This is a genomic window from Sphingomonas sp. UYEF23, assembly GCF_040546165.1.
Lineage (GTDB): Bacteria > Pseudomonadota > Alphaproteobacteria > Sphingomonadales > Sphingomonadaceae > Sphingomonas > Sphingomonas glacialis.
This window is the reverse complement of the sequence record NZ_JBEPNG010000003.1, coordinates 1-453853: the sequence shown is the minus strand read 5'-3', so window position 1 is coordinate 453853 and position 453853 is coordinate 1. Positions and strand designations below refer to the sequence as shown.

Below are 453853 nucleotides of genomic sequence, written 5' to 3'. Positions count from 1 at the left end.
CTCGATCAGCCGCGCCGCGCTGTTGTAGCCGACGCGCAGCTGGCGCTGCAGCCATGAGGTCGACGCCTTCTGGCTTTCGACGACGAGCTGGATCGCGGTGCGATATTGCTGGTCCTCGGCGGTATCCTCGCCGGTCGGCGCGCCGTCCATCGCGAAGCCGTCCTCGGGCTCCTCGGTGATCGCCTGGTTGTAATCGGGCTGCCCCTGCGCGCGCCAGTGATCGGTGACGGCGCGCACTTCGTCGTCCGACACGAACGGCCCGTGGACGCGGACGATGCCCTTGCCGCCGGGCATGTAGAGCATGTCGCCCTTGCCGAGCAGCTGCTCGGCGCCCTGTTCGCCCAGAATCGTGCGCGAATCGATCTTGCTGGTCACGTGGAAGCTGATTCGCGTCGGCAGGTTCGCCTTGATCACGCCGGTGATGACGTCGACCGACGGACGCTGTGTCGCCATGATCAGATGGATGCCTGCCGCGCGCGCCTTCTGCGCGAGCCGCTGGATCAGGAATTCGACTTCCTTGCCCGCGGTCATCATCAGATCGGCGAGCTCGTCGATGATCACGACGATCTGCGGCAGCACCTGATAGTCGAGCGTCTCTTCCTCGTAGATCGGCGCGCCGGTGCCGGGCTCGTATCCGGTTTGCACCTTGCGGCCGAGCGGCTGGCCCTTGGCCTTGGCCGCGCGAACCTTGTCGTTGAAGCTCGCCAGCGACCGCACGCCGAGCGAGGACATCTGGCGATAGCGGTCCTCCATCTGCTCGACGGTCCATTTCAGCGCGCGCACCGCCTTCGACGGATCGGTCACGACCGGCGCGTAGAGATGCGGGATGTCCTCGTACATGCTCAATTCGAGCATCTTGGGATCGATCATGATCATCCGGCACTCTTCGGGCTTGAGCCGATAGAGCAGCGACAGAATCATGCAGTTGAGCCCGACCGACTTGCCCGAGCCGGTGGTGCCCGCGACGAGCAGATGCGGCATCGGCGCGAGATCGGCGATGACGGGATCGCCCGCGATATTCTTGCCGAGCACCAGCGACAGCGAGCCCGGCTGGTCGTCGAGCGAATCGATCAGCTCGCGCAGGCCCACCGTCTCGCGCTTGGCGTTCGGGAGCTCGATACCGATCACGGTGCGCCCCGGGATCGTCGCGACGCGTGCCGACACCGCCGACATGTTGCGCGCGATATCGTCGGCGAGCTGGATCACGCGGCTCGCCTTGATGCCGGGTGCGGGCTCGAGCTCGTACATCGTCACGACCGGGCCGGGCCGCACGTTGATGATCGATCCCTTGACGTGGAAGTCGCTCAGCACCGTCTCGAGCAGCCGCGCATTGCGATCGAGCGCGACCTTGTCGACCGGCCCGCCGATCGCGGGCGGCGACGGGTTGAGCAGGTCGAGCGAGGGCAAGGTCGACTTGTCGCCGAAATCCATCGAGGTCTGCTTTGCGCGTGGCTTGGCCAGCGTCACCGGCGTCATCGCGCGGTCGGCGATCACCGGGCCGGGGCGGACATCGGGGCTCGCAAGCGCACGCGGCATCGACAGCTTGCGCGGGGTCGGCTCGGGCGCGAAGACTTCGTCGTCCGTCTCGTCGCCACGGTCGCGCCGCTGATCGGTCAGCCGCTTGGGTTCACGCGCGATCCGCGGCGCACGCTCGCTGACGTCGATCGTGAAGCTGTACGCCCAGAGCGCGAGCCCGGCGAACCCGAGCACCACCGCGATCCCGCGCGTCGTCCACAACACCGCATTGGGATTGGGCAGCAGGCCGATCAACGCGCGCAGCACGTCGGCCAGGCCGAGCCCGACCGCGCCGCCATAACCCGCCGGCAGCACTTGCACCGCCGCCGCCCAGATCAGCGCGAACGCCGTCCCGATCAACGCGACACCGCCAAGCGATGCGCCAAACATCAACCGCCAACGCCCGACCGGGACGCCGCGCCACAGCCGCAGCGCGACCAGCACCGCCGTCGGCAACACCAGCAGGAAGCCGGGTCCCAGCAGCCAGAATGCGCCATCGGCAACGAGCGCACCGGGCTTGCCGAGCCAGTTACGCGCCGCCGCGCCCGAGGCGGTGTTGAGCGACGGGTCGCTCGCATGATAGCTCGCGACCGCGACGACGAGCAAAACGACCAGCACGACGAGCGTGATCGCGGCAAGCAATGCGCCGCTGCGCACGGCGCCGGCCTTGACGGTCTCACGCCATAAGGGTGGCTGCGCGCGGCTCGCCATGATCTCTTGTCCCGATGTTCGCTGTCTGTGCTGCGGATTCATCGCGCGCGGCGGCTCCGCCGTCAAGACTTTGCGGGCTGGCGAGCGCCCGGCCGAGGCGCTACAGCAGCGCGTATGGATACAGCAGACGTCATCATCCTCGGCGGCGGACTCGTCGGCAGCGCGCTCGCCGTGGCGCTCGACACGCATGGACTCACCGCCATCGTCATCGACATTGCCGATCCCGCGGTGATTCTCGCCGCGGGTTTCGACGGGCGCGCCTCGGCGATCGCCGGTGCGCCGTGGCGGATGCTGCAGGCGATCGGCGTCGCCGACCGGCTCGCGCCCTTCGCGTGCCCGATCCAGGGAATCCGCGTGAGCGACGGGTTGGAACCCGGCGCGCTCGATTTCGAGCCCGAGCCGGGCGACGGCGCGCTCGGGCATATGGTCGAGAACCGCAAGCTGCGTGCAGCGCTGTTCGAAGCGGCGTCATCTGCCGCGAATGTCGACGTGCGGATGCAGACGCGCGCGGTCTCGATCGATCGCGGCGCGGCGGGCGTCACCGTCACGCTCGATTCGGGTGCCGTCATCAAGGCCCCGCTGCTGATCGCCGCCGAGGGCCGCAATTCGCCGACGCGTGAAGCCGCAGGCCTGCGCGTCGCGCGCTGGACCTACGACAATGCCGCGATCGTCACCTCGCTGCACCACGAACGCAGCCACGAGAATATCGCGTTCGAGATCTTCTACCCCGACGGCCCGTTCGCGATCCTGCCGCTCAACGACGACGAGCAGGGGCATCGGTCGTGCATCGTCTGGTCGGTGACGCATGACCAGGCGCCGGGGATGATGAAGCTGTCCGATCGCGGCTGGCTCGCCGAGGCCGACAAGCGAATCGGCGGGTTTCTCGGCAAGCTCGGGCCGCTTGGCCATCGGATGAGCTATCCGCTCGGATTCCATCATGCCGCGAAGATCGTGTCCGACCGGCTCGCATTGGTCGGGGACGCCGCGCACGGGATCCATCCAATCGCGGGCCAGGGCGTCAATGTCGGCTTCCGCGACGTCGCAACGCTGGTCGAAGTGCTGGTCGAGGGCAAGCGCTCGGGGCTCGATCTCGGCGATCCGCAATTGCTCGCGCGCTATGATCGCTGGCGCAGCCTCGATACCTTGATGGTGTCGGTCGCGACCGACGGTCTGACGCGGCTGTTCGGGATTCCCGGCAAGACCGCCAATGCGGTGCGGCGGATGGGTCTGTCGGCGGTGCAGCGCGTACCGCCGCTCAAGCGCCGCTTCATCGCAGAGGCGCGCGGCGAGAGCGGGGATGTGCCGAAGTTGCTGCAGGGGATTACGGTCTAGCCTCTTCTGCGGCAACGCTCGCGGCAGCGTCGATTGGGTTCGCGCAGAGGCGCGGAGGACGCGGAGGATCGCGTTGCTAGGGTGCGCTCTATTAGAGTGCGCTTCCCCGGCGGAGGCCGGGGCCCAGGAGCCGCACGCTTCTTGGTCGCACGCTGCGCTCGATCATTTCGGCCATTCCGACTGGGCCCCGGCCTTCGCCGGGGAAGCGGTTTGGGGGAAAAGCGGGAAAGCAATTAGGGGAAGGTGTGGCCCCTACAACCCAAAGCGCATCATCTCTGCGTCCTCCACGCCTCTGCGCGAACCATTCCACCAACGCCGACACGATCTCGCTAGATCAGTCGCGCTCACTCCGCACACTCGTCGGAGGCGCGTTCGCCGTCGCCGTGATCCGGTCGCTCTCGCTACCGATTCGCCGCTGCGTATCGATCTGCACGATCGCCGCGCCTTTCTTGGGGTCGAACAGCGTCGCGAAGAACATGCCCAACATCATCGCAGCCCCGCCGGCGCGACCCTTGCGCTTCTCGGCGTCCTTCATTGCAGCGTCACCGAATCCTCGCCGTCGTGCCGCCCGAAGAACTGCATCAGCTGGATGATCAGCTCGGCGCGATCCTCGATTCGCCCCGCCTCGAGCAGCGCCTGCTTCGCCGCCACGTCGAACGGCGCGATCTGCGCGATGCCGTTGACCAGCGCCTCGTCGTCGAGCCGCGTCACCGCATCCCAATCGACCGCATAGCCCTGTGCATCGGCAAAGGCGCGCGATTCGCTCTCGAGCGCCGAGCGGCGCGAGAGCGAGAGGATCTCGGGCTCGCTCGGACCCGGGATCAGCTCGGCCTCGACCTGGCGGAACGCCGTCGTCACGTCGAGTTCGCGCACGATGCGGAACAGCGACAGTCCCTCGAGGATGAGATTGTAGCGCCCGTCCTCGCTCGCTTCGAACTCGGCGATCTTGCCGACGCAGCCGATCTCGAACAGCGGTGGCTTGTCGGACCGCGCCGGCACGTTGGGGCGCGGCTGGACCATGCCGATCCGCCGGTCACGTGCCATCGCGTCCGAGATCATCGCGCGATAGCGCGGCTCGAAGATGTGCAGCGGGAGATGCATGCCCGGAAACAGCAACGCGCCCGGCAGCGGGAAGATCGAGAGCCGCGTGATCGTCATCCGAACAGGATCGCCGAGAGCTTGCGCCGCTGCGCCGAGACCCACGGATCCTCGAGCCCGACGACCTCGAAGATCTTGAGCAATTGCGTCCGCGCGGCGCCCTCGTTCCATGTCCGGTCGGCCGCGATCATCGCGAGCAGCGTGTCGGCCGCCGCATCGCGGTCGCCCGCCGCCATCTGGCCGCCAGCAAGCTCGAAGCGCTTGTCGAAATTCTCGGGGTTGGCCGCAACCTCGGCGGCGAGCCCGGCAAGATCATCGACCGGCTGCACTTCGCGCGCCAGCGCCAGCGCAGTACGCGCACGCTCGATCTCGGGAAGCTTGGCGAACTCCTCGGGAAGTGCCGCGATCGCCGCCTCGGCCTCGTCGGTCTGCCCGGCAGCAACGAGCGCGCGGACCATGCCCGACAGCACCGCAGGATGCTCGGGCGCCATCTCGCTCAATTGCGCAAACACGCTCACTGCGCGCTCGGCATCGCCTTCGACGAGCACTTGCTCGCCCATCGCGATCAGCGGCTCGAGTTCGGCCTCGAGGCTCGCCGCCTCGCTTTCGAGCGGCAATTGCTTGAGCAGCTGGTCGAGCATCGTCCGCAACTGCGTCTCGGTGCGCGCGGGCGTCAGATCGGCGACGAGCTGCCCCTGGAACATCGCATAGACCGTCGGGATCGACTTGATCTGGAACTGCGCGGCGATGAACTGATTCTTGTCGGTGTCGATCTTGGCGAGCAGCACGCCCTTGTCGGCATAGGCCGCGGCGACTTTCTCGAGCAGCGGCGTCAGCGCCTTGCACGGCCCGCACCACTCCGCCCAGAAATCGATCACGACGAGCTTGGTCATCGACGGCTCGACGACATCGCGGCGGAAGCTCTCCACCGCGTCGCGTTCTGCAGCGCTCATTCCCAGGGTGGCCAAGTGTCGCTCCAATCTTGTGTGCTGTGCGCCTTATGTGGGCGCTCAGCGTACGAAGCCAACCCTTTTATCAAACGATCTGCACGCAATCGCGATAAGGGGTTGCCGAGTATGAAAGTCGCTGTTAGAGCCCGCCACCTTACCCGCCCAGTCAACGACTGATTGGGCCGTAAACGCCAGAGCGGGCGTAGCTCAGGGGTAGAGCACAACCTTGCCAAGGTTGGGGTCGAGGGTTCGAATCCCTTCGCCCGCTCCAGTTTTCCTTTGGGGAAAACATGATCACAGGCCTTCGGGTCTGTTTTCGTTTCAGCCTAGATTTTAGATGAACGGGTGGTTTTCGTCCGTCGCGTCAGCAGACAATGTGCGTCGCTGTCTGATGCGCTTACGGCCGGGCTTGGCATCGGTTTGGAGTCACGCCGGACGACACAGGGCCGGGCGCGCGCTGGTCGCGGCGAATCAGTAGTTAGTGCGAGACGCTCAGTCGGAATGGGCCTCCCACTACGCCGTGCCGCCCCCAGGCGACCCCGTCGCCTCGTCCTGGGGCAATCGTCGGAGATTGCGGTCTGCCGCGTCTGATCGTGCCGTTCCGGCCAATCACGGGCATACCACGACGATACGGTGATCGGGACACTGTCGCGTCGCGCCCGTGCAGCCGATCGCGATCGAGGTCGAACGCCCCCCGGCTCGACGAATCTAGCGGGCGCTCAATCGCGTCACCTCACCCCAGCGGGACAAACCGCAACGGCAACCCATCCTTCGGCCGCGGGATCGGCCAGGCCTGCCAGACATCACCCGCCCCAGCATCGAGCTCGATGCGATAACGGCTGAGCAGATGCGCGATGAGGATGCGGATCTGCATCGTCGCGAAATGCAGCCCGAGACACATATGTGCACCGCCGCCGAACGGGACCCACGCATATTTGTGCCGCGCGCGCACCGCATCGGGGGTGAAGCGCAGCGGGTCAAAGCGCAGCGGATCGGGCCACAGTTCGGGCATAGTGTGCGTATACGCGACGCTCACGCTCACCGTCGTCCCCGCCGGGATATGAAAGCCGCCGAAATCTAACGGTTTCACCGCGCGGCGCGGCAAGGAGGGGACGGGCGGGATCAGCCGCAGCGATTCCTTGAACGCCATGTCGGTCAGCACCAGCCGATCGAGCTGGCCATACGGCAGCCCGCCTGCATCGTTGCGGCCGAGCTCGGCGATCTCGGCGCGCAGCTTCTCCTGCCATTCGGGGTTCCGCCCGAGCAGCATGACGAGGCTCGTCGCCGACGATGTGATCGTGTCGTGCGCCGCCATCATCAGGAAGTTCAGGTGGTCGGCGATCGCATCGGCGGCGAGCGGCTGGCCATCATCGTCGGTCGCGCGGCAGAATTGCGAGAAGAAGTCCTGCCCCGCGCCTGCCCGCCGCGCCGGGATCTCGCGTTCGAACAGGTCGATCAGATAGGCCCGCGCGCGCACGCCCTTGCGCATCTGCGATCCCGGCAGCGGCACGCGGATCGGGGTGATCGAGGCCTGCACCTCATCGACGAACGCCTGGTTGATCCGCGTCGCCTCGGGGCCGAGCGGCATGCCGAGAAAGCTCTCGGCGGCGAGATCGAGCGTCAACTCCTTGATCGCATCATAGAAGCGCATCGGCTGGTTGCCCCAGTCCGCCACGGTGCGCGCGATGCCGATGTCGAGCGTCTCGGCATAATGCCGCATCGGCTCGGGCTTGAACGCGACCGACATCACGCGGCGGTCGGCGCGGTGCTTGTCGAAATCCATCAACATCAGCCCGCGCGGGAAGAGCAGGTTGAGCAACGGCCCCCAGCCCTGCTCCGACGAGAAGACGCGGTCGCGGTCGAACAGGACGAGTTCGTTGGCCTCGGGACCGATCAAGCTGACGGTCGGCCCGCCAAACGCATTGTTGCGGAACACCGGGCCATAACTGTCGATCATGTGGCGGCCGAACCGCACCGGATCCTTGAGCATTCGGAAGGTGTTGCCGACGAACGGCAGCCCGTCCTCGCCGGGAATGTCGCGAATGGCGGTGCTCTTCTGCCGCGGCAGCCAATGCGGATTGGCTTTGAAGGTATGGGCGTAGGGCATCGTCGCGCTCCTGCTTACTGACATCGGTATAAGTAAGGAGTCGAGCGCTGGGAAGAGCTTAGCGCCACGTCTCCTCGCCGAGCGAGTCGAGCCAACGGGTGACCAGGCTGGTGCGGCTGCTCGAGATCGCGCCCGCCAGCACGACCACGACCACGACGATCGGCAGCAGCCATTCGAGATCGATCAGCGCCACCAGCAACAGGACGAGCATCACGCCGATGCTCAGCAGCCCTAGCGCGGCGATGCGGCGCTCGCCTGTCGACGACAGCGCAATGACGCGCGGCCCCTTGCGGTCCCAATTCGGCGAGGTTGTCAGCAACCGTCGGCCCTGCGCATCGCGGACCCGGAACAGCGCGGCGACGAGCGGCGCGCCGAGCGCGTCACCCGGCGCGATCAAGTCCGCGCGACGCTGCGGCGGCGCGTCCGGCGCTTGCGTGGCCCAAGTGTCGATCGTGAGGAGCCGCCCGTCGCGCTCGACGATCTTGTAGCGCGGGGGCGGCGGCTTGCTCATCTGCCGCGGTGCGCGCGCCACTCGGCCGCGCTCTGGCCCCACGCGTCGACGCGGTAGCCATCGAGCGGTGCTGGCAAGCGTGTCGGCCCACGGTTGGCCGAGCCCAGCCGCTCGGCGAGCCGGATCGAGCGGATATTATCGGGTGCGATCGTGTGGATCACGTCGCTCCAGCCAAGACTGTCGAACGCAAAGTCGATCGCAGCGACCGCGGCTTCATGCGCATAGCCCTTGCCCGCAAAACCGCTGGCGACGCCCCAGCCGACTTCGGTGCCGGGCCAGCCCTCGGGCTGCCACGGGCCGATCCGCCCGACCCAGGCGCCCGAATCGCGTTCGATCACCGAGAACATCGAGAAGCCGCGCGTCATCCACGCACCGGCGCGCACCGAAAAGTCGCGCCAGGCGACTGCACGCGGCATCGCGCCGCCGAGATGCGCCATCGTCTCGCCATCGGCGGCGAAGGCGGCATAGGCCTCGAAATCCGCGGGCTCGGGGAGCCGCAGGATCAGCCGGTCGGTGAACAGGATCGGCCCGCTCACCACCAGGGTCAGCCGAAGCGCGCCTTCAGCGACATCATAGCGAGCGCCGCCTTGGCCGCTTCGCCACCCTTGTCCTTCTCGGACTTGCGCGCGCGCGTGAGCGCCTGCGCTTCGTCCTCGGTGGTGAGGATGCCGTTGCCGATCGCGAGGCCGTCCATCGACAGCGCCATCAGCCCGCGGGCGCTCTCGCCCGCGACGATCTCGAAATGATACGTCTCGCCACGGATCACGACACCCAGCGCTACGAAGCCGTCATACAGCCCGCTCTCGGCCGCGAGCGCGACCGCGCCGGGGATTTCGAGTGCGCCGGGGACGGTGATCGTCTCGTGCTTGTGCCCCGCCGCCTCGATCGCGGCGCGGGCGCCTTCGAGCAGCAGGTCGTTGAGATGGTCGTAGAAGCGCGCTTCGACGATGAGCAATTTGGCCATTATTCGCCCCCAGTACCCGGAATGGCGCGCTCGGCGACGATCGACAGGCCATAGCCTTCGAGGCCGACCAGCGCGTGATGCGTATTGGTGAGCAGCACCATTTCCTCGACGCCAAGCTCGGCGAGGATCTGTGCGCCGACGCCGTAGTCGCGCAATTCCTCGACCTCGGGCGCGCCCGCGCCCTTGCCCTCGCCGCGCAGCTTGATGAAACGCGTGATGCCATCGGCCATCTGGCGGTTGATCACGACGATCACACCGGTGCCTTCCTCGGCGATCAACTGCATCGACCCCGAGAGCAGGCCCGAACGCTCATTCTCTTCGCCGAACACATCGACGAAGGTCGACAGCGTGTGCATCCGCACCAGCGTCGGCTTGGTCGGGTCGATCTTGCCCTTGACCAGGGCAATCGTCTCGTCGCCGGTCGCCTTGTTGTGGAAGGTCATCGCCTTCCACGTCCCGCCCCATTTCGACTCGAACGGCATTTCGGCGCGCTTCTCGACGAGATGGTCGTGGCGGCGGCGATAGGCGATCAAGTCGCGGATCGTGCCGATCTTGAGATTGTGGAGCTGCGCGAACGAGACGAGATCGTCGAGGCGGCTCATCGTGCCGTCCTCGTTCATGATCTCGCAGATCACGCCCGACGGATTGAGCCCGGCGAGCCGCGAGACGTCGACTGCGGCCTCGGTATGCCCGGCGCGGACGAGCACGCCGCCGTCGCGCGCGACGAGCGGGAAGACGTGGCCCGGCGTGACGATCTCTTCCTTGCCCTTCGACGAATCGATCGCGACCGCGATGGTGCGCGCGCGGTCGGCGGCGGAAATGCCGGTGGTGACGCCGTCGCGCGCCTCGATCGAGGTGGTGAAGGCGGTTTCGTGCCGCGTGCCGTTGTGGCGGCTCATCAGGCCCAGGCCGAGTTCGTCGACGCGCTTCTTGGTCATCGCAAGGCAGATCAGCCCGCGACCGTGCTTGGCCATGAAGTTGATCTTCTCAGGGGTCGCCATCTGCGCCGGAATGACGAGATCGCCCTCGTTCTCACGATCCTCGTCGTCGACCAGGATGAACATCCGGCCGTTCTTGGCCTCGTCGATCAATTCCTCGGGCGAGGACAGGAACCCATGGCGCAGGCGCGCAACTTCAGGCTTTTGCACGATAATGCTCCATGCGTTGCAGATAGCGGGCGAGGACGTCGATCTCGATATTGACGTGCGCGCCGGAATGAAGATCGCCCAGCGTGGTCATCGCCTGGGTGTGGGGAATGATGTTGATCGCGAAATGGGTCGTTCCGTCGGCCTGGTCGGCGACGCTGTTGACGGTCAGCGATACGCCATCGACGGTGATCGATCCCTTGGGTGCGACGAACGGCGCAAGCGCGGCCGGGACCGCGATGACGACCTTCCACGAATCGCCGTCGCTGCTGGTCTCGACGATCGACGCGATGCCGTCGACATGGCCGGTGACGATATGCCCGCCCAGTTCCTCGCCGAGCTTCAGCGCGCGTTCGAGGTTGAGCCGGCGACCGGCGGTCCATTGCGCGGCGGGGGTGCGCGACACGGTTTCCCCTGAAACATCGGCGGCGAACCAGCCCGACGCTCCGGGCGCGGACTTGTCGACGACGGTCAGGCACACGCCCGAACAGGCGATCGAGGCGCCGAGATCGACGTCCCCCATATCATAGCCGGTCGCGACGAAGATGCGCAGGTCACCGCGCTCCTCGATCCGATCGATCGTGCCGATGTCGGTAATGATCCCGGTGAACATGGCCTACTCCCTGACGCGCTCGTAAACCTCGAGCCGGTCGCTGCCAAGGGTGCGCGCGTCGCTCATCGTCCAGCGGCCATGCGCCTCGGAAAGATCGGCGAGGCCGATGTCGGGCAAGGTCCGCCCGCCGCCGACCATGATCGGCGCGCGATACAGCAGCAGACGGTCGACGAGGTCGGCCGCAAGGAAGGCCGCAGCGGTGGTCGGCCCGCCTTCGACGAGCAGGGTGTCGACACCCTCGAGCGACCCGATCGCGACCGGCGCCGCGAGATTTTCCCACGGCAACGCACCGTCGGGCGCCGGATGCTGCAAGTCGGGCGTGCGCGACAGGATGAAGCGGCGCGGCGACCGGGCCTCGAGCCCGGGCAAGCGCACGTCGAGCGTCGGATCATCGGCGTCGATCGTGGCGCGACCGACCAGAATCGCGTCGTGGCGCGTGCGTTCGAGATGCGCGTGCGCGCGTGCCTCCGCGCCAGTGATCCATTTGCTCGCGCCCGATCCCAGTGCGGTCGCGCTGTCGAGCGACAGCGCGAGCTTGAGCGTCACCGCGGGCCGGCCATGCTCGCGCCGCATCAGGAACCCCGCCATCGCCGTACGCGCGGCAGCGGCACCCGCCCCAAGATCGACCGCGATCCCCGCATCGCGCAACCGCGCGACGCCCGCGCCATTGGTGCGCAGATCGGGATCGCCGAGCGCGATCACGACGCGCGCCACGCCCGCCAGCTGCAGCAGATCGCTGCACGCCGGCCCGCGCGTCGAGACATGCGCGCAGGGTTCGAGCGTGGTGTAGACGGTTGCGCCGCGCGACTTTTCGCCGGCTTGCGTCAACGCCATCGCCTCGGCATGCGGGCGCCCGCCGGGCTGGGTCCAGCCGCGTCCGACGACGATGCCATCGGCGACGATAACGCAGCCAACATTGGGGTTGGGCGTCGTCCGACCGCGTCCGCGCTCGCCGAGCGCGAGCGCTGCGCCCATCCAGCGCGTGTCGTCGAAAGCCGTGGCCACGCTCAGATCCCGTAGGCCTTGAGCCCGTCATTGACCTTCTTGAACTGCGCACGCCGCTCAGCTTCGAGCCGCTTGAGCTCGTTGGCCTGGCGCGTCTGTTCGACGCCGTCGATCTTCTGCTGCGCGATGATCTCGGCATCGGTGCGGTCGGCGCGCCACTGCTGCACATAGATGATGTCGCGGTGATACGGCTTGGGCGGGATCTTCGATTCGTAGATGACGCCGACGACCATCACATAGGTCAGCGCCAGCGCCAGCCCCATGAAGCCGAGCTGATGCGGCCGCCGCGTCACGATATAGGTGCGCATATCGCGCCAGGCGCGCAGCGGGGAAATGTAGCGCAGGAAATTCATCGCCAAGAGATAGGCGCGACAGGGGAGCGATGCCAGCCCTGCCGCGCCCACCCGCGCCGGCTATTCTTCGTCGAGCACGAAGCGGACCGCCATCGTCTGCCACGCCTCGATCGCGACGCCGTCGCGCGTGCCCGGGATGAAGCGCCATTTCTCGAGCGCGCGCTTGCGCGTCGCTTCGAAGAAGGCGGGGCTCGCCGCGCTGACTTGCTCGACTTGCTTCACGCGCCCGTCGGTACCGATCAGCACACGCACGACGACGCGCCCCTCGTGCCCGGCAAGGCGCTCGTCGCTCGGATAGGTCGGCTGGAATGCGCCGAGATAGCGCGAGTCGAGTTTCGGGATGGTAATGACCGGCGCAGGCGGTTTGACGATCGTGCCGACATCACCCGTGCCGCCGGGAAACGGCTGAAGCGGCGGCGGATCGATGTGCAAGGCGATCTGTCCGCTCGGGACGCCCGGGGTCACGAGCTTGGTCAGGTCGATCGATTCGGGCGGCGGCTTCAGTGGCTGCGCGACATGCTGGATCTGCGGGACCGGCTTGGGTTCGGGCTTTGGCGGGGGTGGCGGATCGAGCGGGATGTTGGTCGCGGTGATCGTCGGGACGATGTCGCGTACGAAATGCGGCGCGGTCAGCGAAAGCCCGAACAGCAACACGCCGCCGGCGCCGAGCGCGAAGGCGACTCCGCCGGGGTTGAGACCATGGCGGTTGGCATAACGATCTGCGTACATCGTCCCGTCTCCATCTGTGCCGTCCGATTCTACGCCGGACATGGAGAGGATGTTACATCATAACATTCTGCCTGCAAGAGACAATATATCCTGTCGCCTCACTCGGGCGACAGACGCGCAATCGCGCGGTCGCGGCCGATCAGCGGGAGGAGCGCCTTCATGTCGGGACCATGCTCGCGGCCGGTCAGCGCACGCCGCAACGGCAGGAACAGCGCCTTGCCGCTGCGTCCGGTCTCGGCCTTCAGCGTGGCGGTCAGCGCGTGCCACGGGTCCCCCGCCCAATCGAGCGACTCGGCGGCCCGCGCGGCGGCGGCGAGGAAGTCGGCATCGGCGGGGTCGCGCTCGGCGACGATCGGGCCCTCGATCACGCCCCACCAGTCGGCGGCTTCGGCGATCGTCTGGAGATTGGGCCGCACCGCCGCCCATTCCGCCGCGCCCATCCCGGCGGGAAGTCGGTCGGCGACGTGCGCGAATTCAAGTTGATGAACGATCTTGGCGTTCAACCCGGCAAGTTCCGCCTCGTCGAAGCGCGCGGGCGCGCGGCCGAACTTGGCGAAATCGAAGCTCTCAACCAGCGTCGCGGTCTCGACCAGCGGCTCGACCGGCAAGCTCGTCCCGATCCGTGCGAGCAACGCGCCCACCGCCTCGGGTTCGATCCCCACCTCACGGAAATGCGCGACGCCGAGCGAGCCCAGCCGCTTCGACAATTTGCCCTCCGAGCCGACCAGCAGCGCCTCGTGCGCGAAGGCCGGCGGTGTAACGCCCATCGCATCGAACATCTGGAGCTGCAGCGCGGTGTTCGAGACATGGTCCTCGCCGCGCACGACGTGCGTGATGCCCATCTCAACATCGTCGATCGCCGAGGGCAGCATATAGAGCCACGACCCGTCGGCGCGGCGAATGACGGGATCGCTCATCGTCGCGGCATCGAATTTCTGGGGCCCACGGATCAGATCGTCCCATACGATCGGCGCGGCATGATCGAGCTTGAAGCGCCAGTGCGGCTTGACGCCAGCGGCTTCGAAGCTCGCCCGCTCGGCGTCGCTCAGCGCGAGCGCGGCGCGATCATAGACCGGCGGCAGCCCGCGCCCGGCGGCGATCTTGCGCTTGAGGTCGAGCTCCTGCGCGGTTTCGTACGCCGGATAGACGCGCCCTGCGTCGCGCAACGCCGCAAAGCGCGCCTCGTAGAGCGCAAAGCGCGCCGACTGCCGCTCCTCGCCCGCAATCGTCAGCCCGAGCCAGGCGAGATCGGCACGGATCGCATCGACAAAGCGCGCTTCGCTGCGCTCGGCATCGGTATCATCGATCCGCAGCCAGAACTCGCCATCCTGCGCTTGCGCCCACAGCCAATTGTGGAGCGCGGTGCGGATGTTGCCGACGTGCAGCATGCCAGTCGGCGAAGGGGCGAAGCGAGTGCGGATCGTCATGCCACGAGCGGTAGAGGACGCGGCGCCCTCTCGACAAGCCCGCGCATCCATACGCGCTTTGCGGCACTGGTTGCGGCATCGCAGGGCACGCGGTCTCTTTCCCCGAGCCGACGACGCTCCTAAGGAAGCTGCAACTCGGCAAGCGCAAGGGGCGGCCCATATGAAACTTCTCACCGGCAATTCGAACCTGCCGCTCGCGCGCGATGTCGCCGCCTATCTCCAGCTGCCGCTGACCGACGCGCAGGTCCGCCGCTTCGCCGACGAGGAAATTTTCGTCGAGATCCAGGAGAATGTCCGCGGCGAGGACGTCTTCGTGCTGCAATCGACCGGCTATCCGGCAAACGACAATCTGATGGAGCTGCTGATCTGCATCGACGCGCTGAAGCGCGCCTCGGCCAAGCGAATCACGGCGGTTATCCCGTATTTCGGCTATGCCCGGCAGGACCGCAAACCGGGGCCACGCACGCCGATCTCGGCCAAGCTCGTCGCCAATCTGATCACTGTCGCGGGCGCCGACCGCGTGCTTTCGGTCGATCTGCATGCCGGGCAGATCCAGGGCTTCTTCGATATCCCGACCGACAATCTGTTCGCCGCGCCCGTGATGTCGGCCGACATCCTGACGCGCTACGGCAATCGCAATTTGATGGTCGTGTCGCCCGACGTCGGCGGTGTGGTGCGTGCGCGTGCGCTCGCCAAGCGGCTCAACAACGCCCCGCTCGCGATCGTCGACAAGCGCCGCGAGCGCGCCGGCGAATCCGAAGTGATGAACATCATCGGTGAGGTCGAGGGGCGCTTCTGCATCCTGATCGACGACATCGTCGATTCGGGCGGCACGCTGTGCAACGCCGCCGCCGCGCTCAAGCAGGCGGGCGCAGCCGGCGTCGCCGCCTATATCACGCACGGCGTGCTGTCGGGCGGGGCGGTCGCACGAGTCGAAAGCTCGGCGCTCGAGGAACTGGTGATCACCGATTCGCTCGGCAGCCACGACATCGTCGCCTCGGCCAAGAAGATTCGCCACCTGACGATCGCGCCGCTGCTCGCCGAGGCGATTCGCCGGATCGCCGACGAATCGTCGGTGTCGTCGCTTTTCGACTGAATCAGGCGAGCGCGTCCCAGATCAGCTTGACGCCGACCAGCACCATCAGCGCGTAGATCGCGGTGTAGAAGCGCTCGGGCGAGACGCGCCGCACGAGCCAGACGCCGGCAAAGGTCGACGCGATCGCCACGGGCAGCAGCAGCGCCGCGACACCGAGCGTGTCGCGGTCGAACTGGCCGAGCGCCCAATAGGCCGAGACCTTCGCCCAATTGACCGCGGCGAAGAAGATCGCGGTCGTGCCGACGAGCACGTCGCGCGGCAGTCGCCGCGGCAGGACGTAGACCTGGAACGGCGGCTGGCCGGCATGCGCGATCTGGCTGGTAAAGCCCGAGGCGATGCCGAGCAGCGATCCGACCCAACCCGGCGCCTGCGCCGCGACCGCAACCGAACCGCGGCGCTCGCTCCACAATCGGTAGAGCCCGAACAGCACCGAAATCGTCCCGACCAAGGCGAGCACTGCCGCACTCGAGACCTGCGCGGCAAACAAATAGCCGAGCAAAATCCCGATTCCCGCGCCCGGCAGCATCCAACCGAGGATCGCCGCATCCCAATCGCGCCGGAACGCCCAGACGCCGACGACATCCTGCACGATCAGGATCGGCAGCAAGATCGCCGCCGCGCGCACCGGCGAGATGGCGAGTGCGAGCATCGGTAGCGAAAGCGCGCCAAGACCCGCGAAGCCGCCCTTCGACAGGCCGAGCAGCACCACCGCCGGCACCGCCAGCGCGTAGAAAAGCAGCGGTTCGCTCAATCCGGTATGAGCGTCGTCTGGCCGACCGGCGCGCGCACGCCGGCGCGCTTGCGGCGCTTGAGTTCGGCCTTCAGATCCTCGGGCTTGGGGGCGACGAGGAACCCGAAGCTGACCGAGCCATCCTTGGTTTCGACGACATGGTGCAGCCGATGCGCCTGGATGATCCGCTTCATGTACGCCGACTTGGGCAGATAGCGCGTCGGGATGCGGCGGTGGACGATGATGTCGTGAAAGCCGAAATAGATCGCGCCGTACGCCGCGATTCCCGCGCCGATCCAGGTAAAGCCCTGCCACCAGCCGAGCTGGACGCCGAACACCAGCATCGTGATCGACGGCAATGCGAAGATCACCGCGTACCAGTCGTTCAGCTCCCAATTGCCGGTGCGCGGGCGGTGATGGCTCTCGTGGAGAAACCAGCCGAAGCCGTGCATCACCCAGCGATGCGCAGCATAAGCGAACAGCTCCATCCCAGCGACGGTGGCAAGAAAGAGCAACAGACCAGAGATCAGCGACATGCAGCCGATATAGCGCGCCGCGCGCCCGATAGCGAGTGTTCGCAACTGCGAAGGGGTGGATTCGTACCCCCGTGTGTGCTTAAGCCCCCGCAAACCCGACCCTTGGAAAGGCACGCGCTCATGAACATCCACGAATATCAGGCCAAGGAACTCCTGGCGAAATTCGGCGTGCCCGTTCCCGCGGGCTTCTCGGCAATGTCGGTCGAGGAAGCAGTTGCAGCATCGGAAAAGCTCCCCGGGCCGCTCTATGTCGTCAAAGCGCAGATCCACGCCGGCGGCCGCGGCAAGGGCAAGTTCAAGGAACTCGGCCCCGATGCCAAGGGCGGTGTCCGCCTCGCCAAGACCGCTGACGAAGTCCGTGCCGCGGCAACCGACATGCTCGGCAACACGCTGGTGACGATCCAGACCGGCGACGCTGGCAAGCAGGTCAACCGCCTCTACGTCACCGACGGCGTCGACATCGCCAAGGAATTCTACCTCGCCCTCCTCGTCAACCGCGCCACCGGCCGCGTGTCGATGGTCGCCTCGACCGAGGGCGGGATGGACATCGAAACCGTCGCGCACGACACGCCCGAGAAGATTCACGCGATCGACATCGACCAGGCAACCGGTTTCATGCCGCACCATGGTCGTGCCGTCGCAGCCGCGCTCGAGCTCAAGGGCGATCTCGCCAAGCAGGCGTCGTTTGTCGCATCGAAGCTGTACGATGCCTTCATGGGCACCGATGCCGAGCAGATCGAGATCAACCCGCTCGCCGTCACCGACGACGGCAAGCTGATGGTGCTCGACGCCAAGGTCGGCTTCGATAACAACGCGCTGTTCCGCCACAAGGACCTGATGGAACTGCGCGACGAGACCGAGGAAGATCCCTCCGAGCTCGAAGCGTCGAAGTACGACCTCGCCTATATCAAGCTCGACGGCGACATCGGCTGCATGGTCAACGGCGCCGGCCTCGCGATGGCGACGATGGACATCATCAAATTGAACGGCATGTTCCCGGCCAACTTCCTCGACGTCGGCGGCGGCGCCAACAAGGAGAAGGTGACGGCCGCCTTCAAGCTGATCCTCGCCGATCCGAACGTGAAGGGCATTCTGGTCAACATCTTCGGCGGCATCATGAAGTGCGACATCATCGCCGAGGGCATCGTTGCCGCGGCGAAGGAAGTGAACCTCTCGGTTCCGCTCGTCGTCCGCCTCGAGGGCACCAATGTCGAGGCCGGTAAGGCGATCCTCGCCAATTCGGGCCTCGCGATCGTCCCCGCCAACGATCTGGGCGATGCCGCCCGCAAGATCGTCGCGGAGGTCAAGGCCGCCGCTTGAGTGGACTGACCAACGCACTTTGCGCTAAAGAAGGGCCCGGACGGAAACGCCGGGCCCTTTTGCGTTGAGGGCGCGTTCGAGTCGGACGAGATGCCGCTACGGCAAGCTTGGCTGGCATACCGGACTTGCGAAAACCGCGCAAAACCGCCATTTGACCACCAGATGCTGCCGAGCAAGAAACTGTCCTGGAAGGAATCCCGATGAGAGTGCTGGTGCCGGTCAAGCGCGTGCTTGATTACAACGTGAAGCCCCGCGTGAAGGCGGACGGAAGCGGGGTCGACCTCGCCAACGTCAAGATGAGCATGAACCCGTTCGACGAGATCGCGGTCGAAGAAGCGATCCGCTTGAAGGACAAGGGCGTGACGGAAATCGTCGTCGTGTCGATCGGCGAGCAGAAGGCGCAGGAAACGCTGCGCACCGCGCTCGCGATGGGCGCCGACCGCGCGATCCTGATCGTCACCGAAGACAAGGTCGAGCCGCTCGGTGTCGCCAAGCTCCTCGCCAAGATCGTCGAGGAAGAAAAGCCCGACCTGGTCATCCTCGGCAAGCAGGCGATCGACGACGACAACAACCAGACCGGCCAGATGCTGGCAGGGCTGCTCGGCGTCGGCCAGGCGACCTTCGCCTCGAAGGTCGAACTCAGCGCCGACAGCGTCACCGTGACGCGCGAAGTCGATGGCGGCTCGGAGACCGAGACGCTCAAGCTCCCCGCGATCATCACCGTCGACCTTCGCCTCAACGAGCCGCGCTACGCCTCGCTGCCCAACATCATGAAGGCGAAGTCGAAGCCGCTCGCACAGAAGACCGCCGCCGATTACGGCGTCGACGTGTCGCCGCGCCTCACCACGCTGAAAGTGGTCGAGCCCGCCAAGCGTTCGGCCGGCATCAAGGTCGCCGACGTCGATGAACTCGTCGCCAAGCTCAAGTCCATGGGAGTCGCAAAGTGAAGACGCTCGTCTGGGTCGAACATGATGGCACGTCCGTAAAGGATGCCACCCTCTCCACCGTCACCGCAGCCTCCAAGCTCGGTGAAGTCCATCTGCTTGTCGCGGGTCACGGCGTCGGCGCAGTCGCCGAGGCGGCCGCCAAGATCGCCGGCGTCGGCAAGGTCCATGTCGCCGACGACGCGGCCTATGCGCATGCGCTCGCCGAGAACGTCGCGCCGCTCGTCGCCAAGCTGATGGAATCGCACGACGCATTCCTCGTGCCCGCGACGACCAACGGCAAGAACATCGCACCGCGCGTCGCAGCGCTGCTCGACGTGATGCAGATCTCGGACATTCTGTCGGTCGAGAGCGAGGACACTTTCACGCGTCCGATCTACGCCGGCAACGCGATCGCAACGGTCCAGACCAAGGACGCGAAGAAGGTCATCTCGGTCCGCGGCACCGCGTTCGAGAAGGTTGCCACCGAAGGCGGTTCGGGCACGATCGAAGCGGTCGACACCACCGGTGACGCCGGCGTATCGACGTATGTCGGCTCGGAAATCGCAGCGTCTGAGCGGCCCGAGCTGACCTCGGCCAAGATCATCGTCTCGGGCGGTCGTGCGCTTGGCTCGAGCGAGCAGTTCCACACCTTGATCGATCCGCTTGCCGATAAGCTCGGCGCGGGCGTCGGCGCATCGCGCGCTGCGGTCGATGCGGGCTATGCACCCAACGACTATCAAGTCGGCCAGACGGGCAAGATCGTCGCCCCCGAAGTCTATGTCGCGGTCGGCATTTCGGGTGCGATCCAGCATCTTGCCGGCATGAAGGACTCGAAGGTCATCGTCGCGATCAACAAGGACGAAGACGCGCCGATCTTCCAGGTCGCCGATTTCGGCCTCGTCGGCGATCTCTTCAAGCTGGTGCCGGAGCTGACCGAGAAGCTCTGAAGCGAAGCGCGAGGGCGACCTCGCGTAGCAAGGGGCGGTGCGACCGGGTCGCGCCGCCCCTTTCGTTTGTGCGCTTAGCTCGACAGTTCGAGCCGGTTCCGCCCGGCGTTCTTCGCGCGGTACAAGGCTTCGTCGGCATGGCGCAGGATATGCTGGCGCGAACGCCCCGCGCGGAGCAGTGCCAGCCCGCCGCTGAAGGTGAAGCGGATATCCTCGCCGAACCCGGTCGTGACCGACAGATCGGCGACCTCACGCCGCAAACGCTCGCAGATCGCATGCGCCTCCGCCAAGTCGGCGTTCCAGATGATCAGCGCGAACTCCTCGCCGCCGAGCCGCGCGATCAAGTCCTCGGCACGCAGCGAGCGCCGGGCGACGTCGACGAAGGTGCACAGCACGCGGTCGCCCGCATCATGGCCATGGCGATCGTTGACGCGCTTGAAGAAGTCGAGATCGAGCACCGCGCACACGCCGATCCCGCGTCCCGCCGCGACATCGGCGAGGCGCTGATCGAGCGCCACGTCGAACGCGCGGCGATTGACGATTCCCGTCAGCGGATCGGTCTGCGCCGCCTGCGCGAGTGCAGCCTGCAGCTGTTTGTGCCGCGAAATGTCGCGAATCGCGCTCACGGTGCCGACGACCTTGCCATCCTCGTCGGTGATCGCGCGCGTATGGCTTTCGCACCACAGCATCGTCCCGTCAGCCTTGCGCCCGCGATATTCGACGATGAAGGTCGCCGCCGGGTTCGCGAGCGCGTCGCGGATGGTCTTGGTCACGATCGGCAGATCCTCGGACTGCACGAGCGTTCCGGCCGCGACGCCGATCAGGTCAGCCGGTTCATAGCCCGCCAGCGGGAGGATCGAGGCGGAGGCATAATCGATCACGCCCGCGACGGTCTGCGTCAGAATGATGTCGGTCGATTTGTCGGTGATCAGGCGATAGCGCGCTTCGCTCGCGCGCAGCGCGACCACCAGTCGCCTGCGCTGGTTGAGCTCGGCCGCGATCAGCAAGGTCATGACGACCGCGGTCGCCAGATAGAATTGCAGGAACAGCACGCGTTCGTACGTGCCGCCGCTGATCATGCGGATCGGGCCGCTCCCGCCGATCGTGAACGTCGCGCCGATCGTCGCGAGGATCACGATCGTGATCGCGCCGCCGATCCGGCCGAAGCGGAACGCCGCGATCATCAGCGGGAGGAGCGGCACGAACAGCAACGGAAACGTCTCCTGGCCGAAAACGAGCCGCGTCACCGCGATCGTCACCAGGATCAGCCCCGCGCCCTCGAGCTTGCGTGCCAAGCGCATACGCGCGATCCCGGCGAACATCTCGCCATTGAGCGCGAGCAGCACGACCGGTGCGAGCGTGAGATTGCCGAGCGCGTGGCCGAGATACCAGCTCAGCCAGTTGCTGGCGAAACCCGTCGGCGTCGCCAGCGCGATCGTCGCCGCACCGCCGATCCCGGAGACTGCGGGCGCGATCCCGCCCGTCACCGCGATGAACAGGAAGACGCCGCGCAGCGATCCGAGATCGGCCCCGCTGCCGCGCCCGCGCCGCAACAGCCATGCCGCGAGGATCGCTTCGCCGATCGTGCACGCGGTGACGAGTGGCGCATAGCCATAGCCGATCCCGAACTGCCCCGTCGCCACGACGCCCCCGATCATCGCGGCCGTCACCGGCAAGAGCCAGGCGCGGGGCGACCGCACCACCAGTTCGACGATCAGGATCGCGGTGGCGAACCACAGGCAGGCGGGTCCGCCGCCGAAGCGCGTGAAGCGGATCGCCGCAGCGGAGGCCGCAAAAACGAGCATGCCGATCAGCACCGCCCGAATGGCGGACCGAAAGGAGAACGTAACGCGGAACTCGGCCAACATAAGTCAAAGCCTACGCGCTGTGGACCCAAGAAGACACCGGCAATCGCGGCTAAAATCCGCTAAGCAGGCTCTCGACATTGGCACCGAGCGCGTCGAGCGCATAGCCGCCTTCCATCGCGATCACGCAGGGCCAGCCACATGCCGCAATGTCGCGCGCGAGCACCGCATAATCCGCGCTGGTCAGCTTGAAGTGCGAGATCGGGTCGCCCTCCCACGTGTCCGCGCCGAAGCTCAGCACCAGCAGATCAGGCGCGAATCGCGTGATCGCATCGAGCGCCACGCCTTGCGCGCGGCGGAACGGGTCGAGCGTCGTGCCGTGCGGCAGCGGCAGGTTGAGCGACGCCCCGCGCCCGTCGCCGTCGCCGGTCTCGTCGGCATGGCCCCAATAGAAGGGATAGTCGGTTGCGGGATCGGCATGGATGCTCGCGTAGAACACGTCGCCGCGCTCCCAGAAGATGTCCTGCGTGCCGTTGCCGTGGTGATAATCGATGTCGAGGATCGCGACGCGCCGCGCCCCGGCATCGCGCGCCGCCTGCGCGGCGATCGCGGCGGTGTTGAGGTAGCAATAGCCGCCATAATAATCCGCCCCGGCATGATGGCCCGGCGGCCGGCATAAGGCGAAGGCGGCGCGGTCGCCGTCGAGCACCGCGTGCGTCGCGGCGAGCACGCTTTGCGCGCTCCAATAGGCGGCATCCCAAGTCTGCGCGGTGAGCGGGGTCGAGGCGTCGAAACTGTAGCGCCCGATCTGGCCGTCGATCCGATCGAGCTTGAGCGCGCGTCGGCCGACGATTGGCCAGACATAGCCCATCGCGTCGCCGGGCCGCCCCGCCGCCGCCCAGCGCGCAGGGGCTTCGCGCAGGAAAGCGAGATAGTCGGGGGTGTGGACTGCCGCGATCGCCGCCATGCCGTGATCGCGCGGCGCCTCGGCCCCGCCGATCGCCTCCGCGATCCGCTGCGCGCGCGACGGTGTCTCGGCATAAGCGGTAAAGCCGCCATTGTGCAGTTCGCGCGCCGGCGCATGGCCAAGCTGCGCGAGCGAGAAGAAATTACGCATGCGTCCTCCGTACCGGCCAATAGCGCAGGATGAGAAAGCCCGCGATCGCCGAGACGATCGAACCTGCGAGCACGCCGATCTTCACTTCGTCCTGCAGATGCGGGCTGTCAGGGAAGCCGAGCCCGCCGATGAACAAGCTCATCGTGAAGCCGATCCCGGCGATCAACGCGACGCCGTAGAGCTGGATCCAGCGCATCCCCTTGGGGCGCTGCGCGATCCCGAGCCGCTCGGCAAGCGCGACGCCCCCCATGATTCCCGCTTGCTTGCCGAGGAACAGCCCGCCCGCAATGCCGAGCACGAGCGGATCGCCGAGCGTGGCGAGACTCACGCCGCCAAGCGATACACCGGCATTGGCGAGCGCGAACAACGGCACGATGCCGAACGCCACCCACGGGCTCAGCGCGTGTTCGAGCCGGTGGAGCGGCGAATGTACGTCGTCGGGCGCGCCGGGCGAGCGCGTGATCGGGATCATCGTCGCGGCGAGCACACCCGCGATCGTCGCATGGACGCCCGACAGCAGGATCAGCCACCAGAGCGCGGCAAAGCCGATCAGATATGGCCACAGCGCCCATACGCGGCGCTGCTTCAAGGTGAACATCACCAGCAATACGCCGACCGCACCGCCAAGCGCGATCCAGTCGATGCCGTGGCTGTAGGCGAGCGCGATGATCGCGACCGCGCCGCAATCGTCGACGATCGCGACCGTCGTCAGAAACAGTTTCAGCGCGGGCGGCACGCGGCTGCCGAGCAAGGCAAGCACGCCGATCGCAAAGGCGATGTCGGTCGCCGCCGGGATCGCCCAGCCGGGCTGCAAGTCCGCGGCGCCACCGGTGATCGCGAGATAGACCAAGGCGGGCACCGCCATCCCCGCCGCCGCCGCGATGATCGGCAAGCGCCGCCGCGCCGGGCTCGCCAATTGCCCGTCGATCAGCTCGCGCTTGATCTCGAGCCCGACGAGCAGGAAGAACCCCGCCATCAGGCCGTCATTGATCCACAGATGGACCGTCATCGGGCCGATCGCCGGCGCCAGCGTCGGGCCGGTGGCATGGTGGAGCAGCGCGAAATAGGGCGCAGCGAGCGGAGAATTGGCGACGATCAGCGCCAGCGCCGCGGTCGCCATCAAGACAATCCCGCCCGCCGCCTCTTGATGCAGAAAGGTGCGGAGCGCCGACCGCACGGTGCGGAACGGCGCAGAGGCTTTGCGCTTGGTCATCGCGCTACCCTATCGCCGCGCCGCACAAAGACCAGCGGGATCGGCCCGCGCCGACCCCGCGCCGACCCCGCATGGCCGCAAGTACGCTTAGCGAGCGAGCGCCTCGGCGATCAATTTGCGCGTATTCTCGACCCCGTAGAGCGCAATGAAGCTCCCCATCCGCGGCCCCTGGCTCGATCCGAGCAGCGTCTCGTACAAGGCCCCGAACCAGGCACGCAGCGGTTCGAAGCCGCCTTCGTTGCCGATCGCATAGACGATGTTCTGCAGATCGACCGCGGAGCTGTCGGCCTGCACCGCAGCGAGCTCATGGTCGAGCCGTTCGAGCGCTGCGACCTCGATCCCCTCGGGCTTGCGGCGCTGGAGCGTCGGCGCGACGTAATCGCGGTTGTACGCCAGCGCATGGCCGATCAGCGCGTCGAGCTCGGGCGTGATGGCGCCCTCGACATAGTTGCTGAGATAGCCGTGGACCTGTTCCGCGGTCGCGCCCGCGCCGAGCACGCCGACGAGATTGAGCAGCAGGCCGAAAGTGACCGGCGGGTTCGTCCCCGGCACGTCGCCGTCATGGATGTGGTGCACCGGATTGCCGAGCTTCTGCTCGACCGGCTGCGCGGCGTAGCTGGCGCGGAACTGGAAATAATCGTCCACCGCGCGCGGGATGACGCCGATATGGAGCTGCTTGGCCTTTTTGGGCTCGCGGTACGCAAAGAACGACAAGCTCTCCTGCGTGCCATAATCGAGCCACTGCTCGAGCGTCAGGCCATTGCCCTTCGACTTGGAGATCTTCTCGCCCTTTTCGTCGAGGAACATCTCGTAGATCAGCCCCTCGGGCGGGCGACCGCCGAGCACGCGCGCGATCTTGCCCGACTGCACGCCGCTGTCGATCAGATCCTTGCCGTACATCTCGTAATCGACGCCGAGCGCGACCCAGCGCATCGCCCAGTCGACCTTCCACTGCAGCTTGGCCTGGCCACCGAGCACCGATTGCACGAGCACTTCGCCGTCGCTGTCGGTGAAGCGGATCGTGCCCTCCTCGACATTGACCACCTCGACCGGGACCTGGAGCACCACCCCGGTCTTGGGGCTGATCGGCAGGATCGGCGAATAGGTCGCGGCGCGTTCCTTGCGCAGCGTCGGCAGCATCACGCCCATGATTCCGGCGTAATGGCGCAGCACGCCCTTGAGCGCATCGTCGAACACGCCAGCCTCATATTGCGAGGCCGAGGAGATGAATTCGTATTCGAACCCGAAGCGATCGAGGAAATCGCGCAGCATCGCATTGTTGTGTGCCGCGAAGCTCTCGAACTTCTCGAACGGATCGGGAATGCGGCTGAGCGGCTTGCCGAGATGCTCGGTCAGCATCGCCTGGTTGGGGACATTGTCGGGCACCTTGCGCAGGCCGTCCATGTCATCGCTGAACTCGATCAGCCGGGTCGGCGCGTCCGACAGCGTCTGGAACGCGTGGCGCACCATGGTCGTGCGCAGCACTTCGTTGAAGGTGCCGATATGCGGCAGGCCCGAGGGACCATAGCCCGTCTCGAAGATGACGGGCTGGTTGCCCGGCTTGCCATCGGGATAGCGCTTGAGCAGCTTGCGCGCTTCCTCATACGGCCAGGCCTTGGAGTCGAATGCGGCGGTGCGGAGGGCTGTGTCGGTCATGATGCTCCCGCGTTTGACGCTTTAGGCGCGCGAGCGCAAATGCTATGCTTGCGCCCATGAACATGCAGCTGCCCCTGACGGAGCCGCACCCCTTGAAGCTTCGTATCGAGGACTTCGAGCTGTTAAACCGCGCGGGCGTGTTCGATGCGTACCACAAGGCCGAATTGATCGAGGGGGTCATCGAGGTCATGAACGGCGAATTCCGTCGACACAGCCGCGTCAAAAGCCAGCTGACGTTCCGCTTGCAGCTCGCGCTGGAAGCGATCGGATCCGATTTCGCGGCATTTTCGGAAGCGACCCTCGCGCTTTCGCCGCACAATCTGCCCGAGCCCGACGTCATTGTCGCGATCGGCGGTTTGGATGATCGTTACTATGAACGCCGCGACATCGCGATCGTGATCGAAGTGGCGGACAGCAGCATTACGCGTGACCTGGGCGCAAAGTGCGCGATGTATGCGCACGAGACTGTCCCGGAATATTGGGTCGTAGCTTTGCAAACAGGCGAGATACATCAATTCTGGAAGCCGCGAGACGGGCGCTTCGGCGATCATCGCGTTGTGCCGCTCGCAGGGGAAGTATGCAGTGCGACGCTGCCGGAACTGACGATCGACGGACGCGGCATTCTATAGGGGCTCGACGCTACCCAAAAAAACGCTTCCCCCGGGCGAAGGCCGGCGCCCAGTCGCGGAACGGCCGCAAGCCGGCACTGCGCCCGAAGACGAGGACCTTCTCTCCTAGGCCCCAGCCTCCGCCGGGGAACCGCAATTTCTGCTAGCGCAGCGAGCAAACCCGCCCCTCCAACGTTGCCATTCCGTTCCCCCTACGCGATATACCCAGCGTGACCGCGCTCCCCTATCCCGCGCTCCATGCGAGCCACAGCGGCATCTGGATCGCCGATGCCGAAGGCACGCGACCGATCGGACGCGGCGAGGCGATCCGCATTGCCGCCGATACCCCCGTCATCCTGCTCAACGCAGCGTTGATCGGGCAGCGGCTCGGCTATGCCGACCTGTCGGGGCTCGACCTGCTCGAACTGTTCGCCTTCCTGTGCCCCGCGCGCTTCATGGTGCCGACGCCGCGCGGCTTAGCGCGCGTTGCAGGGCTGGAAGCTCCGAGCGAGGACGGTCAGATCGCCGCCTTCCTGCGCGACGCCGCGGTGGCGCTGCTCGGCATGACCGAGCCCGGCACCGACTGGCCCGAACGCGAGGGCGCATGGACCGCGGCGCAATCGCTGTTCAAACTGCGCTGGACTTGGGCGCCGATCCTCGCGCAGCGGCTCAAGACCCCCGACGTCGCCGAACGCTGGCTGTTCTCGAAACTCGGCGAATGGTCCGAAGGCGCGCCGCGCCCACAGCCGCGCACCGTAACGCTCGATGCCGACGAGACCCAGGCGCGGCTCGCGCGGCTCACCGGGAGCGCCGCCGAGCAACGCTCGGGCCAGCGCGCCTATGCCCAGGCCGCGCGCGAGGCGTTCGGCCCGCGCATGGCGCATGGCGCACCCAACATGGTGCTCGCCGAGGCCGGTACGGGGATCGGCAAGACGCTCGGCTATCTCGCCCCCGCTTCGCTCTGGGCCGAGAAGGCCGATGGCGCGGTGTGGGTATCGACCTTCACCAAGGCGCTGCAACGCCAGTTGGGCCATGAAAGCGCACGCCTCTTCCCCGACGCCGTGACGCGCCGCGCGAAAGTCGTCACGCGCAAGGGGCGCGAGAATTACCTCTGCCTGCTCAATCTCGAAGATGCGCTGCAGGGCGGTTTCGCCGGCCGCGCGGCGATCCTCGCGCAACTCGTCGCGCGCTGGGCGGCGTATAGCGCCGATGGCGACATGGTCGGTGGCGATCTGCCCGGCTGGCTGCCCACGCTGTTCCGTCGCAACGGCGCGACCGCGCTGACCGACCGGCGCGGCGAGTGCGTCTATGCCGGCTGCCCGCATTACCGGAAGTGCTTCATCGAAAAGGCCGCGCGCGCCAGCGCCGACGCCGATCTCGTCATCGCCAACCACGCGCTGGTGATGGTCAATGCCGCGCGCGGGCGCGAATCATCGACGCGTCCGACGCGCTACGTGTTCGACGAAGGCCATCATCTGTTCGATGCCGCCGACGCGATGTTCTCGACCGCGCTGACGGGATCCGAGACGATCGAACTCCGCCGCTGGGTGCTCGGCCCCGAATCGGGCGGACGCGGGCGGCGGCGCGGGCTTGCCGCGCGTCTTTCCGACGTGGCGAGCTATGACGAGGGCGGCGCACGCGCGATCGCCGATGCGGTGGCGGCGGCGCAGGGTCTGGCGAGCGACGGCTGGCTCCAGCGGATCGGCGAAGGCGCGCCGTTCGGCCCGATCGAAACGCTGCTCGCGGCCGTCCGCGGACTGACCTACGCGCGCGCCGAGGCAGAAGGCGATGCGGGCTATGCGCTCGAGACCGAACTCGCCGAGCCCGACCCCGGGCTGGTTGAAGCCGCGGGCCCCGCCGCGCATGCGCTCGATGCGCTCGTCCGGCCACTCGTCGCGCTCGGACGCCGGCTCGAGGCGGTGCTCGAGGAAGGGCCCGACTGGATGGACGGCCAGGCGCGCGCGCGGATCGAAGGTGCTGTCGCCTCGCTCGGCTGGCGCGCCGAGACGGTCGCGGCATGGCTGTCGCTGCTTGCCCGAATCGGCGGGCCGGCCTCGCCCGATTTCGTCGACTGGCTCGCGGTCGACCGAGTCGAGGGGCGCGAATACGATATCGGTCTCCACCGCCACTGGCTCGACCCGACGCGGCCCTTCGCCGAAACCGTACTCAAGCAAGCGCACGGCGTGCTCGTCACCTCGGCGACGCTGCGCGGCGGCGGGACCGATGGCGAGGAAGGCTGGGGCGTCGCCGAGTCGCGCACTGGCGCCAACCATCTGTTGCGCGGCGCGAGCCGCTTCGCCGCGACATCGCCATTCAATTATGCCGACCAGGCCGAGGTGCTGATCGTCACCGACGTCAAGCGCGGCGACATGGGCGCGCTCGCCAACGCCTATGCCAAGCTCGGCGTCGCGAGCGGCGGCGGGATGCTCGGGCTGTTCACCGCGATCCGGCGGCTGCGCGGAGTCCATGCCCGCATCGCCGACCGCCTCGCCCGCGAAGGCCTGCCGCTCTATGCGCAGCATGTCGACCCGATCGATACCGGCACCCTGGTCGACATCTTCCGCGACGATCCCGCCGCCTCGCTGCTCGGCACCGATGCCTTGCGCGACGGGGTCGACGTGCCCGGCCGCTCGCTGCGGCTCGTCGTGCTCGAGGGCGTGCCGTGGCCCAAGCCGACCGTGCTTCACGCCGCTCGGCGGCTCGCCGGAGGCGGCAGCCGCTACGACGACCGGATCGTCCGCGCGCGCATGGCGCAGGCGTTCGGCCGGCTGATCCGCCGCGCCGACGACCACGGACTGTTCGTGCTGCTTTCCGCAGCGATGCCGTCGCGCCTGCTCACCGCGTTCCCGCCGGGGGTGAAGATTACGCGCTGCACGCTCGACGAAGCGGTTGCGCGTGCGGGGGCGCTTCCCTCCGCCGTGCAAACGGGGCATGAGGCGCGCGAACCCGCCTGACGGAGACTTTAGCATGACCGCCGGCACCAAGACGCTGACGCTGCTCCGCCACGCCAAATCGGGCTGGGACGATCCCGCTTTGCGCGATTACGATCGCGGGCTCAACGCCAAGGGCAAGCGTGCGGCGGCGCTGATCGGTGGCCATCTGCGCAATGCCGCCGGCGTGTTCGACCATGTCGTCGCCTCGCCGGCGGTGCGCGTCGTCGAGACGCTCGAACAGGTCGAGAGCAGCTATGGCCGCACGCTCGCGCCCCATTTTGACCGGCGCATCTACCTCGCCTCGGCAGTGACCTTGCTCGATATCGTCCACGAAGCGCCCGCCGAGGCGGCGCACCTCCTGCTCGTCGGGCACAATCCTGGGCTCGAGGATCTCGCGATGCTGCTCGTTCCCGATTCGGACGAACCGCTGCGCGTCGCGCTCGAGGCGAAATATCCGACCGCGACGATCGCCGAGATCAGCTTCGCGGGCGAATGGGCGACGCTTGCTGGCGGGAGCGGACGGCTGACGCGCTTCGTCCGCCCGCGAGATCTCGATCCGACGCTCGGACCCGACGAAGACTGAGCCTCACACCTTCCCGAACAAGCCCTTCAACCCCGCCAGCGCACCCGCGGGCTTGGCCTCTTCCTCGCTAATCACGCCCGCTGCGCGCAACGCCGCCGCGGCATTGGGCCCGCGCGGGAACGGATCGAGCGCGAGCGCCATCGTTTCCGCCGCCGCTTCGCCGAGGTCGATCGCCGCGCCATCATACGGCATCGTATCGAGCGCATCGAGATCGAGCTCGATCTCCTCCTCGGCGGCGGCCTCCTGTTCGGTGACGAAGCGCAACGCGACATCCTCCGACACGCTTTGCGGCAAGGGCTCGTCGGTCACCGAACACGCCTGGACGACCGCCGCGCTGACCGCGCCGCGCGCGACGATCCCCGCCGCATCGCGCTTGACCCGAAACGTCGCCTCGAGCCGGTCGACCGACACCAGACCGAATCGCGCTGCCAGCGCGGCGCGTTCGGCCTCGCTCGCGGTGATCGCGATGCTGCGCTCGCCCTCGCCGATCGTGTCGATCCGCTCCAGCCGCGAAAATTCGGGGGTGCTCATGCAATATCTCCTGCGATCACCGACTCGGTCGGTCGTTCCGCCAGCGCGTCGCGCAGCGCGAACAAGGCGGCCTCGGTATGGGCGATCGCGGCGGCATCGGGCAGACCGCTGCGGTACAGGTTGCGCGCAAGCGCCGGGTGGAGGTCGCCCGCCGCCAGCCCGTCGCGATACGCGCCGAGCCGCCCGCCGAGCATCCCCATCATCTTGCCGATATGCTTGCCGACGCCGATGTCGCCGACCCCGCTTTCGCGCAATTGCCCGTCCATGTCGGTGACGAAACGCTCGGTCAGCCGCGCGCTTGCCGGGCCGGCCTCTGGAACGTCCTCGAGCCGCAGCAGCACGAGCGACAGCACCGCCGCGACCATGTCGAACCGGCCGTCGAGCGTGTCGGGAACACCACCCGATTCATACCAATGCGGCGCGCGTGCCAGTGCGATCACCCGATCATAGAGCAGCATCGCGGTATCGTCGGGCGTCCGCCCCAGCAGCTTCGAAAACCAGCCCAAATCTCTCGTGTCCCTTCGCGCCCTTGTTTGGTCGCCTTTCCCGGCATATTGAGGCTTCGTGTCCGCGGGTGCAATGCGTCGTGGCCAGCTTTGGTGCCTTGGAGAGTGTCGATGAGCCTTAAGTCCGTCCGCCAGTTGACGGCTGCCGCCCTCCTCGCATCGTGCGTGTTCGGGGCGAGCGCCTGCGTGCCGCTCAAGTCGCACCAGGGCTATGTCATCGATGCCGATCTCGTGAACTCGGTCCAGGCCGGCACCGACAACCGCCAGTCGGTGCTCGCGACGCTCGGCAAGCCCAGCTTCACTTCCGAATTCAACCAGGGCGACTGGTATTACGTGTCGCGCGAGACGCGCAATTTTGCGTACAACAACCCCAAGGTCCGCGAGCAGACGACGCTGCGCATCAGCTTCGACGAGAGGGGCAATGTCACCGCGGTGCGCAAATCGGGCGTCGAGCAAGTCGCGTCGATCAGCCCGTCGGGCAAGACCACGCCGACGCTCGGCAAGAAGCGCAGCTTCTTCGATGAACTGTTCGGCAATATCGGCACCGTTGGCGCGGTCGGCGGTGGCCAGGGCGGCCAGAGCAACACCGGTGGCGGTCGCGACACGCCGTAACGCTGCACGCCGTTCCTGACGGATTGCTGACAAGCGCATTCGCATTCCGTTCAGTCGCGCGCTGCCAAAACACGCTCCATGGCCCGGCCGTTCTCTGGCCAGCCGGAATATGGAGGATACAGTGCGTAAACTCATTCTCACCGCTTTGATGGCGGCGACCTTGGTTCCCGTCGCGGCAAGTGCGCAGTCGAACGAAGAGCTGCGACGCGACCGTCGCGACATCCGCCAGGAGCAGCGTGACCTGCAGGACGCGCGGATGCGCGGCGACCGCCGTGACATTCGCGACCAACGCGAAGACGTTCGCGACGCGCGCCAGGAATATCGCGAGGATCTGCGCGATCGCGACCGCGCCTGGGGCCGCGACGACTGGCGTGGCTGGCGTGACCGCAACCCGAACTATTATGCCCGCGGCAATTGGAACGCCCCGTTCCGCTACACCGCGTTCCGTCCGGGCCTGCGCATCGCACCGGCGTATTATGGCGGGCGCTACATCATCGCCGATCCGTGGCGCTATCGCCTGCCGCGCGCCGGCTTTGGCCAGCAATGGGTGCGGCATTATAACGACGTGATCCTCGTCGACACGCGTCGCGGCTATGTCGTCCAGGTGATCCGCGGCTTCTACCGCTAAGACTGTTCGTCACGGGCGGCGGCCGTCTCCGAAAGGGGGCGGCCGCCGTTTTTTTCAGCGGATCGTGAAGAGCACCTGATCGACGACACGTCCGGCGACATCGGTCAACCGCAGCCGGTGGAGTCCCGGTCCGGCGATGATCTGCGGCTGCGAATCGGCGGCGCCTAGATCGGTCTTGTCGAGCCACAGCCGATGCGCCGTTACCGCCCCCGACACGTCGACCGAGAGCCGCTGCCGGTTGGGCGGAATGTCGGGATCGATCGCATAGACGCTGCCCGACACCGGATTGGTGATCCGCGGGCGGCGCGATTCGGCGGGTGCGACGGCGATCTGCGACTGGCCCGTTCCGGCGAGGAAATATTCGGTGCGCGGTTGTTCGATCGCATTCGCGAAGGTGATCGCGCGCGCTTCGATTCCCGTCGGGCGCGGGGGCGGGCTGCCGCGCGTGTCGGCGTTGAGCGCGAGCATGATGTCGCGCCACACCGGCGCCGCACCGCTGACCCCCGACACCGCACGCATCGAATCGCCCTCGAGATTGCCGACCCACACTGCGACCGTATATTCTCGCGTGAAGCCGATGCACCAATTGTCGCGCAGCGCCTTGCTCGTCCCCGTCTTCACCGCCGCCCAGAACGGCAGGTGCAGCGCCGAATCGAGCCCAAAGGTCACCGCGCGGGCATTCGAATCGGCCATCATGTCGGCGACGAGCCACGCGGCCTGCGGTGTCGTGATGGCGTGCGGCGTCTCGCGTGGCGCATCGAGCGTCAGTCGCAGCGGCGACCAGCGGCCGGCCTGCTCCAGGCTGCGATAGGCCGCGGCCTGTTCGAGCAGCGTGACTTCGGCCGAGCCGAGCGCGAGCGAGAAGCCGTAATAGTCGCCATCCTCGACCAGCCCGCGATACCCCGTGTCCCACAACCGATCGCGAAACGCGTCGACCCCGACGAGCAGCAAAGTGCGCACCGCGGGTACGTTGAGCGACCCCGCCAGCGCCGCGCGCGCCGACACCGGACCCTTGAACCCGCGATCGTAATTCTGCGGGACGTAGAGCCCCGAAGCGGTGTCGAGCTGGACCGGCGAATCGTCGAGGATCGAGGCGGGGGTGAGATAGCCCTTCTCGATCGCCTCAGCGTAGAGGAAGGGTTTGAGCGTCGATCCGGCCTGGCGATAGCTGTTCGCGCCGTCGACCGCGGGCGCGGTCGAGGCGCCGCCGATCCCGCCGACATAGGCCAGCACGTCGCCGCTTGCATTGTCGATCACCACCGCCGCGCCGTCACGCGCGCGCGCGCCGCCGAGGCCCTGCAGCTGGCGTTTGAGCGCGACGATCGCGAGGCTCTGGATGCGGCGGTCGAGCGTGGTGGTGACCTTGAGCCCGGGTTTGGTGAGCAAGCGGTCGGAGAGATGCGGCGCGAGGCCGGGGTCGAGCTGAAGGCTGCGCGCCGGGCCGAGCATCGACGCCGCCTCGCCCGCAAAGCGCGCGCAATCGCGCTCGTGGCTGACCGCGCAGGCGCGCCGCGCGATGCTCGCGGGGTCGGCCTGCGGATCGGGGAGGAGCGCGGCGAGCAGCAGTGCATCGTCGCGCGCGAGCGCGTCGGGGGTCTTGCCGAACAGCCCGAGCGCCGCCGCGCCGATCCCCTGCGCCTCGCCGCGGAAACCGGCAAGGTTGAGATAGGCCTCGAGGATCTCGTCCTTCGACCAATGCGATTCGAGCGCCCAGGCGGCGCGCATCTGGCGGAGCTTGTCCCACAAATGGCGCTGCCCCGGCACCGCGAGATCGGGCGCGAGGAAGCCGGCGACCTGCATCGACAGCGTGCTGGCGCCGCGCGCGCGTGTCCCCTGCGCGCGGTCGCGCGCGACGCCGAGCAAGGCGAGCCAGTCGACGCCGCCGTGATGGAAGAAGCGGCGATCCTCGACGCCGACGATCGTGTCGCGCGTGACGGCGGAAACCTGCGGCAGCGGTGTCCAGGCGAGGCGGCGTGCGGCGAAATCGACGCGCGCGCTGTCGATCAGCGCGCCGTTGCGATCGTAGAGCCACGCCTCGGACGGGTGCCACGCGGCGCGAACCTGCGCGTAGCCAGGGAGTGGCGGGGGAAGCGTGGCGTAGTCGATCGCGACGAAGGCGAGGAGCGCGACGGCCAGCGCGGTGACGATCGCGCCGGTGCGGGTCTTGAACCCCGCCCAAACGCGTTCGCTTCCCCGGCGCAGGCCGGGGCCCAGGAGCGACGCACGGCGCAGGAGGGTGCTGTACTCGATCAACGCAACGGCCCGCTACTGAGCCCCGGCCTCTGCCGGGAAAAGGAAGGAAAGAAGAAGGAAGATGGGATCAGCGCTGCAGCACCGTCACCGGCGCGAGCGGCAGCTGCGCGCGGATCGCGGGCGAATACATCGCCTCGACCCGGCTCGGCGGCAGGTTGAAGCGCCCTGCCCCGTTCAGCCGCAGCATGTACGACGCGCTGAACGCCCCGCGCGGCACCCAGCCGTAATAGGCGCGCCACGCATCGTTGCGCTTCTCGACATAGGCGGGAACGACACCGACCTGCACGTCCCACAGCTTGCCATCGGCATCGCGCGCCTGGAACTTGGCGCCCGGCCCGGCCTGCGCCTGCCCCGCCAAGATCTGCGATTGTCCGCCGAGATCGCCGATGATCGTCGCACCCGCCGGGATCGGATCGTTGATCACCACCCAGTTGCGCTCGGCGCTCGCCTTGACGGTGATCGTCACCTTGACGACGTCGCCACGCGTCAGCACGCCCTTGGTGCGCGCCTGCACCACCTCGACGTTGCGCTGCATCTCATAGCCCGCGAACAACGGCTTGGTCAGCGGCACCGCCGCCGAGATCGAGACGTTCGCCCACGGACCCGCGCCACCGCTCGATTGCGACAGCTTGAGCGGGGTGAGCGTCGCCGGCAGCTGGAAGGTCGCCGTTCGCGCTGTCGTTGCCAGCGGCCAAGCCTTGCTGATCGTCTGCGTGCCGAGCCCGAGCGTCGTATTCCCGACGATCGCGCTCGCCGGATAGAGTGCGGCGAACTTGCGCGCGGCGATCGTGCCCCAGGCGTTGGCGGTCGTCGTGTCCCAGCGGCCATGCGACTGGCGCAGCGCGACGCCGACCATCATCTTGGCCGCCTCGTCCTGCCAGCCGGGCCGACCGAGCGTCGCGATCACCGTCTTGATCGAGGCTTCGTCGCCCGACGACATCAGCCACCACGGCTGGTTGCTGCTGTCCGACAGATCGAGCCGCGTCCCCTCATAGACCAACCGCGTGCGCAACTGCGCCTCGCCCGCCGCCTTCAGCGCATTGGCGTTGGCGAGCCCCGCGACATGATCGAGCGCGACGAGATAATCAGCCAGCAGCGCAGTCGGCATTTCCTTGGGTATCATGCTCAACTGCCCGAGCATCGCCGGCGTCGCCGCGCCCGCACGCGCGAGCGCGTTGAAGGCATAGACGCGCTGGAGCCGGACATCGCCATACTCTTCGTGGCGCAGGCGCCCATCGAGCACGGCCTTGAGCCCCTCGATCATCTTCGCGCGCGGGCCCTCGGGGATCGGCAGGCCGGCTTCCGACGTCATCGCCAACACATAAGCGGTAAGCGCCTCGGAGCCCGTCAGGCTGCCCGACGGCCAGTAGCGCAGCAAGCCGTCATCGGCCTGATACGCCGGGATATCGCTCGCGAGCCTTTGCCACAGCGCCGCATCGCCGAGCGCCACCGCGCGCGACAGCTGCTGTTCGAAGCAATTGTACGGATAACGCGCCATGAAATCGCGCACCCCGGCGAGCGGCGGCGCGAGCGTGTCGTCGAGCCGGATGTCGACCGTCCCCCGCCCCGCAATCGCCCCCATCGGCGGCTGGATCGGGATCGTCGTGTCGCCGCCGACGCGCGCGAGCGTCCCCGCCCACACTTCGAGCGGGTAGAGCGGCGTCACCGCCTGGTTGACGGTGATCTGGTCGACCGCCTTGCCGTCGGCCGAGCGCGCGCTGACGTGCCAGCGCAACGCGTCGAGATTGGCGGGCGCGGTCAGATTCCACGCGACCGGCATCGCGCCGCCCGCCGGGATCGTTACCGTCAGCGGCTTGCCCTGCGCGATTGCGGGCATGAGGTCGACGCTTGCCGTCACCGTCATCGGCTTGTCCGAGCCGTTGCGCAGCGTGAAGCTCGATGCGTAGAAATCGCCGGTCCGCACCACCGGCGCGATGCCGGCGAAGATCGACAGGTCCTGCGCGGTGCGCACGCTCGCCATGCCGGTGCCGTAAAGCTGCGACCCATCGGTTGCGATCGCCACCAGCTTGAACGAGGAGAGCGCGTCGGACAGCGTCACCGGAATCCGGGCGTGACCATTCTGGTCGAGCGCGACGCGGCCCTTCCACAGGATCACCGGCTGGAAATTCTCGCGATTGAGCCCCGACGAATCGCCGCCGCCACCACCGCCGGCCTCGACCGCCTTCTTGCCGTAATGGCGTTTTCCCACGACCTGCGTCTGCGCGGTCGAGGTGAGCACCGCGAGCGGGCGCTCGCCCATCACCGCGGTCAGCACGTCCCAGCTATCGTTGGGCGCGAGCTGGAGCAGCGCCTCGTCGACGGCGGCGAAGGCGACGTCGGCGGTGCGGACCGGCTTGCCGTCGGGGCCGTTCACCTGGACGTCGACCTGCGCGACGTCGCGCGCGGCGTAGCGAGCCTTGTCGGCCTTGACCGCGACCTGGAGCTGGTGCGCTTCCCAGCCGACCTTCACCTTTGCGATGCCGATACGGTAGCTCGGCTTGGCGAGATCGACCAGCGCGGTCGGCTCCTGCCCCTCGGGCGGATCACTCGCAAGCCCGACCGAACGCGCGAGGCCGTGGAGCCAGCTCCAGATCCCGCTCTCGGTACGCCCGCGCACGACCATCACCGAGACGAACACGTCGGGCGCGTACGAGCCCGGCATCTTCACCTCGACCACCGGGTCCGCCCCGCTGAGTTCGGTGACGTAGCTCGCGAGCACGCCCTCGCGCTCGACGGTGACGAGCGCGGTCGCCTGGCGGAACGGCATGCGCACCTGGAAACGCGCGGTCTCGCCCGCTTTGTAGGCGAGCTTTTCGGGGACGACGTCCATCCGGTCGCCATTGTCGCCGCCGAACCACCAATCGTCCTTGCCGGCGAGCCACACGCTTTGCGTCGCGCGCGCTTCGTTGCCCGCGGCGTCCTTGGTCGTCGCCACCGCATAGACTTCGCCCGAGATGCCGGGGTCGAGCTTGCACGTCGCGAGCCCCTGCGCATCGGTCGTCGCGCTGCAGGTCTGGCTGAGCTTCTCGGTCTTCATGCGGTTGTCATAGGCATAGAAACCGCCGATCAGCCGCCGCCGCGCAGTGAGGGTCTGTCGGCTGTAGAGCGCGACCGAGATCGCCTGGTTGGCGAGCGGCTTGCCCGCGGTGTCGAGCGCGACGAAGCGAAGCCGCAGATCGTCCTGCTTCATCAGCCAGCCGTCGGTCTTGACGCCCAATTGCACCGCGCTCGGGAAGATCGGGATGCGCTTCGAGGCGGTCAGCACTTCGCCATTGGCGTCCTGATAGTCCATCTCGACGAGCATGTCGGTAACGCCGTCGAGCGTCTGCGGGATCGACACCGTCTGCTTGCCGGTGCCATCGCCGCCGAGCGTCGAGGGAAGCGTCTGCGTCGGCGGGAGCGTCGCCTGCTCCTCCTCGCCGTCGCCGTTGAGTGGCTTGGTGCCCTCGACGATCGCCTTGCCGCCGAAGCTGTAGCTTTCGTAGCCGTCGGGCGTGCCCTCATGCGCGAAATAGCCGATTCGCATGTCGACCGGCAGGTTCGATGCGCCGCCGCCCGACAAATATCCGACGAACAGGTCGAGCGCGAGGCTGATCGGGCGGATTGCGGCGTCCTTCGGGCCGGTGACGGTCGCGCGCATCGTGGGCAACTTGTATTCGTCGACCTTGAACGACTGGCCGGTCTCGATCGTGCGGTTGTCCGCGATCACCGACAGGTCGTAATCGCCCATCGGTGCGCCGGCGGGGGCGGTCCATTCGCTCTCGCCGATGCCGTTGGCATCGATCGTCAGCGGCAGGTCGAACTGCGTGTCCGAACCGCGATGCTGTAGCCGCAGCGTCCCCGTCACGCCCGGCGCAAAGCCGAAGCCGCTCGCCACCGAAGTGCGCAGGATGTGCTTCATATGGACCGTCTCGCCCTGCCGGACGAGTGCACGGTCGAACACGGTGTGAAGGAACTCGCCGCGGGCGGAATAGCCATAGGGCAGGCCGAAATCATACGGGCGGATGCCCTTGCCCCAATCGGTCAGCGTGAAGCTGAAATCGTCGCCGGTGCGCGCCGAGACCATCAGCGGGCTCGACCCGCCGTCGCACGAGCCGCCGTACGCTTCGGGCTCGGGCAGCCCCGGCGGCACGTTGAGCCCGCCATTCCTGTCGGTGATGCCGCGCGCGAGCAGCTTGCCGGTGCAGCTGTCGGTGACATGGACTTCGGCATCGGCGACGGGCTTGCCGGTGTCGAGCGCGGTGACCCAGGCGAGGCTCGCCGCGCGGCCCCATTTGAAGTGGACGCTCATGTTGGTGACGAGCGCGGCGGTCGCGACGTAGCGCGGGGCTTTCCGCCCGAGCAGCGCTTGGCCGAGCACTGGGCTCGCCAGTTCGACGACGTAGAAACCGGGCTTGCCGCCGCCGAGCGGCAGGCCGACGACTTCGAAATCCTTGCCCTTGCCGGGCAGGCCGATCTGCATCGGCGCGCCTTCGCCGCCGAGGATCGACTTGGACCCGGTGTCGTTGATCCGAACCTTCTCCTTGCCGCGCGTTTCCTCGTGACTGGCCTCGTCGTCGGAATGGCCGACGGTGCGCAGCCACTCGGCAATCTTGCCGTCGGAGCCATCGACGCGCAGCGCCTGCCCGCCGATCGTGACGTTGCTGCCCTGCAGCGCGGGCTCGACGTTGCGCACGGTGACGGGCAGCACGCCGCCCTGCTTCGATTCGAGGATACCGAACGCTGCGGCGAATTTGACGAGCGGCGGGGCGGCATCGAAGCGCACGGCGAGCGGGAAGCGCTCGGCGTTCGACAGTGGTCGACCGCTCTCGTCCTTGACGCCCGCCGGCAGCACGACCTTGCCGGTCTGCGCCTGCGGCAGCGGGCTCTTGAAGCCGACCGCGGAAATCGTCGCTTTGGTTTTCGCATCGCCACGCTCGGTGTCCGAGCTCGAATCGAACAAGGTAGGCGTCAGCACTTTGCCGTCGGCGGTCTCGATGCGCACTTGCTTGGCGAGTTCGCTCGGCACTGGGGCAGAGAAACGCACCCACGCCTTCTCGACCGGGTTGCAACCCGCGGCGGCGTTGACGCGCGAGCATTCGAAGCGCGCGGTGAAGGGTTTGCGTACGGTGAAATCGAAGCGCTGGTCAGTGCCGGCGGTCTTGCCACCAGCGCCAGCGATGCTCGCACCCCACACCAATGCGACGTCGGCGCCGGGCGGCAGCGGGCGGCGGCACTTCAGCGCGGTGACGCCGGCATAGGCCTTCGCGCGATCGGCCGGTGCCGGGATCGCGGCGGGCAAGCCACCGCTCTCGAGGAAACTGCGGACGTTCCAATTCTCGGTGCCCATCTCGCCGAGCAGCTTGCCGGGCAAATCGGCGGGGAGCACGTCGACCGGGATCTTCTCGCCGATCCCCTTGACCGCGCAATAGGCGTTGGCGGCGACCGAGGCGGGGGTGGCGGGCAGATTGGCGGCGACGAGGAAGGTCTGGTCCTCCTCGATCTCGTCCGAATCTCCACCCGGCAGGATCGCGCGCGCGACCGGGCCGCCGGCGTCGACGGCGAACTCGCGCTGGCCGGTCGCGGCATAGCCCGACACGCTCTTGAGCCCGTTGCGCAGCGCGAACTTGCAGGTCGTGCCACCGGGCAGGCCGCTGGCGAAATCATAGACGAAGGTCTGCGGGTCGACCCAGCGCCCCTGCCCGCTGACCGCGCAGGTCACGTCGAACGGCGCGGCCGCGCGCGGATCGCCCAAGGGCACCATCGGCTGGTTGAAGCGCGCGGTGAAACGCTCGATCGCGCCGTCGCCGATACCGGGGGTGGCGAGGATGACCTGCGGGCTCGCATCGCCGAACGCGGCGAACGGGACGCAGACCAAAGCGAGCAAGGCGATTCGGAAACCCAGCTTCATCGCATCTTCCCCCCGGAGCCGCTTCGCATCGCCTTATAGGGCGACGCGGCGTGCGAGCACAACGACGGTCCGTCATAGCGCCGTCCCCTTGATTAAACCACGAACTTGTTGGAAAATCACGAAGAACGACTCGGGAGGGGTGGCTGAAACGCCAGGGTCGTCGGGGGGAGCCGGTCTTGGGGGCAGGATGGGTCATGTTCGCGATCGATGCGATCGCGCGCGAAACGGTCGTGTTCGCGGCGATCGGTTTCCTCGTCGGCGGCTGTGACGACCTAGCGATCGATATCGGCTGGATCTGGATCACGCTGACTCGCCGCCGCCCCGCTTTGCCGCGGACGCTCGATGCGTATCGGCAAACGCCGCCGCGCCGGATCGCGGTGTTCGTTGCGGCGTGGGACGAGTCGACGGTGATCGGCGCGATGCTGCGCAGCGCGCTCGCGCGGTTCGAGCATGAGGATTACCGCCTGTATGTCGGGACCTACCCAAACGACCGCGCGACGATCGACGCGGTCGCAGCAGTGGCGGCGTGTGATCCGCGCGTACGGCTGGTCATCAACAGCCGCCCCGGACCGACCACCAAAGCCGATTGCCTCAACGCCGTTTGGCGCGCGCTCGAACGCGACGAAGCGCGTGACGGCGTACCCGTCGCCGCGGTCGTGCTGCATGACGCCGAGGATCTGGTCCACCCCGGCGAACTGCGCGTTTTCGATGCGCTGATCGGGCGCTATGCTGTTGTCCAGCTCCCGGTGCTGCCGTTGGTCGATCGCGGTGCGCCGCTCGTCTCGGGGCACTATGCCGACGAATTCGCCGACGCACACAGCCGGCAAATGGTGGTGCGCCAAGCGCTCGGGGTCGGGCTTCCGCTCGCCGGGGTCGGCTGTGCGATCGAACGCCAGATGCTCGGTCGGATCGCAGCCGCGCGCGACGGTTTGCCGTTCGACGCGGGCTCGATCGTCGAGGATTACGAACTCGGCTTGCTGATCGCCACGCTCGGCGGACGCGGCGTGCTCGCGCGTGTCCGCGCAGATGGCGAGCTCGTTGCGGTCCGCGCCTACTTCCCAGCGACGGTACCGACCGCGGTACGGCAGAAGGCGCGCTGGATGACGGGCATCGCGCTGGCCGGCTGGGACCGGATCGGCTGGGGGCGCGCGCTCGATTGGCGCGACCATTGGATGCGGATGCGCGATCGGCGCGCACCGCTCGCGGTGCTGGTGCTGTTCGTCGCCTATACCGCTTTTATCGCCTGGGGTGTTGCGTTGGTGGCGCACGCGCTCGCCGGACGGGCGGCGGCGCCGCCCTCCGCGGCGATGCTGGCGCTGCTGCACCTGAACGGCGCGTTGTTGGCCTGGCGGCTCGTCTGGCGCGCGGCCGCGACCGGCGCCGCCTATGGCTGGCGCGAAGCGCTATGGTCCCTGCCGCGCGCGCTGGTCAGCAACTATGTCGCGCTGCTCGCGGCGCGGAGCGCCATGACGGCGTATGTCCGATCGTTGCGCGGCACCGCGCTGCGGTGGGACAAGACCAGCCATGTCTTTCCAGGTGCAATCGAACGGACCGAGCCGGGTTCCGAACATTGAGCGTTCAAGGACGCGGGCGCCCTCTGCGCTTTCTCGGCGTCCTGGCGGTCGGATGGATCGCGGCGCGGCTCGCGATGGTCTGGCCGCAGCCCGCACCGATCGCAGCGCCATCGCTGATCGCGCGCTCGCTCGGGATCAAACGATCGTCGCTGCCGGTGATGCCGATGCCGATGCCGGGAGCGCATCCCGCGGCGAGACGGAGTGCGCACATCGCGACACGCGTGCCGGCACTCCGATATCGGGCGCCCCGATACCGGGCACCGCACAATCCTATCGCAGCGCGGTCGCTCGCCCTCTATCGCCGACCAAGTCCCAACCAGCCGCCGAAGAGCGCCGATGCCCCGCCCGCAGATCGCCTCCTCAGCCACCGCCCCCTGCCCAGCCCCGCCGGCCAAGCTGGTGCCGCGCTCGAGCCCAGGTCGACGGCGCTGATTGCGGGTCTGCCCGACAGTGCCGCTGGCGCGGTGCCAACGCATGCGCCCTCGCGCTGGTCGGGCAGTGCCTGGCTTGCCGCGCGCGGCGGGTCAGGGCTCGCGTCCGGCGCACTTGGCGGACAGCTCGGAGGATCGCAGGCCGGCGCTCGGCTGGTCTATGCGCTCGACCGACACCATCGCATCGCGCTTGTCGGCCGCGTGACGTCGCCACTCGGCAGCGGGTTGCGCGAAGCCTCGGTCGGCGTCGAATGGCAACCGACTCGTCTGCCACTGCGCGTCGTCGCCGAGCACCGCTTCGCACTGGCGGGCGGGCAAGGCGGGCCCGGTGTCGGCGTGGTCGGCGGGGTTGGACCGGTGACGGTTTCACCCGGCGTACGCTTCGAGACCTATGTGCAGGCAGGACTCATCCGGCGCACGCAGACCGAGCCGTATGTCGATGGCGCGGCGCGCGTCACGCATCCGATCGCGACCCTTGGCAAAGTCCGCTTCGATCTCGGGGCGGGCGTATGGGGCGGTGCGCAGCGCGGTGCGACGCGGCTCGACATCGGGCCGTCGCTCGGCGTCGCGCTGCCGCTCGGCAAGCAATCGGTGCGGCTCGCGCTCGACTGCGGCATTATGTAGCAATTGCACCAACGGCGATACGTTCGCCACGGTGCCCGCTGCAGATGCCCTCAGACGAGAGGCATAAAAGCGTGTCTGTTTTTTTGTTAATTTTCACCCTCTTCAATACGTCCGTTTGTGTAGAGGATTATCCAATCGCGTATACGCTCAGAGGCAACAGTTGTGGTTTCCTCATGGGTTATAGGGTAATAGAACTGGTCAGTGCGCCAGTATTTTCGCAAGTAAATCGTACAGAACTCAATCTTTACGAAGATAGCGGTTTCTTCGGTGGTGGGAATCACACTTTCCGCCGAAACAATAGACTTATTCAATACAGGAAGTTCTTGACCAGGCTCAACAGTAGCAATGGGGCTTCGCTTCCATTCTTCCGTCTCTATTCGACGACTAAATACAGTTACCTTAATGGCCCTAGTTTGCCCATAATTTTTGACGTAAAACCATACATTACCATTTTTGGCATCCATTTTAACACTAGCAATGCCAATGTACGCTCGAAGTTGCTTCTGGGCGACATCTTGAGCAATCCTGTTGCTTTTACGGGATTGCTTCAAGGATCGTTCCGTCTGTCTAAGCGTAGTGATCAGAGCAAAAAGACCAACGATGCTGAGCAGCGTCGAGAATCCGCTAGTTACGAAAGTCCAAAAGGTCCACCTCGCGGACCATTCGGCAGCTACGGCAGCGCGCCACTGCGCGCAAAGGTCGGCGCTATCGTGGTCCTTTGCATAATAGCACTGATGGCTGTCGCCATCGGGGTAGGCGCTGTAATTCGCTTGGGTATCAGCGAGATCCCCGGCGACCGCTTTCGCGTAGCGAGTTTTTGCTGCGGAATATGCCTCTATCTGTTGCTTGGTTGGTGGATCAGCTGGGGATGATCCGACCAGCGCGCCCAATCCGAAAATTATAGAGCTCGCCAAAATTAGGCCGATAAGCAGCCAAGCCCAGTCTACATGTGCAAAGCGTTTACTCCTATCGCTTCTAGGCATTGTACTAGGAACACCGCTGTAAATTTACCCCGCGCCAGCTTGTTCCTGATATTCGGCTCCGAGTCCACGACGCCGATCGCAGCGAGCTTTTCGACGAGCTGCGTATAGGTCACGTTCCGGCGCTTCAATTCCGCCTTTAACAGACCCTTAACTTTCGCTTCCCATTCCGTATCGGCCACAATAGCACTCCATTCGTCGCATATGCCCTTATATGCGATACATTTGCACTTGCATAGAGTGCGTTTTTGCCACTATATCCGATGCATAAGCACTGGATACGATGACATGCAGCACTTCCTCCTCTCCGCCGCCGCCCGCACCCTCAGCCTCAAGGCTGTTTTCAAGATGGGCGAAGATGCTGCTTATGACGTGTTCCGCATGATGCGCTGGCCGGATGGCGAAGCGACGTGCCCGCGTTGCGGCTGTGCGGAGACGTATTCGATCACGACGCGCCGCCGCTTCAAGTGCGTCGGTTGCCATCACCAGTTCTCGGTCACTTCGGGCACGATCTTTGCGAGCCGCAAGCTGTCTTACACGGATCTGCTGGCTGCGATCGTCATCTTCGTGAACGGCGCTAAGGGCGTGTCGGCGCTGCAAGTCAGCCGCGACTTGGACGTTCAGTACAAGACGGCGTTCGTCCTCTCGCACAAGCTGCGTGAGGCTATGGCGCTTGAGGACGCAGGCCAGACGCTCGACGGCGTTGTCGAGGTCGATGGTGCCTATTTCGGCGGCTACGTGAAGCCTGCCAACATCAAGGCAGAGCGCGCCGATCGCCGCACCCGCCTTGCAATGTCGGGTAAGCGTCAGTCGGTTATTGTGATGCGCGAGCGCGGCGGTGAGACGCTTACGTTTGTCGGCAATCGTGAGGCCGAAGGCGTTGCGCTTGTCGCAAAGCGTGTTTCTCCCGGCGCTGTCGTTCATGCGGACGAGGCTTCACACTGGGATGCGCTGCACGCTCGCTACGAGACGTTCCGGATCAACCACAGCGAGGCTTATTCGCTCAACGGTGCCTGCACCAATCAAGCCGAGAGCTTCTTTAGCCGCCTGCGTCGCGCCGAAGTCGGTGCGCACCACCACATCGCGGGCCCTTACCTCTACGCCTATGCCGGTGAGATGGCTTGGCGCGAGGACAACCGCCGCGTTGCGAACGGCGAGCAGGCTGGGAAGGTGGCGCGCGCTGCTATGGTGTCGCCGGTGTCGCGCAAGTGGGCGGGGTACTGGCAGCGCTAACCGCTGGAATTTTCAGCGGTACCAGTTTTTTTATGCGTGGTAACGCATAACTCTAAGTTGGCAGGATTGTCAATAGTTCTTGACTCGTCCGAACCTTTCTGCGCTTGTGCCGTTAACAGGTGGATAACCAGGATCATAAACGAGTCAGTCGTAGCTTTTTGCTACGACTGAATTGTTGTGACTCTAACATAGAAAGGCGCGAGCATGTTTAAATTCGTTTCGCTCGCCTTCGGGCAGACGCCCAAACCCGCTTACCCCAATCTCAGTATCGAACCAGAAACGCAGCGCGCCATTGTGGCGGCGCACTCGCATGGCAACGTGCGGCTACAGGCTGGCCGTTTTTACACCCGAGAAGATGTTGATGCAGAGTTTGAGACTCTTGGCGACGCAGAGTTTGTAGCATAAACGTATATGGCGTGGTCAATTGCGGATTACCGCACCCAATACGCCAAGGCAGATTCTCTCTGCCAAGAAGTGCAAAGCTTTAAAAATGCCGCCGGCATTCCTGCGATTAACGAATTGCGGAATGCCGGCCATCATTTTCTAAAAGCCATTGACGATACCGGCGGATTGGCAAGTCAGGCGGAGCTTGATGCCGCAGTTGCGCATGCGCGTCGTGCGATTTACGAGGCGACAGAGGCGGGCATTGTTTCGGCTTTAGCAGCAGTTCGTAAATTTCGAAACGACTACGCTACGGTACAGGTTTCTGGGGTTATCCCTGACTATGTCAAGCGCCTCACCTCTTGTTCGGCAGCCAAGAGACTTATTGAAAATAATCGCGAAGATACTTTTGACCGGGCACAGGATCATGCTGATCGTGTTACGGTATTTCGAGATCTGAGAACGTTTGTAGATGACTTAGACAATGGCCGTGACGACGTAAATAAGGTCGTGGCCGATGATCGTAAGCAGACACGTCGCTTTACAACCCAAATAGTCATGGGTGTATTGGCTATAATCATAACCATTTGTTTTGGGATATGGGCCTCTACGGGCTATAAAGGCTTTACACCGAGTAGTGGTTCCAGCAATCTATCTAGTCCTGTCAATTCTGCGGATGCTGGTTGATCCGCCACTCCAACTCCGCACCACTTCCATACTTAGCGCCGGTCACAATCCCCCGCTTCCGAAGCCGGTAAAACGCGTCCGCCACCCGCTTGCGCAACAGCGTGGTGGCGACACGATCGCGCGGATCTATGCCACGCTCTGCCCCCATAGCCGCAGCCGCCGCCAAGGTCCGCACAGGCTCCCCGGAGCGCCTCAACAGGTCGAGTAAGAACCGCTGCAATTCGGTCGTACCGTCAGCTGCAATAGGCGGGCGCGTGCGTATCGGGAGATCGCCGGGGAGTAGGCTAGGGTTGAACACCAATATCGCGCGGTCAATCGCCTCCAGCGACGCGCTGGCGGCCTCCCATTGCGAGCGGTGTGTCTCCACCTCCCGCGCCAGTTCCGCCCGTTTGCGTAAGAGCCCCGATAGGGTCTGATCGTATCCGTCCTGCATATGATGACATTAGCCGTTGCGGGGCGTGGCAAACAGACTATGCTTGGTGCAATTGCTACATAATGCCGCTCGACTGGCGCGAGCGCATTGCCGGAGGAGCGCGCCCGGGATCGGGCCCGGCGCTGACGCTCGGCAGCGATTTCTGACACGCCGTGCTTTGCGCACGCTCCCTGAGCGGCTAACGCTGGTGGGCAATGGACATCTACCTGCCCATCGCCAATCTTTCGGTAAACGCGCTCGTGATCGTGCTGCTCGGCGGCGGCGTCGGGCTGTTGTCGGGGATGTTCGGCGTCGGCGGCGGGTTCCTCACCACGCCGCTGCTGATCGTCTATGGCATCCCGCCGACCGTCGCCGCCGCCTCGGCCGCGAGCCAGGTGACCGGCGCGAGCGTGTCGGGGGTGTTCGCGCATGTCCGGCGCAAGGGCGTCGATTTCAAGATGGGGGGCTTCCTCGTTGCGGGCGGGCTGGTCGGCGCGGTGTTCGGCGGCTGGATCTTCCGCTTGCTGCAAGCGAGCGGCCAGATCGATACGGTGATCGCGATCGTCTACGTCCTGCTGCTCGGCTCGATCGGCAGCATGATGGCGACCGAATCGTGGGGCGCGATCCGCCGGATGCGCAGCGGCGAGGCGCCCAAGCCGCGTAAACGCCGCCATCATCCGCTCGTCGCGGCACTGCCGATGCGGACGCGCTTCTACCGTTCGGGGCTCTACATCTCGCCCTTCGCGCCATTGTTGCTTGGTTTCGGCGTCGGCATCCTGACGATCCTGCTCGGCGTCGGCGGCGGTTTCATCCTCGTACCCGCGATGCTCTATCTACTTGGCATGACAACGCAGGTGGTGGTCGGCACCTCGCTGTTCCAGACGCTGTTCGTCACCGCGATGGCGACGATGGTGCATGCCACGACGACCAAGGCCGTCGACATCGTGCTCGCCGCCTTGCTGCTGCTCGGATCGGTCGCTGGCGCGCAGATCGGCGCGCGGTTCGCTGCGCGCGTGAAGCCCGAATATCTGCGGCTCGCGCTCGCGGTGATCGTCCTGCTCGTCGCGGGGCGGATCGCGCTCGGGCTCGGCTGGCGGCCCGATGAGATCTATTCGGTCGAGCTGTCGTGAGACGCGGCTGGATCGTGCTGGCCGCCGCGCCGCTGCTGATGGCGCAATCCGCATCGCGGCCAGCCGCGAAGCCCGTGCTCGTCCCCGACGTGTCGCAGCGCGACATCGAGATCCAGTACAGCTTTACCGGCGCCAATTTGCTGCTGTTCGGCGCGATTCTCTATCCCGGCGGCCGCTTGCCCGACGACGACAAGCCCACCGACATCGTCGTGGTGGTCAAGGGGCCGGTCCAATCGATCCTGGTGCGCGAGAAACAGAAGCTGGCCGGGCTGATGTGGGTCAACGCCAGTCGCCTGCGCTATCGCTCGGCACCCAGCTTTTACGCGATCGCTTCGTCCAAGCCGATCGCGCAGATGCTCGATGCGCGGACGCGCGCGATCTACGAGCTTGGGCTGTCGAGCCTGCAGCTTTCGCCGGCCTCGAGCGCGCCGCTGCAGGAGCAGGATCGCTTCGCGCGCGGGCTGGTCGAATTGAAGACGCGCACGGGCCTGTATCTCGAGGCGCCGGGCGCGGTCGAGATCACCGACGGCGTGCTCTATCGCGCACGCGTGACGATCCCCGCGCGCGTGCCGGTCGGGCGGTTCACCGCCGAAACCTTCCTGATCCGCGACGGGCGCGTGCTCGCGGCGGCGACTCGCGATATCGAAATACGCAAATCGGGCTTCGAGCGCTTCGTCGCGCGATCGGCCGAGCGACAGTCGGTGCTTTATGGGCTGGCCGCGGTAGCGCTGTCGGTGCTGTTCGGCTGGGGTGCCGGTGTGGTGGCGCGGCGGTTCTAAACCCCGCCGCGCCGCCGCACGCTTTTGTTCAGGCTTCGGCGGTTTCCAGCGCCGGATAGTCGATATACCCCTCGGCGCCCTGGCTGTACCACGTCCGCGGGTTATCCGCGGCGAGCGGCGCACCGGTGCGCAGACGCTCGGGCAGATCGGGATTGCTGATGAAGGTGCGGCCGAACGCGATCGCATCGGCGACCCCCGAATCGATCGCCGCCTGCGCCTCTTCGACGCTGCGATAGTCTGAGTTGAGCACGAGCGGGTTCGAGAACGCCTCGCGGATTTCGGGCGAGAGCTTGGGAACGTCGGTACGGCCGAACGTGCCGTCGGGGCCGGGCTCGCGCAGTTCGAGGAAGGCGATGCCGATCTCGTCGAGCGCCTTGGCCGCAGCGACGAACAGCGCCTTGGGATTGCTGTCGTCGACGCCCTGCGAATCGCCATTGGGCGACAGGCGGATCGACGTGCGGTCGGCACCCGCGACGCTGGCGACGCGCTCGGTCACTTCGCGCATCAGGCGGATGCGATTCTCGATCGAGCCGCCATAGATGTCATCGCGGAAATTGGCGTTGTCGCGCAGGAACTGGTCGATCAGATAGCCGTTCGCGCCGTGAATCTGGACGCCGTCGAACCCAGCGGCCAGCGCATTCTTGGTCGCCAGTTCGTAATCGGCGAGCAGGCGCGGAATCTCGTCGAGCTCGAGTGGACGCGCCGTCTCGAAATCCTGCTTGCCTTCGTAGGTGTGCGCCTGGCCCGCCGTCGCAGTGGCCGACGACGACACCGGCTGTCCGCCGATCACCGACGAATGCACCTGGCGCCCCATATGCCACATCTGGACGATGATCCGGCCGCCCGCGGCATGGACCGAATCGGTGACGGGCTTCCACGCTTCAACCTGCTCGTCGGTCCACAGGCCCGGCGCGAACGGCCAGCCAAGGCCTTCCTGGCTGATCCCGGTGGCTTCCGAGATGATCAGGCCGGCGCTGGCGCGCTGCGTGTAATATTCGGCCATCATCTCGGTCGGCACATGCGCCTTGGTGGCGCGGCCGCGCGTCAGCGGGGCCATCAGGATGCGGTTGGGGGCGTGGATCGCACCGAGCTGGATGGGATCGAACAGACTTGGCATGCGGAGTCCTTTTGCTGAGACGCGCCCCAGATAGGAAGCTAGGGGGCAGCATGCACCCGCGTTCGCCGAAAAGAAAATCTGTCGCTGCCGAAACGGCGGTGCTCCCGCTGCTCGCTTTGATCGTTGCCAATGCCGCACTCGCCTTCGGGCCGTGGTTCGTCCGCCTCGCCGATACCGGGCCGATCGCGTCGGCGTTCTGGCGGATCACGCTCGCCGCGCCGATCCTTGCCGGCGCCGCGCTGGCGACGGGCTGGCGACCGCGCGAAGTGCCGCGCGCACTGTGGGGAATCATCGCGATCGGCGGGCTGTGCTTTGCCGCCGATCTCGGCAGCTGGCATCTCGGGATCCTGCGCACGACGCTCGCCAATGCCACGCTGTTCGGCAATTCGGCGACGTTAATGTTCCCACTCTACGGCTTCCTCGTCGCGCGCGCCTGGCCGACGCGGGTCCAGGGCGTGGCGCTTGGGCTCGCGACGATCGGCGCGGGGCTGCTGATGGGGCGGTCGTACCAGCTCGATCCGCGTCATCTCGCGGGCGACCTGCTCTGCCTGACCGCGGGCATCCTCTATACCGGCTATTTCATCCTGATGGCGCGCGCGCGCGCGACGATGGCGCCGCTTCCCGCGCTGGCGCTGTCGACGCTCGCGAGCGTGCTGCCGCTGCTCGCCTTTGCGCTGGTGATGGGCGAGAAGATCCTGCCGACCGACTGGACCCCGCTGATCGGCCTTGCGCTGGTCAGCCAGATCATCGGCCAGGGGCTAATGATCTATGCGCTCGGCCGCTTGCCGCCGCTGACCGTCGGGCTCGGTTTGCTGACGCAGCCGGTGGTCGCAGGGACGATCGGCTGGATCGTCTATGGCGAGCGGCTGGGGCTGCCCGATTTGGTCGGCGCGGTGCTCGTTGCGATCGCACTCGTACTGGTCAGTCGGCGTCCACGCGCCTAGATAGCAGGCATGACAGACTCGATCGCACCAACCGCCTCGCTCGACGACGCGACGCTCGACGAAATCCGCGCCGCGCTGGCGCCTGCCATTGCCAGCAATGCGGGCTTTGACGGCTGGGGCGATGCGGCGCGCGACATGGCCGCCGATGGCGCTGGCGTCGATCGCGACGTCGCGCGGCTCGCCTTTCCCGGCGGTGCGGTCGACATGATCGCGGCGTGGTTCGCACATATCGACTCCAACATGCTGGTGCGCGTTCCGCCCGAAGCGCGCGGCACGATGAAGGTGCGCGAGAAGATCACCGCGCTGGTCGAAGCCCGGCTTGCCGAGACGGCGCCCGATCGCGAAGCGCTGCGCCGCGCGCTCGCCATCCTGGCGCTGCCGCAGAATGCCGCACGTGGGGTCAAGCTCGGCTGGCACGCGGCCGACGTCATCTGGCGCGCCGCGGGCGACACCGCGACCGACTATAATCATTATACCAAGCGCGCGATCCTTGCGGGCGTCTATGCCGCGACCGTCACCGTCTTTATCGACGACCAGAGCGATGGCTATGCCGACACGCGCGCGTTCCTGGCGCGGCGGATCGAAGGGATCCTGCGGTTCGAAACCGCCAAGGCAAAGCTCGTCACCAAGTCCGAGCTCCGCCCCAGCCTGTCGCGTTTCATCGGACGGCTGCGCTACCCTGCGGTGTGATCGCGCTGTTTGCGAGTGCGTCGCAATTAAAGCTGGTGTTGCGGCGTTGTTATTGATAATCGCTCGCAGATGGATATCTTGCGTAGCATGAAGCTTTCCGCTCCTGAGTCGCTCAGCCTCGAGTCGCTGCCGCAACGCCGCCAGGCGACGGTCGCGGCGATCGACTGGACGCATCTCTCGACGCCCGAGGCGCGCCGCTTGCGCGAACTCGGCTTCGACGAAGGCGTCGGTGTCGAAGTCCTCCACCGCGCGAGCCTCGGCAAGGGGCCGATCGCGTGCCGCATCGGCCGCATGACCGTCGCGCTCCGCCGCGCGGTCGCCGGCGCGATCCTCGTCTCGCCCGTCACGCAGTAAGATGACCGCTGCGCCGCTGGTGGCGCTGGTCGGCAATCCGAATGCCGGCAAGAGCGCGCTGTTCAACGCGCTGACCGGCGCCCGGCAGAAGGTCGGCAATTATCCCGGGGTCACAGTCGAGCGCCATTCGGGCAAGCTGACGCTCCCCGATGGCCGCATCGTCGATCTGGTCGACCTGCCCGGCGCCTATAGCCTCGAACCCTCGAGCCCCGACGAGCGCGTGACGCGCGACTTCGTCACCGGTACGCAGGCGGGCGAGCGGCTGCCCGACGCCCTGGTCGTGGTGGTCGACGCGTCGAATCTCGACAACCACCTCCGCTTCACGCTCCAGCTGATCGCGCTCGGTCTGCCGGTCGTGGTCGCGCTCAACATGTTCGATCTTGCCGAGCGCGACGGGCTGACGCTCGATCCGTTGAAGCTCTCGGCCGAACTCGGCGTGCCCGTCGTGCCGACCGTCGCGGTGCGGCGACGCGGGCTCGACGAGTTGAAGATCCTGCTTGGCGGGATCGTCGATGCCGACGCGGCGATCCGGCTGCGCCCGAGCAATCACGCGATCGGCGAGGATATCGTCACGCTGCAACGCCGCGCGCGGAAGATCGCACAAGCGGCGACGGTCGCGGAAGCGCCGGCGCGACGCTGGGGCAATGCGCTCGATGCGGTTGCGCTGCATCCGGTGTTCGGGCTGGTGCTGCTCTTCGCGATCCTGTTCGTGATGTTCCAGGCGGTGTTCTTTGCAGGCGCCGCGCCGGCAGAGGCGATCGCGGGCGTATTCGATGGCGTGTCGGCGCAGATCAAGGACGTGATGCCCGATTCGGTGCTGCGCTCGCTGATCACCGACGGGATCATCGCGGGCGTCGGCGCGGTGGTGAAGTTCCTGCCGCAGATCCTGATCATGTTCTTCTTCATCCTGGTGCTCGAGGCGAGCGGCTACATGGTCCGCGCCGCGTTCCTGATGGACCGCGTGATGGCGAGCGTGGGGCTGTCGGGGCGCGCATTCATTCCCTTGCTGTCGAGCTTTGCCTGCGCGGTGCCCGGCATCATGTCGACGCGGACGATCGAGGACGAGAAGGACCGGCTCACGACGATCCTCGTCGCGCCGCTGATGACCTGCTCGGCGCGGCTGCCGGTCTATACGCTGGTGATCGGCGCGCTGATCCCCGACACCAAGGTGTTGCCGATCGTCGGGCTGCAGGGGCTGGTGATGCTCGGGCTCTACGTCATGGGCGTGGTCGGCGCGTTCGTCGTCGCTTTCGTGCTGCGCCGGACCGTGACCAAGGGCGCATCGTCGGGCTTTATGATGGAGATGCCGAAGTACCAGCTGCCGCGGCTGCGCGATCTCGCGATCGGGCTGTGGAGCCGTGCGGAAATCTTCCTCAAGCGCGCCGGCACGACGATCGCCTTCACGACCATCGTGCTGTGGGCGTTGCTGAGCTTTCCCAAACCGCCCGAGGGCAGCCCTGTCTCGGCGGTCAATTATTCGGTCGCGGGACGGATCGCCAATACGATCGAACCCGCTTTCCGTCCGATCGGCTTCAATCGCGACATCGTGCTCGCATTGATTCCGGCGATGGCCGCGCGCGAGGTCGCAGTGGCGGCGCTCGGCACCGTCTATGCGATCGACACCGCGGGCGAGCAGAGCGAAACCAAGATGGCGCAGACGCTCCATAAACGCTGGAGCCTGCCGACCGCGCTCGCCTTCCTGATGTGGTTCGTGTTCGCGCCGCAGTGCATCTCGACGATTGCCGTTACCCGGCGCGAGACCAACGGATGGAAGTGGCCCGCCTTCATGGTTGGCTATTTGTTCGCGCTCGCTTACATCGCTGCAGGAGCGGTCTATTGGGCCGCGATCGGATTCGGGCTCTAGCGAGCCCCAGCAGCGGGATTAGGGATATGGCGGGCGGCAGCGTCAACAAGGTGATCATCGTCGGCAATCTCGGGCGCGATCCCGAGAGCAAGTCGTTCCAGAATGGCGGCAAGGTCGTGAATTTGCGCATCGCCACGTCGGAGACGTGGAAGGACAAGAATACCGGCGAGCGCAAGGAACAGACCGAGTGGCATTCGGTCGCGATCTTCAACGAAGCGCTCGGCGGCGTCGCCGAGCGCTATCTGCGCAAGGGTTCGAAGGTCTATATCGAGGGCGCGCTCAAGACGCGCAAATGGCAGGATGCCAGCGGTAACGACAAATATTCGACCGAGATCGTGCTCCAGGGCTTCAACGGCGTGCTGACGATGCTCGACGGCGCGCCCGGTTCGGGCGGCGGCGGCGGCGGCGGTGGTGGCGGCCAGCGCGACGATTTCGGCGGGAATGACGATTTCGGCGGCGGCGGCGGCGGTGGTGGCGGCTACGGCGGCGGTCAGCGCAGCGGTGGTGGCGGGGCACGCGGCGGCGGCGCGCCTGCCGGCGGCGGTGGCCAGCGCGGCGGGTTTGCCGACGATCTGGACGACGACGTACCATTCTGAACCGGGAGCGACCTGTCGCGTTGATGTCGGACATGACCCAAACTTCCCAACCGCCATTGCCGGTTGCACCCGGCTGGCGGATCGACGAGCGCGTGCGCGCTGCGGCGATTGCCGAACACGATATCGAGTCGCTCCGCGACGATGCGGCCTTGCGCCGCATCACCGATTTCGCCGCGGCGTTGTGCGAAGTTCCGGTCGGCCTGGTCAGCATCGTCGAGGCCGAGCGCCAGACCTTCCTGTCGCGCACCGGACTCGATCTGACTGAAACACCGCGCGAAATGTCGTTCTGTGCGTATGCGATGCGCGAGGACGACATCATGGTCATCCCCGACGCGACGCAGGATCCGCGGTTCGCCGACAATCCGCTCGTCATCGATGGACTCGGCATCCGATTCTACGCGGGCGTGCCGCTGGTGCGCGACGACGGCATTCCGCTCGGATCGCTCTGCGTGATCGACACCGTTCCGCGCGCCGGGCTGACCGCGCTGCAGCGCCAGGGCTTGAAGGTGCTCGCCGAGGATGTGCTGCGGCGGCTTGGCGACAGTCGCTCGGCTGCCGCCTCGCGCGCGGCGATCGGCGACAGCGAGGGGCGCTTCCGCACGCTTGCCGACACGATGCCGCAAATGGTGTGGTCGACTCAGCCCGACGGCTTCCACGATTATTACAATGCGCGCTGGTACGAGTTCACCGGAGTCCCCGCCGGATCGACCGATGGCGAGGGTTGGGCGGGCATGTTCCATCCCGACGATCAGGACCGTGCCTGGGCAGTGTGGCAACATTCGCTCGCTACCGGAGAGCCGTACCAGATCGAATACCGCCTGCGCCGCCACGACGGCCAGTATCGCTGGACGCTCGGCCGCGCGCTGCCGATCTTCGACGATACCGGGGCGATCGTCCGCTGGTTCGGCACGTGCACCGACATCCACGAAGCCAAGCTCGCGAGCGAAGAGCGCGAAGTCGTCGCGCAGGAGCTCAGCCACCGCATCAAGAACATCTTTGCGGTGATTTCGGGGCTGATCGGCTTTTCGGCCCGCGCAAATCCGGGCTTTGCCACTGTTGCCGATGATTTGCGCGCGCGCGTCATCGCGCTTGGCCGTGCGCATGATTTCGTCCGGCCGCACAGCGCGCAGTCGCGTCCGGTGGCCGATCAGACGAGCCTCCAGGGCCTGCTCGCCGAGCTGTTCGAACCCTATCAGTCACGCACCGCGTCGCGCATCACCATCAGTGGCGACGACGTCGCGATCGATGACCGTTCGGCCACGCCGATCGCGTTGCTGTTCCATGAGCTTGCCACCAACGCGACGAAATATGGCGCCTTGTACAACGATGACGGTGCGATCCTTGTCCACAGCCGCCGCGTCGGTGACCGGATCGTGATCGAGTGGCGCGAGCGTGGCGGGCCGATGGTGCAAGCGCCGGCCAAGACCGGTTTCGGCTCGCAGCTGATCGAATTGAGCGCAGTCCGCCAGCTCGCCGGGACCGTGGCGCAGCGCTGGGAGCGCAGCGGGCTGGAAGTCGAAATCACGCTGCCCGAAAGCTCGCTCAGCCGGAACTGATGCGCATGGCTGGCCCGGCAGGCCGAGCCGTCACAGCTCAGACGAGCGGAATGAAATCCGCGTGCTCCACCACGTCGAAGTCTGTCGTGGCGGCGGCGGCTGCGGCAAGGATCGCATCGGCGCGGAACGGCTTGCGGACATAGCCGACGGCACCGCTCGGATGGGCGATCTGACCCGGATTTGCCGTTACGAAGATGACCTTCACACCATAGTCGTGTGCGAGCGTCCGCGCCAATTCCGGGCCGGTCGGACCGTCGCGGAGATTGATGTCGACCAGCGCGAAACTGCAGTCCTCGGCGGCATCGAGCGCGCCCGAACGATCCGCGGCAATGGCTTTCACGGCATAGCCCGCGTCCATCAGAATCCGCTCGAGGTCGAGCGCGACGAAAATCTCGTCTTCGACGATGAGGGCAGTGGCGGGCATGACCGTGCGGACCTTGGTTGTGTTACGAAACCAAGTAACCCCGCGTCGGACGCTTTGGTTCCTCGCGCTTATGCCGGTTTGCGCAGCAGGAAGACGGCATGTTCGGCAAGGATGTTGGCCGCTGCGGTCCCGGTACGTTTGTCGCCCGAGAGGAACCACGCCCCTTCGACGACGATTCCGCGCTCAGCCACGAAGCTGCGGAAATCGTCGATCGTGACGTGATGGATGTTGGGCGTGTCGTACCAGCGCTCGGGCAAGAGCCGCGTCACTGGCATCCGGCCGCCCCACAGCAGCGACATCCGCACGCGCCAATGCGCGAAGTTCGGGAACGACACGAATGCCTGGCGGCCGACGCGGAGGAGATGATCGAGCACGGCATCAGGGCGCTTGGCGGTCTGCAGCGTCTGGCTTAGGATCGCGTAATCGAAGCTCGCCTCCGGATATTCGGCGAGATCCACATCGGCGTCGCCCTGGATCACCGACAGCCCGCGCGACACCGCGGCCGCGACATTGCCGGCATCGAGCTCGAGCCCACGCGCATCGACGCGCTTGGTATCGCGCAGCGCGGCCATCAGCGCGCCGTCACCGCAGCCGACGTCGAGGATCCGCGTGCCGGGAGCAACATGCTCGGCGATGATCGCGAGGTCGGGGCGGAGCGCGGTCATGCGCGCAGCGCCGCGGCGAAGGCGGGGTCGAGCCGCTCCATATAGCGTTCGGGTCGGAGCGGGGCGTGGAAGCCGATCGCTTCGTAAACGCCGTGCGCGTCGGCCGTGACGAGCGCGATCCGACGGATGCCCTGATAGTCGGGATGGTCGACGAACCATTGCACCATCCGCCGCCCCAGTCCCTGCCCGCGTGCCGGGGCGTCGATCCAGACATCGGCGATCCAGGCAAAGGTCGCGCGATCGGTGATGGCGCGGGCATAGCCGACCTGTACGCCGTCGCGGTACGCGCCCAGACAGTGCGACCCGGCGATCGTCCGGTCGACCAGATCGCGCGCGATTCCCGGCGACCAGTAACTCGAGGCCAGCCAGGCGTGGATCTGTGCCACGTCGAGCGCGCTCTTGTCGTCGGATACCGTGATCATTCGCCAGCCCTCAGGAAGCCGTTGACGACACGATTCATCTCGGGCGCTTCGAGCAGGAAGGCGTCGTGGCCGTACGGGCTCGACAGCTCGACGAAGCTGACCGGCGCGCCGGCGGCGTTCAGCGCATGGACGATCGCGCGCGATTCGGCGGTCGGGTACAACCAGTCGGTGTCGAAGCTGACGAGGCAAAAGCGTGCCTTGGTCGCGCGGAAGGCGTTGGCGAGCTGCCCGCCATGCTCGCCTGCGAGATCGAAATAATCCATCGCCCGCGTAATGTAGAGATACGAGTTGGCGTCGAAGCGATCGACGAAGCTGATCCCTTGATGGCGCAGATAGCTCTCGATCTGGAAATCGGCGTCGAAGCCGAAGCTGATCGCGCCGTCGGGGCGGTCAGGGCGCGCCTGCAGCCGGCGGCCGAACTTCTCGGTGAGGCCAGCCTCGGACAGATAGGTGATGTGCGCCGCCATCCGCGCGACCGCGAGCCCCGCCGCGGGCGGGTCGCCCGCTTCGTAATAGGCGCCGCCGCGCCATTTCGGGTCGGCCATCACCGCCTGGCGCCCGACTTCGTGGAAGGCGATGTTCTGCGCGGTATGGCGCGCGGTCGAGGCGATCACCACGGCGGCGCGGACCCGGTCGGGGAAGGTCGCGGGCCAGCTCACCGCCTGCATCCCCCCCATCGACCCGCCGACGACGGCCTGCAGCGTCGCGATCCCGAGATGATCGAGCAGCAGCGCTTGCGCGCGCACCATGTCGCGGATCGTGATGACGGGAAAGCTCATCCCCCACGGCGCGCCGGTCGCCGGGTTGATCGTCGCGGGGCCCGACGAACCCATGCAGCTCCCCAGCACGTTCGCGCAGACGATGAAGTGCCGCGCGGGGTCGATCGGCTTGCCCGGGCCGACCATCCGCACCCACCAGCCGGGCTTGCCCGTCACCGGATGCGCCGAGGCGACATGCTGGTCGCCCGTCAGCGCGTGGCACAGCAGGATCGCGTTGCTGGCGTCGGCGTTGAGCGTGCCATAGGTCTCGTAGGCGATCTCGACCGGCGAGAGCAGCACCCCGCCATCGAGCCGGAGCGGCCCCGGCAGGCTGACATGGCGGGCTAGCCCGAAACGCGGATCTTCGCTCATGGCCTGCGGTTAGGCTCGCGCAGGGCTCAACTCAAGCGGCGCGCATGCGCGCGCCCTGCGATGATCGTCTGCGCCGCCAGCCGCCCGGTCTGCGCGCTGCCGTTCATATAGCCGGGATAGGCATCCGACAGATGCTCGCCGGCGAACAGCACCGGACCCGACGGCACCGGCGCCTTCGCCATGCCATCGACCTCGGTCCAGATCAGCCGGCCGAAGCGCGTCAGCTGGCCGGGGCGGAAATTGACATAGGCGCCCATCGACAGCGGATCGCGGTGCCAGGTGCTGCGCCGCGCGAACGCACTCGTCGCCGCGGTGATCCCGGGCAGCCCGGCCTCGGCTTGCGCAGCGAAGCGCTTGGCCAGTGCGGCGGGTTCGGGCGTATCGGCCGCCGCGACTTCGGCGCCACCGAGGAACCACGTCCAGACATCGCCGCTCGCGCCGCGCCCGCGCACGCTACCGTCCCAGCCGCTGGCGACGCCACCGCGCGGATTGGTCTGCCAGATCTCGCCGCCGCGGCCCATCACCTTGTCCCACGGCCGCGCGCTCATCCCGGCCTGGACCTTCATGTTCACGCCAAGCCCGACCTCGGCGATGAAGCGCGTCCACAGCGGCGGCAGCGGAATGCGGAAATCGATCTTCCGCGTGACCGACGCGGGCGTCGTGACGATGACGTTGGCGGCATCGACGGTCTTGCCGTCCGAAAAGACGATCCGCACGCCGGGTCCGAACGGGTCGACCCGCGTCACGCGGCGGTTGGTGGTGATGCGCCCGGTCAGCCGCGCCGCCATCGCCGCGATCAGCGCGCTGCTGCCGCCCTCGATCAGATAGCGTTCGTCGCTGCGGCTGAGCACGTCGATCCGCCGTCCCGAGATCGACGGCAGGTTGAAGACCAGCTCGATCGCCGAGGCCTGCCCCGGCTCGGCGCCATATTCGGTCCGCGCGGTCGCTTCCATCAAGCGGCGGACCCACGGCTCGGGCATCAGCGCGGCGTGCTTGTCGAGATACGAGGTGAAGCTCATCGCATCGAGCTCGAGTGCGACCTTGGCGTAATTCTGGTCGAGCCGCACCGAATCGGCGTCGATCTGCCCGGCGATCCCGCGCAAGGCACCGGCAAGCTTGCCCTCGGGGACTTCCTTGCCGTCGCTCAGGATGACGGTGCGATGCGGCGCGCCCTTGCGGTCGAGCAGCGACAGACCGAATTCGCGCGCGAGGGTGTGCATGTCGGCATGGTCGGTGTTGACGAGCTGCCCGCCCGCCTCGACCGTCGGCTTGCCGGGTTCGCGCGCGGTGTACATCCGCCCGCCGAGCCGCGTCCGCGCCTCGTAGAGCTGCGCATCGATCCCGGCTTGCGTCAGGTGCCAGAGCGCGGTCAGCCCGGCGATCCCGCCGCCGATGATCGCCACCGGGCCGCCGCCCGGCGCGGCGAAGGCGGGACGTGGCAGCGCCGCCGCCGCGCCAGCCGCGCCCAGCGCCAGCAACACCGCACGCCGCGTCTGGCCGGTATCGCCCGCCACCGGCGGGGCGATGCCCGCCTCGCTCAGATTGGCCTGTCGCGCCGCCTCGAGCGCATGCCAGACCGTCTCGCCACCCCGCATTCCCGTCTCCTGCTCGCCGTCTCCTAGCAGGCGCGCGCGACAACGCCAGAGGCGCAAACCTTGCCATGACGCCAGCGATCCGCCATGCGCCGCGCCATGCTGCCCTTCGCCCGCGTCACCATCATCGGGATCGGCCTGATCGGATCCTCGATCGCGCGCGCCACGCGTGCCGCGATGCCGAGCGTCGCGCTGACCGGCTACGACGCCGACGCCGATGTGCGCGCGACCGCCGAGCGGCTCGACATGTTCGACGATGTCGCGAGCAGCAGCGGGGCTGCGGTGATCGACGCCGATCTCGTCATCCTGTGCGTGCCCGTCGGCGCGATGGAAGCCGCCGCGCGCGAATTCGCCGCCGATCTTCCCGCCGATGCCGTCGTCAGCGATGTCGGCAGCTGCAAGGCCGAAGTCGTCCGCGCGCTGACAGCAGCGTTACCGAACGCGACGATCGTGCCGGCGCATCCCGTCGCGGGGACCGAGCGCAGCGGGCCCGAAGCGGGATTCGCGACGCTGTTCCACAAGCGCTGGTGCATCCTGACGCCACCCGAGGGCACCGATGCGCTCGCGGTCGAGCGCGTCGCCGAATTCTGGCGGCGGCTGGGCGCCGAGATCGAAACGATGGCGCCCGATCATCACGACCGCGTGCTCGCGATCACCAGCCATTTGCCGCACCTCATCGCCTATACGATCGTCGGCACCGCGTCGGACATGGAAGAGGTCACGCAGTCCGAAGTGATCAAATATTCGGCGGGCGGTTTCCGCGATTTCACGCGCATCGCCGCGTCCGACCCGACGATGTGGCGCGACGTGTTCCTCGCCAATCGCGAGGCGGTGCTCGACATGCTCCAGCGCTTCTCGGAGGATCTGTCGGCCCTCCAACGCGCGATTCGCTGGGGCAAGGGCGACGAGCTGTTCGATCTGTTCACCAAGACGCGCGCGGTGCGGCGCGGGATCATCGAACAGGGGCAGGACGACCCGGCGCCCGATTTCGGGCGCACGCACGAGTAGCCGCTTCGACTACCCCTGCCGTCACCCGCGCGGCACATCCAGCGCGTTGATCGCGGCGTGGACGCGGCGCTCGGCTTCCTCGCGCGGCAGCCCAGGCGGGATCGGGTCGCCGAAGCGGAACGTCACCGTTCCCGGCACCTTCGGCCCATGCTTCGGCCACACCAGCCCGCTGTCGATCGCCACCGGCACCACCGGGATCTTGAGCATTTGGTACAGCCCGGCGAACCCGGCGCGCAGCTCGGGCTGTTCGCCGGGCTCGACGCGCGTGCCTTCGGGAAAGATCAGGATCGAGCGCTTCGCCGCCAAGGCCGCCCGCGCATCGCGCAGCATCCGCCGCAACGCGCCCGCCGACGCCTCGCGATCGACGACGATGACGCCATAGCGCTTCGCCGCCCAGCCCCACACCGGAATGTCGGTCAGTTCCTGCTTCATCACGATCGCGGGGTTGCGCAGCATCCGCCCGAGCTCGAGCGTCTCGTACATCGACTGGTGCTTCGCGGCGTACAGCACCGGCGCGCCGCCGAACGCCATGTCGCCGAAGCGCCCGCCCTCGATCCGCTGATCGATCCTGAGGATGTGGCGCGTCGTCCAGCCGTGCCAGCGCGTCCAGAAATGCGTGTGCGCGACGAGCGCGCGCCAGCTGATCAGTGCCGAGATCGGCGTCGTCAGCACAATCGGCACCGATCCGCCGTAGAATAGCAGCTTGAACAGCAGGTTGCGCAACGCGGTCATGTGGCGGCCCCGATCAGCAACGCGACGCGCCGCACCAGCAATTTGTTGTATTCGCCGATCAGCAGCCGATAGCGCGGGCTGCTCGGCACGCCGTCGCCGATCACGCTCGCATCGCCGTCCAGCGCATTCACGAGCTCAAGCCTGGCGCGTGCGAGGTGCCAGTCCGACGTGACCAGCCGCACCGAGGTGTATTTATGGTCGCGCACCCAATCCGCGGTTTCCTCGGCGTTCGAGCGCGTATCGACGGCCTCGTGGCCGAGATCGATGCAACAGCGGAACAGCGCCGGGCTGACGCGATATTCGTGCGCAAGTTCGCCCGGCTTCACTTCGGGCGCGACGCCACTGATCAGCATACGCTGTCCAGCATGCGCCTTGAGCAGGGCCAGCCCGCGGTCGATCCGCCCTGCCCCGCCAGTCAGCACGACGATCGCGTCGGTCTTGGGCCCGTCGACCGGGGCGGGCATCGTCTTGAGAAAGATCGCAAAGCCGATCGCGTAGAGCAGGGCCAGCACGGCGAGGAAACGCAGGATCATAGATATTTGCCGAGCGTACCGAGCACCGCCTGGCGCGCGGCGAAGGTCGCAAGCAGGGCAAACGCGATCGGCAATCCGGCGAGCACGATCCAGTCGCGCACACCGAGCGTCAGGCCCGCGAGCAAATCCGAGCCAAGCGCGCGCAATTGCCAGCCGATCACGCCGACCATGACGAAGGCGAGCGCAGTCCCGAGCAACCCGCCGACCAGCGTATCGAGCGCGATCCGGCGCTGGAACAGCCGTGCGACCTGGACGTCGGTCGAGCCCAGCATATGGAGCACCTCGATCGTCGCACGGTGCGTTTCGAGCCCCGCGCGCGCCGCAAGAATGACCACCGCCGCGGTCGCCGCCGCCATCAGCAAGACGAGTCCGCCGGCCAGCCACGTCACCATCGCCATGAAATCGCGCACCGGCGACATCCAGCTTTCATGCCGATCGATCCGCGCCGACGGCGCGACGCGCCGGACCGCAGCGCGCACGCGCGCCACCGCGGCGGCATCCGCCACACCCAGGTCGACATCGATCATCGCGGGGATCGGCAGATCGGGGTCGGCCGCGTCGCTGCCGAGCCAGGGCCGCAGCAGTGTCGCAAGCTTGGCATGATCGACCTCGACCGCGCGCGTCACGTCGCGCGTCGCCTTGAGCGCGGCCAGCGCGCGCGCGGCCTGGTCGAGCCGCTTGGCCTCGACCGGCTCGACGATCTGGACGGTGAGCCGCCCGGCAAGCTGGCGATCGAGCAGCGCCGCCGCGCCGAGCGTCCCCAGCCCGAGCGCTGCCGCCAACACCGTCAGGAACAGCATGATCGCCATGATCCACGTCATCACCCGCGTGCTGTGGCTCTCGTCGAGCAGGCGCCGGTCGGGGGTCGAGGCGATCAACGCGACGCTCATTCGCCGTTCGCGGGCGGCGGGAAGCGCAGAGACCCGGTCGGATCGAGCAAGCGCCCCTTGTCGAGCCGCATCATGTGCGCGTTCTGGATCCGCCCGAGCAGGTGGAAATCGTGCGTTGCAACGACGACGGTCGTGCCGAGCCGGTTGAGCGAATCGAACAGATGCAGCAGCCGCTCGGCCATGTCGGGATCGACGTTGCCGGTCGGCTCGTCGGCGACGAGGATTTCGGGCCGGCCGATCACGGCGCGCGCGATCGCGACGCGCTGCTGCTCGCCGCCCGACAGCGTTTGCGGCTTGGCGGTGATGCGGTCGCTGAGGCCCACCCAGTCGAGCATTTCGCGCACCGGCGCATCGATATCGCTTTCGGGAACGCCCGAAACACGCAACGGCAGCGCGATATTGTCGAACGCCGAAAGATGCGGCACGAGCCGGAAGTCCTGAAACACCACGCCGATCCGCCGCCGAAACCCCGGCAGCCGCGCGCGCGGCAGCGTCACCGCATCCTCGCCGAACAGCCGGATGTTGCCGCGCGTCGGGCGCTGCGCGAGATAGAGCAACCGCAGCAGCGAGGTCTTGCCAGCGCCCGATGCGCCGGTCAGAAAATAGAACGCGCCACTCGACAGGGTGAAGCTGACATCGGTCAGCGTCTCCTGGCTGGTGCCGTAGCGTAGCCCCACATTCTCGAACTGGACGATATTCGCCATGGTGGCGCGTGTTGCTCGCTTCTGATCGTATGCCCCAGTCCTGCATCGCACGATCCGCCACGCCGCCACAAGCGGGCACGCGTCGCGGCGCTTGCAGCCGATCTGCGAAAGGCGTAGATTTCGCGATACGTTGCCAGCGGTCGGCAACGGGGCCAAAGCCGTATCATGATCCTCGAATGTACCGAGTGCCACACGCGTTACCTCGTTCCCGACACTGCGATCGGGCCCGATGGGCGCACCGTGCGCTGCGCCAGTTGCAAGCATAGCTGGTTCCAGGAGGGCGTTGCCGCCGAGACTGCGGACACGCGCAGCGAAGCGCCCGTCGCCGTCGAAGCCCCGCGAGTCGAAACGCCGGTGGCCGATACGTCGCCGCCCGCCGAGCAGCCTCTACCGGTCGAGCCCGCCGCTCCCAGCTACGACGCCTTTGACCACGCACCACCGTTTCGCGCGCGGCGTAACCCGGCAAAGCGTGCAACCGTCGCTGCGCTCGCCGCGGGCGTCGTGATGCTCGCCGCGTTCGGCGGCATCGTCTATTCGGGCGCCCCCGGGCTCGCGCGCGACCTGTTCCAGCCCAATGCCGGCACCCCGCTCAAGATCGTCAGCAAGCCGATCGACCAGCATGTCTTCAACGGCAACGAGATCTTCGCGGTCAGCGGCACCGTGCTCAACCCGACCGATTCGCCGCAGCCCGTGCCCGACATCCGCGCCGATCTGCGCGATTCGCAACGCCGCATCGTCTTCAGCTGGATGATTCGGCCCGAGGCCAACACGCTCGCGCCGCGCGGCAAGCTCGAATTCAACAGCGCCAAGCTCGACGTGCCGGTCAACGCCAAGGAACTGGTGCTCAGCTTTTCCGGCGAAACCGCGCGCTGACCAGCGCAAAGCGCGCGCCGTGAAGCACGGTCGCGGCGACCATTCCGATTCCCGAGGCATAGACCAGTCCGATCGGCCCGGCGCCGTGGTGTACCAGCAACCAGCCAGCACCGCCGGTGATGAGGAAGAAGGCGACGATGCTGTTGATCCCCGTCACCACCTGATCGCCGAGCGAACGCAGCGTGTAGACGATCACGACCTGCACCCCGTCGAACAGGATGAACGGCGCCCAGACCGGTAGCATCGCCAGCGCCACGCCGTGGACGCCAGCAGCGGCGGGGAACAGCGCGACGATCGTGCCGCGCCCGAGCACGATCAGGATCGCCAGCACGCCTGTCGCCAGCGCCGCCAGCGCCATCGCGATCAGCGCGCGCGGAATCGCCAGTGCCGGAGTCTCCGCGCCGACCGCATTGCCGGCACGGACCCCGGCGGCCGATCCGAGCCCCAACGCGACGCCGAACACGACATTGTGGACCGCAAAGACGATCTGGAAGGCGTGCGCGGTTACCGCACCGAAATCGGTCGACAGGGCGATCAGGATCGAGAAGCCGGCGAGCTCGAGCCCCGAGGCGAGCGCGGGTACGATCCCAAATCGCGCAAGGCCCCCCGCCCCGCGCAGTGCCGTCGCCCACGCCGCGCCCGACAGATCGCGCACGCCGCGTTCGCGTGCCTGCGGGACGGTCCACGCCGCGCCCAGCATCGCCGCCGCGCCGAGCGATGACGCCATGGCCGTCGCGAGCGCAGCCCCCACCGCGCCGAGCGCAGGAAAGCCGAGATGCCCGCCCGACCAGGCCCAGGCGAGCAGCGCATTGATCGGTAGCACAGCGAGGTTGACGCCCATTACACGACGCGGTCGCGCAATGCCTTCGAGAAAGAAACTTGCCGCGATCATCGCCAGTTGTGTGGGATAGCAGAGCGCCATCACCCGCACCACGCGCGCCGCCGGATCGACCAGCGCCGGCGCCACGCCGATCGCCGCCAACAACCGCTCGGCGAACAGTCCAAAGCCGAGCGCGCCGCCGAGACCCAGCAACACCGCCAGCACGAGCCCGGCGCGCAACGTCGCCCCCGTCTCGGGCAAATCCTTCGCGCCGTCCGCTCGAGCAGAGAAGACCAGCGTTCCCGACAGCCAGGCGAGCCCGCCGACGATGGTCACGAAGGTCAGCGCTCGGCTCGCGCCAAGGGCTGCGACCTGATCGGTGCCGGTCAGCCCGACGACCACAATGTCGGTCACGCTCAGAATCGTCCAGTTGAGGCTCGTCAGCATGACCGGCCACGCAAGCGCGAGAATGCGGCGCGTTTCGTCGAGCAGGGGGCGGTGGCGCGGCATCCCGCGCTGCTACTCTGAACGCAATCGATGCGATAGGCGTTGCACTCCCCGAAAGCCTTTGCTAGGGGCGCTCGCCTACCAGCTGCCGGGTTCGCCCGGCGATGTTACGTGCGGCCGTGGCGGAACTGGTAGACGCGCAACGTTGAGGTCGTTGTGGGCGAAAGCCCGTGGAAGTTCGAGTCTTCTCGGCCGCACCACTTTTTCTGGAAATCGCTGCCACGCACGGGACACCGTGACGTGGCGGTCGATCCTTTCGGCTAAGTCCCATGGATTCTACGGCCTCTTGCGGATCGTACCGACTGGCGTAGCGTTGTCTCCGAACCGGACGTACCGCCGGCCCTGTGAAAGCCTCGCTTGCCTAGCACCGCTCATATCATCGCGATCGGCACCGCCGTTCCGGATCACGACATTCATCATGCCTTTATCGACTGGGCGCGTGCGCGTTTGCCCGACTCGCGCTCGGCGAAGATCTTCGACCGGATGGCGGGCCGCGCCGGTATCGGGCATCGTTGGTCGGTGCTGCCGATCGGGGACGATGGCGGGTCGCCCGTCGCTATGGGTGGCTTCTACGCGCGCGATCTGCTGCCCGGCACTGCAGAACGCATGCAACTCTACGCGCAATACGCCCCTGCGCTCAGCCTGGCCGCGATCGATGTGCTACGGGCCCAAGTCCCGCTCGACGGCATTACCCACCTGGTCGTCGCGAGCTGCACCGGCTTCGTCGCCCCCGGGATCGACCAGATCGTTGCCGCGCGACTCGGGCTCGATCCGTCGGTCGAGCGGCTGCTGGTCGGGTTCATGGGCTGCTACGCCGCTGTCGCGGCCTTGCGCAGCGCGCGCCACATCGTGCGCTCGGATCCCGCTGCGCGCGTGCTCGTCATCTGCGTCGAGCTCTCGACTCTTCATCTTCAGGACACGCCTGCGCTCGAGCCCCTGCTCGCAATGCTGCAATTCGGTGATGGCGCGGCCGCAGCATTGGTCACCGCCCAGCCGCAAGGTCTCGCGCTCGGCCAGCCCTTCGCAACCACCCTCCCCGATTCGGCCGAGCTCATTCGCTGGGACATTACCGATCGCGGCTTTGCGATGCATCTGTCGGGCGAAGTCCCGGCGCGTATCGCCGCCGGATTGAGCGACCCGGTCTTCGCCGCCGCCGCGACCGGGGGGCGCGCACCCGCCGATATCGATGGCTGGGCGATCCACGCGGGGGGTCGCTCGATCCTCGATGCGGTCGAGACGAGCCTCGCCTTGCCTGCCGATGCGCTGACGGAATCGCGCGGCGTGCTCGCCGACAATGGCAACATGTCGTCGGCAACCTTGATGTTCGTGCTCGCGCGTTTGCTCGCCGGGCCACCGATTCGTGAAGGCGTAGCGCTCGCGTTCGGCCCCGGCCTCGCCGCCGAAGGGTTCGGCTTTCGGAGCGCCGCATGATGCTCGAGCGGCGCGCCATCGCCGAAGAGCTGATGGATGCCGATGATTTGGCGCCCGACATCTATGCCGCGGTCGTCGGCGATCTTGCCAAGGTGAACGTCGTGACGATGGCGGCGCGACCGACACTCGACTTCCTGCGCCGCGGAACCAAGGGGCGCCCCCACCTAAAGCTGCTCGACGTCGGCTTCGGCGATGGCGACATGCTGCGGCGAATCGCGCGCTGGGCAGCGCGGCGCGGAATTGCGGCCGACCTTGTCGGTGTCGACCTCAACCCGCGCAGTGCGCTTGCCGCGGCTGCCCACACGCCGGCCGATCTGCCCATTCGCTACGTGAGCGGCGACTATGCCGATCTTGCCGGGCAAGGCTGGGATTTCGTCGTGTCGAGCCTCGTGGCGCACCATATGGACCACGATCAGCTGATCGCCTTCCTGCGCTTCATGAAGGTGGAAAGCGCGCGCGGCTGGCTGGTCAACGATCTCCACCGCCACGGCTTCGCCTATCGTGGCTTCCCCCTGCTCGCCACGCTCGCGCGCTGGCACCGAATCGTCCGGCACGACGGCACACTGTCGATCGCTCGCTCGTATCGCCCCGCCGAATGGCCCCCGATCCTCGCCGAAGCCGGCGTCTCCGCGCGTGTCTATCGCGCCTTCCCGTTTCGGTTATGCGTCGAACACCTGCGCTGATCCTCGGCGGCGGCCCCGCGGGCGCGAGCGCCGCGATCGTGCTTGCGCGCGCTGGAGCGCCGCATTTGCTCATCGAGCGAACCCGCGAGACGGGCGATGCGATCTGCGGCGGTTTCCTGAGCTGGCGCACCCTCGAATCCCTCGCACGGCTCGGCGTCGCCCCGGACGCGCTCGGTCCCGCGCGCGTGACCACGGTACGCGTGCTTTCGGGCAGCCGCGTCGTCGAGACACGCCTCCCACGCCCGGCGCATGGCGTGTCGCGGCATTTGCTCGACACGGTAATGCTGAAGCGCGCGATCGAAGCTGGCTCGGCGGTCGAGCGCGGGGTGACCGTGCGCGGCGTCGATGGCTTGACGGCACGGCTCGACGACGGTGCGGATCTCGCCGCCGACACGCTGTTCCTAGCGAGCGGCAAGCATGACGTCCGCGGCGCGGCACGCCCGGCCGCGGCGCGTGGCAGCGATCCCGTACTCGGCTTGCGCGTGCGTATTCCCGCGGCGCTCGGGCTCGACGCCCTGATCGGCGAGTCGATCGAACTCCATCTGTTCGACCGCGGCTATGTCGGCATCGTCCGGCAGGAGGATGGCAGCGCCAATTGCTGCCTCGCGGTCCACCGCTCGGCGTTGATCGAAGCGGGCAGCCCCGCCGCCTTGCTCGACCAGCTCGGGCGCGACCATCCGCGGCTCGGCGAACGCTTCGCGTATCGCAGCGGCAGCGAAGCGATCGATGCGATCGCCAACGTTCCCTATGGCTGGCGCGCGCTCCACGGCGCGCCCGGGCTGTTCCGGCTCGGCGACCAGGCTGGCGTCATCCCGTCGCTCGCCGGCGAGGGCATGGGCATCGCGATCGCCAGTGGCATTCGCGCAGGCCATGCCTATCTAGGGGGCGGTGCGGCAGCTGCCCCCGGCTTTCAGCAGGGATTTGCGCGCGCCACTGCCAGACCGATCCGTCTTGCCGGACTCGTCCGCGACGCCGCTGAGCGCCCGGCCCTCACCGGGTTCGCGCTTCCGCTGCTGCGGCAGATCCCGGGACTGATCGAGATTATCGCCTCTTTGACCCGGATCGGCCATTCCCGGCTTGACCGGACGCCCAGCTAATTGGAAAAACCTCCGCATGGATCACATCACCCTGTCCGAAACGGAGTGGCGCAAGAAGTTGAGCCCCGAGGCCTATCACGTGCTCCGCGAAGCCGGCACGGAGCGCGCCTTTTCCGGCCGTTACGACAACAACAAGGCCGATGGCATCTATCGCTGCGGCGGATGCGCACTGCCGTTGTTCGATTCGGCCGACAAATATGATTCGGGATCGGGCTGGCCGAGCTTCACCCAGCCGATCTCGCCCGAGCACGTCATCGAGCATAGCGATGTCAGCCACGGCATGGTTCGCACCGAAGCGCGCTGCGCGCGCTGCGACGGCCATCTCGGCCATGTCTTCCCCGACGGCCCGCCGCCGACCGGCCTGCGCTATTGCATGAACTCGCTCAGCCTCGACTTTCGCGCCCGAGAGAGTGCCGGCAGCGACGAGATGAAGGACTAAGCTAGCCGGCTACGGCTTGTCGGGGTGCCCGGCAAAGCCTAACGCTACGCTGCTTCATGGCCCGCTCATCCGCTCCTTCGCCCCGCTCCAAACGCGCGCCTGCCTGGCGCCGTTGGAGCGTCTTTGTTCTCCAGCTTGGCGCGGGGTTCGCGCTGCTCGGGGCGATCGTGCTCGCGATCACCGTCTATGTGTCGGAAGGGCAGCTGCCGAGCTTTGATGCGTTGAAATCGTCGCCCAACGGCCAGATGATCCGCGTCCACGCCGCCGACGGCACGGTGATCGTGTCGATGGGGCCGAGCTATGGCGAATGGCTACCGTATGACCGCATCCCCAAGGTGATGCGCGACGCGATGATTTCGGTCGAGGATCGTCGCTTCCGCTCGCATATCGGGGTCGACCCGATCGGGATGGTGCGCTCGATCCAGGTGCGCATCGAGCGCGGGCATTGGCGCCAGGGCGGATCGACAATCACGCAGCAGATTGCGCGCAACATCTTCCTCAATTCGAACAAGCAGTGGGGCCGCAAGGTCCGCGAGGGGATTCTCGCGCTCGCGCTCGAACGCAAGTTCAGCAAGGACGAGGTGCTCGAGCTCTACCTCAACAAGGTTTATTTCGGCGGCGGCGCGTACGGGATCGATGCCGCATCGCGCAAATTCTTCGGGCACGGCGCCGATCATCTCAGCCTGACCGAGGCGGCGGTGATCGCGGGGCTCGTCAAGGCGCCTTCCAATTACTCTCCGACCGCCGATATCGCGGCTGCGCGCGGTCGTGCCGGAGTCGTGCTCAAGCTGATGCAGGAAACCGGCGTGATCACGCCGGCGCAAGCCGACGAGGCCGAGATCGACAAGGTCGCCTTCGTCCCCGAGGCGCGGCAGAACAGCGTGCGCTATTTCACCGACTGGGCGCTCCCCCAGCTCGAAATGCTGATCGACGAGACGCAGCGTCCGCTCGAAGTATGGACCACGCTCGACCTCACCATGCAGCGCGCCGCCGATGCGGCAATCCAGCAGAATGCTCCGCGCGGCGCGCAAGGTGCGCTCGTCGCGATCGACCGCGATGGGGCGGTGCGCGCGATGGTCGGCGGGACGGATTATGTCAGCTCGATCTACAATCGCGCGACGCAGGCGATCCGGCAGCCCGGATCGGCGTTCAAGCTGTTCGTCTATCTCGCCGCGCTCGAGGCCGGGCATAAGCCTGAGGATTCGATCGTCGACGAGCCGATCACGATCGATGGCTGGAGCCCTCGCAACGATTCGCGCCGCAACAGCGGTGCAGTGAGCTTGCGCACGGCGTTCGCATATTCGCTCAACACCGTCGCCGCCAAGCTCGGACAGGAAGTCGGCTTCTCGACCGTCGCCGACATGGCACGGCGGTTCGGCATCACCACCAAGGTCAACACGCATCCCTCGATGGTGCTTGGCACCTCCGAGGTCCGTTTGCTCGACATGACGCGCGCTTTTGCGAGCGTCGGCAACAAGGGCGTCGCGGTCACGCCGTACGGCATCACCAAGGTGACCGCATCGGGCGAGACGATCTACGCGCAATCGGTCGATACCAGTCATGTGCTGGTCGCGCCCTATGTCGCTGCGGAAATGACCGACCTGCTCCAGACGACGGTCAATACCGGCACCGGCAAGGCTGCCCAGATCGGACGCCCGGTCGCGGGCAAGACCGGGACGACGACGTCGAGCAAGGATGGCTGGTTCCTCGGCTTCTCGAGCGGCCTCACCACCGGTGTGTGGATGGGGCGTGACGATGCCAAGCCGATCGCCGGGCTCCACGGCGGCACGGCGCCGGCCAAGGCGTTCGCCGCCTTCATGCGGACCGCGGTCGCATCGCGCCCGGTCGAACAGTTCGATACCAAGGTGACGCTGCCCGAATATCAGCTCGAACCCGACCAGGAATCGTATTTCGGCGAGGCGGATAACGGCCTGTTCGTCGACGAGAACGGCAATCCAGTCGATTCGGGACGCGCGACGCCGGCTGAGCCGCAAGTCGATGCCGACGGCAATCCGATCGTCCCGCGCAGTGCGGATCCGCGCATCACCCGTGGGTCAGATACCCAGCCGCAGACCGAGCAGAACCGCCCGGACGATACCCAGCGGCTCGATCAGGGCTGGCTCGACCATGTCCTCGGACGCGATGCCCCCCGCCCTGCCCCCAATCCGAATCGTGTCCCGCGCGATCGACCAGCGATGACGCCGCCCGACCGCTACGACGAGCGTCAGGACTCGCGGCCGACCCAGTGAAGCGCCGCGCCGTTGGCGCGTAGCCAGCGGCGTGATTCGTCGGGATCGCGTTCGTCGAGCATTTCGAGCACGCGGTAGAAGCGCGCGCTATGGTCCATGTGGAGCCGATGCGCAACTTCGTGCGCGACGGTCGATCGGCGGACGAAATCGGGCATCAGGATCAACCGCCAGCTGTAACGAATTGTCCCCGACGAGGCGCAGCTTCCCCAGCGCGTCTTGGGATCGCCAACCGCGACCTTGGTGACGGTGACGCCTGCCCGATCAGCGAACTCGTCGGTCTCCGAGCTCAACACCCGTAGCGCTTCGCGCTTGAGCCAAGTCGCGATCCGTCGCGACACGCCATCGAGCGTACCCCCGCAGAGCAAAGTATCACCGACGCGCTTCACCGTACGGGATGCGCTCGGCTCCCAGGCGATCGTCAGGCAAGCGTCGCCGAACGGAATAGTCCCGCCGGGCTTGAACGGCTGCGCTTGTGGCAAACGCGCGCGTTGCTCGGCAATCCACCCGGCCTTTTCCTCGGCCCAGGCGAGCGCCTTTTTGAGCGGCGCGCGCGGCGGCAGGACCAAGCGTACGCGCCCGGTCGCGCTATCGACCGACAGTCGCGCGCGCCGCGCTCGCGCGTTGCGGACGACCTCGATCGCGCTGCTCACAATTCGCGGTCGACCAGATGATATTCGAGCTCGCCGGCATCATCTTCCGAAATCGTCCAGCCGCGCACCGATTGCCCAGCGCGGTGCACCGACTCGCGGTCGCCCGACACGAGATAATGCCAGTCGTGGAGCGGCTCGTCGGCGGCGCGCAGACGATAGGCGCAGGTCGCCGGCAGCCAGTCGATCGTGCGGACATTGTCGCGGCTCAATCGCACGCACTCGCTGACATAGGCGTGGCGATGTTTGTAGTTCGAGCATTGCGCCGTCGCGCGATCGAGCAGACGGCACGACACGTTCGTCGGCAGCAGCTCGCCCGTCTCCTCATCCTCGAGCTTGTGGACGCAGCATTTGCCACACCCGTCACACAAGGCTTCCCACTGCCCGCGATCGAGCGTGTCGATCGGTTCTTCCCAGAATTTTCCGCTCATTTCACCCACCGGTCGAGCTCGGCCGCGACATCGCTCGGCGACTTGTCTGCGGGCAGGAGAACCACTGGCTTGCCAGCCGGATCCATCAGCACCGCGAAGCGGCTGTGCGCGACGAGATACGCGCCCTCGGCATTGGGTTTCTCGAGTTCGACGGTGACGCCGTACCCCTTGGCGACCGCCGCGATGGTTTCGGGCGAGCCGGTCAGCCCGACCATTCGCGAATGGAACGCCGCGACATAGGGTTTGAGCACGGCGGGCATATCCCGCTTCGGATCGACCGAGACGAAGATCGGCACGACTGTTGCCGCCCGCTTCGCATCCTGCGCCTCGAACGTACGCAGCCCCGCGCCGATCGTCTGGAGATCGGTCGGGCACACATCGGGGCAGAAGGTGTAGCCGAAATACATGATGCGATAGCGACCGGCAAAGTCGCGATCGCTGCGCGGCTTTCCGTCCTGATCGATCAATTGGAACGGGACACCGATCTTGACCCCGTCGAGCGGGGCGCGGGTCGGGGCGGGAGAGCCGCTACAGCCGACCGTCGATGCGGTCAGCAACAGCGCGCACAGCGTGCGGGCAATCTGGTTCATGGCATCGCCAGCCATGATCTGTTAGTCCGATCGGCGCAAGCTTTTGAGCTTTTCCCGATCGCATCGCTCGACCTAGCCAGGACCTTTTCGATGACCCTTCGTACTGCACCGCTCGCCTTCGCCTTGCTCGTGGCCACGCCGCTTGCGCTGGTTTCGACGCCCGCCGTGGCGCAGATCGGTCAGTCGGCCGGATACAAGTTCCTCCAGTCGGTGAAAGACGCGAAGAACGATGAAGTGATCGCCGCGCTCGAGAAGCCTGGCGTGACCTTGGTCAACACGCGCGATCGCTCGACTGGCGAAGGTGCGCTCCACATCGTCGTGCGGCGCGGCGACATGGCCTATGTTTCGTATCTGCTGTCGAAGGGTGCCGACGCCAATCTCCGCGACGACAAGGGCGAGACCGCGATGCTGCTGGCGACCCGGCTCGGGCGCAAGGAAATGGTCGATGCGCTCGCCAAGAGCGGGGGCAACGTCAACCTCGCCGACGCGCGCGGCGAGACGCCGCTCATTATTGCGGTCCAGCGCCGAGACCAGTCGCTCGTGCGTACCTTGCTCGATCTGGGCGCCGATCCCGACCAGGCCGATCATCTCCAGGGCTTTTCCGCGCGCGAATATGCACAGCAGGACAAGCGCTCGCCGAGCATCGCGCAAATGATCGAGGCCAGCCCCAAAAAGGTTCGCAAGGCAGTGTCAGGGCCAACGCTCTGAGATTGCTCCACGTGGAACACTCGGAGGGCGTCGCCTAAAGCATGACCTGTGCTTCGGGATCGGTGAGCGCGATCAAGCGCCGCCCTGCCCGACGCCCGAACGCGAGCGTCGCGCGCTTACGCGTCGCTGCCGACAACGGCTCGGTATGCGCATCGCGGACCACCGCGGCATCGTAGCGATCGGCGACGATGATCCCTGTGCGCTCGGGGAGGAAAGCCGCGCCATCGAGCGGCGATGCGTCGAACCCCGCAGGGACCGCCCAATAATAGCGATCACAGCATCCGAGATAGTCGGTCCATTTGCCATCGCCGAGCAGATCGGCGCGCGAGACCTTGATTTCGACAATGACGATCTGGCCGCGCGCATCGATCGCCATCAGATCGGCGCGACGATTGCCATCGAGCGGCACCTCGCTCAGTGCGACCAGGTCGTGGCGAAGCAGCATCCGGGTCGTCCCGCGCGCGACATCGGCCGCGCAGAGCGACGAGCCGGCAAATTCGGCGCAGGCGCCACTGGGAAATGCGGAAGGATCGGGCGTGCGGAGCATCACCCGACCCTAGAACATTTCACGAACGCGTCCAAGAGGACGCGCGCGTCTCAGCGGTAGAAAAGATGGTTGCCGATCGCAGCGACCTGAACGCGGTGCCAGCCCGGCGCAGCGCGGCGCGCGTGAAAGTACATCGCGTCCGACGCGGGGCTGTCCCACGCATCGGCGAGTGCGACACGCGCAACGGCGACGGCGGTGCGATACTGCTTGTTCGGGGCGATGTCGGGGACATGGCCGCCGCGAACGAAAGAGAACTGACCCTTCTGGGTCACAACCGAACACACGCCCTTGGGGAAGCGCCCCGACTTCGAACGGTTGAGGATCACTTCGGCGACAGCGAGCTGGCCGCTCAGCGGTTCGCCCTTGGCCTCGAAATAGATCGCGCCGGCCATGCACTGAAGCTCGTCATTCATCGCTTCGGGGCCAGGCTGCGCCGCGACGGCGGCATCGAGCGTACCATAAGCGACGGTATCGCCATCCTGCTCTGCGTCGGACTCTTGTGAAGGAGCGGTTACGGGATCAGCCGACTGGGTCGTGGCGATCGCCGGGATCATCTGGGGCGTCTGCGGAACCGAAAGCGCGGACGGCACGTTGATAGCACGATTGATTTCCTGGGCGAACCCAGGCGTTCCGAAGCCGATGAGAGCAGCGACGGTAAAGGTCAGCGTCACGATGGATGCGACGCGGTTCGAAAACGACATGAAGACGACTAAAATGCGGTTGGTGCACGGATAGGGTCGACATACGTCGCCCTTCCGGACAGCCCCCCGACTGCGTAATCATTCCGGATCGCACCCGGCACGACACAACGCCCTGACTAGAGCTTTGCCTATCCCTGCGCGGGGCCGCCCGGTCAATCGTCGAGGATCGTTTCTGCGGCGAATCGTTCTGCCGACGGGATATCCAGTTCGATAACCCACAGGTCGGGATCCCGCTCGCGTCGGCGTCGCCAATAGGTATCGCACGTCATCGGATCGCTCGCGCCGCTTGGCCCTGCGGCAATGAGCGCCCGTTTGCCGAGCGAGTCCCGTCCGCGCTCGACCAGCCGTGAGCGCCCCGGACCATCGTTCAAAATCATCAGGATCGCGCCGGAATCTGCGTCACCCCTGGCCCGCACCATCCCCATCCCACCAGCATCGTTGACGCGTTTGAGCAGGGCCGACACCAGAATTCCGCTCGCCAGCGTGTCGCTCATGCAGGGCGGTACCCGGGCAATCCGGCAAGCGCGATCTGCGAGCGCATGAAGGTGCCGGTGCCACGCGCAGCTTCATTGCCGCTCGCATCGATCAAGCGCGCCTCGGCGACGAACACACGCCGATGCCCCGATACCCAACGGCCCTCTGCAATCACCGGCCCCGCGCGCAGCGGCTTGGTCAGCAGCAGATTGTACGCGGTGGTCAGCAAGAAGCGATCGGTCACGAGGCTGTTCGCGGCATAGAACGCAGCGTCGTCGAGCATCTTGAAATAGCTCGTGCCGTGCGCGGCGCCCGCGGCGTGAAAGTAGCGCTCGTCGATCGTGAAATGGATCCGCGCGAGCCCGGCTTCGGGGATTTCAAGCGTCGACTCGAACAAGCGATTGATCGGTGCCGCGGCATAGAGCGATTCGAGCGCACGGAAATGCGCCTGTTCTCCCGCCGGGGCCGGGCCGTCGTTAAGCGGCATCGCACGTCTGATCGGCGGACAGCAACGCGACAAGCGCATCGCGCGACCCTGCCCCGCGCAGTTTCGCGACGAACGCCTGATCGCGCAGCGCACGCGACACGCGCGCCAGCGCCTTGAGATGAGTCGCACCGGCATCGGGTGGCGACAGCAGCATGAAGACGATGTCGACGGGCATGTCGTCAACCGAGTCGAAATCGATCGGCTGGGCGAGCCGGGCGAAAACGCCGCAGACGCGGTCCAGCCCGGGCAACTTGCCGTGCGGCGTCGCAACGCCCCCGCCGAACCCGGTCGAACCGAGCTTCTCGCGCGTCCCGACCACTTCGGACACCGCGCTGGTATCTACTCCGTATACGCTCGCCGCGGTCGCTGCGAGCTGCTGGAACAGCGCCTTGCGCGTGCCTGCGCTGACGCGTTCGAGCACGGCGTCGGACGCGAGAATATCGTGCAGATCGGTCATGTTAGTCCTTGGGCCCGCCCAAAGCGGAGGCTTTGAGCGAGCCCATAGCGCCGATCGGTCATCGGCGAAAGCACGAGCCTTATGCTAGGACATCGGCGCCGTGCCGCTGATGGCCTTACGCTTCGCGGTGCGGCTCGACCCAGCCGATCGTCCCGTCACCACGGCGATAGACCATGTTGTAGGTGCCCGATACGCTGTTGCGGAACAGCAAGGCCGCGGTGTTGCGCAGGTCGAGCATCATCACGGCATCGGACACCGAGGCATCGGGCACGTCGACGCGCGTTTCTGCGACGATCAGCGGGAAGTCCTCGACCTCCTCTTCAGTGGTGCTCTCCTGGAACAGCGTATAGCCGGCATTCTCGGCATCGGCCGCTTGTGCCGCCGCTGCACTCGCCACCCCGGCATTGCGATCCTTGAGGCGGCGCATGTAGCGCCGCAGCTGCTTCTCAACCTTGGCGGCGGCAGCGTCGAAGGCGAGATGCGCATCCGCGGCATCGCCATGTGCCTTGAGGATCAACCCCTGCATCACGTGCGCGACGATGTCGGCGGTGAAGCGATTGTCGTGCGGCCCCTTGCCGAAGGTGACCTGCGCCGAGATGGCGCGCGCGAAATATTTGGTGGCTATGCCCTGGAGTCGCTCGTCGACATGGGTCCTGAGCGCCTCGCCCGTTTCGACCTGATGGCCGGAAACCCGAATATCCATGAGCATTCTCCTTAGCTGGCCGATGTCGCTTTGACGATCATCGGCGGTAGACGACGCCTGTCGGGCGCCTCGACCCCCTTAAACTCAAGACAGTGCCGGATCGCTCCCCCACAACGGATTGACCACGGTTTTGAGGAACGCCGCATGCCGGGCGAGTTCGCTCTCGGCGGCTGCGAAGATACGCGCCGGACGCACCGTCGTCGGCGGGGTCGACTGCGTCGGCGCCATGTCCTCGATCACTTCGCTGACCAGGCCGAGCCCGATCTGTCGACCGCCGGTGAGCTCGACATAGACTTGCGAGAGCAATTGCGCGTCGAGCAACGCGCCGTGGACGGTGCGATGGCTACGATCGATGCCGTAGCGGTTACACAGCGCATCGAGGCTATGCTTGGCGCCGGGGTGGCGCATCCGCGCCATCGCGACGGTATCGACCATCCGGTGCAGCCCAACGGTCGCGCGGCCGCAGCGCTGCAGTTCGCCGTTGAGGAAGCCGAAATCGAAGCTCGCATTGTGCGCGACGAGCGGGCTGTCGCCGATGAAATCGAGCAAATCCTCGACCAGCTGCGGGAATAGCGGCTTGTCGGCGAGGAACGCGTCGCTCAGCCCGTGGACGCGCTGCGCCTCGGGCGGCATCGTGCGCTCGGGGTGAAAATAGGCGTGGAAGGTGCGCCCGGTCTCGACCTTGTTGACCATCTCGAGACAGCCGATCTCGACCATGCGGTCGCCATCGGAAAAACTGAAGCCTGTGGTCTCGGTATCGAAAACGATCTCGCGCATAAGTCTAGGATAGTGGGGTCTCGCGCCCTTCGAGGCAAGCGATGATGGCGCTAACCGCACGCCGCGTCGCATCGATCGACCCGCCCGTCGGCACGACGAAGTCGGCGCGCGTGACTTTATCCCCGTCCGGCAACTGCCTGGCGAGAATCGCGTCGAGCTTTTCGGGCGTCATTCCGGTGCGGGCGAGCACCCGCGCACGTTGAATCTCGGGCGGGGCGGACACGACGACGACGCGATCGACTCGCGACTCGCCACCCGTTTCGAACAGCAAGGGAACGTCGAACAGCACGATCGGCGCGCTCGCATGCGCCGCCAGGAAGGCCGCGCGCTCCTCGCCGACCGCCGGATGGACGATCGCTTCGAGCCGCGCGAGTGCCGCCGGGTCGCCGAGCACCTTGGCGCCGAGCGCAGCGCGATCGACGCCATTCGGCCCGGTCACGCCGGGAAAGGCAGACTCGATCGCGGCGACGGTGCGGCCACCCGGCCCTTGCAGCACGTGCACCGCGGCGTCGGCGTCGAACACCGGCACGCCGGCGTCGGCGAACATCGCGGCAACGGTCGATTTGCCCATGCCGATCGACCCGGTCAGCCCGATCGTGATCGGCCGCTCGGCCGTCATGCGGTCAGCAGCGCGCGGAGCTCGTCGTCGCTCGCCTCGTCGCGCGGTGGGGCGACGCCAAAGAACAGCTCGAACGCGAGCGCGGCCTGGCCGATCAGCATATCGAGTCCGTCGACCGTCTCGAGCTCGCGGTCGCGCGCCGCCGCCAGGAGGCGCGTCTCGAGCGGTGCATAAACGACGTCATACACCACTGCATCCTCGGGCAATGGCGCCAGATCGAGCTCGAGCGGGGGTTGCCCGACCATCCCGAGTGCGCTCGCATTGACCAACAAGGCCGCGGCCGGGAGCGTCGCATCGAGCGGCAGCGCCTTGCCCTTGAGCCCGAACGATGACAGCAACGCCGCCGCCTTGAGCATGTTGCGGTTGAGGATCGTCACCGGACCGACGTCGAGCCGTGCGAGCGCGAACAACACCGCGCGTGCCGCCCCCCCTGCCCCGATCACCACGACCGGCGCGCCGGCAAGATCGAGCTGGTTGATCGGCGCATAGAAGCCAGCGGCATCGGTGTTGGTCAGGATCACCTTGCCGTCCTCACCGCGGAACACGGTATTGGCCGCGCCGATCGTCGCGCGGACGCCACCGGGATCGGGAACATGGTCGAACACCGCGATCTTGTGCGGGATCGTCACGTTACAGCCGCGCCAGGCGGGATCGGCACTGCGCGCCTCGAAATACGCTGCCAGCCCGTCGGCAGCGACCTGACAGAGGTGATATTCGGCATCGAGCGCGAGGCGTTCGATCCAGAAGCCGTGGATCAACGGCGATTTGGAATGCGCGATCGGATCGCCGATCACTTCGGCCAGCATCATGACGCCATAACTCCCCGAACCCGCAGATAATCGAGCACCGGCAGCAAAGGCAGGCCGAGCACGGTGAACTGGCTCCCCTCGATCCGGCTGAACAATTGCGCGCCCGGGCCCTCGATCCGATAGCAACCGACACAGCCGGCAATTTCGGGCCATTCGAGGTCGAGATAGGTCTCGATGAACGCCTCGGACAGCGGGCGCACGTGCATCCGCGCGCGATCGACGACGCGCCACACCGGACGGCCGCCTTCGGCCATCACCGCGGCGCTGACGAGTTCATGGCGCTTGCCCGACAGCCGGCGCAGATGCGCGCCCGCCTCGGCCCGGTCGCGTGGCTTGTCGAGCATCGACCCATCCTCGAGCGCGACGACCGAGTCGCAACCGAGCACAAGCGCTTGCCCCTCACCCGACGAAACCTTGATCGCCTTCAGTTCGGCCAAGGCATCGGCCATGTCGCGCGCGGCGAGCCCTTCGCCGAGCAACGCCGCCTTTGCCGATTCCTCATCGACGCCGGCCGAGACCGCGACGAACGGGACATTTGCCGCGGTCAGCATGGCGCGCCGCGAGGCGCTTTGCGAGGCCAGCAGGAGCTTCATGCTTCACCTCGTGTTTCGCCGCGGCGTTCGCCGACGAGCGCAATGATCGCCGCTGCGGTTTCCTCGATCGAGCGCCGCGTGACGTCGATCACCGGCCAGCCATTGTCGGCGAACATCCGCCGCGCATAGGCGACTTCGCGCGTCACCGCTTCTTGGTCGACATAAGCGGTGGTGGTCGTTTCATTCAGCGACAGCAACCGGTTGCGGCGCACCTGGATCAGCCGATCGGCGCTCGTCGTAAGGCCGACGATGATCGGGTTCTTCAACGTGAAGAGATTTTCGGGCGGCGGGCTTTCGACGACGATCGGGATGTTCGCGGTCTTGAAGCCGCGATTGGCGAGATAGATCGACGTCGGCGTCTTCGAAGACCGCGACACGCCTGCGAGCAGGATGTCCGCTTCTTCCCACTCCTCGGCCAGGATCCCGTCGTCATGCGCGATCGTGAACTGAATCGCATCGACCCGCGCGAAATACGCGGCGTCGAGCACGTGCTGCCGCCCCGGGCGGGCCTTCGCCGCCTGACCAAGCAAGCCCGACAGCGCGCCCGTCACCGCATCAAGCGGCGCGACCGCGGGGAGCCCGAGCGTACGACAGCGCGTCTCGAGCGTGCGCCGCGTCTCGCTGTTCACCAAAGTGAACAGCACCAGCCCGGGATTTTGCGAGATTTCCTGCAAAATGCGCTCGAGATGCGCCTCGGTCCGCACCATCGGCCAGAAATGCCGGATCGTCTCGACATCGTCATATTGCGCGAGCGCGGCCTTGGCGATGTTCTCGAGCGTTTCGCCGGTCGAATCCGACAAAAGATGGAGATGCAGGCGCATCAGAGACGGGTGCGGGGCGAAACTGTGGACAACATGGGGGCAAGCGCTAGCGCAACTTTGCCCGTCCGCAAAGCCGAGCGACCGCGGTGCATAACCCTCATGCTATCCACAATCGCGCAAACACCCCATGGTTCCCCCCACAGCCTGTGGATAATGGGGACGAGCACGCCGACTCAAGGCGTGCGCGTCGATTGCGCCGCGTCAATCTGTTGGCATTTTGGGGATGGCGGCATAAGCCCCGTTATCAACGTGCCAACAACCACTTCAACCTTTTAAGATTCTAGATTCTTATAGAAGTAGGGTGAGGAAAGACCGACCGTGCTGACGCAAAACAAGCCGCTGCTCGCCACGCTCAAGGGTGAGCGTGCCTCCACCCCGCCAATCTGGCTGATGCGCCAGGCGGGACGCTATCTCCCCGAATATCGCGCGCTCCGGGCCGAGAAGGGCGGGTTCCTCGCTTTGGTCAATGACAGTGAAGCGGCAGCCGAAGTAACGATCCAGCCGATCCGGCGCTTCGGCTTCGACGGTGCGATCCTGTTCTCGGATATCCTGATGGTCCCCTCGGCGCTGGGACAGGGTCTGAGCTTCGGTGTCGGCGAAGGACCGGCGCTGACGCCCCCGCTCGTCGATCATGCGCTGGAAAGCCTTCAGGCGGCGCCTGAGCGGCTTGATCCGGTGTATGCGACTGTGCGCCTGGTCACAGCGCAATTGCCGCCACAGACCACCTTCCTCGGCTTTGCTGGAAGCCCGTGGACCGTCGCCACTTATATGGTCGCAGGACATGGCAGCAAGGATCAGGGCGAGACGCGGCGTTTCGCGTATGGCGACCCTGCCGCTTTTGGTCGGATCATCACCGCGATCGCCGATTGCACGATCGAATATCTGTCACGCCAGATCGAGGCCGGCGTCGAGGCGGTGCAGCTGTTCGACAGCTGGGCCGGCAGCCTCAGCCCCGCGCAGTTCGAGCGCTGGGTGATCGCCCCTAATGCCGCGATCGTCGCGGCGCTGCATGAGCGCCACCCCGGCGTCCCGGTGATCGGCTTTCCCAAGGGCGCGGGCGAAAAGCTTCCTGCCTATGCGCGCGAGACCGGGGTCGATGCGCTCGGGCTCGACGAAACGATCGACCCCGAATGGGCCGCGCGGACGCTTCCGCAGGGGATGCCGGTGCAGGGCAATCTCGATCCGCTCGTCCTGATCGCCGGGGGAGCGGCGATGGAACAGGCCGCGTCGCGCATCCTCACCGCGTTCGCCGATCGGCCGCACATCTTCAACCTCGGCCACGGCATCCTGCAGGACACGCCGATCCCGCATGTCGAGCAGTTGCTCGCCTATGTCCGGAGCGCGCGATGATCGGGATGCTCGGCAATGCCTATCCGTGGATGAAGGCAGCGCATCTGATCTTCGTCATCTTCTGGATGGCGGGGCTGTTCATGCTGCCGCGCTATCTGGTGTATCATCAGGAAGCCGCGATCGGCTCGCCCGAGGCGGCGCAATGGGTCGAGCGCGAAGCCAAGATCCGCAAGATCATCCTGACGCCTGCGATGGTCGTCGTCTGGATGCTCGGCCTGACACTCGGCGCCAATCTCGGGCTGTTCTCGGGCGCGAGCGGGCTCGGCTGGCTGCACCTCAAGCTGCTGCTGGTGGTGATCCTCAGCGGGTATCACGGTTGGGCGGTCGGCTATTCGAAGAAGCTCGCGGCGGGCAAGCCGACGCTCACCGGGCGGCAATTGCGGCTGATCAATGAAGTGCCGGCGGTGCTGGTGACGTTCATCGTCATCCTTGCGATCGTCCAGCCGTTCTGAGGTGCTGAAGCCCTCTGCGCGTGGGACGCGACGCGTGCGGAGGGCGACCGATAACCGCGCTCTTCAGCACTTGCGCAAAAACCGCCAAGCCTTGACGCGCCGCGCGCCGGATCGTATCTCGAGCGCCGTGTCACGATGCGGCGGGTCCACCCGTTCGGTCGCGGCATCCTTCCTCTAGCATCGTCGCGTATCTGTCGCCGACCGAAGCTCCCCCCTCGCATCTTCATGCCCCGGACGCCCTCCATGCATCTCAAAGACCTCAAGAACAAAAAGCCGGCCGAACTGGTCGCGATGGCCGAGGAGCTCGGCATCGAGAGCGCATCGACGCTGCGCAAGCAGGATCTGATGTTCGCGATCCTCAAGGTTCAGGCCGAAGAGGGCGAGGAAATCATGGGGCTCGGCACGATCGAAGTGCTGCCCGACGGCTTTGGCTTTCTGCGCAGCCCCGAGGCGAATTATCTCGCCGGTCCTGACGACATCTACATCTCGCCCAACCAGGTCCGTAAGTTCGGCCTGCGCACTGGCGACACGGTCGAAGGCGAGATCCGCGGGCCGAAGGATGGCGAACGCTATTTCGCGCTGACCAAGCTGACCGCGGTCAATTTCGACAATCCCGACGCGGTTCGTCATCGCGTCAATTTCGACAATCTGACGCCGCTCTATCCCGACGAGAAGCTCACGCTCGATCCCGCCGATCCGACCGTCAAGGACAAGTCGGCGCGAGTCATCGACATCATCTCGCCGCAGGGCAAGGGCCAGCGCACGCTGATCGTCGCGCCGCCGCGCGTCGGCAAGACGGTGATGCTGCAGAACATCGCCAAGGCGATCACCGACAACCACCCCGAGGTGTTCCTGATCGTCCTGCTGATCGACGAGCGCCCCGAGGAAGTGACCGACATGCAGCGTTCGGTGAAGGGCGAAGTCGTCTCCTCGACTTTCGACGAGCCCGCGACTCGCCACGTGCAAGTCGCTGAAATGGTGATCGAAAAGGCCAAGCGCCTGGTCGAGCACAAGAAGGATGTCGTGATCCTGCTCGACTCGATCACGCGTCTCGGCCGTGCCTACAACACCGTCGTGCCGTCGTCGGGCAAGGTGCTGACCGGCGGTGTCGACGCCAATGCACTGCAGCGGCCGAAGCGCTTCTTCGGTGCCGCGCGCAACATCGAGGAAGGCGGTTCGCTCTCGATCATCGCGACCGCGCTCATCGACACCGGCAGCCGCATGGACGAAGTGATCTTCGAGGAATTCAAGGGCACGGGTAACTCCGAAATCGTGCTCGACCGCAAGGTTGCCGACAAGCGGATCTTCCCAGCGCTCGATGTCGGCAAGTCGGGCACGCGCAAGGAAGAGCTGCTGGTCGATCAAAGCAAGCTGTCGAAGATGTGGGTGCTGCGCCGCATCCTCATGCAGATGGGCACGATCGACTCGATGGAGTTCCTGCTCGACAAGATGAAGAATTCGAAGACCAACGAAGATTTCTTCGACAGCATGAATCAATAGCCGAGTGCGGCCGGCGGCAGGCTGCCGCCGGACTCGCACCGGCTCGGCCGGCGGGCGCAATTCCGCGCCCGACCGACGGCATGGGCTTTGCCCATGCCCGCCCCGCGAACCAAATCCCTAAAGCAGCAAATCCCGCCGACCGCGCCGCTCGAACGCGAGCAGCCATTGCTTGGTGATCGGCCCCTCCCCCGCCGAATACGCGCCGAGCGATCCCGAGGCATTGAGCACGCGGTGGCATGGCACCACGATCGGGAACGGATTGCGCGCGCAGGCTTGCCCGATCGCCCGCGCACTCGACCCAGCACGCTTGGCGAGCGCTCCGTAGCTCACCGTATCGCCATAGGGGATCGCGACCATCGCGGTACGCAGTGCCGCACCGCGTTCGGACGCTGCGGCTGACAAAGCCAGATCGAAGGTCGTCAGTGTTCCCGCAAACCATGCGGTCAGTTGCTCGGCGGCGGCACGTACTGGTGCGGTCGCCCCCGCCACAAGCGGTGCCTCCCCGCTGAGCGTGATCGCATGGAGTTCGCGGTCATCGCCGCTGATCGTGATCACGCCGACGGGCGTTGCGATCCGGGCCATATCGCGCGCATACATGAGCAGACTATGCCGCCGGGCTCGTGCCGGCTCAAGCGGAGACGCCGTAATGAAGATCAACGTCGAGATCGATTGTACCCCCCAAGAGGCGCGTGCTTTCATGGGGCTCCCGGATCTCACGCCGATCCACGATAAGTATCTGTCGATGATGACCGATTCGATGGATGGCGTCGTTTCGCCCGACCTGATCGAGAACATGATGCGAAGCTGGGCGCCGATCAGCGATGCGAGCATGGGACTGTGGCGGACGATGTTCGAGCGCGCAGCGAAATAAGCCGTGGCGGACGACACGATCTTTGCCTGCTCGAGCGGCCCGCCGCCGGCGGCGATCGCGATCATGCGGATAAGCGGGCCGTCGGCGATGGCGGTTGCAGCGGCGCTCGCCGGGACCTTGCCGTCACCGCGCGTGGCGGGCGTGCGTGCGTTGCGCGATCCTGCCGACCGGCGATTGCTCGATCGTGCGCTGGTCCTGACCTTTCCGGCTCCGCGTACCGCGACGGGTGAGGATCTGGTCGAACTCCATCTTCACGGCGGGCGTGCGGTGGTGGCGGCGGTTGGCGATGTGCTGGCTGCGCAACCGGGTCTGCGCGCCGCCGAGCCGGGGGAATTCACGCGCCGTGCGTTGACCAACGGTGTGCTCGATCTGACCGAAGCTGAAGGCCTCGGCGATCTGCTGAGCGCCGAGACCGAGACGCAGCGTCGTGCAGCGCTTCGGATTGCGGAAGGCGGATTGCGCACCGTCATCGAAGACTGGTCGGACCGGTTGGTGACAGTGGCTGCGAGCATCGAAGCGCAGCTCGATTTCTCCGACGAAGATGACGTGCCCGACGAAGCGGTCGAGGCTATCACGACCAACATCGCAGGCATTGCCGATGCGATGGCTGCGCTGCTCGCGACGCCGCCGGTCGAGCGTCTGCACGACGGCGTACGCGTGGTGATAGCCGGGCCCCCCAATAGTGGGAAATCGACGCTCCTCAATGTGCTCGCGGCGCGCGACGTGGCGATCGTCTCGCCATTGTCGGGGACGACGCGCGACCGGATCGAGGCCGCGGTCACGCGTGGGGGAATCGCCTATCTGCTCACCGATACAGCCGGTCTGACGGATACGCCCAACGACATCGTCGAAGAGATCGGCATTGCGCGTGCCGAGGCGGCGATGGGCTCGGCGGATATCGTGCTGTGGCTGGGCGATACCCCGCCCACCGATCCGAGCCATATCGCGGTACACGCGCGTGCAGACCTGTCGTCGCGCTCGTCCCCTCCCCCTTTCGCTGAGCTCGTTGTTTCGGCCGAGAGCGGGGCTGGCATTGGCGAGTTGTGGGCGCGGCTCGCCGCGGAGGCGCAAGCGCTTCTTCCGGGCGCCGATGCGATTGCGACAAATGATCGTCAACGGTCGTTGCTGCGCGAAAGCGAGCAACATCTCCGCCGGGCGGGACACGGCGATTTGTTGATCGTCGCAGAGGAGGTGCGCTGCGCGATGCGCTCGCTCAACGCGATCACGGGGCGCACCGGGACCGAGGATGTGCTCGACGCGATCTTCTCGCGCTTCTGCATCGGTAAGTGATGTTCCACGTGGAACACGGTCGGCTTTGACAGATCGCGGCGAGCCATTTAGCGCGAAGCCCATGAACGATTTCGACGTCATCGTAGTGGGTGGCGGGCACGCCGGCACCGAGGCTGCCGCTGCAGCGGCGCGGCGCGGCGCACGGACCGCATTGATCACCTTTGATCCTGCGAAAGTGGGTGCGATGTCGTGCAACCCCGCGATCGGGGGTCTCGGCAAGGGGCATCTTGTCCGCGAGGTCGATGCATTCGACGGCCTGATGGCGCGCGCGACCGATGCGGCGGGTATCCACTACCGCATGCTCAACCGCAGCAAGGGCGCAGCCGTTCAGGGCCCACGCGTGCAGGCGGACCGACGCCGCTACGCGGCAGCGATCAACGCGATGCTAGCACAGCAAGTAGGGTTGGAGATTATCGGTGGGGAAGTCGCCGGTCTCCTGCTGAGCGAGAGCGGGAGCGTCGCAGGTGTTCGCTTGGCCGATGGTACGGTGCTTCATACCCGCGCGGTCGTGCTCGCTACGGGCACCTTCCTCGGCGGCCGGATGTTCTGTGGTGAGGAACGGTCCGAAGGCGGGCGTGTCGGGGAAGCAGGCGCGTCCCTGCTCGCGCAGCAGCTACGCGCTGCCAACCTCCCGATGGCGCGCCTCAAGACCGGGACGCCGCCGCGACTCGATGGCCGCACGATCGACTGGGCGCGGCTGGCGCAGCAGGAAAGCGACGCCGGGCCTTGGACGATGTCACCCGTTTCGACGCATCGCCCCCTGCCCCAGCTTCACTGCGCGATCACGAGGACGACGCCGCAGACGCATGACATCATTCGCTCCGGGCTCGACCGATCGCCGCTGTTCGGCGGCGCAATCGCCGGCGCAGGCCCGCGCTACTGTCCGTCGATCGAGGACAAGATCCACCGCTTCGGAGACCGCGACGGCCATCAGATCTTCCTCGAACCCGAGGGTCTCGATGATCCGACGATCTATCCCAACGGCATTTCGACATCGCTGCCCGTCGACATCCAGGCGGCGATGCTTCGCTCAATCCCCGGGCTCGAGGCCACGACGATGCTCACGCCGGGATACGCTGTCGAATATGACCATATCGACCCGCGCGCGCTGGCTGCCACGCTGGAGGTCCGCGCGCTCGAAGGTTTGTATTGCTGCGGGCAAATCAATGGCACGACTGGATATGAAGAAGCCGCCGGCCAGGGCTTGATGGCGGGGCTCAATGCAGCGGCGCGCGCGCTCGAGCGGCCCGAGATCGTGCTCGACCGAGCATCGTCGTATCTCGGTGTGATGATCGACGACCTGGTGCTGCAAGGCATTACCGAACCCTATCGCATGCTTACCGCTCGCGCCGAATACCGGCTGCGATTGCGCGCCGACAATGCCGAGACACGCTTGAGCCCGATAGCGGCTGAGCTTGGATGCTTGTCGCCCGCGCGGATTGAGCGGCTTGCGGATCGGATCGAGCGCCGTGGCGAAATCGAGCAAGTGCTCGACCAGACGGTGCCAAGCGAAACGCTCACGATGCGCGGAGCGGTGATCGGCAGCGATCCCGAACGCCGATCGGGCGCCGCATGGCTGCGCGTGGCGGGTGTGACACTCGAGATGGTGGCCCCAGACCTCCTCGAACGCATGGATGCCGATCTGCTTGCCGAAGCAACCGAGGACGCGCGCTACGCCCCCTATCTCGCACGGCAGGAATCCGAAGTTACGGCGATGCGCTCGCATGACACGATCGCCGTACCCGATGGCTTGCACTTCGCGACCGTCCCCGGGCTATCGAGCGAGATGATCGAACGGCTCGAGACCGCACGCCCCACTACGCTCGCAGCGGCGGGTCGTATTCGTGGCATCACTCCGGCGGCGCTGACGGCGATCCTCCTGCAGATCCGAAAGAAGGCAGCGTGACCGAGGACGAAGCGCGGGACTGGGTCTCGCAGCACTTTGGCGACGACGGGCTCGCGGCGATGCAACAACTCGTCGAGATCGTCACCGCCGAAAGCGCACAGCAGAATCTGATTGCACCCTCGACGCTGGGCGCGATGTGGGCACGCCACATTGTCGATTCCGCGCAACTGCTGATGGTCGCCCCCAAGGACGCGGGGGTATGGCTCGACATCGGGAGCGGTGCCGGTTTCCCAGGACTGGTGGTCGCTGCGCTCACTGATAGACCGGTCTGGCTGGTCGAGCCGCGTCGCCGCCGCGCGGACTTTCTGGTGCAAGCGGCGGAGGCGATGGGGGTCGGCGATCGCGTTACGGTGAAGTGCGCGCGGATCGAGGATGTCCTTGTCGATGCAAGGATTATTTCGGCGCGCGCCGTCGCATCGTTGGACAGTCTTTTCGCCTGGGGTGCGAAGTGCGCATCTTCCGCAACGTGCTGGATTCTGCCAAAAGGGCGGACGGCGCTGGCAGATGTCACCGCCGCGCAGCTAGCATGGGACGGGGTGTTTCACGTGGAACACAGTATCACCGATCCCGACTCGCTGATCGTTCTTGCATCAGGGGTGACACGCCGATGAACGTCATTGCCGTCGCGAACCAGAAGGGCGGTGTCGGAAAGACGACGACCGCGATCAACCTCGGCACTGCGCTTGCTGCAACCGGGCTGCGGGTGTTGCTGCTCGATCTCGATCCGCAAGGCAATTGCTCGACGGGGCTCGGCATCGCGCGCGCCGACCGGCATCACTCGACCTACGATATCCTGCTCGGCGAGACATCGATCGACGTCGCCGCGATGCCGACGTGCGTCCCCAAGCTCGACATCGTACCCGCGACGGTCGACCTCTCGGGTGCCGAGATCGAGCTGGTCGAATATGAGGAGCGTACGCATCGCCTGTCGCGCGCCCTCGCCCGCTCGGATCATCGCTGGGACGTCGTGCTGATCGATTGTCCGCCGTCACTCGGTCTGTTGACACTCAATGCGATGGTCGCGTCGAATTCGCTGCTCGTGCCGCTGCAGTGCGAATTCTTCGCGCTCGAAGGGCTCAGCCAGCTGTTGAGCACCGTCGAGCGGATCCGCGAGCGCTTCAACCCCGCGCTGTCGATCATGGGTGTCGCCCTGACGATGCACGACCGCCGCAACCGGCTGACCGATCAAGTCTCGAACGACGTTCGCGCGGTGCTGGGTCGCGTGGTGTTCGACACGGTGATTCCGCGCAACGTGCGTTTGTCCGAGGCGCCGAGCCACGGCTTGCCGGCATTGATCTACGATTATCGCTGCCCCGGCTCCGAAGCCTATATCGCGCTCGCGCGTGAATTGATCGCGCGCCTGCCCGCCTTCGATACCCCGCAACCTGCAAGGGCCGCATGACCGACTCGACGCCTCCGATTGCACGCCCGAAGCCGCGTTCGGGACTGGGCCGCGGCCTCAACGCCCTGATGGGGGATTTGGCGCGCGAAGAGCCCGTCGGTGAAGGCAAGGAGAATGCCTCGCCGGGTGTGCGCTCGCTCCCCGTCGGGTCGCTGACGCCGCATCCCGGCCAGCCGCGGCGGCACTTCGACGAAGCCGCACTCGAGGAACTCGCGCAATCGATCGCGCTGCGCGGTGTGTTGCAGCCGATCGTCGTGCGGCCGCACGGCACCGGCTATCAGATCGTCGCGGGCGAGCGCCGCTGGCGCGCTGCGCAGCGTGCGCGACTGCACGAGGTGCCGGTCATCGTGCGGGCGTTCGATGATACCGAAACGCTCGAAGTCGCGCTCGTCGAGAATATCCAGCGGCAAGACCTCAACGCGATCGAAGAGGCCGAAGCGTATCATCGTTTGATCGAGGATTTCGGCCACACGCAGGAAGCGCTTGGCAAGCTGGTCAACAAGTCGCGCAGCCACATCGCCAATCTGCTGCGGCTGCTCGAGCTGCCGACCCCGGTGCAGGAGCGCGTTGTCAATGGCGTGCTGACGATGGGGCATGCGCGCGCGTTGATCGGCGCGCCCGATGTCGAAACGCTGGCGGACCAGGTCGTCGCACGCGGTCTTTCGGTGCGCGATACCGAACGCATGGCGCGCGCTGCCAAGCCTGCGCCGCGCGGCCAGCGCGACAGCGAGGGGCGTGATCCCGATCTCGCGGCGCTCGAGCATCAGCTGGCCGATCTGCTGGGCCTGTCGGTGCGTGTCGCGCACAGCGCCAAGGGGGGCACGCTAACGCTGTCCTATTCGACGCTCGATCAGCTCGACATGGTGTGCCAGCGGCTGACCGGCGAGCGTATCTAGGAGGCGTACGGCGTACGCCTGAGGCCTCCGCCGGACTGGCACCTTACTCGGTGGCGGGCAGATAGAGCTCGCTGCCCTTCGCTTTGAAGGTGGCGCTCATTTCAGCCATGCCGGCCTCGGCCTGCGCACCGCGTGCGAATGCGGCGCGGTCGGCGTCGGCCTCATCGACCGGCGGCGTTGCGGCAAGGAAGCCGTCCGCCGGCTGGTTCTGCTTCGCGGCAAAATCGCGCACTTCCTGCGTGATCTTCATCGAGCAGAATTTCGGCCCGCACATCGAGCAGAAATGCGCGGTCTTGGCGCCCTCCGCGGGGAGCGTCTCGTCGTGGTAGAGCTCGGCCGTATCGGGATCGAGCGACAGGTTGAACTGGTCGCGCCAGCGGAATTCGAAGCGGGCGCGGCTGACCGCATCGTCGCGCATCTTGGCGGCGGGGTGGCCCTTGGCGAGATCGGCGGCGTGCGCGGCAAGCTTGTAGGTCACCACACCGACCTTGACGTCGTCGCGGTCGGGGAGCCCGAGATGCTCCTTTGGCGTGACGTAGCAGAGCATCGCGGTGCCATACCACCCGATCATCGCCGCGCCGATTCCGCTGGTGATATGGTCATAGCCCGGTGCGATGTCGGTGGTGAGCGGCCCGAGCGTATAGAAGGGCGCCTCGCCGCACACTTCGAGCTGCTTTTCCATATTCTCCTTGATCTTGTGCATCGGCACATGACCGGGGCCCTCGATCATCACCTGGACGTCGCTCGCCCAGGCGCGGTGGGTGAGTTCGCCGAGCGTGTAGAGCTCGCTGAACTGCGCTTCGTCGTTCGCGTCGGCGATTGAGCCGGGGCGCAGGCCGTCGCCGAGCGAGTAGGCGATGTCATACGCTTTCATGATCTCGGTGATTTCGTCGAAGCGCTCGTAGAGGAAGCTCTCCTTGTGGTGCGCGAGGCACCATTTCGCCATGATCGATCCGCCCCGCGAGACGATCCCGGTGACGCGCTTTGCGGTCATCGGGATATAGGCGAGCCGCACGCCGGCATGGATCGTAAAGTAATCGACGCCCTGCTCGGCCTGTTCGATCAGCGTATCGCGGAAGATCTCCCAGGTCAGGTCCTCGGCAACGCCGCCGACCTTTTCGAGCGCTTGATAGATCGGGACGGTGCCGATCGGCACGGGGCTGTTGCGCAGGATCCATTCGCGCGTGTCGTGGATGTGGCGACCGGTCGACAGGTCCATCACCGTGTCGGCACCCCAGCGGATCGACCAGACCATCTTGTCGACCTCGGCCGCGACGTTGCTCGCGACGGCGGAGTTGCCGATATTGGCGTTGATCTTGACCAGAAAGTTGCGCCCGATCGCCATCGGTTCGGATTCGGGATGGTTGATGTTGTTGGGAAGGATCGCCCGCCCCCGCGCGATTTCATCGCGGACGAATTCGGGCGTCACGTAATCGGGGATCGATGCGCCGAAGTCCTGGCCGTCGCGGATCAGCTTTTCCTTGGCGGCAGCGCGCCCGAGATTTTCGCGGATTGCGACGTATTCCATCTCGGGGGTGATGATGCCGCGTCGCGCATAGTGCATCTGGCTGACATTGGCGCGGGGCTTGGCGCGCAGCGGGCGTTTAACGACATTGGGATATTGCGGTACGCCAGCCGAACGATCGGGGCCAGTCAAGCCATTGTCTTCGGGGCGAATTTCGCGCGCAGTGTATTCCTCGACGTCGCCTCGCGCGAGGATCCAGTCGCGCCGCAGCGTCGGCAAGCCGACGTGGATGTCGATCCGCGCTTTCGGGTCGGTATAGGGGCCTGACGTGTCGTAAACGCGCAAGGGCGGCTCGCCACACGATGGTTCGAGTAGGATCTCGCGCATCGCGACGCCTGGCCCGGGAATCGCTGCCGAGGGCACGTAGATCTTGCGCGAGCCACGGATCGGGCCGGTCGTCACGCCGATTTCGGTACGCGCGGGGATATCTGCCATGCTCTTCGCTCCAAAATCGCAAGGAGCAAAGACGGTTTCCGGGCGGTCACCGCTCCCTCCCTACGCCCGTATTAACGGGATCAGGTTGATGCGGGTCGGGGGCTCGTGCCCCCCTCTCAGCCGCCGAATAGCAGCCCCCCGGGGAATGGCGTCAGTCTAGGCGCTCGCGCGCGGCGTGCAACTAGTTTGCGGCGCTGGTGCGGATGTTGCCATTGAGACCATTGGGGAAGAAGCCCCCGCCGACCACGGCATTCTTGTTGAGATAGACGACGTTGAGCACCTGGCCCGCGGTACGGCCGTAGACGAGGCCGTTGGCGTCGACCGGAACGAGGTTCGAGGTCGTCGCGGTTCCGGTAATGCCCTGATCGATGTCGCTCGTACCATCGAGGCTATCGCGCGCGTCGCTGATCAGCCCGGCATTGACGCGCAGGCTCGGCGTGGCGAGGCCCTTCGAATAGAGCACGGTGCGGATCAGGCCGGCGTGGTACGCCTCGGTCGCGAGGATGCCCGCAGCGGCATCGAGCAGCAACGTCGTGTTGATCGTCTGCGCTGCGCCCTTGTACGCCGTCACGCCGACATCTTCGAAGATGAACGCACCGAGCAGGAAGTTCTCGTCGCTGGCGTAAGGGTCGAAGGTGCCGTTGACGCGATCGACGACGCCGTTGGTGGTTGCGATCCCGGCGGCGCGCGCGGCGGCCGAGAAGGCGCCATTGGCGCCACCATCGATGTTGATCGACGGCATCGCAACCGCCGCAGCGCCGAGTGCCGAACGCAGGAAGGCGACATGGGCGACTTCGTCGGCGGCGATCTCGACCGCATATTGCTGGACGATCGGATCGGTGAAAGTGACCTTGCGGCCGCCCGTCACGGTGCCTTGGACGGTCTGGTTGCCATCGCCCTTGGCGATCAACGCATTGGGCAGCCCTGCGCCAGTGACGGCATAGCTGTAGAACTGCGCTTCGAGATATTCGAGGTTGAGCGCAAAGTTGAGCGTGTCCTGGTCCTGCAGCGTGCTGGTCGAGCTCGGGCTCGGCGTCGGCGTTGCGGTTGCCGTCGCGCCTGGATCGGTGCTCGTCGAGCCGCTGCCGCCGCAGGCCGACAGCAGCGATGCGCCGCCAACGGCGAGCGAAGCGACGCCCGCGCTGCGCAGGAAATTACGGCGCTCGGCGCGGCGGCGTTCGCCGGCGTCGAGAACCTGCAAGAGGATGTCGCTATCGATCACTGGGGGAACTCCCGTTCGGGCAAGCTGGAAGGCGTCAGGCTGAAGGTATCGGGCGGCTCAATTCGCGGTGCTGGTCACGATGGTGCCATTGAGCCCATTGGGGAAGAAGCCCCCCTTCGCGACAGCCAGACTGTTGAGATAGACGATATTGAGCACGTTGCCCGTCGAGCGGCCATAGGCGATGCCGTCGAGCCCGGTGGGGACGATGTTCGATGCCGTCAGGCCGTTGAGCGCGGCGAACTGGCTGTTCGCGACGACTGCCGAGGCAATGCCCTGATCGTCGTCGGAGGTGCCGTCGAGCTTGTCGCGAACGTCGGAGATCGCGCCCGCCGCGGTGCGCAGCGACGGCGTCGCCAGGCCCTTGCTGTACAGCACGGTGCGGATGATCGAGGCATGATAGGCCTCCGCGGCGAGGATGCCCGCCGCCGCGTCGATATAGGCCTTGGTCGTCAGCAGCGAGGCCGCGCCCTTATAGGCGGTGACGCCGACATCTTCGAACAGGAAGGCGGCGAGTAGGAAGTTCTGGTCGTTGGCGTACGGGTCGAATGTGCCGTTGACGTTGTCGACCGCGCCGCTTGCATTGGTCGCGAGGCCGGCGGCGCGTGCAGCGACCGTGAAGGCGCCCGTGGCGGTGCTGCCGATGTCGATTGCGGGCTGCGCGACGGCGACGGTGCCGAGCTGGCTGCGAAGGAAGGCGACGTGCTGCGTTTCGTCACCGGCGATCTCGCGCGCATATTGCGCGACGAGCGGATCGCTGAAGCTGACCTGGCGACCACCCGTGACCGTTCCCTGCGTCGTCGTGCTGGCGCTGCCCGGGGTGAGCTGGCTGTTGGGCAAGCCCGTACCGAAGACGGCGTAGGAATAGAATTGCGCCTCGAGATATTCGAGGTTCAGCGCAAAATTGAGGATGTCGGTTTCCGACGTCGCCTGCGCCGATGCGCTGGTCCCGACCGCGACGGCGGCGGCGCCGACTGCGGCGACGGCACCGGCTCCAAGGGCTGTGCGGAAGAATTCGCGGCGCTCATTCCGACGGTCGGCGCGGGCTTCGAGGCGCTCGATCAGCTGGTCTTCGGTGTCGGTCATTGGGGCGAACCCTTTTGCTGGAAACGCTATAGTGCGGCGCTGGCGTGGCACCTCACGCGCGACGGCGCAAGACCCGAATAGCTGGAGCGTCGGCCATTCCCGACGATCCGCGCGCAAACGCAAACCCGCCGCGAAATCACGAAATGTGTTCCACGGCGGGTCCTGAACCTGCGCTGAATTGCGCCGGGGTTAGAAGGTGTAAGCGAGCCCGACGGCGCCCAGCCACTGGTTGGGCGAGCCGGCGATGCGAACGATCGGGGCGTAGGAGAAGTCCCCCAGCGACCGTGAATAGGTACCGCCGGCGACGACCTTTACGCCGTGGAGCAAATTGCCGGTCAGCGAATAGGTCGCAAAACCGCCGACCGAATAGTTCTTCCAGCCCGAGCGTGCCGCGTAGGTCGGGAGGCCGCTCGCGAGGCTCTGCGTCGGCGTGATGCTGAAATAGGTGTCGGCATAACCCTGCCCGACATGCTGTGCCGAGGCGAGGATGCCGACCGCGGCCTTGCGGCTGAGTGGCGTCAGATAGGTGAAGCTCGGCTGCCAGATCCCGCTATTGTGCGCGCCGGTCACGCCCTTGCGATAGCTGACCGACACCGAAATCTTGTCGTACGGGCTGGTGATCACGCCGGTCTTGCCGATGCCGATATAGCCACCGAGCTCAAGCGCGGTGCTGCGCTTGCCGAGTGCGCGGACGCGGACGTCGTCGATGTTCTTGATGCTCGAGCGGTCGAAATTGATCACGCCGATCGGACCGAATTGCAGATCGATCGACTGGCCCGGGCGGTTCGGGATCAGATCGACACTGGCACGGTTGCCGATCACCGAGAAGTTGAAGCCCTTGACCGAGCCGATCGCGGCGGGTGCCGGCACGAAGCGATACTCGTTCGAGCCGTCATAATCGGGAAGGTAAGCGCCACCGATGCCGACCGTGACCGAATCCTTGTTGAAGTCGGCGGCGATCTGGTCGTTGTCCGCCGGGGCGGGCGGCGCGCTTTGCGCAAACGCCGGGGCCGCACTGGCGATCAGCAGGGTGGCGGCGGATATAAGAAAGCGACGATCGATCACGGGGTAGCTCCAGAATCTAAGGATTTGGGGCCGTAACGCTCGCGCAACGCTTTGGGTCCGAAAATGTAGACTAGAGCAGATAACGCATTTTGATCTGTTGCCGATCTGCATCACCTGTCAGCGTGAAGCGGGCCGCAGCAAAGCGCGGCGGGCCAAAGCTCACTGCGGGATTGCGAGAAAAACCAAAGCCTTCGCGCGGAATCCCGGCGAAGGTGTCGAGCTTGCGGTTGTTGTTCTCGTCATGGATCACCGCGACGGCATAATCGCCGTGCGTTAGCCCATCGAAGCGCAAGCTGCCGGCTGTCGCGGGTATGGAGCGCGTCACGGCCTGAGCATCGTCGATGCACGCGGGGAAGTTCTGCGGGTCGGCGGTCAGGCAGACGCGGACCGATCCCTTGTGCGACCGCAGATTGGTGAGATCGACCGACAGGTCACTCGTTGCCACCGCCCCCGGCAGCGCCAGCAACACCACCGCCGACGCGCCGCCGACGCACGCGAGCCTGCGCATGCGCTTTGACAAAATCGCCGACACCCTTGTCGGTGCCGCAGAGCCGATCCCAGAAACGGAAATAGAGACCATAATTTCCTCGATAGAGATCGTGGTGCCGTTGGTGATGGCTGGCCGTGATCAGCCATGCCCCCAATGGTCCATTCCACATGAACCGGGGAAAGACTTCCCAACCCATATGATTGGTGACCCCCATAACCGTCATGATCGCGAGGACCAAGCCGAGGCAGCCGATATTGATGGGAATAAGGAAGACAAGTAGCGGAATTATCACAGCGCCGGTGATCGCCTCGATCGGATGGAACGCCATCGCCGCCCACGCTGTCGGCGGGCGGCTGTCGTGATGCACCGCGTGCGCGAGCTTGAACGCGCGCGGCGTGTGCATCCAGCGATGCGTCCAATAAAACCACGTGTCGTGCGCGATCAGGTACAGCAGCACCGACACCGGCGCATACCATAAGGGGTAGCTGTGCAAATCGGTGTAGATCCGCGTCCAGCCGAGATTCTGCCATCCCCAGGCGACGACGCCCGCCGGCACGCCGTAAATCACCGCCGAGGCAAGGCTCCAGCCAATCTCGCGACGGATCTGCGGCGTCAGGCCGTCGTAGAGGCCGGGATGCCTGACGCGCGTTGCCGCGGCGAATGCGCCTGAGACGATCAGATAGCGCACGCCGACGATCAGCGACATGACGAGCGTGGCGGCGAGGATCGCGAGCAACATTCCTGCGGTGTAGCGCAGCCAGCCCCGCAAGTCAGGGAGATTCGCCGCACCGGCCAGCGTCTTCGGCGTGTCCCACGATCGCCCGCTGCGCTTGCACCTTGCCACATTTCGGCTATCGCAATGGCTATGCCAGAGACTCTCTCCTGCGACATCGCCATCGTCGGTGGCGGGCTTGCCGGTGGGTTGATCGCCCTGGCGCTCGCCAAGCAGCGGCCCGAGCTCGACGTGCGGATCGTCGAGCGATCCGATCGCTTCGGTGGCAACCATCTCTGGTCGTTCTTCGCCAGCGACGTGCGCGATGCCGATCGCTGGATCGTCGCGCCGCTCGTCAGTTATGGCTGGAAAAGCTATGACATTGCCTTTCCGGCGCACCGCCGGACGCTCGACAGCGCCTATTATTCGATCGAATCCGAGCGGCTCGATGCGATGCTGCGCGCCGAATTGCCGGCACACAGGCTGATGACCGGTCGCAAGGTGCTCGCGGCGGGACCGACCGCAGTGGTGTTCGCCGACGGCGACCGGCTCGAGGCCAAGGGCGTGATCGACACGCGCGGGCCGGGCGATCTCGGGCTGCTCGATCTGGGCTGGCAGAAGTTTGTCGGGATCGAGTTCGAGCTGGATACGCCGCACGGGCTCACGCGTCCGATCGTGATGGACGCGACGGTCGAGCAGATCGACGGCTATCGCTTCGTCTACACGCTGCCGCTGTCGCCGACCCGGCTGTTCATCGAAGACACCTATTACAGCGACACCCCCGATCTGTACCGGCCGCAGCCCGGCAGCGGCAACAAGGCCGACCCGATCGCCGATCGCGTACGCGCCTATGCCGCGGCGCATGGCTGGGCGACGCATACGGTCATCCGCGAGGAATCGGGCGTCCTGCCGGTGACGATGGGCGGCGATTTCGAGGCCTATTGGCAGTCTGGCGGCAACAAGGTCGCCAAGGCCGGGATGCGTGCGGGGCTGTTCCACCCGACGACCGGCTATTCGCTGCCCGATGCGGTGCGGCTCGCCGCGCTGATCGCTACGGCGCGCGACCTGTCGGGCGAGGGACTGCATACGCTGACGCATGCCTATGCAAAACGGACGTGGCAGGCGCGCGGCTTCTACCGTATGCTCGACAAGATGCTCTTTCGTGCCGCCGAGCCCGAGGAACGCTATCGTGTTCTCGAACGCTTTTACCGGCTCGACCAGCGCCTGGTGCGGCGCTTTTATGCAGGACGCTCGACGATGATGGACAAGGCACGGATCCTGACCGGCAAGCCGCCGGTACCGATCAGCCGCGCTTTGCGCGCGATCGGCGTGCTGCCGGGCGGGGTGAAGGCATGAGCTCGCATCCGGTGCGTGCACCGGCGCGGACCGCGATCGTCATCGGCGCCGGGTTTGGCGGGCTGGCGCTCGCGATCCGGCTGCAATCGGCGGGGATCGAGACGACGCTGCTCGAGGCGCGCGACAAGGCCGGGGGCCGCGCCTACGTCTGGGAGAAAGACGGCTTCGTGTTCGACGCGGGGCCGACCGTCATCACCGATCCGCCGTGCCTGCAGGAATTGTGGGCGCTGACCGGGCGCGACATGGCCGACGACGTGACGCTCGCGCCCGTCATGCCGTTCTACCGGCTCAATTGGCCCGATGGCACGGTGTTCGATTATTCGAACGACGAGCCCGCGCTCAATGCCGAGATCGCCAAGCTCAACCCCGACGATGTCGCGGGCTATGCCAAGTTCCTCGACTATGCGGCCGGCGTATACGAGGAGGGCTATCGCAAGCTCGGCCACGTCGCGTTTCTCGACTTCGCCGCGATGATCAAGGCGGCGCCCGCGCTCGCCAAATATCAGGCGTGGCGTTCGGTCTATTCGATCGTGTCGTCCTACGTGAAGGACGAGCATCTCCGCCAGGCGCTGTCGTTCCATACGCTGCTCGTCGGCGGAAACCCGATGAACACATCCGCGATCTACGCGCTGATCCACAAGCTCGAGAAAGACGGCGGCGTGTGGTTCGCGATGGGCGGCACCAGCAAGCTGATCGACGCGATGGTCACGCATTTCGAACGGCTCGGCGGCGTGCTGCGACTGGGCGACGCCGCGGTCGACATCGCCACGCTCGGCGACCGCGCGACCGGCGTCACCACTGCGAGCGGCTGGCACCAGGATGCCGACATGGTCGCGTGCAATGGCGACGTGATGCACATCTATCGCGATCTGCTCAAATCCTCGCGCAGTGCGCAGCGCACCAGGAAGGCGCTCGCGCGCAAACGCTATTCGCCGTCGCTGTTCGTCGTCCATTTCGGGATCACGGGCACGTGGCCGGGGATCCCGCACCACACGATCCTGTTCGGGCCGCGCTACAAGGGGCTGCTCAGCGACATTTACGATCACGGCGTGCTGCCCGAGGATTTCTCGCTCTATCTCCATCACCCGACCGTCACCGATCCGTCGATGGCGCCCGAGGGGATGTCGACCTTCTATGCGCTCGCGCCGGTCCCGCACATGGGCAAGTTCCCGGTCGATTGGGACGAGATCGGGCCGATCCTCGAAAAGCGTATCCTCGACGAGATCGGGCGGCGGCTGATCCCCGACATCCATTCGCGGATCGTCACCAAATTCCATTATGCACCGAACGATTTTGCGGCCGATCTCAACGCGCATCTCGGCAGCGCCTATTCGCTCGAGCCGCTACTGACGCAGAGCGCGTGGTTCCGCGTGCACAATCGCGACGACCATATCCCGAACCTCTATTTCGTCGGTGCCGGCACGCACCCCGGCGCCGGGATTCCCGGCGTGGTGGGCAGCGCCAAGGCGACCGCGGCGCTAATGCTGGAAGGCGAACGATAAAATGAAGCGGCTCGCGATCTATTGCGGATCGGCCACCCCGGCCGATCCCGTCTATATCGACTGCGCGCGCCAGGTCGGGCGGACGCTGGCCGAGCGCGGCATCGGCGTCGTCTATGGCGGCGGCAAGCTCGGGCTGATGGGCGCAGTCGCCGACAGCGCGCTCGAAGCCGGTGGCGAGGTGATCGGCATCATCCCGCAAGCTTTGGTTGACGCCGAGGTCGCGCATCGCGGGCTGACCGAGCTCCACGTCGTCGAGACGATGCACCAGCGCAAACAGGCGTTCACCGATCTGTCCGACGGGTTCGTCAATCTGCCCGGCGGCACCGGCACGATGGACGAATTGTGGGAAGCGCTGAGCTGGGCGCAGATCGGCTATCACGCCAAGCCCGTCGGGCTGCTCAACATCGCTGGCTATTACGACCATCTCGTCGCTTTCTATCGCCATATGGGCGAGGTCGGCTTCCTGCGGCCGCAGCACCACGGGATCTTGCTGATCGACACCGCGCTCGACGGCCTGCTCGACCAGATGGCCGCGCACGAGCCGATCGTGACGATCACCAAGATCGGTGCGAAAGACTTGTGAGCGACACCGCCTTGCCCAGTCGCGATGCGATCGTCGCGACCGCGCAGGAATCGATCGCGCGCGGATCAAAGAGCTTTGCCGCGGCGAGCAAGCTGTTCGATCGGCCGACGCGCGAACGCGCCTGGCTGCTCTACGCCTGGTGCCGCGCGTGCGACGATATCGCCGATGGCCAGGATCACGGCCATGACATGACCGGGGTCGACGATGGTCCCGCACGCCTCGCGGAAATCGCAGCGAAGACCGACGCTGCGCTGGCGGGCGAGGTTGTCGGCGATCCGGCGTTCGACGCGCTCCGGCTGTTCGCGGCGGAGACCGCACTGCCCCCTGCCCTCGCGCACGATCTGATCGCGGGCTTCGCGCTCGATGCCGAAGGCTGGCGCCCGCGGAGCGAGGCCGATCTCTACCAATATTGCTACCATGTCGCGGGTGCGGTCGGGTGCATGATGGCGATCGCGATGGGGGTCGCGCCGAGCGACGAAGCCACGCTTGATCGCGCGTGCGACCTGGGGATGGCGTTCCAGCTCGCCAATATCGCGCGCGACATCGCCGAAGATGCGCGCGCCGGGCGGTGCTATCTGCCGCAGGAGTGGCTCGACGAAATGGGCCTGAGCCCCGACACGCTGCTTGCCCCCGAACATCGCGCGGCGCTTGGCGTGCTTGGCGTGCGGCTTGCGGATCTGGCAGCGGGCTACGAGGCGAGCGCACGCCACGGCACTCCGACGCTGTCGTTTCGTTCGGCCTGGGCGGTGCTGGCGGCGGCCGACATCTATGGCGCGATCGCGCGCGGTGTCGCGGCGTTGGGGCCGCGCGCGTGGGATGGTCGCGTGACGACGTCGAGCGCGGCGAAGCTCGCGATGATCGGCAAGGCATACTTCGCGGCGCGACGCCGCGCGCAGGCCTATCCTCCGTCGCCGCGTGATCGCTCGCTCTGGACTCGTCCGCGCAACGCTGAAGGCGGCGCTAACCCCTTTCGGTGAGACGTTCTGCACGTCTGCAAGCTTAGGTCACGGGCCTGGATAAAGGCCTTGATTCGATGACCGCGCTCTCCGTCCAGTTCGCCAAAGCCCTGTCGCGCGGACGCATCGCACAAGCGCCCGACAGCCGCGCTTCGCTGCTCGCCGCCTTGTTGCGCAAACGCGCGACCGCGCATGTCGTCGGTGCAAAGGACCTCGAATCGTTGCTGCGCGAGCAGATCCGCTGGGCGCTGCCGATCCAGGATGGCAATGGGACGATCGACCCGGAGGGCTGACCCCCGTTTATCCGAGCAAGGGCTCACCGGGATAGGGTTTGCGGTGAGCACGCTGTGCGAGCCACGCGCCGAGCAACGGGAAGAGCACCGCGCACAGTGCCATCCACGCAGGGTGCGGCACGTTGATTTGCCCGGCGATCGCGGCGGCGAGGTAGATGGCTGTCACCAGCCACCCTCCGATCGGCCAGTCCCCGATGCGCAGGCACAGCCAGACCCCGGCGAACGGGGCGATCAGCCATCCTGCCACAATGATGAGTTTTGCCGGGAGCGGAATCCCGTCGATCATCGCGAGCAGCGTCGCGCGGTCGGCCGCGGCGATGTCGCCCGAAACGGGGTACAGCGTCGCGCTAAGGCTCTCGATCGCGGCAACGAGCGCGAGCGATACCAAGCTTCCGACGATGATTGCAGTCAATTTCCGCACGGCGCGCCCCTGTCGTGCGGGCTATAGCAGGCTATCGCGCGATGGCGATCATCCGCGCGTCACGCTTGCCTTGGTTTGCGCCATGCGCTCGCCCGTTGCGCGGCACGATGCGGTCACTACGGGATAGTCGACATCGCTGTTGCGTGCGAGCGCTGCGGGCATTGCGCGCTGGCATTCGCCGATCGAACGATATTGCACCTGTTCGACGCGCGCCTGCTGACAGGCCGAGCTGCCGTCGCCGCATCCCATGATCGCCATGACGTAGAAAAGCGGGTCCATAACCGTCTCCGTTCGTAGCAAAAACCGACGAACTGCCTTGCTTGTTCCATGAGACGCTTTCGGTCGCGCTTGACTGCGCCTACATGAAGGACAGATGCCCCCCGATACAGCCACCACCTCGACCACGCCCGAACGGCCGATGCTGCCTACGCTCCGGCGTTTCGTACCCTATCTGTGGCCGAAGGATGCGCCGGTTCTCCGGCTGCGCATCGTCGGTGCGATGCTGCTCGTCATCGCGTCAAAGGTCACGCAGGTCTATGCCAGCGCCTACACGCTGAAATGGGCGGTCGACCGGATGGCGCAGGGGCAGCGCGGCGCGGTGTGGATCGTGATCGCGCTCGTCCTCGGCTATGCCGGGGCGCGCTTCTCGACGACCTTGTTCGACAATCTGCGCAACACGGTGTTCGAGCGCGTCGGGCAGGATGCGACGCGGCGGCTGGCGGCGAGCGTGTTCCGCCACCTCCACCAATTGTCGCTGCGCTTCCATCTCGAGCGGCGGACGGGTGCGGTCACCAAGGTGGTCGAGCGCGGGACGAAGAGCATCGATACGATGCTCTATTTCATGCTGTTCAACATCGCGCCGACGGTGCTCGAACTCGTCCTCGTGCTCAACATCTTCCGCTCGAGCTTCGGCTGGGGGCTGGTTGCCGCGACCGTGGTGATGGTGGCGACCTATATCTGGTTAACGCGGATGGTGACCGATTGGCGCGCCGCCTTGCGCACGCGGATGAACGATCTCGACACCGGCGCGGTCAGCCATGCGGTCGATTCGCTGCTCAATTTCGAGACGGTGAAATATTTCGGCGCGGAGGAGCGCGAGGGGAAGCGCTACGACGCGGCGATGGCGGCTTATGCCAACGCCGCGGTGACGTCTGAGAATTCGCTCGCCTGGCTCAACGTCGGGCAAGCGCTGATCACCAATGTGATGCTCGGCGGCGGGATGGCGTTCGTCGCCTGGGGCTGGGGGCGTGGGGCGTTCTCGGCGGGCGACGTGGTGTTCGTCTCGACCTTGCTGTCGCAGCTGTTCCGGCCGCTCGACCTGCTCGGCATGGTCTATCGCACGATTCGCCAGGGCGTGATCGACATGGGCGCGATGTTCGACTTGATCGATACGCCGTCCGAAGTGGTCGACGCGCCCGGCGCGCCGCCGCTGGTGGTGGCGCGCGGGCATGTCCGGTTCGAGAATGTTCGCTTCGGCTATGACAAGGGGATGCCGATCCTCAAGGGGATCGACCTCGATATCCCGGCGGGCAAGACGCTCGCCGTGGTCGGGCCGTCGGGCGCGGGCAAGAGTACGCTCGCGCGGTTGCTGTACCGCTTTTACGATCTCACCGGCGGGCGGATCACCGTCGACGGGCAGGACATTGCCCAGGTGACGCAGGCGTCGCTGCGCTCGGCGATCGGGATCGTGCCGCAGGACACCGTGCTGTTCAACGACACGATCGGCTACAATATCGGCTATGGCCGTGAGGGTGCGGGGCAGGACGAGATCGAGACTGCCGCGCGCGGGGCGGCGATCGCCGGCTTCATCGAACGCCAGCCGCAGGGCTATGGCACGCGCGTCGGCGAGCGCGGATTGAAGCTGTCGGGCGGCGAGAAGCAGCGCGTCGCGATCGCGCGGACGCTGCTCAAGAACCCGCCGGTGCTGATCCTCGACGAAGCGACTTCGGCGCTCGACAGCCGCACCGAGGGCGAGATCCTCGACACGCTCCAGGCGATCGAGCGCGGGCGCACGACGATCGTCATCGCGCATCGCCTGTCGACCGTCGTGCACGCCGACGAGATCGTCGTGCTCGAGGCGGGGCAAGTTGTCGAGCGCGGGAGCCACGCTGCGCTGCTGCGCAAGGACGGCCTCTATGCCGAGATGTGGAACCGCCAGGCGCAAGAACGCGCCGAGGAAACGCTCGCCGCGGAATAAGCGTCAGAGGCAGCTCAGCCGGATCCGCTTGGCAGGCTTGTCGAAGGTGATCGACGAGCATTGCTCGAGCGCATCACGGCCGATCGACAGGCGGTCGCGCGACGGATCACGCTTGGCTTTGCCGGTCACGATGATCTCTTCGGGATCGGGGGTCACGTCGGCATCGCGGATGGTCGCCGCATTGCCATAGTCCGATACGCGCACGTGCAGAGCGTTCAGCGCCATCGGCCCGATCACGAATGGAGTGGTGAGCGTCATACGCCGGACCGGCCGCGTGATACCGAAGGCGATCTCGGCCTGATCGACCGGCCCGGTCAATGCACCCCCCTGTGCCACAGCGATGCGCTGTGCTGCCCCGGCGCTGGCGAGCGACAGGCGGTGGTGCAGATCGAAGCGGACCTTCATCGGCACGCCGCCGACGATGATCTCGCCGAACAGCCCGCCCCAATTGCCGATCAGCGCGCCGCCGTCGACGAGCGGGAGGTCGAGCGTTCGCTCGCCTGGGCGCGGAGCATGGAGCTCGAAGCGCACCACCGGTGCAGGCAGGCCACCGGGCCCGATCACGCCATCGGCGCCGGTCGCATAGGGCGTGTCGAACCAGCCGACGCGCCGCCGGATCTCCATTCCGTCGACGATCAGGCGCGTCACCGCGGTCACGCCGTGTACCCCGCTCGGGCCAACCTTGTAATGGAGACCGAACATGCCCGACTTGAGTCCGGCGCGAAGCGCATAGGGTTTCGCCAGGATCGGGAGCGCGGGGGCACCCGGGTCGATGCGCAGCGTGCCCTGCGCTCCGCCGACGCTCGCGGAGACAATGCCATCGTCGCGCACGGTATAGACGGGATCGGGTGCCGCCGCGCCGAGACCGATCGCCAGGATCGAGCAACCCATAAGCATGCGAAGGTGGATCATCATGGTCGGCTGCCCCGTTCGAGTTCAGCTCGATCTTGCCGCAGATTGGGGCCAAACCACGGCAGCGTCACAATAAATCGCGATATTCCGGATGCTTGTCGATATAGGCGGCGACGAACGGGCATTGCGGAATGACTTTCAACCCGCGGTCGCGCGCGCTGTCGAGCGCGGCGCGAACCAGTTTGGTCGCGGCCCCATGCCCGGCGACCGCTTTGGGCACGAGCGTGTGGGTGAAGACGATCGTATCGCCTTCCATCTGATACGCCGCGACCGCGCGGTGGCGGCCGACGGTCAGCTCGAATTCCTGCTCGGCCTTGTTGTCGCGGACTGTTTCCATGTGCGTCCGCTTGCACCGGGAACGCGCCCGCACGCAAGAACAAGGGGTAAACATCTTGTGATTTTGGGGGGTCTGCGTTACATGTAACGCTCGATGGAAGGAGTTAAGCGATGGGCATGGAGCGACCGATGACCAGCGCCGAGCGCGTCGCCAAGCGCCGCGCGGCACTCCGCGCGCAGGGGTTGCGGCCGAAGACTTTCTGGTTGCCGGACACGACGACGCCGGAGTTTCAGGAGGAAGCCCGCAAGACGCGAGAGTGGTTGTGGGCGCATGTCGAGGATGACCGCGAAGCGATGGCGTTCGCTGGCGCGATGACCGACGTCGTGCTCGAACGCCTCGACCGCGAAACAGAGCGTTAAAGCTCGATCGTGAAGCGGGGTGAAATCTGGAGTGCTGCGACGGGAAGCGGCTATGGCGGCAAGCCTCGCCCGGTCTTGGTCGTGCAGGGTGACGCTTTTGGCGATACGCCGCATCGTCTCGTGGCATTATGCCAGACCGCGAGAGGGGAGGCACGCGACCTTCGCCCGAGGGTCTTGCCCGACGCGCAGAATGGCCTTGAAGCGATTTCAGACGTCGCGGTCGACATTTTGGTGACCGTGGATCACCAGCAGTTTGGCCGAGTGATCGGCCGTTTGTCCGAGACCGACATGCAGCGTGTCGATCAGGCTCTCCTTCTTATTCTTGGTTTCGCGTAAATGATCGATCCCCTCCCCGTCCTCCAATCGACCTTTGGCTTCCCGGCGTTTCGTGGCGTCCAGGGGTCGGTGGTCGAGCGTGTGCTCGCCGGCGCGCGGACGCTTGCGGTAATGCCGACCGGCGCGGGCAAGTCGCTGTGCTATCAATTGCCCGCGGTGGTGCTTGAGGGCACGTGCGTCGTGGTCTCTCCGCTGATCGCGCTGATGCACGACCAGCTGCGCGCCGCGACCGCGATCGGGATCCGCGCAGCGACGCTGACCTCGGTCGATAACGACCAAGCCGAGACGATCGCGCGCTTCCGCCGCGGCGAGCTCGACCTGCTCTATGTCGCGCCCGAGCGTGCCTCGGGCGGCGCATTCCGCGAGTTGCTCGCGCGTGCGCCGTTGGCGCTGTTCGCGATCGACGAGGCGCATTGCGTGTCCGAATGGGGGCATGATTTCCGGCCCGATTACCGCCTGCTGCGACCGCTGCTCGACGCATTCCCGGATGTGCCGCGGCTCGCGCTGACCGCGACCGCCGACGCGGTGACGCGCGCGGATATCCTCGAGCAGCTCGGGATCCCGCACGAGGGCATGATCGTCGCGGGGTTCGACCGGCCCAACATCCAGTATCGCATCTCGCCGAAGGACAATGCGACGCGCCAGATCGCCGACCTGATCGCCGAGACCCCCGGCGCAGGCATCGTCTATCTGCAGAGCCGCGCCGGCACCGAAAAGATGGCCGAGGCGCTGAGCAAGACCGGACGGCCGACGCGCGCTTATCATGCCGGGCTCGATCCGCATGTCCGCGCGAAGAACCAGGCCGATTTCGTCGCCTCGGAAGACATGGTGATGTGCGCGACGGTCGCGTTCGGAATGGGGATCGACAAGCCCGACGTGCGCTTCGTCGCCCACGCCGGGCTCCCCAAATCGATCGAGAGCTATTATCAGGAAACCGGCCGCGCGGGGCGCGACGGCGATCCTGCGGTCGCGCATCTGTTTTGGGGCGCCGAGGATTTCGCACGCGCGCGCCAGCGGATCGGCGAGGTCGAGCCGGCGCGCCAGCCGGGCGAGCGCCAGCGGCTCGCCGCCCTCGGCGCGCTGGCCGAGACCGCCGGATGCCGGCGGCGCATCCTGCTCAAGCATTTCGGCGACGACAGTCCCGAGAATTGCGGCAATTGCGACAATTGTCTCAACCCGCCCGCCGCGGTCGATGCGACGGAGGTGGCGAGGAAATTCCTCTCCGCGGTCTTTCGCACGGGGCAGAGCTTTGGCGCGGGCTATATCGAGCAAGTCCTGATGGGCCAGTCGAGCGAGCGCAGCCTGATGAACGGGCACGAGACGCTCGGCGTATTCGGGATCGCCTCTAGCCCTGAGGAAGCCGCGCTGATCAAGCCGGTCGGGCGGGCGCTGCTGCTGCGCGACGCGCTGCGCGCGAACGATTTCGGCGGGTTGGAGTTTGGCCCCGGCGCCCGCGGCATCTTGAAAGAGGGCGAACACGTCGCGCTGATCGTCCCGCCCAAGCGCGAGCGGCGGCGGCGCGGGAGCGCTGGCAGCGTGCCCAACCCGACCGGCGAACCGCTGTTCGAGGCGTTGCGCACCAAGCGCCGCGAACTCGCACTCGAGGCGAGCGTGCCGCCTTACGTCATCTTCCACGATTCGGTGCTGCGCGAGATGGCGACGACGCGGCCTTCGTCGCTCTCGGCGATGGGGCACATCACCGGCGTCGGCGCGCGCAAGCTCGAGGCCTATGGCGAGGCGTTTCTCGGGGTCCTGCGACGGTTCTGAGCGCTCGAGTTTCACGCGAAGGCGCGAAGCGATAGGCGGCGGGATCATCACTCCCCTTCTTCGTGTCTTCGCGGCTTTGCGTGAAAATTTGTTCGCGCAGGGGCGCTGAGGCGCAGGGAAAAGACTACGGTTTCCCGGTCGCGCGCGGGCCGTTTGATGTAACAGCGCGTTCGCCCGCCGTTTTTCCCTCCGCGCCTCCGCGCGAACCGAATCTGCCGCTTCCGCCGCGCTGCCGCGCGAGCTAGAAGCAAGCCCATGACCATCCTCCGCACCATCGATCCGACCATCGCGGTCGCTCCGCAAATCTCGCCCGACGCGATGGGCGAGCTTGCCGCCGCGGGCTTCGCCGCAATCGTCAACAACCGCCCCGATGGCGAGGATATGGGCCAGCCGAGCGGTGCCGAGATCGCCGCCGCCGCCGAGGCCGCTGGCCTCACCTACACCGCGATCCCGGTGACGCACGCCGGCTTCTCGCACCCGCAGATCGACGCGATGGCGGCGGTGCTGGCCGAGGCCAAGGGTCCGGTGCTGGCATACTGCCGCTCGGGAACGCGCTCGTGCAACCTCTGGGCGCTCGCGGTCGTCAAGGGCGGCATGCATCCCGATACGGCGATGACGAAAGCCGCCGCAGCCGGATACGATCTCACCGGACTTCGCCCGCTGTTCGACGCGCTTTCCACGCCTGCGTGACAGCAAGGCGATGGACTGGACGCAACTTGGATTAAGCGTCGCCGGCGTGCTCGGCCTGGCGCTGGTGGCGCGCTGGATGCGACTCGGCGAGGCGCGCATTTCGAGCAAGGCGCAAGCACGCGAGACCGCCGAGCAGATGCTCGCCGGCTTCGTCGCGCATGGGGCGGTGATCGGAACCGACGGCAATGCCGCGCTGGTCGCTGGAAACGGGGCGCTTGCGCTGCTGAAACGCCACGGTGCAAAGGTCGCCGCCCGGAGGCTGATCGCACCATTGCGGCTCACCCAGGCGATCGAGGGTGTGCGCGTCGAGACGGGCGAACGCCAGTTCGGCGCGGTGCTGCTGTTCGGCGTACTCGAAGCCGATGTCCGCGCGATCGAGGACAGCGTCACGCGCGGTACGACGTACCACTAACCGCCCGCGCGATATTGGCTCTTTACGGATCCCACTGACACTGGTGTAAACAGTGCGTATGGGCCTGCCCGATCCCGTCCACTACGCCGTCCCCGGCTTCATCGCGCTCGTCCTTGCCGAGATGATCGTCGCGCGGATCAAGGATCGCACGCGTTACGAGCCAAAGGACACGCTCGTGTCGCTTGCGCTCGGCCTGGGCAGCACCGTCGCCGGCGCGCTGTCGGTCGGACTGGTCTTCGCGCTGTCGCTCTGGGTGTGGCAATTCCGGCTCTTCGACATCGGCTATGCCTGGTATTGGTTCGTGCTCGCCTTCGTGCTCGACGACCTGTTCTATTACGTCTTCCACCGCTCGGCCCACCGCGTCCGCTGGTTCTGGGCGAGCCATGTCATCCACCATTCGAGCCAGCATTATAATCTGTCGACCGCGCTGCGGCAGACCTGGACGGGCTTCGTCTCGCTGGGCTTCATCTTCCGCCTGCCGCTGCTGTTGATCGGCTTTCCGCCGGCGATGCTGGTGTTCGTCGCGGGGCTCAACCTGATCTATCAGTTCTGGATCCACACCGAGATGATCGACCGGATGCCGCGCTGGTTCGAGGCGGTGATGAACACGCCGTCGCACCACCGCGTCCATCACGCGACCAATCCGCGCTATCTCGACACCAATTATGCCGGGGTCTTCATCGTCTGGGACCGCCTGTTCGGCACCTTCGAGCCTGAGCGCGCCGACGATCGACCGCGCTATGGGATCGTCAAGAATTTGGGCTCGTTCAATCTGTTATGGGCCGCGACGCACGAATGGATCGGGATCGCGCAAGACGTCTGGCGGGCGCCGGGGCTTCGTGCCAAGCTCGGCTATCTGGTGATGCCGCCCGGGTGGAGCCACGACGGCAGCCGCGACACGTCCGAGACGATCAAGGCGCAGTGGCGATCGAGCGATACAAAGGCGCGCTAAAGCGCCGCGAGCAGGAGAGAGCGCGTGGAAGAAGCCGATATCGTGGTCATCGGGGGCGGTTCGGGCGGCGCGGCGGCGGCCGGGCGCTTGAGCGATGGCGGGAAATTCTCGGTCGCCTTGCTCGAGGCGGGGGGCCGCAACACGGGGCTCCGCACGCGCATTCCGGCGTTCCTCGCGTTCCAGACCGACAAGACCAACTGGAATTACGAGACCGTCCCGCAAGCCGGCCTCGGCGGCCGGCGCGGGCACCAACCGCGCGGCAAGGGGCTCGGCGGGTCGAGCGCGATCAACGCGATGATCTATATCCGCGGCAACAAATGGGATTACGACAATTGGGCGGCGCTCGGCTGCCCCGGCTGGTCGTATGACGACGTGCTGCCGTGGTTCAAGCGCAGCGAGCACAATGTCCGTGGCGGCGATGCCTATCATGGCGGCGATGGCCCGCTCTGGGTGAGCGAGCAGCACCACGCCAATCCCGGCAGCCGCGATTTCGTCGAGGCGGGCGCGTCGCTGCAGATCCCGCGCAACGACGATTTTAACGGCGCGCGGCAGGAGGGGATCGGGCTCTATCAAGTGACGCAGAAGGGTGGCGAGCGCTGGACCTCGGCACGCGCGTATCTGGGCGATGCGCCCGACAATCCGGCGTTGCACGTGCTCACCGGCGTCACCGTCGAGCGCGTGCTGTTCGAGGACGGGCGCGCGTGGGGCGTCGCCTATCTGCAGGGTGGCGAGTCGAAGGTGATCCGCGCACGCAAGGCCGTCGTGCTCGCGGCCGGGGTGTTCGGGACGCCGCAGATCCTGATGCTGTCGGGGATCGGACCGGCCGCGCATCTGCGCGAGCAGGGCATAACGGTGCGGGTCGATCGCGCGGCGGTCGGCGCGAACTTGCAGGATCATATCGATTATGTCGCGGCCTTCGAGACGCCGGGCAAGAGCTTCGTCGGCAATTCGCTCAAGGGCAAGCTCGATATGGCGGGCGCGCTGTTCCAGTGGCTGCGCAAGCGCGAGGGGATGATGACGACCCCGTTCGCCGAGGCGGGCGCCTTCCTCACCACCGATCCGCACGCCCCCGCGCCCGACGTCCAGCTCCACTTCGTCGTCGCCGCGCTCGAGGATCACGGCCGCACGCAAGTGCCGGGGCATGGCTATTCGTGCCACGTCTGCGTGCTGCGGCCCGAAAGCCACGGCACAGTGCGGCTCGCCTCGAGCGATGCGCGCGTGGCTCCGCTGATCGACCCGGCGTTCTTCAGCGATCCGCGCGACATGGCGACGATGATGCGCGGCGTCCGCGCGATGTATCGCATCCTCGAGGCGCCACCACTCAGCGACCATCAGGGCCGCGATCGCTATCCGATCGACTTGCGCGACGACGACGCGCTCGAGCGGCTGATCCGCGCGCGCGCCGATACCGTCTATCACCCGGTCGGGACCGCGCGGATGGGATCGGACGAGGATGCGGTGTGCGACCCGCGGCTGCGCGTCCGCGGGGTCGAGGGCCTCTACGTCGCCGATGCCTCGGTCATGCCCAAGCTCGTCTCGGGCAACACCAATGCGCCGTCGATCATGATCGGGGAACGTTGTGCCGATTTCGTGACCGCGGACCTCGCCTGATCGGCTAGATGCCGCGGCATGGACCGCAAGGATTGGAATCGGGTCGCGCTGACGGCGGCGGTGGTGTTGGTGCCGGGCGGCTTCCTGCTCGGCGCCGCGCTCGCCGCGCGACGGCTGCGTGCGAAGCCGCGCGACACGGACGCCGTCACGACCGACGAGCCGCTTGAGGGCAAGGGCCCGCGCGACTAGGATCGTCGTGTTCGCGTGACTGGCGAAGCAGGTGGGGCACCATCGTGGAGCGCGGACCCGGCCGCCGCTCGCCTGGGCACCCCCGCTTGAAAGGAGCCCGCATGCGCGACCCAATCGATATTCCAAACTGGTATCGTCTCGACGATCACTTGACGACATCGGGCCAGCCGAGCGGCGAACAGCTCGCCGCGATCGCAGCGCTGGGCGTGCGCGACGTCATCAATCTCGCCTTGCACGATCATCCGCGCGCGCTGCCCGACGAAGCGGCCACGGTCGCCGCGCTGGGGATGCGCTACATCCATATCCCGGTCGTGTTCGATGCGCCGACCACGGCCGATTTCGAGCGCTTCTGCGCGGCGATGGCGGATCACGGCACGCGGCCGGTGCACGTCCACTGCATCGTCAACGCGCGCGTTTCGGCCTTCCTCTATCGCTATCGGTGCGAGGTGCTCGGCTGGGACGAAGCGCAGGCGCGCCCCGCGCTCGACGCGATCTGGCGCCCGGGCGGCGTGTGGGCGCGCTTCATCGGCGACACCGCACGGGCAGAGCTTCCGCACCAAATGACCGCGACCCCGCCGCAGACATAAAAAAGGGCCGGTGCGTTGCCGCACCGGCCTTAGGTCGTCCGCAGGAGGAACGTCGTGAGAGGGGCGGATCGTTCGGGGCCCGCCCCCCAATCTGGTCAATAATTGTAGGCGCGCTCGCCATGTTCGGAGATGTCGAGGCCTTCGTGCTCGACTTCTTGCGAAGGGCGGATGCCGACGGTGTATTTGAGGATCAGGAACAGCACGGCCGAAACACCGCCCGACCAGACCAGCGTGATCGCGACCGCTTCGGCCTGCGTCCACAGCTGGGTCGCCATGTCGTACACGCCGGGCTTGGCGACCGCGGCGGTGTAATCGACCCAGCCCTGGCCGCCGAGCTTGGGATCGGCGACCACGCCGGTCGCCAGCGCGCCGAAGATGCCGCCGACGCAATGCACGCCGAACACGTCGAGCGAGTCGTCATACTTGCCCCAGCTCTTCACCGTGGTGACGAAGAAGAAGCAGAGCGGCGAGACGAGCAGGCCGAGGATGATCGAGGTCATCGGCGAAGCGAAGCCCGAGGCCGGGGTGATCGCGACGAGGCCGGCAACTGCGCCCGTTACCGCGCCGAGCAGCGACGGCTTGCCGTGCTTGATCTGGTCGATCACCGCCCACGACACGCCGGCTGCTGCCGTCGCGACGAAGGTGTTGATGAAGGCGAGCGCCGTCAGGCCGTTCGATTCGAGGTTGGAACCGGCGTTGAAGCCGAACCAGCCGACCCACAGCAGGCTGGCGCCGATCATCGTCATGGTCAGCGAGTGCGGCGGCATCGGCTCCTTGTTGAAGCCCGCGCGCTTGCCGATCACGAGACAGCCGACGAGCCCGGCGATCCCGGCATTGATGTGCACCACGGTGCCACCAGCGAAATCGAGCGCGCCCTTGCCGTAGAGGAAGCCGAAGTCGGTCGGCGCGTTGGGGAGGAAATCCGGGCCCGCCCAATACCACACCATGTGTGCGATCGGGAAATAGACGATTGTCATCCAGGCGACCATGAACACCATCAACGGCGTGAACTTCACGCGCTCGGCGAACGCGCCGACGATCAGAGCGGGCGTGATGCATGCAAACGTCATCTGGAAGCAGACATAGGCATATTCGGGGATGTACACCCCGTTCGAGAAGGTCGCCGCGAGCGAATTGGCGTCGACGCCCTTGAGGAACAGCTTGCCGAACCCGCCGACGAACTGCGAGCCGCCGGTGAAGGCCATCGAATAGCCCCAGCTGACCCACACCAAAGCCGCGATGCAGACGATCATGAAGACCTGCATCAGCACCGACAGCATGTTCTTGGTGCGGACCAGGCCGCCGTAGAACAGCGCGAGGCCGGGCACCGACATCATCAGCACGAGGACCGACGAGGTCAGCATCCAGGCGGTGTCGCCCTTGTTGACCATCGCCGCAGTCGGCACGAACGGCTTGGCGGCGGCCGCCACGGGCGCCTGCGCCCAGGCCGGGAGCGCGGTCAGCAGCGCTACGCCGGCGAGCCCGGCAAGACCCAATTTGGTTGATCGATTCATTGCAACCCCCTTCAGACCGCTTGCGCGGGTACTATGGTTCGCGGCGCTCACAGCCTGCATGTCGTTCGCGGCGCTCACAGGGCCGTCTCGTCGGTTTCGCCGGTGCGGATGCGGACGGCCTGCCCGACATCGAGCACGAAGATCTTGCCGTCGCCGATCGCGCCGGTGTTGGCCGAGGCCTGGATCGCCTCGACGACCTTGCCAGCGAGGTCGGAGCCGCAGACGACCTCGATCTTGATCTTGGGGACCATGTTGGTGCTGTATTCGGCGCCGCGATAGATTTCGGTCTGGCCTTTCTGGCGCCCGAAACCCTTGACCTCGGTAACGGTCATTCCGGCGACGCCGATTTCGGTCAGCGCCTCGCGCACCTCGTCGAGCTTGAAAGGTTTGATGATGGCAATGACGAGCTTCACGCAAGAACCCCCCTGGTTATTGGTCCTGGGGGGTATCTCGCAAAAGCCGTGCCAGACGTGAAACGACCATCTGCCGCGGTACCGCCGCGCCAGGGGCGATTACCGCATCGTAAATTTTTGTGCAGTTGCGAACCGCTGCCTAAGAATCAGGCAGATTTGGCGAGGATAGCCCGCGCCGCGTCGACATCGTCGTCATCCACCATCACGCGGACCGGAATGAAGAACTGGCTGCCATCGGCAATGCTCGCATTGCCGTCGAGCGCGAGCGCCATGATGCCTTCGGACTCGAGCCGTCCGACGACGATATAGGCTTCGTTGCGCGCGAACCGACCGACCTCGACCAGACTCATCGCCCGTTGGTCATTTCGAGCGGATCGAAGGCGGGCAGGATCGTCTGGACGCGCACCGGCAAGCCATCGATGCTGTGCGTGCGCTTGGCGATCACGGCGAGGCGGGCGTCGGGGTCCTGCTGTGCGTGGAATTTGACGAGCGTGTCGCGTGGACGATCGAGCGTCATGCGCGGGACGCCCCAGCCGGCGCTGGTCTGGACGCTGTCGACTCGTATATCGAACACCTGCCGCGCGCCTGCGAGCGCGGGGAATTGACCTGCCAGATCGTCATAGCCCGGCTCGCCCGCGATGGTGAAGCTGCCCGTTCCATAGAGCCGCAGGATCAGCGCGGGATTATCGAACGCGCAGAACATGATCGTGATGCGGCCGTCGGCGACGAGATGCGCCTGTGTCTCGTTGCCCGATCCGCCGAGGTCGAGATAGGCGACGCGATTGGGGCCGAGCACGCGGAAGCTGTCCATGCCCTTGGGGCTGAGGTTGACCCGCGCCCCCGCAGCGGCGGTGGCGACAAAGAAGACGGGCTGCTTCGCGATGAAGGCGCGGTGCGCAGCGTCAATGGCCGAGAACATTTCCATGCCGTGCGTATAGCCCTTTCAGACGATGCGGGGAATCCGTGGGCGGCCGAGCGCGCATTCGAGCGCATCGCGATCCCAGTCGGCGAGATCGGCGGCGGCGGCGTAGGTCGATTGGCAGAAGGCCAGCAAGGTTTCGCTCGGGTCGGCGGCGCCACGCACGACATCGTAATCGAGCAGGAACTCGCCGAGATCGGCGTTCCAGCTGGCTTCGGCGGGGTCGACAGGCGCCTGCGCATAGGCGGCGGGCGAAGGATAGGCATAGGCGTCGAACGCGGCATGTGGATAGGCGTCGCTGCCCGGCCAGAAGCCGACGCTGGCCTCCTCATGGCTATAGGCTTCGCACGTCACCGCATCGGGCAGGCCGGGAAAGCCCCCGGGATGGCGCGGTGCCGCCCGGCCCGAAAAGCGCGTCGCGGCGAGATCGAAGCTGCCCCAGAAGAAATGGACGGGCGAGGCCTTGCCGAGGAAGCCGGTGCGGAATTCGCCGAACACGCGCGCGATCTGGATCAGCGCGCGCCAGAAGGCGCGGACGGCGTCGGCGTCGTACGGGCGGTCGGCGGTATCCTCGGCGAAGGGCGGGACGTCGGCCATTTCGCTGGGGACGCCGTCGAACTGCGCGGACACGTCGAGCTCGGTGAGGCAGGTGATCACGCTCTGGTGGAAATGCGCGATGCTGCCCGGCCCAAGCCCGATCCCGCGGCTGCGCCCATCGCTGGTCATGAAGACGAGCCGGTCGTGGAGCAGGTCGAACTCGATCTCGAGGATTCGATCGCCGAGCGGAATCGCCGACGTCGTCAGCCCGCGCGCCGAGACGTAGAGCGGGACGTGCCAGCTATGGTTGAGCCACGGCGTCAGCGCGAGCCGCACCTTGCCGATGATCTGCGTGCGGAGCTGCAGCGCGATCGCGGTCTCGCGCCAGGCGGACCAGTCGAGGGCGGGCCAGGGGGCGATCGTTGCTTCGGTCATCCTGCTCTCCGTCGCCCCGGCGCCGCTGCGATATTGAACGATCCGCCCGCCAATGGAGCGGCCCCGGCCTGCGCCGGGGCGACGCCCCTACATCGCCGTCCCACCCACCGTCAGCCCTGCCACCAGCAGCGTCGGCTGCCCGACGCCGGCCGGAACGCTCTGCCCGCCTTTGCCGCAAATGCCGACGCCCTCGTCGAGTGCGAAGTCGTTGCCGATGCCCTCGACGCGGGTGAGGCACGAGGGACCGTCGCCGATCAGCGTTGCGCCCTTGATCGGCGCGCCGATGCGGCCGTTCTCGATCTTGTATGCCTCAGTGCAGCTAAACACGAATTTTCCGGACACGATATCGACCTGTCCGCCGCCGAACGACTTGGCGAAGATGCCGTTCTTGACGCGGCTGAGCAGCTCGGCGGGATCATCCTTGCCGCCGCGCATGAAGGTGTTGGTCATCCGCGGCATCGGCGCGTGCGCGAACGATTCGCGGCGGCCGTTGCCGGTCGGCGCGACGCCCATCAGCCGGGCGTTGAGCCGGTCCTGGATATAGCCTTTGAGGATGCCGTCCTCGATCAGCACGTTTTCCTGCGTGGGCGTGCCCTCGTCGTCGATCGACAGCGAGCCACGTTTGTCGGCGATCGAGCCGTCGTCGACGACGGTGACGCCGGGTGCCGCGACGCGCTCGCCGATCCGGCCGGAGAAGGCGCTGGTGCCCTTGCGGTTGAAATCGCCCTCGAGCCCGTGGCCGATAGCCTCGTGGAGCAGAATGCCCGGCCAGCCCGGTCCGAGCAGCACGGTCATCTCGCCGGCGGGGGCGGCGACCGAGTCGAGATTGACGACGGCTTGCGCCAGCGCCTCGTCGATCGCGCGGTTCCAGGTTTCGGGGGCCATCAGCTCGTCATAGAGATAGCGGCCGCCGAGCCCGAAGGTCCCCGTCTCGCGCCGGCCGTTCTGTTCGACCACGATCGAGACGTTGAGACGGACGAGCGGGCGTACGTCGGTGGCGATGAAACCGTCGGCGCGGACGATCTCGACGACGTTCCAGCTGCCCGACAGCGAGACCGAAACCTGCGCGACGCGCGGGTCGCGCGCGCGCGCGGCGGCGTCGATCGTCTGGCACAAATTCACCTTGTCGGCGAAGGGGACCAGATCGAGCGGGTCGGATGCCGTATAGAGGTGGCGGTTGGTGGCGCGCGGCGGGCCGGCCTTGGGCGCGCTCGACGGATCGATCAGCGCCATCGTTTCGCTCGCGCGGCGGATCGCGGCGGCGCTGAGCTCGTTGGCGTGCGAGAAGGCGGTCATCTCGCCCGACACGGCGCGCAGGCCAAAGCCAGAATGCGTGTCGTAGCTCGCTGTCTTCAGCCGACCATCGTCGAAGCCGAACGCCTCGGACTTGCGATATTGCAGATACAGCTCGCCATCGTCGGCCTTGCCGAGCGCGGCGGCGGTGAGCGCCTGCGCTTCGTCGGGCGAGAGCTGGCCGTCATGATACAGGAACGCGCGGGGGTCTGTCGGACTGGTCATCCGACGAATATAGGCAGGTTAGCGCCCTGCGCCATCCCCGTGATCGTGCAAAGTCGATGGATCGACGCCATCGGCGGGCCCGCCGATCAGCACGAAGCGGCGGTCGCAATAGCCGCAATCGACATAGCCGCTCTCGTCGATCTCGAGAAAGACGCGCGGATGGCCGAGGCTTGCGCCGCCGGGAATGTCGGTCGCGCCGTCACAGATGTTGCGGGCATGCGTTACGCGCAGGATTTCGGGCGGTGCGATCATGGGCGTGCGTGTAGCAAGGTCGGTGCTGCGCTTCAACGCCCCTTGTCTCCGGGCGCGGCTTGGGGCGGGCGCATCCTTCTTGCTCCCCTCCCGCTTGCGGGAGGGGGATGACCCGTCCGCAATCGCGCGCTATGCGCAAGGCATGACCGAGGCCGCCATCTCCATCGCGAACCTGTGCAAGACCTACAAGGGCGGCAAGCGCGCGCTCGACCATGTGTCGTTCGATGTGCCGCGCGGCCAGATTTTCGGGCTGCTCGGCCCGAACGGCGCAGGCAAGTCGACGCTGATCAACATCCTGGCGGGCCTCGTCAACAAGACCAGCGGCACCGCCACGATCTGGGGCTTCGACACCGACCAGCACCCGCGCAACGCCAAGGCGTCGATCGGGATCGTCAACCAGGAGATCCTGTTCGACCCGTTCTTCACGCCGATCGAGACGCTCGAGATTCAGGCGGGGCTGTACGGCGTCCCCAAGGCGAAGCGTCGCTCGATGGAATTGCTGCAGGCGGTGCATCTCGAGGACAAGGCCAATGCCTATGCCCGCACGCTGTCGGGCGGGATGAAGCGCCGGTTGATGGTGGCAAAAGCAATGGTCCACACGCCGCCCGTGCTGGTGCTCGACGAACCGACCGCAGGCGTCGACATCGAACTGCGCCAGCAGCTCTGGGCCTATGTCCGCCAGCTCAACGAGCAGGGCGTGACGGTGGTGCTGACGACGCATTATCTCGAGGAAGCCGAGCAGCTCTGCGACCGGATCGCGATCATCAACCATGGCAAGGTGATCGCCAACAAGCCGACGCGCGAGCTCGTCGGCATGGCGACCGAGAAGCTCGTCGAGGTGACGGTCGACCGTGACGTCGCGGTGCCGCCGAGCGCGGTCTCCTTCCAGAAGATCGAATTGAAGGGGACGCGGACGCTCGCGATTACCTACGCCAAGGACAAGGTGAATGCCGGCGAAGTGCTCGCCGCGGTGCAGGCCGATGGCTACGGGATTGTGGACGTATCGACGCGCGAGGCCGATCTCGAGGATGTGTTCCTCAACCTGACCCGTGCGTCGAACGCGGCGTGATCGTCGCCCCGGCGGAGGCCGGGGCCGCTGGCGTTTGCGCAAGACGCCAGCGACGCGCATCTAACAGAGCCGCCCCCGCCTCCGCCGGGGCGACGGTATGAGAGAGACGCGCGTGCCCGAAACCAAGACCTCCGACGTCCTCATCATCGGCTCCGGCGCCGCCGGCCTCACCGCCGCGCTCAATCTCGCCGATCGCTTCAAGGTCACCGTGCTCGCCAAGGGCGCGATGAACGAGGGGTCGACCGCTTGGGCGCAGGGCGGGATCGCCGCGGTGCTCGAGGAAGGCGATACCTTCGAAAGCCATATCGAGGACACGATGATCGCGGGCGCCGGGCTCAACGACCGCGCCACGGTCGAGTTCGTCGTGACGCAGGCGCCTGCGGCGATCGCGCGGCTCGAGGAATTGGGCGTTCCGTTCGCGACCGAGGGGAATGCGCTCCACCTCACCCGCGAGGGCGGGCATAGCCACCGCCGCATCGTCCACGTCGCCGATGCGACCGGCTGGGCGGTGCAGGAAGCGCTGCAGCGCGCCGCGACCGACCATCCCAACATCACGCTCGTCCCCGATATGGTCGCGATCGACCTCGCCACGGGCAAGCACGAAGAGCGCTACTCGGGCGCGGGCCGCGTGTGGGGCGTCTACGCCGTCAACCGCGCGACGGGCCGGGTCGAGGTCTACACCGCGCGCGCGACGATCCTCGCGACCGGCGGGGCGGGCCGCACCTATCTCTTCTCGACCGCGCCGCGCGGCGCGACCGGCGACGGCATCGCGATGGCGTGGCGCGCGGGCTGCCGCGTCTCGAACATGGAGATGATGCAGTTCCACCCGACCTGCCTCTACAATCTCGAGGTCAAGAACTTCCTGATCACCGAAGCGGTGCGCGGCGAAGGCGGGCATCTGCTGATCCCCGAAACGGGCTATCGCTTCATGCCCGATTTCGACCCGCGCTTGGAACTCGCGCCGCGCGATGTCGTCGCGCGTGCGATCGATCATGAGATCAAGCGGCTCGGGCTCGACTACGTTCACCTCGACATCAGCCACAAGGGCGAAGCGTTCATCCGCGAGCACTTCCCCAACATCTACGAAAAGCTGCTCGGCCTCGGCATCGACATGACCAAGGATCCGATCCCGGTGGTGCCCGCGCAGCATTACACCTGCGGCGGCGTGGTGGTTGATCTCGACGGGCGGACCGATCTGCCCGGGCTCTATGCCGCGGGCGAGTGCAGCGAGAGCGGACTTCACGGCGCCAACCGCCTCGCCTCCAACTCGCTGCTCGAATGCTTCGTCTTCGGCGAGGCGTGCGCCAACCATATCGCCGAGCATTGGGACGAACTTCCCGCCCCGCCGCCGATCCGAGCGTGGGACGAGAGCCGCGTCGAGGATTCGGACGAGGAGGTCGTCATCAAGCAGAACTGGACCGAGATCCGGCGCTTCATGTGGAATTATGTCGGGATCGTGCGCACCACCAAGCGGCTCGAGCGCGCGCAGCATCGCATCCGCATGCTGACCGATGAAGTGAACGACTATTACGGCCATTTCCGCGTGACGCCCGATCTGATCGAGCTGCGCAATCTGCTCCAGACCGCCGAACTGATCGTTCGTTCGGCCTTGCACCGCCATGAATCGCGAGGCCTGCACTACACGCTCGACTATCCCGACTTGCTGCCCGAGGCGGTCGACACCATCTTGGTTCCGTAAATCCACGGAATAGACAGGTCCCACTGCGATATCGTCTTGTCCCGCATGCCCGACGCTTCGTCGCAAGCGTAGGGGGCGGGGGATATCCCCACCACAATCTGGCCTTACCGCCATGATCGAACGTGGGTTTGAGTAGCGGGACGAAAGACGGTGTTGCGTATCCTACCCTATCGATTTCCCAAGCCCGCCGCCGCGTTGCTCCTGACCGCCGCTGTGTGCGCGTGCGGACAGGACGCCAATGTCCATCTCGCGCGCGTCGTGCCGACAGCGCCCGGGACGGTGGCGATGACGGCCCCGCAGCCCGCCCCGCGGGCGGTTTCCGCGCCATCGGCGTTGGTCGCCAACGTCGCGATGCTCGCGCGGCAGTTCGACGGTCGAGTCGGGATCGCGGTGCGGAGCATCGAACGCGGCTGGTCGGTCGATACCGGCGGCGACCAGTTGCTGCCGCAGCAAAGCGTCAGCAAATTGTGGGTGGCGATGACGGTGCTCGACTATCGCGACCGCGGGCGGCTCCGGCTGACCGATCCGGTGACGCTGTACCGCGACGATATCACGCTGTTCCACCAGCCGATCGCCGCGTTGATCAAGGGCGATCAGGGCTATCCGACGACCGTCGGCGAATTGCTCCAGCGCGCGCTGACGATGAGCGACAACACCGCCAACGACCGGCTGCTGCGCTATGTCGGCGGGCCGAATGCGGTGCGCGACTTCATTCAGCGCAAGGGCCTGGGCGACATCCGCTTCGGCCCGGGCGAGCGTTTGCTGCAAAGCCAGACGGCGGGCCTGGTGTGGCAGCCGTCCTACGCGTTCGGCAACGGCTTTGCGCTCGCGCGCAACCGGCTGCCGCGCGCCGACCGGGTCGCCGCGTTCGAGCGCTACGTCGCCGATCCGCCGGACGGTGCCGCGCCGATGGCGATCGCCGGTGCGCTTGCACGGTTGAAGCGCGGCGATCTGCTCTCGCCCGAGTCGACGCGGTATCTGATCGGCACGATGGAATCGTCGCACACCGGCAAGCAGCGGATGCGCGGCGCGGTGCCGCCGGGGTGGAGCTTTGGCCACAAGACCGGCACGGGGCAGGATCTCGCCGGGCGGACCGCGGGCTATAACGATGTCGGCTTGCTGATGGCGCCCGACGGCAGCAGCTACGCGATCGCGATCATGATCGGCGATACGCCGCGCCCGATCCCGGCCCGCCAGGCGCTGATGCAGGCGGTGGTGGCGAGCGTCGTCGCGAACCATCGCGGCTAACAACGCATAAGCGCCGAATGGCGTGACGCGGGGGCTTTGTGCTTCCCGAAGCTTGGGCTATCCCCGCCAAATGCCGCATCTCTATCTTGTCGATGGCTCGGGATACATTTTCCGCGCCTATCACCGCCTTCCCCCGCTCACCAACAAGCATGGCGAGCCGGTCGGCGCGGTCTATGGCTATACGACGATGCTGTGGAAGCTCGCCGACGAAGTCCATGCCGCCGACGGCCCGACGCATATGGCGGTGATTCTCGACAAATCGTCGAAGACCTTCCGCAACGAGCTGTACGACCAGTACAAGGCGCAGCGCCCGCCGCCGCCCGAGGATCTCGTCCCGCAATTCCCGATGATCCGCGATGCGACGCGCGCCTTCTCGCTGCCGTGCATCGAGACCGAGGGATTGGAGGCCGACGACATCATCGCCTGCTATTCGCGCGCCGCACTCGCGCAAGGGTGGGCCGTGACGATCGTCTCGTCCGACAAGGATCTGATGCAGCTGATCGAGCCCGGGCTCGACATGTACGACACGATGAACAACCGGCGCCTTGGCGCCGAGCATGTCGCGGAGAAATTCCACGGCATCACGCCGGCGCAGCTCGGCGACGTGCTCGCGCTGATGGGCGACAGCGTCGATAACGTGCCGGGCGTACCCGGCGTCGGCCCCAAGACCGCTGCCAAACTGATCCTCGAGCATGGCGATCTCGAAGCGGTGCTCGCCGCCGCGCCGGGGATGAAGGCAGGCAAGCTGCGCGACAACCTCATCGAACATGCCGCGATGGCGCGACTGTCGAAGGAACTCGTGACGCTGAAATGCGACGTAGCGCTCCCCGAGCCGCTCGAGGATCTCGAGCTCAAGGGCATTCCCGACGCCCCTTTGCGCGCGTTCTTGGAACATCACGGCTTCCGCTCGCTGCTCGCCAAGCTGTCGGCGGTCGCCGATGCGCCGGTACCCGCGCCGAAGTCGGTGCCGACCGAGCAGGATCCGCCGTGCAACCATGACGGCTACGAGACCGTGGTCGACGAAGCCGCACTCGACAGCTGGATCGCCGCGGCGCGCCACCAAGGCTGGATCGCGATCGATACCGAGACGACCGGGATCGACGCGACACGCGCCGAACTGGTCGGGGTGAGCATGGCGCTCCAGCCCAACAAGGCATGCTACATTCCGCTCGCGCATGGCGGATCGGGGCTATTTGCCGAGACGCCGGTGCAGCTCGACCGCGATGTCGCGCTCGCCAAGCTCAAGCCGCTGTTCGAGGACCCTGCGGTGCTCAAGATCGGGCATAACCTCAAATACGACATGATCGTGCTCGGACGCCTCGGCGTCGGGGTTGCGCCGCATGACGACACGATCCTGATGAGCTTCGACCTCGATGCCGGCCTGCATGGTCACAGCATGGACGAGCTCGCCGCGACGCATCTCTCGCACAGCTGCATTGCTTTCAAGGACGTCGTCGGCGTCGGCAAGTCGCAGCGCAGCTTCAACGAAGTCGATCTCGATGCGGCGACACGCTACGCCGCCGAGGATGCCGACGTCACGTTGCGGTTGTGGCGGCGCTTCAAGCCGCGGCTCGTCGCCGAGAGCGCGACGCGCGTCTACGAGATGGTCGATCGCCCGCTCGCGCCCGTTATCGCGCAGATGGAGATGCACGGCATCAAGGTCGATCGCGAAAAGCTCAGCAGCCTGTCGAACGATTTCGCTCAGCAGATCGGCGCGCTCGAAGTCGAGATCCACGCGCTCGCCGGCGGCGCCTTCACGATCGGCAGCCCCAAGCAATTGGGCGACGTGCTGTTCGAGCGGATGGGGATCAAGGGCGGGCGCAAGGGCAAGTCGGGAGTCTATTCGACCGACGTCACCGAGCTCGAGCGGATCGCCGCCGACAAGGATTCGCCCGGCAAGGACATCGCGACGAAGGTGCTCGAGTGGCGCCAGCTGTCGAAGCTCAAATCGACCTATACCGACGCGCTCCAGGCGCAGATCAACCCCGCGACCGGGCGCGTCCACACGTCCTATTCGCTGACCGGCGCGCAGACCGGGCGGTTGTCCTCGACCGACCCGAATCTTCAGAACATCCCGATCCGCACCGAGATCGGCCGCCAGATCCGCGACGCGTTCGTGGCCGAGCCGGGCAACGTCCTGCTCGCTGCCGATTATTCGCAGATCGAGTTGCGGCTCGCCGCGCACATGGCCGACGTGCCCGCGCTGAAGGCCGCGTTCGCCAATGGCGACGACATCCACAGCCTCACCGCGATGGAGCTGTTCGGCGAGGTCAATCGCGATACGCGCGGGCGGGCGAAGACGATCAACTTCGCGATCCTCTACGGCATCAGCCGCTGGGGGCTGGCGGGGCGGCTCGATGTGACCGCCGACGAAGCGCAGGCGATGATCGATCGCTATTTCGAGCGCTTCCCGGGCATCCGCAACTATATCGCGGCGACCACCGAGTTCGTCCGCGAGACGGGCTACACCGCGACGCTGTTCGGGCGGAAGACGCACTTCCCGCGGATCACGTCGAAGCTCCAGCACGAACGCCAGGGTGCCGAGCGCGCCGCGATCAACGCGCCGATCCAGGGCACTTCGGCCGATATCATCAAGCGTGCGATGGTGCGGATGGGGCCCGCGCTCGAAGCCGCCGGGCTCGGGCATGTGCGGATGCTGCTGCAGGTCCACGACGAACTCGTGTTCGAATTGCCCGAGGGCGATGTCGCCGCGGCCAAGCCCGTGATCGAGCATGTCATGGCGAGCGCTGCCGAACCGGCAATCGTGCTCAGCGTGCCGCTCGGCATCGAGATCGGGACAGGCCTGAGCTGGGGCGCGGCGCATTGACGACGACGACTGGCTTCGAGCCGACGGCGAGCGGGCGAACTACCGAAGAGATCGATGCGCTCGCCAAGGGTGGGCGGACCAACATCATCGGCTTCGTGATGCGGCTCGTCGCGCGGCTGCCGTTCCTGTTTATCGCCGGGCGGCTCTATGGCCCCGACACGCTCGGAACCTTTGCGCGCGCGGTGCTGTTCGTCGAGGTTGCGGCGTTGCTCGCGACCTTCGGGTTGAAGCGCGGACTCGCGCTCGCGATTTCGGAGAGTGCGCGGCCGCATGTTCAAATCGTGTGGGATTGCCTCGTCGTCGCGGCGATTGCCTCGGGCTGCGCGAGCGGGATCCTGCTGCTGATGCCCGACGTGATGTTCCATGGCGGCAATCCCTCGGCGCTCGAGCGCTTCCTGCCGTGCATCATCGTTGCGAGCGCGTGGTCGGACATCATGCTCGCCGCGCTCGCCTATCGCCGCAACGTCCAGGCGACGGTCACCGCGCGCGCGGTGATCGAGCCGTGGACGATCTCGATCGCGGCGGGGCTGCTCTATCCGATCGCGCCGCATGACGGGCTGGTGCTCGCCTACATGCTGTCGATGGCCGCCGCGCTCGTCGCGTCGATCGTACCGTTCTTGCGCAGCTATGGCCGGCCAACCGGCTGGCGGCTGCACCCCGGGCGCACCTTCGCGCTGATCCGCCGCAATGCGCCGCTTGCTGGCGCCGATGCGCTCGAATGGGGGACGCGCAATGTCGACCGCTCGATCCTGTTCCTGATGTTCGAGCCGCGGATCGTCGGGATCTACTGGATGGCGCAGCAGGTCGCCTCGATTCCAGGAAAGCTCAAGACGAGCTTCGACCCGATCCTCGGCCCGGTGATCACCTCGAGCCTCGCCCGCGGCGACACCGCGGGCGTCGCGAGCCAAGTTCGCCAGGTCGGGTTCTGGATCCTTGCCGCGCAGACGGGCTTGGCCTTGATGGGCTCGATCCCGGGTGAAGCGGTGATGGGGACCGTCGGCCCGCAATTCGTCGCAGGGACCGCGGCGCTCGCCTTCCTGCTGCTCGCCGAAGCCGCAGCCTCGACCGGGGCGGTGTGCGAATCGGCGCTCGTCTATATCGCGCGCGTGCAGAACGTCGCGATCTCGATCGGGATGTTGCTGTTCCAGGTCGTGCTCAGCTTCGCGCTGATCTTCGCCATGCAATGGATCGGCTGGCCGGTCGCGTATCAGGCGGCGGGGCCGGCGGTGGCGCTGTTCGTCTCGGTCGGGATCACGTCGATCATCAAGTCGACCTATCTGTCGCGGCTGCTCGGCGCGGGCGTCGCCGGATGGCGTCTGCCGATGCTGTGGGCGGTGCTCGCGGCGGGGACGGTCGGGTTCGGCTTCACGCTGTTGCCGCACCGCTTCGAATGGGCCGAACTCGCAATCGGCGTCCCCGCGATCGCCTCGGTCTATCTGTTCGTGCTGTATCGCTGGGCAGCGCGGCCCGAGGATCGCGCACTGTTCCGGCGCAAGGCGGGCGAGACGCCCGCCTTGCCCGTCCCCGGGCTCAGTGCCGGAAGTGGCGTACCCCGGTAAACACCATCGCGAGGCGGGCCGCATCGGCAGCGGCGATCACCTCGTCGTCTCGGATCGAGCCGCCGGGTTGGATCACCGCAGTGGCGCCTGCCTCGACCGCGGCGAGCAAGCCGTCGGCGAAGGGGAAGAAGGCGTCCGAGGCGACTGCCGAGCCGATCGTGCGCGGGGTCGGCCAGCCCGCCTTGTCGGCGGCGTCCTTCGCCTTCCATGCGGCGATGCGTGCCGATTCGAGGCGGTTCATCTGCCCCGCGCCGATCCCGGCGGTGCTGCCGTCCTTGGCATAGACGATCGCGTTCGACTTGACGTGCTTGGCGATCGTCCAGGCGAAGCGGCAGTCGATCAGTTCCTGCTCGGTCGGCGCGCGCTTGGTGACGACCTTCAACTCGGGGTTGCTGGCATTGTCGCGCGTCTGGACGAGCCAGCCGCCGGTGATGGCCTTCGCCAGCAGGCCGGTGCGCGCCGGATCGGGAAGTTCGCCCGTCAGCAGCAGGCGCAAGTTCTTCTTGGCGGCGAAGATCGCCTGCGCTTCCTCGTCGGCATCGGGCGCGACGACGACTTCGGTGAAGATCCCCGCGATCGCGCGCGCCGTCGCACCGTCGAGCGGGCGGTTGAGCGCGATGATCCCACCGAACGCCGAGACGGTGTCGCAGGCGAAGGCGGCTTCATACGCCTCGGCGAGCGAGGCGCCGGTCGCGACGCCGCACGGATTGGCGTGCTTGACGATGACGCAGGTCGGCGCGGCATCGCGAAATTCGCTGACAAGATCGAGCGCGGCGTCGGCGTCGTTGAGGTTGTTGTAGCTGAGCGCCTTGCCCTGCACCTGCCGCGCCTGACCGATGCCGCGGGCGGCAGTGCCGCCCGACGTGTAGAACGCCGCCGACTGGTGCGGGTTCTCGCCATAGCGGAGTTCGGGGCCGCGCTTGAGCGTGATCGGCAGTGTTTCAGGGAAAGCCTCGCCCTGATCGACCGTGCCGAACCACGTCGCGATCGCGCCGTCATAAGCAGCGGTGGTGGCATAGGCCTTGGCGGCGAGCTTGCGGCGGTCGGCGAGCGTCGTGCTGCCGCCCGACACCAGCGCGTAATCGGCCGGATCGGTGACAATCGCGACGAAGGCGTGGTTCTTGGCGGCCGAGCGCACCATCGACGGGCCGCCGATGTCGATATTCTCGATCACCTCGTCGCGCTCGGCGCCCTTGGCGACGGTCGCTTCGAACCGGTAGAGATTGACGACGACGAGATCGATCGCGCCGATCCCGTGTTCCTCCATCGACGCGACATGCGCCGCATCGTCGCGCACCGCGAGCAAGCCGCCATGGACGTTGGGGTGGAGGGTTTTCACGCGACCGTCCATCATCTCCGGAAAACCCGTGAGCTCGCTGATGTCGCGGACGGCGAGCCCGGCATCGCGCAGCGCCTTGGCGGTGCCGCCGGTCGACACCAGTTCGACGCCGTGGTCGGCAAGACCGCGTGCGAGATCGACGATGCCGGTCTTGTCGGAAACCGAGAGAAGCGCGCGGCGGATGGGGATATCGGTCATGGGGCAGGCTCCGGGGAACGTTCGCGCGTCCCCTGCCCGCTCACCCCCCAAGATTCAACCTAGCATGGCTTAACCGGCGCGCTTGAACGCCCAGCTGACGTTCGCCCCGCCCGCGGGCGATTCGCCGGTGACGACGAGCTGCATCGTCGCGCGCGGACGCCCCTCGGCGTCGATCCACACGCTTTCCTCGACCGCCAGCGTCCCGCCGCGGCAGCGGAACTGCCACAGACCGCCGCCGGGCAGCCGCAGCAAAGCGGCAAGGCCATCGGCGGTCGGCGAGACCTGGATGCCGAGGCCGAGATGGAAGCGGATCGCAAAGCCCGTCGCGGTCAGCTTGCGGCGCTTGGTCGCGGGCAGCAGCATGTCTTCGCCGCGCAGCTCGGCGCCGTCGCGGGTCAGCGTCATCTGGCGGCGATGGAGGAATCCGAAGCGGCGCGCATAGCCGTCATGACTTGCCTCGATCCGGCTGCCGGCATCGCTCTCCTGGCGCGCGAGCTCGACCTCGCCGACGCCGCGACCGAGCGTGCCGTCGGCATGGATCGCGGTCGAATTGCTGTCGCCGACGATCAGCGTCGAATGCGCCGCGGTGGTGCGCAAGCCCTCGGCGAGCGCGGGCGGAAGCTGGAAGACCCCGGTCCGCGCGCCGCCGCAATTGACGACGATGCGGTTGGCCCCGTCGGACAGTTCGAACGCCAGCGTCGAGGCGCAACCGCCCTCGACCAGCCGCGCGATCGGCGGCGGAGCGGCGTCGACGATCGCCACGACATTGCCCGCGGCGAGCCGCTGATAGCCCCAGTCGCGCGCTTGGCGCAGCGGGCGCGTGCGCACGCCCGAGGCGGCGATGATCTGGTCGAGCGTATCGGCGCCGATCGGCCCGCCGCCCTGCCAACTGCTGACATCGCGGTCGCCGTGGCAGATGCCGAGCAATGCCGGCATCAGCGACGCCAATGCGCTCGCGATGCAGGCGGGAGCCTCGATCTGGCGCGCGGCATACACTTCGCGCAAGGCGGTGAGCAGCATCACCATGTCGACTTGCGCCGATGGCGAGCGTGCGACATTGCCGCCATCCTCGAAGATCGACACCGCGAGCCCCTTGGCCAGCGCCGCCTCGACCGCGGCGCGGCGCGGATCGCCGCCGGCGATCAGCAAGCCCGCCGCGACGACGCCGCACAGTGCCGCGATGCGCGGCGCGCCAGGCGCGACCTTTTCGGCGCCGCGATCGATATGCCGTGCGCCGCGCGCGAGCGTGTTGAGCACGCTGCTGCGATAGACGAGATCGGCCGACGACAGGATCAGCGGGGCGTGCGCCGTCCAGAACAGGATCCGGCGACCCCACAGATCGGCGCGCCACGCGGGTTCGCTGATTTTCTCGGCATGGACCGCGAGCCATTTGCGCATCAGCGCTTCGGCGATCGGCGTCGCCTGCGCGCGCGTCGCGACGGTCGAGAGATCGCGCAGCCAGGCGAAGCTGTGGAGATAGTCGCTGAAGGCGCGCGAGAAATCGGGCTTGGCGAGATCGAGCGTCGCGATCTCGCGGCTTTCGCCGCGGAAGGTCAGCGTGCCCTCGAGCAACGCCTTGCCGCGCTTGACGTCACCCAGGAAAGGGTCGTCGGGGACTGCGGTGAGCTTGAGCGGATGGCGGCCTTTCAGCCGCATGCCGTGGATCGGCGTGCTCCAGGTCAGCCGGTGGAAGCGCTCCGAGAGGCGTTCGGCGAGCGACAATCCCTTGTCTCCTCCCAGCCGGACGAGCCGCTTGCCCTCGTCGATGCTGTCGCGCAGCATGTCCTCATCCGTCGCTGCGGGCGAGTCGAGCGGGGGCAGGTCGCGGCTCCTAACCACGCAAGGCCGCGATGTTGGCGGCGTACGCATCGGGCCCGCCGCGGAAGGTCGCGGTGCCCGCGACCAGCGCATCGGCCCCGGCGGCAATCGCGCGTGGCGCGGTGGCGTGGTCGATCCCTCCATCGACTTCGAGATCGACGCTGTAGCCGCCCTTGTCGATCATCTTGCGGATCGCCTCGATCTTGCGCAGCGAGCTTTCGATGAAGGCCTGCCCGCCGAAACCGGGATTGACGCTCATCACCAGCACCAGATCGACTTCCTCGAGCAGATAGTCGAGCGCCTTGGCGGGCGTTTGCGGCGTGAGCACGACGCCCGCGCGCTTGCCGAGCTGGCGGATGTGCTGGAGGCTGCGATGCGTGTGCGGCCCGGCCTCGACATGGATGCTGATCGTGTCGGCGCCGGCCTCGGCGAACGCCTCGAGATAGGCGTCGACCGGCGCGATCATCAAATGGACGTCGAGCGGCTTGGTCGTATGCGGGCGGATCGCCTTCACCACGCCCGGCCCGATCGAGATGTTGGGGACGAAATGCCCGTCCATCACGTCGACATGGATCCAGTCGGCGCCGGCGAGATCGATCGCGCGGACCTCCTCGCCAAGCTTGGCAAAATCGGCGGAGAGGATCGACGGGGCGATGCGGACGGGAAGCTGGCTCATGGTCGTTTAGCCTCTAGCATGGTCGCAGGCGTGGGCAAGCAACGCTTAACCCTGTCGGCGCAGGCGCGCGATGAAGAAGCCGTCATTGCCACCAGGATCGATCATGCCGGGCAAGGTCCGCACCCAGCCGCCGGGAGTGGGGACGATCCCTGCCGGCAGTTCGTCCTGCGCCACGGGGACGATGCTGTAGTCGGGGCGGGCGGCGAGGAATTTGGTGAGCTGCGCCTCGCCCTCGGCGGGTTCGAGCGAGCAGGTCGCGAAGACCAGCGTGCCGCCGGGCCTGACCCAATCGGCGGCGCGCGCGAGCAGTTTCGCCTGCAGCGCGGCCAGCTCGGTGATCTGCGACGGGCGCACGCGGTGGAGCACGTCGGGGTGACGGCGGAAGATGCCCGTCGCGCTGCACGGCGCATCGAGCAGCACCGCATCGACGGGTGCCGGCGGCGACCACAGCAGCAGATCGGCGGTGATCACGGTGGCGGTGAGGTGTGTGCGCTCGAGATTCTCGTGAAGTCGCGCAAGACGACTTTCCGACGAATCGATCGCGGTGACGCTCCAGCCGGCGCTCGCAAGCTGCATCGTCTTGCCGCCCGGCGCGGCGCACAGGTCGAGCACGCTGCCCGGCCCCTTTCCTAGCAGGCGGGCGGGGAGCGAGGCGGCGATGTCCTGCACCCACCAGCTGCCCTCCTCGAAGCCCGGCAGCTCGGGAACATGCGCCGAAGGCAAGCGGACGTGCCCCGGCAGCAGCGAGACCCCGCCGAGCGTTTCGGCCATCGCATCGGTCGTCGCTGGGTCGGCGAGCGTCAGGTCGAGCGGCGGCGGGGCGGCCATCGCGCGCTCGGCGGCTTCGATGCCGTCGTCGCCCCAGGCGGCGTGCCAGCGGATCGCGACCGGATCGGGCAAGGTCGGCTGTTCGGGCAACTGATCGCCGCCGCGCATCAGCGTGCCGAACACGCCGTGGACGAGCTTGCGTGGACCGCCATCGACGAGCGGCAGCACGGTCGAGATCGCGGCATGCGGCGGCGTGCCGAGCGACAGCGCCTGCACCAAAGCGATGCGCAGCGCGAAACGCGCCTTGGCGTCATCGGGCAGCCGAGTCTTGGTCGCCGAGTCGATCAGCGCATCGAGATCGGGGAGGCGGCGCAGCACTTCGGCGGCGATCGCGTGGGCGAGTGCGCGGTCGTCGCTGCGCTCGATCCCGGCGGTCGCGCGGCCGATCGCGGCTTCGAGCGGAAGGCCCTGGCGTAGCACTGCGTCGAGCAAACGGAGCGCGGCACGGCGTGCGGGGACGCCGGGCGGGTCGACCGGTTCGGGTTTGGGCATGTAGCGACGTGGCGGCGGAAGGGTCAAAAGCTTGAACTCTGTCTAAAGGCCGCCGATGTAGCGGGGGCGCACCTGTCGTGCATCAAGGACACTCCATGGCCGTTCGCCCGCCGCATGTGAAGCCACCCGCCTATCTCAGCAAGAGTCCGCCGGTGCCCGAACCCGATTCGATCCCGCTCGCGCCCAAGGGGCAAAGTGTGAAAGGCGACCCCGATGGGCTCGACCCAACGCGTTACGGCGATTGGGAAATGAAGGGCATTGCGATCGATTTCTGAGCGGCGCGATCGCCCACTCCGTTCGTCATCCCCGCGAAAGCGGGGATCCCGCTGTCTGTTCCCCCGCTGAGGAGAAGAAGCGGGACCCTCACGTTCGCGGGGGTGACCGGGCGTTAGACGTGCGGGTGCTCCAGCAACGCCGCCAGCTTGACGACGGTGTTCCAATTTCGCGCGGTTGCGAGCTTGGGAAATTTGAGCTTCGCCATCGCCTGCGGGAGCTTCGACGCGCCGATCCCGTCGATATAATCGACGTAGAGCTCGCGACCCTGCGCCACGACCGTCTCGCGGCCCTGATAAAGATCGGGCAGCGCATCGGGCAGATCGGTCGGCATCGAGTCGCGGTGAAACAGCACCACGACATGATTCGGTCGCGTGAGCGTCGCTTCTGGAAACGGATTGGCAGCGATGACCGCCTGCAAATCGGCGGCGCTGCGGACGATGACGTCAGTCTCGAGGCCATAAGCGGCCAACGCGGTCTCGAGTCTCGACTCGACCTTGGCGCCGTCGGTCTCGTCGCACGCGAACACGACATTGCCCGAGGCGAGCAGCGTTGCCACCTCACGATAGCCCAGCGCTTCGACCAGCGCCTTCAAATCCGCCATCGGCAGCTTGCGCCCGTTGAGGTTGATCCCCTTGAGCAATGCCGCCCAGCGCATCACTCGCGCGTCAACGGGCGGGCGAGCAGCGCCCCGATCACCGCCTGCACCTCGGCGCCGTCGAGCAAGGCACACACCGCCTCGACCACCGGCATATCGACGCCAGCCTCGGCTGCCGCCTCGCGCAGCACCGGCGCGGTGAAGGCGCCCTCGGCGACGGTCAGCCGATCGGACAGCAGGTCGGCGGCGCGCTTGCCCTGCCCCAGCCCAAGCCCAAGCGAGAAATTGCGCGATGCGGTCGACGAGCAGGTCAGCACGAGATCGCCGAGCCCCGATAGCCCGCTCAGCGTCTCGATCTGCGCGCCGCGCGCGACGCCGAAGCGCGTCATTTCGGCGAACCCGCGCGCGATCAACGCGGCGCGCGCATTCTGCCCGAGCCCCGCGCCCTCGACCACGCCGCACGCGATCGCGAGCACGTTCTTGACCGCTCCGCCGATCTCCGCACCGATGACGTCATCCGACGCATAGGGTCGGAAATTCGGTCCGGCGAGGCGATCGGCGAGCGTCGCGCCGATCGCCGGATCGGCGCATGCAAGCGTCACCGCTGTCGGAAGACCGGCGGCAACCTCATGCGCGAAGGTCGGGCCCGACAGCACCGCGATCGGGGCGGCGGGGTGCAGCGCCCGCGCGACTTCGCCGACGAGCAGCCGCGTGCCGGCCTCGATCCCCTTGGCGCAGAGCACCAATGGCGTCCCGCCGACGGGCGTATCGGTCAGCACCGCGCGGACATGTTGTGCCGGCACGACGACCAGCAGCGCGTCACAGTCGGCAAGATCGGCCAGCGCCGAGGTTGCGCGGATCGACGGCGACAGCGCGACCCCGGCGAGGAAGCGCGTATTTTCATGCGCATCGTTGATCGCGCCGACGACTTCGCTCTCACGCGCCCATAGCGTGACCGGAGCGCCGCCGCGCGCTGCGACTTGCGCCAGCGCAGTGCCCCAGGCGCCGCCGCCGATGACCCCAATCTTCATGCCTTCACCCCCGCCCCACGCACAGCCTCGGCGCCCGGATCGAGCGGCCAGCGCGGACGTGGCGCGATATCGAGCGGATCGGTGAGACCGGCGGCGAAGCGCTCCGCCCCCGCCCAGCCGATCATCGCGGCATTGTCGGTGCACAGCCACAAGGGCGGCGCGACGAAGCGCAGGCCGTGGTCGCTCGCCAGCCCGCTAAGCGCAGTGCGCACTGCGGTGTTGGCAGCGACCCCGCCCGCGACCACCAAGGCGGTCGCCCCACCGGCGTGGTCGAGCGCGCGGATCGTCCGGTCCAGCAGGCAATCGACCACCGCCGCCTGGAACGAAGCGGCGATGTCATCGACCTCCCAGGTCTTGGCGTCATGCGCGCGCACCACCGCGCTTTTCAGCCCGGCAAAAGAGAAATGCGGCTCGGCCGAGCCCTTCATCGGCCGTGGCAACGGCACGATCGCCCTCCCACGCCCGGCGGCGGCCTCGACCGCGGGCCCGCCGGGAAAGCCGAGCCCGAGCACCTTGGCGGTCTTGTCGAATGCCTCTCCTGCGGCGTCGTCGATCGTCGTGGCGAGCCGGCGATAGCGCGCCACGCCCTCGACCAGCAGCAACTGGCAATGCCCGCCCGAGACGAGCAGCAGCAGATAGGGAAAATCGAGATCGGGATCCGACAGCCGCGGCGAGAGCGCATGGCCCTCGAGATGGTTGACCGCGATCAGCGGCTTGCCCGCGGCGTGCGCGAGCGCCTTGCCCGTGACGAGCCCGACCATCACGCCGCCGATCAGCCCCGGCCCGGCGGTCGCCGCGATCGCATCGACTTGGTCGAGCGTGACGCCGGCATCGGCGAGCGCGGCCTCCACCAAAGGCGCGAGCACTTCGACATGCGCGCGCGCCGCGATTTCGGGGACGACGCCGCCGAACGGGCGATGCGCCGCCTCCTGCCCGGCGAGCCGGTGCGCGAGGACGCGGCGGTCGGAGGTGACGAGCGAAGCCGCGGTTTCGTCGCAGCTCGATTCAAGACCGAGGATCAATGCCATGTCCTCGCCTGTAGCGGCTTGGAGGCGGCTTGTCGAAGCCGGGAGGCTTCGCCACAGTGGCACAAAAAGGGAGGGACTTTCTTGACGCATCCCCAGCTCAAACTCGGCACGCGCGGATCGCCGCTCGCGCTCGTCCAGGCCAATATGGTGCGCGATGCGCTGTGCACCGCGCATGGCTGGCAGATCGACGCGATCGAGATCGTCCCGATCAAGACGACGGGCGACCGCGTCCAGGACGTCGCGCTCGCCGAGATCGGCGGCAAGGCCTTGTGGACCAAGGAGCTCGACCGCGCGCTGCTGTCGGGCGCGATCGACTTCGCGGTGCATTCGATGAAGGACGTCGAGACGGTGCGACCGAGCGCGATCGCGATCGCCGCGATGCTGCCGCGCGCCGACGTGCGCGACCGGCTGATCGGTGCGCCGAGTATCGCGGCACTGCGCCACGGTGCCGTGATCGGGACGAGTTCGCCGCGTCGCGTCGCGCAGTTGAAGCGGCTGCGACCCGATTTCGAGACAGTCCTCTTCCGCGGCAATGTCGACACGCGCCTCGCCAAGGTCGCCGCGGGCGAGGTCGATGCCTCGATGCTTGCGGCAGCCGGGCTCGATCGGCTCGGGCGCCCGGGCGTCGGGGTCGGGATCGAGACTGACGTCATGCTCCCCGCACCCGCGCAAGGCGCGGTCGGGATCGAGGCGCGCGCCGACGATACCCGTATGCGCGACTGCCTCGGCGCGATCGACCATGCGGCGACGCATCTGTGCGTGCTGGTCGAACGCGGCTTGCTCGCGGCGTTGCAGGCCGACTGCCATTCGCCGGTCGCGGCGCTCGCGACGCTGGATGGCGACAGCGTCCTGCTGCGCGCCGAACTCTTCGCCGAGGACGGCAGCGCGCATGTGAGCGGCGAGATGCGTGGCGCGATCGGCGACGGGACGTTTGCCGATCGGCTTGCCGCCGATCTGCTTGCGCGCGCGCCCGAGGCGGTACGGCGCTTGTTCGCGGCGTGACGCGCGTGCTCGCGGTGCTGCGCCCCGAGCCGGGCAATGCCGCGACCTGCGCGCGTGCTGCCGAGGCGGGATACGCGACGCTGTCGCTGCCGCTGTTCGCGGTCGAGCCGCTCGACTGGGACGTGCCCGATCCCGCGCAGCACGACGCGCTGATCCTGACCAGCGCCAACGCTTTGCGCTATGGCGGCGCCGGGATTGCCGCGCTGACGGGCCTGCCGGTGCTCGCGGTCGGCCCGCATACCGCGGCTGCGGCGCGCGCTGCGGGGTTTGACGTCATGGCGATCGGCAGCGGCGACGGCGCGCAGATCGCGTCGGTCGCGCACGCGCATGGCATCCGCCGGGCCTTGCATCTGACCGGCCGTGACCGGACGCTGGCTGCAGACGGCGCGATCGCAAGCGTCCTGCCGGTCTATCAGAGCGTCGCAGTGCCCGTCGCGCCCGACGCGCTCGGCGCGCTCGACGGGACGATCGCCTTGCTCCACTCGGCGCGCGCCGCGCGTCGGCTCGAGACGCTGGTGACAGCAGCCGGGCTCGAGCGCTCGCACATCGCCATCGCCGCTTTCAGCGCAGCGATCGCCGCGACGCTCGGCGTGGGCTGGGGCGGCGTGGTGGCCGCCGCGACGCCCGACGATGCGGCACTGTTTGCCGCCGCGCTCGCTTTGCCGAGGGCGACGGGCGATTGACCGCCCGCGCCGACGCCCCGATAAGGTGATGATGGACGAACCCGCCCTCCCCGTCCCCGATCCCGCTTTGCCCGGATCGCCCAGCCGTGATTCGGCGTTCTCCGACCGACCCGCACCGCGCTTGCTGCCGCCGCTTTCCGCGCCGCCCCCACCCCCACTCCCGCCGCGCGCCGCGCGCGGACCCGGCTGGCGCGCGGGGATCGCGCTTGCGCTGATCGCGTTTCTGGTCGGCGCGGGGCTCGCCGCGCTGCTGGTGGTCAAATACGTCAAGACCGATGCCAAGCCGATCGCCACGGTTACGGTCCCGGTCGGTGCAAATGGGCAGGCGCCGCTCGTCATCGTGCCCAACAAGGCAGCCGTTGCGGCGCCCGCGCTTGAACTCGCTGCGCTGACGACGCGCGAGGCCGCGCTCGCTGCCGAGATCGACGCACTCGAAGCGCGCGCCGGGACGATCGACCGCGATTCGCAGCGCGCCTCGACCTATGCGACGCGCAGTCAGGCGCTGATGATTGCCTTTGCCGCGCGCCGCGCGATCGACCGCGGGCTCAATCTCGGCTTCCTCGAGGGGCAGTTGCGCTCGCGCTTCGCCGCGCTGCAGCCTGCTGCGGTCGCGACGATCATCCAGGCGGCACGCGCGCCGGTGACGCTCGAGGATCTGCGCGCCGGGCTCGATGGCGTCACGCCCGAGCTGCTCACTGGCGCCGCGAGCAATGGCTGGTGGCAAAGCCTGCGCGACGAGCTTGGCCATCTGATCGTTTTGCGCCGTGCGGGCACGCCCTCGCCGCTTCCGGTCGATCGCGTCGCGCGTGCGCGGCGGTTGCTCGAGGCGGGGCAGGTCGAGGCGGCGCTCGCCGAGGTGTCGCGGACGCCCGGCGTCGCGTCGGCCGGTCGCTGGACGAGCGCGGCGCGGCGGTATGTCGATGTCCGCCGCGCACTCGACACGATCGAGAGCGCGGCGATTCTCGCGCCGGGCGTCGATACCGTGCCCCCGCAGCCGCAAGCCGCGCCGGCCCAAGCGCCCGCTACCCCGGCTGAGGCAACGCCTTAAGCGCCGACGCGCTCGATCAAGGCCATCGCACCATGCGGTGCGCGGACTTTCGCGCCGTTGATGAAGAAAACGAAGGTTTCGCGCGGCGTCTTTGGCGCTGGGTCGGCGAGATAGGGCAAGTCGACGGGCGCACCGCCCTCGGCCCAGCGTCGTGCCGCGCCGGCCCAGCGATCGAGCGCCGCTGGCGCATAACCTGCGGGCTCTTCCTCGACCGCGGCCTCGAGCCGGGCATAGACCAAGTCCCCCGATACATCGGCGATCGCCGGATAGTCGGTCGAATCGGCATAGACGATCGCCACCCCGGCGGCACGCGCCAGCGCGACGAATTCGGGTGTCTGGAAGCTTTCGTGCCGGACTTGCACCGCGTGGCGCAGCGCGATGCCGTCCTGCTCGGCGGGCAGCAATTTGAGGAACGCGCCGAAATCTTCGGGATCGAACTTCTTGGTCGCCATGAACTGCCATAAGATCGGCCCGAGCCGGTCGCCGAGCTCGACGATCCCCTGCCCGGTAAAGCGCGCGATCGACTCGCCGGCTTCGGCGAGCACCTTGCGGTTGGTGCAATAGCGCGACGCCTTGAGCGCGAAGACGAAGCCGTCGGGCACCGCCTTCGCCCACGAGGCGAAGGTCGCTGGCTTCTGCGACGAATAATAGGTGCCGTTGACTTCGATCGCGGTGAGCTTGCTCGCGGCATAATCGAGCTCGCGCTTGTGCGGCCATTTCTCGGGGAAGAAACTGCCGCGCCACGGCTCGTAGGTCCAGCCGCCGATGCCGATGCGGATGTCGCCCGGTTTCATCGTCTCAGGCCGCCATTGCCGCGTCGCTGACGAACATGTTGGTGCGCCGCTCGTGCGCGAAGGTGCTTGGCTGGCCGTGGCCGGGAAGGAAGGTCGTGTCGTCGCCGAGCGGCCACAGCTTGGTGACGATCGATTCGAGCAATTGCGGATGGTTGCCGCGCGGGAAATCGGTCCGGCCGATCGAGCCCGCGAACAGCACGTCGCCGACGATCGCCAGCTTCGACGGCCCGTGATGGAAGATGACATGGCCCGGCGTGTGGCCCGGTGTCTCGTACACATCGAGCACCAGATCGCCAACGCTGACGGTGTCGCCCTCGACCAGCCAGCGGTCGGGTTCGAAATTGATGCCGGCGATGCCGTATTGCGCGCCGCTCTCGGAGAGCGAGCAGGTGAGGAAGCGGTCTTCCTCGTGCGGGCCCTCGATCGGCACGCCGAGCTGGTCGGCGAGGGGCTTGGCCTCGCCGCAATGGTCGATATGGCCGTGGGTCAGGATGATTTTCTCGACCGTGACGCCGTGTTCCTGCGCCGCGGCGAGCAGCTTGGGGAGGTCGCCGCCGGGATCGACAAACGCGCCGCGCATCGTCGCGGTGCACCACAGCAGCGTGCAATTCTGCTGGAGCGGTGTGACGGGAATGATCGCGGCGCGGAGCGGCGGCAGGGGGGCTTGGGTGCTCATGCGTCCGAGATACGGCGGACCACCGCGAAAACCAAGGGTTGCCCCGGGCAGCAAAGCCGGGGCATCTGCGAAACGACATATGGTGACGCGTCTTTCCCCGCCTTTCGTCCTGCTCGACGATGCCCGTGACGGCGGCGCACCGGCGCGGCTCTATCGCGATCCGGTGCGGATCGTCGCGGCGTGGACTCTCGCGCAGATCGCGCCCGCGCTGGCCGAACTGCGCGCCGCCCGGCGCGACGGGCTCCATGCGGCGGGGTTCCTGTCGTACGAAGCGGGGGCGGCGTTCGAGCCAGCGCTCGCCGAGCCGGCGGAATCGGACATGCCGTTGCTGTGGTTCGGGCTGTTCACCGACTTTGCCGAGACCGCGCCCGGCGATGTTCCCGGCCTGTTGCCCGATCCCGCGGGTGCCTGGATCGGCGCGCCCGAATCGACGATCGACAAGCGCCATTACGACACGCAGTTCGCAGCGGTGCAGGCGCTGATCGCCGCCGGGGATCTGTATCAGGCCAATCTCACGCATCTCGGCCAGATTGCGGTGCTCGGGGATCCGCGCTCGGCCTATGCGCGGTTGCGCGAGAGTGCACGCGCGGGGATCGGGGCGCTGATCGACACTGGCGCCATGGCGGTGCTCTCGCTTTCGCCCGAACTGTTCTTCGCGCTCGAGGGTGAGACGCTGACGTGTCGTCCGATGAAGGGGACGGCACTGCGCGGGGCGACGCCGGCCGAGGATGCCGCCGCCGCGCGCGCGCTCGCCAACGATCCCAAGCAGCGCGCCGAAAATCTGATGATCGTCGATCTGATGCGCAACGATCTTGCGCGGGTGGCGCGCGCGGGTTCGGTCGCGGTGCCGCACCTGTTCGAGGTCGAGCGCTATCCGACCGTCCACCAGCTCGTCTCGACCGTCACCGCGCAGATCGCGCCCGAGACCGATGCGATCGACGTGCTCACCGCGTTGTTTCCGTGCGGGTCGATCACCGGCGCGCCGAAGATCGCGGCGATGCAGGCGATCGCCGAGATCGAGCAGGGGCCGCGCGGGCTTTATACCGGGGCGATCGGTCGCTTCGATGCTGACGGCGATGCGATGTTCAACGTCGCGATCCGCACGCTGACGCTGCCGCATGGCGCGAGCCACGCGCGCTACGGGGCAGGGGGCGGGATCGTCGCCGATTCGCGCGCCGCCGCCGAATGGGACGAGGCCAGGGCGAAGACCGCCTTCATGACGCGCGATCCGCGGCCGTTCGACCTGATCGAGACGATGGCGTTCGATCCCGAACACGGCATCTTGCGGCTCGACCGCCATCTCGAGCGGCTGACCGCGAGTGCGCGCGCGTTCGGTTTCGCGTTCGATCGGCACAGCGCGCGCAATGAATTGCAGGCGGCGACCTTCCGGCTGCGCGCGGGGCGCAAAGTCCGGCTGCTGCTCGCGCGCAGCGGCGCGGTGGCGATCGAGGTCGCGCCGCTGCCCGCGGTGCGCGATGCGCCGCTATCGGTCGCGGTGGTGCCGTTGCCCGTCACGCCAGCGGATATCCGCTTGCGCCACAAGACCAGCGATCGTGGCTTCTACGATGACGCGCGGCGCGCGGCTGGCTGCGACGAAGTCGTGTTCGTGCGTCCTGACGGGCGGCTGACCGAAGGGAGCTTCACGACGCTGTTCGTGCCGCGCGGCGACACGCTGGTGACGCCGCCGCTCGCCGACGGACTGCTGCCCGGCGTGCTGCGCGCCGATCTCATCGCGCAGGGCCAAGCGATCGAGGGGGACCTCACCGAGGCCGATCTGACGCAGGATTTTTTCGTCGGAAACGCCCTGCGCGGACTGATTCGTGCGCGGCGCGTGGTTGCGACAAACGCTTCGGCACGATAAGCGCTCGCGCGAACCCGCCGCACCGCGGCATTTCCGCAAGGTCCTTCACATGCAGCCATCCGCCGCGCTCGTCCGCATCAAGCCCTCGCCAACGCTTGCGATCACGACGCGCGTGCAGGAGCTGAAACGCGCCGGCGTCGACGTGATCGGCCTTGGTGCGGGCGAACCCGATTTCGACACGCCCGATTTCATCAAGGACGCCGCGATCCAGGCGATCCACGACGGCAAGACCAAATACACCAATGTCGATGGCACGCCCGAGCTGAAGGCCGCGATCGTCGCCAAGTTCGCGCGCGACAACGCCCTGCATTACACGCCCGACCAGATCACGGTGAACGTCGGTGGCAAGCACACGCTGTTCAACGCGATGGTCGCAACGCTCGACGCGGGCGACGAAGTCGTCATCCCGGCGCCCTATTGGGTGAGCTATCCCGATGTCGTGCTGTTTGCAGGCGGCACGCCGGTGTTCGTCGCGGCGGGCGCGTCGCAGGGCTACAAGCTGCTCCCCGAGCAGCTCGAATCGGCGATCACCCCGCGCACGAAGTGGGTGATCCTCAACTCGCCGTCGAACCCGACCGGCGCTGCCTACACCGCCGCCGAGTTGAAGGCGCTCGGCGAGGTGCTCGAACGGCATCCCCACGTTTGGATCTTCGCCGACGATATGTACGAGCATATCCTCTACGACGGCTTCGAATTCGCGACGATCGCGCAGGTCTGCCCGTCGCTCTACGAGCGCACGCTGACCGCCAACGGCTGTTCGAAGGCCTATGCGATGACCGGCTGGCGGATCGGCTATGCCGGCGGCGCCTCGTGGTTGATCAAGGCGATGGCCAAGCTCCAGTCGCAATCGACGAGCAACCCCTGCTCGATCGCGCAGGCCGCGGCAACGGGCGCGCTCAACGGCGACCAGAGCTTCCTTAAGGATTGGGCGCGCGTGTTCCAGGGCCGCCGCGATCTCGTCGTGTCGATGCTCAACCAGGCCGACGGCATCACCTGCCCGCGGCCGCAGGGCGCGTTCTACGTCTACCCCGATCTGTCGGGCGTGATCGGTAAGTCGACGCCGGCGGGCAAGTTGATCGATACCGACGAAGCGTTCGTCGGCTATCTGCTCGACGATGCCAAGGTCGCGGCAGTGCAGGGCGCGGCGTTCGGCCTGTCGCCGGCGATGCGGATTTCGTACGCGACGTCGGATGCGTTGCTGACGCAAGCGTGCGAGCGGATCCAGACGGCGTGCGCCGCGCTGCGCTAACGGTCAGTTTCCGTTAACGCTGGGTTGCCAATAAGCCGCTTGCGAAACGATCCCGAGAAGCCGATTTGCTGCACCGCAGCGATTCGGCACGGGGCCGGGCGCGAAAGGTCAGAAGCAATGCGTAGCGTCTTGAAGTCCGATTTCCTGTGGAAGTTCGTCGGTGGGTTCGCGCTGGGTGCGCTGGCGCTCGTGACGCTACATCCGATGGAACCGGCGCGCGCCGCGACGGCGAGCCAGGTCGCCGCCGCACGCTAAACGACCTTCAGGCGTCGAGACTTTTCGACGCTTGCTCGAACATATCCTTCGACAAACCCGGCGTTTTGACGATCCGCGCCAGTTCCGCCCGCATCATGCCCCCGCGAGCTGCATCGTAGCGCTGCCAGCGTCCAAGCGGCGCGATCAGCTTCGCGGCAGTCTGCGGATTGATCCGGTCGAGCGCGATCAGCTGGTCCGCAAGCAAGCGATACCCCGACCCATCGACCGCATTGAACGCGCGCTGGTTCACCCCGAACGCCCCGATCAGCGCGCGCGCGCGATTGGGGTTGGTGAGCGTGAAAGCGCGATGCCGCAGCAATTCGGCGACCATCGCTCCGGTATCGTCACGCGGTGCCATCGCCTGCACCGAGAACCATTTGTCGAGCACCAGCGCATTGTCGCTGTAGCGATTGTAGAAGATGTCGAGCGCTGCAATGCGTTCGGCCGAGTCGCCGGCGACCAGCGTGGTCAGTGCGCTCTGCCGGTCGGTCATGTTGTCGGCGGCTTCGAACTGCGCGAAGGCGAGCGCGGCGGCATCGCTCGCGCCCGAGGCGGCGATGTAGCCGAGCGCGACCGATTTGAGCCGGCGTAGGCCCTTCGCCGCGGGGGAGTAGACATAGCCCGAACCCGTCGCCTGCGACTCGTCGTACGCCGCGCGCCAGTCGGCCTCGAGCGTCCGCCCGATCTCGCGCCGCAAGGCCTCGCGCGCGCTGAAGATCGCCTCCGGGTCGACGACCGCCATCTGATCACCGATGAAGCTTTCCGACGGAAGCAGTACCGCCTCGGCGATGAAAGCCGGATCGAGCGTCGCGTCGGCAAGCGTCCCCGCGACTGCCTTGACGACCGCAGCGGTGTCGGCGCGATTGTTGCCTGCAGCGGCGACCAGCGTATCGAGCATCAATTGCTGCAAGGCCTCGTAGCGCGCGAACGGATCATCGTCATGCGCGCCGAGAAAGGCGAGGTCGGCGGCGGTGCGGTCGGTCTCGAGGATCGCGGGAGCGGAAAAGCCACGGTTGATCGACAGCACCGGGCGTTCGGTGACGCCTTCGAAGACGATGCGTTCCTCGGCATCGGTCAGCAGGATCGTCTGTTCGGGCGCGACGGTCTGCGCGGTCTCGGCCCCGAACAGCTTGATGCGCAGCGGCAGCACGAGCGGCAGCTTGTGCTCCTGCCCCGGCGTGGGCGGCGTGCGCTGTGCGAGCACGAGTTCGGCGCGGCCCGAGCCTTCGGTGTGGTGCAACGACGCGGTGACGCGCGGCGTGCCTGCCTGGCCGTACCAGCGGCGGAATTGCGTCAAGTCGATGCCGCTCGCGTCCTCGAGGCTCGCGACGAAATCCTCGCAGGTCGCGGCGGTGCCATCGAAGCGGTCGAAATAGAGATCGGTCCCGGCGCGGAATTTCTCGCGGCCGAGGATCGTCGCAAGCATGCCGATGATCTCGGCGCCCTTGTTGTAGATCGTGGCGGTGTAGAAGTTCGAGATTTCCTGATATTCGTCGGGGCGGATCGGATGCGCGAGCGGGCCGGCATCCTCGGGGAATTGCGACGCGCGAAGCCCGCGGACATCCTCGATCCGCTTGACCGCGGCCGAGCCCTGATCGGCCGAGAAGGCCTGGTCGCGATAGACCGTGAAGCCTTCCTTTAGCGACAGCTGGAACCAGTCGCGGCAGGTGACGCGGTTGCCCGACCAATTGTGGAAATATTCGTGCGCGACGACCGCGGCGATCGCGTCGTAATCGTAATCGGTCGCAGTGTCGGGATCGGCGAGGATGTAGCGCGAGTTGAAGACGTTGAGGCCTTTATTCTCCATCGCACCGAAGTTGAAATCGTCGACCGCGACGATGTTGAACACGTCGAGATCATATTCGCGGCCATAGACGCGCTCGTCCCATGCCATCGACGTCTTGAGCGCGTCGAGCGCATGATGCGTACGGTCGATATCCGCGGCGCGGACCCAGATGCCGAGCTCGACCTCGCGCCCCGACATCGTCACGAAACTGCCGCGATTGACCGCGAGATCGCCCGCCACCAGCGCGAACAGGTAGCACGGCTTGGGGAAGGGGTCGCGCCACTCGGCCCAATGCCGTCCGCCTTCGAGGTCGCCCGAAGCGATCGGATCGCCATTGGCGAGCAACACGGGATAGCGCGCCTTGTCGGCGCTCATGCGGACATGATATCGGCTGAGCACGTCGGGCCGGTCGGGGAAATAGGTGATGCGGCGGAAGCCTTCGGCCTCGCACTGCGTGCACAGATTGCCGCCCGAGGCGTAGAGCCCCATCAATTGCGTGTTGCGTTCGGGCGCGATCTCGACCTCGGTCTCGATGACATGCGCCGAGCCGCTCAGTGGCAGGACCAGCGTCTCGCCGTCGAGCGTCCAGTCATTGACCGCGACGCCGTCGACCTTGACCGACAGCAGGGTCTGGCCGGCGCCATCGAGCCGCAGCGGCCGCTGATGCAGATCGCCGCGCTGGACGTGCAGCGTCGCTTTGACGCGCGTTGCCGCGGCATCGAGCGCGAAGTCGAGCGCGATTTCGGGCACTTGCCAGTCGGGCGGCGTATATTCCGCACGGCGCGTGACATGGGGCTGGGCGAGGCTGGTCTGGAGATCGAGCATTGACCAAGATGTAGGGTGGCTGTTTGCCGCTCGCTACCGAAATCGCGCCGTTTGTGCGTGCGCGGCGCTGTGCTACCGCGCTCGTACAGATGAAGAGGGCAGACATGAAGATCCGGTTCCTTGCGCTGGCGGCGATCGCGATGACGCCGGCGGCGAGCGCGCAGGACGCGCCGCTGCCCGACGATCAGGCCGCGATGAAGGCGCATGTGCTGTTCCTCGCTTCCGACGCGTTGCGCGGGCGCGAGGCCGGGAGCCCCGAATACCGGATCGCCGCCGAATATGTCGCGGCGCAATTCTATGCCGCGGGGTTGAAGCCAGCAGGCGACGGCGGCAGCTATATCCAGAAGGTGCCGCTCGTCAGCTATCGCGCGGCGGACAAGGGCGACGTCGTGCTGACGCGGCCCGGTGCGGCGCCGCTCGGGCTGGTATTCGGCGAGGACTATATGCCAGGCGTCGTGGCGGGCGCGGCGCAGACCGCGCTCGATGCGCCGGTGGTGTTCGTTGGCTACGGGCTCGTCGCGCCCGATTACAAGCGGGACGATTATGCCGGCGTCGATGTGCGCGGCAAGATCGTCGCGTTTTTCGGCGGCGCGCCGCTCAGCTTCCAGAGCGAGGAGCGCGCGCATTTCTCGAGCCCCGCGACCAAGGCGGTGATCGCCGCGGCGCACGGCGCGGTCGGCGCGATCGTGCTCACGCGCGCGGCGCTGCCGCAGGGCGGCGCGAGCTTCGACCGGCCGCGCACGACCTGGGCGCGCGCCGATGGGACGGGCGATTCGCCCGGCGTGCCGATTCTCGCGACGCTGAGTGGGACGGGCGCGGCCAAATTGTTCGCGCAGTCCAAGACGCCGTGGTCCGCGATCGCGGCGCGCGTTGCCGACAGCAACGCGACCTTTCGCGCGATGCCGCTCAACATCGGGGCGACGGTCGCGCTCAAGACGCGCTTCGAGCCTGGGATGAGCGGCAATGTCGCGGGGCTGATCCCCGGCAGCGACCCCAAGCTCGGCAAGGAAGTGGTCGTGCTGTCGGCGCATCTCGACCATCTCGGCGTCGGCACGCCCGATGCGAAGGGTGACGCCATCTACAACGGCGCCGAAGACAATGCCGTCGGCATCGCCGCGCTGATCGAGGAAGCGCGGCGCTTCAAGGCGTCGGGCAAGCCCCCGCGGCGCTCGATCCTGTTCCTCGCGGTCACCGCCGAGGAGAAGGGGCTGGTCGGTTCGGACTATTTCGCCAAGCACCCGACGCTGCCGATCCAGTCGATCGTCGCCGATGTGAACCTCGACATGCCGATCCTGTCCTACGCGTTCGAGGACATGACGGTGTTCGGCGCAGACCGCTCGACGCTCGGGCCGATAGTCGCGCAGGCGGTGGGGACGCTCGGCGTGACGATGTCGCCCGATCCCGATCCGGCGCAGGGGATCTTCGTGCGCTCGGACCATTATCGCTTCGTCCAGCAAGGCGTGCCCGCGGTGTTCCTGTGGCCGGGGCAGAAGGGGCCGGGCAAGGCGGCGACCGCCGATTTCTTCGCGCATCGCTATCACCAGCCCTCGGACGATCTGGCGCAACCGATCGACTGGCGGCAGGGGATTCGCTTCGTCGACGCCAATTACGCGATCGCCCGCGCGATCGCCGATGGCGATGCGCGGCCGCGCTGGAACAAGGGCGACTTCTTCGGGTTGCTCTATCATGGCTATGGCGCGAGATAATTTCGGTTCCCCGGCGAAGGCCGGGGCCCAGGCGGACGGACGGAATGGGCGAGCGCAACGGTCTTCGCAGCAGCCTGCGCTGCTGGGCCCCGGCCTGCGCCGGGGAACTGCTAAGGGCATGACATGCGTCTCCTGATCTTTGGGCTCGGCTACACCGCGCATGTGCTGGCCGCGCGGGTGCGCGCGGCGGGCTGGCAAGTCGTCGGCACGACGCGCGATGGCCGCGGCGACACGCTCCGCTTCGAGGACGGCGCCGCGATCGCGCGCGAGACCGCGGTCGCGACGCATGTGCTCTCGTCGGTCCCGCCGTCGGGCGAGATCGATCCGGTGCTTGTCTCCTACGGTCCAGCGCTCGCACGGAGCGGGGCGTGGCTCGGCTATCTCTCCTCGACCGGCGTTTACGGCGATGCGGCGGGCGCGTGGGTCGATGAAACCGCGCCGATCGGCACCGGCCGCCGCAGCGCACGCGCCGAGGCGGATCGCGACTGGCTGGCGCTCGGTGCGCGCGTGTTCCGCTTGCCGGGGATCTACGGCCCCGGCCGCTCGCCGCTAGACCGCGTCGCGAGCGGCGCTGCGCACCGCGTCGAATCGCCCGGCCAAGTGTTCAGCCGCGCCCATGTCGACGATATCGTGTCGGGCGTGATTGCGGGCTTCGATGCGCCGGCTGGTGCGTACAACCTCGCCGATGATGTGCCGGCGAGCCAGAACGACGTCATCACCTTCGCGGCGGCGTTGCTCGGGCGCGATCCCCCCCCGTTCGTGCCGCTCGACTCGCTCTCGCCGATGGCGCGCGGTTTCTATGCCGAGAATCGCCGCATCGCCAACGCCAAGGCCAAGCGCGTGCTCGGCTGGCGCCCGGCGTATCGCGACTATCGCGCGGGCCTGCGCGCCCTCAAGGCGATGACCAGCCCGCCGATCACCAGCGCGGCACCGGCGCCCGCCAGCAGCGACCAGCGATAGCCCTCGAACAGCGTCGACAGGCACATCGCGATGACGGGAACGAGCACGCCTGAATAGGCAGCCTTGGCCGGGCCGATCACGCGTAGCACGCCGAAATAGAGCGGGAAGGCGATCGCCGAGGCGAACACGCCGAGATACAGCGTCGCGGCAAGATAGGCGAAGGTGAGCTCGATCACCGGCGGACCCGTCGTCACCCACGCAAACGCCCCGTCGAACGTGGCGCCAAGCAGCATCGCGACCCCGAGCATCGGGATCATCGGATAGGCGCGCGCGGTCTGCGTGCCCTGCATCACGTTCGCCGAGGAGGCCGAGAAGATCGCCAGCAGCGTGAAGCCGATCCCGGTCAGCGCCTCGATGGGCCCGTGCGGATCGATCCGGATCTCGCGCACGAACAGCAGCGTGACCCCCGCCATCGCCACCGCCATGCCGATAATCAGCTGCCGCCCGAGCTGCTGCCCCAGGAAGATCCGCCCGAACACCGCATTGGGCAGCAGCATCAGCGCGAACACCACCGCGACCAGCCCTGACGTAATGTGCATTTCCGCGCGATAGACGAAGTTGAAGTTGAGGCAGAATTGCGCGAGCCCGAGCACCGCCGCGAAGCGCAGCCCGCGCGCATCGAGCCGCAGCGATTCACGCCGGATCAGCGCATAGCTGCACATCACCACGCCAGCGACGAGGAAGCGATACGTCACCGACCAGCTCGCTGGCACCACGCCGAGCTGCCCGCGAATGACGAGCCAGGTCGAGCCCCAGATCAGCGTGACGATCCCGAACGGAATCAGGATCGCGAGCTTGCTCGAACTGGGCGCTGCCCCAGCGCTCAAAGCGCGGCGATCGCGTCGGCGAGCGGCCGGATGTCGGCGGGATCCTGGTTCCACGAGATGACGAGCCGCGCTTCGCCCGGGCCCCAATCGTAGAAATCGAAGCCGAGCGCGCGCAGGCTCGCAGCTTCGGCGGCGGAGACGCGGATGAACACCTCGTTCGCCTCGACCGGATGCACCAGCCGGTCGCCCGCCGCGGCGGCGAGCAACGCTGCCCCGGTGTTGGCGTTGCGTGCGAGATCGAGCCACAGATCGCCCTCGGTCATCGCGAGCAATTGCGCCGCGAGGTAGCGCCCCTTGCACAGCAGCATCCCGGCGCGCTTGCGGCGGTAGAGCGTCGCGTCGGCGAGCGCGGTATCGAAGAAGATCAGCGCTTCGGCGTTCATCCCGCCATTCTTGATGAAGCCGAAGCTCAGCGCGGTGACGCCCGCGCGCCACGTCACGTCGGCGGGCGCGCACTCGAGCGAGGCGACCGCATTGGCGAAGCGCGCGCCGTCCATGTGCAGCCCGAGCTTGCGCGCCTTGGCGAGATCGCCGATCGCAGCGACCTCGGCGGGCGAATAGACGCGGCCATATTCGGTCGCATTGGTGATCGAGATCGCATGCGGCTGCGTCTGGTGGACGTCGTAGCGCGTCGCATCGAGCACCGCGCTGATCGTTTCCGGCGTCAGCTTCGCGCCGTCGCCATCGGCGAGGAACAGCTTGGCGCCGTGCGTGTAGAATTCGGGCGCACCGCATTCGTCATTCTGGATATGCGCGTCGCGGTGGCACACGATGCTGCCGTGCGGCGGGCACATCGCAGCGAGCGCAAGGCAGTTCGCCGCCGTGCCCGACGGCACCCACAGCGCGCGCACCTCGGTCTCGAACAGCTCGGAAAAGCGCGCATCGAGCGCCTTGCTCCAGCGATCGCCATCATAAGCGGTGTCGAGCACGTTGGCGTCGGCCATCGCGGTGAAGATCGCCGGGTGGACCGGGGCGGCATTGTCGGAGAAGAAGCGCATGCTGCGGTCTTGCGGACGGGCGTGCGCGGCGTCAACTCGTCCGGTCAGCGATCGTCCTGATAATCCCGATAGTCGCGTCCACCACGGTCAGGCTCGCGCCCGAAATCGCGGGGCGGGGCGCGCTCTTCGGGGTCACTCCGCCGACGATCGCGCTCGTCGGGCGGGTTCGACTGGAAGTCGAGCTCGCCGTTGCGCAAGCGCACACGGCCGATCCCGGGGATTTCGCCCTCGACCGGCGGAATGTTCGACGGATCGAGGAAATTCTCGAGCGTCTCGCCAATGCCGTTGGCGGCGTCGGGGTCAACCATTTCGTCTTCGGCAGGTGCCGCGACTTGCGCGGCACCGACTCCCAGCGCCTGCTGCATGAAATCGCGCCAGACGCGGGCCGGCACGCCGCCGCCCGACAGGCCGGCGTTGGGGGTATTGTCGTCGTTGCCGACCCACACGCCGACGACCAGCCCGTTGGCGAAGCCGACGAACAGCGCGTCGCGATTGTCCTGCGTCGTGCCGGTCTTGCCGTAGGTCTTGACCGAGAGCGCGGCCGCGCGGCCAGTGCCGGTCTCGGCCGAGGCGGAGAGCAAATCGAGCATTTCGTCATGCAGCGTGCCGTCGAGCGCGTGGCTGCGATCGGTCAGCGTCGCGAGCACGCCGCGCTCGGGCGGATCCTCGAGCCCGCGCGGGCGCACCGGATATTGCTCGGCGGCGACCGCGGCATAGGCCGCCGTCAGTTCGAGCAGCGACATGCTCGACGTGCCGAGCGCGATCGTCGCCTCATTGGGGATCGGGGTCGAAACGCCGAGGTCGCGCGCTGCCTGGATGACCTTGGCGACGCCGACCTGCTGCGTGATCCGCGCCGCCGCGACGTTCGACGAGCGCGCGAACGCCTGGCGCAGCGTGATCGGACCGAGATAGCGGCCATCGGCGTTTTTGGGTGACCAATTAGCGATCGTGATCGGTTTGTCGTCGATCACCGAATCGGGCGTCATCCCGCTGCGCATCGCGGCGAGATAGACGAACAGCTTGAACGCCGATCCCGGCTGGCGCTGCGCCTGTGTCGCGCGGTTGAATGGGCTTGCGGCATAGGAGCGCCCGCCGACCATCGCGACGACGCGTCCGTCGGGGCGCATCGCGACGAGCGCGATCTGCGCCTGTTTAAGGCCAGCGCGCTTCACCGCGCGCTCGGCGGCGGCCTGGAGGCGGCGGTCGAGCGTCGTGCGGACGGTCGATTCGGTGGCGATCTCGCCGGCATGGTCGCGCGCGGCGGGGAGCACCCAGTCGGCGAAATAGGTGCCGTTGGGGAGCGGGGCCTTCGCTTCGGGAACGACGCGCGCGGGGCGGACGCCCGCGGCTTCGTCCTTGTCGAGCAGCTTGGCGTCGACCATCGCCGCGACGACGAGCCGCGCGCGATCGCGTGCGCCCTGCAGGTTGGTCGTCGGCGCGAGCTTGGAGGGCGCCTTGACCAGCCCGGCGAGCATCGCCGCCTGGCCGATCGACAGATTCTCTGGCTTCCTTGCGAAATAGTGTCGCGCGGCGGCGCGCAGGCCATAGACGTTGTCGCCGAAATAGACGTTCGACAGATAGCGCGAGAGAATCTGGTCCTTGGTCAGCCACGCCTCGAGCCAGAAGGCGATCATCACTTCGCGGATTTTCCGCGCGGCGGTGCGGTCCGAATCGAGGAACGCGTTCTTGGCGAGCTGCTGCGTGATCGTGCTGCCGCCCTGGTCGCGTCCCTTCGACGTCACATTGTGGAAGAAGGCGCGTGCGATGCCGCGCGGGTCGATCCCCCAATGCGAGCGGAAGCGCCGGTCCTCGATCGCGAGAAAGGCGTTGGTGACATTCTTGGGGAGCTTGGCCGCGTCGACCGGCGCGTCGATCACCGCGCCGCGCCGCGCGAACGGCCGTCCGTCGTCGGACAGCAAGGTGATGCTTGGCGGCGTCGGCGGCTGGAGCGATTTCGACAAGGGCGCGGTCACCGCGAGCCAGCCGACCGCGAAGACGAACAGCACGATCAGCCCCGCGACGCCGCGCATGATCCAGCGCGTGACCGTACGGCGCCGGGCGGTGGGAAGCCGTGCTGCGTAGCGCTCGTAATCGAACGGCGGCTGCGGTGGATAGCCGGGATCGATGCGCCGCTCGGGCGGCGGCATGCCGTGCGTCAGTTCGAGCGCATCATCGGCCTGGCGCGAGTCCGCGTCGCGATCGGAGGAGAAGAAACGCATGACTAGATCCCGCAACGACGAGTGTGTGTATTAGTCATGTAAAACAGACGCGGCAAGCGGGGAGGCGACATTGCCAGGCCTGTAGCAGCCGACTGGCGGCCAAGCGAGCCGTTCCCCGCGCAGCGCACGGCGATCGCTTGCCGAATCCGGGCGGCGCAGCGTAGGGTCGCCGGCGACTTCCACCTTGAGGTGGACCCCTGACAACGCTATCAGAATAGCGTCGGGCGGTCGCGCCCCTCTGCCGAAAGCCTTGTTCATGTCCGACGCTCTCTCTGCTTCGCCTGTCGCCGGCCAGCCCCTGGTGGTGGGGATCGGCGGGACGATCGGCGGCATCTCGTCGACCGAGCGTGCGCTCGCGATCGCGCTAGAGGCTGCGGGGCAGGAGGGCTTCCGCACGCGGCTGTTCGGCGGTGCCGAGATGGGGCGGCTTCCGCTCTATGACCCCAAGGCGACGTCGCGCACCGCGGAAGAGCGCGATTTCGTCGATACCATCCGGCAGGCCTCGGCGTTGATCATCGCCTCGCCGGGCTATCACGGCAGCATCTCGGGCGTCGTCAAGAATGCGCTCGATCTGCTCGAGGAAACCGCGCGCGATCCGCACCGGCCGTACCTCGCCGACATGCCGGTCGGGCTGATCGCGACGGCGTATGGCTGGCAGGCGACGGGCAGCACGATCGCAGCGCTGCGCTCGATCGTCCACGCGCTGCGCGGCTGGCCGACGCCGTTTGCCGCCGCGGTCAATTCGCAAGTCACCAAGTTCGATGACGAAGGCGGCGCGAACGACCAAGCGGTGATCGACCAGCTGCGCATGGTCGGCCAGCAAGTCGCGCGCTTTGCCCCGCTGGCGATCCAGCATGGATGACGCGTTGCGCCAGCAGATCGGCCGACGCGGCGCGCTCGCGCTCGGTGCAGGGGCACTCGCGAGCAGTCCGTTGTGGGCCCAATCGCTCGTCGATCTCGGCTTTTCCGAGAACGATGGCCGACGCCCGCTGACCGATGCCTTTCCCGGCAAGACGGGCATGATCCTGCAGCGCACGCGCGGGCCATTGCTCGAAACGCCGCTGGCGGCGTTCGACGGCGCGCTGTCGGACGATCCGGCGACGCCCAACGACCGCTTCTTCGTCCGCTGGCATTATGCCGACATTCCCTTGTCGGTCGATGCCGCCGCTTTCCGGTTACGGATCAAGGGCGCGGTCAACCGCGCGCTGTCGCTGTCGCTCGATGCGATCCAGAGCATGCCCGCGGTCGAGATCGCCGCGGTCAACCAATGTTCGGGCAATTCGCGCGGGCTGTTCGGCCCGCGCGTGCCCGGTTCGCAATGGGGCAATGGCGCGATGGGGCATGCGGTATGGACCGGCGTGCGGCTCGCCGACTTGCTCGACCGTGCGGGCGCGAAGGGCAGTCATGTCAAATTTGCCGGGCTCGATCAGCCGCCGGGTGATGCGCCGTGGTTCGCCAAGACGCTGACGCTTGCCGAGGCGCGCAGCCGCGACGTGATCGTCGCATACGGCATGAACGGCGTGCAGCTCCCGCTGCTCAACGGCTTCCCGCTGCGGCTGATCGTGCCGGGCTATTATTCGACCTATTGGGTCAAGGCGCTCGATTCGATCGAACTGCTGACCGGCCCCGACACGGGCTATTGGATGGAGAAGGCGTACCGCATCCCGACCGCGCCGCGCGCGAGCGTCGTCCCCGGCGCGAAGGATTTCCCGACTGCGCCGATCGGGCGGATGCTGCCGCGCGCGTTCTTCACCAAGGCCGATGCGCAAGCCGTGCGCGGGATCGCGATGGGCGGCGATGCCGGCGTCGCGAAGGTCGAATGGTCGATCGATGCCGGCAAGAGCTGGCATGCGGCACAGCTCGGACGCGATCACGGGCAGTACGGCTTCCGCCGCTGGGCCGCGGTCCTGCCACGCGGCAGCCACACGGTCGCGGTGCGCGCGACCAATGTGCGCGGCATCACGCAAGCCGCCGACCCGATCTGGAATCCCGGCGGCTATATGCGCAATGTGATCGAAACCGCGAAGGTTACCGTATGAGCCGCGCGTTCCCCCTTGTTGCGCTCCTGCTTCTGCTCGGTGGGTGCCAGCGTTATGCCACGCCAGGCGAGACGCGCACCGGCGGCGGCGGCGCGCGCGCGATTGCGCTGAGCGCGCAAAGCATCACGCTGCCGACCGAAAGCGTCACCTTGCCTGCGAGCGCCGAGATCGTCAGCACCAATTGCACCGCGTGCCATTCGGCCGAACAGATCCTGACGCAACCTCGGCTCAAGCCCGAGCAATGGGCCGCCGAAGTCGCCAAGATGCGCACCGCCTACAAGGCGTCGATCGCCGAGACCGACGATCCCAAGCTCGTCGCGGCGCTGGTCGCGCTGCAGGATGGCACCGCGCGCTGAGCGCGGTTCAGCCGTAGGCGCGCCAGAAGAAGACGCCCGTCGTCACCGCGGTGACGAGCAGCGTCCACGCGCGTACCACGCCGGCGGGCAGCCGCTTGCCGAGATGCGCGCCGCCCCAGCCGCCGAGCATCCCGCCCGCCAGCATCGGCAGGCACGCGCTCCACGCGACGAGCCCGACCGCGATGAACACGATTGCGGCGGCGGCATTGGCGACCGCGAGCATCAGCGTGCGCGGCGCGAACAGCGCGCGCGGCGAGACCCCTGCGAGCAGGCCGTAGACCGCCGTCGTCATCAGCCCGACGCCGCCGCCGAAATAGCCACCGTACAGGCCAAGCAGGCCTTGCGCGACGATCAGCGTCCGCTGCCCGATCGCGACGCGACGCCGTAGCGCATCGGCTGCCGTCTTGCCGAAGGCGATTACCAGGAAGGCGAACAGCAACAGCCAGGGAATGACGAGATCGAACACATGGCTCGGCGTGAGCGCGAGCAGCGCGCTGCCCGCCAGGCCACCGACGAAGGTGATGGCGACGAGCGTGCGCAGGCCCACGCCGCCGATCGGACCGAGCTCAGTGCGGAACGCCCAGGCACTCGTCCCCGCGCCGGGCAGCAGCGCGACGTTCGAAGTCGCATTGGCGGTGTTGGCGGGCAGGCCGAGCGCGATGAGCGCAGGCAAGGTCGCGAAGCTGCCGCCGCCCGCAAGCGCGTTCATCGCACCGCCGAGGATGCCGGCGCCAGCGGCCAGCGCTATGGTAGGCAGAGTCACCCGTACCTCGTCATGCCGGGCTTGTCCCGGCGTCCACCGCGCCGCACATCCTGCCCGCGATGCTCTTGCTGCACGGTGGACCCCGGGACAAGCCCGGGGTGACGAAGCGAGGTCAGTCGAGCGCCGCCAGTTTCGCCTCGACCTGGCGGTCGAGTTCGGCGCGGCTCATCTTCTCGCTCGCGGTCTTCAACTGGCCGCACGCCGCATCGATGTCGCGCCCGCGCGGGGTGCGCACCGGCGCGCTGATGCCTGCGTCGAACACGATGTTCGAGAAGGACTTGATCCGCTCAGGCGTCGAGCATTCGTACGGCGCGCCCGGCCACGGGTTGAACGGGATCAGGTTGACCTTGGCGGGCAAATTGTAATGCTTGAGCAGCCGGACGAGCTCGCGCGCATCGGCATCGCTGTCGTTCTTGTCCTTGAGCATGACATACTCGAAGGTAATGCGCCGCGCATTGTTGGTGCCGGGATAATCGGCACACGCCTGCAGCAATTCCTCGATGCCGTATTTCTTGTTGATCGGCACCAGCTCGTCGCGGACTTCCTTGGTTACCGCGTGGAGCGAGATGGCGAGGTTGACCGAAATCTCCTCGCCCGCGCGCGCCATCAAGGGCACGACGCCCGAGGTCGACAGCGTGATGCGGCGGCGCGACAGGCCGAGCCCGTCGCCATCCATCACGATTTTCAAGCCATCGCGGACATTGTCGAAATTGTAGAGCGGCTCGCCCATGCCCATCATCACGATGTTGGTGAGCATCCGCCCCTCGGGCTGGCTCGGCCATTCGCCGAGCGCGTCGCGCGCGAGCATCACCTGGCCGACGATCTCGCCCGCGGTCAGGTTGCGGACGAGCCGCATCGTGCCCGTATGGCAGAAGCGGCAGTTGAGCGTGCAGCCGACCTGGCTCGACACGCACAAGGTGCCGCGGTCGGCGTCGGGGATGAACACCATCTCGTAATCGTTGCCGTCGTCCGACCGCAGCAGCCATTTGCGCGTGCCGTCGTTCGACACCTGAGCCTCGACGACTTGCGGGCGCGAGATGACGAAGCGTTGCTCGAGCCACGGCTGCATCGTCTTGGCGATGTCGGTCATCAGCGCGAAATCGCGCACGCCGCGATTGTAGATCCAGTGCCACAGCTGTTTTGCGCGCAGCTTCGCTTGCTTGGGGTCGAGCTGCGAGGTCTCGAGCGCGAGCCGCAGATCGGCCTTGGACAGGCCGAGCAAGTCGATACGGCCATCGGCGCGCGGCTCGAAAGCGCGGGGCACGGGCACGGGGTCGATATGGCCGGGAATGGCCATGAGGGTGGTCGCGGAGTTGGGCATGCGCTGGCACATAGCGTGTTTCGGCGGGTTTTTCTACCGGGGTGCGTTTCGCCGATCAGCGTATTGACCAATACCCCGATACCCTCGCGAAAGCGAGGGTGCCGCTTCTTCTTATGACACCGACAAAGTAGCGGGATCCCCGCTTTCGCGGGGAAGACGGAGGAAGTAGGTCGGCCGCTAGCGCCCCACACACCCGAGCGACGCCGCGTCGATTGCGGTCGCCGCGCCACGCAAGGCATAGACATCGGCGAACGGTGCGCCGCTTTTGGCAAGCGTCTCGACGCTCATGCTCCGGCTCGAGCGAAGCGCGGCGATGATCGCGGCGTCGGTCCGCCGGTCGGGTGCCCAGGCGTCGGCATTGCCTGCGACGAGTTCGAAGCGCCGCTCGCCGATCGACAGCGTCACGCGCGATTGCGGATTGCGTTCGCGGCTCAGCCGGATGTGGAGCTGGTTGCGGATGCCGCGAGCGGGCCAGCTCGCGATGCTCGCGAACGGGCGCCAGCGCGATGCGCCGCCCGCCTCGACCGGCTGCGCGATCGCATAGCAGCTGAGCGGCGCGGCATCGGTGAATGCGCCCCAGCGATCGAACACGCCGAGCGAATCGCGCGCCGCCGCGGGCGTCGCGACCATTAGTGCAAGCAGCGCCACGCGCTTCATGCCGGGGCGTGGCCCATGCCGCGATGCACCAGCGACTCGATGCCGTGCTCGATCGCGACGACCGATCCTTGCGGCAATCCCGGCGCCGCGGGCGCGCCATATCCGGGCAAATCGGCCATGCCGGTCATCACACCGCGCAAAACCCGGCTCGAAATTCCGTGCATGATGACGAGCCGGTCGCCGTGATCGCTCTCGGTATCGGTCAGCCATCCTGACACACGCGCCACAATCTCGGGATAGCTTTCGCCATCTTCTGCCGGGAACAGCAGCCCGTGCGTGCGGTCGACCACCGTGACGCCGGCATCGGCCAAGTCGGCATAATAGGCCCCGCCCCAGCTCCCCGTGCCGATCTCGACCAGCCGCGCGTCGGTCCGCGCAGCGTGCCAGTCGAGCTCGAGATGCTCGGCAATGATCGCCAGCGTCTGCAAGGCGCGCCCGGTTGGCGAAGACCATAACGTCAGTGCCGGTTTCGCTCCCAGATGCGCGCGCAGTGCCCGCCCCATCTCGTCGGCCTGGGCAAAGCCGGCGCGCGTCAGCGGGGTGTGTGGATGGTCGCCCTGCAGCCGCCCGGCGGCGTTGAACACCGTCTCGCCATGCCGCGCGATGAAATCCCTCCCCGTTCTTTTGGGGCCGCTTCGTGGCGGCTTGTGGGCGTTGGAATCCATGGCGTCGCTTTCAACCCCGTGTGGCGCAAAAGCAACGCTTTATCCCGTTGTCTGAGGTTCATGCAACGGCCTGCGCCGTCACCTATTTGAGCAGTCCCACCAGGGATCGGTGGATGTGTACCAATGGAGTTACCCCAATGCGCAAGTTCGCTCTCACCGCTGCAACCGCAGCGCTCACGCTCGGCCTGGCCGCTCCGGCCTTCGCCCAGGACGGCCCCCCGCCGCCGCGTGACGACGCAACCTTCACCGGTGCCCGTGCCGGCGTGATCCTCGGCTATGACAAGCTGCAGCCCGGCCGTGGCCCGAATTCGGACATCGGCAGCAACCGCAAGGCCGACGGCCTGACCTATGGTGGCGATATCGGCTATGACGCCGCCTTCCACGGCGTCGTGCTCGGCGTCGAGGGCGAAGTGACGGGGTCGACCGCCGACGTCAGCAACGCCCCCACCAGCGCCGGCGCGCTCGGCTATGGCCGCGTCAAGACCGGCCGCGATCTGTATGTCGGCGGGCGCCTCGGCTATGTCGTCGCCCCCAAGACGATGATCTACGCCAAGGGCGGCTATACGAACGCCCGGCTCGATTTGACCGCGAACAACGGCACCGTCACCACCGGCAACCACTACAACCTCGACGGCTACCGCGTCGGCGCCGGTGTCGAGCAGAAGATCGGTCGCACCACCTATGCCAAGGTCGAATATCGCTATTCGAACTATGGCGATGCGCGGCTCGAATACGCCAATGGCGGCAACACCAACAATTTCAGCGTCAACACCGACCGTCACCAGGTCGTCGCTGGCGTTGGTGTCCGTTTCTGAAGCAGACCGGCAAGCTTTTGCCGCGACAAGAAGGGGGTCGGAGCGCTTGCTCCGGCCCCTTTTATGTTTAAGGAAAGGGACACGGCGTATTGCCCCCCGATGTGCCGAAAAGCGCGCAGATTCGGTGGGATGTTTGGGCGATCTTTGCCCGGGGGAACGACATGAAGGCGACGATCGAACGCGCGACCCTGTTGAAGGGCCTCAGCCACGTGCAAAGCGTGGTCGAACGGCGCAATACCATCCCGATCCTGTCGAACGTGCTGATCGAGGCTACGCCTGAGGGCGGCCTCAAGCTGATGGCGACCGATCTTGACCTGCAGATCAACGAGACGATCGCCGCCGCGGTCGACCAGCCCGGCGCGACCACGGTGTCCGCGCACACTTTCTTCGACATCTGCCGCAAGCTTCCCGAGGGCAGCCAAGTCAGCCTCGCCGCGGCCGACGGCAAGATGACGATCATGGCCGGCCGCGCGAAGTTCCAGCTCGGCACGTTGCCGCGCGACGATTTCCCGGTGATCGCCGAGGGCGAACTGCCCGTCTCATTCGAGCTCCCCGCCGAGACGCTCAAGCAGATCATCGACAAGACGCGCTTCGCGATCTCGACCGAGGAAACGCGCTATTACCTCAACGGCATCTTCTGGCACGTCTCCGATGACGGCGGTGCAGGCGGGGCGGGGCCCGTGCTCAAGGCCGCTGCAACCGACGGCCACCGCCTCGCGCGCGTGACGATGCCGCGGCCCGAGGGCGCCGAGTCGATGCCCGACGTGATCATCCCGCGCAAGTGCATCGCCGAGCTGCGCAAGCTGCTCGACGAAGTCGACGGTTCGGTCGGCGTGTCGCTGTCGCCGACCAAGATCCGTTTCGACCTGGGCCAGGCGCTGCTGACCTCGAAGCTGATCGACGGCACCTTCCCCGATTATAGCCGCGTCATCCCGACCGGCAACGACAAGATCCTCAAGATCGATCCGCGCAGCTTCGAGGAAGGCGTCGATCGCGTCTCGACGATCGCGACCGAGAAGACGCGCGCGGTCAAGATGGCGCTCGACCGCGACAAGATCATCCTGTCGGTAACGAGCCCCGAAAACGGCACGGCGGCCGAAGAAGTGCCCGGCGAATATGTCGCGCTCGGCTTCGAGATCGGCTTCAACAGCCGCTATCTGCTCGACATCCTCGGCCAGCTCGAGGGCGACACGATCGAAGTCCATCTCGCCGATGCCGCCGCCCCGACGCTGATCCGCGAAAACGACAAGTCGTCGGCGCTGTACGTGCTCATGCCGATGCGCGTCTGAGCTCGCAGGCCGCTCGAGCCACACCGCGAGACGTGGCCGTTGGGCCGTTCTTGCGGGGTCGGCACGTGCGGCCCGCACTATTTTAGCGCTAGTGCTTCCCTCGCCAGCGACAGGGCGACGTTCGTTTTGATCGACCGGCCGATCGCCCTCTCCGCGCCGCCCGCTCTATGGCAACTGATGGCCTCGAAGCATCGCCGATATTGACACTTTGCGTGTCAGCGCTTACTGACAACCCTGTCAGTAGAGGATTCCCGCATGGCGAAGCTTCCCCCGTTCCCCGGCACGACTGGACGGCGCGATTGGCGCACCGCTTTCGACGCGATTCGCAAATTGCTCGCCAATGGCGACGATACGACACAAGTTTTCCGCATCATGCGCGCGCTCAACGTCGGCAACGCGCCGCGTAACTATGCGCGCCTGATCGCCACGAGCGACGGCGGGCGGCTCGCGAGCGAGCAGGTCGAATTGGCCGCGCGTCTGGGCGATCCGACGTTCGTCGCTGGCTTTGCGCCCGGCACGGTCGGCGCCACCTATCGCGATTTTCTCGCGACGACGGGCTATTCCGCCGATGGTCTGGTCGAGGTCAGCCAGATCGTCAGCGAGGATCAAGTCCAGCATCCCTATGCCTGGTTCGGCCGCCGCGTTCGCGACACGCACGACATCTGGCACGTGCTGACGGGCTACAAGGCCGACGAAAGTCTGGGCGAGGCATGCCTCGTCGCATTCTCCTACGCGCAGGTCGGAGGGCTGGGCTGGGCGTTCATCGGTGGCGCGGCGGCGTTGAAGAGCCTCAAGGTGACGCATGGCACGCTGTTCGCAAAAGCGGTGTGGGAGGGCTATCGCCTCGGGCGGCGCGCGCGGTGGATTTCGGGCGAGGATTACGAGCGTTTGCTCGCCGAACCGCTCGACGCGGCGCGGGCGCGGCTCGGCATCGCGACGCCGCACGCCTATCTCAAGGCGCAGCGCGAGCTTGGGCCCGAGCTCGCTTCCTATCTCAGCACGCGCGGCGACGCGGTTGCGGCACCCGAACGGCTTGCCGCCTGAGGCGACCACCCGGCCGGCCTGATCGGTTTGCCATGGCGTCGCCGGGTGGCGATGCAAAAGGCGGGTGGCACAACGTGAAAACCGGCTAAGGCACGCAGCGATGCTGACGCGCCTCGTCCTGACCGATTTTCGCAACCATGCCGACCTGACGATCGCCGCAGGCCCAGGCTTTGTCGTGCTGACCGGCGAGAATGGCGCGGGCAAGACCAACGTGCTCGAGGCGGTATCGCTGCTCGCGCCTGGGCGGGGCTTGCGCCGCGCGGGGCTCGGCGAGATGGCACGGCAAAGCGGGGCAGGCGGCTTCGGAGTCGCAGCCGACCTGCTCGGCGATGTGGCGATCGCGACGGGCACGCAAGCCGCGGCGCCCGAGCGGCGGATCGTTCGCGTCCAGGGATCGCCCGTCGCTGCGACCGCGCTCGGCGAATGGCTGACGGTGCTGTGGCTGACCCCGGCGATGGACCGCCTGTTCGTCGAACCTGCGGGCGAGCGACGCCGCTTCCTCGACCGGCTGACGCTCGCGCTCGCGCCGGGGCACGCGGTCCACGCCAATCGCTACGAGGCGGCGATGCGCGCACGCAATCGGCTGCTCGCCGATGACCTGCCGCCCGATCGCGACTGGCTGTCGGCGCTCGAAGCGCAGATGGCCGAGCACGGCGCGGCGATCGACGCCGCGCGACGCGACACGGTAACGGCGCTTGCCGATCGCCTGGCGGGGCAGGCCGACGGGCCGTTCGCGCGCGCCGGGCTTGCGCTCGAGGGGTGGACCGGCGGCGGTACGACGCTCGCCGTCGATCTCGCGCAGAGCCGTGCGCGCGATGCCGCTGCGGGGCGAACGCTGATCGGGCCGCATCGCGCCGATCTGGCGGTGACGCATCTCGGCAAGAATCAGGCGGCGGGTCTCTGCTCGACCGGCGAACAGAAGGCGCTGCTGCTCGGCATCATCCTCGCGCATGCCGAGCTCGTCGCCGAGCGGACCGGCAGCGCGCCGGTGTTGCTGCTCGACGAAGTGGCGGCGCATCTCGATCCGGTGCGGCGCGCGGCGTTGTTCGACCGGCTCGCGGGCACGGGTCAGGTGTGGATGACGGGGACCGAGGATGCGCTCTTCACCGATCTCGGGCGCGACGCGGTGCGCCTCACGCTCGGCGGCTGAACGCAAGCTGTCGGCGGAACTCACGCGGCGTTCAAGCGGTCGGGTGCATCTGCCGCTGTATGGCGGGGGCCATGGAGACTATCCGATGACGACATTTCGCAAGACCATTCTCGCCGCAACCGCCGCCGCGATCGCGCTTGGCGCGGGCGTTGCCCCGGCATCGGCGCAGGACCGCTGGGATTGGGGTGGTGGTCGCAACGGCGACCGCGAATACCGCCTGATCGGCGCCGGCGTGCCGATCCTCTACCCCGAACTGCGTCAGACCAACCGCGGCCGCGCGTTCGTGATGCGCAATTTCGACTATAACCGCGACGGCCGCGTCCAGCCGCGCGAGGCCGACGCCGCCAACCGCGCCTTCACCCAGGTCGCCGGCCCGCGTCGCGACCGGTTCGACTGGGAGTCGCGCGACCGTGTCGTCGTCGTCGAGCAGCGTGGCCCGCAAGGCGGTGGCTGGGATCGCGGCGCGATGCGCGGCTATGGCTTCCGCCAGACGTCGCGCGGCGCGATGATGCGGCTCGACGAGGATGTGCTCTTCGCCACCGACAGCGCGGTGCTGCGCCCCGGCGCGAGCGACAAGCTGCGGACGCTCGCCAATTACCTGCGATCGGAATCGGGCGTGCGCGTCGCGATCGACGGCTATACCGACTCGCGGGGGACCGACGCGCACAACCAGGTGCTGTCCGAACGCCGCGCCGATGCGGTCCGCACCGCGTTCGACCAGATGGGCGTGACGCGTGCGCGCTTCTCGGTCGTCGGGCATGGCGAGGCGAGCCCGGTCGCGCCCAACACGACGCCGCAGGGGATGCGCCAGAATCGTCGTGTCGAAGTCACCCTGCTCGGCCAGCGCGCCGAACGCTTCTAATCCCACTCACGGCCCCGGCGATCCTCGCCGGGGCCGTTTTTCATCGTGCAGCCGACGCATGCATGATTGCGCTCCGCGGATGCCGATTCGCGTTGTAGCGCACCCGTAACAAGCAGATATTCCGCCTCGCGCATCCGTCGATGCACTGCGGCCCCGGCATCCTATCGGGGGCGTTCCGAAGGCTCGCTCTTCCCATGAAATCGCTGGATCTGTGGCTCGTCGGCTTTGGCTTGCGCTGCGCGGGATTGCTCGTCTGCGAGTTGGCCTGTTTCGGCTTCGTCATCCCCACGCTGTTCAACCTGCATAGCGACGCGGCCGATGTCGGTGCGGCGCTGATCGCGCTCGCAGCGCTCGTCGCCGGCTTCCTGTCGGTCACCGCGTTGACACGCGAGTTCACCCTCCTCCTGCTGGACAAGGACCATGACTAAACTCGTTCGTTTCGCCCCTTTGTTGCTCATCCCGTTGATCGCGATCTTGCCGATGAGTTCGTGCAGCCGCGTCGAGCCGGGGCATGTCGGGATCAAGGTGAGCAATTTCGGCAGTTCGGCGGGCGTCGCCGATCATGCGCTCGGCGTCGGCTGGTATTTCACGCCGTTCGGCACCAACATCTTCGAATATCCGATCTACACCTCGACCTATGCCTGGACCAAGTCGACCACCGAACAGACCGGCGTCGACGAGGAATTCCCCTTCCAGGATCGCAACGGCCTCAACCTCTCGGCCGACGTATCGGTGGCGTATCGCGTCGATCCGGTGAAGGCGCCGATCCTGTTTCAGAAATACCGGATCGACATGGCGGGGATCGTCGCGGGGCCGTTGCGCAACGCGGTGCGCAGCGCGCTCAATGAGGAAGCCGCGGGGCTCGGCGTCGAGGAAATCTATGGCCCCAAGAAGGCGGCGCTGCTGTCGGCGGTGCAACGCGATGTCGACCGCTATTTCGAACCCGTCGGGCTGCATGTCGAGCAACTCTATTGGGCGTCGAACATCCGCGTGCCCGATCAAGTGCTCAACCAGATCAACACCAAGATCGCCAACGAGCAGGCCGCGCTCGCCGCGCAGGCCAATGTCGCGACGGTCAAGGCCAATGCCGATGCGCGGATCGCCGACGCCGAGGGCAAGGCGAAGTCATCGCAGATCGAGGGCGACGCGCTGCGCGCCAATCCCGAGATCCTGCGACAGCGCGCGATCGAGAAATGGGACGGCAAGCTGCCGACCTATAGCGCGGGCGGCGGGCAATTGCCCTTCATCATGGGCAAGTGAGTGCATCCGGCCCAGGATGCCTGCGTCCCGGGCCGGGAAGTGCCATTTCGCTTCCGTTTCGTGCCGCGAATCCCTATATGCTCGGCATGGCAGAAGACCCCAATACGAACGATTACGGCGCAGACTCGATCAAGGTGCTCAAAGGCCTAGACGCGGTCCGCAAGCGTCCCGGCATGTACATCGGCGATACCGACGACGGTTCCGGCCTCCACCACATGGTGTTCGAGGTGTCAGACAATGCGATCGACGAAGCGCTCGCCGGGCATTGCGACCGGATCGACATCACGCTGAACGCCGATGGATCGGTCTCAGTCGAGGATAACGGCCGCGGCATCCCGACCGGCATCCACACCGAGGAAGGCGTCTCGGCGGCCGAGGTCATCATGACCCAGCTCCACGCCGGTGGTAAGTTCGAGAACACGTCGGACGATAACGCGTACAAGGTCTCGGGCGGCCTGCACGGCGTCGGCGTCTCGGTCGTCAACGCGCTCAGCGAATGGCTCGACCTGACGATCTTCCGCGACGAGCAGGAGCATTACATGCGCTTCGCGTTCGGCGATGCGGTGGCGCCGCTTAAGATCGTTGGCCCCGCGCCCGGCAAGAAGGGGACGCGCGTCACTTTCTTCCCGTCGCCCGCCACCTTCAAGATCACCGAATTCGACTTCGACAAGCTCGAGCATCGCTACCGCGAGCTCGCCTTCCTCAATTCGGGCGTGCGGCTGTATCTCAACGATGCGCGCCACGCCGACCTCAAGACGGTCGAGCTCTATTACGAGGGCGGGATCGCCGCGTTCGTGAAGTATCTCGATCGCAACAAGGTGCCGCTCATGCCCGAGCCGGTGGCGATCTCGGGAACGCGCGACGACGTGACGATCGACGTCGCGCTCGAGTGGAACGACTCCTATTACGAGAACGTCCTCGCCTTCACCAACAACATCCCGCAGCGCGACGGCGGCACGCACATGGCGGCGTTCCGCGCGGCGATGACGCGTACGCTCAACAATTATGCCGAGAAATCGGGGCTCCTCAAGAAGGAGAAGGTCACACTGACCGGCGACGACATGCGCGAGGGTTTGACCGCGATCGTCTCGGTCAAGCTGCCCGACCCGAAGTTCTCGTCGCAGACCAAGGACAAGCTCGTCTCGTCCGAAGTCCGCCAGCCGCTCGAAAGCCTGATGGCCGACAAGCTCGCCGAATGGCTCGAGGAAAACCCTGCGCACGGCAAGGCGATCGTCGCCAAGATCATCGACGCCGCCGCCGCGCGCGAAGCCGCGAAGAAGGCGCGCGAGCTGACGCGGCGGAAGGGCGTGATGGATATCGCCTCGCTGCCCGGCAAGCTCGCCGACTGCCAGGAGCGCGACCCCGCCAAGTCCGAACTGTTCCTGGTCGAGGGTGATTCGGCCGGCGGTTCGGCCAAGCAGGGGCGTGACCGGCATTTCCAGGCGATCCTGCCGCTCCGCGGCAAGATCCTCAACGTCGAGCGTGCGCGCTTCGACCGGATGCTGTCGTCGAAGGAGATCGGCACGCTGATCCAGGCGATGGGCACCGGCATCGGCCGCGACGATTTCAACGTCGAGAAGCTGCGCTACCACAAGATCGTCATCATGACCGACGCAGATGTCGACGGCGCGCATATCCGCACGCTGCTGCTCACCTTCTTCTACCGCCAGATGCCCGAGATCATCACCGGCGGGCACCTCTACATCGCGCAGCCGCCGCTCTACAAAGCGACGCGCGGGCGTTCGGAAGTGTATCTGAAGGACGATAGCGCGCTCGACGAATATCTGGTCGAGGCGGGCGTCGCCGGCACCGTGCTCGAAGGCGTGCAGGGCGGTTCGCGTTCGGGGCAGGATCTGCGGATGCTGGTCGATCACGCGCGGCGGATGCGCACGCTGATGCGCTACATCCCGCGGCGCTACGATCCGACGATCGTCGAGGCGCTGGCGATGGGGGGTGCGCTCGACCCGGCGCTCGATCTCGAGGCGCGGCGCGAAGTCGTCGTCCAGGTCGTGCGCGGGCTCGACGCCGGCGATCCCGAGGCGCGCTGGTCGGCCAGGCTCGCCGAGGATGGCGGCTTCCATGTCGAGCGCGTGTGGCGCGGCGTGACCGATCATCACATCATCGAAGGCGCGTTCCTCGGCTCGGCCGAGGCGCGGAAACTGCATGGCCTCGCGGTCGAGCAGCAGGAAGCCTATGAGCAGACCGCACGGATCGTCTCGTCCAAGGCAGCGGCGGCCGCGCAGGCTGAAGCCGATGCGGCCGAGGATGGCGTAGCGGCAACCGAGGCGCCGGCGCAGGCGCCGGTGGCGACCGCTGCCAAGGGCTCGACGATGGTCGCACGGCCTTCGCAACTGCTCGACGCGATCCTCGCCGCCGGCCGTAAGGGTCTGGCGATCCAGCGCTACAAGGGTCTCGGCGAAATGAACGCCGAGCAATTGTGGGAGACGACGCTCGATCCGCAGGTCCGCTCGATGCTCCGCGTCGAGATCGAACAGGCCGATGTCGCCGACGAGATCTTCACGCGGCTGATGGGAGACGTGGTCGAGCCGCGGCGCGAGTTCATCCAGGAGAATGCGCTGAACGTCGCCAATCTCGACGTCTAGCGTACCACCAACAACACAAGGGGGAGTGGGTTGATGCGAGCATTTCTGACGGGCGTGGCGGCAACGGCGTTGATCGCCACCGTGGCAAGCGCAGCCGGGGTTCCGGCTTCGGTGCACAGCGCGAAGCAGACGCAGAAGGCGGTCGCGACCGCGCTTGCAAGCCCGGCGCGCGCCGACCAGGCAACCGATGACGCGCGGCGCAAGGCGGCCGAAGTGCTCGCCTTCTCGGGCGTCGGCCCGGGCGACGAGGTGCTCGATTTCCTCCCGGGCTCTGGCTATTGGACGCGCGCTTTCTCCGGGATCGTCGGGGCTTCGGGGCATGTCTATGCCGTGTGGCCTGCGGCGATGGCGAAATATGCCGCCAAGTCCGCGACCGCGCTCGAGGATCGCCATCTGTCGAACGTGACGGTCAAGGTGCTCGGATCGGGCATCGTCGCGGCATCCGAACCGGTCGACCTGATCTGGACCGTGCAGAACTATCACGATCTCGCCAACAATGGCGCGGGCGAAGCCGGGATCGACCAGATGAACGCAGAGGCGTTCAAGGCGCTCAAGCCCGGCGGCACCTATCTCGTAATCGACCATGCCGATGCGGCGGGGACTGGCCTGACGGGAACCGACACCAAGCACCGCATCGACCCGGCCGTGGTCAAGACCGAGGTCGCCAAGGCCGGCTTCCAGTTCGTCGGCGAGAGCGACGTGCTGCGCAATCCCGCCGACGATCACAGCGCCAAGGTGTTCGACCCGGCGATCCGCGGCAAGACCGACCAATTCGTCTTCAAGTTCCGCAAGCCGCGCTGAGCGGCAAGTCGGTATCCCATCGCCGTCATGCCGGGCTCGCCCCGGCATCCACCGAGCCGCAGATATCGAAGGCATTGGTCGCGACCTCGGTGGACCCCGGCATACGGCCGGGGTAACGGATCTGCTGGCTTAACCGAGCGCCGCGCGGAGCGTCGCGCGCACGCCGGTGCGGTTCGCGGTGTCGTATTCGACGATCGTCTGCAGGCTCTGCGCCATTGCGCGAATGAGCTTGGTGCCGACCCCCGTGCCGCGCGGCGCGGCGTCGGCGACCATGCCGATCCCGTCATCCTCGACTGCGAGCCGGAAATGCCCGTCGCCATCGCCGGTGAGCGACACGCGGACTTCGCCGCCGCTCGTCGGATAGGCGTATTTGCACGCGTTGCTGACGAGTTCTGTGACGATCACGCCGAGCGACACCGCGCGGTCGGTCGACAGGCGGATCGGCTCGGCTGCCAGCGACAGCACGCGCGGTGCACCCGGGGTCGACCAGGTCTCGCCCAATTCGTCGACCAGCGCGCCGAGATATTCGCGCATATCGACCTGCTCGACATCGTTGCTCGTGTAGAGCCGGCGGTGGACTTGGGCGATCGCGGCGATACGGCGCTGCGTATCCTCGAGCGCGAGCCGCGCATTTTCGTCGGCGAGCGCGGTCGATTGCATTCGGACCATCGCCGAGACGATCTGGAGCGAATTGGCGACGCGGTGGTTGACTTCGCGCAGCAGCGCCTCGAGCCGGGCGTTGCTCGCGCGCAGCTGATCCTCGGCGGCGGCCTTGTCGCGTTCGAGCGCGGCGCGTTCGAGCACTTGTCCGAACGCGCTGGCGAGCAGATCGAAGAAATCGGTGCCGACGGTCTTCACGACGTAATCGGCGGCGCCGGCTTTGAGCGCGGCGACCGCGATCCGGCCCTCCTCTGAGCCGGTGACATAGACCACCGGCGGCATTCCCGGCAGGATTCGCAGCCGCTCGAGCGTCTCGAGCCCGTCCATCCCCGGCATGTAATGATCGACCGCGATCAGATCGAACGGTCGGCCCTCGGCGACCGCCGCCTGGGCGAGCGCGATGCCCTCGGCGCCGCCCTCGGCGACCGAGAGCGTATAGCCGTAGCGCGCGAGCGTCCGCACGGCGAGGCGGCGCAAGCCCGCATCGTCGTCGATATAGAGGATCGCGGCGCCGGCGGCTTGGTTCACCCCTGAGGCTCGATGTCTGGTACTTGGATCACCGACAGGAACAGGCCGAGCTGGCGGATCGCGGTCGCGAAGCTCTCATAGTTGACCGGCTTGGTGATGTAGACGTTGCAGCCGAGATCGTAGCAGCGCTGGATTTCGACCTTGTCGTCGGTCGTGGTCAGCACGACGACGGGGGTGCGACGCAGCGGGCCGTCGGCCGACTTGATCTTGGCAAGGATGTCGGTCCCGCTCATGTCGGGCAAATTGAGATCGAGCAGCACGAGCGCGGGGCCGTTGCGCTGCGGGCCGTCCGCGCTGTTGAACAAATAGTCGAGCGCGGTCGTGCCGTCGGTAAAGTGCGTGATCGCGTTGAGGATCCCGGCACGACGGATGTTCTTCTCGATCAGGCGCGCATGCCCCTCATCATCCTCGATCATCACGATGCTGACGCTCTTATGATCGGTCATTGCTGGGGTTCCCGCGTGGCTGCTGTAGTGGGGTCGACGAAAATCTTGGGCAAATTCAAGCGGAAGGTTGTCCCCCGCCCAAGCTCCGACGTCACATCGATAACGCCGCCGAGACGATACGCCAAGGCGCGGACATGCGCGAGGCCGATCCCCTCGCCGGGCTGGTCCTGATTGCCGGCGCGCCGGAACAGGTCGAATACGCGCTGGTGATCGTTCGGCGCGATGCCGCGGCCGTTATCCTCGAACTCGAACGTCACGCGCTTGCCATGCGTCTTGCCGCGCACGACGATATGGCCGGGGCGATCGGGGCTGAGATATTTGACCGCATTCTCGATCAGGTTCGAGAAGATCTGCTCGATCGCGAGCCGATCGCTGACGAGCCCGGGAAGCGGGGCGTCGATCACCAACGTCGCGCCGCGTTGCTCGATCTGCGTCTGGAGGCTCGCCGCGATCGTCTCGACCATCGCGGTGACGTCGAGCCGCTGCGGCGCGATGACGCGGCGGCCTTCGCGCGACAGTTTGAGGATCGCGTTGATCAGCCGGTCCATCTTCTGCGTCGAGGTGCGGATGAAGCGGATCGCCTCGGGCAGATCCTCGCGCGCGGCAAGCCGGGCATCTTCGGTGACGATCTCGGGCGCGCGCGCTTCGGCGCGGTCAATCAGCGCGCCGATCTCGGTCGTCGCGCTTTCGAGCTCGGCGGTGAAGCCCATCACGTTGACCAGCGGGCTGCGCAGATCGTGGCTGACGATATAGGCGAAGCGCTGGATTTCCTCGTTCGCGCGCGTCAGATCGGCGGTGCGTTCCTCGACTTGCTCTTCGAGCGTGTCGGCGAAGTCCCGCAACGCATCCCGCGACGTCGCGAGATCGCGCGTATAGCGCCGCACCATCAGCAGCGATGCGATCGCGACGAGGATGACGAGCAGCCCCGCGATCGCCAGTGTGACATAGAAGATGCGGACGCTCGATTGCTGCGCGGCGTCGCGCTGGGCCAGCAGCCGCTGTTCTTCGGCCACCATCGCGTCGGCGCGCGCGCGCAGCACGAGCATCCGGCGCGCGTTGCTTTCCCCCTGGAACACCGTGACCGCGCGCGCGCTTTCGCCATTGCCCGTCAACGCGATCGTCACTTCGCGCTGCCGCGAAAGATCGTCGATCGATTGGCGGAACATCGCGAGATTGCGCTGCTGGCGCGGATTGTCGCGCGTCTGCGCAGCCAAGCGGTCGAGCGTGGCGGGGAGCGCGCGCATCGCCGCGCGATAGGTCGCGAGATAGACCGGCTTCGCCGTCAGCACATAGCCGCGGCGCGCGGTCTCGCTCTGCTCGATCAGGACGCGCGCACGCCCGATCGCCAGTTCGACCTCGTAGGTGTGGTTGACGTCGCGCGTGTGGCGCTCGTTTTGCGCCGTCGACCAGCCGGCGGCGACGCCGGCGGCGACCAAGGCGGCAAAGCCCAGCGCCATGCAGGCCACGAGGAACCGCCCCATGCGTCCCTCGCTAACGCCGAAACCGAGGAACGAACGCTTGAACATCGACACGTCCTTACGCAGCGACAACAACAATGACCAGTCTGGCTGAATTGACTGAAATCAAGTTTGCGCGCGTCAGTTGCGCGAACCGTTGCCGCTCCGCCGGGCCAGTTCGGTCTCGGCGGTGAACCGCACATCCTCGTCGCGGTCGCCCAGCATGATCGCGAGCGAATCGTCGCTGAGCTCGGCCCAGTCCTTCCCGCGATCGGGGCCTGGGCGAATGACGCGCGGCAACAGCCCGGGGACGCTCGACCAGGCGATCAACTGCTCGGGCCCGACCGTGTTCAGCATGTCACGCAAATGGAAGGCGGTGACATAGGCATCGGGAAAGGCGCGATGCGCGGGCAAGCCGCGCTCATGCTCGAGGCCCTCGGGCTTGCGCCAGTAGCGCAGCATCTGGTTGGAAAAGCTCGGCGTGTCAGGCCACAGCCGCAGCGCACATTTCCACGTGCAGATCCACGGCGCGTCGCGGGTTAGCGCCGGCGTGCAGAATTTCTCCTCCGCCGCCGAGCGGTGCGCGGCGAGCGCGATGCGCCGCGGATAGGGATCGAGCACGCCGCGCGCGACATCGTGCCAGAACGGCGCGTCGGCGACCTGCTCGTCGAGGATATGGTGGATCGCCTGCGTCAGCGGCGGGATCGGTCGGCCGGGATTGACCAGCCGCGATCCGCCCTCGCCCTGGATCTCCCAGCGGCCGTCCTTGCCGAGCGCGACGTCCTGCCAGCCGATTTCGCATACGCCGTGGAGCGGTGGGGCTTCACCTGTGGTCTCGAGGTCGATGACGCGGATGATCTGGGGGGGCGGGGGAGGCATCGCGCCTAGGTGGCGTGTTCTCGGCTGGATTGCGAGCGAAGAAGAAGGTTTGTTCGCGCAGAGGCGCGGAGGCGCGGAGGCGCGGAGGTGTTGTGCGGGGTTCGCGGTATCGCGGCCAATGCGCCAGGTGTGCCAGGGCACTCCGCCGACGTAAAAAAGCCCTGGGGGGACGCGAAAAGGCTCACACGCGCGCAACACCTCCGCGCCTCCGCGCCTCTGCGCGAACAAACCTTCTTAATGCGCCGCCTGCACCCCGCGCACGACGCCGCTCTTGCCGAGTTGATCATCGATCATTGCCAACAGGCGGTCTAGCGCAGCCTGATCTCGCGCTTCGGCGCGCGCGACGAGGACGTCCTGCGTGTTCGAGGCGCGGAGCAGCCACCAACCGTCCGGGGTGGTGACGCGCGCGCCGTCGGTCGAATCGACCTTGGCGCCTTCGGCCTCGAGCCGGGCGAGCACTTCCTCGACGACCGCGAACTTGCGGCTTTCCTCGATCTGGAAGCGCAGTTCGGGCGTGTTGACGAGCTCGGGCATCGCGCCGCGCAATTCGGTGATCGAGCGGCCGCTCAGGTGCGCTGCGCGGATCAGCCGGACGGCGGCGTAATGCGCGTCGTCGAAACCGTAGAATTCGTGTGCGAAAAAGATGTGCCCGCTCATCTCGCCCGCGAGCGGGCTGCCGGTTTCCTTCATCTTGGTCTTCATCAGGCTGTGGCCGGTCTTCCACATCAACGGCGTGCCGCCGAGCGCCGCAACTCGGTCGAACAGCATTTGCGACGCCTTCACATCGGCGATGATCGTCGCGCCGGGGAGTTCGTTGAGCACAGGTTCGGCCAGAATGGAGAGAATCTGGTCGCCCCAGATCACCCGGCCCTGCCCGTCGATCGCGCCGATCCGGTCACCGTCGCCGTCGAAGGCCAGTCCGAAATCGAGCTGCTTCTCGGCGACGAGGCGCTTGAGATCGGCGAGGTTCGCTTCTTCGGTGGGATCGGGATGATGGTTGGGAAATTTGCCGTCGACATCGGTGAACAGCAGATGATGCTCACCCGGCAGGAGCTTGACGAGCTTCTCGATGATCGGGCCCGAAACACCGTTGCCGGCGTCCCAGCCGATCTTGTAGCTGCCGCCGGCATAGCCCGCGACGAGGCGGCCGACATAATCGTCCTCGATGTCGAACGTCGAAACCACGCCGCGATCCTCTGCGTCGACCGTGTCCCAATCGCCGTCTGCGGCCATTTGACCAAGCGCTTGGATGTCGGCGCCGAAAAACGGCGCGTGCTGCAGCACCAGCTTGAAGCCGTTATAGTCGGCGGGGTTATGGCTGCCGGTTATCTCGATGCCGCCATCCACCTCTAGCGTCGCCTCGGCGTAATAGAGCATCGGCGTCGGACCACGGCCGATCCGCACGACGTCGATCCCGACCGCGACGAGACCTTCGATGAGCGCGGCTTCGAGCATCGGCGAGGAGAGGCGGCCATCATAGCCGACCGCGACGCGGCGGCCACCGGCGCGGCGCACGCGCGTGCCGAAGCCGCGGCCGATCGCGTCGGCATCGGCCTCGCCCAGCGTTTTCCCGACGATCCCGCGAATGTCATATTCGCGCAGCGAACTAGGGTCGAAACGATGCGTCATGCGGGCTCCTGCAATACTGGCTCTGACCCAAGCCGCGAGCGACCAAAAGGTTCAAGATTTCCAGATATTAGCGCCGCAGCAGGACGTCGCGCGCGGCGTTGATCCGGCGCGTCAGATCGGCCGAGCCGCCTCTATCGGGATGGACGGCGGACACCAAGCGCCGATGCGCCGCCCGGATCGTCGCTTCGTCGGCCCCCGCGCCGACGCCGAGCACCGCACGCGCCTCGGCCTCGCCGACCCGCGGCACCGGCTTGGGCCGCGGACGCAGCAACAGCCATCCGCCGATCAGGATTGCGGCGATGAGGAGCAGCTTGCCCATCAGGCGACGAGCGGGACGACGGTCTCGGGCAAGGCAAGCGCGCCCATCATCTCGCGCAGCTCCTGGCGCGCGGCGACGTGCGCTAGCCCCATCGACCCGAACTCGCCCGAATCGAGCATCGTCAGGCCGGCCGGGAACAGCTCGCGATAGATCACGCGCTCGCCGAGCCCAGGTACGATGCGGAAACCGACGCGCTTGGCGAGCTGGTCGAGCGCTTCGGATACGCGGCGCATGTTGCGCGCCTCGATGTGCTGGACGCGGTTGCGCAGGACCACCCAGTCGATCGTCGAGCCATCGGCCTTCGCCCGGATCTTCCGCGCGTCCCAGATCAGCTCGGCGTAGAAGCTCGGCCGCGTGACCTTGTAGGTCTCGGGATGGACTTGGCCGATCAAATCGAAATCGACGAAACTGTCGTTCATCGGCGTGACGAGCGTGTCGGCGCGGCTCGCCGCGATCCGCGCGAACGGATCGTCGCGGCCGGGGGTGTCGATCACGAGGAAGTCAGCATCTTCCGCCAGCGCGGCGAACACGTCGTTGAAGCGGTCCTCGCTCTCACCGTCATGCGTGGCGTGGCGCGGAATCGGCAGTTCGCGGCCGGTGCGCTGTACCGTTGCGGCACGATTGTCGAAATAGCGGCCCATCGTGCGCTGGCGATGATCGAGGTCAAACGCGGCGACTTGCGCGCCGCGCGCCTGCAGCGCGATCGCGACATGGACCGCGGTGGTCGATTTGCCCGTGCCGCCTTTTTCGTTGGCAAAGACAATGATATGTGGCTTTCGCGCAGCAGTCGCCAACGTGGTTGCTTCCCGTCTTGTTCGGTGGGGGCGAGCCTCATAGAAGGCGCGCCCAATCCAAGCGTCTTTACCGAAGGGCACCGACCCGTGCAAACCATCCGTACCCTCGAAGCGCTCCGTTCCGGGATTGGCGCCTTGCGCGACGGCGGCGCGAGCATCGCGCTCGTGCCGACGATGGGGGCGCTCCACGCCGGGCACCTCGCCTTGATCGAGGCGGCGAAGCGGCCGGGGCGCAAGGTCGTCGCGTCGATCTTCGTCAATCCGACGCAGTTCGGCCCCAACGAGGATCTCTCGCGCTATCCGCGCCGCGAGAGCGCGGACGCCCGGATGCTGGCCGACGCGGGCTGCGACCTGCTCTGGCTGCCGCCGGTCGAAGTGATGTATCCCACGGGCTTCGCCACCAAGATTTCGGTGTCGGGGGTGAGCGAGGGGCTCGACGGCGTGTCGCGGCCTGGGCATTTCGACGGCGTCGCGACCGTCGTCGCCAAATTGTTCAACCAGGTCCGGCCCGATATCGCCTTGTTCGGCGAGAAGGATTTCCAGCAGCTCGCGGTGATCCGCCAGATGGTCGCCGATCTCGATTTCGGGATCGAGATCCAGGGCGTGCCGACACAGCGCGACGATGACGGGCTCGCGCTCTCGTCGCGCAACATCTATCTCGACGATGCGCAGCGTGCGGCGGCGGTCGCCTTGCCGCGTGCGCTGGGCGTCGCGGCCAAGGCGATCGCGCGCGGCGACGCTGCCGACGATGCGCTGGCGAGCGCGCGCGAGGCACTGATCGCGGCGGGGTTCGTGGTCGATTATCTCGAACTGGTGGACGCGCTGACGCTGACGCCGGGCACCGATCCCGAGCGGGCGCGGCGGCTCGTTGCCGCAGCGAAAATCGGCGCGACCCGGCTGATCGACAACCTTGCCGTGCCGCCGCGCGATCATGCCTAATTGTCGTTAACCTTTTGTTGATCTCCCTGCGGCATGGTCGTGCTCACAGAGATGGTTAACGGGGGTTTACGACATGGGCACGAGCCTGAAGCACGCACAATTCCTGACCGACAGTCGCGTTGCCGACGCGGCGCTCGGGGATGCCGACGCCTGTTACGAACTCGGCATGGTCTATTCGAGCGGCGCCGCGGGCGTCGGGATCGACCTGATCGAAGCGCATAAATGGTTCAATCTCGCCGCCGTCGCCGGCAGCGAGATCGCCAAGGATTGCCGCCGCGACATCGCCGAGGACATGACCGCGCGCGAGATCGCCGCCGCGCAGGCCGCGGCGCGTGCCGTGCTCGTCAGCCGGCAGCGCCGCGCGGCCTGATCCTCACTCCGCCGCTGCCGCGACTTTCTTGGCAGGGGCTTTCTTTGCCGCGGGTTTTTTCGCCGCCGGCTTCTTCGCGGGTGCCTTCTTGACGGCGGGCTCGCCTGCCGCGGCTGTTTCGGCCGCAGGCTTCTTGGCTGCCGCTTTCTTGGCAGGCGCCTTCTTCGCCGCTGGCTTCTTCTTGCCCTTGGCTGGCGGTGCCGCCGCCGCGCGTGCGTCGATCAGCTGCGCCGCTTCCTCGAGCGTCAGCGCATCCTTCTCGATCGACTTGGGCAGCGTCGCGTTGGTCGTGCCGTCGGTGACGTAGGCGCCGTAGCGCCCCTCCATCAGCTTGATCTCGGCCTCGCTGCGCGGATGCAGCCCGAGCACTTTCAGCGGGGCCTGCGCGCCGCGCTGTTGCCGCCCACCACCCGCTGCAGCTTCGGCCAGCTTGACGACCGCGGCGTTCATGCCCGTTTCGAACACGTCCTCGGTCGATGTCAGCCGCGCATATTTGCCGGCATGCTTCAGATACGGACCATAACGGCCGATCGCCGCGGTGATCGGCTCGCCGGTCTCGGGATGCGTGCCGACGGTGCGTGGCAACGACAGCAGCTTCAGCGCCCATTCGAGATCGAGCTCGCCAATATCCTTCGGGATCGACGCCATCTTGCGCGTCTCGCCCTCGCCGATCTGGATATACGGCCCGAACCGCCCCGATTTGCGCTCGACCGGCAGGCCGGTCTCGGGATCCTCGCCAAGCGTCTCGGGTCCGGCATCCTCGCCGGCCGCACCCGGCTGTCCGAAGCGGCGGGTATATTTGCACTCGGGATAGTTCGAGCACGCCACGAACGCGCCGAACTTGCCGCCGCGCAAAGCAAGATGCCCCTGGCCGCAATGCGGGCACAGCCGCGGATCGCTGCCATCGGCCTGCGCCGGGAACAGATAGGGCTCGAGGAACTTGTCGAGCTCGGCGGTCACTTCGGACGGCTTCTGCTCCATCACCTCGGTCGTGCGCGGCTTGAAATCGCGCCAGAACGCCTCGAGCACCGCCTGCCATTCGGCACGGCCTCCCGAGACTTCGTCGAGCTCGTCCTCAAGGCCCGAGGTGAAATCGTAGCTCACATATTTCTCGAAGAAGCGTTCGAGGAACGCCGTCACGAGGCGCCCCGATTCCTCGGCGAAGAAGCGGTTCTTCTCGACGCGGACGTATTCGCGGTCCTTCAGCGTCTTGATGATCGAGGCATAGGTCGATGGGCGGCCGATGCCGAGCTCTTCGAGGCGCTTGACCAGCGACGCTTCGGAGAAGCGCGGCGGCGGCTGGGTGAAGTGCTGCTCGGCGGTGACGCCCTTCTTGGCGGGGGCGTCGCCCTCGCGCAGCCGCGGCAGGCGCTTGGCGTCCTCGTCCTGCGTGTCGTCCGAACCTTCTTCGTAGAGCGCGAGATAGCCGGGGAAGAGCACGACCTGGCCGGTCGCGCGCAGGCCGGTCTGGCCGGTGCCGTCGAGCATCTCGACCGTGGTGCGCTCCATCCGCGCCGACGCCATCTGGCTGGCGAGCGCGCGCTTGAAGATCAGGTCGTAGAGCCGCGCATGATCGCCGTCGCCGGCCTTGTCCTTGGCGAAATCGGTCGGGCGGATCGCCTCGTGCGCTTCCTGCGCGTTCTTCGCCTTGGTCTGGTAGACGCGTGGCTTGTCGGGGACGTAGCTCGCGTCATAGCGGTTGGCGACGGCGAGACGCGCGGCGGAGATCGCGCTCGAATCCATCTGCACGCCGTCGGTGCGCATATAGGTGATCGCGCCGTCCTCGTAGAGGCCTTGCGCGATCCGCATCGTATGGTCGGCCGAGAAGCCGAGCTTGCGCGAAGCCTCCTGCTGGAGCGTCGAGGTCGTGAAGGGCGGCGGCGGGTTGCGCGTCGCGGGCTTCACTTCTACCGTCTGGACGGTGAAGCGCCCCGCCTCGACCGCGGCCTTGGCGCGCATCGCCGTGCCCTCTTCGCCGATCGACAGGCGGTCGAGCTTCTTGCCCTCGAACTGGACGAGCCGCGCTTGGAACAGCGTGCCGTCCTGCTCCATGTCGGCCACGACCGACCAATATTCCTGCGCGCGGAAGGCTTCGATCTCGCGCTCGCGGCTGACGATGAGTCGGAGCGCGACCGACTGGACGCGGCCCGCCGACTTGGCGCCGGGGAGTTTGCGCCACAGCACCGGCGAGAGCGTAAAGCCGACGAGATAGTCGAGCGCGCGGCGTGCGCGGTACGCGTCGATCAGATCGGTATCGAGCTCGCGCGGATGCTTCATCGCCTCGGTCACCGTCGCCTTGGTGATCGCGTTGAAGGTGACGCGCTGGACGTCCTTGGGCAGCGCCTTGCGATTGCGCAGCACTTCCTGGACGTGCCACGAAATCGCCTCGCCTTCGCGATCGGGATCGGTCGCGAGAATCAGGCGGTCGGCGGTCTTGGCGAGATCGGTGATCGCCTTTAACTGCTTGGTCTTGTCGGCGTAATTCTCCCATTCCATCGCGAAGCCCTCATCGGGGTTCACCGATCCGTCCTTGGGCGGCAGATCGCGGACATGGCCGTAGCTTGCGAGCACGCGATAGTCAGAACCGAGATATTTCTCGATGGTCTTCGCCTTGGCGGGCGATTCTACGATGACAAGCTGCATGGTGGTTCAAAGCGTCCTTACGTGTACGCGCGAGGATGGAGAGACGAGGGCGGCGGCGTCAAGCCATGGGCCGAGCGCCAGGTCGAGCACGCGAAGCGCTTGGGAGCTGCGACGCGCGCCGCTTCGAGGGGGAGGGGAGAGCGCATCGCGGCGCCTCATGCCACAAGCGCCGCGCCCGGGGACAGCGATTTGTCGCGCCGCGCCAAACCCGTTATCCGCGCTCGCGCTCGGCCAGGTTGCTCCACGCGGTCAGCATCGCGCCCCCCAATTTGCGCCCGCGCTCGACCGAAACGTCGCGCAGCCGTCCGCCAGCCGCGGCGAGATCGCGCGAACGACTCGGCTGACGGTCGAGCCCCTCGACCTGCATCAGCCACAATTGCCGGAACGCCCCGCCTTTCTGGCGCAACAGCTGCTGCGGCGGCCCGTCTTCGATGATCCGGCCCTTGTCGACGACGATCACGCGGTCGAACCCGACGATCGTCGACAGCCGATGCGCCACCGCGATCACCGTGCGGTTGCGGACCAGCGCGTCGAGCCCGGCCTGCACCTCGAGCTCGCTTTCCGAATCGAGCGCGCTGGTCGCTTCGTCGAGCAGCACGACCCGCGCGTTCTTGAGGAAGGCGCGCGCGATACCGATTCGCTGGCGTTGTCCGCCCGACAGATTGGCGCCGCGCTCGCCGACGACGGTGTCGTAGCCGTGCGACAGGCGGCGGATGAAATCGTCGCAGCCGGCCGCCTCGGCGGCGGCGTGGACGTCCTCGTCGCTCGCATCGGGGCGCGCGATGCGGATATTGTCGATCACCGAGCGGTGGAACAGCAGCACTTCCTGCGGCACGACCGCGATCGCATCGCGCAGCGATTCCTGCGTGACATGGTCGATCCGCTGGCCGTCGATCGTCAGGTTGCCGATCTGCGGATCGTGGAAGCGCTGGATCAGCTGGAGCAGCGAGGATTTGCCCGCGCCCGATGAACCGACGATCCCGATCTTCTGCCCGGCAGGGACGGTGAGCGACAGATCGTGGATGATCGGATCGCGCGGATCGTAGCCGAAGGTGACGTTGGCGAGCTTGACGGTGCCCTCGCCGACGCGCAGCCGCGTCGCATCGGGCGCGTCGCTGAGCGTCTGCGGCACACCGATGATGTCGAGCGTTTCGCGCAGATAGCTGAACTGCTGGCTGGTATCGATCACCGCCATCGCGAGATCGCGCGAGCCGTTGAGGATGCGGAAGGTCATCGTGCTGATGATGACGACGTCGCCGGTCGAGATCGCGCCGGTCGACCAGCGCCCGATCGCCCAGACGAGCGTCCCCCCGACCATTACCGCCAGCGCAAGATCGTGGAGCCCGCGCATCTGCTCGACGAAGAACCAGCCGCGCCGCTGCGCATCGGCTTCCTTGTCGAGAAACCCCTCGAGCCGGTCGAGCTCGCGGTCGCGCGCGGCGAATGCCTTCACCACCCAGATATTGCCGATCATGTCGATCAGCTCGCCGCCCGCGCGCCCGGCATGTTGCGCAAAGGCGGTGTGGTGGACGTGGCCGCGCGCGCCGAGCACGATCAGGACCGCGGTGACGACGAGGAAGACGCCGCCGAGCACCGCGGCCATCGCGGCGTCGATCGTGACGAAGATCAGCATCGCGCCGGCAAACGCGATCAGCGGCGGCGTCACTTCGCGCAGCAGCCGGTGCATGATCGCGCCGAAAATCCCCGCCAGCCCCGAAATGCGGTGCCCGAGCGACCCGGCGCGCTGGTTCTGGAAGAACGGCATCTGGTGGCCGGTGAGGTAATTAACCATGTCGAGCCGGATGCCGACGCCCGAACTGACCGTCGCCTGGCCGAGCGTCAGCGCCGAGGCGCGCTGCAACAGACTCTCGAGGATGACGAGCCCGAGAAAGCCCGCAAGCGCGGCATAGACCGTGCCGCGCGCACGCACCCCGCCGGTCATCGCGTCGATCAGCAGCTTCATCGCATATTGCACGCCGATCGCGCTGATCGAGGCGGCTGCGACGAGCAGGCCGAGCGTCACGAAGATCCACGGGCGCGCGGCGACATAGTGCATGAGGAAACGTGTCGGACTGTGCAGAAAGGGCAAGGCATCGGCTCCGCGTAAGTGCAGGTCTGCTGCGGCGGCGTAACGATCGGCGCAAGCCGAAGTTTCTCGAGCGCCCGATATGCGCGGTGGTTGGAGCGTTTGACTGTGCAGAGTGGGCTCCCGTCCCTGCCCAGCGGTCAGATCTTGGCGTTATTCGCAGCCCCGACCGTGCTCAGCCGGAGAAATCGAGCAGCGCGACTCGACCGCCAGCGTGTCGTTCGAGCCGCCCGGCGAGTTCGAGCTCGAGCAGCACCGTCTGGACGATCGCCGGGCCATGGCCCGACTGGCGGATGAGTTCGTCGATCGCGACCGGGACGGGGCCGAGCAGACCGACGACATCGCGCCGTTCGGTGTCGGTCGCATCGGCGGGTGGCGGCGCGGCGAACGGCGTGCGGGTGGTGCGGACCATCCGGCGGTCGATCGGGCGTATGCTTTCGAGCACATCGGCGGCGTTCTGCACGAGCGTCGCGCCGTCGCGGATCAGCCCGTTGCAGCCTTGCGCGCGCGGGTCGAGCGGGCTGCCGGGGACCGCCATCACCTCGCGGCCGAGCTCTCCCGCCAGTCGCGCGGTGATCAGCGATCCCGATTTGGGCGCGGCCTCGACCACCACCGTGCCGAGCGCGAGCCCGGCGATGATCCGATTGCGATAGGGGAAATGGCGCGCGCGCGGCTCGGTGCCGGGCGGCTGCTCGGCGATGAGCAGGCCTTCGCTGGCGATGCGGTCCTGCAGCGCGGCGTTTTCGGGCGGATAGACCACGTCGATCCCGCCCGCGATCACGCCGATCGTTCCCGTCGCGATCGAACCGATATGCGCCGCGGTGTCGACGCCGCGCGCCAGGCCCGAGACGATCGTGACGCCGTCCTGCCCGAGTTCGGCGGCGAGCTGGCGCGCGAAGCGGCACGCCGCCGCCGACGCGTTGCGCGCGCCGACCATCGCGATCGTCGTGCGGGCAAGCAACTCGGTTCGCCCGCGCAGCATGACGACGGGCGGCGCATCGTCGAGTTCGGCGAGCAGATCGGGATAGTCGGGATCGCCGAGGAACAGATGCCGCGCGCCGAGCCGCGCGGCGTGCGCGAGTTCACGCTCGGCGAGCGCGACCGGCGCGATCGGCGGCGGAGCGCCACCGCCGCGGGTGGCGAGGTGTGGGAGCGCGTCGAGGGCTGCCGCGGCAGTGCCGTAGCGCGCGAGCAACTGTGCGTAGCTGACCGGGCCGATCTGCGGCGTGCGAATCAAGCGGAGGCGGGCGATCGCGCCGGTCTCCCGCCCGGTATCAGCCATGTTTGCTGCCGACGCGCGGCTCGACCCCGCCGACCAGCCGTTCGATGTTCGCGCGGTGCTTCCACACCACGATCAGCGCGAGCGCGAGCAGCAGCAGCACGAGGTCGAACCGCGAGAAAGAGGCGGCGCTCAGCGGCGCGCTGATCGCGGCGAGCATGCCGGCGAGCGACGAGATCCGGAAGATCGCGAGCAAGGCAATCCATACGACCGCATAGACCAGCCCGATCGGCCAATGCAGCGCGAGCACGATGCCGAGCAAGGTCGCGACGCCCTTGCCGCCCTTGAAGCCGAGCCAGACCGGGTAGCAATGCCCGAGGAACGCCGCGGCGGCGGCGATTACGCCAGCGCCGCCGAGATAGCGTTCGGCGATCCACACCGCCGCAAAACCCTTGAACGCATCGAGCAGCAGCGTCGCCGCGGCGAGGCCCTTGCGTCCAGTGCGCAGGACGTTGGTCGCGCCGATATTGCCCGACCCGATCGTGCGCAGATCGCCCGCGCCCGCCATCCGCGTCAGCACCACGCCGAACGGGATCGAGCCCAGCAGATAGCCAAGCACCAGCGCGGCGGCAGGTGCCATCCAGAAAGTTTCCATCGACACGGTTTCAGCCCCCAAGCGAACCGAGCATAGCATGCCCGGGCGTGCTGCGGGAACACTCTCGCGCTACCCGGTACTTTGTCAAATGCGACCAGCGCGGTATTGCGCGCCGATGGATGCACGGCCGGTACTGTTTTTCGACTCTGGGATTGGCGGGCTGTCGGTGCTCGGCGCGGCGCGCGCGCTGCTGCCGCGGATGCCGGTGGTGTATGTCGCCGATTCGGCGGGCTTCCCGTACGGCACCAAGAGCGAGGCCGAGATCGCCGCGCGCGTCCCCGCGCTGCTCGGGCGACTCGCCGAACGCTATCGCCCGCGGCTGATCGTGATTGCGTGCAATACGGCGTCGACGATCGCGCTCGCGGCGGTGCGCGAGGCGCTCGACGTGCCTGTCGTGGGAACCGTCCCGGCGATCAGGCCCGCCGCCTTGGTCAGCAAGACGCGCGTGATCGGGGTGCTCGGCACCAATGCGACGGTGCGCCAGCCCTATGTCGACGATCTCGCGGCGCGCTTTGCGAGCGACTGCACGGTGCTGCGCCACGGCTCGGCCGAGCTCGTCGAACTCGCCGAGGCCAAGCTCCACGGCCACGCGACCGATCCGGCGCGCTATGCCGCGATCCTCGACGGCCTGTTCGGCCAGCCGGGCGGCGAACGGATCGACACGATCGTCAACGCCTGCACGCATTTCCCGCTCGTCGCCGACGAGCTTGCCGCCGCCGCGCGGCACCCGGTGACCTTCGTCGATGGCAGCGCCGGGATCGCGCGCCGGATCGCGTTCCTCACCGCGGGGCAGGATTGGCCCGATGCAGCGGGCGACGGACGCGCGGTGTTCACCGCGAGCGATGCGTCGACCGATGCGCTGGCGCCGGCGCTCGCGCGCTTCGGTCTCGCGCGACGTGAGACATTATGACCACCCGTTCGATCACGCTGATCGCGTAAACGCGCTGGAATTCCGGGCGATGAAGGACTAGATCGCGGCGATGGACGTGGACACACCGCCTCGCGGAGTCGATTACTCCCGGATCTTCACGCAAGCGATCGATCGCTTGCATGTCGAGGGGCGCTACCGCGTCTTCATCGATATCCTGCGCAACAAGGGTGCGTTCCCCAACGCGCGCTGCTTTGCCGGGCATAACGGACCCAAGCCGATCACGGTGTGGTGCTCGAACGATTATCTGGCGATGGGCCAGCACCCGGAAGTGATCGCGGCGATGGAACATGCGCTCCACGACGTCGGCGCGGGCTCGGGGGGCACGCGCAACATCGGCGGCAACACGCATTACCATGTCGATCTCGAGGGCGAGCTTGCCGATCTGCACGGCAAGGAAGGCGCGCTGCTGTTCACCAGCGGCTATGTCTCGAACGAGGCGACGCTCGCGACGCTCGCCAAGGTGTTGCCGGGCTGCGTGATCTTCTCGGACGAGTTCAACCACGCCTCGATGATCGCGGGGATTCGCAATTCGGGGTGCGAGAAGCATGTCTTCCGCCACAACGACGTCGCGCATCTCGAGGAACTGCTTGCCGCTGCCGATCCGACCGTGCCCAAGCTGATCGCGTTCGAGAGTGTCTATTCGATGGATGGCGATGTCGCGCCGATCGCCGAGATTTGCGATCTGGCTGACCGCTACAATGCACTGACCTATCTCGACGAAGTCCATGCCGTCGGCATGTACGGCGCGCGCGGCGGCGGCATTTCGGAGCGCGACGGCGTCGCGCATCGGCTGACGATCATCGAAGGCACGCTCGGCAAGGCGATCGGCGTGATGGGCGGCTATATCAGCGCCGACCAGACGATCATCGACGTGATCCGCTCGTACGCGCCGGGGTTTATCTTCACGACCTCGCTGTCGCCGGTGCTGGTCGCGGGGGCGCTTGCCGCGGTGCGCCACCTCAAGGCGTCGAGCGTCGAGCGCGACGGGCAACAGGCGGCCGCCACGATGCTCAAGACGCTGTTTGCCGGGGCCGGGCTCCCTGTTATGGATTCGACGACGCATATCGTTCCGCTGATGGTCGGCGATCCGATCAAGGCGAAGAAGATCAGCGACATCCTGCTCGCCGAATACGGCGTCTACGTCCAGCCGATCAACTACCCGACGGTGCCGCGCGGCACCGAGCGGCTGCGCTTCACGCCTGGCCCCGCGCATGACGAAGCAATGATGCGCGAACTGACCGATGCCCTGGTCGAGATCTGGGGCCGGTTGGAGCTGCGCAAGGCGGCCTAGGCGACGACGATCGTCTCGGCCGTGCCCGGCACCGCGAGCGGCTGGTCGAACGCTACGACGAAGCGCTCGGCGTAGCGGTCGACTTCGGGCGACCGCATCACGTGCATGACGCGCGCCTCGACATCGGCGACCCAATAGTCCGGCACGCCGGCGGTCGCATATTCAGCCTGCTTTTCGCCGAGATCGGTGCCGAGTGTGGTCACGGCTATTTCGACGATAAGGACGACGCGATCCGGTGGGACTGGTCCGCTGGACGGTGCATCGGGGTGGACGACAGCAATGTCAGCACCACGAATCGTCAGTGGACCAATCCCGATCATTAGATCGACTGCCAAACGACGGTCTGTTGCGGAATAGGCGGTGATCAGCTTTGCGATCAGGCTGCCGTTCATCTCGCCATGCGAGAGGCCCCCGGACATCATCTTGCGCAATTCCCCCCGGACGAGCTCGACGTTCATGTCGGTGAAGGCGCCAGCGTCGTGCATCCGCAGATACTCGCGCGCGGTGAACAGCGTCTCTGGGACGGACTCGACGGCGAGGCGGACCGGCTTGTTCATGCCCGCAAGGATACCATGCCCGCGCCGCGCACGCGAGCGCCACGGAACCAGCGAGCGCCCGGCCCGTTTTCCCTTGAAATCAGGAGATTGCGCGATGGGTAAAGGGTGTATCTTGTGGCTGATCGGCGTGCCGATCCCCGTCATCCTGCTGCTGTGGCTGCTCTTCGGCCACTGATCGGTCAGGCGATCCCGAGCAGCAGCGTCAGCAGCCCGAGGCCGAGCGAGAGCGGGATCCGCAACCGCATCCACCACGCCGGGACGAGCCCGCGCCTGGCGAGCAAATGGTCGACGCCGAGCGCGGCGATCAGCGCGACACCCAGCAGGATCAGCGACGGCCCCGGCCACGGTTCGCCGACCGCCCAGGGGACTGCGCTCGCCAAGGCAAAAAGCGACGGCACGATCGCGGCGACCCACAGCCATTCGGGCGGACGCTCATGGCTCGCCGCGACACCCCACCACAGCCCGCCGAGGAAGCTCAGAATCAACGCGGCATAGGCATAGCCCATCGACAGTGCGGAAAAGCGCAACGCGCCGTCGCCGCTCAACACCACCGCTACCGCCGCGATCTGCGGTAGCAGGCCGGCAAGGCCGAGCCAGCGCGGAAGCTGTGGCGGGTTCATGCTGCCGGCCGCCGGATGCTGCCCGACCAGGCATAGCCGCGATACAGCGGGGTGAAGCGCGCGGTGCCACCGGTCTCGCTGGCGGCCTCGATCAGCGCAGGCTGGAGCGTCGCGCGCGGCGAGACGTCGAACTTGTCGAGCCACGCAAACAGCGCGCTGCGGAAAACCCGCGGCAAGCGCTCCTGCTGACCGAAATCGACCACATCGAGCCGGCCGCCCGGCGCGAGCTTCTCGGCACCCTCGCGGATCGCGCCGCGCCAGTCGGGGATCATCGACAGCGTGTAGCTCTGGAAGATCCGGTCGAACGTGCTCACACCGAACAGGGCCGTCGAATCGAACGCGGTCGCATCGCCTTGCGCGAGCACGATCTTGTCCGAGAGGCCCGCCGCGGCGACCTTCGCACGCGCAGTCTCGAGCATCGCTTCCGAAATATCGATGCCGAAAAAGCGCGCGTCGGGCCACGCCCGCGCGGCCGCGATCAGGTTGCGTCCGGTGCCGCAGCCGATCTCGAGCACGCTGCCGCCAGCGGGCGGGGCGATCCCAGCGATCAGCGCATCGCGCCCGAGCAGATAGTATTTGCGCGTCAGGTCATAGATGTGTCGCTGCGAGCGGTAGATCGCATCCATCTGCCCGGCATGCCCCGATGCCGCCTCGACCGCTGCCGCGTCGTTCATCCGAGCACGTAGAGGTGGACGCCGCCGTAGATCGAGGAGCGGTCGCGCTTGGTGTAATCGAGCGAATCCTCGGCGCGATACTGCCATTTGCCGAGGATCGCATCGGGCACGCGGCCGGGCAGGATGGTCGGCTCGCCCGCGGTGCGGAACAGCACGCGCGCGCCGGGCTTGGCGGTGCGCGTGATCTCGCTCCACAGGTCGCTCAGCTGCGCGTCGGTCATCCAGTCCTGCGCATCGAGCAGGATGTAGCGATCGAGCGAGGCGTCGCCTTGCTCACGCAGATATTCGGCGAAATTGACGTGGCAGACTTCGATCCGCGACGCGCGCGCGACGATCTCGTCATAATGGTCGCGCTGGAGATAGGGCGGCAGCGGGGCGGCGGCATCCTTGCCATAGCCACGGCCAAACGCCTGCCAGGCGAAATAATTGTCCTTGATGTCGAAATCGCAGGCGAGCTTCTCGAGCCGCTCGCGCAGCACGACCGCCATCTTCTCGTCACCGGCGAGCGCCTCGTACTGCGCGGGCGGGATGCCGAGCCCGAACAGCGATGCGGGCTGGTCGGTGATCCACTTGACGAAGCCCTTGTCGAAGAACGGCGCGAATTCGCGGTCGAAGATCTCGCGCTGTTCCTCGATCGATTTCGCGGTGAGCAGGATCTTGGGGTTCACCCCGTTGAGCCGTGCCAGCAGATGCGCGACGCCGATGAAATTGCCGAGCAGCCCGCGCTTGTAGACGTTCTTGGCGAACCCGCCGATCCGCCGGCGCCCGACCATGTCGCGGCCTTCCCAATAGGCGAGCGTCGTCGCGTCGAGGTGCGGGCGGATATAGGTCCGATAGGCGAGCACGTTCTGGCGGCTGTTGGCCTGCGCGAAGAAGCGGTGGAAGGCGTCGTAATCGGGCAGATGCCGTGCCGCGACAAGCTTCAATTTGTTGAGCGCGATATGCGCTGGGTTGAGATCGACCGCGGTGATCGCGCGTGGGTTGGCGGTGAGGTACGACATCATGTTGCACCCGCCCGAGGCGATCGTGACGACATGGCTGTCGGGCGTGATCGCGAGCGCTTCCATGTCGACCGCGGGATCTTCCCAGATCTGCGCATAGACGAGCCCGCGGAACGCGAAAGTGAAGGCGCGCTCGAGCAAACCCTGCTTTGACATATGCTTGTGCTGGAGCACCGCGTTGCGCACTGCGCGGTTCTTGACCGCGCGAGTGCCGGGGCGGTGGACGACGCGGTCCTTGAGCGATCGGAGGGCATTGGCCATGATGAACTCTCCCGCCGGACGATCACGCCAGGGATGCGGCGCGCGGTGGCGCGCACGCACTACGACGATCCGGTGACGCTTCCATGACGGGATAGCGTCTAAATGAAAAGGACCTGCCGGCTAAAGGGGGGCCGACAGGTCCGTTTACGCCACCGTTCGTCGCAAAGGAGGGGATCCGACGACGGTGTTACACGCCGCTGCTTGGGGCAGCGACACGGTAGCTACGCGGGGGTTGCATCGCTGGATGCACCCCGCTTCGACAATTTTTTACGGCATCATCACGGTGTCGATGACGTGGATCACACCGTTCGACTGCATCACGTTGGCGATCGTGACCTTACCCTTGTGGCCCTTGGCATCCATGATGCCCCAGCCGTTGCCCGACTTCATGAAGGTCAGCGTGCCGCCCTGGACGGTGGCATAGGTCGCCTTGCCCATGTTGGCCTTCGCCTTGGCGGCGATGTCCTGCGCGGTGATCGTGCCGGGGACGACGTGATAGGTGAGGACCGAGGTCAGCGTGTCCTTGTTCTCGGGCTTGAGCAGCGTGGTCACCGTGCCCTTGGGCAGCTTGGCGAAGGCCGCGTTGGTCGGCGCGAAGACGGTGAAGGGGCCAGGGCCGCTCAGCGTCTCGACCAGGCCGGCAGCCTTGACTGCGGCGACGAGCGTCGTGTGGTCCTTCGAATTGACGGCGTTCTCGACGATGTTCTTCGTCGGGTACATGGCGGCGCCGCCGACCATCGGATTGGTCTGGGCATAAGCGAGCGAGGCACCGCTGAGCGCAATCGCTGCAGCGACGATCGAGGTGCGGAAGGTGCGAGTCATGTGCGTTCTCTCCAACGGATCGCCCGGTGGTCCGGACGTGCCGGATATACGCTCGAAACCCGGGTATGGATGCAACCGGACCTATTGGAAATGTGCCGACGCTTTACCCGACGCCTAGACGCGCGACAGCGCACCCGTCGCGACCACCGGCCCGGTCGGCAGACCCGTCGGCGATCCGCCGATCGGCTCGAGCGAAACGGCAAGCGTTGCGCCCGCGGCAAGCCGCGCGCGATTGGCCGCATCGAGCGTCAACGCCGTGCCGCCATGCGTCTGGAGCAAGCCGAGCGAATGCGGCGTCCCGCCCGCTGGAATGACCCACAGTTCGGCGGTGCGCTTCGCGTCGGCCAGGCTCGCCTCGGTCAGCCGCAGCGATCCGGCGCGCGCGTCGTACACCACGGTGACCGGGGTGCCCTTGGCGGTCGGGGTGATCGAGGCGACCAGCGTCGGACCGGTCTCGACCACGACGCGGGGCGCGACCGGGGGTTGCGGCACGGGCAGCGGGCGGGTGAACAGCACGACGAGCAAACCCGCGGCGGCAACGCTCGAAAACGCAGCCAAGCTCGGCCAGAATTTGCTCGGCGCGCGCGCCGGCAGGGCGACGACGCTTGGCGCGGGGGCGCCATATAGCGAACGCTCGATCCGTGCGAACAGATCGGGCGCGGGCATTTCGGGCCACAGGTCGAACAATTGCGCGAGGTGCGTGCGCCACGCCTCGACCTCGCGCGCAAAGCCGGGCTCGGCGAGCACACGCCGGGTCGCGGCGGCGCGCGCGTCGCCGTCGAGCAGGCCAAGCGCGAATTCGCCCGCCATCGTGTCGGGCAGATCGTCGTCGCGGACGTCGGGGGGCAATACGTCGCTCATCCCTCGAGACACGCTTTGAGCCGCGCGAGACCGCGCCGCACCCAGCTCTTCATCGTGCCAAGCGGCACCGCCTCGCGCTCGGCGAGCTCGGCATAGGTCACGCCGTCGAAGAACGCCGTGCGGATCGCGGCGCGCTGGCGCTCCTCGAGACTGTCGAGGCAAGCGTGCAGCTGGTGCGTCGATTCGGCCTCGAGCAGCACGTCGCTGGCAAGTGGTGCGGTGTCGAGGATCGGGGGCGCATCTTCGATCGGCGATGCGCGGCGCACGGTCTGCGCACGCTGCCAGTCGATCGCGCGGTTGCGCGCGATCGTCGCGAGCCAAGTGATCGGGCTTGCGCGCGCGGGTTCGTAGGCGCCGGCGCGTTTCCAGATGGTGAGATATACGTCGTGCAACACGTCTTCCGCAGCCTGCCTTTCGCCGCAGATACGGTAGCAGATGCCGAATAGCTTCGCCGAGGTCAGCGAATAGAGATCGCGAAAGGCCGCGCGGTCTTCCTCGCCGGTACGGACCAGCGTCTCGACGAGCCGAAGACGCGCCGCTTCGGGTGTCCCGGCGGCGGAGTTGACGGAAGCGCGAGGCGTCGAATCTATCACAGATCAACACCCTAGCCAGCTGTTGCGGGTATCGCAATCGCCGTACGGCAATTCTGCTGGCTTGAGTGTGGCAATTGCGCGGATGCTTGGCTAAAGCGCTGCCGATCCGCTCAATCGAATTGGGAGCGCCTTCGCTTTGCGCATCGCCATTGCCTCCGACCACGCCGCCTTTGCGCTAAAGGGCATACTTGCCGCTTGGCTCGCCGGGCAGGGGCATGACGTCGTCGATCTCGGTCCCGACAGCGATGCGCGCGTCGATTACCCCGATTTCGGGTTCAAGCTGGCCGAAGCGATCGCGGCCGGATCGGCCGAGCGCGGTATCGCGCTGTGCGGGTCGGGGATCGGCATTTCGATCGCGGTCAACCGCAACCCGGCGGTGCGCTGCGCGCTCGTCTCGGAACCGCTGTCCGCCGCGCTGGCACGCGAGCATAACGACGCCAACGTCATCGCGCTCGGCGCGCGGCTGATCGGCGAGGACATGGCCAAGGCCTGCATTACCGCTTTCCTGACCACCGATTTCGCCGGTGGCCGCCATCAAACCCGCGTCGACAAGCTCGGCGCCCCAGCTCCCGCAAAGGATCCGGCATGAGCACCAATCCCACCACGCTCCACGACGTCCAGCCCGACGGTTTCTTCACGCGCGGCCTGGCCGAAACCGACCCCGCGGTGTTCGCGGGCGTCCAGCACGAGCTGACGCGCGAGCAGACGCAGATCGAGCTGATCGCCTCCGAGAACATCGTGTCGAAGGCGGTGCTGCAGGCGCAGGGCTCGGTGTTCACCAACAAATATGCCGAAGGCTATCCCGGCAAGCGCTATTATCAGGGATGCCACCCGTCGGACGAAGTCGAGCAGCTGGCGATCGACCGTGCCAAGCAGCTGTTCGACTGCGCCTATGTCAACGTCCAGCCGCATTCGGGCGCGCAGGCCAATGGGGCGGTGATGCTCGCTTTGGTGAAGCCCGGCGAGACGATCCTCGGCATGAGCCTCGATGCCGGCGGCCATCTGACGCACGGCGCGCGCGCGGCGATGTCGGGCAAGTGGTTCAATGCGGTGCAATACGGCGTCGATCCGGTCAGCCACTTGATCGACTTCGACGAAGTCGCGAGCCTGGCGCGCGAGCATCGCCCCAAGCTGATCATCGCGGGTGGCTCGGCCTATCCGCGGCAGATCGATTTCGCCAAGTTCCGCGCGATCGCGGATGAGGTCGGCGCCTATTTCCTGGTCGACATGGCGCATTTCTCGGGACTGGTCGCGGCCGGCCTGCATCCCTCGCCGCTGCCGCACGCGCATGTCGTAACGACGACGACGCACAAGACGCTGCGCGGCCCGCGCGGCGGCATGATCCTCAGCAATGACGAGGCGCTCGGCAAGAAGTTCAACTCGGCGGTGTTCCCGGGACTGCAGGGCGGTCCGCTCATGCACGTCATCGCCGCCAAGGCGGTCGCGTTCGGCGAAGCGCTCGAGCCCGGCTATAAGAGCTACATCGCCGCGGTGATGGAAAACGCCAAGGTGCTCGCGGCGACGCTCAAGGAGCGCGGCGCCGAGATCGTCTCGGGTGGGACCGACACGCATCTCGCGCTGATCGACCTCACCCCGCTCGGCGTCACCGGCAAGGATGCCGACGAAGCGCTCGAGCGTGCGAACATCACGTGCAACAAGAACGGCATCCCGAACGACCCGCTCCCGCCGACCAAGACCAGCGGCATCCGCGTCGGCACGCCTGCGGGCACGACGCGCGGCTTTGGCCCCGCCGAGTTCCGCGAGATCGGCAACATGGTCGCCGACGTGCTCGACGGCCTGCGCCAGAAGGGCGAGGGCGGCGACCCGGCGGTAGAAGCCGCTGTACGGGAGCGTGTTATTGCACTATGTCACCGGTTCCCGATCTACCCGGAGAGCTGACATGACCGATCCCGCTGGCGACGAGAAACCCAAGACCACCTTCGAAGACATGGCCCGCGCCGTTGGCGAGGATGTCGTCGAAGTGCTCGACAGCGCGGTCGACAAGACCAGCACGCTGCTCGGCGGCGAGGAAGGCAACCGGATCGTCGGCGGCGCCGTCGTCGGTGCGCTGGCGGCGATCGTGCTGCCGTTTTCGCTGATGACGGGCGCTTTGCTCGGCGCCGGCTATGCCGCTTATCGAAAGTTGAACAAATAAGAGATGCGCTGCCCCTTTTGCGGACATGAAGACAGCCAGGTCAAGGATTCGCGCCCGACCGAAGATGCCGGTGCGATCCGCCGCCGGCGCCAGTGCGAGGGGTGTGCAGCGCGTTTCACCACGTTCGAGCGGATCCAGCTGCGCGAGCTGACCGTGCTCAAGAGCGAGGACAAGCGCGAGCCGTTCGATCGCGAGAAGCTGCTGCGTTCGGTCTCGATCGCGGCGCGCAAGCGCCCGATCGAGGCGGTGCGGCTCGAGAAGCTCGTCTCGGGCATCCAGCGCCAGCTCGAGACACAGGGCGAAAGCGAAGTGCGCTCGGGGCGGATCGGCGAGATGGTGATGGAGGGGCTCAAGGGCCTCGATTCGGTCGCCTATATCCGCTTCGCCAGCGTCTATAAGGATTTCCGCGAGGCGCGTGATTTCGAGGAGTTCGCCGGTACGGTGAGCGAGGTCGGCAAGGCGTGAGCACGCTTCCGGCTGTTCCGCCCCCCGTCCTCGTCCTCGTCCGCCCGCAGCTCGGCGAGAATATCGGCAAGGCCGCGCGCGCGATGCTCAATTTCGGCTTGGTCGAGATGCGGCTGGTGTCGCCGCGCGACGGCTGGCCCAATCCCTCAGCCGGGCCGGCGGCATCGGGTGCCGATATCGTGCTCGAACGGGCGCGCGTCTATGAGACCGTCGCCGACGCGGTCGCCGATTGCAGCCATGTCTATGCGACCACGGTGCGCAAGCGCGGCGTGACCAAGCCGGTGGTGACCCCCGAACAGGCCGCTGCCGCGATCCATGCCGGGCCGGGGCGCGCGGCGATCCTGTTCGGGCCCGAACGCTCGGGGCTCGAGACCGACGACGTCGCGCTCGCGCGGACGATCATCACCGTGCCGATCAACCCCGAATTCGGCTCGCTCAATCTCGCACAGGCGGTCATCCTCGTCGCGTACGAATGGTCGAAGGGCATGGGGCTGGCGCAGCCGCCCGCGGTCGAACTGCACGAGCCCGCGCCGCAGGCCGAGCTCGACGGGATGATCGGCCAGCTCGACGCGATGCTCGTCGCGACCGACTTCTTCTATCCGCCTGACCGCACCCCGGTGACGCGACGCACGCTGCGCACCTTGCTGACCAAGCCCGCCTGGTCGGCGCAGGAAGTGCGGACGCTGCGCGGCGTGTTGTCGGCGCTGTCGGGGAAGACGCCGCGGCGACCTTGATCTGCGCGTAGCGGCGTTATATTGCGGTGTAGCAACGACTTACATCGAGCTGAGTTGGGTCACGGGGAACACCATGAAAACTGTCGTCGCTGTTGTGCTGCTGTGCGTCCCGAGCCTCGCTTATGCGAGCGACGCGGTCCCCGCGGCCACTCCGATCGAGAAAGAAAAGAAGGTCTGCCGCAGCCAGGAAGCGACCGGGTCGCTGTTCGTCAAGCGTGTCTGCCGCACCAAGGCCCAATGGGCGTCGCTCGACCTCGAGGGGCAGCGCTCGGCCGAGCACATGCAGAGCCGCGGCAACGGCGTCGACGTCCCGCGCTGAGCGATCAGCGTCGGTCGAACGCAGCGAGTTCGTAGGCGATCGACGCTTCGACCAGTTGCTCCCAGAGATCTGCGACGATCCGTTCGGGCACGCCGGCCGCCTGCGCCGCGGCGCAGGCATTGGCGATGACCTGGGTCTTGCGCGCTTCGTCGCGCACCGCGCCGCGCGCGGGTTTGATCCGCGCCGCGGCGTCCATGTACGCGAAGCGCCGTGCCAGCAGCGCGATCAGTTCGCGGTCGACCTGGTCGACGCCGGCGCGGACCTCGATCATGGTGGTGCAGTCGGGGCCTGACAGGATTTCGCTCATGCCCGCGGTCTTGGCGTGACGGGCCGCAGCTGTCCAGCTTGACTCACACGGCCCACGCGGCTAGGCGCCCACCTTCGCAAATGGCCCCGCACCCCGGTGAAGTGGTGGCCCTGCCTTGATCCTCCAAAGATCTGGATAGAGCGATACCGGGTATCGATCGCCTGCCCCGGCAGGTGGTCTTGTCACGAAGCACTTGCCAAGGAATATCTTATGTCGAAGCGTTCAAGCGCAAAGTACAAGCTCGATCGCCGGATGGGCGAGAACATCTGGGGTCGTCCCAAGTCGCCCGTCAACAAGCGCGAATATGGCCCCGGCCAGCACGGCCAGCGCCGCAAGGGCAAGGTCTCGGACTTCGGCATCCAGCTGCGCGCCAAGCAGAAGCTCAAGGGCTATTATGGCGACGTGACCGAGAAGCAGTTCCGCGCGTGCTACACCGAGGCAGCGCGCATGAAGGGCGACACCGGCCAGAATCTGATCGGCCTGCTCGAGCAGCGCCTCGACATGATCGTCTATCGCGCCAAGTTCGCACCGACCGTCTGGGCGGCGCGTCAGCTCGTTTCGCACGGCCACATCCGCGTCAACGGCGTGAAGTGCAACATCGCGTCGCGTCGCTGCTTCGTCGGTGACGAGATCACGCTGGGCACCAAGGCCAAGGAAATGGCGCTGGTGCTCGAAGCGCAGCAGCTCGCCGAGCGCGAAATCCCCGATTATGTCGCGCCCGACGGTGCGGCGAAGGTCACCTTCACGCGCGTGCCGGCGCTCGACGAAGTGCCCTATCCGGTGAAGATGGAACCGAACCTGGTGGTCGAGTTCTACAGCCGCTGAGGCGAGGCGCTAGCGAAGCTAGCGCCAGCCATACTCAGCGGCTCGGCCGGCGGTGCCCGAGGCACCGACCGACGCCGTGGCTTCGCCACGGCGCCGATCCGAACCAAGAAGGGCGGCCCCGCATCGGGCCGCCCTTTTTCGTGTCACTTGATGCCGAGTGACGTGCGCAGGAACGTATCGGTCTTGTCGAGCATCTTCGTGCGCGCGGCGGTATCGTCGAGCTGATGGTCGAGCCCCTTGAACTCGACCAGCTCGACTTGCTTGTGCGCGCTGCGCAGCCGGCTCGCCATCGTGCGCGATTCGCCGATGCCGACATTCTGGTCCATGTCGCCGTGGAACAGCAGCACCGGCGCGGCGATCTGCGCCGCGTTCAGCGCAGGCGATCCCTCGCGGATATGCGGGCCCTTGCCGACAAACGCATCGACCAGCGCGAAGCTCTCATAATGGTCGTGCTCGTGGCGCCACGTGTCGAGATCGGTGACCGGCGCGATCGCGACGATCGCCTTGAACAGCGCGGGGTCGAGGATCGGCGATTGCAGCGCGGCATAGCCGCCATACGACCAGCCGACGATCGCGAGCCCGCCCGGCGCGGCGATGCCCTGCTTGACCATCCAGCGCCCGGCATCGTTGACGTCGCCGATCGCGATGCGCCACGATTTGAAACCGTTCTGCTGGAACCATGTATCGCCATAACCGGTCGATCCGCGATAGTTCGGCTGGAGCACGGCGTAGCCGCGCGCCGCGAGGAACTGGACCAGCCAGTCGAAGCCCCATTCGTCGCGGTCGCCCGGGCCGCCGTGCGGCATGACGATCGCGGGCAGCCCCTTGCCCGATCCGCCCACCGGGAGCGTCAGATAGGCCGGGATCGGCGTGCCGTCGGCGGCGGGAAAGGTGATCGCCTTGACCGGGGCAAGCTTGGCTTCCTCGAGCGGCGGGCGCGCGAGCAGCAGAGCGTCGAGGTGTCGCGTCTTCTTGTCGAACACCATATACTTGCCGGGATCGACGTCGCTTCCGGTCCACAGCAACAGTTTCGATTCATCCGCGCTGGCGTCGATGAAGCGGACCAGCGGGGTGCCCGGCATCGCCTTGGACAGGCTCAGCGACAGCTTCTTGAGCTCGGGGTCGAAGAAATCGGTCTGGCGGCGATCGGTGACGAAGCTCACGCCGACCACGCGATTGTGACGCCCGATGCGCACCAGCCCGGCGACATCGACGTCGGGGCGCGAATAGACGAGCTCCCGCTTGAGGCTGCCATCGAGCGCGATCTTGAACAGCGCGCGGCGCCCGTCGAGATTGTCGAAGCCATAGACCACGTCGAGCGCGGGATCGACGGCATAGGGGTCGAACCCGGATTCGGTCTGTGCGTCGCCGGTGACGGTGCTGAGCGGCAGCCATTTGGTCGTGCCGGCCTTGCGATAGACATAGCGGATATGCGTCGCGCCATAGCCACTGCTCGTTTTCGGCCGGATGCCGGCGATGCGGACGGTCCCGCGCCCGTCGGAGATATATTCCTCGGTATCCGCGCGCGCGGGCTCGACGAAGCTGCGGCGCAGTGTCGCGGGATCGACGCGTTCGACGGCGAGCCCGTGGTCGGTCTCGTTGAGATGCGTGCCGGTACTGTATTCGGGAACGACTTGGCGCGTCATCAGCAGCGTGGCGCCGCTGGGGTCGCCCTGCCAGTCGATGATGCGCCCGCCATTCTGCATCACGCCAAGCGCGTCGGTCGAGGTCCTGGCGCTGAGCAGCTTGAGGTTCTTGCCATCGGCCTGCACCGTGATCAGCCGATCGAAGCCGACCATGTCGCTGACCTTGCCGTCGGTGAAGCGCAGCCCGCAGACCAGCCGGTCGTTGGTGGCCCATTGGCAATAATCGAGCTGCTCCTTCTCGCCGCTCGAGCCGAACACGCGGACCAATGGTTCGGCCGAATCGACCGTCAGCACGAACGCCGCGACGCCGCGATCGCCCGCGCTCATCAGCACGACGGCGCGTTTGCCATCGGGCGACAGGCTGATCTGCTGCACCGATTCGCGCGCGCCGAAGCGCTGTGCGTCGGTCAGCGCGGTGGGTGCGGTCGCCGCTGCATCCGGGGCCGCGCTCGCGGCAAGCGGTGATGTGGCAACGCAGGCGATCAGCGCTGCGCGCAGCATATGTCGTGTCATGGAATCCCCCCTATGATTCCGCACGATACCGCGTTTCCGATCCCCCGCAAGCGACCCGTTCCGGAGCGTTGCGCGTTTGATCGTGGCCTGCCAGAACGGTGCGCGAAATCCAGTAAAAGGGCTTGCCGATGCGCCTCTCCCCCACGTTTGCCGTGATCCTGGGCGCGGTTGCGCTATCGACGAGCGCAACCGCGCAAACCGCACCAGCGATATCCGTGCAGACGCTCAAGGAGGTCACCAAGACGCTGTCGTCCGACGCGTACGAAGGCCGCAAGCCGACCACGCCGGGCGAGGACAAGGCGACCGACTATATCGTCGCGCGCTTCAAGGCGGCGGGGCTCAAGCCGGGCAACAATGGCAGCTGGTTCCAGCCCGTCCCGCTCGTCGAACTCACCGCGCGCGACGTGACGCCGATGACCTTCAGCGGCGGCAAGACGCCGGTCGCGCTGCAATATCGCCAGGACGTGGTGCTCGCGACCTATCGCGTCACGCCGACGATCGCGATCAAGGATTCGCCCGTCGTGTTCGTCGGCTACGGCATCACCGCGCCCGAACGCGGGTGGGACGATTATGCCGGGGTCGACGTCCACGGAAAGACCGTCGTGATCCTCGTCAACGATCCCGACTGGCAGACGCCGGGCCGCGACGGGCTCTTCGAGGGCAAGGCGATGACCTATTATGGCCGCTGGACCTACAAGTTCGAGGAAGCCGCGCGCCACGGCGCGACCGCGGCGATCATCGTCCACGATACCGAGCCTGCCGCCTATGGCTGGGGCGTCGTCCAGTCGAGCTGGACCGGGCCGCAATTGGAGCTCGACGAGAAGGGCGACCATGCCGACCAGAGCGCGGCGATCGGCTGGATGCAGCTTGCCAAGGCAAAGGAGCTGTTCGCCAGCGCCGGGCAGAATTTCGAGACGCTCAGCGCCGCCGCCAAGACCAAGGGCTTCACGGCCGTACCGCTCGGCGTGACGGCGTCGGTCAGCTTCGCGAACACGATCAAGCGGCAAGCCTCGAAGAACGTGATCGGCATCCTGCCCGGCAAGACGGCGCCAAAGGACTATGTCTTCTACACCGCGCATTGGGACCATCTCGGCCACTGCGACGCGGTCAAAGGCGATGACATCTGCAACGGCGCGCTCGACAATGCGAGCGGCGTCGCCGGGCTCGTCGCGCTCGCCGAGGCCAATGCCAAGGCCGGGCCAGCGAAGCGCTCGCTCGTCTTCCTGTCGGTGACATGCGAGGAATGCGGGCTGCTCGGCTCGCGTTATTATGCCGAGCATCCGATCTATCCGCTCGCGCAGACCGTCGGCGGGGTGAATATGGACGGGCTCAACGTCAAGGGCCGGACCCGGGATTTCGTCGTGGCTGGCGCGGGCAAGTCCGAGCTCGAGGATCGCATGAAGCTGCTGGTCGAGGCGCAGGATCGCGTGATCAAGCCCGAGCCCAATCCCGAACGCGGCGGGTATTTCCGTTCGGACCATTTCAGCTTCGCCAAATTGGGCGTGCCGATGTTCGATGGCGGCGCGGGCGAGGATCTGCGCGTCGGCGGTGTCGCAGCGGGACACGCCGCGACGCTCGATTATATCCAAAACCGCTATCACAAGCCGCAGGACGAATATAATGCGGCATGGGATTGGTCGGGCGCGGTCGAGGACGTCCAGCTCTATTATGCGCTGGGGCGTCAGCTCGCCGACGGCACCGATTGGCCCAATTGGTACAAATCCGCGGAATTCCGCGCCGTTCGCGACACGAGTCGTGCAGGGAAATAACGTATGTCGAAGCTGCTGCCGCCCGCGGAATGGGCACCGCATGCCGCGGTGTGGATCGGGTTTCCGAGCCATCCCGAGCTGTGGGAGGACGATCTCGACGCCGCGCGCGACGAAGTGACGGCGTTCGGGCGCGCGGTCCATGCCGAGGGTCGCGGCGAGCGCGTCATCCTCGTCGCCGCTGACGAGGATGCGGCCGAGGCGGCACGCAGCCTGGCGGGGGATTTCGCCGAGATCGTGGTCGAACCGTTCGGCGACATCTGGCTGCGCGACACCGGGCCGATCGTGCTGTCGGACCACAGCGCGCGCGATTTCCGCTTCAACGGCTGGGGCGGCAAATACGATTTGCCCGGCGACGACGATGTCGGGCTGCGGCTCGCGGCGAGCAAGCTGCTGCCGGTCACGCCGTGCGACTGGGTGCTCGAGGGCGGCGCAATCGATGGCGACGGCACCGGGCTGGTCGTCACGACCGAGCAATGCCTGCTCAACCCCAACCGCAACCCCGCGCTCAGCAAGGCCGAGATCGAGCGTCGGTTGCACGACGATCTCGGTCTCGACCAAGTGCTGTGGCTCGGCGAGGGGCTGATGAACGATCACACCGACGGGCATGTCGACAATCTCGCGCGCTTCGTCGCGCCCGGCGTGCTGGCGATCCCGCAGGCCGCCGAGAACGATCCCAACTGGCTGGTCTATCAGCATGCCGCCGCTGCGGCCGAAGCGATGCCGGGGATCACCGTGGTGCGGATCCCGTCGCCCGGCCGCGTGCTGCGCGACGAGGAGATCGTGCCGGCGAGCTATATGAACTTCTATATCGGCAATGCCGCGGTGGTGGTGCCGCTCTACGGCGCGCCCAACGACCAATCGGCGGTCGCGGCGGTTCAGCAGCTGTTCCCGGGCCGGACTGCGGTTGGCTTGCGCGCCGATGCGATCCTGACCGGCGGCGGGAGCTTCCACTGCATCTCGCAGCAAGTGCCCGCCTGATTCGGAGTTAGAGCCGGCCGATCAGCCGTTCGATGGCGTGGTGATCGGTCGAGCTCTCGCCGCAATCGCGCTCGATCATCCGACGGATGCCTTCGAGCTCGTCCTGCGTCAGATGCTCGATCCCGATGAACGCGTTGCGCGCATCGGTGGTCGCACGGATGATCTCGTCGAGCTTGGCCTGGATCGCCGAGGCGTCGCGATTCTGCGCGTTCTGGATGAGGAACACCATCAGGAAGGTGACGACGGTGGTGCCGGTGTTGATCACCAGCTGCCACGTGTCAGAATAGTGGAACAGCGGCCCGGTCACGCCCCAGATCACGATTACCGACAGTGCGAGGACGAAGGCGGGCGGGCGCCCTGCCCAGCCCGTCGCCTTTTGCGCGATCGTTTCGAACAGCTTTTCCACGCCCAACTCCTTTTGCGTCTTTGAATCGGCGCGGCGAAGCCCGATATGGCGGCGCATGACCGAAATCACCGTCGCTGCGCTGCAACTCGCCTTCTCCGCCGATATGGACGCGAATATCGCGCATGTCTCAGATCTCGTGCGTGAGGCCGCCGGCAAGGGCGCGCAAGTGATCCTGCCGCCCGAATTGTTCGAGGGCGAATATTTCTGCCGGGTCGAGGACGAAGGGTTGTTCGCAAACGCCAAGTCCGTCGGCGTCCACAAGGCGGTGCTCGCGATGCAGGACCTCGCCAAGGAGCTTGGCGTTTACATCCCGACGAGCTTCTTCGAGGCGGACGGCCCGCATCATTACAATTCGCTAGCAATGATCGGCCCCGATGGCGGCGTGATGGGGGTCTATCGCAAGAGCCACATCCCCGACGGGCCGGGCTATGAGGAGAAATTCTATTTCCGCCCGGGCAATACCGGCTTCAAGGTCTGGCCGGGGCCGGATGCGACGACGCTCGGGGTCGGCGTGTGCTGGGATCAATGGTATCCCGAAACCGCGCGCGCGCTGATGCTGATGGGCGCGGAAGTGCTGTTTTACCCGACCGCGATCGGCAGCGAGCCGCACGACACCTCGCTCGACACCGCACGGCTGTGGCGGCGCGCGATGGTCGGGCATGCCGTGTCGAACGTCGTGCCGGTGGTCGCCGCGAATCGCATCGGCGTCGAGCACGGCCAGACCTTTTACGGGACGAGCTTTATCACCGACGAGCGCGGCGACATCCTCGCCGAGCTGGGGCGCGAGGAGACGGGCGTCATCACCGCGACGCTCGACCTCGACCGGGTCAAGCGCCACCGCGCCGCGTTCGGCTTCTTCCGCGATCGCCGCCCCGATCTCTACGGGCGGCTGGTGCAGGATATCTGACGCGGGAGGCTCAGCCCTGCGCGCGCAGTTCCAGCGCGCGGGCGAAGATCGCTTCGAACATCTCGGCGGTGAGGCGCCCGGTGCTCTGATTGTAGCTCGAGCAGTGATAGCTATCGATCAGCACGCGCCCGTCGGGCATGCGATGCTCGGCGCCGTGCGCGAAGCGGCATTTGGGGAGGCGTCCGCCGAGGATCTTGACCGCCGACTGATGCGCGACCTGGCCAAGCGCGATAAACACGCGCGCGCTCGGGACCGCGTCGGCCTGCGCTTCGAGGAACGGGCGGCAGGTGCGGATTTCCTCGGGTGTCGGCTTGTTTTCGGGCGGGAGACATTTGACCGCGTTGACGATCATCACGCCGTCGAGCTGGAGCGTGTCGTCGGGCTTGCCCTCATAGTCGCCAGTGGCGAGCCCGAACTTGGCGAGCGTATCGAACAACAACGGCCCCGAGCGATCGCCGGTGAACGGCCGCCCGGTACGATTCGCGCCGAACTGGCCAGGGGCGAGGCCGACGATGCCGAGCCACGCCTGCGGATCGCCGAAAGCGGGGACGGGGGCGTTCCACCACGCTGGATGTTCGACGCGTAGCGTCTCGCGCAAGCCGACGAGGCGTGGGCAAAGCGGGCAATCGCGCGAAGGTTCGGTTTCGGGCAGCGGGCTGGGTGCGAAGTTCATCGCGATGCGATAGGCAGGTTTGGGTGAGCAACTCAACCTGTACCCTGCACCAAGCCCCCTGCTACGCGCCGTGTTACGCTATCGCGATCGGATCGAATCGGCGCGGGCGGCATGGCAGCCCGGTGGCAGAAGTCGCCGCGGCGATCGCGGCGCTCGGCGGTGTCGTCGCCGGATCCCCTGTATTGAGCAGTGCGCCGATCGGACCGTCGATTCGACGCTTCGCCAATGCCGTCGTGCTGATCGAGAGCGAGGTCGCGCCGCCGGCGATGCTCGCGCGGCTCAAGGCGATCGAGCGCGCTTTCGGGCGGCGGCGTGGCGCGCGCTGGGGTGCACGCGTGATCGATCTCGATATCGTCGCCTGGTCGGGCGGCGCGTGGCGGTCGAAAGGGCTGCGCGTCCCGCACGCCGCCTTCCAGGATCGCGACTTCGTGCTTGCGCCCTTGTACGCGATTGCGCCCGTTTGGCGCGATCCGCGGACCGGTTTGACCCCGCGCCACCTGCTCGCGCGATTGCGCAAGGTTAAGCGCCTGGGTTGACCCATCCGGCAACCGCTCCTAACGCGAGCGCGGTGTGGGCCCATAGCTCAGTTGGTAGAGCAACGGACTTTTAATCTGTAGGTCATGGGTTCGAGTCCCATTGGGCCCACCACCGGCACGCAAGGATGCCTCGATGCCGCCCGCAGCCCCCGATGTCCGCCACCCGCCCTGGACGATTGTCGCGGTCGCGGCGCTGACCGGCGCTGGTGGCGCGTTGTTGTTGCTCGGCGCCTTGATCGATCGCGGATTGCAGTTCGGGTTCGACCGCGCGATCCTGTTATGGGCGCGCGGCGGGGTGGCGCATGGCGTGCCGCCAGGGCCGGCCTGGCTGACGCAAAGCGTCGTCGACGTGACTGCACTCGGCGGGCCGACCGTGTTGGTCCTGGTCGCCGCGCTGGCGGCGGGGCTGTTGATCGTCCAGCGACATTGGCTGACGCTCGCTTTGGTGCTGGGCGGAACGATCAGCGGATCGATCGTGGTAACGCTGGTCAAGGCGCTGGTCGGGCGGACGCGGCCGACGGTGACCGATCACCTCGTTTCGGTCTACAATGCGAGCTTCCCGAGCGGCCACGCCGCGAACAGCGCGTGCGTCTATCTGACGCTCGCGCTGTTGCTGCTGCAAATCACCGAGCATCGTGCGCTCCGGCGCTATGTGCTCGGCGCAGCGCTGCTGCTCGTCACGGCGATCGGGTGCAGCCGCGTCTATCTCGGCGTGCATTGGCCGAGCGACGTGCTCGCCGGCTGGACCTTCGGCGGGCTGTGGGCGGTCGCGTGGTGGTCACTAGGTGCCGCGCTGCGGTTGCGGATCGCGCGCGGCAAGACCTCCGCCTAGCCACCGATTCGAGCTTCGTTCATCTGCCCGCAAGGTGGCGCGGGCCACCGCTGCGCCTACACGGCCGAATCGTTTCCGGGAGTCGACGAAACGGTCTTGTGATAATATCACATAACATCTACTGCACTGCACAACGCATCTTGAAAGGCCGCCTCCCGCATGATCCGAGCCACTCTGTTGTCCAGCGCTGCGCTGCTGTCGTTCGCACCGATCGCCGCTTATGCCGCCCCCGAAGCCACGCCGGCATCGGTTGCCGCCAGCACCGATGACCAGACTGCACCGTCGACCGCAAAGAGCGGTCCCGACATCGTCGTCACCGGCCGCCTCGATGCCGCGCGCGCCTCGATCCAGCCGAGCCTCGGCGCGACGACCTACACGATCACCAGCGAGACGATCAAAGCGCTCCCTGGCGGGGAGAATCAGCAGCTCAACCAGATCCTGCTGCAATTGCCCGGCGTCGTGCAGGACGGCGGCGGCCAGTTCCATGTCCGCGACGACCACAACAACCTGCAATACCGCATCAACGGCACGATCCTGCCCGAGGGGGTCGCGGTGTTCGGCCAGACGCTATCGCCCCGCCTGGTCGAGCGTTTCGATCTGCGCACCGGCGCGCTGCCCGCGCAATACGGCCTGCGCACGGCCGGCATCATCGACATCACCACCAAGAACGGCTTCAAGAATGGTGGGCAGGTGTCGCTGTATGGCGGCACCAACGACACGGTGCAGCCAAGCTTCGACTATGGCGGGTCGACCGGCAACACCAACTACTTCGTCACCGGCAGCTACAAGCACAGCAATATCGGGATCGAAGCAGTCGATGGCAGCCGCACCCCGCTCCACGACAAGACCAACCAGTATCAGGGTTTCGTCTATGTCGATCACACGCTCGACGAGAACAATCGCGTTTCGTTCATGGGCGGCTATTCCGACCAGAGCTTCCAGATCCCCAATCCGCGCGGGCTGACCCCGGGCAACGGCTACAATGTCGCCGGTGTCACCGATTTCCGCAGCGAGGATCTCGACGAGCGCCAGCGCGAGCGCACCGCGTTCGGCCTCGCCAGCTTGCTGCGCGATGCCGGGCCGGTGACGCTCCAGGCCTCGCTGTTCGCGCGCTATTCGTCGCTGCGCTACACCCCCGACGTGACGGGCGAGCTGCTGTTCAACGGCATCGCGCAAAAGGCGTTCAAGCAGGACTTCACCTTCGGCGGCCAGCTCGAGGGCGTCTATCGCGCGTCCGACGCGCATACGCTGCGCGGCGGCGTGATCATCTCGCGCGATCGCAGCAATTCGAAGACGAGCAGCCAAGTGTTCCAGCTCGACGACACCGGCGCGCAGCTCGGCCAGCCGATCACCGTGGTCGACAACAGCGCGACGACCGAGATGACCTACAGCGTCTATCTGCAGGACGAATGGAAGATCGCCGAGCCGCTGATCGTCAATTTCGGCGGCCGCTTCGACCATTATACCGGCTTCCGCGCCGAATCGCAGTTCTCGCCACGGATCAATGCGGTGCTGACGCCGTCGAAGGGGCTGACGCTGCACGCCGGCTATGCGCGCTATTTCTCGCCCGCGCCCTTTTCGAACGTCGCGACGACGAGCGTCCTCAAGTTCCGCGGCACCAGCGCACAGGCGCCGGGCGACGACGGCGTGACGACCCCGCTCGCCACCGCCCCATTTGCCGAGCGGCAGGATTATTTCGACGTCGGCGCGCAGCAGAAACTGGGCCGCTTCACGCTCGGGATCGACGCCTATCATCGCCGGTCGCGCAACCTGGTCGACGAAGGCCAGTTCGGTGCGCCGATCATTCTCACGCCGTTCAATTACACGCGCGGGCGGATCGACGGGATCGAAGGCAATGTCTCGTACCAGCACGGGCCGGTGTTCGCCTACGCCAATTTCTCCTACGCCAAGGCGCAGGGGCTGGGGATCGCGTCGGGGCAGTTCAACTTCGACCCGGGCGACGTCGCCTATATCGCGCGCAACTACATCTATCTCGACCACGACCAGACCTATACCGGCTCGGCCGGTGCGTCGTATCACTTCGACCAGGGGTTCCTGCGCGACAGCAAGCTCGGCGGGAGCATGATTTACGGCTCGGGGCTGCGCAAGGACGGCGACGTGCCCAATGGCGGCAAGCTGACGCCCTATGCGGTGTTCAACCTCACCGCGAGCCACGACTTCAAGGGGCCGGGGATCGAGGTGCGCTTCGACGTGCTCAACGTGGCGGACCGGGTGTACGAGATTCGCGACGGTTCGGGGGTCGGCGTCGGCGCGCCGCAATTCGGCGCGCGGCGCGGCTTCATGTTCGGGATCAGCAAGACGATCTGATTTTTGCGCCTCCCCTCCCGCAAGCGTGAGGGGGGACGTTCAGCCCCGCTCGCCCAGCTTCCGCTCCCACGCCAACGCATCGCGGACGATGCCGTCGAGGTCGGCGCGCTGCGGTGTCCAGTCGAGCGTGGCGAGGATCGCGCGATTGTCGGCGACGAGTTCGCCGGCATCGCCTGCGCGGCGGCCTTGGATGACGCGGGTCAGTTTCATGTTGGTGACCCGGTCGACCGCGTCGAGCACTTCGAGCACCGAGAAACCCTTGCCGTAGCCGGCGTTGAGCGTGTGGCTCTTGCCGGGTTCCGCCACGAGGAGGTCGAGCGCGGCGACGTGCGCGGCGGCGAGATCGCTGACATGGATGTAGTCGCGCACGCCGGTGCCGTCGGGCGTGTCATAGTCGGTGCCGTAAACGCCGACGCTCGCGCGCTTGCCGAGGGCGGCTTCGACCGCGATCTTGATGAGGTGGGTCGCGCCGACGGTCGACTGGCCGGTGCGCTGCTGCGGGTCGGCGCCGGCGACGTTGAAATAGCGCAGCACGGCGTAGTTCAACGGATAGGCGGCGGCGACGTCGCGCAGCATCGCCTCGGTCATCAGCTTCGACATCCCGTACGGGTTGATCGGCACGGTCGGGTCGCGCTCGGCGACGGGCACCTTTTCGGGCGTGCCGTAGGTCGCCGCGGTCGAGGAGAAGATGAAGTGCTTCACGCCCGAGGTGACCGCGCTTTCGAGCAAGGCGCGGCTCGCGACGGTGTTGTTGCGATAATATTTGAGCGGGTTCGAGACCGATTCGGGGACGATGATCGATCCGGCGAAATGCATCACGGCGCGCACGTCATGGTCGCGCATCGTGCTGCGGACGAGCACGTCATCCTCGATCTCGCCGCGCACCAGCGTCGCGCGGCTGTCGACCAGCCAGTCGAACCCGGTCGAAAGATTGTCGAACACGACGACGCGGTGTCCCGCGTCGAGCAGCGCCAGCACCGCATGGCTGCCGATATAGCCCGCTCCGCCCGTCACCATTACCGCACCGTCGAGCATCTTCGTCTCCTGCCAGCGCCCACGCCCTACCCGTGGAGATTGCGTCGCGCCACCGCGTTCCTATCTAGGAACCCAGCAATAAAGGATTCGAAAATGGCTAGCGAAGTCGCAACGCTCGCGGGTGGATGTTTCTGGTGCACCGAGGCGGTGTTCAAGGACGTGATCGGCGTCGAGAAGGTCGAAAGCGGGTATATCGGCGGGACGGTGCCCGATCCGACCTACAAGCAGGTGTGCGGTGGCGACACCGGCCATGCCGAGGCGATCCGCGTGACCTTCGACAAGGATCAGGTGTCGTATGGCGAGATCCTCGACATGTTCTTTGCAACGCACGATCCGACGCAGCTCAACCGCCAGGGCAACGATGTCGGCACGCAATATCGCTCGGCGATCTTCCCCGCCGACGATGCGCAGCGCGACGCGGCCGTGGCGGCGATGCAGCGGGCCGCGAGCGACTGGCCCGCGCCGATCGTCACGACGATCGAGCCGATGTCGACCTGGTATCCGGCCGAGGATTATCACCAGGACTATTGGGATACCGAAGGTCGCGGCAATCCGTATTGCCTCGCGGTGATCCCGCCCAAGCTCGCCAAGCTGCGCAAGAGCTTTGCGGCACGGTCGAAGGCGGCGGTGGGGGCGTAACGCCTCCGCTCAAGTGTCGCGGTACGCCGCGCGTTTGAGCCGATCGTTGATCGCAGCGCCGATCCCCTCGCTCGGGATCGGCGCGATCGCGATCCGTGTTGATGGCGAGGCGTCTGCCGCGTGCAGCGCAGCGAACAGGTTGGTCGCGGCTTCTGTCAGCTCTGCGGTCGGCGATAGCGTGGCGGCGCCGGCTATCGTGCCGAAGCCGATCAGATATTCGTCGGGCGCAGCCGTGATGGCATTGAGGCGCAGCGGCTTGCTCGGCGCGTAGTGGCTTTCGAGCTGGCCGGGAGCGGTGATCGCCTGAGCTGCCGGGCGGTCTGCTTTCTCTGTTTCGGGCGAAAGCGTGTCGAACGCCGCCAGCGTCTCGCGTGTGATCGGCCCGGGGCGGAGCACGCGCAGGCCCCCCGCGGTCGCGACGATCGTCGATTCGAGTCCCGCTTCGGTCGCGCCGTCATCGACGACAAGCGCAATACGCCCGTCGAGGCTGGCGACGACATGCTCCGCCCGCGTCGGGCTGATCCCCCCGCTGGCGTTGGCGGAGGGCGCCGCCAGCGGCTTGCCCGACGCCGCGATCAACGCCCGCATCGCGCGGTGCGCCGGCACGCGCAGCGCGATCGTTGGCAGCCCCGCTGTCACCGCGGCCGCGATCCCGGCACCCGCGCGCAGCGGCAGCACCAGCGTCAACGGCCCCGGCCAGAACGCCGCGGCCAGCGCACGCGCGACGGGGTCGAACTCGGCGATCGCCTCAGCCGCCGCCATGTCGAGGACATGGACGATCAGTGGGTTGAAGCTCGGCCGGCCCTTCGCCGCATAGATCGCCGCGACGGCGGCCGAATCGGTCGCGTCGGCGGCAAGGCCGTAGACCGTCTCGGACGCGATCGCGACCGGCTGGCCGGCCACGATCAGCGCGGCGGCGGCGGCGATCGCGGCCTCGCCGTAGGGTAAGGTCTGCGTCGCAAAAGGCGGGTTTGGCGGGATCATCGGACAGGGCTATAGCCCGGCGCAGCAGCCCCGATAAGGGGCCCTGAGTCAGAGGATCCGCCATGTTCACCCCCGCCACTGCCGACCAGCGTTTCGTGCTCGATCACATCGTCGGCATCGCCGATCTCGCCGCGACCGAACGCTTCGCCGCCGCGAGCGACGACGTCGTCGACGCGGTGCTCGAAGGCGTCGGGCAACTCGCGGCGGGCGAATGGGCGCCGCTGCTGCGCGCCGGCGACACCGTCGGCGCGAAATGGACCCCCGAGGGCGTCGTCATGCCCGACGGCTTCGTGAAGGCGTATCACGATTATGTCGAAGGCGGCTGGGGCACGATCGGCGTTCCCGAAGAATTTGGCGGGCAGGGCCTGCCCTTCGCGATCCAGACCGCGGTGCTCGATACGCTCGGTGGCGCGAACATGGGCTTCGCGCTCGCGCCCACGCTGACCGTCGGTGCGATCGAGGCGCTGGCGCATCACGGCAGCCCCGAGCAGCAGGCGCTGTATCTTCCGCATCTCGTGACTGGCGAATGGACCGGCACGATGAACCTGACCGAGCCGCAGGCGGGCTCGGACGTCGGCGCGCTGCGCTCGACCGCGACGCCGCTTGGCGACGGAAAGTGGTCGATCAAGGGCACCAAGATTTACATCTCGTTCGGCGATCACGACATGGCGCCCAACATCGTCCACCTCGTGCTCGCACGCACGCCCGGCGCACCGGCCGGCACCAAGGGGATTTCGCTGTTCCTCGTGCCCAAGTATCGGCTGGCCGAGGACGGCACGCCGGGCGACTTCAACGACGTCCGCGTCGTCTCGATCGAGCACAAGATGGGGCTGCACGCCTCGCCGACCTGCGTGCTGTCGTTCGGCGACAATGATGACTGTATCGGCGAGCTGATCGGTGGCGAATTCGGCGGCATCCGCGCCATGTTCACGATGATGAACAATGCCCGCCTCAATGTCGGGCTGCAGGGCGTCCAAGTCGCCGAAGCCGCGACGCAGGCGGCGGTGGCCTATGCGCTCGATCGCGTGCAGTCGCCGCGCGCTGGCTCGCCCAGCAAGGAATCGGTCAAGATCGTCGAGCATCCCGACGTCCGCCGCATGCTGCTGCGGATGAAGGCGCAGACACAGGCGGCGCGTGCGCTCGTCTATTACGCCGCGGCGCAAGTCGACCGCGCGGCGCTCGGGCAAGCGGGCGCGCAGGACCGGCTCGAGATCCTCACCCCGCTCGCCAAGGCGCACGGCACCGACATCGGCAACGAAGTCGCCAGCCTCGGCATCCAGGTGCATGGCGGGATGGGCTATGTCGAGGAGACGGGCGCGGCGCAGTTCTTCCGCGATGCACGCATCACGCCGATCTACGAGGGCACCAACGGCATCCAGGCCGCCGATCTGGTCGGGCGCAAGCTGTCGATGGCCAATGGCGGCGTGTTTGCGCAGCTGATCGCCGACATGCGCGCCGAAGCGCAGGATGCAGGCCTGATCGGTCTGATCGACGCGTGCGACGAGATCGGGCGCGGCATGGCGGGGCTCGATGCCGACGACAAGCTTGCGGCAAGCTATCCGTTCCTGACGATGCTCTCGGTCGCGACCTGCGGCTGGCTGATGGAGCGTTCGGGCCGGATTGCGACGGGCGACGATGCCTTCTCGGCGATGAAGCGCGCGGCGTGCGCCTTCTACGTCGCGCAGATCGTCCCCGAAGCGCTGGGGCTCAAGGCGGCGGCGACGGCGAAGGCCGATGTGCTCTATTCGGTCCCGGCCGAAGCCTTCGCGGCCTGAGCTGAGCCACTGCCGCGCTCACCCCGAATTTTTCGGGGTAGGCGCGCCGCGGCCCCCGACCTAGCCTCCGGGGCATGAACATGCCGGTGAGAGACGGGGTCCGCGCGCTGACCGAGAAGGAGAAGCAGACGCTTCGCCTGATCGTGCGCGGGCATGATGCGAAGTCGAGCGCGCGCGATCTCGGCCTCTCGGTCCATACGATCAACGAGCGGCTGCGCGATGCGCGCCGCAAGCTCGCCGTGTCGAGCAGTCGCGAGGCTGCGCGGATGCTGCTCGCGGCCGAAGGCGGCGGTGTGCCGCCGGCCCCCGATTCTGTGGGGGACACGCCAATCGGGGAAGCCGCGGACGCTGCTCGGGGGGAACAGGAAACCGCGCCGGAGCTCGGCGTGGGGCGGGCACACCGCCAGCCCCGGTTCCTCATCGGAGGCTTGCTCATGACGTTTACCCTCGGTCTCTTGGCGCTCGTCGCGCTGCCTCAAGACGCGCCTGCCCCTCCGGGGCCGTCCCTCGCTGCAGAAACGCCCGATGCAGCGGTCGTGGATAAAGCGCGGCAATGGCTCATGCTGCTCGACCGCGCGCAGTGGAGTGAGAGCTACCGTGCGACGACGCCGTCGTTCCAAAAGCTCAACACGCTCCAAGTCTGGACAAAGGCGTCCGAACAGGCGCGTGTGCCGCTGGGCGAGATGCTGTCACGCAACTTCGTCAGCCAGCAGGAAGTGCCGACGCCGCCGCATGGCTACCAAATGGTGAAGTTTCGGACCCGTTTCGCCAATAGGACCGAGGCGATCGAGACGGTCACGCTCGAGCGCGAGACGGGTGGCTGGCGCGTGGCGGGGGTCACCGTCGGATAGGCGGTTACCGTGTAACGGCCCGGTCGGAAGCAGCGCTTCGCGGCCGGGCCAGGCTTTCAGGCCTTTTCGCGTTCGAGCAGGTCGGCGACGTCGAGCCCGAGCAATTCGATATGCGCGGCGATGCGCGGCCAGCTCGTCTTGACGAAATGCTCGCGCTCGGCGGCGCGGAGCTTTTCGGCGGCGCCTGGGAGCACGAACATCCCGACCCCGCGCCGGACCTCGACATAGCCGTCGTCCTGGAAACTCTGATACGCTTTGGCGACGGTCAGCGGGTTTGCGCCATGTTCGGCGGCAAGCGCGCGGACCGAGGGGAGCTGGTCCCCAGCGCGAAACTCGCCGCGCAGGATCGCGGCCGAGATCGTCCCGCGCAATTTGATATAGACTGGGCTGTCTTCGCTGTTCAGGGCTGTCATGCTGCTATAATACAGCAACCGCCAAAAAGGTCCACACCTCAGCCCTTCCAGTGAGAAATAATCTTGCTCGTATCCGGGCGGGGGCGTTCTTCTAATTGCTTGGCGGGTGTTCCGAGAAAGAAGAAGCCGACGATCCGTTCCGGGGCCGCGCCGAACGCATCGCGCACCGCATCCGAAGCGCTTGCCCAGCCGGTCAGCCAGCCGCCGGCAAAACCGAGCGCGTGCGTCGCCTGGAGCAGGTTCATCGCCGCGGCGCCCGCCGACAATTGCTGCTCCCACAAGGGGATAGGGCTGTCGACGCGCGGCGATGACAGCACCACCACCAAAGTCGGTGCCTGGTGCGCGAACTGTTCGAGCGATTCGAGCTCCTTTGCCGACGCGTTCGGACGCTCGGCGCGACAGGCGTCGGTGATCACGCGGGCGAGCGCGGCGCGCTGCTCGGGCGCGACGATCACGAAGCGCCACGGGGCGAGTTTGCCGTGGTCGGGGACGCGCGCGGCGATCTGCAGGATCGTGTCGAGCTGTGCCGCATCGGGCCCCGGCGCGACGAGATCGCGCGGTTTTCCCGAGCGGCGCGTGGCGAGGAGCGAGAGCGGGGTGGACGAGTCGTTGAGCATCGCCGCGCTGTAGCGGAACGCGCGCATATTTACACCGTCGTCCAAGCCGCTAGTCTCAACGGTAACAAGTCGGCGCCGAAGGTAGCGGCGCACGGACATTCAGGGAGCTTTCGTACATGGTGGACACCCCGACCGCGGATACTCCGCGCGAGCCGGATATTAGCCACGTCAATCCGGCGGCGGGCGAGACCTGGTTCGGACATCCGCGCCAGCTTGCGCGGATGTTCACCACCGAAATGTGGGAACGCTTCGGCTATTACGGCATGCGCGCGTTGCTCACGCTGTATCTCACCAAGCATTTCGTCTTCGGCGATCGCGCCGCGACCGGGCTGTACGGCGGGTTCACCGCGCTCGTCTATCTGACGCCGCTCGTCGGCGGGTATCTGGCGGACCAGTATCTCGGGTCGAAGCGTTCGGTGAAGTTCGGCGCGATCATGATGGCGGTCGGGTATTTCACGCTCTGCTTCGGCGGCCAGACAGCGGTGCCGTTCGCGACGATCGACGGCCAGCGCTATGACGTAACGGTCGAATCCAAGGCCGGGACCGAGCAGCGCTACATCACCGATCAGGGCAAGCGGCTGCAGGTGAAGGGCAATGACGACGGCACCGTCTCGCTGCTCGCCGCCGATGGCAGCAGCGCGCGCACGATCGAAAAGGACGGCTTCAAATCGGATGCCGAGCGCAGCCCGCTGTTCGTCACGATCATGCTGCTCGCGCTCAGCCTCGTCTCGGTCGGCAACGGATTCTTCAAACCCAACATCTCGACGATGGTCGGCGAATTGTACGCGCAGGGCGATCGACGCCGCGATTCGGGCTTCACGATCTTCTATATGGGCATCAATCTCGGGTCGCTCGCCTCGCAGATCCTCTGTCCGATCCTTGCCGAGACGTTCGGCTGGTGGGCAGGCTTCGGCCTTGCCGCGGTCGGCATGCTGATCTCGTTCACGTTGATCCAGTTCGATGGCGGCAAGCTCAACGGATACGGCGAACCGCCCGTGCGGAGCGGGCCCGACCGGACGATCCCGATCTTTATCGGCGCGCTCGTTGCGGTTCCGGTGCTGTATTTCCTGTTCGTCAATTTGATGAACTCGGTCCCGCCAGTGCCGGGTTCGGGCTTTATCGGCTATCTCGCGTCGCTGTCGTTGATGGGCAAATTGCTGTTCGGCACCTTCCTCGTCGCGATCCCGGGCATCCTGATCTGGTCGTTCGTGATCGGCGACAAGCGCGAATTCCAGATGATGCTCGCAGCGATGGTGCTGATCATCTTCAACGTCGTGTTCTGGACGCTGTTCGAGCAGGCCGGCTCGTCGCTGACGCTGTTCGCCGATCGCAACACCGATTTGCGGCTGTTCGGCGATTTCGCGATCTCGGCGCCGCAGACGCAGTTCTTCAACGCCTTCTTTATCGTCACGCTCGCGCCGATCATGAGCATCCTCTGGACCACGCTCGCCAAGCGCGGGCTCGAGCCGTCGATCCCGGTCAAGTTCGGTATCGCGCTGATCGGCGTCGGGGCGGGCTTCCTGTTCCTTGTGCTCGGCGCAGGGTTCGCCGGACCGGGCTTCCAGGTCGGCATCTGGTGGCTCGCTGGCTTGTACCTGATCCACTCGGTCGCCGAACTGTGCATCTCGCCCGTTGGCCTCTCGATGATCACCAAGCTGTCGATCGCGCGGATCGTCGGGCTGATGATGGGCGTGTGGTTCCTGTCGATCTCGTGCGCGCAATATGTCGCGGGCATCGTCGCGCAGTTCGCCAGCGTCGACACCGTCGGCGGGCAGGTGACCAACCTCAAGGTCAGCCTCGACACCTATACCGGCACCTTCACGACGATCGCCGAAGTCGCGATCGTGCTCGGGGTCGTGCTGCTGGCCTTGTCGTGGCCGCTCAAGAAGTGGATGCACGGCGTCAAATAAGGGGGAAAGACGATGGACGGCACGGAAATGGTGATCGCCGCGGCTGCGGCATTCGTTGGAACGCATTTCCTGCTGTCGCATCCGTTGCGCGCGCCGATCGTCAAGGCGATCGGCGCGAACGGCTTTATGGGCGTGTATGCGCTGGTCGCCTTCGCGACGCTCGGCTGGCTCGCGCATGCCTATAAGATCGCGCCTGCGAGCGTCCCGCTCTGGGCGGTCGGCGAGGGCATCTGGGGTCCCGTCACGCTCGTCATGCTCTTGGCGAGCATCCTGTTGATGGGCTCGCTGCTCGGCAATCCCGCGCTTCCCGGACCACCGACCGCGACCGCGCCTGCCAGCGCGCGCGGCGTGTTCAGCATCACGCGGCATCCGATGATGTGGGCGTTCGCGCTGTGGGGGCTGTGCCACATCGCGGTTTATCCGATCGCCGCGAACATCGTCGTGGCGGTGGCGATCATCGTGCTCGCGCTCGTCGGCGCGGCGTTGCAGGATCGCAAGAAGGAAGCGCTCCAGCCCGCTCTATGGCGCGACTGGGAGGGAAAGACGAGCTACTGGCCATTCGTCGCGATCGCGCAGCGGCGCGCGGCGTTCGGTGGCTTCCGGCCGCATGACATCGCGGGCGGCGTCGTGATCTGGCTCGCGGCGACCTGGGCGCATCTGCCGATCGCGGGGGTCGCGGCCGGGGTGTGGCACTGGATCTACCGCTAGCGGCCTTTCCCCGAGGCTAACCGACCCACCGTTCGCCCTGAGCCTGTCGAAGGGCCCATCGCCACTTGCCGACCGTCGGCGGGTTCAGGGCCGGACTTCGACGGGCTCCGTCCGGACGGAATTGGCGGACCGCGCCTCGATCAAGGGAAGCTAGCCGCGCTGCGCGTCGATCACGGCTTTGCCACCGGCGCGACGACCGCTGCCGGCGCTTTGGCCGTGGGTTGTGCGGGGACGTCGGGGATAAGCAACCCGGCCAGCGCCGCCGACATCAGATTGGCGAGGCTCCCCGCCGCCAGTGCCTTCAAGCCGAGCCGCGCGATCATCGGGCGCTGGTTGGGGGCGAGGCTGCCGGTCACCGCCATCTGGATCGCGATCGACGAGAAATTGGCGAACCCGCACAGCGCGAAGGTCACCACCGCGATGGTATGCGCGCTGAGGCCCTTTTGTGTGCCGAGGCTGATATAGGCGACGAATTCGTTGAGCACGATCTTCTGCCCGAACAGCCCGCCGGCGATCTGCGCTTCGGTCCACGGGACGTTGAGCAGCACCATGATCGGCGCGAACACCGTGCCGAGCAGCCCCTGGAAGCTCAGCGCCGGATAGCCGAACCATCCGCCGATTCCGCCGAGGATGCCGTTGGCGAGCGCGACGAGCGCGACGAAGGCGAGCACCATCGCGCCGACCGCGACGGCGAGCTTGACGCCGGTCTGTGCGCCCTGCGCCGCCGCCATGATGATGTTGGCGGGTTTTTCCTCGTCGTGGCTCGCATGCGGCATCGGTTCGCCGGGGACGCCCTCGGGTAGCAAGGCGGCGGGCCCCTGGCCGCTGATCCGCGCCTCGGAGAGCTGGATATTCTCCTCGGGATGGTCGCCGAGCGGCAGTTCGCCTTGGCGGACGGGCTCGTCGGGCATCATGATTTTGGCCATCAGGATCCCCGCCGGCGCCGCCATGAAGCTTGCCGCCAGCAGATATTCGATGCGGATCCCCATCGAGGCATAGGCCGCGAGGATCGTGCCGGCGACGCCCGCCATCCCGCTGGTCATCACCGTGAACAGCTGTGCCGGGGTCAGCCCGGCGAGATAGGGACGGATGACGAGCGGCGATTCGCTCTGCCCGACAAAGATGTTGGCCGCGGCGCACAGCGCCTCTACCTTCGACACCCCGATCACCGCCTCGATCGCACCGCCGAGCCAGCGGACGATGAACTGCATGATGCCGAGATAATAGAGGATCGACACCAGGCTGGCGAAGAAGATGATCACCGGCAGCGCCGCGATCGCAAAGCTGTTGCCGCCGATCTCGGGCTTGGCGAGCGGGCCGAACAGGAAGTCGACGCCGTTATGCGCATAGCCGAGCAGGTTCGCGACCCCGCCCGACAGGAATTGCAGCGCCGCGACGCCTGCCGGCACCTTCAGCACGAGCACCGCGATCGCGACTTGCAGCGCGAACGCCGCGCCGACGACGCGCAGCCGGATCGCGCGCCGATTGCTCGACAAAGCGAAGGCGATCAGCAGGATGACCGCAATTCCGGCGATGCCGATGAGAAGACGATTCATGTGGGTCGTTACTCGCGTTGAAACCGGCACGCGGCCCCCCGCGCAAGCGCGCCACCATACAGCGCCGCGCGGCGGGGGCTAGTGGCGGTTTGCTCTGCGCGCGAAACCGGCTAGCGTCGGCGCGATGAACACAGCTGCTTCTCCCGCGGTCGGCGTTATCCCGCGCTCGCTCTTCGCCTTCTCGATCTTCTACGGCGGGATGGTCTGCATCGCGGGCGTGCTCGGCAACAAGCAAGTCTCGCTCGGGCCGATTTCCGCGATCGGACCGGTCTTCGGCCTGGGGCCGCTCGCGGTCGAGGCCGGGATCTTCGCCTTCCTCTTGCTCGTGGTGACGTCGAGCGCGGTCGCCGAGCTGCATGGCGGTGCGGTCGCCAACCGGCTGGTGCGGATCGGCTTCGTTCCGCTGTTGGTGTCGATCCTGCTGTCGTGGATCGTCTGGATCCTGCCGCCGTCGCCCGCGATGCTGCCCGCCAATCGCGATGCGATCCAGCTCGTGCTCGGCGCGACGTGGCGGATCTGGGCGGGCGGGATCGTCGCGTACGGCGTGTCGCAGACGCTCAACGTGACGATCTTCGCGGCGCTGAAAGGCCGCGAGGGGAGCAGCTTGCTGTGGCTGCGCGCGGCGATTGCGAGCATGCTGAGCCAGGTCGTCGATACGTTGCTGTTCGTGACGATCGCGTTCTACGGCGAATTCCCGATCGGCCAGCTGCTCGCCGGGCAGATGCTGATCAAGGTGATCCTGTCGGCGCTGCTCGTGCCGCCGGCAATCTATCTCGCGGTGGCGATCGGGCGGCGGCTCGATCGCGGCTGACATATCACTCCAGCTTTCGCTGGGGTGACGGATTGGCTATGGGCGCGAACATGACCGATCATTCCCCCGCCCCCGAACTGCTCGCCAAGGCCGAGACTTTGGTCGAGGCGCTGCCGTACATGCAGCGCTACGCCGGCAAGACCTTCGTCGTGAAGTACGGCGGGCACGCGATGGGCGACCCCGAGCTCGCGCGCGATTTCGCCGAGGATGTGGTGTTGATGAAGGCGGTCGGGATCAATCCGGTCGTGGTGCACGGCGGCGGACCGCAGATCGGCGCGATGCTCAAGCGATTGGGGGTCGAATCGCGCTTCGTCGACGGCCTTCGCGTAACCGATGCCGAGACCGCGCAGATCGCCGAAATGGTGCTGGCGGGGTCGATCAACAAGGAAATCGTCGGCTGGATCGGCCAGGCGGGCGGCCGCGCGGTCGGCATTTCAGGCAAGGACGCCAACCTCGTCGTGGCCGAAAAGGTCGGTGGGCGGCGCGAGCCCGATCCCAATTCGGGGATCGAGCGGCACGTCGATCTGGGCTTCGTCGGCGATCCGGTCGCGGTCAACCCGTCGATCCTGATCAACCTCGCGCGCGACGGCTTCATCCCGGTGGTGGCTCCGGTCGGGCTCGGCGCGGATGGTGCGACCTACAATATCAACGCCGACACGATGGCGGGCGCGATCGCCGCCGCGCTCGGCGCCGAGCGCCTGTTCATGCTGACCGACGTGGTCGGCGTGCTCGACAAGGCGGGTGCACTCGTCACCGATCTCGATCCCGCGGCCGTCGCCGCGCTGCGCGCCGACGGCACGATCAGCGGCGGGATGATCCCCAAGCTCGAGACCTGCGTCCATGCGGTCGAGGGCGGGGTCGATGCCGCGGTCATCCTCGACGGGCGCGTGCCGCATGCGATGCTGCTCGAAATCTTCACGAAGCGCGGCGCCGGGACCCTGGTTCGCCGGTGAGCGTTGCGCCTCGCGCGGTCTGCGTCGCTAGGGGTGTTCGCACCTGCGGTAGCGCGCTAGAACCGTGATGAACACCACCCGGAGACGCGCGTGATTACCATCATCCAGATCCTGCAGGTGTTGATCGACGCGGTCACGCTGATCGTCATCGTTCAGGTGATCCTGTCGCTGCTCGTGTCGTTCAACGTCATCAATACCTACAACGAAGTCGTGCGCTCGATTTATACCGGGCTCAACCGCGGGACAGAGCCGCTGTATCGCCCGTTCCGCCGGATTCTGCCCGATTTCGGATCGATCGACCTGGCACCGTTCGCGGTGCTGCTGACGCTGCGGATCCTCAGCATCATCCTCAATAATCTGGCTGCCCATATCCTGAGCGGCACGCCGCTCTAAGGCGAAAGGCGCTAGCATGACTGCCGCACTCATCGACGGAAAGGCGTTCGCCGCCGGCTTGCGCGAGCGCGTCGCACAGCGCGTCGCGCGCTTTGTCGAACAGGCCGGCCGCGCGCCGGGGCTCGCGGTCGTGCTCGTCGGTGACGACCCCGCTTCGGCGGTCTATGTCCGCTCGAAGGGCAAGGCGACCACGGCGGCGGGCATGGCGGGCATCGAGCATCGCCTCCCCGCCGACGTGCCGCAGCAGGCGCTGCTCGATCTCGTCGATGCGCTCAACGCCGATCCCGCGATCGACGGGATCCTCGTCCAGCTGCCGCTGCCCTCGCATATCGACGAGCAAGCGGTGACGACACGGATCGACCCCGACAAGGATGTCGACGGCTTCCATCCGGTCAATGCCGGGCGCCTTGCCACCGGGCTGGAGGGCTTTGTGCCGTGCACGCCGCTCGGCTGCCTGATGCTGCTCAAGGACCAGCTCGGGGATCTGTCGGGGCTCGACGCGGTGGTGATCGGCCGCTCGAACATCGTCGGCAAGCCGATGGCGCAATTGCTGATCGCCGAGAGCTGCACCGTCACCGTCGCACATTCGCGCACGCGCGATCTGCCGAGCGTGGTCAAGCGCGCCGACATCGTCGTCGCGGCAGTCGGGCGACCGCAGATGGTCAAGGCCGCGTGGCTGAAGCCCGGCGCGACGGTGATCGACGTCGGCATCAACCGCACGCCCGAGGGACTGGTCGGCGACGTCGATTTCGCGGGTGCGCTCGACGTGGCGGGGGCGGTGACGCCCGTACCCGGCGGCGTCGGCCCGATGACGATCGCGGTGCTGCTGCGCAACACGCTGATCTCCGCCGAACGGCGCGAAAACGTCGTCGGTGAGGGCGCGCTTTGATCGAACTCTATATCTCGTCGCTCATCACCTTCTTCGTGGTGATCGACCCGCCCGGCTGCGCGCCGATCTATGCCGGGCTGTCGTCGGGCGCCTCGCCTGCCAATCGCCGGGCGATGGCGATCCGCGCGGTGCTCGTCGCCGCCGCGATCCTGTTCGCCTTTGCCGCGTTCGGCGAAGTGCTGCTCAAGTCGCTCGGCATCAGCCTCGATTCGTTTCGCATCGCCGGCGGGATCATGCTGTTCCTGATCGCGCTCGAGATGGTGTTCGAAAAGCGCACCGAGCGGCGTGAGGATCGCGCTGCCAAGGTCGCCGCGACGCCCGAAGTCGAGGATGTCTCGATCTTCCCGATGGCGATGCCGATGATCGCGGGGCCGGGGTCGATCGCGTCGGTGATGCTGCTGATGAGCCGCAACCACGGGCTCGAGCCGATCGCCGTCGTGCTCGCCGCGCTCGCCACGATCCTGGCGCTGACGCTCGCCGCCTTGCTGGCAGCGGGGCCGATCATGCGCGTGCTCGGGGCGAAGATCGAAGCGGTGATCACGCGGCTGCTCGGCGTGCTGCTCGCAGCGCTTGCGGTGCAGTTCGTGATCGACGGGGTGAAGCAAAGCCTCGGGTGATTGGAGAAAAGCCCCTCCCCTTAAGGGAAGGGGCATAAATCGTCAGTCCTTGATCCGCCACAGCCGCAGCGGCGACTTGGCCGGCATCGGCAGTTCCTCGAGCCAGTCGAACGTCTTGCGATGCGCGAGCTGGTCATAGAAGCCGCCGGGCGCGCGCACGCGGTAGATCGTCGATTCGGCCATGTTGGGGCAGACCAGCAGCAGCGTCGCACCGTGGCGCTTGGCGATCGCGCGGAAATTCTCCGGGCTTCCCGAGAAGGCGTGCTGGACGTCGAGAATCGCGGCGCCATTGCGGTGATACGGGCCCGCGACCGCATCGTGATGCGTGATCGTGATGATCCGCGGCCCCAGATCGACGAAGCTGAAGACCGTCTGCGCGGGATAGCGATCGAGCGGGCGCAGCGCGGTCATCGTCGGGCATTGGCCGCTCGCGCGGTCGATGATCTGGACGCGCTTGCTCGGTCGGTCGATCGGCAGGAAGCGGATCGCGAGCCCGGCGAACAGCCCCGAGCCGATCACCACGACCGCCGCCACCGTTCCAAGCACGCGCACCAGCGCCGAGCGATTACCGAGGAGGCTAGGGACGAGCAGCCAGCCGAGTGCGACCGCGCCCGGCACCGAGAGCATTTGCGCCGCGGGCCCCGCGCGCGCTTGCCACAGCAGCAGCAATGCCGCGCCGGTGACGAACAGCAATACCGTTGCCCAGGCGCCACGGAGCTCGGTCCCGCGCGCGCGCCACGTCGCGACTGCCGCGCCGATCACCCCGACGATCGGCATCGCCGCGACGGGAAAGGCGACGCGGAACGGATGGCTGTAGATCGGCTTGGCTTCGCGGATCATGTTGAGCCAGTTCTTCTGCAGCTCGGGCGAGGCTTGTTCGGGACGGCCGAGGCATTGCGGGAAGACGAGCGCGAAGCCGATGACGATGATCGCCCCCGCCGCGATCGCCAGGCCAAGCCGGACCCAGCGGTTCGCCGGATTCGCCCAGCCCATTGCGAACAACAGCGCGCCCGCCATCACCATCACGCTCAGCCAGACCGGCGTCAGCGCGTCGCAGCGCAGCACCGCATCGGCATAGGAGGCGAACAGCGCATAGCCGAGCCCGCTGCCAGCGCCGAGGCACAGTGCGTAGATCGCCAGCCGCGGCGCTTCGCCACGGTCCCAGATCCAGCGCAGCGTCAGGATCGAGCCGGCCAGCGCGGCATAGGGTAGCATCTCGAGCCCGATCGTCAGCGACACCGCGCTCGCCACGCCGACGATCGCCCCGCCGCGCGCGCCCTTGGGGTCGGACAGGCCGGCGACCGCGAGGCTCAGCATCGCGAGCTGCCAGCCGTGATGGTCGATCCGCTCGGGCATATACATCATCATCGTCGCCGAGCAGCACAGTAGCAGCACGATGCCGAGCGGCCAGGCATAGACGCTGACGAGGCGGCGCACCGTCGCGCCGATGCCGAGCATCACGATGCCGAGCGGCAGCAACGGCGCGATGCCGCAGGCGAGCATCTCGGCCTCGCGCGGCCCCACGAACGGGCGCAGCAGCACGATCAGCGCGGCGAGCGGCAGATCGACCAGCCGGCTCCAATGCATGTCGAAGCCGAGCGGCGGATTGAGCCGGTACTGGCGCAGATCGTACCAGCCCTGCCCGCCGAGCCAGGCGCGGACTTGCATCAGCCGCATATTGTCGTCGGTGTCGCCGAGCTGAAGGTAGTGGATTCCGGTCCAGCGTTGCGCGACATAATAGATCGCGATGCCGACCCATGCGATCAGGCTGAGGCGGACCCAATCCCGATCGAGCGTCCGCGCCACTGTACCGTCAACCATGTAAAACGCTTTCCTCGGGTCTCTCCGCCCTCTAGTGGCGCTATCGTAAAGGGCAAGCCAACGTGACAGCGATCCAGCGACAGATTGAGAGCCTGCGGGAGAACCCGCTCGTCGGGCAGCTCGTGCGCTTCGGGATCGCCGGTGTGATCACGACGGCGATCTACTCGGCGGTCTATCTCCCGCTGACGCACTTCGTGTTCGAGCAGCGCCACGCGGTCTATGCCGTGCCCTTCGCCTTTCTGGTGGCGGTGACGGTGGGGTTCTTCCTGCACAGCCGGTGGAGCTTCAAGGGGCACGGGTCGCGCGATCCCGGTCGGATGCAGCATGTCAAATTCGTCTGCGTGCAGGCCTCGGGCGTGCTGTTGAACGCGCTGATCACCTGGATCGGCACTGCCAAGCTGGGGTATCCGGCATGGGTGCCGCTGCTGCCCGCGGTCGCTTGCGCCACCGTCTTCACCTTTTTCCTCAATCGCCAATTGGTGTTCAAATAAATGGACCGCATCGTTTACGACCGCATGGCGGCACACGATTCCACGCACTGGTGGTATCGCGCGCGGCGCGACATCCTCGCCGACTATCTCGTGCGCGAGGGTGGCTTGCCCAAGGATGCGCGGATCCTCGAGATCGGCTGTGGGACCGGGCACAATCTGCCGATGCTCGCGCAGTTCGGGCGGGTCGAGGCGATCGAGATCGATCCCGCCGCACGCGCGATCGCGAGCGCGCGGCTCGGCGCGCCGGTGAGCGCGGCACCGCTTCCCGAGCTGCCGGGAATCGAGCGCGGCGCGTACGATCTGATCGCGGTGCTCGACGTGGTCGAGCATATCCAAGACGATGTCGCGGCGTTGAAGGCGATGGGCGAATGCCTCAAGCCCGGCGGCAAGATCCTGATCGCGGTGCCCGCGCATCAGTGGATGTGGAGCGCGCACGACGTCGTCAACCACCATCACCGGCGCTATTCGAAGGCGACGCTCGCCGCGGCGATCGGGAAGGCGGGGCTCAAGCACAATGGGCTGCGCTGGTTCAACTCGCTGCTCTTCCCGCTCGCGGCCGCATCGCGGATCGCTGGGCGGCTGCGCGGCAAGGACGACAGCGACGATTCGCCGCCGCACCCCGCGCTCAATGCGCTGTTCGAGCGGATTTTCCGGATCGAGCGGCATCTCGTCGGGCGCGTACCGCTGTCGCCGGGGGTTTCGATCCTGACCTTGGCATCGCCGAAGGAGGGCTGACGCTAGAGTTCCGTTCGTGCTGCGCTTGTCGAAGCACTGCTCGCAGCAGGCGCGGTCACCTGCGGAGCGGCGTGCCCTTCGACAGGCTCAGGGCGAACGGGCAGGGGCTCGACTTCCGCGCGATACCCCAGCGTCGCATGACCCTGGATCGGCCCCACCACATCGGCGACCAGATAGAGCGGCCGGCGCTTCGATTCGACATACAGCCGACCGAGATATTCGCCGATCATCCCGAGCACGAACATCTGGAACGCGCCGAGCAGCACGACGACGAGCATCGTCGAGGTCCAGCCCGCGACCGCGCTGCCGCTGAAGAAGCCGATCGCGATATAGAGGAACAGCAGCAGCGACGCCGCCGTCAGCGCGAGGCCCAGATGGCTGGCGAAGCGCAGCGGCGCGGTCGAGAAGCCAGTGACCGCGTCGAGCGCAAGCCGGATCATCTTGGCGAGCGGGTAATGCGTCTCGCCGGCATGGCGTTCGGCACGATCGTACGGGAAGGGCACCTGGCGGAAGCCGACCCACGCGACCATCCCGCGGATGAAGCGCGCTTGCTCGGGCATCGCCAGGAACGCGTCGAGCGCGCGGCGGCTCATCAGCCGGAAATCGCCCGTGTCGAGCGGGATCGCAGTGTCGGTGACCCGGTCGAGCAGGCGGTAGAAGATCGCCGCGGTGAGCTTCTTGAACGCGGTCTCGCCCTCGCGCGTGCGGCGCACGGCATAGACGACATCGGCTTGCTGCGCCGCCATCGCCGCGCGCATGTCGCTGAGCAATTCGGGCGGATCCTGCAGGTCGGCATCGATGATCAGGATCTGCGCGCCCGAGCACAGATCGAGCCCGGCGGTCAGCGCCAATTGATGGCCGTGGTTGCGCGACAGGTTGATCACCACCAGCCGCGGATCGGCGGCGGCGAGGCGCTGCATCACCGGCCAGCTCTCGTCGCGCGATCCGTCGTTGATCAGCACGATCTCGTAATCCGTGCCGACTGCAGCGTGCGCAGCGGCCGAGACGCGTGCGTGCAACACGTCGAGGCATGCCGCTTCGTTATAGCAGGGAATGACGATGGAGAGCGCGGGGCGGATCATGCGGCAGGTTTAGCGCCGCTTTGCCGCTACGTCATCGCCTATCCGCATCGCGCCTATGCAGGCGAGCTCACGCCTGAGCCCGCGCGCGCTCCTCGGCGAGCCGTTCGAGAATGACCAGCGGCACCGCGCCGTTGCGCAAAATTTCATGGAATTGCCGCACGTCGAACTTCGCGCCGAGGATCGTCTTGGCCTTGGCGCGCGCGCGCAGCCAGCTGACATGGCCGATCTTGTAACTGCACGCCTGTCCCGGCATGGTGCAATAGCGGTTGATCTCGCTCGTCGCGCGCGGGGGCGGGAAGCCGGTGATCTCGACCATATAGGCGATCGCCTTTTCGCGGCTCCAGCGCTTGGCGTGCATGCCCGTATCGACGACGAGCCGGCATGCGCGGAACAGCAGCGACTGATAATAGCCGATCCGCGAGAGTGGATCCTGGTCGTACACGCCGCTCTCGTCGGCGAGTTGCTCGGCATACAGTGCCCAGCCCTCGGTATAGGCGTTGAAGAAGCTCGTCTTGCGGATCAGCGGCCCTGCGGCGCCTTGCGCGATGCTGATCTGGAGGTGGTGGCCGGGGACGCCCTCGTGATGCGTCAGCGTCGGCAGCCCGTATTTCGGCCAATCGGTGATGTGCTTGAGGTTGATCCAATAGATCGCCGGGCGCGAGCCATCGAGCGCGGCGCGGTAATAATAGCCGTTCGACGCGCCGTCCTGGATTTCCACCGGCACGCTGCGGATCTCGAGCGGGGCGTCGGGCGGGTTGATGAACAGCGTTGGCAGCCGCGCCTGCATCGTCCGCACCTGGCCGTTGAGGCTTGCGAGCAACGCGGCGCGGCCTTCGGGCGTGTCGGGAAAGAGCTGTGACGGCGTGGTGTTGAGCGTGTCGAGCCGGGCGCTCACGCTGCCGGTGGTCAGCCCTTGCGCCTTGAGCAGCGAATCGAGTTTGGCGCCGATTTCGGCGACTTGGTCGAGCCCCATCTGATGGACTTGATCGGGCGTGAAATCGGTCGTCGTCGCGCTTGCCAGTGCGGCAGCATAGAGCGCGTCGCCATTGGGCACCGACCACAGCCCGACATCGGTCCGCGCGGTGCGGCGCAGTCGCGTGACGAGTGCGATCTGCCGGTCGAGCGCCGGATAGACGGCATCGGCAACGATTTTGGTCGCGCGGCCAGCGTAATCGCCGGGCAACTTGGCGGCCGTCGTGCGGCGCGTGAGCGAAGTGACGAGGCCGCTCTCGGCGGGGGCGGGCTTGCGCAAAGCGGCCATCTGCCCGAGCGCGAGATCGAGCGCGAAGGCGGGGGCGAGCAAGCCACGCTTGGCCGCTTCCGCCTGCACGGCATTCTCGGCATCGAGCACGCGCGCGAAATCGGCGAGGCGGTCGAGATAAGCTTCGGCATCTGCGGCATTCGCGACGACATGGCGCGAATTGAGGAAGTCGGGGACCCCGAAATAGGCGCCTTGCTGCTGCGTGATCGCATAGGGACGCTGCGGCGAGCCGACGCCGAAGCGCGCGGGGCCGACTTCGCGCTGGCGCAGCGAATAGAGCACGACTTCGCGGTCGAGCTTGCTCGCCGGGGAGAGCGTCGCGGGATCGATCGCGTCGAGCGCGGCGATCGCGCGGCGTGTCCGAGCGAGACCCTGCGCCCGATTGGCGAGCGAGGGGTCGTCGAGCCGGTGCTTCAGCGCGGCGTTGGCGCCCTTGTCGAGCCCGAGCTGCGTCGCGCTTTCGGGGCTTTCCTGCAGCCCTTCGGCGAAGATCCGGTCGAACAGCGCCGCGAGCGCAGCATCGCCCGGCGCGGCCGCGATCGCGGCGCGGGCAGCGGCGGCGGGAAGAAGGGCGAGCGCGCCGAACACGCTCGTCGAACACAGAAAATCACGCCGGTCCATCATCATCCCTTTGTCTGCCCGCAGCGCAGCCTAACGGCTCGCCCTTGGCGCGCAAGGGTGTCGGTCCGGCGGCGGCGTACTAGACGCGCGTCACCGCGTTAACCGCGTCGGCGGCGCGCAGCGCGGCGATGACATGCATCAAATGCTGGACGTCGTGGACCTCGACATCGATCGTATTGGTGTGGAAGCCGGTATCGCGGTTATCGAGCCGCAGATTGACGATGTTGGCCTTTTGCGCGCCGATGATCGTCGCGATCGTGCCAAGCGCGCCGGGTTCGTTCTTGACCTCGACCGAGATCCGTCCGGTCGCGCCCTCGGTCTTGTCGCCCCAGGAGAGGTCGACCCAATCGGTATCGTCGGCGGCACCGAGGATCGGGCAATCGATCGTATGGACTTCGATCCCGGCGTCGGGGCGGCGCAGCCCGACGATCCGGTCACCGGGGACGGGGTGACAGCATTCGGCGAGATCGAACGCGACGCCTGCGGTCAGCCCGCGGATCGAGATCGCGCTCGACTGCGGCGGCAAATCACGCATTGCGTCGACGCCGGCCGAGCCTGGCATCAACGCTTCCATCACCGCGGCGTCGGGAATCCGGCGGCGCGCGATCGCCTCGAGCAAGGCGGCTTCGTCGGACACCTTGAGACGCTGCATCGCCATCGCCTGCGCATTGCCGGCGAGCGGGGCGGGGAGACGCGAGACCAGCTCGTCGTACATCTTGCGGCCGAGCGCTTGTGTCTCGATCCGCTCCTTGTGGCGCAGATGCCGCCGGATCGCGGCGCGCGCCTTGCCGGTGATCGCGAAGTTGAGCCAGCCAGGCTGCGGCTCCTGCGCCTTGGACCGCAGGATCTGCACTTGGTCGCCATTGTCGATCACGGTGCGCAAGGGGACCACGCGCCCGTTGATCTTCGCGCCGACCGCCTGATCGCCGAGATCGGTGTGGACGGCATAGGCGAAATCGATCGGCGAGGCGCCCTTGGGCAGCTGGTGGAGCTCGCCCTTGGGGGTGAAGGCGAAGATGCGATCCTGGTACATCGCCATCTTGGTATGCTCGAGCAGCTCTTCGGGGCTCTCGGCATTGTCGAGGATCTCGACCAGATCGCGGATCCAGCTGACTTGTGAATCGGGCCGGACCTTGTCCTGCTTGTACGCCCAGTGCGCGGCGAGCCCGAGTTCGGCCTCTTCGTGCATGGCGCGCGTGCGGATCTGGATCTCGACGCGCGTATTGTCGGCATGGATCACCGTGGTGTGCAGCGAGCGATAGCCGTTGCGCTTGGGGGTCGAGATGTAATCCTTGAAACGCCCCGGCACCATCGGCCAGCGGCGGTGGATCACGCCGAGTGCGGTGTAGCACGCCTCTTCATCGGGCACGATCACGCGGAACGCCATGATGTCGCTGAGCTGCTCGAAGCTGATGTGCCGCTCGGCCATCTTCTTCCAGATCGAATAGGGGTGCTTTTCGCGCCCCGATACGTCGCCTTCGATTCCCTGGCGGCTGAGCAGCAGCTTGAGCCCCGACCCGATCTTGGCGATGCGGTCCCCGCCGCCGTCCTTGAGCTGGGCGAGGCGCTTGGTGATCGATTCGAACGCCTCGGGCTCGAGCTGCGCGAAGGCGAGCGTCTGCATCTCCTTCATGAACTCGTACATGCCGATCCGCTCGGCGAGCGGCGCGTAGATGTCCATCGTCTCGCGCGCGATGCGTTTGCGCTTGTCGGGATTCTTGATGAAATGCAGCGTGCGCATGTTGTGCAGCCGATCGGCAAGCTTGACCAGCAGCACGCGGATATCGTCCGACATGGCGAGCAGGAATTTGCGGAGATTTTCCGCGGCGCGCTCGTTCTCGGTCTGCGCTTCGATCTTCGACAGCTTGGTGACGCCATCGACCAGCCGCGCGACACTCGCGCCGAAGAGGCGGGTGATCTCCTCGGGGGTGGCGACGGTGTCCTCGATCGTGTCGTGGAGGATCGCCGTCGCAATCGTCTCGTCGTCGAGATGGAGGTCGGTCAGGATGCCGGCGACTTCGATCGGATGGCTGAAATAGGGATCGCCATTCGCGCGCTTCTGCGATCCGTGCGCCTGCATCGAAAAGACATAGGCGCGGTTGAGCAGCGCCTCATTGGCCGAGGGATCGTACTCCAGGACACGATCGACGAGTTCATACTGACGCAACATCTCAAACCAAGATGGCGTCACGAAGTGTTGCTTTGCAACATGTTTGCGCGAATCGCAGAAAAAAGCCCCTCTCGCACGCTTGCGAAAGGGGCTTCGATCGGTCTGTAGCCACGCTTATTTGGCGCGGGCGTTGCACTTGGCGAGCGCGTCGGCATCGAGCGGCTGGCCGGCAATCGCGAACGCCGAAAGCTTGCCGGCACGCTGCGCGATCATCTCGCACACGATGCCTTCGCGCTGCGGACCCTTGTTCGCGGTGAAGGCGGTGTCGTTCCACTTCCACACGGTGCCGTTGGTGATCAGCATCGTCTTGGCGGGCGCAGCGACCGGGGTCGCGGCGTAATACGGAGCAGCGTCGGCGGCGTGCGCGACGGTCGGCACGAAGGGGAGCGTCGCCACGAACGCGGCGACGGCAAGCGGAAGCGAACGGATCATGGGGAGACTCCTTGCCTTGTCAGTTTCGATCCGCTACCTAAATGCTGCAGTTGCGAGTTGCAAGTCAAAACGTAGTTTTGCTTCCCCCTTTACCTATAAATGCGTTAGGGTTTCCGATTATGGATGCAAAGTTGCGCGAGCCCTTGCGGGATTTGGTGGAATGCAGCCTCCCCGCGGCGCTCGAAGCGATGGGCGAGCGCTGGAGCTTCATGATCCTGCGCGCCGCGTTCAACGGCCTGCACCATTTCGAGGAATTCCAGTCCGAGCTCGGGATTGCGCGCAACATCCTTGCCAATCGGCTGGGGCGGTTGGTCGAGCATGGCATCCTCACGCGCACCGCGGTCGCCGCCGACCGGCGCAAGATCCAGTATGAGCTGACGGAGAAGGGCGCTGCGCTGTTGCCGACGATGCTCGCGCTGCGGCAATGGGGCGAGCGCTGGGAGACGGGCTTTCGCGCCAGCCCGGTGCTGGTCGACAAGCGCGACATGCGCCCGATCGCCCCGATCGACGTGCGCGCGTGGGACGGCCGCGTGCTGACCAAGCACGAATTGCTCTGGGCACTGCCCGAGGATGTTGATTATGGTGAGAACGGATTACGCGCAGCGGAGTGAAAATCCGCGCGCGACGGTAAAGGGGAGGCTGGCTTGACTGTAGATTCTTCCACGTTTCTTGCGTAACCTCGCCCGCGTGCCGAGCCTCCACATCCTCGCCAATCCGGCCCGTTTTCTGAAGCTTGCGCGTCCGCTCACGCCCGTCTTGTTCTGGCTCGGCGTCGGGCTCATCGGCATCGGCGTCTGGGGTGGTCTCACGCAAACCCCGCCCGACTATCTGCAGGGCGAGACCGTCCGCATCCTCTATATCCATGTGCCGACCGCATGGCTCGGCATGGGCGGATGGAGCGGGATCGCGATCTCGTCGCTGGTGTTCCTCGTCTGGCGGCATCCGCTCGCGATGATCGCCGCACGCGCGATCGCGTTGCCGGGGGCGGTGTTCGCCGGGCTGTGCCTCGCGACGGGGTCGATCTGGGGTCGCCCGACCTGGGGGACGTGGTGGCAGTGGGACGGGCGGTTGACCTCGATGCTGTTGCTGTTCTTCGTCTATCTCGGCTTCATGGCGCTGGTCCGGGCCGATGACGATCGCGGCGGCGATGGGCGGATCCCGGCGCTCTACGGGATCGCCGGATCGGTATTGCTGCCGATCATCCGCTATTCGGTGGTATGGTGGAATACGCTCCACCAGGGGCAGAGTATCGGCCTCACCAAATCGACGATCGATTCGTCGATCCTGTGGCCGCTGTGGTTCACGCTCGGCGGCTTCACCTTTTTCTTCGCAGGGATCGTGCTGATGCGGATGCGCACGATCCTCGCGCGCACCAAGGCCGAGGCGCGGCTGCGGCGGATGGCCAATGTCGTCGAGGTGACTGCATGAATCCCTGGCCGTTCGTGACGGCGGCGTATGCGTTGACCGGGGTCGTCTCGGTTGGGCTCGCCGTGTGGAGCTTTCTCGCGATGCGCGGCTGCGAAAAGAAATGAAAGCCAAGCATCAACGCCTCACGCTTGTCCTGCTTGCGATCGGTGCGGTCGGCGGGGCGAGTTTGCTCGCGCTCTCCGCGCTCAAGGACCAGGCGGCGTTCTTCTACGCGCCGGGCGACGTCAAGAAGGACGGCCTGCCGATCGGGCGTGCGGTGCGACTTGGCGGAATGGTCGCCGATCATTCGATCCAGCGGCTCGCCGATGGCGTTTCGATGCGCTTCGTCGTGACCGATGGCGTCGCGACGGTGCCGGTCGCCTATAAAGGCATCGCGCCCGACCTGTTCCGCGAGAAATCGGGCGTCGTCGCCGAAGGATCGTTCAACCCCGACGGCAGCTTCACCGCGACCAATCTGCTCGCCAAGCACGACGAGAAATACATGCCCCCCGAAATCGCCGGCAAGATGCACGAGACGAAGACGTTGCAGCAATGAGGGCGCGCCGTTCGTCACGCCATGCTTCGGCACCCCGGGCGCGCGCCGGGGTCCACCGCGCCGCACGCGCGGCGCTCGTTGCAGGGCGGACCCCGGGACGAGCCGGGGCCGACGCCCAAGGGGCGGCACTGTGATCGCCGAGGCCGGCCTTGCCGCTCTGTGGTTCGCCGCTGCGCTCGCGCTGTTGCAGCTCGTGCTGGCGGGAATGGGGGTCTGGCGCTCCACCCCCCTTCGCGCTGAGGCGACAGGCTCGGCGCGAACCGACGCGGAAACCACGCTCACCGCCGACATCATCGCCGCGGTCCGACCGGTCGCGGTGGTGCAGGGCGTGCTCGCCCTGTTCGCGATGCTGCTGCTCATCACGGTGTTCGTGCGCAGCGACATGTCGGTGCTGCTCGTCGCCGAGAACAGCCATTCCGACAAGCCGATGCTCTACAAGATCGCGGGCGCGTGGGGGAACCATGAAGGCTCGATGCTGCTGTGGGTGACGATCCTCGGCATCGCCGGCGCGGCGGTCGCGCTGTTGGAGCGCAGCCTCGCGACCCGCACGCTGATCGCGACGCTCGGCGCGCAGGCGGCGATCGCGCTTGGCTTCTACGCCTTCCTGCTGTTTTCCTCGAACCCGTTCGCGCGGCTCGATCCCGCGCCCGCCGATGGCAACGGGCTCAACCCGTTGTTGCAGGACCCCGGCTTGGCGTTCCATCCGCCGACGCTCTACATCGGCTATGTCGGCATCTCGATCGCTTTCTCCTTCGCGGTCGGCGCGATGATCACGCGCGATGTCGGGCCGGCGTTTGCGCGCGCGATGCGGCCGTGGGTGCTGGGTGCCTGGATCTTCCTGACGCTCGGCATTACCGCGGGATCGTATTGGGCGTATTACGAGCTCGGCTGGGGCGGCTGGTGGTTCTGGGATCCGGTCGAGAACGCCTCGCTGATGCCGTGGCTCGCGGCGACCGCCTTGCTGCATTCGGTCAGTGTGCTGGCGACCCGCGACGGCTTGCGCGCGTGGACGCTGATGCTCGCCGTCGTTGCGTTTTCGATGTCGATGATCGGCACCTTCCTGGTGCGTTCGGGCATCCTCACCAGCGTCCACGCCTTCGCGGTCGATCCGACGCGCGGATCGTTCATCCTTGCGCTGCTCGCCATCTATATCGGCGGCGCGCTGCTGCTGTTCGCGCTCCGCGTCGGCACGGTGAAGCAAGGCAACACCTTCGACGCGGTCAGCCGCGAGGGCGCGTTGATCGTCAACAATCTGCTGCTCTCGGTGATCCTCGCGCTCGTTCTGCTGTTCACGCTCTATCCGATCGTCGCGGCGGGCTTCGGGACGCAATTGTCGATCGGCAAGCCGTTCTTCGACAAGTTCATCGGTCCGATCGCGCTGGCGCTCGGCGTGGTGATGGCGATCGGGCCGATGGTGCGGTGGCGGCGCGACGATCCGGGCGTGGTGCTCGGGCGGATGATCGCACCCGTCGCGGTGACGGGCTTCGCGCTCGTTGCCTTGGTCGCGCTCGGCGGCGGGATCGCGTGGCTGCCGCTGTTCGGACTGGCGCTCGCGATCGGGCTCGCGGTGGCGAGCGTGTTGCCGCTGTGGGGGCGCAACCTGCGCCGCACGCCGCTCTTCACCTACGGCATGGTCGTCGCGCATCTCGGGATCGCGGTGAGCCTTGCCGGCATGGCGTGCGACGCCGCCTTCACGCAGGAGACGCTCGTCGCGGTGCGCGTCGGCGAGCCGTATCGCGCCGGGCCGTTCAGCGTGACGCTCGACGGGATCAAGCCCGTGGTCGGCCCCAATTGGTCGGCGCTCGAAGCGCGGCTGAGCGCGCGGCGCGGGGCCGACGGCGCGGTCTTCTATCTCCGCCCGCAATCGCGCTTCTTCGCCAATCCGGTGACGGTGACGAGCGAGTCGGCGATCGCGACGCGCTGGGACGGGCAACTCTACACCGTGCTCGGTGAGCCCGACGGCACCGGGCGGTGGCAGCTGCGGCTGTGGTGGAAGCCGTTCGTGACGCTGATCTGGTTCGGCGGCGCGCTCGTCGCGATCGGCGGCGCGCTGTCGCTGCTCGGGCGTTTGCGCCGCGAACGCCGCGTGCGGGTGCGCGAGGCGTACGCATGAAGCGCTGGCTGATCTGGGTGCCGTTCGCCGTCGCGCTGGGCTTGCTCGGCCTGGTCGGCTGGGGACTCTACAAGCCTGCGGACCGCACCGTCCGCTCGGCGTTGGTCGGCCAACGCTTGCCGCAGTTCGCGCTCCCGCCGATCGTGCCGGGCAAGCCGGGGCTCGCCACTGCAGCGTTTGCGACGGGCAAGCCGCGCTTGCTCAACGTCTTTGCCAGCTGGTGCATCCCGTGTATCGCCGAGGCGCCGCAATTGCTCAAGCTCAAGCAGGCCGGGGTCGAGATCGACGCCGTCGCGATCCGCGATACGCCCGCCGCGATCGCCGAGTTCCTCGCGCGCAATGGCGATCCTTATGCCGCGATCGGTGACGACAAGACGAGTTCGGTCCAGCTCGCGCTCGGATCGTCGGGGGTGCCCGAAACCTTCGTGATCGGCGGCGACGGGCGAATCGTACTCCAGCATGTCGGCGACATCCGCGCCGAGGAGGTGCCGGGGCTGATCGCGGCGGTGAGGAACGCGCGGTGAAGCGGTTGCTGCTCCCGCTGTTGATGCTGGTTGCGGCACCGGCGTTTGCCGACAGCAACCTTCCGCCCGCGCCGCTCGCCAATGTCCAGCTCAAGGACCCGGCCAAGGAAGCGCAGGCGCAGACGTTGATGCTGACGCTGCGCTGCGTCGTCTGCCAGGGCCAGTCGATCGCCGACAGCAATGCCGAGATGGCGGGCGACATGCGCGCGCTGGTCCGCACGCGGATCGCCGCGGGGCAGAGCCCCGAGGCGATCCGGGCGTGGCTGATTGCGCGCTATGGCGACTATGTCAGCTACGATCCGCCGCTCAGCGCGGTGACCGCTCCCTTGTGGATCGCGCCGTTGATCTTGCTGGCGCTCGGCGTCTGGTTCGCCCGTGCGAGTTTCAAGCGGCGGGCGAAACGATGAACCTGCTCATGCTCGCCCTGGTCGGGATCGTCGCGGCGGGGATGCTGTGGGGATTGGGCGTCGGGCGCCGCTTGTGGAGCTTTGTCGGCGCGGCGCTGATGCTCGGCGCGGCGGGCTTTGCGGTGCAGGCGGCGCGGCATGTGCCGGGCAAGCCGATCGCCGCTGATGTCACGCCGATCGCGGTCGATCCCGGGATGGTCGCGTTCCGCGAGGCGGTGTTCGCGCCGTCGCGCGAGGACAGTCTCGCGCTTGCCAGCGCCGATGCGCGGCTGGCGGCGGGCGACGCGCATGCTGCCGCCGATGGCCTGCGCCGCGAGATCGCGCTGCGCCCCGGCGACGCTGCCCTGTGGACCGGGCTCGGCTATGTCCTCGCGCTGCACGACACTGCGGTGTCGCCGGCGGCGAAGTTCGCCTTCCGTCGCGCGGTTGCGCTTGCGCCGCGCAGCCCGGGGCCGACGTTCTTCCTCGGCATGGCGTATGTCGATGCCGGTGAGGTCGCACAGGCACGGCCGGCCTGGGCGTTCGCGCTGAGCGTGACACCGCCGAACGCGCCGTATCGCGACGACATCGTCCAGCGGCTCGCCGCGCTCGATCAGTTCGACAAGATGGCGGCCGCACAGCGCGCGGCGGCGCGTTAGCGCACCACCAGCCGCGTGTAGAGGTGCCAGGTGGCGTAGCCGAGCCACGGCAGCACCACCGCCAGCCCGATCGCCGCCGGGATCATGCCAAGCGCGAGCAGCCCCGCGACCCGCACGCCCCAGCCGAGCACTTCGCGCGGATTCTCGCGCACCGCGGCGAGCGACGTGCGCACCGCCGTCACAGCATCGACGGGTTGATCGACCACCATCGGGAACGCGACGACCGCGACGACGAGCGTCGCCAGCGCAAACGCCCCGCCGGCAAGATTGCCGAGCACGATCAGCTGCCAGCCCTCCGCCGTGGTGAACAGCCGCGCGATCACGTCACCGGGCTGCATCGGCCCGACCGTGCCGAAGGTCGCTTGATAGATCGCATAGGCGACGCCGAGCCATGCCACGAAGAGCAGCGCGATTCCGCCGGTCAGCAGCGCGAGCGGCCAGCGGCTGCGCCCGTTGAGCGGATCGAGGAAGTGCCACCAGCTCGAGTCGCGGCCTTCCTCACGGCGCCGCGCGAGTTCGTAGAAGTCCGATGCCACGGCCGGCCCGGCGATCGAGAGCCCTGCGACGAGCGGAAAGAGCAAGGGCAGCAGCGGCGCGTTGAAGGCGAGCGCGACCGCCACGAAGCAGATGACGGGATAGAGCAGCCCGAGAAAGATCAGATCGCCGCGCTTTTCGGTAAAGTCCTTCCACCCCTCCGCCAGCGCCCAGGTCAAGTCGGCTGTCTCGATTCGTCGGATCTCGGGCAGATCGGCGGCGCGTGCGGGCAGGGCGGTTGCGTGTAGGGTGGCGGTCATCGGTTGGTCCTCGTCCTAAGCGTACTTTCCTTTGTCTTGGAGTGAGGACTGTACGCCCTTTGGCGAGCGCCGACAATATTAGCGCGAAAGCCTCAGCCGAACGGCCCGTTGAACTGCACGATCTTGCGGTTGAGCACCGCGGCAAAACTCACCCACAGGAAATAGGGCACGATCAGCGCCGCAGCGAAATGCGAGATCGGCCACAGCCCGACGAGCAAGGCGATGAGCGAGCCCCACAGAAAGACGACTTCGACCAGCGCCCAATCGGGCCGCCGCACCGCGAAGAAGAGCGGGCTCCACGCGAAATGGCACGCCGCGTTGACCGCGAACAGGATGACGACCGACTGACGCGCCGCCGCATCGGGCGCAGCTTGCCATGCGATCGCGGCGGACCAGGCGGCAAGTCCGAGCAGAATCGTCCAAGCAGGGCCGAACGCCCAGCCGGGCGGCTGCCACCAGGGTTTCCGCAGCGCCTTGTACCACGACCCGATCGGCGTCGCGAGGCCACCTGCCACGAGCAACACCGCAGCGCATCCGCCCGAGACGATCAGCGGGCTCATGCGGCGTTTCCGATCACTTTTCGACGACTGTCCACTTGCCGAGTGTCAAGCGCGTGGTACACATGAGCGATGGGCATGGCATTTCCCTTTTCGGCGATCGTCGGCCAAGACGAGATGAAACTGGCACTGCTGTTGGCCGCGATCGACGCGCGGATCGGCGGCGTGATGGTATTCGGCGATCGCGGCACCGGCAAGTCGACCGCGGTGCGCGCGCTCGCCGCCTTGCTTCCCCCAATGCCTGCCGCCCTTGCCGGGTTCCATCCCGAGGGTGCACCGCCGCCCGATCGCAAGGCAACGGTCCCCGTTCCCTTCGTCGATCTGCCGCTCGGCGCGACCGAGGACCGTGTGGTGGGCGCGCTCGATTTCGAGCGGGCACTCGGCGCTGGGGTCAAGGCGTTCGAACCTGGTTTGCTCGCGCGCGCCAATGGCGGCTTCCTGTATATCGACGAGATCAACCTGCTCGAGGACCATATCGTCGACCTGCTGCTCGATGTCGCGGCATCGGGCGAGAACGTCGTCGAGCGCGAGGGATTGTCGGTGCGGCATCCGGCGCGCTTCGTGCTGGTCGGCAGCGGAAATCCCGAGGAGGGCGAACTCCGCCCGCAATTGCTCGACCGCTTCGGCCTGTCGGTCGAGGTGCGCACGCCGCAGGATCTCGCCGCGCGGATCGAGATCCTCAAGCGCTGCGACGCGTTCGAGCGGACGCCTGCGGAATTCGCCGAGACGTGGCGCGCAGCGGAGAAGAAGACGCTGCGACGCCTCGCGCGGGCGCGGGCTGGTCTTGCGCACGTGACCGTGCCCGACGCGATCCTCGCCCGCGCCGCACGATTGTGCATGGCGGTCGGCGCCGATGGCTTGCGCGGCGAGCTGACGCTGATGCGCGCGGCACGCGCGCTGGCGGCGCTCGATGGCGAAGCCGTCGTCGGCCCCGCGCAGCTTGCGCGCGTCGCCCCGCTCGCGTTGCGGCACCGGTTGCGGCGCGGGGTGCTCGACGAGACGGGCTCGACGGTGCGGATCGAACGCGCGCTGGACGAACTGGCGGCGGCGTGAGCACGGCCGCCTCGCCGCTCGACGATGCGATGCTAGCGGCGCGGTTGTGCGCGATCGATCCAGTCGGCCTGGGGGGCATGATCCTGCGCGGCGGCGGAGAAGTGCGCGACCGCGTCGTCGCGCGCTTGCATGCGGACCTTCCCGAAGGCGCGCCGTTGCGGCGGATTCCCGCGCATGTCGATGACGATGCGCTGCTCGGTGGGCTCGATCTCGGCGCGACGCTCGCGCTCGGGCGGCCGGTGCGGCAGCGCGGAGTGCTCGCGGCCGCGGATGGCGGGATCGTCGTGCTGCCGATGGCGGAGCGAATCGCCGAAGCGACTGCGGCGCGGATCACCGCGGTGCTCGACGCGCGCGCGATCGATGCGGTGCCGGTACGCGTCGCGGTGGTCGCGTTTGATGACGGGGTCGAGGACGAAGCGCCGCCGCAGGCCTTGGTCGAGCGGCTGGCGTTTCGGATCGACCTGTCCGAGTGCCGCGGGGCGACTGACACGCTGCCATCCGACGCCGAAGCGAATATTGCAGGCGGCGACGCGCCAGCGATCGACCCTTGCGCGATTCTCAGCGGCGCTGCTGCCGCACTCGGCATCGATTCGGCGCGCGCTCCGCTGTTCGCGCTGCGTGCCGCGCGCGCGGCGGCGGCGTTGGCGGGGCGCAGCGAACCCGACGAAGCCGATGTGATCCTCGCGATCCGGCTCGTCCTCGGCCCGCGCGCGACGCGGGTTCCCGCCCCGCCGCAGGACGACAGCGCGACCGACGCGCCACCCCCGCCGCCCGAAAGCGAGTCGAGCGAGGAAGAGCGCGGTGCGCCCGAACCGCCCAACGACGTTGTGCTCGCCGCCGCGCTCGCCGCACTCCCGCGCGACGTGCTCGAACGGCTCGCGGCCGGCGCGGCACGGCGCGGGGTCAATCACGCGCGTAGCGCGGGCGAACGGCGCAAGTCGCCGCTGCGCGGTCGCCCGCTCGGCGCGCGTGCCGGGATTCCGCGTGGCGGCTTGCGGCTCAGCTTGATCGACACGCTGCGCGCCGCCGCGCCGTGGCAGAAGCTGCGCGAGCGTGGCGGCGGCGCGATCCGGATTCGCCGCGACGATCTGCGCATCCGTCGCTTCGAGACGCGTGCGGAAACGGTGACGATCTTCGCGGTCGATGCCTCGGGCTCGGCGGCGGCGGCGCGACTGGCCGAAGCGAAGGGCGCGGTCGAGCTGCTGCTCGCGCAAGCCTATGTGAAGCGCGCGCAAGTCGCTTTGGTGGCGTTTCGCGGGGTCGGCGCGGAGGTCTTGTTGCCGCCGACTCGCTCGCTGACGCGTGCGCGGCGTGCGCTCGCCGATCTGCCGGGCGGTGGCGGCACGCCGCTCGCCACCGGGCTCGACGCGGCGCGAACGCTCGCCGAAGCGGCGCGCGCGCGCGGACGTACGCCCTTCCTCGTCGTGCTGACCGACGGACGCGGCAACATCGCCGCCGATGGCAGCGCGGTGCGCGAGCGTGCCGAGCGCGACGCCGAGCAAGCCGCGCGCGCGATCGGTCAGGCCGGAATCGGCGCGGTGTTCCTCGATACCGCGGCGCGCCCCCGCCCCGAGGGCGCGCGACTCGCGCTGGCGATGGGCGCGCGCTACCTCCCGCTGCCACGCGCCGATGCCGCGGCGATGCACCGCGCGGTGTCGGCGGCGCAGGCCGCATGAGCCGCGCGCGCTGGGAGGCCGAGGGGCGCGACTGGCCCAATCGCGCCGCGAGCCGATTCGTCGATACCGCGCGCATTCGCTGGCATGTCCAGATGATGGGGACGGGGCCGGTGTTGCTGCTGCTCCACGGCACAGGCGCGGCGACGCACAGCTGGCGTGATCTTGCACCGCTGCTGGCGGAAAATTTTACCGTGGTCGCGCCCGATCTGCCGGGGCACGGTTTCACTACTGGGCGCCCGGTCGGCGGGCTGGCGATGCCCGCGATGGCGCGCGCGGTGGGGGAACTGCTCGGCACGCTCGGGCTCGCGCTTGATCTGGTCGTGGGGCATTCCGCGGGTGCGGCAATCGGGGCGCGGCTGGTGCTCGATGGCGGCGCTGACCCCGCGCGGCTGGTCGGGCTCAACCCCGCGCTGATGCCGTTTCCCGGGCTGGCTGCGGCGCTCTTCCCGACGCTCGCGCGAATGCTGTTCGTCAATCCGTTCGCGCCGCATCTCGTCGCGGGGCTCGCGCGCGGGCCGGGCGATGCGAAGCGCTATCTCGAGCGCGCGACAGGCTCGACGATCGACGCGCGCGGGGTCGATTTATATCGGCGGCTGTTCTCGACCTCGGATCACGCCGCGGGCGCGATCACGATGATGGCGGATTGGGATTTGGACTCGCTCGCGCGCGATCTGCCGCGCGTTCGCGTGCCGACGCTTCTGATCCACGGGTCGTCCGATTCGGCGATCGCGCTGGCGTCGGTCCGCCAAGCCGCGGCCTTGCTGCCCGACAGCCGGTTGGACGTGCTCGCCGGGCTGGGCCATCTCGCGCACGAAGAACGTCCCGCCGATGTCGCCGCCTTGATTCGAGGGTTTGCGGATGCCGAATAGCTATTTCGCCTTGCTCGACATGGCGATCGTCGGGGTGCCGACGATCCTCTTCGTCGTCTGGCAACTCGTCTCGATCAACCGCGAGATCGCGCGCGACAAGGCCAAGAAGGCCGAGCGCGACGAATCACCAGAGCGCGCGGGGCATCCGGTAGGGGAGCATCGACTGAACGATCGGTGAGCGGAAGCGCGCGAGCGACAGGCTTTCGTGCACCGCGTCGACGCTCTCGCCGAACAGCCGCGTCGAAAGTCCCGAGCGCGCATAGAAGGGCGCGTCGATCCAGGTCCGCGTCACAAGCGGGGTCGCATCGGAATCGGCGCGTGTCGCACGCGCGACACGCCAGCCGGTATGCGGGAGCCGCACGCGCGGTGGCGGCGCGACGTCGTGCCAGCGGCCTTGCCGATCGAATTTGAGCGCCAGCTCGAACGGATCGCCACCGCGGCGTCGCCCCTCGTACAGCACGGCCACGTCATTGCGCAGGTGCGCACGCGACCAGTGCCAGTCGTCGAACCCCGCCTCGAGGGGCTCGTCGCCGAAATTCGAGTCCCAATAGCCGCTGCCCGACCAGCCCAGATCAGGATGCGTCATCGCCACCTCGACGCGCGCGCGCGGGGCGACGGGGTGCCAGCGGTGCCGCGCCGCGGGATCGAGCGCGAAGGCGGTGGTGCCGATCAGCTCCGGGGTGACGCGGACGGTGCCGCGCACGCGGTAGGGCAGCGGTGCCGAACGTTCGTCGATCGCGATCACCAGCGTATCGCCGTCCCAGCTGAGCGCGCTCGGTCCGACCTGGAAATGATCGGCGTCGCGCCGGACATGGCGCGCGCCGCGCTCGGTCATCGCCCATGCCCCACCGCGCGGACCGCACAGCGCGACGTTGATCGCGCAGTGATTGTCGGGCCGTCCGCGCCCCGAAAGCTTGTAATAGGGCGAGAAGACGCTGCCGATAAACGCGATGATCGTCAGGCCGAAGCGACGGTCGGCGCTGACCGCGTCGATATACCACCAGGCATAGCCGTTCGAGTCGACATGGACGTCGAAGCGCGGTCCTTGAGCAGGCAGTCGACGGCTAGGTGGCCGGACAAGGCCGCCATCGGGACGCCCGCGCCCGGATGGGTGCTCCCGCCCGCGCAATAGAGCCCAGGGATCCGTGTCCGGCTGCCGGGGCGCTGGAAGGATGCCGCCCACCCGTGCGAGGCCCGTCCATAAAGGGCTCCACCCGTCCGTGGGAACAGGCCGTTGAAGCCACTCGGCGTCGTCAGCACCGTCGCCTCCTCGGGCAAGTCCAGCGTCAGGCCAGCGCGCTGCAGCGTGGCGTGCATCGATAGCGTGCATTGCTCGATCTCCGCTTGGGAAAGAGGGGACGTGTCGCCGGTGGCGGGGGCGTTGACGATGATCTGGACGCGCTCGGATGCGCCGGCGCCCGCGCCTGTCGTCGCGTCGCGGTCCTGTGCGCAGACATAGACGGTCGGGTCGGCGGGAACGCGGCCGGCGGCGAGCTCGGCGAATTCGGTCGCCGAGTCGCGTGCGAAGAAAACATTGTGGCGCAGCAATGGAAAGCCGCGCGCGGGTGTGTTCGCGCACCATACCAGCGCCGAGAGCGAGCGCTTGCGCGCAGGTTGCCGAGCGACCGCGCGCCGCACTGCCTGGCCGAACGCACCGTGCGCGATCGCTGCGGGATCGGCATTGCAGACGATCGCAGTCGCGCGGATCTGCTCGCCCGAGGCGAGCCGCACGCCGCTCGCACGCCCGCGCTCGACCAGGATCTCGCTGACCGGTTCGCCATAGCGGAAGACCGCGCCGTTCCGGATCGCCAGCGCCTCGAGCGCCTTGGCCAGCGCATGCATCCCGCCCGCAATCAGCCAGACCCCGGCGGCCTCGACATGCGCGACGAGCATCAGCGTCGCCGGGCAGTGAAACGGCGAGGATCCGCAATAGGTCGCGTAGCGCCCGAACAATTGCCGCAGCCTTGGGTCGGGAAAATGATCACCGAGCGCCGACCACAGCGTTTCGTACGGGCGGATGCGGCTGAGATCGGTCAGCCCGCGCAACCCCATCCGCCAAGTGAGCCCGAGCGGGTTGGTCTGCGGCGCGCGCAGGAAAGGCGCTTCGAGCGTTTCGAAGATATGGCGCGCCTCGGCGCAGAACGCGCGGTAACCCGCCGCTGCGCGCGCGCCGGAAAAATCGCCGATCGCGGCCTCGCTTTCCGCAGGATCGGCGAACAGATCGAGCCGGTCGTCGCCCCAGGCGTGGCGCGCGAGGATCTTTGCGGGGGTGAGCGCGACATGCGCATCGAGCGACGCGCCGCAGGCGGCGAAGATTTCGTCGAACACATGGCGCAGCGTGAAGACCGTCGGCCCGCCGTCGACCGCCGCGCCGCCCGCCATGACCTGGCGCATCTTTCCGCCCGGGGCAGAGGCTGCCTCGACCACGGTAACCGACACACCGCGCGCGGCGAGCAAGGCCGCGCTGACCAGCCCGCCGATCCCGGCGCCGATGACGAGCACTGTATCGCGTCTGTCCACCGTAATGAATCCTCGATCCAGCCAGTGTCCACTCGACTGGACACTCAGTTTCGTCCACCAAGGGCGACATGTCAAAGCCTGTCTTGCGCAAGTCCGTTCTGCTCTCGGCCCGCACATCGTGGCTGGCATGGCGAAACGGGCTGCTGGGGTCGCCGCGGTTCCAGCGCTTTGCCGCGCGCTGCTGGCTGACGCGCCCGATCGCCCGGTCGCGGGCGCGCGGGCTGTTCGATCTGGTGGCGGGCTTCGTCTATTCGCAGACGCTCGCGGCGTGCATCGCGACCGGGCTGCTCGATCGACTCGGCGACGGACCGCAGACGTGCGACGCGCTCGCCGCGCAGATCGACCTGCCGCCCGAGGGCACGCTCAGGCTGCTGCGCGCGGCTGCGGCGCTGCGATTGGTCGAACGACTCGGCGATGCCTGGGTGCTGGGCAGCGCGGGCGCGGCGCTGCGCGGCAATGGCGGGATCGCCGAAATGGTCGCGCACCACGGCTTGCTCTATGCCGATCTGGCCGATCCCGTGGCGCTGCTGCGGCGCTGTGGCGGCGGCGGGGCGCTCGCGAGATATTGGGGCTATGCCGAAGCGCCGGGCGCCGGCGACGCCGAATCGGTCGCGCCCTATTCGCGGCTGATGGCAGCATCGCAGCCGCTCGTCGCGGCGCAGACGCTCGACGCCTACCATTTCGCGCGCCACCGGCGGATGCTCGATATCGGTGGTGGCGAGGGAGGATTTGTCGAATCGGTCGCGGCGCGTGTGCCGACGCTCGAGCTCGCTGTGTTCGATCTGCCTGCGGTCGGCGAACGCGCGCGCGCGCGCTTCGCCGCCGCGGGGCTTGGCGGGCGGACGTCGATTCATGGCGGCAGCTTCCGCAGCGACCCCGTCCCGCAAGGGTACGATCTCATCACGCTGGTGCGTGTGCTGCACGACCATGATGATTCGGTCGCGCTCGCCTTGTTGCGTGCGATTCGTGCCGCGCTGCCCCCCGGCGGTCGCCTGCTGATCGCCGAGCCGATGGCGCAGACACCGGGCGCCGAACCCGCCGGAGACGCCTATTTCGGCCTGTATCTGCTCGCGATGGGGTCGGGCCGTCCGCGCGCTCCCGCCGAGATTCGCGCGATGCTCCACACCGCTGGCTTCGCTCGCTCGCGGCTGCTGCCGACTGCGCTGCCGATCACGTGTCGTGTGGTCGTCGCGGAGGCCTGACGATCAACCGTCAATGATGATTGACAAAACAAAGTGTCCATATAGATTGACACCAAGACGACCCGTAACGGGGCGCGGCAGGGGAAGCACGGTGGATACACTGGCGATCGTATTGGAGGAGCCCGGACAGCTCGCCCTGCGTCGCCTGGCGTTGACCGCGATGGGCCGCGCCGACGTCCTGATCGAAATCGCCTGGAGCGGGATCAGCGCGGGCACCGAGAAATTGCTGTGGTCGGGCAAGATGCCCGCCTTCCCCGGCATGGGCTATCCGCTGGTCCCCGGCTATGAATCGGTCGGCCGGATCGTCGATGCGGGCCCCGAGGTCCGCGCGCGCATCGGCGAATGGGTCTTCGTTCCCGGCGCCAATTGCTATGACGGCGCACGCGGCCTGTTCGGCGGATCGGCGCGGCGCGTCCTGTTGCCTTCGGCGCGCGCGATCCCGGTCGACGAGTCGCTCGGTGCCGACGGGATCCTCACCGCGCTCGCCGCAACCGCCTATCACGCCGTCGCAGGTGGCACGCCGCCCGAGCTCGTGATCGGGCACGGGATCGTCGGGCGGCTTGCGGCGCGGATCACGGTGGCGCTCGGCGCGCCGGCGCCGACGGTGTGGGAGACCAATCCCGATCGGCGCGATGCGAGCGGCTATGCAGTGATCGATCCCGCACAGGACGAGCGCCGCGACTATGCGACGATCTGCGAGGCGAGCGGCGCGTCCGATATCCTCGACGCGATCGTCCCACGGCTCGCCAAGCGCGGCGAGATCGTGCTTGCGGGATTCTACGACCGGCTCGATTTTGCCTTCCCGCCAGCCTTCCAGCGCGAGGCGCGGCTGCGCATCTCGGCCGAATTTACCCCGGCTGATGTCGCCGCGACCACGGCGCTGATCGCATCCGGCGCGCTGCGGCTCGACGGGCTGATCAGTCACCTTCGGCCGGCCGCCGAAGCCGCCGACGCCTATCCGGCGGCGTTCGGCGATCCTGCTTGCCTCAAGATGGTCCTCGATTGGAGTGCGGTATGACGATGCTCGACCCAGGCCCGCTGCGCGACGAAGCCGCGTACGAGCCCGATCCCGTTTCGACCGGGCCGGTGACCAAGGAAACGCAGATCATCGCGATCTACGGCAAGGGCGGCAGCGGCAAGTCGTTCGCGCTCGCCAACCTCAGCTACATGATGGCGCAGCAGGGCAAGCGCGTGCTGCTGATCGGTTGCGACCCCAAGAGCGACACGACGTCGCTGCTGTTCGGCGGAAAATCGACCCCGACGATCATCGAGACGAGCTCGAAGAAGAAGCTCGCCGGCGAGGAGATCGGGATCGAGGACGTCTGCTTCCAGCGCGACGGCGTATTCGCGATGGAATTGGGCGGCCCCGAGGTCGGCCGCGGCTGCGGCGGGCGCGGGATCATCCACGGCTTCGAGACGCTCGAGAAACTCGGCTTCCACGAATGGGGCTTCGACTATGTCCTGCTCGATTTCCTCGGCGACGTGGTGTGTGGCGGCTTCGGCCTGCCGATCGCGCGCGACATGTGCCAGAAGGTGATCGTCGTCGCCTCCAACGACCTGCAATCGCTCTATGTCGCGAACAACGTCTGCAAGGCGGTCGAATATTTCCGCAAGATGGGCGGCAATGTCGGCGTGGCGGGGATGATCCTCAACAAGGATGACGGCACTGGCGAGGCCAACGCGTTTGCCGAGGCCGTCGGGATTCCGGTGCTGACCGCGATCCCCGCGAACGAGGATATCCGCAAGAAGAGCGCGAACTATCAGATCATCGGCAAGCCCGGCGGACAATGGGCGAGCCTGTTCGAACAGCTCGCGCTCAACGTCGCCGAGGCGCCGCCGTTGCGCCCCACGCCGCTCGACCAGGACGGGCTGCTCGGGTTGTTCTCGGCCGACGTGACGGGCGCCGACTACACGCTCCGGCCTGCGAGCCAGACCGACATGCGCGGCGTCGCCTATGTCACCAAGCCGACGCTCGAGGTCGTGTACGATGCCGTCTGACGCTGGTCTCCTTGCGCCTTCGCTCCCTGGAGGGGCGGAGAGGCGCCCGGATCGCATCGATCTTGCGACCCAGAGCGGTGGCTGCTCGAGCGGCGCAACCCTGCGCGAAGCGGCCGAACTCGCCGGCAAATCCGACGTCCTCGCACGCTACGACGCCGATTACCCCAAGGGCCCGCACGACCAGCCGCAATCGATGTGCCCGGCGTTCGGCTCGCTCCGCGTGGGCCTCAGGATGCGCCGCACCGCGACGATCCTCTCGGGCTCGGCGTGCTGCGTCTATGGCCTCACCTTCACCTCGCATTTCTATGGCGCGAAACGCAGCGTTGGCTACGTCCCCTTTTCGTCCGAGACGCTGGTGACGGGCAAATTGTTCGAAGACATTCGCGACGCCGTCCACCAGCTCGCTGACCCGGCGCTGTACGACACGGTGATCGTCACCAATCTGTGCGTGCCGACCGCGAGCGGCGTGCCGCTGCAATTGCTCCCCGACCAGATCAACGGCGTCCGCATCATCGGGATCGACGTCCCCGGCTTCGGCGTGCCGACGCATGCCGAGGCGAAGGACGTGCTTGCCGGCGCGATGCTCAGTTATGCGCGCAAGGAGGCCGAGCAGGGCCCCGTCGCCGCGCCGAAGCAACGACCCGACCGGCCGAGCGTGACGCTCCTGGGCGAGATGTTCCCGGCGGACCCGCCCGGAATCGGGCTGTTGCTCGAACCGCTGGGCTTGGCCGCCGGCCCGGTCGTCCCGACGCGCGAATGGCGCGAGCTCTACGCCGCGCTCGATTGCGCCGCGGTGGCGGCAATCCATCCGTTTTACACCGCGAGCATCCGCGAGTTCGAGGCGGCTGGCCGCAGCGTGATCGGCTCGGCGCCGGTCGGGGCTGACGGGACGGCGGCATGGCTCGACGCGATCGGCGCGGCATGCGGGATCGCTCAAGGCAAGGTCGATGCGGCCAAGAACCGCTTTATCCCCGCGATCCGCGGCGCGCTCGCCGCCAAACCCATTGCCGGGCGGATCACCGTCTCGGGCTATGAAGGCTCAGAACTGCTCGTTGCGCGCCTCCTGATCGAGAGCGGCGCGGACGTCCCCTATGTCGGTACGGCATGCCCGCGGACAGTGTGGTCGGATCCCGATCGCGACTGGCTCGAGGCGCATGGCTGCCGCGTGCAATATCGCGCGAGCCTCGAGCAGGACATCGCCGCGGTCGAGGCATATGGCCCCGATCTCGCGATCGGCACGACGCCCGTCGTCCAGCACGCCAAGCAGAAGGCGATCCCGGCGCTCTATTTCACCAACCTCATCTCGGCGCGCCCGCTAATGGGGCCGGCCGGCGCGGGGAGCCTCGCGCTCGTCGTCAACGCCGCGCTCGCCAATCAGGCGCGCTTCGACAAGATGACGCGTTTCTTCGACGGGGTGGGGACGGGGCCGTCGGCTGGCGTGTGGGAGACTACGCCGGTCGACCGGCCCGAGTTCAAGGCAAAATACGCCGCCAAACGCATCGCCGCCGCCAAGGCGGAAGAAAGCGTCGGGGTATGACGCTGATCCTCGATCATGATCGTGCCGGCGGCTATTGGGGCGCGGTCTACGCCTTCACCGCGATCAAGGGGCTGCAGGTCATCATCGACGGCCCGGTCGGCTGCGAGAATCTGCCCGTCACCTCGGTGCTGCATTACACCGACGCGTTGCCCCCGCATGAATTGCCGATCGTCGTCACCGGCCTCGGTGAGCAGGAGCTCGGCCGCGACGGCACCGAAGGCGCGATGAAACGCGCCTGGGCGACGCTCGATCCCGATCTGCCCGCAGTCGTCGTGACCGGCTCGATCGCCGAGATGATCGGCGGCGGCGTCACGCCCGAGGGCACCAATATCCAGCGCTTCCTGCCGCGCACGATCGACGAGGATCAGTGGCAGTCGGGCGACCGTGCGCTGACCTGGTTGTGGACGCAGTTCGGGCCCAAGAAAGTGCCCGCGCTGCGCCCGCTCAAGGAAGGCGAGCGCCCCAAGGTCAACCTCATCGGCCCGATGTACGGCAGCTTCAACATGCCGTCGGACCTCGCCGAGATCCGCCGCTTGGTCGAGGGGATCGGTGCCGAAATCGGGATGGTCTTCCCGCTCGGCAGCCATCTCGCCGATGTCCGCAAGCTCGCCGACGCGCGCGTCAACGTCTGCCTTTATCGCGAGTTCGGGCGCGGGCTGTGCGAGGCGCTCGAACGGCCCTATCTCCAGGCGCCGATCGGGCTCGAGAGCACGACGCTGTTCCTCCGCAAGCTCGGCGAATTGCTCGGGCTCGATCCCGAGCCGTTCATCGAGCGCGAGAAGCACACGACGATCAAGCCGCTCTGGGATCTGTGGCGCTCGGTCACGCAGGACTTCTTCGGCACCGCAAGCTTCGGCATCGTCGCGACCGAGACCTACGCGAGAGGGATCCGCGCGTTTCTCGAAGGCGATATGGGGCTGCCATGCCACTTCGCCTTCGGGCGCTCGGCCGGGATCAAGCCCGACAACCAGGCGGTGATCGACGCGATCCGCAGCAACCCGCCGCTGATCGTGTTCGGCAGCTTCAACGAGCGGATGTACATGGCCGAGGCCGGCGCGCGCGGCGTGTACATTCCGGCGAGCTTCCCCGGCGCGGTGATCCGCCGCCACACCGGCACGCCCTTCATGGGCTATGCCGGCGCGACGTATCTCATCCAGGAAGTGTGCAACGCGCTGTTCGACGCGCTCTTCCACATCCTTCCGCTTGCCGGCCAGCTCGACACGGTCGAGGCGACGCCCGCGCGGATCGAGCGTGAAGTCGCGTGGGAAGACGCCGCCAAGGCGGCGCTCGACGAAGCGGTCGAGCGCGAGCCCGTCTTGGTGCGGATTTCCGCCGCCAAGCGCATCCGCGACGCCGCCGAACGTGGCGCGCGGCGCGCTGGCGAGGCCTCGGTTTCGCCGAGCCGCCTCGCGCACGCCATCACCGAAAGCCGCGGCGGATGACCGCGCGGCGTTCTTTCCCGCGTTCGCGCGGATCCGAAATCCCACGGCAGGTGCCGCGCGGATGCAGCCGGGGAGCGCATCCAACGCTCCTGATCGTGGTCGTCAGAATGGAGACGCAGCAATGAGCGATAATCGAGAAGAAAGGTTCGGGCCGGGGACCTATTTGACCCCGGAAGAAGCGAAGGAGTTTCACAAGCTCTTCATCACCAGCTTCGCTTTGTTCACCGCAGTCGCGATCGTGGCGCATATCCTCGTGTGGATGTGGCGGCCCTGGATCCATTGATATTTCATCGTAACGAGGAGACCACGTCATGTGGAGAGTTTGGCTTATTTTCGATCCGCGGCGCACGCTCGTCGCTCTGTTCGCCTTCCTGTTCGTGCTGGCGCTGCTGATCCATTTCATCTTGCTCAGCACCGACCGGTTCAACTGGCTCGATGGTCCGCACACCGCACCAGCGGCGGCGACCGCACCGGCGACGACGCCCGCGCCATAGCGGGCGCGCGCTCAAGCGGATGGGGCGTGACAGCCGTCCCATCCGCTTGATGCCGGTATTGGGGAGGGATGGCGCCCGCCGCAGCACGACGCTGCGGGCTGGCGATGGAGGATGGCGTCATGGCGCTGCTGAGTTTCGAACGAAAATACCGCGTCCGCGGCGGCACGCTGCTTGGCGGGGATCTTTTCGATTTCTGGGTCGGGCCGTTTTTCGTCGGCTTCTTCGGGGTGACGACCGCCTTGTTCGCGGGGCTCGGCACGGCGTTGATCGTCTATGCCGCGTCGCTCGGGCCAACCTGGAACATCTGGCTGATCAGCATCGCGCCCCCCGACCTCCGCTATGGCCTGTCGCTGGCGCCGCTTCGCGAGGGCGGCTTCTGGCAGATCATCACGATCTGCGCGGTCGGATCGTTCGTGTCGTGGGCGCTGCGCGAAGTCGAGATCTGCCGCAAGCTCGGCATCGGCTATCACGTGCCGGCCGCGTTCGGCGTCGCGATCTTCGCCTATGTCTCGCTCGTCGTGATCCGCCCGATGCTGCTCGGCGCGTGGGGCTTCGGCTTTCCCTACGGCATCTTCAGCCATCTCGATTGGGTGTCGAACACCGGCTACCAATATCTCCATTTCCACTACAATCCCGCGCACATGCTCGCGGTGAGCTTCTTCTTCACGACGACGCTCGCGCTCGCGCTGCACGGCGGCCTGGTGTTGTCGGCGGCGAACCCCGCGAAGAACCCCGACGGGACGCAAGGCGAGGTGCGCTCGCCCGAATATGAGGACGCCTTCTTCCGCGACACGATCGGCTATTCGGTCGGCACGCTCGGCATCCACCGGCTCGGGCTGTTCCTCGCGCTGAGCGCAGGTTTCTGGAGCGCGATCTGCATCATCATCTCGGGACCGCTGTGGACACGCGGCTGGCCCGAATGGTGGAGCTGGTGGCTCAACCTGCCGATCTGGTCCTGAGGGGAGACGTCGCGTGGCAAGCTATCAGAACATCTTCACCCAAATCCAATTGCGCGGCGCGCCCGAAATGGGCCCCGCCCTTGGACCCTATGATTTCCCGCGGCTCGGGAAGCCCGGCTTCTCCTACTGGATGGGCAAGATCGGCAATGCGCAGATCGGGCCGATCTATCTCGGCGGGCTTGGCATCCTGTCGCTGATGTTCGGCTTTCTCGCGTTCGAGGTGATCGGGCTCAACATGTGGGCGTCGGTCGGCTGGGACCCGATCCAGTTCGCACGGCAATTGCCGTGGCTCGCGCTCGAGCCGCCCGGGCCCGAATATGGCTTCCAGCTGTTCGTGCCGCTGGCGAAAGGCGGCTGGTGGCAGATCGCGGGCTTCTCGATGTCGACCTCGGTGCTGCTGTGGTGGTTGCGTACTTTCCGGCGCGCCAAGGCGCTGGGGCTGGGCACGCACGTGCCCTGGGCGTTTGCAAGTGCGATCTGGCTGATGCTGGTGCTCGGCTTCATCCGGCCGATGCTGATGGGGAGCTGGGCCGAGGCGGTGCCGTTCGGCATCTTCCCGCACCTCGATTGGACCGCGGCGTTCTCGATCCGCTATGGCAATCTCTTCTATAACCCGTTCCACTGCCTCTCGATCGTCTTCCTGTACGGATCGACGCTGCTGTTCGCGATGCATGGCGCGACGATCCTCGCGGTCGGACGCTATGGCGGCGAGCGCGAGCTCGAGCATATCACCGATCGCGGGACCGCGGCCGAGCGCGCGGCGCTGTTCTGGCGCTGGACGATGGGGTTCAACGCGACCTACGAATCGATTCATCGCTGGGCCTGGTGGTTCGCGGTGCTGACCACGCTGACCGGCGGGATCGGTATCCTGCTGACCGGCACCGTGGTCGACAATTGGTATCTGTGGGCGATCCAGCACGGCTATGCGCCCAATTATCCGGGCACGGGCGTGATCGATCCTGCTACGCTTCCGGGAGCATCGCAATGAGCGGCGTCAGCAAGATCCTTGGTGTCGCGGGGCTGGCGAGCGCAATGCTGCTCGGCGGGTGCGAGGTCGGACCGAAGATCACGCAGCAGACCGGGTATCGCGGCACCGGCGGCGACCAGATCATCGACGTCCGCCATATGGTGAAGGCGTCGGCGATCCCCGCGCCGCCTTACGCGCTCCCCGACGATAGCGGGCCGCGCGCGCGCGAAACCTATCAGAACGTCAAGGTGCTCGGCGACGTTTCGACCGAACGCTTCAACCATCTGATGGCGTCGATCAACCAATGGGTCGCGCCGCCCGAACAGGGCTGCAATTATTGCCACAACCCCAACAACATGGCGTCGGACGAGAAATACACCAAGGTCGTCGCGCGGCGGATGTTGCAGATGACGCGGCAAATCAACGGCAAATGGTCGAGCCATGTCAAGGCGACGGGCGTAACGTGCTACACCTGCCATCGCGGCAATGCGGTGCCGGCGTATAAATGGGCGATCGCCGAGGGCGTCGCCGATCCCAATTCGATCGTCCGCAACAAGCATGGCCAGAACACGCCCAACGTAAGCGTCGGCTATGCCTCGCTGCCCTACGATCCGTTTGCCACCTATCTCAACGGCAAGGCGCAGATCCGCGTCGCGGCGAGCAGCCAATATCCCTCGCCCGATCATGTCGTGTCGATCAAGGAAGCCGAAAAGAGTTATGGGTTGATGATGCACATGAGCACCGCGCTCGGCGTCAACTGCACCTATTGCCACAATACGCAGTCGTTCCGATCGTGGACGATCAGCCGGCCGCAGCGCGTCACCGCCTATTACGGGATCCGCATGGTGCGCGATATCAACGGCCAATATATCGACTCGCTGGCAAGCGTGTTCCCGGCCTATCGCAAGGGACCGCATGGCGACCCGTACAAGGCGAATTGCCAGACGTGTCACCAGGGCCAGTCGAAGCCGCTCGGCGGGATTTCGATGCTCGCGGCGAACCCGACGCTCAAGGCGCCGCCAATGCCAACCGCTGCACCCGAGGGTGGTGCCGCCGGGAAGGCGGTGCCCGCGGTGCTGGCCGACCCGCAGGCTATGACGCGGCGGCAATGATGGATCGCGCGCCGCAGCCGCCTGGCTGCGGGCGTGTGTCCGGTCGGGAGCAGTCTGCATGGACGGCCTGAGCTTCCACAACCATCCGCTGCGCGCCGAGCTCGCCGAGGAAATGCACGTCCGCCGGCTGCCGCGGTTCGCCGCGCCGTGCCGGTTGATGCAGATCGTGACCGTGCTCGGCGAAGAGGGCGCGAGCGGTGCGGCGGCGCATTTCGAGCGGATCACGCGGCACATCGGGACACGCGTTGCTCCCGATACGCGCTATGCGGTGGTCGACTTCGGCACCACCAAGCTCGTGCTCGAACGGCATACCGAGTTCGCCAGCTATACCTTCCTCAGCGAAGGGGCGTTCGACGAGCCGTTCGCGACCGACCTGTTCGATCCGCTGGCGCCCGATATCGCCGCCGATATGCCCGGCGCGGTGATCCGCGCGACGCAGATCGCGGTCTATCCGCCCGGCACCGATCCGCCCGCCGAAGCGCAGCTCGACCGGCTGTTCGCGCCCGATGCGCTGATCCGCTGCCAGATTGCCGGGGGCAAGGCGACGATGCTGTCGGACTTCCGGCTCAACACCGACGGGTTCGGACGCCTGCTGCTGATCGACCATGGCCTTGAGCGTGACGAGCCCTCGCAGCTCGTGCTGCGGCTGCAGGAGCTCGGCAATTATCGCAACATGGCGCTGCTCGGCCTGCCGCTTGCACAGCGGCTCACCCCCGACGTCTCGCGGCTCGAGGCGCGACTCGCCGACCTGACGCACGCAGTATCCGAGCGGCGGACACAGGACGACAATCTGCTCGACGAGCTGACCTATCTGTCGGCCGAGCTCGCGCGGCTGCTCGCCGAGACGCGCTATCGGATGAGCGCGACGCGCGCTTATGCGCAACTCAGTCTCGATCGGCTCGAGACGCTCGGGATCGGGCGGATCGCGGGCTATCAGACGCTCGCCGACTTTACCGAGCGGCGGCTGACGCCGGCGGTGCGGACGTGCGACAGCTTCTCGGCGCGGCTCGACGATCTGTCGCAACGCGCCGCCTGGACCAGCGAGCTGCTCCGCACGCGGATCGACATCGCGCTCGCCAAGCAGAATCGCGATTTGCTCGAATCGATGGACACGCGCACGCAGCTGCAATTGCGGCTGCAGCAGACGGTCGAGGGGCTCTCTGTGGTGGCGATCAGTTACTATGCCGTGGCGCTGATCGGCTATCTCGCTGCGCCGGCGCATGCCTGGAAGGAATGGGTGATGGTCGGCGCGGTGCCGCTCGTGTTCGGCGCGGCGTGGCTGTTCGCGCGGCGGGTGCGCAGGCGGCTGGAAGAGTAGACGCGGGCGCCGGACTGTCCGAGGTTTTTCGCCGAGATCGGCATGTCGCTTCAATAGACCAAAACGGGTGCTTCGCCGAGACTCGTCACCCCGGGCTCGTCCCGGGGTCTACCGTGCTGCAATCGCATCGGGAGCCGTGTCGCGCTCAGCCGTGGACCCCGGCACAAGGCCGGGGTGACGGAGAAGGGCGTTGCGAAAGACTCGGCGTGTATTTCGCCCCCTAGCGCCGCCCCGCTGGCGCGGCCCCGCTCACGCCGCCGCCCTCACGCCGCCATCGCGCGGCGCGCGAGCGCGCATTGCGACCAGATCTCCGACAGCGCGTTGACCAGTTTGTCGACATCGCCGTCCGAATGGACCGGCGACGGCGTGAGGCGCAGCCGCTCGGTGCCGACCGGGACCGTCGGATAGTTGATCGGCTGGACGTAGATGCCGTGCTGCTCGAGCAGCCAGTCGCTGATCATCTTGCACTTCTTGGCGTCGCCGACCATCACCGGGATGATGTGGCTGGGATTGTCGATCGTCGGGATGCCGATCGCGTCGAGCCGCCGGCGGACTTGCGCGACGCGCGCCTGGTGCTGCGCGCGCTCCCACCCGCTGGCCTTGAGATGCCGGATGCTCGCGGTCGCGCCAGCGGCGAGGGCGGGCGGCAGCGCGGTGGTGAAGATGAAGCCGCTCGCAAAGCTGCGGACGTAATCGCAAAGCGCGGCCGAGGCGGCGATATAGCCCCCCATCACGCCGAACGCCTTGCCGAGCGTGCCTTCGATCACGGTGATGCGGTCCATCAGCCCGCGCTCCTCGGCGACGCCGCCGCCGCGCGGGCCGTACAGCCCGACGCCGTGGACTTCGTCGAGATACGACATCGCGCCATGTTTTTCACAGACGTCGAGGATCTCGGCGATCGGTGCGATGTCGCCGTCCATCGAATAGACGCTTTCGAACGCGACGAGCTTGGGCCGCGACGGGTCGATCTGCGACAGCTTGCGATCGAGATCTTCGGGGTCGCTATGCTTGAAGCGGATGCACTCGGCGCGGCTGTGGCGGATTCCCTCGATCATCGAGGCGTGGTTGAGTTCGTCCGACAGCACGACGCAATTCGGCATCCGCGCGGCGAGCGTGCCGAGCGCCGCCCAGTTCGAGACATAGCCCGAGGTGAACAGCAACGCCGCTTCCTTGCCGTGCAAATCGGCGAGTTCGGCCTCGAGCACGACATGCGCGTGCGTCGTGCCCGAAATGTTGCGCGTGCCGCCGGCGCCCGCGCCACACGCATCGAGCGTGGCGTGCATCGCGTCGAGCACTTTGCGGTGTTGGCCCATGCCGAGATAGTCGTTCGAGCACCATACGGTGACATCGCCGATGCCGTCCTCGGCATAATGATTCGCGCGTGGGAAGCTGCCGGCCTTGCGCTCGAGCTCGGCGAAGATGCGGTAGCGCCCGTCCTCCTTCAGCGCGTCGAGCTCGACCTGAAAGAATGCCTCATAATCCATGGCGTACCCCTCCTACTCTCTTATCGCGGCTTTTGCCGCTTGGGTCTTTGCCGACGCCCACTGCCACAGTTTGGCATCGCGCAGCGGCAACACAAGAAAAAGATGCTCGACGAGCCCCAATGCCGCGAGCCCTGCGAGCAAGGTCGCGGTGACGGCCGCGCCGCTTTGCGCTGGCGCGGCTTCGGCGACGCTCCACGCCCACCCGGCGAGCGCGCCCGAGCCGATCACCGACACCGGCAGCAGCGCATTGCCCGCGCGGGTGCGGAAATAGCTCTTGAGATAGGCGAGATGCGCCGGGAAGACTTCGTCGCTGAGATTGGGCACGCCGAGATACAGGTTGAACTTGGCGCTAAGCCGCAAGCCGAACAGCAAGAGGAAGGTCAGCGGCGCGCTCTGGTTGGGCTGGCGCCAGGTCAGCGCGAACAGCAGCAGCGCGGTCGCCGCGATCGCGATTTCGTGATGGATCACCGTCGCGGTGGCGAGCTTCAATCGCGTCCAGCCAGTCGCCGCGGGCGGGCAGGGCGCGCGATTGGGGCCAGCGACGAACCCCATCAGGAAGCCCATTTCATGCCAGCCCCAGATCACGATCGCGCCTGCGAAGCCGAGATAGGCGCCGCCCCAGCTCGCATCGTCGGCCGACCACCACACCGCCGCGGTCGCCGCCACTGCCGCGACGCCTGCCACGCGGAAGCTCGTGCGGAAGGTCGCGCGCGGGCGGCTGTCGAGCCACACCACCGCCGCGGTCCCGATGAACCACATCACGAGCGCGAACAGGAGCGGCGGGATCGTCACCAGGCCGGAACCAGCCGGGCCGAGGCGGGGATCGCGTTGCGCTGGACGGGCGTCAGATACAGATGCGCGAAAGTGGCCGCTGCCGCGCCGATCAGCCCGACCCGCTTGATCGCGCCGATCACGCCGCCCTGCGCCTTGGCGGCATCGATCCCCGCGGCGATCCGCCGCATCCGCACGAGCCCGGCGCGGAAGCGCGGCGAGTCGGTGTCGAGCACGAGCGGGAAGACCTGCCGCGTGATTTGCGAGCAGACCGTGAAGACGCGGTGGTCATAGACGTCGGGATCGATCCCGAGCGCTTTGTGGAACGCCGGCCGGTTGTGGTCGCGGACATACATTGTCGCGTACACCGCGACGAGGAAGAAGCGGATCCACAGCACATTGTGCCCGCGCAGCAATTTGGGATCGGTCCGCATCAGGATCGCGAACGCCTCGCCGTGGCGGAACTCGTCGTTGCACCATTCCTCGAACCAGTTGAAGATCGGATGGAAGCGCCACTGCGGATGCTGCGCCAAGTGCCGGAAGATCGTGATGTAGCGCGCATAGCCGATCTTCTCCGACAGATAGGTCGCGTAAAAGATGAATTTCGGGCGGAAATAGGTGTATTTCTTGGTCTTGGTCAGGAAGCTGAGGTTGACCCCGATCCCGGCGTCCTTGAGCGTATCGTTGATGAAGCCCGCATGGCGGCTTTCGTCGCGGCTCATCAACCGAAACAGCGCCTTGATGTCGGGATTCTGCGCGCGCTTCTGGATCTCGGCGTAGAGGATGCAGCCCGAGAATTCGGCGGTGAGCGAGCTCACCAGGAAATCGATGAATTCCTCGCGCAAGCCATCGGGCAAGCTTTCGATCACGCCGTCAAAGGCATTGGTGCGGCGAAAATGGCGGCGGTTGGGGTCGGCGACCATCTCGGCGATCAGTGCGTCCCATTCGGCGCGCACCGGCGAGACGTCGATCCGGTCCATCGCGGCGAAATCGGTGGTGTAGAAGCGGGGGGACAGCACGGTATCCTCGCGCGCGATCGCGAGCGTGTCGGCGCCGTGGGGGGTGATCGGCGTGATAGCGTTCATGACAGTTTCCGATCCGAAAAGCTGACTTCGTACAGTTCGTTCATCTCGAAATGGCCGCAGAGCTTGGTCCACAGTCGCTCGATCGGCCCGGCGCGTTCGACCGTCGCGATCCGCTCGAACACGCGCGCGCTGCCAAAGGCGACGTGGATCGGATCTCCATGGACGCGGACACGGTCGCCCGGATTGATCGCGACACCGCCGGCCAGCTCGACATGCGCGCAGAGGAACTCGTCGCTATGCTCGACCTCGATCCGGCATGGCGTGTCGAAGCAGATGCGGCGGAACGGGCTCATCGGGGGAGCTCCGGCGCGCGCAGCAACGCGGCAAAGGCAGCGCGGTTGGTGGTGCCGAAGGCGTTGAGCTCGATCGAGCGCCCGGTCGCGCTGTCGGTCAGCGTCAGCTCGCCGTCGCGCCACTGCGTCAGCGTGAAGGGCGCCTCGCTGCCGATCCCGTGCATCCGCCGCTCGCGCGCGAGCCCGCGCATCACGCCGCGGATGAAGCCTGTTTCCTGGCCCGGGACGATCGTCCCCGCGGTCTGGCCGGTGCCGACATCCTCGATCCGCACGCCGCGATCGGCCGCATCGAGGAAGCGCAGCGTGCGCGTTTGCAGCGCTGCGACATGCGTCGTTTCGCGCAGCGCGGCAGGCGAGCCGGCGGGCGGGATATGCGCGATGCGGACGGTCGCGGTCAGCAGGAAGGCGAAGCCGACCAGCGACCCGGCAAGGATGAGCGCGCCGCGCGGGAGCTGCTCGGCGTGATGGGCGTGGCTCATGCCGCCACCGCCTGGCGCAAGCCGTGACCTTGCGCTGCTGAAGTTACCGGCACTGCGACCTGGCCGCCCGGCTGCACCTCGAGGCACGCGCGCGCGATCAGTGACGCGACCTGCGCCGCGTCGGGCAGCGCGCGCAGCATGGGTTGCGCCGCGGCGACATGCCACGGCCGCGCGTGCGGCCACAGCGCGAGATACCCGAGCCGACGCTCGCCGACCAGCGTGAGCGGGATGTCGCCCGATCGATCGCCCTGAACGGCAAGTCCGACGGTGCCGATCATCGCCAGTGGCAGGTTGATGCATTTTGGAAACGCGACGCCGATGCGGAGCACGACGCGCCGGTTGGTCAGCGTATAGAGCGTGGTGCGCGCCGCGCCCCAAGCGAGCGCGCGCAACAGGCCGACCGCGATGATCCCGAACATCGCGGTCAGCGCGACGCCCGAAAGGTCGGCGGGACCGTGAATGCCGCGCGCGACCGCGGCGACCACCGCCCACACCCCGAGCACGCCGAAATAGGCCGTCACCGCGCGCGTATGATAGGCGCGGCGCGCGAGCACCCGCCAGTCGGGCGCGCCCTGCCACACGATCCGCTCGCCTGGCGGGAGGAGCCCGGGCAGCCCCGGGATCGGCTCGTAATCATGTTCGGTCACAGGAAGGGCTCCTGACGGGCGGGGGTGGCATAGAGATAACCGCCGCCGAAATAGCCGAGCACGCGATCCTCCTCGTACAGGGTGATCGTGTCGGTCGCGATGCGCGGCGCGTCGGCGAATTGCGCTGCGGTGATCGCGTCGCAGGCGACATGGCCGCGGCGGCGGTCGATCGTCACCATCATCATCGGCACGAGGATCGCGCCGGTTCCGGCGGCGCCGTCGACAGCGAGATAGCGGACCAGCCGGTCGGCACGGTCAATCCACAGTTCGGTGACGATGCCGGCCTGGCGTCCGTCACAGCCGAAGATCGGCATGCCGCGCGGATCGGGATCGCGCCGTTCGATCGTGATGTCGAGCGCGGCGCCGAGCGGGACGATGCGTGGATGTCCCTCCATGTCGATGTCGGGGTGCTTGGCGCGGTTGGCGTAGGCGGCGGGCCCGATGCCGTCGACCAGCGGGTTGCCGGTCGGCGCATAGGGCGCGCCGGTGAAGCGGTCGGTCTGGCGTGCGGCGATCTGGAAGGGTTCGCGGCCCTTGGTCGGCGTGGTGACGGTGCCACGGCCGAACGAGAGCTTGAAGGTCTTGGCGATCGCGGTGTGGAAGGGGCCGCCTTCGGATTCGACCCGCCCGGTCAGCTCATGCTCGAGCGGATAGCCCTCGCGGCGATCCTCGCGGCGCAAGTAGAAGACCAGGCAGACGAAGAACAGCACGAAGGCGTAGAAGACGAGCATCGCCACATCGATGCCGGGGGTGAGGGTCGGGTGCATGGGCGGTCTCCCCTGGGTTCAAGCCGGAAATTCGGCCAGGCCGAAGCGAATGGTCTGCGAGGGTGCGACCGGGCGGACGAGCGGCCCGAGCACGACGAGCGTGGCGAGCAGCAGGATGATCTCGACGCCGTAGACGACGCCGTAGCCGGTCGCCGGATCGGCGAGCGTCGGGCCGAGGTCGCGCGCGGTCGCAGCGGCGCTGGTCACGTCGCGGACGATCGCGCCGATGGCGATCGCCGCACCCGCGCAGGTCGCCTGCACCGCACCCCACGCACCGAGCGCAAGGCCGTTGCGACCGTCGAGCTCTGCGCTGTCGGAGATCGCCATCGCCGCAGTCAGCGTGCCGACCGAGAAGAGGCCACCGCCAAAGCCGATGATCGTCGCGCCGATCGCCAGCAAAGCGCTCGCGTGCAGCGGCGCTGCAAAGATCACGCAAAGGAACGCCGCGATCCCCGCGACGCCGCCGAAGCCCGCGAGGCGGTGCGGTTCGCCACCATCCGCCAGGCTGCGCGCGGCGAGCGCGAAGCCGCTGAGCATGCCGACCGCCCACAAAGCGGTGAGCGACGTCGTCGCGCCGACCGACAGGCCGAGGATCTGCCCGCCGTAAGGTTCGAGCAACACGTCCTGCATCGAGAAGGCGGCCGATCCCAGCCCGGTTGCGACCAGCAGCCGCAGCGTGCGCGGGCGCGCGATGAACAGCGCCCAGATCTCGCGGAAGGGGGCGGAGTTTTCCTCGGGTGCGGTGCCGCCACGACGCCGCGCTTCCTGCTTCCACAAGGCGGTGATGTTGAGCACGACGGTCAGCACCGCTGCGCCCTGGACGATCTGGACCAGATGCGTCGGGGTGAAATGGTCGAGCAGCCGGCCGATGACGATCGCGCTGACCATCATTCCGAGCAGCAGCATGACATAGAGCAAGGCGACGACGCGCGGCCGGCTTTCGGCTGGCGCAAGATCGGTCGCGAGCGCGAGGCCGGCGGTCTGCGTCGTGTGCATCCCCGCGCCGACCATCAGGAAAGCGATCCCGGCGCCGATCTGTCCGACGATCGTCGGGCCGTGCCCGAGCCCCGTCATCACCAGCAGCGCGAACGGGAGCAAAGCGAAGCCGCCGAACTGGAGCAGCGTGCCGAACCAGATATAGGGAACGCGCTTCCAGCCGAGGATCGACTGGTGCCGGTCCGATTTGAAGCCGATCAGCGCGCGAAGCGGTGCGAACAGCAAGGGCAGCGACACCATCGCCGCGACCGCCCATGACGCCATGCCGAGCTCGACGATCATCACGCGGTTGAGCGTGCCGGTGAGCAACACCGCCGCCATCCCGACCGAGACCTGGAACAGCGACAGCCGCAGCAGCCGTCCGAGCGGGAGTTCGGTGGTGGCGGCATCGGCAAAGGGCAGGAAGCGCGTGCCGAGCCGTCCCCAGAAGGCGCCGCTCCGCACCGTCGCGAGTCGTCCGGGCTCCGCCACTGCGCGCGGTGCGAGCGAGGCTTTCAAGGCGGAGAGGTCGCTCACGCCGTCACCAGCTCGAGCGCATGGCTGGTATAGAAGCTCGCCGAGATGCGCCGGTCGCGCCCGATCCGGCTGGTCGGGACCGCGTTGGTGATGAGCGTGCGGAGCAAGCGATCGCGCACCGGCAGGATCGCGGGCGAGCGGTCGCTGCGCGGGAACAGCCGTCCCATGCCGAGCATCGCCATCAACAGCGGCGTTTGCGGCGCGAAGGTGAAGACGATCGAGCCGTGCGTGCGTTCGGCGAGCTGTTGCAGCACCGCGACGATATCGAACGCGCGGTAGTGGATCAGCGAGTCCATCGCGACGACATGGTCGAAATGCCCGAGCGCGGGATCGAGCAGATCGCCGACGCGCCAGTCGATCGCCAGATGCGCCGGTGCGCGGTCGCGTGCGATCTGGACGAGGCTGCCCGCGACGTCGATCGCCACCACTTGCGCACCGCGCTCAGCCGCCGCCACCGCGAGCGCGCCGGTGCCGCAGCCGGCATCGAGCAGGCGAAGGCCCGTCATGTCGGCGGGGAGCCACGACAGCAGCGTATCGCGCATCGTGGTGCGCCCGGCGCGCACCGTCGCGCGAATTCCGCTGACCGGGGCGTCCGACGTGAGCTGCTCCCACGCCTTGGCCGCGGTGCGATCGAAATAGGTTTCGAGATTGCCGCGGAAGTGGGTGTAGCTCGCCGTGCTCATCGCGCGTGCCTCACACCGCTGTCATTCCCGCGAAGGCGGGAATCCATTGCAGCAACCCCCGCAAGCGACAGGAGACGTTCGCCCGTATGGATCCCCGCCTGCGCGGGGATGACGGTGAGGGAGCAGGCGGAGGAGCGCATCATTCGAACCCCAGAAATTCGAAGATCTCGCGATCCTTCATCGGTTGCGCATCGAGCGGCTCGCAGCCGGCCCACATCTGTGCGGCGAGGCGTTTGTATTCGAGGCAGGCGGCGTCGACCTCAGGGGTCGAGTCCATCTCGAACAGGGTGCATTTCTTGAGGCGCGAGCGGCGGATCGCGTCGAGATCGGGGAAATGCGCGAGCCGCTTCAACCCCGTGGCGGCATTGAACCGGTCGATCTCGTCGGTCGCGGCCGAGCGGTTGGCGATCACCCCCGCCATCCGCACGTCGTAATTTTTGGCCTTGGCCTTGATCGCCGCGACGATGCGATTCATCGCGAAAATGCTGTCGAAATCGTTCGCCGCGACCACCACCGCGCGCTCGGCATGTTGCAGCGGGGCGGCGAACCCGCCGCACACCACGTCGCCGAGCACGTCGAAGATCACGACGTCGGTTTCCTCGAGCAGATGGTGCTGCTTGAGCAGCTTGACCGTCTGCCCGACGACATAGCCGCCGCACCCGGTGCCGGCCGGCGGGCCGCCCGCCTCGACGCACATCACGCCGTTATAGCCCTCGAACATATAATCCTCGGGCCGCAATTCCTCGGCGTGGAATTCGACCGTCTCGAGCACGTCGATCACCGTCGGCATCAGTTTCTTGGTGAGCGTGAAGGTGCTGTCGTGCTTGGGGTCGCAGCCGATCTGCAGCACGCGTTTGCCGAGCAGCGAGAAGGCGGCGGAGAGGTTCGACGACGTGGTCGACTTGCCGATCCCGCCCTTGCCGTACACCGCGAACACCTTGGCGTTGCCGATCCGGTCATTGGGGTCGAGCCCGACCTGGAGTGAACCTTCGCCGTCGAGGCCGCGGATGGGTGGGTCGAGCAGAGCCATGCGAAATTCCTTTATGCCGCCACCGCAACGATGCCTTCGAGACGATCCTCGAGTTCATCGCTGGCGGCATGGAGTGCGGCGAGCGTCGCCGCGTCGGGAGTCCAGTATTTGCGTTCGGAGGCTTCGATCAGCCGGTTGGCGACACGCGCCGAAGCCTTGGGATTGAGCGCCGCGATCCGCTCGCGCATTTCGGCGTCGAGCACATAGGTTTCGCTGATGCGCTGATAGACCCAGGGATCGACCTCGCCGGTCGTTGCCGACCAGCCCATCGTCGTCGTGACGCTGCCCTCGATCTGGCGGACGCCTTCATAGCCGTGGCGCAGCAGCCCCTCGGTCCAGACCGGGTTGAGCACGCGCGTCCGCGTTTCGAGCGCGACTTGCTCCTGCAACGATCGCACCTTGCCGGTGCCTTGCGTCTGGTCGCCGATATAGACCGGCGCAGTCTGGCCGCCCTTGGCGCGCGTCACCGCGCGGCTGATCCCGCCGAGCGTATCGACATATTGGTCGATGCTGGTGATGCCGAGCTCGACGCTTTCGAGGTTCTGATAGGCGCAATCGACCGTCTGGAGTGCGGCCTTGAGCAATTCGGGCTGGCGTACCGGCGCGCCCTTGACCCCGTAGGCATAGCCCTTTTGCCGCTCGAAACTGTCGGCGAGCTCGTCGGGATCGGTCCACGCGCCGGTGTCGATCATCAGATTGACGTTGGCGCCATATGCGCCCTCGGCATTCGAGAAGACCCGCAGCGCCGCGGTTTCGAGGTCGCAGCCCTGCGCCGCGGCATGTGCGCGGGCATGGCGGCGGACGAAATTCTGCGCGTCGGGCTCGTCGGCCTCGGCCGCGAGCAACGCGGCTTGCGCGAGCATCCGCGTCTGGAGCGGCAACAGGTCGCGGAACACCCCCGACAGCGTGACGACGACGTCGATCCGCGGGCGACCGAGCTCTTCCAGCGGGACCAGTTCGGCGCCCGCCAGCCGGTTATAGCTGTCGAAGCGCGGGCGCGCGCCGAGCAGCGCGAGCGCCTGCGCGATCTGCGCGCCCTCGCTCTTGAGATTGTCGGTACCCCACAGCACCATCGCGACCGTCTCGGGCAGATGCCCCGAATCGGCGAGGCTGCGCTCGATCAGCCGCTGCGCCTGTGCTGCGCCGTCCTTGACCGCGAAGGCCGAGGGGATGCGGAACGGGTCGAAGCCGTGGATGTTGCGCCCGGTCGGCAGGATCTCGGGATTGCGCAGCAGATCGCCGCCGGTGACCGGGTGGATGTAGCGCCCGGCAAGCGCAGTGACGATACCGTCGATCTCGCCATTGGCCGACAGCGCGGCGTCGAGCGCGGCCATGTCCTTGAGCAACGGCGTGTCGGCGGCGCGCGTGCCATCGACCAAAGCGACGATCGTCTCGGGCGGGAGCGTTTCGCCGCGCGCCTGGAGCGTGGCGGCGATCATCGCGATCCGCTCCTCGCGGCTCGCCGCTTCGCCGGCGACGTGGAGGCCTTGCGGGATCAGCTCGCGCTCGATCTCGTAGAGGCGCGCGGCGAGGTCGGCGATCCATGCGTCGTCCTGCGCCGGCGCAGCCCCGGCATCGGCCGGAGCACGCGCGAGGTCGAGGTCGTTCGCCTGGTCGCGGATCAGCTCCGCCAGGTCGCGCGCTTCGTCGCTGCCCGGTGCGGCGACACGCCAGCGCTCGACCGACGCCTTCAGCGCGGCGAGGCCCTTGTAGACGCCGGCATTGGTCAGCGCGGGCGTGAGATACGATACCAGCGTCGCGCCCGAGCGGCGTTTGGCGAGCACGCCTTCCGAGGGATTGTTGGCGGCGTAGAGATAGATGTTGGGCAAGTCGCCGATCAGCCGGTCGGGCCAGCAGGCCGCGCTCAACCCGGTCTGCTTGCCGGGCATGAATTCGAGGCTGCCATGCGTGCCGAAGTGCAGCACCGCGTGCGCCGCGAAATCCTCGCGCAGCCAGCGGTAGAAAGCGGCGAAGGCATGCGTCGGGGCAAAGCGGCCCGCGAACAGCAACCGCATCGGATCGCCCTCATAGCCCAAAGCGGGTTGGAGCCCGACGAACACATTGCCGAATTGCCGGCCGAGGATCTGCACCGAAGTGCCGTCGGACTGCAATTTGCCCGGCGCAGGGCCCCATGACGCCTCGATCTCGGCAAGCCAGGTCTCGCGTGCGACGATCGCGTCGGCGCCGACCTTGGCGTGGACATTGGCCTCGGTCCCGAAGCGCGCGGCGTTGCCGCCGAGGATCGCCTCGCGGAGCGCATCGACGGTTGCGGGAATCTCGACCTGATAGCCTTCGCGCCCGAGCCGCGCGAGCGTCGCGTGGAGCGAGGCGAAGACGCTGAGGAATTGCGCGGTGCCCGCGGCACCGGCGTTGGGCGGGAAGTTGAACAGCACGATTGCGACACGCTTCTCGGCATTCTCGGCGCGGCGCAGTGCGATCAGCTTCAGCACGCGTGCAGCGAGCATATCGGCGCGCTCGCTGCAGGGCTGCATCGCGCGCGGTGTCGTGGCGTCGGGGAAGCTGCAGTGGCGTGCGCAGCCGGTGCAGGCGGTGCCGTCGGACTTGCCGCCGAACAGCATCGGAACGGTGCCGCCGTCGAGCTCGGGGATCGCGATCATCATCGTCGATTCGAGCGGGAGCAGCCCTTGCGCATTCGCCGCCCAGGCCTGGAGCGACTGGAACTCGACCGGATGCGCGGCGATGTAGGGGACGTCGAGCTTGGCGAGCACCGCTTCGGCCGCCGCGGCGTCGTTATAGGCAGGACCGCCGACCAGGCTGAACCCGGTGAGGTTGATCACCGCATCGACCGTCGCGACACCGTCGTGCTGGAACAGCGCCTCGATCGCCGGACGCCCGTCGAGCCCACCGGCAAACGCCGGGATCACGTCGAGCCCGCGCGCTTCGAGCGCGGCGATCACGCCGTCATAATGGCCGGCATCTTTGGCGAGGATGTACGAGCGCAGCATCAGCAGCCCGACGGTGCCGCGCGCATCGCGCCGACGCGGCAGCTCGGTCGCGGTGGTGGCGATGCGGCCTGGCAGCACGGGGTGATAGACGCCGACTTCGGGATACTCGCGCGGCGCCTGCGCCTTGATCGTCCCCCGCAGCGCGCGGCGCGGACCGTCTGCATAGCGGTCGACCAGCGCACGGATCATCTCGACGACATTGTCGTCCGACGCCGCGAGCCAATATTGCATCGTCAGGAAATAGGCGCGGACGTCCTGCGCGGTGCCAGGGACGAAGCGCAGGATCTTGGGCAGGCGCCGCAGCATCGCCATCTGCTTGGCGCCGCCGCTTGCCGCAGGCTTGGGGGATCCGCGCAATTTCTTGAGCAAGGCGAGCATTCCGCCGCTCGGGCGGTCCATGCGATAGTCGCCCATCCGCGTGAGCTTGACGACATCGCCGCCGGACATCAGCCCGACCATCGCGTCGCAGTCCTCGCGGCGCGCCTCGAGCTGAGGCAGAACCGCGCGGATATGATCCTCGAGGAAGAGCATCGTCGCCAGCACGATATCGCCGCGCGCGATGTCGGCGCGGGCGGCGGCGAGCGTTTCGGGCTTTTCCTCCCAATCGGCGGCGGCGTGGAAGCCGATCGTGATCCCGGGATTTTCGCGCGCGAGCCGCGCCTGCGCGCGCTGGACCGCGCCCGCCAGATGATTGTCGAGCGTGACGATGACGACGTGGACCGCGGTCGATCCAGAGCCGGCGGGGCTGGGTGCGCTAGCGGGCATAATGCGCCTTTGCGTCATAGAGCGTGTCGAGCGTGATCGCGGCGATGCCGTGCTCGGTGGCATAGCGCTCGGTGTTGCGGCGCGCCTTGCCGCGGACGAAGAACGGAATTTTCAGCAGCTCGCGCTCGGCCTCGGCGGACCAGCCCTCCCGATCCTTCTCCGCTTCGGCGGGGGTGTGGGCGGGGGCGGGGGCGGGGGACAGCTCGGCGCGTTCAGCCGAGGGGTGGAGGGGGGCGGGCGCGACACCTGCCGTTGCTTCCCCGCCACCGTTCGCTGACGGCTGAGGGGCCGCCTCCTGCGGTTCGCGGGGGAGGATTGGAGCGGCGCCATGCCCCAGATGACTCGCCCCCGCGTGGTCCGAAAACTCGAAATCGTCGCGAAACATCGTCAGCAGATGTTCCTCGAGCCCCATCACCAGCGGGTGGACCCATGTGTCGAACAGCACGTTCGCACCCTCGAACCCCATTTGCGGCGAGTAGCGCGCGGGGAAATCCTGGACGTGGACCGGCGCCGAGATCACCGCGCACGGGATGCGCAGCCGCTTGGCGATGTGGCGCTCCATCTGCGTGCCGAGCACGAGCTCGGGCTGGAGCTTGGCGATCGCGTCCTCGACTTCGAGATAGTCGTCGGTGATCAGCGGCTCGAGCCCGTACCGCTCGGCGGCGGCGCGAATCTCGCGCGCGAATTCGCGATTGTAGCAGCCGAGCCCGACCACTTCGAAGCCGAACTCGTCGCGGGCAACGCGGGCGGCGGCAACGGCGTGCGTTGCATCGCCGAAGATGAAGACGCGCTTGCCCGTGAGATAGGTCGAATCGACCGAGCGGCTCCACCATGGCAGCCGCGACGTATCGAGTGCGGCGGTCGGATCTACGCCGGCAAGCGCGGCGACCTCGGCGATGAAATCGCGCGTTGCGCCGTAGCCGATCGGCACGGTGCGGACGGTCTTCTGACCATGCGTGCGCTCGAGCCAGCGGCACGCGGTGTCGGCGATCTCGGGATACAGGCTGATGTTGAAATCGGCGTCAGGGATCCGGGCGAGGTCGGCGGGCGTCGCGCCGAGCGGGGCGACGACGTTGACGGCAATGCCGAGCGTCCCGAGGAGCCGGGTGATCTCGACGACGTCGTCGCGGTGGCGAAAGCCGAGCGCGGTCGGGCCGAGGATGTTGGCGCTCGGCGTGTGTGGGCCATCCTTGCGCGGCTCGGCCTCGGCCTTTGCCGACGGACACAAAGCGCGGACCAGCTGGTAGAAGGTTTCGGCCGCGCCCCAATTCTCCTTGCGCTGATAGCTCGGCAGTTCGAGCGCGATCACCGGGATCGGCAGCCGCAGCGCCGATGCAAGCCCGGCCGGATCGTCCTGGATCAGTTCGGCGGTGCACGAGGCGCCGACGAGCAGTGCCTGCGGCGCGAAGCGATCGATCGCCTCGCGCACCGCGGTCTGGAACAGCGCCGCGGTATCCTTGCCGAGATCGCGCGCCTGGAAGGTCGTGTAGGTGACCGGCGGGCGCTTGCCGCGGCGTTCGATCATCGTGAACAGCAGGTCGGCATAGGTGTCGCCCTGCGGCGCGTGGAGCACGTAGTGGACGCCCTCCATCGCGGTCGCGATCCGCATCGCGCCGACATGCGGCGGGCCTTCATAGGTCCAGACGGTCAGCTGCATCGCAGCCCCCGGTCGAGCAGAGCGGACGCGGACACCGACGTCATACCTTCAACACGTCGCGCCGCCGCAGCGGACGCGCGAAGAGGTCGGCGAGATCGCCCGCCTGGTCGAAGCCGTGGATCGGCGAGAAGACGAGTTCGATCGCCCATTTCGTCGTCAGCCCTTCGGCCTCGAGCGGGTTGGCGAGCCCGAGTCCGCATACCGTCAAGTCGGGCCGCGCCGCACGGACGCGGTCGAGCTGGCGGTCGACGTCCTGCCCTTCGCTGATCACCGTCTCGGCGGGCAGCAGCGCGAGCTCGCGCGCCATATGCGCGCGGTGGAGATAGGGCGTGCCGACTTCGAGCGGCACCATGCCGAGCTCTTGCGCGAGAAAGCGCGCCAGCGGCAGTTCGAGCTGCGAATCGGGGAGAAAGAAGATGCTCTTGCCGCCAAGCCGGTCGCGCGCATGGGCGATCGCACGCTTGGCACGTTCGCGGCCCGGGGCGATCACCGCGCGGAAGTGCATCTCGTCGATCCCGAACGCGACCGCGGCGGCGTGGAGCCAGGCGGTCGTGCCCTCGGCGCCGAACGGGAACAGCGCATCGAGCCGCACCGCGCCGCGATCTTCGAGCGCGCGCGCGGTTTCGCCGAGGAAGGGCTGCGCGAGCAGGAAGCGCGTGTTGGGCCCGACCGGCGGCATCGCGCCGGCGCGCCGCGCGGGGAAGCTGTGGACGCGCGGGATCCCCAATTGCGCGAACAGCCGCAGGAACTGGTCCTCGACCACGTCGGGGAGCGCGCCGACGATCATCAGCTCGGGCGCCGCACCAGGTGGCGTCGCGGCAAGCTCGGGCACCAGCGCGGCAAGGCACGCATCCTCGCCTTCGGTGAAGGTCGTCTCGATCCCGCTACCCGAATAATTGAGCACGCGCGTCGCGCCCGAATGCTTGAGCGACAGCCGCTGCGCCGCGCGCGACAGGTCGAGCTTGATCACTTCGGACGGGCACGAGCCGACCAGGAACAGCAGCTTGATATCGGGGCGGCGCGCAAGCAGCCGGTCGACGACGCGGTCGAGCTCGGCATTGCAATCGACCATCCCGGCGAGGTCGCGCTCCTCGATGATCGCCGTGCCGAAGCGCGGCTCGGCGAACACCATCACGCCCGCCGCCGATTGGAGCAGATGCGCGCAGGTGCGCGAGCCGACGACGAGGAAGAACGCGTCCTGCACCTTGCGGTGCAGCCAGATGATGCCGGTCAGCCCGCAGAACACTTCGCGCTGGCCGCGCTCGCGCAACACGGCGCGCGGGGCGGGTGCGCAGTCGCTGCTCGCGGGCAGGGTCAGCGCGGTCATGCCGTCACCGCTTGCAAGCGCGCGGCGTGGCCGTTGCTCTGCAGCCGGGCGGCGCGCAGCTTGAGCAGGAATTGCGTCGCGTTGACGACATAGGTGGCGTAGGCGGCGAGCGCGAGGAGCATCCGCCCGCGTTCGCTGCCGAGCCCGAACGCCAGCATCGCCAGATAAGCGGTGTGCAGGCCGAGCACGAGGAAGCTGACGACATCCTCCCAGAAGAAGGCGTCGGCGAACAGCCAGCGGTCGAACACCGCCTTTTCCCAGAACGACCCGGTGATCATGATCGTGTAGAGCGTCAGCGTCTTGAACACGATCGAGACGGTCGCCGCGGTCGCGCCGTGTCCGGTCGCGAGATAGCGCAGAACCAGCACCGTGCTGACCAGGAAGACGAGGAATTGCAGCGGCGCAAGCAGGCCCTGGACGAGCGTCCAGCGAGTCGCGTCGCGCCGCAGCCGCTGTTCGGGCGTGTAGAGCCCCACCGCTGCCGGGGGGCTCAATTTCGTGCCGGAACGCCCGCTCTGCTGCATTTCCCCGCTCCACTTGTCGTGCGGAAAGACTGGGCCAGCCCATTCCGAGTGTCAATATAAATTGACGTCCAATAATTATGACATAATGGTGCGGTGCCGCATCGATAGTGCGTTGTCATGGACTTCCGAGAGGCATAGGTTGCGAGTCGCCGGACCAGCCAAACATGGCCGCCGACGTACGTCGCGTGATCAACCAGACCGGGAGAGTCGGGGTGGCTTCGGTGCTCAGGTTCGAAGAGTTCGTCCAGCGCGGTCGTGCGCGGTTAAGTCGCTTGCGCGATCGATCTACGCTCGAAAGGCGCGATACCCCGCAGCCCGCGCCTCCGGCTGACAAGGCGCGCGCGCTAAATCACTTGATCGAATGCGAGATCATCCCGCGCTTGCTCGTTGCGCACGCCGCGCCGATTGCCGCGGCCGAGGGCATGCACAGCGATCGGATCGCCGAGACCGAGGTCGCGGCGTTCGCGCCGCTCGCGCTGCAAGTCGAGGCCGACGAACTGCTCGCGCATGTCGAGGCGCTGCTGGCCCGCGGCGTGTCGCGCGAGACGCTGCTGGTCGATCTGCTCGCCCCCGCGGCGCGGATGCTCGGGCAGTTCTGGGAAGAGGATCGCTGCGATTTCGTCGATGTGACGATGGGCCTGTGGCGGCTGCAGGAGGTCGTTCACGAAGTCTTCGGGCGTACCACCCCCGATGGCCATATCCCGCATCTCGCACGGCGCGCGCTGTTCGCGTCGCTCGAGGGCGATCAGCACAGCTTCGGCACCGTCGTCATCGACGAGCTGTTCTGCGCCAATGGCTGGATGACCGATCGCATCGCCGAAGCGACAACGGCGCAGTTGCTCGAGCGCGTTCGCGACACTTGGTTCGACCTGGTCGGATTGACGATCACGTGTGACTGCCATATCGCGCCCTTGCCTTCGATCGTGCGCGCTATCCGTGCGGCGTCTTGTAACCCGCGGATTTGCGTGATGGTCGGCGGACGAGTGTTTGCCCTTGATGCCAGCCGCGCCGCCGCGGTCGGTGCCGACGGGACGGCACCCGACGCGCGTGCGGCGGTTCGCGTCGCTGGCGAGCTGGTCGATGCGGTGGCACGGGAGGCTGTTGCGTCGATGACGGGCTGATCTAATTTCGGGTCGCGCGGGGCAGGCACCCCGCGGGACGAAGGACTTCAGGAGTATGAACGGTTCGGCGATGAACGATCGTCCCCCCCATCCTGCACCCAATGCCTTTTGCGATCCCGAAATGGTGGTGCGTACGCTTGCGCCCCACGCAGCCGTGTCGTTGCTTGCCTCGGTTGGCGATGTCGCGCTGGTGCTCGATTCTGCTGGCGTGATCCGCGACATCGCGGTTCCCAATGCCGAGCTCGACGCGCAGGGCGTGCGCGACTGGGTCGGCCAGCGGTGGCACGATGTCGTCACGTCGGAAAGCCAGCCGAAGATCATCGACATGCTCGCCGAGCATGGCGAGTCGACGCGCTGGCGGCAGGTCAATCACATCCTGCCCAGCGGCGACGTGCCGATCCGCTATCTCGTCATGAAAACGGGTGCCGATGGCAGCATCATCGCGATCGGTCGAGAGATGCGCGCGGCGGCGGCGCTCCAGCAGCGCTTGCTCCAGACCCAGCAGTCGCTCGAACGCGACTATATCAAGCTGCGCCAGGCCGAGGCGCGCTATCGCATGCTGTTCGATCTCGGCACCGAGCCGATCCTGATCGTCGATGCCGCGACGCGCCGCATCCGGGAGAGCAATCCGGCGGCGCTCAATCTGCTTGGCGTCACGGACGGGGCCCTTGCGGACCAGTCGATCGGGGCGATCGTCGCAGCCGAGGATCGGGACAGCTTCATCGCGCATCTCGGCGCGGCGAGCGCGACCGACGATCTCCCGTCGATCGCGGTCCGGCTCGCTGGCGAACACGGCAATGCGGAAATCTCGGCGCGGCTGTTCCGCCAGGGGCGCGCGGCGCTGTTGCTCGTGCGGATCGTCGCTGCTGCGCCGCAGCCAGTGCTCGCCTCGCATGCCGCGGCGGTGGAGGATGTCATCGAGCACATGCCCGACGCCTTCGTGCTGACCGATGCCGACCTCACTATCCTCGTCGCGAACGCCGCGTTCGTCGAGCTGGCGGGCGTTGCGTCGGCCGAGCGCGTGATCGGCGCGCCGCTCGGCACATGGCTCGGGCGCCCCGGTATCGATCTCGACCTGATCCTCGCGCAGATCCGCGATCATACCGCCGTCCGCAACGTCGCGACGATTCTGCGCGGTCAGAACGGCGCGCAGGAAGAGATCGAGCTGTCGGGCGTCGTCGCGCCGCAAGGCGATTCGCTATGCTACGGCTTCACGATCCGCAATGTCGCGCGGCGCTTGAGCAGCGTGGCGCCCGAGGAGCGCGCCGCGCCGCGATCGGTCGAGCAACTGACCGAATTGGTCGGACGGATGTCGCTCAAGGATATCGTCCGCGAATCGACCGACTTGATCGAGCGGCTCTGCATCGAGGCGGCGCTCGCTTATACCTCGGACAATCGCGCATCGGCCGCGGAAATCCTCGGGGTGAGTCGGCAAAGCCTCTATTCCAAGCTCCACCGGCACGGGTTGGGCAATCTCGTTTCGGGCGACAATTGACGCACTGACAGTCCTGCTTGACACGGCGAGTGTCAAAATCATTTGACGTTGGAACATGTCCGCCATAGCTTTGCGGCATGGCACGTGTGACGACTCCTTCGCTCGCTGCTCCGCAGCTTCCGCGGCTCCGCGACGTGCTCGAGCTGCTCAAGCCGATCACGTGGTTTCCCCCGATCTGGGCGTTCGGCTGCGGCGTGGCGTCGGCGGGCGTGCCGGTAGCGAGCCGGTTGCCGTTTCTCATCGCCGGGATCTTGCTCGTCGGGCCGCTGGTGTGCGGCACCAGCCAAGCGGTCAACGACTGGTTCGACCGCCATGTCGACGCGATCAACGAGCCTGGACGGCCGATCCCCTCGGGCCGGATCGCCGGCCAATGGGGTCTGTGGATCGCGATCATCGGTACCGTGCTGGCGCTTGTCGTCGCGGCGGCGACCGACCGCTGGGTGTTCGCTGCGACGTGCCTCGCGCTGGTCTTCGCCTGGGCGTACAGCGCGCCGCCGTTCCGGCTCAAGCAAAGCGGGGTCTGGGGGCCGATCGCGGTGGCGCTGACCTATGAGGGGCTGACCTGGTTTACCGGCGCGGCCGTGATGGCGGGGGCGTTCCCGTCGCCGCAGATCCTCGCGATTCTGCTGCTGTACAGTGCCGGCGCGTTCGGCATCATGACGCTCAACGATTTCAAGGCGGTCGAAGGCGATCGCGCGATGGGGATCCGCTCGCTGCCGGCGACGCTCGGCGTCGATCGTGCGGCGCGGCTCGCCTGTAGCGTGATGATCCTCCCGCAAATCGGCGTGATCGTGCTGCTCGGGCTGTGGCAGCACGCGCTCGTCGCGACGAGCGTTACCGCCTTGCTCGTCGGGCAGCTGGCGTTGATGACGCGCCTGCTGCGCGATCCGCTGCGCTTCACGCCGTGGTACAATGCGACGGGCACTAGCCTGTATGTCCTCGGCATGCTGGCCTCGGCGCTCGGGCTCGGTGGAGTGCTCGGGCTATGACGCGCGCGGCATCGCAGGCGGGGCTCGGCTGGGTCGGCATCGTCCGGTTGGGGCTGGTGCAAAGCGCGATCGGCGCGATCGTGATGCTGGCGACGTCGCTGCTCAATCGCGTGATGGTGGTCGAATACGCCTTGCCCGCGGCGCTGCCCGCCGGGCTCGTCGCGTGGCATTATGCGGTGCAGCTCTCGCGCCCGCTATGGGGGCATCGCTCGGACAGTGGCCGGCGGAGGACGCCGTGGGTGATTGGCGGGATGGCGGTGCTCGCATGCGGGGCGATGCTCGCGGTCGCGGCGGTCGGAGTGGTCGCGCAGTCGGCCGCGATGGGGATCGCGGTCGCGGTGCTCGGCTTCAGCCTGATCGGCGCAGGCGTCGGGGCGGCGGGGACGTCGCTGCTCGCGGTCCTCGCCACGCGCGTTGCACCCGAGCGCCGTGCGGCGGCGGCGGCGATCACCTGGATCATGATGGTCGTCGGGATCGTGGTGTCGGCGGGCGTGGCGGGCAAGCTCATCGATCCCTTCTCGTTCGCGCGGTTGCAACTGGTGGTCGACGGCATCGCCAGCGCCGCCTTCCTGCTCGCGACGGTGGCGATCTGGGGCGTCGAAGCTGCGGGCGGGACACCGCGTCCAGCGACGCCTGCTGCGCGCGTTCCGCTCCGCCCGGCGCTCGTGGCGCTGTGGGCCGATCGCCGCGCGCGCGGGTTTACCGGCTTCGTCTTCTTGTCGATGCTCGCATACGCGATGCAGGACTTGATCCTCGAGCCCTTTACCGGGCTGCGCTTCGGGATGACGCCGAGCCAGTCGACTCAGGTCTCGGGGATCCAGCATGGTGGCGTGCTCCTCGGCATGATCGTGGTTGGGCTTGCCGGCGGTGCGTTCGATGCGCGGCGCGGCACTACGCTGCAGCGCTGGATCGTCGGCGGGTGTATTGGGTCGGCGCTGGCGCTGGCGGGGCTCGCGCTGGCGGCGCGCGTCGGGCCGGGCTGGCCGATCCTTGCCAACATCTTTGCGCTCGGTTTTGCCAATGGCGTGTTCGCAGTCGCCGCGATCGGCGCGATGATGGCGCTGGCGGGCGCGGACGGCGAAGCGCAAGCGGGGTTGCGGATGGGCGTGTGGGGCGCGGCGCAAGCGATCGCGTTCGGGCTTGGCGGGCTGATCGGTGCGGTCGCGGTCGACGTCGGGCGTGCGACGCTCGGCTCGCTGCCCGAGACCTTCATGCTCGTGTTCGGCGCGGAGGCGCTGTTGTTCCTCATCGCCGCCGCTGTTTCGATCGACGCACCGCGCCGCGCCGGCGCGATTGGCCGCGAGGTGACGATATGACACCCGATTTCGACTGTGTTGTGATTGGCGGCGGGCCCGCGGGGGCAACCGCCGCGACCGACCTCGCGCGGAGCGGACGCCGCGTGCTGCTGCTCGACCGCGGCGGGCGGATCAAGCCGTGCGGGGGCGCGATCCCACCGCGCGCGATCCTCGATTTCGAGATACCCGAGCATTTGCTCGTCGCGCGTGCCACCGCCGCACGGATGGTCGCGCCATCGGCCAAGTCGGTCGACATGCCTGTCGGCGACGGTTTCGTCGGGCTGGTCGATCGCGCCGATTTCGACGAATGGTTGCGCGCACGCGCCGCGTTGGCGGGGGCCGAGCGGCGCACCGGCAGCTTCGCGCGGATCGAACGCGAGGACGGGCATCCGGTGGTCGTGCTGCGCGGTGCGCGCGGCGAGGCCGAGCAGCGCATTTCGACGCGCTGCGTGATCGGCGCCGACGGGGCACGCTCCGAGGTCGCGCGGACCGAGCTGACGGGGGTTCCGCCGGTACCGTGCGTCTTTGCCTATCACGAGATCATCGCCGCCCCTGCCGATGGCAGCGCCGATTTCGACCCGGCGCGCTGCGACGTCTTCTATCAGGGCAAGCATTCGCCCGACTTCTACGCCTGGGTGTTCCCGCACGGCGACACCGCGAGCGTCGGCGTGGGCAGCGCACGCAAGGGCTTCGCGCTGCGCGCGTCGGTCGCGGCGCTGCGGGCGCAGACCGGGCTCGATGCATGCGAGACGCTGCGCTGCGAAGGCGCGCCGATCCCGCTCAAGCCGCTCAAACGCTGGGACAATGGCCGCGACGTGCTGGTTGCAGGCGATGCGGCCGGCGTCGTCGCGCCAGCGTCGGGCGAGGGCATCTATTATGCGATGGCGGGCGGGCGCTATGCCGCCGAGGCGATCGAGGCGTATCTCGTGACCGGCAAGGCGGCGGTGCTGCGGCAAGCGCGCAAGCGCTTCCTGCGCGCGCACGGCCGGGTATTCTGGATCCTCGGGATCATGCAATATTTCTGGTACGCAAACGACAAGCGGCGCGAGCGCTTCGTCAAGATCTGCGAGGATCCCGACGTCCAGCGGCTGACCTGGGACGCCTATATGCACAAGCGACTCGTTCGCGCGAAGCCGGTCGCGCATGTCCGCATCTTCCTCAAGGACATGCGCCATTTGCTCGGGCTCGCACCGGCATGAGGCGCACACCATCCGTCGTGCACCCCGCCTGGGGCTTGCCGATCGCGGTTGCGGCGTGTGCCGCGCTGCTTGTCGCGGTGATGGGGGGGACGATCACCGAGATCGGGCCGTGGTATCACGGCTTGGTGCAGCCGCGCTGGGCCCCGCCCGAGGCGGCGTATGGCGTCGTGTGGACGACGATCTACCTGATCACCACATGCGCTGCGGTCACCGGCTGGCGCGCGATCCCCGACCGGCATGGCGCCGAGTGGATGATCGGGCTCTTCGCGCTCACTGGTTTCCTCAACATCGTGTGGAGCGTGCTGCTCTTCCGGCTGCATCGCCCCGATTGGGCGGCGGTGGAGGCGGTGGCGTGGTGGGTCGCGATCGTGGTGTGGATCTACACGCTGTGGCCGCGTTCGCTCGCAGCGGCTTTGCTGCTGCTGCCGTATCTCGGTGTGGTCACCTTCGCCGGCTATCTCACGATGACGATTGCGCGGCTCAACGGGCCGTTTGGGTGAGCGCGCTTGCCGACTGGCTCTATGCGCGGGGGCACGCGATCGACTTGATCCTCGGCATCGTGCTGCTCGAGGCGCTATGGTTGATGCGGTGGCAGGGCTGGACGCTGCGCGCGGCGGTGGCGTGTCTGTTGCCCGGTGTCATCCTGCTGCTGGCATTGCGCGCGGCATTGGTCGGGATGGCGTGGCCGTGGATCGCGCTCGCGCTGGTGCTGTCGTTTCCGGCGCACCTTGCCGACCTGATGCTGCGTGATCGCGGTAGGCGCGCGCGGCAAGCGCGGTAATCGGGGCGGGGGACCGCCACCCCAGGCCATCGCCCGGGGTGACGATCGCTCAAGCGGTGTTTACGAATTTGCCTTGAGATAGGCGATGACGTCGGCGCGCTTCTGCGGGTCGGTTGGCCAACCGGCAAACGACATCTTGGTGCCGGGGACGATGCGCTGCGGATTTTCGAGGTACTGGAACAGCTTTTCCTCGGTCCAGGTGATGCCGCTATTCTTGTTGGCGGTCGAATAGACGAAGCCCGGAATGATCCCGGCCTTGCGCCCGACGACGGCATGCAGCGACGGACCGATCTTGTTCACGCCCGCTTCGATCGCGTGGCAAGTCTTGCACGTGATGAAGTCCGCCTCGCCCTTCTTGGCGTCGCCGGTATAGGCGGCGAGCTTGACCCCGGCGATCGTGTCGACATTGTCGGCAGCGACCGCAGCCGCGGCGGCGGGCGCAGCGGCACCCGGTGCCGTCGCAGGCGCGGCGGCCGGCGCGGTGGCGGCCGCAGTCTCGGTCGTCGTGGTGGTGCTGGTCTGTTCGGTTTCGGCTTTCTTTGCGCACGCCGTCAGCGCAAGCGCGGCGCATGACACGCCGAAGATAATATGGCCAATCCGCATCGTTGATGGTGTGCGCATGATCCTGCTCCTGTTGGTCTGAAGTCTCTCCCGCCCGACATATTCGACACTATCGGCGCATGCCTGTCCAGCGGAATTGACACTGGTTTGCGATCCGCAGCGGCACGGGGGAGCGGTCTTCAGTGCCGCGCGCGGCGGTCGATCTCCTCGCGGCGCATCCGCCCGTCCTTGAGAATCGCCTGATGGTAGCGGCGCAGCGCAGCGCCGCTGCGCCGCTGCGCGCCGTCCTCGATCGCCAGCGCGGCGAGCATTTCGGCGGTGCGCGTCATCGGATCCTGCGCGATTCGCGCGAGATCGGCGTCGAACGGCGCGAAGGGGACGGGCTCGCCTTGCCACGCGACCAACCGCGCGCGCGCCTCGTCGATCGACTGGCCGTCGCGGTGGATCGCGAGATCGGCGAGCGCGCGCCCGATCCGGAACAGCCGCCAGTGGAGCTGGCCGAGCGCGGAGAGGGGGTCGTGTGCGTAGCCCCCGTCCTGCGCGATCCGCTGCTCGATCGCGATGCTCCAGCCTTCGGTGAAGCACGGTGCATAATCGAGCCGCAGCGGATGCGGATCGGCGATCGCCTCGATCGGGAGCTGGATCATATGCCCGGGGACGAGTTCGTGCGCGACGACGCTGGGGAGCGTCCAGCGCGGTCGATCGTGGACATGCGTGAGGTCGACTCGGTAGCCGCCGGGATGACCGGGCGTCGGCAGTGTGCGCGCACCGATCCGGCCGGCGGCGATGTCGGCGGCGCTCGGCCGGATCGCGGCGACGTCGAGCGCGTAGCGCGGCACCGGCCCGATCAGCGTCGGCACTTGCGCGCTGAACATCGCGAGCCAGCGGTTCATGTCGGCCACCGCGGCATCGCGACCGGCGTCCGAATCGGGGTACAAGTCGCGCTCTTCCTGCCACAGCCGCGTGAAGCCCGCGCCGGTCGTCGCGCCGTTGATGCCGATCGCTCCGAACAACCGCGCCGCCTGCACCTCGCAGCGCGCGCGCTCGCGCTCGAGCCGGTGCGTCGCGGCGTCGAGCGTGACGCCGTCGCCGAGCTTGCGGCGCAGCAGGAGCGTAAGCAGGCCTGCGTCGCGGGTGCCGCTCGGCTTGGCGCGCGGATCGACCCCGCGCGCGACGATCGCGGCATCGACCGCGAGCCCTGCGCGCGCCGTCACGAGATCGAGCCGCGCGGCCGGCGAGAGTGCGGCTGCATCGAAGGACGCGAGGAAGCGCAATGCCGTGACCGGATCGCGCTCGGCGCGTGCGGCGTCGAGTGCCGCGCGCAAGGCGTCGCTGGCCGCACGCGCGCGCCATGGCAGCAAGGCGAGCGCCGCGCCGCCGGCGAGGACCGCGCGCCGCGTCGTCATCGCACGCGGTCGGCGAGCGCCACGCGATTGTTCTGGCGCGTCACGTCGGCTGCGCCGTCGAGCGGATCGACCTGGACCGCGAGCTGTTGCGGATCGCGGCCGGGGGGGATCGTCAGCGTGACCGTGGCGGTGCGGGGCAGCAGATCGCTCGGCGCGGCGAGCGGGGCAAGCGGAACGCTGGCGAGCATCGCGTCACCCCACAGCGAGACGCGCGCTCGCGGCGTCGCGACCGCGCCGAGGCTATGGACGGTGACGTGCACGGTGCGCCCCTCGACCCGGATGTCGTCGCGGCCGATGCCGAGATCGGGCCGCGTCTCGACGGGCGCCGATGGCGTGACGAGCGCGAAATCGTAGACCGTCATCGCAGTGGGGGCGAACGCCACGGGCACGCTCGCGCTGCGTTCGAGCGTGATCGCCTCCGCTGGGCCGACCGCGATCATCGTCTTGCCGTCGTCGGTCGTCGTGCCGCGCGTCATCGACCAGCGGCCGGCGGTGACATTCCAGGCGGTCATCGTCGCGGCCTGTGGCGTCGCGCCGATATTGTAGCCGAGCACGCGGAAGTGCGTCGGCGTGGCGTTCGGCAGCAGGATCGCGACCTGTTCCGCAGCCCCGGCTTGGGCGAAGCGCCAGCTCACCGTGTTGCCCGGCCAGGTCTGGTTGCGCTTGAGCGCGATTCCGCCGAGCCGTTCGCGCTGGAGGATTTCGTTGGGCTGCTCGACACGGTCGGACCACCAATGCCCTTCGGTGTACATCGCCATATGCTGCGATTTGTCGGCGATCGCGTCGGCGTGGAGCGCGGCGAGCGTGCCGAGATCGCCGCTTGCCGACCAGGCGGCGTAGCGTGCGAACGCCTCGTCGCCCTTCGCCGCGCGGGCGAGCAACGCCAAGCCTTGCGGGAGCGCGGTGAAGGCGTTTTCGTTGAACTCGGCGAGCGCGGCGCCGCCGCCCTTGGTCGCGCGCGCTTCGATCGGGCGGAGATATTTCGCGTCGCCCGTGAAGCGCCACGCCGCCCACGCCGATTGCAACGGCGTCGTCACCCCGCCGCCGTCGCCGACGCGCGTGGCGTCACTGCGCCAGTTGATCTCGTTGGGGTAGGACCACAGCCCGTCGTCGCCCTGTTTGCCATGCGCCATCCAGCCATCGACCGTGCCGGTGACGAGTCCGCGCGCAGCGGCGTTGCCGTTGTAGAGGCCGAGCAGGATCGGCGCGTGCATCACCGTCCAGCTATACGGCTTCTGCCATTCCCACGCGCCTTCGCGGTACATCGTGCGCCCGCCATACCAGTTGCTGGCGAAGTGGAGATGGCCCGCGGGGTTCCTGAGGATCACGCCCTGCAGCGCCTTGGTGGTCGCCATCAGCCGTTCGACCGCGATCGGTTCACCCCAGTTGAGATAGAGCCGCTCCGCGTCTGAGTTGAGCCCTTCCTCATAAGCGTGGAGCTCGTCGGTGGTGATGTAGCCGAGGCCGTTCACGCGCATTCCGTTCTTGTACGACGCGTCGGCGAGCGCGCGCAGCGAGGCGTTGATCTTGTCGGGCTCGACGCCCATCAGCGCGAGGTCCGGCCATTGCTGCGTCAGATCGGTATCGTCGGAAATGCCGCCGCCGAAATCGCCGTACGGGACCTGGCGATGGTCGATCCACCAGTCGACGAACTGCCGCGTCAGCTTGAGATCCTCGAGCTGGCGGAACGCCCACAGCGGCACCCCCGCGGGGGCGGTGGGCTGCACGAAGGGTGGCATGTTCTCGGGCCGATAATCGATGTCGGCCCAATATTGCCGTGCGAGGACATTGTCGGGATCGACGCGCAGCAAATCGGTAACGTCACCGAACACGCGCGCGTAGAGCGCCTCGCGCTTCGAGGCGGTGTGCTCCTCGACAAGGAAGCCCCAATTGTCCTTCACCTGGTTGAGTCGGTCGGCGATATGTTCGGGTAGTGCTGCGGCGCGGTCCTTGAAGACCAGGCGGATCTTGGCGCCGTTGAGCGATGCCGCGTCGAAGCCCGCGTCGCTCGACGCGATGCTGAGATAGAGGCTGTCGTTCGACAGGATGCGGTCGCGCAGGTCGAGCCACAGCGTGCGCGCCTCGCCGGGGCGGACCGAGACCGAGAGGTCGATCATGTCGCGCGCGGGCCAGATCGGGTCCTTCACGCGGATGTCGAGCGCGATCGGGCCGCTGCCTTTCAGCGCGGGCAAGTCGAGCGCGATGCCGTCGAGCCCGTCATGGAGGTTCTGCCACCCGTAATCGAACGCGCGCGCGAGCGGCTTATCGGGATAGGCGTCGCCCAGACTCGCCGGGATGAGGATGTGGACGATCGGCAGGCCCGCGCTGCGCGGCTGGACGGGCGCACCGGCACCCGCCGCGCCCGCACCGACCGCGGCCTTGATCCCCGCGCTCGGCAACGCGACGACGGTGGTGCGCTCATCGGGCGCGTATCGCCCGGCGATGAAGCTTTCGAGCGGGGCGAGCGACGCGATCCGGGTCGAGGCGTTGGCATCGAGCGTGTAGGAAAGCTTGAAACGTCCCGCCGGCTCGGCCCCGGCCTGGACGTCATACGCCCACAGCTCCTGGATCGGTTGCTCCTGCATCGTGTTGACGAAGCTCAGCGTGCCGCCCTGCCGCTCGGGCGTGGTGGTGACGCTGCGCACGACGCCCTTCGCCCGCGTCGCGAGCGTTGTGGAGGTGCCGCCTCCCGACCATGACAGCGACCCATACGCCGCGCCGCGGATCTCGACGCGGTTGAAGCGCTCGCCCGCCGGGACGGTCAGATCGTAGCGCTTGCCGCCTTCGACATAGACGTTCCAGTCGGGCAGCTCGAAGTAATCGTCGCGGCCGGGGAGCTTTGAGCGGTTATAGACGCCGGGCCAGGTCGTCTCGGCGATGCCGTCGACGCCCTTCCACATCCATTGCTTGAGATCCTTGGCGTCGGCGAACTCGACCTTGCGCACGGTGGTGACGGGCGCGTCGAGCAGCGGCGGCAGCGTCTTGTCCCAGCCGTAGCGGTGGAGCCAGGCGGTGCGGCGTGGCCCCGTCTCCGGCGGTGGCGCCGGGGCAGGCTCGCGCTTGTCGGCCAGCGCCGCGACATCCGCAGCCTGCAGCATGTGGTCGTAGACGCGGATCTCGTCGAGATCGCTGCCGCGCATGAAATGATAGCGGCTCTGCACCTGGTGCGGCGACATCACGCGGCCGGCGAGCCCGAACTGGTCGAGCCCCGAATCGAGATCGGCGACTTGATCCTTGCGTGCGACGAGCGCGCCGTCGACGAACAGCTGGACGCCCTTGGTCTCGTCCCACGCGAAGGCGATGTGCTTCCAGGCATCGGCCGCAGGCGTCTGCGGGATCGTCCACGAGACGCGGATTCGCGACAAATTGGCGTCGGTGACGAAGGCGTCGAAGCCGTGGCCGTTCCAGTCGATCCGCAGGAACGCCATGTCCCAGCTGCTGTGATCGGCAAAGCCTGTGCGGAAGATCACGAACGGCGCCTGGCCGAGCGGGTCGCGCGGCCGCCAGAAGAAGCTCAGCGTGCCGCGCTGCGCGCGAAAATTGCCTGGCGCCTTCCACGCGACATAGCCGTCATCCGCCCAGCGCGCCGCGCCGCCGATCGCGCCATCGGGGACGACGGTCACGTTGCTGCGGAAATTCGGGACGGGATCGCCGACCGCCACATCCGCAGTCAGGCTGGCATCGGCCGAGGCGCGGAACAGCAGGCCGTCCCCGTGGCTTGGCGCGTCCTGCGCGATTGCCGGCGACGCGACCGCGATCGCGATCAGGCTCGCCAGTCCGACCTTACAGCGCATCGACGCGAGCCAGGCGCGGGGAGAGGAGATGGATCACGCCGACCGCGATCAGATAGACGCTGCCCGCGACCGCGAAGATCAGCGTGTAGCTGCCCGTCGTCTGGAGGATGTAGCCGGTGAACTTGGCCATCCCCATCCCGCCGATCGCGCCGACCATCCCGCCGATCCCGACGACCGAGCCGACCGCCTTGCGCGGAAACATGTCCGACGGGATCGTGTAGAGATTGGCCGAGAAGGCCTGGTGCGCGGCGGTCGCCAGCCCGACGATCGCCACCGCCGCCCACAGATTGGCGACATATTGCGCAAAGAAGATCGGCATGACGAGGAAGGCGCACGCCAGCATCACCGTCTTGCGCGCGCGATTGGCGCTCCAGCCGCGCTTCATCAGCTTCGACGACGACCAGCCCCCCGCGATGCTGCCGAAATCGGAGATGAGATAGATCACGACGAGCGGCGGGCCGAAGCTCTTGAGATCGAGGTGGTATGCCTTCGACAGGAAATCGGGCGTCCAGAACAGGAAGAGCCACCAGATCGGGTCGATCAGGAACTTGCCGAGCGCATAGGCCCAGGTCTCGCGATAGCCGAGCAGCTGGATCCACGGCATCTTTCCGCTCGCATCGGCGGGGTCGCTCTCGATATACGCAAGCTCGGCCGCCGACACGCGCGGCTGTTCGCGCGGGCGGCGATAGATCGCGATCCACGCGACGAGCCAGACCAGACTCGCCACGCCGGTGACGATGAACGCCATCCGCCAGCCGAAGGCGAGCGTGATCGCGGGGACGATCAGCGGCGTGATCACCGCGCCGATATTGGCGCCGGCGTTGAACAGGCCGGTGGCGAAGGCGCGTTCGCGTGCCGGAAACCATTCCGACACGGCCTTGATCCCCGACGGGAAATTGCCCGATTCGCCGAGCCCCAGCACCGCGCGCGCGGCGGCGAACTGCAAGGTCGATCCGGCAAAACCGCACAGCGTGTGGCCCGCGGTCCAGATGATGAAGGCGAGCGAATAGCCGACGCGCGCGCCGAGCCGGTCGACGATCGACCCGAAGCTGATATAGCCGATCGCATAGGCCGCCTGGAACCAGAAGACGATGTCGGCATAGGCGTTCTCGTCCCAGCCGAATTCGCCCGAGATGTTGGGCTTGAGCAGCCCGATCATCTGCCGGTCGACATAGTTGATCGCGGTCGCCGCAAACAGCAGCCCGCAGATCAGCCAGCGATACCGCCCGCTCGCGCCCGCCATTGCGGCGCTGCCCGTGCTGTCGATCGGAAATTCGGCCGTCGCCATCATCGCTCTCCTGTCGGCGGCCCTATGCTGGGCCTTTATTCCGAAAATCGTCGGGGTGTTGCTATTGCGCGGAAATGCTGCACGCCACCTGCAGGCGGTTATCGAAGATCGCGACGACCTTCGCACCGATCGCGACCGGATGCACGCCGCTGACCGCGCCGGTCGAGATCCATTGTCCCGCGGACAAGGCGATCCCGCGCGCCGCCATCAGCTCGAACAGGAAGCGCGCCGCGCCGAACGGGCCGTCGAGCATCGTCGCGGCGGTCGCCACGCCGGTCGTGACGCCGTCGATCGTCAGTTCGACCGGCCAGGCGTTGACGTCGATGTCGCGCCAGTCGGACACGTCGGCGCCGATGACGAGCCCGTTATTGTTGCCGAAGTCGGAAATGGTGACGCCTGCACCGTGATCGTTGATCCCGCCGAAGGGCGAGCTCGCGATTTCGATGCCGACGCAGACGCGGTCGATCAGCGCAGTCGCCTCGGCGAGCGTATAGTCGCGCTTGGCCGGGTCGGGCGCAGTGCCGATGCGCAGCAGGAACTCGGCCTCGGCGGCGGCGAAGCCACCGGCGAAGACGGGCATCGCGCGCGGCGTGTCGCCTTCGTCGAAGGTCCGGTCGGCGAAGATCGGGCCGGCGAGGCGGTCGGCGCCTTCGAACGGCGGGTTGATCCGCCCGACCTTCCAGCCGGCGATCGGCTTGTCGGTCAGCGCGATCGCGGCGTCCTGCATCGCATAGGCTTCGGCGAGCGCTGCTGGCATCGTGCCGGGATATTCGACCAGGGCGGTGGCGTTACGCCGCGCCGTGACGAATTCGCTGGCGATCCGCGTGATATTCGTTTGACCGGTTTCGGACGTCACGTGCCGCAATCCCCCCTCGTGCCGTTCGATCGGCTTGTCGCGACTGGGTATGGGAAACCGGTGTCATTGACAAGAGGGGGTGCGACGGATCGCGTCGCGCCCGCCGCTCAATCGGACGAAAGCATCGCCCAATTGCCATCGAACGCAGCCTGTGCGGCGGCGGCAATCGCTGCGACGGCGGCGGGATCACCGGCCAATTCGCCCGAAAAGCCGAGCTTTGCGGCGATCAGCCGATCGAGCACGGTGGCGGCGCCACCCTCGGCAGCGGCGGTGGCGAGTGCGGCGGCGGCCGGGTCGAGGATCGGCACGCCGGCACGTGCGCGCTGCATCAGGAAGGCGACCCAGCAGCCGAGCGCGACGACGACGTGCTGTGGCATTTCGCCGCGCGCACGATGCGCCGCGAGCGTGTCGCCGAGCCGATACGGAATCTTCTGGCTACCATCGGCGGCGATCTGGTCGAGCCGGTGGACGATCGCGGGGTTGCGGAACCGCGCGAGCACGGCTTCGCGATACGCGTCGTGGTCGAGCCCGGCGACCGGCTGCAGCGTCGGGATGATGTCTTCGCGGATCATCGCATCGACGAAACCGGCGAGCGCGACATCGCCCATCGCCTCGGACACGCTGGCATGGCCGCGCAGCAACCCGGCATAAGCGAGCGTCGAATGCGACCCGTTGAGCACGCGCAACTTGGCCTGTTCATAGCCCGCGACATTGTCGGTCAGCGTCGCCCCGGCGCGCGCGAGCGCGGCGCAGACGGGGGAGCCGACATCCTCGATCACCCATTGCGTGAAGGCCTCGCGCTGGACCGCGGCGCGGTCCTCGACGCCGAGCGCGGCGGCGACGGTTTCGTACAGTGCGGCGTCGCTGGCGGGAGTGATCGAATCGACCATCGTCCCGGGGACGAGCACTTGCGCTTCGATCCAAGCGGCAAGATCGGCGTCGGTCGTGGCGGCGAACGCCACCAGCGCGGCCTTCACCTTGGCGCCGTTATTGGCGAGATTGTCGCACGGCATCATCACGAAGGGCGGGGTGCCCGCCGCGCGCCGTGCGGCGAGGCCGCCGACGATCCAGCCGATCACGCTGCGTGGTACTGCCGGCGCGGCGAGATCGTGCACCACATCGGGATGCGCGAGATCGAGGCTGCCATCGGCTGCGAGGCAATAGCCCTTCTCGGTCACCGTCGTCGTGACGAGCTTTACCTCGGCGTCGGCGAGCAGCGCCTGCGTTTCTGCAGCATCGTCGGGGCCAAGGAAGCGGCTATGCGCACCGATCACGCGGAACCCCGGCGCGGCATCGCGAATCGCGAGCGTGTAGAGCCCCTGCTGCGCCGACAGCGCCTCGACCGTGGCAGCGCTGCGCAGCGAGACCGCGGCGATTCCCCAGCTCGGGTCGCCATCGAGCAGCGTGTCGATATAGCTCGCCTGGTGCGCGCGGTGGAACGCGCCCGGGCCGAAATGGACGATCCCGGTCGCGGGCGGGGCGGCGCGCGCGGGGCGGGCGATCGCGGCGGGGAGCGCGTCGAGCGCTGCATACTCAAGTCGGTTCACAGCGTGACACCCCGTTTCCAGATTGCGATCTCGCGCTCGCCATTGCGTTCGGCCGCGGTCGCAGCCCCCGAGGCGATCGCGCATAGCGTCGTGGCGAGCGCTTCGGCAACCGGCGCGAAACCGTGCTCGAGCACCGCGCCGGCGTCGAAGTCGATCCAGCCGGGTTTCCGCGTCGCGAGATCGCTGTTCGATGCAATCTTGAGCGTCGGCACGGGGAAGCCGAGCGGCGTGCCGCGGCCGGTCGTGAACAGGATCGCGGTCGTGCCCGCCGCGGCGAGCGCGGTGCATGACACGGCGTCGTTGCCCGGCGCTTCGAGCAGCGTCAGCCCGGTCGCCGAAACCCGCCCGCCATAGCCGAGCACCTGCGACACCGCCGCGCGGCCCGCCTTCTGCACCGCGCCGAGCGATTTTTCCTCGAGCGTGGTGATCCCGCCCGCGACGTTGCCGGGCGAGGGGTTCTCCGAAACGGGCTCATTATGATCGAGGAAATAGCGTTTGAAATCGTTGACCATCGTCACGATCCCGTCGAACACGCGCTCATCGACCGCGCGGTCCATCAGCAGGCGCTCGGCGCCGAACATTTCGGGGATTTCGGTCAGCACGACGCTGCCGCCCGCCGCGACGACGCGCTCGCTGATCCGCCCGACGAGCGGGTTGGCGGTCAGCCCCGACAGCCCGTCCGACCCACCGCACTTCACGCCCAGCACGAGCCGGTCGAGCCCGACCGTGCTGCGCTCGGCGCGCGCGAGCGCGACCAGCTCGGCGACCTTGGCGACGCCTTCGTCGATTTCGTCGCCGGCAAGCTGCGTCACCAGCGTGCGGATCATCGGGCGCCGCGCCGCCGGGATTTCCTCGAGCAACGCGGCGATCTGGTTCGATTCGCAGCCGAGCCCGACGATCAGCACGCCACCGGCATTGGGATGGCAGGCAAGCGCGGCGAGGATGCTGCGCGTCCCGTCGAGATCGTCGCCGAGCTGCGAACAGCCGAATGGATGCGTGAAGGCATGGACGCCATCGATCGCGCCGTCGCCGCTCGCGTGGGAGAGCGCCGCATCGGCGAGCGCGGCGATTCGCGTCGCGGTGCGCGCGACGCAGCCGACGGTCGGCAGCACCCAGATTTCGTTGCGCGTCGCGACTCGGCCGTCGGCGCGGACATAGCCCTGGAAGGTCGCGTGGTCCGGGTCGGCCGGCGGCGAGGCGACTGCGCCCGGCGTGAAGCGATAGTCGAGCGTCCCGTCGAGCGCGGTCGCAAGATTGTGCGAATGGACGTGCGCGCCTACCGCGATGTCGGCGGTGGCGGTGCCGATCGGGAAGCCGAACTTGGTCACGGGGGCGCCCTTGGCGATCGGCAGGATCGCGATCTTGTGGCCGCTCGGCGTGTCGGCCAGCGCCGTCACCTTCTGCGTTCCGAAGGTGAGCGTATCGCCGGAAAACGCGGGCTCGACCAGCGTCGCCACGGTGTCGTCGGGATGGATCAGAAGCGCTTTGGGCACGGCAAAGGTCTTTCGGTAACCGGTATCAGCGCTGTGCCCCAGCGCGCGCTCGCTTGGCAAGGCTTGCCCGTGTTTTGGTCAGGCCACTAGCCAAGCCCGCCCCGGGGCGATTATGTCATGGCCGATGAAGAGCAGCGGACAAACGACGATCAACGATGTCGCGCGGATCGCGGGCGTTTCGAAGAAGACCGTCAGCCGGGTGATCAATCGCTCGCCGCTGCTCAACGACGATACGCGCCGCCGTGTCGAGGATGTGATTGCAGAGCTCGCCTACATTCCCAACCCGCAGGCGCGCGCTCTGGCACTGCGGCGCAATTTCCTGATCGGGCTCGTCCACGACAATCCCAACGCGCAGATGGTGATGAACGTCCAGCAAGGCATTCTCGAAGCGCTCCACGGCACCGAGTTCGAGCTGGTGGTGCGCCCGGTCGATCGCGGATCGGCGACGATGCTGGTCGATCTGCGGCATTTCCTCGAACGCCAGCGGCTGTTCGGGCTCGTCCTGCTCCCGCCGATCAGCGAGAATGACACGATCGCCAAGCTGTGCGCCGAGATCGGCTGTCGCTATGTCCGCATGGGCTCGGCGCGGCTCGACGATGACGATCACATGGTCGCATCGAACGATTGCGAGGCGGTACGCGGCGCGACCGAATATCTCATCGCGCAGGGGCATCGCCGGATCGGGCTGATCGCCGGGCCGCACGGCTTCCGCTCGGCGCGCGAGCGGCGATTGGGCTTCGAGCAAGCGCTGGCCGATGCCGGGATCGCCTTGCCGCGCAGCATGATCGCCGACGGCAATTACACCTTCGAATCGGGGCTGACCGCGGCCGAGCGGCTGCTCGACCTGATGCCACGCCCGACCGCGATCTTCGCGTGCAACGACGAGATGGCGGCGGGCGTGATGCACGCCGCGCGGCAACGCGGGCTCGATATCCCGAAGGATCTGTCGATCGTCGGGTTCGACGATACGCCCGTTGCCGCGCATGTCTGGCCGCCGCTGACGACGGTGCGCTGGCCGATCGCTTCGATGGCGCGCTCCGCCGCGCTGAAACTCACCGCAGGGCTGGACGGCGAGGATATCGTCGAGGAGCCGTCGCTCTTCCTGTCGACGCTGATCCGCCGCGCATCGGTGGCGGCGCCAAGCCATTAGCGAATTTGCGGCGCGATCTTGCGACGCACCCTGACACCGGTTACCAAGCCCGCAAAGACAAGCGGGGCGGGAGATGATGATGACACGACCACTCGACCTGAACCCCGATCGGCTTTTCCCGAGCGACCCCTCGACCCGCGCGATCGCGCGCACGCTCTATGCCGAGATCGCCGACCTGCCGATCGTCAGCCCGCACGGCCACACCGATGCCGGCTGGTTCGCCGACGATGCAGCCTGGAGCGACGCCACCGCGCTGCTGCTCGCGCCCGATCACTACATCTTCCGGATGCTCTACAGCCAGGGCGTCGACCTCGATGCGCTCGCGATCCCGAGCCGAGCTGGCGTCCCCGCGACCGATCCGCGCGAAGCGTGGCGGCTGTTCGCGCAGAACGTCCACCTCTTCCGCGGCACGCCGTCGCGCCTCTGGCTCGACCATGTCTTTGCCGAGGTGTTCGGCTTCCAGGTCGCGCTTGATGCGACCACCGCTGATTTATATTACGACACGATCGCCGAGAAGCTCGCCAGCCCGGCGTTCCGGCCGCGGGCGCTGTTCGATCGCTTCAAGATCGATTTCCTCGCGACGACCGAAGGCCCACAGGACGATCTCGGCGCGCATCACCGGATCCGCGCGTCGGGCTGGCAGGGCCGTGTCGTCACCACGTATCGCCCCGATGGCGTGATCGACGTCGAGCATGAGCAATTCGGCCGTGCGATGACGCGGTTTGCCGAACTGACCGGCGAGGACGTCCATAGCTGGACCGGCTATCTCGCCGCGCACCGCAAGCGCCGCGCCGATTTCCGCGCGGCGGGCGCAACCGCGACCGACCACGGCCATCCGACCGCCGCCACCGCCAACCTGTCGGCGCACGAGGCCGAGGCGCTGTTCGCGAAGATCGTCGGCGGCAGCTGGACCCCGGCCGATGCCGAGCTGTTCCGCGCGCAGATGCTGACCGAGATGGCGGCGATGTCAGTCGAGGACGGGATGGTGATGCAGCTCCACCCGGGGAGTTTCCGCAACCACAATGCCGGCCTGTTCGCGAGCCACGGCCGCGACAAGGGCGCCGACATTCCGATGCGCACCGATTACGTCAATGCGCTGAAACCGCTGCTCGATCGCTTCGGCACCTCGACCGCGCTGTCGATCATCCTCTTCACGCTCGACGAAAGCGTCTACGCGCGAGAATTGGCGCCGCTCGCCGGGCATTATCCGTGCCTCAAGCTCGGGCCGTCGTGGTGGTTCCATGACAGCCCCGAGGGGATGCGGCGCTTCCGCGAGATGACCACCGAGACCGCAGGTTTCTACAACACCGTCGGCTTCAACGACGACACGCGCGCCTTCCTGTCGATCCCAGCGCGGCACGATGTCGCGCGGCGGATCGATTGCGGCTTCCTCGCGCAGCTCGTCGCCGAGCACCGGCTCGAGGATTGGGAAGCCGTCGAGCTCGCGCACGAGCTGACCAGCGGCCTCGTCCGCCGCGCCTACCGTATCGACCAACCCGAAGCCGCCGCCAAAGCGGCCTGACCCCGGAGAGCCTCCCCATGTTCGACCGTACCTATTACGCCACGCATCCCGACATGATGGAATGCGTCTCGAATGACAAATTGCGCGATCGCTATTTGATCCAGGACCTGTTCCGCGCGGGCGAATGCGTGCTCAACTACACGCATGCCGAGCGCTTCGTGATCGGCGGCGTCGCGGTGGCGGGCGGCGCGGTCAAGCTGCCCGACCAGACCGAGCCGGCCTCGGCGGCAGGGCATCCCTTCCTCGAGCGGCGCGAACTGGCCGTGGTCAATGTCGGCGCGGCGCAAGGCACCGTCACCGTCGACGGCGAGGTCTTCACGCTCGGCAACAAGGATTGCCTCTACGTCACGATGGGCGCGAAGGACGTGCAGTTTTCGGGCGAAGGCGCGCGCTTCTATCTAGCGTCGTGCCCGGCGCACAAGGCGTTCACGACCAAGCTGATCTCGACCAAGGACGCGACCGCGCTCGAGCGCGGTAGCCTCGCCGAATCGAACGAGCGGACGATCTTCCAGATGGTCATTCCCGGCATTTGCGACAGCGCGCAGCTGGTGATGGGCCTGACCGTGCTCAAGCCGGGTTCGGTGTGGAACACGATGCCGCCGCACATCCATGAGCGTCGCAGCGAAATCTATTTCTACTTCGAGCTCGACGATCTCGAGAAGGATCGCGTATTCCACTACATGGGCGAGGGCGAGGCCACCCGGCACATCGTGATGGCGAACGAGGAAGCCGTGATCAGCCCGCCCTGGTCGATCCACATGGGCTCGGGCACCAAGGCTTATGCCTTCATCTGGGCAATGGCGGGCGAGAACCAGGATTATACCGACATGAACGTGCTGGATATCTGCCAGCTGGCGTAGCGCAGCCTGCTCCCCTCCCGCTTGCGGGAGGGGCTGGGGGAGGGCAGTCGCAAAGGAGCGCGCCCTCTCCATTCCCTCCCCTAGCCCCTCCCGCACGCGGGAGGGGAGGAGAAGAACAATGACCAATCCCTTCGATCTCACCGGCAAGGTCGCCATCGTCACCGGCGCCAATACCGGCATCGGCCAGGCGATCGCCGTCGCGCTTGCCGCGGCGGGCGCCGACGTCGCCTGTGTCGGCCGCACCCCCGCCGAGGAGACCGTGGCGCAGATCCGCGCGCTCGGCCGCCGCGCCGAAATCGTCTCGGCCGATCTCTCGACGATCGCGCCTGTGCAAAGAGTCGTGGACGAAACCGTGGAAAAGCTCGGCGGGTTCGACATTCTCATCAACAATGCCGGTATCATTCGCCGCGCCGACGCGGTCGATTTCACCGAGGCGGATTGGGACGCGGTGATCGACACCAACCTAAAGTCGGTGTTCTTCCTGTGCCAGGCGGCCGGGCGCCACATGATCGCCAATGGCGGCGGCAAGATCGTCAACATCGCCTCGATGCTGACCTTCCAGGGCGGCATTCGCGTGCCGAGCTACACTGCGTCCAAGAGCGGGATCGGCGGCCTCACCAAGCTGCTCGCCAACGAATGGGCGGGCAAGGGGATCAACGTCAACGCGATCGCACCGGGCTATATCGCGACCAACAACACCGCGGCGCTGCAAGCCGACGAAAGCCGCAACCGCTCGATCCTCGAGCGCATTCCGGCGGGCAAATGGGGCGATGCGAGCGATCTCGGCGGCGCGGCGGTGTTTCTGTGCAGTGCGGCGGCGGCCTATGTGCAAGGGCATATCCTTGCGGTCGATGGCGGCTGGCTCGCACGCTGAGCCTGCGGCCGTCACCCCGGCCTTGTGCCGGGGCCCACCGCGCCGCAAGCGGGGGGCGCTTTGAGAAGTGGACCCCGGTACGAGGCCGGGGTGACGTAAGGGGTATCGACACATGACGTTTCTGGCTTTCGGCGAACTCATGCTGCGTCTGTCGCCGCCGGGGCGCGAGCTGTTGATGCAGACCCCCAAGCTCGACGTGTGGATCGCCGGCGCCGAGGCAAATGTCGCGAGCGCACTCGCCCGGCTCGGCCACGACGTCGCGGTCGCGAGTGCGGTGCCCGACAACGATCTCGGCCGCGCCGCGCTGACCAGCCTGCGCGGTTCGGGGGTCGACACCAAGGGCATCCTGCTGCGCGGCGAGCGGATGGGGTTGTATTTCGTCACCTCGGGCGCGGGCCTGCGCGCGACCGAAGTGATCTACGACCGCGCCTACTCGTCGTTCGCCGAAACCCCGACCGAAGCGTGGGACTGGGATGCGCTGCTCGACGGTGTCGATCGGCTGCATCTGTCGGGCATCACCCCCGCGCTCGGACCCGTCCCTGCCGCCAGCGCGATCGCCGCGGCGGAAGCGGCGGCGGCCAAAGGCATCGCGATCTCGTTCGACGGCAATTGGCGCGGCAAATTGTGGGAGCGCTGGGACAGCGACCCGCGCGGTATCCTGACGCAATTGGTCGCGCATGCCGACCTCATGTTCGGCAACCACCGCGACATCGCGCTGCTGCTCGATCGCGACTTCGGCAGCGATGGCGAGGATCGCCGGCGCGAAGCCGTCGACGCGGCGTTCGCGGCCTTCCCCAAGCTCCAGACGATCGCGTCGACCGCGCGGCACGTCGAACATGTCGATCTCCATCGCCTGTCGGCGCGGATCGATACGCGCGCGGGGCATGCGCAAACCGAGGAAGTCGTGCTCGCCGGGATCGTCGACCGGATCGGTGGCGGCGATGCGTTTGCCGCCGGCGTGCTCCACGCCTTGCGGCGCGGTGGCGACATTGGCGAGGCGGCAAAGACCGGCCTCGCGCTGGCCGCGCTGAAGCATTCGCTCCCGGGCGATGCTTCCTTGTTCCGCCAGTCCGATATCGATGCGTATCTGGCGGGCGGGCTCGATGTCCGCCGCTGAACTGACCCGCCGCGCGCTGCTCGGCAGCGGCGCGGCGACGCTGGCGCTGGGCGCGAGCGGGTTGCGCGCGGCGGGGACTGCCGCACCGCGCATTGCGTGTCAGGCTGGCCGCTTCGAGGGCGTCCGGGACGGCACTACGGTTGCGTATCGCGGCATCCGCTACGGCCGCGCCGAGCGCTTTTGCGCGCCGACGCCGTTCCGCTACGGCAGCGACGTCCACCGCGCCGATCAGTTCGGCCCGGTCGCGCCGCAGAGCGGGACCGGCTATGGCGCGCAATCCGAGGACTGCCTGTTCCTCAACATCTGGACCGGCCCGGGCGCGGCGCGCGCGAAGCCGGTGCTGCTCTACATCCATGGCGGGGCCTATTCGAACGGCAGCGTCACCGATCCGCTCAACGACGGCGCGACGCTTGCGGCGCGCGGCGATGTCGTCGTGGTCACGGTCAACCACCGGCTCAATGCGCTTGGTTACCTCTATCTCGCGCGGCTCGATCCGCGCTTTGCCGACAGCGGCAATGCCGGGCAGCTCGACCTGATCCTCGCGCTCAAATGGGTACGCGACAATATCGCGGCATTCGGCGGCGATCCGAACCGCGTGATGGTGTTCGGCCAATCGGGTGGCGGCGCGAAGATCGCAACGATGCTGGGGATGCCCGTCGCACGCGGCCTGTTCCAGCGCGCCGCGACGATGAGCGGCCAGCAAGTCACCGCCTCCGGCCCGCTCAACGCGACCGCCCGCGCGCGCGCCTATCTCGCCAAGCTTGGCGTCGACGAGCGCAACCTCGCGCCATTGCTCGCCATGCCGCCCGAACGGCTCGTCGCCGCGCTCGACGCGACCGATCCGATCCTCGGCGGCGGGGTGTATTTCGGGCCGGTGCTCGACATGAAATGGCTGGTGCGGCACCCGTTCTGGCCCGACGCCAATCCGCAGGGGCTCGGCATTCCGCTGATCCTCGGCAACGTCCGCGACGAGACGCGCGGCTTCATCGCGATCGACGGTCCCAAATTGAAGGGCCTCAGCTGGGACAATATCGCCGCACGGATGGCACCCGAATTGCGGATCGACGTGCTCCCCGAATGGGTCGTGTCCGAATATCGCGCGCATTTCCCCGATTGGTCGCCGGTCGACGTGTTCTACGGCGCGACCACGGCGGGGCGGAGCTGGCGCGGGCAAGTGATCGAGGCCGAGGCACGGGCGCGCGCCGGGGCGCCGGCCTGGGTCTATCAAGTCAATTTCGGGTCACGCACCGATCCGCGGCGCGGTGCCTTCCATACGATGGACATTCCGCTGGTGTTCGGGACGCTCGGCGCACGCGGGTCGCAGACGGGCACGGGCGCCGACGCGCGCGCTGCATCGCAGGCGCTGCAGGACAGTTTCGTCGCACTCGCCAAGACCGGCGATCCCAGCCATGCCGGCTTGCCCGCCTGGCCGCGCTACGACCTGACGCAGCGCGCGACGATGATGATCGATGCGGTGTCGCAGCGCGCCGACGATCCCCGCCGCTGGCAGCGCGAACTGTTTGCGCGCGTGCCCTATATCCAGCCGGGCAGCTGACTCAAAAACGCCGTTGACACCGGTTACCAAAGGCGACATTTAAGCGTCAGGACGAGATCGCCGCAGAGCGACCGTCGGGCAGGAGAGGTGCCATGCGCCGCACAGGCGCGCATTTTCCTCTCCTGTTCGCTGATCCGACGCTCCACCGCGGAGCCGGCCCAGCAACCGGTGTCAATCACCGCCGCGCGACGACGCATGGCGGTTAGGGGGGATGAGAAATGAGCACGCTTTCCAAGGGCCTGAAGCTGCAGCACGGTGTCTCGGTCGGCGCGATCGTCACCGCCTTGCTGCTCCCCGCCGCCGCGCTGGCGCAAGCCGCGCCGGGTTCGCCCGCGCAGCCGGTTGGCGCGCCCCCGGTCGAAAGCCAGGCTGCCGACACGGCCGCCGATGCGACCGGGCAGGACATCGTCGTCACCGGCTTCCGCCAGTCGCTCCAGGCGGCGCTCAACGTGAAGAAGAATTCGGTTGCCGCGGTCGATTCGATCGTCGCCGAAGACATCGCCAAATTCCCCGATCAGAACCTCGCCGAATCGCTCCAGCGCATCCCCGGCATCTCGATCCAGCGCGACGCGGGCGAAGGCCGCGCGATCACCGTGCGCGGCCTCGGCGCGCAATTCACCCGCGTCCGCGTCAACGGGATGGAGACAGTCGCGACCTCGACCGATGGCGCCAGCGCCAACCGTGACCGCGCGTTTGATTTCAACGTCTTCGCCTCGGAGCTGTTCAGCTCGCTCGTCGTCCACAAGACCGCCGAGGCTTCGCTCGACGAAGGCTCGCTCGGCGCTGTCGTCGATCTCAACACCGGCAACCCGCTCGGCGGCAAGAAGGCCGGATTCACCGGCGCGCTGTCGGTGCAGGGATCGTACAATACGCTGTCGAAGACGACCGGCCCACGGGTCGCTGGCCTGCTGTCGTGGCGCAACGATGCCGGCACCTTCGGCGCATCGGTTTCGGGCGCCTATTCGAAGCTCGATACGCTTGAGCTCGGCAACAACACGACGCGCTGGGCGCAGGCGCAGTTCGACTCGGTCAACGGCACGCCGTGCTATTACAATACGAGCGGTACGGGGGCGGCGCAGGTCTTCACCACGCCCGCGGCGAACAGCGGCGGCGTCTACCGTTCGAGCGCGGCGTGCGACAAGGCGTCGCTGGCGTTCCACCCGCGCATCCCGCGCTACGGGGTGATCAAGCACAACCGCGAGCGGCTCGGGCTTACTGGCAGCGTCCAGTTCGCACCGACCGAGAAGACCAAAATCTCGATCGACGGGCTCTATTCGAAGTTCAAGGAAACGCGCGAGGAGCAATGGGTCGAGGTGCTGTTGCGGAGCAACGAGCGGTCGATCGACTTGGTCAATCCGGTCTATGACGCGAACAACAATCTGATCTCGTCGACGCTCAACGACGCCTACAACCGCAACGAACATTATCTGCGCAAGTCGAGCACCGAATTCTACCAGATCGGCGGCACCTGGGATCAGGATGTCACCGATAAACTCCGCTTCACGCTGCTCGGCGGCGTGTCGAAGTCGGATGCAAGCATTCCGGTCGAGACCACCATCCTGTTCGATAACAAGGCGGCGCAGGGGTATCAGTACGACTATACCAACATGAGGAGCCCGAAGCTGACCTTCGGCGGTAATGTCGCCGATCCGACCAGCTACCAGCTCTCCGAAATCCGCGATCGCCCGTCCGATACGGTCAACAAGTTCCGCACCGCGCAGCTGCGCGGCGAATGGGACGTCGCCGAGGGTTTTCAGATCAAGGCGGGCGGCGTCTATCGCAAATTCAGCTTCGATACCGCCGGCTTCACCCGCGACACGGTGGTGTGCGGCAATGGCGGCAAGGATCTCGTACTCGGCACGCTGAACTGCTCGCCGACGAGCGCGATCGCGCCGGGGTCGGTGTACGGCTTCCCGGTGACCTCGGCATTGGCCGATATCGTAAGCCTCGGTTCGGCCGGGCAGCCGGCGGGTACGACCACGCAATTTGCCATCGCCAACATTCCTGCGGCGGCGGCCTACACCAACCTCTACAGCCGGACCCCGGTCGTCGATCCGGGCAACACGCGCAGCGTCTCGGAAGAGGTCAAGGGCGCCTATCTCGAGTTCGACACCAAGGGCGAGCTTTTCGGCCTGCGCTACGCCTTCAACGCAGGCGTTCGCTATGCAAAGACCAATCAGGTCTCGACCGGAATCATCAACAGCGCGACGCTGACGGTGAAGCGCGATTATGACGACTGGCTGCCATCGCTTAACGTGGCGCTGTATCCGACCGAGAACATCATCGTGCGCGGCGCGGTCGCCAAGGTGATGACGCGTCCCACGCTCGGCAATCTAACGCCAGGCGGCTCGGCCGATGGCAACAACTTCCGGATCACCAACGGCAACCCGTTCCTCGATCCGTTCCGCGCGACTGCCTATGATCTTGCGATCGAATGGTATTTCGCGCCGCAGTCGATCGCATCGGTCGCGGTGTTCAAGAAATCGATCGACAGTTTCCCGGTGTCGAACAGCGTCACGCAGACGCTCGCCGAGGCGGGGCTGACGCGCGACGTGCTGCTGCCGAGCTCGGCTGGCTACATTCGGAACGATCCGACCCAGCTCTACACCGTCTCGAACACGATCAACGGGACCGGGGCATCGCTCAAGGGGATCGAGCTGTCGGTGCAGGCGCCGTTCAAATTCCTGCCGGGCTTCCTCAAGAATTTCGGTGGGATCGCCAACGCGACCTTCATCGACAGCACGGCGAGCTACGGCGTGGTCGGGCCATCGACGCTGGTGTGCGCGACGCAGTTCACTTGCCGGCTCGTCGCGCCGGCCGCGGTGCAGCGGACCTCGACGCTGTTCGGGCTGTCGAAAAAGGCGTTTAACGGCACGCTCTATTATGAGGACAGCAAGTTCAGCGCGCGCGGCTCGATCAGCTATCGCGGGCCGTATGTCGACCAGAACAGCGGCACCGGCAACGTGTTCGAAGGCTATAACGCCACGACCAATATCGATGCGTCGGTGCGCTATCGCTTCACCAAATGGCTCGAGCTGTCGATCGAGGGCACCAACCTCACCGATACCTATCGCGATCGCTATACCGATCTCGATGCGAACCGGAATTACGAGAACAACCATTTCGGCCGCACGATCATTTTCGGCGCGCGCATGAAGCTCTGACCTAGAGCGCGTTTCCTCCCCTCGCGGACGGTGCCGGGTTCGGCATCGTCCGTTTTTGTTTCGGGCGCACGCCGCGGCTCGACGGTCGCGAGTTTGTCGGACCGTTTCCGGTCTGGGCACGGGCGCGGCGGCTCGGCTAGGAGAGTATGATGATTGATGTCGGACTGATCGGGTACGGGCTCGCCGGAGCCTCCTTCCATGCGCCGTTGATCGGCGCGGTGCCGGGGCTGCGACTGGCGGGCGTGGTGACCTCGCGTGCCGCGGCGGTGGCGCGTGACTGGCCGCAGGCGAAGGCGGTGGGCGATGCCGAGGCGCTGTTCGCCGATCCCGATATCGGCCTGGTGGTGATCGCCACGCCCGACCATCTCCATGCCCCGCTCGCCAAGGCGGCGCTCGAAGCGGGCAAGCCGGTCGTGATCGACAAGCCGTTCGTCACCGATCCCGCCGATGGCGCGGCGCTGATCGCGCTCGCCGAGGCGAAGGGGCTGATGCTGTCGGCATTCCACAATCGCCGCTGGGATGCCGACTTCCTGACCGCGCGTGCGTTGGTCGACGCCGGGACGCTCGGCGACATCGCGCTCGCCGAACTGCGCTGGGACCGCTTTCGCCCCGCGATCAAGCCCGGCTGGCGCGAGACCGCGGGGGCGGGGCTGCTCAACGATCTCGGCCCGCATCTGCTCGACCAGGCGCTGCAGCTGTTCGGGATGCCCGAGGCGCTGACCGCGGACCTCGCTACACAGCGTGCGGCGGCAACGACCGAGGATTATTTCGAACTCACGCTGCACTATGGCGCGCGTCGGGTGATCGTCTCGGCGGCAACCTTGCTCGCGGCGCCGCGGCCGCGCTTCGCGCTGCATGGGACGGGCGGGAGCTTCGTCAAACATGGCATCGACCCGCAGGAAGCCGTGCTGCGCGCGGGGCTGCCGCCGACGACGCCCGGCTTTGGCGAAGATGCGCCCGCCGCCTATGGGATGCTGACCGATGCCGAGGGCGTCGCGCGCGCGGTGCCGAGCGAACGGGGCGACTGGCGGGGTTATTACGAAGGGGTCGTGGCGGCGATCACCATGGGCGCGGCGGCGCCGGTCCCGGCGGAGGAAGCGCTGACCGTCATGCGCTTGATCGCGCTTGCGCGCGAAAGTGCAATGGGCGGACGGAGGCTTGCTATTTAAGCCTGCTTGGTGAGCGTGTCGACGGTGGATTGGGTTCGCGCAGAGGCGCAGAGGACGCAAGGAGGGAGGGTTGCCGGCGGCAGCCCGCCCCACTTTCGTACCGCACGTGCTGGCAGTCGCTTTCTCGCTTCGCGCGCTACCCCGCTGCGTCCTCTGCGTCCTCTGCGCGAACCCAGCCCGCTCGATCGAACGCGCTATGCCCCTGTCAGCGCGCCAAAGCCCCATGTTCGATATGCGGCAGGACATGCCGCGCGAACAGATCCGCCTCGGCCGCATGCGGGTAGCCCGAGAGGATGAACGCGTCGATCCCCATCTCGCGATAGGCGTTGAGCTTGGCGAGCACTTGGTCGGGATCGCCGACGATCGCAGCCCCACAACCCGAGCGCGCACGCCCGACGCCGGTCCACAGATTGGCCTCGGCATAGCCGTCGTCCGACGCGCCTTCGCGCAAAGCGGCCTGCGCCGCGACGCCAGCCGAGGTCGAATCGAGCGACTTCGCCCGGATCGCCGCGCCTTCGGCGGCGTCGAGCTTCGACAGCAAGCGGTCCGCCGCGGTGCGCGCCTCGGCTTCGCTATCGCGCACGATGACATGCGCGCGGTAACCGAACTTCAGCGTGCGGCCGTGCGCGGCGGCGCGCGCGGTCATGTCGGCGATGATGCCGGCGACGACTTCCTGCTTGTCGGGCCACATCAGGAACACGTCGCAGCCCTTGGCCGCTGCTTCGCGCGCGTCGGGCGACAGTCCGCCGAAATATAGCAGCGGTGCCTTGCCCGAAACGGTGCCGATGCGTGGCGGATCGATCTTCAATTTCCAGAACTCGCCGTCATGGTCGAGCGGGTCGCCGTTGAGCAGCGTCTTGAGGATCTGCATCGCCTCGACTGTCCGCGCATAACGCGGCGCCGAGCCGAGCGTTTCGCCGGGCATGTCCGACGAGATGATGTTGACGGTGAGCCGCCCGCCGAGCAGCCGGTCGATCGTCGCGATCTGGCGCGCGAGCTGCGGCGGCCAGGTCTCGCCGATCCGCACCGCCATCAGCAGCGCCATGCGCGTGAGCATCGGTGCGATCGCGGCGGCGAAGGCGGTCGTGTCGATGCCGAGCTGATAGCCCGAGGGCAGCAGGATATTGTCGAACCCGCCGCTTTCGGCCTGCAGCACGATGTCGCGGCAATGTTCCCAGCTCGATTTGAGCTTGGCGTCGGGGACGCCGAGGAACTCGTAATCGTCATCGCACAGCGCAGAGAACCAGCTGATCTCGCAAGGGAGCAGCGCGCTCATGGCAGCTTCTCCCCGCGCGCGGCGACGAGCACATCGTACCACGTCTGGCGCGTGAACTTGACCTTGTAGACGTCGGCGATCTCGCCGATCCGCGCGACATTCTGCGTGCCGACGATCGGGATCACGCGCGCCGGATGCGCCATGATCCACGCGTAGGTGGCTGCCGCGCGCGACACGCCCGCCGCGTTGGCGACGACATCGAGCGCCGCTGCGACATTCTTGGACCGATCGTCCTCGGGTGCGCCAAGCCGCCCGCCGCCGAGCGGCGACCAGGCGAGCACGGCCATGTCGCGCTCCATCGCGAGATCGAGCAGGCCGTTGGTGATCGGCTCGAGCTCGAGCGGCGAGAATTCGGGCTGGACGGTCGCGAGCGGGATCGTCAGCAGCGCGGCGAGCGCCTGCGTCTGTGCGATCGTGTAGTTCGACACGCCGACCGCGCGGACCTTGCCGCTGGAAACCATTTCCTCGAGCGTGCGCGCCACTTCCTGCGGATGCGCGAGAATGTCGGGGCGGTGGATCTGGTACAGATCGACCTGCTCGACCTGCAGCCGCTTGAGCGAGGTCTCGAGCGCGCGCACCAGATAGGTGCGGCTCGAATCATATGGCACGGGTGGGGTAATCCCGCCCTTGGTCGCGAGCACCATCCGGTCGCGCATACCCGGCGTCGCGCTGAAGATCTGCCCGAGCAGCGACTCCGCATCGCCGAACCCGCCGCTGCCGTTGAAGCCGTAGATGTCGGCGGTGTCGAACAGCGTGACGCCAGCGGCGAACGCCGCCTCGATCAGCGCGCTGCCCTCGGCCGGAGTGACGCCGGCGAAACGCCACATCCCCCAGGCAATCGGCGAGACCATGATTCCGCTCTTGCCGAGCGGACGCATTTCGGGTGTAAGTGTGATTTCAGACATCGTTGTCATATGAGGCGAATCCCGTGGTAGAGCAAGTGCGATATGGCCTGGTCGGCACTGGAATGATGGGCGTCGAGCACATCACCAACCTTGCCATCACGCCGGGTGCGGTGGTGACCGCGCTTGCCGATCCCGCGGCAGGGTCGCTCGGCTGGGCGAAGGACGCGCTCGGCGACAAGGCCGCGCAGGCGGCCGCGTTCGATTCGGTCGAGGCGCTCGCCAGCAGCGGACTGTGCGATGCGGTGATCGTCGCTAGCCCCAATTTCACGCACCGTTCGGTGCTCGAGCCGCTGTTCGATGCGGGGCTTCACATCCTGTGCGAGAAGCCGCTGGCGACGACGCTCGACGATTGCCGCTGGATCGTCGATCGCGCCGCGCAGACCGACACGGTCTTCTGGACCGCGATGGAATATCGCTACATGCCGCCCGCGGCCGAGTTCATCGCCGACATCCATGGCGGCAAGATCGGGCGGCTGCAGATGCTGTCGATCCGCGAGCATCGCTTTCCGTTCCTGGTGAAGGTCGCCGACTGGAACCGCTTCAACCGCAACACCGGCGGGACGATGGTCGAGAAATGCTGCCACTTCTTCGACTTGATGCGGCTGATCACGCAGAGCGAGGCCGTGCGCGTCTATTGCTCGGGCGCGATGGACGTGAACCATCTAGACGAAACCTATGACGGCGAGCGGCCCGACATCATCGACAACAGCTATACGACGGTCGATTTCGCCAACGGCGTGCGCGCGATGCTCGACCTGTCGATGTTCGCCGATGGCGCGGAGAATCAGGAAGAGATCACCGCGGTCGGCAGCGATGCGCGGCTCGACGTGCTGATCCCCGAGGGCGCGCTGGTCCATTCCCCGCGCGTCGGCTTCCGCAATCCCAAGCAGGCGACGCGCCGAGTCGTCCATACCGACGAGACCGCGCTCAACGCGGGCAGCCATCACGGATCGACCTTCTACGAGCATCAGCGCTTCAACGCCGCGGTCCGCGGGGCGGGACCAGTCGACGTCACCGCGCATGATGGTATGATGGCGGTCGCGATCGGCACCGCCGCCGAGATCAGCGCGCGCGAACATCGCGTCGTCGAAATGGCCGAGCTCGGAGTCTGAGCGCGAAGCGGAACTTTACTGCTGGCAAGCCTGATCACGCTGTCAGAACGATCAAGACGATAATACCCATCGCCAAGATGGGATTTTACCGAAGGGGATGATGATGAAAGCTCTTTACCTGACTGGCGCTGCCACGCTCGCGTTGCTCGCCGCCACGCCGACCTATGCGCAGACTGCGCCCGAACCCGCCCCGCAAGCCGAACCGGCTGCCCCCGAAGACGCCGCGCCCGGTGACATCATCGTCACCGCGCAGAAGCGCTCCGAGCGTCTGCAGGACGTGCCGGTCGCGGTGACGGTCGTATCGGGCGACGCGCTCGCCACGCAGGGCAAGACCAGCCTCGAGGGCGCGCAATATCTCGTGCCGTCGCTCAACTTCCTCAAATCGGGGACGACGCTCAACCAGTCGCTGTTCCTGCGCGGCGTCGGCACCTCGACCTTCTCGATCGCGGGCGAGCCGTCGATCTCGACCGTCGTCGACGGCGTCGTGTTCGCGCGCGCGGGTGAAGCGTTCGGCGATCTGGTCGACATCGATCAGCTCGAAGTGCTGCGCGGGCCGCAGGGCACGCTGTTCGGCAAGAACGCGTCGGCGGGCGTGATCAACATCATCTCGAAAAAGCCGACGAGCACGCTCGGCGGCTATGCCGAGGCGGGCTTCTTCACCGACAGCGAATATCGCGGCCGCGCGGTGCTCAACGTGCCGCTCGGTGACAGCGTGCGCTCGCGGTTGACGGGCTTCTACACCAATTACGACGGCAACATCCGCAACACCGCCAACGGCAAGCTGGTCAACGGCTTCGAACATTATGGCGGCCGGCTGCAGCTCGATGCCGATGCCGGGCCGAACGTGAAGCTCGCTTTCATTGCCGATTATCATCACAACAATGACGATTGCTGCGGCGAAGTGATCGCCACCGGGCCGATCAACGGCACCACCGGCCTTGTCACCACTAACGCCTCGACCGCGGTGCTGCCGACGCCACGCGGCGCCGACACGCGCGAGCTCGCGCAAAACCTCGTCACGCGCACGACCGAGACCGGCTACGGCTTCTCGCTCCAGGCCGATATCGAGGCGGGGACGCAGACCGTCACCTCGATCACCGCCTATCGCAACTACAAGAATACCGAGATCCGCGACGGCGATTTCCTGCCCGCCGCCTATATCGGCTTCAACCAGCTGCACGATTTCGGTCCGCAGACGGGCAACACCTTCAGCCAGGAATTGCGGCTGACCTCGCCCGGGCACCAGTTCCTGACCTATGTCCTCGGTGCCTATTATTCGCGCGCCGAAAGCGAGCGGATCTTCACGCGCAACGATCAGGTCTGCAATTCGCTGGCCACGCCCGCGCCGACCGTGCTGACGCCGTGCTCGAGCCCGCTCGCCGCACCCTCGACCTTCCCGACGGGTACGGCCGATTTCGGATCGGTGTTCAAGAATTTCGCGCTGTTCGGGCAGGGGACGATCAACATCGCGTCGCGCTTCCGCGTGATCGGTGGGTTGCGCTATACGGTCGACCAGCTCGATGTGTTCCACATCCGCCGCACGGCGCTCAACGGCCCCGGCATCAACACCAATTTCGACGCGGGCGTGTACAATAACGGTCTTGGCGGCGGTGTCTCGAACGGCGTGCCGTTCCGCGGCAAGGCGACCAACGAGAATCTGTCGGGCAAGGCCGGCGTCCAGTTCGACATTTCGCGCGGTTCGACCGCGTATGCGACCTACGCCCGCGGCTATAAGGGGCCGGCGTTCAACGTCTTCTTCAACCTGACGGCAACGGGCACCAACGTGATCGCGCCCGAGACGTCGGATTCGTACGAGATCGGGCTCAAGAACACCTTCTTCGGGGGCAAGCTGACGCTCAATCTGGCGGCCTATTACGCAAAATATCACAATTTCCAGGCGAACAATCCCGATCTCGTCGCGGGTGTGGTCGTCACGCGCTTCACCAATGCGGGTGACGTCTCGACGCGCGGCGTCGAGCTCGACACGACCCTCCGCCCGGTCCGCGATCTCAGCCTGACCGGCGGGCTTGCCTATACCGACGCGCATGTCGACAATTTCCGCGTGCCGGCACCAGGCGCCGCCGCGGTACCCAACGGAACGCCGCTTGGCTTCGCACCGAAGTGGAAGGGCAATCTCAGCGCCGACTATCGCGTGCGCACCAGCGGGTTCGCCGATATTCTGCTGGGCGCGCAGGGATCGTACCAGAGCAGCGAGCTTGGGCTGTTCTCGGCCGATGCGGTCCAGCGGCGGCTCGGCACGATCGGGGCGTACGGCCTGGTCAATCTGTCGGCCGGGCTCGTCAGCAAGGACGAGCATTACAAGCTGACCTTCCAGGTGCGGAACCTGTTCGACCAGAGTTTCGCCGCGTCGATCATCAATGGCGGGCCGGGCGGTGCGTATCGCTACCAGATCCCGCGCGACGCCGATCGCTACTATGGTGTGACCGGGCGCGTTACGTTCTGATCTGTCAAATCCTCCCTCGCGTAGCGGGGGAGGTGGCAGCCGAAGGCTGACGGGGGGGGCTTTCCGCAAGCGATGCGCATGCGGTGGCGCTCCCTCCACCATTCGCTAAATGCGCATCATCCTCCTCCCCCGCTTCGCGAGGGAGGATTTAGTGCGCGGCCACGAAGCCGTCGCCGCGCTCGCTCTCGTCGACCGGCACGATCACCGGGATCAGCAGGTGGATCGCCAGCAGCGCCACCAGATACGATCCCGCACAGATCGCCAGCGCCGGCGCGTAGCCCCAGCCATGCGCGAGCGCATAGGCCTGGAACTGGATCATCCCGATCGAGCAGAGATTGCCGCAGAACGCCGCGATCCCGATCCGCGAGCCGACCGAGCGCGCGGGGGTGATGTCGGTCGTCACGCCGAACACGTTGGTCGAGAAGCCTTGGTGCGCGAACAGCACGAGGCCGAGCAGCAGCGCTGCGCTCCACGGGCTCGACACCGACTGGACGAACACCACCGGCAACACGAGCAAGGCATAGCCCAGCATCGCGGTCTTGCGCGCACGGTTGACGCTCCAGCCCATCGCCATCAGCCGCGACGGTACGAAGCCGCCGGTCAACGCACCGCACGCCGCGAGCACATAGACGAGCGCCACCGGCAGCCCGAGCGTACCCTGCGGCAACCCGAACAGCCGGTGGAACAGATCGGGCAGCCACAGCAGCATGAAGAACCACACTTGGTCCGACAGCACCTTGGCGATCGCGATCGCGGCGGTCTCGCGGCTGCGCAACACGCTGAGCCACGGCACGCGCGCTGGCGCGACCGCGTCGAGCGCGACGGGCTTGATGCGGACCCCGAACCACACGACCACCCACACGACGCCGAGCCCGCCCGCGAGCAGGAACGCCGCCTGCCACCCGAACGCCACCGCCAGCGCGGGGATGAACAGCGGCGTTATGATCGCGCCGATATTGGGTGCGGTGTTGCCGATGCCGAGCGCGATCTGGCGGTCCTTGTGGTTGAAATAGGTCGCCGCCGATTTGACCGCAGCCGGCGTGCCGACCGATTCGGCGATGCCGAGCACGATGCGCGCGGCGAAGAAGGCGGGGACCGAGGTCGCAAAGGCATGCGCCATGCCCGCGAGGCTCCAGATCAGCACGCCGAGCGCGAAGCCGAGCCGCAGGCCGACGCGGTCGAGGAACCAGCCGGTGCCGAGAAACGCGAACGCCGTCGCGATCTGGAAGGCGGTGCCCATATTCGCATAGTCCTGATCGGACCATTTGAACTGCGCCTCGAGCGTTGGCTTGAGCAACGCGAGGATCTGCCGATCGACATAATTGAGCATCACCGCGACGAACACCATCGCGACGATGATCCAGCGCGCTGCGCCGCCCCTGATTGCCATTCCGATCCACTCCCATCTTTTTCTTGAGACAGCGTTGTCAGATAATCGCGCTTCGGGCTAGACCTTCTTCGCTCGGGCTTGTCCCGGGGATCGCCGCATCGCAAGACCCAAGACAGCGCTGTGGTGTACGGGAGACTGCGGGACAAGCCCGCGGCGGCGCAAGGGTGGAGCAAGATGGCGACCAAGCAACCGAAACGTCCGCTCCCGATGGCTGCCGATCTCTATGGCGATCTGTACGGCGACATCGAAACCGCGCCCAAGCATGACTGGCGCGGCTATGTCCCCGGGCTCGTCGTGGTGGCGATGGGGACGCTCGCCGCGGGCTTCCTGTCGGATCATTACGGCGTGCCGCTGACGCTGATGGCGTTGCTGATCGGCCTCGCGCTCAATTTCCTGAGCGCCGACGCGCGGTTGACGCCGGGCCTCGCCTTCGCCTCGCGCTCGCTGCTGCGCTGGGGGATCGTGCTCGTCGGGGTGCGCATCACCTTCGGGCAGATCGTCGCGCTAGGTCCTGTCGCCTTGCTGTGCGTCGTGCTGATCGTCGCGCTGACGATGGGCGCGGGGATCCTCGCCGCGCGGCGCTTCGGCTTCGACACCGCGTTCGGCATCCTCGCGGGCGGGTCGGTCGCGATCTGCGGCGCGAGTGCGGCGATGGCGCTGGCGACGACGCTCGGCGAGAAGCGCACGACGCAAGCGCAGCTGACGCTGGTGCTCGTCGGCATTTCGGCGATGAGTGCGTCGGCGATGATGCTCTATCCGCTCGTCGCGCACGCTTTCCACATGAGCGATCTCAAGGCCGGCTTCCTGCTCGGCGCGGCGATCCACGACGTCGCGCAGGCGCTCGGCGCGGGCTATTCCTATTCGGACGGCGCAGGCGGGATCGCCGCGATCGTCAAGCTGACGCGCGTGGCGTTGCTCGCGCCGGTGCTCGCGGTGGTGGCGATGGGGCTCGCGCGCTGGGGCGGCGGCGGCGAAGGTGCCGCCAAGGGGCCGGGGGTGCCGTGGTTCGTGATCGGCTTCTTCGTGCTCGCCGGGATCAATTCGTTCGGCGTGATCCCGCCAATCGTTGCGGGCAGCGCCGAGAAGGCCGCCGCGGCGATGCTCGCGACGGCGGTCACCGCGACCGCAATCCGCTCGCCGCTCGCGCAGCTGCTCGAGGCGGGGCCCAAGCCGCTGCTGGTGATCCTGATCGCGACGCTGGTGGCGTTCGGCCTGGCGCTCGCGGCGGCGCTGCTGCTGATCGGTTAGCGTGGTTTAGAACTGCTTTGCATCCCGCGTCCGTTCGCCCTGAGCCTGTCGAAGGGCACTTCGCCGCTTGCGAGCGGCGTGCGTGGAGCGCGGGGCTTCGACAGGCTCAGCCCGAACGGACGAGAGCGCACGCATTGAGCAGATACGGCGCGATCCCTCAGCCCTGCGCGACCGGCCCGGTCGATTCGCGCACGATCAGTTCGAACGCCACTTCGCGCCGCTCGATCGGCGCATCGGCGGGGGCGAGGAGCAGGTCGGCGGCCTGATACGCCATTTCGCGAGTCGGCTGGCGGATCGTGGTGAGCGGCGGCCAGACGAAGCCCGCGAGCGCGGCATCGTCGAACCCGGCGACCGAAAGCTGCCCCGGCACCGCGAGCCCGCGGCGATGCGCGACCGTGAGTGTGCCTGCCGCCATATCGTCGCTCGATGCGAAGATCGCGGTGGGCGGCGCGTCGAGCGCGAGCAACGCCTCCGCTGCGCGTGCGCCCGAGGCGAAGTCGTAGCTCCCCTCGCGCACCAGGATCGGATCGAGCGAAAGCCCTTCCTGCCCGAGCGCACGCGCATAGCCGCGCATCCGCTGACCGCTCGTCGCATAGCTCGGATGCCCGGCGATGAAACCGATCCGGCGATGGCCGAGCTCGAGCAGATGCGCCGTCATCACGCGCGCCGCGCGCTCATTGTCGATGAAGGTCGAGCTTGCCAGATCGACCGCACTCCCGGGCGAGACGCGAACGAAGCGCACGCCGCGCCGCTCGAGCAGATCGAGCACTTGCGGGTGATCCGACACCGGCGGGGTCAGGATCAGGCCGTCGACGTGCGTCGCATCGACCAGATTCTCGATATCATCGAGCAGTGTCGCGGCATTGCGGTCATACGGTTGCGCGATCATCCGCACGCCGTCCTGCGCGCAGCGATCGCGGATCCCCGACTGCATCTCATAGACATAATAGGGGCTGGGATTGTCGCAGATCAAAGCGATCTGGAAACTGCGCTTTCCCGCGAGCGAGCGTGCCGCCGTGCTCGGGCGGAAATTGAGTTCGGCCACCGCCGCCTCGACCTTGGCGCGCGTCTCGACGCCGACATAGCGCTCCTTGTTGAGGACGCGCGAGACGGTCTTGATCGATACGCCCGAAACTCGCGACACGTCCTTGATCGTCACGCGCAAAATGCCGGCTCCCCATTGCCCTGCCGCGGGGTGTGCCGCAGCAGGGCCGGGTCGGCAATACGCATCCACCCCGGGCGCGTGTTATGCCATCGTGTTGCGGCCGCGCTCGATCGTCGCGGTGTGGCCGATGCTCGCGCTGGTGTTCGCGGCCTTGATCGTCTCGAGCATGATCCAGTCGTTGCTCGCCTTGGTCGGCGTCAGCGTCATCGCCATATAGCCGCGACGCGAGGTGTCGCACCATTTGAGCTCGGGATTGGCGCGGACGAGCGTCGCTGCGATCACCTTGGGATCGGTGCGCGAAGCGGCCTCATAGCCGGGCGAGCTCACCGCGTGGCCGGCGAATTCGACGCCGGCGGGCTTGCCGTCCTGGCCGAGATCGTACGCCCAGGCATTGTGGCTGTCGCCCGACAGCACGATGAGGTTCGCGCCGAGCGCCTGCGCGCCCTTGAGGAAGCGCGCGCGCGCGGCGGGATAGCCGCCCCAATTGTCGTAGTTGAACGGCAGGCCCGCCTTGGCGGCGGCGACGCCGGCGAGGATATAGTTTTTCGCGCGCGCCGGGGCATCGGGGGCGACCCAGCTCAGCGCGTCCTGCGGCATCATCGTTTCGCCCATGATCGTGCCGAAGCCGACGACTTGCCAGCGTTGCCCGGCGCGGACCGATTGCGCCATCGCGTGGCTGAGCCAGCTTTCCTGCTGGCTGCCCATCATCGTCACCGCCGGGTCCATCCACGCGCCGTTGCGGAATGCCTTCAGCGCTGCGGTCGGATCGGCTTCCTTGAACAGCGGCGCCACGTCGGGCTGCTTGGTGCGCGCGAGGAGGCGCGTCTCGGTGCGGAACAGCGTGGCGAGCGTGCCGATCTCATACGCCTTCCACGGCTCGTCCGACACCGGCATCCATTCGCGATACGCCTGGATCGAGGCGGCGCGGCGCGCATTCCAGTCGCCTTCGTCGGCCTGATGATTCTCGGCGCCGCCCTCCCAGCTGTCGTTCGCCGATTCGTGGTCGTCCCACTGCACGATCATCGGCAGCTTCTGGTGGAGCGCCTGCAACGCCGGGTCGCTGCGATAGCTGGCATAGCGGATGCGATAGTCAGCGAGGTGGAGCAATTCGGTCGCGGGCAGCGGCACGCGGCCGGCGACTTGGTCCTTGAGCGCGGGATAGTCGCCGGTGCGATATTCGTAGAAATAGTCGCCGAGATGGATCGCGAGGTCGATGTCGTCGCGCGCGGCGGCGTGCGCATAGGCGTTGAAATAGCCATAGGGCATGTTCGAGCACGAAAAGGTCGCGGTGCGGAAGCGATCGACCGGGCCGACCGGGAGCGTGCGCGTCGTGCCGACGGGCGAGAAGCTGCCGTCGGGGGCGACGAAGCGGAAGTGATAGCGAGTCGCGGGCTTCAATCCGTCGACGGTGATCTTGGCGGTGAAATCGCGCCACACGCCCGTGATTTGCGAGCCGCCAGCCGCGACGCGCGCGAAATCGGGGGTTTCGGACAGTTCGACGCGGACTTCGGCGGTGTCGCCGGCGGCGGGAACGTAGCGCGTCCACAGCAGCATCGAATCGCTGGCAGGCTCGCCGCTGGCGACCGAATGCGTGAAGCCGCGCGCGCTCGTCACCGAGGGAGTCTGCGCGAAGCCCGGCACGGCAAACGCGCCGATCCCGAGCGAGCCGGTCAGCAGGAACGAGCGGCGGTCGATACGGATGGTCATGCGCGGATCTCCAGAAGATTGCGATTCCCTGCCACCGGGATATGGCGCGTTCGTGACAGCGGCAATCGTGCAGCGTAAGCCGCGTGGATGAGGGCGCGATGACACGATCGGTGGGTTTGCCGTGGCGCTGGCTGGCGGCCGCGCTGGTGGTGTTCGCAGCGCTCGCCTTGCTCCACCCGATCGACCATGACGAAAGCCAATATGTCGCGGCGGCGTTGCTGAGCGCGCAAGGCGAGCTCCCGTATCGCGACTATGCGTATCTCCAGACACCGTTGCAGCCACTGCTCTTTGCGCCGATCGCGTGGGCGGCGGGGTGGCATACGTGGCTCGCGTTGCGGTTGACCAATGCGCTGCTTGGCGTGTGCATCCTCGGCTGCGTCTGGCGCGCGGCACGCGAAGCGGGGGCGGGGGCAGGTGCTGCGCTGGCGACTGCCGGGCTGCTCGGCGCCTGCGACATCCTGCTGTTCAGCCTTTCGACTGCGCGCAACGACGCGCTTCCGGCGGCCTTGCTCGCCGCCGCTTTGATCCCGATCGGGCGGGCGGAGCGCGACGGCGCGACGCAGGGGTCTGCGGTGCTGGTCGGGGTGCTGCTTGCGGCGGCAGCGGCGGCGAAGCTGTCCTATGCGCTCCCGGCGCTGGCTTATGGTGGCTATGCGCTCTTCGACCGGCGGCATCGCCCGGTATCGGTGCTGCTCGGGGCGATGCCCGTGGCGGGGCTGGTGGCGTGGTGGTGGGCGCTCGCGCCCGCGGCGTTCGTGTTCGAGACGATCACCTTTCCCGCGGTGGCGCCTGCTGAATTCTACGCCGATCGACCGTGGAAGCTGTCGCTGCTGGGCAAGGCGATCGACACGCTCAAATTCCTCGCGCTGGGGCCGGCGCTGCTGGCGCTGGTCGCCATTCGCAAGCGGCTGTGGCGGCCGGATGTGCTCACGGTTCTGCTGGGCGCGGGGCTGGTGGCGGCATTGCTGCCGCTGCCGACCTGGCGGCAATATCTGCTGCCGGCGCTGCCGCCGCTCTTTGTAATGCTCGCGCTCGAATCGCAGCGCGCACGACCGGCGCGCTGGATGCGCGTAATGGTCGCGGTGAGCGTTGGCGCGGGGCTCGCCCCGACGCTGATCGAAGCGGCACAGTCGCGCGGCGCAACTTCGCTCCTCGCGGCCGTGAGTGAGGGGCGTGCGATCGCGCTTGCGCTCGACCAAGCGGGCGTCCGCGGTCCGATCGCGACGCTCTCGCCGCAATTCTTGGGCGCGACGCACGCGCTGCCCGATCGTCGCTTCGCGACCGGGTCGTTCTATTTCCGCAGCCATGCCTTGCTTCCCGCGCCCCGCGAGGCCGCGATGCATCTCGTGTCGGCCGATCGGCTAGTCGGGCTCGATCGCGCGCCGCCCGCGGCGATCCTGGTCGGGGGCGAGGGCGGCTGGAGCAGCGGCGATGCGACGCTCGATGCGCGGCTCGAGCGGTGGGCGCTGATGCGGCACTATCGCGCGGTGCCGATCGCGAGCGCGCGCTTCCGGCTGTACGTCCGCTGAGCCCTGCGCCCTCGTTTCGCCCGAATGTCGACCTAGCGACGCAGCCGTGACGGATATCGCCGCTTCCTCGTTCCGATCGTTCGTCGCGCGCGTTCCGCGTTGGGTGCTGCTGTTCGGGGTCGCGCTGCTCGTCCGCGCGCTGACCTTCGGCAACCCGATCCTGCATGTCGACGAGGAATTTTATTACGCCACCGCGCACGCGATCGTGCACGGCGCGATTCCCTATGTCGATGTGTGGGACCGCAAGCCGGTCGGGCTGTTCCTGCTCTACGTGCCCGCTGCCGCGCTGGGGCTGCCGCTCGGGATCTGGGCGTATCAGGCGATGGCGCTGGCGAGCGTCACCGCGACCGCGACGCTGATCGCGCGACTGGCGGATCGCGCGGGCTGGGCGAAGGGCGCACTGCCCGCAGCGATCGCGTATCTGCTGTGGCTCAATCTGCTCGAAGGCGAGGGTGGGCAGACCCCGGTTTTCTACAATCTGCTGATGGTCGGCGCGGCGAGCTTGCTCGCACCGCGGCCCGACGATGCTGCTTATCCGGCGCGCCGCCTCGCCCACGGCTGCGCCGCGCTGACGCTCGTCGGGCTGGCGCTGCAGATCAAATATACCGTCGTGTTCGAAGGCGCGTTCTTCGGGCTGTGGTGGATGGCGCGCGAGTGGCGGCTCGGCCGATCGTGGTGGGGCGTCGTGCTGCTCGCCACGCCGCTTGCGGTGCTTGCCGCTGTGCCGACGCTGGCAGTGTGGGCGTGGTTCGGGGCGCACGGGCTGGGCGACGCCTTTCTCTACGCCAATTTCGAATCGATCGGCGCGCGCGGGAGCGATCCGATACCGCGCGAGCTTGGTAATCTTGCGCTGATGCTGCTGATCGTGTCGCCGCTAGGTGCGATGGCGATCCTCGCGGCGCGGTTGCCGGCGCGCGACGACACCCAAGCACTGCGCCGCTGGCTCGTCGGCTGGGCGATCGTCGCGGCGCTCGGCGTATTGGTGTTTCGCGGCTATTTCGACCATTACGGCTTGCCATTGCTGGTGCCGTTCTGCGTCTGCGCGGCAGGCTTTTTCGCGCAGCATCATCGCGCGACGCGGGTCCGAGTGCCGCTGCTGATCGTCGTCCTGCTGGCGTCGCAGATCGTCCTGCTCGCCAAGCGCCATGAGCGCGGGACGCCCGCCGAACTCGCTGCGATCACGCGCGCGATCGGCCACGGGCCCGGCTGTCTCTATGTCTTTTCGGGTTCGCCGATGCTCTACCCGCTGGCGGATCGGTGCACGGTGACGCGCTACCGATTCCCGCGCCATATCGGCCAGGCGAAGGAACGCGGCGCGATCGGCGTCGATCAGCAGGGCGAGCTCGAACGGATCATGGCGCAGCGGCCCGAAATCGTCGTGCTCGGGCCCGTCTATAGCGGCGAACGCGCCGATTTGCGCGCGCTGTTCGAGCGCTATGTCGCCGCGCGCTATCGCCAGCGTGCCGATCTGCCGCTCGGTCGCGGCAGGATCGCGGTCTACGCGCTGCGCTGAAGCGGGAGCGCCCGCTTGTCGTCGACCAGACCCTGATAATAGGCCATCAGGTCGATCGCATGGTCGCGGTCGCTGCGGACCTTGGTCGCGGCCACCAGCACCGCGCGGCGCAGCACGCGCTGGTCGCGCGCGAACAGCCGATGGATCGCCATCGCCGCGCTTTGCGCATCGCGCGCAGTGTAGAATTCGGACGCGTGACGGTCGGCGACTTCGGCGCAGCCGCCGGTATCGGGAACGATCAGCGGCAAGCCACCCGCCATCGCCTCCGACGCGACGAGCCCGAACGGCTCGGCCTCCGAGCCATGGATCAGCGCGTCGCAACTCGCCACGATCCGCGCGAGCCGCTCGCGGTCATAGACCGGGCGGAACATGCGGATGTGCGGCGATCCCGCGATGCGCGCTTCGATCTGGCGGCTCTCGACGCCAGTGCCGAGCAGGATCAGCCCGACCGGCAGTTCGGAACCGGCACGTTCGACCGCGTCGATCACGAGGCGCCAGCGTTTCTCGGGATGATGGCGTCCAAGTCCGAGCAGCAAATGCCCGCTCGGCGGCAAGTCGCACTGCGCGAGCAGCGCCGCGCGGAGCCGATCGTCGCGCAGATCGGGCGAGAAATGGCCACGCTCGATGCCGAGCGGCATCGATGCGTCGATATGCACGCCGCGCCCCTTGAGCCGTTTTTCGAGCGCCGGGCCGTTGGTGACGACCGCATCGAAATGCTTGAGGAAGCGCGACATGTAGCGGCTGTACCAATCGAACGCCTGTTCGAGCCGCTCCTGCGGCGCCATCCCTTCGAACCAGCGCAGCGCATAGGCCGCCATGTTGTCGTTGTGCATGAAGAACGCCTTGACGACGCCCTCGGGATATTTGGGCTGCCACTTGCCGATCACCCAGGGCAAGCGCCACGGCGACGACGTCTCGACGACGTCGGGTTGCAGTTCGTCGAGCCAGCGCAGGATCGGCGCGGCGTCCCAGAACAGCCCGTAATTCTGGTCGAGTGGCAAATGGCCGGTCTGGATCCAGATCACCTTGCCGCCGCCCGGGCGTTCCTCGATCGCGTTTTCGCGACCGGGCGCGAGCACGATCAGCTCATGCCCGAGGTCGGACATGATCCCCATCTTGCGATCGATATAGGTCCGCACCCCGCCACCGGTCGGCGAGTAGAATTCGTTGACGTCGACGATACGCATCGCAGGATCAGCTCCCGAGCGGGCCGAAACCACCGAGCCCACGCAGATATTGGGCACGAATGGTCGTCGTAACAACCCCCTCGGGTACGACGATCCGCGCCATGTCGAGCTTGGGGCGGGTACGACCGAGCTTCACGTTGCTCGCAAAACCCGCGCCGTCGCTCCAGAAATTGAACTTGTTCTTGCCGTCGCGATTGTGCGTGAAGAGCAGCGCGTAGGGGCCGGGGGTCGGCACGCGGATGCACAGGCTGACCGGGCCGGTCTGCGGTGTCGGCAGGCGGACGCGGCGGAAGAACTTGCCTTCCTTGATCAGGTCGCGATCGTCCTTGAGGAAATCGGCCTCGGTCGCGGGATAGAGTTCGAGCTTCAATTCGCCGGTGCGGTCCTTCAACCCTTCGACGTTGACGCGAATCGCGGGCCCCCCGGTGCTGCACGCCGAGGCATCGCTGCCGAGCACTTGCGCAGCCTGAGCCGCAGCGGGGAGTCCTGTCACTGCGAGCAGCGCCGTCACCCCAGCCAGAATCTTGCGCATCTTCAATTCTTCCTCACCAGGCCGACCAGCCCGAAGATCGCGACCAGCACGACATGGACGAGTAGCGGCAGCGCCGCCGTCACTGCGATCAGCACCGACAGCTCGGCATCTTGCCCGATCAATAAGGTGGCGAAGGTGGCGAAAAGGAGGTCTTTGTTCGGCACCAGCGGCAAGCGTCCGACGATCATCCGCGCCGCCGACAGCAACAGCCACATACCGAGCGTGACCGTCGGCAGGCCGAAATGCCAGGTGAAGGCGATCAGGACGCAGCCGGCGATCAACCGCAGGCAATGGACCCCGAAGATCCACCACAAGGTCGCGCGCGGCAGCGAGAAGACGCGCTTCGAAAAGATCAGGAACGGCAGCGACATCGCGAACACCGCGACCACCGACCAGATCGCGTTGTGCAGACCGTGCGGGGTGAGCAGGCCGATGCCGAGCGGCATGGCGACGGCGATCATCGCGAGCGTCACCATGTTGCCGGCGATCGCCGAGAGGATGCTTACATCCTTCACCGCGCCGAACGGGGCGGCGACCATCGACGAGCGTTGACGTGCCCAGGCGTAGAAATACGCCTCGCCCGAATAATTGAGGATGTCGTTGGCGATTCGCTTCTTCGTCAGCGCGACGAAGCCGGCCGCGGGGATCCCCCACAGCCGCCGGAAGATGATGAAGTCGCCCGTCACCGGCGCGATATAGAGGAGCGCGAAGAAGAGGTAGAAGAGCGGGTTGGTCGGCATCGCCGCCAGGAGGCTGTCGACGCCGAGCGCGCGCAGCTTGAGCCCGAGCCAGACGATCATCACCACCGTGACCGCGGCGCCGAGATACGACGGCCAACGGCGCTTGAGCGGGGCCATCGGCTCCAATCCGGCAAGGTCAGCGGTGCCGGTCAATCCCGGCAAGGGGGGCAAAGGGGCGTAGGGTCCCGACCCGGGGGTCGTAGCGCCAGGTCCGGGGCCGGTCTTCATCTGTGTCACGTGGCGCGTTTGTCCGCTGGTTCAAGCCGGTCGAAGCGCTGCATTGGCCCGGCTTAGCGGCAGAAGTGTGGCGCGGGCGCGTCCGTATGTCGAGCAACGCGACGGCGTGCGTCATCGCACGAACACCGCGTTTCCTCGTTTCCGGGGAAACTTTTGCTACAAAGTGACGTTAGCGTCGCTCATCATGTTGAGTCCCAGACCCCCCGCCGCGCATATTCTCGCTTTTGCCCAAACGCTTGAGGGGGGTGGTGTCGAAAAGGCGCTGCTGCGGCTCGTCAAGGGATGGAGCGATCTCGGCCGGCGCGTGACGCTGGTGATCGGCGACGCCACGGGCCCGCTGTCGCGCGATCTGCCCGATAATGTCGAGACTCGGCTGCTCGGACGGTCCTCGATGATCGGCATGGGCGGCCTTGCTGCGGTTACGCACGAGATCGGGCCCGACGTGTTGTTCTGCCCCGGCAACCACTATTCGGCGCTTGCGGCCTGGACCAAATTGCGGCTCGGCAGCGCGTGTCCGCCGATTATTGCGAAGATTTCGAACGCGCTGGTTCGGCGCGACCACGGTCCTGCCTTTGCGATGGCCTATCGCCGCTGGCTGCGCTGGCATCCGAGCTTTGTCGACCGGCTGGTCGCGATGAGCCCCGCGATGGCGGAAGAAGCGTGTGCCGAGATGGGCGCGGATCGCGCGATGTTGAGCGTCATTCCCAATCCACCGGTCCTTGGCACTCGCGATGCGGTGCTGCCCGCCATGCCGGATGGGCGGTTCCTGCTCGGCGTCGGGCGACTCGCGCCGCAGAAGCGCTGGGACCGGCTGATCGATGCGTTCGATCGCATCGCCGATCGCGATATCGCGCTGATGATCGTCGGTGAGGGGGCCGAGCGTCCCGCGCTAGAGGCGCAGATCGCCGCACTCGGGCTTGGCGGGCGGGTCTCCTTGCCGGGGCATGTCGCCGACCCCACCCCGGTGATCGCGCGCGCCGCGGCGCTTGCGCTCGTTTCGGATTTCGAGGGCGTACCCGGAGTATTGCGCGAGTCGCTCGCGGTCGGAACGCCCGTCATCAGCACCGATTCGAGCGTCGCGGTGCGCGAGATCATCACGCGTCCGTCGCTCGGCACGATCGTCACGCCGGGGGACGCGGGCGCGCTGGTCGCGGCGCTTGACGACTGGCTTGCCCCCGGTCGCGCACGCCCGCGGCCGGTGCCGCAGCCGGGCGAGCATGCCGCCGAGGCCTATCTCGATCTGTTCGACGAAGTGGTGCTCGAACGCCGCTTTGCGATGGCGGCCTGACGCGCCGCCGCGCCGTCGGGATCAGGCCGCGGTCGGCTTGACCCGGTCAGGATGCGCGGCGGCGATCGCCGGCACCGCGCTGGCCGCCGCATCCGCCGCGACCAGGCGTGGCCAGGCATCGAGCGGGACGGCGAATCGGCGCGCGTTGTAGAGTTGCGGCACCAGGCAGATGTCGGCGAGATTGGGCGCCGCGCCCCCGAGGAAGGGGCCGGGCAGATCGGCAGTCATCGCTTCGAGCGCGGTCAGCCCCTCGATGATCCAGTGCCGGTACCACGTCTCGCGCGCGGCTTGATCGGCGCCGAACTGCGCGGTCAGTTGGTTGAGCACGCGCAGGTTGTCGATCGGATGGATGTCGGCGGCGATCACCAGCGCTTGCGCGAGCACGTGCGCGCGCGCGGTCGGATCGGTCGGCAATACGGCCGGCGCCGGATAGGCGGTGTCGAGATAGTCGATGATTGCGAGGCTCTGCGTCAGGATCGCGCTGCCGGTATCGAGCGCTGGCACCAGACCTTGCGGGTTGCGCGCGACGTAATCGGGCGCGCGCTGCGCGCTCTGGGTGAGGTCGATCGCCACACGCTCATGCGCGATACCCTTGAGGTTGAGCGCGATCCGAACGCGATACGCCGCCGAGGAGCGCCAATAATCGTAGAGGATCATGCCTCGGCGTCCCCCTCCGCCTCCGAGCTCCGCTCGAGCGCGACCTTGATCATCGCGGTCATCGGGTCGGCGAGCGTCAGCCCGATGATGCCGAACAGCGTGCCGGCAAGGATCTGCATCGACAGCGTCAGCGCCGGCGGCAGATCGACCGTCCGTTTGGCGACCATTGGGATGATGACATAGCCGTCGAGCCCCTGGATGAAGATATAGATGCCGATCGCGGCCAGCCCCGTATTCATCCCCGCACTGAAGCCGACCGAGATCATGATGATCCCGCTGGTGATTGCGCCGATATTGGGAATGAAGGCGAGGATGCCGGTGATGATGCCGAGCACCAAGGCCATCGGCACGCCCGCGATGGCGAGCGCGATCCCCGTCATAACGCCTTCGATCGCCATGCCGAACAAGCGCCCGGCGAGCAGCCGGCGCATCGTCTTGGCCATCTCCTCGATCGTGCCCGAGAAGCGCTTGCGCTGGTCGCTCGGCACCATCCACTGCAGCCCGCCTTCGTAGAGCCGCGGTTCCATCGCGATGAACAGGCCGATCACCAGCACCATGACGAGACTCGCCAGCGCGCCGAACGCAATGCCGAGATACGAGGTAAGCTTGCCGAACGACCCAAGCGCCTGCTGCATGATGCCGTTGAGATCGGCCTTGCCCGGCATGATCCCCTTTTGCGAGGCCCAGGTGATCAGCTTGGTCGCCTGGGTCATCAACGTCGCGCGCAATTGCTCGAACTGCTGGGTGATGCCGGCGCCGGTCAGATAGAAGACGATCGCGATGAACAGCACGGTCAGCACCACGACGATTGCGAGCCGATAGGCGCGGCCGATCGGCAGCACGCGGCCGAGCAGGCGCACCCCGCCGTCAAGCATCGAGGCGAAAACGAGGCCGCCGAAGATGATCAGCAATGGCTGAATCAGCAACACGACGAGCGCGATCGCGCCCGCCAGCCCGAGCCACACGGTCGCGCGCTTCAACTCCTGTCGGACGAAGGGATCGCGCAGTTCGTTGGGGGCCGGTTCGGTCACGATCTTGGCTTGGGCCGTGTCTTCGCTCACTGGGAACGCTCCGCATGCAGCGAGGTGCCGGCGCGCCCACCGCGGAACGATTGTCCCCAGGTCAGCGGGTTCCAGCTTCCCAAGCCTGTCTTGGAAAAGGTGATGAACTCGGCGCGACCGCCGAGATATTCCCACGGCACCGGACCACCCAGGCCCTGTTCGGCCAGCGAGAAGCGACTGTCGGCGCTGCGATCGCGATTGTCGCCCATCAGGAAGACGTGACCCGCCGGGATCGTGACTTCCTTATAGTTATCGCCGATCGACGGCCCGAGCTCGACGGTGTCGTAGTGCCGCCCGTTGGGCAGCGTCTCGGTGATGACGGGGACGTGGCAGACGGTCTTGCCATCGGGGGCGGTGCGCAGCGCGTCGTCGCCGAGATCGCAGGTCGCGCGTTCGGGCGCGGGGAGCTGGACACCGCCGTAATTGGGGATGTCGACATAATGCAGCGGGCCGCGCTTTACGGGCACGCCGTTGAGAATCACGGTGCCGTCGCGCACTTCTAGGCGGTCGCCGGGCAGGCCGATCAGCCGCTTGATGTAATCGGTCTCGGTGCCCGGCGGCGTGACGATCACGACGTCGCCGCGCTCGGGCAGATGGCCAAGCAAGCGGCCCTTGATGAACGGCAGGAGATGGAAGGTCGGCGAGACGAACGACCACCCGTACGGAAACTTGCTGACGACCAGCTGATCGCCGACGAGCAGCCCCGGCAGCATCGATTCCGAGGGAATATAGAAGGGCTTGGCGATGAAGGTATGGAAGCCGAGCACCGCAAGGATCAGCCAGAAGATGCCGCGCACTTCGCCCGCCCAATCGGTTCGCGCCTTTTTGGGCTGGGTTGCCGGCTCGTTCGGAACGGGCTCGGTCGTCTCTTGTGTGCGCAGGGCCGCATCCTCACTCATACGTGTCCTTCATGACCGCTTCGATGATCACGAAGGCCTGCGCCCAGGGGTGATCGTCGGTCATCGTCAAATGGAGCATCGCGACGTGGCCGTCGGGCGTGATCGCGTCAAGCCTCGCCTTTGCCCCGCCGGTCAGCGCCAGTGTCGGCGCGCCCGAGGGGGCGTTGACGACACCGATATCGCGCATGAACACGCCAGCCTTGAATCCGGTACCGACGGCTTTCGAAAAAGCTTCCTTGGCGGCGAAGCGCTTGGCGAGCGTGCCGGCCTTGGTGAAGGGGCGGCGGGCGGCTTTCGCTTGTTCGAGCGGGGTGAACACGCGATTTTCGAAGCGCGCGCCGAAGCGGTCGAGCGACGCCTGGATCCGCTCGATGTTGCAGAGGTCCGAACCGATGCCGATGATCATCGCAGATTCCCCTCCCGCTTGCGGGAGGGGTTAGGGGAGGGGCGTGCCTTCAGCGCCGCGCTCGTAGGAATCGGCCCTCCCCCAGCCCCTCCCGCAAGCGGGAGGGGAGCAGGTCGCGCGCCTGTCACCGCGCCGCGTCCATCGCCGCGCGCATCTGGCGGACGGCCTGGTCGAGCCCGACGAACAGCGCCTCGCCGACCAGGAAATGCCCGATGTTCAGCTCGCGCACCTGCGGGATCGCCGCGATCGGCGCGACATTGGCATAGGTCAGCCCGTGCCCGGCATGGACCTCGATGCCGTTCTTCGCCGCCAGCGCGGCCGCATCGGCCAGGCGGCGCAGCTCGGCGGTCTGCGCTTCGCCCGTGAGATCGCAATAGCGGCCGGTATGAAGCTCGATCACCGGCGCGCCGAGCCGGATCACGGCATCGATCTGGCGCGCATCGGGTTCGATGAACAGCGAGACGCGGATCCCGGCGTCGCGCAACGCCCCGACCAGCGGCGCGAGCCGATCGTAACGCCCGGCGGCGTCGAGCCCGCCTTCGGTCGTCACTTCCTCGCGCTTTTCGGGGACGATGCAGGCGGCATGCGGCGTGTGGCGCAGCGCGATCGCGAGCATTTCCTCGGTCGCCGCCATTTCGAGGTTGAGCGGGATCGTCAATTGCTCGGACAGCCGCGCGATATCGTCGTCGGTGATGTGCCGGCGATCCTCGCGCAGATGCGCGGTGATCCCGTCGGCACCCGCCTCGGCGGCGAGCAGCGCGGCGCGCACCGGATCGGGATAGCCCGCGCCGCGTGCATTCCGCACCGTCGCGACATGGTCGATATTGACGCCGAGGCGCAGTTCGCGGTTCATGCTGCGCGACTCCCGGGCTTGATCGCGGGGATCGCCGCGAGTTCGGGCGGCAAGGCGTCCGCCGCATAGGTCGGCACGTCGAGCCGGATCAGCGGGAAGAACGGCACGCCCAAATCGGCGGTCCCGCTCGAGCGATCGACCAGCGCCGCCGCCGCGACCGTCTCGCCGCCGGCGCGCGCGATCGCCGCGATCGCCTCGCGCGATGACAGTCCGGTGGTGACGACGTCCTCCATCATCAAAACCTTGGTGCCGGGTTCGATCCGGAAGCCGCGGCGAAGTTCGAACACGCCCTCGGGCCGTTCGAGGAACATCGCCGGCACGCCGAGCGCGCGGCCCATTTCATGCCCGGCGATCACGCCGCCCATTGCAGGCGAGATCACCGCGGCGATGCTCGCGCGCAGTTCGGCTGGCAAGCGCGCGACGAGCGCTTCGGCCAGCCGCGCGCCGCGCGCCGGGTCCATCAGCACGCGCGCGCATTGCAGATAGCGTGGCGAGCGCAGCCCCGACGACAGGATGAAGTGCCCCTCCAACAAGGCCTCGGCGGCGCGGAATTCGGCAATAACATCGGCGTCGGTCATTGGTGGTCCGTCCTGCAGGAAGAGCCGCCTGATTAGGGTCGCGCGCCGCGTCGCGCAACGATTGTGCCAAAAAAGGCGTCGGCGCGGGTTGAGGCGAAGGCATAGCCTGCTATACGCCAAGCGATAAAGGCGTATCCCCGCCTTGATAATGCCGTAAAAGCGGCGCTGCAGAGGGTAGAAGCAGACGATGCGTAGGATCGGGATCAAATCGATCGTGCTGGCGGCGAGCCTCGCGATCTCGAGCATCGGAGCGGCCGACGCCGCGCCGCAACCCGCCCCGATCGCGCCTGTCGCCAAACCCGTCGAAGCCGCGCCGGTCTCCGCGTCGCCCGCCACGGTGCAAGCCGCCCCCGCCGCAGTCGCTGCCCCCGCTGTCTCGAACGATCCGATGCTCGCGGTCGACGGCGCACCCGCGATGGCGATCGACCCCAAGGTCGGCCAGCCGGTCGACGGGCTGATCACGATCCAGCCGCAGGTCACGCCGAACGGCAAGCAGGCGCTGTGGTTCCACAATTGGCTGCTCGTGCCGACGATCACGATCATCACGATCTTCGTGCTGCTGCTGCTCGTCTGGGTCGTCATCCGCTATCGCCGCGCCAACAACCCGGTCGCATCGAAGACGTCGCACAACACGATCCTCGAAGTGCTGTGGACCGGTGTCCCGGTGCTGATCCTGCTCGGCCTCGCGCTCCCCTCGATCGGGCTGCTGCAGGCGCAGTACAAGCCCGCGCCGAAGACCGCGGTGACGCTCAAGGCGATCGGCAACCAATGGTATTGGTCGTATCAATATCCAGACAATGGCGGGTTCGAGATCACCTCGAACATGCTTAAAGAAGCCGGTGAGACCGGCAAGGGCGAGCGCGCACGGACCGCGATCGACGGTCCGCGACTGCTCGCAACCGACAACCGCGTCGTGCTCCCGGTCGGCGTTCCGATCCGACTGATCACGACTTCGAACGACGTGATCCACAGCTGGGAAATCCCGGCGTTCTGGATCAAGCTCGACGCCGTTCCGGGCCGCCTCAACGAGACGAGCTTCACGATCGACAAGCCCGGCGTCTATTTCGGCGTCTGCTCCGAGCTCTGCGGCGCGCGCCACGGCTATATGCCGATCACGGTCGAGGCGGTGACCCCCGCTGTCTATGCGCAGTGGGTCAAGGCCAAGGGCGGCACGATGCCGGGTGCGGCAGCAGCGCCCGCCACCGCCGAGCCCGCCACCGCCACGCCCGCGGTCGACGTGACCGCGAACGTCACCGGGCCGGTCGCCGACGGCGCAGCCACCGGACCTGTCAGAAACACGAGCGCGACGGCCAATGCCGCCGGCGCCGGCACAGTTGGACAATAAGCCATGACCGACTCCGCTCTCACCGGACACGCGTTCGACGCGCACCCACACTCGGATGCGCACGCGCATGACGATCACCAGATGTCGTTCTTCGCGCGCTGGTTCATGTCGACCAACCACAAGGACATCGGGACGCTGTACCTGATCTTCGCGATTGCCGCGGGGATCATCGGCGGCGCCATCTCGGGGCTGATGCGCGCCGAACTCGCCGAGCCGGGCATCCAGTATCTCGGCTATTGGGCAAGCTTCCTGCCCGGTGGCGAGCAGGGGCTCGATCATTCGCTCCATCTGTGGAACGTGCTGATCACCGCGCACGGCCTGATCATGGTGTTCTTCATGGTGATGCCGGCGATGATCGGCGGTTTCGGCAACTGGTTCGTCCCGATCATGATCGGCGCGCCCGACATGGCCTTCCCGCGGATGAACAACATCTCGTTTTGGCTGCTGATCCCCTCGTTCACGCTGCTGCTCGCTTCGCCCTTCTTCGGTGGTGCTGGCAACGGCTGGACGCTGTACGCGCCACTCTCGACCTATGGCGAGCCGGGGCCGTCGACCGACATGGCGATCCTGTCGCTCCATCTCGCGGGCGCCTCGTCGATCCTCGGCGCGATCAACTTCATCACCACCATCTTCAACATGCGCGCGCCGGGCATGACGCTGCACAAGATGCCGCTGTTCGTGTGGTCGGTGCTCGTTACCGCCTTCCTGCTGCTGCTTGCGCTCCCGGTGCTGGCTGCTGCCATCACGATGCTGCTGACCGACCGCAACTTCGGCACGACCTTCTTCGATCCGGCCGGCGGCGGCGATCCGATCCTGTACCAGCATCTGTTCTGGTTCTTCGGCCACCCCGAAGTCTACATCATGATCCTGCCGGGCTTCGGCATCGTCAGCCAGGTGATCTCGACCTTCTCGAAGAAGCCCGTCTTCGGCTATCTCGGCATGGCGTACGCGATGGTCGCGATCGGCGTGGTCGGCTTCGTCGTGTGGGCGCACCACATGTTCACCACGGGCTTGAGCGTGAACACCAAGATGTACTTCACCGCGGCGACGATGGTGATCGCGGTGCCGACCGGCATCAAGATCTTCTCGTGGATCGCGACGATGTGGGGCGGCTCGCTGTCGTTCAAGACGCCGATGCTGTGGGCGATCGGGTTCATCTTCATGTTCACCGTCGGCGGCGTCACCGGCGTCGTGCTCGCCAATGGCGGCATCGACGATTACATGCAGGACAGCTACTACGTCGTGGCGCATTTCCACTACGTACTGTCGCTGGGTGCGGTGTTCTCGCTGTTCTGCGGCTTCTACTACTGGTTCCCGAAAATGTCGGGGAAGATGTACAACGAGACGCTCGGCCAGATTCACTATTACGTGTTCTTCCTCGGCGTGAACGTGCTGTTCTTCCCGATGCACTTCCTCGGCTTGCAGAACATGCAGCGCCGCGTGCCCGACTACACCGATGCGCTGGCGCATTGGAACTGGGTCGCGACGCTGGGCTACAAGATCATGGCGGCATCGATGCTGGTGTTCTTCGTCAACGTCATCTGGTCGCTCGCCAAGGGCAAGCCCGCTGGCGACAGCCCCTGGGGCGAGGGTGCCACGACGCTTGAATGGACGCTGTCGAGCCCGCCGCCATATCACCAGTTCGAGACGCTGCCGCGGATCGACTGAGCTTGCGACCCTCGCCGCCCGTGCGGCGAGGGTCGATCTTTTTCTCCCCTCCCGCTTGCGAGAGGGGTAGGGGTGGGCGCGCGCTCACCCCGCGACTCAGCGCCCGTTTTGGAGCGTGAGCCCACCCCCAGCCCCTCCCGCACGCGGGAGGGGGGTAGAAATGAAATGACCGTAACCACGCTTACCCCCACCGCGACTCTCCCCGCCGACTGGCGCGATTTCTTCGCACTGACCAAGCCGCGCGTCATGCGGTCGGTGGTGTTCACCGCTTTGTGCGGAATGCTCGCGGCGCCGGTGCAGCTTCCGTTCGTGCTCGGCTTCACCGCGATCCTGTGCATCGCGCTCGCCGCAGGCTCGGCGGGGGCGCTCAACCAATGGTACGAGTCCGACATCGACGCGCTGATGAAGCGCACCGCCAAGCGTCCGCTTCCTGCCGGCAAGATGGAGCGCGAGACCGCGCTGCAGTTCGGCGTCGGGCTCGGGGTCTTCTCGGTGCTGTTGATGGGGATGGCGATCGGGCTGCTCGCCGCGACGCTGCTCGCCGCATCGATCCTGTTCTACGTGCTCGTCTACACCGTCGGCCTCAAGCGCCGGACGCCGCAGAACATCGTCATCGGCGGTGCCGCGGGTGCGTTCCCGCCGCTGATCGGCTGGGTCGCGGCGACCGGCAGCGTTTCGACGCTCCCGCTGCTGATGTTCGCGATCATCTTCCTGTGGACTCCGCCGCACAGCTGGGCGCTCGCGCTGCTGATCCGCGACGATTACGCCAAGGGCGGCGTGCCGATGCTCCCCGTCGTGGCGAGCGCGCGCACGACGCGCTGGCAGATGCTGTTCTACGCCGTGCTGATGGCCGCCGCGGCCGTGTCGCCCTGGCTGCTCGGCCTGGCTGGCGCGACCTACGGGGTCATCGCGGCGGTGACGTCGGCGATCTTTGTCGGGCTCACCGCCTGGGTCGTCGTACAGCGTGCGGCGACGCCGGCCGAGATGAAGGCTGAACGCTTCCTGTTCGTCTATTCGATCGGCTATATCCTCGCGATCTTCGCGACCCTCGCAATCGATCGGCTGACGACATGAACCCCGACCCGCGCCCCGACCTGTCGATCCCGCACGCCGACCTCGTCCGCAAGCGCCAGCGCACGCGCGCCGCGGTGCTGGGCGTGATCCTCGGCGCGTTCGTTGTCCTGGTGTTCGCGATCACCATCGCCAAGATCAAGGCGGGGATGCCGCACTGATGGTGCTCGACGGCAAGCTTCGTACCGCGCTCTTCGCCGTTCTGGGCATTTGCTTCATGACCGGGCTCGGCTGGGCGAGCATCCCGCTCTACCGGATGTTCTGCCAGGCGACGGGGCTCAACGGCACGACGCAGCGCGCGCTGCGCGCGCCGGGTGCGGTCAACCAGCAGATCCGCATCGATTTCGACACCAATGTCGCGCCGCACATGCCGTGGAAGTTCGCGCCTGAGAACCCGTCCGAGACGGTCGATATCGGCGCGCGCGACATGGCGTTCTTCACAGCGACCAACACGTCGGACAAGCCGATCACGGGCACCGCGACGTTCAACGTGACGCCGTCGCAGGCGGGCAAATATTTCACCAAGATCCAGTGCTTCTGCTTCACACAGCAGACCTTGAAGCCCGGCGAGACCGCAAGGATGCCGGTGATCTTCTTCGTCGACCCCAAGATCCTGCAGGATCCCGACGCAAGCGACGTCCAGACGATCACGTTGAGCTACACGTTTTACCCGGTGGATTCCGCGAAGGCCAAAGGCTAGAGCAGGGTCACGGGACGAGATAGAGACCAGAGCAGAGGGAAAACCCATGGCCGGTGCGAAGAACCACGATTACCATATTCTACCACCGAGCATTTGGCCGTTCGCCGGATCGATGGCTGCGCTCGTGATGGCAGCTGGCGGGATCATGTGGATGCATTCGTCCGCTGGCGGTGGTCTGGTGTTCTACGCCGGTTTGGCGGGCGTGCTCGCGGTGATGTACGGCTGGTGGCGCCAGGTCATCGTCGAGGCGCATGCCGGCGACCATACCCCGGTCGTCCAGCTCCACCTGCGCTACGGCATGATCCTGTTCATCGCCTCCGAGGTGATGTTCTTTGTCGGCTGGTTCTGGGCGTTCTTCGACTTCTCGCTCTTCCCCGCGCACATCGCGTACGATTCGGTCGCCAAGACCGTCAGTGTCGTCACCGACACGGCGGGCACATGGCCGCCAAAGGGGCTCGAGGTCATCAATGCCTTCCGCTTCCCGCTGCTCAACACGCTGATCCTGCTGACCAGCGGCACGACGATCACCTGGGCACACCATGCGCTGATCCACGGCGACCGCGACGGGCTCAAGAAGGGGCTGTGGTTCACGATCGTGCTCGGGCTGATCTTCAGCTGCATCCAGGCGTACGAATATGCCGACGCGCCGTTCCCCTTCAAGGGGCTCAATTATGGTGCGTCGTTCTTCATGGCGACTGGCTTCCACGGCTTCCACGTGATGATCGGCACGGTCTTCCTGATCGTCTGCCAGATCCGCGTCTATCGCGGCGATTTCACCCCCAAGCAGCATTTCGGCTTCGAAGCGGCGGCCTGGTACTGGCACTTCGTCGACGTCGTGTGGCTGTTCCTGTTCGTCTCGATCTATGTCTGGGGTGGCTGGGGCGCACCGGTCCACGCAGGGTGAGCCTGTGACCGAGCAGCGGGCGAAGGCCGTGGCGCCGACGCCCGTTGCCGCAGCGCTGAAGGGCCTGTGCCCGCGCTGCGGCGCGCCCGGGCTGTTCAAGGGCGTGCTCGACTTCGGCGATCGCTGCAAAGTCTGCGGGCTCGATTTCACCACCTTCAACGTCGGTGACGGGCCAGCGGCGATCCTGACGCTGGTGCTCGGCGCGATCGTCGTGGGGCTCGCGATCACGATCCAGCTGGCATACGGCCCGCCGATCTGGCTGCAGATGCTGATCTGGCTGCCGATCACCGTCGTCAGTGTGGTCGGATCGCTGCGGATCGCGAAAGCCGCGTTGCTCGGCTCCGAATATCGCACCGCCGCGCACGAAGGGCGGATCGCGCCGACCGAGACACTGCCGTGAAACGTGTCCCGCTGATCCCGACACTGATCGTCGGCATCGCGATCGTCGCGATGATCGGGCTCGGCATCTGGCAGCTCGAGCGCCGCAGCGAGAAGGCGGCGCTGCTCGCCCGCTATGCGCGCAACGTGACGTTGCCGCCGATGGCATTCCCGCGCGACCCGACCGACGCAAAGCTCCTTTTCCGCCGGGCGAGCGCGCTGTGCCTGCAGCCGATCAGCTTCGCGATCGAAGGTGGCCGCAACGCGCGCGGCGGCACCGGCTGGCGCCAGATCGCAAGGTGTCGCACGGGTGCCGAAGGACCGGGCTTCACGGTCCAGCTCGGATTCGGCACCGATCCGCACGCCAAGCCCGTCTGGAAGGGCGGGCCCATCACCGGATATCTGACCTACGCGCCCGATCATGCGGCGCTGATCGCCGGGATGGTCGGGGAAGGCGCGCCCAAGACGCTGATGCTCGTCGCCGATCCGCCGGCGGCTGGGCTCGACCCCAATCCCGGCCCCGATCTCGACGCGGTGCCCAACAATCACCTCGCCTATGCGGTACAATGGTTCGTGTTCGCGAGCCTTGCCGCAATTATCTATGCCGTGGCCTTGCGGCGGCGAACGGTTGCCGAGTCGGCTCCACCCCGCTAACCGCTACCGCCATGCGCTATATCAGCACGCGCGGCTCCGCGCCGACCCTCGACTTTCGCGACGTAACGCTCGCGGGCCTTGCCAAGGATGGCGGACTCTATCTGCCCGAAAGCTGGCCGAGCTTCTCGGCCGAGCAGATCGCGGGGATGCAGGGGCTGTCCTATGTCGAAACCGCGGTCGCGGTGATGCTGCCCTTCGTCGAGGGCACGCTGAGCGAAGCCGATCTGCGCACGCTGTGCACCCAGGCCTATGGCCGCTTCGCGCACGCCGCGGTGGTCCCGCTCGCGCAACTCGACCAACGCAATTGGCTGCTCGAGCTCTTCCACGGCCCGACGCTCGCCTTCAAGGACGTTGCGCTGCAGCTGTTGGGCCTGCTGTTCGAACGCTTCCTAACCGGATCGACGCAGCAGGTCACCGTGGTCGGCGCGACCTCGGGCGATACGGGATCGGCGGCGATCGACGCGCTTGCGGGGCGCGCCGGGGTCGATGTCTTCATGCTCCACCCCAAGGGCCGCGTGTCGGACGTTCAGCGCCGTCAGATGACGACGGTGATCGCGCCCAACATCCACAACATCGCGCTGGAGGATGCGAGTTTCGACGACGCGCAAGCGCTGGTGAAAGCGATGTTCAACGACCCCGCTTTCTCGGGCAAGTTCGCGCTGTCGGCGGTCAATTCGATCAACTGGGCGCGCCTGATGGCGCAGATCGTCTATTATTTCTATGCCGCCGTCCGGCTCGGCGCGCCCGAGCGCGCGGTCGCGTTCTCGGTGCCGACGGGCAATTTCGGCGACGTGTTTGCGGGATACGTTGCCGCCAAGATGGGGCTGCCGGTCGCCAAGCTGATCGTCGCGACCAACGTCAACGACATCCTCCACCGTGCGCTGAGCGCGGGCGATTATTCGCAAGGCACCGTCGTGCCGACGCCGAGCCCGTCGATGGACATCCAGGTTTCGAGCAATTTCGAGCGGTTGTTGTTCGATCTCGGCGGGCGCGACGGTCATGCACTCGCCGATCAGATGCGCGGGTTCGAGACGTCGAAGGCGATGCGCCTGACCAACGCGCAGCGCGAAGGCGCGGCCGCACTGTTTGCAAGCGACCGGATCGATCTCGACGACATGGCGCTGGCGATGCGCTGGGCGTGCGAGGCGAGCGGCCAAGTGATCGACCCGCACACCGCGATCGGCCTTGCGTCCGCGCGCCGTGCCGATCTGCCCGCCGACGTGCCGATCGTCACGCTCGCGACCGCGCACCCCGCCAAGTTCCGCGACGCGGTCGAGCGGGCGACCGGGCAGCGCCCGGTCCTGCCGGCACGGATGGGCGATCTGTTCGAGCGCGAGGAACGCTATGCCTCGCTGCCGGGCACGTTCGAGGCGGTGACGGCGTATATCGCCGAGCGGGCGAGCGCACGGTAATGGGCCCTTTGCTCACGCTCATCGCCGAACCCTGGCAGGATTACGGCCTCGTCGACTCCGGCCACGGCCGTAAGCTCGAGCGCTACGGCCGCTTCCGCTTTATCCGGCCCGAGCCGCAGGCGATGTGGGCGCCCGCGTCGGACAGCTGGGAAGCCGATGGCGACTTCATAGGTGCGTCGGACGAGGATGGCGGCGGACGCTGGCATCTCTCGCGCGACGTGCCGCGCGGCGGTTGGCATGTCCGCTGGAACGAAGTGCTGTTCACCGCGCAGAACACGCCGTTTCGCCATCTCGCCTTCTTCCCCGACATGGCGCCGCAATGGGAATGGATGCGCGGCAAGGTCGCCGAGGGCGATCAAGTGCTCAACCTGTTCGGCTATACTGGGGTCGGGACGCTCGCGCTCGCCGCCAAGGGGGCGGCGATGACGCATGTCGATGCCTCGAAGAAATCGGTCGATGCCGGCAAGGCCAACGCCTTCCTGTCGGACATGTCGGATCGCCCGATCCGCTGGATGGTCGACGACGCCGCAAAGTTCGCCGCGCGCGAAGTGCGGCGCGAGAAACGCTATGACGGGATCTTCCTCGATCCGCCCAAGTTCGGACGCGGCCCCGATGGCGAAGTGTGGAAGCTCGAGGAAGGCCTGCCCGGCCTGATCGCCGATTGCCGCCGCTTGCTCGACAAGGACAGCAAGTTCCTCGTCCTCACCGTTTATGCCGTGCGGATGTCGGCATTGGCGATCGGCGAGGTAGTGCGCCAGGCGCTGTCCGATCTCGGCGGGACGGTCGAAGTCGGCGAGATGGCGGTGCGCGAGGAAGCGCGCGGGCTGTTGCTGCCGACCGCGATCTTCGCACGCTGGACGCGGTAACGGCGCCGTTGCTCTGACGCTGGTCAGTGCGGCGTGGCGCGGTCGCGCAGCACGATCTCAAACACCAGGCCGCGCCCCGCGGGGCCGGGCGTGATCGTCAGCGTGCCGCCGTGCGCGCGTGCGATCCGCTCGACCAGCGACAGGCCGATGCCCGATCCTTCGACGCCGCGATCGGCGCCGCGCCACAGGCGGTCCTTTAGACGAGCAAGCTGCGCTGCTGGTACGCCGTTGCCGTCATCGGTCACACTCAGCCGCGCGCCGGGGCCCGCCCGGACGATGATCGCCGTGCCGACGGGCGTGTATTTCGCGGCATTGTCGACCAGATTCTCGAGCGCGAGGATGATCGCGTCGGGGTAGCCGTGGACCGGGGCGACATCGGTTGCAGTCTCGAATGCGATCGACCGGCCCGCGGTAACGATGCCCGGTGCCCGATCGGCGACCACCTGCGTGGCGAGCGCGACTAAGTCGAACGCCTCGGCCTCGACGGCATGCGGTTGCTCGAGCTCGGCGAGCGCGAGCAACTGACCGATGACGCGCGCCGCGCGATCGACCGACGCCATCAGATCGGCACGCACCCCCGCATCGGCGACCGCGTCGGCGCGCAGCCGGATCGCCGCGAGCGGGGTGCGCAGCTCGTGCGAGACGTCGGCGGCGAACGCGCTCTGGATGTGGAGCGCGGCGACCAGCCGGTCGAGCGCGGCATTGGTCGCCTCGGCGAGCGGCTCGGCCTCGGTGGGAAGCACCCCGCGCGGCAAGCGCGTGTCGAACGACTGTGGGCCGATCGTCGCCGCGATCGCCGACACTGCGCGCATCCGCAGCGTCAGCCGCCGCGCGAGCAGCACGCCGATCAACGGCACCAGCGCGGCGATCGGCAGCGTCAGCAAGGCGAAGCGCTTGAGGAAGGTGCGCACGATATCGTCGGTGATGACCTCGGGGTCGGTATCGTCCTGCGACACGACGATCCAGCCGCCGCGCGTCGGCAGGCTATACCCCTCGGCCGCGCCCCGACGGAAGAAATGCGCGCGACTGTCGAGCGGTGCCGCGGCAAGTACCGCGCGCCGCGCGGGGCCGCTGCTGCGGTCGATCCGCCGATCGCTGCCGAAGGTGGCGACCGCCATGCCGTTGGTCAGCGGGATGGCCGCGATCGTGCCAGCGCCGTCGGCGCGCGCCGCCGCGACGACCTGTGCCTGCCGAACGAGCAAGCTGCGCTGGAAACGATCGGCGGTCTGGTGGAGCAGCGTGGTCGCGCTCCACAGCAACACCAGCGTCGCGATCAGCGCGACCGCGATGTGCAGCACGACGAATTGCCCGAGCAGCGAGCGCGGCGCGCGCATCATGCCGGCGTGGCGAGCAGCATATAGCCGACGCCGCGCACCGTCTCGATCCGCGCACCCGTCGCCGCCTCGTCGAGCCGCTTGCGCAAGCGGTGGACATAGACCTCGATCGCATTCGATCCGAGATCGCCGTCGAGCCCGAACAGATGATCCTCGGCGATTCGCTTGGGGACGACCTTGCCGACGCGGCGCAGCAGCAGCTCGAGCAATTCGGTCTCGCGCGCCGACAGGCCGAGCACGCGCTCGCCGACCGAGGCGACGCGCGTCTCGACCGCGAAGCTGAGCGCGCCGCATTGCAGCGCGCGTCCGACATGCCCGTCGCGCCGCCGCAGGATCGCGAGCAGCCGCGCATGGAGTTCGTCGAGGTCGAACGGCTTGACCATATATTCGTCGGCGCCGGCGTTGAGCCCGAGAATCCGCGCGTCGATCGCCCCGCGTGCGGTCAGCACGAGGACGGGACGCGTATCGCCGCGCGCGCGCATTCGTATGAGAAGGCCCATCCCGTCGCCATCGGGCAGGCCGAGATCGAGCAGCAGCGCGGCATAGTCGCTTGCTTCGAGATAGGCTTCGGCGGCTTCGATCGTCGACGCATGGTCGATCGCGACGCCGCGCCGGACCAGCGCATCCGCCAGCGCCGTCGCGACCGCGGGCTCATCATCGACCAATAGTACGCGCATCGGACCTTTTCTGTGTGCACTGCGGCATCTGTAAGCCGACTGTAAGCGAGCGCGCCTAGGGCTGACAGCCAAATCACAGCAGGTCCTTCGATGCACACGACCGTTCCCCCCCAGGCGCTGCCCCCCACCCGTAGCCTGTCGCGCGCGACGCAAATGCGCTGGCTCGGTATCGTTGGAGGGGTGGCGATCGGCTTGGCGCTGTTGTGGAGCGCGCTCGCCGCGCTGTTCCACCACGATGCAGCACCCGCGCCGACGACGCCGCCCGGCACGCTCCGGCTGACGCGCGAGCAAATGGCGGGGCTCAAGACGCTGCGCGTCGGCGTCGGCGAGTCGGATCATCGCACGCTGGCGAGCGGTGCGATCACCGTCGACGGCGATCGCAGCACGCCGGTGCTGCTGCCCTATGCCGGGCAAGTCGTGAAAGTGCTCGCCGATGCCGGGCAATATGTGAAGCCGGGGCAGCCGCTGCTCCTGATCCAGACGAGCGATTTCGTCGATGCGCGCAGCGGCCTGTTCAGCGCACGCGCGGCGTTCCAGAACGCGCAAGCACAACTCGCCACTGCGACCCGCAATGCCGAACGCCAACGCCAGATCTTCGAGACAGCGGGCGGCGCGCAGAAGGATTACCAGCAGGCACAGACCGACCTGATCGCCGCGCAAGCGACCGCGCGCACCGCGGCGGCGGCGCTCGGCGCGGCGCGCGACAAGCTCGCGATCCTCGGCAAGTCGGCGGGCGAGATCGGCGCGCTCGAACGTGTCGGCGAAGTGTCGGGGATCCACGACCGCACGACGCTCCACGCCCCTGTCGGCGGTCTGATTGCGTCGCGCGACGTGGCGGCGGGGCAATATGTCGCGCAAGGCGGCGACAAGCCAGTGATGACGATCACCGATCCGTCGCACGTCTGGTTGATCGCGCAGCTCGCCGAGGGCGATGCGAGCGCAGTGCATGTCGGCGATAGCGTGACGGTCACCACCCCCGCGCTGCCGGGGCGCAGCTTCCACGCGACGATCGACCTGGTCGGCGCCGCGCTCGATCCGCAGACGCACCGCTTGCCGGTGCGCGCTACGATCGCCAATCCCGACGGCGCGCTGAAACCGCAGATGTTCGCCAGCTTCTCGATCCAGCGGCCGCAGCAGAGCGCGGCAATGCGCGTTCCGGTCGCGGCGGTGATCCATGAAGGCGATAGCGCGCGCGTCTGGGTTGTCCGGCCCGATGGGCTGTTGCATGCGCGCGCCATAACCGCCGGCGACGAGCAGGACGGCCAGGTCGTCATCCTGAGCGGGCTCAAGCCGGGCGAGCGGATCGTCACGGCGGGCGCGTTGTTCGTCAACGAGGCTGGTCTCGGCGAATGAACAGAATCGTCGAATTCTCGCTGCGCCAGCGGCTGCTGATCGTCGGCGTCTTCGCCGCCATGCTGGTGGCGGGGGCGGTCGGCTTCTGGAACCTCAATATCGAGGCCTATCCCGACCCCGTCCCGCCGATGGTCGAGGTCATCACGCAGACGCAAGGGCTGTCGGCCGAGGAGATGGAGCGCAACGTCACCATTCCGATCGAGGTCGGCATGGCGGGCATCCCGCACCTCACCGCGATCCGTGCGATCTCGCTGTTCGGCCTGTCCGACATCAAGATCCAGTTCAGCTACGATCTGACCAACGAAGCCGCCAAGCAGCAGGTGATCAACCGCCTGTCGCAGCTGCCGCCGCTGTCAGGTGGGGCGCAGCCGACGCTTTCGCCGACGAGTCCGGTGGGCGAGATCTATCGCTACAAGATCACCGCGCCGCCGGGCTATTCGGTGATGGATCTGAAGACGCTGCAGGACTGGGTGCTGCAACGCCGCTTCAAGCGGATCCCGGGCGTGATCGACGTGACGGGCTGGGGCGGCAAGCTGCGCGCCTATGACGTGGTGATCGACAACGACCGGCTCGCGGCACACGGCGTCACGGTGTCGCAGGTGCTCGCCGCGCTGTCGAAGAGCGACGGCAATGTCGGCGGCCAGACGATCAACTTCGGCGCACAGGCGGCGATCGTCCGCGGCGTCGGGCTGATCCAGTCGGTCTCGGGAATCGAAAACGTGCTGGTCGGCAGCGCGAACGGGCAGCCGATCCTGTTGAAGGACGTCGCGCGCGTCCAGATCGGCAACGAGCCGCGGCTCGGCATCGCCGGCTACAACAATGAAGACGACATCGTGCAGGGCATCGTGCTGATGCAGCGCGGCGCGCAGTCGATGCCGACGATCCAGGCGGTGCAGAAGGAAGTGTCCGACATCAACGCCTCGGGGCTGCTGCCGCCGGGCGTGCATCTCGACCGCGTCTATGACCGCTCCGATCTGATCAAGCTGACGATCCACACCGTGCTCGAAAATCTCGTCGCCGGGATCGCGTTGATCTTCTTCCTGCAATGGGCGTTCCTCGGCAATTTGCGCAGCGCGATCATCGTCGCGGCGACGATCCCGTTCGCGCTCGCCTTCGCGATCCTGATCCTCGTGCTTCAGGGTGAAAGCGCGAACCTGCTGTCGGTCGGCGCGCTCGATTTCGGGCTGGTCGTCGATGCGAGCGTGATCATGGTCGAGAACGTCTTTCGCCACATGGTCGAGCGTTCGGCGCATGTCGAAAACGGGCGGGGTCATTACACGCTGGCGAGCCGCTTCTCGGCGGTGCTCGGCGCGAGCCATGAGGTCAGCCGCGGGATCTTCTTTGCGGCGGCGATCATCATCGCGAGCTTCCTGCCGCTGTTCACGCTGACCGGAGTCGAGGGGCATATCTTCGGGCCGATGGCGAAGACCTATGCCTATGCCATCACCGGCGGGCTGATCGCGACCTTCACGGTCGCGCCGGTGCTCGCGACGCTGCTGCTCCCCGACAAACTGTCCGAGGTCGAGACGTGGATCGTCGGCAAGCTGCGCCGCGCCTACGAACCCGCCGCCGCCTTCGCGCTCGGCAACCGCGTGCTCGCGGTCGGGGGCGCGTTGCTGCTGCTCGCCGCGGCGATGGTCGGGGTGCGCTCGCTCGGGATCGAATTCCTGCCGCATCTCGAGGAAGGCAATATGTACATCCGCGCGAGCTTGCCCGCATCGATCAGCCTCGAGGCGGGGCAGCCGGTGGTTGATGGCGTACGGCGGATGATCGCCAGCTATCCGGAAGTCGAATCGGTGCTCTCGGCGCATGGCCGGCCCGATGATGGGACCGATTCGACCGGCTTCTTCAACGCCGAGTTTTTCGTGCCGTTGAAGCCGTTCGGCACATGGCCCGCGGGCGTCACCAAGGAGACGCTCACCGCCGAGCTGTCGAAGAAGCTCCAGGCGAAATACCCGGGCGTCGATTTCTCCTTCTCGCAATATATCGAGGACAATGTCGAGGAAGCCGCCTCGGGGGTGAAGGGCGCCAATTCGATCAAGCTGTTCGGTCCTGATCTCGCGACGCTCGAAAAGTACGCCGACCAGATCAAGGACAAGATGGCGCACGTGCCGGGCATCGTCGATCTCGGCGTGTTCCAGTCGCTCGGGCAGCCGACGGTGCGGATCGACGTCGATCGCGCGCGCGCGTCGCGCTACGGCCTGACGCCCGATGACATCAACGCGACCGTCGCCGCGGCGATCGGCGGGCAATCGAGCGCCGATCTGTACGAGAAGGGCACCGATCGCCACTTCCCGATCATCGTTCGCCTGCGCGCCGAACAGCGCGACAGCATCGATTCGATCCGTCGCATCACCGTCGGTGCGCCTTCGCCGAACGGCACGGGGACGATCCAGGTGCCGCTGTCCGAAGTCGCCGACGTGAAGCTGACCTCGGGCGCGTCGTTCATCTATCGCGAGCATCAGGAGCGCTACATCCCGATCAAATTCTCGGTCCGTGGGCGCGATCTCGGCGGCGCGGTCGATCAGGCGCGCGCGGAGATCACGCGCAGCGTCCATCTGCCGCCGGGCTATCATCTCGAATGGGCGGGCGAGCTCGACAATCTCAACAATGCCGTCGCGCGGCTCGAGGTTGTGGTGCCGATCAGCCTGCTGCTGATCCTGCTGCTGCTCTACGCCAATTTCGGCTCGATCCGCGACAGCCTGCTTGCTTTTTCGGCAATCCCGATGGCGATCATCGGCGGCGTGCTCGCGCTCGCGGTGTCGGGGACGGCGTTCAGTATCTCCTCGGCGATCGGCTTCGTGGCGTTGTTCGGCATCGCGGTGATGGACGGCATCCTCGTCGTCACGACCTTCAACCATGCGATCGACGAGGGCGTCGCGCGGGAAGGGGCGATCGCGACGACGGTGCGGCATAGCTTGCGCCCGGTGGTGATGACCTGCCTCGTCGCGGCGATCGGGTTGCTGCCGGCCGCGCTGTCGAACGGCATCGGCAGCCAGGTGCAGAAGCCGCTCGCTTTGGTCGTCGTCGGCGGGATGACGCTCGCGCCGATCCTGATCCTGCTCGTGCTGCCGGTGCTGATCGACCTGTTCTCGCATCGTGTCGCGCCCGAGGATCGCGGCGCCCATGGCCGCGATGTCGGGCATCATCCGCATCCCGCGGCCGAGGGGGAGACGCTGGCATGAAGCGGATCGCGATCAGCCTGCTCGCGCTTGGTGTGAGCGCCTGCGCAATGGAGCCGCGTGTGGTAGTGCCGCCGGTCGCGCTGCCCCCGGCGATGGCGCCGCAGAGCTTTGCGCCGCCGCAGGGGCCGACCCAGGCCACCCGGCTGGCCGAAGTCCCGCGCGAATGGTGGCGCGCCTTCGCCAGCAGCGAGCTCGATACGCTGGTCGCCGAGGCGCTCGCGCACGCCACGGATATCGCGGTCGCCGACGCGACCCTGCGCCAGGCGCGCGAGCAAGCGTCCGCCACCGCAGGCAGCGCGCTGCCGCAGGTCGACGCGAGTTACCAGGCGCAGCGCACGCGCGTGTCGAATGCGCTCTCGCCCGCGGTGATCGATTCGAACCAGCAGCTCTACACCCTCCACACCGCGCAGCTGAGCGTGACCTACAATCCCGACCTGTTCGGCGGTATCAAGACGCGGATCCGCTCGGCGCGTGCGCTCGCCGAGGTGCAGCGGCACCGGCTCGATGCCGCACGCACCACCGTGCTCGCCTATCTCGTCCAGGCGGTAATCCAGCGCGCCTCGCTCGCCGACCAGATCGCGGCGCTCCAGACGAGCGTCTCGGTCAATCGCGACATCCTCGCGCAATTGCTGAAGCGGCAGCAGCTCGGCGCGGTCGGCGCGGCGGATGTCGCGACGCAACAGGCGGCGCTCGCGACCGCACAGAGCGCGCTGCCGGCGCTGGTGCGCGCCGAGGCGCATCAACGCGTCGTCATCGCCACTCTGATCGGGCGTACCCCTGGCGGCGCGCTCCCGGCGCTGCCGTCGCTGGCCGCGCTCGCGCTGCCGCAGGATCTGCCGGTGCTGCTGCCGTCAGACCTGGTCGCGCGACGGCCCGACGTGGGCGCGGCGCGTGCGCAGCTCGAGGGCGCTGCGGCCGATGTCGGGACGGCGATCGCGGCACGACTGCCGAGCATCCAGCTCGAGGCCACCGGTGGCGGCACCGCGCAGCATTTGTTCGACATGTTCAGGAGCGGCAATCCGTTCTGGTCGGTGTTCGGCGGCGTGACGCAACCGATCTTCCACGCAGGCGCCCTGCGGCATCAGCAACGCGCCGCCGAGGCGGCACTCGATGCGGCCAAGGCGCAATATCGCGCGACCGTGCTCCAGGCGTTCGGCGACGTGTCGGATGCGCTCACCGGGCTCCGGACCGATGCCGACGCTTATGACGCGGCCTCGCGCGCGGGCGATTCGTCGGCGCGTGCGCTTGGCTTCATCCGGCGGCAGCTCGCGCTCGGCGATGTCGGGACGCTCGCCTTGCTCAACGCGACCGCGACCGATGCGCAGGCGCGCTCGCTCGTTATCCAGGCGCGGGCGGCGCGGCTCAGTGATACCGTCGCCTTGTTCCAGGCGGCGGGGGGTGGCGTGCCGCCGAGCTAAGCGCGGATCAATCGAAGTGGAGATAGGCCGGGTCGAAATCGGCGACGCGGCACAACGCGTCCCAATCCTGCACCACGAACATCCGGCGCTCGCGGGCGATCAGCTGCTCGGCCTCGAGATTTTGCAGCATGCGGTTGACGTGCACCGGGGTCAGCGCGGTCGCGTCGGCGATCTGTTCCTGGCTCATTGGCAGTTCGAAACGGCGTTGCGCGTCGTCGAGCGGCGGCCCTTCGCGCCGATAGATCAGCTCGCACAGCAAATGCGCGATCCGCGTCCGCGCGTCGCGCCGACCGACGTTGAGGATCCATTCGCGCTGGATCGATCCGTCGATCAAGCTGTCGCGCCACAACGCGCGCGCGACGTTCGGGCGCGCGTCGATCGTCGCGCGGATGGCCTCGATCGGAATCCAGGCGATCCGCGCCTCGTTGAGCGCCTGGACATTATGGTCGGCGGTGCGCAGTTCCTGATGGTGGAGATCGACGATATCGCCGCGGCGGTGGAAGGACAGGATCTGGCGCTGCCCGACGCCGGTCAGTTTGCTGCGAAAGGCGTGCCCTTCAAGGACCAGGCTGCAGTCGCGCACCATTTGCCCGTCGCGCAGGAGGTAGCCGTTGCCGCGCACGTTCTGCATACGAATCGGCCACGCCCGAATCGCCAGGAGGTCGTCTCCGTCGAGGTGCGAGACGCGCTGTAATTTGGCCAACAGCGGTACAAACGGGTCTTCGAGCACGTGTGCCCCCCGTTTCGCCTGGTCGAAGTCGTGCGGAGCAGTCTGCTGGTCCATGATAGCCCGAGTAATTTGGGGTGAACACTCCAGCGCCATAGGCTTGGCGTACTCGCTGACACCCGATACTGCGGAAAGCCTGTAAGAATGGCAATAATGTAGATCAATCGCGCTAAATAGTTCGACAATACTGTGCCGTATCTATGTCAGCGACGCGGAACCGCCCCAACCAAATTTATTGTAATGCGGTGCTCTGCGATAGGATGTTCGCGACGATGCGGTGCGTGAAGGCGTGGCGCGAACCGAGCGGCAATCCGATTCGGCAGTGGAGTCCGTCCGCTCGCAACGCGAAGTGCGTGCGCGCACCGAGTTGATCGGGCAGCGCCTGCTCGATCAGTTCGCGCCCGAAGCCGTGATGGTGGGCGTCGTTTTGCTCGACGGCGCCGCCGGTTTCGGTCCAATCGAGCCGCAGCTCGCTGGCCGTCGCCACCCAGGCGATCTGCAGCTTGCCGCCAGGGTGCGACAAGGCACCGAACTTGAGCGCATTGATGATCAGTTCGTGGAACGCGAGCGCCAGCGCTTGCGCCTGTGCGGGCTGGACCCATGTGATCTGGCCACCGATCGTGATCCGCGGATCCCATCCGAATTGGAATTCGCGCAGTTCATCGCGAATCAGCATTTCCAGGTCGTGCGATTCGCTGGGATGCCGGTGATAGCGTGCCAGGACGTCGAGCCGTGCGGCAAAGTGGTCCGCAATGGTATCGGCCGGCCCGCCCGAGGCAGGGCTTTGCGAGACGATCGATCGAATCGTCGTGATCAGCTGGGCCGCGCGGTCGCGCTCGTCGTCGAGCGCCGATCGTACCGCGCGGAGCTGTGCTTTCACCTCCGCCAAATCGGCGCGCAAGCCGGCGGTCTCGGCAAAGGGGGCACACTCCAGGGACATTCGGTGTCGGGCCACGGATTCCACCTCGAGCGGGTTTAATCCGCTCAAACGCTTTGCCGTGCAGGTCGGTTCCTCAATGCGCAGCGGTTGGCCCGGGCGAACGTCAGGCGGGTGTATCCCGTTGGGGGTGCCTGACGTTCGCCCTGCGGCGATCAGCCAGCCTTGTGCGGGCAGATCAGATACTTCGTCCCCGTCGCGCGGCGATTATACGCTTCGATCACGTCTGGCTGAAGCGCCTCGACCAACGAGATTTCGTGCGTGTAGTGGCTCGCAAAGGTCGTCGTCAGTTCGGCAACGACGCGATCCTTGAGCGCCTGGACCGCCTCGGCGCCGATCTTGACGAGGAATGGCGTCAGCAGGAAGCCGCTGAGCGACCAGCTGAAGCCGAAGCTGTTGCGGTTGAGCGTGGTCGGCGCGACGTCGAGCCCGCCATAGATATAGACTTGCTTGAAGGTGTCCGATCCGTAGCGGCTATAGGTCGTCATCCGCTTGACTGCGGCTGCCTCCATGCAGCTGAGCAACTGCCCGGCCAGCTTGCCGCCGCCGATCGCGTCGAAGGCGAGCGTCGCGCCGGTCTCGACCATCATCGCGGTCAGCGTCTCGAGGAAGTCGGGCTGGCTCGAATCGGCGACATGCACCGCGCCGATCCCGCGCAGCAAATCGGCCTGCGCCGGGCTGCGGACGACGTTGACGAGCGGGATCCCGTCCTTGAGGCAGATCTTGACGAGCATCTGGCCGAGGTTCGACGCGGCGGCGGTGTGGACCAGCGCGGTGTGGCCTTCGCGCCGCATCACTTCGGTCATCGCGAGCGAGGTCAGCGGATTGACGAAGCACGATGCGCCATCGGCGGGCGCGGTGCCGTCGGGGAGCACCATGCACTCGGCGACGCGCAGAACGCGATATTGCGCGTACATCGCGCCACCGAGCATCGCGACGGTCTTGCCGAGCAGCGCCTGCGCGGCGGGCGAGGCGCCGGCCGCGACGACGATCCCCGAGCCTTCGTTGCCGACCGGCATCGCTTCATCGAGCCGGCCCGCCATCGCGCGCATTCCGCCTGGCGGCACATCGGCGGTGACGAGCGGATGGCCGTCGCGCGTCGTCGCGACAGCGCTGCTCATGTCGGCGGCGCCGAACAGCAATCCCAGATCGGACGGATTGATCGGCGTTGCCAGCACCTTGACGACGACTTGATCGTCGCGCGGCGCGGGAACCGGCTGGTCGATCAGCGAGACCTCGAGATGCGCGTCCTTGGTGACGCGCGACAGCAATTGGAGGCCAGTGCTTGGAACAGGATCGGTCATCGGGATTTCCTCTCTTATAGTAGCGCCATCCCTAGCCGCTGAGTGACTCGCGCGCGAGTGCGAACGTGGTTCTCTCCCCGGCGACGGTTTGGTAGGGATCGAAGACGTCGGCGCGTGGCACGAAGCGAAGCGACGATGGTGTAGTGAGGCTTGATGGACAATTGCGCGACCGGGGTGACAGGCCTCGATGACATTCTGGCCGGCGGCCTTTCGCGCGGGCGGTTGTTTCTGCTCGAAGGAAGCCCTGGTACGGGCAAGACGACGATCGCCACGCAATTCCTGATGGCGGGCGTCGCGGCGGGAGAGCGCGCGCTCTACATCACCTTATCGGAGACCGAGGAAGAGTTGCGCGATGGCGCTGCATCGCATGGCTGGAGCTTCGCCGACGGGTTCAATATCTATGAACTCGTGCCGCCCGAAAGCCTGCTCGACGCCGATCAGCAACAGAGCTTGCTCTATTCCTCCGATCTCGAGCTTGGCGAGACGACCAAGCGGATCTTCGAATCGTTCGAGCGGATCGGGCCTGTGCGCGTCGTACTCGACAGCTTGTCCGAAATCCGTCTGCTGGCGCAAAGCTCACTGCGCTATCGTCGCCAGATCCTCGCGCTGAAGCATTATTTCGCCAAGGCCGACGCGACGGTCCTGATGCTCGACGATCTCACCGCCGATGTCGGCGACAAGACCGTCCACAGCGTCGCGCATGCGGTGATTCGGCTCGAGGAGCTGTCGCCGAATTACGGCGCCGAGCGCCGCCGCCTGCGCGTGCTCAAATATCGTGGCCGCAAATATCTTGGTGGCTATCACGATTTCGTCATCGGGACCGGCGGGATCCGCGTGTTTCCGCGGCTGGTTGCGGCCGAGCACAAGACCGCTTTTACGCGCGAGACCGTCGGGGTCGATGATCCCGCCTTCAACGCGCTGGTCGGTGGCGGGTTCGAGCGCGGCGCGAGCACCTTGATCCTCGGCCCGGCCGGGACCGGCAAGTCGCTGCTGACGCTCGGATTCGTCAAGGCTGCGGTCGCGCGCGGCGAGCGCGCGGCGATGTTCATCTTCGACGAAGAGCTCGGTCTGCTGTTCGAACGCGCCAAGGGGCTCGACATCGATCTGCAGGCGATGGTCGCGGCGGGCAATCTGGTGATCGAGCAGATCGACGCTGCCGAACTGACGCCGGGCGAATTTTCCGAACGCGTCCGCGCCTGTGTCGAGACGCATGCCGCGCGCACCGTGATCGTCGACAGTCTCAACGGCTATCAGGCGGCGATGCCCGAAGAGCAGGCGCTGATCCTGCACATGCACGAGCTTCTGCAATATCTGAACCGGCAGGGCGTGATGACCTTCCTGACGGTCGCGCAGCACGGGCTGGTGGGCGACATGAAGTCGCCGGTCGATGTCACCTACCTCGCCGATACCGTTATTTTGCTGCGATATTTCGAAGCGCGCGGACGGGTCCGAAGAGCGATTTCGGTCGTTAAGAAGCGGACCGGTCCCCACGAGGACACGATCCGCGAGTTCATGATCGGCGACAACGGGATCACGCTCGGTGAGCCGTTGACGGGCTTTCAGGGCGTGTTGCGGGGCGTGCCGACCTTGCTGGGGGACGACGAAGGGCTCCTTGGCACGAAGGCTTGAACGACCGTTGAACCGTACGTTTGCAGAAGGTGCCGTTGTGCTTGCGCCGCGTGGTCGCGATGGTGCGATCGCGCGAGCGATGCTGGCGGAAGCGGGGCTCGTCGCCGAGACGGTGCCCGACCTTGCGGCGTTGGTGGCGGCGCTGCGGCGCGGCGCCGGCTTTGCGATCATCACCGAGGAGGCGCTGCGCAACGCCGATCTGCGCGAGCTTGCCGCATTCCTGGCCGATCAGCAGGAATGGTCGGACTTTCCGTTCATCCTGTTGACCGAGCGTGGCGGCGGGCTCGAGCGCAATCCGGGTGCGGTGCGGTTGCTCGAGACGCTCGGTAACGTCACCTTTCTCGAACGGCCGTTTCATCCGACGACGCTCGTCAGCCTCGCCAAGGCCGCGTCGCGTGCGCGCATTCGGCAATATCAAGCGCGCGCGCGGCTCGAGGAAATCAATGACGGGCAAGCGAGCCTCAAGCTCGCGCTGTCGGCGGGCGGGCTCGGGACCTGGACGCTGGCGATGCCGGCGCGAACGCTCAGCGCCGCGCCCGAAAGCAAGGCGCATTTCGGGCGCGGGGCCGACGATCGCTTCGATTTCGAAGACCTTATCGACACCGTCCATCCGAAGGATCGCGCACTGCTCGAGGACGCGCTCGCGGAGTCGGTCGCGATGGGGGTCGATTTCGATCTCGAAGCGCGCTGCCTGTGGCGCGATGCGTCGCTTCACTGGGTACAGATCAACGGCCGCGTCGAACGCGATCCGTCGGGTGCGATCGTGCGACTGGTCGGGGTGTCGCACGAGATCACCGAGCGGCGGCAGGACGAACTGCGCCAGCGAGCGCTGCTCGAACTCGGCGACGCGTTGCGGCATATGACCGATGCCGACAAGATGTCGTTCCTCGCCGCGCGCATCCTCGGCGAGACGATGGGCGTCAGCCGCGCCGGGTACGGCACGATCGACCCGGTGCGCGAGACGATCACCGTCAAGCGCGACTGGAACATGCCCGGGATCGAGAGCCTCGCCGGCACGCTCCATTTTCGCGATTACGGCTCGTATATCGAGGATCTCAAGCGCGGCGATACCGCGGCGATCGCCGACGCCCGGCTCGACCCGCGCACCGCCGACGGCGCGAGCGCGCTCGAGGCGATTTCGGCGCGCGCGTTCATCAACATGCCGATCGTCGACAACGGCCAGTTCGTCGCCTTGCTCTATCTCAACCATGCCGAGGTCCGCCCCTGGTCGGCCGAGGACATCGCGTTCATCCGCGATGTGGCGAACCGCACGCAATCGGCGATCGAACGCCGCAACGCCGAGACGGCGCTTGCGGACCTCGCGGATTCGCTCGAGCGCGAGGTCGAAGTGCGAACGCGCGAGCGCGACCGCACCTGGCAGAATTCGCAGGACCTGCTCGGCGTGATCGACCCGCACGGGCGGTTCGTCGCGGTCAATCCCGCCTGGACCGAAATCCTCGGCTGGTATCCGCGCGAGATGGAAGGGCGAGCCTATGACGACTTCGTCCATCCCGACGATGCGCTCGCCTCGCAAGCCGCGTATCGCCAGGCGCAGGTCGAACCCTTGCGCCAGTTCGAGAACCGCATCCGCCACCGCGATGGCAGCTATCGCTGGGTGTCGTGGGTGGCGTCATCTGGCGATGGGCTGATCTATGCCAGCGGGCGCCACGTGACCGCCGAGAAGGAAGCGCGGCTCGAGCTCGAGGCGGCGCAGGCGCAATTGCGGCAAGCGCAGAAGATGGAGGCGGTCGGACAGCTGACCGGCGGCATCGCGCATGATTTCAACAATCTGCTGACCGCGATCTCGGGCAGCCTCGAGCTGATGCAGATCCGCGTGCGCCAGGGCCGGTCTGGCGATGTCGAGCGCTATGTCGAGGCAGCGCAGCAGGCGGCCAAGCGCGCGGCGGCGCTGACGCACCGCTTGCTCGCTTTCTCGCGCCGCCAGACGCTCGATCCGCGGCCGACCGACATCAATCGGCTGATCGTCAGCCTCGACGATCTGCTGCGCCGTTCGGTCGGGCCGACGATCGAGCTCGAAGTGGTGGGCGCCGGCGGATTGTGGACCGCGTTGATCGATCCCAACCAGCTCGAGAACGCAGTGCTCAATCTGTGCATCAACGCGCGCGACGCGATGCCCGAAGGCGGGCGGATCACGATCGAGACCGCGAACAAATGGCTCGACGAAAAAGCGGCTGCCGAGCGGCAATTGCCACCGGGCCAATATGTCTCGCTATGCGTCACCGATACCGGTTCGGGAATGAGCGCCGAGACGATCGAGCGCGCATTCGACCCGTTCTTCACCACCAAGCCGCTCGGTGAGGGGACTGGGCTCGGCCTCTCGATGATCTACGGCTTCGTCCGCCAGTCGGGCGGACAAGTGCGGATCTATTCCGAGCTCGGGCAAGGCACGACGATGTGCCTCTATTTCCCGCGCGTCGTCGGCCAGCACGCGATCGACGAAGTGGCGCTGCCGACCGAAGCGACCTTGCCGCTGGCGAGTGGCGAGACCGTCCTCGTCGTCGATGACGAGGATGCCGTACGGATGCTGGTGACCGATTTGCTCGCCGATATCGGCTGCAACTATCTCGAGGCGGCCGATGGTCCGGCGGGGCTCGCGATCCTCGATTCACCCGTGCGGATCGACTTGTTGATCACCGATGTCGGGCTGCCCAAGGGGATGAATGGGCGTCAGCTCGCCGATGCGGCGCGGCAGAAGCGGCCCGATCTCAAGATCCTGTTCATCACCGGCTATGCCGAGAATGCGGTGATCGGGAATGGCCATCTCGATCCCGGGATGCACATCCTGACCAAGCCGTTCCCGATGGACGTGATGAGCGCACGGATCCGCGATTTGCTCGGGACGGGGGGCGAGGGCGCGGTCGGGAACGGCGCGTAACCGCGCCGACGCGCTAGCCCTTGAGGCGTTGCGGTAGCCCGGCGATCACGAAATCGACCTCGCTCACCACCGCCGCGACGCGCTGGTTGAGCAGCCCCGCTACGTCGCGGAAGCGGCGGGCGAGCGCGTTGTCGGGGACGATGCCGAAGCCGACTTCGTTCGAGACCAACACGATTCGCGCGCTGGCCCGCGCGAGTGTCGCGACAAGCGTTTGCGCCGCGGCATCGGTATCGGCGTCGGCGAGGAGCAGGTTTGACGCCCATAGCGTCAGGCAATCGACGAGGATCGTCGCGCCCGGCCGGTCCTCCGCCGCAATCGTCTCGGCGAGATCGAGCGGCGCTTCGATGGTGCGCCAGCGCGCGTCGCGGTCGGCGCGGTGGCGCGCGATGCGGTCGGTCATCTCGCCGTCAAAGGCTTGCGCCGTCGCGATGAAGACGAGGTCGCCGCCGCTCGCCTCGGCAATCGCCTGCGCATGGCGGCTCTTGCCCGAACGCGCGCCGCCGAGCACCAACAGGCTTTTGGTAAAGGTCGGCATCGGCAGCGTCCTTATCGCGGCTTGCGCGCGGCAAGCGGATTGGCGATGGCACCCGGAATGCCGCAAGTCGAGAGCTAGAGCCGTGTCCGTATTGACGATCCATGGCGGCCGCATCGATGCCGCGGCGCTGCGCTATCCGGCGGCTCCTTTGCCGTGGCTCGATCTGTCGACCGGGATCAATCCGAACGGCTATGATCCTGCGGCGCTGACGCTGGCCGATCCGCGCGTGCTGCCCTCGCCGAGCCGGCTGGCAGCGCTCGAGGATGCGGCGGCAGCGGCGTTCGGCATGACGTGCGGGGCGATCGCGGCGCTGCCGGGGAGCGAGATCGGGCTGCGCTTGCTCGCGACGATGGGGCTGCCGGGGCCGGCCTGTGTCGTTGCGCCGAGCTATGGCTCGCACTTTGCCGCTTTGCCCGATGCCACGCCGGTCGCGAGCGCTGCGCTGGCCGGCGCGGAATGGCGCAGCGCGTTGCTGGCCAATCCCAACAATCCCGACGGGCAGGTGATCGCGCCCGAAACGCTGCTCGACCTCGCTCGCTCGCGCACTGCGGATGGCGGCTGGCTGGTGATCGACGAAGCGTTCGCCGATTGTGTCGCTGGTGCGAGCGTGCTGCCGCTGCTGCGCGACGACGACCGCGTGCTGGTGTTTCGCTCGTTCGGGAAATTCTACGGTCTCGCCGGGGTGCGGCTCGGCTTCGTTTGCGGGGCCGAGGCGATCGTTGCGGGGTATCGCGAGCGGCTCGGAAGCTGGCCGGTTTCATCGGCTGCGATCGAGCTCGGCATCGGCGCATATCGCGATACGCAGTGGCGCGCGGCGATGCGGATCGATCTTGCTGCAGCTGCTGCTGCGCTCGACCAGGTGTTGCGCAGGCACGGCCTCGCGCCGCGGGGGGATTGCCCACTGTTCCGGTTAGTTGAGACGCATGATGCTGCGGTGGTGTTTGAGCGGCTCGCGACGGCGGGGATTCTGACGCGGCCCTTCGATTATGCCCCCGGCTGGCTGCGGATCGGTTTGCCGGGGAGCGCGGCTGCCTTGGCAAGGCTCGATCGGGCGCTGGGTGGTGGTTGAGCCCATCGCGCTCGGCGCGCTCGCGCTCGACGCGGTGCTCGGCTGGCCGGGCGGGCTGTATGCGCGGATCGGCCATCCGGTCGGGTGGTGCGCGCGGCTGATCGCGGTGTGCGAGGCCCGCTGGAATGGTGCAACGCGGACGCCGCGGGCGCGGTGGATTGGCGGGATTTTGACGGTGCTGCTGCTGGTCGGCAGCGTCGGCGCCATCACCTGGGGAACGACGCTGGCGCTGCGGGCGCTGCTAGGCGGTTGGGCATGGATCGGGATCGCGGTGCTTGCCTGGCCGGGGCTCGCGCAGCGCAGCCTCGACGATCACGTCCGTCCCGTCGCGGCGGCGCTCGAGGCGGGCGATCTTCCTGCGGCGCGGCGTGCGGTGGCGATGATCGTCGGGCGCGACACCGCCGCGCTCGACGAAGCCGGCGTCGCGCGCGCCGCGATCGAGAGTCTCGCCGAAAGCTTCTGCGACGGCGTCGTCGCGCCGTTCTTCTGGCTGCTGCTGGGGGGACTGCCGGGGCTGTGGATCTACAAGGCGCTCAACACCGCCGACAGCATGATCGGCCACCGTGAGCCGCGCTGGCGGATGTTCGGCTGGGCGGCGGCGCGGAGCGATGACGTGGCGAACCTGGTGCCCGCGCGCCTCGCCGGAATGATTCTCTGCGCGGTCGGCGGGGGCGGCTGGGCGACGCTGTGGCGCGATGCGGGGAAGCACGCCTCGCCCAACGCCGGCTGGCCCGAGGCGGCGATGGCGGGGGTGCTCGACGTCCGGCTCGCCGGGCCGATCGCCTATGATGGCGTCGTCGCCGAAAAGCCGTGGATCGGGACTGGCGCCGTGGAGATCGGCGCGCGCGAGATCCGTCGCGCGCTCGGCGTCTATCGGCGGGGGTGCGCATTGCTGTGGATCGTGGCAGGGGGCATCGTATGGGTGCTGTGATGCTGCAGGGGACGGGGTCGGACGTCGGCAAGTCGGTGCTGGTCGCCGGCCTGTGTCGCGCGCTCGCCAATCGCGGGCTCGTCGTCCGGCCGTTCAAGCCGCAGAACATGTCGAACAATGCCGCGGTCACCGCCGATGGCGGCGAGATCGGCCGCGCGCAGGCGACGCAGGCGTTCGCCGCGCGCGTCGCGCCGCATGTCGACATGAACCCGGTGCTGCTCAAGCCGCAGGGCGACCGCACCTCGCAAGTCATCGTTCACGGGCGCGTGCGCGGGACGCTCGGCTCGGCGAACTGGCGCGAGGGGCGTGCCGGGCTGCTGGACGCTGTGCTGGCGAGCTATCACCGCTTGCGCGCGCAGGCCGATATCGTCGTGATCGAAGGCGCCGGGAGCCCCGCCGAGATCAACCTGCGCAGCGGCGACATCGCCAATATGGGGTTCGCGCGCGCGGCGGGGGTGCCGGTGGTGCTGGTCGGCGATATCGATCGCGGCGGGGTGATCGCCTCGCTGGTGGGTACGCGCGCGGTGATCGATCCCGCCGACGCGGCGATGATCCACGGTTTCCTGGTCAACAAGTTTCGCGGCGACCCCGCACTGTTCGACGATGGCTATCGCGTGATCGAGGCGCGCAGCGGCTGGCGCGGGTTCGGCGTGGTGCCGTGGCTGCCCGAAGCGGTACGCTTGCCAAGCGAGGATGCAGTCGTGCTCGAACGCCGCAGCGTCGGTGGCGACGGGCGGATCGTGATCGCGTGTCCGATCACCGCGCGGATCGCCAATTTCGACGATCTCGACCCGTTGCGGCTCGAGCCCGATGTCGAACTGGTGATGGTGCCGCCTGGTCAGCCGATTCCCGATGCGGCGCTGATCGTGCTCGCCGGATCGAAGGCGACGATCGCCGACCTTGCGTTCGTGCGCGCGCAGGGGTGGGACATCGATATCCTCGCGCACCACCGCCGCGGCCGGCCGGTGCTCGGGCTATGCGGCGGGTATCAGATGCTCGGGCGCGTCGTATCCGATCCGCATGGGATCGAGGGGCCGGTCGGCGCGGTCGCGGGGCTCGGCCTGCTCGACGTCGAGACCGAGATCGGGCGCGCCAAGACCGTCGGCGCCGTCAGCGGCACGGCGCTCGGCGCGGCGTTCGATGGCTATGAGATCCATATGGGGCGCACCACCGGCCCCGATACCGCTCGGCCTGTCGGCCAGTTCGGCGATGGCCGCGCCGAGGGGGCGATGAGCGCCGACGGGCTGGTGTGCGGCAGCTATGTCCACGGCTTGCTCGGCGATGCGCGCCAGCGCGCGGCGTGGCTCGCGCGGATCGGTGTCGACGGTGCCGGGCCCGATCACCGCGCGTCGATCGATGCCGCGCTCGATGCGATCGCCGCGACGCTCGAGCGCCATGTCGATATCGACGCGCTGATCGCGCTATCGAAGACCGCACGCGACGATCGCGAGCAATAGCCCGGTCTCGACCAGTTCGATCCCCGCGCCGTGGCAATCGCCACTCACCCCGCCGACGCGCCAGCGCAGCCACAGGCCGAAACCGAGCACCAGCACTGGCGCGGCGAGCACAGCGGGCAGCGCGACCGCCGTCGCGCCAAGCACGAGCGCCCAGCCGATCAGATCGCGCGATCGCACTGCGGTGGCGACGCGCGCGCCGAGCCCGTCACGCAGCGGCGGCAGCCAGCGCGCCCAGGCAAGCGGCCCGATCCGCGCCGCAAACGGCACGAAGATCACGGGCCACCACGCGATGCCCGCGAGCGCATGGAGCAGGACGAGCTTGGCGAGCAGCTGCAGCCCGATTGTGACGACCCCGAAGCTGCCGATATGCGGATCGGCCATCACCGCGAGCAGCCGCGTCCGGTCGCCATGCGCCGCGCCGAGCCCATCGGCAAGATCGCCAAGCCCATCGAGATGCAGCGCGCCGGTGACGGCGACCCACGCGATGAGCGCAGCAAGCGCGCCGACCCAAGGGTCGATCTGGCCTGCTGCCCAGCCACTCGCCGCGACGAGTCCGCCGATCGCTAGCCCGACGATCGGGTAAGCGCGGATCGCGGCGGCAAAATCGTTTCCGTCAGCCGCGACCTGCGGCATCGGCAGCCGAGTCAGGAAACCGAACGCGACGATCAGCCGCCTCATGCCGACAGTCCGACGATCTGCGCGGCAAGGCTCGGTTCGCGCCAGACACGTAGCGACAGCAGGGCAGCGTAGGGAAGGTCGATCGACCAGGTCTGCGCTTGCGAAAACCCGCACAGCGTGGCGAGCGCGGCGCGCATCGCGCCGGCATGCGTCACCACCAAGGTCGGCACGGTGATGTCGCGGCACGCCGAGCCGACGCGCGCGGCGAGGCTCGACCAGCGCTCGCCTTCGGGCGGCGGATTGGCGTCGGGATCATCCCAGAAGGCGGAGAGCGCGGCGGGGTCGATCGTCGCGGGCGCGTGCCCGTCCCACGCGCCGAAATCGAGCTCGCGCCAGCGCGGGTCGACCGACACGCCAAGCCCGTGGTCGCGCGCAATCGTTTCCGCACAGGCGCGCGCGCGGATCAGGTCGGAGCTTACGACGGTCGCGACATCGAGTCCGACGGCCCGGCCCACGCAGTCTGCAAGGCCTTGCGCCGTCACCGCGCTGTCGGTCCGCCCGAGCAGCGTGCCCGTCAACTCGGGTGCGCCGTGGCGCAGCAGGTGGAGCAGGACCGGCGCGCTCACGCGCCCGAGACGCCGGCTTCGGCAAAGGTCGCCATCTCGGCATGCGCGGCAAGTGCAGCGCGGATCACGCCCGCGGCCACGGCGGCACCACTCGCCTCGCCGAGCCGCATGCCCAGAGTGAGCAGCGGCGTAAGCCCCAGCTGCTCGAGCAAGCGCGCATGCCCCGGCTCGGCCGAGCAATGCCCGGCGATGCAATGGTCGGTAATCGTGGGATGCGCCGCAGCGATCGGCGCGAGCGCGGCGCTGCAGATGAACCCGTCGAGCACCACCACCACGCCCGCCAGCCGCGCGGCGACGACCGCGCCGGCGATCGCCGCAATCTCGCGCCCGCCGACACGGCGGAGCGTCTCGAACGCGGTCGTCGGGGCATCCGCATGACAGGCGAGCGCGGCCTCGACCACCGCGACCTTGCGCGCGACCCCCGCGGCATCGACCCCCGTCCCGGGACCGACCCAGTCGGCAGCCGCCCCGCCGAAGCTGCGCGCGCATAGCGCCGCGGCAGCGGTCGAATTGCCGATCCCCATCTCGCCGAGCACGAGCAGATCGACACCGTCGCGCACCACCGCCGCACCGGCATTCAGCGCGGCGAGGCATTCGTCGGCCGACATTGCGGGTGCGCGGGTGAAGTCGGCGGTCGGTCGGTCGAGTTCGAGCGGGACGACGACCAGTTCGAGCCCCGCCGCCGCGGCCAGCGCGTTGATCGCAGCGCCGCCGTTCCGGAAGTTGCGGACCATTTCAGCCGTCACTGCCGCCGGGAACGCGCTGACGCCGTGCGCGACGATTCCGTGATTGCCCGCGAACACCGCGACGCGACCATGCTGGATCCGCGGCGCGCCGAGGCCCTGCCACCCGGCAACGAACACGGCGAGGTCTTCGAGCTGCCCGAGCGAACCCGGCGGCTTGGTCAATTGTCCCTGCCGTTCCGCCGCTTCGGCTTGCACGCTGCGATCGGGCCCGGGCAGCGCGGCGAGCGCGGCCTCGAACGCTGCGACCGAGGCGAACGCGGTCATTCGACGACGAAGCCGGCCGGCGGCGTGCGCGTGATGAAATGCCCCTTCACCCCCGCGGGCCAGCTGCGATAGGGCACTTGGCCCACGTCGCTCTCGGCATAGAGCAGCGCATAATCGAGGATCGCGCGCGCGGCCTCGGCGCTCGGCTCGAAGCGCCCGAGCACATAGCCGACCTTGCCCGGCGCGCGCAGGTGCACCGTGCAGAAATCCTGGCAGGCGAACAGGCACGGCATTTCCTGCACCGCGACGCCGTCATAGCCGGGCTCGGCCTGGACCGCGCGCAACGCCTCGACCAGCCGCGCCCCGCCGCGCACATTGGCGGCATCGTCGCGGGCGTCGGCGGAAAAGCGGCACGTGTTGCACGCGACGACCGCTGGGCCGTCGGTCACTTCGCGCAAGGTCATGCCGTCACCGGCTGCGGCGCGGCCGCCGGGGCTGGCACGCCGGCCGCGGTGAGCACGCGGTAGAGCGCGTAGAACGCAGCGAGGATCGCGGCGTAGCGCACGAACTGGCGCTGCACGATCGGCAGCGACAGCGCGACATCGGCATGGCCGATCACCGGCGCCCAGAGCAGGATCGCCAGCTTGAAGACGGCGAAGGCCGCGACATAGGCGATCGCGAGCCGCGCGACGGTCGAGCGCGCCGGCACTCGGCTATCGACGAGGCTCGATACGATCGCGCACGCCACCGCAGCGGTGCCGATCGCGACGCCGGTCAGCGCGGTCGCGGCATCCCACGGATAGCCCAACACGCAAAACCCGACCGCTTGGCTCACCGCCCAGGCGGCAACCATCAGCAGCACGCCGTCACGGCGATCGAGATGCACCGCCGCCAAGGCTGCGAGCGCGGGAAAGGGCGTGGCGCAAGCGAAGATCAGCGTGGTGAGCGTGCTCGCGATGGTAAAGAGCAGGATCCACAGCAGATCGGCCTGACGCGCGTGAAGGTCGGTGGTCATCGGCTTTCCCCCCTCAAAACCGGCCACGGAAGCCGGCATAGACGCTGCGGCCAAGCGTGCCGTAGCGATAGATCGTCTGATACTGCGCATTGAACAGGTTCTCGATCCGCCCGAACAGCGCGACATGCTGGGTGACCGGCAGCTCGGCGCGCAAATCGACCAGCGTGTAGGGGGCAAGCCGCGTGAAGTGCGCCGCGTCGTTGAAGGTTTCGCCCGACCAGCGGACCGCAACGCCGCCCGAAATCCCGCTCGGCAGCGTATAGGTCGCCGATCCGTTCGCCGCATTGCGCGGGCGCCGTGCGAGTTGCAGGCCATCGGTCGCGCCCGGTGACCAGTCTTCCGAGAGCGAATAGGTGTAATTGCCGTCGATCAGCACGCGCTGCCCGAGCCGCAGCGCGCCTTGCGCCTCGACGCCGCGGGCGAAGGCGCGCGACACGTTGGCGTAATAGCCAAAGCGCGCAATCGTCGTGCCGGGCTGGAAGCACACCGCCGTCGTCGGAACGTCAGGGCAGCTGGCAAAAGTGATCAGGTTGGTCGAGCGGCGCTCGAAATAGCTGCCGCCGAGCGTCAGTGCGCCACCCAGCAGCCGCTGTTCGACGCCGGCTTCCCAGCCCTTGGCCTGTTCGGGCCGGAGCGTCTGGTTCCCGTATTCGGAAAAGAGCTGGTACAGCGTCGGTGCCTTGAAGCCCTCGCCATAGCTCGCGCGCAGCGTCGTGCCGCTGCGCAGCGCCCACACCGCGCCCGCCTCGAACAGCGTCTTGCTGCCGAAGCGGCTATGATCGTCGTTGCGCACCCCGCCGCTGAGCGTCAGCCCGTCGGCCACCGTCGCGGTGAGCTTGGCATAGACGCCGGTCAGTGCGGCGCGTGCCCTGTCGGGCGCCGGGATCGGCGTGCCGAGCGTGCCGTCGGGCGACACGGTGCGGAAGCGCGAAACCTCGTGTTCGACGCCGAACACCGCGTCCCAGTCGGTCGCGATGCCGAGGCTGCCTTGATATTCGAGCCGCGAGTTGCGGCCGTTCGCGTCGAAGGTCAGCGGTTGCGGCAGCTCGGGGCTGTAATTGTCACGCTGGATATCGGTATAGCCATAGGCGACGCGATTGCGCAGCCGCCCGCCGAACAGATCGACGTTGAGCCCGGCATAGCCGACGAATTGCGTATCGACCGAAAAGTCTGCCGAATCGCCGGCAAAGCCATCGAGCTCGACGCGACCCCGCGCATAATAGCCGCGGACGTCGGCGCTGATCCCGTCGGCGAGCTTGAGTTCGGCGCGTCCGGTGACGCTCTGGTTGGTATAGCCGTCGGTCTCGGTGCCGCCGAACGCCGGCGCGATGGCGGAGATGCCGGCGGTGGTGAAGCTCTGCGCGCCGATGCGGAAGGTCAGCGGCCCGGTCTTGCCGCCGATCGCCGCGCGCGCGCTGACGGTCTTGCGCGATCCGGCCTCGACGTCGAAGCTCCCCTCGATCGGCTTTTGCGGCAGCGCGGTGACGATGTTGACGACGCCGCCGATCGCCTGGCTGCCCCACAGGATCGATTGCGGCCCGCGCAGCACTTCGATCCGGCTCGCGTCGCCGGTGAGGAGGTTGGCGAAATTATAGCCGCCGCCGGGCGACGAGGGATCGTTGAGCTTGACCCCGTCGATGACGACGACGGTCTGGTCGGTCTCGGCGCCGCGGATGCGCAGCGAGGTATTGGTACCATAGCCGCCGTTGCGCGACATGCTGACGCCGGGCGTGCGAACCAGGAGCTCGGTGACGCCGATGTCCTGGCTGCGATCAATCGCAGCCTTGTCGAGCACGGTGACCGAGGCTGCGACACGCTCGATCGCGGTCGGCACGCGCGTTGCCGTGACGACGATGTCGGCGCTCGCGTCGGTCGGAATGTCGCTCGCCGCATCGGGGCGTGGCGCTTGCTGGGTATCGTCGGGGCGTGGCGGCGTGTCGGCGAAGGCCGGCGTCGCGATCAGCAGGCCGAGTAGCAGGCCCGAGGTCGATGGGTGGAATCGTTTCATGGCAGTCCCCGCTTGTAGACAGTCGGAGACCTGAAGCGCGCAAGGGGGAGGGCGCGAACCATCCCGCCTGCACGATGCAGGTCGGCGATGTCGTCACGCGGGGTCTTCCCCGTTCGCTCGGCGCACCCTGGCCGGTCGAAAGACGACTGCGACGGGCAGGTCTCCTGGCTCACGGGTCACCGTCGTTCCGGCCGCCTTCTCAGGACCCGAAGGTCCCAATGGCAAATGGCCGGGCAACTCGCCGCTTACAGTTGCAGGGGCAGCCGGGGTTTTCCCGTTCCCTTTTCATCCCCGTCGCCGGGGAACCTATCGCAGGACGGCGCGTAGCGGGGGGACGGAAACGGGTCAATCACCTGGATCAGCTCGCGCGGTCGCGCTACGCCGCCCGTGCAATGCGGCGCGGTTCGGTTATGGTCGCTGGGCAGAAACGAACCCTCGAGCGGGAGTCTAGCGGTGCGTCTCCTGATTGCCGATGACGATGCGCGCGCGCCGCGCCAGCTCGCGAGCGATCTCGGGGCGCTGTCGCACGAGGTCGTGATCGTCGGCGATGGCCGGACCGCGCTCGCACGGGCGACGCAGGAAACGTTCGACGCGGTGCTGCTCGAACTGGTGCTGCCCTATGTCGGCGGGGTCGAGATCACGCGTACGCTGCGCGAGCGCGGGCTCGATCTGCCGATCGTGCTGCTGAGCGTGCATGGCGATTTGCCCGACCGGCTCGCCGGGCTCGATGCCGGCGCCGACGACTATCTCGTCAAGCCGATCGCCGCGGTCGAGATCGAGGCGCGGTTGCGCGCGATCCTGCGGCGAGCGACGCGCAGCGGGGGGCACGGCGTGATGCGTGCGGGCGACATCGAAGTGAACGAAATCAAGTATCGCGCACAACGCGGCGGGCGTGTGCTCGCTTTGCCCAAGCTCGAGTTCCAAATGCTGTGCGAACTGATCCGCAACAAGAATGCGATCGTCACGCGCGCGATGTTCTATCGCAACGTGTGGCGCTACGACGGCGAACCCGCGACCAATGTCGTCGAATCCTACATCCGGCGCTTGCGCGGGCATTTGAATGCTGCCGGCGAGCCAGACCCGATCGAGACGATCCGCGGCGTCGGCTATATGCTGGTCGACCACGGCTGAACCGCGCAGGCAAAGAAAAACCCGGCCCGAGCAATGCTCGGACCGGGTCTTCCCGCCTAGTGCCGAGTGATCAGAACTTGGCGGAGAGTTCGAAGCCGTAGGTGCGCGGCGCGTTGAAATTGCCATAGTCGCCGAGAATGCCGCCGTATGCGGTCGAAATCAGCGCACCGGTCGCGCTGTAGTTCTGCACCGGCGTCGAGTTCGCCGACGAGCGACGATAGACGTAGGTCGTGTCGAGCAGGTTGCGCGCCCAGACCGAGACGGTGACCTTGTTATGGTCGTTCACCGCGATGTCGGCGAGCGCGAGGCGCCCGTTCATCACGAAGCTGGCGTCGGTCTTGGTGCTCTCGAGCTGGAAGCTGTACTGGCTGCTCGAATAGTTGCCGTCGAGGTGAAGACGGACGCTGGCATCCCCGATATTCACCGGAACCACGTAGTCGAGCGCGGCGGAGGCCGCATTCTTCGGCGTGTAGACGATGTAGAGCTGCTGCGGCGGCGCACCTGGCGTCAGCGGGTTCACGGCCGAAGGTGCCTTCCAATAGGTGTAGGCATACGAACCGGTCAGCGTCAGCTGCGGGATCGGCTTCACCGTCAGGTCGATTTCGACGCCGCGGATCTTCGATTTTCCGGCATTAGTGGTCTGCTCGATATGCGCGCCGTTGGTCGGGCTCGAGCCGTTGGTGTCGAAATAGTCGAAGTCGAACTGCGTGTTGCTACGATCCATGATGTAGCCTGCGACGTTGAGGCGCGCGCGGTGATCCCAGAAGTCGGCCTTGGCGCCGATTTCGTACGACTTGACCGCTTCCGGACCGAAGGCGTTGAACTGCAGCGAGCGGTCGTTCGCACCACCGGCGCGGAAGCCGGTCGCATATTTTGCGTAGAAGTGGATGTCGCGCGTCGCGTCGAACGCGATGTTGAACATCGGGTCGAAGCGGCTGATGCTGTTCTTGAAGCCGAACGGTGCAACGACGCCGGTCGCACCGGCAAGATCGGTACGGTTGTTGATGACGTAGAGGCTGCCGTGACGGTCGTCCTTGGTCCAGCGACCGCCTGCCGTGATGTGCAGCACGTTGCCGAGCGCCTCGGGCGAGAAGGTCAGATTGCCGAACACCGAATAGTTGTGGTCGGTCGCGGCGCTGGCGCGCGTGATGAACTGGCAGCTGTTGGCGAATTGCGGTGCAGTGGCCGCCAGCGTGTTGTTGCACGATGCATCATAGCGCTGAAGGCCCGAGTTCGCCCCCGTGATCGCGCTCGAATTGCCCGGGATCGGGCTGCGGATCGTATAGGCGGTGCCATCGGCGTTCCACTGGTTGGTCAGTGGGGTGGCGGCATATTCGCTCGCCTGTTCGGTGTAGTAATACGCGCCGACGACATAGTCGAACTGCGGTACGCTGCCGACCGCCTGGAATTCCTGGCTGAACTGGTTCTGCTTGAGGAACGAGAGGCTGTAGCGGCTGAACGTGCCGGTCGTGTTGATCGCGGTCGGGTTCGCGGTGTTGACGACGAACGGCGAGAACGAGCTGCGCTCTGGGCCGCCGGAGTTGTCCCACTGATCGGTCTTGACGCCGCGCCATGCGGTGATCGAGCGCAGCTCGATCCACGGTGCGAGCTTGTACTTCAGATTGGCCGAGAAACCGTGCGTGATGTCGACGCTCGGCTGCTGCGGGACGCCGACATCGGAGATGTACTGGCGCTCGGGATGGACGCCGACGAGCGGCGCCTTGGGCGCGACGCAGATCGGGCGCCCGGCCGCCGACTGCGCTGCGGTGATCGTGCCGCCGCAAGCAGTGCCGGTGCCGGGCACGAACAGCGAGGTGCCAAGGACGCCGGTCGCGCCGTTGGTGTAGGAGCCGACAGCATATTTGCCGGGGTTGTAGTTGAGCAGCTGGCTGAAGTTCGGGCTGTTCTCGTCCTTCGCGTAATCATAAGCGAGGTCAGCGGTGAAGCCGTCGATCGGCTGCCAGCGGGCTGCGACGCGGCCGCCCTTGCGGTCGTAATAATTCCAGCCGGTCGCACCCTGGAGCCGGTTCTTCACCGTCGGATCCTGATGCTGATACACGCCGTCGAACTTGAGCGAGATGTTGTAGAAGCTCGGCAGGTCGAGGTGCAGGTCGGTGTTGCGGGCGCCGTAATTGCCGATGCCAGCGGTGACGCGCGCGTCGAACACGCCGGTCGGGGCCTTCGAGACGAGCGACAGCGCGCCGCCTTCGGTGTTGCGGCCGAACAGCGTGCCCTGCGGACCCTTCAGCACTTCGATGCGCTCGATGTCGAACAGCGCAGCGTTCAGGCCCTGGGTCTTACCCAGCGCGACGCCGTCGATATAGACGCCGACGCCGCCGTCGCGCGCGGTCTGGTTCTGATCGTAGGGGACGATACCGCGGATACCGATCGTCAGCGCCGACTGGCGCGCTTCGAAGGTCGCGACGCGGAGCGACGGGATCGAGCCATCTGCGAGGTTGAACAGGCTGAGCACGTGGCGATCGGCGATGCCCTGTGCGCTGAGCACGCTGATCGAGATCGGCGTCTTCTGCAGGTTGGTTTCACGACGGGTCGCGGTGACGACGATGTCGCCGATGCCGGCGCCCTGCTCTTCGGGAGCTGCGGCGGGCGTCGTCGCCTGCGTGTCGGCGACCGGTGCGGTGGCCGCGGCGTCGGTGGCCGGAGCGGTCTGCGCCAGGGCTGGCGAAGCGGTGAGAGCGATTAGCGCGCCGCCCATGAGCAGCTGCAGGCGGAAGCCCGAACGAACGATCATTGTGATATCCCCTGAACCAGTCGGGCCGTTTAGCCCCGGTCCGGCTCGGCTAGCGCTCGATTGGGTCAGGAATGTTACATTCGCTGCAACCGGCGTATTACCAAAATATCATTTTCGCGTCATAAACCGCGCTTCGATCGATGGCGCCGCCGCGCGGGATCGTTACGTCGCGTAAAATGCAGCGCAAGCGCGCCACTGTACCGGATCTTACGCGCGTTTTTCGGGAAACGATTATTTACGTATTTACCCAAGTGCGGCTAACTTGTCACACAGCGGCGTCTTGTCATGCGCTGCTCTCGTGCGCGCATCGGCGTTGCTGATGTCTGATCTGTGCGAGTCGCACCCCTTACCCGAGTTTTGCGCCGCCCGGACTTTGCGACTAGAGCGCCTCGCGTCATGTCCATATCTTCCCCCACCGCGATCGGCCTCGATTTTGGCACCACCAACTCGGTGGTCGCGCTGTCGCGGGATAGGGCTGCCGAACTTGTCGCGCTCGATGCGCCCGACGCGCGCGACCCCGTCTTCCGCTCGGCCTTGTGCTTCTGGGAAGACGACGGGCGCCATCCCGGGGTGCCGAGCGGGCTCGCCGCCGATGCCGGGCCATGGGCGATCCGCGAATATCTCGAATTCCCGCAGGACAGCCGCTTCCTGCAATCGTTCAAGTCGGTGGTGGCGAGCGCGAGCTTCGAATTCGCCAACGTCTTCGAACGCCGCTTGCGCTTCGAGGAGCTCGGCCAGTTGTTCCTCGCCAAGCTCGCTGCACGCGCCGGCGGTGCGCTCGACGGACAGGCGGCGCGCGTCGTCGTGGGGCGGCCGGTCGAGTTTGCGGGCAGCCGCCCGAACGAGACGCTCGCACGGACGCGCTACGACGCGATGTTCGCCGGGCTCGGTGCCGAGATTCACTATGTCTACGAACCGATTGGCGCGGCGTTCAGCTATGCGTCGCGGATCAGCGACCCGGCGACGATCCTGGTCGCCGATTTCGGCGGCGGGACGAGCGATTTCTCGGTGGTCCACATCGCAGCGCCCGGAGCGGCGCGGCGCTGTACCCCGCTCGGCGCGGCGGGCGTCGGGATTGCGGGCGACCGCTTCGACTATCGGATCGTCGACCATCTCGTCATGCCGTTGCTCGGCAAGGGCGGGTCGTATCGCTCGATGGGCAAGGTGCTCGATATTCCGGGGGGCTATTTCAACGATTTCAGCGACTGGTCGCGGCTCGCGCTGATGCGCAACCGCCGCACGCTCGCCGAACTCGACAAATTGCGCCGCAACGCGGTCGAGCCGGATGCGATCACGCGGATGATCGCGGTGATCGAGCAGGAGCTCGGCTATCAGCTGTACGACGCGGTCGGGCAAGTGAAGCGCGCGCTGTCGAGCAGCGAGGACGCGCATTTCCACTTTGCCGGTGCGGGGCTGACGGTCGAGGCCGATGTCACGCGCGCCGAGTTCGAGACGTGGATCGCGCCCGACATCGCGCGGATCGGCGACGCGGTCGACCGCGCGCTGGCGACGGCGGCAACGCCGGCGAGCGCGATCGACCGCGTCTTCCTGACCGGCGGTACCTCGCTCACCCCGCGCATTCGTCGGCTGTTCGACGAACGCTTCGGCGAGGAGCGGATCGCGACGGGCGGTGAACTGACCTCGATCGCGCACGGGCTGGCCTTGATCGGTCAGCAGGATGATCTGGCCGCGTGGGCGGCATGAAAAGGATGCTACGATGACCGACCGGGTAAAAGTCTATTTCGACGGCGGTTGCCGCCCCAATCCGGGCAAGATGGAATATGCCTATGTCATCGCCGGCGTGGCGCATGCCGAGCTCGACGCGGGCATAGGCTCGAGCATGGATTCGGAATGGCTCGCGCTGATCGCGGCGCTGAAGGGGGCACAGGCGCTTGGCCTCACCGACTTCGTCTTGCTCGGCGATTCGGTCGCGGTGATCGACATGGCCAATGGCCGCACCAAGTGCCGCGGCGACAGCGTCCCGCATCTCGCGGCGTTCCGCGCGCTGTTCGCCGACGGCGCGATGCCCAATCTGCGCTACATCAAGCGTACGCAGAACCTCGCCGGGATCGCGCTGGAGCGCGCGCGGGCGCGGTGACGCTGCTCTACAGCTTCCGCCGCTGCCCCTATGCGATGCGGGCGCGGCTGGCGTTGCTGGCGAGCGGGGAGCCGTTCGAACTCCGCGAGATCATGCTGCGCGACAAGCCCGCGGCGATGCTGGCGGCGTCGCCGAAGGGGACGGTGCCGGTATTGGTGTGCGCCGACGGGCGCGTGATCGACGAAAGCCTCGAGATCATGCTGTGGGCGCTCGGGCGGGCCGACCCCGAGCGCTGGCTGGCGGGGTATGACGCGGCGCTGGTCGAGACGTTCGACACGCAGTTCAAGCACCATCTCGACCGCTACAAATATGCCGAACGCCACGGCGCCGATCCGATCGTGCATCGCGACGCCGGTGTGGCGATGCTCGGGCTGCTCGAAGCGCGACTGTCGGACAGCGCGAATCTGTGCGGGGCGCAGCGCGGGCTGAGCGACATGGCGATCTTCCCGTTCGTCCGGCAGTTCGCGGCGGTCGACCCTGACGGGTTCGCCGCGCAGCCGATCGCGCGGGTGCAGGCGTGGCTCGCACGCCATGTCGCGTCGCCTCTGTTCGAGCAGGCAATGCAGCGTTTCGCCCCGTGGGCGCCCGGCGACCCGCCGATTGTGCTGAACGCAAGCGCCTAACCATCCTCACCGGCACGGGGAGGAGGACCGTGAGCGTTAAGCGAACGGTGAAGGGGCTCGCCGGAAGGACAACGCTTGCGGCTAGCCCCTCCGTCAGCCTTCGGCTGCCACACCCCCGTGCCGGGGAGGATCGGAGCCTATGCCTCCGCCAGATGCGCCAGCGCGGTATGAATCTGCGCGACCACCGCCGCGCCTTCGCCGACCGCGGCGGCGACGCGCTTGGTCGAGCCCGCGCGGACGTCGCCGATCGCGAACACCCCAGGCCGGCTCGTCTCCAGCGGCAGCGCGGTACGGCCATAGCCTTTGGCCTCGTCGATGAAGTCGTCGCCGGTCAGCACGAAGCCCTTGGCATCGGTCGCGACGCAGCCGTCGAGCCATGCCGTATTGGGATCGGCGCCGATGAACAGGAACAGATGCCGCATCTCGCAGTGCGACTGCGCGCCATCCGCCCGGTTGCGGAAGGTCGCGCCGGCGAGCGAGCCCTGCGCATCGCCATCGAGCGCGACGATTTCGCTGCCGACATGCAGCTCGACATTGGGGAGCGCGGCGATCCGATCGATCAGATAGCGCGACATCGTCGCTTCGAGCGGCCGCCGCACGATGAGATGCAGCCGGTCAACGTGCGGCGCGAGGAACACGACCGCCTGCCCCGCCGAATTGCCACCGCCGACCAGCGCGACCTGCTCGCCCGCGCACAATTTGGCCTCGATCGGCGACGCCCAATAGGAGATGCCCGCGCCTTCGAACGTGGCAAGATCGGGCACGTCGGGGCGGCGATAGCGCGCGCCCGAGGCGATCACCACGCTGCGCGTGCGCAGCTGCCGGCCCTCGGACAAGTGGAGCGACAGGGGCGCGCTTCGTTCCTCGACGGCGCACTCGAGCCGCTCTGCGCATAGCGGGATCGCAACCTCGGCGCCGAACTTGAGCGCCTGGTTGAACGCGCGGCCGGCCAGCGCCTGGCCCGAAATGCCGGTCGGGAAGCCAAGGTAATTCTCGATCCGGTTCGACTGGCCCGCCTGGCCGCCCATCGCCACTTCGTCGAGCACGATCACGCCGAGCCCCTCGGACGCGGCATAGACCGAGGCGGCGAGGCCAGCCGGCCCAGCGCCGACGATCGCGACGTCATAGACCTTCGCCGGATCGAGCTCGGCGACCATGCCGAGACAGGCCGCGACTTCGCTCGTGCTCGGATTGCGCAGCACGGTGCCGTTGGGGCAGATCAGCAGCGGCAGTTCGGCGGGAAGCACGCCGAGCCGTTCGACCACGTCGTGGCCTTCGCCATCGACCGCGGCATCGAGCACGAGGTTGGGATAGCCGCTGCGCGTCAGAAAGCCCTGTAGCGCGAGCACCGCCTTGCTGCCGGGATCGCCGATCAGCACCGAGCCCGATCCGCCCGCCTCGATCAAGCCGACGCGGCGCAGGATCAGCGCGCGCATCACGACTTCGCCGACATCGGCCGATCCGACCATCAGCGCGCGCAGATGCGCCGAATCGAACGGCAGCGCGGTGCATCCGGCTTCGCCCGCCGTGCCGCCGGCGAGCGACGGGCGCCCGGCAAGCTGGCTGACTTCGCCGCTGAACTGGCCGGGGCCGTGGACCGTGACAGGCGCTTCATCGCTCAACCCGTCGCGGCGGTGCACCGCGATCCCGCCGCTGAGGACGAGCCAGGTCGGGGCATGCTCGTCGCCGATCGCGAAGATCGGCGAGCCGGGTGCGAAGCTTTGCGCCGGGCCGCTGGCGAAGCGCGACGCGGTTTCGACTTGCGCCGGGGTGAGCACCGGGAAGGCCTGTGCCTGACGCGTGTCGATCGTGCTCATGCGAAAGCCCCTGTTCGAAGTGTGCCGATGCGCACGCCTTTAGCACAGTTGGCGCTGCTTGAGCTCGAACCGTCGCATCGCGACGACGCTTGCGCTCAGCGTGCGCAGTAGCTGTCGAGAAACGCCTGATGCGTCGGCATCCGGCCGACCGCGCCCGCGATATTGCCCTTGAGATCGGCAAAGGCGCGCGCGAGATGCGCGTCGCTCAGCACATGCCCCATATGGTGGTAGCCGCCGGGCTCGAGCCGCTGGCCCAGCATCACTTGCAACCACGAATCCGCCTGGAACAGATCGTCGGCGGTCTGCGGCGTGAGCGCGGATTCGGCGAACAGCGCGATCCGCTGCGCGAGCGTATCGGGAATCTCCATCGTCGCGCAGCGCTGCCAGAAGGGTTCGCGCCGTTCGTTCAGATGATAATGCAGGATAATGAAGTCGCGCACGCGCTCGAGTTCGGTCTCCGCCAGATCGTTGTAGCGCCGCACGACCGAATCCTTGATCCCGGCAAAGGGAAAGGATTGGATCAGCCGCGTGATGCCGATCATGATGAGATGGATGCTGGTCGATTCGAGCGGTTCGACAAAACCACTGGCGAGCCCCAGCGCGACGCAGTTCTTGTCCCACACGCGTTTGCGCCGCCCGGTGACGTAGCGGATCGTCCGCGGCTCGGTGATTGTCTCGCCGTCGACCTGCGCGAGCAGTTTCTCGCGCGCCGCGTCGTCCGACAGATACTCGCTGCAATAGACTAGCCCGTTGCCGACGCGGTGCTGGAGCGGGATCTGCCACTGCCAGCCCGCTTCATGCGCGATGGCGCGTGTGTAGGGTCGGGGCGGCGCGACGGCCTTGGTCTGTACCGCGAGCGCGCGGTTGGTCGGCAGCCAGTGGCTCCAATCCTCATAGCCGGCGTTGAGCGTCTGCTCGATCAGCAGCCCGCGAAAGCCCGAGCAATCGACGAACAGATCGCCGTCGATACGGCGTCCGTCGTCGAGCTCGAGCGCTTCGATGAACCCGCTCTCGGCGTTCTGCACGACACCACCGATCTTGCCCTCGATCCGCGTGACGCCGCGCTTCTCGCTGAAATCGCGGAGGTAGCGCGCGTAGAGCCCGGCATCGAAATGATAGGCATAGTTGATCTTGGCGTCGTCGGCGGTGGCGAACTTGCCTGCCTCGGCGGCGGCAAGCTCGAAGCAATAGGCGCCGAGCTCGTCGGCGATCCCCGCCGCGCGGCCGCGCAGCCACATATGCTGGAAGTCGCCCATCCAGATCGACTGGCCGACGCGCCCGAACGAATGGATGTAGCGATCGCCGTCGCGCGCCCAATTCTCGAACGCGATGCCGAGCTTGAAGGTCGCTCGCGTCGCGCGCAGGAAGTCGCGCTCGTCGAGTTCGAGCAAGCGGTGGAAGGTGCGGATCGTCGGGATCGTCGCTTCGCCGACGCCGACGGTGCCGATCTCGTCGGATTCGACCAGCACGATCTCGAGCAACGGCCCGAGATGTTTCGCCAGCGCCGCCGCCGCGATCCAGCCCGCGGTGCCGCCGCCTGCGACGACGACGCGCTTGATCGTCTGGTCGGGCGAGGGGGCTGCGGTCATCGGTTGAGCCTTTGCAGAAGCTGCGCGCGCAGCCGTCGCGCGGTGAGATCGGTCAGTGGCGCGAGCGCCCCGTGCATCGGCTCGGGAAGATGCGCGGCGGGGAGGTCGGCCGGGCCGAACACATAGTAATCGAACAGCGCGCGCCACGCCTGCTTTTCGGTATCGGGCCGGTCGCGCAAGCTCAGCAAGCCGTGGAGGATGGTGTTCATCGGGCTGTCGAGGAAGCGCGGCGCGTTGTTCCACCAATAATTGACGAGCACGTTGAAGCCGTCGAGCGCCTCGACATTGTGCCACCACAAGGCTGGATAGACGAGCACGTCACCCGGCTCGAGATCGAACACCTCCGCGCTGGCGAGCGCTTCGGCGAAGCGGGGATAGCGTGCCAAATCGGGCGCACGCGCGTCGACCATGCTGACGACCTGGCCGCCGGGCGTCGGCTCGAGCGGGCCGGGATAGAGGTTGGCGATCTGCGCGGGCGGGAACAGCGTGAAGCGGCGACGCCCGACGACGCAGCAGGCGATGTTGTTCGACATGTCGAAATGCGTCGCCGCGGTGGTGCGGTTGCCGATCCAGATGCTCGCGAGCGGCGTCGCGCCTGCAAAATCGGCGGCGAGGTCGTTCTCGGCGCGGAAGCCCGGGAGATAGGTGTCGAGGTCGGTCGAGCCGACGTAGAGCGACGGCGCATCGGGCGCGTCGAGCGTCGACAGCATCCGGTCGAGATAGGCGTCGAGCGCGACGCGCGACGCGGTGAAGTTCATCCCCGTGCCGCTCTCGTCGTAGAAGAAGCGGCCGCCGATCTCGGGCGCGCCGGTATAGCCGACGACTGCCGCACCGCGATCGAACCGCTTGAGATAGGCAGCGGCGGCGGCGGGACTTTCGAGCCCGGCGCGCACGATCGGCCAATCGCGCACCAAAGCGCGCAACACCACCGGACGTTGCTGCGCGATCAGCGTGGCGGGGTGGAGTGGCAGCGTCATGCCGCGCGGCGCTTGCGGTTCTTGAGCTCGATCAGCCGCGTGACATTGCCGAGCGAGGACGCGACGAGGAACGCATGCTGGAGGAAACCCGCGCGGTGCAGCGCATCGAGCGCGGCGGCGTCGAGCCGGGCGAGCCGCTCGGGTCCGATCGTGAAGCAATCGGGCACGCTGTAATGCGTCTCGTCGTCGAGCGCGATGTCGAGCGTGATCGGCTCGATCAGCTCGGCTTGCTCGAACGCGGCGAACATCGGCGCGCGCATCGCGATCCCGTCATGGATCACGCGAAGCACCTTGACGATATGGTCGAGATACGGCGACTGCCCGCCGTGCGGCAGGAAGACCGGCTGGCCATCGGCTGCACCGACGCGCGCGTGGTCGAGATCGACGTGGAGCATCGGTTCGGGCTCGCTGACGCCGTCGCGGTCGACCATGCCGATCAGGAAGGGGCCGCGCTGGTGGAGCGCGGGGATGTGGCGCGCGTCCCAGCCGCGCGGATCGAGGAACAGATTCTCGTCGCGGTCGAGCCCGAGCAAGGCGACGGCATAGAAGGAACCCTCCGCATCGCGCCGAAACACGATCGGATAGTCGCGCTGCGCCGCCTCGAACTCGGTCGGGAAGACGACGCATTGGTTGACCGCATCGCCGAAGCGCGCGGCATGGCCGATGGCAACACGCAGATCGGCATGCGCGATCGTATCGAGGAGAACGGTGTTGGTCATGCTGTGATGGTCATGGAGACGTGATAATCGCCGATCGAGGGAGCGCCAAGCACGGCGCCGACAAATCGTGTCGTATCGTGTACTGGCCGGACGATGCTCCCCCCTCAAGCATCGTCCGGTCAGGCTTCACGCGCTAGAAGCGATAGCGCGCGCCGAACAGGAAGCGGCGTTGCAGCTCCTGTGCGAACCAGACGTTGTTTTCCGAGCGGCCATAGGTGCGCAGGCTCGAATTGGTCAGATTGATCGCTTCGAGCGACAGCGCGATCTTCTTGTTGAGATCATAGCTGATGTTCATGTCGAGCTGACCGAACGGCTTGGTGTAGACCGGGTTCTTGTAGCTGTCGCGATTGAGCGACGAGAGGAACTTGTCGCGCCAATTGTAGCTCAGCCGCGCCGAAATACCGTTCTTGTCATAGATCAGCGTGGCGTTTGCGGTGTTCGACAGCCCGGTCAGCGCGAACTGATCGATGTTCGGATCGCCGCCATTGTTGAAGCCGACATCGCCCTTCACATAGGTAAAGCTCGCCGAGACGCCGATGCCGGTGCGCCCGAAGAAATACTGGCCGGCGATCTCGAAGCCGTAGATCTCGGCGTCCTTGTTGTTGATCGGGCGCGAGATCGTGAAGTTGTAGAGCGGATCCACCGCGGTGCCGTTGATGTCGACCGCCGAGAGGATCTGGTTGACGAACGCCTGGTCGACCGTCTTGGTCACCGCGCTGTAATGCGCGTTGAACTGGCTTGCCGCGGCCGCGGCACCGTCGCGTTGGAGCAGCGCCGAGTAGGTGAACAGGTTGACGTCGCTGATATCGGCGCCGAGCGCGCTGAGCGCGGCCTTTGCCGCCCCCGACGTCGTCCCCGCAGCACCCGAACTTGGGTCGCGCAGGCCGAACAGGCTGCCGTTCGACAGGCCGGTGCCGATGAAATTGTGCACACGCTTGTCGAAGAAGCCCGCCGAGACATAGCTGTCGGGCTTGAAGTAATATTCGAACGACAGATCGATATTGTCCGAAATCAGCGGCGCCAGGTTGGTGTTGCCGGTGTTGGCGGTGGCGACGCCGCCGATCGCCGTCGGCCGCCCTGGCGCGAACACGCTCGTCGAGGAGAAGAGGTTGTCGTAATTCGGGCGTGCGATCGTCCGGCTCGCCGAGAAGCGACCGATCAAGTTGCGCTTGAGTTCGACCTGGAAATCGAACGACGGCAGGATGTTGTCGTACGATCCGATCGCCACCAGCGGTTGCGGGGTCGATCCGACGGTGATCGTGAAGTCGTTGTCGGCGACCCAGGCGATTTGCGTCGGCACGGCCTGGAGCGAGGTCGCGACGTCCTTGGTGTGCTCGTAGCGGCCACCTGCGACGAGGCTTGCTTCGTGGCCCGCAATGTCACCCTTCCAGGTGACTTGCGCATAGCCCGCGTAGATCGTTTCCTTGACCGAATTGTTCTGGTTGGCGGTGATCGAGATCGCGTTGCCCGTCTTGGCATAGGCCGGCGACAGCGCATTGTAGAGCTTCAGCGTATCGCCGCGGAACGCGATCAGGTTCGCGCCGCTCGCCTTGGGGTCATAGCTGCTGAACTTGCACAGCAGGCAGAATTGCTGGAGCACGCCCGGCGCGAGCTTCTGGACGTCGCCGGGGGAAATCGACGCTCCAATTGCCCAGCGTCTGCTGCGTCGACACGAGCTGCTGGTTGGTGTCGCTGTCGCGGTACAGGCCGCCAAAGTCGAACCGGCTCCCGCCGCCCAGATCCCAGCCGAGGTCGGCGCGGACTTCCTTGACCTTCTGCTTCTGGCTCGTGGAGTACGTGCGCGCGATCGACGAGCCGACGTCGTTGACGTCGAGGATGCCGTTATGGTTGCCGCCGGGGAGCGTGGAATCGTTGACGACGATGTCCTGCACCGGGATCAGCCCGCTATAATCGACCGAATGCGCCGAAATGACGGTCGCGCCGAGACCGACCAGGGTCGAGCTCGTGCCGTTGGGGTTGTTCGGCAACACCGACGATTTGCCGTAATGGCCGTCGATCGACAGCGTCAGATTGGGGGCGATGTCCCATTTGGCGTTGAGGCCGTAATCCTCGAGCTGGTTCTTCTGCGCGCGCGCCTGCTGCTCGAAGCCGGTGTCCTTCACGCCGGCGATCGTCTCGTGGAGATAGGTCGTCGTCGCGACCGCCTTGTTGCTGTCGAAGGTGACGACGTCGAACGGGCGGTTGAACCAGTTCGATTCATCCGAGCGCTGCTCGCTCTGCAGCGTGCGCGCGTAGAGCGCATCGGCGGTGATCGTCAGCGAGTCGGTCGGCTTGAACTGGACGATCGCCTGGCCGTTGAGCCGCTCATACTTGTTGTCGGAGAAATGATAGCGGCTGTCGTTCGGCACCGAGACCAATTGCTTGGGGTCGGTCGGCTTGTTGTTGATCTTGGTGGCGGCGTTGACGAAGCCGTTGCCCGGATCGAGGAATTCGGACAGCGTCTTGATGTTCCACGCGTTCGACGTTGCCGACACCGTCGAGAAATGGCGTTGCTGATAGCTGCCGAACAGCGAGATGCCGAAGGTCTGGTCGGGGTTCGACCAGCTGGCGAGTCCGGTGACTTCGGGTGTCACCACCGACCCGCAATCGACGCAGTCGCTCGCGCTTGTATCGTAGTTGAGCTTGCCGCCGAGCGACCCGTTGAAGCCCGACGTCCGTGAATCGAGCGGGCGGCGCGTGACGACGTTGATCGTCGCGCCGATCCCGCCCGAGGGGACTGCTGCGCGGCCGGTCTTGTAGACTTCGAGCGTCTTGACGCCTTCCGAAGCGAGGTTGGAGAAATCGAACGAGCGCGTCACGCCAACCGCGCCATCCGCGCTTTCGTCGCCGCCAACGGTCTGGACGTACGACGAGGCGAGCGTGCGGCCGTTCAAGGTGACGAGGTTGAAGCTCGGGCCGAAGCCGCGGACGGTGACTTGCGCGCCCTGGCCGTTGACGCGGTCGATCGACACGCCGGTGATGCGCTGGAGCGATTCGGCGAGGTTGGTGTCGGGGAACTTGCCGATATCCTCGGCCGAGATCGCATCGACAATGCCCGTCGAATTGCGCTTGATCGAAATCGAGCGTTCGAGCGAGGCGCGCACGCCGGTTACGACGATGTCGTCGGGGTTCGTGGCGGGGTTCGCCGCTTCGGGCACTGCATTGGTCGCGGTGGCGCCCTTTTCGGGAGCGAGCGTGCCGGGCGCTGTATCGGCCTGTGGCGTGCCTTGTTGCGCGGCAACGGGTGCTGCCTGCGCCTGCGCGGTTTGTGGAAGTGCGAGTCCGGCGGCGAGCGCGATGAGCGAAGCCGACCACACTTGGGCCGACGCGTGATGATAGGCCTTCATGGACCCCTCCCTGCTGTGTGCGGCCTTATCTGGCCGCTCCGATGACATGCCGACCCCCTGCTGAACCGGCTGGGATAGCGCTATCCTTTTGTCCTACGTTGTCAAGATGAATTTCCGGGTCGCACCGGCGGTGATGGGGAGGCGCGCATCGCCAATATCGTGTGCAGATGCGAGAAAAACGTACATCTTAAAGCAGATTATGGTCTGTTGCGCGCTTTCGCGCCTCGACCCGAATGTGGGCGACCGGGCAGCCTTCCCCTTTTGCCGCTAGGGATCCCGTGCGCTTTCTTCTGTCAACGCAGTCATACCCTCTAGCGTGAGGGCGGGCGATCTGGTCTATTCCGCGCTCCTCTGGATCGGGATGGCATGAAGCGAACAACGATTGTCGACGTAGGGCGGCTCGCCGGGGTGTCGGCCAAGACGGTATCGCGCGTGCTCAATGGCGAGCCGCATGTCAGCGCGGACGTCCAGCAGCGCGTCCGCGCGGCCGCCGACACGCTCGATTACCACCCCAATGTCTTCGCCCAGGCGCTGGTGCGGCGCAAATCGAACATGATCGGGCTGGTGTATGAGAACCCCAGCCCAAGCTATGTCGTTGAATTGCAACGCGGCGTGCTCGAGCGGCTGACCAACGAGCGCTATCGCTTGGTGGTGATCCCGATCCGCTCGGTCCAGGAAAATGCGAGCGAAGTCGTGGGTCTGCTGCGTTCGGCCGCGCTCGACGGGGTGGTGCTGGCGCCGCCGGCGTCGGACCATCCGCTGATCCTCAAGCAGTTGCACGAAGCTCGGATCTTCTGCGCGCGGATCGCGCCGACGCGGATGATCGACGCCGCGCCGAGCAATCTGGTCGACGATGTCGCCGCCGCGCGCGAGATCGCGGCGTATGTCATCGGCCTTGGCCACCGCGACATCGCCATCATCCGCGGCGATGCGACGCATCCGTCGAGCGAGGCGCGGATGCTCGGCTATACCCAGGCGTTCCACCAGGCGGGGCTCGAACTCAAGTTCGACCGGATCGAGCCTGGCCTGTTCACCTTCGACAGCGGGCTCGCCGCGGCGCGCCACATCCTCGCGCGGCCCGATCGGCCGACCGCGATCCTGTCGCAGAACGACGACATGGCGGTCGGCGCGATGATGGCGGCGCGCGAGTTCGGGCTGTCGATCCCCGGCGATCTGTCGGTCGTCGGGTTCGACGATTCGGAAGTGTCGCGGATCACCTGGCCGCGGCTGACGACGGTGCGCCAGCCGGTGTTCGAGATGGCTGTCGCAGCGACCGAGATGGTGATCGCCCAGCTCGAGGATCGCGCGCCGATCGCGCGGATCCTCCACCCGCATACGCTGATGATCCGCGAATCCGCCGCAACCCCGCGCGCCTGATGCTGCGCCGTTTCGAAGCGTGGTTTTATGGCGTCGGCGATCTCGGCTTCAACTTCGTGTGGCAGTCGATCGAGCTGTATCTGCTATTCTACTATATCCGTGGGCTCGGCATCGCGCCTGCGGTCGCCTCGGCGATCTTCCTGGCGGGGGCGGCGGTCGACTGGCTGACCGATCCGCTGATCGGTGCGGTGGCGGATCGGCTGGCACCGCGGATCCCGTTGCGCGCCTGGGTCTCGATCGGCGGTCCGCTCTCGGTGCTGTTGCTGTGCCTGGCCTTCGCGCCGCCGCCAGTGCCTGCGGCGTGGGTGCCGGGCTATGCGCTCGTCACTTATCTCGCGCTGCGCTTTGCCTATGGCCTCGGCAACATCCCCTACGGCGCGCTTACCGCGCGGCTTTCCCCCGATCCTGCCGATCATCTCAAGCTGACCGGCGCGCGGATGCAGGGCGCGGCGCTCGGCGGGTTGATCGCTGCGTTGACGTACGCGCTGCTCCCGGCGGACCGCAGCGGCGGCGCCGATTTCCGGCTCGGTGCGCTGATCCTTGCCGGGCTCGCGATGCCAGCTTTCTTCGCGACGAGCTTTGGCACCACCGAACGCGTCGTGCCGCGCGCGGCGCCACCGCGGCGGCTTGGCGGTGCGGTCGCGGCGATGGTGGCGCTGCTCGTCCGGTCGGCGGCGTTGCGGCGGTTGATCGTCACGATCCTGCTCGTCGGCCTGACGATGACGCTGATCAACAAGTCGCTGCTGTTCCTGTTCGACCAGATCGGCGCGCGGCGGCTCGGTTATTACGTCGCGCTCGTCCCCGCGCTGTCGCTGTTGCTGACCGCGCCGATCTGGGCGCGGCTCGCGCTGCGCGCCGGGCAAGTCGCCACGCTCCGGATCGCGGCGGTCGCGCTGATGGTGGCGGTCGTGCTGCTGCTCGTCGGGCGCGGTGTCGCGCCAGATCTGATGTGCATCACGCTGGCGATCATCGCGGGGCAGGGGATGTCGGTGATGTTCTGGTCGCTCGTGCCAGCGACCGTCGCGGCGTGCGAGCGCGCCGATACCGATGGCGGCTATGCGGTGCGCGTCTATGCGATGGCGACGATCGCGCGCAAACTGGCGCAGGCGCTTGCCCCGCAAGCGATTGCAATCGCGCTGTATCTGCCCAATGGCGCGCTGCTCGTGGCGATCGCCGGGGTCGCGTTGCTGACGGTGCTGGCAGTGATCTTCTATCCCCCGGTCGGGCCGGAAAACGAGCACACACCGGCTTGACAGCGCAATGTCAACGTTGTCAATGCGATCCGGCCAAGTGCCGTGCGCCGACGACGCGTGCGCCATCGAATTTGAAGCGGAGCTGGAGGGGATATGAGACGCGAATTTGCCTGGGGCACCGCGCTCGGTGCGTGCCTCGCTGCGAGCGCGGCGATCGCTGCGCCGACTGCGGCAGACCCGGTCGTGCATCCCGCCGTGTGGCCGAGCGTCGCCTGGCCGGTCGCGCCGATCGCGGCCGACGAAGCGCGGATCGCGACGCTGCTGTCGCACATGAGCGTCGAGGAAAAGGTCGGGCAGATCCTCCAGCCCGATATCGACAGCATCACCCCCGATGAAGTCCGCCGCTATCATATCGGCTCGGTGCTCAACGGCGGCAATTCGGGGCCCAACAAGGACGATTTCGCGCCGGCGCCGAAATGGCTCGAGCTCGCCGACCAATTCTATGCCGCTTCGGTCGATCGTTCGGCGGGCGGGCACGGCATCCCGATCCTGTGGGGCACCGACGCAGTCCACGGCCACAGCAACATCGTCGGTGCGACGCTGTTTCCGCAGAATATCGGGCTCGGCGCGACGCGCGATCCCGCGCTGATCGAGCGGATCGGTGCCGCGACTGCGGTCGAGATCCGCACGACGGGGCAGGAATGGACCTTCGCGCCGACCATCACCGTGCCGCAGGATTATCGCTGGGGGCGCGCCTATGAGGGCTATTCGTCGAACCCCGATCTCGTCGCCAGTTACGCTGGGCGGATGATCGTCGGCTTGCAGGGCCGGCCCGACGGCAGCCGGATCCTCGCCGGCCCGCACGTGCTCGCGAGCACCAAGCATTTCATCGCCGATGGCGGGACCTTCGAAGGTCACGACCAGGGCGACGCGCGGATCAGCGAGACCGAGCTGCGCGACGTCCACGGCAAGCCCTATGTCCCCGCGCTCGAAGCCGGTGTCGGCACCGTGATGACGAGCTTTTCGAGCTGGCAGGGGCAGAAGATCGGCGGCAGCAAGGGGCTCGTCACCGACGTGCTCAAGGGCCGGATGAATTTCGGCGGCTTCGTCGTCACCGACTGGAACGCGCACGCGCAGATCGCCGGGTGCAGCCTCGACAATTGCCCGCAGGCGATCAACGCCGGGGTCGACATGTACATGGCGCCCGACAGCTGGCGCGGGCTCTACGCCTCGCTGCTCGCGCAAGTGAAGGACGGCACGGTGCCGATGGCGCGGCTCGACGATGCCGTTGCGCGAATCCTGCGCGTGAAATTGCGGCTCGGGCTGTTCGAGGCGGCCAAGCCCTCGTCGCGCGCACTCGCCAGCGACTGGCGCCAGCTCGGCGCGCCCGCGCACCGTGCGATCGCGCGCGAGGCGGTCGCCAAGTCGCTCGTGCTGCTCAAGAATACCGGCGTGCTCCCGCTCAAGCCGTCGGCGAATATCCTGGTGGCGGGTGACGGCGCCGACGACATCGCACGGCAATCGGGCGGCTGGACGCTCAGCTGGCAGGGCACTGGGCTCAGCAACGCGATGTTCCCCGGCGCGACGACGCTGTGGGGCGGGATCGCCGCTGCGGTCAAGGCCGGCGGCGGGCAGGCCGAACTCGCACCCGACGGAAAGTATACGCGCAAGCCCGACGCTGCGATCGTGGTGTTCGGCGAGACGCCCTATGCCGAATTCCAGGGCGACATAAAGTCGCTCCAGCTGCGCCCCGAATTGCGTGCGCCGCTGGCGACGATGCAGCGGCTCAAGGCGGCGGGGATTCCGGTCGTCGCGGTGATGCTCACCGGGCGGCCGCTGTTCGTCAATCCGATGCTCAATGCGGCCGACGGCTTCGTCGTCGCGTGGCTCCCGGGGAGCGAAGGGGCAGGGGTCGCCGACCGGCTCTTCGCGACGTCGGGCACCGCCGCGCCGTTCACGGGCAAGCTCCCCGCCGACTGGCCGCTGACCGCCAGGCCCGGCGGCCCCAAGCTCTATTCGTTCGGCTATGGCTTGACCGGGCGCGAGCCGCGCGCCGCGTGGAAGCCGCTGTCCGAGGATGCCGGCGTGGTCGATCCGGGCACCGACGGCGTCTTTCTCAAGGCCGGCGTGGCGACGCCGGGCTGGTCGCTGCGCGTCGGCGATGCGACGGCCATGACCGCGATCAAGAGCGTCCCCGCCCAGGCGCTGGCGGGACGGATCAAGGTCACCGCGATCGATTACGGCGTGCAGGAAGGCGCGCGGCACTTCTCGCTCGCCGGGGGTGGACCGCAAGCGATCGAACTGCGCAGCTCCGACCCCGTCGACCTGTCGCGCGAAAGCAATGGTGACGTCATGTTGCTCGCGACGCTGCGGCTCGACGCGCCGCAGGGCAGCGATCTCACGCTCGGGGTGACCTGCGGGGCGGGCTGCGGCGGGTCACGCCCGCTTTCGGCGGGCACGCTGCCGGTCGGGAAATGGCGCGTCGTCGGCATCCCGCTCAAATGCTTTGCCGCTACCAATGGGCGCACGGGTGCCGACGTCAAGGCGATCGACGCGCCGTTCGTGCTGCGCACCAGCCAGACGCTCGAGATCAGCCTCGCGCGCGTGTCGCTCGGGATGGTCGCCGACGACGTGCTGGCGTGTCAGCCGTGATCCGCGCGTCTCACGCGACGCGCGGCGGCGCGTCCGATTCGCGGCGGATCAGCGTATAGGCGATCCGGACGTGCGGCTCGGCGATCTCGCCCGGCGCCGTGCTCCGGTCGAGCCGCAGCGCCTCGACGAGCAATTCGACCGCCATCCGCGCCATGTCGGTGACGGGCTGGCGGATCGTGGTGAGTTCGGGCCAGATCGTCGTCGCGAGCGCCGAATCGTCGAAGCCGACGACGGCGAGATCGCGCGGCACGTCGAGCCCACGGCGATGCGCCACCGCGATCGCGGCAGCGGCCATGTCGTCGTTCGCCGCGAAGATCGCGCTCGGCGGCTCGGGCAGGTCGAGCAGCCGTTCGGCCGCTTCCAACCCCGAGCGATAGGTGAACAGCCCGTCGGCAATGAGCGCGTCGATGACGGGCAGATCGAGATCGGCGAGTGCCGCGCGATAGCCTTCGAGCCGCTCGGCGCTCGCGGTCTGGTTGGGCGCGCCAGTGATGAAGCCGATCCGGCGGTGGCCGAGATCGCCGAGATGCCGTGTCATGTCATAGGCTGCGCGGCGATCGTCGATGCTGACCGACAGCGCCCAGCCGGGCGCACGCCCGGTCGAAATCGCCACCACCGGGATGCCGCGTTCGTGCAACGCCTCGAGCACCAGCGCCGAATCGCACAGCGGCGGCGGCAGGATGATGCCGTCGATCCGTCCGCGCGTGAGATGCTCGATCGCGGCGATCTCGGTGCCGGGCTCGCATTTCTCGATCAGGATCTGGACCGTCTGGCGGCTCGCTTGGTCGAGACAGCCGATCAGGAACTCGCTGAAATAGAAGAAGCTCGGATTGGTGTGGAGCACGCCGATCCGCACATCCTCGCCGCCCGCGAGCATCCGCGCGGCGGCGTTGGGCGCATAATTGAGCGCGGCGATCGCTGCCTCGACGCGTTCGCGCGTTGCCGGGCGCACGCTGGCCTTGTCGTTGATCACACGCGACACCGTCATCGGCGAAACGCCGGCCCGCGCCGCGACGTCACTGACCGTCGGGACGTTGTGCTGGCGGCGTGAGCTGCGGGGTTCCTTCATGCGCGTCCTTTCGGAGCCGACCCTATGGCGGAGCGATGGCATGCGGCAAGTCGCAGTTACAGGTGCGCATTTACACGAGGGGGTGCAAAGCGCCTGTGCGATGTCGATGGCGCTTGCCCCCACCCCGTGCAATCGGGCATGCGCTCCCGATGACGTTTCAGGTCGATATGGGCCTCGACGCGGGCGGCGCTTCCGTTCCGATCGATCTCGAAGAATTGCTGGCGACGCGGTTGCTCGTGCAGGGCAATTCGGGCTCGGGAAAGTCGCATCTGCTGCGCCGGCTGCTCGAACGCAGCGCGGGGCAAGTGCAACAGATCATCATCGACCCCGAAGGCGACTTCGTCACGCTCGGCGAGAAATACGGCCATATCGCGATCGCCGCCGCTGACTATTCGGTCGCCGAGGTCGCGCGCTTCGGCCAGCGGATCCGCGAACATCGCACCTCGGTCGTGCTCGATCTCGAGGGGCTCGAGATGGAGGGGCAGATGCGCTGTGCTGCCGCGTTTCTCGGCGCGCTGTTCGATGCGCCGCGCGAGCATTGGTATCCTGCGCTCGTCGTGGTCGATGAGGCGCAGGTGTTCGCACCTTCGATGGGCGCCGAGGTGACCGAAGAGGTCCGCCGCGCGTCGCTCGGCGCGATGACCAACCTTATGTGCCGCGGGCGCAAGCGGGGCTTGGCTGGCATCATCGCGACGCAGCGCCTCGCCAAGCTCGCCAAGAATGTCGCGGCGGAAGCGTCGAACTTCCTGATGGGGCGCACCTTTCTCGACATCGACATGGCGCGCGCGGCCGATCTGCTCGGGATGGAGCGCCGCCAGGCCGAGCAGATCCGCGATCTGCCGCGCGGCACCTTCCTCGCGCTCGGGCCGGCGGTGTGTCGCCGTCCGATCGCGATCAAGGTCGGTTCGGTCGAGACCGGCTCGCGCGGCGGCGGCCCGGTGCTGACTCCGCTGCCGCAGCCGCAGGCGAGCGATATGCGGCAATTCCTCTTCGCCGAGATGGAGGAGCCGGTGCGCCCACCGCCGCCCCCGCCGCGCGCTGCCCCCGCCGAATATGTGCTCGACCAGATCGAGACGGTGCCTACGTCCGAGCCGGCGCGCGATGTTCCCAAGCGCGACCCCGAGGAACTCGCGCGTGTCGTCACCGATGTGCTGCGCGCGATCGTCGAGGATCGCGATTCGAGCACGCGTCCGGCCGCCGTGCTCTACCAGGATTTCCAGGTGCGCTGCCGCATGGTCGGCGTGCATCCGGCGCCGCTGTCGTCTTCGGGCTTTTCGCGCCGGCTCGCCGCGGCACGCGCGGGGATCTTCGACGGGCTCGACGGCGACTGGGCCGAGGCGATCGCGATCGCGCACGATCTGCCCGACGAGATGCTCGGCTGCTTCCTGCTGATCGCGCGGGCTGCGCGCGAGGGGCTGCCCGCACCGACCGACGAGGAGATCGCGCATACCTATGGCACCAGCTCGCTCGGCCGCGCGCGGCGCGTGATCGGCTATATCGAGGGGCGTAACCTGCTGGTCACGCGGGTCGATCTGTCGGGCAAGCGGTCGCTGACGATCCCCGCGCTGGGCTGGACGACAGCGGCAGCCGACGCCGCATGACAAAGCGTTCAGGTCGTGCGCCAGCGGTTGCAGTGCGGGACGGCGCGGCCTAGGGGCGCTCGATGGCATCCGCCTCCTATCAGTCCACGTCGGATCGCCGCCGCGTTCGCGGGATCGTGCTCGCACTCGTGGTCGAGGCGCTGGTCGGGCTGCTGCTGCTCCAGCTCGGCACCGGCGTTTTCACCAAGGTCGAGAAGCAGCCCAGGCTCACCACGTTCGACGTTCGGCCGATCGGCCCACCGCTCGAGAAGACCGCTTCGAAGACCAAGGTCAAGCAGCAGCAGAAAAAGGTCGTGACGACCGCGTCGGCCGCACCGCCGCCGCCGACCGTCCCGCCGATGCCCAAGGCGCCGCTTCCGTCCAAGCTGATCCAGCTCAGCCCGCAGGATTTCGCCGCGTCGGATATCGGCAAGATCCCCTCGGCCAAGGGCGAGGGCAGCGGCGAGGGCACGGGCAAGGACAGCGTCGCGGCGTATGGCCCGGGGCAGGGGCCGGGCGGCGGATCGCTCTACAATGCCGAATGGTATCGCGAGCCGAGCGATGCCGAGCTCAAGCCGTATATGCAGGAATATATGAAGGGCGACGGCGGCTGGGCGATGATCGCGTGCAAGACCGCGCCCGATTATCATGTCGAGAATTGCCGCTCGCTCGACGAATCGCCGCCTGGCGGTGGCTTGTCGCGCGCGCTGCGGCTCGCGGCGTGGCAGTTCCGCGTGCGGCCGCCGCGCGTCAACGGCAAGCCGGTCATCGGCGCATGGGTGCGGATCCGCTTCGACTTGATCTCGGGCTTCAAGAAGTAGCGGGCAGCGCCTCGAGATAGGCGCGCACGTCGGCGGCGATCGGCTGCGCCGCGCCGGTCGGCAAATGGACGTTGACGATCGTCATGTCGATCGTGGTGTGGAGCGCCCCCGTCTCGGCATGGCAGAGCTCGAAGCGCTGCGTCAGGCTCGACGAGGCGATCCGCGCGATCCGCACGAACGCCTCGATCGTGTCGCCCCACACGAACGGCTTCAGGTAATCGATCGCGGTGTGGCGGACGTGGAATTCGGTGTGCGTCCACGCCTCGCCGAGCGCCGCGCCGATCCCGGTCCAGTCCCAGTAATCGGTCGCAGCGACATCGGCATATTCGAGATAGCGCGAGTTGAAGACGACCTTCTGGCCGTCGATCTCGGCATAGCGGACCTTGAAGCGGGTCGAGAAGGCAAAGTCGGGACGGGTCATCAGAACAGCAACTTTAGGCCGACCGCGGCAAGCACCGCGGCGAGGATGGGGGTGAGGAAGCGATCCGACACGCGGCTCGCGACCAGGCTACCGACGATGATCCCGGGAATCGAGCCGATCAGCAGCGAGACGAGCAGCGATCCGTCGACCGACCCGAGGATCCAATGCCCGATTCCGCCGAGCAGCGTCAACGGCACGGCATGCGCGATGTCCGAGCCGACGAGCCGGTTGACCGGCATCAGCGGGTAGAGGATCAGGAGGGCGGTCATGCCGAGCGCGCCCGCGCCGACCGACGTCAGCGAGACGAGCACGCCGAGCACCGCGCCGAGCAGCACCGTCAGCCGCGCAAGCCGCCGCGGCCGCACGGCGCCGAGCCGCCGGCTGAGCGCGGCGACGATCCGCGCGCGGAAGATCGTCGCCAGACCCGACACCAGCAGCGTGATGCCGAGCGCGACCGAGATCGCGTGGCCCGTCTTGGCCGATTGCTCGCCGGCATAATGCAGGATCACGAGCGTGAGCAAAGCGGCGGGGACGCTCCCCGTCGCGAGGCGGCGCACGACGGTCCAGTCGACCGTCCCGCGCCAGCCATGCACCGTCGTGCCGACGGTCTTGGTCGCCGAGGCATAGAGCAGATCGGTGCCGACCGCAGTCGCCGGATGGAAACCGAAGGCGAGCACGAGCAGCGGCGTCATCAGCGAGCCGCCGCCGACGCCGGTCAGCCCGACGACCAGCCCGACGAGCACGCCGGCCATCGAATACAACAGATTGATATGCATCGGCGTAGGCGTCAGCCGGTCTTGGCGGGGGTGTTGACGCCCATCGACAGCAGATATTTCTTCACGTTGCGCGCGGCCTGGCGCAGCCGCTGCTCGTTCTCGACCATCGCGATGCGCACAAAGCCTTCTCCATTCTCGCCATAGCCCACCCCTGGGGCAACCGCGACGCGGGCGTGAGTCAGCAATTGTTTGGAGAACTCAAGGCTACCTAGGTGCGCGAGCGCCGGCGGGAGCGGCGCCCAGGCGAACATCGACGCGCGCGGCGAGGGGATATCCCACCCGGCGCGGCCGAAGCTGTCGACGAGCACGTCGCGGCGCTTGTGATAGAGCTCGCGATTTGTCGCGACGATGTCCTGCGGGCCGTTGAGCGCGGCGCACGCCGCGGCCTGGATCGGGGTGAAGGCGCCGTAATCGAGATACGATTTCACGCGGCTCATCGCCGCGATCAGCGTCTTGTTCCCGACCGCGAAGCCGATCCGCCAGCCCGCCATCGAATAGGTCTTGCTGAGCGACGTGAATTCGATCGCGATGTCCTTGGCGCCGGGCACTTGCAGGATCGAGGGCGTCGGATTGCCGTCATAATACAACTCGGAATAGGCAAGGTCGGAGATGATCCAGACCTTGTTCTCCTTCGCCCAGGCGACGAGCCGCTCGTAGAAAGCGAGGTCGACGGCTTCGGCCGTCGGGTTCGACGGATAATTGACGACGAGGATCGACGGGCGCGGGACGGTGAAGGCCATCGCGCGCTCGAGCGAATCGAAATAGGCGTCGTCGGGCGTCGTCGGCACCGCGCGGATCGTGGCGCCTGCAATGATGAAGCCGAAGGTGTGGATCGGGTAGGACGGGTTGGGTGCGAGCACGACGTCGCCGGGCGCGGTGATCGCGGTGGCTAGGCTCGCAAGCCCTTCCTTCGATCCCATCGTCACGACGACTTCGGTGTCGGGATCGACATCGACGCCGAAGCGGCGACCGTAATAGTTCGCTTGCGCCTTGCGCAGCCCGGGAATGCCCTTCGACTGCGAATAGCCGTGCGCGTCGGGCTTGCGCGCGACTTCGATCAGCTTTTCGATAACGTGCGGCGGCGGCGGCAGATCGGGATTGCCCATGCCGAGATCGATGATGTCCTCGCCGCTCGCACGCGCTTCCGCTCGCATCGCGTTGACTTCCGCGATGATGTACGGGGGCAGGCGCTTGATGCGGTAGAAATCGTCGGACATTGCGGAATTCCGGTTCGAGGAGACATTTCCTTACGCGTACACCTTACGGTCTCGCGCGCGCTTCGTCACCCGGCTTTGCGCCCAAGGGTGTTAGCGGGGTTGCTGGCAGGGCGGATCGGGCTAAGGTCGGATGCGTCAAGCGTAGAGGATGCCATGGCCGACACACCCCCTCCCGCCATGCCGAGCCTGGCGGATCTGCAGCATTGGACCTGGCTGTTGGGCCGCGCGCAGCAGATGATGATCGAGCAAGGGTTCGGCGCGATCCGTGCAAGCGACTCCGGCCTGCCCGCGATCCCCGGCCTGACCGATCCCGAGACGCTCGCGCGGACGCGCGATTTCTGGAGCGAGAGTCTGACGCTGTGGCAGCGCCTGCTGATCCCCGGCCAGGCCGAGCCGGTCGCCGAAACCCCCGCACAGGCGCGCGACAAGCGCTTCAAGGATCCGCGCTGGCGCGAGAACCCGCTGTTCGACTGGATCCGGCAAAGCTATTTCCTGTTTTCGGACCAGATGCTCGCGCAGGTCGAGGCGGTGCAGGGCGTCGACGACAAGCAGCGCGAGCAAATGCGCTTCGCCGCGCGCGGCTTCCTCGATGCGGTCAGCCCGTCGAACTTCCCCGCGACCAACCCCGAAGTGCTCGAGAAGACGCTCGAGACCGGCGGGCAGAATCTGCTCAAGGGCTTGCAGAACATGCTCGCCGATCTCGCCAAGGGGCAAGTGACGCATACCGATGCGAGTGCGTTCGAGGTCGGCCGCAATCTCGCGGTGACGCCGGGCAAGGTCGTCCACCGCACCGATCTCTACGAGTTGATCCAATATACGCCGACGACCGAAAGCGTGCTGTCGACGCCGCTGGTGATCTTCCCGCCATGGATCAACCGCTTCTACATCCTCGACCTGACCCCCGAGAAGAGCTTCATCCGCTGGGCGGTCGAGCAAGGCATCACCGTCTTCCTCGTCTCGTGGCGCTCGGCCGATGCGAGCATGAAGGACGTGGCGTGGGACGATTATATCGCCGCGCAGATCGAGGCGATCGACTTGATCCGCACCGGGCTCGACGTACCCGCGGTGCACACGATCGGCTATTGCGTCGCGGGCACGACGCTTGCCGCGACGCTTGCGATCCTCGCGGCGCGCGGCGAGGCGGACAAGGTCAGCACCGCGACCTTCTTCACCGCGCAAGTCGATTTCACCAAGGCGGGCGAGCTGCTCCACTTCGTCGCCGACGATCAGATCGCCTTGCTCAAGACGCTGACCCCCGACGGGTTTCTCGACGGGCGCTACATGGCGTCGGTGTTCAACCAGCTGCGCGGGCGCGACCTGATCTGGAATTACGTCACCAACAATTATCTGCTCGGCAAGGACTATGCGCCGTTCGACCTGCTCCACTGGAACGGCGATACGACCAACCTGCCGGCGGGCTGGCACATGCGCTATCTGCTCGATCTGTACCGCGACAATCTCCTCGCCAAGCCGGGCGCGCTGAGCGCGCTCGGCGTGCCGATCGATCTCGGGCGAGTCGAGACGCCCGCCTATATCCAGGCGGGGCGCGAGGACCATATCGCGCCGGCCGAGAGCGTGTGGGCGCTGACCGAGCATTTCCGCGGCGAGCGCAAGTTCGTGCTGGCGGGATCGGGGCATATCGCGGGCGTGGTGAACCCGCCGAGTGCGGGAAAATACCAATATTGGCTCAATCCCGCGCCTGTCACTACCTTGGCAGACTTCATCGCGGGGGCTGTCGAGACCAAGGGCAGCTGGTGGCCCGACTGGCTCGGCTGGCTGCGCGATCACGGTGCCGACAGCGTCGCCGCGACGGGCGCGCGTCAGCCGGGCGAGGGTGGTCTGCCGGTGCTCGACGATGCGCCGGGACGCTACGTCAAGGCGCGCTGATCGACGGGGTGAGCGCCAGCGAAGGCAAGTCGTTACGCTTATGTTGCAGTGCAACATTTCGCTTGTTCGTGTCGTGTTTCCGGCGTATATTGCGGCGCAGCAATAGAGCAGGAGCAATCCCGTCATGGCCAGCAACGACCCGAAGTCCCCCGCGACCCCGCCCTCGATCGCATCGATCGCCGCTGCGGTTGCGGCGCCATCCGATTCGGTTCCCGCCGCGCTTGCCGCTTCCCCTGCTGCTGCAAAGCCTGCCGCGAAGAAGCGCGCCGCCGCTGCACCCAAGCCAGCACCACTGACCACTGCGCCTGCAGCCGTCGCTTCTCCGGTGGCGCCAGTCGCCACCGTGGCACCGCCAGTCGCGCCCGTTGCAGCGCCCCAGCCGGTGATTGAGGCGCCCGCGCCCGTTTCGTCGGTGTCTGCCCCCATTACCACGCCAGCCCCAACCCCCGTCGTCGCAGCCGCGGCGGCCGTCGCTCAGAAGGAAGCCAAGATCATGGAAACCGTACAGTCCGCCGCTGACACCACCCAGGCCCGTGCGCAGGCGATGTTCGCCGACGTCAACGATCGCACCAAGACCGCAATGGAAAAGGGTTCGAAGATGATCGAAGAGATGAACGAATTCTCGAAGGGCAACATCGAGGCGCTCGTCGAATCGTCGAAGATCGCCGCCAAGGGCATCGAGACGATGGGCCAGGAAGCCGCCGAATATGGTCGCAAGCAGCTCGAGAGCGCGACGGCTGCGATGAAGACGCTGTCGAGCGTCAAGTCGCCGACCGACTTCCTCAAGCTCCACAGCGACTTCATGCGCAGCGCATTCGACGCGATGGTCGCCGAAACCTCGAAGAACACCGAATCGATGCTCAAGCTCGCCGGTGAGATCGCCCAGCCGATCTCGAACCGCGTCGCGCTGGCAGCCGAGAAGATCAAGGTCGCCGCATAACCACGCGCGATCTTTCGATAAGTGGGGGCGGTCCGGCGACGGGCCGCCCTTTTCGTATCCGAGCCCCTTGCCCTTCCCCCCGGCAATGCCATATTTTGGCGACACATGATCGACAGCACCCGAATCTCGATGGCGGAACGCCGTGACGATGGCACCGATGACGGGGACGGCACCGGCGCCGGGGTCGCAACCCGGACGCGTTCCAAGACCAAGGAGCCCACGCCGTACCGCGTGCTGCTGCTCAACGACGATTACACGCCGATGGAATTCGTCGTGCTCGTGCTGCAGCGCTATTTCCGCATGGACATGGAAGCTGCGACGCGCGTGATGCTCCATGTCCATCAAAAGGGCGTCGGGGTCTGCGGCACCTTCAGCTACGAAGTCGCCGAGACCAAGGTGACGCAAGTGATGGACTTTGCGCGGCAGAACCAGCACCCGCTGCAATGCACGCTCGAAAAGGCCTGAGCGCGCCGCCGCCTCAGTTCGCGGGCGGCAACCAATCGAGATTGAGCTTGGCGTACCGGTCGATGTAATTCGCGGTGCGCAGCATCGCGCGCTCGTCGAGAAAGCTGATCCGCCCGCTTTCGCGCGCGATCAGCGCTTCCTCCTCGAGCTGGCGCAGCATGCGATTGACATGGACCGCGGTGAGCCCGGTCGCGTCGCCAATCTCTTCCTGCGTCAAGCCGAGCACGAAGCTGGCCGTGCCGTCGACCTCGGTCTGCATGCGGTTGCGCATCTCGATCAGGATCGCCGCGACACGCGCCTTCGCCGATGTCCGGCCGAGCGCTGCCAGCCGGTCGGTCAGCGCTGCGCGCTCGATCTGGTTATAGACCATGATCAGCGCGGCGAGCCGTGGATGCTCGGTATACAGCGCGGCGAAGGCCGATCGCTCGAACGGGGCGACGATACACTCGGAGATCGCGGTGATCGTCTCGGGCGCCTCGCGATAGATCATGCTCGCGGTCGCCAGCATGTCGCCGGGAAAATGGAAGCGCAAAATCTGCCGGCTGCCATCGTCGAGCAGCACGGAGCTCATCATCGTCCCCTTGCGCAGGATATAGACGTCGCCGGTACGATCGCGCTCGCGGTGGAGCGTCATGCCACGGCGGACTGGCCGCTCACGCTCCTCCAACCGTGCCAGCGCGAGCCGTTCGTTTTCGCTTAACACGACCATCCCGGTCAAACGGTCGGCGAAGTAACTTCCTGGCACGCGCGAAAAATCCCCCTTGATTAGGTGCACAAAGCAGCGCGCAAGAAACAATGCATTAAAATCGATCAACCGGTCGAGACGCGTGTTTCACCTTTATAACACGGTGTAACCTGCTTGCGCCTTTCAGGCGAGGCGATAAACGAGGGCATGGACCGTATTCTCATTCGTGGCGGCAACCGCCTTTCTGGCCGTATTCCGATTTCCGGGGCGAAAAACGCCGCGTTGACGCTGATGCCGTGCGCATTGCTGACCGAAGAGCCGGTCACGCTGCGCAACTTGCCGCGGCTCGCCGATGTCGACAGTTTCGGGCATCTGCTCAACCAGCTCGGCTGCTCGACCCGGATTGAGGGCGCGCGCCCCGAGGATTTCGGCCGCGTCATGACGATCCGCGCGGGCAAACTGACCGCCACCGAGGCGCCGTACGACATCGTGCGGAAAATGCGCGCGTCGATCCTCGTGCTGGGCCCGTTGATCGGCCGCGCGGGCGAGGCGACGGTGTCGCTGCCGGGCGGCTGCGCGATCGGCAATCGCCCGATCGACTTGCATCTCAAGGCGCTCGAGGCGATCGGCGCGCAGCTCGAGATGGCGGCCGGCTACGTCAAGGCGATCGCGCCGGGCGGGCGACTGTCGGGCGGCATCTACACCTTCCCGATCGTCTCGGTCGGCGCGACCGAGAATGTCGTGATGGCGGCGGTGCTCGCCAAGGGTGGCAGCCGGATCGAGAATGCGGCGCGCGAGCCCGAGATCGTCGATCTGTGCAATTTGCTCGTCGCGATGGGGGCGAAGATCAGCGGGATCGGCACCGAGACGCTCGAGATCGAGGGCGTCGACCGGCTCCACGGCGCGACCTATCGCGTGATGCCCGACCGGATCGAGGCGGGCAGCTATGCGTGTGCCGCGGCGATCACCGGGGGCTCGGTCGAACTCGTCGGCATCAAGATGGACGACATGCGCGCGACCACCGCCGCGCTGATCGACGCGGGCGTCACGCTCGAGGAGCGCGGCGACAATCTGCTCGTCTCGGCCTCGGGCGGGATCAAGCCGCTCACACTGTCGACCGCGCCGTTCCCGGGCTTCGCCACCGACATGCAGGCGCAGTTCATGGCGATGCTGTGCATGGCCGACGGCGCGAGCGTACTGACCGAGACGATCTTCGAGAACCGCTACATGCACGTGCCCGAGCTCGCGCGGATGGGCGCGAACATCGAAGTCCACGGCCGCACCGCGGTGGTCCGCGGCGTGCCCAAGCTGACCGGTGCGCAAGTGATGGCGACCGATCTGCGCGCGTCGATGAGCTTGATCATCGCCGGGCTCGTGGCGGACGGCGAGACGCAGGTCAGCCGGGTCTATCACCTCGACCGCGGCTATGAGCGGCTCGAGGAGAAACTGAGCGCAGTCGGCGCCGACATCGAGCGTGTCGGCGACGGCTGAGCGCGGCGCCTAGGCGGCGGGCGCCTGTGCCACATAGGCGTCGAGCCGGGCAAGATGCTCGGTGACGGCGGCGTCGGGCAGGAACGAGCCGAGGAAGCTGTTGCGCGCGAGCGTGACGAGATCGTCGCGGCCAAGGCCGCGTGCCGCCGCGATCGCGCGGTAATTGTCCGCGATATACCCGCCGAAATAGGCCGGATCGTCCGAATTGACGGTCGCGCGAAGCCCCTCGCGCAGCATTCGGTCGATCGGATGCGCGGTCATGTCGTCGACGACGCACAGCTTGAGGTTCGACAGCGGGCACACCGTCAGCGTCATGCCGCTGCGCGCGAGCCGCGTGACGAGCAGCGGATCCTCGAGGCTGCGATTGCCGTGGTCGAGCCGGTCGACGCCGAGCAGGTCGAGCGCTTGATAGACGTACTCGGGCGGACCTTCCTCGCCGGCATGCGCGACGAGCTTGAGCCCCAGCGCGCGCGCCTGGGCAAAGACGCGCGCGAATTTCTCGGGCGGGTGGCCGAGCTCGGACGAATCGAGGCCGACCGCGCCGATCCGGTCGACCCACGGCCGTGCCGCATCGAGCGTGGCGATCGCGTCGGCTTCGTCGAGATGCCGCAGGAACGACAGGATCAGCTGCACCGACATGCCGTGCTTGGCCTTGGCTTCGTCGATCGCCGAGAGCAGGCCGGTGATCACCGTCTCGAACGCGACGCCGCGCGCGGTGTGCGTTTGCGGGTCGAACATGATCTCGGCATGGACGACGCCGTCGGCGGCGGCGCGATCGAAATAGGCGGCGGCGAGATCGTGGAAATCCTGCGCCTCGCGCAGCACGTCGGCACCGGCATAATAGATGTCGAGAAAATCCTGCAGCCGCGAGAAATTGTAGGCCGCGCGGACATCCTCGATGCTGGCGAACGGGATCGCGATGCCGTTGCGCTTGGCGAGCGCGAACATCAGTTCGGGCTCGAGGCTGCCCTCGATATGGAGGTGGAGTTCGGCCTTGGGCAGGCCGGCGATGAAGTCGGAATCAATCATCCCGCCGTCATCGCCCGATCACGGCTGCGCGGCAAGGGTTCAGCGCGTTCGCGTCCAGGTCTGGCGCTTGCAGCCGAAGCCCGCGAGCAGGCAGCCTTCGCCGACGAGCGTGTCGGGTCCGGTCTGCTCGATCGTCCCCGTGACGGTCTGGCCGATGTCGGGGATCAGCACGCTGCCGTTCCACAACCCGCGGCGCTGCTCGACGAAATCGCTGAACAGCATCGTGCCGACCAGCGGCCCGCCACCACCGCGTTCGGCATCCGATTGCGCCTTGGGGCTCGCCCAGACGATCTTGCCGCACATCGCGCGGCCGCACTTCCGGAACACGACGCGAACCGACTTTTGCGGGTTGGTCCATGTGCCGGTCGGCGGCGCGGCGAGCACCGCTTCGGGGAGCAAGGCCAGCGCGGCTGCGGCCAGCGTCATCATCATCGGTCGCATCGCGCACCTTTCACAAGCGGGGTCTGCGGCGCTGTAGCGCCGCAGACCTGTCCCCCCGTTGAACGCGTCAGATCGCGTCGAGGGCCTGCGCGAAATCGGCGATCAGATCGTCGGCATCCTCGACCCCGATCGAGATCCGCACCAGATTGTCGGTGATGCCGAGCGCTTGCTTGCGCTCGTCGGCGACCGAGAGGTGCGTCATCGCCGCCGGATGTGAGGCAAGCGTCTCGGTGCCGCCGAGCGACACGGCGAGCTTGGCGATCTTGAGCGCATCGAGGAACGCGAACGCTTCCCTTTCGCCACCCTTGACGATGAGCGAGAAGGTCGAGCCCGCGCCGGTGCAGTGGCGTGCGTAGATGTCGGCCTGGCGCTCCATGCCGGGGCTGTCGGCGAGGAAGCCGAGATAGCCGACGCGCTCGACCTTGGGGTGGCCGCGCAGGAAGCCGCAGACCTTGACGGCGTTCTCGCCAGCGCGGCTCATCCGCAGTTCGAGCGTCTCGAGGCTGCGCATCAGCATCCACGCGGTGTTGGGATCGCAGATCGTGCCGATCGTGTTGCGCATCAGCCGGATCGTGTTGATGTGCGCCTTCGAGCCGAGCACGCCGCCCGCGACGAGATCGCTATGCCCGCCGGCATATTTGGTCAGCGAATAGACGACGATGTCGGCGCCGTGCTGGAGCGGTTTGAGCCACAGCGGCCCGAGGAAGGTGTTGTCGATCGCGATCGGCGGCTTGGCGTCGCCGGTGAAGATCGCGTCGCGGCTCGCGGCGACCGCCTGGATATCGACCAAGGCGTTGGTCGGATTGGCCGGGCTTTCGAGATAGATCAGCGCGACGTTGCCGGTCGCCGCCTGGGTCATCACCGCGTCGATCTCCTCACGCGTCGCGCCCGCCGGGAAATCGAGCCACTTCACGCCGAAGCGGCCGAGGATGCGCGCGATCAGCGTCTCGGTCGCGGCATAGAGCGGGCCCGAATGGACGATCGTGTCGCCGGGCTTGACCATCGACAGGAACAGCGTGGCGATCGCCGACATGCCGCTCGAGAAGACGAGCGCGTCCTCGGCCTCTTCCCACACGCCGAGGCGATCCTCGAGAATCTCCTGGTTGGGGCCGTTGAAGCGCGAATAGACGAGGCCTTCCGAGCCGCCCGGGCGCTTTCCGGTGACGCCTTCGAAGTGGCGCCTGCCCGCGGCCGCATTGGGGAAGACGTAGGTCGAAGTCGCGAAGATCGGGGGCTTGAGCGAGCCTTCGGACAGCGCGGGGTCATAGCCGTGGCCCATCATCAGCGTCGATGGCTTCAGCTTGCGGTCGCCGATCTTCTCGATCGACGGCTTGGGCTTCGTGCGTGGGGCGACGCCGGTCAGATCGGCTTCGGTTTCGAGTTTGTCGGCCATGCTGCGTCCTCGCTAAAAATACGGTAGGATCGTGTACCGCGAGATAGTGTCAATTGAAACCATCTGCGCGGTGGGGCGACGGGGGGACACGACATGGCGGTTGCGGTGGTTTCGGTGCCGGTGCGCGATCCGGCGGCGGCGTTGGACTTTTATACGCGCGTGATCGGGCTCGCGGTGCTGCGCGACGAGCCGATGGGGCCCGCGATGCGCTGGATCCAGCTCCAGCCCAGTGATGGCGGCGCGACGATCGCGCTGGTGACGTGGTTCGATGCGATGCCGCCGGGCGGCGTGCAGGGGCTGATGCTGGGGGTCGACGATGTCGATGCCGAATATGCCCGGATCGGCGCGCTGGGCGTGCCGCTGTCGCCGGTCGACGCGCAGCCGTGGGGGCGCTTCACGATGCTGAAGGACCCCGATGGCAACGGGCTGATCCTCGCGCAACTGACGACGCCTGAGGAATTCCGGACCCGCTGACCGCGCTCCTCCCCTCCCTGGAAGGGAGGGGCTGGGGGTGGGTCGGCCAATGGAGAGGGCCGCCGCCGCCACGGGCCAACCCACCCCCGACCCCTCCCTTCCAGGGAGGGGAGGAGAAGGACAATCAGAGTCCGATGATCGAGATCTGCCGCCCGTAATCGGGCTCGCCGCGATGCGTCGCGCCGCGGTAGCTGAAGAAGCGCGCTTCGTCGGCATACGTATCGAGCCCGAGCATCGCGACGCGCATCACCCCCGCCGCGGCAAGCCGGTGTGCGACATAGGCTTCGAGATCGAACTGGAAATGCCCCGCGCGGCCTTCGGCGAAGAAGCGCTCGTTCGCGCGATCGTCGGCCTCGAACCGCTGCGCAAAGGCGGCATCGACCTCGTAGCTCGCGCGCGCGATGCACGGGCCGATCGCCGCGGCGATCCGCTCGCGCTTGGCGCCGAGCGCTTCCATCGCGAGGATCGTCGTGTCGGTCACCCCGCCGAGCGCGCCCTTCCACCCGGCATGCGCCGCGCCAACCACGCCCGCCGCGCGGTCGGCAAGCAGCACCGGCGCGCAATCGGCGGTGAGGATGCCGAGCGCGAGCCCCGGCCGGTCGGTCACCAGCGCATCGGCGCGCGGGCGCAGGGCATCGTCGAAGCTCCCGCGCACCGTCACGCATTCGGCCGAGTGGATCTGGTAGAGCGTCACCAGCGTCGCACCCGGGACGACCGCCTCGGTCGCGCGCGCGCGGTTCTCGGCGACCGCGGCGGCATCGTCGTCGGAGCCGATCCCGACGTTCAACCCGGCGTGAACGCCGCCCGAAACGCCGCCGATCCGCCCGAGAAACCCGTGCGCGACCCCCGCGAGCGTCCGCGCGGTGATCACCTCGACGGGTGTGCTCACAGCACCAGCCGCATCAGATTGTCGTCATCGACCGTCTCGCCGACGCGGAAGGCAATCCGGCCGATGTCCTCGAAGCCGTATTTCTCGTAGAAGCGATGCGCGCGGTGATTGTCGACATAGACGCTGAGGATCACCTCGCGCGCGCCGTGTTCGCGCGAGAAATCGAGCGCCCACGCCATCAGTTCCTGCGCGACGCCCTGGCCGTGCCAGCCCGAGAGCACGTAGAATTGATAGAGCTCGATCGCATCGGGGCGCCATTCGCCGGGGAAGGTGACCGGGCCCATCTTCACATAGCCGACGATCTCGTCGTCGGCGAGCGCGAGGCGGATCGTGAAATCGGGATCGGACAGCTGCGACGGCAAGCCGTTCGGCCCGAACGCCTCGTCGAGGAACGCCGAGAGATCGGCGTCGCTGTAGAGCGTTCCGAAGGTCTCGGTGAACGAGCGCCGCGCCATGGCTGCGAGTGCCGGGCCGTCGATCGTGCGCGCGTCGCGATAGGTGATCATGCAAAACCTGCGGGGTTGGGCCAACCCGGTGCGGACACGGCGAGGACCTGGAAAAGGTCGCCCATTTCCCGTGTCAGCCGCGCTTTGTCGAGCGCGATTTGCTCGGCGCGACCGGGTGCGGCCTTCGACAAAGCGGCAGCGCGGGCGTCGATACCGAGCACGGTGAGGAACGCGCCCTGGCCGATCGGCCCGGCGACCGCCGCGCGCTCGACCAGTGCGGCGGCGGCGAGCGTGCCGAAATCGACGTGCGCGGTGAGGTCCTGCTCGCCGGGGTGTTCGTACGGGTTGGCGTATTGATGCCCGCGCACCGCCTGCAGCGTGTCGCCCAGCGCGGGTCCGTCATAGCCGTAGTCGACCGCGAGTAGTGCGCCGCCCTGCGCGACGATCCGCTGCGCGAGGCTGCGCAGGATCGCGACGCTGGCGGGGGAGGTCTCGATCACCGATCCGGGCGTCGCATCGCGCAGCGTCTCGGGAACGACTGCATCGGGGATCTGCTTGCCCGCGATCGGCAGGAACAGCGTGTCCTGGCAGGCGACGAGCCGCTCGAACCAGCCATCGGCGCGCTTGACCAATTGCCGGACGGGAAGCGCGTCGAAGAATTCGTTGGCGACGATCAGAAGTGGGAGGTCGCTCGGCAGCGTGTCGATCGAATCGTGCCAGGTCGCCGCCGGAGCGCGCTTGGCTTGCGCAGCGCGCAGCACTGGGCTGGTCTCGACGAAATGCACCGGCGGGGTGAAGCCGGCCTTGGCCATCGCGCGGTACGCATCGGCGGCGAGCGTCCCGCGGCCGGGGCCGAGCTCGACCCATGCTACGTCGGGGCGGCCCGCGCGGTCCCACAGATCGGCGCACCACAGGCCGATCAGCTCGCCGAACATCTGGCTGATTTCAGGGCTGGTGGTGAAATCGCCGCCCGCGCCGAGCGGATCGCGCGTGGCGTAATAGTGCGCGTTGGCGGCGGCCATATACTGCGCGAGTGAGATCGGCCCGGCGAGCGTGATCGCGCGCGCGAGGCGGTCGGCGAGGGGGGCTCCTTCTTCCCCCCTCCCGCTTGCGGGAGGGGCCGGGGGAGTGGCGTCTGAAACGGGCACTGTCATGCGTTGCTCACTGCCCTCCCCCAGCCCCTCCCGCAAGCGGGAGGGGAGCAAGAAGGGCGCATCCCGCTTGCGGGAGGGAGGCAAGCAGCGAGATTACGCCACGCTCTGCCCGCCCGCGATCGGCTCGACGCGGTAGCGGCGGCCCTTGGCGGTGAGCACGAGATACAGACCGCCGACGATCATCGGCAGCGTCAGCACCTGGCCCATATGGATCGTCGTCGCAAAGAACGTTCCGCTGAACTGCGAATCAGGCTCGCGGAAGAATTCGACGATGAAGCGCGCGAGGCCGTAGCCGAGCAGGAACAGCCCGACGAGCTTGCCCGGCTCGTAGCGCGCTTTGGTCTTCCAGAAGGCGAACCACAGGACGAGGAACAAGGCGATGCCCTCGAGCGCGGCCTCGTACAGCTGGCTCGGATGCCGCGCGGGTTCGATCATGCCGGTCTGCACCGTGTCACGAAACACGATCGCCCACGGCACGTCGGCGGGCTTGCCCCACAATTCGCCGTTCACGAAATTGGCGATCCGCCCGAAGAACAGCCCGAACGGCACCACGCAGGCGAGATAATCGTGGATCCGCAGCCAATCCAGCTTCTGGCTCCGCGCGAACAGGATAATGCCGATCGACGTGCCGATCATCCCGCCATGGAACGACATGCCGCCATCCCATAGCTTGAACAGCCCGAGCGAGGTCAGCAGGTGCGGCGCGTAGAAGATCGCATAGCCGAGCCGCCCGCCGAGGATGATGCCGAGCGTCGCGTAGAACACCAGATCGTCGGCATGACGCCGCGCCATCGGGCTGCCGGGCTGCGCGATCAGCTTGAGCAGATACCACCAGCCGAGCAGAATTCCGCTGATATAGGCGAGCGAATACCATTTGATCTGGAAGAAATGCAGGTCGATCGCGACCGGATTGAGGTGCAGATCGGTAAAATGCAGGTGCGGATCGACGCCTGCCGTAGCGGCAGCGAGGATGGGGAGGGCGGCAGTCAGGAACAAGGCTTTTCCCCTGGAATTTGCGCCTCCATAATGGCGCCAGGCGATAAGACCAAGTGGAGAGCGCGAATGCCGAGCAAACTCGATCAACGGATGGATTCCGCGCTCGCGCAATTGACCGGCGCAGGCGGTCCGCTCGCGCTCGGCAGCGTGCACGTCGACGGGAACGATCTCCCGCTGATCACCGGCGTGCCGCAGACGCTGCCGCCCTATTTCGCGCATTACTGCAACGAGCATGCCGCCAAGACCTTCCTCGTCGCGGGGGACGAGCGACTGACCTTTGCCGAGGTCTATGCCGCGGCGGCGCGCGTTGCGGCGACGCTGGTCGGTGGCCACGGCGTTGCGCCGGGTGACCGGATCGGGATCGCGATGCGCAATTCGCCGTCGTGGATCGTGCTCTACATGGGCATCACGATGGCGGGCGGCGTGGCCACGCTGCTTAACGGCTGGTGGCAGTCCGAGGAACTCGCCGCGGCGATGGCCGATGTCGAATGCAGCCTCGTCTTTGCCGATCCGCCGCGCACCAAGCGGCTCGCCGCGATCGCCGATCTCGAGGTGGCGGTGGTCACGATCGAGGACAGCCAGCCGCTCGCCGTCGCGCTGGCCGCCTTGCTCGGCTCGAGCGACGCCGCGCTGCCGAGCGTCGCGCCGACCGATTCGGCGACGATCCTGTTCACCTCGGGCTCGACCGGCCAGTCGAAGGGCGCGATCAGCAACCATCGCGCGGTGACGCAGGCGGTCTACAATTATCTGGTCCAGGCGCTCGTCATGCTGTCGATCTCGACCGCGGACGGCGCCGCGCCGCCGACGCAGCATGCGACCTTGCTCAACGTGCCGCTGTTCCATGTGACGGCGGAGGTGCCGGTGTTCCTCCAGAGCTTCGCCATGGGGCGCAAGCTCGTCCTCATGCCGAAATGGGATGCCGAGGAAGCGATGCGGCTGATCCAGGCCGAGACGGTGACCTATTTCGTCGGCGTGCCGCTGATGAGCTTCGAGATCCTGACGCACCCGAAGCGCGCCGACTACGATCTGTCGAGCGTGTCCGACTTCGCGGCAGGCGGCGCGCCGCGCCCGATCGAGCATGTCCGCCGCATCTCCGAGGAGATGGGCGGGCCCAAGCCGCTGCTCGGCTACGGCCTGACCGAGACCAATGGCGCGGGCTGCGGCAATTTCCGCGACAATTACCTCGCCAAGCCCAACTCGACCGGCCGCGCCTCGCTCCCGCTGATCGATCTCGCGATCGTCGATGGCAACGGCAAGCCGGTCGCGCAAGGCGAGCGCGGTGAGGTCGCGATTCGCTCGGTGTGCAACTTCACCAAATATTACGGCCGCCCCGATGCGACCGCGGCGGCGTTCACCGCCGATCGCTATTTCCTGACCGGCGACATCGGCTATCTCGACGAAGACCGCTATCTCTTCATCGTCGACCGCAAGAAGGACATCATTATCCGCGGCGGCGAGAACATCTCGTGCCAGGAAGTCGAGGCGGCGATCTACGAGCATCCCGCGGTTGCCGAGGCAGCGGTGTTCGGCCTAGCCGACGAGCGTTTCGGTGAGGTGCCGGGCGCCGTTGTCCTGCTGCGCGACGGCGCGGCGCTGAGCACCGAGGATCTGTGCGCGTTCCTGTTCGAGCATATCGCGGCGTTCAAGGTACCCGCGCGGATCTGGTTCGTCGATCAGGCGCTGCCGCGGCTCGGCACCGAGAAGATCGACAAGGTCACGCTCCGCGCGACCTATCGCGCGCTCGCGGCGGCGGGGGGCTGAGCCCCGCCGCCGCCGCATCCGCGGCTATTGTAGGTGCGCGTGCTGGAATGTGGTCGATCGCACCGCCAGCGCGGTCTCCTCGGGCCGATAGGTCAGCAGCCGCCGTCCGAGCCGCGGGCCGATCCAGCGCTCGATCCCCATCGCCAGGCTGAAGCTCGCCGGCACGATCACCAGCGTCAGCACGGTCGAGAGCAACAGCCCGCCGATCACCGTAATCCCCATCGGCGCGCGCCAGGAGCCGTCGCCGCCCAGCGACAGCGCGGTCGGGATCATGCCCGCGACCATCGCGACCGTCGTCATCACGATCGGCTGCGCGCGCTTGTGCCCGGCATCGAGGATCGCGACGAACGGATCGACCCCCTTCGCCATTTCCTCGAGCGCGAAATCGATCAGCAGGATCGAGTTCTTGGCGACGATGCCGAGCAGCATCAGCAAGCCGATCAGCACCGGCATCGAGATCGGGTTGCCCGTCACCAGCAGCGCGAGCAACCCGCCGAGCGGCGCCAGCATCAACGAGCCGAGATTGACGAACGGCGCGAGGATACGGCGGTAGAGCAGCACCAGCACCGCGAACACCAGCAGGATGCCCGACACCACCGCCGCGATGAAATTGTTGATCATCTCGGTCTCGAACTTCTGCTGGCCGAGCGTCAGCTTGCCGACGCCGATCGGCAGGTTGCGCAGGATCGGCAGCGCGTTGATCTGCTCCATCGCGGTGCCGCTGACGACGCCCGGCGCGCGATCGGCGCCGATCGTGATCTGGCGCTGCTGCGCGACGCGCTCGATCTTGGTCGGCCCCGCGCCGAAGCTGATCGCCGCGAGCAGCCCGAGCGGGACCGAGCCGCCGCTCGCGGTCTGCACCGGCAAATTCTGGATCGTCGAGAGCCGCGTGCGCGCATTCTGGTCGAGCGCGACGCGGATCGGGACTTGCCGGTCGCTGAGCGAGAATTTGGCGCTGTTCTGGTCGATGTCGCCGAGCGTCGCGACGCGGATCGCGCTCGACAGCGCCGCGGTGGTGACGCCCATGCTCGCCGCGAGATCCATATGCGGCGTGATGACGATTTCGGGGCGTTGCAGGTCGCCGATGATGCGCGGCGCGGTGATCGTCGGGAGGCGGCCCATCTGGCCGACCAGCGTCACCGCGGTCTTGCGCAGCAAATCGGGGTCCGAGCCTGCCAGCGTGATCGACAAATCGCGCCCGCTGCTTCCGCCATTGTTCGAGCGGAACGCGACGCGCGCATCGGCGATCTGCGCGAGCTGTGGGGCGAGCGCGCGTTCGAACGCGTTGCTCGATTGCGTCTTGCCGGGCTTGAAGATCGCGGTGTCTCGCCCGCTGCCGACGTTTGCGCGCTGATAGGTCGTTTCGACATCGGGCTGGCGCTTCAGCAGCTGCGCGACTTGATCGACCACGGCTTGCGTCTGCGCGAGCGTCGAGCCGGGGACGAGTTCGATCGTCGCGGTCGAGGCATCGTTGTCCTGGTCGGGCTGGAAGGTCATCGGCAGCGCGCCCGCGCACACCACCGTCAGCGCGAGCGCCGCCATCCCGCCGACCACCGCCGACCAGCGGTGCATCAGCGTCCAGCGCAGCACCGCCATATAGACGTCCATGATCCGCCCCTCGCCATGCGCATGGCTCCCTTGCGCCTTGAGGAAATAGGCCGCGATCATCGGCGTGATGAGACGCGCGACGGCGAGGCTCATCAGCACCGCGACGACGATCGTCAGGCCAAAGTTCTTGAAGAACTGGCCCGAAATCCCCGGCATCAGTCCCACGGGCAGGAACACCGCGACGATCGCCATGGTGGTGGCGAGCACCGCGAGGCCGATCTCGTCGGCGGCGTCGATCGAGGCCTGATAGGCGGATTTGCCCATCCGCATGTGCCGCACGATATTCTCGATCTCGACGATCGCGTCGTCGACCAGCACGCCCGCAACCAGGCTGAGCGCGAGCAGGCTGATGCCGTTGAGCGTAAAGCCCATCAAGTCCATCACCCAGAAGGTCGGGATCGCCGACAGCGGGATGGCGAGCGCCGAAATGACGGTCGAGCGCCAGTCGCGCAGGAAGACGAACACGACGATCACCGCGAGCACAGCCCCCTCGATCATCGTGTCAATCGCCGAGTGATATTGCATCTCGGTATATTTGACCTGGTTGAAGATCAGCTTGAAATGCACCTTGGGAAAGCGCTTCTCGAGGGCGGCGAGCTTGGCCTCGGCGCCGTGGAACACCGACACGTCGGACCCGCCTTTGGCGCGCTGGAAATCGAAGCTCAGCACCGGTCGCCCGTCGAGCGCCGAGGCCGAGCGTTGCTCGGCATAGAGATCGCGCACGACGCCGAGATCGTCGAGCTTGACCGTCCGCCCGTTGCCAGCGCTGATCAGCGTGCGGCCGAGCTCCGACGCGGTATGCGCATTGCCGAGCACGCGGACCGCCTGTTCCGATCCCGCGATCTGCGCCCGCCCGCCCGCGGCGTTGAGGTTGATCTGGCGCAATTGCAGATTGACGTCGCCCGCCGTGAGCCCCTGCGCCTGCAGCTTGAGCGGATCGAGGATCACGCGGATCTCGCGATTGACCCCGCCGTTGCGGTCGACATTGGCCATGCCGGGGACCGACAGCAGCTCCTTCGCCACGGTATTGTCGATATACCAGCTGAGCTGTTCGATCGTCATGTCGGTGCCGATCGCGGCATAGCTCGCGAGATCGTTGCCGGTCGTGTCGGCGCGCGCGATCTGCGGCTCGAGGATTCCGTCGGGTAGCGCGCTGCGCACTTGCTGCACCGCGCCGCGGACGTCCTCGACGGCGCGGTCGATCGGCGTGCCGATCGCGAGCTGGATGACGGTGGTCGACTGGCCCTCCGACACCGTCGAGTTGATCTGGTCGATCCCGGCGAGGCTGCGCACCGCGGCTTCGATCTTGAGCGTGACTTGGTTCTCGAGCTCGCTCGGCGCCGCGCCGGGCTGGCTGACCGAGACGATCACCACTGGGAAATCGATGTCGGGATTGTCGTTGACCTGCATCCGCGCGAAGCTGACCATGCCCGCGACGGTCAGCATCGCGAACAGCACCAGCGCCGGGATCGGGTTGCGGATCGACCAGGCCGAGATGTTGCGGAAGCTCACAGGCGGTACGACATCATTGGGGTGAGCATGGCCGGCATTCCGTGCGATTAGGATCGCCTGCGCTTTAGTGTACTATATCAGCAACACATAGCGAAATCTGCGGTGACCGTTGTCAGGTGTTCAGCGCGCGAATCATTCCATGCTTCCGCGCATCGCCGCGCCCGCGACGAACGGCGCACCCGCGAGCAGCACGAGGCTCACCGCGCCGAGCAGCTTGACCGCCTGCACGCCGCCTTCGATCGAGCCCGCGCCGAAGATCAGCAGCGGTACCGCGAGCGGAAGCATCACCAGCCCGGCGACCGCGCCTGCCCCGCGCAACCCGGTGACCAGTGCCGATGTCGCCACCGCGAGCGCGGCGAGGCCGGGCGTGCCGATCAGCAACCCGAGCTCGACCGCCGCCAGCGTCTCCGCCGGCAATCCGAGCAGTCCGGCGGCCAGCACCGTGGCGACCATCAAGGGCGGACCGAAACCGAGCCAGTGCGCCGCGATCTTCGCGGTGGCGACCGCCGCCATGCTGAACCCGCGCACCGACATTTGGTCGAGCACGCCGCTTTCTGCATCGGGGCCGATCAGCCGCTCGACCGGCATCAGCGCGGCGAGCAACGCCGCCGCCCAGATCACCCCGCCGCCGATCCGGGCGAGCAACGCGGTGTCGGGGCCGACCGCGAACGGAAAGAGGATCGTGACGAGCAGGAAGAAAGCGAGCGCATTGACGATCCCGCCGCTTGCCCAGGCGATCCGCACGTCGCGCGCGACGAGGGCGAGCAGGCCGCTCATCCGAGCACGACCGTCATCGCATCGGGCAGCGCGATCGGCAGATGCGTCGCCACGGCGACCGCGCCGCCAGCGGCGCGGTGCGTCGCGATCAGCGCTTCGAGCAGGCCGACGCTTGCGACGTCGAGGCCGTTGGCCGGCTCGTCGAGCAACCACAACGGCGCACCGCTTGCCACGACGCGCGCCAGCGCCGCGCGGCGCCGCTGCCCGGTCGAGAGGAGGCGAACCGGCACCGCGGCGATCGCGGCGAGCCCGACGGCTTCGAGCGCCTTTGCAACGCGCTCGGTCGCGCTCGCGGGGGAGGGGTCGAGCGTCGCCCAGAAGTGCAGCGCCGCGCCGAGCGGTCGCGCAGCATCGAGCGCGGCGGCTTCCGCCATCAGCGCGCGGTGCGGCGGGACGGTAACCGCGCCATCGGCCGGCCGCAGCAAGCCCGCCGCGATGCGGATCAGGCTCGACTTGCCGACCCCGTTCGGCCCCGACACCAGCACCGCGCCCCCCGGCGCGACGGCGAACGAGACGTGTTCGAACAGCATCCGTCCACCCCGGACGCAGGCCACGTCGCGAAAAGCAAAAGGCGGCGTCACGCAGCGCCCGCCGAATCCTCGAGCGCGTGCATGTCGTCGTCGGACAGCCCGAAATGATGCCCGATCTCGTGGATCGTGACGTGCGCGACGAGCGCGTTGAGATCGACCCCGGTCTCGATCCATTCGTCTAGGATCGCGCGGCGATAGAGATGGATCCGGTCGGGCAGGCCGCCGCTGTCCATCGACGATTTCTCGCCGACCGGACGCCCGTGATAGAGCCCGGTCAGGTCGAGCGGATGCGCGATGCCGAGCGCGTCGAGCGTCTCGTCATCGGCGAGATCGTCGACGATCAGCACGACATCGCCGAGGTGTGCGCGGAACTCCGCGGGGAGCCCGGCGACCGTCGCGCGCGCGATCGCTTCGATCGTGGCGGCGTCGGGCGGGTTACGCGGTTGATCGGCGGGCGGCATTGGCTATGCCTTACGGCGAAGGCGCGCCGTGCGCCAGCAGGAGAGCAAGCGTGCACGTTGAACCGCTGAGCGAAGACGACCGGGCAGAGGCGCTCGATACGCTCGACGAATGGGACTATGACGAGGCGCGCGACGCGATCACGCGGCGCTTCACCTTCGCCGATTTCAGCGAGGCGTTCGCCTTCATGACGCGCGTCGCGCTGCTCGCGGAGAAGGCCGATCACCATCCCGAATGGTCGAACGTGTGGAACCGCGTCGATGTGCTGCTCACCACGCACGATGCCGGCGGATTGTCGCACAAGGACGTGGCGCTGGCCGAGGCGATCGACGCTTTACTTGGCTGATTATTGGGCTGAGCCGATCGTCCCGCGGCGCATCCGCTTGCGCAAGCTGCCCGGCATCCAGCGCGCGGCGAACGCCATCTTGTCGGCCGTCTTGCCGACATAGGTGTGGACCTTGTCGCCGTGGACCGCATCCCACGCCGCCTGCGCGACCTTGTCGACGTTGGTCAGCTCGAGCCCGGCGTTGGTGACGACTTGCTTGATCGAGTAATTGCTGTTGCCAGCCGGGGTCGCGAGCAAAGGCGTGTCGATGAAGCTCGGGACGAGATCGCGCACCTTGATCCCGGCGCCATACCATTCGCCGTCGAGCGCCTCGGTCAGCGCGCGTACGCCGAACTTGGTCGCCGAATAGACCGGCAGCCCTGAGGAGCCGTAGATCGCCGAAGCCGACGCGGTGTTGAGCAGGCACGAGCCCGGCGTGCGCGCGAGATAGGGGTAGCCGATCTTGGCGCCGTTGAGCACGCCGACGAGGTTGATCGCGACGACGCGGTCGAGATCGTCGAAGCTCATATCGGCGATCGGGCCGCCCGTGCCGATCCCGGCATTGTTGAACAAGACGTCGAGCCGGCCGCCCGTCGTCGCGGTGAAGGCGTCGAGGTGCGCGACCCAGGCGTCGCGGTCGCGCACGTCCATCGTATAGGTCTCGACCATCCCGGCGGGCAGCATCGCGGCGGTGGCGGCGAGCCCTGCGGTGTTGACGTCGGCAAGACCCACACGCCAGCCGCGCGCCGCGAACAGCTTGGCGGTCGCCTGGCCGATCCCGGAACCGCCGCCCGTAATGAAGATCGCCTTTGTGGTGTCGGTCATGTTGCATCCTATCCGTCATGCCCGTTTCGTCCCGACATGCCCGGGCCGCTCAAGCGTTGGCGGAGAGTGTGCGATACGCGGGCGCTTGGGACAAGCCCGGGCGAACCAAGGTTTGACGCTCCTGCAAAGCTCCCGCACAAAGCGTGCGATGTCAGTCCAGTCCCCCGGCCCCGCCGTCGCCTTCGATGGTGTCACCAAAGCGTATGCCGGCGGCACGATCGCGGTCGACGGCGTGTCGGTCGAGATTGCGGGGGGGAGCTTCGTCGCGCTGGTCGGCAGCTCGGGGTCGGGCAAGTCGACCTTGCTCAAGATGATCAATCGCCTGATCGCACCGAGCGCGGGCGAGGTCCGCATCGGCGGCGTGGGCGTCGGTGACGAACCGCCGCACGTGCTGCGCCGGCGGATCGGCTATGTCTTCCAGAATATCGGGCTATTCCCGCATATGACGGTGGGCGAAAACATCGCGATCGGTTTGCGGCTGGCAGGCGAGAAGATGCATGCCGAACGCGTCGCCGAATTGCTCGATCTGGTCGAACTGCCGCGCGAATTCGCACTGCGCCGCCCCGATGCGCTGTCGGGCGGGCAGCGCCAGCGTGTCGGCGTCGCGCGCGCGCTCGCGACCGCGCCGGGGCTGCTGCTGCTCGACGAGCCGTTCGGCGCGCTCGATCCGGTGACGCGCGATCAGCTCGGGACCGCGATCCGGCAGCTGCACGACCAACTCGGCCTGACGACGATCATGGTGACGCACGACATGGCCGAGGCGCTGATCCTCGCCGACCGCGTGCTGGTGATGGACAAGGGGCGGATCGTCGCCGATGCCACGCCAAAGGCGCTGCTTGCGGGCGAGGGCGGGCCGGTCGCCGCGGCGCTGGTCGCGGTGCCGCGCGAACAAGCGCGCAAGTTGCAGGCGCTGGAGCAAGGCGCATGAGCCCGTTCGTCGAAGCGATCACGCGCGTCCCGCCGTTGCTTGCGGCGCATCTTTTGCTGGCCGCGTCGGCGTTGCTGCTCGGGCTTGCGATCAGCTTGCCGCTGGCGATCTGGTCGGCGCGAAAGCCCGGTGTCGCGCGCGTGGCGCTCGGCTTTGCGAGCCTCGTCCAGACGGTGCCGAGTCTTGCCTTGCTTGCGCTTTTCTATCCGCTGCTGCTGTTCGTGTCGGGGCTGGTCGGTGGCGGGATTCCCGCGCTCGGTTTCCTGCCGTCGCTGCTCGCGCTGACGCTCTATGCGTTGCTGCCGATCCTGCGCAATGGCGTGACCGGGCTGCTCGGGCTCGACCCGGCGGTGATCGAGGCGGCCGATGGCGTCGGGATGACGTCGTGGCAGAAGCTCCGGCTGGTCGAGGCACCGCTCGTCGCGCCCGTGCTGATGGCGGGGATCCGCACCGCGGCGGTGTGGACGATCGGTGCCGCGACGCTGTCGACCACGGTCGGGCAGCCGAGCCTTGGCGACATGATCTTTGCCGGCCTCCAGACGCAGAACTGGGCGCTGGTGCTCGCCGGCTGCCTCAGCGCCGCGGCGCTCGCGCTCGCGGTCGATGCGCTGCTTGGGCTGATCGAGCGCGGCATTACGCAGCGCAAGCGTGGCCGGGTGTGGGCGGCGAGCGGCGTGCTGCTCGTCGGCGTGCTGCTCGCGCTGACACCGCTCTGGCCGCGCTCGGGCGATACGATCACGATCGGCGCGAAGAATTTCGGCGAGCAATATATCCTCGCGCGCGTCATCGGGCACCGGCTCGAGCGCGCGGGCTATCATGTGCAATATCGCGACGGGCTCGGTTCGGCGGTGGTGTTCGGCGCGCTCAAGACCGACGCGATCGACGTTTATGTCGATTATGCCGGCACGATCTGGACCAACGAGATGAAGCGCCGCGACATCCCCGCGCGCCCCGCGATGGTTGCGGCGATCGGCGACTGGGCGGCGAAGACGGCGCAGGTTCGGCTGCTCGGCGCGCTTGGGTTCGAGAATGCCTATGCCTTTGCGATGAAGGACGCGGCGGCCAGGGCGAAGGGCGTCGCGTCGCTCGACGATCTCGTGCGCGTCGCGCCGCAGCTGACGCTCGGCGCCGATCTCGAATTTCTCGAGCGGCCCGAATGGGCGGCGGTGCAGCGCGCTTACCCGCTCAAGTTCGGCGCGTCGCACGCCTATAGCCCGACCTTCATGTACCAGGCGCTGGCGAGCGGGCAGGCCGATGTGATCTCGGCCTTCTCCTCCGACGGGCGGATCGCGGCGCAGCATCTCACCGTGCTGAGCGATCCGCGCCATGCGGTTCCGGGGTATGACGCGATCCTGATGGTCGCGCCCGGGCGGGCGAAGGATGCGAAATTCGTCGCCGCGTTGCAGCCGATGGTCGGGCGGATTCCGGTCGAGGCGATGCGCGCGGCGAATTACCAGGTCGATCGCGATGCCGACAAGGCAACGCCCGATGCCGCGGCGCGGTGGCTGGAGCGCAAGGTCGGATTGTAGCGTGCTTAGCCCTCCCCTTCAGAGGAGGGGTTGGGGTGGGGACGTAACGGGCGCTAGGTCTCTGCGAGGCACCCCCCCCACCCCCGCCCCCTCCCCTGAAGGGGAGGGGAGGAAATTAGCGGGTGGCCGTCACGAAATAATCGAGCTTGGTGTCGTCGCTCAGCACGAAGCCCTTCGCCACCGAGAAGCCCAAGCCCCGTACATCGACCACCTTCAACCCGGCCGCGACGACCAGTTCGGTCAGCGCATCTGGCGTCAGGAACTTGTCCCAATCATGCGTCCCGCGCGGGATCGTGCCGGTCCCCTCCGCAAAGGTGATCAGCGCAAGGCGCGACAGCGCGGTGCGGTTCGGCGTCGACAGCACCAGCAGCCCGCCCGGCGCGAGCGCTCGCGCCAGCCCGGCAACGAACCCCGCCGGATCGGTGACATGCTCGATCACCTCGAGGCTGGTGACGAGATCGAACGTCTCGCCCGCCAGATCCTCGACGCTGCCGGTGCGATAGGCGATCGCCAGCCCCGATTGCACGGCGTGCGTCGCCGCCACCGCGACATTCTCCGCCGCCGCATCGAGCCCCGTCACCGCCGCCCCCAGCCGCGCGAGCGGTTCGCACAGCAGCCCTGCGCCGCACCCGACATCGAGCGCGCGCTTGCCGGCGAGCGGCGTGAACCCCGTGTCATCGCCGAGCCAGTGCGCGTCGATCCGTTCGCGCAGATAGCGCAGCCGCACCGGATTCAACCGGTGGAGCATCGCCGACGAGCCCTTGGGATCCCACCATTCCGCCGCCATCGCGCCGAAATGTGCGGCCTCGGCCGGGTCGATAGTGGTTGCAGACGTTACGGTTGCGCTGTTCATGCCCGCTTTCTATCAGGACGGCCCGCATAGCCCAAGCCCCACCTCAAGGACTTCTGCCACCCATGGCCCGTATCGTGATGAAATTCGGCGGCACCTCGATGGCCGGGATCGAACGTATCCGCAGCGTCGCCGCGCGGGTGAAACGCGAAGTGGCGGCGGGCAATCAGGTCGCCGTCGTCGTCTCGGCGATGGCGGGCGAGACCGACCGGCTCGTGGGCTTCTGCCGCGAGGCGTCGTCGCTCTACGATCCCAAGGAATATGACGTCGTCGTCTCGGCGGGCGAGCAGATCACCAGCGGCTTGCTGGCGATCGCGCTCCAGGCGGCGGGTGTCCCGGCGCGCAGCTGGCTCGGCTGGCAGCTCGCCATCTCGACCTCGGACGCGCATGCCTCGGCGCGGATCGAGAACATCGACATGGCAGCGCTCGAGGCAAGCCTCGCCGCGGGCGAGGTCGCGGTGATCCCGGGGTTCCAGGGCGTCGACGAGCATGGCCGCGTCACCACGCTCGGCCGCGGCGGATCGGACACGTCGGCGGTGGCGATGGCGGCGGCGATGAAGGCCGATCGCTGCGACATCTACACCGATGTCGACGGCGTCTACACCACGGATCCTCGCATCGTGCCGCGTGCGCGCAAACTGAAGAAGGTGACGTACGAGGAAATGCTCGAGTTGGCCTCGGTCGGCGCGAAAGTGTTGCAGACCCGCTCGGTCGGCCTCGCGATGAAGGAAGGCGTGCGCGTTCAAGTGCTGTCTTCGTTCACCGGCGAGGATGCACCGATGGCGGATACATTGCCCGGCACGATGATCGTGGGCGAAGATGAGTTTTGGGAGGAGATCGACGATATGGAAAGCCAGCTCATCACCGGCATCGCGCACGACAAGAACGAAGCCAAGATCACGCTGGTCGCGGTTCCCGACAAGCCCGGCGCGGTCGCGGCGATCTTCGCGCCGCTCGCGCAGGCGAACATCAACGTCGACATGATCATCCAGAACATCGCGCATGCCGCGGGGTCGACCGACGTGACCTTCACCGTTCCCGCCGCCGATCTCGCGCGCTCGATCGAAGTGCTCAACCAGGGGCGCGAGGCGATCGGGTTCGCCGAGCTGGTCCACGACACGCGCGTCGCGAAGATCTCGGTGGTGGGCGTGGGGATGCGCAGCCATGCCGGTGTCGCCTCGACGATGTTCACCACGCTCGGCGAGCGCGGCATCAACATCCAAGCGATCTCGACCAGCGAGATCAAGGTCTCTGTGCTGATCGAGGAGGATTATACCGAACTCGCGGTGCGCGTGCTGCACACCGCCTATGGCCTCGACGCGGAGGACGTCGCGGCCTGAACCGCGACGCGTTCAGTCGCGGCCAAGCAGCTTGGTCGCGAGCTTGCCCACGAACGTCACCGGATCGCGCCCGCGGCCATAGCCGAAATGGCGCATCTCGGCCTTGTTGCAGTCGCGCTGGCCGGCGAACATGCCGCATGCGCCGACCGGGGTCAGCGCCGCCATTCCGGTGCCGCGCGTGACGCGCGCGTCGTCGGGTTCGTCGTCGGGATTGGCCCAGCCCTCGGCGGCCGCCATCGGCGTGCGATCGTGGCGCGAGGCGCAGACGACGATGGCGGCGGAGGTCGACGCCGCGGCGCAACGTTGCAGGATGGCGAGGCGGTCGCGCGCGGGCAAATGCGCGAGATCGAAGTCGATCGGCAAGGCCGCGCCCGCGCTCTGGAGGATCAGCATCAGCACCACCGACATCGGCCATCCTCCGCACTGCGTACGGAGTGGCGACAGATCGCGGCGGAACGATGGCAAACCTCTGCAGAAGCGCGGCTATTTCCGAGCGAGACGCCCGATCATTCTTTCCGCGCGTAGGGCCGGCTCGCGATGCCCGACCAGTCCTGCTCGCCCATCCCGGCATCGACCGCGGCACCCATCCGCGTGCGCACCGCGTCGAGCACCGGCAGCGTGATCTGTGCCGCATCGGCGAGCTCGGTCGCGAGCCGCAGGTCCTTGAGCCCCAGCTTCATCTTGAAGCCCGGCGTGAAATCGCCCGAGACGATCTTGGGCGCATAGCTTTGATAGGCGCGTGCGCCGAACAGCGTCCCGGTCATCAAGTCGAGGAAGGTGTCGGCCGCGACGCCATTGTCGCCCGCCAGCGCGACGCCCTCGGACATCGCCTCGATCGCCATGGTGATCATCATGTTGCCCGCGATCTTGGCGGCATTGGCTTGGGCGGGGTCGGTGCCGAGCGGCCAGACCTTGGTCGAGAGCGTCTCGAGCAACGGGGTGATGGTGGCAACAGCGTCTTCGGGCCCTGCGACGACGACATTAAGCTGCGCCGCGGCGGCGGCATCGGGGCGGCCGAAGACGGGGGCGGCGACGTACGCCAGGCCGCGCTCGGCATGGTCTGCCGCGAGTGCCTTGGAGAAGGCGACCGAGATCGTCGCGGCGACGATATGGATCAACCCTGCGCGCGCCGTGTCGAGTGCGCCCGAGTCGAGCAGCACGCTGCGGATCGCGGCATCGTCGGCGAGCATCGTGAACACGACTTCGGTGTCGAGCGCCGTGTCGACGCTGTCGACGATCGTGACGCCGGGGACTTCGGCTGCGTCGACCGGCGAGCGGTTCCACGCGTGGACCTGATGGCCCGCCTTGGCGAGGTTGACGGCCATAGCGCTGCCCATCTTGCCGAGCCCGATGAAACCGATCTGCATGTTGAGGATCCTGTCTGGAGAAGCTGCAAGCGCAAGCGTTTGGCGGGGAGGGAGGTTCCGGGGTCGGATGTGGTCGAAGGAAGAAGAAGGCCCTCACCCAACCCTCTCCCGCGAAGGGCGGGAGAGGGCTTGCGCGCTGCGGGCCGGCTGCATCTTTTCAAGCCCTTCCTGCCCTTCCTGCCCTTCTAGCCCTCTCCCGCTTGCGGGAGAGGGTTGGGTGAGGGCTTTCTTCTTCTTCTTTCAAGCAAAGCCGCATGAACGACGCTGGCAACACCCTCCAGATTGGTCAGCACTTCGGTGTTCCAGAAGCGCAGGATCGTGAAGCCCTGATACTCGAGAAAAGCAGTGCGGCTAGCATCGGCCTGCTCCGAATGCTGGCTCCCATCGATCTCGACGATGACCATCGCCTCGAGACACGCGAAGTCGGCGACATATCCGCCGATCGTATGCTGGAACCGGAATTTGAACCCGTCGAGCTGCCGGTTGCGCACCGCCTGCCAGAAGCGATCCTCCGCATCGGTCCGCTCCCGGCGGAGGCGTGCGGGCTGATCTGGCGGCGGATCGGCGGCATGGGGTTGATTATACTAGAAAGAAGGCCCTCACCCAACCCTCTCCCGCAAGCGGGAGGGGGCTAGGAAGGGGGCAGGCGGCCCGCCGCGCGTCAGCCCTCTCCCGCCCTTCGCGGGAGAGGGTTAGGTGAGGGCCTTCTCCCCTCCAGCAACGCCCAGGCCGAGCATCCGCACACTGACCACCACCACGCGGGCTTGCCCCAAAGCCCCGCGCGCGGCTAGGCCTGCGCGCATGAACGAAATCTCCTCGACCGGCGCAGCGCGCCTCGCCCGGCGCATGGCGCGCGGTTCCGCATTTCTTGGCTCGGAGGTCGCGATCCTGTGCGGCGCGATGTCGTGGGTGTCAGAGCGCAACCTCGTCGCCGCGGTGTCGAACGCGGGCGGCTTCGGGCTGATCGCATGCGGCGCGATGACGCCCGAACTGCTCGACCGCGAGATCGCCGCGACCAAGACGCTGACCGACAAGCCGTTCGGCGTGAACCTCATCACGATGCACCCCGCGCTGTTCGACCTGATCGACGTGTGCAACCGCCACGGCGTGGGCCATGTCGTGCTGGCAGGCGGCCTCCCGCCCACGGGGTCGATCGATGCGATCAAGGCGAACGGCGCGAAGCTGATCTGCTTTGCCCCCGCGCTGTCGCTCGCCAAGAAGCTGATCCGCTCGGGCGTCGACGCGCTCGTGGTCGAGGGGATGGAGGCGGGCGGGCATATCGGTCCGGTGTCGACCAGCGTGCTCGCGCAGGAAATCCTGCCCGAAGTCGCCGACAAGGTCCCCGTATTCGTGGCGGGCGGAATCGGCCGCGGCGAGGGGATCGCCGCCTATCTCGACATGGGCGCGGCTGGCGTCCAGCTCGGCACGCGCTTCGTCTGCGCGACCGAGAGCATCGCGCATGCCAATTTCAAGAAGGCGTTCCTGCGCGCGTCCGCCCGCGATGCGGTGGCGAGCGTGCAGATCGACCCGCGCCTGCCCGTCATCCCGGTGCGCGCGTTGAAGAATGCCGGCGGCGACCTGTTCACCGCCAAGCAGCGCGAAGTCGCGCAACTGCTCGACGAGGGCAAGGTCGCGATGGCCGAGGCGCAATTGCAGATCGAGCATTATTGGGCGGGCGCGCTGCGCCGCGCGGTGATCGACGGCGATGTCGAGCATGGCAGCCTGATGGCGGGCCAGTCGGTCGGGATGGTGACCAAGGAAGAGCCCGTCGCCGAGATCATCGCGCTGCTGATGGCCGAGGCCGCGGCGGCGCTCGAGCAGCGCGCAGCCTAACGGTTGCGCGCGACGCGTGCGGCGTTCGTCTTACGCAAGTTAAAGATACAAATTAGATCAATATCAGGGGTGTTGATTGGGCCGAGGTTCTTCCGGGGGCCGGTTGAAGCGCCGCACTATAGGTAGCCGCGCTGGTAAAACGTCCGAAAATATGCGAAAAAGCATCGATCTCGAGTCGTTGGTCATGACCAACGATCCATCGGATACTGTTTAGCGTCGTACAGCGTCTATCGATACTCTTGATGGGGTTGGCCGATGACGACGAACTTGCTCGATGTGCAGGAGGCGCTGCAGGCGAAGGGTTTCGATCCCGGGCCGCTCGACGGCGTGCGCGGGCGAAAGACGATCGCCGCGATCCTGGCATTCCAGTCCGCCGCAGGACTGATGCCCGACGGTATCGTCGGGCGGCAGACGCTCGCCAAGCTGATCCCCGGCACCGATCCCGCGACGCTGACGCTCGCCTCGACGATCCCCTGGCTTGCCGAGGCGCATCGCCTGCTCGGGTTGAAGGAAGATACTGGCGCCGGCAGCAACCAGCAGATCCTGCAATGGGCGCGCGATCTGCACATTGCATACGACGATGACGATGTTCCGTGGTGCGGGCTCTTCGTCGGCCATTGCATCGCGTCGCAACTGCCGCGCGAGCCGCTCCCCGCCAATCCGCTCGGCGCGCGGTCGTATGAGACATTCGGCAAGAAAGTCGCGCCGCAGCCGGGCGCTATCATGGTGTTCTGGCGCGAGTCGGAGGACAGCGGCAAAGGCCATGTCGGCTTCTATGTCGGCGAAGACCAAGTCGGCGATTTCCTGATCCTTGGCGGCAATCAGGGCAACGCGGTGTCGATCATCGGCAAGCCGCGCGCGCGCTTCCTTGCGGCGCGGTGGCCGATAACCGCCCTGCCGGCGACGGGCGGGCCGGTGCTCGCCCAGGTTCCGGGTGTCGGCAACCAGGTCGAAGTGTAACGCGGCGCACGGTCCATCGGTTCAAGTGCCGAGCCTCCGCCCGCAGCCTCGTCGTGCCCTGGCAGCGGTTGATCGAGCGCGCGGATCACCGCGTCTCGGCATCGCCGACCTCCGCCCGGTAACGCCGCATTAACCCTGTCATGCGACACCCAAGTCCCGGACTGGAGTTGCGTGATGAGATCGATTCGAATTTCGGCGTCCGCGCTGTTGCTGGCTGGCGTCGCGGTGATGAGTGGATGCGCATCGCATCGCTTGCCATCGGTCGCGACGGTCACGCCGCCCCCCGTGGCGATCGCCGCCACGGCGCCCCCTGCGGGCAGCTATCCCGGAATGCCGATCCCCGCGCGCCTCGCCGACGGATCGTACGCCACGCCCAATCGCGCGCTCAGCGCAGCGGCGACCGTCTGGCACTTTCGCGCGGGGCTCAACGTCGCGGCGCTCGCGTGCCGCGGCCCCGGCGATGCGCTCGTCGCCGCGCGCTACAATGCAATCCTCACGCGCCAGAGCAGCGTCTTGCGCGACTCCGAAGCAAGGCTCGCCGACGAATATCGCAGCGGCGGCGGGACCGCGTGGCGCGCGCGCTACGACCATGCGATGACCGTGCTCTACAATTTCTTCTCGCAGGGCTTTGCGCACGACACCTTCTGCGCGTCGGCGACGCAGATTCTCGCGGAGAGCGAGACGATCGCACCCGCAGCGTTCCCCGCCTTCGCGGCGGCGCGCCTGCCGGTGCTCGACGGCGCCTTTACCGATTTCTACGCGCGCTACGATCGCTGGCGCGCGGGCGCAGCGCCGGCTGCGATCACGGCACCAGCGCCGCCGCCGATCGTCGCGCAGCGCCGCGCAGCGCCGCGCGCGACGCCGTGGATCCAGCTCGATCAAGTCGCGTTGCTGCCCGATCCCGAGGGGCGCGAAGTCCACGGTGGTGCGCCGCGCACGCTCGCTGCGACGCGCCCGCGCCGCTGAGTCAGCGCTGGCCGACGACCATGCGCAGCGCGCCGAGGTCGCCCGAGACGAGATAGACCGCGATGGCCGCCCCGCCGCCGAACACCACGGCGATCGCGACCGACGCCAAGCCGGCAATGACGCCGCCTTGCCGCCGCCTCGCGAAGCTGCTGCGCTGGCTCGGCTTTCCGAGCTTGAGCTCGGCATAGCCCGCACCCGCGCCGCCGAGCGCGGTCATGATCACGGTGATCAGCGCGCCAAGCGGCGTCTGCCAGGCGAGCCCGATCGGCAGCACCAGCGCGAACGGCGCCGCCATCGCAAACGCCGCAAGCAGCTTCGCGCGGTTGATCTGCTCCTTGCTCACCGGCGCGACCGCGAGCAGATCGGGCGCATCCTCCGCCGACACCGTCAGCCAGGCAAAGCTGCCGACGAGCTGGCTCGCGATCAGGACGCTGGCAAAGGCGAGGGCTGGCGGCACCGGCACCGCATGGCGGCTGCCGAGCATCGCGAGCACGAGCGGCGCCATGTAGATCAGCCGCATCACGATCTGGAAGGCGAGCGCGGGATCGCGCGCGAGCAGCCGCCATTCCTTGGCGAAGATCGATCGCGTCAGCCCGGCATGGAACAGCCGCTGGCTCGCGCGGCCGGTCGGCTTGCTGCGCGACAGGCGGTTGCCGCCGTCTTGATAGCCCGACAGGAACAGCCGCTGGAGCGTCAGCCCCGCACCCGCAAACAGCAGCAGCGCGACGCCGAGCAGGATCGCGATCGCCAGCGGATCGCCGAACGCGGCGCGCCCCGGCAGGCTGCTCAGGCCGTGCGTGCCGAACCCGTTGGCACGCAGCCGCTCGAAGTGCGCGACCATCGCGCTGCCCTTGTGGTCGGCGCGCGGATAGATTTGCGAGGCGAGGAACACCGCGCCGCCGAGCAACGCCGCGAGGATCTGCCCGAAGGTGCGCGCGGCCCGTGGGCCGACCAGCGTCGCGACAGCGAGCGTCAGCGCGATCCCGAGGGCGCTCGCGGTCAAGGCGAGCGCGACGAGCAGCGCCACCACGCCGAACAGTTGGGGGTGACCGAGCACGGCGACGGGCACGACGATCGGCAACAGCAATACGGCATAGGTCAGCGCGATCGTCGCGGCGATGCCGAGCATCTTGGCGAGCAGCACGCTGCTTTCGGGGATCGGCGCCGAGAAGAGCAGAGCCAGGTCGCCGGTGTCGTACAGGCTGCGCTGGCTGCCGAGGACCGCTTGCGCGGTCATGAAGCTCAGCATGAGCGCGCTCACGCCAAGCGCCGCGATGCGCAGTTCGGGCAGGACGGGGATCGCAGTGTCGCGCGCCGCCCAGCCGATCAGGCAGCCGATCGCCAGCCATGCCGCGATCAGCAGCCAGCCGATCACTTGCGTCGCGCCGAGCCGCGCGAGCAAGCCCCGCCGCCCGCTGGAACTGCGGGCGCGCACCGCCAGCCGCACTTCGTTCAGCGCGAGCCAGCCGAACGAGCCCGGCGGGACGTGACGCATCGCCCAGTTCACGCCGCGACGGCGTCCGGCGTGGTCAGGCGGATGAACGTGTCCTCGAGCGTCATCCCCTCGGTCCCCGCACGATCGCGCAATTCGTCGAGCGTGCCCGCGGCGAGGAGCTTGCCGCCGCCAATGATGCCGATCCGGTCGGCCATCCGCTCGGCGACCTCGAGGATGTGCGTCGTCACGATCACGGTCTTGCCAGCATCGACCGCGCTGCGCAGCGCATCCTTGACCGAACGCGCCATGCTCGCATCGAGCCCGGTCAGCGGTTCGTCGAGGATCAGCAATTTGGGATCGTGGATCAGCGCGCCGGCAAGCGCGACCTTCTGCTGCATGCCGCGCGAAAAGCCCTCGCAGCGCGTGTCGCGTTGCTCCCACAGGTCGAGCCAGTGGAGCAGCCGGTCGGCTTCCTGCGCGGCATGCGCCGGGTCCATCCGCCACAGCCCGGCGACGAAGGCGAGATATTCGAGCGGGCTGAGCTTGTCGTAGAGCATCGGCTCGTCGGGCAGCCACGCGGTGATCGCCTTGGCACCGAGCGGATCGCGGCGTGCGTCGACGCCGAAGATCTCGATCGAGCCGGCGTCTGGCTTGGCGAGCCCGGCGACCATTCGCAGCGTCGTCGTCTTGCCGGCGCCGTTGGGCCCGAGCAGCGCATAGAGCTGCCCCGCGGCGATATCGAGGTCGAGCCCCGCGATGACGGGCTTGTCGAACGCCTTGGCCAAGCCTCTGATCCGCAGCGCCAAAGGGGAAGAGAAATCGCTCATGTGTCCTGTTTAGGCGATACACTCGGATCGTCCAGCCGAAACAGGGCCTCGACGGGACGATCGAGCGCGACGGCGAGTTTCAGCGCGAGAATCGTCGAGGGAACGAAGATTCCATTCTCCACGGTGTTGATCGTCTTGCGACTGACGCCGACGCGCTCGGCAAGCGCGGCCTGCGTCAGATCGAGCCGTTCGCGTTCGGCCTTGAGCGTGTTGTGGAGTGTTTCGGCCATTCAGCGCGCGGCCTGCAGTTCGAGCGTCGCGAGCCGGACCTGCGCCGCGACGATCGCCGTGGTGAAGATGATCCGCGCGCTGTCGCTTGCCGAGAGCAGTCCGGGCACGTCGCCGATCGCAAGCATCGCGGCGGCGGCGAGCAGGCCCGCCCAGAAGCCGATCGCACTGCTTGCGCGGCGATGCTCGCGCGTGACCTCGTCCTCGAGAAATTGTGCGAGCGGGCCGTTCTTCAAGCGCGTCACCAGCGGAGAGAGATAGAGCACCGAGACGAGCGTGAAGCCGAACCACATGCCCTGGAAGAAGGAGCCCCGCGATGTCGCGAAGGTGAGGCCAAGCAACACGACGGTGAGGCCCGCAAAGGCGTATAGGCCAAGCGCGCGCGCGCGCGCCTTGCGTTCGGCGAGTTCGATCATTCCCATCATCATTCCCCTTTCGAGTCGTAACCTACGGGTTACATGTAACCTAAGTGTTACATCGCCGCAAGCGCCGTAAAGGGTTCCCTCGCTTGCCCGGTTAGATTAACAGCCGGGGCATGACGACGGCCAGCGACCTCGATCAGCCCGCGCAAGGCCGCATCGTCGGAACCGTCCACCGGTTTCCGCTGCGCGTCTATTTCGAGGACACCGATCTTTCGGGAATCGTCTATCACGCCAATTACCTGCGCTACATGGAGCGCGCGCGCTCGGACATGTTGCGCGTCGTCGGGATCGACCAGCGCGCGCATCAAGAAGCCGGCGGTGGAGCCTATGCGGTGACCGCGCTCGCGATCCGGTATCGCGCGCCGGCCAAACTCGACGACGCGCTGATCGTCCTGACGACGCTCCAGAATGTCCGCGCGGCATCGGTCGATATTCAGCAACGAGTCATGCGCGGCGAGACGATACTCACCGAGGCAGACGTCACCGCGGCCTTGGTCGCGACAACGGGCCGGCCGCTGCGCCAGCCGAAGGAATGGATCGCGGCGTTTGCCCAAGCGATGGGCGAACGCGCGATGGGATCAGGGGATAGCGCCACGTGAACGAAATCATGCTCAACACCGACGCAACCACGCTGTCGCCGATCGCGCTGTTCCTCCAGGCCGACTGGGTGGTGAAGACGGTAATGATCGGTCTCTTGGCGGCGAGCGTCTGGACCTGGGCGGTGATCCTCGGCTTCTTCTTCCGGCTCGGCGCCACGCGTCGCAAGACCGCGGCATTCGAGCGCGATTTCTGGAAGGCCGAGGATATCGACGCCTTCCACCGGCTGCACAATGAGAGCGATCTGCCGATCGCGCGCGTGTTCACCGCGGGCGTCGCCGAGTGGCGCCGTTCGACCGTTGGCGGGCAAGTCGACCGCGGCGGCACGCGCGAGCGGCTTGCGACGGCGATGGGCGCGGCGGTCGCCAATGAGATCGACCAGCTGTCCGATCGGTTGAACATCCTCGCGACGGTCGGCTCGGTCGCGCCGTTCGTCGGGTTGTTCGGCACGGTGTGGGGGATCATGCGCAGCTTCACCGGCATCGCGCAGGCGCAGAACACGTCGCTTGCGGTGGTCGCGCCGGGCATTGCCGAGGCGCTGTTCGCGACCGCGATCGGCCTGTTCGCGGCGATCCCGGCGGTGATTGCGTACAACCGCTTCAGCCACGGCATCAACCGTATCGAGGCGCGGCTCAACCGCTTCGCCGACGGTTTCCACGCGACGCTCAGCCGGCAGCTCGAGAGTGAGGTGCGCCGGTGAGGGGCTGCGGCAAATCCCCCTCCCGCCTGCGGGAGGGGCGTAAGTCATGTCGATGAACCTCCCGTCGCAGCGCGGGCGCGGGCGTCGCGCGCCGATGGCCGACATCAACGTCACGCCGCTGGTCGACGTGATGCTGGTGCTGCTGATCATCTTCATGGTCACCGCGCCGTTGCTTACCGCAGGCGTGCCCGTGACGCTGCCCGACAGCCGCGCGAAGGCGCTCGACCAGGACCAGAAGCCGCTCGTCCTGTCGCTCGACGGTGAGGGGAAGCTGTTCCTCGACAAGGATCCGCTCAGCGAAGCGATGCTGCCCGACGTGCTCGCGCAGCTCGCCGCCAAGGGCGATCCGGCCAAGCCGCCACAGGTCTTCCTGCGCGCCGACCGCAAGCTCGATTACGGGCACGTCATGCGTGTGATGGGCGAGCTCAACCGCGCCGGCTACAACCGCGTGGCGCTGGTGACGGTGGGCCAGGACGGCCAATGACGCGATCGGAGCGATACGGACTCGGGGCGGCCGTGCTCGGCCATGTCGCGTTGTTCGCGCTCCTGTCGCTTGCCTGGAGCAGCGCGCCTACGCCGCCGCCGATGAACAAGCCGATCGAAGTCTCGCTGGTCGACGACGTCGCGCTCGACCAGACCGCACCCGCGGCGCCCGAGCCGCCCGCGCAATCCGCCGCGCCCGATCCCGGGCCCCCCGCCGAGGCGCCGCCGCCCGAAGCGGAAGAGGTCGCGCCCGAGCCGGCTCCACCCAAGCCTGCGCCGGTGGTACCCAAGCCCGCGCCGCCGAAGCCTGCACCCAAGCCGGCGCCGAAACCCGAGCCCAAGCCCGACGCAGTGCCGCCGCCCAAGCCCGCCCCGAAGCCCAAGCCTGCGCCCAAAAAACCCGCCGCCGAGAAATCGGAGGCGGCCGACAAGCCCGCTGCCAAGCCGGCACCCGCCAAGGCCGCGCCCGCGAAGGCCGCACCCGCCAAGAGCGCGGCGTCGACCAAGGCGGTGGCGACCGCCAAGGCGATGGGTACCAATCCAAAGGCGACCAAGGCCAAGCCGACCGGATCGTTGCTCGACGATGATTTCCGCAAGGGTCTGACGCAGTCGCCCTCCAAGGCCAAAGCGTCCGAAGCCGCGCCCGGCGCGACGATGGATGCCAAGGCCGCCGCCGATATCGGCTCGGCGATCCGCCGCCAGGTCCAGCCGTGCGCCGATCGGCAGGTCAATCCCGGCCCCGGCGCGTCGCGTATCGTCGTTACGATCCGCCTCTCGCTCAACCGCGATGGCTCGCTTGCTGGACGGCCGACCGTGTCGGACGATCATGGCGGGGTCGATGACGAGAACCGCCGCTATGTCGACACGGTCGATCGCAACGCGATCGCGACCTTCGCCGGCTGCGCGCCGCTGCGTGGGCTGCCGCCCGAGCTTTACGACGTGCCACGCGGGTGGAAGACCTTTATCCTGCGCTACAAACTTCCCGGCTGAGGAAAGACGATGATGCTCCCCAAGACGATCCTCGCGCTTGCTCTGGCCGCAGTGCCCGCGGCGACCCTGGCGCAAACGGGATCGGCGCCGCTGCCGGTGCCGTTCCCGAATAGCCCGCAGACCGCGCCGCAGGCTGGCGGGCAGGCGGGCGCGGCCAATCCGCAACAGCAGGGCGAGCTCGTCGTCGATGTCGTCGGCGGCGTGTCGGCGCCGCTCGGCATCGCGATCCCGGTGATGCCGACGTCGGAGGCGGTCAGCACGGCTGCCGGTCGCACCGACGAACTCGGCCGGCAATTGTCCGATATCGTCACCACCGATCTGCGCAATTCGGGGCTGTTCAAGCCGCTCGGCGGCGACGCGCTGCATCCGATCGCCTATCCCGAAGTAACCGCGCCGACCTTCGATTACTGGGGTCCGGCAGGTGCCTCGGCGCTCGTCCAGGGGTTCGTTCGCGCCAATGGCGACGGGACGCTGACGGTCGGCTGCTACCTCTACGACGTCTCGTCGCGCGCCGAGATCGCGCGGCAGGGCTTTGTCGTGCCGCCGAGCGAATGGCGTCGCGCGGGGCACAAATGCGCCGACATGGTCTATTCGAAGCTGACCGGTGAAGGCCCCTATTTCGACAGCCGCGTCGTCTACATCTCGGAGACTGGCCCCAAGGGCAAGCGCATCAAGCGGCTCGCGATCATGGACCAGGATGGCGGCAACCACCGCTTCCTGACCAACGGCCAGGCGATCTCGCTGACCCCGCGCTTCTCGCCCGACCAGCGCTCGATCGTCTATATGAGCTATCTCAAGGATCGCCCGGCGATCTACGTCTATGATCTGGCGAGCGGATCGTCGCGGCTGCTCGTGGCGAGCGCCAACCTGACCTTCGCGCCGCGCATCTCGCCCGATGGCCGCTTCGTGCTGTTCTCGATGGCGGTCGGCGGCAATACCGATATCTACCGTGTCGCCTTCACCGGCGGCAGTCCGCAGCGGCTGACCGATTCGCCCGGGATCGACACCGGCGCGACCTATTCGCCCGATGGCGGACGAATCGTGTTCGAGAGCGATCGCTCGGGCACGCAGCAGCTCTATGTGATGAATGCCGACGGATCGTCGCAGCAGCGCATCAGCTTCGGCAGCGGGCGCTATGCGACCCCGGTGTGGAGCCCGCGCGGCAACTTGATCGCCTATACCAAGATCGGCGGATCGTTCCGCATCGGCGTGATGAGCCCGGCGGGCGGCAACGAGCAATTGCTCACCGACGGCGCGCAGGACGAGGGCCCGAGCTGGTCGCCCAACGGCCGCGTCATCATGTTCTTCCGCTCAGGGATGGGCGGCGGCGGGCGGGCCGATCTGTGGTCGGTCGATCTCACCGGGGTCAATGTTCGGCGCGTTCCGACGGTGCTCGATGGATCCGATCCCGCCTGGGGACCGTTACGCCCCTGATATCAAGCCAAGCGTTTGACTCACCGTTGCGACCGGGCGAAGCCGTTGGCTTACCTCGGTCTGTGCCCGAAACGACCTTTTACCTCTGGGAGAAGCCGCCATGGCGAAACTGACCACGACGCTGCTGATTGCCACCGCTTTGCTCGCGACCACCGCGTGCAGCAAGAAGCGCCCCGCCGAGCTGCCGCCCGCGCCCGGGGCGGTAACCGATCAGAGCGGCTCGGGCGGGCAGGGCGCCATCGTTCCCGGCTCGCGCGCCGATTTCGAGCGGTCGGTGACGAGCAACACCGTCAATTTCGCGCTCGACAGCTACAGCCTCGATGACCGTGCGCGGTCGATCCTCGACAGCCAGGCGACGTGGCTCGCGCGCTATCCCAACACGCCGGTGAGCCTCGAAGGTCATGCCGACGAACGCGGCACGCGCGAATACAATCTGGCGCTTGGCGATCGTCGTGCGCTCTCGGCGAAGAACTATCTCGCGGCACGCGGCGTCGCGCCGGGCCGGATTTCGACGATCAGCTACGGCAAGGAACGCCCGATCGCGCTGGGTTCGGACGAAGCCAGCTGGGCGCAGAACCGTCGCGCGGTGACGATCGTGCTGAACTAACAGATCCGTCACCCCGGGCTCGTCCCGGGGTCCACTCGGATGCGCGCCCTACGGTCGTAGAATGTGTAGCACGGTGGACCCCGGCACGCGGCCGGGGTGACGAAGATGGGGATGGGGGCGACGTCGGCTTTTGCTGGCGTCGCCCTTGCCATGTCCGTGACCCTTACCCCTCCCGTCGCTATCCTCCACACTCCCTCTCTGAACGGGCGAGGGAATAGGCTTGCCTCTCCTCAAATCCCGATATAAATATGATATCACATTAACGGGAGGCATTGATGGTCGAGTCGCCAACACGCAACACAGCACTCACGCTGTCGCACGAACACACCGCGGCTACGTCGAGCGGGTACATGATGTTGATCGTGATGCTCGTGGCGCTCGGCTTCGGGCTGTTCGGCGCGAGCTTGCTTCAGGACGAATCGACGCTCGGCGGCGTGCTCGTTGCGATCGCGGCGCTCGTCATCGCCTTCGTTGCCTGTGGTTTCTACATGCAGCAGCCCAACCAGGCGACCGCGATCACGCTGTTCGGCGCGTATAAGGGCACCGACCGCAAGACCGGCTTGCGCTGGCTGCTCCCCTGGCTCGCGCGGAAAAAGGTTTCGCTGCGGGCCAACAACATGATCTCCGAGCGGTTGAAGGTGAACGACCTGCGCGGCAACCCGATCGAGATCGCGGCGCAAGTCGTGTGGCGCGTCACCGACACTGCGCAGGCGCTGTTCGACATCGACGACTATAAGGCGTTCGTCATCGTCCAGATCGAGGCGGCGGTGCGCACGATCGGCGCGCGCTACCCCTATGACGATTTCGAGCATCAGGAAGTGACGCTGCGCGGCAATCACGACCAGGTCGCCGCCGAACTGCGCGCCGAGCTGATCGCGCGCCTCGCGACCGCGGGGATCACCGTCGACGAATGCGGGTTCACGCACCTCGCTTATGCTTCGGAAATCGCCGGCGCGATGCTGCGCCGCCAGCAGGCGCAGGCGGTGGTCGCGGCGCGCAAGACCTTGGTCGAGGGCGCTGTCGGGATGGTCGAGATGGCGCTCGCCTTGCTCAGCGAGAAGAACGTCGTCGAGCTCGATGACGAGCGCCGCGCGGCGATGGTCTCGAACCTGATGGTCGTGTTGTGCGGCGAGCGCGATACGCAGCCCGTCGTCAACGCCGGCTCGCTCTACCAGTAACGAGCTGGACGGTGGCGGCTCCTCCCAAGAAGGCGTTCGCGCTTCGCCTCGACCCTTCGCTGTACGCGGCGGTCGAGCGAATCGCGGCGGCCGATCTCAGGAGCGTCAACGCCCAGTTCGAATGCCTGCTGCGCGAGGCGCTCGCCAAGCGCGGCGTGAAGCTCGAAGCGCCCAACCCGCCCCGGCGCGGGCGGCCACCCAAGGAGGACGACGATGCAGACGCGTGACGTGATCGACCATTACCGCGCCGAGCCGGGCTATTGGTTCGTGCCCAAGCTGTTCGGCATCGGCGCGACGCCAGTGACGTGGCAGGGCTGGGCGCTGACGATCGGGTTTGCGGCGTTGCTCGTTGCCGACATTCGCTTCGTGCACGAGCGGATCGCGCAAATCGGCATCGGCGTTGCGCTGTTTGCAGTCTTCACTGTGATCGCGGTGCGCAAGACCAAGGGCGGCTGGCGCTGGCGCTGGGGCCTACGCGGCTGAGCGGAACCGTCAGCCGAGCGCCTGGTCGAGCAATTTCGCCAGGCGCAGCCCGCCGCGCTCGACCTCGAGCCGCGCGATCGGCACGGCCTTCTCGATCGTCGCTTCGTCCATCGTGACGTGCGCCGGCGTCGGCGCGCACGGATCGGCCATCACGCTCGCATAGGTCACGTCGCGCGCGACCTGCCAGCTCTCGCGGCTCCAGTCGGTGACGTCGCCCGCGGCGATCTTCGCTCGTACTGCGGCCGGGTAGCGGCGCACGATCGGCGGCCCGCTGGTGATCGCGCGCTCGGCGAGATAGCCGTCCCAGATGCTGTGGAGGTTCAGCCGCGCAGTGCCGTAGCCGCCATAGCTGGCGAGCACCTTGTTGCCGCCCTGATCGTCCTTCTCGCCGGCATGCAGCGGCTGGTGGAGATCGCCGACAAAGTGGACGAGGAAGGCGAGCGCCTCGACGCGGTCGTGGAGCGGCGCGCGCTTGTTCTTTAACAGCGCAACGTCCTTGGTGATCTGCGCCGAGACGCAATTGCCGTCCTTGCACGCCGCGACGAGGTCGAACGGGTGGCAGATGTTCACGTCCTGATAGTGCCAGCTATAGGCATAGCCGAAGCGCGATTTGCCGTCGGGCCCCTTGAGCGGCTTGATGCAGTCGGCCCACACCGCGGCGTCGGAGATGGTCGAGGCCTTGCACTCGGGCGTGCCGAGCAGCTCCGAATGTGCGAGCAGCGCAAGGATCGCCAGGCGCGTCTTGGGACGGACATTGGCGTCGGCGATCTGCGCGATCGTCTGGTGGCCATATTCCCAATAGGCCGCCGCCGGCGACGCGGTCGCCGCGACGATCAAGGTGGCGGCAACGGCAAGGCCGGGACGAACGCGACGGAGACTGGTCATGGGCTCCGGCCTTAGCGGCGTTGCTCCTCCCGCGAAAGCAGGTCTCGCAAGTCCGATGCCGAAACGAGACGTTCCGTCGCCGTCACGCCCGCTCTTCGCGCCTTCGCGTCTTCGCGTGAGAAAAGAAGGGATGCTCACGCGAAGACGCGGAGGAGAAGAAGGATTTTGCCTTGCAGGCTATTCGTCGCCGAACACCGCGACTTCGCGGCCTCCGGCGGAGTCGAGGCGCGCGCGGTACATGCCCGGCGTCGAGAAGCGCCACAGCGCCTCGCCCTGCGGCCCCGCGACGATGATGCCGCCGGTCCCGCCGAGCGCGGTCACTTCGGCCAGCACCGTCGCGACCGCCGCTTCCAGCGTTTCGCCCGCCAGCCGCACCCGCGCGCAAATCTCGTGCGCGACGTTCGCGCGGATGAAGAATTCGCCCGATCCGGTGCACGACACCGCGCCTGCGCGATCATCGGCATAGGTGCCCGCGCCGATCAGCGGCGAATCGCCGATCCGGCCCCAGCGCTTGCCCGTCACCCCGCCGGTCGAGGTCGCCGCCGCCACATGGCCGTGCACGTCGCACGCCACCGCGCCGACCGTGCCATATTTCATGTCGACATCGAACGCGCCGCCGCCTTCGAGCATCTCGTCGAGCTGCGCGCGCCGCTCGGGCAGCACCAGCCAATCCTGCGTCGCCGGCTCGCAGCCTTGCTCCACCGAAAACGCGTCGGCCCCAGCACCGCTCAGCAGCACATGCGGACTGTTCGCCATGACGGCGCGGGCAAGGCTCACCGGATTGCGTGTCGCCGTCACCCCTGCCACTGCGCCCGCATTGCGATCCCGACCGTCCATGATCGCTGCATCGAGCTCGGCGACACCGGCGTGCGTCAGCGCCGCGCCGCGCCCCGAATTGAAGTGCGGATCATCCTCGAGCACGCGCACCGCCGCCTCGACGGCATCGAGCGCCGGACCGTCCGCTGCCAGCACCGCCTCGCCCGCATCGAGCGCGCGGCCGAGCGCGGCGCGCGCACCCTCGGCCTGTGCCTGCGAGACGGTGTCGCGCGTCATCTGTCCCGCGCCGCCATGGAGTATCAGGGTCCAGCTCATCATGTCTCTTTCGTCTGGGGGAAGGGTCGCAGGCCGATCAGCGGGCGCAGCCAGCCGATTTCGCGGCCGATCGCGTAAAACAGCCAGCATCCGACCAGCGTCGTCACGACCAGCACGCCGAACTCAACGAAGCGCGGCAGGCCGAACGGGAGGAGCGCGCCCTCGACCCCGACGATGATCGTCTGGTGAATGATGTAGAAGGGGAACACCGCCTCGGTCAGCACGCGGCGCCACGGCAGGTCGCGGTTGAGGTGGCTGTCGGCAAAGCCGATCAACGCGACGATCATGCTCCAGCCCTGCACGGCGCGCGCGCTGGCGAACAGGATACCCCATGGCCAGGTCGGCATCGAGCTGTTCGGCCAGCGCAACTCGGTCGCGGCGACAATTAAGTAGCAGGCGATTCCGATCGCCAGCGCCCATGGCCACAATCGCCGCATCGTCGCCAGCGCCGGCGTGGACCCGGCGAGCGCGAAGCCGAACAGGAAGGCGGGCAGATATTGGACATGGCTCACCGAATCGCCGACCAGATCGTTGCTCGGCCCGATCCCGGGGAACAGCCAGGCGCTCACCAGCACGAGCCAGGCGGCCGGGAGCAGCCACACCAGCCACCCGCCGAACAGCCGATCGAAGCCGCGCTGAAGGCTGCGCTGTCCCATCGCGGCGACGAGCACCGCCAGCACCATCGTGTAGATCCACAGATACGCGACGAACCACAGATGCTGCCACGTCGGCAGCGCGAGCCCGTTGACGACGCGGAAGCTGAAATAATCGTGGAGCAGGAAATACCCGAAATCATGGGTGTAGCCGTGCTGCGTGATGAGCTCGACCCACGGCTGGAGCGGCACCACGACGATCACGCCGAACAGGAGTGGGATGATCAGCCGCCACGTACGGTTGACCGCGAAATGCCCGGTTGCGGGCCCGCGCACCAGCAGCGCCCGACTGGCATAGCCCGACACGACGAACAGCAGCAGCAACCGCCAGCTGTTGACCGCGAGCATCGGGATCGCGACCCATGCCAGCGGCTGCGCGGTCTTGGCATGATACCCCCACGGCACGAACACCATGCCGATATGATAGAGGATCAGCAGCGCGAACGCGCCGATGCGCAACCAGTCCAGTCCGTAATGCCGTTCCATCGCGCGGCCCTAATGCGATGTGCCCGATCGAGCAAACTCTAGCGGTTTCCGATGGCGCGGATCGTCGCTATATGGGCGCGACCAACCAGAGGAAGTTTTCCATGTCCCTCCGCCCGTGGCGCGACATCAACCGTCGTCAGAGCCGCCAGATCATGGTCGGCAACGTGCCCGTCGGCGGCGACGCGCCCGTCACCGTCCAGACGATGACCAACACGCCGACCGACGACGTCAAGGCGACGATCGACCAGATCCGCCGCTGCGAGGATGCCGGCGTCGACATCATCCGTGTGTCGTGCCCCGACGTGGAGAGCACCGCGGCGCTCAAGCAGATCGTCCGCGCGAGCCGCGTGCCGATCGTCGCCGACATCCATTTCCACTATAAGCGGGCTTTGGAAGCCGCCGATGCGGGTGCGGCGTGCCTGCGCATCAACCCGGGCAACATCGGCTCGCCCGCCCGCGTCAAGGAAGTGATCGACGCGGCCAAGTCGAACGGCTGCGCGATCCGCATCGGCGTCAACGGCGGTAGCCTCGAAAAGCATCTGCTCGAAAAATATGGCGAGCCGTGCCCGGACGCGCTGGTCGAATCGGCGATGGACCATATCAAGATCCTGCAGGACCATGACTTCCACGAGTTCAAGGTCGCGGTGAAGGCGTCGGACTTCTTCCTCGCGGTGGCGGCGTATCAGCAGCTCGCCGAACAGGTCGATTGCCCGCTGCATCTCGGCATTACCGAGGCGGGCGGTTTCGTCGGCGGCACGGTCAAGTCGTCGATCGGGATCGGCTCGCTGCTGTGGTACGGCATCGGCGACACGATCCGCGTCTCGCTCTCGGCCGAACCCGAGGACGAGGTCCGCGTCGGCTTCGAGATCCTGAAAGCGCTCGGCATCCGCAACCGCGGCGTGCGCGTCGTGTCATGCCCGTCGTGCGCGCGCCAAGGGTTCGACGTGATCCGCACCGTGCAGGCTTTGGAAGAGCGGCTCCAGCATATCCGTACGCCGATGTCGCTGTCGGTGCTCGGCTGCGTCGTCAACGGCCCGGGCGAAGCGCGCGAGACCGATATCGGCCTGACCGGCGGCGGCAACGGCAAGCATATGGTGTATTTGTCGGGCGTGACCGATCACACGGTCAATTCCGAGGATATGCTCGAACATATCGTCAAGCTGGTCGAGGAAAAGGCAGCGTCGATCGAAGCGCATGATGCGGCGCTGGCAGCGGCGGCGCCGGTGGCTGTGGCGGCGGAATAGGTCTTGTGGTATGTGTCAGGTCTCGGGGGGCCTGACATGACCTATCATGCCAAAGTGATCGCTGGCGGCAAGATCGTTATCCCGGCGGAGTTGCGCCGCGAATTGGGGATTGCGGACGGTGACTCGCTCGTGCTCGCCAAGAGCGACGATGGCGGAATATCGCTGAAAACCTACGGGCAGGTCGTCCGGGAGGCGCAGCAGGCGTTCCGCGAGATGACCGGTGACGACTATTCTGTCGATCAGTTCTTGCGGGAGCGTGCGAGCGACTGGCGCGAGGAATGAGTGTCGTTCTCGATGCGTCAGCAATTCTCGCGGTGCTGTTGGATGAACCCGGCGCGGAGATCGTGATTCCGGTGATGCGCGGGAGCGCGCTCTCGGCGGTGAACGCGTCGGAGACGTTCCAGCGTGCGGCAGACAAGGGCCATCAGACACAGCGCGTTCTCACATTGCTGAAGGGCCTTGAGATCGAAGTCGTTCCTTTTACGATGGATCACGCGATCGCTGCGGCCGATTTGCGTCCCGCAACCAAGGCGGCGGGTATTTCGCTCGGCGATCGCGCCTGTCTGGCGCTCGCCGCCGAGCGGCGCGCGACCGTCTATACCGGAGACCGTCGACTCGCCGGCGTCGATATCGGTCTCGAACTTCGACTGATCCGCTGAACATGCGTGTGCCAACACCGAAGAAGGTGGGTGCGGCGCTCGCTTTCGCTGTCGCCGCCGTCGGCATCGCGACCTATTCGGCGATGGACGTGCTGATGAAGGGCCTCAGCATCACCAGCGGCGCCTATTCGGCGGTGCTGTGGCGCTCGGTCGTCGGCGTGGTGTTGCTCGGCACGATCTTCGTGCTGCGGCGGCGGCCGTTTCCAGGGCGCGCGGCGCTCAAGCTGCACGCGCTGCGCGGCGCAACGGCGGGCTTCTCGGTGCTGCTCTTCTTCTGGGGCCTCGTGCGCGTGCCGATGGCACAGGGAGTGGCGCTGACCTTTCTCGCGCCGCTGATCGCGCTCTATTTCGCGGCTGCCCTGCTTGGCGAGACGATCCGGCGTGCGGCGATCCTCGGGTCGATCGTCGCGAGTCTGGGCGTGCTGGTGATCGCCGCAGGGGAGGTGCAGGGGCATGCCTCGACCGCCCATGTGCTCGGCTCGCTCGCGATCTTCGCCGCGTCGATCTTCTACGCCTACAGCCTGATCCTGCTACGCCAGCAGGCGCAGGTCGCTGATCCGCTCGAGGTCGCCTTGTTCACCAGCGTGGTGCTTGGGGGGCTGCTGCTGCTCGGCGCGCCGTGGTTCGCCGGGCTGCCGACCACAGCGCAGCTTCCGTCGATCGGCGTGGCGGCGGTGCTCGGGTCGCTCTCGGCGATGGCGCTCGCCTGGGCGTACAGCCATGCCGAGGCGCAGGTGCTGGCACCTGTCGAATATACCGCGTTCGTCTGGGCGTCGCTGTTCGGCTGGTGGGTTTTCCACGAGACCGTCTCGCTCTACACCGCGGGCGGCGCGGCGCTGATCATCCTGGGATGCATCCTCGCCGTGCGCGGCCATGCCGCACCCGCTCCACAAACCGAGGCTGCCGCATGATCGAAATCCGTCCCTCCAACGCAGCCGATGTGCCGCTGATCCTCCATCTCGTCCGCGAACTCGCCGAGTTCGAGCGCGCCGCCGACAAGGTCGTCGCGACCGAGCCGTTGCTCCACGACGCGCTGTTCGGGCCGCATCCGGCGGCCGAGGCGGTGATCGCCGAGCTCGACGGCAAGCCCGTCGGGATGGCGCTGTTCTTCCACAATTTCTCGACCTGGACCGGCTGGCGCGGGCTGTATCTCGAGGATCTCTACGTCACGCCCGAGGCACGCGGCGCCGGCGTCGGCAAGGCGTTGCTTAAGCATCTCGCCAAGCTCGCGGTGGAGCGTGGCTGCACGCGGTTCGAATGGTCGGTGCTCGACTGGAACGAGAAGGCGATTGCCTTCTACCGCTCGATGGGCGCCGCACCGATGGAGGAATGGACCGTCTACCGCGTCACCGGCGATGCGCTCGCCAAGCTGGCGGGGCAGGGCTGATGCTGGTCGATTCGGGCCTGATCGCCTGGATCGAGGAAGCGCTCGCACCGATCGGCACGGTGACCAAGCGCGCGATGATGGGCGGGGCGACGCTCTATCTCGACGGCACGATCTTCGCGATCGCGGTCGAGGACGGGCTGTGGATCAAGGCCGATGCGACGAGCGATCCGGTGTGGGATGCCGCCGGCTGCCCGCGCTTCAGCTATACGATGGGCGAGGGGCGTGAAGGCTCGATGAACTATCGCCGCGCGCCCGACGATGTCTATGACGACGCCGATGCGCTGCGCGAATGGGCGGCGCTGGGCGTCGCGGCAGGCATGCGCGCGCCGGTGAAGAAGGCGTGGACGTAGCCGCTACCACCCCTCCCCGTCAGGGGAGGGGCAGGGGGTGGGGGAGGTCTCACCGAGACTGTCGGCGGTGGACGCGATGGACGGCCCCACCCCAACCCCTCCCCTAAAGGGGAGGGGCTCAAGCGGTTCAGTCCGCCTGCGCGACTTCGCCTGGTGCAGGGTCGCCGGCCTTCTTGGCCTGCTCATAGCGTTCGATCGCTTCGATCACGACCTTGCGCGCTTCGTCGCGGTCGCCCCACTTGCCGACGCGGACCCACTTCTTCTTTTCGAGATCCTTATAGTGCGTAAAGAAATGCTCGATCTGCTCGAACACGATCTCGGGCATGTCGCCGCGCTCGTTGACGTTCGAATAATACGGGAAGGTCGAATCGACCGGCACGCAGACGAGCTTCTCGTCGCCGCCGGCTTCGTCTTCCAGGTTGAGCACGGCGATCGGCCGCGCACGCACGACGCAGCCCGGAATGAACGGCGAGCGCGCGACGACGAGCGCGTCGAGCGGGTCGCCATCGGGCGAGAGCGTGTGCGGCACGAAGCCGTAATTCGCCGGGTAGCGCATCGGCGTGTGCAGGATGCGGTCGACGAACAGCGCGCCCGACGCCTTGTCGAACTCATACTTGACCGGCTCGCCGCCGGTCGGGACTTCGATGATCACGTTGAGGTCATCCGGCGGGCCCTTGCCGACCGGGATCATGTCGATACGCATAGTAAGTCCTTAACTACACTGAATAATATGGAAGAAAATCGGCCTTAACGCGGTGCCAGCAAACGGTCCAGTCCACCCTCTCCGGTGCCGATCTTCTGGAGGTGCGGATAGCGCAAGCCCTCGTGATAGTCGATGCTGACCGGGCTGATCTGGTCGTTGCTTTTGACCAGCAGAACGATTGGCGTCTTGCGCGCTTTGGCGGCGGTGACCGCGCCCTTCAGCGCGCTGTCGGAGAAGGCGGTGCCGTCGACCGCGACGATGCTGTCGCCGATCGTCAGCCCGGCCTTGTACGCGGGCGAATCCCAGCCGACGCCGGTCAGCTTGCCGTCCTTGTCGACCGTCAGGCCAAGAGAGAAGGTGAGGTTGGTGTTCTTGCGTGCGGCCTCGGCATTCTTGAAGGCGAGCGTCGGCTCCTCGGTATAGACCAGCTTGTAGCCGTTTGCCTCAAAGCCCTTCAGCGGGGCGGGGGCGCCGGTCTCGGTCAGCCGCTTGGTGAGCAGACCGGCCCAGTCGTACGGCTGGATCGCGGTGAGCGTCTTGACCACGTCGTCGAACGTGTAGGTGACTTCGCCGTAATCGCCGTCGTTGAGGCCGAAAAAGGCGCGGCCGAAATCGTCGATCGATTTCTTGCCGCCCGATTGCTGGCGCAGGATCGAATCGACCTCCATCCACACCAGCAGGCCCTCGTTGTAATAATCCTCGGAGCGCTGATAGCTCGTCCATCCCTTGGGGCGGCGCTGCGAAATCGTCGGGTCGTTGGTCGTATCGACCATGTCGCGCCAGTTGCGTGCCGGGCGGTTGTCGAGCTCGGCCATGATCGCGGCATAGCCGTCGAGCGTATCCTGCTTCGACACGATCCCCGAGCGTGCCTGCAGCACATAGCCCCAGAACTGCGTCTGGCCCTCATAGACCCACAACAGGCTGCCGCGCATCGGCATGCGGAAATCGGGTGTCCACAAATCGGCGCCGCGGCGGAACTTGCCGTCCCAGCTGTGATTGTATTCGTGCGGCAGCAGGTTGCGCGAGCCCGGGCCGTCCTTCCACTTGGTGAAATAGCCAAGCTTGACGCCGTCTTCCGACGAGCGGTGATGCTCGAGCCCGATCCCGCCCATCACGTCGGAGATCGACAGCAGGAATTCATAAGTGTCGTAATGCTGCGCGCCGTAGAGCTTGACCGCCTGGTCGACCAGCCGCTTGTGCGCGTCGATCTGATCGGGCGTTGCAGCGAGCTCGGCGGGCGTGTCGGCATAGACGTCGAGATTGACGCGCGGCGAGAGCGGCCACTGCTTGTAATAGCGCCCGGCGAGGACGGGCGAATCGACCAGCACTTCGTAATTGGTGAGCTGATAGGCATAGGTCGAGCCGTTCGCCTTCGACGGCAGGCCCGACGAGGCGGTGAAGCCAATCGGGTATTTGACCACAGCCTTGACCGGGATCTGGCGCGTGAAATAGCCTGCGGGATAGAGGCTCATCGAATTCCACTGCAGCCGCAGCATGTTCGGGGTCATCACCACCGAGCCCTGGTCGCCTGCGGTCGCCGAGAGGAACTGCAAGTCGATGTCGAGGCTCTTCGCGCCCGCCGGCACGTCGATGTGGAAGGCGTAGACGTCGACCGGATCGCGCGTCCACGCGACCTCCTTGCCACCCGCGCGAATGTGCAGGCCGGCGAGCTTGTCGAGCTGGCCGGTCGGCGAATGGTTGCCCGGCAGCCATTTCGGGAAGAGCAGCACCATGTGGCCCGCGCTCACGCCGCTGATCGTCTCGCGCGTCGTGAAGATGCCGCGTGTCGTGTCGGTCGCGTCGATGTCGAGGCTGATCGTGCCGGGAAAGGGCGTGTCGCGCGCCTCGGGGATCGTGTCGACGATCGGCACCGGCTGCGGCTTGGAATTTTCGGCCAGCACCGGCGATGCGGTGGTGGCGAGCAACAGGGCGGTGAACGCGACGCGACGGATCATGCAGGGGAGCTTTCTTGGGAAGAGCGGCTTTGGCGGTGGTTAAAGCGGTTGAAGCGCGCGCCGTCCAGCCCCCCGCCGCGCGATTCCGCTACGACCCGCTGCTGCTGCCGAGCACGTTGATCGTGAAGGCGAGCACGCCGATGTTGAACACGAACGCCGCCAGGCACTGGCCGAGCGACACGCGCCGCATCCGCCGCGACGAGATTTCGACGTCGGAGGTCTGGAAGGTCATCCCGAGCGTGAAGCTGAAATAGAGGAAGTCCCAATAATCGGGCTCGGCGCATTCGGGGAAATCGAGCCCGCCCGAATCCTGCCCGTCGTCGTCGCAGTCCGAATAGAAGAGATGCGCATAATGCAGCGCATAGACGGTGTTCGAGAACAGCCACGCAAGCACCAGCGTCGCGATCACCAATACGGTCGCGGCAACGCTCGTCTTGCCCTGCAATTCCTTGGCGACCGAAGTGAGGATGATGAGCATCGTCACGCCGGTGAGCACGAGCAGCCCGGCACGATTGGCGTCGTTGTTCGCGGCGGCCTTGCGCATCTTGTCGGCCTCGCCGTGGCCGAGCAGCGTCGAGATCGCGATCAGGAATACGGCAGCGGCGACGTCGAACGCCGCCATCGCACCGCGCCCCCAGCCGAGCGGGGGGATGGCGACGAATAGCCCGATCACGAACAGCGTCGCGAACAGGATGAAGCGGGGCGGGGCGACCTTGTTGCCGAGATTCAGACTCATGCAACAGAGCTACCGCGCTTTTGTGCGGGGTGAAATCCTCGCGCAAACATAACGTTTCTGTCACATCTGCAGCGCGCGGCTCGCCATCACCCCTGCGATGAACAGCAGGTACACGCCGAACACGCGCTTGAGCGGCTCGGCCGGCAGCGCATGGGCCGCGGCGACACCGAGTGGGGCGGTGAGGATCGACATCGAGGTGATGACGACCGCGCCGAGCAGATTGACATAGCCGAGCGAGCCGACCGGCAGGCCGGGCTTGCCGAGCCCGATCAGGATCCAGCCGATCGTGCCGGGCACCGCGATGATGAAGCCGAACCCGGAGGCGGTCGCGATCGCCTTGTGGATCGAGCGGCCGCACAGCGTCATCACGATCACCGCGACCGTCCCGCCGCCGATGCCGAGCAACGAGGAGAAGAGGCCAAGCCCACCGGCGATCGCGGCGCGGGGCAGGCCGCTCGGCATAGTGTCGCTGACCTGGCGCCGCGCGAGCTTGGGCACGAGGAAATTGATCGACATGAGCACGATGCCGCCAGCGAAGATGAAAGTCAGCGTCTGCCCCGTCATCCGCTGTGCGAGCAGCACGCCCACGCCGACGCCGAGGATGATCCACGGCGCCCACGTCTTGAGGATGTCGAAATCGACCGCGCCGCGTTTGTGGTGGCTGAGCGTCGAGCGCAAAGCGGTGACGACGATCGTCGCGAACGACGTGCCGATCGCGACGTGCGTATATTCGCCCTTCGCGCCGCCGAGCAGCGGCAGCAGCGCGATCATTGCGGGAACGACGACGAAGCCACCGCCGATCCCGAACAATCCGGCGGCAAAGCCCGCGAACAGCCCGGCGGCGAGCATGGCGAGGATGGCGGGCGCCCAGGCGAGCACGGCGCTCATGCGCTGGCACGCGGGAATGGGACAACGGACACGGCAAACAGACGCATGGCGACCTTTCCGAAACGAGCCGGGTGAGATCCTGCGGATGCTGAAATGGGGACTGTTGCCGCCCCCGTTACGCTTATGCTGCGGCGCGGGAGCCGGACGTGTCAAGCCGCTCTTCCTCCCCTCCCTTCCACGCAGGGGAGCAGAATCCACAACCATCTGGCGTTCGCCCGAACGCTCGCATAGAGAACGCACCCTTATGGCCCGCATAGAAACCCCAAAACGCATCCGCGGCACGCAGGACATCTTCGGCGAGGAGCAGCGTCGCTTCGCACACGTCATCGCGACGTTCGAACGCGTCCGCCGGCTCTATTGCTTCCAGCGCGTCGACATCCCCGTGTTCGAGAGCACCGCGGTGTTCGCACGCTCGCTCGGCGAGACGACCGACGTCGTGTCGAAGGAAATGTACACCTTCGAGGATCGCGGCGGCGATTCGCTGACGCTGCGCCCCGAATTCACCGCCGGCATCGCGCGCGCCTATCTGACCGAAGGCTGGCAGCAATACGCGCCGCTCAAGATCGCGACGCATGGGCCCGTGTTCCGCTACGAACGCCCGCAAAAGGGGCGCTTTCGCCAGTTCCACCAGATCGACGCCGAGGTGATCGGCGCGAGCGAGCCTGCTGCCGATGTCGAGCTGCTCGTGCTGGCGGACCAGTTGCTCCGCGAACTCGGCATCGCCGATGGCGTGACGCTCCAGCTCAACACGCTCGGCGACGCCGAGACGCGCGACGCGTGGCGCGCGGCGCTGGTCGCGCATTTCGAGGCGCACCGCGACGTACTGAGCGAGGACAGCCTTGCGCGGCTCGACAAGAACCCGCTGCGCATCCTCGATTCTAAGGACCCGCGCGATCGGCCGGTCGCCGACAGCGCGCCCGATATCGACGCCTATCTGACGCCCGAGGCGCGCGCGTTCTTCGACGCGGTGACGGCGGGGCTCGATGCGGCTGGCGTGGCGTGGACGCGCAACGCGCGGCTGGTGCGGGGCTTGGATTATTACCGCCACACCGCGTTCGAATTCGTCACCGACCGGCTCGGCGCGCAGGGCACCGTGCTGGCGGGCGGGCGCTATGACGGGCTGATCGGCAGCCTCGGCGGTCCGGAGACGGCGGGCGTCGGCTGGGCGGCGGGGATCGAGCGGCTGGCGATGCTGCTCGAGGAGCCGACGGTCGATCAGGTCGATATCGCGGTCGTGACCGAGAATGACGCAGATCCGCTCGATGCCGTTCGCGTGGTGGCAGGCCTTCGGCGCAGCGGTCTGTCCGTTGCGGCGGCGTTTGCCGGTAATGCGAAGCGCCAAGTCGAGCGCGCGCGGCGCGCGAATGTGACCGAGGTTCTTTTCGTCGGGCGTGTGGGCGTCGACGGCGGCACCGCAGCGTCGCTCAAGCTCGGCAAGATCGGGATCGGGCCCGTCGCGCTCGAGGACAGGGCGGACGCTGTTTTGAAGGCACTGTCCGCCGATATCGCGGTTGGCGCGGACGATGCTGCCACCTTGATCGGAACGGGGATCGCCTTGATCTGGCGCCCGCGATGACCTCGATCTCCCCCGAACGCATCCTGCAGATCGAGGCGCGGCGCGACGAACTGTCGGCGCTGATGGCGTCGGGCGACCTCCCGTCGGATCGCTTTGTCCAGGTCTCGAAGGACTATGCCGAACTCGAACCGATCGCGCGTGCGGCGGGCGAGGTGCGGCGGCTCCGCGCCGAGCTCGACGTGCTCGCCAGCATGGAGGAGGAGAGCGACCCCGAGATCAAGCTGATGGCGCGCGAGGAAATCGCGACGATCCGCGACACGCTTCCAGATGCCGAACGAAAGCTCGCGCTCTCGCTGCTCCCGCGCGATGCTGCCGACGAGCGGGCCGCGATGCTCGAGATCCGCGCCGGCACCGGGGGCGACGAGGCGGCGCTGTTCGCCGCCGACCTGTTCCGCATGTACCAGCGCTATGCCGAAGCGCAGGGGTGGCGGGTCGAGCTGATCTCCGCCTCGTCGTCCGAAAGCGGTGGCTTCAAGGAAGCGATCGCCTCGGTCGAGGGCAAGGGCGTCTTCGCCAAGCTGAAGTTCGAAAGCGGCGTCCACCGCGTCCAGCGCGTGCCGGCGACCGAGGCGCAAGGGCGCATCCACACTTCGGCAGCGACCGTCGCGGTGCTGCCCGAGGCCGAGGAGGTCGACGTCAAGATCGACGACAAGGACCTGCGGATCGATGTCTATCGCTCGTCGGGGCCGGGCGGGCAGTCGGTCAACACCACCGATTCGGCGGTGCGGATCGTGCATATTCCGACTGGGCTGACCGTCATCCAGCAGGACGAAAAGTCGCAGCACAAGAACCGGGCCAAGGCGATGCGCGTCCTGCGCACGCGGCTGTACGAAGCCGAGCGCGACCGGTTGCACCAGGAGCGCGCGGGTGCGCGGAAATCGATGGTCGGGTCGGGCGATCGTTCCGAGCGGATCCGGACGTACAATTTCCCGCAGGGTCGCGTGACCGATCATCGCATCAATTTGACGCTGCACCGGCTGCCCGAGATCTTGCAGGGCGAGATGGACGAACTGATCGGCGCGCTGATCGCGCAGGACGAGGCAGAAAGATTGGCCGCACTCGATGCGTGACGAGCCCGAAAAGCCCATCCCCTTCAGGGGAGGGGTTGGGGTGGGGAAGTGCGCGACGCCAGATCTCTGCGAGGCTTCCCCCACCCCCAGCCCCTCCCCTGAAGAGGAGGGGAGAATTCGGTCGGCGCTCTCCGCCGCCACGAACTTCCTCACCGACGTCAGCGAAACCCCCCGCCTCGATGCCGAGCTCCTGATGGCGCATGCACTCGGCATCCCCCGCGAGCAGCTCCTGCTCAACCGGCTCGACTCCGCCACCCCGCACAGCTTCGGCCCGTTGCTCGCACGTCGCCTCGCACATGAGCCGATCGCCTACATCACCGGCACCCGCGCCTTCTGGACGATCGAGCTCGCGGTCGGCCCGGGCGTGCTCGTGCCGCGCGCCGACAGCGAGACGTTGCTCGACGCAGCGCTTGCGCATTTCGGCAAGGCCGGACCGCGCCGTATCCTCGATCTCGGCACCGGACCCGGCACGCTGCTGCTCGCCGCGCTCGATCAATGGCCGGGCGCGACCGGCCTCGGCGTCGATGCGTCACCCGAGGCGCTCGCTTACGCGACGCGCAACGCCGCCACGCTCGGCCTCGCGACCCGTGCCGAATTCCGCACCGGCGATTGGGCGACCGGTCTCGACGGCGTGTTCGACCTCATCCTCTCGAACCCGCCCTATATCGGCGCCGACGAACCGCTCCCCGCCGAGGTCCGTGCGCACGAACCCGGCATGGCGCTGTTCGCCGGCGCCGACGGGCTCGACGACTATCGTCGCATCGCGCCGCAGCTTCCCGCCCTGCTCGCGCCCGGCGGCGCCGCGATCCTCGAGATCGGCTCGACCCAGGCGCCTGCCGTCACTGCTTTGCTCGCCGCGCACGGCCTTGCGGTCGCGCTGCGGCACGATCTCGCGCGCCACCCGCGCGCGCTGATCGCAACGCACAGCGCGTGATATTGCGTTCGATCAGCACAATATTGTGCTTGGAGATTGCCCCGCGACCCGCTATTGGACGGCGCAGGGGCACGCATTCTCACCATAGTCGGTTGAAAATGGGCTGGTGTCCGCCTCCATCGTCATGCAGTCGCCCCGTCCGGCGACGCTGGCAAGCGCGCAGTGCCGATGGTCGGTGGCCGGCGCGCAGGAGGCATTGCATCCATATTTCTGGAGCGTGACCAGGTTGGTTCCCAAGGACAGGACAACAAGACGTTGATCAATAATCGTCAGGCCGGCCGCCGTCGCGGCCGTGGCGGGCAGCAGCAGCGCTCGTCGGGTGGTGGTGGAAATCCGGGTCGTCAGGACACCGGCAACCGCATCGACAATCGCGCCCGCGGCAATGCCGCGCAATTGCTCGAGAAATACAAGACGCTCGCGCGCGACGCGCAGATGCAGGGTGACCGCGTCAACGTCGAATATTACCTCCAGTTCGCCGATCACTATTTCCGCGTGCTCGCCGAAACGCGCGCGCGCTTCGAGGAAAATGGCGGCGCGGTCTCGACCAAGCGGATCCAGGGCGCGACGCTCGACGAGGACGAGCCCGAATACGAGGACGAGGGCGAGCGCGTCGTCGAGCAGCCGCGTCAGGAGCAGGCCCGTCAGGACCAGCCCCGCCAAGACCAGCCCCGTCAGGATCAGCAACGCCACGATCAGTCGCGCGGCGATCAGCAGCGCGGCGGCCAGAACGGCTATCGCCAGGACGGCAACCGCCAGGATGGCAATCGCGGTTACGCGCAAAACGGCCAGTCCAATCACGCTGCGGCGAACGGGCAGTCGAATGGGCAGCACGGCAGCGAGCAGCGCGAAGCCGCGCAAGGCTATGAGGATCGTCCACGCGGTCGCGTGAACGGCAATGGCGAAGGCGGTTACGATCGCCAGGCCGAGCCGCAGCGCGAAGAACGTGCCGAGCGCCAGCCGCGCGGCGAGCGCTACGAGCGCCCCGACCGCGTGTCGCGCGCGCCCGAACCCGTCGTCGAAGCGCAGCCCACCGGTGCGGAGCTTCCGCTCGACGCCGCAGCGCCGGTCGAGCCCGTCGCCGAAGCGCCACGTCGCGGGCGTGGCCGTCCACGCCGCGAAGTCGCGCCGATCGTCGAAGCGCCCGTGACGTCCGACGCAGCCGGCTCGGACGATGCCGGTTTCGAGGATAACGGTTTCGCCGCCGATCGCCTGCCGCCGTCGCTCAACGTCTCGGCAGTCGTCGAGCCCGAGTTCGGCCAGGAAGGCGACGTCGTCGAAAAGCCACGCCGCCGTCGCGGCCGCCCGCCCGCAACCGCGGCAACCACGGTCGAATAGTCACGCTATGTCCTCACCCCGGCCGCGCGCCGGGGGGTATAGTGATAGCAGTTGGAAATTGCATCTGTGACCACAGTTGCGCGGTTCCACGAGGGAAAAGATTGTTTAAAAGTGGGGGAAAGCCGTCAGGCAGTTTGCGACATGTGAATGGACGAAGCTGGGGCCCTTTCACCGGACGGTTGTGGAGCATCATCGTCGGTAAGCACGCCAGCACGCCCAATGGCGACAGGAACAAGACCACCGTGATTCGGAACTCCGGGATTGGTTTGCGCGTGCCGAGAGGATACCAACCGGCGAACACGAAGCGAAACCGCCCCAAGGATGCTCAACCAATATGACGCTAAAGGACGCGCTCGCAAACGCGAAGACCGAGGAAGATGTCAAAGACGCTTACATCAAAGCCCTCGGCCTGAAGCGCTTTACCAAGGGCTTGGTTGATATCCAATCGGAGGAAGTTTGGTTCGAAGCGAAGGGCGGCGTTGCCACGCCCGTGGTGATGTTCGCGCAACTTCTTTTCTACATCCGTGATGCGCGCCGGAAAGGCGAACATATTCCGGCTTTCCTCGCCGTCATCGATCGCGAAAAGGCAGCGATCCTGCCGACCGAGCACGCGCTGCCAATCCTTGACGACAAGTCTATCATCTGGCCGAAGTCAGGGTCGAAAGCTGGCAACGCGCTCGCCGCACAGGGCAACGCGCTCGCCTCGCAAGTGGCACCGTATATTGAGACCCATTTCGTCGTTTACGACATCGCCACTCACGAAACTGAGTTCAAGCAGGCGATCAAGGCGGCGATCACTGAAGGCAAGATCATACGAACGCCGATCACCCCGGACAACCTCCGGCAGGTCTTCGATAGATGGGTGGACATGATCGGCAGGGAACTGGGCGATGTAAAAGAGGCCGATTACGCTGTCCTGTTTTTTGCCGACATCATGCACGATGGCACTAAGGCCGCGATCCGCGATCTTCCTGCCCGATTGCTGCACGAGGACGGCAGACCCGTCTTTTATCTCGCGCCAAACACCTACGAATTGACGAGCCTTCACGGATATCGCTCATTTTGGGCGATCTACCATCGGCCGCCGGAGGAAGAACACCGCCACTATCTGCTGGAGCGACGGGATAGCCTGCTGCCAATCGACGAACGTAGTTTCAAGGGAGCGTATTATACCCCGCTACACATAGTCGATAAGGCATATGACGAACTTTCCTTGGCATTAGGCAAGAATTGGCAGCGTAATTACATCGTATGGGACATGTGCTGCGGCGTGGGCAATCTCGAAGTTAAACACTCAAACTATCGCAACATTTTCATGTCAACACTCGACAAAGCGGACGTTGAGGTAATGCGCGCGAGTCAGACTTGCGTCGGTGCCAGCATTTTCCAATACGATTATCTCAACGACGACATAACAGATTTCGGCGAGATCGATTACTCGCTAACGGGGAAAATTCCTGGTGACCTTCGGCACGCTATCGCCGATCTCAATACGAAAAAGAAGGGTGCAAAGAAAATACTCATCCTTATCAACCCGCCTTATGCTGAGGTTACAAGTGGCGGCAACACGGTAGCCAATTTGGAGGAAGGGGCCAGCAAGGCCGGTGTGACCGCTACGATGGTAGCAAAAACGATGATGACTGAATATGGCAAGGCGACCAACGAGCTATTTATGCAGTTTGTCGGCCGACTTCACAAAGAAATTCCGGGGGCTACGCTGGCAATGTTCAGCAAGCTAAAATATATCAGCACGCCGACGCTGGATGACTTTCGCGCGGCGTGGAAGGCCAAGCTTCTTGGCGGCTTCGCCGTTCATAGCCAAGCGTTTGATGGCCTGAAAGGTAACTTTCCAATCGGCTTCCTCATATGGGATACTGGAAAGCAGACGCCTATCACCGACGTGCAGGTGCCCGTCCTTGATCGCGTCGGCACCACCGTGGGCGAAAAGACCTTCCGCAATTATGACGGCGTTGCGCTGCTTACGGATTGGATTCCTCGGACGCGATCAAACGAAGTAGAGGTTGTCCCGCTCAAGAATGCTGTCACCCCGGCTACGGCGGCCAAGGACTTGCGGGGCACCCGATGGTCGGATGGCGCGATTGGTTGGCTCAACTGCGCGGGCAACGATCTCCAGAACGCCGACACCAAGACGATGTTGTTTTCATCGGGCTACGGCAGCGCTCGTGGCTTCTTCGTCAATGATGAGAACATTCGCGAAGCCGCCGTCGTGTTCAGCGTCCGACGCCTCATTAAACCGACGTGGTTGAATGACCGCGACCAGTTCTTGCAACCTAGCAAGGCGCTTTCGGACTCCTTCAAGAACGACTGTCTCATCTGGATGCTGTTCAACGGTAGCAACCTCACAGCAGGTGCAGACCGGATCAATTGGGGCGGGAAGGACTGGAGCCTCACCAACCACTTCATCCCGTTCACCGAGAAGGAGGTGGAGTCGCCGAAGCGTTTCCAGTCCAACTTTATGGCCGCCTACCTGTCAAAACTGAAGTTGTCGCCAGAAGCCACTGCCGTCCTAAACGAGGGCCGCAAGTTATGGACGCAATATCATCGCTCCTCGTTTGGCCGCAGTATTCGAGACGAATACAAACTCAATCGACCGGACGCCGGATGGTATCAGGTACGTAACGCCCTTGAGGCGAATGCTGTCAACGAGTTGGTGAATTTCGAACCGTTCCGGATCTCCTATCGGGTGCTAGGCGAGAAGTTGCGCCCGCAGGTTTTCGAATGCGGGTTCTTGCCGGATTGAGCATTACTTGAACGTTTCAGTCTTGCAGTGACGCTTTAATATAAAGCTTGTTCAAGACGTTTCGCGTAGCGGCAGCAAGATTCCCCATCGAGCTTCGGATATCCGCTTGATATCGTGGTGTCACTGGAGCATTCAACTTGATACGGACTCCTTCAAGCGCATCCGAAAGCGCGCTTACATCAGATTTGTCATCTGGCTTCGTCAGTACTACCTTAAGATCGATAAGACGCCATTGAAGCTTCGTTATTAAATCCAAGCAATCCTCGTGTAAATCAGAGGAATTTTTATTCTTATTCGCGAGGGCGCTGTCAAAACGGCGTATTTTCTGTGAGAGTTCGATTATCTCGTCGTTTATGTTATCCGTCGTTTGTTTAAGGTGGCCACTTCTAACATCTTCTATTTGAAATTTATGAGAATATAGCGGCGCAAAATAATACGTAGCGACTGCAGCGGCAATGCTCGCGACTATAGTCATCCAAACCGGCATCTTCTCGTCGAAGAGAACCGGGAGGTGTCTTTTTAGCCAGAGGTGAGTTTTATTGGGCACTTAGTTCTGCTTTGTGTCGGGCCACCTCGACAGAATTGTCGAGACTCAAACCCAGCGTATTTTTTGCGGAGCGGCCAAGATGCGTCTGGACCGGCTTCCACGTATTCGCGTCGAGCGAATTTAGATAGTTGTCCAACTCTGCTTTTGCAGCCGCTTCACCGTGACCGCTCATAGCATTGCCAACTTGCGTCGAGACAGCCGCTCTCTGTGTCGAGAAGACGCCGGTGTGGTCCGCTGTCGCTACCATCAAGCCGCCGCCAACTAAGATAGCGAGCAGTCCAGATTTCGCGATAAGAGTAAACTTGCCCGGAGAGTTAAAGTTTTGAGCTAAATCATCGACCAAACTCTCATCGTAAAAATGAAGAATCGCGCCATCAATGTCAAAGGTTTGAAATTCCGCTATTTGACCCTTATCATAAGCGAACACAGACGCCATAACATACTTCAGCAATTTGGCGGCGTCATAAGGCTGTAGCGGGTCTTTTCCTGCATATCCGTTACCAAACAAGTCGAGCTTCGATCGCTCTCCCCACGAATAACTAGGATAGACTGTATCAAAAATATTCGCGTAGTAGCGATCGGCCACCAAAGTTATTGCGTGCCGATTGGTAAGCCTTCGCGCAGTTTTTGGAGAAAAGTCCCGGCGCGTGGCGACAACATTAAGCCAACGAATGCGGCGTGTTGGTACAGTCTCTCCGAGTAAGTCAGGAACGATAAGGTCGTCGGATTTTGACCAATTTGAGATAATCTCACCGACGAGGAATGGATCGTACTGACCATGACCCGGCGACATAATAAGGTCGCCGATTTTGGCGGTCTTGAATAAGCGTTCGATATTTCCAAGCTCGGCGGAAAAGCGCCTAGCGTCGGGCGTGTCGCCGGCATACGGGTTTGGGCTGTACGACAACGGGAGCCGTGAAGGCGGCGCGGGCGAATGCCCACGCACGTACTCGGCTACCGCATCAGACATCGCTAAGTGGCGACGCATTAGGACCGCGTCAGTTAACGAAGCTGGTGACGCGTCGAACCCGGGTAGGTTTAGAAAAACACGATTGTTCGATGCGAAGTCATCGAGAAAGCGGCGGTTATATCCCGCGTAAACTAGCCAAATTTTTACGTCGCTGCGCAGAAGCTTGATGCCAGATAATTCCAAGTCAGCACCCCTGTTGACGGTCGATCAAATTGCCCAGCGCGAACTTGACGAGGTAGCGAACGGCACCTTTGTCGGCCAAACCGCGCTGTTAAAGCACGTAAAATCAAGTTCGCCAATCTCCCGAGCGAACGGACGCCCATTAGTGGCATTTATTCAACAGTTTCAGAGACGTTTGATGAAGCGGGAGGGAGCCGAACTGCCTACCGCCCCGTTCGACGTCAGTGTCTCACAAGCTGTCTTCGCAGATTTGATGGGTCCAGCCCGAGCCGTCGACCCGTCTCGCGCAGCCCATCGCGTTCAACCGCCTCGCGCAACCGATGCAGTTCAGCGTGCCGATCATGGCTGAGCTTGGCGCACAGGCGAAGCGCGGCAGGCAATCGCAACGCGACCTTGCGTGCCAGCCTATCGGTCTGTGAGATTGGTGCGCCAGAAGCCAGCACCCTCAACTGTGCGTCTGATATGCCAAGCGCTTTCGCTACCATCCGTTCTCCGAATTGATCGACGAACACACGAAGCCCACTGGCAACGTCATCGGTCGAGACGCCATAGGCGATTTCACTATCGATACTCAGGCCAAGGACGGCCTGGCGCACCCAATCGTGCGATTCCTTCCCGATATGCTGCGTCTCGGTCATATGCACGTGCCGCCGAACGGTCGTCCCTCGGTCATCATAATCGGCATTGAGAAACTTCGACTCTGGTGAAAGGTGATATTGCGAAAGCGCGTTGGCGTAGGTTTTGAGCGCAGACATGGGGGCCGGTTGGTCCGTATCCCGGTCGAATGCCGATGCAAGGGCGACTGCGTGATCGGTGTCGAACGGCGCAATCGGCTTCATCTTGCTGATCTTTTTGCGTCGCCCCTTCGTCGGTGTCGTAACGACGCGCTCGCGACCAAGGCGATACTTCTCAGTCATCGATAGCAGGAAGCCGAACGGCTTAACCTGATCGCGATAGGAGCGGGTCGCGTTGTACCGTTTGAACCACCCCAGCAATTCCGGCGACGTAGCAGAATAACGGCTGATCGCTGGGTTCCGCAGCGCCGGATGATAATCGAGCCGAACTTGTTCGGGTGTGTCGCCGAGCATGGCGACGACGATGTGATGCCAAAGGTCGCAGTGCCAGCGCTCGATACCATCGCCAAGAACCGAGTCGTCGGGGACGGGCAGGTTGGCGGGGGCATTGCTCGCGTCGTAGGGCTTCAATAAATGGCCCAAGCCATGCGCCGAGACTTTACGCATGATCGGCGTACCGTCCGCCGCAAAGTTGAACAACGCATAGCGCTTGGACGAGACTGCTAGGCAATGCAGCGGCTCCGGCTTGCCCGTCGCCAGTGACGCGTTCACGTCCTCGCTTTTGAGAATCGACCCGCCAAACTCATACGGGTTGAGCGAGCCGAACCAAGCGACCACCGTAGCGCTCCGCTGTGCGAACTCGTCCGGTGCCATGGCGTCCGGCTTGGCAATTGCCATGCTGTCCGTGTCGCAAAACGACCACTCCAAACCCTGATCGATAATGATCCGCTCCGCGACGGCGAGCATCAGTCGTGCCGCGCCGGTTATCAAAGTCGCCAATAGCGGGTGGAAGTATGTCCCCGGCATTTCGGCTTTGTCGGTCGTGAAGCTGTACGGATCGCACGTCGCACTATGCACGGTCACGCTTTTGCGGAATGGACGCGTCTCGACATTGACCTCCATCCAAATGCCGTAGCTGGTCGAGTTCGCGCAGATTTTGAGAGCGTGCTGTTCGGTGTCGAGCCGGATTCGCTCGTCACCTACTGCCGCCTTCATGTCACGTTTGATAGATTGGCGAAGCTCAATGACGCGTTTGAAAAAGTCGGTCGTTACCGGATCGACCCCGTATTCCGGCGCTCCCGCTATATTGATCGAACGCAATCCGGGCTGCACCGCGCCTGGTGAAAATGTCATCGCTTCTACAACTGTTGGCGCTTTCCCGGACAACAATTTCGCGGCGATGCAGTCGGCCAGGGTGAACCATAACGGCCAATCAGCACTCAGATAGTTTGCACCAATGGTAGTTGTGGCTTCACTTTCATATCCGGCACGGACGGGGAAAATGTCGGCGTCAGGCAAAACCCGGACCAGCGTCGTCAACTGCCCCCATGTCGCTTGCGATTGCAGCGCCGCCAAATCGATCCGATCAAGGACGGCCCGCGTTTCATCTGTCGTGTCTTGCCACGACATGCCGTCTGCGATCACGAACCGCCAAAGCCCCATCAGGGTACAAACGGTTGGGTACATGGACAGAAAATCACAGAGCATCACTTGGCGGATTTCGCGCCGTATCCGCACCTCCGACCTACCGCCAAAATAACTCGACATGATCCGGGCTAAGATATGCCGGGGAATATCGGGCTGCGCTTCGCGCCACGGGACGATGCCCATTTCGCGGATATAGCCTTTGCCGATGCTCGCTTCGCTATAAACCTTTTCTGCGAGCGTGCGGGTGAGGTTCAATTTGGCGAAACGATCGATCAGTTCGGCATAGCATTCCCACGTCGCTTGCACGTCGCGGACAGCGTACCGCAGCATGTCTTCGGTCACAGGCCCTGTGAATTCATCGAAATCGAGTTTGGGATGCCGCGCCTGCAAGAATTGCGACAATGACGATAGCGAAAACCCACGTGCAAAGATCGCATTGGCGAGCGTTTTCACGTCAACGAAATGACCGCGCCGGATGCCCGATCGAATGCCGCGATTGCGTTGGCCACGGCTATCCGGCTGCCGCATTGGCGCGGCGAAGGAGATCGATGCCGCCTTTTGCGACATATGCTTGATGCGGATCGTCGGATAAATTTTCTGCCGCGACAGGGCGAAGGTGAACGCGCCACGCATCGTCGCCGTTTCGCTATCGAGTGGCACCCGTGCGGTGCCGTGCCGGATTGCCAAACGGGCAATATCGAACGGCAGATTAAACCCAACGATGGTGGCGCGGTGCTGATAGGCCTGAGCGAAAAAAACCGCATCCACAAACTCTTCGCGGGTACGGAGCATCAAACCATTCGCATCTGCATACCGACGTAGCGTGATAAGATCGTCCGGGGTAACGCCCTCCGGGTCGTAAAAGATGCCGGATTCGTCCAGCGTGTCACCGCTGCGATATTGATAGGTGCCGAAACGCAGCGATTGTGCCGCGTCGCTCGTCGTCTCCGTATCGAAGATTAGGACACGGCCCGACGATGGCATGACAGACGATTTGCGCGGCGCTTTTGGGGGTGCTGCATTCTGATCCGGCAACACTCTGAAGGTCGGTGCTGCATAGGCACGCAGCGCGACCGGCAATTCGTCGGTCACTGGCGGGGTGAGAAAGCCGTTCATTTCGGGGCTCCCTCAACCAAGCTGGCGCGGGCGATCAGAGCCAAGCCAAACTCTTGCAGTTTCTCCACGATGATGCGGAGCATATCGACCAGCCCCACCAGGAAATGTCCGATCGCTTTCAACAGCGGGTCGGCGTGAGGATCGACCGGTGGATGATCCTTTTGCAGATCGCTCAAAACACGATGACAGTTCCGGCAGACGCAGACCGTAGCGTCATCCTGTCCGTGATCGGCAACGTGGTGCAATTCTAGGCATTGCCACCGGGCATCGCCGCATTTGGCACAGCGCGGTTCGTTCGAGCCGAGCGTTTCCAAACGCCGCTGTTTGCGGGTTTCGCGGGCAATATCGATCGTATTCATAGACAGTCCTTTCAAAGAATAAGCCGGTAGATTTCGTGGAAAAGCTCGTCCCCGGCATGGGCGAGACGGCGGAGCGTGTTGGGTCGGGTTTCGAGCGGGTGAGAAACACCGCGCGCATCGATGACCGACCGGCCCGCGAACGGAGCCAACACGCGAACATCGTTGGTTTCGAGGAATTCTTTGACGGCATTGATATGCGCGCCGTTAAGCGAGGACTGATCAAACCCGCGCAGCCGAACGAGCGACACCTTGCCGCCCGATATGACCGGCATTTCGCGGATGCGATCGTCAATGATTTTGAGGGTGCGACCGCGCCCCTCGATCTGGACATTCTCGCGCAGAAAGCGACGCAGCCGTTCGGGAGCAACGCCGACCGACTTTGCAGCAGCGGCGCGGTTGCCGGTCTGTCGAAACGTTTTAAGCGCCAGTTCCAACCGGTCATCTGGCACCGCTGCCTTTGCCACCCGAGGGCGTGCAGGCGCTTCATGGTGCCGCGCATGGCCGCGACCCTGCGGACGGCTCAGCCCGCGCTTGGCCGCGCTGGCGATGCGTCGGGCATATTCAGCTTTGTAATCACGCTCCCGCGTCATGATGCACTGTTCCGGACAGCCGAGTCGGAATGACTGGGCTGCCCCGCAAACAAGCGAGAATCAGAGCATGAATCGAATCATCATATGCTCAAAAATCGAACGCTAAATCGTTATTCCGAATAGGCTTTTATTCCGCATTTCGCGGTAATACGCTTCGCTAAATTGATATCGGAAAAGCCGTCGCCCGACCTATGATCGATATTTAATTCTTTGCGGATTAATTGCGCGGCGGTGGCGCGGGGCATTCCCGAAATGTCCACGCATTTCGCGATTAGCCTATCGATTGCGGCATCGATAACAGCGGTCGATCCGGGCCGACCCCGCCTCGATTTCGGCAGTTTTGCAGGCTCGGTTGTATATTCGTCGGTAATGCGAACGCGGCCAAATGTTTTGCCATTGATGAATAGCCTAGCATTTTCCCAATCTGCCTCGGCAGATTCAAAATCGTCCGCTGCCAGGTTTACTGGGCTGGCGCTTGTCGAGGGAGCTTCACGATATGCGGTTGCGGTCAAATCGCCGTTATATAACCGGTCTAGCAATTCCTTTTTTAGCGATTCCTTCAATTTGCGCTTTTGCAGAAGGGCATCTCCAATTTTCGAAAAACAGTTGATTGCTCCCATGAGACGTTCCGGGACGGTCATTTCGTCCGAAATGGTATTTGCTGCCGCGCTATATTCCGACGGCTTATCAAGCCGCGCCGATTCTCTCGGATCAGCGAATTCTCGCCAAGCCTCGGACAACGAAATGCCGCTTTGCCATAGGGCGAGAGATCGAGCCGATACCATATTCCGCTATCTACCCGCGCGACATTGAACATTGCGTTATCACTAAATCGGTACGGCATTAACCGCTAATCGACCGCGACAATCGATAGCGATTCCTATAGGTTACACCGATGTATCACGACGCAAATCCGTTGTTCGGCGACGCCGATGATTGGGCTGAACGCTCCGAACATTGGATTGCCGAAACATCGGCAATTCTGCCAAAGCGCCGCCTGCGCCAACGCAATCCCGCACCTCTGATATTGTGTGGCCACGGCGTTTCAATGCGAATTGAAAACGGCGCATTGGTCATTCGCGACGGCTTTACACATTACCCGCAACAGCAAGCACAATATCGCTATTTCCCGCGCGACCTCGATTTGCCGACGCGTATCCTGTTGCTCGACGGGAGTGGCACGCTATCCTTCGACGTGTTGTCATGGTTGGCGGAGCAAGGCGTCGCGCTTGCCCGCGTGAAATGGTCCGGCGAAATTGCGACGGTGGCGAGTGGTACCGGCTATGCCGCCGATCGTGACAGGGTCCAGTGGCAACACGATACCCGCGCGGACGAAGCCAAGCGGCTTGCCTTCGCGGCTGACATTATCCGGCAAAAGCTAATTGCCAGCCTTGCAACGCTAGAGACGCAATTCGAATCCTCTCGCGCCAGAGAAATCGCGATCGAGAAAGCCCGCGCTGGCGCCGATCGGCTTGGTCACCAGACATTCAACGATATCAACGCAATTTTCGCAATCGAAGGTGAATGCGCTTCGGCCTATTTCGCGGCGTGGCACGGAATGCCGATCGCTTGGACCGGAACGCAGCGCCGTCCGGTCCCCGATGGGTGGCAAACATATGCAGGGCGTAGCTCGCTCGCGACCGGGGTGAAGGCCGAAAATCGCAACGCTTCGCATCCGGTCAACGCCATGCTGAACTATGCCTATGCTGTGAAGTTGGCGCAGATGCAGATACAGGCAGTCGCGGACGGCTACGATCCGACGTTAGGGATCATGCACAACAGCAAGCGTGGAAGCCCCGCGCTCGTCCTTGATTTGGTCGAGCCGGAGCGACCACGCATCGATGCACGAATTCTCGACTTCATAAAGACCAACAACTTCGCCGCTGCCGATTTTGTCATTCGAACCAACGGCGCCTGCCGTCTATCGCCGCAATTGGCGCGTAAGGTAGCTAGCCTAATCGGCTAGCGTGCCGCGGATTTACGTCCGCGCTTCAAACCCTTCGCGACCTCACCTTCAGTTTCTGCGAACAGTTGGCCGATTGGAACAGCCAATGTGAAGGCGACTTTATCGAGAATATCGACGGTCGGGTTTTCCTCTCCGCGCTCCATGCCGCCCAGGTAGGACCTATCCACGCCCGAATCGAACGCTAGGCGTTCCTGCGAAATGTCGCGCTCAACTCGCAAACGCCGAAGGTTCAAACCGACAAGATTGCGTCCGCGCATTGCCAGACAGGGCGCTTTTTACCGCCCAATAAACCACTGCCTATATCCCTCTAATTAACTTCTTCGGGATATCGTTCATCCGTTGGATAATCGGAGACGAACATGTTTCGCATCGCCCCCCTGATATTGATGACGCTGTGCGCCTCGACACCTGATATGACTGGAGCGACCAGCCTCGCCGCCGGAGGCGGTCAAACCATGCGCTCGGCGACAAAGGCCCGAGACATTGGAGGCTTTACCCTTGGCATGAACATCAGGGACCCTACCAAGCTGTCGTCAGTGACCAACATCGGGAACGATCAATATCAGACCGTCCGAGACGGCATCGAATACGATTTTGGCGTCACACGGCTGGGACGAATTTACCGAGTCGATTCCTCACAGCACTTGGGGCGGTTCAGACCAGACGCGGCGTTCATGCACGATCTGAAGGCCAAGCTGACAGCGAAATACGGACGGCCACTCCACGCATCATTCGGCACATTTAATTGGAGCTTAGTCGAGCCCGTAAAGCACGCAGACGGCGAAACGCTGCCCTTTGAAACCAACTGGGCATCCGCTTACTTCGATGACGGCCCCGATGTGACAGTCCATATCAAGCTGATCGACTTTCGGATTATGTGGCAAGACGATGCTTTGGTTAATCGGGGGCCGAGGGACGAGGCCCGAGAAAAGGTATCTTTTTAGCTCTACGGGCTCGATGGCAGCTAACGCCCAATTGCGGACATTAAGCGTCCGCTGCATTCTTTGACCATGAGCTATCGCAATGAGAGAGGCAGGAGCTGGGGCGTGGCAGTCGCTTGCTTCATTGCGGGGCCGCTAGCGCTTGCGTGGGTTGCTATCAGCGTCGTGGGTGGCAGTCTTGTTTGTGCAGATGAAGCTGCTCACTGCGCCGGCGTACTTTGGCCCCTCGTCTCTGACCTCGCTGTCATCGCTGCGACGGCCGTGGCTTTCGGTTGGATGATCAACCTTGTCATCAACGGAATATTCCGAAGCCGCTAGCGGCAGGTTCCCACCACGAATTGCCGTTCAGTCTCTTTTCGGGCGCCGATCGTGCCCGGGCGCCGACCTTTTGCGCTCGGGCGGAAAAGCGGTCAGGCTAGAATCACCCGTTTCGGCCGTTACATTGCCGCTCGGACTTGCTCAAATCCTGCCGTTGCTACGATGCCTATTGTGCGGCGAGCGGACGTTTGTTCGCCTCGCGAGCGGCAACAGAACGTCCAAAAAAACGCCAACCACGCTGATAACACATTTGATTAAGACCGCCGCGGTAGAATGTGTCGAACGACGCTGGAGAATTTGATGTCCTTTGCGGCCCTGACGATCGCCATGCTGCTTCAGGCGACCACGGTTTTGACTCATGCGGACGCCGCCACCGTGGACGGAAAGCTGGAGCGCTGCGAAATTAACTTCATCGCGACCGCGCCGGATACTTATTACCATCCTGGCCAGGTGGTGGGTATTACCGGGAGTTTCTTTATGGAGCAGATGCCCGACAAACCTCTGTTCGGTAGCTTAAAGCTTATCCTGCATGATTTTGACGGCACGAACACCTTGAGCCGCGCGGTCGCTCCGTATTCGATGAGTCTGGCGGGCCTGAACGGCAACACGGCCTCCTCGAGATTTGTCCAACAGGCCGGAGAGTCGGACGGCAGCCTTATTGCGGGTTACCGATTTGACTATGCGTTTGTTGACGTTCTCGAACGCCTCAGCAAAACGAACGGCCTGCGCATTCTCTTCAATCGGTCAGCCGGGGGAGACGACATCCCAGTCGATATCGACCTAAATGTCATCGACACCGTTGATGGCAAGGCGATAACAGGCAATAAGACGACGCTCGATTTTGCCCATTGCGCGAGCTCCCTATTTGCGATCGCCAAGGCATCCTACCCGGTTCAACACGTGCTTCCGAAGTAAACTCGGTTTGTCTTCGTTCTTGCATTGAGAGCGACGACTTTTCACACATGATCTACGATGGCTTCAGAGCCAAGCTCGGGCGGTCGACACGCTATGGTGTTTCGCAAAGCTGCTATCTGTCGACGCCAGCACATGTGTCGTACTGACAGGTGCCGACAATTGTCAGCTGATAACACCGCCTGACGGCAAGTGGCCGCAATCCGTCTGCGGCTCCCACTGGAAAATCTTTGTGTGGTCAATAATACGATTTTAGCTGCCTATCACTATACCCCCCGGCCGCGCGCCGGGGTGAGCGTCCCACACGCTCGCCGCAGCGAAGGGATTGTAACACCGTCGTTATATTCCTAGCCTATTCCCCGAGATACGAAGTGGGGAGGCGACATGCGGATCTGGCTGGCGACGACGATGCTGTGGGCCCCCGCGCTCGCCTGCGCGCAGACCACCGCCCTACCGCAAGACGAAGGTGCGCGCTCGGGGCAGGGCGACGTCGCGGTCACGATCTACAATAACGATCTCGCCTTGATCCAGGACACGCGCCAGCTCGCACTCCCGCGCGGCCGCAGTCGCCAGGACTTCGCCGACGTCTCCGCCGCGATCCGCCCCGAAACGGTCACGCTCAAGACAACGGGCGCGAGTATCGTCGAGCAGAATTTCGATTACGACCTGCTCTCGCCGCAAAAGCTGATGGACAAGGCGGTCGGCCAGACCGTCACGCTTGTCCGCACCAACCCCGCGACCGGCGCCGAGACGCGCGAGGAGGCCCGCGTGCTCGCCAACAATGGTGGCACGATCGTCCAGATCGGCAGCCGGATCGAAGTGCTCGACCGCAGCGCCGGTCGCGTGATCTTCCCGACGCTGCCGCCCAATCTGCGCGCGCGCCCGACCTTGTCGGTCACGCTCGACAGCGATGCGGCGGGGACGCGCCCGGCGACGCTCAGTTATCTGTCGCGCGGGCTCGGCTGGAAGGCCGATTATGTCGCCTTGTTCGATGAAAAGGCGGGCAAGCTCGACGTCCAGGGCTGGATCACGCTGAACAACACCAGCGGCACGACCTTCACCGCCGCCAAGACGCTGCTCGTCGCCGGATCGGTCGGCAGCGCCGAGGACGACAATGGCCCGCGCTATTCCGCGCGCCCGACCACGCCGCGCGGCAACCAGCCCGGCACCGAGACCGCCAACCGCGAACAACTCGGCGATTTCTACCTCTACCCGCTCGCCGAGCGCACCACGATTGCCAACGCGCAGACCAAGCAAGTCAGCTTTCTCGACGTCGCCGGGTCGCCCGCCGCCAAGGCGTATTTCTATCGCAATCCGTGGCTCGCGACGCAGAGCGAAGCGAGGAGCGTCGACACCGTGCTGACCTTCAGTTCGTCGCGCGACGGCGGGCTCGGCGATGCGCTCCCCGCTGGGATCGTCCGCGTCTATATGCGCGATGCGCGCGGCGCGCCGCAATTCATCGGCGAAAGCGCCATCCCGCACACGCCGATGGGCTCGCGGCTCGCGCTCAAGACCGGCGAGGCGTTCGACGTGAAGATGCTTCCGGTGGTGGAAAAGCGCGAGCGGATCTCGGCGGATCGCTGGCGCACGACGATGCGCTACACGCTGACCAATGCGCGCGCGACCGAAGCGGTCGTCGATGTCGCGCAGGACGGGCTCGACACTTGGTGGCACGACACCCGCGTCGTGACGGAGAACCAACCGAGCGAGCGCGTCACCGCCGACGAGGTGGTGTGGCACGTCCGCGTCCCCGCCAATGGCACGGCGAGCGTGACCGCGACTTTCGACACGCGGTACTGAGCCCGGTGCGCCGCGCGCTGCGATGGCTGAGCGTGCTGCTCGTCGCGGTCGTCGCGCGCGCGGCGCCCGCGCAGACGGTCTCGCCCGCGCCCGACCGCGTTGCGGTGACAATCTACCGCGCGCCCGATCGATCGGCGGACTCGCCGATCGATCTAAGCTGGCTGGGCGGCTATGCGCTGATCACCGAGCAGCGCCGCGTGGCAATCCCGGCTGGGCGCACCACGCTCCGCTTCGAAGGTGTCGCGGCGGGGATCCTGCCCGAAAGCGCCATCGTCACCGGGTTGCCGAATGGCGTTCGCGAGAAGAATCTCGATGCCGAGCTGCTGTCGCTGCGCAGCCTCTACGCGGGGACTTTCGGCCGCCCCGTCACGCTCCGCCGCACCATCGCCAAGCAGAGCGTCGAGGAACCCGCGATCATCCGGTCGAGCCCCGACGGCGCGGCGATCGTCCAGACGCGCGACGGCGTGGTCGCGGTCGATTGCGGGCCGGCCACGGAGACGCTGGTCTATAATGGCATCGCGCCGGGGCTGTCGTCCAAACCGACTTTGTCGGTCGCGCTCGACTCGCCGCGCGCTGCGACCGTCACGATCACGCTGTCGTATCTTGCCTGGGGTTTCGACTGGCAGGCGAACTACGTCGCGACGCTGAAGCCGGACGGCCGCAGCGCCGATCTGCTCGCCTGGGTCACGCTCGCCAGCAGCGATTCGACCGGCTTCGCCGATGCCGAGACGATGGTCGTCGCCGGGCGCGTGGAGCGCGAGGACCGCGCGCCCTATCCATATGCGCGCGGCAGTGCACCGCTGACGTTTCACTGCTTTGCGCACCCGATCGCGGATTTGGTGCCCGGCGCACCGCCCCCGCCGCCGCCAGCCGAGACAATGGATATCGTCGTGACCGGAATGGCGATGCGCGCGCCGCGCCGGGTGACGCAGGAGGATCTCGGCGACCTCAAGCTCTACCGCGTGCCCGATCGCACGACGGTCGCAGCGCTCGCGCAGAAACAGGTGGCGTTGCTCGATCGGCAAGCCGTGCCGATCGATATCGTGTATGTCGCGACGGTCGACGCGGCGGGCGAGGCCGGCGCGCCGCACCTCACGCTGCGCGCGCTCAATCGTAGGGCGAAGGGGCTCGGCGTGCCGCTTCCCGCCGGGCCGGTCGCGGTGTTTCAGCCGCGCGGCGATGCCGCCGTGCTGATCGGCGAAGGGGCGATCGACGACAAGGCGGTCGGTGAGCTGGTCGAGGCGAAGCTCGCCGTCGCAACGCAAGTCACGCTCGAGACGACGCCGCCCGAGAGCAGCGCCAATCGCGGCAAGGCGTGGGAAGACGTCGCGCTGACCCTGCGCAACGCCAATCCTCATCCCGTCCGGTTCGAGTTGCAGTTCGATCCGCGGATTGCGCCGCGTGTGTCGCATCCCACGAGCGCGCTGACGCACACCAACGGCAAGCTGGTCTGGGCGATCGAGCTTCCCGCCAATGCCACGCGCGGGCTGGGCTATCGCGTATCGGCCGATCGCTAGCGATTGCGGGGCGCGGCTTCCCAAGCGCTGCCAAACGTGGAATCCTCCAGCGCCTGAGAGACTCGGCTGACGAGCGCAGACAGGAGAGAGCCAATGACGATCGCGGCAATCCTTCGCACCAAGGGCGGCGAGGTGGTCTCGATCACCGCCGAGCAGACCGTCGGCGACGCGGTCGCGCTGCTCGCCGAGCGCCGCGTCGGCGCGGTCCCAGTGATGGCGGGCGATGCGGTCGTCGGCATCTTTTCCGAACGCGACGTGATCCACGCGATCGCCGCGCATGGCGGCGCTGCGATGACGCGCAGCGTCGGCGACACGATGACCGCGCCGCCGATCACCGTCGCCCCGGGCGAAGCGGTGATCGGCGCACTGTCGCTGATGACGCGGCGGCGGATCCGGCATTTGCCCGTGGTCGAGCAGGGCCGCGTGGTCGGCTTCGTCTCGATCGGCGATCTCGTCAAATATCGCATCGACAAGATCGAGGCCGATGCCGAGGCGATGCGCAGCTACATCCAGTCGGCGTGAGGGTCAGGTCGGGATCGGCTGCTTGCGCACCACCGCGATGAGCTCTCGCACCGCGCCGCGCGAAAACACGAGCAGCCAGCCGACATAGACGATCGCACCGGTCGTCACGAGGATCGCAAGGTCGGGCCAGTCGGGTAGCGGCGGGAGCAGCGCCGCCACGAAGGTGACGCACAGTGCCATCGCGGTTGCCGCGCACAGCGCCGGCGAGATCGCGTGAAAGATTCGGCGAAGGTTGGTCCCGATCACGGGAAGCGAGCGCCACAGGCTGAAGCCGAGATAGATCGGATAGGTGAGGATCCACGCGGTGGCGAGGCCAGTCGCGCCCCATTGCACCGCGACGAGGAAGCCGCTCGACAGCACCAGCGCGCCAAATGCGCCGTTGCCGACGCCGATACCGGGGCGCCCGCGCGCATCGCAGGCGGGTTGCAGCAGCACTTGCAAGGTCATGAACGGCATCGCGAGCGCGAGCAGATGGACGACCGGCGCGGTCCCGCTCCATTTGTCGCCGAGTACCGCGTCGACCAGCGGCCGCGCGGTCGCTGCCAGCCCGAAATAGAAGGGGAGCGCCGCGAGCATCACGATCCGCACCGACCGGTCGAACGCCGCGGCGACTGCCGCGCTGTCATGCTGGATCCGCGCATAGGCCGAGAAGGCGACTTCATTGAGCGGCGGCACGAATTTCGAGACGAACACCTGGGTCAGGAACAGGCTCTCGGTATAGAGGCCGAGCTCGTGCGGTGAGAAATGTCGGCCGGCGATGAACACGTCGGCCTGGCTCTGCGCGAACCAGAAGAGCTGGCCGATCGCCATCACCCCGCCATAGCGCGCGAGCGTGCCTGATCCGCGAAAGTCGAAGCTCGGCCAGACCAGCGACTTTGCGGCGATCGTCATCCCGATGGCACGCACGCCGAACAACACGAGTGGCGCGAGCACCAACGTCCACACGCCCAGTCCAGCCAACGCGCCGCCGAGCGCGGCGCTTGCGCTGGCGATCGAGGCAAGGATGTTGACGCGCGCCTGCAGCTTGAAGTCGAGCGTACGCGAGAGAAGCGCGTAGGGCAGCGCGATGAACGGGGTGGTCGCATAGAGCAAAGCCTGGACCTGCAGCATGTGCGCGACGATCGGCTGGCGATAGTAAGCGGCGGCGGCAGGGGCGAGGATGAACACCTGCGCCGCGGCAAGCAGCCCGTTGAGCAGCAGCAGCATCCCGAACAGCTGGCGGATGTCGCGTGGCGTGACCTGCGGCTTCTGGATCAACCCACTCGCCAGGCCGTAGCCGTTGAGCATGTTGAGAAACACCAGCACCACGCCGGTCATCGCGAACAGCCCGTAATCGTGCGGGTTGAGGATGCGGATGACGAGGAAGGTCGAGGACCATTGCACCAGCTGCGCGAGGATCTGGCTGCCCGAACGCCAGATCACCGCACTGCGCACCTGATTGGATAGCGATTCGGTGGCGGGAATCGGGGCGTCGGCGGCGGCGGTCATGGAGCAACCCTTAGCCGCAAAGCCTTTAAGGAGCCTAAACCCAAGCGTTTCTGCGGGATTGACGCGGGATTGCAAGAAAAGTGCAAAAAAGGGTTTGACCGAATCAGGGCGTGGACCTAGAGGGGTGTCACCGCAGCGACGGACCGGACGGTTCGCTTCTGCAGTCACCAAATTGTCGGCGCCGAGGGGCTCTTTGAAAAGAGGGCATTTCCTTAGCGTCGGTATTTTGCGCTCTTTGACATTGTTGGTTTAGATGAAGGGACATGTGGGCGGCGGCTCCGGGTCCAACGTTTTCAAGGCGTTGGTAGCTCGGTTAAAGCTAAGTCGTTCTCATATGTCCTTCACGTATCCATACGTAATGGACGGTCCATGCGGTTTTCGAACTGCGCGGGTCGTCTGAAAGA

At 66.8% G+C, this 453853-nt stretch carries 433 protein-coding genes, 3 tRNA genes, 1 pseudogene and 3 riboswitches (1 of these 440 cut by a window edge); of the genes and pseudogenes, 222 read left to right on the top strand and 215 right to left on the bottom strand.

Annotated features, from left to right (window positions below):
- On the bottom strand, positions 1-2226 hold the 5' portion of the coding sequence (locus ABIB28_RS08310) for an FtsK/SpoIIIE family DNA translocase (RefSeq protein WP_354287731.1). The gene continues 87 nt to the left of window position 1, outside the view; 2226 of the gene's 2313 nt are visible here — the first part of the coding sequence; its start codon is at positions 2224-2226; the stop codon falls past the left edge of the window.
- A gap of 114 nt (positions 2227-2340) precedes the next feature.
- Here ABIB28_RS08310 and ABIB28_RS08305 point away from each other — a divergent pair, with 114 nt between their 5' ends.
- On the top strand, positions 2341-3558 hold the full coding sequence (locus ABIB28_RS08305) for a UbiH/UbiF/VisC/COQ6 family ubiquinone biosynthesis hydroxylase (protein ID WP_354287729.1): 1218 nt from the start codon (positions 2341-2343) through the stop codon (positions 3556-3558).
- Between the two features lie 334 nt (positions 3559-3892).
- Here ABIB28_RS08305 and ABIB28_RS08300 read toward each other — a convergent pair whose 3' ends face one another.
- From ABIB28_RS08300 to ABIB28_RS08290, 3 genes are read right to left on the bottom strand one after another with little or no spacing between them, the layout of a single operon-like run.
- Positions 3893-4093 (bottom strand): hypothetical protein, encoded by a 201-nt coding sequence (locus ABIB28_RS08300; RefSeq protein ID WP_354287727.1) that lies wholly within the window; start codon positions 4091-4093, stop codon positions 3893-3895.
- On the bottom strand, positions 4090-4716 hold the full coding sequence (locus tag ABIB28_RS08295) for an LON peptidase substrate-binding domain-containing protein (RefSeq protein WP_354287725.1): 627 nt from the start codon (positions 4714-4716) through the stop codon (positions 4090-4092). The genes ABIB28_RS08300 and ABIB28_RS08295 overlap by 4 nt, the downstream gene beginning before the upstream one ends.
- Positions 4713-5609, bottom strand: coding sequence for a tetratricopeptide repeat protein (locus ABIB28_RS08290; protein ID WP_354287723.1), 897 nt, complete (start codon positions 5607-5609; stop codon positions 4713-4715). Before ABIB28_RS08290 ends, ABIB28_RS08295 begins: the two co-directional genes overlap by 4 nt.
- 193 nt (positions 5610-5802) lie before the next feature.
- Here ABIB28_RS08290 and ABIB28_RS08285 point away from each other — a divergent pair.
- Positions 5803-5877: transfer RNA gene (locus ABIB28_RS08285), tRNA-Gly, on the top strand.
- 462 nt (positions 5878-6339) lie between these two features.
- Here ABIB28_RS08285 and ABIB28_RS08280 read toward each other — a convergent pair.
- From ABIB28_RS08280 to ABIB28_RS08235, 10 genes are all read right to left on the bottom strand, one after another.
- Complete coding sequence (locus tag ABIB28_RS08280; protein ID WP_354287721.1) at positions 6340-7713, bottom strand: cytochrome P450; 1374 nt, start codon at positions 7711-7713, stop codon at positions 6340-6342.
- Between the two features lie 58 nt (positions 7714-7771).
- Positions 7772-8224: a hypothetical protein gene (locus ABIB28_RS08275; protein WP_354287719.1), complete on the bottom strand. Its 453-nt coding sequence runs from the start codon at positions 8222-8224 to the stop codon at positions 7772-7774.
- Complete coding sequence (locus ABIB28_RS08270; protein ID WP_240698956.1) at positions 8221-8760, bottom strand: GNAT family N-acetyltransferase; 540 nt, start codon at positions 8758-8760, stop codon at positions 8221-8223. The genes ABIB28_RS08275 and ABIB28_RS08270 overlap by 4 nt, the downstream gene beginning before the upstream one ends.
- A gap of 8 nt (positions 8761-8768) precedes the next feature.
- Positions 8769-9188, bottom strand: a complete 420-nt coding sequence (gene ribH, locus ABIB28_RS08265) for a 6,7-dimethyl-8-ribityllumazine synthase (protein ID WP_354287717.1) — start codon at positions 9186-9188, stop codon at positions 8769-8771.
- Positions 9188-10336, bottom strand: a complete 1149-nt coding sequence (gene ribB, locus ABIB28_RS08260; RefSeq protein ID WP_416194477.1) for a 3,4-dihydroxy-2-butanone-4-phosphate synthase — start codon at positions 10334-10336, stop codon at positions 9188-9190. The genes ribH and ribB overlap by 1 nt, the downstream gene beginning before the upstream one ends.
- Positions 10323-10946, bottom strand: coding sequence for a riboflavin synthase (locus ABIB28_RS08255; protein ID WP_322161469.1), 624 nt, complete (start codon positions 10944-10946; stop codon positions 10323-10325). The genes ribB and ABIB28_RS08255 overlap by 14 nt, the downstream gene beginning before the upstream one ends.
- 3 nt (positions 10947-10949) lie before the next feature.
- Complete coding sequence (ribD, locus tag ABIB28_RS08250) at positions 10950-11921, bottom strand: bifunctional diaminohydroxyphosphoribosylaminopyrimidine deaminase/5-amino-6-(5-phosphoribosylamino)uracil reductase RibD (RefSeq protein WP_354287868.1); 972 nt, start codon at positions 11919-11921, stop codon at positions 10950-10952.
- A 32-nt stretch (positions 11922-11953) separates the two neighbouring features.
- Positions 11954-12304, bottom strand: coding sequence for a hypothetical protein (locus tag ABIB28_RS08245; protein ID WP_133191148.1), 351 nt, complete (start codon positions 12302-12304; stop codon positions 11954-11956).
- A 60-nt stretch (positions 12305-12364) separates the two neighbouring features.
- Complete coding sequence (locus tag ABIB28_RS08240; RefSeq protein ID WP_354287714.1) at positions 12365-13033, bottom strand: energy transducer TonB; 669 nt, start codon at positions 13031-13033, stop codon at positions 12365-12367.
- Positions 13034-13131: 98 nt separating this feature from the next.
- Entirely contained in the window at positions 13132-14460 is a 1329-nt protein-coding gene (locus tag ABIB28_RS08235; protein WP_354287713.1) for a glutamate--tRNA ligase, read from the bottom strand.
- 160 nt (positions 14461-14620) lie between these two features.
- Between ABIB28_RS08235 and ABIB28_RS08230 the strand changes: the two genes are divergently transcribed.
- Positions 14621-15556 carry a ribose-phosphate pyrophosphokinase gene (locus tag ABIB28_RS08230; protein WP_133191154.1) on the top strand — a complete coding sequence of 312 codons (936 nt, stop codon included), beginning with the start codon at positions 14621-14623 and terminating at the stop codon, positions 15554-15556.
- Between the two features lies 1 nt (position 15557).
- On the opposite strand, the gene ABIB28_RS08225 is transcribed toward ABIB28_RS08230, so the two are convergent.
- Positions 15558-16307, bottom strand: a complete 750-nt coding sequence (locus ABIB28_RS08225) for a sulfite exporter TauE/SafE family protein (protein WP_354287711.1) — start codon at positions 16305-16307, stop codon at positions 15558-15560.
- Positions 16304-16822: a sterol desaturase family protein gene (locus tag ABIB28_RS08220; protein ID WP_133191158.1), complete on the bottom strand. Its 519-nt coding sequence runs from the start codon at positions 16820-16822 to the stop codon at positions 16304-16306. Before ABIB28_RS08220 ends, ABIB28_RS08225 begins: the two co-directional genes overlap by 4 nt.
- Positions 16823-16942: 120 nt before the next feature.
- Here ABIB28_RS08220 and sucC point away from each other — a divergent pair, with 120 nt between their 5' ends.
- From sucC to ABIB28_RS08205, 3 genes are all read left to right on the top strand, one after another.
- Positions 16943-18142, top strand: a complete 1200-nt coding sequence (gene sucC / locus ABIB28_RS08215) for an ADP-forming succinate--CoA ligase subunit beta (RefSeq protein WP_133191160.1) — start codon at positions 16943-16945, stop codon at positions 18140-18142.
- 200 nt (positions 18143-18342) lie between these two features.
- Positions 18343-19089, top strand: a complete 747-nt coding sequence (locus ABIB28_RS08210) for an electron transfer flavoprotein subunit beta/FixA family protein (protein ID WP_133191162.1) — start codon at positions 18343-18345, stop codon at positions 19087-19089.
- Positions 19086-20015, top strand: coding sequence for an electron transfer flavoprotein subunit alpha/FixB family protein (locus tag ABIB28_RS08205; protein WP_133191164.1), 930 nt, complete (start codon positions 19086-19088; stop codon positions 20013-20015). Before ABIB28_RS08210 ends, ABIB28_RS08205 begins: the two co-directional genes overlap by 4 nt.
- A gap of 74 nt (positions 20016-20089) precedes the next feature.
- Here ABIB28_RS08205 and ABIB28_RS08200 read toward each other — a convergent pair whose 3' ends face one another.
- The 4 genes from ABIB28_RS08200 to ABIB28_RS08185 all read right to left on the bottom strand — a co-directional run bounded on the left by ABIB28_RS08200 (position 20090) and on the right by ABIB28_RS08185 (position 25806).
- Positions 20090-21883: a sensor domain-containing diguanylate cyclase gene (locus tag ABIB28_RS08200; protein WP_354287707.1), complete on the bottom strand. Its 1794-nt coding sequence runs from the start codon at positions 21881-21883 to the stop codon at positions 20090-20092.
- A 49-nt stretch (positions 21884-21932) separates the two neighbouring features.
- Positions 21933-22937, bottom strand: a complete 1005-nt coding sequence (locus ABIB28_RS08195; protein ID WP_354287705.1) for a histone deacetylase family protein — start codon at positions 22935-22937, stop codon at positions 21933-21935.
- Entirely contained in the window at positions 22930-24150 is a 1221-nt protein-coding gene (nhaA, locus tag ABIB28_RS08190; protein WP_354287703.1) for a Na+/H+ antiporter NhaA, read from the bottom strand. Before nhaA ends, ABIB28_RS08195 begins: the two co-directional genes overlap by 8 nt.
- Positions 24151-24237: 87 nt before the next feature.
- Complete coding sequence (locus ABIB28_RS08185) at positions 24238-25806, bottom strand: lysine--tRNA ligase (protein WP_354287701.1); 1569 nt, start codon at positions 25804-25806, stop codon at positions 24238-24240.
- A gap of 62 nt (positions 25807-25868) precedes the next feature.
- On the opposite strand from ABIB28_RS08185, the gene ABIB28_RS08180 reads away from it, so the two are divergent.
- The 3 genes from ABIB28_RS08180 (at position 25869) to ABIB28_RS08170 (ending at position 29930) form a co-directional block, all read left to right on the top strand.
- The gene (locus tag ABIB28_RS08180) at positions 25869-26435 is read left to right on the top strand and encodes a Uma2 family endonuclease (RefSeq protein WP_354287699.1); all 567 of its coding nucleotides are present in this window, start codon (positions 25869-25871) and stop codon (positions 26433-26435) included.
- Between the two features lie 209 nt (positions 26436-26644).
- A complete protein-coding gene (locus tag ABIB28_RS08175) occupies positions 26645-29368 on the top strand; it encodes an ATP-dependent DNA helicase (protein WP_354287697.1) in 2724 nt (907 codons plus the stop codon).
- Positions 29369-29381: 13 nt separating this feature from the next.
- A complete protein-coding gene (locus tag ABIB28_RS08170) occupies positions 29382-29930 on the top strand; it encodes a SixA phosphatase family protein (protein WP_354287695.1) in 549 nt (182 codons plus the stop codon).
- A 3-nt stretch (positions 29931-29933) separates the two neighbouring features.
- Here the strand turns inward: ABIB28_RS08170 and ABIB28_RS08165 are convergent, their stop codons facing one another.
- Both ABIB28_RS08165 and ABIB28_RS08160 read right to left on the bottom strand, forming a co-directional pair.
- Complete coding sequence (locus ABIB28_RS08165) at positions 29934-30461, bottom strand: YceD family protein (RefSeq protein ID WP_133191180.1); 528 nt, start codon at positions 30459-30461, stop codon at positions 29934-29936.
- Positions 30458-30967, bottom strand: a complete 510-nt coding sequence (locus ABIB28_RS08160; protein ID WP_502958221.1) for a ubiquinol-cytochrome C chaperone family protein — start codon at positions 30965-30967, stop codon at positions 30458-30460. The genes ABIB28_RS08165 and ABIB28_RS08160 overlap by 4 nt, the downstream gene beginning before the upstream one ends.
- A 111-nt stretch (positions 30968-31078) precedes the next feature.
- Between ABIB28_RS08160 and ABIB28_RS08155 the strand changes: the two genes are divergently transcribed.
- Complete coding sequence (locus ABIB28_RS08155; protein ID WP_354287693.1) at positions 31079-31579, top strand: outer membrane protein assembly factor BamE; 501 nt, start codon at positions 31079-31081, stop codon at positions 31577-31579.
- Between the two features lie 121 nt (positions 31580-31700).
- Positions 31701-32207: an RcnB family protein gene (locus tag ABIB28_RS08150; protein WP_133191184.1), complete on the top strand. Its 507-nt coding sequence runs from the start codon at positions 31701-31703 to the stop codon at positions 32205-32207.
- 54 nt (positions 32208-32261) lie between these two features.
- On the opposite strand, the gene pbpC is transcribed toward ABIB28_RS08150, so the two are convergent.
- Positions 32262-34355 (bottom strand): penicillin-binding protein 1C, encoded by a 2094-nt coding sequence (gene pbpC / locus ABIB28_RS08145; protein WP_354287866.1) that lies wholly within the window; start codon positions 34353-34355, stop codon positions 32262-32264.
- A gap of 172 nt (positions 34356-34527) precedes the next feature.
- Complete coding sequence (locus tag ABIB28_RS08140) at positions 34528-40350, bottom strand: alpha-2-macroglobulin family protein (protein WP_354287691.1); 5823 nt, start codon at positions 40348-40350, stop codon at positions 34528-34530.
- A gap of 194 nt (positions 40351-40544) precedes the next feature.
- Between ABIB28_RS08140 and ABIB28_RS08135 the strand changes: the two genes are divergently transcribed.
- The gene (locus ABIB28_RS08135; protein WP_354287689.1) at positions 40545-41924 is read left to right on the top strand and encodes a glycosyl transferase family protein; all 1380 of its coding nucleotides are present in this window, start codon (positions 40545-40547) and stop codon (positions 41922-41924) included.
- 464 nt (positions 41925-42388) lie between these two features.
- The gene (locus ABIB28_RS08130) at positions 42389-42979 is read left to right on the top strand and encodes a hypothetical protein (protein ID WP_354287687.1); all 591 of its coding nucleotides are present in this window, start codon (positions 42389-42391) and stop codon (positions 42977-42979) included.
- An 86-nt stretch (positions 42980-43065) separates the two neighbouring features.
- On the opposite strand, the gene ABIB28_RS08125 is transcribed toward ABIB28_RS08130, so the two are convergent.
- Together ABIB28_RS08125 and ABIB28_RS08120 are read right to left on the bottom strand one after the other, a co-directional pair.
- Positions 43066-43869 carry a DUF8453 domain-containing protein gene (locus ABIB28_RS08125; RefSeq protein ID WP_354287685.1) on the bottom strand — a complete coding sequence of 268 codons (804 nt, stop codon included), beginning with the start codon at positions 43867-43869 and terminating at the stop codon, positions 43066-43068.
- A 53-nt stretch (positions 43870-43922) separates the two neighbouring features.
- Complete coding sequence (locus ABIB28_RS08120; RefSeq protein ID WP_354287683.1) at positions 43923-44141, bottom strand: DUF6471 domain-containing protein; 219 nt, start codon at positions 44139-44141, stop codon at positions 43923-43925.
- A 106-nt stretch (positions 44142-44247) separates the two neighbouring features.
- On the opposite strand from ABIB28_RS08120, the gene ABIB28_RS08115 reads away from it, so the two are divergent.
- The 5 genes from ABIB28_RS08115 to ABIB28_RS08095 all read left to right on the top strand — a co-directional run bounded on the left by ABIB28_RS08115 (position 44248) and on the right by ABIB28_RS08095 (position 48581).
- Complete coding sequence (locus ABIB28_RS08115) at positions 44248-45192, top strand: IS1595 family transposase (RefSeq protein WP_354287681.1); 945 nt, start codon at positions 44248-44250, stop codon at positions 45190-45192.
- Between the two features lie 204 nt (positions 45193-45396).
- Entirely contained in the window at positions 45397-45597 is a 201-nt protein-coding gene (locus ABIB28_RS08110) for a hypothetical protein (RefSeq protein WP_354287679.1), read from the top strand.
- 6 nt (positions 45598-45603) lie between these two features.
- Positions 45604-46260 carry a hypothetical protein gene (locus tag ABIB28_RS08105; protein WP_354287677.1) on the top strand — a complete coding sequence of 219 codons (657 nt, stop codon included), beginning with the start codon at positions 45604-45606 and terminating at the stop codon, positions 46258-46260.
- Positions 46261-46887: 627 nt separating this feature from the next.
- Positions 46888-47802: a sulfite exporter TauE/SafE family protein gene (locus ABIB28_RS08100; protein WP_133191192.1), complete on the top strand. Its 915-nt coding sequence runs from the start codon at positions 46888-46890 to the stop codon at positions 47800-47802.
- A 38-nt stretch (positions 47803-47840) separates the two neighbouring features.
- Entirely contained in the window at positions 47841-48581 is a 741-nt protein-coding gene (locus tag ABIB28_RS08095; RefSeq protein ID WP_354287865.1) for a TIGR02186 family protein, read from the top strand.
- A 28-nt stretch (positions 48582-48609) separates the two neighbouring features.
- On the opposite strand, the gene ABIB28_RS08090 is transcribed toward ABIB28_RS08095, so the two are convergent.
- A complete protein-coding gene (locus ABIB28_RS08090) occupies positions 48610-49698 on the bottom strand; it encodes an alkene reductase (protein ID WP_189676543.1) in 1089 nt (362 codons plus the stop codon).
- A gap of 50 nt (positions 49699-49748) precedes the next feature.
- Between ABIB28_RS08090 and ABIB28_RS08085 the strand changes: the two genes are divergently transcribed.
- The 6 genes from ABIB28_RS08085 (at position 49749) to ABIB28_RS08060 (ending at position 55702) form a co-directional block, all read left to right on the top strand.
- The gene (locus tag ABIB28_RS08085; protein WP_354287675.1) at positions 49749-50642 is read left to right on the top strand and encodes a DMT family transporter; all 894 of its coding nucleotides are present in this window, start codon (positions 49749-49751) and stop codon (positions 50640-50642) included.
- A gap of 9 nt (positions 50643-50651) precedes the next feature.
- Positions 50652-51332 (top strand): COQ9 family protein, encoded by a 681-nt coding sequence (locus ABIB28_RS08080; RefSeq protein WP_133191200.1) that lies wholly within the window; start codon positions 50652-50654, stop codon positions 51330-51332.
- An 87-nt stretch (positions 51333-51419) separates the two neighbouring features.
- Positions 51420-51686, top strand: a complete 267-nt coding sequence (locus ABIB28_RS08075) for a FeoA family protein (RefSeq protein ID WP_133191202.1) — start codon at positions 51420-51422, stop codon at positions 51684-51686.
- A 1-nt stretch (position 51687) separates the two neighbouring features.
- On the top strand, positions 51688-53550 hold the full coding sequence (feoB, locus tag ABIB28_RS08070) for a ferrous iron transporter B (RefSeq protein ID WP_354287672.1): 1863 nt from the start codon (positions 51688-51690) through the stop codon (positions 53548-53550).
- A 26-nt stretch (positions 53551-53576) separates the two neighbouring features.
- Positions 53577-54146: a single-stranded DNA-binding protein gene (ssb, locus tag ABIB28_RS08065; RefSeq protein ID WP_354287670.1), complete on the top strand. Its 570-nt coding sequence runs from the start codon at positions 53577-53579 to the stop codon at positions 54144-54146.
- Positions 54147-54178: 32 nt separating this feature from the next.
- A complete protein-coding gene (locus ABIB28_RS08060) occupies positions 54179-55702 on the top strand; it encodes a PAS domain-containing protein (RefSeq protein WP_133191208.1) in 1524 nt (507 codons plus the stop codon).
- Between the two features lie 37 nt (positions 55703-55739).
- Here the strand turns inward: ABIB28_RS08060 and ABIB28_RS08055 are convergent, their stop codons facing one another.
- The 5 genes from ABIB28_RS08055 to ABIB28_RS08035 form a co-directional block, all read right to left on the bottom strand.
- A complete protein-coding gene (locus tag ABIB28_RS08055) occupies positions 55740-56126 on the bottom strand; it encodes a response regulator (RefSeq protein ID WP_133191210.1) in 387 nt (128 codons plus the stop codon).
- Positions 56127-56194: 68 nt separating this feature from the next.
- Positions 56195-56791: a methionine biosynthesis protein MetW gene (gene metW / locus ABIB28_RS08050; RefSeq protein ID WP_354287667.1), complete on the bottom strand. Its 597-nt coding sequence runs from the start codon at positions 56789-56791 to the stop codon at positions 56195-56197.
- Positions 56788-57213 carry a GNAT family N-acetyltransferase gene (locus ABIB28_RS08045; protein WP_354287665.1) on the bottom strand — a complete coding sequence of 142 codons (426 nt, stop codon included), beginning with the start codon at positions 57211-57213 and terminating at the stop codon, positions 56788-56790. The genes metW and ABIB28_RS08045 overlap by 4 nt, the downstream gene beginning before the upstream one ends.
- Positions 57210-58343, bottom strand: coding sequence for a homoserine O-acetyltransferase MetX (metX, locus tag ABIB28_RS08040; RefSeq protein ID WP_354287663.1), 1134 nt, complete (start codon positions 58341-58343; stop codon positions 57210-57212). The genes ABIB28_RS08045 and metX overlap by 4 nt, the downstream gene beginning before the upstream one ends.
- A 26-nt stretch (positions 58344-58369) precedes the next feature.
- Entirely contained in the window at positions 58370-59938 is a 1569-nt protein-coding gene (locus ABIB28_RS08035) for a flavin monoamine oxidase family protein (protein ID WP_354287661.1), read from the bottom strand.
- A gap of 96 nt (positions 59939-60034) precedes the next feature.
- Here ABIB28_RS08035 and ABIB28_RS08030 point away from each other — a divergent pair, with 96 nt between their 5' ends.
- A complete protein-coding gene (locus ABIB28_RS08030) occupies positions 60035-60943 on the top strand; it encodes a prephenate/arogenate dehydrogenase family protein (protein ID WP_354287659.1) in 909 nt (302 codons plus the stop codon).
- Between the two features lie 21 nt (positions 60944-60964).
- Here ABIB28_RS08030 and ABIB28_RS08025 read toward each other — a convergent pair whose 3' ends face one another.
- From ABIB28_RS08025 to ftsE, 4 genes are read right to left on the bottom strand one after another with little or no spacing between them, the layout of a single operon-like run.
- Entirely contained in the window at positions 60965-61675 is a 711-nt protein-coding gene (locus ABIB28_RS08025; RefSeq protein ID WP_133191222.1) for a lysophospholipid acyltransferase family protein, read from the bottom strand.
- Positions 61672-62208 carry a YdcF family protein gene (locus ABIB28_RS08020; RefSeq protein WP_322161519.1) on the bottom strand — a complete coding sequence of 179 codons (537 nt, stop codon included), beginning with the start codon at positions 62206-62208 and terminating at the stop codon, positions 61672-61674. Before ABIB28_RS08020 ends, ABIB28_RS08025 begins: the two co-directional genes overlap by 4 nt.
- Positions 62205-63098 (bottom strand): cell division protein FtsX, encoded by an 894-nt coding sequence (locus tag ABIB28_RS08015; protein ID WP_354287656.1) that lies wholly within the window; start codon positions 63096-63098, stop codon positions 62205-62207. Before ABIB28_RS08015 ends, ABIB28_RS08020 begins: the two co-directional genes overlap by 4 nt.
- Positions 63095-63802, bottom strand: a complete 708-nt coding sequence (gene ftsE, locus ABIB28_RS08010; RefSeq protein WP_133191228.1) for a cell division ATP-binding protein FtsE — start codon at positions 63800-63802, stop codon at positions 63095-63097. The genes ABIB28_RS08015 and ftsE overlap by 4 nt, the downstream gene beginning before the upstream one ends.
- A gap of 165 nt (positions 63803-63967) precedes the next feature.
- Between ftsE and ABIB28_RS08005 the strand changes: the two genes are divergently transcribed.
- Complete coding sequence (locus ABIB28_RS08005; RefSeq protein WP_189676532.1) at positions 63968-64675, top strand: MJ0042-type zinc finger domain-containing protein; 708 nt, start codon at positions 63968-63970, stop codon at positions 64673-64675.
- Here ABIB28_RS08005 and ABIB28_RS08000 read toward each other — a convergent pair.
- On the bottom strand, positions 64647-66005 hold the full coding sequence (locus ABIB28_RS08000) for an MATE family efflux transporter (protein WP_354287653.1): 1359 nt from the start codon (positions 66003-66005) through the stop codon (positions 64647-64649). The two genes, ABIB28_RS08005 and ABIB28_RS08000, sit on opposite strands and share 29 nt — an antisense overlap.
- Before the next feature lie 110 nt (positions 66006-66115).
- Here ABIB28_RS08000 and ABIB28_RS07995 point away from each other — a divergent pair.
- The 6 genes from ABIB28_RS07995 (at position 66116) to ABIB28_RS07970 (ending at position 71901) form a co-directional block, all read left to right on the top strand.
- A tRNA-Leu gene (locus ABIB28_RS07995) sits at positions 66116-66202 on the top strand.
- Positions 66203-66359: 157 nt separating this feature from the next.
- A complete protein-coding gene (locus ABIB28_RS07990) occupies positions 66360-67433 on the top strand; it encodes a type III polyketide synthase (RefSeq protein WP_354287651.1) in 1074 nt (357 codons plus the stop codon).
- Positions 67430-68116, top strand: coding sequence for a methyltransferase domain-containing protein (locus ABIB28_RS07985; protein WP_354287649.1), 687 nt, complete (start codon positions 67430-67432; stop codon positions 68114-68116). Before ABIB28_RS07990 ends, ABIB28_RS07985 begins: the two co-directional genes overlap by 4 nt.
- Positions 68095-69213: an NAD(P)/FAD-dependent oxidoreductase gene (locus ABIB28_RS07980; protein ID WP_354287647.1), complete on the top strand. Its 1119-nt coding sequence runs from the start codon at positions 68095-68097 to the stop codon at positions 69211-69213. The genes ABIB28_RS07985 and ABIB28_RS07980 overlap by 22 nt, the downstream gene beginning before the upstream one ends.
- A 16-nt stretch (positions 69214-69229) precedes the next feature.
- Complete coding sequence (gene msrB / locus ABIB28_RS07975; protein ID WP_189676528.1) at positions 69230-69652, top strand: peptide-methionine (R)-S-oxide reductase MsrB; 423 nt, start codon at positions 69230-69232, stop codon at positions 69650-69652.
- 56 nt (positions 69653-69708) lie between these two features.
- Positions 69709-71901 (top strand): transglycosylase domain-containing protein, encoded by a 2193-nt coding sequence (locus tag ABIB28_RS07970; RefSeq protein ID WP_354287645.1) that lies wholly within the window; start codon positions 69709-69711, stop codon positions 71899-71901.
- On the opposite strand, the gene ABIB28_RS07965 is transcribed toward ABIB28_RS07970, so the two are convergent.
- Genes ABIB28_RS07965 through ABIB28_RS07955 form a run of 3 tightly spaced genes read right to left on the bottom strand, consistent with a single transcriptional unit; the run spans position 71877 to position 73569 of the window.
- Positions 71877-72551: a M48 family metallopeptidase gene (locus ABIB28_RS07965; protein WP_354287643.1), complete on the bottom strand. Its 675-nt coding sequence runs from the start codon at positions 72549-72551 to the stop codon at positions 71877-71879. The genes ABIB28_RS07970 and ABIB28_RS07965 overlap by 25 nt on opposite strands.
- On the bottom strand, positions 72548-72979 hold the full coding sequence (locus ABIB28_RS07960) for a YcgN family cysteine cluster protein (protein ID WP_133191243.1): 432 nt from the start codon (positions 72977-72979) through the stop codon (positions 72548-72550). Before ABIB28_RS07960 ends, ABIB28_RS07965 begins: the two co-directional genes overlap by 4 nt.
- On the bottom strand, positions 72976-73569 hold the full coding sequence (locus ABIB28_RS07955; RefSeq protein WP_354287641.1) for an SCO family protein: 594 nt from the start codon (positions 73567-73569) through the stop codon (positions 72976-72978). The genes ABIB28_RS07960 and ABIB28_RS07955 overlap by 4 nt, the downstream gene beginning before the upstream one ends.
- A gap of 90 nt (positions 73570-73659) precedes the next feature.
- On the opposite strand from ABIB28_RS07955, the gene ABIB28_RS07950 reads away from it, so the two are divergent.
- The gene (locus ABIB28_RS07950; protein WP_354287639.1) at positions 73660-74277 is read left to right on the top strand and encodes an ankyrin repeat domain-containing protein; all 618 of its coding nucleotides are present in this window, start codon (positions 73660-73662) and stop codon (positions 74275-74277) included.
- Between the two features lie 34 nt (positions 74278-74311).
- Here ABIB28_RS07950 and ABIB28_RS07945 read toward each other — a convergent pair whose 3' ends face one another.
- From ABIB28_RS07945 to ABIB28_RS07895, 11 genes are all read right to left on the bottom strand, one after another.
- Entirely contained in the window at positions 74312-74824 is a 513-nt protein-coding gene (locus ABIB28_RS07945; protein ID WP_354287637.1) for an MmcB family DNA repair protein, read from the bottom strand.
- Between the two features lie 50 nt (positions 74825-74874).
- Positions 74875-75525, bottom strand: coding sequence for a cell wall hydrolase (locus ABIB28_RS07940; RefSeq protein WP_133191251.1), 651 nt, complete (start codon positions 75523-75525; stop codon positions 74875-74877).
- 152 nt (positions 75526-75677) lie between these two features.
- Entirely contained in the window at positions 75678-76019 is a 342-nt protein-coding gene (locus ABIB28_RS07935) for a DUF1491 family protein (RefSeq protein ID WP_322161543.1), read from the bottom strand.
- Positions 76016-76486, bottom strand: coding sequence for a PaaI family thioesterase (locus ABIB28_RS07930; protein ID WP_354287634.1), 471 nt, complete (start codon positions 76484-76486; stop codon positions 76016-76018). The genes ABIB28_RS07935 and ABIB28_RS07930 overlap by 4 nt, the downstream gene beginning before the upstream one ends.
- Positions 76476-76943, bottom strand: coding sequence for a PTS sugar transporter subunit IIA (locus ABIB28_RS07925; RefSeq protein ID WP_354287632.1), 468 nt, complete (start codon positions 76941-76943; stop codon positions 76476-76478). The genes ABIB28_RS07930 and ABIB28_RS07925 overlap by 11 nt, the downstream gene beginning before the upstream one ends.
- A gap of 115 nt (positions 76944-77058) precedes the next feature.
- Positions 77059-77646, bottom strand: coding sequence for a ribosome hibernation-promoting factor, HPF/YfiA family (gene hpf / locus ABIB28_RS07920; RefSeq protein ID WP_133191259.1), 588 nt, complete (start codon positions 77644-77646; stop codon positions 77059-77061).
- Positions 77647-77730: 84 nt separating this feature from the next.
- Positions 77731-78423, bottom strand: coding sequence for a DNA polymerase III subunit epsilon (gene dnaQ, locus ABIB28_RS07915; RefSeq protein ID WP_189676518.1), 693 nt, complete (start codon positions 78421-78423; stop codon positions 77731-77733).
- Between the two features lie 4 nt (positions 78424-78427).
- Positions 78428-79042 carry a dephospho-CoA kinase gene (gene coaE / locus ABIB28_RS07910; protein WP_354287630.1) on the bottom strand — a complete coding sequence of 205 codons (615 nt, stop codon included), beginning with the start codon at positions 79040-79042 and terminating at the stop codon, positions 78428-78430.
- Positions 79039-79851, bottom strand: a complete 813-nt coding sequence (locus tag ABIB28_RS07905) for a shikimate dehydrogenase family protein (protein WP_354287628.1) — start codon at positions 79849-79851, stop codon at positions 79039-79041. Before ABIB28_RS07905 ends, coaE begins: the two co-directional genes overlap by 4 nt.
- Positions 79848-80444: a Maf family protein gene (locus ABIB28_RS07900; protein ID WP_354287626.1), complete on the bottom strand. Its 597-nt coding sequence runs from the start codon at positions 80442-80444 to the stop codon at positions 79848-79850. Before ABIB28_RS07900 ends, ABIB28_RS07905 begins: the two co-directional genes overlap by 4 nt.
- The gene (locus ABIB28_RS07895) at positions 80441-81265 is read right to left on the bottom strand and encodes a pyruvate, water dikinase regulatory protein (RefSeq protein ID WP_426264512.1); all 825 of its coding nucleotides are present in this window, start codon (positions 81263-81265) and stop codon (positions 80441-80443) included. The genes ABIB28_RS07900 and ABIB28_RS07895 overlap by 4 nt, the downstream gene beginning before the upstream one ends.
- 318 nt (positions 81266-81583) lie before the next feature.
- Here ABIB28_RS07895 and hemE point away from each other — a divergent pair, with 318 nt between their 5' ends.
- From hemE to rho, 3 genes are all read left to right on the top strand, one after another.
- Positions 81584-82615, top strand: a complete 1032-nt coding sequence (hemE, locus tag ABIB28_RS07890) for a uroporphyrinogen decarboxylase (RefSeq protein ID WP_354287624.1) — start codon at positions 81584-81586, stop codon at positions 82613-82615.
- Positions 82612-83067 (top strand): CopD family protein, encoded by a 456-nt coding sequence (locus ABIB28_RS07885; protein WP_354287623.1) that lies wholly within the window; start codon positions 82612-82614, stop codon positions 83065-83067. Before hemE ends, ABIB28_RS07885 begins: the two co-directional genes overlap by 4 nt.
- A gap of 243 nt (positions 83068-83310) precedes the next feature.
- Entirely contained in the window at positions 83311-84567 is a 1257-nt protein-coding gene (gene rho / locus ABIB28_RS07880; RefSeq protein WP_133191273.1) for a transcription termination factor Rho, read from the top strand.
- 117 nt (positions 84568-84684) lie between these two features.
- Here rho and ABIB28_RS07875 read toward each other — a convergent pair whose 3' ends face one another.
- Positions 84685-85164, bottom strand: a complete 480-nt coding sequence (locus tag ABIB28_RS07875; protein ID WP_354287621.1) for a methylated-DNA--[protein]-cysteine S-methyltransferase — start codon at positions 85162-85164, stop codon at positions 84685-84687.
- A 49-nt stretch (positions 85165-85213) separates the two neighbouring features.
- On the opposite strand from ABIB28_RS07875, the gene ABIB28_RS07870 reads away from it, so the two are divergent.
- The 6 genes from ABIB28_RS07870 to ABIB28_RS07845 all read left to right on the top strand — a co-directional run bounded on the left by ABIB28_RS07870 (position 85214) and on the right by ABIB28_RS07845 (position 90932).
- Positions 85214-85438 (top strand): DUF6489 family protein, encoded by a 225-nt coding sequence (locus ABIB28_RS07870; RefSeq protein ID WP_354287619.1) that lies wholly within the window; start codon positions 85214-85216, stop codon positions 85436-85438.
- A gap of 3 nt (positions 85439-85441) precedes the next feature.
- Positions 85442-86728 (top strand): tRNA uridine-5-carboxymethylaminomethyl(34) synthesis GTPase MnmE, encoded by a 1287-nt coding sequence (gene mnmE, locus ABIB28_RS07865; protein ID WP_354287617.1) that lies wholly within the window; start codon positions 85442-85444, stop codon positions 86726-86728.
- 61 nt (positions 86729-86789) lie between these two features.
- Positions 86790-88634: a tRNA uridine-5-carboxymethylaminomethyl(34) synthesis enzyme MnmG gene (gene mnmG, locus ABIB28_RS07860; RefSeq protein ID WP_354287616.1), complete on the top strand. Its 1845-nt coding sequence runs from the start codon at positions 86790-86792 to the stop codon at positions 88632-88634.
- The gene (locus ABIB28_RS07855) at positions 88631-89245 is read left to right on the top strand and encodes a 16S rRNA (guanine(527)-N(7))-methyltransferase RsmG (RefSeq protein ID WP_354287614.1); all 615 of its coding nucleotides are present in this window, start codon (positions 88631-88633) and stop codon (positions 89243-89245) included. Before mnmG ends, ABIB28_RS07855 begins: the two co-directional genes overlap by 4 nt.
- A complete protein-coding gene (locus ABIB28_RS07850) occupies positions 89242-90036 on the top strand; it encodes a ParA family protein (RefSeq protein WP_133191285.1) in 795 nt (264 codons plus the stop codon). The genes ABIB28_RS07855 and ABIB28_RS07850 overlap by 4 nt, the downstream gene beginning before the upstream one ends.
- Before the next feature lie 68 nt (positions 90037-90104).
- Positions 90105-90932 carry a ParB/RepB/Spo0J family partition protein gene (locus tag ABIB28_RS07845; protein ID WP_502958226.1) on the top strand — a complete coding sequence of 276 codons (828 nt, stop codon included), beginning with the start codon at positions 90105-90107 and terminating at the stop codon, positions 90930-90932.
- A gap of 43 nt (positions 90933-90975) precedes the next feature.
- Here the strand turns inward: ABIB28_RS07845 and thiC are convergent, their stop codons facing one another.
- From thiC to ABIB28_RS07815, 6 genes are all read right to left on the bottom strand, one after another.
- Positions 90976-92892 (bottom strand): phosphomethylpyrimidine synthase ThiC, encoded by a 1917-nt coding sequence (thiC, locus tag ABIB28_RS07840; protein WP_354287609.1) that lies wholly within the window; start codon positions 92890-92892, stop codon positions 90976-90978.
- A 40-nt stretch (positions 92893-92932) separates the two neighbouring features.
- Positions 92933-93043: riboswitch (TPP riboswitch) on the bottom strand.
- A 30-nt stretch (positions 93044-93073) separates the two neighbouring features.
- The gene (locus ABIB28_RS07835) at positions 93074-94114 is read right to left on the bottom strand and encodes a ferritin-like domain-containing protein (protein WP_189676505.1); all 1041 of its coding nucleotides are present in this window, start codon (positions 94112-94114) and stop codon (positions 93074-93076) included.
- A 57-nt stretch (positions 94115-94171) separates the two neighbouring features.
- A complete protein-coding gene (locus ABIB28_RS07830; RefSeq protein WP_354287607.1) occupies positions 94172-95197 on the bottom strand; it encodes a ferritin-like domain-containing protein in 1026 nt (341 codons plus the stop codon).
- Between the two features lie 189 nt (positions 95198-95386).
- Positions 95387-96262 carry a MipA/OmpV family protein gene (locus tag ABIB28_RS07825; RefSeq protein ID WP_354287605.1) on the bottom strand — a complete coding sequence of 292 codons (876 nt, stop codon included), beginning with the start codon at positions 96260-96262 and terminating at the stop codon, positions 95387-95389.
- Positions 96263-96332: 70 nt separating this feature from the next.
- Positions 96333-96734 carry a DUF2141 domain-containing protein gene (locus tag ABIB28_RS07820; RefSeq protein WP_502958220.1) on the bottom strand — a complete coding sequence of 134 codons (402 nt, stop codon included), beginning with the start codon at positions 96732-96734 and terminating at the stop codon, positions 96333-96335.
- Positions 96694-97491: a sterol desaturase family protein gene (locus ABIB28_RS07815; protein WP_322161572.1), complete on the bottom strand. Its 798-nt coding sequence runs from the start codon at positions 97489-97491 to the stop codon at positions 96694-96696. Before ABIB28_RS07815 ends, ABIB28_RS07820 begins: the two co-directional genes overlap by 41 nt.
- A 126-nt stretch (positions 97492-97617) precedes the next feature.
- Between ABIB28_RS07815 and crtY the strand changes: the two genes are divergently transcribed.
- From crtY to ABIB28_RS07790, 5 genes are read left to right on the top strand one after another with little or no spacing between them, the layout of a single operon-like run.
- Entirely contained in the window at positions 97618-98820 is a 1203-nt protein-coding gene (gene crtY / locus ABIB28_RS07810; RefSeq protein WP_354287603.1) for a lycopene beta-cyclase CrtY, read from the top strand.
- A complete protein-coding gene (locus tag ABIB28_RS07805; RefSeq protein ID WP_354287601.1) occupies positions 98817-100322 on the top strand; it encodes a phytoene desaturase in 1506 nt (501 codons plus the stop codon). Before crtY ends, ABIB28_RS07805 begins: the two co-directional genes overlap by 4 nt.
- 1 nt (position 100323) lies before the next feature.
- Positions 100324-100905, top strand: a complete 582-nt coding sequence (locus ABIB28_RS07800) for an LOG family protein (protein WP_133191300.1) — start codon at positions 100324-100326, stop codon at positions 100903-100905.
- Positions 100902-101882 carry a phytoene/squalene synthase family protein gene (locus ABIB28_RS07795; protein ID WP_354287599.1) on the top strand — a complete coding sequence of 327 codons (981 nt, stop codon included), beginning with the start codon at positions 100902-100904 and terminating at the stop codon, positions 101880-101882. The genes ABIB28_RS07800 and ABIB28_RS07795 overlap by 4 nt, the downstream gene beginning before the upstream one ends.
- Positions 101883-101938: 56 nt before the next feature.
- Positions 101939-102154 (top strand): hypothetical protein, encoded by a 216-nt coding sequence (locus ABIB28_RS07790; protein WP_189676500.1) that lies wholly within the window; start codon positions 101939-101941, stop codon positions 102152-102154.
- Between the two features lie 7 nt (positions 102155-102161).
- Here the strand turns inward: ABIB28_RS07790 and ABIB28_RS07785 are convergent, their stop codons facing one another.
- Positions 102162-102575 carry a hypothetical protein gene (locus ABIB28_RS07785; protein ID WP_354287597.1) on the bottom strand — a complete coding sequence of 138 codons (414 nt, stop codon included), beginning with the start codon at positions 102573-102575 and terminating at the stop codon, positions 102162-102164.
- Positions 102576-102623: 48 nt separating this feature from the next.
- A complete protein-coding gene (locus ABIB28_RS07780) occupies positions 102624-102854 on the bottom strand; it encodes a hypothetical protein (RefSeq protein WP_133191303.1) in 231 nt (76 codons plus the stop codon).
- Between the two features lie 94 nt (positions 102855-102948).
- Between ABIB28_RS07780 and ABIB28_RS07775 the strand changes: the two genes are divergently transcribed.
- The gene (locus tag ABIB28_RS07775) at positions 102949-104772 is read left to right on the top strand and encodes an ABCB family ABC transporter ATP-binding protein/permease (RefSeq protein WP_354287595.1); all 1824 of its coding nucleotides are present in this window, start codon (positions 102949-102951) and stop codon (positions 104770-104772) included.
- Positions 104773-104775: 3 nt separating this feature from the next.
- Here ABIB28_RS07775 and ABIB28_RS07770 read toward each other — a convergent pair whose 3' ends face one another.
- Together ABIB28_RS07770 and ABIB28_RS07765 are read right to left on the bottom strand one after the other, a co-directional pair.
- Positions 104776-105684 carry a hypothetical protein gene (locus ABIB28_RS07770; protein WP_354287593.1) on the bottom strand — a complete coding sequence of 303 codons (909 nt, stop codon included), beginning with the start codon at positions 105682-105684 and terminating at the stop codon, positions 104776-104778.
- Positions 105685-105751: 67 nt separating this feature from the next.
- Entirely contained in the window at positions 105752-106021 is a 270-nt protein-coding gene (locus ABIB28_RS07765; protein WP_133191305.1) for a GNAT family N-acetyltransferase, read from the bottom strand.
- 128 nt (positions 106022-106149) lie between these two features.
- Between ABIB28_RS07765 and ABIB28_RS07760 the strand changes: the two genes are divergently transcribed.
- From ABIB28_RS07760 to ABIB28_RS07720, 9 genes are all read left to right on the top strand, one after another.
- Positions 106150-106380, top strand: a complete 231-nt coding sequence (locus tag ABIB28_RS07760) for an antitoxin MazE-like protein (RefSeq protein ID WP_322161588.1) — start codon at positions 106150-106152, stop codon at positions 106378-106380.
- A 9-nt stretch (positions 106381-106389) separates the two neighbouring features.
- The gene (locus ABIB28_RS07755; protein ID WP_165954545.1) at positions 106390-106716 is read left to right on the top strand and encodes a type II toxin-antitoxin system PemK/MazF family toxin; all 327 of its coding nucleotides are present in this window, start codon (positions 106390-106392) and stop codon (positions 106714-106716) included.
- A complete protein-coding gene (recQ, locus tag ABIB28_RS07750) occupies positions 106717-108483 on the top strand; it encodes a DNA helicase RecQ (RefSeq protein WP_354287590.1) in 1767 nt (588 codons plus the stop codon).
- Positions 108484-108738: 255 nt separating this feature from the next.
- Complete coding sequence (locus ABIB28_RS07745) at positions 108739-109173, top strand: protein tyrosine phosphatase family protein (RefSeq protein WP_354287589.1); 435 nt, start codon at positions 108739-108741, stop codon at positions 109171-109173.
- A gap of 10 nt (positions 109174-109183) precedes the next feature.
- Complete coding sequence (locus tag ABIB28_RS07740) at positions 109184-109585, top strand: hypothetical protein (RefSeq protein WP_354287587.1); 402 nt, start codon at positions 109184-109186, stop codon at positions 109583-109585.
- A gap of 58 nt (positions 109586-109643) precedes the next feature.
- Positions 109644-110537, top strand: a complete 894-nt coding sequence (locus ABIB28_RS07735; protein ID WP_354287863.1) for a sterol desaturase family protein — start codon at positions 109644-109646, stop codon at positions 110535-110537.
- Between the two features lie 24 nt (positions 110538-110561).
- Positions 110562-112148, top strand: a complete 1587-nt coding sequence (locus ABIB28_RS07730; protein ID WP_354287585.1) for a GMC family oxidoreductase — start codon at positions 110562-110564, stop codon at positions 112146-112148.
- Positions 112149-112166: 18 nt separating this feature from the next.
- The gene (locus tag ABIB28_RS07725; protein ID WP_354287583.1) at positions 112167-112337 is read left to right on the top strand and encodes a hypothetical protein; all 171 of its coding nucleotides are present in this window, start codon (positions 112167-112169) and stop codon (positions 112335-112337) included.
- Between the two features lie 5 nt (positions 112338-112342).
- A riboswitch (ZMP/ZTP riboswitch) is annotated at positions 112343-112422 on the top strand.
- Positions 112423-112438: 16 nt separating this feature from the next.
- Positions 112439-112924, top strand: coding sequence for a protein tyrosine phosphatase family protein (locus ABIB28_RS07720; protein ID WP_354287581.1), 486 nt, complete (start codon positions 112439-112441; stop codon positions 112922-112924).
- Positions 112925-113019: 95 nt separating this feature from the next.
- Here the strand turns inward: ABIB28_RS07720 and ABIB28_RS07715 are convergent, their stop codons facing one another.
- From ABIB28_RS07715 to ABIB28_RS07685, 7 genes are all read right to left on the bottom strand, one after another.
- The gene (locus ABIB28_RS07715) at positions 113020-114438 is read right to left on the bottom strand and encodes an ammonium transporter (protein WP_354287579.1); all 1419 of its coding nucleotides are present in this window, start codon (positions 114436-114438) and stop codon (positions 113020-113022) included.
- Positions 114439-114512: 74 nt separating this feature from the next.
- A complete protein-coding gene (locus ABIB28_RS07710) occupies positions 114513-114851 on the bottom strand; it encodes a P-II family nitrogen regulator (protein ID WP_140850681.1) in 339 nt (112 codons plus the stop codon).
- A 146-nt stretch (positions 114852-114997) separates the two neighbouring features.
- Complete coding sequence (locus ABIB28_RS07705; protein WP_133191316.1) at positions 114998-115201, bottom strand: putative signal transducing protein; 204 nt, start codon at positions 115199-115201, stop codon at positions 114998-115000.
- Positions 115198-115776 (bottom strand): pyridoxamine 5'-phosphate oxidase family protein, encoded by a 579-nt coding sequence (locus ABIB28_RS07700; RefSeq protein WP_354287576.1) that lies wholly within the window; start codon positions 115774-115776, stop codon positions 115198-115200. The genes ABIB28_RS07705 and ABIB28_RS07700 overlap by 4 nt, the downstream gene beginning before the upstream one ends.
- Positions 115777-115794: 18 nt before the next feature.
- Positions 115795-116742, bottom strand: coding sequence for a DUF5996 family protein (locus ABIB28_RS07695; protein WP_354287574.1), 948 nt, complete (start codon positions 116740-116742; stop codon positions 115795-115797).
- An 87-nt stretch (positions 116743-116829) separates the two neighbouring features.
- Positions 116830-118260, bottom strand: a complete 1431-nt coding sequence (tldD, locus tag ABIB28_RS07690) for a metalloprotease TldD (RefSeq protein WP_354287572.1) — start codon at positions 118258-118260, stop codon at positions 116830-116832.
- A gap of 18 nt (positions 118261-118278) precedes the next feature.
- Positions 118279-118512 carry a zinc-finger domain-containing protein gene (locus ABIB28_RS07685; RefSeq protein ID WP_133191320.1) on the bottom strand — a complete coding sequence of 78 codons (234 nt, stop codon included), beginning with the start codon at positions 118510-118512 and terminating at the stop codon, positions 118279-118281.
- A 142-nt stretch (positions 118513-118654) separates the two neighbouring features.
- Between ABIB28_RS07685 and ABIB28_RS07680 the strand changes: the two genes are divergently transcribed.
- The 5 genes from ABIB28_RS07680 to ABIB28_RS07660 all read left to right on the top strand — a co-directional run bounded on the left by ABIB28_RS07680 (position 118655) and on the right by ABIB28_RS07660 (position 126914).
- A complete protein-coding gene (locus ABIB28_RS07680) occupies positions 118655-119581 on the top strand; it encodes an ABC transporter ATP-binding protein (RefSeq protein WP_354287570.1) in 927 nt (308 codons plus the stop codon).
- Between the two features lie 97 nt (positions 119582-119678).
- Complete coding sequence (gene nadB / locus ABIB28_RS07675) at positions 119679-121280, top strand: L-aspartate oxidase (RefSeq protein ID WP_354287569.1); 1602 nt, start codon at positions 119679-119681, stop codon at positions 121278-121280.
- Positions 121281-121430: 150 nt separating this feature from the next.
- Positions 121431-122528: a serine hydrolase gene (locus ABIB28_RS07670; RefSeq protein WP_354287567.1), complete on the top strand. Its 1098-nt coding sequence runs from the start codon at positions 121431-121433 to the stop codon at positions 122526-122528.
- A gap of 70 nt (positions 122529-122598) precedes the next feature.
- Entirely contained in the window at positions 122599-125355 is a 2757-nt protein-coding gene (polA, locus tag ABIB28_RS07665; RefSeq protein WP_354287565.1) for a DNA polymerase I, read from the top strand.
- On the top strand, positions 125352-126914 hold the full coding sequence (locus ABIB28_RS07660; protein WP_502958219.1) for a lipopolysaccharide biosynthesis protein: 1563 nt from the start codon (positions 125352-125354) through the stop codon (positions 126912-126914). The genes polA and ABIB28_RS07660 overlap by 4 nt, the downstream gene beginning before the upstream one ends.
- Here ABIB28_RS07660 and purH read toward each other — a convergent pair.
- From purH to ABIB28_RS07640, 4 genes are all read right to left on the bottom strand, one after another.
- Positions 126886-128451, bottom strand: a complete 1566-nt coding sequence (gene purH, locus ABIB28_RS07655) for a bifunctional phosphoribosylaminoimidazolecarboxamide formyltransferase/IMP cyclohydrolase (RefSeq protein WP_354287563.1) — start codon at positions 128449-128451, stop codon at positions 126886-126888. The genes ABIB28_RS07660 and purH overlap by 29 nt on opposite strands.
- 69 nt (positions 128452-128520) lie before the next feature.
- Entirely contained in the window at positions 128521-130233 is a 1713-nt protein-coding gene (locus ABIB28_RS07650; protein WP_354287561.1) for a heparinase II/III family protein, read from the bottom strand.
- A 49-nt stretch (positions 130234-130282) separates the two neighbouring features.
- Positions 130283-130945, bottom strand: a complete 663-nt coding sequence (gene rpe, locus ABIB28_RS07645) for a ribulose-phosphate 3-epimerase (RefSeq protein WP_133191327.1) — start codon at positions 130943-130945, stop codon at positions 130283-130285.
- 45 nt (positions 130946-130990) lie between these two features.
- A complete protein-coding gene (locus ABIB28_RS07640) occupies positions 130991-132265 on the bottom strand; it encodes an RsmB/NOP family class I SAM-dependent RNA methyltransferase (protein WP_354287559.1) in 1275 nt (424 codons plus the stop codon).
- A 95-nt stretch (positions 132266-132360) separates the two neighbouring features.
- Between ABIB28_RS07640 and ABIB28_RS07635 the strand changes: the two genes are divergently transcribed.
- Positions 132361-132540 carry a DUF1674 domain-containing protein gene (locus ABIB28_RS07635; protein ID WP_354287557.1) on the top strand — a complete coding sequence of 60 codons (180 nt, stop codon included), beginning with the start codon at positions 132361-132363 and terminating at the stop codon, positions 132538-132540.
- A 113-nt stretch (positions 132541-132653) separates the two neighbouring features.
- Here ABIB28_RS07635 and ABIB28_RS07630 read toward each other — a convergent pair whose 3' ends face one another.
- From ABIB28_RS07630 to tsaD, 3 genes are read right to left on the bottom strand one after another with little or no spacing between them, the layout of a single operon-like run.
- A complete protein-coding gene (locus ABIB28_RS07630; protein WP_354287555.1) occupies positions 132654-133196 on the bottom strand; it encodes a DUF1697 domain-containing protein in 543 nt (180 codons plus the stop codon).
- Positions 133196-134167 carry an NAD(P)H-dependent glycerol-3-phosphate dehydrogenase gene (locus tag ABIB28_RS07625; protein ID WP_354287554.1) on the bottom strand — a complete coding sequence of 324 codons (972 nt, stop codon included), beginning with the start codon at positions 134165-134167 and terminating at the stop codon, positions 133196-133198. Before ABIB28_RS07625 ends, ABIB28_RS07630 begins: the two co-directional genes overlap by 1 nt.
- Positions 134164-135195: a tRNA (adenosine(37)-N6)-threonylcarbamoyltransferase complex transferase subunit TsaD gene (tsaD, locus tag ABIB28_RS07620; RefSeq protein WP_354287552.1), complete on the bottom strand. Its 1032-nt coding sequence runs from the start codon at positions 135193-135195 to the stop codon at positions 134164-134166. The genes ABIB28_RS07625 and tsaD overlap by 4 nt, the downstream gene beginning before the upstream one ends.
- Positions 135196-135276: 81 nt before the next feature.
- Between tsaD and hemC the strand changes: the two genes are divergently transcribed.
- The 3 genes from hemC to ABIB28_RS07605 are packed head-to-tail and all read left to right on the top strand — an operon-like array spanning position 135277 to position 137928.
- On the top strand, positions 135277-136197 hold the full coding sequence (gene hemC / locus ABIB28_RS07615) for a hydroxymethylbilane synthase (RefSeq protein ID WP_354287550.1): 921 nt from the start codon (positions 135277-135279) through the stop codon (positions 136195-136197).
- Positions 136194-136880 (top strand): uroporphyrinogen-III synthase, encoded by a 687-nt coding sequence (locus tag ABIB28_RS07610; protein ID WP_354287548.1) that lies wholly within the window; start codon positions 136194-136196, stop codon positions 136878-136880. The genes hemC and ABIB28_RS07610 overlap by 4 nt, the downstream gene beginning before the upstream one ends.
- A gap of 31 nt (positions 136881-136911) precedes the next feature.
- The gene (locus ABIB28_RS07605) at positions 136912-137928 is read left to right on the top strand and encodes a hypothetical protein (RefSeq protein WP_354287546.1); all 1017 of its coding nucleotides are present in this window, start codon (positions 136912-136914) and stop codon (positions 137926-137928) included.
- Here the strand turns inward: ABIB28_RS07605 and ABIB28_RS07600 are convergent.
- Both ABIB28_RS07600 and ABIB28_RS07595 read right to left on the bottom strand, forming a co-directional pair.
- On the bottom strand, positions 137925-138722 hold the full coding sequence (locus ABIB28_RS07600; RefSeq protein ID WP_354287544.1) for a DUF72 domain-containing protein: 798 nt from the start codon (positions 138720-138722) through the stop codon (positions 137925-137927). The genes ABIB28_RS07605 and ABIB28_RS07600 overlap by 4 nt on opposite strands.
- A 4-nt stretch (positions 138723-138726) precedes the next feature.
- Positions 138727-139398, bottom strand: a complete 672-nt coding sequence (locus tag ABIB28_RS07595; RefSeq protein ID WP_189676470.1) for an MBL fold metallo-hydrolase — start codon at positions 139396-139398, stop codon at positions 138727-138729.
- A gap of 79 nt (positions 139399-139477) precedes the next feature.
- Here ABIB28_RS07595 and pabB point away from each other — a divergent pair, with 79 nt between their 5' ends.
- From pabB to ABIB28_RS07580, 3 genes are all read left to right on the top strand, one after another.
- Complete coding sequence (gene pabB / locus ABIB28_RS07590; protein WP_354287542.1) at positions 139478-141259, top strand: aminodeoxychorismate synthase component I; 1782 nt, start codon at positions 139478-139480, stop codon at positions 141257-141259.
- Between the two features lie 49 nt (positions 141260-141308).
- Positions 141309-142508, top strand: coding sequence for a pyridoxal phosphate-dependent aminotransferase (locus ABIB28_RS07585; protein WP_354287540.1), 1200 nt, complete (start codon positions 141309-141311; stop codon positions 142506-142508).
- Positions 142509-142625: 117 nt separating this feature from the next.
- Positions 142626-142763, top strand: a complete 138-nt coding sequence (locus ABIB28_RS07580; protein ID WP_189676467.1) for a hypothetical protein — start codon at positions 142626-142628, stop codon at positions 142761-142763.
- Positions 142764-142770: 7 nt separating this feature from the next.
- Here the strand turns inward: ABIB28_RS07580 and pepN are convergent, their stop codons facing one another.
- Complete coding sequence (gene pepN / locus ABIB28_RS07575) at positions 142771-145374, bottom strand: aminopeptidase N (protein WP_354287538.1); 2604 nt, start codon at positions 145372-145374, stop codon at positions 142771-142773.
- A gap of 104 nt (positions 145375-145478) precedes the next feature.
- On the opposite strand from pepN, the gene ABIB28_RS07570 reads away from it, so the two are divergent.
- Entirely contained in the window at positions 145479-147080 is a 1602-nt protein-coding gene (locus tag ABIB28_RS07570) for a M28 family metallopeptidase (protein WP_354287536.1), read from the top strand.
- Between the two features lie 123 nt (positions 147081-147203).
- A complete protein-coding gene (locus ABIB28_RS07565) occupies positions 147204-148040 on the top strand; it encodes a Rossmann-fold NAD(P)-binding domain-containing protein (RefSeq protein WP_354287534.1) in 837 nt (278 codons plus the stop codon).
- On the opposite strand, the gene ABIB28_RS07560 is transcribed toward ABIB28_RS07565, so the two are convergent.
- The 3 genes from ABIB28_RS07560 to ABIB28_RS07550 are packed head-to-tail and all read right to left on the bottom strand — an operon-like array spanning position 147950 to position 152084.
- A complete protein-coding gene (locus ABIB28_RS07560; protein WP_354287532.1) occupies positions 147950-148867 on the bottom strand; it encodes a DMT family transporter in 918 nt (305 codons plus the stop codon). The two genes, ABIB28_RS07565 and ABIB28_RS07560, sit on opposite strands and share 91 nt — an antisense overlap.
- A complete protein-coding gene (locus ABIB28_RS07555; protein ID WP_354287530.1) occupies positions 148864-149865 on the bottom strand; it encodes a threonine aldolase family protein in 1002 nt (333 codons plus the stop codon). Before ABIB28_RS07555 ends, ABIB28_RS07560 begins: the two co-directional genes overlap by 4 nt.
- A 44-nt stretch (positions 149866-149909) precedes the next feature.
- Complete coding sequence (locus ABIB28_RS07550; RefSeq protein WP_354287528.1) at positions 149910-152084, bottom strand: transglycosylase domain-containing protein; 2175 nt, start codon at positions 152082-152084, stop codon at positions 149910-149912.
- Between the two features lie 256 nt (positions 152085-152340).
- On the opposite strand from ABIB28_RS07550, the gene ABIB28_RS07545 reads away from it, so the two are divergent.
- From ABIB28_RS07545 to ABIB28_RS07535, 3 genes are read left to right on the top strand one after another with little or no spacing between them, the layout of a single operon-like run.
- Positions 152341-152946, top strand: a complete 606-nt coding sequence (locus ABIB28_RS07545) for an NADPH-dependent FMN reductase (RefSeq protein ID WP_322161656.1) — start codon at positions 152341-152343, stop codon at positions 152944-152946.
- Positions 152939-154123 (top strand): molybdopterin-dependent oxidoreductase, encoded by a 1185-nt coding sequence (locus ABIB28_RS07540; RefSeq protein ID WP_354287526.1) that lies wholly within the window; start codon positions 152939-152941, stop codon positions 154121-154123. Before ABIB28_RS07545 ends, ABIB28_RS07540 begins: the two co-directional genes overlap by 8 nt.
- Positions 154120-154479, top strand: coding sequence for a cytochrome C nitrite reductase (locus ABIB28_RS07535; protein ID WP_354287524.1), 360 nt, complete (start codon positions 154120-154122; stop codon positions 154477-154479). Before ABIB28_RS07540 ends, ABIB28_RS07535 begins: the two co-directional genes overlap by 4 nt.
- A gap of 7 nt (positions 154480-154486) precedes the next feature.
- Here ABIB28_RS07535 and ABIB28_RS07530 read toward each other — a convergent pair whose 3' ends face one another.
- The 4 genes from ABIB28_RS07530 to ABIB28_RS07515 form a co-directional block, all read right to left on the bottom strand.
- Positions 154487-155242: a sulfite exporter TauE/SafE family protein gene (locus tag ABIB28_RS07530; protein WP_189676458.1), complete on the bottom strand. Its 756-nt coding sequence runs from the start codon at positions 155240-155242 to the stop codon at positions 154487-154489.
- Positions 155243-155354: 112 nt separating this feature from the next.
- Positions 155355-156563 carry a dual-specificity RNA methyltransferase RlmN gene (gene rlmN / locus ABIB28_RS07525; protein ID WP_354287521.1) on the bottom strand — a complete coding sequence of 403 codons (1209 nt, stop codon included), beginning with the start codon at positions 156561-156563 and terminating at the stop codon, positions 155355-155357.
- A 177-nt stretch (positions 156564-156740) separates the two neighbouring features.
- Positions 156741-157220 (bottom strand): hypothetical protein, encoded by a 480-nt coding sequence (locus tag ABIB28_RS07520; RefSeq protein WP_354287519.1) that lies wholly within the window; start codon positions 157218-157220, stop codon positions 156741-156743.
- Positions 157217-157885 carry a histidine phosphatase family protein gene (locus tag ABIB28_RS07515; protein WP_354287517.1) on the bottom strand — a complete coding sequence of 223 codons (669 nt, stop codon included), beginning with the start codon at positions 157883-157885 and terminating at the stop codon, positions 157217-157219. Before ABIB28_RS07515 ends, ABIB28_RS07520 begins: the two co-directional genes overlap by 4 nt.
- 137 nt (positions 157886-158022) lie before the next feature.
- On the opposite strand from ABIB28_RS07515, the gene ABIB28_RS07510 reads away from it, so the two are divergent.
- From ABIB28_RS07510 to ABIB28_RS07470, 9 genes are all read left to right on the top strand, one after another.
- Positions 158023-158700 carry an outer membrane protein gene (locus ABIB28_RS07510; protein WP_133191352.1) on the top strand — a complete coding sequence of 226 codons (678 nt, stop codon included), beginning with the start codon at positions 158023-158025 and terminating at the stop codon, positions 158698-158700.
- 161 nt (positions 158701-158861) lie between these two features.
- Entirely contained in the window at positions 158862-159989 is a 1128-nt protein-coding gene (gene dnaN / locus ABIB28_RS07505) for a DNA polymerase III subunit beta (protein WP_133191353.1), read from the top strand.
- Between the two features lie 255 nt (positions 159990-160244).
- Positions 160245-161033: a Coq4 family protein gene (locus ABIB28_RS07500; RefSeq protein ID WP_354287514.1), complete on the top strand. Its 789-nt coding sequence runs from the start codon at positions 160245-160247 to the stop codon at positions 161031-161033.
- 100 nt (positions 161034-161133) lie between these two features.
- Positions 161134-162183, top strand: coding sequence for a DNA replication/repair protein RecF (gene recF, locus ABIB28_RS07495; RefSeq protein ID WP_354287512.1), 1050 nt, complete (start codon positions 161134-161136; stop codon positions 162181-162183).
- Between the two features lie 85 nt (positions 162184-162268).
- Positions 162269-163045 carry an OmpA family protein gene (locus ABIB28_RS07490; protein ID WP_354287510.1) on the top strand — a complete coding sequence of 259 codons (777 nt, stop codon included), beginning with the start codon at positions 162269-162271 and terminating at the stop codon, positions 163043-163045.
- A gap of 194 nt (positions 163046-163239) precedes the next feature.
- Positions 163240-163473, top strand: a complete 234-nt coding sequence (locus ABIB28_RS07485; RefSeq protein ID WP_354287508.1) for a hypothetical protein — start codon at positions 163240-163242, stop codon at positions 163471-163473.
- Positions 163466-164305: an SPFH domain-containing protein gene (locus ABIB28_RS07480; RefSeq protein ID WP_322161670.1), complete on the top strand. Its 840-nt coding sequence runs from the start codon at positions 163466-163468 to the stop codon at positions 164303-164305. The genes ABIB28_RS07485 and ABIB28_RS07480 overlap by 8 nt, the downstream gene beginning before the upstream one ends.
- An 86-nt stretch (positions 164306-164391) precedes the next feature.
- On the top strand, positions 164392-166908 hold the full coding sequence (gyrB, locus tag ABIB28_RS07475; RefSeq protein ID WP_140850726.1) for a DNA topoisomerase (ATP-hydrolyzing) subunit B: 2517 nt from the start codon (positions 164392-164394) through the stop codon (positions 166906-166908).
- A 33-nt stretch (positions 166909-166941) separates the two neighbouring features.
- On the top strand, positions 166942-167709 hold the full coding sequence (locus ABIB28_RS07470) for a class I SAM-dependent methyltransferase (RefSeq protein WP_354287503.1): 768 nt from the start codon (positions 166942-166944) through the stop codon (positions 167707-167709).
- A 129-nt stretch (positions 167710-167838) separates the two neighbouring features.
- On the opposite strand, the gene ABIB28_RS07465 is transcribed toward ABIB28_RS07470, so the two are convergent.
- The 7 genes from ABIB28_RS07465 to ABIB28_RS07435 all read right to left on the bottom strand — a co-directional run bounded on the left by ABIB28_RS07465 (position 167839) and on the right by ABIB28_RS07435 (position 174421).
- Positions 167839-168897: a sensor histidine kinase gene (locus tag ABIB28_RS07465; RefSeq protein WP_189676448.1), complete on the bottom strand. Its 1059-nt coding sequence runs from the start codon at positions 168895-168897 to the stop codon at positions 167839-167841.
- Positions 168894-169343 carry a response regulator gene (locus ABIB28_RS07460; protein ID WP_133191362.1) on the bottom strand — a complete coding sequence of 150 codons (450 nt, stop codon included), beginning with the start codon at positions 169341-169343 and terminating at the stop codon, positions 168894-168896. Before ABIB28_RS07460 ends, ABIB28_RS07465 begins: the two co-directional genes overlap by 4 nt.
- On the bottom strand, positions 169340-170869 hold the full coding sequence (locus ABIB28_RS07455) for a sensor histidine kinase (protein ID WP_354287500.1): 1530 nt from the start codon (positions 170867-170869) through the stop codon (positions 169340-169342). The genes ABIB28_RS07460 and ABIB28_RS07455 overlap by 4 nt, the downstream gene beginning before the upstream one ends.
- A 72-nt stretch (positions 170870-170941) precedes the next feature.
- A complete protein-coding gene (locus ABIB28_RS07450) occupies positions 170942-171679 on the bottom strand; it encodes an exonuclease domain-containing protein (protein WP_189676446.1) in 738 nt (245 codons plus the stop codon).
- Positions 171680-171913: 234 nt separating this feature from the next.
- The gene (gene pgmG, locus ABIB28_RS07445) at positions 171914-173308 is read right to left on the bottom strand and encodes a phosphoglucomutase/phosphomannomutase PgmG (RefSeq protein ID WP_354287498.1); all 1395 of its coding nucleotides are present in this window, start codon (positions 173306-173308) and stop codon (positions 171914-171916) included.
- Positions 173309-173375: 67 nt separating this feature from the next.
- A complete protein-coding gene (locus tag ABIB28_RS07440) occupies positions 173376-173627 on the bottom strand; it encodes a J domain-containing protein (RefSeq protein ID WP_189676444.1) in 252 nt (83 codons plus the stop codon).
- Entirely contained in the window at positions 173627-174421 is a 795-nt protein-coding gene (locus ABIB28_RS07435) for a division plane positioning ATPase MipZ (RefSeq protein ID WP_133191367.1), read from the bottom strand. Before ABIB28_RS07435 ends, ABIB28_RS07440 begins: the two co-directional genes overlap by 1 nt.
- Before the next feature lie 87 nt (positions 174422-174508).
- Here ABIB28_RS07435 and panC point away from each other — a divergent pair, with 87 nt between their 5' ends.
- Both panC and ABIB28_RS07425 read left to right on the top strand, forming a co-directional pair.
- The gene (gene panC, locus ABIB28_RS07430) at positions 174509-175360 is read left to right on the top strand and encodes a pantoate--beta-alanine ligase (RefSeq protein WP_354287496.1); all 852 of its coding nucleotides are present in this window, start codon (positions 174509-174511) and stop codon (positions 175358-175360) included.
- A 73-nt stretch (positions 175361-175433) separates the two neighbouring features.
- Entirely contained in the window at positions 175434-175730 is a 297-nt protein-coding gene (locus ABIB28_RS07425) for an SEL1-like repeat protein (RefSeq protein WP_133191369.1), read from the top strand.
- Between the two features lie 3 nt (positions 175731-175733).
- Here the strand turns inward: ABIB28_RS07425 and topA are convergent, their stop codons facing one another.
- The 4 genes from topA to plsY all read right to left on the bottom strand — a co-directional run bounded on the left by topA (position 175734) and on the right by plsY (position 182318).
- Positions 175734-178373: a type I DNA topoisomerase gene (gene topA / locus ABIB28_RS07420; RefSeq protein WP_354287494.1), complete on the bottom strand. Its 2640-nt coding sequence runs from the start codon at positions 178371-178373 to the stop codon at positions 175734-175736.
- A 211-nt stretch (positions 178374-178584) separates the two neighbouring features.
- Entirely contained in the window at positions 178585-180429 is a 1845-nt protein-coding gene (locus ABIB28_RS07415) for an ABC transporter ATP-binding protein (RefSeq protein WP_354287492.1), read from the bottom strand.
- A gap of 205 nt (positions 180430-180634) precedes the next feature.
- On the bottom strand, positions 180635-181741 hold the full coding sequence (gene dprA / locus ABIB28_RS07410; protein WP_354287490.1) for a DNA-processing protein DprA: 1107 nt from the start codon (positions 181739-181741) through the stop codon (positions 180635-180637).
- Positions 181734-182318 (bottom strand): glycerol-3-phosphate 1-O-acyltransferase PlsY, encoded by a 585-nt coding sequence (gene plsY / locus ABIB28_RS07405; RefSeq protein ID WP_133192143.1) that lies wholly within the window; start codon positions 182316-182318, stop codon positions 181734-181736. Before plsY ends, dprA begins: the two co-directional genes overlap by 8 nt.
- 130 nt (positions 182319-182448) lie before the next feature.
- Between plsY and murI the strand changes: the two genes are divergently transcribed.
- Together murI and hemA (ABIB28_RS07395) are read left to right on the top strand one after the other, a co-directional pair.
- The gene (murI, locus tag ABIB28_RS07400; RefSeq protein WP_354287488.1) at positions 182449-183243 is read left to right on the top strand and encodes a glutamate racemase; all 795 of its coding nucleotides are present in this window, start codon (positions 182449-182451) and stop codon (positions 183241-183243) included.
- Between the two features lie 70 nt (positions 183244-183313).
- Complete coding sequence (gene hemA / locus ABIB28_RS07395) at positions 183314-184555, top strand: 5-aminolevulinate synthase (RefSeq protein WP_354287486.1); 1242 nt, start codon at positions 183314-183316, stop codon at positions 184553-184555.
- On the opposite strand, the gene ABIB28_RS07390 is transcribed toward hemA (ABIB28_RS07395), so the two are convergent.
- The 7 genes from ABIB28_RS07390 to ABIB28_RS07360 form a co-directional block, all read right to left on the bottom strand.
- Complete coding sequence (locus ABIB28_RS07390; protein WP_354287484.1) at positions 184552-185112, bottom strand: Uma2 family endonuclease; 561 nt, start codon at positions 185110-185112, stop codon at positions 184552-184554. The genes hemA (ABIB28_RS07395) and ABIB28_RS07390 overlap by 4 nt on opposite strands.
- Before the next feature lie 179 nt (positions 185113-185291).
- Positions 185292-185732 (bottom strand): DUF3429 domain-containing protein, encoded by a 441-nt coding sequence (locus ABIB28_RS07385; RefSeq protein WP_133191376.1) that lies wholly within the window; start codon positions 185730-185732, stop codon positions 185292-185294.
- Positions 185729-186406: a class I SAM-dependent methyltransferase gene (locus tag ABIB28_RS07380; protein ID WP_322161697.1), complete on the bottom strand. Its 678-nt coding sequence runs from the start codon at positions 186404-186406 to the stop codon at positions 185729-185731. The genes ABIB28_RS07385 and ABIB28_RS07380 overlap by 4 nt, the downstream gene beginning before the upstream one ends.
- On the bottom strand, positions 186403-187668 hold the full coding sequence (locus tag ABIB28_RS07375; protein WP_189676433.1) for a BtaA family protein: 1266 nt from the start codon (positions 187666-187668) through the stop codon (positions 186403-186405). Before ABIB28_RS07375 ends, ABIB28_RS07380 begins: the two co-directional genes overlap by 4 nt.
- A gap of 267 nt (positions 187669-187935) precedes the next feature.
- Positions 187936-188490 carry a fasciclin domain-containing protein gene (locus ABIB28_RS07370; RefSeq protein ID WP_133191378.1) on the bottom strand — a complete coding sequence of 185 codons (555 nt, stop codon included), beginning with the start codon at positions 188488-188490 and terminating at the stop codon, positions 187936-187938.
- A 114-nt stretch (positions 188491-188604) separates the two neighbouring features.
- Complete coding sequence (locus ABIB28_RS07365; RefSeq protein ID WP_133191379.1) at positions 188605-189351, bottom strand: anti-sigma factor; 747 nt, start codon at positions 189349-189351, stop codon at positions 188605-188607.
- Positions 189348-189944, bottom strand: coding sequence for a sigma-70 family RNA polymerase sigma factor (locus ABIB28_RS07360; protein WP_229839383.1), 597 nt, complete (start codon positions 189942-189944; stop codon positions 189348-189350). The genes ABIB28_RS07365 and ABIB28_RS07360 overlap by 4 nt, the downstream gene beginning before the upstream one ends.
- Before the next feature lie 136 nt (positions 189945-190080).
- Between ABIB28_RS07360 and rpiB the strand changes: the two genes are divergently transcribed.
- The 6 genes from rpiB to ABIB28_RS07330 all read left to right on the top strand — a co-directional run bounded on the left by rpiB (position 190081) and on the right by ABIB28_RS07330 (position 193617).
- A complete protein-coding gene (rpiB, locus tag ABIB28_RS07355; RefSeq protein WP_133191380.1) occupies positions 190081-190533 on the top strand; it encodes a ribose 5-phosphate isomerase B in 453 nt (150 codons plus the stop codon).
- Positions 190530-191843: a serine hydroxymethyltransferase gene (glyA, locus tag ABIB28_RS07350; RefSeq protein WP_354287480.1), complete on the top strand. Its 1314-nt coding sequence runs from the start codon at positions 190530-190532 to the stop codon at positions 191841-191843. Before rpiB ends, glyA begins: the two co-directional genes overlap by 4 nt.
- 1 nt (position 191844) lies before the next feature.
- Entirely contained in the window at positions 191845-192099 is a 255-nt protein-coding gene (locus ABIB28_RS07345; RefSeq protein ID WP_133191382.1) for a hypothetical protein, read from the top strand.
- Positions 192100-192102: 3 nt separating this feature from the next.
- The gene (gene nrdR, locus ABIB28_RS07340; protein WP_133191383.1) at positions 192103-192564 is read left to right on the top strand and encodes a transcriptional regulator NrdR; all 462 of its coding nucleotides are present in this window, start codon (positions 192103-192105) and stop codon (positions 192562-192564) included.
- A complete protein-coding gene (locus tag ABIB28_RS07335; RefSeq protein ID WP_354287478.1) occupies positions 192561-193298 on the top strand; it encodes an RNA methyltransferase in 738 nt (245 codons plus the stop codon). Before nrdR ends, ABIB28_RS07335 begins: the two co-directional genes overlap by 4 nt.
- A gap of 73 nt (positions 193299-193371) precedes the next feature.
- Positions 193372-193617 carry a hypothetical protein gene (locus tag ABIB28_RS07330; RefSeq protein WP_354287476.1) on the top strand — a complete coding sequence of 82 codons (246 nt, stop codon included), beginning with the start codon at positions 193372-193374 and terminating at the stop codon, positions 193615-193617.
- A gap of 4 nt (positions 193618-193621) precedes the next feature.
- Here ABIB28_RS07330 and ABIB28_RS07325 read toward each other — a convergent pair whose 3' ends face one another.
- The gene (locus ABIB28_RS07325; protein ID WP_354287474.1) at positions 193622-193924 is read right to left on the bottom strand and encodes a chorismate mutase; all 303 of its coding nucleotides are present in this window, start codon (positions 193922-193924) and stop codon (positions 193622-193624) included.
- Positions 193925-194134: 210 nt separating this feature from the next.
- Here ABIB28_RS07325 and rpsD point away from each other — a divergent pair, with 210 nt between their 5' ends.
- Positions 194135-194749: a 30S ribosomal protein S4 gene (gene rpsD / locus ABIB28_RS07320; RefSeq protein ID WP_133191387.1), complete on the top strand. Its 615-nt coding sequence runs from the start codon at positions 194135-194137 to the stop codon at positions 194747-194749.
- Positions 194750-194892: 143 nt separating this feature from the next.
- Here the strand turns inward: rpsD and ABIB28_RS07315 are convergent, their stop codons facing one another.
- The gene (locus tag ABIB28_RS07315) at positions 194893-196908 is read right to left on the bottom strand and encodes an alpha/beta hydrolase family protein (protein WP_133191388.1); all 2016 of its coding nucleotides are present in this window, start codon (positions 196906-196908) and stop codon (positions 194893-194895) included.
- Positions 196909-197036: 128 nt separating this feature from the next.
- Between ABIB28_RS07315 and ABIB28_RS07310 the strand changes: the two genes are divergently transcribed.
- Entirely contained in the window at positions 197037-198677 is a 1641-nt protein-coding gene (locus ABIB28_RS07310; RefSeq protein WP_354287471.1) for a M28 family metallopeptidase, read from the top strand.
- A gap of 3 nt (positions 198678-198680) precedes the next feature.
- Positions 198681-199655 (top strand): agmatine deiminase family protein, encoded by a 975-nt coding sequence (locus ABIB28_RS07305; RefSeq protein WP_354287469.1) that lies wholly within the window; start codon positions 198681-198683, stop codon positions 199653-199655.
- 7 nt (positions 199656-199662) lie between these two features.
- Here ABIB28_RS07305 and ABIB28_RS07300 read toward each other — a convergent pair whose 3' ends face one another.
- Entirely contained in the window at positions 199663-200061 is a 399-nt protein-coding gene (locus ABIB28_RS07300) for a low affinity iron permease family protein (RefSeq protein WP_133191391.1), read from the bottom strand.
- A gap of 55 nt (positions 200062-200116) precedes the next feature.
- On the opposite strand from ABIB28_RS07300, the gene aguB reads away from it, so the two are divergent.
- On the top strand, positions 200117-200968 hold the full coding sequence (aguB, locus tag ABIB28_RS07295) for an N-carbamoylputrescine amidase (RefSeq protein WP_354287467.1): 852 nt from the start codon (positions 200117-200119) through the stop codon (positions 200966-200968).
- Positions 200969-200978: 10 nt separating this feature from the next.
- On the opposite strand, the gene ABIB28_RS07290 is transcribed toward aguB, so the two are convergent.
- A complete protein-coding gene (locus ABIB28_RS07290; RefSeq protein ID WP_322161720.1) occupies positions 200979-201641 on the bottom strand; it encodes a uracil-DNA glycosylase in 663 nt (220 codons plus the stop codon).
- Between the two features lie 80 nt (positions 201642-201721).
- Between ABIB28_RS07290 and folK the strand changes: the two genes are divergently transcribed.
- From folK to ABIB28_RS07270, 4 genes are all read left to right on the top strand, one after another.
- Complete coding sequence (folK, locus tag ABIB28_RS07285) at positions 201722-202177, top strand: 2-amino-4-hydroxy-6-hydroxymethyldihydropteridine diphosphokinase (protein ID WP_354287861.1); 456 nt, start codon at positions 201722-201724, stop codon at positions 202175-202177.
- Positions 202178-202213: 36 nt separating this feature from the next.
- Positions 202214-202289, top strand: a tRNA-Lys gene (locus ABIB28_RS07280).
- A 21-nt stretch (positions 202290-202310) separates the two neighbouring features.
- Positions 202311-203009 (top strand): phosphatase PAP2 family protein, encoded by a 699-nt coding sequence (locus ABIB28_RS07275; RefSeq protein ID WP_354287464.1) that lies wholly within the window; start codon positions 202311-202313, stop codon positions 203007-203009.
- 159 nt (positions 203010-203168) lie between these two features.
- Positions 203169-205337, top strand: coding sequence for a TonB-dependent receptor (locus ABIB28_RS07270; RefSeq protein ID WP_354287462.1), 2169 nt, complete (start codon positions 203169-203171; stop codon positions 205335-205337).
- Between the two features lie 39 nt (positions 205338-205376).
- Here ABIB28_RS07270 and galE read toward each other — a convergent pair whose 3' ends face one another.
- Positions 205377-206372 carry a UDP-glucose 4-epimerase GalE gene (gene galE / locus ABIB28_RS07265; RefSeq protein WP_354287460.1) on the bottom strand — a complete coding sequence of 332 codons (996 nt, stop codon included), beginning with the start codon at positions 206370-206372 and terminating at the stop codon, positions 205377-205379.
- Between the two features lie 93 nt (positions 206373-206465).
- Here galE and msrA point away from each other — a divergent pair, with 93 nt between their 5' ends.
- Positions 206466-207011, top strand: a complete 546-nt coding sequence (gene msrA / locus ABIB28_RS07260; RefSeq protein WP_354287458.1) for a peptide-methionine (S)-S-oxide reductase MsrA — start codon at positions 206466-206468, stop codon at positions 207009-207011.
- Between the two features lie 9 nt (positions 207012-207020).
- Here the strand turns inward: msrA and ABIB28_RS07255 are convergent, their stop codons facing one another.
- A complete protein-coding gene (locus tag ABIB28_RS07255) occupies positions 207021-207995 on the bottom strand; it encodes an L-threonylcarbamoyladenylate synthase (RefSeq protein WP_354287456.1) in 975 nt (324 codons plus the stop codon).
- A 62-nt stretch (positions 207996-208057) separates the two neighbouring features.
- On the opposite strand from ABIB28_RS07255, the gene ABIB28_RS07250 reads away from it, so the two are divergent.
- Entirely contained in the window at positions 208058-209770 is a 1713-nt protein-coding gene (locus tag ABIB28_RS07250; protein WP_354287454.1) for an acyl-CoA dehydrogenase family protein, read from the top strand.
- Between the two features lie 74 nt (positions 209771-209844).
- Positions 209845-210621 carry a DUF4019 domain-containing protein gene (locus ABIB28_RS07245; RefSeq protein WP_354287452.1) on the top strand — a complete coding sequence of 259 codons (777 nt, stop codon included), beginning with the start codon at positions 209845-209847 and terminating at the stop codon, positions 210619-210621.
- A 56-nt stretch (positions 210622-210677) separates the two neighbouring features.
- Here ABIB28_RS07245 and ABIB28_RS07240 read toward each other — a convergent pair whose 3' ends face one another.
- Positions 210678-211034 (bottom strand): GntR family transcriptional regulator, encoded by a 357-nt coding sequence (locus ABIB28_RS07240; protein ID WP_133191401.1) that lies wholly within the window; start codon positions 211032-211034, stop codon positions 210678-210680.
- A 38-nt stretch (positions 211035-211072) separates the two neighbouring features.
- Complete coding sequence (locus ABIB28_RS07235; protein WP_189676655.1) at positions 211073-211651, bottom strand: nitroreductase family protein; 579 nt, start codon at positions 211649-211651, stop codon at positions 211073-211075.
- A gap of 116 nt (positions 211652-211767) precedes the next feature.
- Between ABIB28_RS07235 and ABIB28_RS07230 the strand changes: the two genes are divergently transcribed.
- Positions 211768-213561 carry a peptide MFS transporter gene (locus ABIB28_RS07230; protein ID WP_354287450.1) on the top strand — a complete coding sequence of 598 codons (1794 nt, stop codon included), beginning with the start codon at positions 211768-211770 and terminating at the stop codon, positions 213559-213561.
- Between the two features lie 12 nt (positions 213562-213573).
- The gene (locus tag ABIB28_RS07225; RefSeq protein ID WP_354287448.1) at positions 213574-214269 is read left to right on the top strand and encodes an NnrU family protein; all 696 of its coding nucleotides are present in this window, start codon (positions 213574-213576) and stop codon (positions 214267-214269) included.
- A gap of 170 nt (positions 214270-214439) precedes the next feature.
- On the opposite strand, the gene ABIB28_RS07220 is transcribed toward ABIB28_RS07225, so the two are convergent.
- A complete protein-coding gene (locus ABIB28_RS07220; RefSeq protein WP_189676413.1) occupies positions 214440-215825 on the bottom strand; it encodes a NupC/NupG family nucleoside CNT transporter in 1386 nt (461 codons plus the stop codon).
- A gap of 124 nt (positions 215826-215949) precedes the next feature.
- On the opposite strand from ABIB28_RS07220, the gene ABIB28_RS07215 reads away from it, so the two are divergent.
- From ABIB28_RS07215 to ABIB28_RS07195, 5 genes are all read left to right on the top strand, one after another.
- Positions 215950-216636 (top strand): queuosine precursor transporter, encoded by a 687-nt coding sequence (locus ABIB28_RS07215; RefSeq protein WP_354287445.1) that lies wholly within the window; start codon positions 215950-215952, stop codon positions 216634-216636.
- A gap of 50 nt (positions 216637-216686) precedes the next feature.
- Complete coding sequence (gene argB / locus ABIB28_RS07210) at positions 216687-217589, top strand: acetylglutamate kinase (RefSeq protein WP_133191406.1); 903 nt, start codon at positions 216687-216689, stop codon at positions 217587-217589.
- A gap of 90 nt (positions 217590-217679) precedes the next feature.
- The gene (locus tag ABIB28_RS07205) at positions 217680-217982 is read left to right on the top strand and encodes a YggT family protein (protein ID WP_133191407.1); all 303 of its coding nucleotides are present in this window, start codon (positions 217680-217682) and stop codon (positions 217980-217982) included.
- A gap of 16 nt (positions 217983-217998) precedes the next feature.
- A complete protein-coding gene (gene folD / locus ABIB28_RS07200; protein ID WP_354287443.1) occupies positions 217999-218871 on the top strand; it encodes a bifunctional methylenetetrahydrofolate dehydrogenase/methenyltetrahydrofolate cyclohydrolase FolD in 873 nt (290 codons plus the stop codon).
- Positions 218868-219488: a MarC family protein gene (locus ABIB28_RS07195; protein WP_133191409.1), complete on the top strand. Its 621-nt coding sequence runs from the start codon at positions 218868-218870 to the stop codon at positions 219486-219488. The genes folD and ABIB28_RS07195 overlap by 4 nt, the downstream gene beginning before the upstream one ends.
- Positions 219489-219530: 42 nt before the next feature.
- Here the strand turns inward: ABIB28_RS07195 and ABIB28_RS07190 are convergent, their stop codons facing one another.
- Positions 219531-221309: an AcrB/AcrD/AcrF family protein gene (locus tag ABIB28_RS07190; protein WP_354287441.1), complete on the bottom strand. Its 1779-nt coding sequence runs from the start codon at positions 221307-221309 to the stop codon at positions 219531-219533.
- Between the two features lie 62 nt (positions 221310-221371).
- On the opposite strand from ABIB28_RS07190, the gene ABIB28_RS07185 reads away from it, so the two are divergent.
- Together ABIB28_RS07185 and ABIB28_RS07180 are read left to right on the top strand one after the other, a co-directional pair.
- Positions 221372-221800 carry a GtrA family protein gene (locus tag ABIB28_RS07185; RefSeq protein WP_189676410.1) on the top strand — a complete coding sequence of 143 codons (429 nt, stop codon included), beginning with the start codon at positions 221372-221374 and terminating at the stop codon, positions 221798-221800.
- Entirely contained in the window at positions 221801-222535 is a 735-nt protein-coding gene (locus ABIB28_RS07180; RefSeq protein WP_354287439.1) for a class I SAM-dependent methyltransferase, read from the top strand.
- 2 nt (positions 222536-222537) lie between these two features.
- Here ABIB28_RS07180 and ABIB28_RS07175 read toward each other — a convergent pair whose 3' ends face one another.
- The 4 genes from ABIB28_RS07175 to ABIB28_RS07160 all read right to left on the bottom strand — a co-directional run bounded on the left by ABIB28_RS07175 (position 222538) and on the right by ABIB28_RS07160 (position 228101).
- Positions 222538-223617 carry a glycosyltransferase family 2 protein gene (locus ABIB28_RS07175; RefSeq protein WP_354287437.1) on the bottom strand — a complete coding sequence of 360 codons (1080 nt, stop codon included), beginning with the start codon at positions 223615-223617 and terminating at the stop codon, positions 222538-222540.
- Positions 223618-223684: 67 nt separating this feature from the next.
- A complete protein-coding gene (locus tag ABIB28_RS07170; RefSeq protein ID WP_354287435.1) occupies positions 223685-225499 on the bottom strand; it encodes a DUF885 domain-containing protein in 1815 nt (604 codons plus the stop codon).
- A gap of 79 nt (positions 225500-225578) precedes the next feature.
- Positions 225579-227669, bottom strand: a complete 2091-nt coding sequence (locus ABIB28_RS07165) for a RelA/SpoT family protein (RefSeq protein ID WP_133191415.1) — start codon at positions 227667-227669, stop codon at positions 225579-225581.
- Between the two features lie 114 nt (positions 227670-227783).
- Entirely contained in the window at positions 227784-228101 is a 318-nt protein-coding gene (locus ABIB28_RS07160; RefSeq protein WP_206365596.1) for a CC_3452 family protein, read from the bottom strand.
- A gap of 119 nt (positions 228102-228220) precedes the next feature.
- On the opposite strand from ABIB28_RS07160, the gene ABIB28_RS07155 reads away from it, so the two are divergent.
- From ABIB28_RS07155 to ABIB28_RS07125, 7 genes are all read left to right on the top strand, one after another.
- Entirely contained in the window at positions 228221-228712 is a 492-nt protein-coding gene (locus ABIB28_RS07155) for a winged helix-turn-helix transcriptional regulator (protein WP_133191416.1), read from the top strand.
- 76 nt (positions 228713-228788) lie between these two features.
- Positions 228789-229529, top strand: coding sequence for a heme ABC transporter permease CcmC (gene ccmC / locus ABIB28_RS07150; protein WP_133192149.1), 741 nt, complete (start codon positions 228789-228791; stop codon positions 229527-229529).
- 100 nt (positions 229530-229629) lie between these two features.
- A complete protein-coding gene (gene ccmE / locus ABIB28_RS07145) occupies positions 229630-230064 on the top strand; it encodes a cytochrome c maturation protein CcmE (protein ID WP_189676405.1) in 435 nt (144 codons plus the stop codon).
- A gap of 130 nt (positions 230065-230194) precedes the next feature.
- On the top strand, positions 230195-232177 hold the full coding sequence (locus ABIB28_RS07140; RefSeq protein ID WP_354287432.1) for a heme lyase CcmF/NrfE family subunit: 1983 nt from the start codon (positions 230195-230197) through the stop codon (positions 232175-232177).
- The gene (locus ABIB28_RS07135) at positions 232174-232701 is read left to right on the top strand and encodes a redoxin family protein (protein ID WP_354287430.1); all 528 of its coding nucleotides are present in this window, start codon (positions 232174-232176) and stop codon (positions 232699-232701) included. Before ABIB28_RS07140 ends, ABIB28_RS07135 begins: the two co-directional genes overlap by 4 nt.
- 23 nt (positions 232702-232724) lie before the next feature.
- Positions 232725-233108 carry a cytochrome c-type biogenesis protein gene (locus ABIB28_RS07130; protein WP_133192150.1) on the top strand — a complete coding sequence of 128 codons (384 nt, stop codon included), beginning with the start codon at positions 232725-232727 and terminating at the stop codon, positions 233106-233108.
- A complete protein-coding gene (locus ABIB28_RS07125; protein ID WP_354287428.1) occupies positions 233105-233746 on the top strand; it encodes a tetratricopeptide repeat protein in 642 nt (213 codons plus the stop codon). Before ABIB28_RS07130 ends, ABIB28_RS07125 begins: the two co-directional genes overlap by 4 nt.
- On the opposite strand, the gene ABIB28_RS07120 is transcribed toward ABIB28_RS07125, so the two are convergent.
- Together ABIB28_RS07120 and ABIB28_RS07115 are read right to left on the bottom strand one after the other, a co-directional pair.
- A complete protein-coding gene (locus ABIB28_RS07120) occupies positions 233743-234540 on the bottom strand; it encodes a DUF2189 domain-containing protein (RefSeq protein ID WP_354287426.1) in 798 nt (265 codons plus the stop codon). The genes ABIB28_RS07125 and ABIB28_RS07120 overlap by 4 nt on opposite strands.
- A 92-nt stretch (positions 234541-234632) precedes the next feature.
- Positions 234633-235100 (bottom strand): TspO/MBR family protein, encoded by a 468-nt coding sequence (locus ABIB28_RS07115; RefSeq protein WP_354287424.1) that lies wholly within the window; start codon positions 235098-235100, stop codon positions 234633-234635.
- A gap of 69 nt (positions 235101-235169) precedes the next feature.
- Here ABIB28_RS07115 and ABIB28_RS07110 point away from each other — a divergent pair, with 69 nt between their 5' ends.
- From ABIB28_RS07110 to ABIB28_RS07095, 4 genes are read left to right on the top strand one after another with little or no spacing between them, the layout of a single operon-like run.
- A complete protein-coding gene (locus tag ABIB28_RS07110; protein ID WP_354287422.1) occupies positions 235170-236150 on the top strand; it encodes a magnesium chelatase ATPase subunit I in 981 nt (326 codons plus the stop codon).
- Positions 236147-237826 carry a magnesium chelatase subunit D gene (locus ABIB28_RS07105; RefSeq protein WP_354287420.1) on the top strand — a complete coding sequence of 560 codons (1680 nt, stop codon included), beginning with the start codon at positions 236147-236149 and terminating at the stop codon, positions 237824-237826. The genes ABIB28_RS07110 and ABIB28_RS07105 overlap by 4 nt, the downstream gene beginning before the upstream one ends.
- The gene (gene bchO, locus ABIB28_RS07100) at positions 237823-238695 is read left to right on the top strand and encodes an alpha/beta fold hydrolase BchO (RefSeq protein ID WP_354287418.1); all 873 of its coding nucleotides are present in this window, start codon (positions 237823-237825) and stop codon (positions 238693-238695) included. The genes ABIB28_RS07105 and bchO overlap by 4 nt, the downstream gene beginning before the upstream one ends.
- Complete coding sequence (locus ABIB28_RS07095) at positions 238685-238873, top strand: hypothetical protein (protein ID WP_133191426.1); 189 nt, start codon at positions 238685-238687, stop codon at positions 238871-238873. Before bchO ends, ABIB28_RS07095 begins: the two co-directional genes overlap by 11 nt.
- Here the strand turns inward: ABIB28_RS07095 and ABIB28_RS07090 are convergent.
- Together ABIB28_RS07090 and crtD are read right to left on the bottom strand one after the other, a co-directional pair.
- Positions 238820-239638, bottom strand: coding sequence for a carotenoid 1,2-hydratase family protein (locus ABIB28_RS07090; RefSeq protein WP_502958225.1), 819 nt, complete (start codon positions 239636-239638; stop codon positions 238820-238822). The two genes, ABIB28_RS07095 and ABIB28_RS07090, sit on opposite strands and share 54 nt — an antisense overlap.
- Positions 239639-239652: 14 nt before the next feature.
- Positions 239653-241215 carry a 1-hydroxycarotenoid 3,4-desaturase CrtD gene (gene crtD, locus ABIB28_RS07085; protein WP_354287414.1) on the bottom strand — a complete coding sequence of 521 codons (1563 nt, stop codon included), beginning with the start codon at positions 241213-241215 and terminating at the stop codon, positions 239653-239655.
- An 83-nt stretch (positions 241216-241298) separates the two neighbouring features.
- On the opposite strand from crtD, the gene ABIB28_RS07080 reads away from it, so the two are divergent.
- The 11 genes from ABIB28_RS07080 to ABIB28_RS07030 all read left to right on the top strand — a co-directional run bounded on the left by ABIB28_RS07080 (position 241299) and on the right by ABIB28_RS07030 (position 252244).
- A complete protein-coding gene (locus ABIB28_RS07080) occupies positions 241299-242417 on the top strand; it encodes a methyltransferase (protein ID WP_354287412.1) in 1119 nt (372 codons plus the stop codon).
- Positions 242418-242508: 91 nt separating this feature from the next.
- Positions 242509-243435: a chlorophyll synthesis pathway protein BchC gene (gene bchC / locus ABIB28_RS07075; RefSeq protein ID WP_354287410.1), complete on the top strand. Its 927-nt coding sequence runs from the start codon at positions 242509-242511 to the stop codon at positions 243433-243435.
- Positions 243432-244415, top strand: a complete 984-nt coding sequence (locus ABIB28_RS07070) for a chlorophyllide a reductase iron protein subunit X (RefSeq protein ID WP_133191430.1) — start codon at positions 243432-243434, stop codon at positions 244413-244415. Before bchC ends, ABIB28_RS07070 begins: the two co-directional genes overlap by 4 nt.
- Entirely contained in the window at positions 244405-245952 is a 1548-nt protein-coding gene (bchY, locus tag ABIB28_RS07065) for a chlorophyllide a reductase subunit Y (protein WP_354287408.1), read from the top strand. Before ABIB28_RS07070 ends, bchY begins: the two co-directional genes overlap by 11 nt.
- On the top strand, positions 245949-247394 hold the full coding sequence (gene bchZ, locus ABIB28_RS07060; protein WP_133191432.1) for a chlorophyllide a reductase subunit Z: 1446 nt from the start codon (positions 245949-245951) through the stop codon (positions 247392-247394). The genes bchY and bchZ overlap by 4 nt, the downstream gene beginning before the upstream one ends.
- 121 nt (positions 247395-247515) lie before the next feature.
- A complete protein-coding gene (gene pufB, locus ABIB28_RS07055) occupies positions 247516-247677 on the top strand; it encodes a light-harvesting antenna LH1, beta subunit (RefSeq protein ID WP_133191433.1) in 162 nt (53 codons plus the stop codon).
- Positions 247678-247705: 28 nt separating this feature from the next.
- Positions 247706-247888: a light-harvesting antenna LH1, alpha subunit gene (pufA, locus tag ABIB28_RS07050; RefSeq protein WP_133191434.1), complete on the top strand. Its 183-nt coding sequence runs from the start codon at positions 247706-247708 to the stop codon at positions 247886-247888.
- 119 nt (positions 247889-248007) lie between these two features.
- The gene (pufL, locus tag ABIB28_RS07045) at positions 248008-248847 is read left to right on the top strand and encodes a photosynthetic reaction center subunit L (protein ID WP_133192152.1); all 840 of its coding nucleotides are present in this window, start codon (positions 248008-248010) and stop codon (positions 248845-248847) included.
- Between the two features lie 13 nt (positions 248848-248860).
- The gene (gene pufM, locus ABIB28_RS07040) at positions 248861-249835 is read left to right on the top strand and encodes a photosynthetic reaction center subunit M (protein ID WP_133191435.1); all 975 of its coding nucleotides are present in this window, start codon (positions 248861-248863) and stop codon (positions 249833-249835) included.
- Positions 249832-250926, top strand: a complete 1095-nt coding sequence (gene pufC / locus ABIB28_RS07035) for a photosynthetic reaction center cytochrome PufC (protein WP_354287404.1) — start codon at positions 249832-249834, stop codon at positions 250924-250926. The genes pufM and pufC overlap by 4 nt, the downstream gene beginning before the upstream one ends.
- A 58-nt stretch (positions 250927-250984) precedes the next feature.
- A complete protein-coding gene (locus tag ABIB28_RS07030) occupies positions 250985-252244 on the top strand; it encodes a DUF3422 family protein (protein WP_354287402.1) in 1260 nt (419 codons plus the stop codon).
- A gap of 263 nt (positions 252245-252507) precedes the next feature.
- On the opposite strand, the gene hemA (ABIB28_RS07025) is transcribed toward ABIB28_RS07030, so the two are convergent.
- The 14 genes from hemA (ABIB28_RS07025) to bchF form a co-directional block, all read right to left on the bottom strand.
- Positions 252508-253728, bottom strand: a complete 1221-nt coding sequence (hemA, locus tag ABIB28_RS07025; protein WP_133191438.1) for a 5-aminolevulinate synthase — start codon at positions 253726-253728, stop codon at positions 252508-252510.
- Between the two features lie 12 nt (positions 253729-253740).
- A complete protein-coding gene (gene puhE / locus ABIB28_RS07020; protein ID WP_354287399.1) occupies positions 253741-254520 on the bottom strand; it encodes a putative photosynthetic complex assembly protein PuhE in 780 nt (259 codons plus the stop codon).
- Positions 254517-255584, bottom strand: coding sequence for a magnesium-protoporphyrin IX monomethyl ester (oxidative) cyclase (gene acsF / locus ABIB28_RS07015; protein ID WP_354287397.1), 1068 nt, complete (start codon positions 255582-255584; stop codon positions 254517-254519). The genes puhE and acsF overlap by 4 nt, the downstream gene beginning before the upstream one ends.
- The gene (locus ABIB28_RS07010) at positions 255581-255877 is read right to left on the bottom strand and encodes an O2-dependent cyclase accessory protein (RefSeq protein ID WP_354287395.1); all 297 of its coding nucleotides are present in this window, start codon (positions 255875-255877) and stop codon (positions 255581-255583) included. The genes acsF and ABIB28_RS07010 overlap by 4 nt, the downstream gene beginning before the upstream one ends.
- A complete protein-coding gene (gene puhC / locus ABIB28_RS07005) occupies positions 255874-256356 on the bottom strand; it encodes a photosynthetic complex assembly protein PuhC (RefSeq protein WP_354287393.1) in 483 nt (160 codons plus the stop codon). The genes ABIB28_RS07010 and puhC overlap by 4 nt, the downstream gene beginning before the upstream one ends.
- Positions 256353-257003 carry a photosynthetic complex putative assembly protein PuhB gene (gene puhB / locus ABIB28_RS07000; protein ID WP_354287391.1) on the bottom strand — a complete coding sequence of 217 codons (651 nt, stop codon included), beginning with the start codon at positions 257001-257003 and terminating at the stop codon, positions 256353-256355. Before puhB ends, puhC begins: the two co-directional genes overlap by 4 nt.
- Positions 257000-257770 (bottom strand): photosynthetic reaction center subunit H, encoded by a 771-nt coding sequence (puhA, locus tag ABIB28_RS06995; RefSeq protein WP_133191444.1) that lies wholly within the window; start codon positions 257768-257770, stop codon positions 257000-257002. The genes puhB and puhA overlap by 4 nt, the downstream gene beginning before the upstream one ends.
- Before the next feature lie 18 nt (positions 257771-257788).
- On the bottom strand, positions 257789-259282 hold the full coding sequence (locus tag ABIB28_RS06990; protein ID WP_354287388.1) for a BCD family MFS transporter: 1494 nt from the start codon (positions 259280-259282) through the stop codon (positions 257789-257791).
- Complete coding sequence (gene bchM / locus ABIB28_RS06985; protein WP_354287386.1) at positions 259279-259965, bottom strand: magnesium protoporphyrin IX methyltransferase; 687 nt, start codon at positions 259963-259965, stop codon at positions 259279-259281. Before bchM ends, ABIB28_RS06990 begins: the two co-directional genes overlap by 4 nt.
- Before the next feature lie 139 nt (positions 259966-260104).
- Complete coding sequence (gene bchL, locus ABIB28_RS06980) at positions 260105-260995, bottom strand: ferredoxin:protochlorophyllide reductase (ATP-dependent) iron-sulfur ATP-binding protein (RefSeq protein WP_133191447.1); 891 nt, start codon at positions 260993-260995, stop codon at positions 260105-260107.
- 11 nt (positions 260996-261006) lie between these two features.
- Complete coding sequence (locus ABIB28_RS06975) at positions 261007-264726, bottom strand: magnesium chelatase subunit H (protein ID WP_354287384.1); 3720 nt, start codon at positions 264724-264726, stop codon at positions 261007-261009.
- On the bottom strand, positions 264716-266383 hold the full coding sequence (gene bchB / locus ABIB28_RS06970) for a ferredoxin:protochlorophyllide reductase (ATP-dependent) subunit B (protein ID WP_354287382.1): 1668 nt from the start codon (positions 266381-266383) through the stop codon (positions 264716-264718). The genes ABIB28_RS06975 and bchB overlap by 11 nt, the downstream gene beginning before the upstream one ends.
- A 40-nt stretch (positions 266384-266423) precedes the next feature.
- Positions 266424-267710, bottom strand: a complete 1287-nt coding sequence (locus ABIB28_RS06965; protein ID WP_354287380.1) for a ferredoxin:protochlorophyllide reductase (ATP-dependent) subunit N — start codon at positions 267708-267710, stop codon at positions 266424-266426.
- Positions 267707-268234, bottom strand: coding sequence for a 2-vinyl bacteriochlorophyllide hydratase (gene bchF, locus ABIB28_RS06960; protein ID WP_189676383.1), 528 nt, complete (start codon positions 268232-268234; stop codon positions 267707-267709). Before bchF ends, ABIB28_RS06965 begins: the two co-directional genes overlap by 4 nt.
- Positions 268235-268656: 422 nt before the next feature.
- On the opposite strand from bchF, the gene ABIB28_RS06955 reads away from it, so the two are divergent.
- The 7 genes from ABIB28_RS06955 to ABIB28_RS06925 all read left to right on the top strand — a co-directional run bounded on the left by ABIB28_RS06955 (position 268657) and on the right by ABIB28_RS06925 (position 275114).
- Positions 268657-269355, top strand: a complete 699-nt coding sequence (locus tag ABIB28_RS06955; protein ID WP_354287377.1) for a cobalamin B12-binding domain-containing protein — start codon at positions 268657-268659, stop codon at positions 269353-269355.
- A gap of 154 nt (positions 269356-269509) precedes the next feature.
- A complete protein-coding gene (gene ppsR, locus ABIB28_RS06950; RefSeq protein WP_354287375.1) occupies positions 269510-270850 on the top strand; it encodes a transcriptional regulator PpsR in 1341 nt (446 codons plus the stop codon).
- 77 nt (positions 270851-270927) lie between these two features.
- Positions 270928-271839, top strand: a complete 912-nt coding sequence (gene chlG / locus ABIB28_RS06945; RefSeq protein WP_354287373.1) for a chlorophyll synthase ChlG — start codon at positions 270928-270930, stop codon at positions 271837-271839.
- The gene (locus ABIB28_RS06940; protein ID WP_189676380.1) at positions 271836-273155 is read left to right on the top strand and encodes a BCD family MFS transporter; all 1320 of its coding nucleotides are present in this window, start codon (positions 271836-271838) and stop codon (positions 273153-273155) included. Before chlG ends, ABIB28_RS06940 begins: the two co-directional genes overlap by 4 nt.
- Positions 273152-274333 (top strand): geranylgeranyl diphosphate reductase, encoded by a 1182-nt coding sequence (locus tag ABIB28_RS06935; protein ID WP_354287371.1) that lies wholly within the window; start codon positions 273152-273154, stop codon positions 274331-274333. The genes ABIB28_RS06940 and ABIB28_RS06935 overlap by 4 nt, the downstream gene beginning before the upstream one ends.
- On the top strand, positions 274330-274833 hold the full coding sequence (locus ABIB28_RS06930; RefSeq protein WP_133191457.1) for a TspO/MBR family protein: 504 nt from the start codon (positions 274330-274332) through the stop codon (positions 274831-274833). Before ABIB28_RS06935 ends, ABIB28_RS06930 begins: the two co-directional genes overlap by 4 nt.
- On the top strand, positions 274830-275114 hold the full coding sequence (locus ABIB28_RS06925; RefSeq protein ID WP_354287368.1) for a hypothetical protein: 285 nt from the start codon (positions 274830-274832) through the stop codon (positions 275112-275114). The genes ABIB28_RS06930 and ABIB28_RS06925 overlap by 4 nt, the downstream gene beginning before the upstream one ends.
- Positions 275115-275174: 60 nt before the next feature.
- Here ABIB28_RS06925 and ABIB28_RS06920 read toward each other — a convergent pair whose 3' ends face one another.
- The 7 genes from ABIB28_RS06920 to ABIB28_RS06890 form a co-directional block, all read right to left on the bottom strand.
- On the bottom strand, positions 275175-275735 hold the full coding sequence (locus ABIB28_RS06920; protein WP_229839376.1) for a c-type cytochrome: 561 nt from the start codon (positions 275733-275735) through the stop codon (positions 275175-275177).
- Positions 275736-275854: 119 nt separating this feature from the next.
- Positions 275855-277081, bottom strand: a complete 1227-nt coding sequence (locus ABIB28_RS06915; protein WP_354287366.1) for a DUF885 family protein — start codon at positions 277079-277081, stop codon at positions 275855-275857.
- On the bottom strand, positions 277078-280875 hold the full coding sequence (locus ABIB28_RS06910) for a LamG-like jellyroll fold domain-containing protein (RefSeq protein WP_354287364.1): 3798 nt from the start codon (positions 280873-280875) through the stop codon (positions 277078-277080). Before ABIB28_RS06910 ends, ABIB28_RS06915 begins: the two co-directional genes overlap by 4 nt.
- On the bottom strand, positions 280865-282163 hold the full coding sequence (locus ABIB28_RS06905) for an MFS transporter (protein WP_189676376.1): 1299 nt from the start codon (positions 282161-282163) through the stop codon (positions 280865-280867). Before ABIB28_RS06905 ends, ABIB28_RS06910 begins: the two co-directional genes overlap by 11 nt.
- A gap of 61 nt (positions 282164-282224) precedes the next feature.
- On the bottom strand, positions 282225-283019 hold the full coding sequence (locus ABIB28_RS06900) for a 2-keto-4-pentenoate hydratase (protein WP_354287362.1): 795 nt from the start codon (positions 283017-283019) through the stop codon (positions 282225-282227).
- A gap of 107 nt (positions 283020-283126) precedes the next feature.
- Entirely contained in the window at positions 283127-284566 is a 1440-nt protein-coding gene (locus ABIB28_RS06895; RefSeq protein ID WP_354287360.1) for a mannitol dehydrogenase family protein, read from the bottom strand.
- Positions 284563-286059 carry a UxaA family hydrolase gene (locus ABIB28_RS06890; protein WP_354287358.1) on the bottom strand — a complete coding sequence of 499 codons (1497 nt, stop codon included), beginning with the start codon at positions 286057-286059 and terminating at the stop codon, positions 284563-284565. Before ABIB28_RS06890 ends, ABIB28_RS06895 begins: the two co-directional genes overlap by 4 nt.
- 124 nt (positions 286060-286183) lie before the next feature.
- Between ABIB28_RS06890 and ABIB28_RS06885 the strand changes: the two genes are divergently transcribed.
- The 8 genes from ABIB28_RS06885 to ABIB28_RS06850 all read left to right on the top strand — a co-directional run bounded on the left by ABIB28_RS06885 (position 286184) and on the right by ABIB28_RS06850 (position 297470).
- Positions 286184-287209 (top strand): LacI family DNA-binding transcriptional regulator, encoded by a 1026-nt coding sequence (locus tag ABIB28_RS06885; RefSeq protein ID WP_133191464.1) that lies wholly within the window; start codon positions 286184-286186, stop codon positions 287207-287209.
- 79 nt (positions 287210-287288) lie between these two features.
- On the top strand, positions 287289-288731 hold the full coding sequence (gene uxaC, locus ABIB28_RS06880) for a glucuronate isomerase (RefSeq protein ID WP_354287355.1): 1443 nt from the start codon (positions 287289-287291) through the stop codon (positions 288729-288731).
- Positions 288732-288748: 17 nt separating this feature from the next.
- Complete coding sequence (kduI, locus tag ABIB28_RS06875; RefSeq protein ID WP_354287353.1) at positions 288749-289591, top strand: 5-dehydro-4-deoxy-D-glucuronate isomerase; 843 nt, start codon at positions 288749-288751, stop codon at positions 289589-289591.
- 118 nt (positions 289592-289709) lie between these two features.
- Positions 289710-290465, top strand: a complete 756-nt coding sequence (gene kduD / locus ABIB28_RS06870; RefSeq protein WP_354287351.1) for a 2-dehydro-3-deoxy-D-gluconate 5-dehydrogenase KduD — start codon at positions 289710-289712, stop codon at positions 290463-290465.
- Between the two features lie 112 nt (positions 290466-290577).
- Positions 290578-291582 (top strand): sugar kinase, encoded by a 1005-nt coding sequence (locus tag ABIB28_RS06865; protein WP_189676369.1) that lies wholly within the window; start codon positions 290578-290580, stop codon positions 291580-291582.
- Entirely contained in the window at positions 291569-293137 is a 1569-nt protein-coding gene (locus ABIB28_RS06860) for a carboxylesterase/lipase family protein (RefSeq protein ID WP_354287349.1), read from the top strand. The genes ABIB28_RS06865 and ABIB28_RS06860 overlap by 14 nt, the downstream gene beginning before the upstream one ends.
- Before the next feature lie 218 nt (positions 293138-293355).
- The gene (locus tag ABIB28_RS06855; protein WP_354287347.1) at positions 293356-296301 is read left to right on the top strand and encodes a TonB-dependent receptor; all 2946 of its coding nucleotides are present in this window, start codon (positions 293356-293358) and stop codon (positions 296299-296301) included.
- Between the two features lie 149 nt (positions 296302-296450).
- The gene (locus ABIB28_RS06850) at positions 296451-297470 is read left to right on the top strand and encodes an oxidoreductase (RefSeq protein ID WP_354287345.1); all 1020 of its coding nucleotides are present in this window, start codon (positions 296451-296453) and stop codon (positions 297468-297470) included.
- Between the two features lie 205 nt (positions 297471-297675).
- On the opposite strand, the gene ABIB28_RS06845 is transcribed toward ABIB28_RS06850, so the two are convergent.
- Both ABIB28_RS06845 and ABIB28_RS06840 read right to left on the bottom strand, forming a co-directional pair.
- Entirely contained in the window at positions 297676-298746 is a 1071-nt protein-coding gene (locus ABIB28_RS06845) for an LLM class flavin-dependent oxidoreductase (protein ID WP_354287343.1), read from the bottom strand.
- Positions 298743-299651: an aldo/keto reductase gene (locus ABIB28_RS06840; protein WP_354287341.1), complete on the bottom strand. Its 909-nt coding sequence runs from the start codon at positions 299649-299651 to the stop codon at positions 298743-298745. The genes ABIB28_RS06845 and ABIB28_RS06840 overlap by 4 nt, the downstream gene beginning before the upstream one ends.
- A gap of 35 nt (positions 299652-299686) precedes the next feature.
- Between ABIB28_RS06840 and ABIB28_RS06835 the strand changes: the two genes are divergently transcribed.
- Positions 299687-300763 (top strand): Gfo/Idh/MocA family protein, encoded by a 1077-nt coding sequence (locus ABIB28_RS06835; RefSeq protein WP_354287860.1) that lies wholly within the window; start codon positions 299687-299689, stop codon positions 300761-300763.
- A 103-nt stretch (positions 300764-300866) separates the two neighbouring features.
- A complete protein-coding gene (locus ABIB28_RS06830; protein ID WP_354287339.1) occupies positions 300867-303227 on the top strand; it encodes a TonB-dependent receptor in 2361 nt (786 codons plus the stop codon).
- A gap of 148 nt (positions 303228-303375) precedes the next feature.
- Here ABIB28_RS06830 and ABIB28_RS06825 read toward each other — a convergent pair whose 3' ends face one another.
- Entirely contained in the window at positions 303376-304617 is a 1242-nt protein-coding gene (locus ABIB28_RS06825) for an MFS transporter (protein WP_354287337.1), read from the bottom strand.
- A 207-nt stretch (positions 304618-304824) separates the two neighbouring features.
- Here ABIB28_RS06825 and ABIB28_RS06820 point away from each other — a divergent pair, with 207 nt between their 5' ends.
- Positions 304825-305865 (top strand): YeiH family protein, encoded by a 1041-nt coding sequence (locus ABIB28_RS06820; protein ID WP_354287859.1) that lies wholly within the window; start codon positions 304825-304827, stop codon positions 305863-305865.
- A gap of 157 nt (positions 305866-306022) precedes the next feature.
- On the opposite strand, the gene ABIB28_RS06815 is transcribed toward ABIB28_RS06820, so the two are convergent.
- Positions 306023-307030 (bottom strand): LacI family DNA-binding transcriptional regulator, encoded by a 1008-nt coding sequence (locus tag ABIB28_RS06815; protein ID WP_502958218.1) that lies wholly within the window; start codon positions 307028-307030, stop codon positions 306023-306025.
- A gap of 81 nt (positions 307031-307111) precedes the next feature.
- The gene (locus tag ABIB28_RS06810; RefSeq protein WP_354287333.1) at positions 307112-308737 is read right to left on the bottom strand and encodes an alkaline phosphatase D family protein; all 1626 of its coding nucleotides are present in this window, start codon (positions 308735-308737) and stop codon (positions 307112-307114) included.
- Positions 308738-308835: 98 nt separating this feature from the next.
- Here ABIB28_RS06810 and ABIB28_RS06805 point away from each other — a divergent pair, with 98 nt between their 5' ends.
- Complete coding sequence (locus tag ABIB28_RS06805; protein WP_354287331.1) at positions 308836-310266, top strand: DUF2029 domain-containing protein; 1431 nt, start codon at positions 308836-308838, stop codon at positions 310264-310266.
- Between the two features lie 46 nt (positions 310267-310312).
- A complete protein-coding gene (locus tag ABIB28_RS06800; protein WP_354287329.1) occupies positions 310313-311779 on the top strand; it encodes a glycosyltransferase family protein in 1467 nt (488 codons plus the stop codon).
- Here ABIB28_RS06800 and ABIB28_RS06795 read toward each other — a convergent pair.
- From ABIB28_RS06795 to ABIB28_RS06785, 3 genes are read right to left on the bottom strand one after another with little or no spacing between them, the layout of a single operon-like run.
- Positions 311764-312966, bottom strand: a complete 1203-nt coding sequence (locus ABIB28_RS06795) for a glycosyltransferase (protein ID WP_133191479.1) — start codon at positions 312964-312966, stop codon at positions 311764-311766. The two genes, ABIB28_RS06800 and ABIB28_RS06795, sit on opposite strands and share 16 nt — an antisense overlap.
- 7 nt (positions 312967-312973) lie before the next feature.
- Entirely contained in the window at positions 312974-313498 is a 525-nt protein-coding gene (locus tag ABIB28_RS06790; protein ID WP_133191480.1) for a DUF2141 domain-containing protein, read from the bottom strand.
- Positions 313499-313500: 2 nt separating this feature from the next.
- Complete coding sequence (locus tag ABIB28_RS06785; protein WP_354287327.1) at positions 313501-314391, bottom strand: hypothetical protein; 891 nt, start codon at positions 314389-314391, stop codon at positions 313501-313503.
- A 268-nt stretch (positions 314392-314659) separates the two neighbouring features.
- Between ABIB28_RS06785 and ABIB28_RS06780 the strand changes: the two genes are divergently transcribed.
- Positions 314660-315763, top strand: a complete 1104-nt coding sequence (locus tag ABIB28_RS06780) for a glycosyltransferase (RefSeq protein WP_354287325.1) — start codon at positions 314660-314662, stop codon at positions 315761-315763.
- Between the two features lie 21 nt (positions 315764-315784).
- Here the strand turns inward: ABIB28_RS06780 and maiA are convergent, their stop codons facing one another.
- The 6 genes from maiA to pyrE form a co-directional block, all read right to left on the bottom strand.
- Complete coding sequence (gene maiA / locus ABIB28_RS06775) at positions 315785-316420, bottom strand: maleylacetoacetate isomerase (RefSeq protein ID WP_354287323.1); 636 nt, start codon at positions 316418-316420, stop codon at positions 315785-315787.
- On the bottom strand, positions 316417-317481 hold the full coding sequence (locus ABIB28_RS06770; RefSeq protein ID WP_133191483.1) for an AI-2E family transporter: 1065 nt from the start codon (positions 317479-317481) through the stop codon (positions 316417-316419). The genes maiA and ABIB28_RS06770 overlap by 4 nt, the downstream gene beginning before the upstream one ends.
- Entirely contained in the window at positions 317478-318380 is a 903-nt protein-coding gene (gene lepB / locus ABIB28_RS06765) for a signal peptidase I (RefSeq protein ID WP_354287320.1), read from the bottom strand. Before lepB ends, ABIB28_RS06770 begins: the two co-directional genes overlap by 4 nt.
- Positions 318373-318786, bottom strand: a complete 414-nt coding sequence (gene acpS / locus ABIB28_RS06760) for a holo-ACP synthase (RefSeq protein ID WP_354287318.1) — start codon at positions 318784-318786, stop codon at positions 318373-318375. The genes lepB and acpS overlap by 8 nt, the downstream gene beginning before the upstream one ends.
- 124 nt (positions 318787-318910) lie before the next feature.
- Positions 318911-319639, bottom strand: a complete 729-nt coding sequence (locus ABIB28_RS06755) for a pyridoxine 5'-phosphate synthase (RefSeq protein ID WP_133191486.1) — start codon at positions 319637-319639, stop codon at positions 318911-318913.
- Positions 319636-320217, bottom strand: coding sequence for an orotate phosphoribosyltransferase (gene pyrE / locus ABIB28_RS06750; protein ID WP_133191487.1), 582 nt, complete (start codon positions 320215-320217; stop codon positions 319636-319638). The genes ABIB28_RS06755 and pyrE overlap by 4 nt, the downstream gene beginning before the upstream one ends.
- Before the next feature lie 187 nt (positions 320218-320404).
- Between pyrE and coxB the strand changes: the two genes are divergently transcribed.
- The 10 genes from coxB (at position 320405) to ABIB28_RS06700 (ending at position 329215) form a co-directional block, all read left to right on the top strand.
- Positions 320405-321562, top strand: a complete 1158-nt coding sequence (gene coxB, locus ABIB28_RS06745) for a cytochrome c oxidase subunit II (protein WP_354287316.1) — start codon at positions 320405-320407, stop codon at positions 321560-321562.
- Positions 321563-321565: 3 nt separating this feature from the next.
- A complete protein-coding gene (ctaD, locus tag ABIB28_RS06740) occupies positions 321566-323230 on the top strand; it encodes a cytochrome c oxidase subunit I (protein ID WP_354287314.1) in 1665 nt (554 codons plus the stop codon).
- 165 nt (positions 323231-323395) lie between these two features.
- A complete protein-coding gene (locus ABIB28_RS06735) occupies positions 323396-324304 on the top strand; it encodes a heme o synthase (RefSeq protein ID WP_354287312.1) in 909 nt (302 codons plus the stop codon).
- Positions 324301-324462: a cytochrome c oxidase system small membrane protein gene (locus ABIB28_RS06730; protein WP_165954550.1), complete on the top strand. Its 162-nt coding sequence runs from the start codon at positions 324301-324303 to the stop codon at positions 324460-324462. Before ABIB28_RS06735 ends, ABIB28_RS06730 begins: the two co-directional genes overlap by 4 nt.
- Positions 324462-325001: a cytochrome c oxidase assembly protein gene (locus ABIB28_RS06725; RefSeq protein ID WP_189676351.1), complete on the top strand. Its 540-nt coding sequence runs from the start codon at positions 324462-324464 to the stop codon at positions 324999-325001. The genes ABIB28_RS06730 and ABIB28_RS06725 overlap by 1 nt, the downstream gene beginning before the upstream one ends.
- Positions 325002-325047: 46 nt before the next feature.
- A complete protein-coding gene (locus ABIB28_RS06720) occupies positions 325048-325905 on the top strand; it encodes a cytochrome c oxidase subunit 3 (protein ID WP_354287309.1) in 858 nt (285 codons plus the stop codon).
- Between the two features lie 4 nt (positions 325906-325909).
- On the top strand, positions 325910-326305 hold the full coding sequence (locus ABIB28_RS06715) for a DUF983 domain-containing protein (RefSeq protein WP_189676350.1): 396 nt from the start codon (positions 325910-325912) through the stop codon (positions 326303-326305).
- A complete protein-coding gene (locus tag ABIB28_RS06710) occupies positions 326302-326937 on the top strand; it encodes an SURF1 family protein (RefSeq protein ID WP_354287306.1) in 636 nt (211 codons plus the stop codon). The genes ABIB28_RS06715 and ABIB28_RS06710 overlap by 4 nt, the downstream gene beginning before the upstream one ends.
- Before the next feature lie 11 nt (positions 326938-326948).
- Positions 326949-328349 carry a threonine synthase gene (gene thrC, locus ABIB28_RS06705; RefSeq protein WP_354287304.1) on the top strand — a complete coding sequence of 467 codons (1401 nt, stop codon included), beginning with the start codon at positions 326949-326951 and terminating at the stop codon, positions 328347-328349.
- Positions 328349-329215, top strand: coding sequence for an RsmD family RNA methyltransferase (locus tag ABIB28_RS06700; protein ID WP_189676347.1), 867 nt, complete (start codon positions 328349-328351; stop codon positions 329213-329215). Before thrC ends, ABIB28_RS06700 begins: the two co-directional genes overlap by 1 nt.
- Before the next feature lie 23 nt (positions 329216-329238).
- Here ABIB28_RS06700 and ABIB28_RS06695 read toward each other — a convergent pair whose 3' ends face one another.
- Positions 329239-330549: a sensor histidine kinase gene (locus ABIB28_RS06695; RefSeq protein ID WP_354287302.1), complete on the bottom strand. Its 1311-nt coding sequence runs from the start codon at positions 330547-330549 to the stop codon at positions 329239-329241.
- The gene (locus tag ABIB28_RS06690; RefSeq protein ID WP_354287300.1) at positions 330549-331226 is read right to left on the bottom strand and encodes a response regulator; all 678 of its coding nucleotides are present in this window, start codon (positions 331224-331226) and stop codon (positions 330549-330551) included. The genes ABIB28_RS06695 and ABIB28_RS06690 overlap by 1 nt, the downstream gene beginning before the upstream one ends.
- A gap of 90 nt (positions 331227-331316) precedes the next feature.
- Here ABIB28_RS06690 and ABIB28_RS06685 point away from each other — a divergent pair, with 90 nt between their 5' ends.
- From ABIB28_RS06685 to ABIB28_RS06675, 3 genes are read left to right on the top strand one after another with little or no spacing between them, the layout of a single operon-like run.
- The gene (locus ABIB28_RS06685; RefSeq protein ID WP_354287298.1) at positions 331317-332579 is read left to right on the top strand and encodes an efflux RND transporter periplasmic adaptor subunit; all 1263 of its coding nucleotides are present in this window, start codon (positions 331317-331319) and stop codon (positions 332577-332579) included.
- Positions 332576-335764 carry an efflux RND transporter permease subunit gene (locus tag ABIB28_RS06680; RefSeq protein WP_354287296.1) on the top strand — a complete coding sequence of 1063 codons (3189 nt, stop codon included), beginning with the start codon at positions 332576-332578 and terminating at the stop codon, positions 335762-335764. Before ABIB28_RS06685 ends, ABIB28_RS06680 begins: the two co-directional genes overlap by 4 nt.
- Positions 335761-337182: an efflux transporter outer membrane subunit gene (locus ABIB28_RS06675; RefSeq protein WP_354287294.1), complete on the top strand. Its 1422-nt coding sequence runs from the start codon at positions 335761-335763 to the stop codon at positions 337180-337182. The genes ABIB28_RS06680 and ABIB28_RS06675 overlap by 4 nt, the downstream gene beginning before the upstream one ends.
- Before the next feature lie 7 nt (positions 337183-337189).
- On the opposite strand, the gene ABIB28_RS06670 is transcribed toward ABIB28_RS06675, so the two are convergent.
- From ABIB28_RS06670 to ABIB28_RS06660, 3 genes are all read right to left on the bottom strand, one after another.
- Entirely contained in the window at positions 337190-337813 is a 624-nt protein-coding gene (locus ABIB28_RS06670; RefSeq protein WP_354287292.1) for a Crp/Fnr family transcriptional regulator, read from the bottom strand.
- 328 nt (positions 337814-338141) lie between these two features.
- Complete coding sequence (locus tag ABIB28_RS06665; RefSeq protein WP_354287290.1) at positions 338142-338897, bottom strand: hypothetical protein; 756 nt, start codon at positions 338895-338897, stop codon at positions 338142-338144.
- Positions 338898-339001: 104 nt separating this feature from the next.
- A complete protein-coding gene (locus ABIB28_RS06660; protein WP_354287288.1) occupies positions 339002-340150 on the bottom strand; it encodes a zinc-binding dehydrogenase in 1149 nt (382 codons plus the stop codon).
- Between the two features lie 153 nt (positions 340151-340303).
- Between ABIB28_RS06660 and ABIB28_RS06655 the strand changes: the two genes are divergently transcribed.
- Positions 340304-341779, top strand: a complete 1476-nt coding sequence (locus ABIB28_RS06655; RefSeq protein ID WP_322164164.1) for an ATPase domain-containing protein — start codon at positions 340304-340306, stop codon at positions 341777-341779.
- Between the two features lie 79 nt (positions 341780-341858).
- On the top strand, positions 341859-344675 hold the full coding sequence (locus ABIB28_RS06650; RefSeq protein ID WP_354287286.1) for a GAF domain-containing hybrid sensor histidine kinase/response regulator: 2817 nt from the start codon (positions 341859-341861) through the stop codon (positions 344673-344675).
- A 13-nt stretch (positions 344676-344688) separates the two neighbouring features.
- On the opposite strand, the gene cobU is transcribed toward ABIB28_RS06650, so the two are convergent.
- Positions 344689-345210, bottom strand: a complete 522-nt coding sequence (gene cobU, locus ABIB28_RS06645) for a bifunctional adenosylcobinamide kinase/adenosylcobinamide-phosphate guanylyltransferase (protein WP_133191505.1) — start codon at positions 345208-345210, stop codon at positions 344689-344691.
- A gap of 82 nt (positions 345211-345292) precedes the next feature.
- Between cobU and ABIB28_RS06640 the strand changes: the two genes are divergently transcribed.
- The 3 genes from ABIB28_RS06640 to ABIB28_RS06630 are packed head-to-tail and all read left to right on the top strand — an operon-like array spanning position 345293 to position 348667.
- Positions 345293-346279 carry an aminotransferase class I/II-fold pyridoxal phosphate-dependent enzyme gene (locus ABIB28_RS06640; RefSeq protein ID WP_354287284.1) on the top strand — a complete coding sequence of 329 codons (987 nt, stop codon included), beginning with the start codon at positions 345293-345295 and terminating at the stop codon, positions 346277-346279.
- Positions 346272-347210 carry an adenosylcobinamide-phosphate synthase CbiB gene (cbiB, locus tag ABIB28_RS06635; RefSeq protein ID WP_354287282.1) on the top strand — a complete coding sequence of 313 codons (939 nt, stop codon included), beginning with the start codon at positions 346272-346274 and terminating at the stop codon, positions 347208-347210. The genes ABIB28_RS06640 and cbiB overlap by 8 nt, the downstream gene beginning before the upstream one ends.
- Positions 347198-348667, top strand: a complete 1470-nt coding sequence (locus ABIB28_RS06630) for a cobyric acid synthase (protein ID WP_354287280.1) — start codon at positions 347198-347200, stop codon at positions 348665-348667. Before cbiB ends, ABIB28_RS06630 begins: the two co-directional genes overlap by 13 nt.
- Here the strand turns inward: ABIB28_RS06630 and cobS are convergent.
- From cobS to ABIB28_RS06600, 6 genes are read right to left on the bottom strand one after another with little or no spacing between them, the layout of a single operon-like run.
- A complete protein-coding gene (gene cobS / locus ABIB28_RS06625; protein ID WP_354287278.1) occupies positions 348632-349345 on the bottom strand; it encodes an adenosylcobinamide-GDP ribazoletransferase in 714 nt (237 codons plus the stop codon). The two genes, ABIB28_RS06630 and cobS, sit on opposite strands and share 36 nt — an antisense overlap.
- The gene (locus ABIB28_RS06620; protein WP_354287276.1) at positions 349342-349911 is read right to left on the bottom strand and encodes a histidine phosphatase family protein; all 570 of its coding nucleotides are present in this window, start codon (positions 349909-349911) and stop codon (positions 349342-349344) included. The genes cobS and ABIB28_RS06620 overlap by 4 nt, the downstream gene beginning before the upstream one ends.
- The gene (gene cobT / locus ABIB28_RS06615) at positions 349908-350921 is read right to left on the bottom strand and encodes a nicotinate-nucleotide--dimethylbenzimidazole phosphoribosyltransferase (RefSeq protein ID WP_354287274.1); all 1014 of its coding nucleotides are present in this window, start codon (positions 350919-350921) and stop codon (positions 349908-349910) included. Before cobT ends, ABIB28_RS06620 begins: the two co-directional genes overlap by 4 nt.
- The gene (locus ABIB28_RS06610; RefSeq protein WP_354287272.1) at positions 350918-351325 is read right to left on the bottom strand and encodes a DUF1636 domain-containing protein; all 408 of its coding nucleotides are present in this window, start codon (positions 351323-351325) and stop codon (positions 350918-350920) included. Before ABIB28_RS06610 ends, cobT begins: the two co-directional genes overlap by 4 nt.
- On the bottom strand, positions 351322-351876 hold the full coding sequence (locus tag ABIB28_RS06605; protein ID WP_354287270.1) for a hypothetical protein: 555 nt from the start codon (positions 351874-351876) through the stop codon (positions 351322-351324). The genes ABIB28_RS06610 and ABIB28_RS06605 overlap by 4 nt, the downstream gene beginning before the upstream one ends.
- 13 nt (positions 351877-351889) lie before the next feature.
- On the bottom strand, positions 351890-353884 hold the full coding sequence (locus ABIB28_RS06600) for a TonB-dependent receptor plug domain-containing protein (RefSeq protein ID WP_354287268.1): 1995 nt from the start codon (positions 353882-353884) through the stop codon (positions 351890-351892).
- A 137-nt stretch (positions 353885-354021) separates the two neighbouring features.
- Positions 354022-354209, bottom strand: a riboswitch (cobalamin riboswitch).
- A gap of 128 nt (positions 354210-354337) precedes the next feature.
- On the opposite strand from ABIB28_RS06600, the gene ABIB28_RS06595 reads away from it, so the two are divergent.
- Positions 354338-355015 carry a response regulator transcription factor gene (locus ABIB28_RS06595; protein WP_322161963.1) on the top strand — a complete coding sequence of 226 codons (678 nt, stop codon included), beginning with the start codon at positions 354338-354340 and terminating at the stop codon, positions 355013-355015.
- Positions 355016-355085: 70 nt separating this feature from the next.
- On the opposite strand, the gene ABIB28_RS06590 is transcribed toward ABIB28_RS06595, so the two are convergent.
- Positions 355086-357767: a TonB-dependent receptor gene (locus tag ABIB28_RS06590; RefSeq protein WP_354287265.1), complete on the bottom strand. Its 2682-nt coding sequence runs from the start codon at positions 357765-357767 to the stop codon at positions 355086-355088.
- Positions 357768-358163: 396 nt separating this feature from the next.
- On the opposite strand from ABIB28_RS06590, the gene ABIB28_RS06585 reads away from it, so the two are divergent.
- Genes ABIB28_RS06585 through ABIB28_RS06575 form a run of 3 tightly spaced genes read left to right on the top strand, consistent with a single transcriptional unit; the run spans position 358164 to position 360488 of the window.
- Positions 358164-359471, top strand: coding sequence for an Hsp70 family protein (locus ABIB28_RS06585; RefSeq protein WP_354287264.1), 1308 nt, complete (start codon positions 358164-358166; stop codon positions 359469-359471).
- 13 nt (positions 359472-359484) lie between these two features.
- Positions 359485-359865 (top strand): reverse transcriptase-like protein, encoded by a 381-nt coding sequence (locus tag ABIB28_RS06580; protein WP_189676327.1) that lies wholly within the window; start codon positions 359485-359487, stop codon positions 359863-359865.
- Positions 359862-360488 (top strand): glutathione S-transferase, encoded by a 627-nt coding sequence (locus ABIB28_RS06575; RefSeq protein WP_354287262.1) that lies wholly within the window; start codon positions 359862-359864, stop codon positions 360486-360488. Before ABIB28_RS06580 ends, ABIB28_RS06575 begins: the two co-directional genes overlap by 4 nt.
- Positions 360489-360625: 137 nt before the next feature.
- On the opposite strand, the gene ABIB28_RS06570 is transcribed toward ABIB28_RS06575, so the two are convergent.
- The 5 genes and pseudogenes from ABIB28_RS06570 to ABIB28_RS06550 form a co-directional block, all read right to left on the bottom strand.
- Positions 360626-362305 carry an FAD-dependent oxidoreductase gene (locus tag ABIB28_RS06570; RefSeq protein ID WP_133191518.1) on the bottom strand — a complete coding sequence of 560 codons (1680 nt, stop codon included), beginning with the start codon at positions 362303-362305 and terminating at the stop codon, positions 360626-360628.
- 95 nt (positions 362306-362400) lie between these two features.
- A complete protein-coding gene (locus ABIB28_RS06565; RefSeq protein WP_354287260.1) occupies positions 362401-363894 on the bottom strand; it encodes a tryptophan halogenase family protein in 1494 nt (497 codons plus the stop codon).
- A complete protein-coding gene (locus ABIB28_RS06560) occupies positions 363891-364871 on the bottom strand; it encodes a cupin-like domain-containing protein (RefSeq protein WP_354287259.1) in 981 nt (326 codons plus the stop codon). The genes ABIB28_RS06565 and ABIB28_RS06560 overlap by 4 nt, the downstream gene beginning before the upstream one ends.
- A complete protein-coding gene (locus ABIB28_RS06555) occupies positions 364868-365590 on the bottom strand; it encodes a SapC family protein (protein ID WP_133191521.1) in 723 nt (240 codons plus the stop codon). The genes ABIB28_RS06560 and ABIB28_RS06555 overlap by 4 nt, the downstream gene beginning before the upstream one ends.
- A 133-nt stretch (positions 365591-365723) precedes the next feature.
- Positions 365724-368937: pseudogene (locus ABIB28_RS06550) on the bottom strand (TonB-dependent receptor).
- A 366-nt stretch (positions 368938-369303) separates the two neighbouring features.
- Between ABIB28_RS06550 and ABIB28_RS06545 the strand changes: the two are divergent.
- The 3 genes from ABIB28_RS06545 (at position 369304) to ABIB28_RS06535 (ending at position 374159) form a co-directional block, all read left to right on the top strand.
- Positions 369304-370314, top strand: a complete 1011-nt coding sequence (locus ABIB28_RS06545) for a LacI family DNA-binding transcriptional regulator (protein WP_189676320.1) — start codon at positions 369304-369306, stop codon at positions 370312-370314.
- Complete coding sequence (locus ABIB28_RS06540; RefSeq protein ID WP_354287258.1) at positions 370314-371567, top strand: MFS transporter; 1254 nt, start codon at positions 370314-370316, stop codon at positions 371565-371567. The genes ABIB28_RS06545 and ABIB28_RS06540 overlap by 1 nt, the downstream gene beginning before the upstream one ends.
- Positions 371568-371660: 93 nt before the next feature.
- Positions 371661-374159, top strand: a complete 2499-nt coding sequence (locus ABIB28_RS06535; RefSeq protein WP_354287256.1) for a glycoside hydrolase family 3 protein — start codon at positions 371661-371663, stop codon at positions 374157-374159.
- 10 nt (positions 374160-374169) lie between these two features.
- On the opposite strand, the gene ABIB28_RS06530 is transcribed toward ABIB28_RS06535, so the two are convergent.
- Positions 374170-375228: a LacI family DNA-binding transcriptional regulator gene (locus ABIB28_RS06530; protein ID WP_354287254.1), complete on the bottom strand. Its 1059-nt coding sequence runs from the start codon at positions 375226-375228 to the stop codon at positions 374170-374172.
- A gap of 149 nt (positions 375229-375377) precedes the next feature.
- Here ABIB28_RS06530 and ABIB28_RS06525 point away from each other — a divergent pair, with 149 nt between their 5' ends.
- A complete protein-coding gene (locus ABIB28_RS06525) occupies positions 375378-376829 on the top strand; it encodes a helicase HerA domain-containing protein (protein ID WP_189676316.1) in 1452 nt (483 codons plus the stop codon).
- 62 nt (positions 376830-376891) lie between these two features.
- Positions 376892-377629: a hypothetical protein gene (locus tag ABIB28_RS06520; RefSeq protein WP_354287252.1), complete on the top strand. Its 738-nt coding sequence runs from the start codon at positions 376892-376894 to the stop codon at positions 377627-377629.
- Here ABIB28_RS06520 and ABIB28_RS06515 read toward each other — a convergent pair.
- From ABIB28_RS06515 to ABIB28_RS06505, 3 genes are read right to left on the bottom strand one after another with little or no spacing between them, the layout of a single operon-like run.
- Positions 377619-378050, bottom strand: a complete 432-nt coding sequence (locus ABIB28_RS06515) for an acyl-CoA thioesterase (RefSeq protein ID WP_354287250.1) — start codon at positions 378048-378050, stop codon at positions 377619-377621. The two genes, ABIB28_RS06520 and ABIB28_RS06515, sit on opposite strands and share 11 nt — an antisense overlap.
- Positions 378050-378826, bottom strand: a complete 777-nt coding sequence (locus ABIB28_RS06510) for a sulfite exporter TauE/SafE family protein (protein ID WP_354287248.1) — start codon at positions 378824-378826, stop codon at positions 378050-378052. The genes ABIB28_RS06515 and ABIB28_RS06510 overlap by 1 nt, the downstream gene beginning before the upstream one ends.
- An 11-nt stretch (positions 378827-378837) precedes the next feature.
- A complete protein-coding gene (locus ABIB28_RS06505; protein WP_189676315.1) occupies positions 378838-380043 on the bottom strand; it encodes an LL-diaminopimelate aminotransferase in 1206 nt (401 codons plus the stop codon).
- Positions 380044-380196: 153 nt separating this feature from the next.
- Here ABIB28_RS06505 and ABIB28_RS06500 point away from each other — a divergent pair, with 153 nt between their 5' ends.
- The 3 genes from ABIB28_RS06500 to clpS all read left to right on the top strand — a co-directional run bounded on the left by ABIB28_RS06500 (position 380197) and on the right by clpS (position 383335).
- Entirely contained in the window at positions 380197-381930 is a 1734-nt protein-coding gene (locus tag ABIB28_RS06500) for a PHA/PHB synthase family protein (RefSeq protein ID WP_354287245.1), read from the top strand.
- A gap of 124 nt (positions 381931-382054) precedes the next feature.
- Positions 382055-382870, top strand: a complete 816-nt coding sequence (locus ABIB28_RS06495; RefSeq protein ID WP_354287243.1) for a phasin family protein — start codon at positions 382055-382057, stop codon at positions 382868-382870.
- Between the two features lie 129 nt (positions 382871-382999).
- Complete coding sequence (clpS, locus tag ABIB28_RS06490) at positions 383000-383335, top strand: ATP-dependent Clp protease adapter ClpS (RefSeq protein WP_133192162.1); 336 nt, start codon at positions 383000-383002, stop codon at positions 383333-383335.
- A 13-nt stretch (positions 383336-383348) separates the two neighbouring features.
- Here clpS and ABIB28_RS06485 read toward each other — a convergent pair whose 3' ends face one another.
- Positions 383349-384044, bottom strand: coding sequence for a Crp/Fnr family transcriptional regulator (locus ABIB28_RS06485; protein ID WP_354287858.1), 696 nt, complete (start codon positions 384042-384044; stop codon positions 383349-383351).
- 183 nt (positions 384045-384227) lie between these two features.
- On the opposite strand from ABIB28_RS06485, the gene murA reads away from it, so the two are divergent.
- The gene (gene murA, locus ABIB28_RS06480; RefSeq protein WP_354287241.1) at positions 384228-385511 is read left to right on the top strand and encodes a UDP-N-acetylglucosamine 1-carboxyvinyltransferase; all 1284 of its coding nucleotides are present in this window, start codon (positions 384228-384230) and stop codon (positions 385509-385511) included.
- A 9-nt stretch (positions 385512-385520) separates the two neighbouring features.
- Here murA and ABIB28_RS06475 read toward each other — a convergent pair whose 3' ends face one another.
- The 3 genes from ABIB28_RS06475 to ABIB28_RS06465 all read right to left on the bottom strand — a co-directional run bounded on the left by ABIB28_RS06475 (position 385521) and on the right by ABIB28_RS06465 (position 388374).
- The gene (locus ABIB28_RS06475; RefSeq protein ID WP_354287239.1) at positions 385521-386540 is read right to left on the bottom strand and encodes an adenosine deaminase; all 1020 of its coding nucleotides are present in this window, start codon (positions 386538-386540) and stop codon (positions 385521-385523) included.
- Positions 386541-386579: 39 nt separating this feature from the next.
- A complete protein-coding gene (locus ABIB28_RS06470) occupies positions 386580-386981 on the bottom strand; it encodes a DUF2147 domain-containing protein (RefSeq protein WP_354287237.1) in 402 nt (133 codons plus the stop codon).
- A gap of 67 nt (positions 386982-387048) precedes the next feature.
- A complete protein-coding gene (locus ABIB28_RS06465; protein ID WP_354287235.1) occupies positions 387049-388374 on the bottom strand; it encodes a cystathionine gamma-synthase family protein in 1326 nt (441 codons plus the stop codon).
- Positions 388375-388467: 93 nt separating this feature from the next.
- Between ABIB28_RS06465 and ABIB28_RS06460 the strand changes: the two genes are divergently transcribed.
- Positions 388468-388848, top strand: a complete 381-nt coding sequence (locus tag ABIB28_RS06460; RefSeq protein ID WP_354287233.1) for a VOC family protein — start codon at positions 388468-388470, stop codon at positions 388846-388848.
- Positions 388849-388972: 124 nt separating this feature from the next.
- On the opposite strand, the gene pgeF is transcribed toward ABIB28_RS06460, so the two are convergent.
- The 4 genes from pgeF to lgt form a co-directional block, all read right to left on the bottom strand.
- The gene (gene pgeF, locus ABIB28_RS06455; protein WP_354287231.1) at positions 388973-389737 is read right to left on the bottom strand and encodes a peptidoglycan editing factor PgeF; all 765 of its coding nucleotides are present in this window, start codon (positions 389735-389737) and stop codon (positions 388973-388975) included.
- Positions 389734-390243 (bottom strand): GNAT family N-acetyltransferase, encoded by a 510-nt coding sequence (locus tag ABIB28_RS06450; RefSeq protein WP_133191540.1) that lies wholly within the window; start codon positions 390241-390243, stop codon positions 389734-389736. The genes pgeF and ABIB28_RS06450 overlap by 4 nt, the downstream gene beginning before the upstream one ends.
- On the bottom strand, positions 390240-391337 hold the full coding sequence (locus ABIB28_RS06445; RefSeq protein ID WP_502958217.1) for a class I SAM-dependent methyltransferase: 1098 nt from the start codon (positions 391335-391337) through the stop codon (positions 390240-390242). The genes ABIB28_RS06450 and ABIB28_RS06445 overlap by 4 nt, the downstream gene beginning before the upstream one ends.
- Before the next feature lie 93 nt (positions 391338-391430).
- The gene (gene lgt / locus ABIB28_RS06440) at positions 391431-392333 is read right to left on the bottom strand and encodes a prolipoprotein diacylglyceryl transferase (RefSeq protein WP_354287230.1); all 903 of its coding nucleotides are present in this window, start codon (positions 392331-392333) and stop codon (positions 391431-391433) included.
- Positions 392334-392399: 66 nt separating this feature from the next.
- Here lgt and ABIB28_RS06435 point away from each other — a divergent pair, with 66 nt between their 5' ends.
- Complete coding sequence (locus ABIB28_RS06435) at positions 392400-394094, top strand: class I adenylate-forming enzyme family protein (RefSeq protein WP_189676305.1); 1695 nt, start codon at positions 392400-392402, stop codon at positions 394092-394094.
- 24 nt (positions 394095-394118) lie between these two features.
- Here the strand turns inward: ABIB28_RS06435 and ABIB28_RS06430 are convergent, their stop codons facing one another.
- The 4 genes from ABIB28_RS06430 to ABIB28_RS06415 all read right to left on the bottom strand — a co-directional run bounded on the left by ABIB28_RS06430 (position 394119) and on the right by ABIB28_RS06415 (position 398982).
- The gene (locus ABIB28_RS06430; protein WP_354287227.1) at positions 394119-397214 is read right to left on the bottom strand and encodes an efflux RND transporter permease subunit; all 3096 of its coding nucleotides are present in this window, start codon (positions 397212-397214) and stop codon (positions 394119-394121) included.
- Positions 397215-397346: 132 nt separating this feature from the next.
- Positions 397347-397991 (bottom strand): heme exporter protein CcmB, encoded by a 645-nt coding sequence (locus tag ABIB28_RS06425; protein WP_354287225.1) that lies wholly within the window; start codon positions 397989-397991, stop codon positions 397347-397349.
- Positions 397988-398572 (bottom strand): heme ABC exporter ATP-binding protein CcmA, encoded by a 585-nt coding sequence (gene ccmA / locus ABIB28_RS06420; RefSeq protein ID WP_354287223.1) that lies wholly within the window; start codon positions 398570-398572, stop codon positions 397988-397990. Before ccmA ends, ABIB28_RS06425 begins: the two co-directional genes overlap by 4 nt.
- Positions 398569-398982 carry a metallopeptidase family protein gene (locus tag ABIB28_RS06415; RefSeq protein ID WP_354287221.1) on the bottom strand — a complete coding sequence of 138 codons (414 nt, stop codon included), beginning with the start codon at positions 398980-398982 and terminating at the stop codon, positions 398569-398571. The genes ccmA and ABIB28_RS06415 overlap by 4 nt, the downstream gene beginning before the upstream one ends.
- Positions 398983-399032: 50 nt before the next feature.
- On the opposite strand from ABIB28_RS06415, the gene ABIB28_RS06410 reads away from it, so the two are divergent.
- Entirely contained in the window at positions 399033-399326 is a 294-nt protein-coding gene (locus ABIB28_RS06410; protein ID WP_133191545.1) for a 4a-hydroxytetrahydrobiopterin dehydratase, read from the top strand.
- Here ABIB28_RS06410 and ABIB28_RS06405 read toward each other — a convergent pair whose 3' ends face one another.
- Entirely contained in the window at positions 399327-400130 is an 804-nt protein-coding gene (locus ABIB28_RS06405) for an SDR family oxidoreductase (RefSeq protein ID WP_354287219.1), read from the bottom strand.
- A gap of 148 nt (positions 400131-400278) precedes the next feature.
- Between ABIB28_RS06405 and ABIB28_RS06400 the strand changes: the two genes are divergently transcribed.
- Together ABIB28_RS06400 and ABIB28_RS06395 are read left to right on the top strand one after the other, a co-directional pair.
- Positions 400279-401058 carry an ATP-binding cassette domain-containing protein gene (locus ABIB28_RS06400; protein ID WP_189676298.1) on the top strand — a complete coding sequence of 260 codons (780 nt, stop codon included), beginning with the start codon at positions 400279-400281 and terminating at the stop codon, positions 401056-401058.
- The gene (locus tag ABIB28_RS06395; RefSeq protein ID WP_354287217.1) at positions 401055-402587 is read left to right on the top strand and encodes an ABC transporter permease/substrate-binding protein; all 1533 of its coding nucleotides are present in this window, start codon (positions 401055-401057) and stop codon (positions 402585-402587) included. Before ABIB28_RS06400 ends, ABIB28_RS06395 begins: the two co-directional genes overlap by 4 nt.
- Before the next feature lie 115 nt (positions 402588-402702).
- Here ABIB28_RS06395 and ubiG read toward each other — a convergent pair whose 3' ends face one another.
- Entirely contained in the window at positions 402703-403440 is a 738-nt protein-coding gene (gene ubiG / locus ABIB28_RS06390; protein WP_354287215.1) for a bifunctional 2-polyprenyl-6-hydroxyphenol methylase/3-demethylubiquinol 3-O-methyltransferase UbiG, read from the bottom strand.
- A 62-nt stretch (positions 403441-403502) separates the two neighbouring features.
- On the opposite strand from ubiG, the gene ABIB28_RS06385 reads away from it, so the two are divergent.
- Positions 403503-404777, top strand: coding sequence for an aspartate kinase (locus ABIB28_RS06385; RefSeq protein ID WP_354287213.1), 1275 nt, complete (start codon positions 403503-403505; stop codon positions 404775-404777).
- Between the two features lie 12 nt (positions 404778-404789).
- Here the strand turns inward: ABIB28_RS06385 and ABIB28_RS06380 are convergent, their stop codons facing one another.
- The 3 genes from ABIB28_RS06380 to ABIB28_RS06370 form a co-directional block, all read right to left on the bottom strand.
- Complete coding sequence (locus ABIB28_RS06380) at positions 404790-405185, bottom strand: hypothetical protein (RefSeq protein ID WP_354287211.1); 396 nt, start codon at positions 405183-405185, stop codon at positions 404790-404792.
- Positions 405186-405283: 98 nt separating this feature from the next.
- Positions 405284-406144, bottom strand: coding sequence for an NAD(P)-dependent oxidoreductase (locus ABIB28_RS06375; RefSeq protein WP_354287209.1), 861 nt, complete (start codon positions 406142-406144; stop codon positions 405284-405286).
- Between the two features lie 185 nt (positions 406145-406329).
- Positions 406330-406635: an endonuclease domain-containing protein gene (locus ABIB28_RS06370; RefSeq protein ID WP_354287207.1), complete on the bottom strand. Its 306-nt coding sequence runs from the start codon at positions 406633-406635 to the stop codon at positions 406330-406332.
- A gap of 310 nt (positions 406636-406945) precedes the next feature.
- Here ABIB28_RS06370 and ABIB28_RS06365 point away from each other — a divergent pair, with 310 nt between their 5' ends.
- From ABIB28_RS06365 to ABIB28_RS06355, 3 genes are all read left to right on the top strand, one after another.
- Entirely contained in the window at positions 406946-407977 is a 1032-nt protein-coding gene (locus tag ABIB28_RS06365; protein ID WP_189676291.1) for an NAD(P)H-dependent flavin oxidoreductase, read from the top strand.
- A gap of 255 nt (positions 407978-408232) precedes the next feature.
- Positions 408233-408937 (top strand): NlpC/P60 family protein, encoded by a 705-nt coding sequence (locus tag ABIB28_RS06360; RefSeq protein ID WP_354287205.1) that lies wholly within the window; start codon positions 408233-408235, stop codon positions 408935-408937.
- A 174-nt stretch (positions 408938-409111) separates the two neighbouring features.
- Positions 409112-409903 (top strand): hypothetical protein, encoded by a 792-nt coding sequence (locus tag ABIB28_RS06355; protein WP_354287203.1) that lies wholly within the window; start codon positions 409112-409114, stop codon positions 409901-409903.
- A 1-nt stretch (position 409904) separates the two neighbouring features.
- Here ABIB28_RS06355 and ABIB28_RS06350 read toward each other — a convergent pair whose 3' ends face one another.
- The 4 genes from ABIB28_RS06350 to ABIB28_RS06335 are packed head-to-tail and all read right to left on the bottom strand — an operon-like array spanning position 409905 to position 412815.
- The gene (locus ABIB28_RS06350) at positions 409905-411410 is read right to left on the bottom strand and encodes a hypothetical protein (RefSeq protein ID WP_354287201.1); all 1506 of its coding nucleotides are present in this window, start codon (positions 411408-411410) and stop codon (positions 409905-409907) included.
- Entirely contained in the window at positions 411407-412165 is a 759-nt protein-coding gene (locus ABIB28_RS06345; RefSeq protein WP_189676287.1) for an ABC transporter ATP-binding protein, read from the bottom strand. Before ABIB28_RS06345 ends, ABIB28_RS06350 begins: the two co-directional genes overlap by 4 nt.
- A complete protein-coding gene (locus ABIB28_RS06340; RefSeq protein ID WP_189676286.1) occupies positions 412162-412395 on the bottom strand; it encodes a helix-turn-helix transcriptional regulator in 234 nt (77 codons plus the stop codon). The genes ABIB28_RS06345 and ABIB28_RS06340 overlap by 4 nt, the downstream gene beginning before the upstream one ends.
- On the bottom strand, positions 412396-412815 hold the full coding sequence (locus tag ABIB28_RS06335) for a hypothetical protein (RefSeq protein ID WP_354287198.1): 420 nt from the start codon (positions 412813-412815) through the stop codon (positions 412396-412398).
- A gap of 113 nt (positions 412816-412928) precedes the next feature.
- Here ABIB28_RS06335 and ybgC point away from each other — a divergent pair, with 113 nt between their 5' ends.
- The 9 genes from ybgC (at position 412929) to ABIB28_RS06290 (ending at position 419287) form a co-directional block, all read left to right on the top strand.
- Positions 412929-413414 carry a tol-pal system-associated acyl-CoA thioesterase gene (gene ybgC / locus ABIB28_RS06330; RefSeq protein WP_133191559.1) on the top strand — a complete coding sequence of 162 codons (486 nt, stop codon included), beginning with the start codon at positions 412929-412931 and terminating at the stop codon, positions 413412-413414.
- A gap of 8 nt (positions 413415-413422) precedes the next feature.
- On the top strand, positions 413423-414112 hold the full coding sequence (tolQ, locus tag ABIB28_RS06325; RefSeq protein WP_189676644.1) for a protein TolQ: 690 nt from the start codon (positions 413423-413425) through the stop codon (positions 414110-414112).
- Positions 414113-414158: 46 nt separating this feature from the next.
- Positions 414159-414596, top strand: a complete 438-nt coding sequence (tolR, locus tag ABIB28_RS06320; protein ID WP_322162029.1) for a protein TolR — start codon at positions 414159-414161, stop codon at positions 414594-414596.
- Entirely contained in the window at positions 414593-415585 is a 993-nt protein-coding gene (tolA, locus tag ABIB28_RS06315) for a cell envelope integrity protein TolA (protein WP_354287195.1), read from the top strand. The genes tolR and tolA overlap by 4 nt, the downstream gene beginning before the upstream one ends.
- Positions 415586-415594: 9 nt before the next feature.
- The gene (gene tolB / locus ABIB28_RS06310) at positions 415595-417019 is read left to right on the top strand and encodes a Tol-Pal system beta propeller repeat protein TolB (RefSeq protein WP_322162032.1); all 1425 of its coding nucleotides are present in this window, start codon (positions 415595-415597) and stop codon (positions 417017-417019) included.
- 100 nt (positions 417020-417119) lie between these two features.
- Positions 417120-417626, top strand: coding sequence for a peptidoglycan-associated lipoprotein Pal (gene pal, locus ABIB28_RS06305; RefSeq protein ID WP_133191564.1), 507 nt, complete (start codon positions 417120-417122; stop codon positions 417624-417626).
- Between the two features lie 275 nt (positions 417627-417901).
- On the top strand, positions 417902-418804 hold the full coding sequence (locus ABIB28_RS06300; RefSeq protein ID WP_133191565.1) for an SPFH domain-containing protein: 903 nt from the start codon (positions 417902-417904) through the stop codon (positions 418802-418804).
- Positions 418805-418815: 11 nt separating this feature from the next.
- Positions 418816-419031 (top strand): type II toxin-antitoxin system antitoxin, encoded by a 216-nt coding sequence (locus ABIB28_RS06295; protein WP_133191566.1) that lies wholly within the window; start codon positions 418816-418818, stop codon positions 419029-419031.
- The gene (locus tag ABIB28_RS06290; RefSeq protein WP_354287192.1) at positions 419018-419287 is read left to right on the top strand and encodes a hypothetical protein; all 270 of its coding nucleotides are present in this window, start codon (positions 419018-419020) and stop codon (positions 419285-419287) included. Before ABIB28_RS06295 ends, ABIB28_RS06290 begins: the two co-directional genes overlap by 14 nt.
- 9 nt (positions 419288-419296) lie before the next feature.
- Here ABIB28_RS06290 and ABIB28_RS06285 read toward each other — a convergent pair whose 3' ends face one another.
- The 3 genes from ABIB28_RS06285 to ABIB28_RS06275 form a co-directional block, all read right to left on the bottom strand.
- A complete protein-coding gene (locus tag ABIB28_RS06285; RefSeq protein ID WP_354287190.1) occupies positions 419297-420172 on the bottom strand; it encodes a S1/P1 nuclease in 876 nt (291 codons plus the stop codon).
- A 177-nt stretch (positions 420173-420349) separates the two neighbouring features.
- Positions 420350-421264 carry an isoaspartyl peptidase/L-asparaginase family protein gene (locus tag ABIB28_RS06280; RefSeq protein ID WP_354287188.1) on the bottom strand — a complete coding sequence of 305 codons (915 nt, stop codon included), beginning with the start codon at positions 421262-421264 and terminating at the stop codon, positions 420350-420352.
- Positions 421264-422403 carry an acyltransferase family protein gene (locus tag ABIB28_RS06275; protein ID WP_354287186.1) on the bottom strand — a complete coding sequence of 380 codons (1140 nt, stop codon included), beginning with the start codon at positions 422401-422403 and terminating at the stop codon, positions 421264-421266. Before ABIB28_RS06275 ends, ABIB28_RS06280 begins: the two co-directional genes overlap by 1 nt.
- Positions 422404-422504: 101 nt before the next feature.
- Between ABIB28_RS06275 and ispG the strand changes: the two genes are divergently transcribed.
- From ispG to ABIB28_RS06245, 6 genes are read left to right on the top strand one after another with little or no spacing between them, the layout of a single operon-like run.
- The gene (gene ispG / locus ABIB28_RS06270; protein WP_189676279.1) at positions 422505-423647 is read left to right on the top strand and encodes a flavodoxin-dependent (E)-4-hydroxy-3-methylbut-2-enyl-diphosphate synthase; all 1143 of its coding nucleotides are present in this window, start codon (positions 422505-422507) and stop codon (positions 423645-423647) included.
- Positions 423648-423683: 36 nt separating this feature from the next.
- Positions 423684-423929 (top strand): AbrB/MazE/SpoVT family DNA-binding domain-containing protein, encoded by a 246-nt coding sequence (locus tag ABIB28_RS06265; RefSeq protein ID WP_133191572.1) that lies wholly within the window; start codon positions 423684-423686, stop codon positions 423927-423929.
- Entirely contained in the window at positions 423926-424306 is a 381-nt protein-coding gene (locus ABIB28_RS06260) for a type II toxin-antitoxin system VapC family toxin (protein ID WP_354287184.1), read from the top strand. Before ABIB28_RS06265 ends, ABIB28_RS06260 begins: the two co-directional genes overlap by 4 nt.
- A gap of 2 nt (positions 424307-424308) precedes the next feature.
- On the top strand, positions 424309-425217 hold the full coding sequence (locus tag ABIB28_RS06255; protein ID WP_354287182.1) for a DMT family transporter: 909 nt from the start codon (positions 424309-424311) through the stop codon (positions 425215-425217).
- A complete protein-coding gene (locus tag ABIB28_RS06250; protein ID WP_354287180.1) occupies positions 425214-425693 on the top strand; it encodes a GNAT family N-acetyltransferase in 480 nt (159 codons plus the stop codon). Before ABIB28_RS06255 ends, ABIB28_RS06250 begins: the two co-directional genes overlap by 4 nt.
- The gene (locus ABIB28_RS06245; RefSeq protein WP_354287178.1) at positions 425693-426043 is read left to right on the top strand and encodes a TfoX/Sxy family protein; all 351 of its coding nucleotides are present in this window, start codon (positions 425693-425695) and stop codon (positions 426041-426043) included. The genes ABIB28_RS06250 and ABIB28_RS06245 overlap by 1 nt, the downstream gene beginning before the upstream one ends.
- Before the next feature lie 127 nt (positions 426044-426170).
- On the opposite strand, the gene ppa is transcribed toward ABIB28_RS06245, so the two are convergent.
- From ppa to ABIB28_RS06225, 4 genes are all read right to left on the bottom strand, one after another.
- On the bottom strand, positions 426171-426746 hold the full coding sequence (ppa, locus tag ABIB28_RS06240; protein WP_354287176.1) for an inorganic diphosphatase: 576 nt from the start codon (positions 426744-426746) through the stop codon (positions 426171-426173).
- A 44-nt stretch (positions 426747-426790) separates the two neighbouring features.
- Positions 426791-428701: a M61 family metallopeptidase gene (locus ABIB28_RS06235; RefSeq protein WP_354287174.1), complete on the bottom strand. Its 1911-nt coding sequence runs from the start codon at positions 428699-428701 to the stop codon at positions 426791-426793.
- Positions 428702-428789: 88 nt separating this feature from the next.
- Complete coding sequence (locus tag ABIB28_RS06230; protein WP_133191579.1) at positions 428790-429437, bottom strand: DUF1345 domain-containing protein; 648 nt, start codon at positions 429435-429437, stop codon at positions 428790-428792.
- Between the two features lie 60 nt (positions 429438-429497).
- Entirely contained in the window at positions 429498-430325 is an 828-nt protein-coding gene (locus ABIB28_RS06225; protein WP_354287171.1) for a sulfite exporter TauE/SafE family protein, read from the bottom strand.
- Between the two features lie 244 nt (positions 430326-430569).
- Between ABIB28_RS06225 and hisS the strand changes: the two genes are divergently transcribed.
- The 5 genes from hisS (at position 430570) to ABIB28_RS06200 (ending at position 438001) form a co-directional block, all read left to right on the top strand.
- On the top strand, positions 430570-431901 hold the full coding sequence (gene hisS / locus ABIB28_RS06220; protein ID WP_354287169.1) for a histidine--tRNA ligase: 1332 nt from the start codon (positions 430570-430572) through the stop codon (positions 431899-431901).
- Positions 431898-432971 carry a peptide chain release factor 1 gene (prfA, locus tag ABIB28_RS06215; RefSeq protein WP_189676269.1) on the top strand — a complete coding sequence of 358 codons (1074 nt, stop codon included), beginning with the start codon at positions 431898-431900 and terminating at the stop codon, positions 432969-432971. Before hisS ends, prfA begins: the two co-directional genes overlap by 4 nt.
- A 115-nt stretch (positions 432972-433086) precedes the next feature.
- Positions 433087-433905: a peptide chain release factor N(5)-glutamine methyltransferase gene (gene prmC, locus ABIB28_RS06210; RefSeq protein WP_354287856.1), complete on the top strand. Its 819-nt coding sequence runs from the start codon at positions 433087-433089 to the stop codon at positions 433903-433905.
- 255 nt (positions 433906-434160) lie between these two features.
- Positions 434161-435240 (top strand): DUF4167 domain-containing protein, encoded by a 1080-nt coding sequence (locus ABIB28_RS06205; protein WP_354287167.1) that lies wholly within the window; start codon positions 434161-434163, stop codon positions 435238-435240.
- A gap of 334 nt (positions 435241-435574) precedes the next feature.
- The gene (locus ABIB28_RS06200) at positions 435575-438001 is read left to right on the top strand and encodes a hypothetical protein (protein ID WP_354287165.1); all 2427 of its coding nucleotides are present in this window, start codon (positions 435575-435577) and stop codon (positions 437999-438001) included.
- Positions 438002-438017: 16 nt separating this feature from the next.
- Here ABIB28_RS06200 and ABIB28_RS06195 read toward each other — a convergent pair whose 3' ends face one another.
- The 6 genes from ABIB28_RS06195 to ABIB28_RS06170 form a co-directional block, all read right to left on the bottom strand.
- Complete coding sequence (locus tag ABIB28_RS06195; RefSeq protein WP_354287163.1) at positions 438018-438548, bottom strand: hypothetical protein; 531 nt, start codon at positions 438546-438548, stop codon at positions 438018-438020.
- Positions 438538-439701 carry a hypothetical protein gene (locus ABIB28_RS06190; protein ID WP_354287162.1) on the bottom strand — a complete coding sequence of 388 codons (1164 nt, stop codon included), beginning with the start codon at positions 439699-439701 and terminating at the stop codon, positions 438538-438540. Before ABIB28_RS06190 ends, ABIB28_RS06195 begins: the two co-directional genes overlap by 11 nt.
- 218 nt (positions 439702-439919) lie before the next feature.
- On the bottom strand, positions 439920-443036 hold the full coding sequence (locus ABIB28_RS06185) for a hypothetical protein (protein WP_354287160.1): 3117 nt from the start codon (positions 443034-443036) through the stop codon (positions 439920-439922).
- A complete protein-coding gene (locus ABIB28_RS06180) occupies positions 443033-443395 on the bottom strand; it encodes a hypothetical protein (RefSeq protein ID WP_354287158.1) in 363 nt (120 codons plus the stop codon). The genes ABIB28_RS06185 and ABIB28_RS06180 overlap by 4 nt, the downstream gene beginning before the upstream one ends.
- A gap of 11 nt (positions 443396-443406) precedes the next feature.
- Complete coding sequence (locus tag ABIB28_RS06175; protein WP_354287156.1) at positions 443407-443985, bottom strand: hypothetical protein; 579 nt, start codon at positions 443983-443985, stop codon at positions 443407-443409.
- A gap of 110 nt (positions 443986-444095) precedes the next feature.
- The gene (locus ABIB28_RS06170) at positions 444096-444725 is read right to left on the bottom strand and encodes a hypothetical protein (protein WP_354287154.1); all 630 of its coding nucleotides are present in this window, start codon (positions 444723-444725) and stop codon (positions 444096-444098) included.
- 155 nt (positions 444726-444880) lie between these two features.
- On the opposite strand from ABIB28_RS06170, the gene cas1 reads away from it, so the two are divergent.
- Positions 444881-445951, top strand: a complete 1071-nt coding sequence (gene cas1, locus ABIB28_RS06165; protein ID WP_354287152.1) for a CRISPR-associated endonuclease Cas1 — start codon at positions 444881-444883, stop codon at positions 445949-445951.
- Here the strand turns inward: cas1 and ABIB28_RS06160 are convergent.
- Complete coding sequence (locus ABIB28_RS06160) at positions 445948-446208, bottom strand: helix-turn-helix domain-containing protein (RefSeq protein WP_354287150.1); 261 nt, start codon at positions 446206-446208, stop codon at positions 445948-445950. The genes cas1 and ABIB28_RS06160 overlap by 4 nt on opposite strands.
- 102 nt (positions 446209-446310) lie before the next feature.
- Between ABIB28_RS06160 and ABIB28_RS06155 the strand changes: the two genes are divergently transcribed.
- The 5 genes from ABIB28_RS06155 (at position 446311) to ABIB28_RS06135 (ending at position 451961) form a co-directional block, all read left to right on the top strand.
- Positions 446311-446895, top strand: coding sequence for a hypothetical protein (locus ABIB28_RS06155; protein WP_354287148.1), 585 nt, complete (start codon positions 446311-446313; stop codon positions 446893-446895).
- A 615-nt stretch (positions 446896-447510) separates the two neighbouring features.
- Positions 447511-448125, top strand: a complete 615-nt coding sequence (locus tag ABIB28_RS06150) for a hypothetical protein (RefSeq protein ID WP_354287146.1) — start codon at positions 447511-447513, stop codon at positions 448123-448125.
- A gap of 381 nt (positions 448126-448506) precedes the next feature.
- Positions 448507-449922 (top strand): DUF4139 domain-containing protein, encoded by a 1416-nt coding sequence (locus ABIB28_RS06145; RefSeq protein WP_354287144.1) that lies wholly within the window; start codon positions 448507-448509, stop codon positions 449920-449922.
- Positions 449856-451439 (top strand): DUF4139 domain-containing protein, encoded by a 1584-nt coding sequence (locus ABIB28_RS06140; protein WP_354287142.1) that lies wholly within the window; start codon positions 449856-449858, stop codon positions 451437-451439. The genes ABIB28_RS06145 and ABIB28_RS06140 overlap by 67 nt, the downstream gene beginning before the upstream one ends.
- A gap of 93 nt (positions 451440-451532) precedes the next feature.
- Positions 451533-451961, top strand: a complete 429-nt coding sequence (locus tag ABIB28_RS06135; RefSeq protein ID WP_354287141.1) for a CBS domain-containing protein — start codon at positions 451533-451535, stop codon at positions 451959-451961.
- 3 nt (positions 451962-451964) lie between these two features.
- On the opposite strand, the gene ABIB28_RS06130 is transcribed toward ABIB28_RS06135, so the two are convergent.
- The gene (locus ABIB28_RS06130) at positions 451965-453449 is read right to left on the bottom strand and encodes a lipopolysaccharide biosynthesis protein (protein ID WP_354287139.1); all 1485 of its coding nucleotides are present in this window, start codon (positions 453447-453449) and stop codon (positions 451965-451967) included.
- Positions 453450-453853 lie beyond the last annotated feature (404 nt).

Excerpts from the sequence above, each read along its gene's own strand:
- ABIB28_RS07790 (WP_189676500.1), top strand. The coding sequence starts at position 101,939 with ATGACCGCGCTCTCCGTCCAGTTCGCCAAAGCCCTGTCGCGCGGACGC.
- bchM (WP_354287386.1), bottom strand. The coding sequence starts at position 259,965 with ATGAGCACGGCGAGCTACACCCACTTCCGCGGCAATCTCGAAACCTAT.
- ABIB28_RS06590 (WP_354287265.1), bottom strand. The coding sequence starts at position 357,767 with ATGATCGTTCGTTCGGGCTTCCGCCTGCAGCTGCTCATGGGCGGCGCG.
- ABIB28_RS07945 (WP_354287637.1), bottom strand. The coding sequence starts at position 74,824 with ATGCTCCGCACGCCCGATCCTTCCGCATTTCCCAGTGGCGCCTGCGCC.
- ABIB28_RS08095 (WP_354287865.1), top strand. The coding sequence starts at position 47,841 with ATGGCGCAATCCGCATCGCGGCCAGCCGCGAAGCCCGTGCTCGTCCCC.
- ABIB28_RS07130 (WP_133192150.1), top strand. The coding sequence starts at position 232,725 with ATGCTGGTTGCGGCACCGGCGTTTGCCGACAGCAACCTTCCGCCCGCG.
- ribH (WP_354287717.1), bottom strand. The coding sequence starts at position 9,188 with ATGGCCAAATTGCTCATCGTCGAAGCGCGCTTCTACGACCATCTCAAC.
- ABIB28_RS06790 (WP_133191480.1), bottom strand. The coding sequence starts at position 313,498 with ATGCGCAAGATTCTGGCTGGGGTGACGGCGCTGCTCGCAGTGACAGGA.
- ABIB28_RS07770 (WP_354287593.1), bottom strand. The coding sequence starts at position 105,684 with ATGATCCACCTTCGCATGCTTATGGGTTGCTCGATCCTGGCGATCGGT.
- ABIB28_RS06820 (WP_354287859.1), top strand. The coding sequence starts at position 304,825 with ATGGCTGCCGATCTCTATGGCGATCTGTACGGCGACATCGAAACCGCG.
- ABIB28_RS07985 (WP_354287649.1), top strand. The coding sequence starts at position 67,430 with ATGATGCTCGAGCGGCGCGCCATCGCCGAAGAGCTGATGGATGCCGAT.
- ABIB28_RS07580 (WP_189676467.1), top strand. The coding sequence starts at position 142,626 with ATGCGTAGCGTCTTGAAGTCCGATTTCCTGTGGAAGTTCGTCGGTGGG.
- ABIB28_RS06335 (WP_354287198.1), bottom strand. The coding sequence starts at position 412,815 with ATGGGAATGATCGAACTCGCCGAACGCAAGGCGCGCGCGCGCGCGCTT.
- recF (WP_354287512.1), top strand. The coding sequence starts at position 161,134 with ATGCTGACGCGCCTCGTCCTGACCGATTTTCGCAACCATGCCGACCTG.
- ABIB28_RS06300 (WP_133191565.1), top strand. The coding sequence starts at position 417,902 with ATGGTCGAGTCGCCAACACGCAACACAGCACTCACGCTGTCGCACGAA.
- ABIB28_RS06275 (WP_354287186.1), bottom strand. The coding sequence starts at position 422,403 with ATGGAACGGCATTACGGACTGGACTGGTTGCGCATCGGCGCGTTCGCG.
- ABIB28_RS06160 (WP_354287150.1), bottom strand. The coding sequence starts at position 446,208 with ATGCGCGGACGCAATCTTGTCGGTTTGAACCTTCGGCGTTTGCGAGTT.
- ABIB28_RS06655 (WP_322164164.1), top strand. The coding sequence starts at position 340,304 with ATGGACAATTGCGCGACCGGGGTGACAGGCCTCGATGACATTCTGGCC.
- ABIB28_RS08275 (WP_354287719.1), bottom strand. The coding sequence starts at position 8,224 with ATGAGCAAGCCGCCGCCCCCGCGCTACAAGATCGTCGAGCGCGACGGG.
- ABIB28_RS08235 (WP_354287713.1), bottom strand. The coding sequence starts at position 14,460 with ATGACGATCCGCACTCGCTTCGCCCCTTCGCCGACTGGCATGCTGCAC.
- ABIB28_RS07160 (WP_206365596.1), bottom strand. The coding sequence starts at position 228,101 with ATGATCCGTTCGCTTCCGCTTGCCGTCGCCGCGTTCGTGGCGACGCTC.
- uxaC (WP_354287355.1), top strand. The coding sequence starts at position 287,289 with ATGACACGACCACTCGACCTGAACCCCGATCGGCTTTTCCCGAGCGAC.
- sucC (WP_133191160.1), top strand. The coding sequence starts at position 16,943 with ATGAACATCCACGAATATCAGGCCAAGGAACTCCTGGCGAAATTCGGC.
- ABIB28_RS07370 (WP_133191378.1), bottom strand. The coding sequence starts at position 188,490 with ATGACTCGCACCTTCCGCACCTCGATCGTCGCTGCAGCGATTGCGCTC.
- ABIB28_RS06150 (WP_354287146.1), top strand. The coding sequence starts at position 447,511 with ATGTCCTTTGCGGCCCTGACGATCGCCATGCTGCTTCAGGCGACCACG.
- ABIB28_RS07010 (WP_354287395.1), bottom strand. The coding sequence starts at position 255,877 with ATGAGCCCGTTCCGCCGCATCTGCTTCGACACGCCATGCCGGATCGAG.
- ABIB28_RS06355 (WP_354287203.1), top strand. The coding sequence starts at position 409,112 with ATGAGATCGATTCGAATTTCGGCGTCCGCGCTGTTGCTGGCTGGCGTC.
- ABIB28_RS07905 (WP_354287628.1), bottom strand. The coding sequence starts at position 79,851 with ATGATGCTGGCCGAAGTGATCGGCGATCCGATCGCGCATTCCAAATCG.
- ssb (WP_354287670.1), top strand. The coding sequence starts at position 53,577 with ATGGCGGGCGGCAGCGTCAACAAGGTGATCATCGTCGGCAATCTCGGG.
- tldD (WP_354287572.1), bottom strand. The coding sequence starts at position 118,260 with ATGACCAGTCCGACAGACCCCCGCGCGTTCCTGTATCATGACGGCCAG.
- polA (WP_354287565.1), top strand. The coding sequence starts at position 122,599 with ATGCCGCATCTCTATCTTGTCGATGGCTCGGGATACATTTTCCGCGCC.
- ABIB28_RS06235 (WP_354287174.1), bottom strand. The coding sequence starts at position 428,701 with ATGATCCGTCGCGTCGCGTTCACCGCCCTGTTGCTCGCCACCACCGCA.
- ABIB28_RS06805 (WP_354287331.1), top strand. The coding sequence starts at position 308,836 with ATGACACGATCGGTGGGTTTGCCGTGGCGCTGGCTGGCGGCCGCGCTG.
- ABIB28_RS07485 (WP_354287508.1), top strand. The coding sequence starts at position 163,240 with ATGAAATCGCTGGATCTGTGGCTCGTCGGCTTTGGCTTGCGCTGCGCG.
- ABIB28_RS06685 (WP_354287298.1), top strand. The coding sequence starts at position 331,317 with ATGCACACGACCGTTCCCCCCCAGGCGCTGCCCCCCACCCGTAGCCTG.
- bchY (WP_354287408.1), top strand. The coding sequence starts at position 244,405 with ATGCCGTCTGACGCTGGTCTCCTTGCGCCTTCGCTCCCTGGAGGGGCG.
- ABIB28_RS06500 (WP_354287245.1), top strand. The coding sequence starts at position 380,197 with ATGGCCGACACACCCCCTCCCGCCATGCCGAGCCTGGCGGATCTGCAG.
- ABIB28_RS08075 (WP_133191202.1), top strand. The coding sequence starts at position 51,420 with ATGAAGCTTTCCGCTCCTGAGTCGCTCAGCCTCGAGTCGCTGCCGCAA.
- ABIB28_RS06780 (WP_354287325.1), top strand. The coding sequence starts at position 314,660 with ATGTTGAGTCCCAGACCCCCCGCCGCGCATATTCTCGCTTTTGCCCAA.
- pufC (WP_354287404.1), top strand. The coding sequence starts at position 249,832 with ATGAGCGGCGTCAGCAAGATCCTTGGTGTCGCGGGGCTGGCGAGCGCA.
- feoB (WP_354287672.1), top strand. The coding sequence starts at position 51,688 with ATGACCGCTGCGCCGCTGGTGGCGCTGGTCGGCAATCCGAATGCCGGC.
- ABIB28_RS08000 (WP_354287653.1), bottom strand. The coding sequence starts at position 66,005 with ATGCCGCGCCACCGCCCCCTGCTCGACGAAACGCGCCGCATTCTCGCG.
- ABIB28_RS07305 (WP_354287469.1), top strand. The coding sequence starts at position 198,681 with ATGTCGAAGCTGCTGCCGCCCGCGGAATGGGCACCGCATGCCGCGGTG.
- ABIB28_RS07955 (WP_354287641.1), bottom strand. The coding sequence starts at position 73,569 with ATGAACCAGATTGCCCGCACGCTGTGCGCGCTGTTGCTGACCGCATCG.
- ABIB28_RS08195 (WP_354287705.1), bottom strand. The coding sequence starts at position 22,937 with ATGCGTAATTTCTTCTCGCTCGCGCAGCTTGGCCATGCGCCGGCGCGC.
- ABIB28_RS07630 (WP_354287555.1), bottom strand. The coding sequence starts at position 133,196 with ATGCGCTGGGCGGCATTGCTCAAGGGGATCAACCTCAACGGGCGCAAG.
- ABIB28_RS06385 (WP_354287213.1), top strand. The coding sequence starts at position 403,503 with ATGGCCCGTATCGTGATGAAATTCGGCGGCACCTCGATGGCCGGGATC.
- ABIB28_RS06905 (WP_189676376.1), bottom strand. The coding sequence starts at position 282,163 with ATGGCGACGGCCGAATTTCCGATCGACAGCACGGGCAGCGCCGCAATG.
- ABIB28_RS07695 (WP_354287574.1), bottom strand. The coding sequence starts at position 116,742 with ATGACCGAAGCAACGATCGCCCCCTGGCCCGCCCTCGACTGGTCCGCC.
- ABIB28_RS08220 (WP_133191158.1), bottom strand. The coding sequence starts at position 16,822 with ATGTCGCTGATCTCTGGTCTGTTGCTCTTTCTTGCCACCGTCGCTGGG.
- ctaD (WP_354287314.1), top strand. The coding sequence starts at position 321,566 with ATGACCGACTCCGCTCTCACCGGACACGCGTTCGACGCGCACCCACAC.
- coaE (WP_354287630.1), bottom strand. The coding sequence starts at position 79,042 with ATGACGGCCGAGCGGCCGATCACGATCGGGCTGACCGGGTCGATCGGC.
- ABIB28_RS07455 (WP_354287500.1), bottom strand. The coding sequence starts at position 170,869 with ATGTTCAAGCGTTCGTTCCTCGGTTTCGGCGTTAGCGAGGGACGCATG.
- ABIB28_RS08185 (WP_354287701.1), bottom strand. The coding sequence starts at position 25,806 with ATGACCGACACAGCCCTCCGCACCGCCGCATTCGACTCCAAGGCCTGG.
- cobS (WP_354287278.1), bottom strand. The coding sequence starts at position 349,345 with ATGAGGCGGCTGATCGTCGCGTTCGGTTTCCTGACTCGGCTGCCGATG.
- murA (WP_354287241.1), top strand. The coding sequence starts at position 384,228 with ATGGACCGTATTCTCATTCGTGGCGGCAACCGCCTTTCTGGCCGTATT.
- ABIB28_RS07135 (WP_354287430.1), top strand. The coding sequence starts at position 232,174 with ATGAAGCGCTGGCTGATCTGGGTGCCGTTCGCCGTCGCGCTGGGCTTG.
- ABIB28_RS07115 (WP_354287424.1), bottom strand. The coding sequence starts at position 235,100 with ATGAGCCCGCTGATCGTCTCGGGCGGATGCGCTGCGGTGTTGCTCGTG.
- ABIB28_RS06840 (WP_354287341.1), bottom strand. The coding sequence starts at position 299,651 with ATGTCTGAAATCACACTTACACCCGAAATGCGTCCGCTCGGCAAGAGC.
- ABIB28_RS07170 (WP_354287435.1), bottom strand. The coding sequence starts at position 225,499 with ATGGACCGGCGTGATTTTCTGTGTTCGACGAGCGTGTTCGGCGCGCTC.
- ABIB28_RS07625 (WP_354287554.1), bottom strand. The coding sequence starts at position 134,167 with ATGAAGATTGGGGTCATCGGCGGCGGCGCCTGGGGCACTGCGCTGGCG.
- ABIB28_RS07940 (WP_133191251.1), bottom strand. The coding sequence starts at position 75,525 with ATGTCGTTTTCGAACCGCGTCGCATCCATCGTGACGCTGACCTTTACC.
- ABIB28_RS06555 (WP_133191521.1), bottom strand. The coding sequence starts at position 365,590 with ATGACCAACACCGTTCTCCTCGATACGATCGCGCATGCCGATCTGCGT.
- ABIB28_RS06395 (WP_354287217.1), top strand. The coding sequence starts at position 401,055 with ATGAGCCCGTTCGTCGAAGCGATCACGCGCGTCCCGCCGTTGCTTGCG.
- ribD (WP_354287868.1), bottom strand. The coding sequence starts at position 11,921 with ATGGGCGCAGCGCTCGCGCTCGGCGAGCGCGGACGCGGTCGGACGACG.
- ABIB28_RS06290 (WP_354287192.1), top strand. The coding sequence starts at position 419,018 with ATGCAGACGCGTGACGTGATCGACCATTACCGCGCCGAGCCGGGCTAT.
- ABIB28_RS08100 (WP_133191192.1), top strand. The coding sequence starts at position 46,888 with ATGGACATCTACCTGCCCATCGCCAATCTTTCGGTAAACGCGCTCGTG.
- ABIB28_RS08155 (WP_354287693.1), top strand. The coding sequence starts at position 31,079 with ATGAGCCTTAAGTCCGTCCGCCAGTTGACGGCTGCCGCCCTCCTCGCA.
- ABIB28_RS06415 (WP_354287221.1), bottom strand. The coding sequence starts at position 398,982 with ATGCCGCCCGCCGATCAACCGCGTAACCCGCCCGACGCCGCCACGATC.
- ABIB28_RS06965 (WP_354287380.1), bottom strand. The coding sequence starts at position 267,710 with ATGACCGCGCTGACCCTGCCCGCGAGCAGCGACTGCGCACCCGCCCCG.
- ABIB28_RS06445 (WP_502958217.1), bottom strand. The coding sequence starts at position 391,337 with ATGACAGTGCCCGTTTCAGACGCCACTCCCCCGGCCCCTCCCGCAAGC.
- ABIB28_RS07775 (WP_354287595.1), top strand. The coding sequence starts at position 102,949 with ATGCCCCCCGATACAGCCACCACCTCGACCACGCCCGAACGGCCGATG.
- ABIB28_RS06505 (WP_189676315.1), bottom strand. The coding sequence starts at position 380,043 with ATGTCCGACGATTTCTACCGCATCAAGCGCCTGCCCCCGTACATCATC.
- ABIB28_RS06245 (WP_354287178.1), top strand. The coding sequence starts at position 425,693 with ATGCTGGTCGATTCGGGCCTGATCGCCTGGATCGAGGAAGCGCTCGCA.
- clpS (WP_133192162.1), top strand. The coding sequence starts at position 383,000 with ATGGCGGAACGCCGTGACGATGGCACCGATGACGGGGACGGCACCGGC.
- ABIB28_RS07515 (WP_354287517.1), bottom strand. The coding sequence starts at position 157,885 with ATGGATTCCAACGCCCACAAGCCGCCACGAAGCGGCCCCAAAAGAACG.
- ABIB28_RS07460 (WP_133191362.1), bottom strand. The coding sequence starts at position 169,343 with ATGACCGATCATAAGAGCGTCAGCATCGTGATGATCGAGGATGATGAG.
- pal (WP_133191564.1), top strand. The coding sequence starts at position 417,120 with ATGGCGAAACTGACCACGACGCTGCTGATTGCCACCGCTTTGCTCGCG.
- ABIB28_RS06520 (WP_354287252.1), top strand. The coding sequence starts at position 376,892 with ATGGCATCCGCCTCCTATCAGTCCACGTCGGATCGCCGCCGCGTTCGC.
- kduI (WP_354287353.1), top strand. The coding sequence starts at position 288,749 with ATGTTCGACCGTACCTATTACGCCACGCATCCCGACATGATGGAATGC.
- ABIB28_RS07970 (WP_354287645.1), top strand. The coding sequence starts at position 69,709 with ATGGCCCGCTCATCCGCTCCTTCGCCCCGCTCCAAACGCGCGCCTGCC.
- rpsD (WP_133191387.1), top strand. The coding sequence starts at position 194,135 with ATGTCGAAGCGTTCAAGCGCAAAGTACAAGCTCGATCGCCGGATGGGC.
- ABIB28_RS08165 (WP_133191180.1), bottom strand. The coding sequence starts at position 30,461 with ATGAGCACCCCCGAATTTTCGCGGCTGGAGCGGATCGACACGATCGGC.
- ABIB28_RS06435 (WP_189676305.1), top strand. The coding sequence starts at position 392,400 with ATGCCGAGCAAACTCGATCAACGGATGGATTCCGCGCTCGCGCAATTG.
- gyrB (WP_140850726.1), top strand. The coding sequence starts at position 164,392 with ATGGCAGAAGACCCCAATACGAACGATTACGGCGCAGACTCGATCAAG.
- ABIB28_RS07290 (WP_322161720.1), bottom strand. The coding sequence starts at position 201,641 with ATGAACTTCGCACCCAGCCCGCTGCCCGAAACCGAACCTTCGCGCGAT.
- ABIB28_RS07925 (WP_354287632.1), bottom strand. The coding sequence starts at position 76,943 with ATGACCGATCTGCACGATATTCTCGCGTCCGACGCCGTGCTCGAACGC.
- ABIB28_RS07490 (WP_354287510.1), top strand. The coding sequence starts at position 162,269 with ATGACGACATTTCGCAAGACCATTCTCGCCGCAACCGCCGCCGCGATC.
- ABIB28_RS07640 (WP_354287559.1), bottom strand. The coding sequence starts at position 132,265 with ATGCCCAAACCCGAACCGGTCGACCCGCCCGGCGTCCCCGCACGCCGT.
- ABIB28_RS06485 (WP_354287858.1), bottom strand. The coding sequence starts at position 384,044 with ATGGTCGTGTTAAGCGAAAACGAACGGCTCGCGCTGGCACGGTTGGAG.
- ABIB28_RS06910 (WP_354287364.1), bottom strand. The coding sequence starts at position 280,875 with ATGCGCTGTAAGGTCGGACTGGCGAGCCTGATCGCGATCGCGGTCGCG.
- ABIB28_RS06360 (WP_354287205.1), top strand. The coding sequence starts at position 408,233 with ATGACGACGAACTTGCTCGATGTGCAGGAGGCGCTGCAGGCGAAGGGT.
- ABIB28_RS06250 (WP_354287180.1), top strand. The coding sequence starts at position 425,214 with ATGATCGAAATCCGTCCCTCCAACGCAGCCGATGTGCCGCTGATCCTC.
- ABIB28_RS06675 (WP_354287294.1), top strand. The coding sequence starts at position 335,761 with ATGAAGCGGATCGCGATCAGCCTGCTCGCGCTTGGTGTGAGCGCCTGC.
- ispG (WP_189676279.1), top strand. The coding sequence starts at position 422,505 with ATGTCCCTCCGCCCGTGGCGCGACATCAACCGTCGTCAGAGCCGCCAG.
- ABIB28_RS07510 (WP_133191352.1), top strand. The coding sequence starts at position 158,023 with ATGCGCAAGTTCGCTCTCACCGCTGCAACCGCAGCGCTCACGCTCGGC.
- ABIB28_RS08135 (WP_354287689.1), top strand. The coding sequence starts at position 40,545 with ATGTTCGCGATCGATGCGATCGCGCGCGAAACGGTCGTGTTCGCGGCG.
- ABIB28_RS07255 (WP_354287456.1), bottom strand. The coding sequence starts at position 207,995 with ATGATCCCGCCAAACCCGCCTTTTGCGACGCAGACCTTACCCTACGGC.
- lepB (WP_354287320.1), bottom strand. The coding sequence starts at position 318,380 with ATGAGTGAGGATGCGGCCCTGCGCACACAAGAGACGACCGAGCCCGTT.
- ABIB28_RS07780 (WP_133191303.1), bottom strand. The coding sequence starts at position 102,854 with ATGGACCCGCTTTTCTACGTCATGGCGATCATGGGATGCGGCGACGGC.
- ABIB28_RS06565 (WP_354287260.1), bottom strand. The coding sequence starts at position 363,894 with ATGACCGCAGCCCCCTCGCCCGACCAGACGATCAAGCGCGTCGTCGTC.
- tolQ (WP_189676644.1), top strand. The coding sequence starts at position 413,423 with ATGCTCAACACCGACGCAACCACGCTGTCGCCGATCGCGCTGTTCCTC.
- ABIB28_RS06225 (WP_354287171.1), bottom strand. The coding sequence starts at position 430,325 with ATGAGCGCCGTGCTCGCCTGGGCGCCCGCCATCCTCGCCATGCTCGCC.
- ABIB28_RS06515 (WP_354287250.1), bottom strand. The coding sequence starts at position 378,050 with ATGACCCGTCCCGACTTTGCCTTCTCGACCCGCTTCAAGGTCCGCTAT.
- ABIB28_RS08055 (WP_133191210.1), bottom strand. The coding sequence starts at position 56,126 with ATGCCCGCCACTGCCCTCATCGTCGAAGACGAGATTTTCGTCGCGCTC.
- cas1 (WP_354287152.1), top strand. The coding sequence starts at position 444,881 with ATGTATCACGACGCAAATCCGTTGTTCGGCGACGCCGATGATTGGGCT.
- murI (WP_354287488.1), top strand. The coding sequence starts at position 182,449 with ATGGATGCACGGCCGGTACTGTTTTTCGACTCTGGGATTGGCGGGCTG.
- rho (WP_133191273.1), top strand. The coding sequence starts at position 83,311 with ATGCATCTCAAAGACCTCAAGAACAAAAAGCCGGCCGAACTGGTCGCG.
- purH (WP_354287563.1), bottom strand. The coding sequence starts at position 128,451 with ATGACCGATATCCCCATCCGCCGCGCGCTTCTCTCGGTTTCCGACAAG.
- acpS (WP_354287318.1), bottom strand. The coding sequence starts at position 318,786 with ATGATCATCGGCATCGGTTCGGACCTCTGCAACATCGAGCGGATCCAG.
- ABIB28_RS07715 (WP_354287579.1), bottom strand. The coding sequence starts at position 114,438 with ATGAATCGATCAACCAAATTGGGTCTTGCCGGGCTCGCCGGCGTAGCG.
- ABIB28_RS06560 (WP_354287259.1), bottom strand. The coding sequence starts at position 364,871 with ATGACGCTGCCACTCCACCCCGCCACGCTGATCGCGCAGCAACGTCCG.
- ABIB28_RS07330 (WP_354287476.1), top strand. The coding sequence starts at position 193,372 with ATGAAAACTGTCGTCGCTGTTGTGCTGCTGTGCGTCCCGAGCCTCGCT.
- ABIB28_RS07190 (WP_354287441.1), bottom strand. The coding sequence starts at position 221,309 with ATGGTTGACGGTACAGTGGCGCGGACGCTCGATCGGGATTGGGTCCGC.
- ubiG (WP_354287215.1), bottom strand. The coding sequence starts at position 403,440 with ATGAACAGCGCAACCGTAACGTCTGCAACCACTATCGACCCGGCCGAG.
- bchO (WP_354287418.1), top strand. The coding sequence starts at position 237,823 with ATGAGCCGCGCGCGCTGGGAGGCCGAGGGGCGCGACTGGCCCAATCGC.
- ABIB28_RS07125 (WP_354287428.1), top strand. The coding sequence starts at position 233,105 with ATGAACCTGCTCATGCTCGCCCTGGTCGGGATCGTCGCGGCGGGGATG.
- ABIB28_RS06475 (WP_354287239.1), bottom strand. The coding sequence starts at position 386,540 with ATGATTGATTCCGACTTCATCGCCGGCCTGCCCAAGGCCGAACTCCAC.
- pufB (WP_133191433.1), top strand. The coding sequence starts at position 247,516 with ATGAGCGATAATCGAGAAGAAAGGTTCGGGCCGGGGACCTATTTGACC.
- ABIB28_RS07950 (WP_354287639.1), top strand. The coding sequence starts at position 73,660 with ATGACCCTTCGTACTGCACCGCTCGCCTTCGCCTTGCTCGTGGCCACG.
- bchF (WP_189676383.1), bottom strand. The coding sequence starts at position 268,234 with ATGCAGCAGAGCGGGCGTTCCGGCACGAAATTGAGCCCCCCGGCAGCG.
- ABIB28_RS06920 (WP_229839376.1), bottom strand. The coding sequence starts at position 275,735 with ATGCGCACACCATCAACGATGCGGATTGGCCATATTATCTTCGGCGTG.
- metX (WP_354287663.1), bottom strand. The coding sequence starts at position 58,343 with ATGAGCGAAGATCCGCGTTTCGGGCTAGCCCGCCATGTCAGCCTGCCG.
- tolB (WP_322162032.1), top strand. The coding sequence starts at position 415,595 with ATGATGCTCCCCAAGACGATCCTCGCGCTTGCTCTGGCCGCAGTGCCC.
- ABIB28_RS08060 (WP_133191208.1), top strand. The coding sequence starts at position 54,179 with ATGACCCAAACTTCCCAACCGCCATTGCCGGTTGCACCCGGCTGGCGG.
- ABIB28_RS07250 (WP_354287454.1), top strand. The coding sequence starts at position 208,058 with ATGTTCACCCCCGCCACTGCCGACCAGCGTTTCGTGCTCGATCACATC.
- ABIB28_RS07180 (WP_354287439.1), top strand. The coding sequence starts at position 221,801 with ATGGACCGCATCGTTTACGACCGCATGGCGGCACACGATTCCACGCAC.
- ABIB28_RS07375 (WP_189676433.1), bottom strand. The coding sequence starts at position 187,668 with ATGGCCAATGCCCTCCGATCGCTCAAGGACCGCGTCGTCCACCGCCCC.
- ABIB28_RS06755 (WP_133191486.1), bottom strand. The coding sequence starts at position 319,639 with ATGAACCGCGAACTGCGCCTCGGCGTCAATATCGACCATGTCGCGACG.
- ABIB28_RS07720 (WP_354287581.1), top strand. The coding sequence starts at position 112,439 with ATGCGCGACCCAATCGATATTCCAAACTGGTATCGTCTCGACGATCAC.
- acsF (WP_354287397.1), bottom strand. The coding sequence starts at position 255,584 with ATGAACGCTATCACGCCGATCACCCCCCACGGCGCCGACACGCTCGCG.
- ABIB28_RS06845 (WP_354287343.1), bottom strand. The coding sequence starts at position 298,746 with ATGAGCGCGCTGCTCCCTTGCGAGATCAGCTGGTTCTCTGCGCTGTGC.
- ABIB28_RS06725 (WP_189676351.1), top strand. The coding sequence starts at position 324,462 with ATGGTGCTCGACGGCAAGCTTCGTACCGCGCTCTTCGCCGTTCTGGGC.
- nrdR (WP_133191383.1), top strand. The coding sequence starts at position 192,103 with ATGCGCTGCCCCTTTTGCGGACATGAAGACAGCCAGGTCAAGGATTCG.
- prfA (WP_189676269.1), top strand. The coding sequence starts at position 431,898 with ATGACCTCGATCTCCCCCGAACGCATCCTGCAGATCGAGGCGCGGCGC.
- ABIB28_RS08110 (WP_354287679.1), top strand. The coding sequence starts at position 45,397 with ATGTTTAAATTCGTTTCGCTCGCCTTCGGGCAGACGCCCAAACCCGCT.
- rpe (WP_133191327.1), bottom strand. The coding sequence starts at position 130,945 with ATGAGCCAGCTTCCCGTCCGCATCGCCCCGTCGATCCTCTCCGCCGAT.
- ABIB28_RS06540 (WP_354287258.1), top strand. The coding sequence starts at position 370,314 with ATGCTGCGCCGTTTCGAAGCGTGGTTTTATGGCGTCGGCGATCTCGGC.
- nadB (WP_354287569.1), top strand. The coding sequence starts at position 119,679 with ATGAGAGAGACGCGCGTGCCCGAAACCAAGACCTCCGACGTCCTCATC.
- ABIB28_RS08045 (WP_354287665.1), bottom strand. The coding sequence starts at position 57,213 with ATGATCACGGTATCCGACGACAAGAGCGCGCTCGACGTGGCACAGATC.
- ABIB28_RS06155 (WP_354287148.1), top strand. The coding sequence starts at position 446,311 with ATGTTTCGCATCGCCCCCCTGATATTGATGACGCTGTGCGCCTCGACA.
- dnaQ (WP_189676518.1), bottom strand. The coding sequence starts at position 78,423 with ATGCGCGAGATCGTTTTCGATACCGAGACCACAGGCTTCAGTTTTTCC.
- ABIB28_RS06145 (WP_354287144.1), top strand. The coding sequence starts at position 448,507 with ATGCGGATCTGGCTGGCGACGACGATGCTGTGGGCCCCCGCGCTCGCC.
- ABIB28_RS06450 (WP_133191540.1), bottom strand. The coding sequence starts at position 390,243 with ATGATCACCTATCGCGACGCGCGCACGATCGACGGCCCGGCACTCGCA.
- ABIB28_RS06935 (WP_354287371.1), top strand. The coding sequence starts at position 273,152 with ATGACACCCGATTTCGACTGTGTTGTGATTGGCGGCGGGCCCGCGGGG.
- ABIB28_RS07935 (WP_322161543.1), bottom strand. The coding sequence starts at position 76,019 with ATGAGCGACACGCTGGCGAGCGGAATTCTGGTGTCGGCCCTGCTCAAA.
- ABIB28_RS07165 (WP_133191415.1), bottom strand. The coding sequence starts at position 227,669 with ATGTTGCGTCAGTATGAACTCGTCGATCGTGTCCTGGAGTACGATCCC.
- ABIB28_RS08035 (WP_354287661.1), bottom strand. The coding sequence starts at position 59,938 with ATGCGGGGTGGCGAGACGGTCTGGCATGCGCTCGAGGCGGCGCGACAG.
- nhaA (WP_354287703.1), bottom strand. The coding sequence starts at position 24,150 with ATGACCAAGCGCAAAGCCTCTGCGCCGTTCCGCACCGTGCGGTCGGCG.
- ABIB28_RS06975 (WP_354287384.1), bottom strand. The coding sequence starts at position 264,726 with ATGCCCGCTAGCGCACCCAGCCCCGCCGGCTCTGGATCGACCGCGGTC.
- ccmE (WP_189676405.1), top strand. The coding sequence starts at position 229,630 with ATGAAAGCCAAGCATCAACGCCTCACGCTTGTCCTGCTTGCGATCGGT.
- ABIB28_RS06530 (WP_354287254.1), bottom strand. The coding sequence starts at position 375,228 with ATGAAGGAACCCCGCAGCTCACGCCGCCAGCACAACGTCCCGACGGTC.
- ABIB28_RS07310 (WP_354287471.1), top strand. The coding sequence starts at position 197,037 with ATGCGCCTCTCCCCCACGTTTGCCGTGATCCTGGGCGCGGTTGCGCTA.
- metW (WP_354287667.1), bottom strand. The coding sequence starts at position 56,791 with ATGACCGCGCTCCGCCCCGACCTCGCGATCATCGCCGAGCATGTTGCT.
- ABIB28_RS07275 (WP_354287464.1), top strand. The coding sequence starts at position 202,311 with ATGCCGCCCGCAGCCCCCGATGTCCGCCACCCGCCCTGGACGATTGTC.
- ABIB28_RS07870 (WP_354287619.1), top strand. The coding sequence starts at position 85,214 with ATGAAGATCAACGTCGAGATCGATTGTACCCCCCAAGAGGCGCGTGCT.
- ABIB28_RS06260 (WP_354287184.1), top strand. The coding sequence starts at position 423,926 with ATGAGTGTCGTTCTCGATGCGTCAGCAATTCTCGCGGTGCTGTTGGAT.
- ABIB28_RS07120 (WP_354287426.1), bottom strand. The coding sequence starts at position 234,540 with ATGACCGCCACCCTACACGCAACCGCCCTGCCCGCACGCGCCGCCGAT.
- ABIB28_RS06460 (WP_354287233.1), top strand. The coding sequence starts at position 388,468 with ATGGCGGTTGCGGTGGTTTCGGTGCCGGTGCGCGATCCGGCGGCGGCG.
- hisS (WP_354287169.1), top strand. The coding sequence starts at position 430,570 with ATGGCCCGCATAGAAACCCCAAAACGCATCCGCGGCACGCAGGACATC.
- ABIB28_RS06730 (WP_165954550.1), top strand. The coding sequence starts at position 324,301 with ATGAACCCCGACCCGCGCCCCGACCTGTCGATCCCGCACGCCGACCTC.
- ABIB28_RS07635 (WP_354287557.1), top strand. The coding sequence starts at position 132,361 with ATGGCCGTTCGCCCGCCGCATGTGAAGCCACCCGCCTATCTCAGCAAG.
- ABIB28_RS07345 (WP_133191382.1), top strand. The coding sequence starts at position 191,845 with ATGACCGATCCCGCTGGCGACGAGAAACCCAAGACCACCTTCGAAGAC.
- ABIB28_RS07735 (WP_354287863.1), top strand. The coding sequence starts at position 109,644 with ATGGGCCTGCCCGATCCCGTCCACTACGCCGTCCCCGGCTTCATCGCG.
- pufA (WP_133191434.1), top strand. The coding sequence starts at position 247,706 with ATGTGGAGAGTTTGGCTTATTTTCGATCCGCGGCGCACGCTCGTCGCT.
- ABIB28_RS07800 (WP_133191300.1), top strand. The coding sequence starts at position 100,324 with ATGAAGCGGCTCGCGATCTATTGCGGATCGGCCACCCCGGCCGATCCC.
- ABIB28_RS06345 (WP_189676287.1), bottom strand. The coding sequence starts at position 412,165 with ATGAGCGATTTCTCTTCCCCTTTGGCGCTGCGGATCAGAGGCTTGGCC.
- ABIB28_RS06465 (WP_354287235.1), bottom strand. The coding sequence starts at position 388,374 with ATGGCCGACAAACTCGAAACCGAAGCCGATCTGACCGGCGTCGCCCCA.
- ABIB28_RS08210 (WP_133191162.1), top strand. The coding sequence starts at position 18,343 with ATGAGAGTGCTGGTGCCGGTCAAGCGCGTGCTTGATTACAACGTGAAG.
- ABIB28_RS07595 (WP_189676470.1), bottom strand. The coding sequence starts at position 139,398 with ATGAGCACCCAAGCCCCCCTGCCGCCGCTCCGCGCCGCGATCATTCCC.
- ABIB28_RS08090 (WP_189676543.1), bottom strand. The coding sequence starts at position 49,698 with ATGCCAAGTCTGTTCGATCCCATCCAGCTCGGTGCGATCCACGCCCCC.
- ABIB28_RS07895 (WP_426264512.1), bottom strand. The coding sequence starts at position 81,265 with ATGCGCCTGCATCTCCATCTTTTGTCGGATTCGACCGGCGAAACGCTC.
- cobU (WP_133191505.1), bottom strand. The coding sequence starts at position 345,210 with ATGCCGACCTTTACCAAAAGCCTGTTGGTGCTCGGCGGCGCGCGTTCG.
- ABIB28_RS07700 (WP_354287576.1), bottom strand. The coding sequence starts at position 115,776 with ATGGAAATGTTCTCGGCCATTGACGCTGCGCACCGCGCCTTCATCGCG.
- ABIB28_RS06810 (WP_354287333.1), bottom strand. The coding sequence starts at position 308,737 with ATGACCATCCGTATCGACCGCCGCTCGTTCCTGCTGACCGGCTCGCTC.
- ABIB28_RS08245 (WP_133191148.1), bottom strand. The coding sequence starts at position 12,304 with ATGAATTTCCTGCGCTACATTTCCCCGCTGCGCGCCTGGCGCGATATG.
- ABIB28_RS08300 (WP_354287727.1), bottom strand. The coding sequence starts at position 4,093 with ATGAAGGACGCCGAGAAGCGCAAGGGTCGCGCCGGCGGGGCTGCGATG.
- puhC (WP_354287393.1), bottom strand. The coding sequence starts at position 256,356 with ATGAGCCACGCCCATCACGCCGAGCAGCTCCCGCGCGGCGCGCTCATC.
- dnaN (WP_133191353.1), top strand. The coding sequence starts at position 158,862 with ATGAAGGCGACGATCGAACGCGCGACCCTGTTGAAGGGCCTCAGCCAC.
- ABIB28_RS07650 (WP_354287561.1), bottom strand. The coding sequence starts at position 130,233 with ATGCTGCGCGACAGCATCGACGAGGGCAAGCGGCTCGTCCGGCTGGGA.
- ABIB28_RS07425 (WP_133191369.1), top strand. The coding sequence starts at position 175,434 with ATGGGCACGAGCCTGAAGCACGCACAATTCCTGACCGACAGTCGCGTT.
- ABIB28_RS08305 (WP_354287729.1), top strand. The coding sequence starts at position 2,341 with ATGGATACAGCAGACGTCATCATCCTCGGCGGCGGACTCGTCGGCAGC.
- ABIB28_RS07565 (WP_354287534.1), top strand. The coding sequence starts at position 147,204 with ATGCGTCTCCTGATCTTTGGGCTCGGCTACACCGCGCATGTGCTGGCC.
- ABIB28_RS06405 (WP_354287219.1), bottom strand. The coding sequence starts at position 400,130 with ATGACCGACACCACAAAGGCGATCTTCATTACGGGCGGCGGTTCCGGG.
- ABIB28_RS07415 (WP_354287492.1), bottom strand. The coding sequence starts at position 180,429 with ATGCACTATGTCGCCGCGCGCCCGTGGATCTTCGTGACGCTCGGCCTG.
- pufL (WP_133192152.1), top strand. The coding sequence starts at position 248,008 with ATGGCGCTGCTGAGTTTCGAACGAAAATACCGCGTCCGCGGCGGCACG.
- ABIB28_RS06695 (WP_354287302.1), bottom strand. The coding sequence starts at position 330,549 with ATGCGCGCGCCGCGCTCGCTGCTCGGGCAATTCGTCGTGCTGCACATC.
- pepN (WP_354287538.1), bottom strand. The coding sequence starts at position 145,374 with ATGCTCGATCTCCAGACCAGCCTCGCCCAGCCCCATGTCACGCGCCGT.
- ABIB28_RS07030 (WP_354287402.1), top strand. The coding sequence starts at position 250,985 with ATGGACGGCCTGAGCTTCCACAACCATCCGCTGCGCGCCGAGCTCGCC.
- ABIB28_RS06380 (WP_354287211.1), bottom strand. The coding sequence starts at position 405,185 with ATGTCGGTGGTGCTGATGCTGATCCTCCAGAGCGCGGGCGCGGCCTTG.
- ABIB28_RS06955 (WP_354287377.1), top strand. The coding sequence starts at position 268,657 with ATGCACAGCGATCGGATCGCCGAGACCGAGGTCGCGGCGTTCGCGCCG.
- ABIB28_RS07605 (WP_354287546.1), top strand. The coding sequence starts at position 136,912 with ATGGACGAACCCGCCCTCCCCGTCCCCGATCCCGCTTTGCCCGGATCG.
- ABIB28_RS07600 (WP_354287544.1), bottom strand. The coding sequence starts at position 138,722 with ATGAAACCGGGCGACATCCGCATCGGCATCGGCGGCTGGACCTACGAG.
- chlG (WP_354287373.1), top strand. The coding sequence starts at position 270,928 with ATGGCACGTGTGACGACTCCTTCGCTCGCTGCTCCGCAGCTTCCGCGG.
- maiA (WP_354287323.1), bottom strand. The coding sequence starts at position 316,420 with ATGATCCTCTACGATTATTGGCGCTCCTCGGCGGCGTATCGCGTTCGG.
- ABIB28_RS06650 (WP_354287286.1), top strand. The coding sequence starts at position 341,859 with ATGCTGGCGGAAGCGGGGCTCGTCGCCGAGACGGTGCCCGACCTTGCG.
- ABIB28_RS06605 (WP_354287270.1), bottom strand. The coding sequence starts at position 351,876 with ATGACCACCGACCTTCACGCGCGTCAGGCCGATCTGCTGTGGATCCTG.
- ABIB28_RS07070 (WP_133191430.1), top strand. The coding sequence starts at position 243,432 with ATGACGATGCTCGACCCAGGCCCGCTGCGCGACGAAGCCGCGTACGAG.
- ABIB28_RS08230 (WP_133191154.1), top strand. The coding sequence starts at position 14,621 with ATGAAACTTCTCACCGGCAATTCGAACCTGCCGCTCGCGCGCGATGTC.
- ABIB28_RS08280 (WP_354287721.1), bottom strand. The coding sequence starts at position 7,713 with ATGCCCTACGCCCATACCTTCAAAGCCAATCCGCATTGGCTGCCGCGG.
- ABIB28_RS06130 (WP_354287139.1), bottom strand. The coding sequence starts at position 453,449 with ATGACCGCCGCCGCCGACGCCCCGATTCCCGCCACCGAATCGCTATCC.
- ABIB28_RS06470 (WP_354287237.1), bottom strand. The coding sequence starts at position 386,981 with ATGCGACCGATGATGATGACGCTGGCCGCAGCCGCGCTGGCCTTGCTC.
- cobT (WP_354287274.1), bottom strand. The coding sequence starts at position 350,921 with ATGACCGCGTTCGCCTCGGTCGCAGCGTTCGAGGCCGCGCTCGCCGCG.
- rlmN (WP_354287521.1), bottom strand. The coding sequence starts at position 156,563 with ATGCCCAACTCCGCGACCACCCTCATGGCCATTCCCGGCCATATCGAC.
- ABIB28_RS07725 (WP_354287583.1), top strand. The coding sequence starts at position 112,167 with ATGGACCGCAAGGATTGGAATCGGGTCGCGCTGACGGCGGCGGTGGTG.
- ABIB28_RS08005 (WP_189676532.1), top strand. The coding sequence starts at position 63,968 with ATGATCCTCGAATGTACCGAGTGCCACACGCGTTACCTCGTTCCCGAC.
- ABIB28_RS07830 (WP_354287607.1), bottom strand. The coding sequence starts at position 95,197 with ATGACCGACACCGAAGACCAGCTGATCGAGCGCCTCGAAGCCCGCGCC.
- ABIB28_RS06600 (WP_354287268.1), bottom strand. The coding sequence starts at position 353,884 with ATGAAACGATTCCACCCATCGACCTCGGGCCTGCTACTCGGCCTGCTG.
- ABIB28_RS07745 (WP_354287589.1), top strand. The coding sequence starts at position 108,739 with ATGACCATCCTCCGCACCATCGATCCGACCATCGCGGTCGCTCCGCAA.
- ABIB28_RS06230 (WP_133191579.1), bottom strand. The coding sequence starts at position 429,437 with ATGAGTCTGAATCTCGGCAACAAGGTCGCCCCGCCCCGCTTCATCCTG.
- ABIB28_RS08080 (WP_133191200.1), top strand. The coding sequence starts at position 50,652 with ATGACAGACTCGATCGCACCAACCGCCTCGCTCGACGACGCGACGCTC.
- ABIB28_RS06365 (WP_189676291.1), top strand. The coding sequence starts at position 406,946 with ATGAACGAAATCTCCTCGACCGGCGCAGCGCGCCTCGCCCGGCGCATG.
- ABIB28_RS07875 (WP_354287621.1), bottom strand. The coding sequence starts at position 85,164 with ATGTATGCGCGCGATATGGCCCGGATCGCAACGCCCGTCGGCGTGATC.
- ABIB28_RS06700 (WP_189676347.1), top strand. The coding sequence starts at position 328,349 with ATGGGCCCTTTGCTCACGCTCATCGCCGAACCCTGGCAGGATTACGGC.
- ABIB28_RS06680 (WP_354287296.1), top strand. The coding sequence starts at position 332,576 with ATGAACAGAATCGTCGAATTCTCGCTGCGCCAGCGGCTGCTGATCGTC.
- ABIB28_RS07740 (WP_354287587.1), top strand. The coding sequence starts at position 109,184 with ATGGACTGGACGCAACTTGGATTAAGCGTCGCCGGCGTGCTCGGCCTG.
- ABIB28_RS08020 (WP_322161519.1), bottom strand. The coding sequence starts at position 62,208 with ATGATCCTGCGTTTCCTCGCCGTGCTGGCCCTGCTCTACGCGATCGGC.
- bchL (WP_133191447.1), bottom strand. The coding sequence starts at position 260,995 with ATGGCTCTGCTCGACCCACCCATCCGCGGCCTCGACGGCGAAGGTTCA.
- ABIB28_RS06720 (WP_354287309.1), top strand. The coding sequence starts at position 325,048 with ATGGCCGGTGCGAAGAACCACGATTACCATATTCTACCACCGAGCATT.
- ftsE (WP_133191228.1), bottom strand. The coding sequence starts at position 63,802 with ATGGCGAATATCGTCCAGTTCGAGAATGTGGGGCTACGCTACGGCACC.
- ABIB28_RS06940 (WP_189676380.1), top strand. The coding sequence starts at position 271,836 with ATGACGCGCGCGGCATCGCAGGCGGGGCTCGGCTGGGTCGGCATCGTC.
- ABIB28_RS06865 (WP_189676369.1), top strand. The coding sequence starts at position 290,578 with ATGACGTTTCTGGCTTTCGGCGAACTCATGCTGCGTCTGTCGCCGCCG.
- ABIB28_RS06670 (WP_354287292.1), bottom strand. The coding sequence starts at position 337,813 with ATGCAGAACGTGCGCGGCAACGGCTACCTCCTGCGCGACGGGCAAATG.
- tolA (WP_354287195.1), top strand. The coding sequence starts at position 414,593 with ATGACGCGATCGGAGCGATACGGACTCGGGGCGGCCGTGCTCGGCCAT.
- ABIB28_RS07500 (WP_354287514.1), top strand. The coding sequence starts at position 160,245 with ATGGCGAAGCTTCCCCCGTTCCCCGGCACGACTGGACGGCGCGATTGG.
- argB (WP_133191406.1), top strand. The coding sequence starts at position 216,687 with ATGACCGATCATTCCCCCGCCCCCGAACTGCTCGCCAAGGCCGAGACT.
- coxB (WP_354287316.1), top strand. The coding sequence starts at position 320,405 with ATGCGTAGGATCGGGATCAAATCGATCGTGCTGGCGGCGAGCCTCGCG.
- ABIB28_RS06795 (WP_133191479.1), bottom strand. The coding sequence starts at position 312,966 with ATGCGTATCGTCGACGTCAACGAATTCTACTCGCCGACCGGTGGCGGG.
- pyrE (WP_133191487.1), bottom strand. The coding sequence starts at position 320,217 with ATGACCGACGCCGATGTTATTGCCGAATTCCGCGCCGCCGAGGCCTTG.
- ABIB28_RS06570 (WP_133191518.1), bottom strand. The coding sequence starts at position 362,305 with ATGAGCACGATCGACACGCGTCAGGCACAGGCCTTCCCGGTGCTCACC.
- hpf (WP_133191259.1), bottom strand. The coding sequence starts at position 77,646 with ATGGATATTCGGGTTTCCGGCCATCAGGTCGAAACGGGCGAGGCGCTC.
- ABIB28_RS07885 (WP_354287623.1), top strand. The coding sequence starts at position 82,612 with ATGATCGGGATGCTCGGCAATGCCTATCCGTGGATGAAGGCAGCGCAT.
- ABIB28_RS06825 (WP_354287337.1), bottom strand. The coding sequence starts at position 304,617 with ATGGCAATCAGGGGCGGCGCAGCGCGCTGGATCATCGTCGCGATGGTG.
- ABIB28_RS07440 (WP_189676444.1), bottom strand. The coding sequence starts at position 173,627 with ATGGGCAAGCTGCTCCTCATCGCCGCAATCCTGATCGGCGGATGGCTG.
- tsaD (WP_354287552.1), bottom strand. The coding sequence starts at position 135,195 with ATGGCATTGATCCTCGGTCTTGAATCGAGCTGCGACGAAACCGCGGCT.
- ABIB28_RS06660 (WP_354287288.1), bottom strand. The coding sequence starts at position 340,150 with ATGACCGATCCTGTTCCAAGCACTGGCCTCCAATTGCTGTCGCGCGTC.
- ABIB28_RS06735 (WP_354287312.1), top strand. The coding sequence starts at position 323,396 with ATGACCGTAACCACGCTTACCCCCACCGCGACTCTCCCCGCCGACTGG.
- ABIB28_RS07540 (WP_354287526.1), top strand. The coding sequence starts at position 152,939 with ATGGATGACGCGTTGCGCCAGCAGATCGGCCGACGCGGCGCGCTCGCG.
- ABIB28_RS07570 (WP_354287536.1), top strand. The coding sequence starts at position 145,479 with ATGAAGATCCGGTTCCTTGCGCTGGCGGCGATCGCGATGACGCCGGCG.
- ABIB28_RS07175 (WP_354287437.1), bottom strand. The coding sequence starts at position 223,617 with ATGATCCGCCCCGCGCTCTCCATCGTCATTCCCTGCTATAACGAAGCG.
- puhA (WP_133191444.1), bottom strand. The coding sequence starts at position 257,770 with ATGCACCCGACCCTCACCCCCGGCATCGATGTGGCGATGCTCGTCTTC.
- ABIB28_RS07315 (WP_133191388.1), bottom strand. The coding sequence starts at position 196,908 with ATGACACGACATATGCTGCGCGCAGCGCTGATCGCCTGCGTTGCCACA.
- ybgC (WP_133191559.1), top strand. The coding sequence starts at position 412,929 with ATGACGACGGCCAGCGACCTCGATCAGCCCGCGCAAGGCCGCATCGTC.
- topA (WP_354287494.1), bottom strand. The coding sequence starts at position 178,373 with ATGCAGCTTGTCATCGTAGAATCGCCCGCCAAGGCGAAGACCATCGAG.
- ppa (WP_354287176.1), bottom strand. The coding sequence starts at position 426,746 with ATGCGTATCGACATGATCCCGGTCGGCAAGGGCCCGCCGGATGACCTC.
- ABIB28_RS07555 (WP_354287530.1), bottom strand. The coding sequence starts at position 149,865 with ATGCGCTTCTTCTCCGACAATGCCGCCCCGGTCCACCCGGCGATCTTC.
- ABIB28_RS08200 (WP_354287707.1), bottom strand. The coding sequence starts at position 21,883 with ATGTTGGCCGAGTTCCGCGTTACGTTCTCCTTTCGGTCCGCCATTCGG.
- ABIB28_RS07585 (WP_354287540.1), top strand. The coding sequence starts at position 141,309 with ATGCAGCCATCCGCCGCGCTCGTCCGCATCAAGCCCTCGCCAACGCTT.
- ABIB28_RS08105 (WP_354287677.1), top strand. The coding sequence starts at position 45,604 with ATGGCGTGGTCAATTGCGGATTACCGCACCCAATACGCCAAGGCAGAT.
- ABIB28_RS08030 (WP_354287659.1), top strand. The coding sequence starts at position 60,035 with ATGCTGCCCTTCGCCCGCGTCACCATCATCGGGATCGGCCTGATCGGA.
- ABIB28_RS06930 (WP_133191457.1), top strand. The coding sequence starts at position 274,330 with ATGAGGCGCACACCATCCGTCGTGCACCCCGCCTGGGGCTTGCCGATC.
- ABIB28_RS07225 (WP_354287448.1), top strand. The coding sequence starts at position 213,574 with ATGGACGGCACGGAAATGGTGATCGCCGCGGCTGCGGCATTCGTTGGA.
- ABIB28_RS06585 (WP_354287264.1), top strand. The coding sequence starts at position 358,164 with ATGTCCATATCTTCCCCCACCGCGATCGGCCTCGATTTTGGCACCACC.
- ABIB28_RS06850 (WP_354287345.1), top strand. The coding sequence starts at position 296,451 with ATGATTGATGTCGGACTGATCGGGTACGGGCTCGCCGGAGCCTCCTTC.
- plsY (WP_133192143.1), bottom strand. The coding sequence starts at position 182,318 with ATGGCACCTGCCGCCGCGCTGGTGCTTGGCTATCTGCTGGGCTCGATC.
- ABIB28_RS07520 (WP_354287519.1), bottom strand. The coding sequence starts at position 157,220 with ATGAAGCGCGTGGCGCTGCTTGCACTAATGGTCGCGACGCCCGCGGCG.
- ABIB28_RS06340 (WP_189676286.1), bottom strand. The coding sequence starts at position 412,395 with ATGGCCGAAACACTCCACAACACGCTCAAGGCCGAACGCGAACGGCTC.
- ABIB28_RS07235 (WP_189676655.1), bottom strand. The coding sequence starts at position 211,651 with ATGCTCAACGACTCGTCCACCCCGCTCTCGCTCCTCGCCACGCGCCGC.
- ABIB28_RS07215 (WP_354287445.1), top strand. The coding sequence starts at position 215,950 with ATGAACACAGCTGCTTCTCCCGCGGTCGGCGTTATCCCGCGCTCGCTC.
- ABIB28_RS08085 (WP_354287675.1), top strand. The coding sequence starts at position 49,749 with ATGCACCCGCGTTCGCCGAAAAGAAAATCTGTCGCTGCCGAAACGGCG.
- ABIB28_RS08180 (WP_354287699.1), top strand. The coding sequence starts at position 25,869 with ATGCAGCTGCCCCTGACGGAGCCGCACCCCTTGAAGCTTCGTATCGAG.
- hemA (WP_133191438.1), bottom strand. The coding sequence starts at position 253,728 with ATGGATTATGAGGCATTCTTTCAGGTCGAGCTCGACGCGCTGAAGGAG.
- msrA (WP_354287458.1), top strand. The coding sequence starts at position 206,466 with ATGGCTAGCGAAGTCGCAACGCTCGCGGGTGGATGTTTCTGGTGCACC.
- ABIB28_RS07095 (WP_133191426.1), top strand. The coding sequence starts at position 238,685 with ATGCCGAATAGCTATTTCGCCTTGCTCGACATGGCGATCGTCGGGGTG.
- ABIB28_RS07470 (WP_354287503.1), top strand. The coding sequence starts at position 166,942 with ATGCGAGCATTTCTGACGGGCGTGGCGGCAACGGCGTTGATCGCCACC.
- ABIB28_RS06580 (WP_189676327.1), top strand. The coding sequence starts at position 359,485 with ATGACCGACCGGGTAAAAGTCTATTTCGACGGCGGTTGCCGCCCCAAT.
- ABIB28_RS08240 (WP_354287714.1), bottom strand. The coding sequence starts at position 13,033 with ATGTACGCAGATCGTTATGCCAACCGCCATGGTCTCAACCCCGGCGGA.
- ABIB28_RS06860 (WP_354287349.1), top strand. The coding sequence starts at position 291,569 with ATGTCCGCCGCTGAACTGACCCGCCGCGCGCTGCTCGGCAGCGGCGCG.
- ABIB28_RS07765 (WP_133191305.1), bottom strand. The coding sequence starts at position 106,021 with ATGGAAACAGTCCGCGACAACAAGGCCGAGCAGGAATTCGAGCTGACC.
- ABIB28_RS07220 (WP_189676413.1), bottom strand. The coding sequence starts at position 215,825 with ATGAATCGTCTTCTCATCGGCATCGCCGGAATTGCGGTCATCCTGCTG.
- ABIB28_RS06400 (WP_189676298.1), top strand. The coding sequence starts at position 400,279 with ATGTCAGTCCAGTCCCCCGGCCCCGCCGTCGCCTTCGATGGTGTCACC.
- ABIB28_RS07385 (WP_133191376.1), bottom strand. The coding sequence starts at position 185,732 with ATGAACCCGCCACAGCTTCCGCGCTGGCTCGGCCTTGCCGGCCTGCTA.
- hemA (WP_354287486.1), top strand. The coding sequence starts at position 183,314 with ATGGACGTGGACACACCGCCTCGCGGAGTCGATTACTCCCGGATCTTC.
- thiC (WP_354287609.1), bottom strand. The coding sequence starts at position 92,892 with ATGGCAGATATCCCCGCGCGTACCGAAATCGGCGTGACGACCGGCCCG.
- ABIB28_RS06630 (WP_354287280.1), top strand. The coding sequence starts at position 347,198 with ATGGGTGCTGTGATGCTGCAGGGGACGGGGTCGGACGTCGGCAAGTCG.
- ABIB28_RS06285 (WP_354287190.1), bottom strand. The coding sequence starts at position 420,172 with ATGACCAGTCTCCGTCGCGTTCGTCCCGGCCTTGCCGTTGCCGCCACC.
- ABIB28_RS06255 (WP_354287182.1), top strand. The coding sequence starts at position 424,309 with ATGCGTGTGCCAACACCGAAGAAGGTGGGTGCGGCGCTCGCTTTCGCT.
- ABIB28_RS08015 (WP_354287656.1), bottom strand. The coding sequence starts at position 63,098 with ATGAGCGTCGCGTTGATCGCCTCGACCCCCGACCGGCGCCTGCTCGAC.
- aguB (WP_354287467.1), top strand. The coding sequence starts at position 200,117 with ATGACCGAAATCACCGTCGCTGCGCTGCAACTCGCCTTCTCCGCCGAT.
- ABIB28_RS07245 (WP_354287452.1), top strand. The coding sequence starts at position 209,845 with ATGAACATGCCGGTGAGAGACGGGGTCCGCGCGCTGACCGAGAAGGAG.
- ABIB28_RS06280 (WP_354287188.1), bottom strand. The coding sequence starts at position 421,264 with ATGAGCTGGACCCTGATACTCCATGGCGGCGCGGGACAGATGACGCGC.
- ABIB28_RS07550 (WP_354287528.1), bottom strand. The coding sequence starts at position 152,084 with ATGCGTTTCTTCTCCTCCGATCGCGACGCGGACTCGCGCCAGGCCGAT.
- ABIB28_RS07535 (WP_354287524.1), top strand. The coding sequence starts at position 154,120 with ATGAGCCGCGCGTTCCCCCTTGTTGCGCTCCTGCTTCTGCTCGGTGGG.
- ABIB28_RS07240 (WP_133191401.1), bottom strand. The coding sequence starts at position 211,034 with ATGACAGCCCTGAACAGCGAAGACAGCCCAGTCTATATCAAATTGCGC.
- tolR (WP_322162029.1), top strand. The coding sequence starts at position 414,159 with ATGTCGATGAACCTCCCGTCGCAGCGCGGGCGCGGGCGTCGCGCGCCG.
- kduD (WP_354287351.1), top strand. The coding sequence starts at position 289,710 with ATGACCAATCCCTTCGATCTCACCGGCAAGGTCGCCATCGTCACCGGC.
- ABIB28_RS07365 (WP_133191379.1), bottom strand. The coding sequence starts at position 189,351 with ATGAGCGACGTATTGCCCCCCGACGTCCGCGACGACGATCTGCCCGAC.
- mnmG (WP_354287616.1), top strand. The coding sequence starts at position 86,790 with ATGAACGATTTCGACGTCATCGTAGTGGGTGGCGGGCACGCCGGCACC.
- ABIB28_RS06185 (WP_354287160.1), bottom strand. The coding sequence starts at position 443,036 with ATGAACGGCTTTCTCACCCCGCCAGTGACCGACGAATTGCCGGTCGCG.
- ABIB28_RS07930 (WP_354287634.1), bottom strand. The coding sequence starts at position 76,486 with ATGCCGCTTAACGACGGCCCGGCCCCGGCGGGAGAACAGGCGCATTTC.
- ABIB28_RS07480 (WP_322161670.1), top strand. The coding sequence starts at position 163,466 with ATGACTAAACTCGTTCGTTTCGCCCCTTTGTTGCTCATCCCGTTGATC.
- ABIB28_RS06425 (WP_354287225.1), bottom strand. The coding sequence starts at position 397,991 with ATGAGCGGCCTGCTCGCCCTCGTCGCGCGCGACGTGCGGATCGCCTGG.
- ABIB28_RS07390 (WP_354287484.1), bottom strand. The coding sequence starts at position 185,112 with ATGAACAAGCCGGTCCGCCTCGCCGTCGAGTCCGTCCCAGAGACGCTG.
- crtY (WP_354287603.1), top strand. The coding sequence starts at position 97,618 with ATGCCAGAGACTCTCTCCTGCGACATCGCCATCGTCGGTGGCGGGCTT.
- bchZ (WP_133191432.1), top strand. The coding sequence starts at position 245,949 with ATGACGCTGATCCTCGATCATGATCGTGCCGGCGGCTATTGGGGCGCG.
- ABIB28_RS06135 (WP_354287141.1), top strand. The coding sequence starts at position 451,533 with ATGACGATCGCGGCAATCCTTCGCACCAAGGGCGGCGAGGTGGTCTCG.
- ABIB28_RS06175 (WP_354287156.1), bottom strand. The coding sequence starts at position 443,985 with ATGACGCGGGAGCGTGATTACAAAGCTGAATATGCCCGACGCATCGCC.
- ABIB28_RS07815 (WP_322161572.1), bottom strand. The coding sequence starts at position 97,491 with ATGTTGCTCGCGATCCTCGCCGCCACGCTCGTCATGTCGCTGATCGTC.
- ABIB28_RS07325 (WP_354287474.1), bottom strand. The coding sequence starts at position 193,924 with ATGAGCGAAATCCTGTCAGGCCCCGACTGCACCACCATGATCGAGGTC.
- recQ (WP_354287590.1), top strand. The coding sequence starts at position 106,717 with ATGATCGATCCCCTCCCCGTCCTCCAATCGACCTTTGGCTTCCCGGCG.
- ABIB28_RS06915 (WP_354287366.1), bottom strand. The coding sequence starts at position 277,081 with ATGACGACGCGGCGCGCGGTCCTCGCCGGCGGCGCGGCGCTCGCCTTG.
- ABIB28_RS06610 (WP_354287272.1), bottom strand. The coding sequence starts at position 351,325 with ATGACCTTGCGCGAAGTGACCGACGGCCCAGCGGTCGTCGCGTGCAAC.
- ABIB28_RS07760 (WP_322161588.1), top strand. The coding sequence starts at position 106,150 with ATGACCAGCGCCGAGCGCGTCGCCAAGCGCCGCGCGGCACTCCGCGCG.
- ABIB28_RS07155 (WP_133191416.1), top strand. The coding sequence starts at position 228,221 with ATGGATGCAAAGTTGCGCGAGCCCTTGCGGGATTTGGTGGAATGCAGC.
- ABIB28_RS06265 (WP_133191572.1), top strand. The coding sequence starts at position 423,684 with ATGACCTATCATGCCAAAGTGATCGCTGGCGGCAAGATCGTTATCCCG.
- ABIB28_RS07545 (WP_322161656.1), top strand. The coding sequence starts at position 152,341 with ATGTCCGACGCTCTCTCTGCTTCGCCTGTCGCCGGCCAGCCCCTGGTG.
- ABIB28_RS07960 (WP_133191243.1), bottom strand. The coding sequence starts at position 72,979 with ATGAGCGGAAAATTCTGGGAAGAACCGATCGACACGCTCGATCGCGGG.
- ABIB28_RS07900 (WP_354287626.1), bottom strand. The coding sequence starts at position 80,444 with ATGAAGCTCCTGCTGGCCTCGCAAAGCGCCTCGCGGCGCGCCATGCTG.
- pabB (WP_354287542.1), top strand. The coding sequence starts at position 139,478 with ATGGTGACGCGTCTTTCCCCGCCTTTCGTCCTGCTCGACGATGCCCGT.
- ABIB28_RS06545 (WP_189676320.1), top strand. The coding sequence starts at position 369,304 with ATGAAGCGAACAACGATTGTCGACGTAGGGCGGCTCGCCGGGGTGTCG.
- ABIB28_RS08115 (WP_354287681.1), top strand. The coding sequence starts at position 44,248 with ATGCAGCACTTCCTCCTCTCCGCCGCCGCCCGCACCCTCAGCCTCAAG.
- ABIB28_RS07680 (WP_354287570.1), top strand. The coding sequence starts at position 118,655 with ATGACCGAGGCCGCCATCTCCATCGCGAACCTGTGCAAGACCTACAAG.
- folD (WP_354287443.1), top strand. The coding sequence starts at position 217,999 with ATGACTGCCGCACTCATCGACGGAAAGGCGTTCGCCGCCGGCTTGCGC.
- ABIB28_RS06200 (WP_354287165.1), top strand. The coding sequence starts at position 435,575 with ATGACGCTAAAGGACGCGCTCGCAAACGCGAAGACCGAGGAAGATGTC.
- ABIB28_RS07450 (WP_189676446.1), bottom strand. The coding sequence starts at position 171,679 with ATGCCTCCCCCGCCCCCCCAGATCATCCGCGTCATCGACCTCGAGACC.
- thrC (WP_354287304.1), top strand. The coding sequence starts at position 326,949 with ATGCGCTATATCAGCACGCGCGGCTCCGCGCCGACCCTCGACTTTCGC.
- ABIB28_RS08295 (WP_354287725.1), bottom strand. The coding sequence starts at position 4,716 with ATGACGATCACGCGGCTCTCGATCTTCCCGCTGCCGGGCGCGTTGCTG.
- ABIB28_RS07685 (WP_133191320.1), bottom strand. The coding sequence starts at position 118,512 with ATGATCGCACCGCCCGAAATCCTGCGCGTAACGCATGCCCGCAACATC.
- ABIB28_RS07110 (WP_354287422.1), top strand. The coding sequence starts at position 235,170 with ATGGGCATGGCATTTCCCTTTTCGGCGATCGTCGGCCAAGACGAGATG.
- ABIB28_RS06180 (WP_354287158.1), bottom strand. The coding sequence starts at position 443,395 with ATGAATACGATCGATATTGCCCGCGAAACCCGCAAACAGCGGCGTTTG.
- galE (WP_354287460.1), bottom strand. The coding sequence starts at position 206,372 with ATGCTCGACGGTGCGGTAATGGTGACGGGCGGAGCGGGCTATATCGGC.
- ABIB28_RS06535 (WP_354287256.1), top strand. The coding sequence starts at position 371,661 with ATGAGACGCGAATTTGCCTGGGGCACCGCGCTCGGTGCGTGCCTCGCT.
- ABIB28_RS08140 (WP_354287691.1), bottom strand. The coding sequence starts at position 40,350 with ATGAAGCTGGGTTTCCGAATCGCCTTGCTCGCTTTGGTCTGCGTCCCG.
- ABIB28_RS07980 (WP_354287647.1), top strand. The coding sequence starts at position 68,095 with ATGCGTCGAACACCTGCGCTGATCCTCGGCGGCGGCCCCGCGGGCGCG.
- ABIB28_RS07805 (WP_354287601.1), top strand. The coding sequence starts at position 98,817 with ATGAGCTCGCATCCGGTGCGTGCACCGGCGCGGACCGCGATCGTCATC.
- ABIB28_RS08170 (WP_354287695.1), top strand. The coding sequence starts at position 29,382 with ATGACCGCCGGCACCAAGACGCTGACGCTGCTCCGCCACGCCAAATCG.
- dprA (WP_354287490.1), bottom strand. The coding sequence starts at position 181,741 with ATGGCTGATACCGGGCGGGAGACCGGCGCGATCGCCCGCCTCCGCTTG.
- ABIB28_RS07230 (WP_354287450.1), top strand. The coding sequence starts at position 211,768 with ATGGTGGACACCCCGACCGCGGATACTCCGCGCGAGCCGGATATTAGC.
- ABIB28_RS08255 (WP_322161469.1), bottom strand. The coding sequence starts at position 10,946 with ATGTTCACCGGGATCATTACCGACATCGGCACGATCGATCGGATCGAG.
- bchB (WP_354287382.1), bottom strand. The coding sequence starts at position 266,383 with ATGCAGCTGACCGTCTGGACCTATGAAGGCCCGCCGCATGTCGGCGCG.
- pgmG (WP_354287498.1), bottom strand. The coding sequence starts at position 173,308 with ATGACGCATCGTTTCGACCCTAGTTCGCTGCGCGAATATGACATTCGC.
- ABIB28_RS06830 (WP_354287339.1), top strand. The coding sequence starts at position 300,867 with ATGAAAGCTCTTTACCTGACTGGCGCTGCCACGCTCGCGTTGCTCGCC.
- ABIB28_RS08290 (WP_354287723.1), bottom strand. The coding sequence starts at position 5,609 with ATGAGCGCTGCAGAACGCGACGCGGTGGAGAGCTTCCGCCGCGATGTC.
- glyA (WP_354287480.1), top strand. The coding sequence starts at position 190,530 with ATGAGCACCAATCCCACCACGCTCCACGACGTCCAGCCCGACGGTTTC.
- ABIB28_RS06690 (WP_354287300.1), bottom strand. The coding sequence starts at position 331,226 with ATGCGCGTACTATTGGTCGATGATGAGCCCGCGGTCGCGACGGCGCTG.
- ABIB28_RS06855 (WP_354287347.1), top strand. The coding sequence starts at position 293,356 with ATGAGCACGCTTTCCAAGGGCCTGAAGCTGCAGCACGGTGTCTCGGTC.
- ABIB28_RS06885 (WP_133191464.1), top strand. The coding sequence starts at position 286,184 with ATGAAGAGCAGCGGACAAACGACGATCAACGATGTCGCGCGGATCGCG.
- msrB (WP_189676528.1), top strand. The coding sequence starts at position 69,230 with ATGGATCACATCACCCTGTCCGAAACGGAGTGGCGCAAGAAGTTGAGC.
- ABIB28_RS06525 (WP_189676316.1), top strand. The coding sequence starts at position 375,378 with ATGACGTTTCAGGTCGATATGGGCCTCGACGCGGGCGGCGCTTCCGTT.
- ABIB28_RS06495 (WP_354287243.1), top strand. The coding sequence starts at position 382,055 with ATGGCCAGCAACGACCCGAAGTCCCCCGCGACCCCGCCCTCGATCGCA.
- ABIB28_RS07850 (WP_133191285.1), top strand. The coding sequence starts at position 89,242 with ATGAACGTCATTGCCGTCGCGAACCAGAAGGGCGGTGTCGGAAAGACG.
- ABIB28_RS07845 (WP_502958226.1), top strand. The coding sequence starts at position 90,105 with ATGGGGGATTTGGCGCGCGAAGAGCCCGTCGGTGAAGGCAAGGAGAAT.
- ABIB28_RS07380 (WP_322161697.1), bottom strand. The coding sequence starts at position 186,406 with ATGAACGACGCGGCAGCGGTCGAGGCGGCATCGGGGCATGCCGGGCAG.
- ABIB28_RS07705 (WP_133191316.1), bottom strand. The coding sequence starts at position 115,201 with ATGAGTCTGGTCGAGGTCGGTCGGTTCGCGCGCAACGAAGCCTATATC.
- ABIB28_RS08025 (WP_133191222.1), bottom strand. The coding sequence starts at position 61,675 with ATGACCGCGTTGCGCAACCTGCTGTTCAAGCTGCTATTCTACGGCGGA.
- ABIB28_RS06375 (WP_354287209.1), bottom strand. The coding sequence starts at position 406,144 with ATGCAGATCGGTTTCATCGGGCTCGGCAAGATGGGCAGCGCTATGGCC.
- ABIB28_RS07270 (WP_354287462.1), top strand. The coding sequence starts at position 203,169 with ATGATCCGAGCCACTCTGTTGTCCAGCGCTGCGCTGCTGTCGTTCGCA.
- ABIB28_RS06510 (WP_354287248.1), bottom strand. The coding sequence starts at position 378,826 with ATGCATATCAATCTGTTGTATTCGATGGCCGGCGTGCTCGTCGGGCTG.